The following is a 461,373-nucleotide window of genomic DNA, read 5'->3' on the forward strand; positions in this document are numbered from 1 at the left end:
CTGATCACGGTGTCCTGGTCCGGGTTGTCCCCGGGCAGCCGGTGGAATCCGGTGAGGGGCACGGTCCGTTCGCCCTCGGGTCCGTGCAGCCGGACGGTGGCGTCGAGGGCCGCGAGCGCGACCGCCATGTCCGACGGGTTGGTGGCGACGCAGTCCTGCGAGTGGCCGAGCACCGCGAGATCGCGGTGGGCGCCCTCACGGGCCGGGCAGCCGGAGCCGGGAAGACGCTTGTTGCAGGGCTTCGAGACGTCCTGGAAGTACGGGCACCTGGTGCGCTGGAGCAGGTTCCCGCCGGTGGTGGCGGTATTGCGGAGCTGCCCGGAGGCACCGGCCAGCAGAGCCTGCGACAGGGCGGGGTAGTCGCTCCGTACGCCGGGGTGGGCGGCGAGGTCGCTGTTGCGTACGGTCGCCCCGATCCGGAGGCCGCCGTCGTCCGTCCGCGTCACCCGGTCCAGCGGGAGGCGGCTGACGTCGATGAGCAGGTCGGGCGACTCCACACCGAGCTTCATCAGGTCGACGAGGTTGGTACCGCCGCCCAGGAACCGGGCTCCGGGGTGCCCGGCACCGGCGCGGACGGCTTCGGCCACGGAACGCGGGCGCAGGTAGGAGAAGGGTTTCACGGGGCCACGTCCTCGATCGCCCGGACGATGTGGGGGTACGCGCCGCACCGGCAGAGGTTGCCGCTCATCCGTTCCCGGATCTCCTCCGCGCCGAGCGCTGCCGGGCCTTCGGGGACGGTCGTCGCGGTGGGCGGGGTGACGTGGGAGGGGAATCCGTCCGCCGCCTCGCCGAGCATGCCGACCGCCGAGCAGATCTGCCCGGGAGTGCAGTAGCCGCACTGCAGGGCGTCCCTCTCCAGGAACGCCGCCTGCACGGGGTGCAGGCGGTCGCCGTCGGCCAGCCCTTCGACGGTGGTGATGCGGGCCCCCTCCTGGGCGACGGCGAACAGCAGGCAGCTGTTGGCGCGCCGGCCGTCGACGAGCACGGTGCAGGCGCCGCACTGGCCGTGGTCGCAGCCCTTCTTCGCCCCGGTCAGTCCGAGGTGTTCGCGCAGCGCGTCCAGCACGGTGGTGCGGTGATCGAGCGTCACCGTACGGGCGGTGCCGTTGATGTCCAGGCTGAAGGTCGAGCGGGTGCCCGGAAGCGGAACCCGTGCGGCGTCCGCATCGTCGTTCCCGGGGGTGGGGTCCATGGGCAGGGGCCTTCCGGTTTCGGGTCGTTCGGACGTCACGCGGGACCGCGGCTCTCCAGCCGCAGCCGGATCTCCTGCTCCTGGTCCCCCGCGGCCGTCCCCACGACCCTGACGGAGAAGGTGTCCGCCAGGTGCTCGCGGAGCCGGTCGACCGCCCAGTAGCCGCCCTGCGCCTCGACCGTGACGGGCGCGGACAGCTGTGCGGGCCGGGCACCGGCGAGCGTCTCGGACACGTCGACGGTCGCCGTCCACACGGTCGGACGTGTCGTCGACGCGTCCTCGGGCGTGTCGCTCGCCGGGCGGTCGGAGACGAAGGCACGGCGCAGCACGTCGAACACGGTGCGCGCGTCCTCCTTCGGGCAGCCGGTCACCGCCACCACGACATCGCCGCTCTCCCGGTGTTCCTGTCCCAGTACGTCCGAGCTGTTCACAGTGATTCCTTTCGGCTCCGAGGTAGGCGATACCGCTGCCGGGCCGCATGGTCACGGACCGGTCGGACAGTGCACTCGTGCGGGGTGAAACGGGCGCCCACATGGAGGGCCCCGATGACGACGGGAAGTGGCTGCCGTGCGGGACGCGTGGCTGCGGATCCCGCGTACGGGCGGGTATCGCGGACGGACGGGCTGCCGGCGCCTGCCACGGGGTGCGCCCCCGTCCCGGAGGATCGCGAGGGGCCGGGGCGGGCTGTGGCCGCGGGCCCGTCGGCCGAGCGGATCGGGCACTCCCATCGCCTCCCTCCAGCGGTCCGGGGGTTCACTCCAGGCTCGCCCCCGGGCTGCGCGTCGGCGACACGAGCGGGTTCGGCCGGTGTCGCCCGCCGGGCGGATCGGCCTGCCCTGTCGTGATCGTGTGGCCGGTTCCAGCCGCGTGAAACTCTTTCACCGGGACACCGTCACAAAATATGAATTACCTTCACCAACCGTCTGTGATCGTTCCTCCGGGGTATGCGCCATGCATGGACGTAACAAACGGAGTCAGGGATTCTCTCGCCGTCACCCTCGCCGGGCCCGGCCCGATCGGGGTGGTCCTCGGCGTCGCAGGGATTGCCGTGGTGGTCCTGCTGATCGGCGCCTTCTGGTGGGGCATGCGGCGCCGTGACCAGGAGCTTCCGCCCCCGCGCCCCGAGGAGCAGCCGCGCCGTCCGGATCACCGGACGGAGATCCGGGAGAGCGACAAGCACGGCTCGGACAGCTTCCCCGACGACGGCCGGGGCCTCTCGCCGTACGAGCTCGGCAGCCACGGCAACGAGGTGATTCCGCCCGACCCCGACCGCCCGCGCGACTGACACCGGACGCCCGTTCACGCGGGGCCGTTCCTTCCGCGACCTCCTCACCGCCCCGGCGGTGAGGAGGTCGTGTGTTGCGGGAGCGGCCGGTGCGGATGAGGCTGGTGCTGGCCCCGCGGCACCGAAGAAGTCATGCCGCAGAACCGATAAGGCAGTGCGACCATGACCGCAAGCGAACCGGCGCCGCTGACCGGTGCCACCGCGCCGTGCTGGGTCCATCTCGTGACCCAGGAGCTGGGGGCCGCACAGCGCTTCTACGGCGCCGTCCTCGGCTGGACGTTCCGCAACGGCCCGCTGGGCAGGGATTACGTCATGGCCCGCTCGGACGGTGTGCCGGTGGCGGGAATCGGCGCAGTCGCCTCCGCCTACCAGGTGGCCGTGGCCTGGACCCCGTACTTCTCGGTCAGGGACGCCGATGTCGCCTCGGCCCGGATCCGCGAGCGCAGCGGCACGGTGGCGGTGGGACCGCTGACCATCGGCACGGGACGCGCCGTCCTGGCCGCCGACCGGGACGGCGCGTCGTTCGGCGTCTGGGAGTGGACGGGGCGCGCGGCATCGCTCGCGCCGTCCAGGCGCCGTTCGCACGCCTGGCTCAGGCTGCGCACCAGGAACGCTTTCGACGCCGCGATCTTCTACGGGGAGGTGCTCGGCTGGGAGAGCGGAGCACCCGGCTGCTGCGAGGTCTCGTACGTCAAGGAGGAGGTGCTGGTGCGCTGCGCCGGCCGTCCGCTGGCACGCATCAGCTCGGGGGCAGTCGAGGCAGCGCCCGATCCCATGGTGCGCCCGCACTGGCAGGTGCAGTTCCCTGTCGACGACGTGGCGGCGACGGTCCGTGCCGCGGAGCGGCACGGAGGCGTGCTCATGGAGCGGCGGAGTGTCCCCCTCGGCACTGAGGCGACGCTGCGCGACCCCGACGGCGGGCTGTTCACCGTGACGGACGTACGCAGCCCGGCCGCCGCCGACGACGACTGAACGGGTCAACCCGTCGGACCGGAACCGCTGTCGTCCGGCGACCCGGCGCCGCCGCCGGACTTCGGGTTCCCGCCCCGGGCGATGGCCCACAGCGGGAAGATGAACCAGCAGGCCAGGAACCACAGGGCCATCGCGCCGACCAGCCACAGGGCCAGGACGTTGTGGAGCGCCACCCGCATGATGAGCAGCAGCGTGGAGCACATGGTGCAGAAGAGCAGCCCCAGCCCCAGCTTCGTGAGGCGCGAGGCCCAGGTCACGGTTTGCGGCTTCATCCGCCTGCCGGTGAGCAGCCGGTGGTGGGACACCGGCGCTATCAGGGCGGCGGCCGTGGCCGACCCCAGCATGACCGTGATGACGTAGATGGTCCGGTCGGCGGAGGAGAGGTCGGCGAACCGGGGCTGGAAGACCACCGCGAGCAGGAAGCCGAAGAGGATCTGCACGCCGGTCTGAGCCACCCGAAGTTCCTGGAGCAGTTCGGTCCACTGCCGGTCCGCCCGCTCCTCCTGCGTCTCCTCACGCCCTCTTCTGGCCTTCGAGTCCCCTTCGTCACCGTTGTCACCCGTGCCCGCCGGTATCCGTCCCATCGGTTCCCTCCACCACGTCGACTGGGTCGTACTGGTGCCCCGCGGCCGCCAGGTGAATCCTTTCGGCAGGGAAGCGCCCTCCGGCCCGTCCGGAGCATCCGTCCCGTCCGGGCCGTACCGGCAAGGTCGGCTGTGCGCAGGGGGAAGGACACACTCCGTGCTGTCCATGGTGGCACCCACCTGGGATTTCACCAGGCCGGCCGGTGCGGTGGCTGCGGAGGACGGCCAGCAGGGAGACGACGGCCGAGCCCTCGACGCACCGTGACGACTCGCCTAGGATCTTCTGTACGGCATCGCGCGTCGGTCACCGGCCGGGTGAGGCGTGGAGGTAGCCCGTGAGATGCCTTTTGGAGGCATTCCACAGTGTCAGTCCAGTTGAACCACACCATCATTCACTGCCGGGACAACCGTGAGTCCGCCGAGTTCCTGGCACACATCCTGGGACTCGAAGCCGGAAGGGAATGGGGTCCCTTCATTCCGCTCGTCCTCGCGAACGGCGTCACGCTTGATTTCGCGTCCGTTCCCGCCGCGTCGATCACCGCGCAGCACTACGCGTTCCTCATCTCGGAGGCGGAGTTCGACACGGCCTTCGAGCGGATCAAGGAGCAGGGGATCGTGTACTACGCCGATCCGCACCGGAAGCTGCCGGGCGAGATCAACCACAACGACGGTGGGCGCGGGATCTACTTCCCCGACCCCGCCGGGCACGGGATGGAGCTCATCACCCGCCCGTACGGCGGCTGGTCCTGACAGCGGCTGCCGGCAGCACACAGCGCTGAGCCGGCCCGGGACCCTCCTGTCAGGAGCTCGCGACCGGGAGCGTCAGCTCGGGCCGGTCCCACATCACCGCGGGCGGGCGGGCCTTCACCGTGCCGGTGCGCTCGGCACCCACGGTGCGGTAGAAGCCCTCGGCCGGGGGATGGGAGACCACGCGCACCTCGCTCAGTCCCGCGCGGCGCGCCTCGTCCCGCAGGTGACCGATGAGCAGGCGTCCGATACCCAGCCCTTGGGCGTCGTCACCGACGAACATCAGGTCGAGTTCGGGCGGGGAGAGGACCAGCGCGTAGAAACCGAGCACCCGCTCGTCCTGCCCGACGGCCACGAAGACCTGGTGCGCCTCGATGTAGTCCGGGCCCACCCGGTACCCGGCCACCATCGGGGCGTACGGGCCCTCGTAGGAGCGTGAGGCGGTGACCAGCCGGGTGAGCCGCCTCGCATCCCGCGCGACGGCCCTCCTGATGCGGACCCCCGCGGGCCCGGCGGACCCGTCACGCCGGTGCGTAATGCTCGATCTCATACGACGAGTATTACGCACCGGAGAGACCCGGCACGTACGGGAGCAGCGGGAGCCGGATTCAGCCCCGGCCCCGCTGTTCCCGCCACTCCCCCACCACGGCATCGACATCGAAGGGACGCAGGTTCAGGGGCGGGCCCTCGGGCGGCATGAGGAGCGCCTTGCGGATCCTGTCGTTGACCTCGGTCAGGATGCGCCGGACCTCGGCTTCCGTCCCGGCGCCGGAGACCGCCTCCCTGGCGTCCTCCGCCTCCTTCCGGAGCGTCAGCGACGGCGGGAGCACCGACACCCCCTCCCGCCGCATCTTGTCCTTGATCCACCACTCCGCGTCATAGGGCCGGTCGAGGCCGGGGATCGGCTTGCCGAAACCCGGCAACCCGGAGAAGTCGCCGCGCTGTTCGGCCTCGCGGATCTGCTTGTCCACCCACGATTCGAAGCTGACGCCGACGGGCTTGCGCTCGGTCACCGTGTACCCCTCTCGGAACCTGCCCGGCAGTACTCCGGAGCCGGGCCGGGTCCGGCGCGTTCCACGATACCGAGCAACCCGTCCGCATGAACCGCGTCAGACGGGTACACGACTGCTTGCGAACCGCCCGGCACACCGACCGGGCCCCGTCCGGAAGGGGTTGACGAGAGTGGGACAGCACCACGCACCGAACGCGAACCGACAGGAGCCCCAGTCATGACGACCGTGGTGATCATCGTTGCCGTCGTCCTGGTGGCAGTGCTGGGCTACTTCCTCGTCCGCGGACGGACAGGCGGCGGCCAGAGCCTGCGGCGCCGCTTCGGACCCGAGTACGACCGCACCGTCGACCGGCACAACGGCGACACGAAGGCCGCGGAACTCGAGCTCGCCGAGCGCGTGAAGCAGCACGGCCACCTGGAGGAGCGGCCCCTGTCCCAGGAGGCGCGTGAGGCCTACGCGGGCCGTTGGGCCGCCGTGCAGGAGAAGTTCATCGACTCGCCCGCCGAGGCGCTCGCCGAGGCCGACGCGCTGCTGGCCCGGCTGGCACGCGACCGGGGCTTCCCCGACGGCGCCGGCTTCGAGGAGCAGACGGCCGCCATCTCGGTGCACCACGCGGAGCATGTCGACGGCTACCGCAAGGTACACACAGCGGTGCGCGGCCAGGGCGGCACGGAGGAGATGCGGAAGGCTCTGATCGAGGCCCGCGCCCTCTTCGACGTACTGCTCGGGCATGCGCCCGACGAGCCGGTCCAGCCGGACCGGCACCGGACGAACGGAAGGACCACAGCATGATGCACCGCACCGGACACACCGACAGCTCCGACACCGGGGCGACGAGCGGGATCTCGGCCGAGCGGCGCTCCGAGGCGCCCCGGACCACCCCGGAGCCGCAGTTCGACCCCGCACCCGGAACAACCCCGGAGACCGGGCACACCACGGCGCCCGGGACCGACGGCACCCGCACCACGGGGACCAACGGCACGCGCACCACCAATGCCGACCGCACGCGCACCACGACGGGCGGGACCGACCGCACAAGCACCACGACGGGCGGGACCGACCGCAAGCAGACGGGCGGCCGGGGCCCCGCAGGTGGTACCGGTGCACAGCCCGCCTCGCGTCCTGTCACTGCTGCGGCCTCGTCGGGCCGGCCGGCCGTCCGCCCCGAGGTCTCCTCGGCGGGCCAGCCGCTGCTGCCCGCCGAGGAGCAGGACACGCTGACGCGGCGTATACAGCAGGCGGTCTCCGACTTCGTCGAGAGCCCGCGCCAGGCGGTCGAGGAGGCCGAGAGCACCTTCGACCGGATCGTGGCGGACCTGACCGAGGCACTCGAGGAGCGCAAGCACGTCCTGCGCTCGAGCTGGCACACGGAGGACACCGAGGCCCGGACGGAGGAGCTGCGGGTGGCCCTGCAGCAGTACCGTGACGTCAGCGAACGGCTCCTGCGGATCTGAGCGGGACACCGGAACTGCGGCCCGGTGCGCGGTCCTTCGAGGACCGCGCACCGGGCCGCGCCGCGTGTCAGACCGGGACGGCCAGGTCGTCGCGCAACCGCTCCACCACCGCCGGGGGCAACCGCAGCCCGTCGCGCAGATAGCCGTCCAGGCCACCCCAGCGCTCGTCCATGGCGTCCAGGGCGGCTTCCAGGTAGCGGGGCCGCGCGTCGACGACCGCGGACGCGATGTCCGGGTCACCTCCCTCGTCGAGGAAGCGCCGCACCAACGGCTCGAGAGCGGCCCGGACCGCACGGTTCACGGCCAGGAACTCGGCTCGCACCACGTCACGGGGCGCCCCCGCGACCAGTAGCAGGAGAGCGGTGGCCCAGCCCGTACGGCCCTTGCCGGTGGCGCAGTGGAAGAGCAGCGGTCTCGCACGGGGGTCCGCGACCGTCTCCATCAGGGCGCGGAAAGCGGCCGCCGCACCCGGCGCGAGGACCATCTTCCGATAGGTCTGGGCGAACAGTTCCTCCGCCCTGCCGCCGCCGAGGGCCGCCGTTGCTCCGTCCGGGTCGCCGAGCAGCGCCCTGAGCCGGGCCGGCGAGACGCCCGGGTTGTCGCCGAGGACATCGGCGACGAACAGCCTGGCCCCCGTCGGCAGCCGGTCGGGGGCCCAGGTGCGTTCGTCGGCGGTGCGGAGGTCGACGACGGTACGGATGCCGAGTGCGGCCACCCCCGTGTCGTGCTCGGGGTCGTAGCCGCTCAGCTGGCCCGAGCGCAGAAGGATTCCCTGTCGCAAGCGGCGGCCCCGCCCCAGGGCGATACCACCCAGGTCGCGCAGGTTGACGACGGTGGCGGCCGGGACGGCCCGGGCGGTCTGCACGATGAACAGCCTCTTTCCCGACGGACTGCACAGGTCAGGATCAACGTCGCACGGAGCGAGAGAATCGACAAAGGAAAACGCCGGGTGCCGACGGGGCCGGCCCGGGTGTCAGTCGGTGAGGATCCTGGCCTTCTGCGCAGCGAACTCCGCGTCGGTCAGAACGTCCTGAGTCCTCAGCTCGGCGAGCCGCTCCAGGAGCGTGATGACGTCGTCACCGCCGTCCGCCGGCACGCGTTCGTGCACCACGAGTTCCCCGCCCGCGGCGTGGGCCGCCCGGGTGAGCGGCACCGACCAGAGGTCCTCCCAGACGATCAGCGCGGCGGAACTGCCCTCCGGCATGCGTCCCAGCGCGTCGATGTCCATGATGTCCGGCAGCCCGGACGTCTCGCCCTCCGGCGGCTGGAAGGACACCAGTCCACCGGGGTCGAGCACCCGCTGCTCCACCCGCTCCGGTGTGCCGTCCCCGCTCCTGCGCGCAAAGGCGAGGGCGAGGATGCGTACCGCCTGCGACGCGACGGCCTCGGCCAGCACGGGGGCGATCGCGTCGGCGAACCGGTCGCCGGGAAAAGTGACGACGAGGTACTCCACGGGGCCCACGGCCATGGTGCGTCCTTTCCCTGACGGTACTGGGTCGCCAAAAGCATAACTTCGGTCATTAAGTGACGCACTGTGAAGAACCATGACTAAGAGAACTTCACCCCCTTACTCACAGGATCGGGTGCGTTCCGGAGAGTGCAAGGTCACAGCCTGTTCTACTGCTGCCTCCAAAAGCGCTGACCTAGCATCTGAGCATGACGGTCCTGCCTGCTGACGGGCTCTCTCTGGCCGCCGATTTCCCTGACCCCTCCCACGACCAGTGGCAGAGCCTTGTCGAAGGTGTACTGCGCAAGTCGGGCAAGGACGTCACGGGCACGGCTGCCGAGGAAGCACTGTCCACCGAGCTCGGGGACGGGCTCACCGCCCGGCCCCTGTACACCTCCGACGACACATCGGCCGACCCCGGATTCCCTGGCTTCGCCCCCTTCGTCCGGGGCGGCAGGGCCACGGGGAACACCGTGGCCGGCTGGGACGTACGGCAACACCACGCCCTGCCGGACCCCGTACGCCTGAACGAGGCGCTGCTCGGTGATCTGGAGAACGGCGTCACCTCGCTCTGGCTCGCCGTGGGCGGGCCGGGCGGGGTTCCGGTCTCCGGCCTCGCGCGTTCGCTGGACGGCGTGTACCTCGATCTGGCGCCCGTCGTGCTCGACGCGGGTGACGCCCTCGACCCCGCGGTGCGCGCGTTGCTGGCGCTCCACGAGACGCGCGGGGTGGCGAAGGAGGCCGTACGCGGCAGCCTCGGGGCCGACCCGCTCGGGTGGACGGCCCGGACCGGCACGGAGCCGGACCTGACCGCCGCCCTCCACTGGGCGCAGGTGTGCCGCCACGAGTACCCGGGGCTGCGGGCCCTGACCGTGGACGCGCTGCCGTACCACGAGGCGGGCGGCTCGGCCGCGGAGGAGCTGGGGCTGTCGCTGGCGACGGGTGTCGCCTATCTGCGGGCGCTGACGGCGGTTGGACTGTCCGCCGAGGAGGCCTGCCGGCAGCTGGAGTTCCGCTACGCGACGACGGCCGACCAGTTCCTGACGATCGCCAAGCTGCGCGCCGCCCGGCTGCTGTGGGCCCGGGTGGCCGAGGTGTGCGGGGCGCGAGCGGCGGGGGCGCAGCACCAGCACGCCGTGACCTCGTCGGTGATGATGACGCGCCGGGACCCGTGGGTGAACATGCTGCGCACGACGCTGGCCTGCCTGGGTGCCGGGGTCGGCGGGGCCGACTCCGTGACCGTGCTGCCGTTCGATCATGCCCTGGGGCTGCCGGACGCCTTCGCCCGGAGGATCGCACGCAACACGTCGACGATCCTGATGGAGGAGTCGCATCTGGCCCGGGTCATCGACCCGGCGGGCGGCTCCTGGTACGTGGAGCGGCTGACCGATGAACTCGCCACCGCTGCCTGGTCCTTCTTCCAGGAGGTGGAACGGGCGGGCGGTCAGGCCGCCGCGCTGCGTTCCGGCATGGTCGGGGAGCGGATCGCGGCCACCTGGGCCGCGCGCAGCAGGGACCTGGCCCGGCGCAAGGAGCCGGTGACCGGGGTCAGCGAGTTCCCGAATCTGGACGAGCGGTCCGTGGAACGCGAGCCCGCGCCCGCCGTACCCTCGGCCGGCGGTCTGCCGAAGGTACGCCGCGACGAGGCGTTCGAGACGCTGCGGGCCAGGTCGGACCGCCATCTGGCTGCCACCGGCAGCCGCCCGAAGGTGTTCCTCGCCGCCCTGGGCCCCGCCGCGGTGCACACGGCGCGGGCGTCCTTCGCGGCGAATCTCTTCCGTGCGGGCGGGTTCGAGCCCGTCCACGAGCCGGCTTCCGTGGACGCGTCGACCGCGGCCGGTGCCTTCACCGCCGGCGGGGCGGCGATCGCCTGCCTGTGCTCCAGCGACGCGCTCTACGCCCAACAGGCGGACGCCGTCGCCGGTGAACTCCGCTCCGCCGGTGCCGAGCGGGTGTTCCTCGCGGGACGGCCCGGCGAGTACTCCGGGGTCGACACCTACGTGTTCGCGGGCTGCGACGTGGTCGCCGTCCTCTCCTCCGCACTCGACCGCATGGGAGTGGCGTGATGCAGACCCCCCAGACCTCCGTGGGCTCACGGACGGCTGTGCCGTCACCGCTTCCCGGGGCCGCCGCTGCGGGTACTCCCGTACCGGACTTCTCCGATGTCGCCCTGTCGGCCGGGTCGCCCGCCGAGGGATCCGCGGACCAGTGGCGCGCCGCGGTGAAGGAGTCGACCGGCTCCTCCGAGGACGACCTGCTCTGGGAGACGCCGGAGGGCATCGCGGTCAAGCCGCTGTACACCGGGCAGGACCTGGAGGGCCTGGACTTCCTGGAGACCCGTCCGGGTATCGCCCCGTACCTGCGCGGCCCGTATCCGACGATGTACGTCAACCAGCCCTGGACCATCCGCCAGTACGCGGGCTTCTCGACCGCCGAGGAGTCCAACGCGTTCTACCGGCGCAACCTGGCCGCGGGGCAGAAGGGCCTGTCGGTCGCCTTCGACCTGCCCACGCACCGCGGCTACGACAGCGACCACCCGCGGGTGACCGGCGACGTCGGCATGGCGGGCGTCGCCATCGACTCGATCTACGACATGCGCCGGCTCTTCGACGGCATCCCGCTGGACCGGATGTCGGTGTCCATGACGATGAACGGCGCGGTGCTGCCGGTCCTCGCGCTCTACATCGTGGCCGCCGAGGAACAGGGGGTGTCCCCGGAGAAGCTCGCGGGCACGATCCAGAACGACATCCTCAAGGAGTTCATGGTCCGCAACACCTACATCTATCCGCCCGGCCCGTCGATGCGGATCATCTCCGACATCTTCGCGTTCACCTCGCAGAGGATGCCGCGCTACAACTCCATCTCGATCTCCGGCTACCACATCCAGGAAGCGGGAGCAACGGCCGATCTGGAGCTGGCGTACACCCTGGCCGACGGGGTGGAGTACCTGCGGGCCGGGCAGGCGGCCGGGCTCGACGTGGACGCCTTCGCGCCCCGGCTGTCGTTCTTCTGGGCGATCGGCATGAACTTCTTCATGGAGATCGCCAAACTGCGGGCCGCCCGGCTGCTGTGGGCGAAGCTGGTCAAGGAGTTCGGTCCGAAGAACGCCAAGTCCCTTTCCCTGCGGACCCATTCGCAGACATCCGGCTGGTCCCTCACCGCGCAGGACGTGTTCAACAACGTCACACGCACCTGCGTCGAGGCGATGGCGGCCACCCAGGGCCACACCCAGTCACTGCACACCAACGCCCTCGACGAGGCACTCGCCCTGCCCACCGACTTCTCCGCACGCATCGCCCGCAACACCCAGCTCCTGCTCCAGCAGGAATCCGGCACGACGCGCGTCATCGACCCGTGGGGCGGCAGCGCCTACGTGGAAAGGCTGACGTACGACCTCGCCCGCCGTGCATGGCAGCACATCGAGGAGGTGGAGGCGGCGGGCGGCATGGCGAAGGCCATCGACGCCGGCATCCCGAAGCTCCGCATCGAGGAGGCCGCGGCCCGCACCCAGGCCCGCATCGACGCCGGGCGCCAGCCGGTGATCGGGGTGAACAAGTACCGGGTGGAGACCGACGAGAAGATCGACGTCCTCAAGGTCGACAACTCCTCCGTCCGCACCCAGCAGATCGAGAAACTGCGCCGCCTGCGCGAGGAGCGCGACGAGACGGCCTGCCAGGACGCCCTGCGCGCGCTGACGGCGGCGGCCGAACGGGATCCGGGGCCCGGCCTCGAAGGCAATCTGCTGGCCCTGGCCGTCGACGCGGCCCGCGCGATGGCCACCGTCGGCGAGATCTCGGACGCCCTGGAGAAGGTGTACGGGAGGCACGCGGGCCAGATCCGTACGATCTCCGGGGTGTACCGCAAAGAGGCAGGAGAGTCCCCCTCCGTGGACCGTACCCGCACGCTGGTCGACGCCTTCCATGAGGCGGAGGGGCGTCGGCCCCGCATCCTGGTCGCGAAGATGGGCCAGGACGGCCACGACCGCGGCCAGAAGGTGATCGCCACGGCCTTCGCCGACCTGGGCTTCGACGTCGACGTCGGCCCCCTGTTCCAGACGCCGGGCGAGGTCGCCCGGCAGGCGGTCGAGGCGGACGTGCACGTCGTGGGCGTCTCGTCGCTGGCCGCCGGCCACCTCACGCTCGTACCCGCGCTCCGCGCCGAACTGGCCGAGGAGGGCCGGGAGGACATCATGATCGTGGTGGGCGGGGTGATTCCGCCGCAGGACATCGAGGCGCTGCACGATGCGGGTGCCGCCGCGGTGTTCCCGCCCGGCACCGTGATCCCGGACGCCGCCCACGACCTGGTCACGCGGCTCGGTGCCGCGCTCGGCCACGAGCTGTGAGCCGCTGACGGATGGCGCCGAACATCGACATCGACGCGTACGTCAAGGGGGTACTCGACGGGAGGCGTGCGTTCGTGGCACGCGCGATCACCCTCGTCGAGTCGACCCGGCGTGACCACCGGGTACTGGCACAGCAGTTGCTGAGCGAACTGCTGCCCCACTCGGGACGGGCCAGACGCATCGGAATCAGCGGGGTGCCGGGCGTGGGGAAGTCCACGTTCATCGACGCGCTCGGAACCTTGCTGACGGGCCTCGGACACCGGGTCGCGGTGCTGGCCGTGGATCCTTCGTCCAGCCGCACGGGCGGTTCCATCCTGGGCGACAAGACCCGGATGGAGCGGCTGGCCGTGGACGCCCGGGCGTTCGTGCGCCCCTCCCCCACGGCCGGGACGCTGGGCGGGGTGGCCAGGGCGACCCGGGAGTCCATGGTGGTGATGGAGGCAGCGGGCTACGACGTGGTGCTGGTGGAGACGGTCGGGGTCGGACAGTCGGAGACGGCGGTCGCGGACATGGTCGACACGTTCCTGCTGCTCACCCTCGCCCGTACCGGCGACCAGCTGCAGGGCATCAAGAAGGGGGTCCTGGAGCTGGCCGACGCGATCGCGGTGAACAAGGCGGACGGACCCCACGAGCGCGACGCGCGCTCGGCGGCGCGCGAACTGGCGGGCGCGCTGCGGCTGATGCACCCGGTGGACGCGGCGTGGACCCCTCCGGTGCTCACCTGCAGCGCCCGGGAGTCGACGGGTCTCGACGAGCTCTGGGAGCGGCTGGAGCAGCACCGTACGCTCCTGGACACCACCGGGCGGCTCACGGCCAAGCGCCGCGAGCAGCAGGTGGACTGGACGTGGACGATGGTCCGCGACGAGCTGCTGGACAGTCTGCGCAGCCACGCGGCGGTACGCGCCCTCGCCCCGGGACTCGAACAGCAGGTTCGCGAGGGCGGGTTGACGGCCTCGCTAGCCGCCGAGCGGATTCTCGGTGCGTTCCGGGGCGACGCCGGGGACACACCGGCTCCGGTGGGCGGGCGGAATCCGGAGGACGGCTGAGCAGCGTTCGCGCATAGTGGGTGCGGTGACAGCCGACACCGCTCCCACGACCGTCTCCAGCGAGCTGTTGGGGTTCGCGCCCGACACCCGGGTGCTCCTCGTCAACTGCGACGACTTCGGGATGTACCACGCGGTCAACTCCGCGGTCATCGCGTCGATCGAGGGCGGCATCGCGGCGTCGTGCAGCCTCATGGTGCCGTGCCCCTGGGCGTTGCACGGTATGCGTCTGCTGCGAGAGCGGCCGGAGATCCCGTTCGGGATCCACCTCACGCTCGTCTGCGACACGACGGACTACCGCTGGGGACCGTTGAGCGCGCGGGACAGGGTTCCCTCGCTGCTGGACGACGCGGGTGAGCTCTTCACTCCGGCGGGCATCCCCGAGCTGCTCGGCCGGGCCCGCCCCGAAGAGGTCGAGCGCGAGTTCCGCGCGCAGATCGACGCCGTGGTGGACACCGGCCTCAGGCCGACGCATCTCGACTGGCACTGTCTCGCGGACGGTGGGCGCGAGGACATCCTCGACCTGACCGTGGCACTGGCCGGGGAGTACGGCCTGGCGGTGCGGATCTGGCTCCCGCCCGCCAGGGAGAAGATGCTGCGGCGGGGCCGGCCGGTCACGGACCACGCCTTCCTGGACAGCTTCGCGCTCGATCTCGACGGCAAGGCGGACCGCTGGGCCGGGATGCTGCGGTCCCTACCGGCAGGGCTGAGCGAGTGGGCGGTGCACCCCGGACTGGACGACGCGGAATCCCGGGCGATCGACGGCGGCTGGCGGGTGCGCAGTACGGACCACGCCTTCCTGACGTCGCCCGAGGCGCATGCGATCGTGCGGCAGGAAGGCATCGTGCTGACCGACTACCGCCGGGTCCAGCAGGTCTGGGCGGCGGCAGGGCGGTAACAGGGCCGCACCCTTCCCGTAGCCGGACTCGCGTGCTACGGTGCGGACAGCACATGTGTACGCCCCGTTCTCTCTTCCGGGCGCCGGTGCTGTTTCCTCTCTCCCGCTGTTGCGCCCGTCCTTCGATGACCGGCGATCCAGCTTTCCTCCATCCGGCCCGGGCTCGTTTCCGCCCGCCGTACGAGGCGTGATCTCCGCCGCCTCGGCTTCGCCGGACCTTCCGATTCGCCATGTCCGCGAAAGGACCCACTCGTGACCACCACACTCGAACGCCCCGTCTCCCAGCAGGGCCGTCCCGTCCGTACCGCGGGTGTCCTCGACACCACGAACAACGGACATGGCGTACTGCGCACCGACGGCGGCCACCCCTCCCCCGGCGACGTCCATGTGCCGCCCGCCCTGATCCGGCAGCACGGTCTGCGCAAGGGCGACGTCGTCGAGGGGACCTGCGAGCGTCCCCGTGCGCTGAGCCGCATCGATGTCGTCAACGGCCATGCGGTACAGGAGCTTCGGGGCCGTCCCCACTTCCGCGACCTCACCCCGCTGCACCCCCGGGAGCGCCTGCGTCTGGAGACCCCGAACGGTGGACCGGCTCCGCGCGTCATCGATCTGGTGTCCCCCGTCGGCAAGGGTCAGCGCGGTCTGATCGTCGCACCGCCGAAGACGGGAAAGACCGTGCTGCTGCAGCAGTTGGCCGCGGCCGTGGCGGTCAACCACCCCGAATGCCATCTGATGGTGGTCCTCCTGGACGAACGCCCCGAAGAGGTCACGGACATGCGCCGCTCGGTGCGGGGCGAGGTGTACGCCTCGACGTTCGACCGGCCCGCGAAGGAGCACATCGCGCTCGCCGACCTCGCGGTGGAGCGCGCCAAGCGGCTCGTCGAGCAGGGCCGTGACGTCGTGATCCTCCTCGACTCCCTCACCCGGTTGTGCCGGGCCCACAACAACGCCGCCGGGGCCGGCGGCCGCACGCTGAGCGGCGGCGTCGACGCCGCGGCGCTCAGCGGCCCCAAGAAGCTGTTCGGGGCGGCCCGATCGGCCGAGGAGGGCGGTTCGCTGACCATCCTGGCGACCGCGCTGGTGGACACCGGCTCACGGGCCGACGACTACTTCTTCGAGGAGCTCAAGAGCACCGGCAACATGGAGCTCCGGCTCGACCGCACACTGGCGGACCGGCGCGTCTTCCCCGCCGTCGACATCACGTCCTCGGGCACCCGCCGCGAGGAACTCCTGCTGTCGGCACCGGAGCTGGCCGCCGCACGGGGTCTGCGGCGCGCGCTGCGGGCCAGGGACGGTCACTCCATGCTCGAAGTCCTGCTGGACAAGGTCCGCAGGACCCCGGACAACGCCGCGTTCCTCCGGCAGGTCCAGCACACCGTGCCCGGCGCGTGACGGTCCGGCCGGCCGCATGGCGGGTCCCGGACGCCGGGGCCCGCCATGCGGCCCGCTCAGGCCCTCGCACCCGACGCGGGTGCCCGTACGGGGAGAGGGGCCGCGCCCGCGCCGGGCGGAACGCTTCCGCCGCGCGGAGTCAGCCGGCGGCGCCGAGTGCCTCGGAGACCAGGGCCCGGGCCTCGTCCTGGACCCTGGCCAGGTGTTCGGCGCCCTGGAAGCTCTCCGCGTACACCTTGTAGACGTCCTCCGTGCCGGAGGGGCGGGCCGCGAACCACGCGCTGTCGGTGCAGACCTTGAGGCCTCCGACGGCGGCCCCGTTGCCGGGCGCCTCGGTGAGCACCGCCGTGATGGGTTCGCCGGCCAGCCTGTCCGCGGTGACCTGCTCGGGCGAGAGCTTGGCCAGTACCGCCTTCTCCTCGCGCGTCGCGGGGGCGTCGACCCGGGCGTAGGCGGGGTCGCCGAACCGCTCGGTGAGCTCGCGGTAGTGCTGGGAGGGCGTGGAGCCGGTGACGGCGGTGATCTCCGAGGCCAGCAGGGCGAGCAGGATGCCGTCCTTGTCGGTGGTCCACACCCGGCCGTCGCGGCGCAGGAAGGACGCCCCCGCGGACTCCTCGCCGCCGAAGCCGAGGGTGCCGCCGAAGAGTCCGTCGACGAACCACTTGAATCCCACCGGAACCTCCACCAGCTGCCGCCCGAGGTCTGCGGCCACCCGGTCGATCATGGAGGAGGAGACCAGGGTCTTGCCGATGCCCGCTCCGGCCGGCCAGCCCTCGCGGTGCGAGAAGAGGTAGCGGATGGCTACGGCCAGGTAGTGGTTGGGGTTCATCAGCCCGCCGTCGGGGGTGACGATGCCGTGCCGGTCGGCGTCCGCGTCGTTGCCGGTGGCGATGGTGTAGGCGTCACGCTGCTCGATCAGGGAGGCCATGGCGTAGGGCGAGGAGCAGTCCATGCGGATCCGGCCGTCCCAGTCCAGTGTCATGAACCGCCAGGTGGGGTCGGCGAGCGGGTTGACCACGGTGAGGTCGAGCCGGTGGCGCTCGGCGATCCGGCCCCAGTAGGCGACCGAGGCACCGCCGAGCGGGTCTGCGCCGATCCGGATCCCGGCGGAGCGTACGGCGTCCAGGTCGAGGACGGCCGGCAGGTCGTCGACGTAGGCGGTCAGGAAGTCGTGGCGCCCTGTGGTGTCGGCGGCCAGTGCCCGGGCGTGGGGAATCCTCCGCACCTCCTTCAGCCCGTCCTCGATCAGGGCGTTGGCACGGTCCTGGATCCATGACGTGGCGTCCGAGCCGGCCGGACCGCCGTGCGGCGGGTTGTACTTGAAGCCGCCGTCGGCGGGCGGGTTGTGCGAGGGCGTGACCACGATGCCGTCGGCGAGTCCGGAGGTGCGGTCCCGGTTGTACGTCAGGATGGCGTGCGAGACCGCCGGTGTGGGCGTGTAGCCGTCGTCGGTGTCGATCAGGACGGTCACCCCGTTGGCGGCGAGGACCTCCAGCGCGGTGACCCGGGCGGGTTCGGACAGCGCGTGGGTGTCGGCGCCGAGGAACAGGGGCCCGCCGGTGCCCTGCCGGGCCCGGTACTCGCAGATGGCCTGCGTGGTGGCGGCGATGTGGTCGTCGTTGAAGGCCGCAGCCAGGGCGGAACCGCGGTGCCCCGAGGTCCCGAAGGCGACGCGCTGGCCGGGCTCGGCCGGGTCGGGGCGGACGGTGTAGTACGCCGTCACCAGCCGTGCCACGTCCACCAGATCTCCGGGCTGTGCCGGCTGACCGGCCCGTTCGTGAACCATCGCTTCTCCTCTGTGTGCGCCGGTGGCCCCGGCCGTACGGGTGGCCGCCACCGGACGGACGATCATCACGAGTTCTACCCGATGCCGCCCCCGGGGCCACACCCCCGGGTCACGCGGACGGACCAGCAGTACACCCGCGGACTGCTCGCGCCCGGGCACTTTCACCGCGATTGGCCGGTTCACGCGGAAGCCCTGCCGGAGCGGCGCGAGGGAAGGGGCTCGCCGGCGGGAGCGGGAACCGGGAAGCGGCTCGACACGCACCCGACCCCGCCGCCCCGACCCGTTGTTCACCCCCCTGCGACGGCGTCGCGCCCGCTTTCGCGACGAGTTGCCTGCCGGGCCGGGACGCGGGCACGCGTGATCGGCCGTTTCATCATGCGGCACGGCCCGGAGCCATGACGGACACCAATTCCTGACACGCCGAAGCATTCCCGAAGACGGCCCGACTTCGTCGTCCGGCGGCAATTCGCCTGGACAGATGCGCGAGTCATACGTGTTTTCGTAAGCACTGTCTGCAAAAGTACACTTCTGATTTACCCACTTAAATCTCCGCCCCTGCAATTCCGGCCGCCTGCGTTTACCACCATCCGGCTCATATGGGCATGTGAGAAAAGAGCCGTGCGTGCTGCAGAAGAGTTGCACCGAGGAAAATCGACTGACGGTCCTTCATCTGGTCCAGCCGGTGGAGGGCGGCGTCGCACGGGTCGTGACGGACCTCGTCGCCGCACAGGTCCGGGCGGGACTGCGCCCCGTGGTCGCCTGCCCGCCCGACGGGCCGCTGGCGGCGGAGGCGGCCGATGCCGGGGCACGTGTGTGCGCCTGGCCCGCGGAGCGTGTTCCGGGGCCGCGGCTGGGACGTGAGGTCACCACCGCGGCCCGGCTGGTCCGTGCCTGCGCCCCCGATGTGATCCATGCCCACAGCGCCAAGGCGGGACTCGTGGGCCGACTCGCCGTACGGGGCCTGGTGCCGACCGTGTTCCAGCCGCACGCCTGGTCGTTCGAGGCCCTGGAGGGCCGGGCCGCCGGGATGGCCATGGCGTGGGAGCGCTTCGGGGCCCGCTGGAGCGACCGCATCCTCTGCGTCAGCGAGTCCGAACGGCGGGCGGGCGAGCGGGCGGGGATCGCCGCCCGCTGGTCGGTGATCCACAACGGCATCGACCTCGGCCGCTTCCGGCCCGGCGGCGGGGCGGCCTCGGCCCGCGCCGGCCTGGCTCTGCTGGACGGCGTTCCGGCCGACGCGCCCCTGGTCGTGTGCGTGGGGCGGCTGAGCCGGCAGAAGGGCCAGGACGTCCTGCTGCGGGCCTGGGACCGGCCCCGGGCCCGGGACGCACGGCTCGTCCTGGTCGGCGACGGGCCGTACGGGGACGAGCTCCGCCGCACCGCGCCCCCCGGTGTCCTGTTCGCGGGGGCGACCCGGGACGTACGGCCGTGGATCCACGCGGCCGACGTCCTCGTGCTCCCGTCACGCTGGGAGGGGATGGCGCTCGCCCCCCTCGAAGCCATGGCCTGCGGCCGGCCCGTCCTGCTGTCCGACGTCAACGGCGCCAGGGAGAGCCTGCCGCCGGGCCACGCACCTCACTGCCTCGTGCCGCCCGAGGATCCCGCGGCCCTCGCCGCCGCGCTCTCCGCCCTCCTGGCCGATCCGGCGCTGCGGGCCGAACTCGGCCGCACGGCAGAACGGCACACCCGGGCGGCCTTCGACGTGACGAAGACCGCGGACGAGGTCCTGCGCCTCTACCGGGAGCTTGTCGGCCAGCCCCGCACCACGACGAGGAAGCGCACCCAGCGATGACGACGGAGAGTGCACCGGCCCCGAGACCCGCCCGGGCGACAGCCGTACGCCGTGCGGCAGCCTCGATCCGCCCACCACGTGACGGCAACGGCCGCGCGCAGCCCCTGCGAGCCGTCGGGAGCCGTCGAGGACGGGCTCCCGCCACCGGCCTCGTGGCCGCCGACGTGCTGGCGCTCGGTCTGGCCCTCGCCCTGGCGGCCCCCGCCGCGTGGCCGCCGGGTGTCTTCGTCCTGCAGGCCGCCGCCCAACTGCTGCTGAACGCCTACCGGGGCCTGTACCGGATCGGCCTCTCCCCGTCCGTCCTCGCGGAGCTCCCCGCGCTCCTCGGCCTGGCCCTGGTGCAGTGGTACGCCACCGCCGAGGTGCTGGGCGCGTACGCCCCCCGCTACGCCATGGGGTGGACGGCTCTGGCCTGCGCGGTCGGCGCCCATACCCTGCTGAGCTGCGGGGCACGCGCCGCGGCCCATCGGGCCCGGCTCAGGTCGGCCGCCCGGAACCCGCAGTCCACCCTGGTCCTGGGCAACGGGCCCACGGCCGACCGGGTCACGGCGGCCCTGCACGACCATCCCGAGTACGGGCTGCGCCCGGTCGGCCGCGTGCGCTCCGGCATTCCCGCGGACGAGGCCGCCGGCTCCGCGGGGGTGCTGCCGGTTCTGGTGTCGGCGCAAGACGTCGCACGGGCCGTCATCCAGAACTCCGTGCGGCACGCCGTCTTCACGGTCCCGCCCGGGGCGGCGCCCGACGGGGCCGCACTCGTAGAGTTGTTCGTGCGCCACGGCTGCCGGGTATGGCTGATCACCGACCAGGATGACGTCGTCCCCGGGCGGTCCGTGCCCGGGCCGGACCACCTGTGGGGTTTCGCCGCCCGCCCGCTGGACTTCGGTTCCCGCCGTCCGGTCGCCCACCGGGTGAAGCGCGCCATGGACGCTCTTCTGGCCCTGGTCGCCCTGGTGGTGGCCGCCCCTGCGCTGGCCCTCTGCGCACTCGCCGTACGCGTCAGCGACGGCCCGGGCGTCGTCTTCCGGCAGGAGCGCGTCGGCCGGCACGGGAGGCCGTTCGTCCTTCTGAAGTTCCGCACCCTGCGCCCGGCCGACGCGCACGAGTCGGCCACCCGGTGGAACGTGTCCGACGACGGGCGCATGAGCCGCGTCGGCAGGACCCTGCGCCGGACCTCGCTGGACGAGCTGCCGCAGCTGTGGAACGTGTTGCGTGGTGACATGAGCCTGGTCGGGCCCAGACCCGAACGACCCTACTTCGTAGAACAGTTCAGCCGTGTCCACCCCGGCTACAAGGCCCGGCACCGCATGCCGGTCGGCATCACGGGACTGGCCCAGGTACATGGTCTGCGCGGCGACACGTCGATCGAGGACCGGGCCCGCTTCGACAACCGGTACATCGAGACCTGGTCGCTCTGGCAGGACGTCTGCGTCCTCGCGCGCACGGCCGGCTCGCTGTTCCGGCTCGGAGGCAGCTGAACCATGGCCCTCACCGTGACCGCCGCACCCGCGGTCCCCACCGTGCAGTCCCCACCGGCGCACCCGTTCCTGCGCCAGTGGGGAAGCAACTGGCCGCTGCTGCCCCTGATCGGCACCGTGCTGCTGCTGGCCGTTCCCGCCGACGGGACGGGGGCGGGCACCGTGTACGGGGTTCCCCCGGGCGACCTGCTCTCTGGTGTGGCGGTACTCGTCTGCCTGGGGCGCCTGCTCCTCCTGCGGGCGCGTCCGCTGACACGGGCGGGCGCGCTCGTCCTGGGTCTGCCGGCTGCGGGCCTCGCCCTGGCCACGGTGACCGCCGCGGACCCGGTGGCGGCGCTGCCGGGCTTCGTCCGCTACCTGCAGATCTTCGTGCTGATGCCCGCCGCCGTACTCCTCCTGATCAGGGATGCCCGGGGGTTCCGGATCATCGCGGGTTCGCTCGTGGTGCTCGCGCTCGTCCAGGGCGCGACGGGTGTGCACCAGTACGCCACCGGATCGGGGGCCTCCTACAGGGGCGAGGACATCAGGGCCGTCGGCACGTTCGGTGCCGGCGATGTGATGGGGATGGCCACGGTCGTCGGCTACGGACTGCTCGTGGCCGTCGCGTACGCCCTCCGTACCCCTGCGGGCGCGCCCCGGTGGCTGCGGTTCGGCGCCCCGGTGGCCGCTGCCCTGCTGGTCGTTCCACTCACGCTCTCCTTCAGCCGGGGGGCCTGGATCGCGACGGCCGCGGGGGCCCTGGCCGCGATCGCGGCGACCGGGGCACGGCAGGCCGTACGCGCGCTCGCCGTGCTGGGTGCGGCCGGGGTCGTGCTCGTCGGCGGTTTCGGCGTGGGCTCCGAGATGCTCTCTCAGCGTCTCACCAGCATCACCGAGGTGACCAGCACACCCGACCGGTCGGTCAGCGACCGGTACACGATGTGGGCCGCCGCGGCTGGCATGTGGCGCGAACAGCCCGTGACCGGCGTCGGCCTCAAGGGCTTCCCCGCCCACCGGGACGGGCACGCCTCGATCGGCCTCTCCGCCGGCGGTGACACCGCCGGGGCCGGGCAGGACTTCGTGAAGCAGCCGCTGCTGTCGCCGCACAACATGTATCTGCTCGTCCTGAGCGAGCAGGGCCTCGTCGGCTTCACCGCGCTGGTGGGCTCCTGGGCCGCGCTCCTGGTCGGCGGGGTGCGCAGGCTGGTGCTCGCCCGCCCGCGCAGGACCGCGGCGCTCGACTGCGGTCTCGCCGCCGTGGGGCTGATGACCTGGCAGACCGTCGACTTCCTGTACGCGGACATCGGCGGCCCCTCCACCGTGCTCACCGGGATCGTGCTCGGTCTGGCCGCGTGGTGGGCGTTGGCCGCACCGGAGAGGGCGACCGCCGCGTGAGCGAGACCGTGACAGGACCGGACAGGGACACGGGTACGGGAACGGCCGGGCAGGCCGCGATTCCCGGCGCCGCCACGCCCGTTGTTCCGCCGCGGCCCGGGGGCTTCCTCGCCCGGGCCGCGGCGGGCGCCGCCGGTCTCACCGTGATCGCGGCACTGCTGGGGCTCGCACGGGACCAGGCCATCGCCCGGCTGTTCGGCGCCAGTCACGACAGCGACGCGTTCCTGATCGCCTGGACCGTGCCGGAGATGGCGGCCACGCTGCTGATCGAGGACGGCATGGCGCTGCTGCTGGTCCCGGCCTTCAGTCTTGCCCTGACACGGCGTGCGGCGGGAGGGAGCTGGGACGATCCTGTCCGGACGCTCGTCTCCGACACCTTCCCCCGGCTGTGCGCCGCGCTGACCTGCGCGGGAGCACTGCTCGCCCTCGGCGCACCGTGGGTCGTGGGGGTACTGGCGCCCGGCATCGACGATCCCTCACTGGCCGTGGACTGCACGCGGCTGACGGCCGTCACCGTGCTCACCTTCGGCGTCACGGGGTACTTCAGCGCGGCGCTGCGGGCGCACGGGCGGTTCCTCGCACCGGCCGGCGTCTACATCGCGTACAACCTCGGCATCATCGGGACGACCCTCGCTCTGCACTCCCTCTGGGGGGTGCGCGCCGCGGCGGCCGGGGTGGCTGTCGGCAGTGTGCTGATGATCCTCACCCAGTTGCCGACGTTCGTCCGGCTGGTGCTGCGCCGGAAGCCGCGCGTGCCGCAGCGGCGGGGAGCGCGGCAGGGGGTGTCCGCGCTGCTCGGCGCCTCCGCCCTGGCGCCCGTCGTGCTGTTCGTGGTGAGCCGTCAGGCGCAGGTGTTCGTGGAGCGGTTCCTGGCCTCGTCCCTGCCCGACGGGGCCATCTCCCATCTCAACTACGCGCAGAAGGTCGCGCAGCTGCCGATGGTGCTGTCCATGATGATCTGCACGGTGACCTTCCCGGTGGTCGCCCGGGCCATGGCGGCCGGGGACCGGGAGGGCGCCCGGCGCCGGGTGGAACGCGATCTCGCACTGGCGGGGACGGTCGTGCTGCTGGGCACCGCGATGGTGCTGGGATACGCGCCCCTGATCGTCGAAGTCCTCTTCCAGGGGGGCGCGTTCGACGCCGTGGACACCGCGGCCACAGCCGGTGTCATGCGCGTCTACGCGCTCGGCCTGCTGGGCCACACCCTGGTCGGTGCCCTGTGCCGGCCGTACTTCTCGACCGGGAGGCCCACCTGGTACCCGCTCTGCGCGATGGGCGCGGGACTGCTGGTCACCGTCGGGGCGGGGCTGGTCCTGACCGGCCCGTTCGGTGTCGACGGCATCGCGGCGGCCAACGCCGTCGGCATCAGCACGGCAGCGGTGCTGATGCTCGCGGGACTGGGCTCGCGTGCGGTGGCCGTCCGGCCCGGCGCCGTGGCGCTCGCGCTCGGCCGGCCGGCGACGGCCGCGGCGGTGGCCGGGACCACCGGGTGGGCCGCCGCCTCCCTTCCGGCGGGCCCGGTGCTCGGCCTGACGGCCGGCTGCCTCCTCGTACCCGTGGCGTTCCTGGTCACCTCACTCGCGCTCAGATCCCCCGAAGCCGTTCATCTGCTGGCCCTCATCCGACAGAGGTTCTCCCATGGCCGCTGACACCTCGGCACCCCGTGCCGCCGCGTCCCCCCGCCTGTCCCAGCCCTGGATCCTGACCTACCACTCCGTGAGCGACCCGACGGACGATCCGTACGGCATCACCGTCTCCGCCGAACGCCTGGACGAGCAGCTGACCTGGCTGCGCCGCCGGGGTCTGACCGCGGTGGGCGTCGCCGCCCTGCTGCGCGGGCGCGCCGCCGGCCGGCGCGGACTGGTCGGTCTGACGTTCGACGACGGGTACGCCGACTTCCTCGAGGAGGCCCTGCCGGTGCTGGCCCGGCACGGCTGCACGGCGACGGTGTTCGTCCTGCCCGGCCTCCCGGGCGGCTCCAACGCGTGGGATCCGCTGGGCCCGCGCAGACCGCTGCTCACCGAGGACGGCATCCGCGCCGCCGCCGGGGCGGGCATGGAGATCGGCTCGCACGGCATGCGCCACCGGGATCTCACGGCGCTGTCCGACGACGAGCTGCGCGCGGAGACGCACGGCAGCCGGGAGGCGATCCGCAGTCTCACCGGAACCGAACCGGCGGGTTTCTGCTACCCCTACGGCACCGCCGACCGGCGGGTGCTCGCATCGGTGCGCGATGCCGGTTACGCGTACGGCTGCGCCCTCGCCCCCGGCCCCCTGCTGGGGCCGTTGGCCCTGCCCCGTACGCATGTCAGCCATGCCGACCGGGGCGCCCGCCTCCGCGCGAAGGAGGTGCGGCACCGGCTGCGCCACCGGACCGCCGCCGCTCCCGCGCGCCGGACGAGGGGCGAGGCATGAAAGCCCTGCACATCATCACCGGCCTCGGTGTCGGCGGCGCCGAGCAGCAACTGCGCCTGCTGCTGCGTCATCTGCCGGTGCGCTGCGACGTCGTGACCCTCACCAACCCGGGAGCGGTCGCCGAAGGGCTGCGCGCCGACGGCATCCGGGTGCGGAACCTCGGGATGCGGGGCAACCGGGACCTCACCGCCGTGCCCAGGCTGGCCCGGCTCATCCGCCGGGGCGCGTACGACCTCGTGCACACGCATCTGTACCGGGCCTGCGTCTACGGGCGGATCGCGGCTCGGATCGCGGGGACCACCGCGGTGGCGACGGAGCATTCGCTGGGCCGTGCGGACATCGAGGGAAGGCCGCTCACCCGCGGCACCCGGGCCCTCTACCTGCGCACCGAGCGGATGGGAGCGGCGACGGTGGCCGTCTCCGGCACCGTCGCAGGCCGGCTGCGCGACTGGGGTGTACCGGCTGCCCGCATCCACACCGTGGCCAACGGAATCGATGTGGCGGCCTTCCGCTACGACGGCGCCGGACGGCGGACCACCCGTGCCTCGCTCGGCGTCCCCCAGGACGCCTTCGTGGTGGGGGGCGTGGGCCGTCTCGTGCCCGGCAAACGCTTCGACCTGCTGATCCGTTCCGTCGCGGCCCTCCCCGGGGCCTGGCTCGTACTGGCAGGGGACGGGCCGGAGGCCGGTGCGCTGCGCGTCCTCGCCGCCCGGTCGGGGATCGCGGACCGCGTCCGGTTCCTCGGGGAGTGCGGGGCGGGCAACGCCTCCCCCGGCATTCCCGAGGCGCTGTGGGCCATGGACACCTTCGTCTCGGCGTCGCGTGAGGAGACCTTCGGCCTGGCCGTCGTCGAGGCACTGGCAGCCGGTCTGCCCGTCGTCCACGGGGCCTGTCCCGCCGTCGACGACCTGCCCGCCGACCGGGCTCCCGGCACCACCCGCATCTCCTCCCTCACCGATCCCGTCGGTGAGCTGACGACCGCGCTGCGCCACCGGATGGAGAGCGGCACCCGCAGACTGCCGCCCCCGCCGGCCGCGGACCACTACGACATCAGGCTCAGCAGCGAACGTCTCATGACCGTCTACGCACACGCCCTCGACACCGCCCCCCCGACCGAGAGAGCCCACTCATGACCGACTCGCCCGAGCCGAAACCGGCCGTCCCCGGACGGCTGCGCAGGCTCCGCCCCGCTTCCGTACGGCCCACTTGGTGGCCCCTGCCCGCCTGCGTCCTGCTCGGAGCGGCGTGCGGGCTGTCCTACGGGCTGCTCGCCCGGCCCGAGTACGCGTCCACCAGTTACGCCGTGGTGACCGCGGGCAAGGGCATCGACCCGGCCGTGGCGCTGGGTTACGCACAGTCGTACGGCCGGCTGGCCACCAGCGACGCGACCCTCGGCTACGCCCGTGGCGCTGCCGGGGAGCCGGTCCGCGAACTGCGCACCCACGTACGGTCCGAGACCTCACCCGACTCCCCGATGATCGCGATCACCGGTACGTCGGCCGACCCGCGCCGGGCGGCGGACATCGCCAACGCGGTGACCGAGGCAGTGGTCGTCAGCAGCGGGCACGTGGCCAAGGACACCGGGGTGAAGCTGATCAAGTTCTCGCACGCGGTGCGCCCGGTCGCGCCGGTGTCCCCCTCCGTACCCCTCGGCACGGCCGTCGGCGGGAGCGCCGGCGGCCTCGTCGGCGGCCTCGTCCTCCTCGTCCGGCCCCGTCCGGGGCGCCGGGGCGTCACCGCCCAGGTCCCGGGTCCGTCCCCGGCGGCGGCCGCCCCGGCCGGGGAACGGGAGCTCGTACGATGACCTCCGACCGCGACGGCCGACTCACCGTCACCCTCTGCCGGGACCTGCGGGAGTTCTCCGCGCTCGCTGCGGAATGGGACGCGCTGCACCGCCGTTGCCCGACCGCGACGCCGTTCCAGAGCCACGCGTGGCTCCATTCGTGGTGGCTGTCCTACGGAGTGCCCGGCCGGCTCCGGATCGTCCTGGCCCGGCGGGGCGAACGGCTGGTCGGTGCGGCTCCCCTGATGCTCGCGCACCGCCCGATGCCCCTCCTGGTACCGATGGGCGGTGCGATCTCCGACTTCTTCGACATCCTCGTCGACGGCGCGTGCACGCACGACGCGGTCGCGGCCCTGGAGCGTGGGCTGGACCGGGCCGCCGTGCACACGGTGATCGATCTGCGGGAGGTGCGGCCGGACGCCTCGGCCCAGCTGCTGTTCGCGCTCTGGCCGGGCGCGCGGAGCAGGCTCACCGATTCGACCTGCATGGAGCTGCCCGCCCTGCCGATCACCGCACTCATCGAGCGGATGCCGGGCGCACGTGGCCAACGGGTCCGCGCCAAGCTGCGCAAGACCGACGCCGCGGGTATCGAGTGCCGTGCGGTGACCGGGCACCGGGTGGCTGCCGCGGTCGACACCCTGCTGCGCCTGCACGCGCTCCAGTGGCGCGGCCGCGGGGTCAACGCCGAACACCTGCGCCCCCGATTCCGCGCCCACCTGGTGCGCTCCACCCGTCGGATGGTGCGCGACGGCGAGGCGTCGCTCCGCGAGTTCCTGCTCGACGGCGAAGTGGTGGCCGCCGATCTGTCGCTCCGGTCGGCGCTGCTGACCGGCGGATACCTCTACGGCGCCGATCCCCGGCTCAGGGAGAGGAAGGTGGACGTGTCCTCGATGCTGTTGCGTGAAGTGGCGGAGCAGGCGGCGGGCACCGGATCCAGTGCGCTGAGCCTGCTCCGCGGCTCGGAGCCGTACAAGAACCACTGGGCTCCGGTGGCGGTCGTCAATCAGCGCCTGCTGCTGGCCCGTTCGGTCCTGGATCCGCTGCTGAGGCTCCGTGAGTCGCAGGTGGTGGTGCGGGACCGGGCCGCCGAGACGGTGAAGACCCGATTTCCCGCCGCGCGCGACTGGCACGGCCGGCTCAGCGGCCTCCCGTCCTCGGGGCTGCTGGCGATGGGCCGCAACTGAAGAAGAATTACGACTTTTAAGCCGGTCCGTTACCGTCTGTCGATTTCCGCGTTGTCAGAGCACGTCGGCCGCACGATCTGCAGCCGGTTTCAAACCTCCCAAGGAGAACTGATGTCGCGTATCTCGAAGGTGGCCGCCGTCATGGCAGGTACCGGTGCCCTGATCGCCGGCGGTGCCGGCCTGGCTACCGCCGACTCCGGAGCCGAGGCCCTCGCGGCCCACTCCCCCGGTGTCGCATCGGGCAACGTCGTGCAGGTGCCCGTCCACATCCCGGTCAACGTCTGCGGCAACACCGTGAACGTCATCGCCCTGCTGAACCCGGCCTTCGGCAACTTCTGCGCGAACGTGACGGACGGCCACCACGAGGAGGGTGGCCACGGCCACTGATCTCGTAGGCGTCCGGCCCGGGCCTCCCCTCCTCGCTCCCGCGAAGAGGGGAGGCCCGCCCGCTTCCCGGGCGGGCCCGCCTCCGGCTCAGACGTACGCGTAGACGCCGGTGTGGTCCAGGAGTTGCGAGGGCGTCTCGTCCCATGGGGGCAGTGGCGCGTCCCCGGCGAATACGTGGTCGCGCTGCGGGTCGTCGTCGGGAAGCCTGCTGCCCGGCTGGTAGCCGGACCGAGGGTGCGCCGACTGCCAGCGCGCCCAGAGCAGATCCATGTAGGCGTGGTGCAGCCAGAAGACCGGGTCGTCGGGCGAGCCCGCGCCGGCCATCGAACCGCCGATCCAGAGGTGCACCTGGTTGTGGTTGGCGACCCTGCGGGTCCCGCTGATGCCCCAGCCCTCGATCCTGTTCCGGAAGCCGGTGGTGCTGAGGCTGTTCCAGGGCGCGGCATCGTAGACCGGGTCGCCCATGGCGCGGTCCACGTCCGCCGCGGTGGGCAGGTCGACCGGTGCGGACGGCCGGCCGAAGTTCCGGGTCAGGAACCGGCCGTCGGTGGCTCCCCCGCTGACGCGCCAGTTGCCCTGCCGGTAGGCGAACGGCCCCGTCATGACCTGGCGGTCGCCGGACCTGCCGTTGCCTCCGAGGAAGTCCTCCGCCCAGAGGGACGCCGCCGGGGTGTTGTCCCGTGTCCAGTCCCAGTACGGGATCGACACCGTGGGGTCGACGGCCTGCAGCGCCTCCTCGAACTCCAGCAGGTACCTGCGGTGCCACGGGAAGAAGGACGGTGACATGTGTGCGGCCCGCGGCCGGCCTTCGGCATCGGTGACGTAGTACTGCCGGTGCATCGTGACGAACTCGTCGTAGCGTCCGGAGCGTTTGAGCTCCAGGATCGCGTCGACCAGGCGCTTCTTCTCCGTGCGTGTGAGGTTGCGCTGATCCTTGCGGCTGTACACCCGTGCTGTCCTTTGGGTTCAGTTGGTGTGCGGGGAGGCTGTGGAGAGCTGGGAGGTGCCGATCTCGTCGACGGCCGCGCGGGCCGTCGCCAGCAGCGTCGGGAACGACTCGTAGTGGTTCACCGTGCTGAGGTAGCTGCCGTCGGCGCGTCTCATCACGTGCAGGGGTCTGCCGTCGACGCGGACCTCGACGTCCGGCACGCCGGCCACGGATGCCGCCTCACCGGCACGTGACTGCCCGCCGGCGGGCACCATGACCGTGGCCGTGCCGCGGATCTCCCGGCCGCGGTACCTCTCCCAGAACCGCTCGGGCTCCGGTGCGCCGCGCTCCTCGGGCGCTCCGGCCCCCGGGCCTCGGAGGAGGACCGGGGCGAGCGCGCCGCCGGTACCGGCGATCACCGTCGCGGTGAATGCGGTGCGCAGCACCGCGCGGCGTACCGGTCCGCGGCCTCCCGCTGCTTCCCCGCTCGCAGCTGCGGTCGGGTCCATGGGGTGTACCTGCCTCTCGTTCGCTCTTCCGAGGCGTCTTCGCTCTCGAAGTAGGCAACGAGATGGCCCACGAACGGTTCTCGTCAGGCACCCATCAGGCGGCCGTGGGAATTCTCGGGGCCCCCCGGCCGCGTCGGCCGCGCAGCGGCACACGGCGGGCCAGCATGGGCGTCCGAACTCCCGGAGGTTGTGCATGAACGCGCCGACGCAGGTTTCCACGGACCGCGGACGAGGGACGGCGGACGCCGATCTGGCCGACCCGTCGTTCTGGCGGCTGCCCAGGACCGAGCGGCTGGACGCGTTCGCCCGGCTGCGGGAGCTCGGCCCACCGGTCCGTTTCACCCCGCGTACGGGCTCACGCACGCCGTTCTACGCACTGGTGCGGTACGAGGACGTGAAGGCGGCGAGCCGGCAGCCGCAGGTCTTCGCCAGTGCGCCCGGGGTCACCACCCCGGAGCCGGCCCGCTGGGCCAAGGCGCTGTTCGGCAATTCCATGGTGAACATGGACGGCGCCGAGCACGCCGGCCTGCGCAGGACCATCTCCCGCGCCTTCACCCCGCGGCTGCTCGCCACCGCCGAGGAGAACATCGACGGGATCGCCCGGCGGCTGGTGGACGAGTTGGCCTCCGGACGCTCCGGCGACTTCATGCGGTCGGCTCCCGCCCGTATGCCCTTCGAGGTCATCTGCGACCTGATGGGCATTCCCCGCCGCCACCGTGCCGAGATCGCCGCGCAGATCGACCACGCGTCGGAGTACGTCGGGGTCCAGCGCCGGGGGCGGGCGCGGCTGCGGGTACCCGGACGTGGTCTGCGCTCCCTGGCCGGCCTGCAGATCGTGATGGCGCGGGTGGCCCGGGAGCGTCGCCGCCGTCCGGAGGACGACCTGATCTCGGCACTGGTGCGTGCGGACGTCGAGGGGCAGGCACTGTCCTCCCGGCAGCTCGGCGCGTTCTTCTCGCTGCTGCTCGTGGCGGGTGTGGAGACCACCCGCAACGCGATCGCCCACGGGATGGTCCTGCTGTCCGCCCACCCGGAGCAGCGCGCCCTCCTGGAATCCGACTTCGACCGGTACGCCGACGGCGCGGTGGACGAGATCGTCCGCCACTCGACACCGATCATCCAGTTCCGCCGGACGGTCGCCGCCGAGTACGCGCTCGGCGGCCGCGTCTTCCTCCCCGGCGAGAAGGTGATGCTTCTCTATGCCTCGGCGAACCGGGACGCGTCGGTCTTCGCCGGCCCCGACACCTTCGACATCACCCGGTCGCCCAATCCCCACCTGGGGTACGGCGGGGGCGGTCCCCATCACTGTCTGGGCGCGCACCTGGCCCGACTGGAGATGAAAGCACTCTTCCGGGAACTCCTCACCCGCCCCGAGCGCGTGCGAGCGGTGGGGGAACCGGAGCTGGTCGACTCGAATTTCGACAACCGGGTCCGCTCCCTTCCCTTCACCTTCGGAGGAATTCACCCGAACGGCCCGGCCTGAATCCCCGGCCGTCGCGAATGGTCTATTCACGGACGGTCGCAGAGCCCGTTGTTGAACATTTCTCTTTATGGTCGACAGGGTCGGAGGTACGCCACAACCCATGGAGGATCCGTGCCCGCACAGCGCCGCCTCGTCAACTTCGGAATCGGTACGGCTGTGCTCGGCCTCCTCGTCGGCGGTGCGGTCGTCGCGGACCGGGGCGCCCCGGACTCCATGGCCGGCAAGGGCGTCTCACCGGCTCCTGGGGGCCCGGAGATCTCGACCGCCGTCGGCGCCTACCTGGACTACGGGCCGAAGGGCGTTCAGCGGATGACGGAGCTGTCGCGTTGGCTGGGCGGGACGGAGATGCGGGTCGGGCACAGCTATCTGCCCGGCGACCTGTGGGTCAACATCGAGGGCAGTCCCGGATTCCTCGGCTCGTGGGCGGCCTGGCGGCGGGCTTCGGAGGACCGGCTGTTCGTGCTCAACACGCCGATGCTGGAACGCAACGAGGCACGCGTCCCCGACCACGAGGTGCGCGGGCTGCTGCGGGCGGGGGCCGACGGGGAGTTCGACGAGCACTTCCGCAGGCTCGCGGACCGGCTGGTCGTGCTGGGCGTCCCGGACACGGTGATCGTGCTCGGCTGGGAGATGAACGGGACCACGTACACCCACCGCTGCGGTCCCGATCCCACCGCGTGGAAGGCGTACTGGAGGCGCATCGTCACCACGATGCGGTCGGTGCCCGGTCAGGAGTTCCGCTTCGACTTCGCTCCGAACCGGGGACGGGACGCCGTTCCCTGGACCGAGTGCTATCCCGGCGACGACGTCGTGGACATCATCGGCATGGACTCGTACGACCAGCCTCCCGCCCGTACGTTCGACGATCAGGTGAATGAGCCCTACGGCCTGCAGAAGCAGGTCGACTTCGCCGCGGAGCACGGCAAGCCGATCTCGTTCCCCGAGTGGGGGCTGTTCCGCAACGGCGACAATCCCGAGTACATGCGCCGCATGCTGGAGTGGATCGAACAGCACGAGCCGGTGTACCAGACGATCACGGACTACTGCCCGCACGGCGTGTGGCAGTGCGCCGACAACCCCGAGTCCTCCCGGGTGTACCGCGACATGCTGACCTGGCAGCCGGGTGCCGGGGACCCCGTCCTGCCGGCACCCGTGCCGATTGAGCCCCCGAAGCCGGAGAAGCCCGCACCCGTCGTGCCCGAGCCGGACCCGAACAGGCACGAGTGGTGCATCGGGGTTCCGTTGAGCGACTGGTTCGGCCAGTGGGTGCCTGACCAGGAAGTCTGTCTGCCTGGTTGAGGCGCCGCTCGCCCGCTCGCGGCCGCTGCCCCTGCCGGCTCCCGGGCAGCGGCCCCCATGGCGTGGGCGGGGTGCCCGCGGGGCTGGGCCCGCTCGCCCCGCTCGGACGATTCGCCGAGCGCGCGGTCGCTCCGGCGGCTTCGTCCCCGTCACGCCCCGGGGACCGACCACCCGGCTTCGGGTGACGCGGGGAGGTGGAGTGCCGGCGGTTCCGCCCATCCGATGCGCCGCGCCGCTTCCCCGATCACGCGCGTGGTGCCGATACTGGTGTCCGCACCGACGCCGACCGGAGGGGGCACTCCTGGCGGAGAGCCGGGGTCGGTGGGCGCCGGCCCGGCGTCACCCCCCGCCCGGTCCGCCGCCGGCCACCACCGGGGAACGCAATCCCACCCACACCCGCCGACCCGGCAGCACCCTGCACCGGGCACGGCGGGTACGTACGGAGGAGTTACCGTTGAAGATGCTGATCAACGTGCCGGAGACCGTGGTCGCGGACGCCCTCCGCGGTATGGCCGCCGCCCACCCCGAGCTCACCGTGGACGTCGAGAACCGGGTGGTCGTGCGGCGCGACGCACCGGTGGCCGGGAAGGTCGGGCTCGTGTCCGGCGGCGGATCCGGGCACGAGCCGCTGCATGCGGGCTTCGTCGGGCCCGGCATGCTCTCGGCCGCGTGTCCCGGTGAGGTCTTCACCTCGCCCGTGCCCGACCAGATGGTCCGGGCCGCCGCCGCCGTCGACAGTGGCGCGGGGGTGCTGTTCATCGTCAAGAACTACACCGGTGACGTGCTGAACTTCGACATGGCGGTCGAACTCGCCGAGGACGAGGGCCTGCGGGTCGCCCGGGTCCTGGTCGACGACGACGTGGCGGTGTCCGACAGCACGTTCACGGCGGGCCGCCGGGGCACGGGCGCGACACTGTTCGTCGAGAAGATCGCGGGTGCGCTCGCCGACGAGGGTGCACCGCTGGAGCGGGTGGAGGCCGTGGCGCGCCGGGTCAACGAGTCCTCGCGCAGTTTCGGGGTGGCGCTCGGTGCCGTCACCACGCCGGCGAAGGGCAGCCCGACATTCGATCTCCCTCCGGGCGAACTGGAGTTGGGCATCGGTATCCACGGCGAGCCCGGGCGGGAGCGCCGTCCGATGATGACGTCCGGAGAGATCGCCGACATCGCGGTCCACGCGGTGCTGGAGGATCTGCGGCCGGACGGACCGGTCCTGGTGCTGGTCAACGGGATGGGCGCGACGCCGCTGCTGGAGCTGTACGGGTTCGGTGCCGAGGTGCACCGGGTGCTGTCCGAGCGGGGGGTCGCGGTGGCTCGTACGCTGGTGGGGAACTACGTGACGTCGCTCGACATGGCGGGCTGTTCGGTGACGCTCTGCCAGGTCGACGAGGAGATGCTCCGGCTCTGGGACGCACCGGTGCAGACGTCCGCGCTCCGCTGGGGCCGGTGAACCGGCCCGCCGCCCGATGTGTGAGGAACAGGAGATGACGTGCTCGACACCGATTTCTTCCGCCGCTGGATGGCCGCCACCGCCGCGGCCGTCGACCGTGAGGCGAGCCGGCTGACCGAACTGGACGCCGCGATCGGGGACGCCGATCACGGGAGCAACATGCAGCGCGGATTCACGGCGGTGACGGCCGTCCTGGAGAGGGAGTCCCCCGCGACGCCCGGCGCGGTGCTGACGCTCGCGGGCCGGCAGCTGATCTCGACGGTGGGCGGGGCGTCGGGACCGTTGTACGGAACGCTGCTGCGCCGCACCGGCAAGGCACTTGGGGACGAACCCGAGGTGACGGACGGCCGGTTCGCCGACGCACTCGAGGCCGGCGTCGAGGCCGTCGCGCAGTTGGGCGGGGCGAAGGCCGGGGACAAAACCATGCTCGACGCTCTGCTGCCGGCGGTCGGGGCGCTGAGGTCCTCCGCCGGGGCGGCCCGGGACGCGGCGCTGGCCGGTGCGCTGGCGACGGTGCCCCTGCAGGCGCGCAAGGGCAGGGCCAGTTATCTGGGCGAGCGCAGCATCGGGCACCAGGATCCGGGGGCGACCTCCGCCGCGTTGCTGGTCGCGGCCCTCGTCGAGGCGGCGGGGACGAGCGGTGGTGGGGACGCGTGAGCGAGGAGCAGCAGGTCGGGATCGTGCTGGTGTCGCACAGCGGCCCGGTGGCCGAGACCGTCGCCGAACTGGCGCGAGGACTGGCGGCCGGCGGGGCGACCGCACCCGTGGCCGCGGCCGGGGGCACCTCCGCCGGAGGGCTCGGGACCAGTGTGGAGCTGATCGCCGGTGCTGCCAGGTCGGTCGACAGGGGTGCGGGGGTGGCCCTGCTCGTCGATCTCGGGAGCGCGGTGCTGACGGTGAAGGCCATGCTGGCCGAGGGCGACGAACTGCCACCCGGTTCCCGGCTGGTGGACGCGCCGTTCGTCGAGGGTGCGGTCGCCGCACTGGTGACCGCGTCGGCGGGCGGCGATCTGGACACCGTGGAGGCGGCGGCCGCTGACGCGTACGGGTACCGGAAGGTATGAGCGGGACCGGCCGGCCCGCGTGGGGCCGGCCGGGCACGTGCGCCCGGACGGTCAGGCCACCGTGCAGGCCGCGCCGTTGAGCGTGAACCGCTCCGGTTCCGTGAAGCCTCCGGAGTGTGTGCCCTGGAAGCCGAACGACTGGCTGCCGCCCGCGGCGATCCGGGTGTTGAAGGCCACGTTGGTCGCGGTCACCGCGCCGGAGGACGACGAGAGGGACGCGTTCCACGCCTGGGTGACCGTCTGTCCCGACGGCAGGGTGAAGCCGAGCCTCCAGCCGTCGACGGGTGCGGTTCCGGTGTTGTCGACCTTCACGTCGGCGGTGAATCCGTTCGACCAGGAGTTCGCCGTGTAGGTCACCCGGCAGGCCGCGGGCGTGCCGGGCTCCTCCGGCTCCCCGGGGTTCTCGGTGCCGCCGTCGGTGTTGACGACCGAGGAGAAGGAGCTGAGCGAGAGGCCGGCGCCGTTCTGCCACGGCTCGAAGCCGGCCTGGACGCTGGTGAGGTACCAGGAGTTCTGGGCCATGCCCCGCGCCACGGTCTGGTCCACGAAGTCCATGACGTCGAAGTTCCAGGTCGTGATGGCGGACGGCGCCACGAAGGAGATGACGTCGTTGCCGCCGTTGTTCCCGGTCCAGACCTCCCAGGTGCGGCCCGCGACGGACGCGGTACCGGACCGCGAACCGATCGGCTGGATGGGCCCCACCCGGTTGAACCAGATCATGATCTCGGTCCGGTTGACGCCGTCGGTCTTCGGCTCCGGGTCGAGCCAGATGTCGTAGGACGCGTTGTAGACCGCGTTGCCGACGTATCCGTAGGTGAATCCGGTCGGAGCGCTGCTGATCGAGCTCAGCCTGGCCGGAAGGACGGTTCCGGGCGAACAGGTGGTGTAGTGGCAGCCGTTGAAGACGGACGGATACGACTTCGGCGCCCCGTTCGTCGGGACGGAGCCGTCGGCGCGCTGGAGGGTGAAGCCGTCGCCGGAGACGTTGACGCACTGCGCGTCGGCGGTGCCCCAGCGGTTGTTCTGCACCACGTAGCGGCCCTGGACGACGGCCGTTCCGTACTGGTCGCAGATCAGGGTGTCCGCGCGGGCGGGCGTCGCCACCGCGCCGAGGGCCGCGAGCGAGGCCAGCGTCACGAGTAACGCCGTCACCGCGGCACGCGCGGACCTGAGAGAGACGATGAGGCTCTTCATGGTGTCCTTTCGAGGACTCGATGATGGGAGCGCTCCCAATTACTGCTCCGGCGTGGAACCTATGGGGCTGTCGCAATGCTCCGCAAGGGTCGGTCCGTAACAGCTGCGGCGACCTCCCTCGGCCCTCGTCCTCGAACTCCCTTCCCTGAAAGCCTGGTTCAGCGACGGACCCGGGGGCGGGCGGGAGGCCGGCGCCGGATGCCGGCGCCCCTGCGGCCACCGGCCTCGCGCCGGCCTCGGAAGGTGCCGTCGGATGGCCGGGGGCGGTGTTCCTGAATCCGTCGCGGCACGTCGGAGCCCTTGAGCCATGGGAACTCCGACGTGCCCTCGGTGGCCGTCCGCCCGGAGTGCCGCCCCCGAGGTGTCTCAGGCGGCCGGGGCCGTCGCCGCTCCCGCCGCGACCTCGATCCGTACCTGCCGGGTCGTGCCGTTCACACTCACCGCCAGTGTGACGGCCCCCGGCCACAGTGCGGTGAGCGTTCCGGTGGCCGGGTCCAGCACCGCGGTGTGGCGGCGGCGCGCGTCGTCCGGGTCGCCGATGTGGAGGTTCGGGGAACCGGTCCAGTCGGCACTGAGCGGGAAGGCGACCGGCACGGTACGCGCCCCCTGGGTGACGCTCGCGCCGACCCGCGTACGCTCTCCGGCGACGATCACGGGCGGTGCGTCGAGCGTCAGCGCGTCGACGTGGGCGCGGGTCTGGGCGGACACCCAGTCGGGTCCGCCCCGCCACGGCCGGTGGCGCGCCGACTCCTGTGCACCCGTCGAGACGCGGTCCGCGCCGATCAGGGTCCATCCGGTGAATCCGCCCTCGTCCACGGGCCCCGCCGGCGCCTTGCCGGAATTGCCGTTGATCAGATACGGAACTCCGTCGACGCGCGAGGCGTGGAAGACCCCGACATGACTGCCGATCAGGGCCGCACCCTTGCCCGTCGTCCGGCGGAAGTCCGCGAGCCACCGCTCGACCAGGGCCGCCTCCTTGCGGTCGCCCAGCTGGCTGCCCTTCTGCACGGTCGGGTCGCGCGGCGGCACGTGCTCGACGATCAGGACGGACCCCACGGACCGGTCCCGCGCCGCCGAGTCCAGCTGTGCGCGCAACTCCTTGACCTGGGCGAAGCCGCCGCCCCGCAGGCTGAGGCTCGACGTGTCGAGGGTGACGACCCGGGTGCCCTTGTGGTCGAACGTGCGCCGGGCGGGACCGAACTCCGTGATGAAGTTGTCGATCTTCCCGCCCATCACCTCGTGGTTGCCCGGCACGTAGTACCAGGGCAGGGCGTCGCCGAGCTCCTCGTCGAGCACCTGGCGGGCGAAGGCGAGGTCGGCGGGTGAACCCTCGTCGACGAGATCGCCGTTGACGACGAGGAAGTCGGGCTCCGCGGCCTTGATCTCGCGCAGGGTCCGACGGGCCTGCCGGACGATCGCACTGTCCGGGTCGCGCGCGACGAACTGGGCGTCGGACATCACCGCGAACCGCCAGTCCCTACGCCCGGTCACCGCAGCGCTGTCGATCAGCGGGTCGGCCGGGGCGGTCTGTTCGGGCAGATCGACCGTGGGCGGCACCTGTGCGGCGAGGTCGTCGATGACGATCTCGCCGGTGTACTGCCGGGCCGCCGCCGTCTCGGCGAGGTAGAAGCGGTGCACGGACAGCGGCATCGCCGCGCCCGGTGGTACGCCGAAGGTCACCTGGCGCCAGCCGGTCCAGGTGACGTAGGGCCCGCGCAGCAGCTGGTCCGAGCCCGCCGCGTCCTTGAGGTGCAGAGTGGGCCAGGCGCCGTTGCCGTCACCCTTGATCCAGAGGGTGTAGGACTGCGGCTGCCCCGGCACGGAGACCGGCTGCGGCGGGCTCGCGTAGGCGGCGCGTGTCGCCGTCGACCTGGTGAAGTCGTAGGTGAGCCGTAGTCCGGTGCCGGTGCGGCCGTCGGGTGCCGGGCCCACGGATCCGTCGGCCCGGGCCTGGCTGAACGTCCAGGATCCGGCGTCGTCGAAGTCCGACACTTCCTGTTCGGTCAGGCCGACGCTCACCGCGAGCACCGTGCTGGTGCCGGCGACGGTCGCCTTGATCTGTCCCGCACCGGCGCCGGTGCGGGATCTGACGGTGAAGGATCCGAGGCCGTCGTCGTCGACGGCGAACAGGGCGCGGTCGTACGCGAGGGTGACGTCGGCCGGTTCCACGGGTGCGTTCGTCCCGTGGGCGTCGAGCCCGACGATGCCGAAGGTGCCGGTGGCCGCACTGTCCGCGAGGCCGACCCGTGCGGTGGTGGGCCGGATCCCGGCCAGCCGGTCCAGGACCGTGAGACGGGTGCTGCCGTGGGCCCCCGCCCGCTCGGCCAGCACGTCGGTCGTACCGCTGCGACGGGCGGTGAAGGTGCCGTCGGCGTCGACGCCGCCCACCGACGGGCTGCCCGCACGCCAGCGGGGGGTGCCCGCGGCGGGGCCGTACGTCTCGTCGTACCCCGCGGCGGTGAGCCGTCGGGTCAGGCCGGGGAAGACCCGCTCCGGGTGCCCGCCCGTGACGGGATCGGTGCCGGGTGCCGCGCCGGCCGGGGTACGGGTCTGCACCCAGAAGCCCTCCAGCCGGCCGCTGCCGTCGGGGGCGGTGAGAGCGAGGCCGTTGGGCACGGTCCGCTCGCTGCCGTCGGACGGGCTGTTCTCCACCTGAAGTGCGTCGCTGCCCGGTGCACGGGCGACGAGCGTGGAGGAGCCCCCGCCGTCCAGGTTGAGTGCGCTGTACGAACCGGCGCGACTCATCATCAGGCCGAGTTCGGTGAGCGTGACTCCGCCGCTGTCGGCCTGGCGGCCGTCCACCGTCACGACCTGCATCGTGCGGCCGTCCCGGGAGAACCCGACGGCGGTGCGGGGTGCGGGTGCGTTGTTGCCCTCGCCGTCGTGGTTCCGGGCGGCACCGTCGACGACGAGCAGTTCCCGGCCACCGAGGGCGGTGTCCGGCACGGGCCCGCCGTCGGTGCGCGCCCGGTACTCCATGGCGACCGGGTCGCCGGGTACCAGGGCCGCCAGCGGAGCGGCTCCGGCCTCCCGGCCGACGAGGACGGTGGTGCCGTCGGGCACGGGGCCCGCTCCCGGGGTGTCCGACACACTGACGACCCTGCCGTCCCGCACGGCCGCTTCCGCGACGGGCTGCGCGGCGTCGACGGTCAGGGCGCGGTCGGCGCTGCCCCAGGCGGAGGTGTAGGCGCCCACTCCCCCGGCCGGCACGTTCGCGGCGTTGTACGCGGCGAGCGGGTGCTCGCCGTCCGGGAGGGTGAGCGTGCCCTCGAAGTACAGCTCCAGGACGCGCCCGGCGCTCGCGGGCCCGATGCCCACCGCGCGGTTGACGCCGGGAGCCGGGGAGTGGACGGGGCGGCCGTCCTTGATCCCTGGCCCCTGCGGGGCTCCGGTCTGGTTGATGTCGAAGAAGTCCGCGTTGATCGCGGCCACGGTGCGCCGGCCCTTCCCCGGGTCGTGGCGGGCGGCGAGTTCGGAGACCGTGCGCCGGTCGGTGACCTTGCCGCTGGACAGGTAGTCGGCGCGCACTCCGCTGCCGTCCAGATCGACGGAGAGGGTGTCGACGCGCAGCCACTTGTCGGATTCGAGCCGGTCGTACGAGCTCAGGCGGACGCCGGGGGCGAGCGGCCGGGAGGTGCGGGCGGTCTCGATGCCGTCGCCGTCCACGACGGACCTCGCCCCGCCGGAAGGACTGCCGGCGGCCGGCGGGGCGACGGGTCTGAGGATCTCGGCGGTGGTGTGCGGGCGCGGATCATGATCCGGGTCGGCGGTCGCGGGGGCCACGGCGGTGAGCGTCATCGCGGACGCCGTCGCGAGCAGTACGAGTGGCCGCAGGGCGGTACCGAGTGTGCCGAGGCCCACAGATCCTCCTGGTGCAGAACGGGGTTGGGCTGTCGGCGGACAGCATGGCCGGGCGCACCGTGACGCACCAGAGGACGACGAGGACATCGGAGGGAACAGCGGACGGCGAGGCGGTGGCCCCGACGGTCCGGGGACCGGCTGCCGCGTCCGTCCCGTCCGGACGGACGGACGGACGGGACGGACGGACGCGTGCTGTGGCCCTCCGGGACCTGGTCCGGCACACTTGACGACATGTCGACAGCGAAGCGCAGCGCGGGACTTCTGCTCTACCGGATCACCCGTACGGACGGTGGCGAGCGGGATGCCGAGGTGCTGATCGGACACATGGGCGGTCCGTTCTGGGCGAACCAGGAGACGGCTGCCTGGTCGGTGCCCAAGGGCGAGTACGAGCCCGACGAGGAGCCGGCGGCGGCCGCCCGCAGGGAGTTCCAGGAGGAACTGGGGCTGCCGGTGCCTGAGGGGCCGTGGGTGCCGCTGGGCGAGGCGCGTCAGTCCAGCGGCAAGATCGTGACCGTATGGGCGCTGGAGGCCGAGCTGAACCCTGCCCTGGCGGTCCCCGGGACGTTCACCATGGAGTGGCCGCGGGGATCCGGTGCGCAGCAGGAGTTCCCGGAGATGGACCGGTTCGCCTGGTGCACACCGGACGAGGCCGCCGAGCGCCTGGTGGCGGGCCAGCGTGTGTTCGTCGAGCGTCTGCGCGCCCATGTGCGGGACGGCGGCGCCCCTTCGGAGGCGTAGGCCCGGAACCGCGGGCACGCACCCCCCGAGCCCCTGCGCCCCGGAATGCGGGCCGCTCAGCCGTGGGCCGTGGCTCCGGTCTCCGTGACGGGGCGGCCCGCGTGCAGTTCGAGGCGGTCGCCGGTGAAGCGGCTGCGGAAGCTGCGGTCGTGCGAGACGACGACCACGGCGCCCTCGAATCGGGAGAGCGCGGCTTCCAGCTCCTCGACAAGGCTCAGCGCGATGTGGTTGGTCGGCTCGTCCAGGACCAGCAGGTCCGCCGGCCGGGTCACCAGCCGCGCCAGGGCCAGCCTGCGCTGCTGCCCGATGGAGAGGGCCGCCACGGGCACGGCCAGGTCGTCCGGGCGGAACAGGCCGAGGGCGAGCAACTGCTCGGCGTACTCGTCGGCCGGCCCCGGCCGTCCCGCGGCGAATGTCGCGAGCAGGGAGCGGCGCGTGGGGCTGACGGGCAGCTCCTGCGGGAGGTATCCGACGCGGGCCCGGCGCCGGACCGTCCCGGCGTCCGGTGCGAGGTCACCGGCGATGACCCGCAGCAGTGTGGTCTTGCCCGCTCCGTTGGGTCCGGTGACCATGAGGCGCCGGCCCGGCCGGATCCGCAGTGCGGGCAGGTCCAGCCGGTCACCGACGACGACGGAGCCGAGCTCTGCCAGAGGTTCGCCGCGCCGGTCCCCGCCGGGGGCCGGGTGGCCGGCCGTCATGAGTCCGGCGGTGAAGCGCAGCGGCTGCGGGGGCGCCGGCACGGGCGCGCGGCGCAGCGCCTCGAGCCGGGTCCTGGCCGCCCTGACCTGCCCGGACAGTTTGGCCTCGTGCGACCTGCGGTGCTTGCCGAAACCCTCCCCCGGGTCCTTGCCGCTCCCCGCGAGGCGCTGGCCCGCCGCACTCACCAGCTCCTCGGTGCGGGCCAGTTCGTCCAGCCACTCCTGATGTTCCTGGGCCGAGCGGCGGCGTGCGGCTGCCTTCGCCGTGCGGTAGCCGTCCCAGCCGTCCCCGTAGCGGGAGACCCCCCGCAGGTCGCGGTCGACCTCCAGGATGACGGTGGTGGTCCGCTCCAGGAACACCCGGTCGTGGGTGACGGTGACGACGGTGCCCCGGTGGGCGCGGAGGTGGTCCTCCAGCCAGGTGACGGCGGCGGCGTCGAGGTGGTTGGTGGGTTCGTCGAGGAGCAGGAGTTCCGGCGCGGCGGCCAGCACGCAGGCCAGGGCGAGCCGGGACTGCTCGCCGCCGGACAGCGTGCCGAGCCGTCGGGCCCGGGTGAGGTGCCCGAGGCCGAGGCCGTGCAGGGCCGCGTCCACCCTGGCGTCCGCCCGGTACCCGCCGCGTTCCTCGTACATCGTCAGGAGGTCGCCGTAGGCGCCGAGTTGCGTGTCGGTCGGGTCGCCGTCGGACAGGCCCGCTTCCGCCGTGCGGATCAGGCGTTCGAGCTCTCGCAGTTCGTCGAGGGCGGCGTCGACGGCGTCCTGGACGGTTCCGGCGGGGTCGAGCGCGAGGGTCTGGGCGAGGTAGCCGGTGCCACCAGGGAAGTGGACGGTGAGGTCGCCGCTGTCCGGCGCCTCCGCCCCGGCCATCAGTCGGAGCAGGGTGGACTTCCCGGAGCCGTTCTCACCGATGACCGCGGCCCGTTCGCCGGGGCGGACGGTGAGGGACACCTGGTCGAGTACGGATCGGTCTCCGTAGGCCTTGGAGACGTCGTTCATGGTCAGCTGGGCGCGGTGGTGATGCAAGGGCATGGGCGCTTCCCCGAGGTGACAGGCCCTCGGCCGCGCACACCGTGGAGGCGCACGGCGGGGCGTGGGTGCCGGACGGCGGGAAGGACTGCGGCACGGCCCGGTCGGGCGGCGACGCTCGGCGTCGCGCGGCCGCGTCCTGGCCGGGAATCAGAGGAAGAAGTAGTACGAACCCATGGCGTCCAGTGTAACCACGTCCCCCCGGCCGTCCGCCGGGCCCGACGCACGGCCGCCCTGGTGCGTGGCGCGGTGTCCGGGCGGCCCGTCCTGTCCGGAGGCAGTTCCTGGCGGGGAGGATGGCTCCGGGTCCGGGGGCGGGCGGCCCCCGGACCCGGAGCCGGGTGGTCAGCCCAACCGGACCGGCAGGGCGCCGAATCCGTACGCGATGAACGACTCCACCTGGCCCGCGGGCACGGACGGGTCGGCGAGGCGCAGCCCGGGGAAGCGGGCGAAGAGCGCGGGCAGGGCGACCGATGCCTCGAGACGGGCCAGGGGCGCGCCGACGCAGTAGTGGACGCCGTGCCCGAAGGAGAGATGTTCCTTGTCGACCCGGGTGGGGTCGAAGTGGTGCGCGTCCGCACCATGACGTCCTGGATCGCGCCCGGCGGCGGCATAGGTCGTGAGGATCGCGTCCCCGCGGGCGATGGTGATCCCGTCGGGGAGTTCGATGTCCTCGACGGCGTACCGCAGGGGCAGGTTCGCGATCGACGGCGCCCAGCGCAGCGTCTCCTCGATGACGTCGCTCCAGGGGATGTCACCGCCGAGCACCCGGGCGAGGTGGCCGGGATGCGTCAGGAGGGCGTGCACGGCGTTGCCGATGAGGTTGACCGTGGTCTCGTGGCCGGCGCCGATGACGAGGAGCAGGGTGTCGAGGAGTTCGGCCTCGGTGAGGCCGGAGTCCTCTTCGTCCCGGGTGGCGATGAGCACGCTCGTCAGGTCGTCGCCGGGTCGCGCGCGCTTGGCCTCCACCAGTCCCGCCAGCAGTTCCTGGAAGGCCTGCCAGGTGGCGAGGGCCTCTTCGGGGGTGGCGGTGGTGTCGATGACCTCGCCCACGAGCCGCGCGGTGTCGGCCCGGCGGTCCTCCGGGAGTCCGAAGAGTTCGCAGATGACCTCCATCGGGAGCGGGTGGGCGTAGGCGGCGCGCAGGTCCACGGGGCCCTCGGCGGCGGCCTCGGCCATCCGGTCGAGGAGTCGGGCGGTGATCGCCTCGACGCGCGGCGCGAGCGCGTCCGTGCGCCGCTTGGTGAACGCGGGCGAGACGAGCTTGCGTAACCGTCGGTGGTTGGCGCCGTAGGCCGTGAACATGTTGGTCACCCCCACCCAGGAGTTGACCCAGGTCTCCCGGAACCCACCGTCGATCCAGGCCGGCCAGTGCTGGTTCGGGTCCTTGGACACCCTCTGGTCGGTGAGGAGTTGCTTGAGCACCTGGTGGCCGGTCGGGGCCCAGGCCCCGATGCCTCCGGGCAGTTCGACCCGCGTGGCCGAGCCGGCGGCGCGGAGACGGTCCGCCTCGCCGTGGATGTCGCGGCCCGACGGGTCGATCGGGACGGCCTGCTGTCCCATGGGTGACTCCTGTTGTATGTGGGGAACGGGATGAAACGAGCCTAGGGGTGCGCACGGGGCATGGCGGGACTTTGCAGACACCCGCGGAACCCAGGGGTTCACGTACCGGCGGGAGGGCGGGACAGGGGGCGCGCGACCACCCCTCACGCGCCGGTCACCCGCGGCACCCGTGCGGGAGCACCGCCGACGGCCTTCCGGAAGGGCCGGACACGCGTCCGACTGCTACGCCTGCTCCTGGGCGGCGACCGCCTCCGTGGCTCCCGGGGCCTCGCCCACGGCCTCGCGCCGCCCCGCGCTCCCGCCGCCGTCGTCCTGCACCCTGCACAGGACGAGCACCGCCACGTCGTCTCGGCGCACTCCGCCGGAGAACGCCTCCAGGTCGGCCTGGAGCGCTTCCAGGAGCTGCCTCGGCTCGCGCCGCGCCCATGCCTCCAGCCTCTCGTCGAGCGGATAGAAGGCGCCCGCCCCGTCGCGGGCCTCCGTCACCCCGTCCGTGAACAGCAGGATGGACGCGTGCTCCGGGAAGGCGAACCACTCCGCGGCACGTGCCTCGCCGCTGAGATCGGCCATGCCCAGGGGTACGGAGGTCCGGTGCAGGGGGACCGCCGAGGCCGTGCCGCCGTGGAGCAGCCGTGGCGGCAGGTGCCCGCAGTTCACGGCCTGCACCCGCTCGTCGCCGTCGTAGGAGAGCAACAGAGCGGTGACGAAGCGCTCGGTGTCACCCGTCTCCGCGGAGAAGGCGTTGTGCCGGGCGACCGCGTCCTCCACCACGTCCGCGACCGAGGCCAGCGAGGACTCCCGGATGGCCGCCTCGCGGAACGCGCCGAGCGCGGCGAAGCCCGCACCGATCGCCTGCAGTCCCTTGCCCTGCACATCTCCGATGATCACCCGGGTCCCGTACGGGGATTCGACGACCTCGTAGATGTCGCCGCCGACGAAGCGGTCCTCCTCGATCGGCTCGTAGAGCCCTTCCGCCCGGACCTGCCGGGTGACGATGGGCAGCGGCCGGAGAATCTGCCGCTGGAGGGCGACCGCGGCAGAGCGCAGCCGGGCCATCTCGGTGGCATGCCGGATGCGCGCGGCGCAGGCCGCGACCCCCAGGGCGCTGGCGATGGCCGTGAAGCCGATGAGGAAGGCGACGTCCCAGAAGGCGCCGGTCTGCGGGATGCGGGAGCCGACCACGACCAGGGTGACCCAGGCGGCCACGCAGAGGGTCTGGCGGACGGTGCAGAACACGGACGCCAGCGCGGGCAGGACCACCAGGAGCGGGATGACGGGCAGGTCGTCACCGGTCAGGGCGTCCAGCACGACCACCACGGTGGTCAGCAGGAGCAGCCACAGTGCGAGCGCCCGGTTCCCGATCCGGGCGGCGCCCGCCGACTCCTCGCCCGGATCCGTCCCCGGCAGCGGCTGCCTTCGTACTGCCGGGCGGCGGAGTCCCATGACCACGGCACTCCTCCCGCGCGTTCGTCACTATTGCCCCACTTGTTCCAACCTACCCGCCCCCGGGGCCGTGGTCCTGGCATCGGTCCGCGGGGCCGGATCCGCCGGAACGATCGCGGAGAGGAACTCCGTCCGGCGGCGCAGCCGGAAGCCGAGGGATTCGTAGAGCCGCACGGCGCCGGTGTTCGACGCGGCGGCGTGCAGGAAGGGAATCTCGCCCCGCTCCCTGATGCCGTGGGCCACGGCCCTGACCAGCCGGGATGCGAGGCCTTGGCCGCGTACGGAATCGTCGGTGCAGACTCCGCTGATCTCGGTGTGGCCGGGCGGGTGCAGACGTTCTCCGGCCATGGCCACCAGGACTCCGGAGCGGCGGATACCGAGATAGGTGCCGAGCTCCACGGTGCGCGGCAGGAAGGGGCCGGGGCGGGTGCGCCCGACCAGGTCCAGCATCTCCGGGACGTCGGCGGGGCCGAGGAGCAGGGCCTCCGGGTCGGGGGCGGCGTCCACGCCGTCGTCCACCAGCTGCACGCCCTCCGCGTGGAAGACGATCTGCCAGTCGGCCGGCGGCGGATCGCGGAAGGCGGTGAGGGTGACGGACGAGCCGGGCCCCGCCAGTGCGGCGACGTCGGCCCAGTCCTGGGCGTCGGGCGTGTCCGGGAGGGCCAGCCACGGGGTGACGTCGACCGGGTAGCGCAGGATGCGGCCGCGACGCTCGGCGAAGTGGGCGTGGGGCCCGGTCAGCGCGGTGCGGGCCGGGTTGTCCAGCGGATGAGCGGTCCCTGTGCCCTCCGCGGACGGCCGACGGTCCGGGGCACTCATGCGGCCACCTCCTCAGCGGTCCCGATGCGGGTGCGCCCGCTCCGCACGGTGCGGTCGAATGCGTGTGTGTTGGGCATGAGCTCCCTCACTGCGGTCTGTCTCGGCGGCTCCGACAGACAGGAAAGCTGATTCACGCTGCACGTATTCCCGGGACGCCGGACTGTTCATGTACGCGCAATCAAAGAGCCGGGCCCGCGCGGGACGCCTCGCCCCACGAGGCCGTGCCGAGGCGCCGGCGGACCCGGCACGGCCCCCGACCCGCGGGTCCGGGTGTCGTCGCGGACCTCGACCCGGCGGTCGGCACCCCGCCGATCCCGGCATCGTGATCACCACGGCGCCGGACGTGGCGCCCACCGGCCCCCGCTTCACGCGCTCCGCACGGGCGGCGCGGAGGCGGAGTACATGGAGCGGTTGCCGGATCCGGTCCGGCGGATCGTGCCTCGCTGAGCGGATCCGGCCCCAACCCGCCCCAGCCTGTGGCACCCTGGGTACGGCCGCCCCACCGGGCTCCCCCGTACCGGTGGGGCGGTTCTGCGCTTCGCCGCGTCCGGCGACCCTCCGTCGTCATGGACACAGCAGCCGCGATCACGTGCATTCCAGCCACAATCGCCACGCATTCGGCTCAAATCCACTTCCCCGTGCATGAGTTGCCGCGCCTCGGGCAGGCGCACAGACCTCATGGACTTCTACCAGGGGAGTGTGACCAGATGACGGCGCACACTGCACAGACCGCCGGTGCGGAACGGGCAGGCGCCGTGGACGGCCTTCCGTGGATCGAGGACGCGGGGCAGATCGCTCCGCAGGACGCACGGACGCTGTCCAAGGTGTTCTTCGACCGGTTGCAGGTACTCGAGGAGGGCACTCCGGAGCACCAGTACGCCCGGAACACGCTCATCGAGATGAATCTGTCCCTCGTACGGTTCGCAGCGAGCCGCTTCCGCAACCGCGGCAGCGGTGACATGGAGGACATCGTCCAGGTCGGCACCATCGGTCTGATCAAGGCCATCGACCGCTTCGACCTCTCCCGCGAGGTCGAGTTCACCTCCTTCGCCGTGCCGTACATCGTCGGCGAGATCAAGCGGTTCTTCCGTGACACCACCTGGTCCGTGCATGTGCCCCGGCGGCTGCAGGAACTGCGGGTGGACATCGCGAAGGCCAAGGAGTCGTTGGCGGTCGGTCTCGACCGGGACCCGACGGTGCACGAGCTGGCCGAGCATCTCGGCCTCGACGACGAGGAGATCACCGAGGGCATCGTCGCCGCCAACGGCTACACGGCGGGATCGCTCGACATGCCGACCGATACTGCGGACTCGGTGGGCCGCGCCGCGGGCGGGCGCACGTTCGCGGACGTTCTCGGCGAGCCGGACCCCGCCATGGAGACGGTGGAGAACCTCCACGCCCTGGCGCCGCTGCTGGACGAGCTCGACGACCGTGAGCGCCGCATCATCGAGATGCGGTTCGGCCTGGAGTTGACGCAGGCTGAGATCGGTGAGGAGCTCGGCATCTCCCAGATGCACGTGTCCCGGCTGCTCAGCCGCATTCTCCTCAAGCTGCGCAGCGGGATGTTCACCCAGGACTGACGCTCCGCCGCTCCCCCGTCCGGTGGGCCCAGGTCACGCGGGGCGGGGGGTCCGGCCACTGTGTTCCCCCTCCGGCCGGACCCGGAAGCCGGCGCACGCCCCCTGAACGGCTCCGACACCTCTGCACTAGCACTGCGGGCCCACGGTCATGTCTCCGTGGGCCCGCGGTCGTGTCTCCGTGGGCCCGCGAAACTGTTCCTCCGCCCCGGTCACCGCCCCGCCGGGTCCTGCCACCGCACCCGCCCGTGCGCCCCTCCTGCGCAGCGGCGCACGGAGGCGACGGGAGCGGGCCGGGCGAGCACCGACTGTTGCCACCGCATTGCAGCTTCGTGGCCACTCGGGTGTCCCGCTTCCGTTCCCGTACGCGCGCCTTCTACGGTCCGTAACCAGTCCGTCGCCACCGCCGGGCATCCGTGCCTGCGCGTACGAACCCGCCACCGAACCACCGTGCGAGGAAAGACATGAGCCAGCCCGTCGACTCCGTCACCGCAGGACACACCCCCGAGGACCATGCGCGGGACGCCGGTACCGCCTGGTCCTTCGAGACCAGGCAGATCCATTCCGGGGCGGTCCCGGATCCGACGACCGGGGCCCGCGCGGTGCCGATCTACCAGTCGACCTCGTTCGTCTTCCGTGACACCCAGCACGCGGCCGACCTGTTCTCGCTGGCCGAGCCCGGCAACATCTACACCCGGATCCACAACCCCACGCAGGATGTCCTCGAACAGCGCATCGCCGCGCTGGAGGGCGGGGTGGCCGCCGTCGCCCTCGCTTCCGGGCAGGCCGCCGAGACGCTCGCACTCCTGACCCTGGCGGGCGCGGGGGACCACATCGTCTCCTCCACCTCGCTCTACGGCGGGACCTACAACCTGTTCCGGCACACCCTCCCCCGCTTCGGCATCGAGGTGTCGTTCGTCGAGGACCCCGACGACATCGAGGCGTGGCGTGCCGCGATCCGGCCCAACACCAAGGCCCTGTTCGCGGAGACGCTCGGCAATCCGCGGGGCGACGTCCTGGACATCCGGGGAGTGGCGGACGCGGCGCACGGGGCGGGGGTTCCGCTCGTCGTCGACAACACCGTGCCCACCCCCTACCTCCTGCGGCCGCTCGAGCACGGAGCGGACATCGTGATCCACTCCGCGACGAAGTTCCTGGGCGGGCACGGCACCACCCTCGGCGGTGTCGTCGTGGACGGCGGCACCTTCGACTTCGGTGCGCACGAGGACCGCTTCCCCGAGTTCCACACACCCGACCCGAGCTACCACGGCCTGCGGTACTGGCAGGACCTCGGGCCCGGCGCCTTCGCCGTGAAACTGCGGGTCCAGCTGCTGCGCGACCTCGGGCCGGCGCTCTCGCCGCACTCCGCGTTCCTGCTGCTCCAGGGCGTGGAGACACTGAGCCTGCGCCTGGAGCGGCACACCTCCAACGCGCTGGCGCTCGCCCGGTGGCTGGAGGGCCGGGACGAGGTGTCGGCCGTGCACTACGCGGGTCTGGAATCGAGTCCCTGGTACGAAGCCGGGCAGCGCTACCTGCCGCGCGGCGCCGGAGCGGTCCTCTCCTTCGAGCTGCGGGACGGGGTCGAGGCGGGCAAGCGGTTCGTCGACGCGGTCGAGCTGTTCAGCCACCTCGCGAACATCGGCGACGTGCGGAGCCTGATCATCCACCCCGCGTCCACGACGCACAGCCAGCTGACGGAGGAGCAGCTCGCCGCCACCGGTGCCACCGCGGGGCTGGTGCGCCTCTCGGTGGGTCTGGAGAACGTGGACGACCTGAAGGCCGATCTCGAGGCGGGGTTCCGCGCCGCGAAGGCGGCGTCCTGAACCGGGTGGCCACTTCCCCCTCGCTCCCCCTCCCGCCGGCCACCGGTGGCTGGCGGGAGGGGGATCCGCCCGGCCGACGCTCATGGGTGGCGCTCGACGGACCACTCCGGCTCGAGTCCGGTGCCACCCTGCCGGGTGTGCGCCTGGCGTACGAGACCTGGGGCCGGCTCGCCCCGGACGGAGGCAACGCGGTGCTGGTCCTGCACGCGCTGACCGGGGACAGCCACGCGGCGGGCCCCGCGGGCCCCGGCCACCCGGCTCCGGGCTGGTGGGACGCACTGGTGGGGCCGGGGAGGGCGCTGGACACCGATCGCTGGTTCGTCGTCGCCCCGAACGTCCTCGGGGGCTGCCAGGGCAGCACGGGTCCGTCCTCCCGGCGGTCCGACGGCACCCACTGGGCCACCGAATTCCCGCATCTGACGATCCGTGACCAGGTGGCCGCGGAGGCACGACTCGCCGACGCCCTCGGCATCGGCCGGTGGGCAGCGGTGATCGGCGGTTCGATGGGCGGCATGCGGGCCCTCGAATGGGCGGTGGGCCTGCCCGACCGTACGGAGTCGCTGCTGGTGCTCGCCGCCCCCGCCGCCTCCTCGGCCGAGCAGATCGCCTGGGGCAGCGTGCAGATCTCCGCGATCCGCGCCGACCCGGGATGGCAGGGCGGCCGCTACCACGACGCGCCACCCGGCTCGGGCCCGCACCGGGGGCTCGGACAGGCCAGGCGGATCGCCCACGTCACCTACCGCAGCGAGGCGGAACTGGGAGCGCGGTTCGGGCGGGAGGCGCAGCCCGGTGAGCTTCCCTCGCGGGGTGGGCGCTACCAGGTGGAGTCGTATCTCGACCACCACGCCGCCAAGCTGGTGGGCCGCTTCGACGCGGGCAGCTACGTGACGCTCACCGAGGCGATGAACGGTCACGACGTCGGCCGGGGCCGCGGGGGCACAGCGCGGGCACTGCGCCGCGCGGGCATGCCCGCGCTGGTGGCGGGCATCGCGTCGGACCGGCTCTACCCGCCGTCCCAGCAGGCGGAACTGGCGGCGCTGCTGCCGGGCGCGGACCGTCCCCGCATCATCGAATCACCGTACGGACACGACGGGTTCCTCATCGAGACCGGCCATGTGGGACGTCTGGTCAGGGAGTTGCTGCCCGCCTCGTGACCGCCACCGTTCCCTTCCCTCCCACCCCTGGAGTGTCCATGAGTTCCGTGCCGCCGTCGGAAGCCGCGTACGACCGGATGCGGATGCGGCAATGGTCCCGCGGCCGGGCGAGATCGGCCGGGATCGACCGCCGTGACCTGCTGAGGCTGGTCGCGGCCGCCTCGGTGGCCGCCCCGCTCGTCCCGGGCGCCGCCGCGCCCGCCCGTGCTGCGGCGGGGACCCTGGCGGGAGTGGTCAAGCCGCTGCCGCCGGAACTGTTCACGGTGCGCGGCACCAACGCCGAGACACGGTTCGAGGCCCTGCGCGGCACCGGGCTGCTCACCCCCGCCGACCGCTTCTTCGTCCGCAACCACACGGCCACACCCCGCATCGACGCAGCGGACTGGACACTGACGGTCTGGGGCAGCGGGCTGGCGGGCGGCCCGGTGGACTTCACGTACGACGCGCTGCGCGCCCTGCCGTCCGTCACGCGTACCGCGTTCGTCGAGTGTGCGGGCAACGGCCGCAGCTACTTCGCCTCGCAGCAGGGCGGGCAGGTGAGCGGCACCGCCTGGACCCTGGGCGCGATCGGCACGGCGCGCTGGCGGGGGGTGCGGCTGGCCGACGTGCTGCGGGCGGCAGGGATCGGCAGGGAGGCGGTCGACGTGCTCCCGCGCGGTCTGGACTCCGAGGTCGTCAGTGACGGGACGAATCTGGGCCGGGTGCGCAGGCCGCTGCCGGTGGCGAAGGCGCTGGACGACGTGCTCCTCGCCTACGAGATGAACGGCGAGCCGCTGCCGCCCGACCACGGGTACCCGGTACGGCTGATCGTGCCGTCCTGGGTCGGGATCGCGAACATCAAGTGGGTCGGCGACATCGAGGTGAGCGCCGAGCCGCTGCTGACTCCGTGGAACACGGGTCTGTACCGGTTGTTCGGTCCCGGGCATCCGCCGGAGGGCAGTGCGCCGTTGTCCCGGCAGACCCTCAAGAGCGCGTTCGAACTGGCGCCCGGTGCCACGTTCACCGCCCGCCGGGGACACCTGCTGACCGGCCGGTCGTGGTCGGGCGGCGCACCGGTGCGTTCCGTCGAGGTCAGCACCGACGGCGGCACCCGGTGGCGGCCCGCACGGCTGCGCGACACGCCCCGGAGCGGGAGCTGGGTCCGCTGGTCGGCCGACTGGGTGCCGCGGGATCCCGGCCCGGCCGTGCTGCTCGCGCGGGCGACGGACCGCAAGGGCCGCACCCAGCCGACGACGACGGCGCACAACACGCAGGGCTACCTCTTCGACGCCGTGGTGCGGCACCCCGTGACGGTGGTCTGACGCCGACCGGAGGTCCCCACGCTATTCGGCGCGGCCCGCGAAGTACGTGGCGATCATGTCCTGGGCGCCGTGTCCGGCCGCCTCCGCACGGGTGAAGCGCTCGGCGGAGGCGGCGACCAGGTCCAGCCTCACCCCGGCCGCCCCGGCCGCGTCGAGGATCAGGCGGGAGTCCTTGAGCGCGGTGGAGAGTGCGAAGCTCGGGGTGAGGTCCCCGGAGAGCACCGCGGCCGACTTGCCCTGCAGGTACGGGGTGTCCAGCGGGCCGCCCTTCACGGAGTCCAGGAACAGCTGGGGGTCGATCCCGAGGCCTTCGGCGAGGTTGAGGCATTCGGCCACGCTGTTGACCACGTTGATCACCCAGGTGTTGGCGACCAGCTTGAGCCGGGTGGCCGCTCCCGGTTCCTCTCCGACCCAGACGGTGCGCTGCCCGATGGCCTCCAGGACCGGCAGCACCGTGGCACGGGCGTGGGAGGGGCCTGAGACGAACACGGTCAGCGTGCCCTGCTCGGCCGGCTGCCTGGTACCGGAGACCGGGGCGTCGAGGTAGACGAGTCCCAGGTCCGCGGCACGGTGGGCGAGGCCGGTCGTCGCGTCGAGTCCGACGGTGGAACTCTGCAGCCAGACCTGGCCGGGGCGGAGTCCGGGGGTGGCGGCGGTGAGCGTCTCGGCCACGGCCGGGCCGTCGTTCAGGGTGGTGAGGACGATGTCGGCACCACGTACCGCTTCTTCGGGGGTGTCCGCCACGGTGGCGCCGTCGGTGGCCAGGGGCGCGGCCTTGGAGCGGGTACGGTTCCAGGCCCGGACGGGGAGTTCGGCCCTGAGCAGGCTGCGTGCCATTCCGGAACCCATGATCCCGGTACCGAGAACAGCGACGGACGGCCGGCCGGGGACATCGGTGGTCATGGGGGCGCTTCCCTTCGTAGGCACGCCCCGCCGGTACGACGGGACGGGACTCAAGAGTGCTGCAGCGCACTGCCGAGGACGGCGCGGTGCACGGCCCTGGCGAGTCGCGCCCCCCAGAGCGAGCGCGGGCCGGCGAAGGGCTCCCCCGGCTCCGTTCCCGGGTCGGGTGCCGCGACGCACACCGCGTCCGTGGGGGTGCCGGAGCAGTCGAGTCCGGACTCCACGAGCGCCTGGACCTTCGCCTCGGTGGCGGTGGCGACCGCGTTGACCAGGGCCGCGTCGGAGAGGGCGACGGGGAGGGTGACGACGATGTTGACGGTGCCCGGGGGCAGGGGGCCGTCGGTGCCCGCGGCCGGTACCGCGGCCCAGCCCCGTACCCCGAGGCCGCTGGTGACCGTGGCTGTCACCCCGCCGTCGTCGGCGACGGTGCGCGCGGTGACGTCCGCGGCCGTCATCAGTCCGGCGCCGGGGCCGGAAAGCCCTTCGGCCGCGGCGATCGCGGCCAGGTGACGGTCGGGGTCGAGCCGGGGGTAACCGCCCGGCACCTGTGCGTTGAGGATCCAGGCGCGTGGCCCGATGCCGCCGCCGAGCACGGCGCTGCTGCACACCCGCCAGCCGGGCCCCAGCCGCCAGACCAGGTGGTGGAGGCCGATGCCCTCCTCCTGCCGGGCCAGCAGTTCGCCCCGCTGTCGGGGAAGGCGGATGGCGGAACCGATGGTGCACCCCCGTTGGCAGGCCGGCCGACGGCCGGCGACGGCGCGTCGATCATACGTGCGCGACGGGCCGCATCCCCGGCGCACCCATGAGGGTGGCCTCACCCGAATGGCCTAGTACGCCGAGATGGCCGATACAGGCGTTGCGCGGGGCCACCACCCACCCCGGGTGTTCCGGGCCGTCCGCCGCCCGGGCCGGGAGGTTGCAGCGACCAACCGGGTGAGGCGCGATGGAATCCGGACGCGCCACCCCTGATGGACACGCCCACAGGACGCGCCCGGGCGAGGAGGGATCGGCCATGGGAGCCGCTGACGGTTTCACGGATTCCGGAGAACTCGACGGTCTGACCGTCTACGACAGTGACGGCGAGAAGGTCGGCAGTGTGGGGCGGGTGTACGTCGACGACGACACCGGCAAGCCCGACTGGATCACGGTCAAGACCGGCATGTTCGGCATGAAGGAGAGCTTCGTACCACTTGCCGGAGCCCGTCGCGTGGGCTCCGACCTGCACGTCTCGCACCCGAAGGACCGCGTCAAGGACGCCCCGCGCGTGGACGCCGACGCGCATCTCTCCGTAGCCGAGGAGGAGGAGCTCTACCGGCACTACGGCCTGACCAGGAAGGCCATGGGCAACGCGGGAGCGGGCGGGGACGCACGCACCACGTCCGGCACCGGAACGGCAGCCATGGGCGCCGCCGGGGCGGGAGCGGGAGCCGGAGCAGCGGCGGGAACGGCCCGCACCTCCGGAACCGGCAGGGCGACCACGGCCGGCGCGCCGGGCGCCGCGGCCACCGAGGGCGCCGGCATGGGCAGGCACCGTGACACGGAGACGTCCTCCACGTCACGTCCGCTCGCCGGAGCCGGAGCCGAACGCTCCGCCGCGGGTGCCGCGGGCCGGGAGGAGATGGTCCGTTCCGAGGAACAGCTCCTCGTCGGTACGGAGGAGTACGAGAGCGGAAAGGCACACCTGCACAAGTACGTCGTGACCGAGCACGTCAGCCGGACGGTGCCCGTGTCCCACGAGGAGGTGCGCGTGGTGCGCGAGCCTCTGCGGCCGGACGAGAAGTCGACCGGAACGACGAACATCGGCGAACAGGATGTCGAGGTCACCCTGCACGCCGAGCGCGCCACCGTCCGCAAGGAGGCCGTCCCGGTGGAACGGGTACGCCTCGAAACCAACAGGGTCACCGAGCAGAAGGAAGTCTCCGCCGACCTCCGCAAGGAGAAGATCGACTACGCGGACGGCAAGGACATGGGTGGCGAGCGCGGCCAGGACCGCCGCCGCTGACCCCCCTCACCCAGCGGCGACAGGCCTCGCGAAAGCAGAGGGGCGGACCCGGGCGGCATACGGGCCCGCCCCTTCGCGCACGCCCTGCCCCGCGCCCGTCCGGGCGTTTCGCCCACACGTCAGCACGGGCTGTACGTCAGCGTGTCGGCCCGGCCGGGTGGTACGCCCGCCTCGTCAGCCTGTGCTCCCGCCCCACGCGGTCGTGGCCCGCTCGCCCGTCCGCCCGACCACCGGGACTCACCCGGTGCCGGGGGCACGGGCGGTCGAGCCCGGCAGGAAGCGCACCGAGGGACGCCCGTCGGGCCCGTCCGGGGTCACCACGGCCCGCACCCCGTAGACCTCCGCGATGAGCTCCTCGGTGATCACCTCCGTGGGTGTTCCCGCGGCCACCGCGCGGCCCTCCCTCATGACCGTGACCCGGTCGCAGAACATCGACGCGAGGTTGAGGTCGTGCAGCGCGATCACCGCGGTGACCGGCAGCGCCGCGACCAGGGACAGCAGTTCCAGCTGGTGCTGGATGTCCAGGTGGTTCGTCGGTTCGTCCAGCAGGAGTTCGCGCGGCTGCTGCGCGAGGGCGCGGGCGATCTGGACACGCTGGCGTTCACCCCCGGACAGGGTGTGCCAGGACTGACCGGCGCGGTCGGCCAGTCCCGTGCGCTCCAGCGCCTCGCGCACGGCGGTCTCGTCCTCGGGGCCGGGCGCGGACCAGGCCCGCCGGTGCGGGATGCGGCCGAGGCGTATGACGTCCAGCACGCTCAGCTCGACCTGGGTGACGGCGTGCTGGTCGACCACGGCCACGCGCCGGGCGACGGTGCGGCGGCCGGTGTCCGCGAGTGACCGGCCATCAAGGGTGACGACGCCCGCGCCCGGCGTGAGGACCCCTGCCATCACCCGCAACAGGGTCGATTTCCCCGAGCCGTTGGGGCCGAGGAGCCCGACCGTGGCTCCGGGCGGAGGTGCGATGCTCACGCCGTCGAGGACGATCCGGCCGCCTGCCTCCCGGGTCACGCGCTCGGCCTGCAGGCCTGCGCCCTCACTGCCCGTCATGTACTCCTCCGCGTGCGGTACAGGACCAGGACGAAAGCGGGCACCCCGATGAGGGCGGTGAACACGCCGACGGGCACCTCCTGCGGGTCGAGGACGGTCCGGGCCAAGGTGTCGACCCAGACCAGGAACACCGCCCCCGCGAGCGCGGTGACCGGCAGCAGCCTCCGGTGACCCGAGCCGGTCAGGGCACGGGCCGCGTGCGGCAGGACGAGGCCGACGAACCCGATGGCGCCGGCGGAGCTGACGAGCGCTGCGGTCAGCAGCGCGGTCGTGCAGAGCAGCACGATCCTGGTGCGGCCGACATGGACGCCGAGGGCGGCCGCGGCATCCTGGCCGAAGGCGAACGCATCGAGCGTACGTGCGTGTCCGAGGCAGATCAGCAGCGTCACGGCGAGCACCGCGGAGCACATCCACACATCGGTCCAGCCCACCCCGCTCAGGGATCCCAGCAGCCAGAACAGCACGCCCCGGGTCTGTTCGGCGTCGGCGGCGGTCATCACGACGAACGAGGTGAGGGCGGAGAACAGCTGCATGGCCGCGACACCGGCCAGGACGACCCGGTCGGTCGATCCGCCGAGCGTGTGGCTGAGCAGCAGCACGAGGGCGAACGAGCACAGTGCCCCGACGAAGGCCCCGGTGGAGATCGATACCGCTCCGCCGCCGACGCCGAGGACGACGACCACGACCGCCCCGGTGGACGCCCCGGAGGAGACACCGAGGACGAACGGGTCGGCGAGCGGATTGCGCAGCAGGGACTGCATCACCGTGCCGCACACCGCGAGCCCGGCCCCGCACACCGCGGCGAGCAGGGTGCGGGGCATGCGCAGGTTCCAGATGATGCCGTCCCTGATCGGGCTCAGCCGGGCCTCACCGGGACCGAGGTGGGAGGCCACCGTGGCCCAGACGTCGGGGACGGAGATGCGTGCGGGCCCGATGGTGACGGCGACCGCGACGGACACGAGCAGCAGGGCGACCCCGCCGCCCCACAGGAGGCCGTCGCGCAGGACGCGCGCACCGGTGGCGGGCGCCGTCTCCCGGCTTGTGTCCACGGCCGTTCCGGTGACCGTCACCCCGCGAGCCCGAACGAGCGCAGCCCGGCGGCGACGCGCTCCACGCCCTCGACGGTGCGGATCGTCGGGTTCATCGCCTGGCCGCTGAGGAGGACGTAACGCTTGTGGCGGACCGCGTCCATGTTCTTGGTCGCGGGATTGGTCTCCAGGAACTCGATCTTCTTCTCGGCGCTCTCGGCGGTCTGCGACTTGCGGGTCAGGTCGCCGATGACGAGGACGTCGGGGTTGCGGTCGGCGACGGTCTCCCAGTTGATCTGGGGCCATTCCTCGTGGGTGTCGTCGAAGACGTTCTTCGCGCCGAGTTCCTCGGTGATGATGCCGGGTGCTCCGCAGCAGCCGGCGAGGTAGGGGGCCTCGGAGTTCGCGAACCAGTAGAGCAGGGTGGTGTCGGAGGCGTCGATGTCGGCGGTCGCCGTTTCGATCCGCTCCCGGAGGCCGGCGACGAGGGCGTCGCCCCGCTCCGTCACGCCGAACACCTCGGCGAGGTCGTGGACTTCGTCGTACACGCTCTCCATGGTCAGGGGCTTCGTACGGGAGCCGTCGCTGCTGCCGGTGTTGTCCTTGGCCGTGCAGTCGGTGGGCGAGAGGTAGGTCGGCACGCCGAGTTCCTCGAACTGCTCGCGTGGCGCGACACCGCCCTTGCCGAGTGTCGATTCGAACGAGGCGCTGACGAAGTCGGGTTCCTTGTCGAGGACCTTCTCCGACGAGGGCTGGTTCTCCGCGATGCGGGGCACCGCGGCGTCGGCCTCCTCGAGGCCCTTCATCACCGGGTCGGTCCAGGTCGCGGTGCCCGCGAGCCGGTCGGCGAGGCCCAGGGAGAACAGGATCTCCGTCGATCCCTGGTTCAGGGAGACCGCGCGGTGCGGCGCGGCCTCGACCGTGACCGTGCGTCCGCAGTTCTCCAGCGTCACCGGGTATCCGGCGCCGCCTTTCTCGGCGGCGCCGGACGGGCTTCCGCCCTCGGCGCCGCAGGCGCCGAGCAGGACGATTCCCGCGGTGAGCATGACGGTTCGGCGTACGGCACCGGGTATGGAAGGCACGGATTCCCTCTGCGTGTCAGGGCTCTTGCGCGAAGCCCGTACGGAAGACCGCTCCCGGTGGGGAAGCGGGGTGCCAGCAGGTCTTCGGACTCGGGTTCGTCCGGACGGGACGCCTTCCCGGGGCACCCGAGGGTGTCCCAGTGGCTGTGGCCCCGCCCGTCCCCCTCACCGCTGCGCGTCAGCTCCGGATTCTCACCGGATTCCCTGACTCCACGTGGAGTGCGACTGGCGTCTGCAAGCTATCACGCAGCGGTACGGCGGCCCGGGGCCGTGGTCCGCCGGGGACGGAGCCGGCCGGTGCTCGCGGAAGGCGCGCGTACTCGCCGCACACCTCGGGTGCGACCGCGCGCACCGGCTGCCCGTCATGCCGTCAGCGCGTGCGGCGAACCGATTCGCCGTCGCCGGCACGGGGTGCCGTACGGCGGACGAGCAGGGACGTGGTGCCCCAGTACGCCAGCAGCAAGGCACGCAGGCCGAGGACCTCCGCGGTCTCGCGCACACCCCGGTGGCCCGGCCCCGCCTCGCCGGGTCGCCCGCGGACGGCCCGTGCGGCATTCACGCCGTGCCCGGCGACGCGAGGGCAGCCCCTGCGCGCCACGGCCCGTCGGGGTCGTCGTACGCGTCGGCGTAGCCGGGTCCGGCGATCGGCCAGTCGGCGAGCAGCTCGGCGGGCAGCGCGAAGGACTCGACGAGCAGGGGGGCGTGCGCGGCGACGGCCGCGATCAGTTCCTCGACGGCGTCGGGCAGCAGGGTGACCTGATCGGCGCTCAGCAGACCGGCTGCCAGCAGGTCGCCGCTGTTGCGGGCCACCCATTCGAGGGCGAACAGCCGCTCCAGCTCCGCCAGCCGCTCCCGGGCGGCGCCTTCGGGAAGCCCGGCACGCGCCTGCGCGAAGGCCTCGGCGGCCTGCCGGTAGGCATGGGCCTCGACTCCGCGCAACGCGGCCCCGGAGCCCGCGTTCCATCGTGCGAGCTCGTCGTCGTGGGACGCCGACAGCACCCGCTCCCTGGCGCGGCTGAACCAGATGTCCTCCACCGCCGCGGAAAGCCGGCCCAGGAAGTACGGATCGGCCAGGTCACCGGCGGTACCGACGGGCCGGGTGTCCCAGCGGTCGGGGTCGGCCGCGAAGAGCAGCTCCGCGGCGGCCTTGGTGTACAGGGCGATGTTGTCCCCCTCCGCGGTGATGGCGCCTTCCACGCCGGTGACCAGTTCGGCCATGCCGTTGTTCTCCAGCAGCGCCTGCGCCCCGCAGCGTTCACGGCACTGGACGATGACGTCGCGCGCCTGCCAGGTGATCCACGCCTTGGCGACGGCGACGAGCCTCTCCGCCGCCGGGCGGTCCTCCTCGGTGCAGACCTCCCACCGGTCCAGTGCCCTGCGGTGGAGCAGGGTCATGGCGAACACCGTCGCCAGGGCGGAGGCGAGCGGCCCGTGGTGGGTCCGGTGGGCGTTGACGGGCACCGTGCGGGTGCCCCGGGCACCGGAGATCATCCGGTGCCCGCCGTAGCGGACGGCGACCGCGAGCGTGGCTCGGGCGGAGCCGGCGGCGCAGGCGCTCATGGAGATCCGGCCGGGGATCACCCGGCCGATGGAGGTCAGGAAGCGGCGTCGGCGATCCGCCCGCGTACTGCTGAGGTCGCCCTGCCCGTCGTCCTGTGCGCCCAGCAACGCGTCCCGTTCCACGAACAGCTGGTCGAACGAGGTCAGGCAGTGGTCCACCGGGCTGCCCATCCTGGCGGGCAGGCGCCGGACGCGCACGCCCGGCAGGGCCCGCGCCTCGTCGGTGAGCGGGACGAGGAAGAGACGGATCCCGTGGTCCTCACCGTCGGCCAGCAGGCGCGCGGCGACCAGCCCGGACTTCGGGCCGCCCGTCGGGCTGGTGTTGGGCATGAACTTCTGCGCACCCGAGTTCGGGGTGTGCAGCACGAAGCCGTCACGTGCGCGGTCGTACGTCGCGGTCGTCTCCATGGACGCCGCGTCGTTGCCGTGCGCGACTTCCGTACAGAGGTAGGTGCCGATGCGGCGCATCGCCAGGTGGTCCGACAGATCGCGCCGGCCGACCGCGTCGTGGTCGAGGAGGCTGCCGAGGAAGAGGTTGTAGTGAATGCCCGCCACGGTGGTGAGCGTGGGATCCACCGGGCCGAGCCATTCGTGCAGGGCGGCGAGCGCGCGCGGGTCGGCGGCGAGCCGTGCCCCGCTGTCGAGGGAGCGGTTGAGAATCCGCAGCCGTTCGTAAGCGAGGGACAGGCGCTCCTCGGGGGTCACACCCGCAGGGCGGCGGAACGGTTCTGTGCTGATCAGCCGCTGCCAGAATCCGTGCTCGCGTCGGTGGCCGGCGCCGAGGAGGACGCCGGTCAGCTGATCGGTCGTGGACGAGGGGGCCGTATTGGTAAGGGTCGCGGTCATGCAGATCTAAACGACCGGGGCGTGGGCGAGGACACTAGCCGCTGAGGTGCAGATGTGCTGGTCAGACCTGTTGCGTGTTCTCCCCGGCCGAACGGAGCGCGCAGTCCCGTCCGATACCGGCGGCAACCGGCACCTGTGCGGGGCGTCACCGTCACCCGAAGTGATGGATTTCGGGGAGCGGTTGCGCCCCGCAGCGTTCCGTACGGAGCCGGGACGCGCGGCGAGCACCCCGGCCTTTTCCCGCCCGACCCGGATGACCGCAGGTCCGAGGTGGATCCACCCCTCGGCAACCCGCCTCCGCGCCTCGCCCCGCACGGTCGTGCCGGACCCGTTCCGTTGACGTCGATCCCGTCACCGAGCGTGACATCGGGGCGTGATCCGGGGTTGATGCGGGCCCGGAAGGGCAGCGGCGGCCGATGGCAGCACTCAGGACGCACCCTTGCCCCCTTCGTCCTTGCCGTCATCGGTCCGGCCGCCCTCGTCGCCGTACCGCCGCTCGAATTTCGCGACCTGCCCCTCGGTGTCGACCACCCGTGCCTTGCCCGTGAAGAACGGGTGGCTCTCGGCGGAGATCTCCACATCGATGACCGGGTAGCTGTTGCCGTCGTCCCAGTCGATGGTCTGTTCACTCGACGCGGTGGACCGGGTCAGGAAGGCGTAGCCGGCGGAACGGTCACGGAAGACCACGGGGCGGTACGACGGGTGCTTGTCCTGCTGCATTCCTGCTCCTGCCCTAGGGGTACGGGGATCGCGTGTCCCGCGTCCGGGCCAGCCTCGCGAACGGAGGTGGCGGCCGCGATCCGGCGCGTCCGTACGGAGCAGCGGCCGGCCGGCGGTCCTCTGCCACGCCGGGTCGTCGGCGCCCGGCCCGCGCGCCCCGAGACGCGCGCTCGTCCACCGCGCGTGCCGCCGCCGTTCCTCACGCGCCGCAGGTCCGCGCTCCGGTCGCGTGTGCCGTGTCAGCCGCCCCGCGCCACCTCCACCGCGTCCGCCACGAGCCCGAGGAAACGCGCGTGGGCCTGCGGGCTGCACACCGGTTCCGGGTTCCACGGCACGGTCCCGGCCTCCCGCACCGCCGCCGACCAGGCGGGGGCGTCGATCTCGTCGAGCGGCGTGGCGTTGGACCGGATGTCCGTCAGGACGATGTGCGGCCGCAGCTCCGCCGCCTCCGTCCAGCTCGTGGTGGACCAGTTGACCCCGACACCCTCGGCCGGGGACGCGAGGGTGACGCCGAGCTCCGCCAGCACCCGCAGCTCGGGCCACATCCGGGGACGGGCGACGTGCGCCTGCTCCCGCCCGGCCGGCGACAGCGCCACCACCCGGGGGCCGTCGGGCGCGGTACCCGTGACGGCCCGGAGCCGCTCCCGCGCCGCCGCCAGGTCCTGTGCCGCGCCCGGGGCCGGCACACCGCCGAGCGAGCGCGCCAGCACGGCGAAGCGCTCGGCCACCCGGTCCATCGTGCGGGCCTGCCCCACATCGATCACGACGACCGGGACGCGCTCCTCCAGGTGCTTGGCCGTGTCGGGGTCCAGCCCGTAGATCTGGCCGTGGCCGTAGCTGACGGCCACTACCAGGTCCGGACCGCCGCGTAACAGGGTCTCCACGTCAAGGGTGTCGCCCGCACCCCGGTAGTCCACTGAGTCCAGTGCCAGAGTCCCGGTCTTCGCGCGGTCGGGCGTCGGCCCGTCATGGCCGGAGCCGAAGATCCCCTCGGGGTGTATCCCGTGGTCCCACAGCGTCGCCCCCGCCTGGACGTACGCGAGGACCCGCGACGGGCGCAGGTCCGCCGTGGTCAGCCGTCCCCGGTCGTCCGTGAACCTCCACGCGCTCTGTTCCCTCACGTCTCACTCACCCCTCAGGACCTGCACCCCGGCCCTCTCCCGAGGTCGCATCCCCTACCTGCCCAGCCCGTAGCCACCACACCCCTCCGTGGAACGCCCCAGATAGGTCAGCGGTCCCGGGTCGGGGACGGCGATCTCGTGGAAGCCGAGCCGGTCGTAGAACGCCCTGGCAGGCGTGTTCGCCGTGAGCATCGACAAATGGACGGCGGGGACACCTCGGGCGTGGAGCGCGTCCAGGAAGGCGCGCATCAGCTCCCTCCCGTACCCCTTGCGCTGCCAGGACGGCAGCAGGTCGATGTGCAGGTGCGCCGGGTGCCCGTCCAGCTGCGGAAGGATCATGCGCTCGGGGTTGTACAGGAGGGCGGTCATGTCCTCGGTCAGGGTGCGCGGCGGCCCCGCGGGCTCGGGGAAGCGCTCCGTCACCAGCGGGAGCCACGCCTTGCGGAACATGTCCACGAAATGCCGGGTGTCCGCCGTCCCCAGGACGTAACCGACCGCCTGCCCCGCCCCGTCGTCCAGGACGAGGGTCAGTTCGGGTTCGAGGTGGGCGTACGGCTCGGCGAACAGGGCCGGCATCAGCCCCGGGTCGGCATACAGATGCCGGGAGTCACCGCCGTTGTCGGCCGTGCGGACGCAGATGTCCGCGAGGGCCTCACGATCGTCCGGACGGTAGGAACGTACGTGCGCGGCCTGGGTCATGGCTCCATCCTGCCCGCTGTGGGAGCGCTCCCACAAGGGGCGTGGGCCCTCACTCGCCGGTCTCCTCCATGCGGGCCAGTTCCACATTGAACTGGGCGCCCGTCAGCAGTGCCAGGTTGGCGAACCAGATCCAGATCAGGAAGACGACCAGTCCGGCCAGCGAACCGTACAGCCGGCTGTAGCTGCCGATGTGTGTGGCGTACAGCGCGAATCCGGCCGAGGCGACCAGCCACAGGAACGCCGCGAGCACCCCGCCGGGCAGCCCGCGCCGCACGCCCCGCGCGGTGCGCGGGCCCGTGCTGAAGAGAACCAGGATCAGACAGGCGACGAGGCAGAGCAGCACGGGCCACTTGAGGCCGGCCCACACGGTCGCTCCGGCCTGGGTCAGGCCGGTCCGTTCCCCGAACCAGCGCGCCAGCGGGCCGGTGAGGACGAGGGCGAAGGCACTGGCCATCAGCAGGACGAGCAGTCCGATGGCGGACGCGACGATGATGTGCACCTGGCGCAGCGGGGGCCTGGTGTCCTTCACCCGGTGCATGGCGTGCAGTGCCCTCCGGAAGACCGCGAGGTAGCTGGAGGCGGACCACACGGCGCTCACGCTCCCGGTGGCGACGAGCAGCCATACGGCGGTCCGCTCCTGGGTGGCCGCCTCCAGGGGCTGGCGCAGGGCCGTGCCGGATTCGGCGGGCGCGAAGGCCGTGATGTCGGTGATCAGCGTGCTGGTGGCGCCGGGGCTCGCGAGGCCGATGACGGACACGGTGACCAGGAGTGCGGGGAGCAGCGCGAGGATCGCGTAGTACGTGAGGGCCGCCGCCCAGTCGGAGAGGTCGTCGTTCCAGAGCGAGACGGGGGTCCGACGCAGGGCGGTGCGCCAGTTCGGGGGCGCCGCCCGCTCGGGCACGGGCGGGGTGCGTTCCCCGGTGGGGGCGTCGGTCCTGCTGGGCACGCTGGCACTCCGGGGGACGAAGGAAGGGGCGGCGGGCCCTCGCGGAGGGCCCGGCTGCACCTTTCTCTCATGCCTCGTTCCCGTCGGTGTATGCGGGTGCGCCCCCGGCGGTCTCAGTCGTTGACCGCGGTCAGCAGCACCACGGCGTCCTCCAGCGCCAGCAGCCCGTGCCGCTCCTGGGGGATCGGGTGCAGGCCGCCCGTGGTCAGGTCCACGTCCCCGGAGGCGGCGGTGAGACGGACCGAGCCCCGCAGCACCTGGAGCGATGCCGCGGGCGGCGCGTTGTGCTCGTCGAGGGCGGATCCCGAGGTGAGTGCGATCACCGTCTGCCGCAGCGGCTCCTGCCGCAGCAGCAGGTGCGCGCTGCGTCCGTGCGCGTTGGCACGGGCCGCGGTCAGGTGCTCGTCGGCGAGAGCGTTGAGATCGTCCATAGGTCCACTGTGCCGCAGCCACCGCTCCACCGCTCCCCCGCTTTCTCCCCTCGGGTCCGGTCCCGTGCCGGGTGCCGCCCGGCACGGGACCGCCCGGCCCCCGGTGAGGTCAGCTCCGCAGCCAGGCGGCCGTGTCGCCGGGCAGCAGGCCGGCCTCGTCCAGCGGGCCGCTGGTCAGCAGGATCTCGGTGTGGCCGGGGAGCGGAACCGGGCTGCCCGACAGGTTGACGACGCAGATCAGGCCGTGGGTCCTGGCGAAGGCGAGGACTCCGGGGCTGGACGGCAGCCAGTTCAGCCGCCCCCCGGCCGTCTCTCCGGGCCCCGCGGCGAATCCCGGCGTGCCACGGCGCAGCCGCAGGGCCTCCCGGTACAGAGTGAGCATCGATCCGGGGTCGGTGCTCTGCACGTCGGCGGCGTACGAGGGCCAGGAGGCGGGTTGCGGCAGCCAGGGTTCGCTCGCGGACCCGAATCCCGCGAACGGTTCCCCGGCGGACCACGGCAGCGGCACCCGGCAGCCGTCCCGTCCGGGGTCGACACCTCCCGAGCGCAGGTGCATCGGATCCTGGATCCGCTCCTGCGGGATGTCCGCCTCGGGCAGGCCGAGCTCCTCCCCCTGGTAGAGGTAGACGGCGCCCGGCAGTGCCAGCGACAACAGGGCGGCGGCTCGGGCCCTGCGGGTGCCGAGCTCCAGGTCGGTCGGGGTACCGAAGACCTTGGCGGCGAAGTCGAAGCCGGTCTCCCGGCGTCCGTAGCGGGTGACTGTGCGGGTCACGTCGTGGTTGCACAGCACCCAGGTGGCGGGGGCGCCGACGGGAGCGTGTTCGGCGAGGGTGTCGTCGATCGCGGAGCGCAGCCGTCCGGCGTCCCAGGGGCAGGCCAGGAAGGTGAAGTTGAAGGCCGTGTGCAGCTCGTCGGGGCGCAGGTAGCGGGCGAAGCGCTCGGAGTCCGGGAGCCAGACCTCGCCGACGAAGATGCCGTCGTACTCGTCGGCGATGGCACGCCAGGAGCGGTAGATGTCGTGGAGCTCGTCGCGGTCGGTGTACGGGTGGGGGTCGACGCCGGCGGTGAAGTCGGGGAGCGCGGGGTCCTTGGCGAGGAGGGCCGCCGAGTCGATCCGCACGCCGGCCACGCCGCGCTCGAACCAGAAGCGGAGGACGTCTTCGTGCTCCTGTCGGACCGCCGGGTGCGCCCAGTTGAGGTCGGGCTGCTCGGGCGCGAACAGGTGTAGGTACCACTGACCGTCGTCCAGCCGGGTCCAGGGGGTGCCGCCGAATTCGGAGACCCAGTCGTTGGGCGGGATCTCGCCGTGTTCGCCGCGTCCGGGCCGGAAGTGGAAGAGGTCGCGCTCGGGGCTGCCGGGGGCTGCTCCGAGCGCGGCGCGGAACCAGCTGTGCCGGTCGGACACATGGTTGGGGACGATGTCGATGATGGTGCGGATGCCCAGCTCACGGGCTTCGGCGATCAGCTTCTCCGCTTCGGCGAGGTGGCCGAAGGCGGGGTCGATGGCGCGGTAGTCGGCGACGTCGTAGCCGCCGTCGGCCAGCGGTGAGAGGTACCACGGGGTGAACCAGAGGGCGTCCACACCCAGCTCCACGAGATGGGGCAGCCGGGCCCGTACTCCCGCGAGGTCGCCGGTGCCGTCCCCGTCGCCGTCGGCGAAGCTGCGTACGTAGATCTGGTAGATGGCGGCGTCGCGCCACCAGGATGCGGTGGCCTCGGACGGACGGATGGCTGCCACGTGACGTTCCTTTCGGGCAGGGAGGTACTCCGCCGCCGGCCCCGGACGCGGGGCGTGGTGGGAGGGACCGGCGGCGGAGTGCTGGTGGGAGGCGGCGGGGCGCGGCGGGGGCGCTAGCCCTTGAGGCCGCCCGCGGTGAGACCGCTCATGATGTTGCGCTGGAAGAGCAGGAAGATCAGCAGGGTCGGTACCGACGCGATGGTGAGCGCGGCGATGAGGACGTTCTCGGGCACTCCGCCGGCCAGCGAGTAGATGCCCACGTTGAGCGTCTGCCTGCTCGGGTCGGGCAGGGTGAGCATCGGCCAGAGGAAGTCCTTCCAGACCCCGACGACCGCGAAGATGGAGACGACACCGAGGATCGGCCGGGAGATGGGCAGCACCACCGAGCGCAGGGTGCGCAGGGGTGAGGCGCCGTCGATGGCCGCGGCGTCCAGCAGTTCGCGCGGTATGGAGTCGAAGAACCGCTTCAGCAGGAAGATGTTGAAGGCGTTGGTGACGGACGGGAGCCATATCACCCAGGGCGAGTTGAGCAGGTTGCGCTCGAAGACGGGCACGTCGAGGACGGTCAGGTACTGCGGTACGACGAGGACGGTCGCGGGGATCATCAGGGTGGCGAGCATCATGCCGAGGATGACCTTGCCGAAGACCGGCCGCAGCTTGGAGAGCGAGTAGGCGGCCGCCACGTCGAGGACGAGCTGGAAGGCGAGTGCGCCGAACGCGTAGTACAGGGTGTTGAAGAGCAGCCGGGACAGGTCCATCACGTTCCAGGCCTGCGAGTAGTTCTCCGTGTGGATCGAGGTGGGGAAGGCCGTGGGCGGGCTCTGCACGACTTCCTGGGTGGTCTTCAGGCCGCCGGTGACCATCCAGTACAGGGGCCCCAGGAAGGCAAGGGTGAAGGCGAGGACCACCAGGGCGAGGACGATCCAGTAGACGGTCTTCCCCCGGCGGCGGCCCAGCTGGGCCGGTGAGATCAGGGTGCGCTGGCGGCCCTGGTCCGACGCGCGGACCCTCCTGCGCCGGCCGGCGCGCAGCCCTCCGGCCCCGCGCCGGGAGACAAGCGTGTTCGATGCCATCGTCGTGCTCCCGTCCTAGTCTTCGCTGCTGCGGCTGAGGCGTACGTACACGGCGGAGAATCCCGCGAGTACGACGAGCAGGACGAGTCCGAGGGCCGCCGCGCTGCCGTAGTTGTTGAAGTTGAAGGCGTACTGGTAGATGAGGTAGACGACCGTCGTCGTGGAGCCTTCGGGACCCGCTCCGTTGGTGAGCAGGAAGGGCTCGGTGAAGACCTGCATCGTCGCGATGATCTGCATGAGGAGCAGGAGCGACAGGATGAGCCGGGTCTGCGGGATGGTGACGTGCCAGATCTTGCGCAGCAGTCCGGCCCCGTCGAGCTCGGCCGCCTCGTACAGCTCGCCCGGGATCCCCTGGAGGGCGGCGAGGTAGATCAGGGTGGCTCCGCCCATGTTCATCCAGGTGGCCGCGATGACGACGGAGAGCATCGAGGTGTCGGGGTCCTGGAGCCATTGCTGGGCGGGGAGATGGAAGAACTCGAAGATGCGGTTGAAGAGTCCGTAGCCGGGGTCGTAGAAGTACTTGAAGAGCAGGACGGAGGCGACCGGCGGCAGCATGACCGGGAGGTAGACCAGCAGCCTCAGGTATCCCTGCGCGTGCCGGAGCTCGTTGAGCACGACGGCGATGACGAACGGGACGGCGAAGCCCAGGACGAGCGCCAGCACGGTGAAGAGCAGGGTGTTGCGCCAGGCCTGCCAGAAGGCCGGGTCGTTGAAGACGTAACTCAGGTTGGACCAGCCGGCCCAGGTCGTACGTCCGTCCTCGGTCTTCTGGAAGGCCAGGAAGAACTCCCGGACCATCGGGTACCAGGAGAAGAACGAGAAGCAGAGCACCGCGCCGATCAGGAAGCCGTGCGCGGAGATGTTGCGGCGCAGGGCACGCACGAACTCCTCGCGAGCGGAGTCCCGCCCGGCCGGGCGGTGGTGTCCACGTGGTGCCGGGCTCGGCTTGCGCGTGGACAGGGTGGGGGCCGACATGGTGTCTCCTCGGTGCCGGTTCAGTCACTCGCGGTCGGGCGGTCGGGATCGCGGGGCCGGGCAGCCCGGCCCCGCGCGTCCGTCACTGATTCGCCAGTACCTGGTTGACCTGCTGCTCCGCGGTGTCGAGCAGCTTGTCGATGTCGGCGTCCTCGTTGGTCAGGACTCCGGACATCGCGACGTCGAGGATCTTGTAGATCTCCTGGGCCTTCGGCGGCTCGGCCTTGCCCTGGACGGGGTTGTCCGTGAAGGCCTTGAAGTTCTCGACCGGCATGGTCGCGTTCGCGGCGCGTGCGGCGTCGTCCGCGGCCTTGCTCCGGCCGGTGAAGAAGTTCGGCTGCGGCAGCCCGACGGGCAGCTGGTCCTTCTTGGTGCGCGCCCAGTCGAACTGCCCCTTGCCGGGACTGAGGTTCTTGAAGTTCAGCCAGGCGATGGCGGCCTTGATCCTGTCGGGTGAACTGCCCTTCTTGATCATGTAATTGTTGCCGCCGAAGAGCGTGCCCTGCCCGCCGGGGATCGGGCCGAGCCCGAAGTTCTCGTACTCCGCACCGAGTTGCTGCACCATGTAGGCGATATCGTCGGGCGCGGCCAGGAACATGCCGAGCTTGTCGGTGGATATCCGCTTCTGCAGATCGCCCCACTTCAGCAGCTGGGTCTGCCCCATGCTGTTGTCCTCCCAGCGCATGTCGTGCAGCTGCTGGAGGACCTGCTTGCCCTTCTCGTCGTTGAAGGCGGCCTTCTTGCCACTGGCGTCCACCACGTCACCGCCGAGGCCGTACTGCGTGGCGGCGAAGTGCCAGCCGCCGTTGTTGCCGGCGCTGTATTCTCCGAAGCCGGCGACGCCCTTCCCGAGTGCCGCGATCTTCTTGGACGCCGCGCGGACCTCTTCCCATGTGGACGGCGGGGTGTTCGGGTCCAGGCCGGCCTGCGTGAACAGCTTCCGGTTGATCATCAGGCCCATGGTGTAGTTGCTGGTCGGCAGGGCGTACAGCTTGCCGTCCTTGCGGGCCACGTCGATGACCTGGGGCTGGATGTCCTTCAGCGCCGGGACGGACGTCTCGGTGACGTAGGCGGAGATGTCCTCCGCCCCGTCGTTGTCCAGCACCTGCTGGAGGTCGGTGAAGTAAGCGTAGAAGACGTCGGGCTGCGACTTTCCCTTGAGCATCGCCGTGAAGCGCGGCGGCTCCAGACACTGTCCGGGCGTGGACTTCCCGTTGATCCTCACGTTCGGGTAGATCTTTCCGAACGCCTTGATGTCCTCGTTCCACTCCCGCAGTTCCGCGGCCTTCGCGGCCGGCGGCATGCAGTCGATCGACAGCGTCACCTCGGCCTTCGGGTCCAGCGGTGCTGACGGATCGGACGAGCCGCTGCCGGAACCGCTGTCGTCTTCCTCGCTGTTGCTGCTGCTCGTGCCGCAGGAGGCAAGGGCAGTCAGGGCGAGAGCGGTGACGAGCGCGGCGGCGGAGGTTCGACGTGTGCGAGAACGGCGGAAGCCGGCACTTCTCATCGGTGGTCCCCTTCGGGCATGAGCATGGAAGGCCCTCGGCGAACTCTCCGCCGGGGCGCGGCTCACTCAACCACCGCCGACATGTGAACGCAATATCTCGCGCACTTTTCGTAAATGCTTGACAGCCTTCCGCATCCGGCTCATGGCGCACGTCGGCGCCACAGGCCGCCCGGCCCCGCGCAGCCCGTCAGCGGCGTACCTTCGCGGTCGACCCCCGGACCACGAGCTCGGGCTCGAAGAGGAGCTCGCCGGGCGGCACGGCGCCGCCCTGGATGAGCGTGGAGAGCAGTTCGACGGCAGCCCGGCCCATCGCCTCGATCGGCTGACGGACCGTGGTCAGCGGCGGGTCGGTGCAGTTCATGAAGGCGGAGTCGTCGAAGCCGACGACCGAGACGTCCTCGGGGACCGCGAGGCCGCGTCGGCGGGCGGCGCGCACGGCACCCAGGGCCAACGGGTCACTGGCGCAGACGATCCCGGTGACACCTCGCTCCAGCAGGCGCGAGGCCGCCGCCCGGCCGCCCTCCAGCGAGAACATGGAGCGCTCGACGCGGTCCGCCGGGAGCGCTCCCGCGACGGCGAGCGCCGCGGCCAGCTTGCGCCGGGAGGGCACATGGTCGGAGGGCCCGAGCACCAGGCCGATGCGCTCGTGCCCGAGCGACACGAGATGGCGCCACGCCCGCTCGACCGCGACGGCGTCGTCGCACGACACACAGGGGAAGTCCAGGCCCTCGATGGGAGCGTTGATGAGCACGACCGGAATGCGGCGGTCGGCGAGCCGGCGGTAGTGGTCGTGGGGCTCGTCCGCCTGGGCGAACAGCCCTCCCGCGAAGACGACGCCGGACACCTGCTGCTGGAGGAGCAGTTCGACGTAGTCGGCCTCGGAGACGCCGCCCTTGGTCTGGGTGCACAGCACGGGCGTGAGCCCCTGCTGTGCGAGGGAGCCGCCGATCACCTCGGCGAAGGCCGGAAAGATCGGGTTCTGCAGCTCGGGCAGGACCAGGCCCACCAGGCGGGCCCGTTCGCCGCGCAGCTGGGTCGGGCGCTCGTATCCCAGCACGTCGAGCGCGCTCAGCACGGACTCGCGGGTCGTCCGGGAGACTCCGGGTTTGCCGTTGAGTACGCGGCTGACCGTGGCCTCACTGACCCCTACCTGCTTCGCCACCTGGGCAAGTCGTCGCGTCATGGCCGCAACGCTAGCGCAATCTTTGCAAACTACCGACTTCTTCCCGCAAGGTGCGTACGGGAAGGGTGACGGAGGGGGTGGCCCATGGAAGCCACGAGCCACCCCACCCCCGCCGAGCTCCCTAGGGGTTGATGTTGATCTTGAAGGTGGAGGTGGTGTTCCTGATGTCCTGGGCGTTGCCGCTCAACTTCAGCCCGTTGAAGGTGACCTCACCGACCGCGGGCCCCTGGCCCGACTCGGGCATCTCGTTGGCCCAGAGCCCGAAGCCGGACTTCGCGTCGAACGCGTCGCCGCTCTTGCGCGCACCGGTGATCGAGATGTCGGTGAGGACCGTGTCCTTGACCGGGTACTGCGGCTGTCCCCCGACGTAGTTCGTCTGGAACATGATCCCGCTGTACGTCGGGTCGACGATGTCCACGTGGGAGATCCGGATGCCCTGGAAGACCTTGGAGGCCGAGAACAGCCAGATGCCGGGGAAGGTCTGCGTCCCCCAGAAGTGTCCGCCTGCCCGTACGACCGACACGTTCTCGATCTCCGTGGGGCCGGTCCCGAACCCGTTCATCGGATAGCCGAAGTCCAGCGAACTCACGGTGATGCCGGAGTAGACGAGGGTGTCGGCGATGTGGATGTTGCGGAAGGTGTTGTCGTACCCGCCGTACACGGCCACACCCGCGGCCCGCCAGGTGAGAAGCGACGTCAGGTTCTCGTACACGTTGTTCTTCATGTCCGCGCCGCCCGAGTCGATCGCCGAGAACAGCGCGAAGCTGTCGTCCCCGGTGGCCCTCGCCTCGTTGTTGGTGACGTGGTTGTCGGTGGATCCGTTGGTCATGTTGATGCCGTCGGCGAACATGTTCCGGATCCTGGAGTTCTTGATCGTGACGTCGTCGGTGTTGGCGCCCCAGTAGAGGCACACCATGTGCTCGTTCCAGATGTTGTCGATCACGATGTCCGAGACGTTGGAGAAGTCGAACACCTTGCCCGGTCCGTCGATGCGGGACGTGTAGTTCCCGAAGTACGCGAAGTTCGAGAACGACGAACCCTTCGCGCTCGCCTCGGCGCGGAACCCGATGTCGGTGTTGTCCTGCGTGGCCGGGGCGTGGAAGCGGGTGTACCAGGGCCCCGCGCCGACGACCTTCACCGCCTTGCCGTAGACCTGGAACTTGCTGGCGGTGGAATAGTCACCGGCCGGCAGATAGACGCCCACCAGGGCTCCTGTGGTGTCCATCCGTACCCTGTCCAGGGCGTTCTGCACATCCTGGTGGGTGAAACCCGCCGGCACGGCGTAGGTGGCCGGATCGGGGTTGGCGACCTGGGCGGCCTGTTCCAGGCTGACGAAGTCGATCGCGTAGGTGCTGGTGTTGGCCGCGTCCTTCTGCAGCCGGATCCTGCTGCCGGCCGGTACGGTCCGGCCCAGCATGACGTTCGCCTCGTCGTAGATGTGCCGGGGCGCTCCGGCGCCCGGCGAGTTGCCGGGGCCCGTCTCGTTCCCGTACAGCCACGCGTACTTCGAGGTGAGGTCGATCGCCTTCAGGTAGGTGCCGTCCACGTAGACGTTCAGCTTCGACTCGATGCCGCCGCCGGCCGCGGAGTCGGGGATGGAGAACCGGGTGACCAGGGTGTTCGTGGACGCCCTGGTGGTGAACTCGACGTAGTTGCCGGTGCCGTCGAGGGTGACCGCCCTGCGCCCCGACGCCTCGCCGGCCACGTCACCGACGGTCCGGTTGGGTCCGACCACCTTGGCCCCGCCGCCCGTGACGCCGTCCTCCGCCTCGTACATGTCGTACGGCATGTTGGCGCCCCGCCCGACGAACAGCGATTCGGTGCGGGTGTTGTTCTCACGCTTGACGGGCAGCTCGTTGGCGTCGGCGGCGACCACGATCTTCACCGTGTACGAGCCGTTGGCTGCCGTCCAGGTGCCGAGAGGGACCGGCGCCGTCGTGGAGCCGGCGGCGATGGCACCGTTGTGCGTCCCGGTGAGGGTCTTCACCGTGGCGCCCTTCGCGTCGAGCAGGTGCAGGGAGATCCCGTGGCTGCCGCTCGCGGAGGCCACGGTGCCCTGGTTCCGGAGGGCGACGGAGAAGGCCACGCTGTCGCCGTCGGCCGGGGCGGACGGGGCGGTGGTGACCGCGCTCGCGACGAGGTCCGAGCTGGAGACCGGCTTCACGACGAGCGGCGCGCCCGCGGTGTAGCGGTTGTCGGTCTCGTTCTGTTCGATGATCTCGCCCGCCGGGTCGACGACCGCACCCAGTGGGTAACTGCCCGCGTCGCGCGCCCCGATCCCGGCGGTGACCTGCGTGGAGGCGCCTGCGGCCAGGGCGCCCACCGAGGCGGTGGCGACCTTGGAGCCGCCCAGCTCGAAGTCGAGCTTGCCGGCGGGAGCGGCGAGGGCGCCCGTGTTGCGTACGGTCGCCGACAGCGTGATGGCGTCCGACTCCACCGGCGCGGCCGGGGAGGCCACGACGGCCGAGACCGTCAGGTTCGGGTTGGCGGCCGGCGCTCCCAGCACCTGGAACTCGGCGACCTGTCCGGCGCCGGACCCGCTGTTGGCGGTGAACTTCAGCTGGATGTCGGCGGCCTTGGCGGTGACCGGGATCGTCACCGTGTTGCCGGTGGCGGGACTGAACGCGTAGTCCTTGGCGGCGGCTAGGCTCGTGAAGGACGAGGCGCTCTGCTCCCGCCCGAGCACCTGGATGTTCTGGGTGCGTGCGCCCCAGCTGCTGTCGGGGTTGAGCTTCACCACGACGCTCTCGGTGTCGGCGTTGGACCCGAGCTTGACGGTGAGGGTGTTGGGGTAGCTGCCGCCGGCGCCCTCCCAGTAGGTGGTGAGCGCGTTGTCGTTGGCGTTGGCCGCGACGAACGTGTGGACCACGGACGAGGCGGTGATCGGCTTGCCTACGGCGAGGTTGGAGGCGGAGCCGGTCGAGCCGTTGCGGGTCACCGTGTTGCTGGCGCCGGATGTGTTGCCGGCCGCGTCCCTGGCCCGGACGGTGTAGCTGACGGTCGCGGTCGCGGGCTGCGTGTCGGTGTACGTGGTGACGTCGCCGGCCACACTCCCGCGGAGCACGTTGTTCGCATAGACGTCGTACCTGGTCACGCCCTTGTTGTCGGCGGACGCCTGCCAGGCCAGCCTGATCTGCCCCGCGGACGGTTCGGTGAAGGCCAGCCCGGAGGGGGCGGTGGGTGCCTGCGTGTCACCGGAGTCACCCTGGCGGGTGACGGTGTTGCTGTTGCCCGACACGTTGCCCGCCGCGTCCTTCGCCCGGACGTAGTAGGAGACGCTCTCACCGGCGGGACGGGTGTCGGTGTACGTGGTGACGTCCCCCGCGACGGTGGTCAGCAGTGTGTTTCCGGCGTAGACGTCGTAACCGGTGACGCCGGTGTCGTCCGAGGACGCCTTCCAGGTCAGCCTGATCTGCCCGGTGGACGGCTCGGTGAAGGCCAGGTCGGCGGGGGACGTGGGCGCCTGCGTGTCGCCGGTCCCGGGCCCGTAGACCTCCAGTTCGGAGACCTGCGCGGCCGGCTGGACCGAGTTGCCGGTGACGAGCACCCGCACGTGACGGGTGGTCGTGGCGTCGAAGGAGACGGTCACCGACTGCCCGCCCGCGGCGTCGAAGCCGTAGGCCCGGGAAGCGGTCAGATCGCTGAACTCCGAACCGTTGGTGCTGCCCTGGATCTTCAGCGTCTGGGTCCGCTGCGGCCAGCCGTCGGGCAGGCGCAGCACGACGCGGTTCACGCGGACGGAGGCGCCGAGGTCCGCCTGGATCCACTGCGGCAGCGCGTTGTTCCTGCTCTCCCAGTAGCTGGCCCGGTTGCCGTCGTTGCCGTGGGCCGCCACGTACGTCTCGGTGTGGCTGCTCGCGGTGAGGGTCTTGCCCGCCGCGAGGTCGGCCGACGACTCCTCGGCCTCGCGGACCTCCAGTTCGGAGAGCTGACCGTTGCGCCCCGCCGTGTTGGCCGTGATGTTCACCCGCACGAAGCGGGCCCTGGTGGCCGGGAAGGGGATCGTGACCGTGTTGGACGAGCCGCGTCCGAAGGTGTACGTCTCCGAGGTCTTCAGGGTCGAGAAGCTCGTGCCGTCCGCGCTCCCCTGGACGGAGAGTGTCTGTTTCCTGCTCTCCCATCCCGCGGGCAGCTTCAGTGTCACCTCGTCGATCCGGGCACTCTTGCCGAGGTCGGTCCGGACCCATTGCGGCAGTGACGTGCCGGACCCCTCCCAGTACGTCGACTGGTTGCCGTCCGTCACGTTCCGGGCGGTGTACTCGCTGTCGGCACTGCTCGCCGTCGCGGTGCGGCCCGCGGCGATGCCCGGGCCGTCGGCCGCGACGGCGGTGAGCGACGGCCATCCGATCATCAGAAGACTGGTGGTGACGGCTGCGGAAACGGCTCGCCGTCTCCAGCGTTGGACTCTCATGGGTCCCCGATCTCCCGCCTCGGCACGGGGGCGCCGAGGGCGCGGCTCTGTCTGTGAGTTCCTGACCGTGCGGCTCTGTCCTGTGACGCCGTGACTCCGTGGCGCCTATTTGTGCACATACAGAGCCTTGATTTGCGTTTGGCGGTCAGAGAATTGCAGAGATCTGCGAGAGCGTCCACTGTTCAGACAGAACTCGGGACCCCGGAGCGATGCGGTGTCATCGCTCAACTGGCTAAGACCGTGTCCTATGTGGGGGTTGGCTCGTTGAGCTCGTCATGGGGCGGGGTACGTGGAGTTGGATTGTTCCGGACGGGCTGTGGGAGATCGCGGAGCCGCTGATCCCGCCGTCGAAGGTGCGGCCGCAGGGCGGCGGGACGCAGGACACGCCTGATGAGACGCTGTTCGCCGCGATCATCTACGTGTTGATCAGCGGATGCGCCTGGCGGGCGCTACCGCCGTGCTTCGGGATATCGAAGTCGACGGCCCACCGCAGATTCCTGATCTGGTCACGAGCCGGTGTCTGGGGCCGTCTCCACGAGGAGATCCTGCACCGCCTGGACGACGCCGGCGTCCTCGACCTCTCCCGGGCAGTCCTCGACTCCGCACACGTGAGGGCTAAAAAAGGGGCGAACTCACAGGTCCGAGCCCCGTGGACCGAGGTAAGCCGGGTTCCAAGATGCACGTCCTGTCGGACGCGAACGGACTGCCTCTCCTCGTCGGCCTCTCCGCGGCGAACACCCACGACAGCCTGGCGCTGAAGCCGATGGTCGAGGGTCACCAAACGAGACACGACCCCCACCGCGGCCGGTACTTCAAGCCGCAGCGCTTGCACGCCGACAAAGCCTACGACGTTCCCCACCTGCGGAAATGGCTCTGGGGCAAGCACATCGGCGTGCGCATCGCCCGCAAGGGAGTCGAGTCCAGCGAACGGTTAGGACGCCGCAGATGGGTCATCGAGCGGACCATGTCCTGGCTGACCGGCTACCGCCGACTGAACCACCGATATGAACGTCATCCCCGCAACTACCTGGCCTTTCTCGGCCTCGCCGCCGCCCTCTGCTGCTATAAACGACTCGCTCGACTCACCACATAGGACACGGTCTAAGCCATGAGCTGAATTGGTGAGCCGACAACACGAGGCGAGCGCAATGAAAGGAGACCGCAAGCAACGCAAGCCGTTTGCGTGAGGGTGGAAGGTCACAGAAAGCCCCTGCTCCATGGCACAGCAAGGAGCGGGGCCCGCGGATGCGGACCCCGCTCGCTCGGAGCCGTGGGGACGGTCGAGCCGTGGGGACGGTCAGAGCGCCCCGGCGTACAGCAGCCGGTCGGGCGAGCCCGCACCCAGATTCGTCAGCACACCGGTGGTCGCGTCGGCCGCGAGCCGGTCGGCGACCTCCTGCGGCGTCGCGTCCGGGTTCTCCTCCTTGAGGAGGGCGACGACCCCGGCCACGTGCGGGGCGGCCATGGACGTACCGCTGAGCGTCGAGGATCCGCCGCCGAGCCCGGCCGAGACGATGTCCACCCCGGGGGCGTACATCCACACGCAGGTACCCCAGTTGCTGAACGTCGCCTGACGGTCCTGGTCGTCACTGGCACCCACGGCCACCACGCCGTCGGCGCCCGCCGGGGAGACGTTGCAGGCGTCCTGGTCCTCGTTGCCCGCGGCCACGACGGGCAGGGTGCCCTGCTCCGCGAGCGCGGCGAACGCGTCGTCGACGGCCGACGAGGAAGGACCGCCGAGAGAGGCGTTGACCACTGCGGGCTGTTCGGCGTTCTGGGCGATCCAGTCGAGCCCGGCGATGACCCCGGCCCAGGTGCCCGAGCCCTCGCAGTTCAGGACACGCACCGGGACGAGGGAGGCGGAGCGGGCCACACCGTACGTCGCGCCGGCCACCGTACCGGCCACGTGCGTGCCGTGCCCGTTGCAGTCCTCGCCGTTGCGGCCGTCGTCGATGGCGTCGTAGCCGGCACCCACCCGGCCGCCGAACTCGCTGTGCGCGGACTCGATGCCCGTGTCCAGGATGTAGGCGGTCACCCCCTGGCCCGTCCCGGTCACGTCGTAGGCGCCGTCCAGCGGAAGCGTCCGCTGGTCGATCCGGTCCAGCCCCCAGCTCTCCGCCACCGCACGGGTCTTCGGCGTCGCCGCGACGGCGGGCGGGGCGACGGAGGCCTCGCTGTTCTCCTCGACGGCCTGGACACCGGCCGCGCCGCGGACCTTCTCCAGTTGGGCGGGGGTGAGCGAGGCGGCGAAGCCGCGCAGGACCTTGCTGTAGGTGAACAGGGGGGTGACCCCGATCTGCTCGGCCATGGCGTTCGGCGTCTGCCCGGTGGTGAGGGTGACGATGTACTGACCGGGCACGGCCCGGGTCGACTTCTGCACCGGCACCAGGATCTCGCCGGTGTCGGCCGTGGCAGGGGTGGTGCCGATCAGGGGGACGATCAGCAGTAGAGCGGCTGGTGCCCAGCGGGCGCGCTGGCCCATGTGTTCTCCCTAGGTGCGGAGGAGCCGATCGCGGACCCAGGACAGGTCCGCGAAGTGCGATCACCTGATCTTTCGTCCATATCCGGGGCGCCTTGAGCCGCGTACAGCCGGACAGCGCAACGACCGGGTACCAGGACAGGTCCATTCGGCCGATTCCATGAAAGGTTTCAGCCCACCACCGTGGGTGAACATAGACCTGCCCCGTCGGGGACGTCAATGCCGCACGCAGCAACCTTTGCACCATCCCGCCAGATGGGGACCGATCCCGAAGGAGGGGTTGACAGGGACTGGTCACAACCATAGCTTCGCATGACTGAAACGATTCATCACCGCGCCGTTATGGAGCCGAGTTGTGATCAGCAGAAGACGACTGCTCAGCACCACCGCCGCCACCGCCGCGCTCGCCGCGGTGTCCGCGCCCGCAGCACACGGTGCCGGCCCGGCACGGGCCGCCGCCGGCCGGGCCCGCGTCACCGGGCCGACCGTCGAATACGTGCGCCACCCGCTCGGCCTGGACACCCCGCGGCCGAGACTCAGCTGGCCCGTGGCGTCGGACCGTCCGGGCGGGCGCCAGAGCGCCTACCAGCTGCGGGTCGCCACCTCCCCGGACCGCCTCGGGAAGCCCGATGTCTGGGACAGCGGCAAGGTCGTGTCCGAGCAGTCGGTGCTCGTCCCGTATGCGGGGCCGGAACCGGCGTCCAGGACGCGCTACCACTGGTCGGTGCGCGTCTGGGACGCCGAGGGCCGGGCTTCCGCCTGGAGTGATCCCTCCTGGTGGGAGACCGGGCTCCTGGCGGACTCCGACTGGTCGGCCGGATGGATCGGCGCACCCGCCGCGCTCACCGGCACGCCCGCGCTGGACGGTGCTTCCTGGATCTGGTTCCCCGAGGGGGATCCGGCGGCCGACGCACCCGCGGCCACACGGTGGTTCAGGGGGCGGGCGGACATTCCGCCGGGACTCGTCCGTGCCCGCCTGGTCATGACGGCCGACGACGGGTTCACCGCCCGGGTGAACGGGGTGGAGGTGGCCCACACCGAGGCGGACGGCCCCGCCCAGAACTGGCAGCGGCCCGTCCTCGTGGATGTCACGGCGCACCTCTCCCCCGGTGTCCAGGTGATCTCGGTGGCGGCCACGAACGCGGCCGCCGGACCGGCCGGGCTGCTGGGCGCGCTGGAGCTGACCACAGCCGACGGGGTGGTCACGCTCGTCACCGACGCGGGCTGGCGTTCCACCGACCGGGAGCCTTCGGGGGACTGGCACTCCGGCACCTACGACGACACCGGCTGGTCCACCGCCAAGGTCCTCGCCCCCTGGGGATCCGGACCCTGGGGCAGGGTACGGGCGGCCCACTCCCCCGCCGTCCAGTTGCGCCGGGAGTTCCGGCTGGGCCGCAAGCGGGTCGCGCGGGCCAGGCTGTACTCGACGGCGCTCGGCCTGTACGAGGTGCACCTGAACGGCAGGCGGGTCGGGGAGGACCGGCTCGCCCCCGGCTGGACCGACTACAACAAGCGCGTCCAGTACCAGACGTACGACGTGACCGGCCTGCTCGCACCGGGCGGCAACGCCCTCGGGGTCACGCTCGCGACGGGCTGGTACGCCGGGAACATCGCCTGGTTCGGCCCGCACCAGTACGGCGACCAGCCCGCCGTACTGGCCCAGTTGGAGGTGACCTTCACGGACGGCTCGACCGAGCGCGTGGTCTCGGGGTCCGGCTGGCGCGCCGCGGCCGGGCCCGTCACCGGTGCGGACCTCATGTCGGGCGAGGAGTACGACGCCCGGCTGGAGACCGACGGATGGACCCGCGCCGGGTTCGACGCGTCCGGGTGGCTCGCGGCGGATCCGGTGGACGGCGTCACCGCGGCGCTCGTCGCGCAGGTGGACGGAGCGTGCCGTGTGGCACAGGAGCTGACGGCCCGTGAGGTGACCGAGCCGCAGCCCGGGGTGTTCGTGTTCGACCTCGGGCAGAACATGGTGGGCACCCCGCGCCTCACCGTTTCGGGACCGGCCGGCACGAAGGTGCGGCTGCGGCACGCCGAGGTCCTGAACCCGGACGGCACCCTCTACACGGCCAACCTGCGCACCGCCCGCGCGACGGACACGTACACGCTCAAGGGCGGCGGGCGGGAGACGTACGAGCCCCGGTTCACGTTCCACGGCTTCCGCTACGTCGAGGTGACGGGCTATCCCGGCACGCCGGACCGTGACGCGGTCGTGGGCCGTGTCATCCACACCGCGGCTCCGTTCACGATGGACTTCACGACCGATGTGCCGATGCTCAACCAGCTGCACAGCAACATCACCTGGGGTCAGCGCGGCAACTTCCTCTCCATCCCGACCGACACCCCCGCACGTGACGAGCGCCTCGGCTGGACCGGTGACATCAACGTCTTCGCACCCACCGCCGCCTACACGATGGAGTCGGCGCGCTTCCTCACCAAGTGGCTGCACGACCTGCGCGACGACCAGGTCGCGGACGGCGCCTTCCCGAACGTCGCCCCGGACCTCCCGGGCGTCGGGAGTGGTGCGGCGGGCTGGGGCGACGCGGGCGTGACCGTGCCGTGGGCCCTCTACCAGGCGTACGGCGACGAGCGGGTGCTGGAGCAGTCCTGGTCCTCGATGCTGAGGTGGCTGACGTACCTGGAGGAGCACAGCAGCGGGCTCCTGCGGCCTGCCGACGGCTACGGCGACTGGCTCAACATCGAGGACGAGACACCGAAGGACGTCATCGGCACGGCGTACTTCGCCCACAGCGCCGACCTCGTCGCGCGTATCGCCGAGGCACTGGGCAAGGATCCGGCACCCTACCGGTCGCTGTTCGGCCGGGTGCGCGACGCGTTCCGGGCGGCCTACGTGACGGCGGGCGGCCGGGTGAAGGGCGACACGCAGACCGCCTATGTGCTGGCCCTGTCCATGGATCTGCTGACGGAGGCCGACCGCGGGCCCGCGGCCGACCGGCTGGTCGCCCTCATCGAGGCGAAGGACTGGCACCTGTCGACCGGGTTCCTCGGCACCCCGCGACTCCTCCCCGTACTGACCGACACGGGGCACACGGACGTCGCGTACCGGCTGCTGACGCAGCGGACCTTCCCGAGCTGGGGCTACCAGATAGACCGGGGCGCCACCACGATGTGGGAGCGCTGGGACTCCATCCGGCCGGACGGCAGCTTCCAGGACGCCGGGATGAACTCCTTCAACCACTACGCGTACGGCTCGGTGGGTGAGTGGATGTACGCGAACATCGCGGGCATCGCACCGGGCAGTCCGGGCTTCCGGAAGGTCGTCGTGCGGCCGCGTCCGGGCGGTGGGGTCACGCAGGCCGAGGGCCGGTTCGACTCCCGGTACGGCCCGGTCACCACACGCTGGAGGACGGACGCGGACGGCTTCGCCCTCAGGGTCGTGCTGCCCCCGAACACGACCGCCGAGGTGTGGGTCCCGGGCGGGGACGGGCGGAGTTCCGTCCAGGGTTCGGCGGAGTTCCTGCGGACGGACGAGGGGTGTGCGGTGTTCGCGGTGGGATCGGGAACCCACCGCTTCACCGCCTGACCCCCCTGGTCGGCCGGCGCACCGCGGCCACGCGCCGGTGGGACGGCCCGCAAGGACCGTCCCACCCCGTTCCGCTCCCCGCACCCGAACCGTCGGCCGGCGCCGGGAAGGGTCCGGCCGGCGTTCTAGTGGAAGGGCGTCGTGCCCGATGCCACGCGGAGGACCGCGACGTCCCGCGGGGGAAGCACCATGCCCCCGTCGGCGTCCGGCGCCGGGCCGGTCAGGGCCTCTCCGGCCACCGCGTCGAACGTGACGGGCTCGTCCGTACGGTTGACCAGGAACCAGTAGGACTCCGAGCCGTCGGTCCGTACGGTCAGCTCCACCAGCCCTCGCGCGCTCTCGGGCAGCTCGCTGGACACACCGGCGCCGGCCAGCAGGTCCTTCAGCACCTCGGGCAGCCCGTCGGTGCCCAGCCGGGTGGAGACGTAGGCGGCCGAGCCGCCGTCCGCCAGGTCCCGACGGGTGATGGCGGGGCGGCCGGCGTGGTCACCCGTCTCGTAGCGCGCGAGCACCTCGACCTCGGCGTCGGCCACGGTGATGTGGTCCGTCCACAAGGTGCCGGTGAGGCCGTTGTCGAGGCGTACGTCCACGTCCTCCAGCAGGGGTGCGAACTCCTCGACGCGGATGCCGAGCAGCTCACGCAGGGCTCCGGGGTATCCGCCGAGGTAGACGTGGTCGTTCTCGTCGACGACACCCGAGTAGTAGGTGGTGGCGAGGTGGCCTCCGCCGTGCACGTAGGCGTCCAGCCGGGCGGCGAGGGCCCGGGGGACGACGTGCAGGATGGGGGCCGCGACGAAGTCGTACCCGGTGAGGTCGGTCGTGGTGGTGACGACGTCCACCCGGACGCCCAGCGCCAGGAAGGCGGAGTACCAGTCGAGCGCCTCCTGCCGGTAGCGCAGCAGGGACGTCGGCTGGGAGTCGCGCTCGACGGCCCACCAGGACTCCCAGTCGTACACCAGGGCCGCACGCGCCGGCTCCCGCACGGAGCCGGTGACCGGGGTGAGTCCCTCCAGCGTCCGCCCGAGGGCTGCCACCGCGCGGAACAGCTCGCTGTCCGGACCGGCGTGCGGCACCATCGCGGAGTGGTACTTCTCGGCGCCCGCGGCGGACTGGCGCCACTGGAAGAAGCAGACCGCGTCGGCACCGTGGGCGACGTGGACCAGGGAGTCACGGGCGAGCTCGCCGCGGCTCTTGGCCAGGTTCACCGTCTGCCAGTTGACGGCACTGGTCGAGTGCTCCATCAGGAACCACGGCCTGCCCTCCGCGATGGAGTGCGTGAGGCCGGCGGAGAAGGAGAGCTCGTCCAGTCGCTGCGGGCCGGGGTGCGCGTAGTGGTCGTTGGAGACGAAGTCGATCTCGGCGGCCCAGTCGGGGTAGTTCATGGCCTTGGTCTCGCCCATCACCATGAAGTTGGTGGTGGCCGGGATCTCCGGGGTGATGCGCCGCAGGATCTCGCGCTCGGCGCGGAGGTAGTCCCTCAGCGCGTCGGAGGAGAACCGCTTGAAGTCGAGCTGCTGGGTCGGGTTGGCGTGGCTCGCGGCCAGCCGGGGCGGCTGGATCTGCTCCCATTCGCCGTAGTACTGCGACCAGAAGGAGGTCGCCCAGGCCCTGTTGAGCTCGTCGAGCGTGACGTAGCGGGCGCGGAGCCAGTCGCGGAAGGCACCGGCTGCGTCGTCCGAGTAGTCGTAGACGTTGTGGCAGCCGAGCTCGTTGGAGATGTGCCAGGCGGTCAGGGCCGGGTGGTCGCCGTAGCGGGTGGCCATGGCCTCCACGAGCTTCAGGGCGTACGTGCGGAACACCGGGGAGGTGGGCCGCCAGTGCTGCCGCGCGCCCTGGGAAAGCGTTTCGCCGGTGCGGGTGACCGGCAGGATCTCCGGGTGCTTGGTGGTGAGCCACGGCGGCGGCGAGGCGGTGGCGGTGGCGAGGTCCACCGCGATCCCGTTGTCGTGCAGCAGGTCGAGCACTTCGTCCAGCCAGTCGAAGTCCCAACGGTCCTCGGCGGGTTGCAGGCGGGCCCAGGAGAAGATCGCGACGGAGACGACGGTCACTCCGGCCTCACGCATGAGCCGGACGTCCTCCTTCCACACCTCGCGCGGCCACTGCTCCGGGTTGTAGTCGGCCCCGTAGGCGAATCGCGCGGTGCGGTCGTCGGAGGTCGGGCGCAGCCATGCGCGCTCGGAGGCGGAGGTCATGAGAATCCTTTCGGATACGGGAGGTGCGAGCACGACACAGGGGCGGCGCCTGTCGGACAGACGACCGCCCCTGTGCCAATTCAGTGGTGCGACGTCACTACTTGTTGACGTCGAAGCCCTGGTCGGTGCCGTAGTCGACGGCAGCCTTCTGCCAGGCCTTCAGTCCGTCGGCCAGCGTGGTGTCGGAGACGTACGCCTTGCCCACGGAGTCGTTGAAGATCGAGTTGGCGTAGACCTGGTACGGCAGGTACGACCAGCCGTCCGGCACCTGGCTGGCGGAGCGGGCGAAGATCTCGTTCGCCTTCTGGCCACCGAAGTACGGGAAGGCGGTGTCGAGGAACGTCGCGGAGGTCAGGTCCGCCGTGGTCGCCGGGAAGGCGCCGGCCTTGATGCGGGTCTGGACGCCGTCCGAGTGGTTGGCGTACTCGTTGAACGCGTAGGCCAGGTCCTTGTTCTTGCCCGCCTTCATCACCGCGAGGGAGCTGCCACCGTTCTCGGAGCTCACCTCGGCGCCCTTCTCCCACTGCGGGAGTGCGGCCGCGCGCCAGTCACCCGAGGCGCCCTCGACGCCGGAGACGAAGTTCGCGGGCATCCACGCGCCGGTGGCGAGGGTGGCTATGGTGCCGTCGGCCAGCCCCTTGTACCACTCGTCGCTCCAGGAGCTGATGGGCGCGAGGAGCTTCTCGTCGATGAGCTTCTGCCACACCTCGGTGAAGGCGGTGACGCCCTTGTCGGCGGTGAGGTCGACGGTGACGCTGGTGTCGCTGGTCTTGAACGGGGTGCCGCCGGCCTGCCAGATCATGCTGGTCGTGAAGCCCGCGTCACCGGTGTCGTTGGTGATGTAGGCCTTCGGGTCGGCGGCGTGCAGCTTGCGCGCGGCGTCCAGGTACTCGTCCCAGGTGGTGGGCGTGGCGATCTTGTGCTTGTCCAGGACCTTCTTGTTGAAGAAGAGCGCCATCGGGCCGGAGTCCATGGGCAGGGCGTACACCGCGTCGTCGACGGTGACGGAGTTCCACGGGCCCGGCGAGTAGTCGCGCTTGAAGTCCGAGGCGCCGTAGCCGCTCAGGTCCTGGAGGGACTTGCCGAGGGCGAACTGACCGAGGGCGTAGTACTCGACCTGCGCGACGTCCGGCACACCGGATCCGGCCTGCACGGCGTTCTGCAGGGCGGTGTACTGGTCGTTGCCGGTACCGGCGTTGACCAGCTTCACCTTGACCTTGGGGTACTCCTTCTCGAAGTCGGTGACCACCTGCTTGAGCGTCGGCTCCCACGCCCACACCGTGATCGAGCCGCCCTTCTTGAGAGCCGCCCTGACGTCACCACCCGACACGGTCTTTTCCGAGCCGGCGTCGTCGGAGGACCCGCACGCCGTGAGGCTCAGCGCCGCCGCACACAGCAGGCCGACGCCGCGCATCGCGCGTCTGGTCATGGTTCTCATATCGCTTCACTCCGTTGTGGTGAGGGTGGTTCACGAACCGTCGAGCGTCCGCACGGGGGCGTGCGGAGGTGGGACGCCGCGCGGACCGGGGGCGGGTTAAGCCGTCCCCGGAGCGCGGAGAATCGGTGGCCGACGAGGGCCGGTGGAGCAGGGTCACTCCTTGACGCTGCCCGCTGCCAGTCCGGACTGCCAGTAGCGCTGGAGCATGAGGAAGGCAATGATCAGCGGCACGATGGTCAGCAGGGAACCCGTGATGACCAGGTTGAAGACCGGCTGGCCGCCCGCGGTGGACGCCTGTGCGTTCCAGGCGTTCAGTCCCAGCGTCAGCGGGTACCAGCCCGGGTCCTTGATCATGATAAGGGGCAGGAAGTAGTTGTTCCAGGTCTGCACCATGGTGAACAGCAGGACCGTCACGATGCCCGGGCTCAGCAGGGGGAGTGCGACGCGGAAGAACGTCCGCAGCTCTCCGGAGCCGTCCACCCTGGCTGCCTCGAGGAGCTCGGTGGGGACGGCCTCGGCCGCGAACACCCACATGAGGTAGAGCCCGAAGGGAGAGATGAGGGACGGGATGATGACGGCCCACGGGGTGTCGGTGAGGCCCATCTTGCTGAACATCAGGAACGTGGGGACCGCCAGGGCGGTGGCGGGCACGGCCACGGCGCCGATGACGGTGGCGAAGACGGCGCGCTTGCCCCTGAAGTCGAACTTCGCCAGGCCGTAGCCGCCGAGGACCGCCAGGAAGGTGGCCCCGCCGGCCCCGACGACCACGTAGAGCAGGGTGTTGAGGAACCAGCGGACGAAGATGCCGTCGTCGTACGTGAGCGTCTGCGAGATGTTGTCCCAGAGAGCGAAGTCACCGCTGAACCAGAGGCCGAAGGAGTCGAGGAGGCTCTTCTGTGTCTTGGTCGCGTTGATGACCAGCCAGGCGAGGGGCAGGAGCGCGTAGAGGGCGGTCAGCGCCATGAGCGCCGTGAGCAGCACGCTGCGGCGCGGCTGGTCGGCCGTGTGGCGTCTGCGGGGTGTGCGCCGGGCTACCGGGGCGCGGTGGGTGACTCGCCGGGACGTCTGCTCGGCGCTGTGGGGAGGTGCGCTCATGGCTCACGCCTCCTTTCGCATGCCGCGCAGCTGGACCGCGTACGCGATGATCATCGTGACGAGGCCCATGACGAGGGAGACCGTCGCCGCGTAGTTCTGCTGCCGACCGGAGAAGGACAGCGTGAAGGTGTACAGGTTGGGCGTGAAGTAGGTCGTGATCGCGTTGGGCGCCAGGCTCTGCAGGATGCTGGGCTCGTTGAACAGCTGGAAGCTGCCGATCACCGAGAAGATCGTCGCGATCACCAGCGCCCCGCGGATCGCGGGGATCTTGACCGCGGCGATGATCCGCCACTGGCCCGCTCCGTCGATCTCGGCCGCCTCGTAGAGGGACTTCGGGACGACGCGCAGCGCCGAGTAGAAGATCAGCATGTTGTAGCCGACGAACTCCCAGGTGACGATGTTGCCGATACTGGCCAGCACCAGGGAGGGCGAGAGCGGGTCGGGCAGGGACACGCCGAGGGAGTCGTTGATGTTCGCGACCAGCCCGAACCGGGTGCCGTAGATGAACCCCCACATCAGCGTGGCGACGACGGCGGGTACGGCGTAGGGCAGGAAGACCGATATGCGGAAGAATGCCTTGCCGTAGAGCCTGCCGCTGTCGAGGGCCAGGGCTATGAGCAGCGCGAGGCCGAGCATGACGGGCACCTGTACGGCGAGGAAGAGGGCTACCCGGCCCACCGCCTCCCAGAACTTCTCGTCCTCGAAGGCGCGCTGGAAGTTGTCCAGGCCGACGAACGACGTGCCGCCCACCAGCTGGTCCCGGAAGAAGCTCAGGTAGAGCGAGTAGAGGACCGGGGCGAGGAACACCAGGGCGAACACGGCCATGAACGGTCCGACGAAGATCCACCCGACGCGCCCGCGCCGGGCGCGGGTGCCTCTCGGTGGTGGGCGGCGTCCGGTGGTGAGCGGCGTAACGGCCGTCATTATCTTGGTACTCCTACTGGTCCGGCATTGTGCATGGCCCCGGCCGGAGGGAGACACCGGACATCGTGGAGGCGCGCTGCGTTTCAGAGGCCGATGTTTACGTAAACAACAATCGGTGACGTGATGTCTACACCCCCGCTCCGTCAGCGTCAAGACGCGTCTTCCACCTGGTACGACCATACTTGGGGCGCCACCGGGGGACGGCGGGCACCCGGACGGCGACTCCGCGATGCCGTGTCGGCGGCAGGCCTTCGGAGGTGGTAGGAATATCGGTGATCCGGACCTACGGCCCGTCATGCGGCACGGACCGCACGCGGCGCGGGGCAGGACACATCCCGAGCACGGAAGCCCTCAGGGCGAGCGCTGCGGACGACGGTCCACCGGTGGGGACGACGACCTCTCCCGCACGGCGAAAGGCTCACAGGAACACGACGGAGGCAGAACGAAGTGCACGGACGCGAAGAGTCCGCGGACCGGTCCACGGGCTCCGCGGAACGGCCTCGCCGCAGGGGCTCCTCCATGGCCGACGTCGCACGCCTGGCCGGCGTCTCCTCGCAGACGGTCTCCCGGGTGTCCAACGGACGATCGGCGGTGACCGAGGGGACCCGCCAACGCGTCCTGGCCGCCATGAAGGAGCTCGACTACCGGCCCAACAGCGCCGCGCGCGCCCTCAAGAGCGGCGAGTTCCGCACCCTGGGCGTCATCCTGTTCACGCTGGCCACGACGGGGAACGTCCGCACGCTGGAGGCCATCTCCGCCTCCGCGGCGGACGAGGGCTACGCGATCACCCTGCTGCCCGTCGCGACGCCCACCAGCACCGGGGTCCGGGGGGCCTTCACCGTGCTCGGCGAGCAGGTCGTGGACGGTATCATCGTGATCATGGAAGTCCATCTCCTGGACTCCGCGGTGTCCTTGCCGCCGCACACGCACGTCGTGGTGGCCGATTCGGACGCGGGTGACCGCTACAGCGTCGTGGACACCGATCAGTCCGGTGGTGCCAGGGCGGCGGTGCGGCATCTGCTCGATCTCGGGCACCGCACCGTGGTGCATGTCGCCGGCCCGGCGGAGTCGTTCGCGGCCCAGCGCCGCGCCGGCGCCTGGCGGCAGACCCTGGAGGAAGCGGGACGCCCGGTGCCGCCCCCGGTGGGCGGTGACTGGTCGGCGACCTCGGGTTACGAGGCCGGGCTCGCCCTCGCGGCCGACCCCTCGTGCACCGCGGTCTTCGCGGCCAACGACCAGATGGCTCTCGGCGTCCTGCGCGCCCTGCACGAGCAGGGCAGGCGCGTACCCGAGGACGTCAGTGTCGTCGGGTTCGACGACATCGCCGACTCCGGTTCGTTCGTGCCGCCGCTGACCACCGTGCACCAGGACTTCGCCGAGGTGGGACGACTGTGCGTGGACGGTGTGCTGCGGCAGATCCGCAACGAGACGGCTGAGCGCGGTACCACCCTGGTCCCGACCCGGCTGGTCGTCCGGGCCAGCACGGCCCCACCGCCCTCGGCCTGAACGCCCGCCGGCCGCCTCCGGGCACTCTTCCCGGCCCCGGCCCGGACTTCGGTCGCACACTCCGGGTCGGCGTACGCGCAAGTGGTCGGCGTATCCTGACGGAGCATCAGGCTCACGTCGAAGGAGACGACATGACGATGCCCGACGGCCCGGGACCGGGCGGAGCCGGGGACGGAACGCTTGCACAGCCGCTGTTCTTCGAGCGGCTCGACGGGCTGGAGTCCTGGCTGGAGAGCCATCACGGCGGGCGGGCCGAGCTGTGGCTGAAGCTCGCGAAGAAGAGCACGGGCATCGAGTCCGTCGGGCCCGACGAGGTCGTCGACGTCGCGATCTGCTTCGGCTGGATCGACGGGCAGCGCAGGGCCCTCGACCGGGATCACTACCTGCAGAGGATCACGCCCCGCCGCAAGGGAAGCCTGTGGTCCCTCGCCAACGTACGCAAGGTCGAGGCGCTGACGGTGGCGGGCCGGATGCGGGAGCCCGGGCTCGCGGAGGTGCGCGCCGCGCAGGCGGACGGGCGGTGGGCCGCGGCGTATCCCTCGCAGAAGGAGGCCACCGTGCCCGCCGATCTCGTCGCCGCGCTGGCCGACGACCCCGGGGCGGCGCAGCGCTTCGACCGGCTCGGCAGATCGGCGCGGTACCAGATGGTCCTCCAGTTGCTGAAGGCGCGGACGCCCGAGGTCAGGGCCGCCCGGCTCGCCCGTCTGATGGCGCAGCTGGAGTCCGGCGGCGAGGCCGGCTGAGCCACCCCGCGCCCGTCAGGCACCGATGCCGAGAAGTCCGGGCTCCCGGACAGGGCGGCAAGGCGCCCGGCCGGGGCCGCGATCAGCCGCGGCCGGGCATCAGGCCGAGCGTGCCCGCGAAGCAGACGGCCTGCTTCGGATGCCCCCGGGCGTCGCGCTCGTGGCCCGCACGGACGTCGGCGGGGAAGGTCGCGCCGACCGGAACGCGGCTCGCGGCTCACCGGTCCGGACAGCAGCTTCCGCGCACCCTCTTTACGGGCCTGTCATGCGCAGGTAACTTCCACACTGCAAAAGATTGCAGCAACATTCTGACAGCGTTTGCCGTCAGGACGCACTGCTCGCCGAACCCTGGGGCGCGTCCGGGTTCTCCGGCGGGATCCTCGCAGCCGCTCGCCGGGCGGATGCGCTGTTGGCAGCCGCGGTCCACCCGCCCGCGGCCCCTCCCCTGGAGACACACGAATGAGACGCACCCCCACCCGGCTGCTCGGACGCCCCCTGGGAGCGGCCCTCGCAGCCACCGTGATGCTGGGGCTCCTGACCGCCGTACCGGAGTCCCCGCGCACCGTCGAGGCCGCGCCCGCGGCCGCCTCGGAATCCACCGCGACCGTCTTCTACTACACGAAGACCAAGAACTGGACCGCCCACCGGCTCCATTACGCACCCGACGGCGGTTCCTGGACCACCGTGCCCGGCGTGGTCATGGAAGCCGCGTGCACGGACTGGGTGAAGCAGACCGTGAGCCTGGGCAGCGCGGCCGGTATGGCCGCCACGTTCAACAACGGCTCGGGCGTCTGGGACAACAACGCCGGCAGGAACTACGCCCTCGGCACCGGGAACATCACCGTCAAGGACGGGGTGGTGGCCCACAGCGACCCGTGCGCCGACACGGGCACGGACCCCGGCCCGGGCGGTGCGCACACCGCGTCCGTCTACTACTCGACGGCGACCGTCGGCTGGACGACTGTCAATCTCCACTACCGGCCGACGGGCGGCGCCTGGACCGCCGTCCCGGGGGTGGGCATGGAGGCCGCCTGTACCGGCTGGGTGAAGAAGTCGGTGGACCTCGGCTCGGCGACCACACTGCAGGCCGCCTTCAACAACGGCAACGGGGTCTGGGACAACAACAACGGCAGCGACTACACCCTCTCCGAGGGACTCAGCACGGTGAAGGACCGCAAGGTCACCTCCGCCGCGAAAGACCCGTGCGCGGCCGAGACCCCGGACACCGAGGCCCCGACCGCCCCGGCGAAGGTGACCGCCGACGCCGACGGGATCGCGGTCGTGCTGACCTGGGACCCGTCCACCGACGACCGCGGTGTGACGAAGTACCAGGTGACACGGACCGGCGGCACCAGGGGCACGATGGTGACCGACGTCGGCTCCACGGTGTTCTCCGACACCGGGCTGGAGGAGAGGACGGCCTACACCTACACGGTCAGGGCCCTCGACGCGGCAGGGAACGTCTCCGCCGCCTCCGCCGCCGCCACCGCCACCACGGGGGAGAAGCCGGCGGCCCCGGCCTCCGGGAAGCCGCTGGGCACCGACCCCCGCAAGGACCCGATCTACTTCGTGCTCACCGCCCGCTTCGAGGACGGTGACACCTCCAACAACCGCGGCGGGAGCCAGCACACGAAGTCGGGCAACGCAGCCAACAACGACCCCATGTTCCGGGGCGACTTCAAGGGCCTGGTCAACAAGCTCGACTACATCAAGGGCCTCGGCATGTCGGCCGTCTGGATCACCCCGGTGGTGCTGAACCGGTCCGACTACGACTACCACGGCTACCACGGCTACGACTTCTACGAGGTCGACTCCCGGCTGGAGTCCGCCGGCGCCTCCTACCAGGACCTGATCAACGCGGCCCACGCCAAGGGCATGAAGATCTACCAGGACGTCGTCTACAACCACTCCTCCCGCTGGGGCGCCAAGGGCCTGTTCACCCCGAAGGCGTACGGGGTCCGCGACACCCAGTGGAGCTGGTACTACGACGAGAAGAACGACGGCTTCGAGTACGACGGCCTGACCGTCGAGACCAAGTCCGGGAAGTCGTACTACAACGGTGACCTGTGGTCCACCGCCGAGCCGTCGGGCAACACCTGCGTCAACTGGGGCACCCCCACCCAGTACACCTCGCCCGAGGGGTACCGGATCTACAACTGCCAGTGGCCCAGCCCGACATCGGGCATGTTCCCGAAGGCGTACTACCACAACTGCTGGATCGGTAACTGGGAGGGTGAGGACTCCCGCAGCTGCTGGCTGCACGACGATCTCGCCGACTTCAACACCGAGAGCACGCCCGTGCAGAACTACCTGATCGGCGCCTACAACAAGTACATCGACATGGGCGTGGACGGCTTCCGGGTCGACACTGCCGTCCACATCCCCCGGACGACCTGGAACCGCCGCTTCCTGCCCGCGATCCAGGAGCGCGTCACCCAGCGGTTCGGCGCCGGGGCCGCGAAGAACTTCTTCGTCTTCGGCGAGGTCGCGGCCTTCGTCAACGACAAGTGGAACCGCGGCTCGGTCAACCACTCCGCGCAGTTCTACACGTGGAAGGAACGCAAGGAGTACAGCGCCGACGACGGCAAGGCCGCTCTGGAGATGTACGACTACGAGCAGCAGCAGGGCACCGGATCCCAGCCCACCTCCACCAACGCCTTCCTGAACGGCAACACCTACCACGCACCGGACCACAGCAAGTTCTCCGGGATGAACGTCATCGACATGCGCATGCACATGAACTTCGGCGACGCCGGCAACGCCTACAGCAACGGCAAGGACTCCGACGACAGTTACAACGACGCCACGTACAACGTCGTCTACGTCGACAGCCACGACTACGGGCCCAACAAGAGCAGCGAACGGTACGCGGGCGGCACGGACGCCTGGGCCGAGAACATGTCCCTGATGTGGACCTTCCGGGGCATCCCCACGCTCTACTACGGCTCGGAGATCGAGTTCCGGGCGGGCAAGAAGATCGACTGCGGACCCGGCTGCCCCCTGGAGACCACCGGGCGGGCGTACTTCGGCGGCCATCTCGCCGGTGACGTCAAGGCGTCCGACTTCAGCAAGGTCTCCTCGGCCACCGGCGCGGTCGCCGATACCCTCGCGAAGCCGCTGGTCAAGCATGTGCAACGGCTCAACGAGATCCGCCGGGCGGTGCCGGCGCTCCAGATGGGCCAGTACTCGACGGAGGGGATCAGCGGCTCCATGGCGTACAAGCGCCGGTACACCGACGCGGCGAGCGGCACGGACAGCTTCGCGCTCGTGACCGTCTCGGGCGGCGCCACGTACACGGGCATCCCCAACGGGACGTACAAGGACGCCGTCACCGGGGACACCCGCGTGGTGACGGGCGGCACGCTCGCCGTCCCGGCTCCGGGCAAGGGCAATCTGCGCGTGTACGTCCTCGACCTCGGCGGCCGGAACGCGGCGCCGGGGAAGATCGGGACGGCGGGCGCGTACCTGAAGTGACACCGGGCGTGACCGGGGCGCAGAGGGCGCGCCGGTCACGCCAGTCAGCGGAACACGGGCCCGCGGCCGGGCCTCAGCGCTCCAGGTGGGGGAAACGCAGCTCGGTACGGCTTCGCGCCGTCTCGCCGGGACGCAGTACGGTGCTGGGCTGGCCGGGCCGGTTGGGCGAGTCGGGTAGGTGCTGGGTCTCCAGACAGACCGCGCCGTGGCGGTCGTGGGACCGGCCGTCGCCGTCGGTGAACGAGCCGTCGAGCTGGTTGGCGGTGTAGACCTGGATGCCGGGCTCCGTCGTCCACACCTCCAGGACGCGGCCCTCGTCGGGGGCGGTGAGCCGGGCGGCGCGGCGCAGTCCCCCCGCCGGTGCGCCGGCGGGTTCACGGAGCACCCAGCAGTGGTCGAAGCCGCCCGCCAGGCGCAGCTGTTCGTCCTCGAGCGCCGTCCGCTCCCCCAGGACGCGCGCCGCGGTGAGGTCGAACGCAGTACCCCGCACTGCGACCGGCGGTCCCGCGGGGATGCCGTCGCCGTCCACCGGGAGGTAGGTGTCGGCGTCGACCTCCAGCAGGTGGCCGAGGACGTCCCCGTGGCCGGCCAGCTCGAAGTAGGCGTGGTTGGTCAGGTTGACGACCGTGGCGCGGTCGGTGACCGAGGCGTAGTCGACGGCCAGTGTGCCCGCGGTGTCGAGGGTGTACGTGACGGAGACGTCCAGCGCTCCGGGGAACCCCATGTCCCCGTCGGGGCTGTGCAGCGTCAGCCGCACGGACGCGGTGCTGTCCGTGGTGTCGGAGGTGGCGTCCCAGATCTTGGTGTGGAAGCCTTCGGGGCCGCCGTGCAGAGCGTGGCCGCGGTCGTTGGCGGGGATGTGGTGCGTGGCCCCGTCCAGGGAGAAGCGGCCGTGCGCGATGCGGTTGGCGTAGCGGCCCACGACGGCTCCGAAGTACGGGTGCTTCCCCGTGTAGTCGTCGATCGTGGCGAGCGAGCGGACGACCGAGGCGGCGGAGCCCGCGGTGTCGGGCACGGTCAGGCGGTGCAGGGAGGCGCCGTAGGTGAGGACCTCGGCACGGACTCCCGTACCCGAGTCGAGGGTCCACAGGCCGGTCTCGGTCCCGTGGGCGGAGCCGAACGGTGTGCGGTGCACGGTGGGGCGCGGCATCAGAGGTCCTTGGGAAGAACGGATTCAGGCCCGGACGCGGTGGATTCCCGGACGATGAGGCGGTAGCCGGGGCGCGGCCTCCGTGGTTCGGCGACCGGGTTCCCCGACAGCCGCTCGACCAGGCTGTCGACGGCGAGCCGGGCGATGGCTTCCTTGTCCGGGGCGATGGTCGTGAGTGTCGTGGTGCCGTAGCTGCTCTCCTCGATGTCGTCGAAGCCGACGACGGCGATGTCGTCCGGGATCCGCAGTCCGCGTTCGGTGATGGTCCTCATCGCCCCGATGGCGATGAGGTCGTTGTAGGCGAACACGGCGTCGGGCCGTTCCCCCCGGTCCAGGAGGGCGGCCATGCCGGTGGCTCCGTCCGCGCGTCCGTAGCCGTCGGTGACCACGACCAGGGACTCGTCCGCCTCCAGTCCGGCGGCGGCGAGCTCCTCGCGCCAGCCCCGCAGCCGCAGATGGGCGGGCTGGCGTTCGCGGCCCGTGCGGGAGCCGAGGAAGGCGATCCTGCGGTGGCCCAGGCCGATGAGGTGGCCCACGGCGGCGCGGGCCGCCGCCACGTTGTCGATGGCGATGTGGTCGTACGGTGCCTCGTACTCGCGTTCACCCAGCAGGACCAGCGGTGCCGTCTCGGTGCGTGCCATCAGGTCCTCGGTCTCCAGATGGATGGGACTGAGGATGAGCCCGTCGATGACGTGGGACCGGAATCCCTGGCTGACCAGGAGCTCGTTCTCCCTGAGGCCGGCGGTGTGGTCGACCAGGACGGTGTAGTCGTGCCGGGCGGCCGCGTCGACGACGGCTCCGGCGAGCTCCGCGAAGTACGGGTTGCCGAATTCGGGTACGGCGAGGGCGATGATGCCGGTGCGGCCCTTGCGCAGGTGGCGGGCGGTGAGGTTCGGCCGGTAGCCGAGCTCGTCGATCGCCTGCTGCACCTTGGCGCGCATGGCGGGTGTGACGTGCTGATAGTTGTTCACCACGTTCGACACGGTCTTGATGGACACGCCCGCCCGTTGCGCAACGTCCTTGAGGCTGACGCCCACGGCACTCCTTGGATCGACTCGGCTCGATGGTTCGGTTCGGTACAGCTGGTCCGTCGTCAGGTGCTTCTGCGACTGCGCGCGAGATAGCGCTGGGCCACCACGACAACGATAAGGAAGCCTCCGCTGACCACCGACTGGTACGAGCTGTTGAGCGAGCCGATCTGGTTGATCAGGTTCTGGATGACGGCGAGCAGCAGGACGCCCCACAGGGTGCCGCTGATCGAGCCGGCACCGCCGATGAGCAGGGTGCCGCCGATGACGACGGCGGAGATCGCGTCGAGCTCCATGCCCACGCCGACGATGGTGACGCCGGAGGAGAGCCTGGCCGCGTTGAGCGCGCCGGCGAGACCGGCCAGCAGGCCGCTGAGCGTGTAGACGAGGATCTTCGTACGGGCGACGGGGAGGCCCATCAGGGTCGCCGCGTCGCTGCTGCCGCCCACGGCGAAGAGCGTCTGTCCGAACGAGGTGCGCTGCAGGACGAGTCCGCCGGCGCCGAAGAGCACCAGCGCGACGAGGATCGGGTAGCCGAAGCCCCAGACGCTTCCCTGGCCCAGCTCACCGAAGGCGGAGTCCTTGGGCACCAGGTAGGTGGTGGCGCCCTCGTCGGTGATGGCGAGCAGCAGGCCGCGCGCGCCGAGCAGGGTGGCGAGGGTGACGATGAAGGGGGCCATGTTGCCCCGGGCGATCAGGAGGCCGTTGAGCAGTCCGATCGCGCCGCATGCCACGAGGGGGACGAGCAGGGCGGCGAGGAAACCGTACTGCGAGGCCCAGGCGGCGAGGACTCCCCCGAGGGCGAAGACCGATCCGACCGACAGGTCGATGCCGCCGGTGATGATGACCATCGTCATGCCGAGTGCGACCACGGCGAGGAAGGACGCCTGGATGGTGATGCCGCGGGCGTTGTCCAGGGACGCGAAGGTCGGATAGATGAACGAGGCGGCGATCACGACGGTCAGCAGGACCGCCAGCACGCCCTGACGCTGGAGGAGTTCGGCGACACGGGCCCTGGTCCCCGGCTCGGAGGCGGCTGCGGGGCGGGGCCCCTTGCCGCCCGGTGTGTCCGTCCTGGGGACGGCGGGGGCCGGGGCTGCGGGCGCTGCGGGTGCGGGTGTGGTTTCGTTCATCGGGACCGACGCTCCCGGGCGACGTAGACGGCGGCGATGATGATGGCCGCCTGGGCGATCTGTGCGGTGGAGTCCGGCAGGTCGTGCTTGACGAGCGTGGCGCGCAGGAGCTGCATCAGCAGGGCTCCGGCCACGGTGCCGAGCACCCGGATGGACCCGCCGTTGAGCGGCGTGCCGCCGACGACGACCGCCGTGATGGCGGAGAGTTCCATGAGGGTGCCGAGCGAGGACGGGTCGCTCGCGGTGAGCCTGGCCGTGGCGAGGACTCCGGCGAGGGCGGCGAGCACACCGCAGAGGACGTAGACGCCGATGAGGACGCGCTTGACGGGAAGTCCCGCGAGGGCCGCGGCGGACCGGTTGCCGCCGACGGCGACGATCTGCCGGCCGAAGGTGGTGCGCTGCACCAGGAAGGCGACGGCGACGGCCAGCACCCCGGCGATCCAGACGACGAGCGGGACACCGAGGAAGGACCCCGTTCCCAGCGACAGCAGGTCGGGGTTGACGATCTGCTTGAGCTGGCCGTCGGCCATGACCAGGGCCAGTCCCCGGCCGCCGACGAAGAGGGCGAGCGTGGCCACGATGGGCTGCAGCCCGATGAGGGAGACCAGGGTGCCGTTGACGGCTCCGACGACGGCACCCGCCAGGAGCGAGACGACGAGTGCGGGTACCAGTCCGTATCCGAGGTAGAGCGGCAGGAACGCGGCGGCGAGCGCCATGGTCGAGCCGACGGACAGGTCGACGCCCTCGGTGCCGATGACCAGAGCCATGCCCAGGGCGACGATGACGATGGGGGCGACCTGGACGAGCTGGGTGCGGAAGTTGTCGGCGGTCATGAAGTGGTCGGTGAACAGGGCGTTGAAGAGCAGCACCACCGCCACGGCGACGTACACGCCGTACTCCTGGTACCAGGCCGGGTCGCGCAGCCGGGCCAGCGGACCTGTGGACCTGGCGGGTTTCCCGGGTTCGGCGGGCTGTGCGGGTTCTACGGGCGGGGAGACGGCGGCCTGGGTCATCGGGGGTCCTCCTGTGCGGCCGGGGCCTTGTCCTCCGGCGCCGGTGCGTGGTCGGCGAGCACTTCGAGCAGCCGGTCCTCGGCCACGTCGTCGCCCGCCAGTTCGCCCGCGACGGCTCCGCCGCGCAGGACGACGATCCGGTCGGCGCCCTCGATGAGCTCCTCGATGTCGGAGGAGATGAGCAGGACGGCCAGGCCTTCGCGGGCGAGGTCGTCGATGAGGCTCTGGACCTCGGCCTTGGCGCCGACGTCGATGCCCCGGGTGGGTTCGTCGAGCAGCAGGACCTTGGGTTCGAGGCAGAGCCAGCGGGCCAGCAGGACCTTCTGCTGGTTGCCGCCGGAGAGTTCGCCGACCTTCTGCTCGGGGCTCGACGCCTTGATCCGCAGGCGCTTCATGAAGATGTCGACGATCCGGTCCTGCTTGGCGCGGGAGACGACACCGGCCCGGGACAGGCGCGGCATCGCGGCCAGCACGATGTTCTCGCGTACGGAGAGGCCGGGGACGATCCCCTCGGCCTTGCGGTCCTCCGGCAGCAGGCTGATCCCGGCGCGGATGGCGGCGGCCGGGGTGAGGCGGTTCAGGGCGGTGCCGTCGACGGTGAGTTCGCCCGCGTCCAGGTGCAGGGCTCCGGACAGGGCCTTCGCCGTCTCGCTGCGGCCGGAGCCGAGGAGTCCGCCGAGGCCGAGCACTTCGCCGGCGTACAGGGACAGGGACACGTCGTGGAGGTGGTGGCGGCTGGAGAGGCCGGTCGCGGTGAGCACCGGGGTGCGAGCCGCCTCGTGCCCCTCCGCGGCGAAGCTGGTGACGCCGGAGCGGCGGACCTCGGCCATGTCGCGGCCGAGCATCATCGAGACGAGCTGCATCCGGTCGAGGTCGGCGAGGTCCCCGGTGTGGATGTGCCGGCCGTCGCGGAGCACGGTGACGCGGTCGCAGATCCGGTAGAGCTCGTCCATGCGGTGGCTGACGTAGAGCACGGCGATGCCCTGGCCGCGGAGGTTCTCGATGACCCGGAAGAGGGTCTCCACCTCGCGCGGTTCGAGCGAGGAGGTCGGCTCGTCCATGATGACGACCTGGGCGTTGACCGAGACGGCCCGGGCCAGGGCGACCATCTGCTGGGTGCCGATGCCGAGGGTGTGCAGGGGGCGGCGGGGGTCGACGCGCACGCCGAAGCCGTCCAGCAGTTCCGTCGTCTCCCGGTGCATGCGGGCGAAGTCGATGAGGCCGAAGCGGTTCCGGGGCTCGCGGCCGAGGAAGATGTTGCGCGCCACGCTCATCAGCGGGACGAGGTTGACCTCCTGGTAGATCGTGGAGATCCCGGCCTGCTGTGCCTCGAACGGCCGGGCGAACCGGACGGGTCGGCCCGCCATCCGCAGGTCTCCCCCGTCGGGCCGGTACACCCCGGTGAGCACCTTGATGAGGGTGGACTTGCCGGCGCCGTTCTCGCCGACCAGCGCGTGCGTCTCCCCCGCGCGCAGGGAGAAGGAGACGTCGTCCAGGGCGACGACGCCCGGGAACCGTTTGCTCACCGAGCGGGCTTCGAGCACGGGGGACGCCGTGGACGCGGCCGCCTCCGGTGCCTGAGGTACTGCTTCGGGTGGTGCCATGGGTGGTCGTGGCCTTCCGCTGTTCCGAGGGGGCGGGCCCGGGGCCGCCGTGGCCTCCTGCGAGTGCCGCGGCGGCCGGGGCCGTGGGGATCGGGTGGGGTCAGTACGCCCCGCCGAGCGACGCCTCGGCGTTGGTCTCGTCGTACGCGCGGTCGGTGATGATCACGTTCTCGGGGATCTCCTCGCCGCCGTAGAACTTCTGGGCGGTCGCGAAGGCCAGCGGGCCGAAGCGCGGGTTGGACTCGATGACGGCGTTGTACTCGCCGTTGACCAGGGCCTGCACGGCGTTGCGAGTGCCGTCGACGGAGACGATCTTGACGTCCTTGCCGGGCTTCTTGCCGGCCGCCTTGAGCGCGGTGACGGCGCCGAGGCCCATCTCGTCGTTCTCCGCGTAGACGGCGGTGATCTCGGGCTTGGACTGGATGAGCTGCTCCATGACCTGCTGGCCCTTGTCGCGGGCGAACTCGCCGGTCTGCTGGGCCACGATCTCGATGCCGGGTGCCTCGGCCTTGATCTGGTCGACGAAGCCCTTGGTGCGGTCGGTGGTCACGTTGTTGCCGGAGGCGCCGAGGAGGATGGCGACCTTGCCCTTGCCGCCGGTCGCCTTGATCATCGCGTCGGCGGCCCGTTTGCCCTGCTCGACGAAGTCGGAGCCGAGGAACGCCACGTAGTCCTTGCAGGCGGTGGAGTTGACCTTGCGGTCGATGGTGAGGACCGGGACCTTCTTGGCCGCCGCGGCCTTGAGCGCCGGCTCGAGACCGTCGGAGTTCAGCGGGGCGATGATGAGGAACTGGGCGCCCTGGGACAGCATGTCCTGGATGTCGCTGATCTGCTTGGAGAGCTGCGACTGCGCGTTGGTGGTGAGGAGCTTCTTGACGCCGATCTTCTTGGCCTCGTCCTTGATGGACTGGGTCTCGGCGATACGGAACGGGTTGGCCTCCTTCTCCGACTGGGAGAAGCCGACCACCGCGTTCTTCAGGTCCAGTTTCGGCGCGCCGTAGGTCTCCAGCGAACAGCCGGCGCCGGAACTGGCTTCGGGGGTCTTGGCCGCCTGGGCACCCTGGCTGCTGTCACCGCCGGCGTTGCTCGTGGTCTCCGACTTGGAGCAGCCGGAAACGGCCAGCGTGGCGGTGGCGGCCAGCAGGCAGGCCGCGGCGAGGGTACGGGATCGACGCTGGGTCATCATGCGCGGGACGCTCCTTGGCGGGATGACGGCACGCCGTTCGGCGTGCGGTCGGGCATGGCTGGACGATGATCCACCGCTCGGTGGAAGAGGGCGCCGCATTCCTCACGACCCCGCTGCGAGCTGCGCAAACCGTGGTCGTGAGAGCCTGTGCGGCCTCTCGGCGGCTCGGTTTACAACGTTATATAGGCGCGGTGGCGCAGGCGGCAAGAGGTTGTCGATGCGTTTCCAAAATGTGTCGCCAGGGGTCCCCGCCCCTCGCACCCCTCGGCCGGGACCGGATGGCACCAGCTGGTGCGCGACCTCTGGACACCGGCTGGACGGCGTGCTGTCATACCGCCGACATCAATTTTTCCAACGTTGCAAGCATGCTGTCGCGCCCGCCTCCCCGTACGCGACGGCCGTCTTCGCCATGCGCCGGAGCGCGTCCGGGCCGGTCGCATCCCTGTCTGGCAGAGCAGAAGCGGAGTCCCGACGATGCCCCTGAACCGCAGACACGTCCTGACCGGCGCCCTGGCCACCGTCGCCACGACCGCCACGACCGGGCGCTGGGCCACCACCGCGACCGCCGCCGGCGGCAGGTCGGCAGCCGCGCGCGGTGGCCACTACTCCCCCAACGCGGCTCCCCTGCACCCGACGGCCTTTCTGAAGCTGCCGCCCGGGCGGATCACCGCACGCGGCTGGCTCGCCGGACAGCTCCGGCTCCAGCTGGACGGGCTCTGCGGCCGGTACGAGGAGTTATCCCACTTCCTCGACTTCGGCACGTCCGGATGGGTCCGCCCCGACCGTGGAGGGTGGGAGGAAGTCCCGTACTGGCTGCGCGGCTACGCCGACCTGGCGATCGTCACCGGCGACGCGACCGCGCCGGCGGCCTCCCGCCGCTGGATCGACGCGATTCTCGCGACCCAGCAGTCCGACGGCTTCTTCGGCCCGAGGTCCCTGCGGACCTCGCTCGGCGGCGGCCCGGACTTCTGGCCCTTCCTCCCCCTGATCCAGGCACTGCGCTCCTGGCAGGAGTACAGCGGCGACAACCGGATCATCCCCTTCCTCAGCAGGTTCTTCCGCTACATGTACGCCCAGGGACCCGGCGCCTTCGACACCAGCTGGATAGCACTGCGCTGGGGCGACGGCCTCGACAGCGTCTTCTGGCTGTTCAACCGCACCGGCGACACCTTCCTGCTCGACCTCGCGGACAAGATCCACCGGTACGGAGCCGACTGGGGGGACAATCTGGTCGACCCGCACAACGTCAACATCGCGCAGGGCTTCCGCGAACCCGCCCAGTACGCCCTGCGCAGCGGCTCCCCGCAGGACACCCGGGACACGTACAACACGTACGGCAGGGCCATGGACCAGTACGGGCAGTTCCCCGGCGGCGGCTTCGCGGGCGACGAGAACACCCGCCCCGGGCACGGCGACCCACGGCAGGGCTTCGAGACCTGCGGAATCGTGGAGTTCATGGCGAGCCACCAGCTCCTCACCCGGATCACCGGGGACCCGCTGTGGGCGGACCGCTGCGAGGAACTGGCCTTCAACTCGCTGCCGGCCTCGCTGGACCCGTCGGGCAGGGCGGTGCACTACATCACCAGCGCCAACAGCGTCGACCTGGACAACGAACCCAAGAGCGGCCGCCAGTTCCAGAACCCGTTCGCCATGCAGGCCTACCTGCCTGGCGTCGACCAGTACCGCTGCTGCCCGCACAACTACGGGATGGGCTGGCCGTACTTCGTCGAGGAACTGTGGCTCGCCACCCCGGACGGCGGACTGGCCGCCGCGATGTACGCCGCCTGCGAGGTGACCGCGAAGGTCGCGGACGGTACCGAGGTCACCTTCACGGAGGAGACCGGCTACCCGTTCACGGACACGGTCTCGCTGTCCCTGACGTCGCCGAAGCCGCTGCGCTTCCCCCTGGTACTCCGGATCCCGGCCTGGTGCGCAGCGCCGGTGATCGAGGTCGGCGGCCGCCGGGTCGCCGCACCCGCGGGCCCCGCCTTCACCCGTATCGACCGCACCTGGGTGAACGGCGACAGGGTCACCCTGCGTTTCCCGCAGCGCACCACGGTCCGCACCTGGGCGGCCAACCACGGCGCGGTGAGCGTCGACCGGGGACCGCTCACGTACTCGCTCCGGATAGGCGAGGAGTACCGGCGCACCGGTGGCACCGAGCAGTTCCCGGAGTACGAGGTCCACGCCACCGGTCCGTGGAACTACGGACTCGTCCTCGACACGGAGAAGCCGGCCTCCTCCCTGCGCACGCGCTCCACCGGGCGGGCGCCCGGTGACGATCCCTTCACCCTGGACGGCACCCCGCTGACCATGACCGCCCGGGCCCGCCGTATCCCCGAGTGGACGGCGGACGACGAACACGTGGTGGCGCCGCTGCAGGAGAGTCCGGCGCGCAGCGAAGAGCCGGTGGAGGAGGTCACGCTCGTCCCGATGGGCGCCGCCCGGCTCCGCATCACCTCGTTCCCCGCCGCGGCCCCCCGGGGCGCGCCGTGGCTCGCCGACCGCTGGTACCGCATCCTCAACCGCCACTCCGACAAGGTCCTCGGCGTGGACGGGATGTCCACCGCCGACAGCGCCCACGCCGTCCAGTTCACCGACAACGGCACCGACGACCACCTCTGGCAGCTGCTCTGACGGGCGTTCCTGACGCAGCTGACGCACCGCTCCCCCGCACCATCCCGGTGCGGGGGAGTTTCTCCCTCTGTGAAGGAGTCGGACCCATGAACCCTCCACGTGACCAGGGCCGCGGGCCCTGGTGGCGCAGGCTGGCCTCCGCGATCGCCCTGCCGGCCCTCGTCGCCACCGCTCTGCTGGGGGCCGGCTCGGCGCCCTCCCGGGCGGCGGCCGCCGCCTGGACGCCGAAACCCTCCCCCATGACCACTCCGTGGACCGGCCAGGTGCCGGTGGACAAACCGCTCCCCGAGTACCCGCGCCCACAGCTCACCCGACCCGACTGGGCCAACCTCAACGGCATCTGGGACTTCGCGGTGACCGGTCGCGACGCCGGACAGCCCGCTGCCTTCCCGGACCAGATCCGCGTCCCGTTCGTCGCCGAGTCCGCGCTCTCGGGCATCAAGCGGAAGATCACCGAGAACGACAAGCTCTGGTACAAGCGCACCTTCACCGTGCCGGCGGACTGGACCGGCCGCCGTACGGTGCTGCACTTCGGCGCCTCCGACTGGCAGACCACCGTCTGGGTCAACGGCACCCAGGTCGGGGTCCACAAGGGCGGGTTCGACTCGTTCTCGTACGACATCACGCCCCGGCTGAACGGCGGCACGAACACCGTCGTGGTCTCCGTCTACGACCCCACGCAGACCGGCGGCCAGGCCGTGGGGAAGCAACGGATCAACGGCGTGGACCCGCACCCGGGCGGCGGGATCTTCTACACCGCCGCCTCCGGCATCTGGCAGACCGTCTGGCTCGAACCCGTGGCCGCCTCGCACATCACCCGTCTGGACATGACGCCTCATCCGGGCAGCGGCACCCTGCGGGTGAAGGTGCAGGCGGCTTCCGCGGGCGGACGGAGCGCGCGGGTCACGGTCTCCAGCGGCGGCACGGTGGTGGGGACGGCGACCGGGGCACCCGGCACGGAGATCTCCGTACCGGTTCCGAACCCCCGGCTGTGGAGTCCCGACGACCCGTACCTGTACGACGTGCGCGCAGAACTGCTCGACGGTGCGACCGTGGCGGACTCGGTGGGCGGCTACGCGGGCATGCGGTCGATCGCGGTCGCGAAGGTGGACAACATCCTACGGCCCGTCCTCAACGGCAAGTTCGTCTTCCAGACCGGCACGCTCGACCAGGGCTACTGGCCCGACGGCATCTACACCGCGCCGACCGACGCCGCCCTCAGGTTCGACCTGCAGGCGCACAAGGACCTCGGCTTCAACATGGTGCGCAAGCACATCAAGGTCGAGCCGCAGCGCTGGTTCTACTGGGCGGACAGGCTGGGGCTCCTCGTCTGGCAGGACATGCCCGCGATGGACACCGGCAAGACGCCGGACGCCGCCGCCCGTACGCAGTGGGAGGCCGAGTACCACGCGATCATCGACCAGCACCGCAGCTCGCCCTCCGTGGTCATGTGGGTCAACCAGAACGAGGGCTGGGGACAGTACGACCAGGCCAGGATCGCCGACGAGGTGAAGGCCTACGACCCGTCCCGACTGGTCAACAACATGAGCGGGGTCAACTGCTGCGGTTCCGTGGACGGCGGCAACGGCGACGTGATCGACAACCACGTCTACGTCGGCCCCGGCAACACCGCCCCCACCGCCACCCGGGCCGCGGTCCTCGGCGAGTTCGGCGGTCTGGGGTACAAGGTCCCCGGCCACGAGTGGTACCCGGGCGGCGGATTCAGCTACGAGGACCAGGCGAGCACCACCGCGCTGAACAACCGCTTCGTGGGCCTGCTCGACGCCATCCGTGTCGGACAGCTGCCGGCCGGGCTCTCGGCCTCCGTCTACACCGAGATCACGGACGTCGAGAACGAGGCGAACGGGCTGCTCACGTACGACCGGCAGGTGGTCAAGGTGGACACCGCCCGGGTCAGGGCCGCCAACCAGGCCCTCATCCAGGCCTCGCGGACACCCGCACCGCCGGTCACCCTGCCCACCGGGCAGTACAGGTCCCTCCGCGTCACCACGCCCGGCCACACGGACAAGTACCTGCGCCACGCGCAGGGACTCGCCCACACGGCGGTCGTCGACGGCGGTAGCGGCGCGCTGCTGAAGAACGACGCCACCTGGAAGGTCGTCACCGGTCTGGCGAACAGCAACTGCTACTCGCTGGAGTCCCGCAACTATCCCGGCGAGTACCTGCGCCACCGGGACTTCCGGGTCCGGCGCGACGCGGACGACGGCTCCGCGCTCTTCGAGGCCGATGCCACCTGGTGCGCGGTCGCGGGTACGGGCGGGGTGCGGCTGTCCAGCGCCAACCTGCCCGGCAGCTACCTGCGCCACATCGACTCCGAGGTGTGGCTGGCCACCGCGGGCGGCGGTCACGCCTGGGACAACCCGGCCACCTTCACCGAGGACACGACCTGGGCGGTGGACGCGCCCTGGGCCCCGTGACCTGACCACCCATCGGACGGGACCGGCCCGGCAGCATCACGCTGCCGGGCCGGCCTCCGCCGGTCCTACGGCTGTTCGCCGTCGTGCAGCGCGGTCACCTCCTGGTCGGTGAGCGCCTTGTCGTACACCTTCACCTGGTCGACGGAACCGTTCCAGAAGTCGGTGTTGGAGCCCGACCACTTGGCGCGGCCCACGGACAGCGCACCGGTGCTGACGTCCGCGGTCCCGGCCGCCGCGGTCGCGACCGGCCTGCCGTCGACGTACAGCTTGATCTCGTCACCGCTGCGCACCCCGACCACGTGGTACCACCGGCCGAGCTCCGGCTTCACTTCGAAGCGGGCCCGGTGGGCGCCCGGCGTGGAGAAGGCGAACGCGCCCTGTCCGTACTGGAGGTAGAACGGGTTCTCCTGGCGCCGCCCGTCCTGGCTGACTACGGTGGCGTAGTTGCCCGGCAGCGCGTCGAGCGACGCCCAGGCCGACACCGTGTAGTCACCGGTGGTGTCGACGACCGGGCCGGCGGTCTCCGCGTACTGGCCCTCACCGTCGAACTTCAGTGCGGATCCCTGCACTCCGGGCGCCCAGGACGTCCCGTCGGAGAGGGTGAGGTCCTTGTGGTTCGGGCCGCTGTCGGCGGCCTTGGTGCCCTCGTTCTCGTCGAGGGACCAGGAGCCGCCGCCCTTGATCAGGTCGCGCTCCCCCGCGGCGGCACCGGCCGCGATGACCTCCTGGTTGATCTTCCGGACCTTGGCCTGGTCGACCTTGATCTCGCGGCGGTCGTACGTCCAGAGCCCGTTGAGCTCGTTCTCCAGGTCGGTCACCTGGGTGTAGACGGAGCCGGAGAGTTCGGCGCCGGCCGCTGCGAGGTAGTGCGTACGGGTGTTCTCGACGTACTTCGCGGTCAGCGCGTCCTTGTCCGCGACACCGCTGTAGATCGCGGTGGGGGCACCCGGCCACATGTGTCCGGGCATCCGCAGGGTGAAGCCGCCGTGCTCACCGTCGATCGCGGCCCGGTGGTCCGGGAAGGCCGGATCGGTGTTGTTGTAGTCGTGGTGGTCGATGATGTCGCCCTTGCCGGAGTCACCCTTGGAGTTGCAGCAGTTGACACCGCTGTGGGCGTTGACGACCCGGGACGGGTCGGCGGCCTGGACCTTCTCGGTGATCTTTCCGGTCTCGGTGCGGTCCCACTCGCCCCAGCCCTCGTTGAAGACGATCCACGCGCCGATCGAGGGGTAGTTGTGCAGCTGCTGCATCATCTCGGCACCCTGGTCGAGGAAGGCCTTCTGACCCTTCTCGCCGGTGAAGTTGCCGGAGACGAAGTCCTGCCAGACCAGGAGGCCCAGCTTGTCGGCATGGTAGTACCACCGTGCGGGCTCGACCTTGATGTGCTTGCGGACGGAGTTGAAGCCGAGGTCCTTCTGCGTCTTCAGGTCGAAGACCAGCGCGGCATCGCTGGGGGCCGTGTTCAGGCCGTCCGGGTAGAAGCCCTGGTCGAGTTCGGCGAGGGAGAAGAACGGCTTCCCGTTGAGCACCAGCTTCTGGTAGCCGCCGACCTCGGCGATCCCGAAGGACCGCATACCGAAGTAGCTGTCGACGGTGTCCTTGGAGCGGCCGTCCTTGAGGGTGACCTCCAGGTCGTACAGGTACGGGTCGTCCGGCGTCCACAGGTGCTGCTTGGCGACGGGCAGGCTCAGCTCGCTGTTGGCCGCGCCGCTGACGGTGCCGACGACCTTGCCCTTCTTGTCGCGGGCGACAGCGGTGATCCGTGCGGACTTCGAGGCGCCCTCGGAGTTGACCTTCAGCGCGAGCCGGCCCTTGTCGATGTCCGGGGTGGTCGTCAGGGAGTCGACCGCGGCGGGTGCGACGGGCTCCATCCAGACGGTCTGCCAGATACCGGAGGAGGCGGTGTAGAAGATGCCGCTCGGGTTCGCCGACTGCTTGCCCGTGGGCTGGTCGGCCCCGGTGGTGTCGGTGACCGCGACCACGATCTCCTGCGGGCCGCTGCCCTTGAGGGCATCGGTGATGTCGGCGCTGAAGGCGGTGTAGCCGCCGGTGTGCTCGGTGACCTGCTTGCCGTTGACCCAGACGCGCGCCTGGTAGTCGACGGCGCCGAAGTTGAGCTTCAGGCGCTCGTCACCGCCGCGCTTGCCGACCGACCAGCTCTTGGGGACCGTGACGAGCTTGCGGTAGAACATGTGGTCTTCGTGGCGCTCGAGTCCGGAGAGCTGGGACTCGACGGGGTAGGGCACGGTGATGCGCTCGTCGAGCGACTTGCCGAAGACCGGCTTCTCACCGGCGGTGGCTCCCGCGAACTCCCACGGCCCGTTGAGGTTCTTCCAGTCGTCGCGCACCTGCTGCGGGCGGGGGTACTCGGGGAGGGGGTTCCTGCGGTCGAACTTCTCGCCCCACGGGGTGAGCAGCCGGTGCGTGGACTGGTTCTTCGCCCTGCGGCTGATCTCCGGGACGGTCTCGTCCCCGGCCTTCAGGCCGCCCTCGCCGTCGTACGCGACCCTGACCTGCTGGCCCTTCTGGACGGCTGCGCCCAGGGTGACGACGAGCGCCTTGCGGTTGCCGGGCGCCCTGGCGACCGACTTCACGGGCATCGGCGTGGTGTCCGCCTCGATGACGAGGTGGTCCTTCACGTTCTGGAAGCCGCTGACCTCGTGGTCGAAGGCCGCCTGCAGCTTCAGGCCGTTCTCGGCGACGCTCAGCCCGACCGGGTAGACCTCGTAGTCGGCCGGCGGGGTGAACGCGGACTCGGGCACGATCTGCTTGGCGAGCTTCGCGCTCGACCAGCGCAGGAACATGTTCGCCCCGCCGATGTCCTGGAACATCTCCAGCCGGAACGTGTGCGGTTCACCGGCCTTCAGGGAGACCGGCGCGCTGGTCTGCTCCTTGTCCCAGTCCGGCACCCAGTGGTCGATGACGGGCTTGTCGTCGATGAAGAGCCGGAAGCCGTTGTCGCCGATGGCGGAGAAGGTGTACTCACCGGTCTCGGGAGCCTCGATCTGTCCGGTCCAGCGAGCGGTGGTGTGCTCGGTCCTGCCGGTGGCCGACTCGAACGCGCCGGTCAGACCGGGGAAGTTGATCTCGGGGTCGAGCGCCGTCGCACCCAGCTTCGCGAAGTCGCGGGCTCCGGGGGCGGACATGGCGAAGTACTCGCCCTTGAGGCCGTGCACCTCGGTGGACGGGTCCTCCTTCACCGGCGCCGAGGCGTTGGCGGCTCCTTCGGCGGGAGCGGCGGCGGGGGCAGCGGCGGCGGCCGGGACCAGGGTGGCCCCGACGGGAAGCAGCAGCGCCGCCGTACAGGCGAGCGTTCTGAAAAGCGTGCGGGGGCGGACTAGTTGTCGTATCAAGGCGTCGTCCTCGTCGAAGAAGCCGAAGTGCTCCGAACCGCGAAGCACTGCACATAGTCGAACATTGAGCCACAGCCCCAAACACCTGACAACGGTCGTGCACGCAGAATTTTCAACGATAGAAAATTCGCTCCCCCACCACCGGCCACATCGGGACAGGCCGGACCCGGTGAGCGGCGACGGGCCGCCCACCGGGTATCGGCACACGGCCCGTCGCCGTCCTACTGCGGCAGACCCGCAGGTCCGGTGGCCCATCCGGTGTTCGGCCGGTCAGCCAGCCGGTAGTCCAGCGACCCACCCCTGGTGACCAGTCGCGCGTCCGTCCAGGACCGGTCGCTCGGGCGCCCGTCGACCTTCACCGCGTCGATGTACGGATGTGTCGCGCCGGCCCCCGGCGCGGTGATCCTGATGTCCTTGCCCCGCGGCCGGTCGAGCACGGCGGCGGGGAAGAGCGGGGTTCCGAGCAGCATCGTGGCGCTGCCCGGCGTCTGCGGGTAGAGCCCCAGGGCGGAGAAGACGTACCAGGCGGACATGGTGCCGAGGTCGTCGTTGCCCGGCAGGCCGCGCGGGCCGGTCCCGTAGACCGTGTCCACGATCTCGCGCACGGTCTCCTGGGTCTTCCACGGCTGCCCCAGGGCGTTGTAGAGCCAGGGGGCGTGGATGCCCGGTTCGTTGGTGGGGTCGTAGCGCAGCGCGTCGCCGCCCTTCACCGACCAGGAGCCGTCCGCCTTGTGGAAGAAGGCGTCCAGCCTCTTCGCCGCCGTGTCGCGTCCGCCCATCGCGGCGGCAAGGCCCTGCACGTCCTGCGGAACCATCCAGGTGTACGTGGCGCTGGTGCCCTGGGCGAAGCCGCGGTCGCTGCCGGGACTGAACGGGCTCACCCAGGACCCGTCGAGGTTGCGGGCCTGGATGTATCCGGTCGTCCCCGCACCGTCACCGGCCTCGGGGTTGAACACGTTGCGCCACCAGCGGCCGCGCTCCTCGAAGGTGCCGGCCTCCTCGTCCCGGCCCAGCAGCCGGGCCCAGCGGCCGAGCGCGGCGTCGGCGACGGCGTCCTCCAGCGTCTCGGCGGCGCCGCCCCAGCAGTGGCAGACGTCCTGGGGCGCGTAGTGGGACTCCAGGTACTGCGCCAGGTTGGGCCGCTGGCCGGTGCACTGGCCGGGGCATCCGGCGTCGGAGAGGCCGTCGGGGTGGGGCACGGTGGCCTGGCGGGCCAGGGACTCGTAGGCACCTTCGTAGTCGAAGTTGCGTACGCCCATGGCGTAGAACGTGGCCAGGGTGGCGGCCGTGGGGTCGCCCGTCATCACGTGCGTGGCGCCGTTGACGTGGACCCAGCGGTCCCAGACGCCGCCGTTCTGCCGGGCGAAGTTGTACAGGGACTGGGCGAAGTCCCCCGCGATCTCCGGTTTGAGGAGGGCGAGGAGCTGGATCTGGGCACGGTACTGGTCCCAGCCGGAGAAGTTGCTGTACTGCGCCCCCTGTCCGCGCGCCACCCGGTGCGGCTTCCCGTCCATGCCCGGGTAGCGGCCGTCGGTGTCGCTGATCAGGTTGGGCTGCATCAGCGCGTGGTACAGCGCCGTGTAGAACGCCGTGCGCTGCGCGTCGGTCCCGCCGCCGGTGCGTACGGAGCTGAGCTCGCGGTCCCAGGCACGGGATCCGGCCCGCGCCACGTCGTCCACGCTCGCCCTCGGCGCCACCTCCTCGCGGAGGTTGGCCTCGGCCCCGGCCCGGCTGACGTAGGAGATGCCGATGCGCATGCGGACATCGTCGTCGTCGGTGGTGTCGAAGCCGACCCAGCCACCGGATCCGCGTCCGGCCCGGTCGGCCCCGGTGGCGTACCCCTCGCCACCGCTGGCGCTGGTACCGCCCGGCGCGAGGGTGCCGTCCTTCCAGGTACCGGTCGAGGCGAAGTCACGGTCGAAGGAAGCGCTGAAGTAGAGCCGGTAGTAGCTCTTGCGGTTGTTGGTACCACCGTTGGCGCGCCTGCCGCAGAACGCCCCGGTGAGCACCGACCCGGTCACCTTGCGGTGCGCGGTGTCGATCTCGACCTCGGCGTCCTCGCTGCCGTTGAGTGAGTTCGACACCCGGAAGAGCAGGTTGGCGGGCTTGTCGGCCGGGAAGCTGAAGTCGGCCACGCCCGCGCGCTCGCTGACCGCCAGGTCCGCGGTGGCGCCCGAGTCCAGGCCGAGGGTGTAACGCCCGGGCACGGCCCGCTCGTTGTCGTGCGAGAAGTCGGCCGCGTAGACGGCGTCCTTGGTGTCCGCGGACGGGGAGGAGGTGACGTCGCCGACGAAGGGCATGATCGGCACGTCACCGGCGGCGCCCGGATTGCAACCGGCACCGTTGACATGCGTGAGGCTCAGCCCGCGCAGCCGGGTGGCCCCGTACTCATAGCCGTTCGCGGCTCCGGTGCTGGTCTGGTCGCCCCGGGTACTGGTGGGCGACCACGCGATCATGCCGTACGGGAGGACGGCGCCGGGAAAGGTGTTGCCGCCGTTCGCGGTACCGATCAGCGGATCGACGTGGGCCGTTGGCCGCGTGACGAGCACGTCGGCCTGGGCGGCCGGCGGCGTGACGGCGGCGGCGAGCGTGCCGGCGAGGACGATCGCGGCGGCTCGCGCGGCGAAGCGCAGGACGGGCGGTCTGGGGGGCATGTCGTACCTTCCGCAGGGGGACAACGAGAGCGTGGACAACGTTGTCAGACTCCGTTCCCCGGCGTCCGGCACCGCTGATCACCGCGCGGCCGAGCGTAGGTCCCCGGCACGCGCGGGGAAATGCCCTGGGCGGATCCCGCCGGTGAACGGGTGGTGAAGGAACCGGCGGCCGCCCTGGCACGATGGCGGTGCCGGCCATGATCCCGAGCCCGCGGAGGAGCGACGTGATTCGCTGGACGTACGCCTGCATCGACCGCCCGACAGCCCTCGTCGGCCCCGCGACGGACTTCTGGACGACCGTCACGGGTACCCACGCGTCCGCCCCGTGGGGGGCGGGCAGGTTCACCACGCTGCTCCCCGACGCGGCGGGCGGAGCCGGCACGGCCGACGCCTGCCTGGTGGTACAGGCCGTCGGCGGACCGGGCGGAGCCCATCCGGACCTGGCGGTGGAGGACGTCCCGGCCTTCACCGCACGGGCGGCCCGGCTGGGCGCAGCGGTCGGTCCGCACGGACCCGGGTCGACCGTGCTGCGCTCCCCCGGCGGTCAGCCGTTCTGCGTCGTGCCCTGGCGCGGCCAGCAGGACCGCCCGCCGGTCCATGGCGGCCCCGGGCGTCCGGAGAGCCGGCTGGACCAGCTCTGCCTCGATGTCGCACCGGCCTCGTTCGAGGCGGAGGTCGTCTTCTGGACGGCACTGACAGGATGGGACGCGACTCCTGGCGAGCACCCGGAGTTCGTCGCGCTGCGCCCGCGCCCGGACCTGCCGGTGCACCTGCTGCTCCAGCGCCTGACCGAGGCCCGCCCCGCCTCGGCACACCTGGACATCGCGTGCCCCGACCTCGGCGCGGGGAGGGCCTGGCACGAGCGGTGCGGCGCCTCGTTCGTCCGCGACGGCCCCGCGTGGACGGTGATGCGGGACCCGGCGGGCGGCGTCTACTGCCTCACACGGCGCGCTCCGGAGACCGGCCGCTGACGACCCGCCGGCGCGACCGCCCCCGGACGGGGCACGGCCCGCGCCGGTCGGCCCGGTGACGCCGGCGGGAGGCGGCCACCGATCTCCCCGTGTTCCCCCCGCGGGCACCTCGAGCCCGTCCGGCAGGGCGTCGGCGACCTCAGGTGATCCCTGAGGTCGCCGCTGCCCTGGGTGCCGGAACCCCGCCGGAACCGCGTTTCCGCGGCTACGGCGTCGTGATGTCCGGCCGGGGCGCGGTCGCCATCCCGCTGCCGATGGCGAAGCTGGGGTGCGGCGGCTGGTTGTAGGCCGTGTTCTGCCAGGCCAGCGCGGTGCGGTACATGGTGTCGTGCAGCAGCGTGGTGATCTTCGTGCCGGTCTCGTACGGCGTGGAGTAGATCCGCAGCGCGGTGTTGTTGGTGGTCGGCCAGACGACCTCCTCGCGCCAGTCACCGAAGAGGTCTCCGGAGATCGACGGTGTGGCCTTGGTGCCGTTGTTGGAGTGGACGGACGCGCCGGTCAGCTGACGGGTGTCGGCCGAGGTGCCGTACTTGTCGATGTGGGTGCCGTCGAGGAGTTCACGGGTCGTGTCGCCGTCCCACCAGGACAGGAAGTTCGAGCTGGACGGCTTCCGGCTGCCGACCACGGCACCCTGCGGGTTCCGCACCCCGGAGACGGCGGAGGACCAGGACTCGGCACCTGCGCTGCCGGACCAGATGTCACCGGACACGCCGCGGCCGTTGTCGCCGCTCGCGGGGGTGGACCACAGGATCTGGCCCGTCCTCGCGTCCGCCATCCACGAGGACGGCTTGGAGCTGTCCTCGTCGACCTTGAACTCCTCCAGCCCCGGCCGGGAGGGGTCGAGGTCGCCGACGTGCATGGCGTCGCCGTGGCCGTTCTTCGTCGTCCACAGACCGCTGCCGTTGTCGTCCACGGCCATGGCACCGTAGATGATCTCGTCCTTGCCGTCACCGTCGGCGTCGGCGACGGACAGCTGGTGGTTGCCCTGGCCGTCGTAGCCCTTGCCGGAGTTGGTCGAACTGTTGGTGTCGAAGGTCCAGCGCCGGGTGAAGGCGCCGTTGCGCCAGTCCCAGGCCGCGATGACGCTCCGCGTGTAATAGCCGCGCGCCATGATCAGGGACGGCCTGGACCCGTCCAGGTAGGCGGTGCCGGCGAGGAAGCGGTCGACCCGGTTGCCGTACGAGTCGCCCCACGAGGAGACGGTGCCGCGCGCCGGGACGTAGTCGACGGTGCCCATCGCCGCGCCGGTACGGCCGTTGAACATCGTGAGGTACTCGGGTCCGGACAGGATGTAGCCGGAGGAGTTGCGGTGGTCCGCGGAGGAGCTGCCGATCACCTTGCCGGTTCCGTCGGTGCTGCCGTCGGCCGTCTTCGTCGCCACCTCGGCAAGGCCGTCGCCGTCGTAGTCGTACACCTGGAACTGCGTGTAGTGCGCACCGGAGCGGATGTTGCGCCCCAGGTCGATCCGCCAGAGCCGGGTGCCGTCGAGCCGGATCCCGTCGATGATCGTGTTGCCCGTGTAGCCGGACTGGGAGTTGTCCTTGGCGTTGGTGGGCTGCCACTTCAGTACGAAGTCGAGGGCGCCGTCGCCGTCCAGGTCACCGACGGAGGCGTCGTTGGCCTCGTAGGTGTAGGCGACCCCGTCGGGTGTCGTACCGCCCGCGGGCGGGCTGATCGGCACGTCCTTGTAGCCGGCCCGGAACTGGATCGCGTGCACGGAGTCGCTCTGCTCCACGCCGCCGACGACCGCACGCACCGTGTAGTCGGCGGTGGCGGGTGCGCCCGGGTGGAAGTAGTTCGTCGAGGCGGTGACGGGCGTGGTGTTGACCTTGGTACCGGCCCGGTAGACGTTGAAGGACACGTTGTCGGGGTCGGTGCCCAGCCAGCGCCAGCTGACGAGGTTGCCGCTGTCGGTGTGCACGCTGACGACACCGCGGTCGAGGGCCTCGGCCTGCCGGACGGTGGCGGCCTGCGAGGCGGGGCCGAGGGCGACGATCCCGCCGGCGGCGAGCAGCCCGGCAGCCAGCGAGCCGATCAGCGCCCGGTTGCGGGTGGCTCGGCGCCGACGGCGCGAGCGGGGTTCGGGGTGGGGAAACAGAGGCTCCACGAGAGGCACCTTCTGGCCGGGGACGGCTTACGACTCGTCAGTCGCCGCCCGGTGCCGAAAGGTTGCCGCGTCATTCCGCTTCTGTTCCGACCTGCCGGACTCCGGTCCGCCGGGACCCGGTGGGCCGCACCCCGATTCCGGCCGCGTGCGCCGCCGTGTGCAGCGAGCGCAGGGCGAGCAGCAGGAATCCGACGTCGTCGAGGTAGACGGGGTCGGGCAGCAGGTCGACCGGCGACACGGTGTAGACGATCGCGGCCCAGACCAGTGCCTTGTTGTGCAGGGGGATCCCCGCGTCGACGAGCAGCTTCCTGGCCCGGACCACCCGTACCAGGAGCACGGCCGCCGTGCCTGCGGCGAGGAGCGCGGCGACCGCACCGATGATGAGCCAGACCGAAGTGTCCATGGTTCATCGTCCACCCTCGCGGCGGCCGGAGCGCCCAGGTGTCACCCCTGGGCCCTGACGTGCCGGCGGGCGCGGCGCTTCAGGGCACGGCGTTCGTTCTCGCCGAGGCCTCCCCATACGCCCGAGTCCTGCCCGTTCTCCAGGGCCCATTCCAGGCACTGTTCCCGCACGGGGCAGGTCGCGCACACCGCCTTGGCGTCCTCGGTCTGCACGAGCGCCGGGCCGGTGCTCCCGATGGGGAAGAACAGATCCGGGTCCTCGTCGCGGCAGGCCGCGTGCATGCGCCAGTTGTCCATGACTTTCCACTCCTCTGCTGCGTGCTCGGGCGGTTGTCCCCTTGCGGATGACCGGCTTCGGGCGATCGAAACCACCTGGGACGCGCCTATCCGCCCCCGGGCAGAGGGGAGCCCGGGTGGGGCGCGGACGCACACGCGCTGTCCAGCCGGATGCGGTACTGCATCACCGTGTCCGGTTCATCGGTGATCTCCACCCGGGCGCCCGGGGTCTCCAGGACGGCGCAGTCGGCGATCTCCGGAGCCGGGACGCGCATCAGGTGCAGTGGCGGGACCCCCGTCATGGGGTGCGGCGGGAAATCGAGCGGTACCACCTGCACGGTGACGTGCGGCCGGTCCGCGGCCTCGGTGAGCAACGCCCGCTGCCCGGCCATCACCTCTGGACCGCCGACCCGCGTGTGGAGCGCGGCGGCCGGGAACAGCGCCCAGAGGGCGGCGCCGCGCTCCGCCATGCGCCGCTGCCGCTCCCCCAACAGTTCGACGCGCCGGGTCCGCTGCGCGGGGCTCTCGGCGGGGTACAGGATGCGGCACAGTGCCGCCGCGTAGTCCGGCGTGCGCAGCAGCTCGGGGACCAGCGCGGGGTGCCAGGTCCGGACGAGCCCGGCGGAGGACTCGATGCCGATGACCTCCTGCTGCCACGGCTCCATGGCCCCCCGCCACCGATGCCACCATCCGGGGAGGTTCGCGGTGCCCAGACCCGCCATGACCGGCTCGGCCTCGGCCGCGGGGACCCCGTAGCGGTCCAGGAGGACGCGGACCTGGCGCGCGTCCAGTCCCGTCTCGGCGCGCTCGATGCGCCGCACGGTCGCCGGGTGGGCGTCCAGCGCCTCGGCTGCCGCCTGCAGGCTGACTCCCGCGCGTTCGCGGAGCATGCGCAGACGCGCCGCGAGGACACGGTGCTCGACCGTCGGGCCGGATCGGGGCCGCATGCACACGCCTTCCTCGCGGGCTCGGATTCGGATCTTTTCAGGCATTCTGTCGCTTGCAAAGTATGCACTTTGCGCCGACAGTACATACATGTCGGAAATAGTCAGTTGCGCACGACTCGTCTCGGAGGATGCCGGCGGACGGAGCGCACAGAGCTGGTGGATGCCCCGTCTCGCCCAGTGCGTGCCGGAGGCCAGGCACCGCGTGCAGGAAGTCATGCGTGACTGGGGAGAGCCCGACGACCGCGTCGACACGGCGGCTCTGGTGGTGACCGAGCTGGTCACGAACGCGGTGCAGCACACCGCGGGCCGACGCATTCGGTGCCGTGTCCTGCGTTCCACGGGCAGAGTGCGCATCTGTGTGTGGAACCGCGGCAGGGGGCGCGTACCCGCGCCGTCCCGCCCGATGGACCCGGGCGCGGCGTCCCACCCCCGCGCCCCGATGCCACGCCGCCCGGAGCTGTCACACCGTGCCGGTGACGGTTCCCACGGTCTGCACGGTCCGAGCGTTCCGAGGAGTGCGGAGGGCCCCGGCCCGGTGGCGATGGGGGACCCGGACGGCCTCGAAGGCTTCGACCTGGCGTCGCTCCCCGAGGACGGCCGGGGTCTGATGCTCGTGGACATGCTGGCGACCCGGTGGGGAACGCGTACCAGCTTCTCGAGCCGCCTGGTGTGGGCCGATATCTGAAGGCCCCCGGGGCTCGTCCGGGCCGGTCAGGCGACCGCGGTCCGGCATTCGGGGTGGCCCCAGCCGTTCGGGTTCTTCGCGATCACGTCCTTGGCCGCGTACGGCTTCCCGCAGTGGCAGCGCCCCGCGAACTTCGCGCTGATCGTCGCGCCGGGACGCGAGGTCCTGACCGCACCCGCCGTGCCGCCCGCCCTGCTCTTCGACGAGCGCGCGGGAGCCGGCACCGGCAGTCCCGCGGCACCGTGCACCGTCCCCGCCGCCTGCTGCGACACGGCCACCTCGCTCGCGGCCTGGTCGGCGAGCGCGTTGAGCGGATCTCCGTCGACCTGGTGCGCGGGCACGTAGCGGAAGCTCACGCTGCGGCCGCCCATCAGGTCGTCGATGCCGACCACCAGCTCCCGGTTGGCGACCGGCTTCCCCGCAGACGTCTTCCAGCCGTTGCGCTTCCAGCCCGGCAGCCACTTGGTCACCGCGTTCATCGCGTACTGCGAGTCCATGCGCACCTCGACGGGCACCGCCGGGTCGGTGGACCTCAACAGTTCCTGCAGGGCGGTGAGCTCGGCGACGTTGTTGGTGGCGGTGCCCAGCGGGCCCGCCTCCCACCGCTGGGGGCGCCCCTGCCCGTCGGCCACGACCCATGCCCAGGCAGCAGGCCCCGGATTTCCCTTCGATGCCCCGTCACACGCGGCGATGATGCGCTCGTCCATGCGTCGATCATGCCAGCACGGATGCTCAGGGCACGATCGAGTCGATGTATCCACCGTCCACCCGCAGCGCCGAGCCCGTGGTGGCCGAGGCCTGGGGGGAGCTGAGGTAGACGACCAGGTGGGCGATCTCCTCGGGCTCGATCAGCCGCTGCAGCAGGGACTGCGGCCGGTGCAGCCGCATGAACTCACGCTGCGCCTCGTCCCACGGCAGGTCCGTGCCCACCAGCTCGCGGACGAAATCCTCGACGCCTCCGGTGTGGGTGGGCCCGGCGATCACCGAGTTCACGGTCACCCCGGTGCCCGCGGCCTCCTTGGCGAAACCCCGGGACACCGCCAGCAGCGCGGTCTTCGACATTCCGTAGTGGATCATCTCGGCGGGGATCACGATCGCGGAGTCGCTCGCGATGTTCTGCACCCGCCCCCAGCCCCGCTCGGTCATCCCCGGCAGGTAGCGGCGGATCAGACGTACGGCGCTGAGGACGTTCGTGTCGAAGTACGTGCGCCACTCGTCGTCGGTGATCTCCAGCGGCGGCCGGGATCCGAAGATGCCGAGGTTGTTGACGAGGATGTCCGCGACGGGCGCCTCCTCGCACAGCTCGGCCGCTCCCCGCTCGGTGGTGAGGTCGCACGCCACCGTGACGACGTCCGCGTCCGGCTCGGCGCCGCGCAGGACGTCCGCAGCCGTGTCGAGCCGGTCCCTGCCCCTCCCGGTCAGCACCACGCGGGCTCCCGCGCCGGCCAGACCGGTGGCGACGGCCAGACCGATGCCCTGTGAGGAGCCGGTGACGACCGCGGTCCTCCCTGCGAGATCGATGCGCACCCCACGGTCCTTTCGTCCCACGCCCACGGTGTACGGGATCGTCTCCACCCTGGCACTTCCGTGGCCCGGACGCCTTCCGGACGCGCCCTCGGGTCCTCGCCCCCGCGGTGTGCTCGTGGGACGGGGCGGGCGGATCAGCCGAACCGGTCCGGGAGCCGGGAGGGGGCGCGCCGACGGGTCCGGGCGAGGAGCACGACCGAGCACACGGCCGCGAAGGCGCACCACGTCGAGATGAACTCCGTGCGCCACAGCGTCACGCAGACCGCCGCGCCCACCGCGACCAGGACGCCCAGCAGTACGAGGCCGCGGTCGCCCGAGAGCAGCAGGGAGCCGATGGTGGCCAGCACGTAGCCCGCCACGAGGAGCCCGGGGCGGGGAAGGCCGACGACGTAACCGAGGGTGTGTCCGCGGATCTCCGCCGTGACGGGGTGTGCGGCGATGCCGTACGAGAGGGCGGCCGAGGTCACGATGCCTGCCGCGACGGGGACCGCCAGCCGTCGGCGGGCACCGGGCGGCACCGTGCAGAGGACACCCAGCGGCACCCAGAGGGCCAGCAGCGGAAGCGCGATCACCGCCCAGGCGGTGGTGGCGGGCCCGCTGCCGCCCCCGGAACGCCAGATCACGGCTTCGGTGATCTGGTGCGCCCCGAGGAGCAGCGGCAGTGCCGCGAGCGGCAGGTCACGGGCCCGTTCGAGGCGGGCGACACAGGCCACCCCGACCGCGACGATCCCCGTGCCCGCGACGAGATCGGCGGTCGCGCTCCAGCACATGGAGTCACGCTACGGTCCGGCGGGCCGCTGTTCCGGCCGACACGAGTGCCGCGGCGCGTGCGCGGGAGCGTGCGGGGCCCCGGCCCGCCGCACGGGCCGGCCGGAGCCCTGTTGCGAGGTCAGAGAACGCCGGACTCCGAGACGGCGATCTTGGCCCGGGTCGTGCCGCCCGAGGTGCCGTACGACTCGATCTTGCGGACGAGCTCCATGCTGGACTCGTCGGCGACCTCACCGAAGACCACGTGCTTGCCGTCCAGCCACGGGGTGACGACGGTGGTGATGAAGAACTGCGAACCGTTGGTGTTCGGGCCCGCGTTGGCCATCGACAGCAGACCCGGCTTGGTGTGCTTCAGGGTGAAGTTCTCGTCGGCGAACTTCTCGCCGTAGATGCTCTTGCCGCCGGTCCCGTTGCCGCGGGTGAAGTCGCCACCCTGCAGCATGAAGTCCGGAATGACCCGGTGGAAGGGCGAGCCGGCGTAGCCGAAGCCCTTCTCGCCGGTGGCCAGCGCACGGAAGTTCTCCGCCGTCTTGGGGGCCACGTCGTCAAAGAGGTTGAACACAATCCGCCCAGCGGGCTGGTCGTCAATGGTGATGTCGAAATACGCCTTGATGGTCATGGGGCCATCCTGACATCTGCGGCCGCCCACTGTTGCACGGGACCCCGTTCCACGCGGTCGGCCGACGCGTTCCCGGAGGGCACAGCGGTGCGGCGCACCACGGCGTGGGCCGTGGTGCGCCGCGGGAGGACGGGGTCCGCCACTACCGGTGTGTCAGCGGTTGTCACCGCCACCGCGGTGGTGTCCGCCGTTGTTGTGACCACCGTTGTTGTGTCCGCCGTCGCGGTGCCGGCCCCAGGACTCGGAGTCGACCCTGTGCCCGCGCCTGTCGCGGAGCGTGGCGGTGTCCTTGCTGTCCCACACGTAGTGGCGGCGGTTCTGGTAGACGTCGTGGCGGGAGTCGCGGCCCACACCGGTGTGGACGCGGACGGAGGAACGGCCCGGCAGGCGGAGGTCGAACTCGTAGGTGCGGCGGCTCTCGTCGGTGAGCGTCCACCCACGGAGGTTGACGGCGCGACGGCCGGTGTTGGTGACGGTGACCCACTCCGCGTTCAGGCTGCGGTTGGAGCCGTTGTCGCGACCCGGGCTCTCGTACTGGATCTCGCCCAGGACGACCGCCGAGCGCTGGGCCGGCCGGTTCTGGCCGTGGTCCCGGCCATCGGCCGTGGCCGGCAGGGCCGCTGCGGCGAGCAGAGCTCCGGAGGCGAGAACGGTGGCGGTGATCCGTCGTGCGGAACGGGACATGGAAACCCCTCATCATGCGGGCCCGGTACGGATGTGCCGGGCGTTGTTCGGCCCCGGCGTAGTGCCGGGAACGCAAACTTTGTCCCGCTTCCGAGGTGGCTGGAAAGAGGCCCTGATGCGCGTGACAAAATGCGGACATTCCTGTCACACACGGCTGCAGCCGACACGGATTCCGACAGTCGTAGACCTGTCAACCGTTGATCGCCGCACCGACCCGTTCCGGCTACCGACCACCGGGCCACAGCGCTCCGTATGCGCCGCATCCCGCTACCCGCGCACCCCCGGCCGGACCGCGCGGATGCGCGTAACAAAAGCGAGAGCGCTTTCCTGGACATGAGTAGCATTACTGCGGGAAATGAGCCCTTTTGTTCGAGCCCGCAGAACCCACCGGGCCGGAGCGATCCGGGCACGCTGTCCTCCACTGGTGACCAGCGCGTTCACCGGGCTCAGCGGATCCATCGCCAGGGACCTCGCCAGCAGCACTCCCACGGCCAACGGGAGCAGGGTGACCGCCAGCGCCGTGCCGGCCGTGGTGAGGTTCTGGATGCGGGGATGCCGCTGAGCGTCGGGGACCATGGTTCCCATTCGACCAGCGGCGGCCCGCGCCGGAATCGGGTCACGTACTCAGGAGCACCGCTCCCCCGTACTCACCCGCCGGCACGCACCGGCGCGAACCGGTCGGACGCATCGCACGGACCGGGGCGGACGCACTGTACGGCCGGTCAGGCCTCCGGGGCTCCCGAAGGCCCCCAGTGGGAGAACCGGGGCAGCCACTTCACCCGGTAGTCGGGGTGTCCCGCGTGTTCGCCGGCCATCTGCCGGACGACGAATCCCAGCCCCACCGCGCGCCCCGAGGCGAAGTCCTGATCGGGCCGGTCCGTGTCCCGGGACGCGATCTCCTCGTACTCGTCCAGGAGGACCCTGTTCGTCTCGATGCGGCGCAGGGTGCGTGCCGGGTCCTGGAGGGCGATGTGCCGGTCGTAGCCGCGGGACCGCACGACGAAGGCGATACCGCCCGTGCGGTCGTGCACTTCGCCGGGCGCCTCGGCCGGGCACCGCCAGCCGTCCCCGCCGGCTCCCCGAGCGATCTGCTCCTCCTCCGCGAGGCGTGCGCGCACGAAGGCCAAGAGGTCCGTGTTGTCTGCCATGTGGTTCCGAATCCTTCTCCGTCACGGGCCGGCGGCGATGCGCTCACCGCCACGGGCCCGGTCTACCCGACCAGCAGAGGATGCCTCACGAGCAGGCACTCGGCGCAGTCCGCCCCCGCGCGGTCCGCATGACGGACATCCGGCCACCCCGGCCGGGGCGGCGACGTCCCGAGTGGCGGGGGGAGATATCCGGGTGTTCACTGGTTTGCGGCCATTCCTGTCACGATCCACCGCGAATGACTCCTCAGATCGCCGGAAGCAGGTCACCCATGCCTTTCGTCACTGTCGGCCAGGAGAACACGGCGTCCATCGACATCTACTACGAGGACCACGGGAGCGGCCCCGCGATCGTCCTCATCCACGGCTACCCGCTCGACGGGAACTCGTGGGAGAAGCAGCAGCGCGTCCTGCTGGACGCCGGATTCCGGGTCATCACCTACGACCGCCGGGGATTCGGCGGGTCGAGCAGGCCCACGACCGGGTACGACTACGACACCTTCGCCGCCGACCTCAACTTCCTGCTGGACCACCTCGACCTGTCCGAGGTGATCCTGTGCGGCTTCTCCATGGGGACCGGTGAGGTCACCCGGTACCTGGGGAGGTACGGATCGGGCCGGGTCGCCAAGGCGGTCCTGATGGGGGCCATCCCTCCCTTCCTGCTCAAGACGGACGAGAATCCCGAGGGGGTCGACCGGTCGGTCTTCGATGGCATCAAGGAGGCGGTGATCGCCGACCGTCCCGCGTACTTCAAGGACTTCCTCGACAACTTCTACAACGTCGACACGTTCGGTGGCACGCGCATCAGCGACCAGGCGTGGAACAACAGCTTCAACGTCGCGGTCGCCGCCTCCCCGTTCGCCGCGCACGCCTGCGTGGACACGTGGCTCACCGACTTCCGCCAGGACCTGCCGAAATTCGACATCCCCACGCTCCTGGTCCACGGGGACGCGGACCGGATCCTGCCGTATCCGAACACCGCCGCGCGGCTGCCCGGGCTCATCGACGACCTCACGTTCGTGACGGTCGAGGGCGGACCGCACAACGTGGCCTGGACGCACCCCGAGATCGTCAACCCGGCGCTGCTTGAATTCGTCACGAAGTGACGGCCCGGGCGGGCCCTGGCTCATCGAGGACGCGAGGGCCGACCGTGATCAGCCGGCGGAATCGCGGCGGGCGGCGAGCAGCAGCGCGATGTCGTCGGGGCGGTTCTCGTCCTGGCCCGCGCGGGCGATGACGCGGTCGGCGGTCTCGGCGAGGGGCGCGTGGCCGACTTCGGCCAGGGTGCTGCGCAGGCGTTCGATCCCCTCGTCGATGTCCGTACCCGCCTTCTCCACCAGTCCGTCGGTGAACAGGGCCAGGACGGCTCCCCGCTCCAGCCGCAGGCCGGCGACCGGGTAGGACGCGGCGGGGTCGATTCCGAGGACGACACCGCCCGGCAGGTCGAGAACCTCGGTCCTGCCGCCGGGGTGCCGCAGGACGGGCTGGGGGTGGCCGGCCCGCACGGCCTGGGCGTACCCCGTCGCTGAGTCGAGCACCACGTAGCAGCAGCTGGCGAACTGGCCCGGATCGAGGTCGATGAGCAACCGGTTGGTGGCGCTCATGATCTCCTGCGGGTCGTGTCCGCTCAGCCCGAAGGCGCGTACGGCGCTGCGGAGCTGGCCCATCGTCGCGGCTGCGGCGACGCCGTGGCCCTGGACGTCGCCGATGACGAGGGCCAGCCCGCTGCCGGTCTCGATGACGTCGTACCAGTCGCCTCCGACCTCCATGCCCCGGGTGCCGGCGAGGTACCGCCCGATGGTCTCGACCTGCTCGACGACGGGCAGGCGGTGCGGGAGCAGGGCGTCCTGCAGTCCGCGGGCGAGGGCGGCCTCGGTGTCGTAGCGCTGGGCCCGCTGGAGCGCCTGGGCGATCAGACCGGCCAGGGCGGTGAGTGCGGTGCGTTCCTCGGGGCTGAAGCCCCGAGGCTGGTCGAAGCCGAGGATGCACGACCCGACGGGGCGCCCGGACGCGATGAGCGGCAGGAAGGCGCGGGCGCCGACATCGGTGTCCATGGGGATCCCCGGGTACGCCTCCGCCAGCTTCGTCATGGACTCGAAGAACAGCGGTCTGCCGGTCGTGAGCGTCTCCACGCCGGGGATGTGCGCGTCAAGGCCGACGCCGTCGAACCGGTTCAGGAAGCCTTGGGGGAAGCCCGTCTCCCAGGACAGGTAGAGGTGCCGTTCGCTCTGCAGGTAGATGGCCAGCTGTCTGCCCCCGAACGCGGGCAGCAGCTCCTCCGTGACCACGGCGGACACCTGGCGGGCGGTGACCGCCTCCGTCAGGGCGATGGCCAGGGCGACCGGGCGGTACAGGACGGCCGAGCGGTCGCCCGGGGAACCGGGTCCCGGGCCCTGTGCGTCGACGGGCGCCGGCGGGCGCTCGGGGCGCCCGGCGGCGCCGACCGTCACGGTGATCTCGTCCGGGCCGGGGTACATCGCCACGTTCAGCCACTCCGTCGCGGAGCGTCTGGCCAGGAAGTACACCGGGTCCGCGGAGAACAGCGCGGCCCTGTGGTGGTCCTCGTAGGCGGGGTTCGCGAGCCAGGGGAGCACCTCCCACAGGATCCGGCCGACCATCTCCGCACGGCTGTGGCCGAGGACCTCCTCGGCCAGCCGGTTGACGTAGGTGATCCGACCCAGCCGGTCGTGGGAGAGCGTGCCGCGCGGAATCCGGTCCGCGGCCTGTGGGAAGACCGGCTCGGTGCCCGGGTCGAGCAGGACACCGGACAGGCCCACGTGTCTTCGGGCGGGCCCGCTGCGGGAGAGTTCGACCAGGAGTGATCTGCCGTCCGGTCCGCGCAGTCGCATCCTGCGTACCTGCGGCTGCGCGGACCGCGCCGCCCCGGCGCCCAGGGTCCACAGCCCGTACGCGTCCTCGGGCAGCAGCCCGGCCGTCAGCGCCTCCATGGTGTCCGCGGGTCCGGTGCCGAGCATCAGACACGCCTCGTCGTCCGCGCTGAAGGCGCCGCTGACGGGGTCCCAGTCGAAGTGCCCGACCCGCAACGGCCGCACGGTGTCCGAGGGCAGCCGCACGGGTACGGGCTCGCCCTCCCACGTGATCGGCGGCCCGTCCGTCTCCAGTGCGGCGATGTCGGCGCCGAGCCGGCTCGCAAGGTCCTCCACCTCGCGGCGGTCCGCCATGCCGACGGGCTCGCCGCGCGTGGCATAGCGCAGCACGACGAGCACACCCACGGGCGTGCGCCCGCTCAGCACCGGTGCGTAGAGCGATCCGAACGGGAACGGCAGCCCCGCCATCAGCTGCGGGAACCGGCGCATGGTCTCCTCGGCATCGCCCAGGTACACGGGCTTGCCGGAGCGGTACGCCTCGGCCACCGGGAAGGGCCGGTTCACGTGCATGCGCCACCACGGACGCATGAGGGATACGGGCAGCCCCGCGAGGACCGCCATGAGGAGGAGGCCCGGGGTGCGGGAACGCAGGTAGACGCCGCCGGCGTACCCGCCCGCGGCGTCGATGGCACTCACCGCCGCCTGCGCGAGCACCGGGGACAGCCCGTCGGGCCCTCGGCTGCCGTGCGGTCTCCAGGTCACACAGTCAGGATGGGCACCACCGCGCCCCCGCGCACCTCCGCACCGGTGCGGAGGTGCGCGGTTTACGGGGAGGGCTCCTCAGCCATGAGTGGGGACACGGGGCTCGGTGCCCGCCCGGGCGCACACGGAGGCGGCCACGTCGGAGGCGTGGGCGAGCATCGCCTCCACCTCCTGGACTCCGGTCGCGCCCGCGAAGGCACCTCCCGCGCCCAGGCGGTTCAGCATGCCCGCGAGGAAGGCGTCCCCCGCGCCGATCGTGTTGACCACCTCGACCGGTGTGGCCGCCACCGACACCGGCGGTGCGGTGGGGGTGTACGCCGTGCTGCCCCTGGCTCCCCTGGTCATGACCACGAGCCGGCCGTCGGCCGCCAGGTCCGCGCAGGTGTCCTCCGGATCCGCGCCCGGCCACAGGCGCGCCAGGTCCTCGTCGCTGGCCTTGACGACATGGGCGAGGCCGCACAGCTCGCGCAGCAGCGCCAGACTCCGTTCCGGGTCCAGGGTGCGGTCCTCCCGGACGTTGGGGTCCACGACGAGGAGGGAGTGCGCGGCAGCCGCCTCGGCCGTCGCCCGTACGGCCTCCGCCCCGGGATCCACGACCGCCGCGAGCCCGCCCACGTAGACGGCGCCGAAGCGGCCGGCCTGGGCCGAGAGGTCCGGCAGCCGGAAGGTGGCCGTGTCCCCGAGGTGGAAGTGGTATCCCGTCCCGTCGGTGCCGGGGTCGGCGACGGCCAGGGCGGTGGGCAGGGCGGACCGGGCACAGAGGGCGAGGTCCACCCCCGCCGTCCGCATCCGCTCCTCGATGGTGCGGGCGAAGCCGTCACCGCCCAGCCCGCCGGCGAAGGCGACGGGTGAGCCGAGCCTGGCGAGCCCGACCGCGACGTTGGCGGGGGCTCCACCGAACTGGGCGGCCCGCACGTTCCCGTCCCCGTCCACCGGCACGAGGTCGATGAGCGCCTCACCGAGGACGAGGACGTGGCCGGGCCCACCCGTCACGGCTGCACCACGATCTTGCGGCCGATGCCCGCCTTGAAGCGGTCGATGGCCTGCGGGTACTGCTCCAGGGGCAGCCGGTCGCTGATGAAGACGGACGGGTCGAGCACTCCGGAGGCGAAGAGCGCGGCGGCGCGTTCGTAGCTGTGCAGGACCGCCATCGAACCGGTGATGGTGATCTCGTGGTTGTAGATGCGGTACGGCTCGATGACCGCCCTGGTCGCGTAGTCGGCCACTCCGAACTGGAGGAAGGTGCCGCCCTTCGCGACGCGCCCCAGGCCGTCCTGGATGGCGCCGGCGTTGCCGGTCGCGTCGATGACGACGTCCCAGCCGCCGGGCCGGTCGAGCTCGTCGGCCCCGGCCGCGGACCGGGAGCAGCCGAGGAGGGCCGCCGTGGCGAGGCGGTCGGGGTTGACGTCCAGTATGTCGACGCCGGCGGCGCCCGTGCGCTTGGCGAGTTCCAGCATCATCAGGCCCATGGTGCCGGAGCCGTAGATCAGCACCTCGGCGCCCAGGGTGCTGTTCAGGACGTCGTATCCCCGGACCGCGCAGGACAGCGGCTCGATGAGCGCCGCGTCCTTCACGTCGATGTGCTCGGGCAGTCGGACGCAGTTGGCCACGGGTGCCACCGCGTACTCGGCGGCACCGCCCGGCTCGGTGACGCCGATGGCGGCCCACCGCTCGCAGAGGTTGCCTCGTCCGATGCGGCAGTAGCGGCACTCGTGGCAGTGCAGGGAGGGATCGACGGCGACCCGGTCGCCGATGGCCAGCTCCGTGACCTCCCGCCCGATGCCGACGATCTCCCCGGCGAATTCGTGGCCCGGGACGATGGGCAGGGTGGGGGCGAACTCTCCCTGCAGGATGTGCAGGTCGGTTCCGCACAGGCCGACGGAGGCGACGGCCACGACCACCTCGCGGGGCCCCGGAGCGGGGTCGGGGACGGTGGAGACGGAAACCTTGCCGGGTGCTTCGATGATCGCTGCCCGCATTATTTCACTGCTCCAAGAGAGAGGCCCTGGACGAGCTTGTCCTGGGCGGCGTAACCGGCGGCGAGCACCGGCAGGGACACGACGACGGACGCGGCGCACAGCTGGGCGAGGAAGAGGCCCTGGCTGGTGACGAATCCGGTGAGGAAGACGGGGGCGGTCTGGGCGACGACGCCGGTGAGCACCCGTGCGAAGAGCAGTTCGTTCCAGCTGAAGATGAAGCAGATCAGCGCGGTGGCGGCGATTCCGGGGGCGGCCATCGGCGCGACCACACGGGCCAGGACGGTCGGCAGGCGGGCACCGTCGACCTGGGCGGCCTCGATGACGGAGACCGGGACGTCCGCGAGGAAGGACTGCATCATCCAGACGGCGATCGGCAGGTTCATCGAGGTGTAGAGCAGGACGAGGAGCCAGATGTTGTCCAGCATCCCGGCGTTCTTGGCGAACAGGTAGATGGGGAGGAGGCCGGCGACGACGGGCAGCATCTTCGTGGAGAGGAAGAAGAACATGACGTCGGTCCACTTGCGGACGCGCCGGATGGAGAGCGCGTAGGCCGCCGGGAGTGCCAGCAGGAGCACCAGGACCGTGGAGAAGAACGAGGCGCCCAGGGAGTTGAGCAGGGGCGGCCACGGGGTGACGCCGGTGTCGGCGCCGAAGAAGGCGCGGTAGCCGTCGAGGGTCAGGGGCGCGGTGAGGGAGGGCGGGTTGGTCGCCGCGTCCGACTCCGCGTGCAGGGAGGTCAGGAGCATCCACAGCGCGGGCAGGCAGAAGGCGAGTCCTGCCGCCCAGGCCAGCAGGCCCAGTGCGGTGGAGCGGCGCTTGGCCCGTCGCAGGGTGCGGGAAACGGACGCGGTGGCGGGAACGGTGGCAGCGGTCATGCGCGGTTCGCCTCCTCACTGAAGAGGGACGAGACGGTCCGGAGCGCGAAGGTGGCGATGATGATCGTGCCGATCACGACGACGACTCCCGCGGCGGACGCCAGTCCGTATTCGTGGGCTTGGTAGAAGGTCTGGTAGATCGTGTACGGGAGGTTGGCGGTGCCGAGGCCTCCGGCGGTGATGGTGAACACCGCGTCGAAGTTCTGCACGATGTAGACGGCGCCGAGCAGGACGCCGAGCTCGAGGTACCTGCGCAGGTGCGGCAGGGTCAGGTAGCGGAAGGTCTGCCAGGCGCTCGCGCCGTCGAGCCGCGCGGCCTCCACCACTTCGGCGGGCCGGCTCTGCAGTCCGGCGAGCAGGATCAGCATCATGAAGGGCGTCCACTGCCAGACCAGGGCGGTCACGACCGCGAGCAGGGGCATGTCCGCGATCCAGTCCGGCTGGGCCGGCGAGGTGTCGCCGAAGAGCTCGCCGATCCAGCTGAGCGTGCCGTTGAGGAGCCCGTACTCGGGGTTGTACAGCGCGTGCTTCCACAACAGGGCGGCGGAGACGGGGACGAGCAGGAACGGCGTGATGAGCAGCGTACGGACCATGCCGCGGCCGAAGAACGTGCGGTCGAGCAGCAGGGCGAGGGCCAGCCCGATGACCACGGTGGCGATGACGACGCTCGCGGTGAGCAGGATCGTGGTGAGGACCGAGTCGCGCAGCGCCGCGTCGGTGAAGACGGAGGCGTAGTTCTCCAGCCCGTTGAAGCTGCGCTTGTCGGGGTTGAGGGAGTTCCAGTCGAAGAGGGAGATCACCAGGGTCGCCACGAACGGCAGCTGGGTGACGACGATCAGGAAGACCAGTGCGGGCAGGAGCGGCGCCCTGGTGGCCCAGGCCCGTGGGCCGTTCTTGCGGGGCGCGGGTGCCGGTGGCTTCGGTGGGGACACGGGTGAGGTGCTGACTGCTGTGGTCATCGGTACTCCTTGGCGACCTGCTCGGCCAGCTTCTGGGAGGCGGCCAGGGCCTTGTCTACGGACTGGCGGCCGGCGATGGCTGCGCTGATCTCCTGCGCGACCTTGGTGCCGAGGTCGGTGAACTCGGGGATGCCCACGAACTGGATGCCGGCTGTCGGGCGCGGCTGGGTGCCCGGGTTCAGCGGGTCGGCGCCGGCGATGGCCTGCTCGGTGACGTCCGCGAACGCCCCGGCCGCCTCGAGGTATTCGGGGTTGTCGTACGTGGAGGCCCGCTTGCCGGCGGGCACGTTGGCCCAGCCGCTGGTCTCGCCGACGAGCGACTCGTACTCCTTGCTGGACGCCCAGGAGACGAACTTCCACGCGTTGTCGGCCTTCTTGGAGGCCTTCTGGATGCCCCAGGCCCAGGTGTAGAGCCAGCCCGAGCTCTTGGTCTTCTCGACCGGTGCGGGTACGTATCCGATCTTCCCCTTCACCGGGGAGCCGGCCGCCTCCAGCGATCCGGCGCCCGCCGTGGCGTCGTACCACATGGCGGTCTTGCCCTGCGTCATGTTGTTGAGGCACTCGGCGTACCCGGACTGGGAGGCTCCGCGCTCTCCGTGCTCGCGTACGAGGTCCACGTAGAAGCGGGTTGCCTTCTTGAACTCCGGTGAGGTGAGGCGCGGTTCCCAGTCCTCGGTGAACCAGGTGCCGCCCATGGTGTTGACGACCGTGGTCAGGGGTGCGATGACCTCGCCCCAGCCGGGGAGTCCGCGCAGGCAGATGCCCTTCATGCCGCGCTCGGCGCCGTCCGCCTGCGCCGCGAGTCCGGCCACCTGCTCCCAGGTGGGGCGCGCGGGCATCTTCATGCCCTTCTCCTCGAAGACGTCCTTGCGGTACATGAGGAAGGACGACTCGCCGTAGAAGGGTTCGGCGTAGAGCTTGCCCTCGGCGGTGAGCGAGTCCCGCAGGGGCTTGAGGATGTCGTCCTGGTCGAAGGCGGTGTCCTCGGCGGCGTACGTGTCGAGGGGGTGCAGCCAGTCGTTCTTCGCGAAGAACGGCACCTCGAAGTTGCTGATGGTGCCGACGTCGTACTGACCCGCCTGGTTGGAGAAGTCCTGGCTGATCTTGTCGCGGACGTCGTTCTCCGGCAGCACGGTGAAGTTGACCTTGATGCCGGTCTCCTCCGTGAAGTGCTCCGCGGTCAGCTTCTGCAGCTCGACCATCTGCGGGTTGTTCACCATGAGGACGTTCAGTGCGTCACCTCCTCCGAAGGAGGTGCCGCCTGCTCCGGCGCACCCCGCGGTGAGGAGTGTCAGCGCTGCAGTGCCCGCGACCGCCCGCAGGCGGATCCCACAGCGTCGTTGCTGGTGGGGCATAGGTTCTCCTGATGGGTCGTAGCGGCTCGTGCTGCACCGGCCGGGGGCTCCGGTTCCGGGCATGGTGGTGCTGCCCTGCGGCCTCCGGGAGAGGCAGGGCCCGGGACGTGCGGGTGTCTCAGACTCGGATCACGTGCGGGCCGAGGAGCGAGTAGCGCTGCGCCTCGGCCGAGGGGAGCCCGGTATCGGTCACCACGGCCTCGAAGTCGCCGACACCCGCGAAGCGGCAGAAGCTCACCGCTCCGAACTTCGTGTGGACGCCCGCGAAGACGCGGCGGCGGGAGCTGCGCATGGCCTGCGCCTTCACCTCGCCCACGGTCGGGTCCGGTGTGGTGAGTCCGTACTGGCGGGAGATGCCGTTCGCGCCGACGTACGCCAGGTCGATGACGAAGTCGGCGAGCATGCGGGTGGCCCAGTGGTCGACGGTGGCCATGGTGCTGCTCCGGACGCGTCCCCCGAGCAGGAGAACGGCGATCTTCTCGGCGTCGGCGAGGACCGTCGCGACGGCCAGGGAGGCGGTGACCACGGTCAGCGGCCGGTCGCGGGGCAGGGCCTCGGCGATGAGCTGGGGGGTGAATCCCTCGTCGATGAAGACCGTTTCGGCGTCACCGAGCAGATCGGCGGCCGCCGCCGCGATCCGCGACTTCTGCGGTACGTGGTGGGTGGTCCGCATCGCCAGGGTCGTCTCGAAGCCCGCGCTCTCCACCGGGTACGCACCACCGTGCGTACGTCGGACCAGACCGTGTTCCTCAAGGATGTGCAGATCGCGCCTGATGGTCTCCTTGGCCACCTGGAACCGTTCGGCCAGCCGGTTCACATCGACCGAACCGTCACGTCGAGCCGTTTCGAGTATTCCCCGTCGGCGTTCCTCGGTGCCCACGACGCCATCCCAGTACTAGGTGCGGATCTGCCATGGCCCGACGTCCGTTCGGGCCCACGCATAGGTTTTACAAGCAGGAACAGGTGTTGGACCAGCGTATCCGCGACTCGTCCTGCGCCCGTTCGTGCCCGATCCAGCAACGCGTTCCTCACTGGTAGTCCCATATTCCGGTTGCCGCGGACAGGGGATCACTGCCCGCTTCGCACCTCGCTACGCCCGGATCCCGCCCGTTCACGGTCACGGCGTTCCTTCGGCTAGCACAACCGCATCCCGCCTGGTGCGGAAACAACACGACAACGTCTCATTCCACACCGTACGACCGGTTTTCAGCCAACGATTCGTGACTCAGGGGTCTGCGGACAACCTGCGGGGCGCTTCCTCGTATCTCACTGGCAAAGCTCCTCCGCCGCCCGCCCGGGCATTCGGAAATCGAGGAACGATGACCACGACAACCCCCCGCAGCCGCCTGTGGCGTCCGGCGGTCGCCGCCGGAGCGGCGATCGCCGTGATCGCCGGTGTCGCCGCCGCAGCACCCGACGGCAAGACGGCGGCGCCCACGCCGCGGCTCGGCCTGATCGCCGCCTCGGAGTCGGTGACGCTCGACTCCTGGAAGGACGACCCCGGCGTCTACCTGGATCTGGGCACGTACCTCACCGCGGGGGGCTCCCCGTTCGAACTGCGGGTGACCCGGAAGTCCTACAAGGACCCCGTCGTCGCCACCCAGGTGATCCGCCGGGGGACGAAGACCATCACCAGGGCGCTTCCCAAGGGCACGGTGAAGGACTTCTCCGGGCTGCCGGGGTTCATGAAGATCACGGTCACGGACGCGGCCGGCAAGACCGTCATCAACCGCACGGAGTCGTTCTGCCCGAACAACGCGTCGGGCCGGATCCGCCCCGACGCGCCCGCCACGTCGAAGTACCCCGAGAGCTGCCCCGTGAACCCGTTCACGCTCGGCTCGGTCTGGGGCGTCGAGAAGGGCTGGGCGTCCAACACGTACGCGGGCTACTACTCCGCGCCGGTCGCCCTCGGCGTCGGCAAGTACACCGCGAAGGTGTCCGTGACCAAGCGCTACCGCGACCTCTTCGAGATCGCCGACAAGCCGCAGACGGTGAAGGTGACCGTGCGCGAGCGCGGCGACGGGGAGTCGGGCGCGGGTGCCGTCGGCAGGTCCGCCCCCGCCCACGGCTCCCACACGGCCGGACACGGAACCGGCCACACCGGCGGGCACACGGCCGGCCACCCGGCCGGGCAGCAGGCGGGGCAGCAGGCCGGGCACGCCGGCCACATCGTGCCGCGCTCGCCCGCGCCCGCGTCGGCGACCAACGGCGCGGGCCCCGCGTACAACGTGGGCCACGGTCCGTACGCACCCGCGCCCGCGGCCCTGCCCTGGGCGCTCAAGCGGGAGGCCCTCCGGGCCCCGCAGGGCCGTGACGGCCGGGGAAGCACCGACGGTTCGCGGCAGGCCCCCGCGGTGCAGCCCCAGGCGAAGCGCCCGACCGGCAAGGCCACGGTGCCGAACGTGCCCAAGCCCGATCTGCGTTCGCTGCCCGCCTACGGCATCACCATCAGCGAGGGTGACGGGAGCGCTCCGGGCAGGGACTTCCTGGCCTTCAGTGCCAACGTGTGGAACGCGGGACCGGCGCAGCTGGTCGTGGACGGGTTCCGCGCTCCAGGCAAGGAGCTGATGGACGCCTACCAGTACTTCTACGACGCCTCGGGGAAGCAGGTCGGCTACACACCGACCGGCACGATGGAGTGGGACCCCCGCCCGGGTCACGAGCACTGGCACTTCACGGACTTCGCGAGCTACCGGCTCCTGAAGGCGGACCAGAAGGAGACCGTGCGCAGCGGCAAGGAGGCCTTCTGCCTGGCCAACACCGACGCGGTCGACTACACGGTGAAGAACGCCAACTGGCACCCGTACAACACCGACCTGTCCACGGCGTGCGGCCAGGAGAACTCGATCTCGGTGCGGGAGGTGCTCGACGTCGGCTCCGGTGACACGTACACCCAGGATCTCCCCGGCCAGTCGTTCGACATCACCGGTCTGGCGAACGGCACCTACTACATCCAGGTGCTCGCCAACCCGGAGAAGCGGCTCAAGGAGACCGACCTGACCAACAACAGCGCACTGCGCAAGGTCGTCCTGGGCGGCAAGCCCGGCGCGCGTACCGTGACCGTGCCCGCGCACGGCCTGGTCGACGCCAACTGACGACGCCCGGCGGCGCGGGGCCCCGGGAGCCGTTCCCGGGGCCCCGCGTACGTCGCGCATCGCTGGCAACACCAGCCCGCCGCAGTGGAGTTGCTGTGGCAGACTTCGCAGGTGGAGCGGTCCACCCCATCTGTAACGGAGCCCGTCATGACGTCCGCGATACCTCAGCCCCCGATCGACACCAGCAGGCCCCACTCGGCACGGGTCTACGACTCGCTCCTCGGCGGCAAGGACAACTATCCGGTGGACCAGGCGGTGGCCGAGCACCTTCCGGCGGAAGCGAAGACCGGGGCGCTCCAGAACCGTGCGTTCATGAACCGCGCGACGGCGTGGCTGGCCGGTCAGGGCGTCGACCAGTTCCTCGACATCGGAACGGGGATTCCCACCGCCCCGAATCTGCACCAGATCGCGCAGGAGATCAATCCGGCGGCCCGCGTCGTCTACTGCGACAACGACCCGATCGTGCTGCGCCATGCGGAGGCCCTGCTGATCAGCAGTCCGGAAGGGGCGACGGACTACGTCCACGCCGATGTGCGCGAGCCCGGCACGATCGTCGAGGCCGCCCGCAAGGTGCTGGACTTCGACCGACCCGTCGCGCTCTCGCTCCTGGGCCTCCTGCACTTCCTGCCCGACGACGAGGACCCGTACGCCATCGTGCGCACCCTGGCTGCCACGCTGCACCGGGGCAGTTACGTGGTGCTGTCCCAGGGCGCCTCGGACGTGAACCCCGAGCGGGGTGAGGAGGGTGCGGCCGAGTACGGCAGGGGCGGCATCCGGCTCGCCCTGCGCACCCGCGGCGAGTTCGCCCGCTTCTTCGAGGGCCTGGACATCGTCGAGCCGGGTCTGGTGACGGCGCCCGAGTGGTTCCACGGCGCCGACGCCCCCCGGCCCGAGGAGAGCGGACTCTACGTCGCGGTCGCCCGTATCCCGTGATTCCTGCGCCGGCGTCAACGGAAGGACCACTGCCATGACCGAGGAGAACGGCCACCCGGCGGCGACGGCGTTCGACGCCATCGGTGCCGACTACGAGCGGGCCTTCGCCGGCTCGGCCGCCCACCACGCCTCGCTGACCCGGTTGCTGGAGGAACTCGCGCCGCACAGCCGGGTGCTGGACGTGGGCTGCGGAACGGGCCGGCCGACTGCCCAGTCCCTGACCGACGCGGGGCACCAGGTGCTGGGGGTCGATGTCTCGCCCGTGATGGTGGAGCTGGCCTCCCGGCAGGTCGCGGGGGCGTCCTTCCGCTGCGCCGACATCCGTGAACTCCCGCTGGAGGACGAGACCTTCGACGCGGTCTGTGTCTACTTCTCGCTCCTCCAGATGCCACGCGACGAACAGACCGCGCTCGTACGGCGGCTCGCGCGGGCCCTGAAGCGGGGTGGCCGGATGGTCCTGGCGACGGTTCCGCTGGACGTCGAGGACGTGGACGCGGTCTTCATGGGACAGGAGGTACGGGTGACCAGCTTCGGCCCCGAGGCCTTCACGGCGCTCGCGACCGGCGCCGGGCTCTCGGTCCGGTGGGAGACGAACGCGGTCTTCACCCCGTCCCACCCGGCGGCGGTGCCGGAACCCCATGTGTTCCTGCACTGCCGTCGGGACTGAGGAACGGGGCGTCTTCGCCCGTGAGCGGTCCGGGGCCCGGCGGATGCCGGGGCGCTTCCCCGGGCCGGCCGGTCCCGGAACGGCGGCGACCTAGGCGGCGTCCGTGACCTTCCCGGACTTGGCGGCCTTCGGGGTCTTCGGGGTCTTCGAGGCTTTCGGTGACTTCGAAGGCTTGGGCGACTTCGTGGCCTTCGGCTCCTTCGACGGCTTCCCGGACGTCGAAGGGTCGCCGCCCGTGCCGCTCTCCTCCAGCGTCCGGGCGCAGAACGCGTCCACGGCGTCCTCCCCGCCCGCCGCCGCGGTGAGGCGCCGGAACGCCTGGCCGTTGCGGACGCCGTTGCCCGCGCTCCGGGCGCGGCAGAGCCCCACGAGGCCCGGATCGGCCGGGCCCCGCGCCGATGCGGACGGCGGCGCGGGCTGCGGGGGCCGCTCCGGCGTCGTGCCGGGTGCGGGCACGGCCGCCGGGTTGTCGCCCGGGCTGCGGGGTGCGTCCACCGTCGGGGCGGGACCGGGATCGATTCTCCGCTCGAACGGGACGGGGACCACTCCGGCGGCCATCGCCACCCCGCCGAGCACCGTCGTGGCGACGAGCGACCCGAGGGCCGTTCTCCAGCGTGTCCCGGCCCTCCGGAACCCGGCCGCCGGGCGCCAGTCGTCCCGTCGGCGCCTCCGACCGGTACGGACGTGGGTACCCGCGTCACGGGACGCCCGGAAGGCGGCGAGAGCCCGGGCCTCGCCCTCACGGCCCGCCCCACCGCGGCCACGCACCGCGTCGGCGAGCGCCTCGATGTCCGGGGTCACCGGAGCCTCGGCGGGCTCCTGCTCCTCGCGTCTCATGTCCCCTCCCCCAGCGTGCGCGGCCCCCCGGACGCCCGGCCCTCCGGGGTCATCCCCTCGGCCAGTCTCTTCAGCCCCCGGTGTGCGGCCGTCCGCACCGCGCCCGGCCGCTTGCCCAGCACGCGCGCGGCCGCCGGCCCGTCAAGCCCGACGACCACGCGCAGGAGGACCGCCTCGGCCTGGTCCGGCGGCAGTTCCGCGATCCGTTCGAGCGCCCGCCGGGTCCCGAGCGACTCCAGGACCGCGCCCGCGGTGTCCGTCTGTCCGGGCAGGTCCAGCACGTCGTGCTCGAACAGCGAGGTCCGGGGCCGCCGCTTCAGCCTGCGCAGGTGGTCCAGCGCCCGGTGCCGCGCGATCGTCGCCGTCCAGCCGCGGAACCCGGCACCGTCACCCCGGAAACGGCCCAGGTCGCGGGCGATCTCCAGCCATGCGTCGGAGGCGACGTCCTCGGCGTCGTCCCCGACGAGCCCGCGGACGTAGCCCAGCAGTCCGGGGTGCACGAGCCGGTAGGCCGTGCCGAACGCGTCCTCGTCCCCCTGCTGCGCACGCTCGACGGCTTCGCCGAGCCGCACGTCGTGGTCCTGCGTACGACGTCGCTCCCCGCCCCTGTGCACCCAGTCCTCTTCGGTCGCCCCGGCACCTCTTATCCTCTGCGTCAGGACTCACAGAAACGTCACAGCTGTCGCGCCGTGCGGCCCGGCGGGTCGTCCGGGGGCGTGACCCCGGGGATCGGCTGTTCCGTCCAGATGACCTTGCCGCCGCCGTCGGTGTACCGGGTGCCCCAGCGTTCTGCCAGCTGCGCGACGAGGAAGAGCCCTCGGCCGCCCTCGTCCGTGGTGGCCGCCTGCCGCAGATGGGGCGAGGTGCTGCTGCGGTCGGACACCTCGCAGATCAGGGTGCGGTCGCGGACCAGCCGTACGCGAATGGGGCCGGTGGCGTAGCGGATGGAGTTGGTGACGAGCTCGCTGAGGATCAGCTCGGTCGTGAACGCCTCCTCGACCAGATTCCACGCGGCCAGGGTGCGGGACACCTCGGCCCGCACGCCGGACACCGCGGCGGGGTCGGATGCGACTTCCCATTCGGCCACGTTCTCGGTGGCGAGCCGGCGCGTACGGCCCACCAGCAGTGCGATGTCGTCACGGGCGCGCGGGGGTACGAGGGCCCTCAGGACGGCCTCGCAGGTCTCCTCGGGGGTCCGGTCGGGATGTCCTTCGAGGGTGGAGCGCAGCATCTCCAGCCCTTCGTCGATGTCCCGGTGCCGGTCCTCGACCAGCCCGTCCGTGTAGAGCACCAGCCGGCTGTCCTCGGGCAACTGCACGTCCAGGGTCTCGAAGGGAAGGCCTCCCAGCCCCAACGGGGGGCCTCCGGGCACGTCGGCGTACGCGGCGGTGCCGTCGGGGTCGATGATCACGGGCTGGAGGTGGCCGGCCCGTGCCATGGTGCAGCGCCCGGTCGCCGGGTCGTAGATGGCGTACAGGCAGGTCGCCCCGGTGACGCCGCCCGCGGCATCGTCGGCCGTCTCGTCCTGGTCGATGCGGGCGACGAGCTCGTCCAGGTGCCACAGGAGTTCGTCGGGGGGCAGGTCCAGGGTGGAGAAGTTGTGGACCGCCGTGCGCAGGCGCCCCATGGTGGCCGCTGCGTGCAGTCCGTGGCCCACCACGTCCCCGACGACGAGGGCGACCCTGGCCCCGGGGAGCGGGATGATGTCGAACCAGTCGCCGCCGACCCCGCCGAGCCCGCCCTGCCCGGCCTGCGCGGGCAGGTACCGGTAGGCGGCGTCGATGGCACTCTGGTCAGGGAGGCCGCGCGGCAGCAGGCTGCGCTGCAGGGTGACCGCCACGGTGTGCTCGCGCGAGTAGCGGCGGGCGTTGTCGATGCTCACGGCGGCCCGCGCGACGAGCTCCTCGGCGACGGACAGGTCCTCGTCCTCGAACGGGTCGGGCTTCTGCACACGCCAGAAGGTGGCCACGCCCAGGATGACGCCCCGGGCCCGCATCGGAACGGCGATCATCGTGTGGAACCCGCCCCCGACGAGCTGTTCGGCTCTCGCCGGGCTCTGTTGCTGCCACCCGGAGAGCCGCGTCAGGTCGGCGTCGAGAACCGCCTCCCCGGCGACCAGGCGGGCCCCGACCGCGGTGCTCGGGAGGAAGCGGATCACCGACCCCAGCGGGAAGAGTCCCGTGCCGTGGCCGGATCCGCTGAACGCCACACGCCGCATGTCGCTCACGGCGCGCGCCGCGGTCGGTTCCTCTCCGTGCAGCACGCTCTCGGCCACGTCGACGGTGGCGAAGTCCGCGAATCTGGCAATGGCGAATTCCGCCAGCTCCTCGCACGTACGCGTGACGTCGAGAGCGGTGCCGATCTCCGTTCCCGCGTCGTAGAGCAGCTTCAGCCGGCCACGCGCCACGTCCGCCTTGCCCGTGAGTGCCTGCAGTTCCGTGGTGTCGCGCAGGGTGGTCACGCTGCCGGGCGGCCCGCCGTCCCGGTCCGTGGACCGCTGGCTGACGGCCAGCACCCGGTGGCCCACGGAGAGCACCTCGTCGGTCGCCGTGCGCCCCGAGGACAGCAGCTCGGTGGTGACCGGGTCGAGCCCCAGCTCCGTGACGGGCCGGCCCTCGACGTCCGCGGGCAGTCCGAGGAGTCTTCGTGCCTCGTCGTTGGCCAGCAGCAGCCGTCCGTCGCCGCCGAGGATGAGCACGCCTTCCCGGACGGCGTGCAGGACGGCGTCGTGGTGCTCGTACATCCGGGTCATCTCGGCCGGACCGAGGCCGTGGGTCTGGCGCCGCAACCGTCTGCTGACAAGTGCCGTGCCGCCGGTGGTGAGGACCAGGATGCCCGCGGCGGAGCCGAACAGGAGGGGGAACTGGTCCTCCGAGACGCCACTCACCCGGGCGATGGTGATGCCCGCGGACACCATGCCGATGACCTCGCCGTTCGCGCCGAAGACGGGCACGACGGCCTGCACGAGGGGCCCGATGGTCCCGGTGAGCCTCTCGGTGACGACCTGGCCCTTCAGCGCGGGCGCCACGTCGCCGACGAACTTCTTCCCGATCCGGTCGGGCAGCGGGTGGGTGTAACGGATGGAGTCCAGGTTCAGGACGACGATGAAGTCGACGCCGGATGCCTTGCGCGCCGCCTCCGCCTTGGGCTGGAGCACCGCGGTGGGGTCGGGGCCGGCCAGAGCCGCCTCCATGCCCGGGGCGTTCGCGAAGGTCTCGGCCACGGCGACCGAACGATGGCGTGCTTCCCGTTCGCTGGCCGCTCTGGACTGCAGCAGGAGTGCGGCCACGGCAGCCGTGACGAGCAGCACCACGATCGCCACCTGCAGGAGAAAGACCTGACCAGCGACGGTTCTCATGCGGAGAAACGAGCGCGGGCGGCCGTAGCGTCCGGCCATGCCCCCCTTTCTACACCCTTGCCCAGGCCCGGGCGAGCGGTACGCGGTGGGCGGTCGTCAGACCGCTTCCGGCTCCTTCGCCCGGCCACCGTCCTCGTGGGCGAGCCGGTGCGGCCACCACACGCGCGGGCCGATGTCCAGGAAGAGGGAGGTGACCAGCACGGACCGGACGACGAACGTGTCCAGGAGTACGCCCAGGGCGACGGCGAAGCCGATTTCCGCGAACGCGACGACCGGAAGGGTTCCCAGCACGGCGAAGGTGCCGGCCAGGACCAGGCCCGCGGAAGTGATCACCGCGCCGGTGGTGGCGAGCCCCGTCACCACACCCGCACGGGTGCCCTGGTGCAGGGCCTCCTCGCGGATCCGGGTGGTCAGGAAGATGTTGTAGTCGATGCCGAGCGCCACCAGGAACACGAAGACGAAGAGCGGGAAGTCCGTCGTCTCGCCCGCGTAGTCGAAGACGTACCGGAAGGCGAGCGCGCTGACGCCCAGGGCGGCGGCGAAGGACAGCACCACCGTGGCGATCAGGAGCAGCGGCGCCACCAGGGCTCGCAGTACGAGCGCCAGGATGATCAGCACCACCAGCAGGACGAGAGGGATGATGACGAGGTTGTCGTGCCGGGTCGCCGCGTCCATGTCGAGCAGCGTCGCGGTGTCTCCGCCCACCTGGGCGTCCGCTCCCGGCACTCGGTGAACGGCGTCCCGCACCCTCTGCACGGTCTGCTCGGCCCGTTCGCTGTCCCCGGGATCGGCCGGTGTCGCTTCGAAGATCACCCGGCCGTCGTGTACCGGTTCCGCGCCGGGCGGCACGACGAGGGAGCCGGGCACGACCCCGCGTGTCCCCGCGACCGCGGCCCGCACCTGCGCGCTCCGGCCGGCGTCCGCGATGACGACCAGAGGGCTGCCGCTGCCGGCCGGGAAGTACCGGTGCAGGACCTCCTGGCCGACGATGGAGTCGGGCTTGTCGGGGAAGGAGTCGGCGTTGCCGAGTCCCGCCGCACGCAGCTGGACCAGTCCCAGGGACAGTGCGGCGAGCACGAGGGCGGTGGCGACCCAGACCCTGCGGGGGCGCCCCGACAGCCGCTGCCCGGTGCGGGCCCAGAATCCGTGCTCGGTGGGCTCGGGCGTTCCGAGGTGCGGGACGACCGGCCAGAAGACCCAGCGGCCGAAGATCACCAACAGCGCCGGGAGGAGCGTGAGCATCGCCACCAGGGCCACGGCCACCCCGATCGCCGCGACCGGGCCGAGGCCGCGGGTGGAGTTCATCTCGGCGACCAGCAGCACGAGCATGCTCAGCACCACGGTGCCGCTGCTGGCCAGCACGGCGGGGCCCGCCCGGTGCAGTGCGCGGGCCATGGCCTCGTGCCGGTCCTCGTGCCGCCTCAGCTCCTCCCGGTAGCGGGCGACGAGCAGCAGGGCGTAGTCCGTGCCCGCGCCGAAGACCAGCACGGTGAGGATGCCCGCGCTCTGTCCGTTGACGGTGAGGCCCGCGTGCGACGCCAGAAGGTAGATGAGGGCCTGCGCCGTGAGGAGCGCGGCGACGACCGAGATCACGGGGAGCACCAGCAGGCTCGGACTGCGGTACGTGATCAGCAGCATCACGACCACGACGGCGAGGGCCGCGAGGAGCAGGGTCGAGTCGATGCCCGAGAAGGCGTCGGCGGAGTCGGCCGCGACCCCTCCGGGTCCGGAGATGTGGACGGCGAGTCCTTCCCCGCCGCTGCCCACGATGTCCCGTACGGAGTCGACGGCGGGACCGATGCGCTCCCAGCCCTTCTCGTCCATCGTGATGGGCACGAAGATCTGGGCGGCGGCCGGCGCGGTGCCGCTGTCGTACACCGGGCCACGCGTCTCCGCGCCCCGCACGCCGTGCGCGCGCAGCGTCATGAGCTGCCGCACGTCCTCCGCGATACGGGCGCGGTCCGCGCCCGTCAGGCCGTCCTCGCGGGCGTACACGACGATCGCCGTGATGATCTCGGGCCGGAATCCCTTGGACTCCTCCCAGACCTGGGTGGACTCGGCGCTGCTCGGCAGCCACGACGCGGCGTCGTTGTCCTGGGCGCCCATGAGCTTCCCGGCGAGCGGCGCCGCGAGGACGAGGACGACGAACCAGAAAGCCAGGACCGCCCATTTGGTGCGCCGTCCGCAGATCAGCCGGGCCACTCCCCGCATGACGCTCCCCCGCTCCGTCCGGTCCGTGGCGGCGACAGTAGAGCGGCGCCGGGCGGGCCGGGGGGCGACATGCCGTGGAGCACCGCGCCGGGCCCCGGTCGGACCACGGCCCGGCGCGTCACGGGGCCGGGATGCCTCCGGGGCGGGCCGGGCGGCCGAAGCGTACGGGGACTCCCGGCGAGTACAGCACGCTGACCGGCTCACCCACCGGCTCGGGCAGGCCCGCCGCCGTCACCAGGCTCTCGTCGCAGTCGATGAGCCGGGCACGGTGCAGGGGCCAGCGGGGGTGCGTGTTCGCGAGGTACGTCCGGCGTCCGAAGAAGGTGGTGTGCATGCCCCAGCGTGCGGTCAGGAAGTGTTCGAGGGCGCTGGGGTGCTCGATGCGCTCGCCGGTCCGCAGCACGATCCGGCTGTGCGCGCCCCGCGGCCCGGGCCACCGGCGCCGGCTGGTGTACGTGAGGGTGTCCGCGTCCCGCCGCACCTCCATCCGGGACCACACGTAGGGCAGCCGGACCATCGTCCGTGCCACGGCCACGGGGATCAGCCGGGAGGCGTCCAGCGAGCGGAAGACGACTCCGCGGCGCCCCTCGGAGTCCCGCGAGTAGAGCCGTACGTTCGTTTCGGGGAACGTACCGAGGTAGGGGAGGCCGGGGAGGCGGAACAAGCCGACCCGGTGCATGCGGAAGGCCACGAGTCCTACGTACGTGACGCCGTCCAGGGTGTCGGGCACCGTCCCCGCGGGCAGGAGCGGTGCCACGTCGGCGGGGTCGGCCGCCCAGTGCAGGAAGGCCAGGTCCAGCCAGGACTGGGTCATCAGGGAGCTCAGCGCCGGGTGCGGCGAGTCGGGGGTGACGGCCTGCGGAGCGCGGGGTGAGGGCTGCACCCGGTCAGGATCGCAGAGCGGCCCGCCCGGCGGGCGCGGGGGGCGGGGTCACTGCAGCGCGCGTACCGCCGCCGCGAACACGGTGGGCAGGCGTTGCGCGGCGGGCACGATGAGCCGGGCGGCGAGCGGGTGCCGGGCCGCGCCCAGCAGCCCCTGGGTCAACAGCCGGTGCCGGCGGGTCAGCTGTGACCAACGTGCGGGATAGGCCTCGGGGCGGTCTGCGGTGAGGCAGTCGACCGCCGCCGACGCGGTCGCCGTCGCGAGGGCGACGCCCTCCCCGGTGAGCGCGTCGACATAGCCGGCCGCGTCGCCGACCAGCAGGACCCGCCCGGTCCGTGGGCTGCGCGCCGACTGCCGCAGGGGCCCCGCGCCGCGTACGGGCCCTGCCTCCGTGTCGCCGAGTGCGTCGGCCAGGGCGGGGAAGGCGGACAGGTGCTCCGCGTGGGGGCGGCGGTCACCGCTGAGCACGGCGACACCCACCAGCCGGTCACCCACGGGTGTCACGTACGCCTCGCACCGGCGTGACCAGTGCACCTCGACGAAATCGGTCCACGGGGCCACCCGGTAGTGCCGGCGCAGCCCGTAGCGGCGGGGGCCGGCGACTGGGCGGTCGAGGCCGAGTGTGCGGCGCAGCGGTGAGTGCAGGCCGTCGGCGGCGATCAGCCAGCGGGCCGTCAGCCCCGCCGCACGGACGCTGTCGGCTCCCTGCCGCACCTCTCCCACCCGTCCCGTGACGATCCGCACGCCGAGGTCCAGGGCCCGCCGGTGCAGGGCCTCGTGGAGTGCGGTGCGCCGGACGCCGAGGCCGGGCGGGCCGCGGAAGTCCGCCTCCGCCCTGCGGGTGCCCTCGACGTACCGGATGCCGCGCAGTTCGCTGCCGGGGACCGTGACGCCCAGGGCGCGCAGAGCGGCCACGCCGCTGGGCATGATGCCCTCGCCGCAGGCCTTGTCCACGGGGGCGGCGCGGGGTTCGACCACGACGACCTCGCGGCCGGCCGTGGCGGCCCGGATCGCCGCCGCCAGGCCGGCCGGGCCGCCGCCCGCCACCAGGATGTCGATCACGCGTGGGCCGCCGGTCCGGAGAGGCGGGCCAGGGCGCCGTCCTCGCAGCGGATGCGTACCGCCATGAGCGCCGCGTTCAGCACGGTGAAGACGACGGCCGTCAGCCAGGCCCCGTGGACGAGTGGCAGGGCGATCCCTTCCGCGGCGACCGCAACGTAGTTGGGGTGGCGCAGCCACCGGTAGGGCCCTCCGGTCACCGGAGGGAGCCCCGGGACGACGACGACCCGGGTGTTCCACCGGCTCCCGAGGGTGCGCACGCACCACCAGCGAAGACCCTGTGCGGTGGCCACCACCGCCACCATGGCCCAGCCGTACCAGGGGGCGAACGGGCGTCCCGTCGCCCAGGTCTCGGCGATGCACCCGGCCAGCAGGCCGGTGTGCAGGGCCACCATCGCCGGGTAGTGTCCGCGCCCGGACTCGACGGCGCCGCGGTCCAGACTCCGGCGCGTGTTGCGTCGTGCCACGGCCAGCTCGGCCAGGCGCTCGGCGGCGACGGCCAGCACGAGGGCGGTGTACCAGATCACGTGTTCCTCCGGACTACCAGCGCAGCAGCACCAGTTCACAGCAGAAGCCGGGGCCCATGGCCATCAGCAGACCGGGGGTTCCCGGCTCGGGCCGACGCTGTTCCAGGGTGTCCCGCAGGACGTGCAGGACCGAGGCCGACGACAGGTTGCCCACCTCGGCCAGGGAGCGCCAGGTGACGTCGAGCGCCCCTTCGGGCAGGGAGAGGACGTCGATGACGGCCTCCAGGACCTTGGGGCCGCCCGGGTGGCACACCCAGTGGGCGACGTCCTTCGGTTTGAGTCCGTGCTCCTCCAGGAATCCGCGGACGTCGTCGGCGAGGTACCGGCGTACGACGTCGGGGACGGCGGGGTCCAGCACCACCTTGAAGCCGGAGCTCCGGATGTCCCAGCCCATGACGTGTCCGGTGTCCGGGTACAGACGGCTGCGGGTGTCCACCACCTCGGGGCCCTCCGCCCGCGCGTGGCGGCCGCCGACGAGCACCACGGCCGCGGCACCGTCGCCGAACAGGGCGGTCGCGACCATGTTGCCGGGCGTGCCGTCCTCGCGCTGGAAGGTGAGCGAGCAGAGCTCGACCGAGAGCAGTACGGCCACCTGTCCGGGCCGGCCGAGCAGGTAGTCGTGCAGCCGGGCCACCCCGGCGGCTCCGGCGACACATCCCAGGCCGAAGACGGGGAGGCGCTTCACATCGGGGCGCAGGCCGAGGCGCCCCACGAGCCGGGCGTCGACGGAGGGGGCGGCGACGCCCGTCACGGAGGTGAACAGCAGCAGGTCCACGTCGGCGGGCCGCAGCCCCGCCTCTCGCAGTGCCTCGCGCACCGCACGGGCGCCCAGGTCGACGGCCGCGTCGATGAACACGTCGTTGGCCGCGCCGAACCCGTCCAGTTCGCCGTAGCGCTCCAGGGGCAGCACCGTGTTCCGGGTGCGGACACGGGCGTTCCGGTGGATCCGGTCCAGCACGCGGCGGTCCGTGCCTGCGGGCAGGCAGGTGCGGGCCACCATGTCGGTGACCGCCTGCTGGGTGTGGCGGTGCGGTGGCAGGACCCCGTGCACCGCGGCGATCCGGGTCATCCTGGTCCCCGCTTCGGAGAGGTCATGGCGCCCATCCTGCCTACCGAATGACCCAAAACCCCGTAAATGAGACGCGCGGCTGTCGTGTTGATGCGATCCGCAGTACCTACGATCGGCCCGTGGACACCAGGGACCGGCCGGTATGCGACGGACCCGCGCACCCGGCGGCGGCGCTGGCCCTGTCCTGCCATCCCGGGCCGGTGGCGGCGGTCACCGTGCTGGTCACCGCCCTGGCCGCCGGATCCGGTCCGGGGTTCGTCCGGTGGGTGGTGATCGCCGCGGCCGTGCTGACCGGTCAGCTGTCGGTGGGCTGGTGCAACGACGCCCTCGACGCCCGGCGCGACGCCGAGGCCGGCCGGACGGACAAGCCGCTGGCCAGGGGGGCGGTGGACCCGAGCACGGTGTGGGGTGCGGCGTTCACCTCACTGGCGCTGTGCGTGCCGCTGTCCCTCGCGTGCGGTCCTCTCGCTGGCGCGGTTCATCTGGCCGGGGTCCTGGGTGCCTGGCTCTACAACCTGGGGCTGAAGGCGACGGTGCTGTCCTGGCTCCCGTACGCGGTCGGCTTCGCGAGCCTGCCCTGCCTGGTCACCCTGAGCATGCCCGGCCGCCCTTGGCCCGCCTGGTGGGCGGTCACGGCGGGGGCGCTGCTCGGCGTCGCGGCCCATCTGGCCGACGTGCTCCCGGACATTGACGCGGATCTGGAGGCCGGGATCCGCGGCCTGCCCCAGCGGTGGGGCGCGGCCCGCACCAGGCTCCTGCTGCCGGTCCCGCTGGTTGCGGCATCGGCGGTGCTGGTTCTGGGCCCGGCGGGGCCGGCGGGCGGGTGGGTGTCGGTTGTTCTCGCCGGGGCCGTGGCCGCGGCTGCGGCAGGGCTCGCGCGGGGCGGGTTCGGGCGGAAGGCCGCGCTCGCGGCGACGGTGGCCGTGGCGGCGGTGGATGTGGCATTGCTGCTGGCACGGGGCACGGCGGCCGCCTGACCCGGACGTGCCCGCGGCCCGTACGGATGCCGTGATGTCCCGCTCACTGCGCCACCTGGACACCGACACCATCGACCTCTACTACCTGCACCGGGTCGACCCCGCCGTCCCGGTCGAGGAGACCGTCGGGGCCATGGCGGAGCTCGTCCGGTCCGGGAAGGTGCGGCACATCGGCCTCTCGGAGGCCTCCGCCGCCACGATCCGGCGTGCGCACGCGGTCCATCCGGTCACCGCCGTGCAGTCGGAGCTCTCCCTCTTCAGCAGGGACCTGCTGGCGAACGGGGTCAAGGCCGCACTTGACGAGCTCGGGATCGGCCTGGTCGCCTTCTCCCCGCTGGGGCGCGGATTCCTGTCCGGAGCCATCCGGAGCGTCGACGACCTCGACCCGGACGACGGCCGGCGTGCCCTGCCGCGCTTCTCCGCCGACAGCATCGCCGCGAACCTCGCCCTGGTGGACAGGGTCCGGGCGATCGCCGAGGCCCGGGGGGCGACTCCGGGGCAGGTGGCCCTGGCCTGGGTGGCCGCACAGGGTGCCGTACCCATCCCCGGCACCAAGCGCAGGGCGTACCTGGAGGAGAACGCGAGGGCTTCCGGCGTCGAACTGACGGCGGCCGAACTCGGCGCCCTGGAAGGGGCCGTGCCGACCGGAGCCGTCAGCGGCGCGCGGGACACCGAGGAAGGGCTCGCCCTCACCGACCGGTGAACCGAGCGCCGCGTGGCCGACGGACACCCTCCTCGAACAGGCGTCCGTCGCACGGCCCGTCGTCTCCCCGAGCCGCGAAAGGGGGAGATGTTGCGGAGGAGCGTGCCCTTTTCTTACTCGGGGGTAGGCTCACCCGGCATCCTTGTTATACGTTGCGTCTAACAAGCGGCGGCGGGTGACCGCCCCGCAGTGTTCCACCGGAGGTGTCGGTCACGGCGATCGCACGGACACGGCCCGGGACCGTCCTCACCTCCGTCGGGCAGGCACCGCACCAACCCCCACGGCCGCCGCACGGCGGGCCGGTCACGACGGGAGGTGACGCCTCGTCACCTCAGCCGCATCTGTCACGAGCGAACCGAGGAGCCGCACCATGGCAAGCAGCACCGTTCGACCCGAGGCACACGAGCCGCACGAGCACGAGGTCGCCCGTCGGCTGCTCGACTCCGCCGCGAGGCTGGCGTACGACCCGGCTACGGAAGTCGACTGGGAGACGCCGCTGGACAAGGACTTCCACGGCGCGAGCCCGGAGTGGAGCACGCTGTACGGCACGGCGTACTGGGGTGAACTCACCGACGCACAGCGCAAGGAGCTGACGCGGCAGGAGGCCGCTTCGGTCGCCAGCACCGGCATCTGGTTCGAGATGATCCTGCAGCAGATGGTGCTGCGCGACATCTACGCGAAGGACCCGACCGGCGCGGACGTCCAGTGGGCGCTGACCGAGATAGCCGAGGAGTGCCGGCACTCGATCATGTTCGCCCGCGGTGCGCAGAAGCTGGGCGCCCCGGCCTACCGGCCGCGCCGGCTCGCCGTGGAGCTCGGCCGGGCCTTCAAGACCGTGGCGTTCGGCGAGGCGGCGTACGCGGCGATCCTGGTCGCCGAAGAGGTACTCGACGTCATGCAGCGCGACTGGATGCGGGACGAGCGGGTCGTGCCCTTCGTCCGCACCATCAACAACATCCATGTCGTCGAGGAGTCCCGGCACATGAAGTTCGCCCGCGCCGAGACACGCAGGCATCTCCTGGGCGCCGGACGGATTCGCCGCCATATCCACGCGTTCGCCATCGCGGTCGCGTCGTACGTCATCGTCAGCAGCATGGTCAACAAGGACGTCTACGCCAACGCCGGGCTCGACGGCGAGCGCGCCATCGCCGAGGCGAAGGCCAACGAGCACCACAAGTCGATGATGCGCTCCAGCTGCTCCGGCCTGATGGACTTCCTGGCCTCCGCCCGCCTGCTCACCAGGCCGGCGCTGGTGTTCTACAAGCGCGCCCACCTGATCTGAGCGGACGACATGACCTACGCCATCACCCAGACGTGCTGCACCGACGCCACCTGCATCGCCGCGTGCCCCGTCAACTGCATCCATCCGACGCCGGAGGAGAAGGACTTCGGCCGTACGGAGATGCTGTTCATCGACCCGAAGGCCTGCATCGACTGCGGTGCCTGCGCGGATGCCTGCCCCGTGGACGCGATCCTCCCGGTGGAGAGCCTGACCGGCGCGCAGAAGGAGTACGGCGCGGTCAACGCGGCGTACTTCGAGGACCGGGAGCCCGAACCAGCAGTCGACGGACCGAACTTCCACGCGTGGAGCGAACCCGTCTTCGAGCGCAGCCTGCCCTCCGACTTCGCGCCGCTGCGGATCGCGGTGGTGGGCACCGGGCCGGCCGGCATGTACGCGGTCGAGGACCTGCTGCTGCACACCGGTGCCGAGGTGACACTGGTCGACCGGCTGCCCGTGGCGGGCGGGCTCATCCGGTACGGAGTGGCGCCGGACCACCCCTCGACCAAGAAGGCCGGCGACGCCTTCGCGCGTTTCCACACGCATCCGCGGGTACGCATGTTCCTCGGCCTCGACGTGGGGACGGACATCACGCCGGAGGAGCTCGCCGCGCACCACGACGCCGTGGTCTACGCCGTCGGCGCCGGCGCCGACCGCCGGCTCGGGATCCCCGGCGAGGACCTGCCCGGCAGCATCTCCGCGACGACCTTCGTCTCCTGGTACAACGCCCACCCGGAGGTGGCGCCGGACGCCGTCGGCCTGTCCACGGAACGGGTCGTCGTGGTCGGCAACGGCAATGTCGCCGTCGACACGGCCCGGATCCTCGTCTCGGACCCGGACACTCTGGCCGCCGGTGACATCGCGGCCCACGCGCTCGACGCACTGCGTTCGGGCGGGGTGCGCGAAGTGGTGCTGCTCGGTCGGCGGGGGCCCGCGGAGGCTGCGTACACCAGACCGGAACTGCTCGCCCTCAAGCACCTGCCCGGTGTGGAGCTGGTCGTCGACGACCACGACCCGCGGACCGGTGCGGCGATCGACGCCGCCGGACCGGGTGACAAGGCGGCGGTGCTGCGCGGGGTCACCCGGGCGAAGGTGGACTGGTCGCTCGCGCCGGCTGCGGGCCGCCGGATCGTGATCCGCTTCCACTCCGCGCCGGTGGAGGTGCTCGGTGACGACGGGGTCCGTGCCGTGCGCGTCACGGGCGGGGCGGGCGGCACGGAGATTCCGGCCGGAACGCTGCTGCGGGCGGTCGGCCACCGCGGTGTTCCGGTGGCCGGGCTGCCGTTCGACGAGACGACCGGGACCATCCCGCACGAGAGCGGACGCGTCACCGGCCTGCCGGGTACCTACGTCGTGGGATGGATCAAGCGTGGCCCGTCGGGCGGCATCGGGGCCAATCGGACCTGCTCCGCGGAGACCGTGGGAACGTTGCTGGCCGATGCCGTGTCCGGAGCGCTGCCCGCACCGGAGCACGGGCCGAAGGCGTTCCACCGGCTGGTCCGGCGCCGCAACCGCCGGATCGTGGACGCCCGGGGGCTGGCCGGGATCGAGCGGGCGGAGCGGGCGCTCGGAGCTCGCGAGGGCAGACCGCGGGTCAAGCTGGCGACGGTCCCCGAGCTCGTGGCAGCGGCGCGTGCCGGCCGCTGGAAGCTCCCGCGCTGAGGTCACACCCGGGTGACGCGTGGGGCGGGGCGGGACGGCCCCGCCCCCCGCGTCACCGCGCCCGTGCGCCGGCCTCCCCGCCCGTCTCTCCGCCCGCCTCCTGGCCGGTCTCCCGGCCGTCGACGTACGTGGTGACCACCTCGATCTCGCCGATGCGCGAGGTGCTGACCCGCCGGGGGTCGTCGCCCAGTACGACCAGATCGGCGCGCTTGCCGGGCGAGAGGCTGCCGACGGTGTCGTCCCAGTGGCAGGCGAAGGCTCCGCCGACGGTGTAGGCCCGCAGCGCCTCGTCGACGGCGACGGCCTCGTCGGGGCCGATCAGCCGGCCCGACGCGGAGGACCGCTCGATCATGAACTGGACGGCCCGCAGCGGCGATCCGTGGGTGACGGGGCGGTCGGAGCTTCCCACCAGGGTGACGCCGTGGTCCAGGAACCCCTTGCCCCGGTACAGCCAGGGAGCCCGGTCCGGGCCCATGATGCGGGCGTAGTCGTCACCGAAGTAGCGCAGGAAGTTCGGCTGGACCACGGCGATCGCACCCAGCCGGGCGAAGCGCGGGAGCTGGTCGGGGCGGATCAGCCCGGCGTGTTCGATGCGGTGCCTGGCGTCCGGGCGCGGCCGGAGACGCTGAGCCCGTTCCAGGGCGTCCAGCGCGAGGTCGGCGGCACGGTCCCCGATGGCGTGGACCGCGAGCTGCCAGCCGGCCAGGTGCCCCTCCACGATGGTGTCCGTGAGTGCGTCCGGATCGCCCTGCAACTCCCCCGCGTGCTCCAGTCCCTCGTAAGGGCTGGTCAGCGCGGCAGTACGGGCCATCATGCCGCCGTCGGTCCAGATCTTGAGCGCGCCGACCGAGAGCCGGTCGTCACCGAATCCGGTACGCAGACCGAGGTCCAGGGCCCGGGACGTGCCGTCGTCGGCGTGCCCTGCGACCGGATGCAGCGTGTCGGCGGAGACCATGAGCTGCACGCGCAGGGGCAACCTGCCCTGTTCGCGCAGGAGCTGATATGCCGCCAGCTCGAGCGGGCCGTGGCCGAACATGGTGCCGCCGATCCCCGCTTCGGCGCAGGCTGTCACCCCCTCCGCCAGGCAGGTCCGGGCGGCCTCCGCGACGGCGTCCGCCAGCTCGGCCTGGGAGTAGGGAAGCCGGAGCTTGCGCGCCGCCCCCATGGCACCCTCGGCGAGGTAGCCCTCGGTGTGCGGGACGTCGGCGGGGAGCAGGTCCAGGACCGCGGTGTTGACCACGCAGGCGTGTCCCGAGTCGTGCATCATGAAGACCTTTCGGCCGTCGCTGACCCGGTCCAGTTCGGCGGCCGTCAGATGACGTCCCAGCCCCCGCTGGTCGTAGCCGGAGACGGACACCCAGGAGCCGGGCGGCTGCCGGGCGGCGGCCTCGCGCACGACGGCGAGCACGTCGTCGACGCGCTCGCACGGGGCGACGCTGGGTGTCCTGGCACGCAGTCCGGTCCATGCCAGGTGCACATGGCTGTCGATGAATCCCGGGAGCACCGTCGCGCCCTGGAGGTCGATCACCTCACGTGCGGGCAGCGAGGTCACGGCCTCGTCCAGGCCCACGATCCGGCCGTGCCAGACGCCCAGCTCGCGGGCGACGGGACGGTCCGGGTCCATGGTGATGAAGTGGGCGTTCGTCAGCCTCGTGCACAGCATGAACAGTTCCGTCCCCGGGGTCGTCGAAACAGGGCCCGCCCGCCGGAGCGGGCCGGCTGCTGGACGCGGCACGCCCGTGGAGCAGGCCGCGAGCGACTTAGGTAACGCTAACCTCGACTTGCGGGCCTGTCGACCGGCCGCACAGAGGCACATGGATCGAGTCGGGCCCGGAACGCCACGAAAAACAGGGGGCGTTGCATCCTTAGGTAAGCCTTGCTTTACTTACCCCGGTCAATCACCACACAGAGGAGAACCCATGCGGGTCGTCATGTTCGGCTACCAGACCTGGGGACACCGCACCCTGCAAGCCCTCCTGGACTCCGAACACGACGTGGTCCTCGTCGTCACCCACCCCAAGAGCGAACACGCCTACGAAAAAATCTGGAGCGACTCCGTCGCCGACCTCGCGGAAGAACACGACATCCCCGTCCTCATCCGCAACCGCCCCGACGACGACGAACTCCTCGAACACCTCACCGCAGCCCGACCCGACATCATCGTCGCCAACAACTGGCGCACCTGGATCCCCCCGCACATCTTCAACCTCCCCCACCACGGCACCCTCAACATCCACGACTCACTCCTACCGAAATACGCCGGCTTCTCCCCCCTCATCTGGGCCCTCATCAACGGAGAAACCGAAGTCGGCGTCACCGCCCACATGATGGACGACGAACTCGACGCCGGAGACATCGTCCGCCAGGAAGCAGTCCCCGTCGGACCCACCGACACCGCCACCGACCTCTTCCACAAAACAGTCGACCTCATCGCCCCCGTCACCACCGACGCACTCACCCTCATCGCCGCCGGACACACCCACTTCACCCCCCAAGACCGCACCCAGGCCACCTTCTTCCACAAACGCTCCGCAGAAGACACCCGCATCAACTGGAACTGGCCCGCCCACGACCTCGAACGCCTCATCCGCGCCCAGTCCCACCCCTACCCCAGCGCCTACACCTTCCACAAAGGCAAACGCCTCGACATCCTCACCGCCACCGTCTCCCGAGCACGCTACGGCGGAACCCCCGGCCGCATCTTCTACCGCGAGAACGACGGCATCGTCATCGTCACCGGAACCGACGCCCGCACCGGCAACAACCACGGCCTCGCCCTCACCCGCATACGCACCCACGACGGCCACGAACTCCCCGCAACCGACTACTTCACCACCATGGGCGGATACCTCACCAACCGCCCCTGACCGTCGAACCTCCCGGACGGTCCCCGGCCGTCGCCACCGTTAGGAAGAACCATGGAACCGTCGGCATCCCCGGGGACGACCGCCAGCCCGTCGGGCGCCGGATACGCCGTCGTCGGGATCTCCAGCGGACCGACGGACTGGTCCCGGATATTCCGGGCAATCGCCGACGGCGACCTGGGTGTCGAGACCTTAGCCAGGGGCCCCCACCCTGCCGTTCCGGGCGCAGCCCGGGCCGCGCACTCCGCTCCGCCGCCCACGGGCACGGCACCACGGGGTGTGCTGGACCTCAACGCGTACCTCGTGTACGCGACGGGCAAGGCTGCGCGACGAAGACTCACGGAGACACTGGCTCCCCACGGGCTGCGCCTGTGGCACCTGACCGCACTGACGATGCTGGCCGATGTCGGACCCCAGTCCAAGGGGGACCTCGCGTCCCGGCTGGACATGAACCAGAGCGACCTGGCCAGGACGGTCCAGGACCTGGACAGGGCCGGGCACGTCGTGTGCACCCGTGACCCCGCGGACCGCCGCCGCATCGAGGTGGCGCTGACAGCGTCGGGCCGTTCTCTGCTGACGCGCCTCAACGACGACGTCCACCCGATCGACGAGGACCTGCTGGCTCCCCTGGACGCGACGGAACGCGCGCAGTTCTCCTCCATGCTGCGGCGCGTGCACGCGCACCTCGGCCACCCGGCCCGGGACGGCGCCTCCCGCGGCTGAGCCCCACCCCGGACTCCGGGAGCCCCGGGCGGGGCTGTCCGGAGGGCCCTTCAGCTGCCGGGCAGGATCCGGGTCTCCGCGGCCGGCAGCCCCTTGGCCCACCAGTGGTCGTAGCGCCCGTAGACGGCGGGGTCGCGGGGTGCGAGGAACGTGACGAGGGCGGCGGCCTCCGCCGCCAGTCCTTCCCACACGTGGCCGGCGAGCGGGTGGAAGGCGGTGGCCTCGATCCCGCCGTCCGCGGGGCGCCAGACACCGGCGACGTGACCGTCGACCAGCAGGGTGGGCAGCACGTCGCCGTTGACGCGTATCACGAGCTTGCGGTAGGCGGGCGGGATGACGCGGCTGCGGTCGGAGTAGGCGAGCAGGACGCTGTCCCACATCGCCATCAGCCGGGGCGGGGCGGGAGTGTCCCCGGGCGGGCGGGGCGCGCCGGGGATGTCGTACAGGACCGTGCCGTCGGGGCCTTCCAGCTGGTCGAGTTCACCGGCGAGCGCGTGCACGGCCGCGCGGGCCCGGGTGCGCTGGACGAGGGCGAACTGGGCCATGTCCGCCACCGATGCCGGCCCGAAACCCTCCAGGTAGCGGCGGACCAGGATGCGCAGGCCGGCAGCCGCGGTGTCGGGGTCCGCCGGCCGCGGCCGCAGGCCCGCGGCGATGTACGACGGCCGGTTGCCGAACGACCACGGCCCTCCCGTTTCCGCGTGCCACAGCGGTACGTACTGACGCAGCATCCGCTGAGCCGCCGAGTCCACCGGTGCACCGAGCCGCTCCTCGATCCGTCCGCCGATCTCGGCGGCCGTGCGCGGCCGTGCGGTGTACGACAGCAGGTCCTCGACCAGCGCCGCGGCGTCGTCCGGGGTGATCCCGGACGACCTGAAGCGCGCGTCACCGAGCCTGGATGCGCGCAGTACCGGCTCCATCGCCTCACGGAAGGCAGGGTAGTCCTCGGCGTGGACCGCGTGCAGGGTGAGCCGCATCAGTGTGGCCTTGACCGCCCGCTGCGCGGTCACCGCCGCGTCGAGGCGGGCCGGATCGAAGCCGCTCAGTCTGTTCCACAGGGCGATGTAGGGCGAGGCGGGCTGCTGTGCCTGCAGGGCGACCACGCGTCGGACCGCGTCCTCGACGTCGAGCGCCTCGCGGCGCAGCAGCAACTGCCGGGCGAGCGTGGAGCGGTTGAGGGCGTGTGCGGTGATCTCCATCCGCGCATTCTCCCCTCCGCGGCAGCGCCGTCACGGGCCGCCCGCCGCCGGCCGCCGGAATGACGCGCTGACGACGTCCCGCCCTGTTTGTGAGCACCGCGTTTCGATCATGTGGCACCGTCCCCGCAGACGTCGACACCGCGCCGTGCGGGCCCGCAGGGTGGATCCCGCCGAGTCGAGTAAGCGCTTGCCGATCTCTCGGCGCCTGCCCTCGCGCACCCCGTACCAAGGAGCACCGATCGTCATGCACTCCATCCGTTCCCGTTACCGAAGAATCGCCGCGGTGAGTGCCACCGCGGTCCTGGCCGGGCTCCTGTCCGCGCCGGCGGCGGTCGCGTCCGGCCACAGCGGTCCCGACCGGCCCCGCCGCATCATGGAGAACCTCGACCGGGGGCTCGTCGCCGTCCCGTCCGGTCGCGGAACCTTCCTCAGTTGGCGGTTGCTGGGCACCGAATACGGTTCGGACATCGCGTTCAACGTCTACAAGGGCGGCAAGCGGCTCAACCGCAAGCCGGTCACCGCGTCGACCACCTACCAGGACGACAGCCGCGGTGGCGGGACGTACACCGTGCGCGCCGTCGTGGAGGGCCGGGAGAAGCGGGCCGGAGCGCCCGCGCTCTCCTTCGCCGGGGGCCACGCCGAGATTCCGCTGGCCCCGGTCGACGGCGACTACACCGTGCAGCACGCCTGGCCGGGCGACCTCGACGGCGACGGCCGGTACGAACTGGTCGTCAGCCGTCTCGCCACCACCCGGGACAGGCCGGACCTGCTGGAGGCCTACAGCCTCACCGGGAAGCGGCTGTGGCGTGTCGACCAGGGGCCCGGCTCGTACACGCAGGTGGGCGGCAACGGGGCCAACGACCCCGCACCGGCCGCCATCAGCGGGTCGACCCCCATCGGCGGCTACCGCAACGACGACAACGTGACCGTCCACGACCTCGACAGCGACGGGAGGGCCGAGGTCCTGGTCCACACCGCGGCCGGCACCACGTTCGCCGACGGTGAGAAGGTCGAGGCCGACTCGCCCGCGCGGCAGTTCGTCTCCGTCGTCGACGGCGAGACCGGGACCGAGCGCACCCGGCGGGCCGTGCCCGACGACTTCACCGCGGACGGCCCCTCCGGCGGCCACTTCGGCATCGCGTACCTCGACGGCGTACACCCCAGCCTGGTCACCAAGCTCGTCACCAGGGTCGGCGCCAAGCGCGGATCCTTCCGCACCCTGTTCCAGACCTGGGACTTCGACGGCCGCGAACTGACCGAGCGCTGGAAGTACGTCGCCGACCCGCAGAGCGGCGCGACGAGCTTCCACCAGATCCGTGTCGTGGACGTGGACCGGGACGGCAGGGACGAGATCGCGGACGGCAACTACGTCGTCAACAGTGACGGCACCCTGCGCTACGTCGTCGACGGGGCCGGGCACGGCGACCGTTTCCACATCGCGGATCTCGATCCGGACCGCCCGGGACTCGAGGGGTTCGCGATCCAGCAGTCCGAGCTCGGTGTGGTCTCCGCCTTCCCCTGGTACTACTACGACGCGGGCACCGGCGAGCGGCTGACCACCGGCGCCCACCCGCAGAACCCGGCGGGCGAGGCGGACCTCGACGTGGGCCGCGGTACGGCCGCCGACATCGACCCCCGCCACCGGGGCCTGGAGTACTGGACCTCGACCGCGGACGTCACGGCCCCCGGCGCGGGGGTCCGCAGTGTCAGGGACGGCAAGGTCTCGACGACGACCCCGAGCGTCAACTTCCGCATCTGGTGGGACGGGGACAAGGGCGCCGAGCTCCTGGACAGGACCTACGTCGAGAAGTGGGACCCGGAGTCCGAGACCTCCGAGCGGATCTTCGACCCGTCGGGCGTCGTCCCAGGGGCCCGTAACGCGACGCCGTTCTACGGCGACATCCTGGGCGACTGGCGAGAGGAGATCCTCGCCGAGACCGCGGACCACAGTGCCCTGCGCCTCTACACCACCACCGAGCCCACCGGCACCCGGCTCTACACGCTCGCCCACAACCCTGCGTACCGGCTCGGCTGGACGGTGCGCGGCTACCTCCAGTCGACGTTCACCGACTACCACCTCGGCTTCGGTTCCAGGAATCCGGCGAAGCCCGCGATCCGTACGGACACCGGTCCCGATCGCGCGTGGACCCCGATCGCGTCCGACTCCTTCCGCTCCGGAACCGGGCAGTGGCGGTCCGAACTCCAGGACGGCGGCTCGGTGACCGCCGCCGACGGCGTCCTGGACATCGACGTCCCGAGCGGCGCGACCGTCTGGTTCGAACAGAAGCTGAAGGGGCCCTACGAGATCGAGTACACCGCGACCCCGGTCTCCGCGGGCGGGCCCAACGACCGCGTGTCGGACCTGAACAACTTCTGGAACGCGACGGACGTACGCTCCCCGCGCGACCTGTTCGCCACCGCGAGGGGCGGTGCGCTCTCGGAGTACAACCACCTCAAGACGTACTACGTGGGTTACGGGGCGAACGGCAACACGACGACCCGGCTCCGCCGTTACGTCGGGGACCCGGACAACCGCCCACTGCTGTACGACTACACGCAGCCGCTGCTCACGGCCGGCGAACCGAACCACGTCCGGATCGTGTCGGACGGCTCGAAGGTGCAGTGGTGGAACAACGGCCGGACGGTCTTCGACCACCGGGATCCCGAGGCCTACACGAGTGGCCACTTCGCGTTCCGCACCGTCACCAGTCACTTCCGCATCAGTGACTTCACGGTCTGGCGCCCGCCGGGCCGCCGCTGACGGCCGGTGGCCGGCGGCGGCCCCGGGGCCGCCGCCGGCCCTCCTCACACGTTGCGGTGGAGGAGGAAGTCGAGCAGCCCCTCGATCTCCCGGACCGTGCGCGGTGCGAGCGGAACGCCGCGGAGACACGCGTGGGCGGAGTCGAGGTGGCGGCGGGCCTCGGCCAGGGTGGCAGCCCGGCCGCCGGCCGCTTCGGCGAGCGTGGCCGCGCGGAGTGCGGTGGGTCCGTCGAGCGGGAGCGGGGAAGCGAGCAGCGCGGCCAGCTCGCGGGAGGGGAGCCCGTCCGAGGTGAGGGCGGCGATGACGGGGTAGGTCTTCCTGCGCTGCCGCAGGTCCCCGTGGACGGGCTTCCCGGTCCGTGCCGGGTCGCCCCAGATGCCGAGCAGGTCGTCGACTGCCTGGAAGGCGACGCCGAGGTGGCGGCCTGCCCGGTCCAGTGCGGCGACCGTGCCTGCGGGGGCCCCGCCGAGCAGGGCGCCGAGTCCGGCGGCGCAGCCCAGGAGCGACCCCGTCTTGTCCTCGGCCATGGACCGGTAGGCTTCGGGCCGGACCGCGCCGGGGCCCGTCCAGGGCCGGTCGGCGAAGAGCAGGTCCTCGGCCTGGCCCCGGACCAGGCGGGTCAGCGTCCCGGACAGGTGTCGCACGGCGGCCCCGACGCGTGCCCCCGGCGTCTCGGAGAGGGTCTGCAGGGCGATCGCCAGCAGCGCGTCGCCCGCGAGGACGGCGGGCCCGGTGCCGTATGCCTTCCACACCGTCTCCCGCTGCCTCCGGGTCTCGTCCCCGTCCATGATGTCGTCGTGCAGCAGCGAGAAGACGTGGACGAGTTCGACGGCGACCGCTGCGGGGACCGCCGTCTCCCCGGACGCCCCGACCGCTTCGGCCCCCAGGACGGCGAGGGCCTGGCGCACCCCCTTGCCCTGGGAGGCGCCGGGGTCGGGTGTGCCACCCGGCCCGCACCAGCCGAGCGAGAAGGCCGCCATCTCGCCGGGCCACGGGTGGAGCCGCCCGACGGCCTCCACGAGCGTGGGGCGCACCAGGGCGCGGCAGCGGGCGAGGGTGAGCGGCGTGGGCGCGGAGCCGGAGTCGGATTCGGAGTCGGATTCGGATTCGGATTCGGATTCGGCCGGGGAGGTGTGCGCGGGGGAGGTCGCGAAGCTCATCGCGGTGTCCCCTCGCCGGCCGGACACGGCGACCGGTCCGGTACCGTTCCCACCCCCAGCTCCGCCGCCGCCCGGTCGATCATGTCCCCCGCGTGCCGCAGACCGAGCCGTTCCAGTGCCTGGCGCAGGCCGGTGAGCTCGGCGACCGTCACCGCCGGGTCCTGTCCCAGCCGGGCGAGCGTCTTGGTCAGACCGAGCCGGGCGAGCGCCGTTCCCCGCGACTCGTCCATCGCAAGGAACGCGGCCAGGGCCCGTTCGTAGTACTCGCGGGCCTCGGCGTACCGGCCGGCCCGGTAGAGCACGTTGCCGCGCATTTTGTGGTTGTAGGCGAGCGCACTCGACAACTGCATCTCGCGGCAGGTCTGTTCGGCCTCCGTGAGCAGGTCGAGCGCGCGGTCCACTCCCCCGTCCCGTACGGACACCACGTCGGCGATTCCGCGCAGGGCCCAGGCCCGGCCCCGCTGGTCGTCGGCCCGGCCCGCGGTTTCGGCCGCTTCCTCGAAGAGAGCGAGAGCCGTGTCGTACGAGCCCGTGTTCCGGTGCATCTGCGCTATGCCCTCCAGCGCCCACACCGTGTGCCGTGCCTCGCCGCGGCGGCGGGCCTCGGCGAGCAGCTTCTCGTGCAGCTCGCCCACGGCCTGGTAGTCCCCCTGGATCCGTCCGGTCTCCGCGAGGCCGGCGAGGGAGTAGCCGCGTACGACCACGTCGCCGCCGCGCTCCCCCAGCTCGGCCGCCAGCCGCAGGAGCCGGTAGGCGAGCGGCAGCGCGCCTCGCTGGCGTGCGAGTGTGCCGCCGCTCCACAGGGCCCAGGCCATGGCCCCGACGTCCTGGGCGGACCGGGCGGCACGATAGCTCGCCCGCCACGCCTCCTCGGCCTCCTCGTTGCGCCCCAGCCTCCGGCAGGCCTCCGCGACGGCGAGCCCGCAGCGGGCCGTCTCCGGGCCGTCGCCGGCCCGTTCGGCCGCGCGCAGCTCCTCCCTCCCCCGGGCCAGCACGTCGGTGAGCGACGCGTTGACCGACAGGGAGCCGAGGGCCCCCTGGTACTCGGGGGCGAACGCCTTGTCCTGCCGTGCGACCCCGTGGACCTTTTCCTGCTGTGTCACCTGTGCCATGTGCCCCGCCGTCGTACCGTCTTCGATCGTTCCTGGTCGATCACGACGGTATGAGGGGGCGGGGCATGAGCGAATCCCTCTCCGTATGGGTCCATGGGTCATCCCCAAGGGCTACAACAGGGGTACGGAATTCGTCAGTTGGAGGGACGGGGCCCTTACGGTCCGGATCGTCGGCCCTTCACCTCGGCAGGCTCCGCGACTTGGGCCTTCGCTCCGACGGGGCCGGTGGCCACCCGGGCGCGTCCAGGCGGCCGGAGGGGGCGGGGCCACGCTCGCAACTCCCGTCTTCCGCTCCCCCGCCGTCACCCGGGCCCGACGAGGAGATGGTCCCTGCCACCGTCCGCACGCCCGCGGGCTGGGACCCCGGGCTCCGTCCCAGCCGCGCCTGTCGCGTCGGGGCTGCGCCCCGTCGAGCACGAGCTCAGGCGGACGGCGTGCCCGGGGACCGCAGGCCGAGCCACTGTTCAGCGTCCCAGGCCCGGAACCGCTCCACCTCGGTGAATCCCAGCTTTGCAGCGAGGCGCATCGAGCCGACGTTGGCGGTCTGGGTGGCGAGCACCACCGGCTCGCCGGGAAGGACGCCGCCGAACCAGTCGAGTGCCGCCGCGCACGACTCGGCGGCGTACCCGAATCCCCAGGCGCGTGGCAGGAACAGGTAGCCGAGATCGGCCTTCCCGGCAGCAGCCGGGCGATGGTGCTCCGACGCTCTCCTGAGCAGGATCTGGCCGATCATCGCCCCGTCGAGTTCCACGACGAAACTCCCCGGCCACCGCTCGGGCACCTCGGGTGTCTCGCGCTCGAGCTCATCACGCGGCCGGGGGCCGCCTAGGTAGGTGTGCACCTCGGTCGAGGCGTGCAGTTCGATGAACGCCGCACGGTCCCGGGCCCAGGGCTCACGGAGCACAAGCCGCTCGGTCTTGATCGGGGCCGGCGGCCAAGCGACGGGTCCGAGCTCAGTCATGCCGACAACCAATCAGCAGACCGGGCAGCCTTCAAGGCTCGCGGACCCACGATGTGTTGCTACGCCCGTCAACCTGGTGAGGGGCGGGGCGGTGGCATCGCGGCCGACAATCCGTCTGAGGGTCGGAAACCGTTGACCTCCAGCCGGGATCCGGGATCCGGGGCCCTGGATCCGGCCTGATCACGCCGAAAAGGCGGAATACCAACGGTGCCTGCGTCGTTGTCCGCCGTTGCCGACCAACGCGTTGTCGATCAACAAGGAGGCCCCATGCCCACGATCCGTCGTCCCCGTGCGCTGCGTTCCGGCGATCTCGTGGTCGTCACCGCTCCCTCGGGTCGGCTCGAGCCCGGTGAGGAGCCACTGCTTGCTCGCGGTGTGGCTATATTGGAGCGGATGGGTTTCCGGGTGCGGGTCAGCCCGATGGTCGACCCCGCGCGAAGCCGCTGGTGGGCGGCGGGCGCTCCGGCGGAGCAGGCTGCCGAGCTCAATGCGCTGCTCCGGGATCCGGAGGTACGGGCCGTCGTCGCGCACACCGGCGGTCAAGCGACCATCGGCTATCTCGACCTGATCGATCTCGATGCGGTCCGGGCCGACCCGAAGCCCATCCTCGGCTACAGCGACATCTCCCTGCTGCACATGGCGTTGTACGCCCGGACCGGCCTCGTCGGCTTCCACGCCGACATCGCCACCCACGGTTTCGGCAGCGATTGGTACACCCTGGGCGACGAGGCCCGTCGGTCCGAACTCGTCGACCTCTACACCCGTGTGCTCACCAAGGCCGAGGCGCCGGGCGTGCTGCCGGCGAGGGGAACCTGGGAGACCTGGCAGCCGGGCCACGCACAGGGACCACTGGTCGGCGGCTTGCTGAACCGCCTGGTCCAGTTGCAGGCGACACCCTTCGCACTGGCCGCCGAACAGTTCGACGGCGCCGTCTTGTTCTGGGAGGAGCTGCAGCGGCCCGTCACGCGGATCTGGTGCGATCTCCATGCCTTGCGGCTGTCCGGCGTGCTGGACCGGATCGCGGGCATGGTGGTCGGCATCCCGAGTGAGGTCACGCCCTACGAGGACGGCGGCGATCAGGTCGGCCTGCGCGACGTTGTGCTTGACGTTCTCGCGCAGCGTGACATCCCCGTCCTCGCCCAGGTCGACTTCGGCCACACCTCGCCGAACCTGCCGCTGCCCCTCGGCGTCCGCGCGGAGGTGGACGCGGACAAGAGGACCTTGTCCCTGCTTGAGCCGGCGGTCGCGGAACACTGAGAGTGCGGTACGTCATGACGCAGCGACTTCACGAACGTACCGCTACGATCACACGGCCGAACCCGTGCTCCGGCCGACCCGGATCACCGACTCGGTGGCGGGTGTCTTCGGTGCCGGCTACACGGCCGACGGCAGCTTCAGCCATGAGCAGCTCCCCGGAGGCTGATCGCTCCGGATCACCGAGGACCGGACGTACCGCTACGACGCCGTGGGGCGGATGACCACAGTAGTGGAGACCTCGGCGCGGGTGTGTGATGCGAAGGTCCTGAAGCTTCGACGCCCGCCCTATCGAGAAGTGGTCAAAACAATGCAATCGACTCCCCACCGTCTCCGTGCACTCGGCAGCGGATGGACAGTGACCTTGGCGATCGATGCCGTCATCACGCTGGTAACCGCCACGGTCCTGATCGGAATCGGTGCGCTCACACCCGCGTTCGACGAGGACTACGACATGCCCCTGGGGAGGCATCTGTCCGACGCCGCGCCCTTCTTCGGGGGTACGGTCCTCCTCGTCGCCTCCCTCGTGGTCACGGCTCTCATGGTCCGGTCCGGCTCGGAGCGCCGATGCCGGGCAGGTCTGCTTGCGGCCGCTGCCCGCCTCGGTTGTCTCGTCGCGGGAGCCGTTGCCCTCGTCGTGTACGGCACGGTCACGTACGGAGTCTGAAGCCGGCGGTTTCCCTGGCTGCCCGGAGCAGCCGCGTGACCGTTCCGGGCAGCCTGCGGCCGGAAGGTAACCCGAGCTGATCGGGATCGGGCACACTGCCCTTCCAGTACGGGCCGACTACTGTCCGACCGCCACGAAACGCTGGGCGACCAACCAGATGATGTTGCTGCCAGGGGAGGAACAGGATGGTTGCGTCGGTGCCGAGCGGGGTCTTTCAGGCGCCCGGCAGGAAGAGGCAGAACGGGTGACCGTGAGGGTCACGGAGGACCCGCACGCCCTCCTGCGGCTGGTACTCCTCCAGCGTCGCGCCCAGGGCGCGCGCTCGCTCGGTCTCCACGTCCAGGTCGTCGACCTCCAGGTCCAAGTGCGCTTGCATCTGCTGGGTACCCGGGCCTTGAGGCCACACCGGGGGCGTGTGGTCGGCCTCCATCTGGAAGCTGAGGCCCGGGCGCTCCTGCTCCGGAGCCCGCAGGCGGACCCACTCAGGTGACCGCTCGACTTCCTGCCAGCCCAACAAGGCGCGATAGAAGTCTGCCAGCACGGGCGGATCGGGAGTACCGAGAACCAAGGAACCGAGCGTCGTCGTCATGCCCCCACCGTGCCCGCACCCGTGCCTCCCACACGTCTGCGCACACCCAGCGAGACCTGGGCCGGGCCAGAGTGCTGGGGCACACCCCCTTGCGGGCCGGCAGCCCAGTTGCAAACAGCATCCGGGCCGAGGCCCCCCGGGGGAGTCCAGGGTCCTCGCTCACGCACCGGAGCGCCTGGGACAGCTCTCCCGCCGCATCAGGCCGTCGGCCCCTCTCCCTTGCGAACCAGCCGCCAAGCCTCCCTGAACAGTTCCGGGAGTGTGCCCGGGAGCATCTCGAAGGCCCTCACCTCGCTCCCGTCTGCGCTCAACTGCCCGCCGATCAGGGGAGCCTTCCAGGACTCCACCGGAGGCAGCGGCTTCTTGGCATGCGCCCACGGGCCGGGCAGGAACAGCGTGCGTCCCGCACGAGCCCGCCTGTCCTCCACCGCCAGGCCGCGCGCCGACAACTCCCCGGCTGCCGCTTTGTGGCGGGCCGGTGTCCAGGCGTTCCAGCGCCGTACGTTGCGGTCCGATGGCACGGGGAGCAGCAGGATCTGGAGGTAGAGGGTGGCAGCGTCCTCGGATACGCCGAGGGTAGCCACGACCTCGGCCACCAGGTCCGGGGCACAGGCGCGCGGGTCGGACTCGTAGCGTCCAGGAGGCAGGTCACCGGCGGTGATACGGGCTATGACGCGGTCGCAGGTGCCGTCGGTCAGCCAGTTCCAGCGCCGGCTCCCCCGGTTGCCGCGGATCACGCCCGAGTGGAGGACCCGGGCCGGGGAGTCGCGACCCGCCAGTACCTTGCGGAAGTGGTGGACGGCCTCCGGCGCCCCGTCGCGTACGGGGTCCCCGGCGGGGAGGTCGGCGTATGCCCAGGGCAGCCCGGTGAAGAATGCGTCCGCGACAGTCTCGGCGTCGTAGTCACCCATGACGTCCCATGCGGTGCGCAGGTGGCGGTGCTCGGGCGGGCAGGGCCAGACCCGTAGGTAGAAGCCGGGCGGCAGGGTGGCGTTCGCCGGATCGAGGAACAGATGGCACAGGTGGGTCGCCGGCATCCGGGTGTCCAGGGCGACAGCGGCCTGCCAGGTGCTCCACGGGGCGCGCGGGCGGGCGCCGTGCTGCTCTGCCCAGGCAGCTGCGATGCGCTCCGCGACCCGGACGAGGCCGCCCGGCTTCCACAGGTCCTCGGGATCGGTGGGCATCACGTCGGCGAGCAGAGCGAGTCGCTCGTCGTCGTGCAGCATCGACAACTCGGAGCGTGCCGACTCGAGTTCGCCTGCCTTGAAGCCGAACACGGAGCGCTCGTGGGCATCGAGGTAAGGCGTGTAGTAGCCGCCCGCACCGGGATTGCCGGCCAGGACGAGGGCCGCAGCGGGGCGGCTCAGCCCGGTCGCCTCGCTCAGGGCGAGGGCCGCGTCCGCGTCGTGGGTGACCGGGCCGCGTTCCCGGACGAGCTCGACCAGACGGCGCAGCTGATCCGGTGTGCCCCAGCCGCGGTGGCAGTCCACAGCGTAAAGCGGTTCCTCCGGACGCGGGGCGGCCTCGCCGCCGGGGAGCACAGCCTCGAAGTAGAGGGTCTCGCGCCGGGCCGACAGGTGCAGACCGAAGGACGCGCCCTGATGATCGCGAACGGTGAACGAGGTCGTTCCGGCGAGCCGGCCCAGACGGAAGCGGTAGGCCGGATCGGCGAACGGAGTCTGCGCCCACATGTCCAGGAAGTCGAGCAGCACCTCGCGGCGTTCCGGCCTGGTCGCGGCGGCGGCCGCGCGCAGCGCGAGCGCCCCCGGGCGCCCCACGACCTCGGTCCAGCTGCCCGCCGCAGGGGGACGGACGTCGCGTTCGCCCGGCTCAGGCGCCCAACTCCCCTCGATGTAGCGACCGATGGCCCTGATGTCGGCGAAGGAGTCCTCATTCCAGCAGCCCGAGGCCCCGACGAGCCCCTGCAGGGCGGCTGATGCGGCGAACCCGTTCCACGTGCGGGAGGTCCGGGATGCGGCCGTGCCGTTCTCGTTCATGCGTCCGATCATGGCGGATGGTACTGACAACGAGGCACGCCGGTTCGTCGAGTTCGGGGGCCTGGTCCGCGGGAGAACCATCGGTCACCCTCGATCCATCTCGGATGGCGCCCCGGGCCGCCGGCCGGCCGAACCGCCATCGTCCGGGCGAGGCCTGGCCGTCGGCTTCGATCAGGGCCCGGCGCAGCTGTTCCGCCGGGGCTGGTGCGCTCGATCCCGGGCAGCGCGGCGGGTCCGCCACGGCACTGCCGTGCCGGCACACGTCGGGGCCAGGGTCGGGGGCTGCGCGGCCAGGAAGGGAAGCAGGGGCCCTATCGCCCTGCGGGCCCTTCGCCGCGGATCTCGGGGGAAGACCACCGGGGAGAGGCATCACTCGGGCGCGCGTCGGGGCGGACCGTCGTGTTGAGGGCGGGGGCTCACGTGGTGGGGAGGGAATGCACGCTGACGGCGTAGCCGCAGCCTTCGTCATAGGGATCGCCGTTCCAGGTGGCGTAGCGCTGCCGCAAGGTCAGTCCGGCCTGGGTACACCAGTGGTCGAATTCTGTGAGCGTCACCGGTGGTTCCGGCAGGGGGAGGTGTGCCGCGTCCAGTCCCATGCCCGTGACCAGCAGTCCACCGGGGCGCAGCGAGCCGGCCAGCTGCCGGACGACGGCTGCTTCGGTTCCGGGGGCCAGCAGGGGGATGACGTTTCCGGCGGCGAGTGCCAGGTCGAAGCCGGTGTTCAGGCGGAGGGTGTCCAGGCGGGCAAGGTCGCCCAGGAGCCATTCCTGTGTGGGGGCTTCCCGGCGGGCGACGGCGAGCATGGAGGCGTCGACGTCTACGCCGGTGCAGTGGTGGCCCAGCTCAGCGAGTCGGATCGCGATCCGACCGGTACCGCAGCCTGCGTCGAGTACCCGCGCGGAAGGCTTCAGCAGGGCGGCGCAGAAGGCGGCCTCGCCATGGATGTCGTGACCCGATTCGGCGAGTCGCGCGAACCGCTGGGCGTAATCTTCTCCAGCTTGTCCGCCGGTGAGTTCCGCCCAGCGGTCGTGTTGCTCAGTCATGTTCGGTGTGCCTTCCGGTCGGTTCGACGGTTCTGGACCGAATGGAGGATCGGCACCGGCGGAGGTGGCGGTTCTATGGCTCATCTAGTCAGTACGGCTGTGCCTGCAGACCGATTATTACAGGGACGCGGCCCATCCCGGGTCCGGACCGACCCCACCTCCCTCTTGGCGCAGCCGCGCCCCGCCCAGGTGGCCGCCGAAACCGCCGATGATCACAGCGTCGGCCTGGCGTGCAGGTCGTGCACGGGCTGCAGACCGGTTTCGGGGCCGGCGAACGGGTCGTTGCCCGAGGAACCGGACTCGCCCGCGGTGGTACGGACGTACCGCGCGTTCCCGTCGAGCTGGATTCAGCGGTGGTCGCGCCCGGCGCGGCACCTGTCGCACCCGGCGTCAGGGGTCGAAGTCCGGCTCCGGTCCAACGGCATCGGTCCGGGCAAGCGGGGTGTGGAGGTGGGCATCCGCGTTCTCGTTCCGCTCGGGATCCGGCCGGGCGCAGCCGCGCCGTACCGGTTCCTGGGCGTGAAGGCCGGCCACGGCCGCGGGGCGGTGGCCGGCGTCGGGCCCGGTGAGGAGGCCGGGCTGGCAGATCCCGGGCTGACAGATCCCCGGCCGATCCCGGACAGCCCCCGTACGTGACGAGGCCGCATGCGGTCAGAGGCGCGCGGGGCAACCTCGTCGGTGCCTCGGGCCTCGCGGGGTGTGGACCTGCCGAGAGCCGCGTCAGATCTGGTCACCGTCCGAGCGGGGCTCCGCGCAGGCCCGTCGGGTCGTCCGGTGCCGCCCCGTCAGTCCCGTCCGGGCGCTCCGGGGCTCGCGAAGCCGGGGGCGGTGAAATCGGGACTCGCCCAGCCGGGGCGCGTGCGAGCTTCCGGAAGCGGGATGCCCCCGGTGCCCCCGGGGAGGGACGGCAGGGCTGCGGGCAGGGCACCCTCCGGGAGCGGGGCCCGAAGCAAGGCCGACTGATGCCGGAGAAAGGGGAGGAGCCCGCGCTCCAACAGGGCGCCCCGCCAGGCGGCACGCGCCTCGGTGACGGCGGGGCCTTGGTGGCGCGGGCAGCCGGAGCACGGTCCGGACGCGGCGCGGTTTCGCGCCGCAGCGAGGACGAGCGCGATGCCGGCGACGACCGCCGTCACGCCCGCCACGACCGCGGAGGTCCATCCCGCGTCCACCAGCGCGTCCGCGAGAGGGCGCTGGGTTCCGGCGAGGCGCAGGGCCTGGCCGAGGAGGAGGAAGATCATTGCCGCCGCGGCGGACAGCAGGGGTGCGAGCACGGCCATGGCCTCGAGGAGTCCGCGGCCGACGGTGACGGTCTCCCTACCGCGAGGACGGCCGGAGCAGCGGGCCCCCGGCCCTTCGACCGAGGCGCGCAGCCGGCGGTAGGCGGCGTACTCGTCGCCGGCCGCAGCTCGGATGACGTCCGCCTCGTCCCTGGCCAGGGAAACCAGGTACCCCGCACCGGTCCGGACGCCCGCGCTCCCCAGGGACCGGCGTATCTCCGGTGTGTCCAGCGCGAGGCGGAGCATCTCCTCGAAGTCGGCTCCGGCTTCCGCGTCGGCTCCGGTCTCGCCTTCCGGGCGGTCGGGCAGATACATGTGGGGTCCCCGGATCGATGGTGAGGTGCCCGGGAATCGCCGGCCCGGACGGGATCACGGCGCCGGACGGGGCACCCCGGGTCGTCCGGGGTGCCCCGGCTTCCGGAACGGAAGAGGGAGACGTGCTGTCAGACGCCGACGCCGAAGTCGGCCGCGATGCCGGACAGCCCGGAGGCGTAGCCCTGGCCCACCGCTCGGAACTTCCATTCCTCGCCGTGGCGGTACAGCTCGCCGAAGACCATGGCGGTCTCGGTCGCCGCGTCCTCGCTCAGGTCGTACCGGGCGAGTTCGGCACCGCCCGACTGGTTCACCACGCGGATGAAGGCGTTGCGGACCTGGCCGAAGCTCTGCCCGCGGTTGTCCGCGTCGTGGATGGAGACCGGGAAGACGATCCTCGCCACGTCGGCGGGGACGGTGGTCAGGCTGACCTTCAGGGACTCGTCGTCCCCCTCGCCCTCGCCCGTGAGGTTGTCGCCCGTGTGCTCGACGGAGCCGTCGGGGCTCTTGAGGTTGTTGTAGAAGACGAAGTGCTGGTCGGAGATCACCTTCCCGGCGCTGTCCACCAGCAGCGCGCTGGCGTCGAGGTCGTAGTCGGTGCCGGTGGTACTGCGCGCGTCCCAGCCGAGTCCGACGAGGACTGCGGTCAGACCCGGTGCCTCCTTGCTGAGCGAGACGTTGCCGCCCTTGGCCAGACTCACACCCATGCCGCTTTCCTTCCTCTGTTCCCGCACCGCCCCGATGGGCCGCCCGGGCTCGTGACTGCCGACTCCTTGAATCTACATCACTGTAGAAGTTGACCGGGCGCCCCTCATCAGGTGTCAGTACGATGAACCGTTCACCGCCGTTCACCGCCCCGCGCGGGGCGGCACCACGACAGGGAGGAGCGGACATGACGGGTCAGGGCAGAGGCGGTCCGGACGAGCACCCCCGTCGGCGCGGCCAGGGCGAACTGGAGGCGGAGGTGCTGACCACGCTCTGCCGGGCCCAGGGGCCCGCGACGGCGGCCTGGGTACAGGAGCGGTTGGGTGGTGGCGTCGCGTACACCACGGTGATGACGATCCTGACGCGTCTGCAGGCCAAGGGGGCGGTGGACCGGCAGCGTGAGGGGCGGTCCTTCCGATGGACGCCGCGCTCGGACGAGGCGGGCCTGGCCGCGCTGCGCATGCGGCGCGTCCTGGACGGCGAGAGCAATCGTGAGGCCGTACTGGCCAGCTTCCTGACCACGCTCACGCCCGGCGACGAGCAGCTGCTGCGCGACCTCCTCGCCGAGGCGGCCGACGAGCCGGAACTGTAGGGGTCATGGGCGTCTTCGTCTTCCTGCCGCTGGTACTGCCCCTGACCGCGTGGCCCGTGGCCCGGCTGGCGGCGCACCACCTGCACCCGCGAACCGCCACCTGGCTGCTGTCTGCGGTCGCGGCGGTGCTGGCCGTATGCAGCACCCTCTGCCTTGCCCTGCTGGTGGTGGTCGGCACGGCCCAGCTGCCGGGCAATCCGCTGCCGGACGGATGGTCGGACCCGGAGGTGCGCGAGGCGGTGCCGTACGACGAGGTGGCGGGCAAGGCCGCCATCCCGGTCCTGGTCGCCGTCCTCGCGGCGTGCGTGAGCGCGGCGTGGCGGCACCACCGGGTGCGGCGCGATGCCGAGCGCGCCCTGACCGGACTTCCCGACACACCGGTGGCGGTCCTGCCGGACGAGGCGCCGTACGCCTACGCGCTGCCCGGGCCCAAGGGGCGGATCGTGGTGTCGACGTCCCTGCTGAGCTGCCTGGACTCCTCGGAGCGCCGGGCGCTGTTCGCCCATGAACGCGCGCACCTGGCCGGCCGCCACCACCGCTTCCTGCTCATCGTGCAGCTGGCCGCGCGGGCCAACCCGTTCCTCCGCCCGTTGCGCACCGCCGTGGCGTACACCGCCGAACGCTGGGCGGACGAGGACGCCGCTGCCGCGGTCGGCAACCGGCGGGTGGTGGCCCGTGCCATCGGCCGGGCGGCTCTCGTCTCCCGCGGCGCACCCGGGGTGACACTCGCCGGGCTGGCGGCCCCGGGGCCGGTACCGCGCCGGGTCGCCGCGCTGCTCGGACCGGCACCGGCGGCCCGCGTCTGGCCGCCCGTCTTCACCGCCGTCGGCCTGGCGGCCTGGGCCGCGGCGGCCGGCACCACGGTCTCCGCCCTGTCCTCGGCCAACGCGGCGGTCACGCTGTTCTTCGTCCTGAAGACCGCCACGCCCTTGTGACACCAGGTCTGCGACACACACGGGTCGACCGCCCGGAACCGGGCACGTGGCGGGACGGCCCTGGGCCCCACGTCTGCGGCGGCCGGGAACACGGCGGCCGGACGTCGACGCGGCCGGACATCGGCACGACCGGCCGCGAAGCCTCGCGGACGCGAAACTGTCGGCCTCGAGGCGGGCAGACCCACCACGGGGACGGGCCGGGAACCTACCCACCTCCTCTTGCGTTTTCTACAGACCTGTAGAAGCCCCACCGACCCAAGAAGGAGCAGCAAACCCGCAATGGGTGAACCTGCCAGTACCGGCCGCCCCCCGTCCTGCCCGCAAACCTCGATCCAGGTGACGGGGGTGACACGGTGACGGAAGTCCTCCTGCTGCTCCTCGCCCTCGCCCTCACGCTGGCGTGCGCGGTGTTCGTCGCGGCCGAGTTCTCTCTGACCACCATCGAGCGCGGTGAGCTGGAGCGCGCCGCCGCTGCCGGCGAGCGTGGTGCCGCGAGCGCGCTCAGCGCCGCCAAGGGGCTGACCTTCCAGCTCTCCGGTGCCCAGCTGGGCATCACCGTCACTTCCCTGGTCATCGGCATGCTCGCCGAGCCCTCGCTCGCGGCGCTGCTGCGCGGGCCGCTCGAGGCTTCCGGCCTGCCGGACGGGGCGGTGTCCCCCGTCGCGACCCTCCTCGGCGTCACCGTCGCCACGGTGGTGCTGATGGTCGTCGGTGAGCTCGTCCCGAAGAACTGGGCGATCTCCAGCCCGCTCGCCGTCGCCAAGGTCGTGGCGGGACCGCAGCGCGGTTTCACCGCCGCCTTCGCCCCTCTGATCCGGCACCTGAACAACGCGGCGAACAGGATCGTCCGGCGCTTCGGTTTGGAACCGCAGGAGGAGCTCGCCTCGGCCCGCAGTCCGCAGGAGCTGGTCGCGCTCGTGCGGCACTCCGCGCGCGAGGGCGCGATCGAGCAGGACGCGGCCGAGCTGTTCGTGCGCACGCTGCACCTCGGCGAGCTGACCGCGGAGAACGTCATGACTCCGCGTGTCGACGTCCTGGCGCTCGAAGCCCACGCCACCGCCGCCGACGCCGCAAACCTCACCCTGGCCACCGGCCTGTCCCGCTTCCCGGTCTACCGGGACAGCCTGGACGAGGTCATCGGCACGGTGCACATCCGCGACGTCCTCGCGCTCGATGAGGGCGTGCGGTCCCGCACACCCGTGACCGATCTGGCCACGGAGCCGCTGCTGGTACCCGACTCCCTGCCCGTGGACCGTCTCCTCCAGCAGCTGAGGAAGCACCGGACCATGGCCGTGGTGATCGACGAGTACGGAGGCACCGCGGGCCTCGCCACCGTCGAGGACATCGTGGAGGAGGTCGTCGGCGAGGTGCGCGACGAACACGACCCGCACGAAGTGCCCGACCTGGTCCTGCTGGACCGGCCGGCCGACGGACACGCGGTGTGGGAGGCCGACGGCGGCGTCCGGCTGGACCAACTGGAGGAGATAGGGCTGACGGCCCCCGACGGCCCGTACGAGACCCTGGCAGGCCTCGTCGCCGCCAGACTCGAGCGCATCCCGACACTCGCGGACCGGATCGAGGTCGGCGGCTGGCAGGTCGCCGTCCTCCGCGTCCAGCACCACCGTGCCGACCGGGTCCGTATCACCGCCCCCCTCGCCCAGAACGCGGAGGACGCCCGATGACCACGGTCCAGCTGCTGATCGGCGCACTGACACTCCTGACCAACGCCTTCTTCGTCGGGGCCGAGTTCGCCCTGATCTCCGTACGGCGCAGCCAGATCGAACCGGCGGCGCTGAAGGGCAACCTGCGGGCCCGGTCCACCTTGTGGGGCCTTCAGCACCTCTCCGCGGCGATGGCCACCGCCCAGCTCGGCATCACCATCTCCTCGCTGGTGCTGGGCGCGGTCGCCGAGCCCGCCATCGCGCACCTGCTGGAGCCCCCGTTCGAGGCGATCGGCGTGCCGGAGGCGCTGATCCACCCGATCGCCTTCGTGATCGCGCTGACGGCGGCGACGTACCTGCACATGCTCATCGGCGAGATGGTCCCGAAGAACATCGCGCTCGCCGCCCCGGCGCCGACCGCGCTGCTGCTGGGCCCGCCGCTGGTGGCGCTCACGCGCGGAATGCGGCCGGTCATCTTCGGTATCAACGCGTTCGCCAACGCCATCCTCCGTCTGATGAAGGTGGAGCCGAAGGACGAGGTCGCCTCCGTATTCACCGACGACGAACTCGCCCGCCTGGTCAAGGATTCCAGCGAGGCCGGCCTCCTGGACCCGGCCGACGGCGAACGCCTCCGGGACGCGCTGGAGCTGGGCACCCGCCCGGCGGGTGAGGTGATGGTGCCGCTCAACCGGTCGGTCACCGTCGGCCACGACATCACCCCGAGGCAGTTGGAGCGTGCAGCGGCGGCCAGCGGCTTCTCGCGCCTTCCGGTGATCGGACCGGGTGACGAGGTGCTGGGCTACCTGCACATCAAGGACGCCCTCGGGGTGGCCGAGCGCGACGAGCCGTATCCGACCGGCGCTCTGCACCCGATGATCCGGGTCGAGATCGACACACCGCTGGACGACACCATGACCGCCATGCGGGCCGGCGGCACCCACCTGGCCGCTGTCACCGGCGACCGGGGCACGGTGATCGGATTCGTCACCATGGAGGACGTCCTGGGCGAGCTGGTCGGCCCGTCCCCCACGGTCTGACGGACGACGGCCGGGAGGCGTCCGGCAGCACGGGAGTGCTGCCGGACGCCTCCCGGCTCCGTGCCACACAGCGGAGGGTGAGGAACAACCACGCCGGATCGTGCGACACGGGCAGCTCGGTACCGGAGACCCCCATGCGCCGCTCGTACGGCGTCCGGGCAGGTGGCACCCAACGAGCCACGAGCCACGAGCCACGAGCCACGAGCCACGAGCCAGGCTATTTCGGAGTTCGCCTTGCTCGTCTTCTTGATTTGGAACATCACTGCCCGCGTCGTTTCACCAAGAGGTCAAAAGATGGGGTGGGCGCCCCAGGCCATCGGGTCACCATTGCGCTACTCGAGACCGGCCGACAGAGTGCAGAACCAGCGCCCTGCCAGAACACTTCTGAACGCCCTGCTCATCAATCCGTGATCTCACTGCCCGGATCACGTGATCTCTGGGCCCTCCTTGCGGATGCACCCCAGATGCGGTCCGCAGACGGGGCACGGCTGCCGTCCGGCATGACGGGCGTTGATCCGAGTCGATGAGGCATCTGTTGCGGCCGGCCACGCAGAGGTGGCCGGACACCCGCCATGCATACGTCCCTGGTGCGCGCCGGGCTTCGAGGGCAGAGCGCGTACATTGTTTCCCTCCCGGGCGGCACAGAACTGCTTCCATTCCCGGCCTGCTTGCTGACGCCCACCGTGATGACATCCAACAGAGCTTTCCAATGGACCTGGCCGGTAAAGGCGGTTACGCCTCCTGGAGATAGAATGGGCGGGATCCGGAAAGCCGGATTCCGATTCATGGGGTGGGGAAATGTCGAAGCACCGTTTGTCCAGAAGAGGCCGCTACATCGCTCTGGCGACGACCGGCGTCGTCGTCGTGGCCGGTGCCGGGATCGCGGCGCAGACCTCGATGGCCGCCCCGGCGTGGCCCGCGCAGAAGACCTACACCGGCCGGGCGTTCGACGCCTGCACGGCGCCCTCGCTCACCACGATGAAGGCGTGGAAGAAGGACGCCTACTACGGCGGCGTCGCCGTCTACATCGGGGGCAAGAACCGCGGCTGCGCCCAGCCCAACCTCACCAAGCCCTGGGTGAAGTCGGTCGGCACCCTCGGCTGGCGGGTCATCCCCCTGTACGTCGGCGCCCAGCCGCCCTGCCAGAAGAGCCAGAACAAGGAGAGGTTCACCGCGTCCACCGCGGCCTCGGTCGGGGCCGCCAACGCCAAGGACGCGATCGCCAAGGCCTCGGCGCTCGGAATGAAGGCCGGCAGCCCGATCTATCTCAACATGGAGTCGTACGACATCGCCGACAAGGCGTGCAACGACGCCACCCTCACCTACGTGCGCTCCTTCACCAAGACCCTGCGCACCAAGACCTACCGCGCGGGCCTCTACGGCTTCAGCAGTTCCAGTGCGAAGGCGATCGCCACCGCCAAGAACCGCACGGACCTGCCGGGCAACCTCTGGTACGCCCTGTGGAACGGCCAGGACACCACCACCAAGGACTGGCCCTGGGACTCGAAGCTGTACACCGACCACAGCCGCGGCCACCAGTACAAGGCCAACAGCAAGGAGACCCGCGGCGGTCACACCATCAACGTCGACCGCAACGCGTGGGACGCCCCGGTCGCCATCATCGGCTGACAGGGCCGTCGCAAGCGGTGCGGGTCCGGCGCTCCCCCTTCCGATCCGTACGGTGGCCATGCGCACGGGGTGCCCCGCCGCCCCGTGCGCTTCCCCACCCGATCGGACGGTGGTCAGGCGCACGGGGTGCGGCGCCACTCCGTGCGGCAAGTGATCAGTGTGGCGTCGACGTCCGGGACCGGGCCGCGCAGTTCCTGTCCGCCGGCTCTTGCCGCCGGTGTGCCGCAACGGGCCCGGGATGGCTGTCCAACCAGGCCGCCTCTCGGGCGGCAGTGGGATGATCGGGGACAGTTGTGTACCGGCTTCATCGGTACGGACGTCGGGCCGGAGGCCGCAGGGCATACCGGAGCTGGCCGCGGCACGGGCCGCTCTCCGCGCCGACCACGACCAGGGCGCGGGCATGCACGTCGCGGGCATCCGCCAAGCGCCGCCCCTGCTCACCCCCGATAGCCGTGAGGCCCTGTTCGCACCGGAGTTCATCACCACCCCGCCGCCCTCCTTCGGACCCGACGCCGCCACGAGAGAGCAGGGCGTCGAGCCCCGACCTGCGCCGCTCCCGCGACCACCGCCCGCACGACGGCCACGTACTCGCCCGATGACCGGCGTCCAGCTCCACCGGCAGGTGCTCACGTACGCGGTGCACGTCTGCACCGCGTTCCCCGGCCCTCCGTGGTCCCGTGGCCGGGCTTCAGCGCCGATCCTTCGTGGCACGACGAGCGGCCCGCGTCGCTGAATGAGGGCGGGGCAGAGCTGACAGCTGTAGTCCGCGTCATCTCGGGCGCACCACTCGTCCAGGCGCGCAACCGTCAACCCGGGGGCGGTGACACCGTAACGGCTGAGCGTGACCCGTGCCTCGACGGCCTCGCCCAGCGTTCATGCGCCTTCCGGAGGCTCAATTGCGGCCCCTTGCCGGTGTCCGCCGACGCGTGAGCCGCTCCCGACGCAGGGCGTGGCAGGTCACTTGATCGGGTTGTCCTCGAGCCACTGGTCGAGGTCGTTCGCCGGGTCCAGGACTGACGCCCGCGCGGCCTCCGTGTCCTGGCCGTCCAGACCCATGAAATTCTGCTGAAGTTCGTCCATCAGGGCGTACGCCTCGGTATAGACGCCCGGCGCTGCTCCGGAGGCGTCCATAAGCCCCCGCATTCTCTGCGAGTTCTGGTACACCTCGATGAATGCCACGAAGCACGGGCTCGGACATCCGTCCGCCCGGAGAGCACTCAGGTCGTCCTGGTACCTGGTGACTGCCTCATCCAGTGTCGGCCCTGTGGCTGACGGACTGGCCGACGGCTCTGCATCTGGCAGTCCGGCCGACGGCTTGCTTTCAGCTTCGACGTGGCCCTCGCCACCGCACCCAGAGACTCCGGCGACTGCAACGGCCGCGAGCAGCACGGCTACGATCTTTCCCCACCCCATGATCACGACCAGGATCATGCCACGTAGAACCGGCAGCGGCGCTTGCCGACGTCAGCGGTGGCGACGTCGGTTGCGCAGATCTCGTCCATGCATCAGAGAACCGCGCGGTCCTCAGCGCCGCGCTCGCGAGATGCAGGACGACGGGGCGATCGTTGCCACCGCCTTCAAAGCCGCGCCTTGTCGTGCTGTGGGCCCATTCGACCCTTGAGTGGGTCAGGGGACCCGCCTCGCAGGACATCGCGGAGAGCACGGAAGAGAGCGGAACGGAAAACGCGCCCGCACCGTCCGAGGAACATGAAGGTATCGCGCCCCGTCACCGTTCTGCTGCTCAGTGCCGGCCTGTTGCTCTCAGGCTGCTCGTCCTCGTCCGACAATCAGGGCGACGAGGGGTACTCCGGGCCCACTCTGTCAGCCCGCACCGTCGCGAGGGACACCTGGCAAAAGGGGCCCGCTCAGCCCAAGCAGCACAAGCCGTATCCGTACGACATCAACACGCACTGCGGGGTCAAGTGGCTGCAGTTCGGCGGCCGGTGGTGGGTCCTCGACACCGTTTCCCCCGGTGTCGAGCAGGTCAAGGGGAAGCCGCCCTCGCAGGACAGCCAGAGGCTCGCCGGCTACATGACGCTGGTCGGCCCGGACACGGCCGACTTCGATGCCGCCGGAATGCCCACGCTGCAGTTCGTACCGACCGACGCCGAACCGCCGGGCTGCGCCTAGGCGGAGTCGTCAACTGCCACATCCGCATCAGAGGCAGCGACCATGAGCCGGCCTCGCCCGCGCACGGTCGGCGGCCATGGGCATTGTCATAGCCACCTGGCACCATGATCGGCGTGAGTGAGACAACTGAGCATGAAGAGAATGAAGTTGCCGATGTTCTGACCACGCCGCAGGAGTGGCGCGTCTTCCTGGAGCGATACGGCGAGCTGTACGTGAAGGTCCGTGCCGACGGTGACGAGTTGGTCGACCTGCTGGATGACGACCAGTTGGAGGCTCTGGATCGAGGGGAGCGGGTGGAGCCGTGGTTGGGTGAACCCCCTGCTCGGGAGGAAGCTCTGGTGGCATCCGAGGAGCGGCTCGGAGTGCGGTTCCCACCCAGCCTGCGGGGATTCTTCCTGGCGAGCGACGGGTGGACGCGCCTGGATGCCTGGGTGGACGACGTCCATCCATGCGGCCGCGTCGTGTGGATGCGGGACAGCGAGGCCGGCAGGCGCGTGACCGAGACCTACGACTCGATACCCGGCAACGACGGCGATGTTCAGTTGTTTCGCCGGTCCATCGAGATCGCCCGGGGAGAGGACTTCTGGTTGCTCGATCCGACCGACGTCGGGCCGGACGGGGAGTGGGCCGCCTACGAGTTCGCACCCAAGTACGGCAACCCGACGAAGTACCCCAACTTCTCCGCGCTGATCCACTCCGGATACGAGAGCATGGAAGAGGATGAGGACGACGAGGACATGGACTGAGTTGGTTCGTCAGCCTTCACGCCCACATCAGGAGTGATGCGAGGGCAACGGCCGCTTCGTAGGACTGAGCGGTATTGTCGTACCGGGTGGCAGCGTTCCACGACGTTGCGGTGCTTGTAGACCTCACGGTCGAAGCCCGGCGGGCGGCCTCCCCGGCTCCTCGCCGGGCCCGGTTGCAGGCCTGGTCGGCCCGCTCGGATCGTGCGAGATGCCCTTGCGCCGGAGCCACGCGGGGATCGCCTTCGCGCTGTAGCCCTCTTCGCCCAGGACGTGGTCAGGCCGCCTCCGGACCGGCCGAGGGCCGGGTCGCGGAGCCCTCTTTTCGTGCCCCGCCGCATACTGGTGGGCCCGGACGGTCGTGGAATCGACCGGGTACCAGCCACTCGACGTCACCCGCAGCGTCCGCCTTCGCCTGCGCGGCCCGCCGCAGCCCTTCGAACGTCCCGTCCGCCGCCCACCTGCGAAAGCGCGTATGCGGGGTGGTCCAGGGGCCGTAACGGTCCGGCACATCCCGCCAGGCGACACCGGTCCGGAACTCCCGCTCGTCGTCGCACGGTTCATGGCGACGCACCACGACACCATGATCCACCAGCGATGATCACTTGAAGTCACTGCCCAGTGGCCCTCGCTAGAGCTCAGGACCCTCTGCGCGTTCACGTCCAGCTGTGGGAGTACCAGCGGCGGTAGGCCCTTCGCCTCCGGGCCGACCGGATCACTCCGGCGGCCACCGGTACGAGAAGACTCGCGGCGAGGACCAGCAGTCCCGGTGCGAGGGGGCGGATGCCGAGGACGCCGCCGGACGCGGTGGGAAGCCCGGGGCCGCCCGGGGCGGCGGCTCCGGCCGCCGCCGGTGGTGAGGCCTCGCCCCGGGCGTCTTCGAGGGAGGCGGCCGGGGCGGTCAGGCGCACGCCCAGGGCGGACAGGGCCGAGGTCACCGGCTGGAAGTACGTCGTTCCGCCGGTGGTGCAGTCGCCGTTCCCCCCGGACGTCACACCGAGGGCCAGCCCCTGTGCGAACAACGGGCCGCCGCTGTCGCCGGGTTCGGCGCAGACCGTCGTCTCGATCAGGCCGGTCACCGTGCCCTCGGGGTAGTTCACCGTCGCGTTCAAGGCTGTCACCCGGCCGGTGCGGGTCCCGGTGGTACTTCCGCTGCGGACGACCTGGAGCCCGACGGCGGGGTCGGCGGCGGCATCGATCCGCACCTCGCGGCCGCCGCCGATCCCCACGACGCTCCGTGCCCCGGACGGGTCACCGCTCCCGTACGCGACGAGTGAGAAGTCGCCCCCGGGAAAGCTGCCGGCCGTGGTGGTGCCGACCGGCCGGGTGCCCCTCGCGTCCCCGAACCACGCGGTTCCGGGCGGGCCGCAGTGACCGGCCGTCAGGACGAAGTCCCGCCGGCCGTCGGTCACGTTGAACCCGGCGGAGCAGCGTCCGTTGCGGGCGAAGAGGGGAGCGGCGCCGCTGAGCCGGGTGGAGAGGGCGCCCCGGGTCCGCTGCATGTGGACGAAGCTGCCCGTCTCCTCGGCGAGGCCCGAAAGGCGTGACCAGTCCGCGGCGGACACCGTGCTGTCGGCTCGCACCAGGACCCGGTTGGACGCGTAGTCCACCGCCCAGGCGGTTCCGGGCACCCGGGGCGCCCGGCCCAAATCCTGGGTGGCCGACCGGAGGCGGCGCATGCTGTGGCGGACGACCTGGGCCCGCGCGCCCGCCCGTTCGGCCTCCGCAGCGGCTGCCTCGTCGGTCACCGCCACCACCGGGCGGCCGTCGGAGCCGAGCCAGCTGCCCGCCGTACGCGACGGGCCGAGCTGCGCGAGGAGACGCTCGCCGAGGCCGGGAGGTGGCGCGGTGGTGCCTCCGCCGTCCTCCGCCGGGGCCGAGGTACCGCCGGTCGTGGCCCCCGCCGCCCCACTAGCCGTCATCAGACCGCTGCAGAGCAGCGCGCCGACGGTCGCCAGCCTCACCACCCGTTGCAGGCCGCGTCGTACGTGCCTCATCCGTCGCTCCCTCGAACCCGTCCGGACGCGGCGTCACCGGCGCCGGGGACCGTGAAGACCGGTGCCCGCCCCTCGATACGTGGTGGGCGGCCGCCCTGTTCAGCCCGTCACCGGCTGCCCTGTTCAGTCCGTCACCCGCCGTCCTGTTCAGCCCGCCGCCGTACGCGCCCCGGGCGTCCCCCGACGGGCGAGGTCAGGCGGCTCTTCAGGGAGCGGGGAAGGCTTCAGGAGGCGGAGACCCGGCCGAAGCGGCCCACGACGTGCAGGTCCGACTCGATCAGCGCGGCGGCGGCTCGTAGTTCCGGGAGCACCTCGCGGAGGCACGCTGCGACGGTACGGCGGCTGACGTGCATGGCGACGTTGAGAGCGGCGACCGGGGCGCCGGTGACGTCACGGACGGGGACGGCGAGGGAGCGCAGGCCCTCCTCCAGCTCCCCGTCGGCCAGGGCGTGGCCCTCCCGGTCCACCTGGTCCAGCACGGCCGCCAGTTCGGCGGGGTCGGTGAGGGTGTGGGGGGTGAGGGCCCGCAGTGCGGTCCGGCCGAGCCGTTCCGCACGCTCGTCCCGGGGGAGACCGGCGAGCAGGACCCGCCCCATCGAGGTGGCGTGGGCGGGGAAGCGCGTGCCCGTGGTGATGTTGACGCTCATGACGCGTTCGGTGGCTACGCGCGCGGTGTAGCGGATGTCGTCGCCGTCGAGGACGGCCAGGGAGGCCGAGTCGTGGAGGCGCACCACCAGCCGGCCCATGTGCGGCAGGGCGATCTCGGGAAGGGTCGTGCGGGACAGCGGAGCGTGGCCGAGGCCCAGTACCCGCGGGGTCAGCCGGAAGAAGCGGTCCCGCGACGTCACGCAGCCGAGGTGCTCCAGGGTGATGAGGGCCCGGCGGGCGGTGGCCCGGGCGAGTCCGGTGGTCTCGGCGACGGCTGCGAGGGTGAGCTCCTCCCGGCCCTCGCCGAACGCGGTGACGACGGTCAGTCCGCGGGCCAGGGATTCGATGAACTCCGCGCCGAGCTCCTGCTTGGAGGCGGTGGTCCATTGCGCGAGGCCGCCCGGGGCGCGGGCCGGCGCAGCGGGGGCGGCCCCGCCCAGCTCACGCTCCATCCCGGTCGCGGCGGCCCGTGCCCGGGGCAGGACCGTACGCCGCAGGGAGTCCGCGCTGTGGCGGCTGGTGTGACTGACCACGCTCAGGGCGCAGACCACTTCTCCGCGGGGGTCGTGCACCGGGACGGCAACGGCGACCAGGCCCGGCTCGATGTTCTGGTCGTCCACGGACCAGCCGTCCTTCGCGGCCCGGGCCGCCCGTGCCTCGAAGGACGAGGTGTCGCCGTCGGCGGGGCGTGGCGGTACGGCGTACGGGCTCCGGCCCTCGGCCGGGGCGGCGGCCCGGTGCGCACGCCATGCCTGCCAGTCCCGCACGGACCAGCCCGCCGCGGCGAACAGAGGCCCCGGCGCCGTGGATTCGGCGGGTAGCAGGTCGCCGATCCGGAACGACAGGGACATGGCGCGACGCCGTGTGGTCTGGTGCACGAAACGGATGCCGTCCCCGTCGGGCACGGCCAGCGAGACGGACTCGTCGAGCTCCTCGGCCAGCCGTTCGGCCGACGGACCGAGCAGGGCGGGCAGCCGGACGGCGGCCAGATAGGCGTTGCCGAGCTCCATGAGCCGCGGCGCGGCCCTCGCCCCGTTCCCGTCGAGCCGTACGTACCCCATGCGGGCGAGGGTCGCCACGACCCGATCGACTGTGGACCGGGCGAGCCCGGTGGCCCTGACGAGTTCGCCGAGGCTCGCCCCGCCGCCGGCGCCGCTGATCTCGCGCAGTACCGCGACACCGCGCACCAGCGGACCGACGGCCTCGGGGGGACGTGTGTCCGGCATCGGTCCTCCAGGGCGTTGACATGCGTACCGGGCGCACGCACACTCAGGGCGCGCCAGAAATGAACTGTAGTTCACCTGGCGAACATGCGTGAGACGGGAGGCGGTAACCGCCATGGACGAGGTCCAACGCTCCGCCGCGGAGGCGGTGACCGGAGGGCCGCCTCGGGGCGTACCCGGCCACCCTCGAACCGTCGTACGCCGACGGCCCGTTCCCGTCCCGGAAGGTGACACGTCCCGATGATCCCGGACCAGGAGCAGATCAGCGCGGAGATAGCCGCCGCGCACCGGACCGCCTCGGCCGGCGGCGCGGCGCCGCACCACCCGGCCCGTGACTTCGCCCCGTACCGCAGCAGCGTCCTGCGCCACCCGCGGCAGCCGCTCGTCGCAGTGGGCGGCGACCCGGAGGCGACCGAACTGACCGGCCCGGTCTTCGGAGTCACCGACGTCACCGAGCTCGACGCGGACCTGACCCGACGTCACCCCGGTGAGCCGCTCGGGGAGCGCATCACCGTGGCCGGCCGGGTGCTGGACAGTGCGGGGCGGCCGGTGCGCGGCCAACTGGTGGAGATCTGGCAGGCCAACGCCTCGGGCCGGTACGCGCATCAGCGTGACCAGCACCCGGCGCCGCCGGACCCGAATTTCACCGGGGTCGGCCGCTGTCTCACCGACGAACGGGGCGGGTACGCGTTCACGACGATCCGGCCCGGGGCGTACCCGTGGCGGAACCACGTGAACGCCTGGCGCCCCGCCCACATCCACTTCTCGCTGTTCGGCACGGCGTTCACCCAACGCCTGGTGACACAGATGTACTTCCCGGGCGACCCGCTCTTCCCGTACGACCCGATCCTGCAGTCCGTCACCGACCCGGCGGCGCGCGCCCGGCTCGTGGCCGCCTACGACCACGGGCTGTCCAGCCCGGAGTGGTCCCTCGGCTACCGCTGGGACATCGTGCTCGACGGCCCGGCCGCGACGCTTCCGGACCCCGAGGAGAACGCATGAGTCTTCCGCCGACGCCCTCGCAGACGGTGGGCCCCTTCTACGGGTACGCGCTGCCCTTCCCCGGCGGCGCGGACATCGCCCCCGCCGGGCACCCCGGCGCGGTCATGGTCCACGGATACGTGACCGACGGCCACGGCGACCCGGTACCGGACGCACTGCTGGAGATCTGGCAGGGCGGCGGCCTGGCCGGTTCGTTGCGCCGGGACCCGGTCACCGGGGGATTCCTCGGCCGCAACGGTGTGGACTTCACCGGTTTCGGCCGGGTGCCGACGGACGCGGACGGCCACTGGGCCGTGCGGACCCTGCCGCCCTCGGACAGGCCGTACCTGTCGGTGTGCCTCTTCGCACGCGGGCTGATGCACCACCTGTTCACCCGGGCGTACCTCGGGGAGGCCGTGACCGATCCGCTGCTCGACGGGCTGCCGCCGGAGCGGAGGGCCACCCTGGTCGCGGTGCCGGACGGCGAAAGGTCGTACCGGTTCGACATCCGCGTACAGGGCGGGAAGGAGACGGTGTTCCTTGACTTCCACGGATGACGCGGGGCTGTTCGCCCCGGTGTGGGCCGGCAGCCCGGTGGAGGCCGCCACGGGCGACCACGCCTTCCTGCGGGCCATGCTGGACGCCGAGGCCGCTCTGTCCCGGGCACAGGATCCGGCCGCGGGTGCGACGGTCACCGCCGTGGCACGCTCCGGAGAGTTCGACGTACGGTCCCTCGCCCTGCGGGCAGGGTCGGGCGGCAATCCGGTCATCCCGCTGGTGGCGGACCTCAGGGCAGCCGTGCGCGAACGGCAGCCGGAGCACGCGGAGTTCGTGCACCGGGGCGCCACCAGCCAGGACATCCTGGACAGCGCGCTCATGCTCGTCGCGGCACGGGCCCTGGACCTGCTGACCGCGGACCTGGAGCGGACGGGCGAGACGCTGTACGCCCTCGCGGCGGCGCACCGCGAGGCACCGATGCCGGGGCGCACGCTCACCCAGCACGCCGTGCCCACCACCTTCGGCCTCAAGGCGGCGGGGTGGCGTGCCCTGGTGCTGGACGCGCTGGAGCGGACCGTGCGGGTACGGGACTCCCTCCCGGCCCAGCTCGGCGGCGCCGCGGGGACCCTGGCGGCGTTCGGTGACGGAGGCATCCCCCTCGTCGCCGCCTACGCGCGGGAAACGGGTCTCGCCGAGCCCGGACTGCCCTGGCACACGCTGCGCACCCCGGTCGCCGACCTGGGGGCGGCGCTGGCGTTCTGCGCCGGGGCGCTGGGGAAGATCGCCGCAGATGTTCTGGTGCTGTCCCGGACCGAGGTGGGCGAGCTGGCCGAGGGCACCGGCGGCGGCTCCTCCGCGATGCCCCACAAGAGCAACCCGGTACGGGCCACCCTCGTCGCGTCCGCCGCCCGTCAGGTTCCCGCCCTCGCATCGGTGCTGCTGAGCTCGCTGGCCGCGGAGGACGAGCGCCCCGCGGGGGCGTGGCACGCGGAGTGGCTGCCGCTGCGCGAGGCCCTGAGGCTGACGGGCGGCGCGGCCTCCATGGCAGCCGCTCTGTGTGCGGAGCTGATCGTGCGGCCGGACCGCATGCGGGTGAACGTCGGCCTGACGCACGGTCTGACGCTCTCCGAACGCCTGCCGGCCGCGCTCGCCCCGGTGCTGGGCGGTGAGGCGGCCCGCCGGGTGGTGACGGACGCCGCGCGCCGAGCCTCGCAGCGGGGGACGGACCTGTTCCAGGACCCGGAACTGACCTCGCTGCTGTCCGCGGAGTCCCTCCGCGATCTCGCCCGGCCGGACGGGTACCTGGGCTCCGCCCCGGCGCTGGTCGACCGGGCGCTCTCCCGCGGGTGCGGTCCGGTGTCCGGCAGCGGCGCCCCGTCGGACCGCACCCCTCCCAGGACCGAGGACAGCCCGTGAACGCCCTGCTGCACCATCGCGTCGATGGCCCCACCGACGCCCCCGTCCTCGTGCTCGGCCCCTCTCTGGGCACGTCGCTGTCCGTCTGGGACCCCCAGGTCCCGGCGCTCGCCGAGCGGTATCGCGTCGTCCGCTGGGACCTCCCGGGCCATGGCGGCTCCCCCGCGGCCCTGCTTCCCGCCGGGTCGACCGTCGCCGACCTGGGCCAGCTCGTGCTCGGCCTCGTCGACACGCTCGGCGTCGGGTCGTTCGCGTACGCCGGCGTCTCGCTCGGCGGCGCCGTCGGCACCTGGCTGGCCGCGCACCGCCCCTCCCGCGTGGAGTCCCTCGCGCTGGTCTGCTCGTCCGCCCGCTTCGGGGAGCCCGGACCGTGGCTGGAGCGGGCCGGACGGGTACGGGCGGACGGCACCGGCCCGCTCGCCGCGACCGCACCGGAGCGGTGGTTCACACCGGCGTTCACGGATTCCGGTGCGCTCGTCGCCGGTCGTCTCGCCGCCGACCATCTCGCCGTCGATCCGGAGGCGTACGCGGTGTGCTGCGAGGTGCTGGCCGTCCTCGACCTCCGCGCCGACCTGGCCCGGGTCACCGCACCCACCCTCGTCGTGGGCGGCCGGGAGGATCGTGTCACTCCGCCCGCGCACGCCCGCGCACTCGCGGACGGCATCCGCGATGCCCACCTCGTCGAACTGCCCCGCGCCGCACACCTGGCCGGGGTCGAGCGGCCGGGGGCGGTACTGGACGCGCTGCGGGCCCACCTGGGGCTGCCCCGCCCCCGCGGCACGGCCGTCCGCCGTGCGGTCCTCGGGGACGCCCACGTCGACCGGGCCGCGGCCCGGACCACGCCCTTCACGGCGCGCTTCCAGGAGTTCATCACCCGGTACGCCTGGGGCGAGATCTGGGCCGGTGACGTCCTGGACCGGCGTACCCGCAGCTGCATCACCCTGACCGCGCTCGTCGCCGGCGGGCACAAGGACGAACTCGCCCTGCACGTCCGGGCGGCCGTGCGGAACGGGCTCACTCCCGAGGAGATCGGCGAGGTCCTCCTGCAGTCCGCGGTGTACTGCGGGGTGCCGGCGGCCAATTCGGCCTTCGCCGTGGCGGACCGCGTCCTCACGGAACTCACGGAACTCACGGAACTCGGAGAACTCGGCGAGAGCGGAGCGGGCGCGGACGACAAAGGGCCCGGAATGGAACGGCCCGGTGGGCTCGGGAACCGGCCCGGGGACCCCCGCACACGGAAGGACAGCTGATGCACACCACCGTCGGCATCATCGGAGGCGGCCCGGCCGGGCTCCTGCTGGCCAGACTGCTGCACAACGCGGGTGTGGAGAGCGTCGTGCTGGAGCGCCGTGACCGCGCGTACGTCGAACAGCGCCAGCGCGCCGGAATCCTCGAACAGGCGACCGTGGACGCACTGCGCCAAGCGGGCGCCGGTGAACGGCTGGACAGGGAGGGCATGGTCCACGACGGCATCGAGCTCCGCTTCGGCCGCCGTTCGCACCGCATCGACTTCCCCGCACTGACCGGCGGGCGCAGCGTGATGGTGTACGCGCAGACCGAGGTCGTCAAGGACCTGATCGCCCTCCAGCTCTCCGAGGGCGGTCCCCTGCTGTTCGGGGCGGAGGTGACCGGGATCGACGGCGCCGACACGGGCAGCCCTGTCGTGCGCTATCTGCACGAGGGCCGGGCGGAGACGCTGACCTGCGACTACGTCGTCGGTTGCGACGGCTTCCACGGCGTGGCGCGCGACGCCGTGCCCGCGTCGTGCCGGACCACGTACGAGCGGACGTACCCCTACTCCTGGCTCGGCATCCTCGCCGAGGCACCGCCCGTGTACGACGAGTTGGTCTATGCGCACTCCGAGCGCGGCTTCGCCCTCGCGAGCATGCGCTCGCCCTCGGTGAGCCGCCTCTACCTCCAGGTCCCCAACGGCACCGACCCCGGCGACTGGTCCGACGCGCGGGTCTGGGACGAACTCGACGCCCGTTTCGCGACCGACGCGGACCCGGGGTGGAAGCTGGAACGCGGCCCGATCACCTCGAAGTCCGTGCTGCCGATGCGCAGTCATGTCACCGAGCCCATGCGCCACGGGCGGGTCTTCCTGGCGGGTGACGCCGCGCACATCGTGCCGCCGACCGGGGCGAAGGGGCTGAACCTCGCCGCCGCCGACGTGATCGTGCTGGCCCGCGCACTCGCCGTCCGGCAGGAGACCGGATCGACCGGGCTGCTGGACTCCTACTCGGACACCTGCCTGCGCCGGGTGTGGAGGGCGGAGCACTTCTCGTCCTTCATGACGACCACGCTGCACACGGATCCGGCACAGTCGGCGTTCGAGACCCGCCTCCAGCTGGCGCAGCTGGACCGTGTGGCCACGTCGGCCCATGCGGCCGCGGAACTCGCCGAGAACTACACGGGTCTGCCGCTCCCCCGCTGACGGTACGGCAGGCCGGTGATCCGCTCCGCTCCCGGACCGTGGGCCCGGCGGGCCCACGGTCCGCGTGGTCACGATCCCGCGGTCACGGCGCCATCTCGTACGCACCGGACAGGGCTTCGACACGCTCCCAGACGCGCGCCGAGCGGGCCGCGTCGACGACGGGACGGCGGACCGCCCCCAGCGCCCAGGTCTGCTGCGCGGCCGTGGCGGACTCCTTGCCGTGCAGTTCCACGGCATGCGCGGAGAAGTCGCGTACGAGCACGGAGAACAGCTCGTCGAGCACGTCCTGGTCCAGGTCCGTCGCACCGGCCTGCTCCAGGACCAGCTGTCCGTGCACGACCAACGCGAAGAGCTGGCCCACGGAGAGCAGGAAGTCGAGGTCCCGGCCCTGCTCCTCGTCGGGTGCGACCGTGGCGACGAACTCGCAGAGGGCGTCCGCCTGCTCGCGAAAGCGGGCGACGTTCGGCACCTCGGCGTACACGTCGTAGGCGGGCCGCCAGTCGTGGAAGCGTACGGAGCCCAGGCCCCGGGCGGGCCCCTGGCGAAAGAGGAACGCGTCGTCGGCGGCGTCGAGCCGGGTCGGCACGGGTGCGTACTCGGCCGGGTTCAGCAGGTGGTTGCGCATGAATTTGAGGATCAGCGCGAGATTGACGTGGACCGTGCCCTCCAGCTTCGGCAGCCCGCGGATCTCGACGGCTGCCTGAGCGAAGTAGGTGTCCTTCTCGAAGCCCTTGGCGGCGATGACGTCCCACATCAGGTCGATGACCTTCTCGCCCTCCGTGGTCACCTTCATCTTCGTCATCGGGTTGAAGAGCAGGTACCTGCGGTCGTCCGGCCCGGCCGAGCGGAAGTAGTCGACGGCGCGGTCGCTGAACAGCTTCATGCCGACGAGCCGGACGTAGGCGTCGGCCAGCTCGCGGCGCACGTGCGGGAACGCCGTGACGGGGCGGCCGTACAGGACACGGTTGTGGGCGTGGGTGACGGCCTCGTACATCGCGTGTTCGCAGATGCCGATCGAGGCGGTGCAGAGGTTGAACTTGCCTACGTTGACGGTGTTGAGGGCCGCGTCGAAAGCGGCACGGCCGGTGTGCAGGACGTCGTCGGGGCCGACCGGGTAGTCGTCCAGGCGGAACTCGCTGACGTACTTGGAGGAGTCGACGACGTTCTTCACCAGGTGGTACGCGGGGTGGCGGCTGTCCGCGGCGAAGAAGACGTAGCCGTCCGGGCCCTCGACGTCGGTGCGGCGGCCGAAGACGGAGACGAGCCCGGCGGCGTTGCCGTTGCCGATGTAGTACTTGGAGCCGCTCGCCAGGAAGCCGCCCCCACCGTCCGGTTCCAGGAGGAGGTCGGTGGAGTAGATGTCGGCGCCGTGGGCCTTCTCGGACAGGCCGAAGGCGAACACCTCGCCCCGGGAGAGGAGCTCCGCGGCGCGGGTTCGGGCGGCCTTGTTGTCGCTCTGCCAGACCGGTCCGAGGCCGAGGACGGTCACCTGCCACGCGTACCAGTAGTCGAGTCCGTAGAACCCGAAGATCTCGTTGAGTGCGGCGATCCGGGCAGTGTCCCAGCGCTGGTCCTCCCGCCGAGCGGCGGACGAGGGGGTGAGGAAGGTGGCGAAGAGCCCTTCCTCGGCGGCGAAGGCGAGGAAGTCCCCCAGCCAGGCGCGGGAGCGGTAGTCCTCGATCAGCCGGCGCTTGCCGCGGTCCTCGAACCAGTCGACGGTCGCACGCAGCAGCCTGCGGGTCTCGGGGTCGAAGTGCGCCGGGTCGTAGGTGCGCGGGTTGAACAGCAGCGGGTCGGCCATGGAGGTCGCCTTCCGGGGGGTCGCGGGTCGGGGTACGGAGGAGTTCAGAGGCGCGGGTGGTCCGCGCCGATGCGGTGGAGCGTGGCGAGCACGTCGTCGAGCCAGGCGATCGTCATCCGCTCGTACGCGATGCCGCCGCGCAGCACGACGTGCTGCAGCTCCTGGCCGGCGTCGGGCGTCGCGGGGGCCCCCGGCCCGGTGAAGTCACGGAGCTCCCCGGCGAGGTAGTGCGCCAGCCGGTCGCTGTGGACCTGGTGGTGCCGCTCGACCTCGCGGACCAGCGCGGCCGGGTCGTCGAAGGCGGCGCCGCGGATCTTCACGGCGAGGTCGTGGCGCAGGCTCTCGGGTTCGATCGGCTCGTGCAGCCATCGGGAGAGGGCGGCGCGGCCCGGGCCCGCGACGGAGTACTCCCTCTTGTCGGGCCGGCGCTCCTGCGGCACGTCACGGACGTCGAGCAGGCCGTCGCCCTCCATGCGCTTGAGGACGCGGTAGATCTGCTGGTGGGTGGCGGTCCAGAAGTAGCCGATGGACCGCTCGAACCGCCGGGCCAGCTCGTAGCCGGAACCCGGCTTCTCCAGCAGGGAAACGAGGATCGCGTGTTCGAGCGCCATGCCCCGATCGTCCTATGCAACTGGTTGCATAGGCAAGTGGCACCACCCTGGTGAGACACGGCTCACGGCGACGGAGGCCGAGGTCTTACGGCCGTCACCGAGCGCGTCGAGGGGGCCGTAGAGGTGTGGCACGGCCGAGCCCCGGCGACCGCCGACGCGGTCTCGGGTGAGCAGCGTCGGGCGGGCCGGGGCGCGGGGGCGTATCGGCCGCCTGGTGTGTTCCTGGTGCGGCGGGGGCGTCAGATGGCGTCGCGGGCCAGCCCGGTGAGGTCGGCGGATGCGTCCCACAGGGACCGTGCCGTGTCCATGTCCCGGGCACGGGCCGATGTGCGCGCGGACGCCGGGCCTCCCCTTGTCCCGCCCAGGTGGCGGGGGCCGTAGTAGCTGCCGCCGGGCGCTGCCGGCAGGGTCGCCGCGTACAGCGTGGGCAGCGCGCCGGCGGACGCCCGTTGCGTGCAGAGGCGCGTCGCACGCTCCAGCTGCGCCGCCCACGTGCGTCCGGCCAGTCGCGGGCCGGTCTGCCAGAGCTCCGTCGCGGTCAGGCCGGGATGGGCGGCCAGCGCGAGGAGCTGCTTGTCGGTGGCCTGGGCGCGGCGCTGGAGTTCGGCGGTGAAGAGCAGGTTGGCCAGCTTGGACTGCGCGTAGGCACGCCACTTGTCGTAACCGCGTTCGGCGTTGAGGTTGTCCAGGTCGATCCGGCCGACGCGGTGTGCGAGTGAGGAGACGGTCACCACCCTCGACGGGCCCTCCTCGCCGAGGAGGGGCAGCAGGTGGTGCGTGAGGGCGAAGTGGCCGAGGTGGTTGGTGCCGAACTGCATCTCGAATCCGTCGGCCGTGCGCAGCATGGGCAGAGCCATCACGCCCGCGTTGTTGACCAGGAGGTCGAGCCGGCCGTCGACCTCCTTCGCGATGTGGCCGGCGGCCTCGGCCACGGCGGACAGGTCCGCCAGGTCGAGGCGGACGAGCCGGGTGTCCGAGCCGGGCGCGGCGCGGCGGACGGCGTCCAGCGCCGCACGGCCCCGTTCGGGGTCGCGGCAGGCGAGGACGGTGCGGGCACCGGAGCGGGCCAGGGCGAGGGCCGTCACCGCACCGATCCCGCTGTTCGCGCCCGTGACCACCGCGGTGGTGCCGGAGAGGTCGGGCATGTCGTCGAGGCTCCAGGAGTGCATGTGCCACGCCTCCCCCGCGAGCCTCGGCGCACACCCCTGATCACGTCGTTCGTACCCGATCACGTCGTCTCCTGATCACGTCGTACTCAGCTGGTCACCGCGTACGGTCCCGGCTTCGTCGGCCGTCCCGAGGCCCGGGGCCCTCCCTGGCCGGTCGGGGTTCACCAGTCGTGGACGGTGCCGTCCTGGAGGCGGTTGACGGGCAGGTAGGCCGCCTCGTACGGGTGGGCGGCGGCCGCCCTCTCGTCGAGTTCCACGCCGATGCCGGGTGCTTCGCCCGGGTGCAGGTGTCCGTCGGTGAACGTGTAGGCGTGCCGGAACACCTCCTCCGTGAGCGGGGTGTGGCCCGAGTACTCCTGGATGCCGAAGTTGTGGACGGCGAGGTCGAGGTGGACGGCCGCCGCCATGCCGACCGGGGAGATGTCCTCGGGCCCGTGCACGGCGGTCCTGATCTGGTACAGGGCGGCGAAGTCGAAGAGCTTGCGCAGCGGTGTGACCCCTCCGAAGTGGGTGACCGCGGAGCGCACGTAGTCGATCAACTGCTCGGTGATCAGGGTCTGGTAGTCGTACACGGTGTTGAAGACCTCGCCCACGGCCAGCGGTGTGGTGGTGTGGCGGCGCACCAGTCGCAGTGCCTCCTGGTTCTCCGCGGGCGTGCAGTCCTCCAGCCAGAACGGCCGGTACGGCTCCAGGTCCCTGCCGAGCCGTGCGGCCTGGACCGGCGTGAGCCGGTGGTGCACGTCGTGGAGCAGCGGCAGTTCGGCGCCGAACTCCGCACGCACCGCGTCGAACACGGCGGGGACGTGACGGAGGTAGGCGTCACTGTCCCAGTCCTCCACGAGCGGCCGGACCTGCTGGTGGAGGACCGGTGAGCCGTCGCGGTCCGTGCTGTGCACCCCGTAGACGGCCTTCAGGCCGGGGATGCCGGACTGGATGCGGACGGCAGGGTACCCCTCGGCAAGACGTGCCCTGACGGAGTCGAGCAGCTCGGGGATGTCACCGCCGTTGGCGTGGCCGTACGTACGGACACGCTCCCGGCTCGCACCCCCGAGGAGCTGGTACAGCGGCAGTCCGGCGGCCTTGGCCTTGATGTCCCACAGTGCTACGTCGACGGCGGCGAGGGCGGCCATCGTCACCGGTCCGCGCCGCCAGTAGGCACCGCGGTACAGGAACTGCCAGGTGTCTTCGATGCGGTGCGGGTCCACACCGATGAGCAGGGGGGCGACGTGGTCGGTGAGGTAGCTGACGACGGCCAGTTCCCTGCCGTTGAGCGTGGCGTCACCCAGGCCGGTGAGTCCCTCGTCGGTCGTCACTCTCAGCGTGACGAAGTTCCGGCCGGGGCTGGTGACGACCACCGTCGCGTCGACGATCTTCATGCGGATGCTCTCTCCGTGCGGTGGGTGTGACGAACCGGCTCGCCCTCTCGGGACTGCCCACGACGCCAACCCTGCACCACGCGGTGCACCGCCGGTGCGGCGGGGCGGGCAGGTACGCCGCTCCCCCGGGGCGTCCCGTGGGCGGTGACGAGCCGGGGAGGGCATGGCATGCCCTGCGTGGGTGAACCCGGGCGGCTCACCCACGTCGTCGACCCCCGTGTGTCACGGGTGCTCGCCGGACACCTCGATCCCGGCCCGGCGGAAGTCGTCCACGGCCGCGGCGGTCGTGTCCTGGGCGACCCCGACCGCGTAGTCCAGGCGCACACGCGCCCGGAATCCCGCTGCGACGGCGTCCAGTGCCGTGGCACGCACACAGTGGTCCGTGGCGATGCCCACCACGTCGACGTGCTCCACGCCGCGGGCGCGCAACCAGTCGGCCAGGGAGGTGCCTTCCGCGTCCGCGCCTTCGAAGCCGCTCTTGGACGCGCTGTGGGCGCCCTTCAAGAACACCGCGTCGACCTTGCCACCGGTGACGGCGGGGGCGAAGTGGGGGTGGAAGTCACTGCCCTCGCTTCCCGCCACGCAGTGGACGGGGAAGCTGTCCTGGAAGTCGGGGTTCTCGGAGAAGTGCCTCCCGGGGTCGACGTGGTGGTCCCGGGTGGCGACGACGTACCGGTAGTCGCCCCCCGCGCCCCGCTCCACCAGGTCGGCGATCGCCGTCGCGATCTTTGCGCCTCCGGCGACGGGGATGCTGCCTCCCTCGCAGAAGTCGTTCTGCACATCGACGACGATCAGCCCTCGGCTCATCACGCACACCTTTCACTGGGCAACACACGGGAAGAACTGCTGCGGACGTCTGATCGGGCCACCTGCGCCCGGGCTCGTCGCCGTACCCGCGCCGCGGCCGGAGACAGCGCCGAGCAGGGAGGGGAACACGCGACGACGGCGCGGAAGGCCCTTGATCACCTCCGCGTTCTACCGGCTGCCCCGGCCCTCTCGCCCGTCCCGGAGCCGTGGCTCGTCCGGACGGCCCAGGACATTCACCGCAGAATCGATTCGCACCGTGCCGGGGCCACGTCCGACGGTCCCGCCCGCTCCCTGACTCTTCCGGTGCACGGTCAGGCCGGCCCCCGGGGCAGCGGCTCCGCCCCACGACCGGCCGTGCGTCCGTGAAGCGCCTCCCGGAGATCGCTGGTCAGCCCCGGGGCTCCTCGCCGCACCGCGCCGGGAACAGCCGGGCCCCCGGGGGGAGTTCGTGCGGAGACCGGCCGACGACCCGCAGGCAGTTCTCCCGGCCGTCCCGCCCCGTCGGGTAGGCGAGGGTCACCGCGCGCAGTTCGCTGACGGTGCCGTCCCCGTGCAGTTCCGCCACATGGGTACCGCCGGGGAAGTGGCCCGACAACCACCCGAAGGCGATCGTGTCGTCTCCGTCGGCCACGCACTCCTGGACGTCGAAGCGCCAGTGCGCCGCCGCGTCGGCCAGCAGGAGCTTGCCCGTACGCCCCAGCCCGGCCAGGAAGCCGGACCGGGACCGCACATGGTGGGCGACGGCGCAGCAGATCCTGACCGCCTCGCCGTGGGGCGTCGCCACCCGTGTGTACCCGGGTTGGGGGACGAACGACAGGGCTTCGTCGAGCAGCCCCAGGACGGTGTCCCGCGCAGCGGCGTGCCCGTGCTGCGCGATGTCGAGGAGGAGCGGGGCCGCCGCGGCCGCCGCCGGGAAGACCGCTCCCCCGTGGTCGTGGACGATGCCTCCACAGCCCAGGAGTGAACCGGCCCGGGCCGCCTGAACCCGGTTCGTCGCAGCGGCCAGGACGCGCAGGCCCTCGGCGACACGATCCGGCTCGTACCACTCGGGATGGCCCGGTACGGCGTCCCAGCGCACTGCGCCGGTCAGGTCCTCGCCGCGCTCCGTCTCCTCGCGCCGGGTGTCCCTCACCGGGGGAGGCCACCATGTGCGGCCCTGCCGTCTCCCCGGATCATGCGGGTGCGTGCGTACTGCGACATGACGACTCCCTGTGCCTGGCGCACACGCGTGTGCCTTTTGTAAGCCATTCAACAGTGACCCATGATGAGGCGACTTACGCCCGGCCACCCTCACAGGGGCTGCTGTGAACATCGCCCACCGGATCCTCGCCGTGCTGCCGGCTTCGGCACGCCTGTGCCTCGCGCCAGCCCCGCAGGCCGCCCCGTCCATGGACGGGGCGGCCTGCGGGGCCGACCGGCGACCGGGGACGCGTCAGCCGGTCAGGGTGAACTTCTGGGCTCCCGAACCGTCGCAGGGCTGCTGGGCGAGCCCGGCGCCGTTGGCGGTGGAGGAAGCGTTCACCGTGAGGCACTTGCCGCTGTGGCGTGCCGTGAAGCGGTACTGCCCGTTCGTCCCCAGGGGTTCGGGACGCCACTGCTGGTTGGTGCCGCCCTCGTAGGTCCACAGGTGGACCTTGGTGCCGTTGGCGGTGGCACCGGCCCCTCCGTCGACGTCCCAGGCCTTGCCGTTGTGCCGGTTGACGACCTGGTAGTTCCCGTCGCCGGTGGGGCGGAACTGCCAGCTCTGGTTGGCGCCCGCACCGCAGGCCCACTGCTGGAGCCCGGTGCCGTTGGCCGTGCCCCAGTCTGCGGCGTCGAGGCAGGCGGCGCTGTTGCTGTTCCTGACCTGGTACCAGGCGGCAGGATCGATGGAGCCGACGGGCGGCTCGGTCGTCCCGCCGTTACCGTCCCACACGAAGGTGGCGACGGCGCCGGCCGGAAGCGAGTAGGCGAGGGACTTGCCGTTGTCCGTCAGGGAGAAGCGCTGGGCGCCGGAGGCGGTGTTGACGACATAGGCGGCCCGGGTGCCGTCGGGATTCTGGAAGGCGACGTTCTGGACGCCTCCACCTCCCTGGCTCGTCGAGGCGATGCGGGTCGCACCGGGCTTGATGAACTTGCTGACGTGCCCGAGGACGTAGTACTCGGCGTTGCGACTCACCTTGCCGTCGGTGATGTCGACGACGCCGTTGCAACGGTTGGTGCAGTGCCCCTGGTGCGGGCCGCCGTTCGCGTCGAGGGCGAGGTTCCAGTTGATGACGGTCTCACCGCCGTTACGCATGTTCTGCACGACGAGGTTCTCGGCGTGCCACCGCAGGGTGTCGGCGAAGGTGGTGTTCGGAGTGGCGCTCTCGGTGCCGGAGCACTCGGTGAAGAAGACACGCTTGCCGGCGTCGACGACCTGCTGCTGGGCCGCCGGCGTTCCGCCGTAGCAGTGGAATGCGGCGCCGATCACCCGACTGATGCCCTGGGTCCCGTTGAACACCTCGATCGGGTAGTTGGGGTGATCCCAGTTGTGGTCGAAGGCCAGCAGGTTGGTCGGCAGGTCGGCAGCGGTGAGGGCGCGGTCGAGGACCTTGAAGAACGCGGCCTGCTGCCCCGACGTCATGCTCATCGACGGGTAGCTGGTGGCGAACTCCGGCTCGTTCTGCACGGTCAGATCGGTCAGCCCGATGCCCTCCTGGCCGTACGCCCTGACCGCCTTGACCAGGTAGTCGGCGTAGGCCTGGTACTGCTCGGGCTTGAGGCTGCCGCCGTTGAGGGAGTTGCCGGTCTTCATCCAGGCGGGTGGCGACCAGGGCGAGCCCATGAAGCGGATGGCGGGATTGAGTGCGGTGGCCTGCTTCAGGACCGGGATGATCTCGCTCCTGTCCCGGTCGATGGAGAAGGCGCCGGGGGTGTCCTCGTAGGTGTGGAAGCCGCCGGTGGCGTTGAAATCGGTGCTGCCGAGGGGCTGGCGCAGGTAGTTGAGCCCGATCCCGTCGCCGCCGGTGGAGAACAGCGACTTCATCAGCTCGGTGCGCTCGGCCTGCGACAGTCCCTGGATGAGGTGGGCCGATGCGCCGGTCACCGAGGCGCCCGCCCCTGTGAACTTCTGCCCCTTGCTGTTCCCGTCGATGCGGATGTCCACGGCCTGGGGAGTGCCGGTGAAGGGGACGCCGGCCTCGGCCGACAGCCTCTTGCCGCCGTCCGGCGTGGTGAGCCACACCTGGGCGACCGGATCGGCGGCCTGCGCCGTGCCCGTACCGGTGCCGGAGAGGCCGAGCCCGGCAACGGCCAGGACGAGGGCGGCGCCTGCGGCGCGCGCCCGGGGACGGAGAGGTCTGCGGAACGTCATGGTGCGGCTCCTTCGGTCGGTACCTGACGGGGGTGGTACGGCCTGTCTGCGCCCGCCGGGTTCACGGGCGCACGCCGGCACGTCGGCTCGCCCGGAGGGGTCGTGCACGGGGGGCCGACGGCTCCCGGCTCCCCGGCCCGTCCTGCGGGCGGGACATCCACGGATCGCGGCCGATGTGCGGCAGGTGACGGCGGGTGCGGTGGCGTCGCGCCCGGCCCGCACGTCCTGTGCACCGTCTCCGGCCGGAACGAAGGAGATGCCGCCATCGGCGGGCTGCGACGGGGCCCCGTCCAGTCACACCCGTACCTCTGCGTCGTCGTCCGCTGCCGGCTCCGGGAAGGACCGGGACGGGCCCCGGGCACGGTGTTCTCTTGCGTACCGACGGCCCGCTGAGCGGCCCACCGGCTCACCCCGGCCGCACCCGGAAAAGCTCCCACAGCAGCGTCAGTTGGCGTGTGCGCTGAGGAGACCATGGGCTTCCTTCCGGGCCGTGTCGGCGCCAGTCCGTGGGGGGACGGCGACATGAAAGCACACTTACTAAGTGGTTAGTAAGTAGTCGGTGGCGGCCTTTCCCACTCTGCGAAGACGGCCGCGGGGACGGAGCACGGGCTTAAGCTGTGCCGGTGAGCAACCAGTCAGCGGGCAGGGAGACGCGTCCGGTCGGGCCCCGTACGCCGCGCAGCCCGGAGGCGCGGCAGCGACAGCGGGACATCCTGCACACCGCGACGGACACCTTCGCCGCACGCGGCTACAACAACGCCTCTCTCGCCGAGATCGCCGACCGGGCCGGACTGACCCAGGCCGGCGTCCTGCACTACTTCCGCTCCAAGGCGCTCCTGCTGACCAGCGTCCTCGAACTGCGCGACCAGACCGACATCGAGCAGCTCGGCCCCGACCGCCCCCGAGGCCTGGAGTTCCTGCGCCACTTGGTGGACACCGCGCTGCGCAACGCCGAACGGGAAGGCATCGTCCGGCTCTACACCGTGCTGTCGGCGGAGTCCGTCACCGACGAGCACCCGGCACAGGCGTACTTCCGCGACAGGTACAGCGGGCTGCGCGCTTTCGTGACCGACGCCCTGCGTGAGGCGTCCGGCCTTCCCGCCGACGGAACAGACGGAGCGGACGGAGCGGACGGAACGGACGGAACGGACGGAGTGGAGCACGCGGCCAACGCGATCATCGCGGTGATGGACGGCCTGCAGGTGCAGTGGCTCCTGGACCCCGGATCCGTGGACATGGCGGCCTCGACCGACCTGGTGATCACGTCGCTGCTGGCCGCACTGGCACCCCCCGGGCCGGGCGGACCCTGCACCGGGCGCTAGCGATCCGGCCGAACCCCGCCCCACCGCGCCGCCGTCGCTCCTGGCCGGCGGTGGGGCGGGGACGCGTGTCAGCCCAGAGGCGCGGGCGGCGGTGTGCCGTAGAAGGTGATCGGCGGCCAGCCCTTCGCCTCGGCGAGCTCGGACAGTGCGTTCGCGATCTCCAGGGGAGTGATCTCGTTCGCGGTGGGAAGGCCGTTGGGCCGGTCCACGCGCACACTGAAGGTCATCTCCATCATCAGATCCGAATCGGAGATGCTCGCCTCCGCCCCGAACGTGGTGCCCGGCGCGAACTCGACCGCCGCCGATCGGGTCTCCCCCGTACCGGGGGCGGCGTCCGCCGCCCCCGCGGACGCGAACACCGCGCCCGCGGCCGCCGTTCCCGAGTACCCCAGCAGCGATCGTCTGGACATGCTCGACATGGTCCCCTCCTCCTGTCGTGCCCCGCGTCCCGCCGCGGGAGCCGCGATCGATCCTAGGGACGACCTGAACACGGCGAGGGAATTTCTGATCATTCGCGAAACCGAGTGGGAGCTCCCGCTCCATCGAGCCGCGACTGCGGCCCTGTTCGGGTCACGGACCCGCACGAGAGAACAACTCCCGCCGGGGGATGGCAGTTGAACCGCGTACGGGGGGAGGAGGCGGGGCGAGGAGGCAGGCCGACCGACACCACGGTTCCCTCAATTTAGGTTAGGCTAAGCTAAAGCGCTCTTGGCAGTTCGGACCCAGCGGTACGCACATCGCCAGGGGAGGAAAATTACTCATGGGCCTGCCCGCCATCGACTTCTGTCCGATGCCGGAAAGCGCCACCCTCCTTGGAACGCACGCCTCCGGGCGCGGAACCGCTACTTCGGCACCTTCCCGGTCGGGCGGTCCCCTGTCGTGCATCCCATCGACGACTCCGAGGCCCTCCGGGAGCTCGCGGGGACGGTCGCGCACGGTCCTCTCAGCGCCGCTCCGGCCGGACCGACACAAGGACGGCTCGCGCCCGTCGCCGCAGTGGCGCTTCGCCGCCTGCGGACACACCTCACTGCGCACAGCAGCACGGTCCTCACGACGGACAGTGCCCCGCGTGGCCCTTCTCCGCACAGGGAGCCCGGGAACGCTTGACCTCGTCGCGGCAGCGCGAGGCGGACACCGACACCACGAGAGACGGAGACCATGACCGTACGGGCTGCGGAAGCCGGACCCAGCGACATGACAGGAGGGGTGGAGGCCGGTATGGGACAGGTCCTCGCGAGGCGCACCGGCCCGGACACGTCCGCCGGGGCGCTCCCCCGGCCGGAGGAGCCGCAGCGCACCGCGGTCGTGGTCAAGTTCGGAGGCAACGCCATGGTGGACGCGAGCCTGCAGCGGTCGTTCGCCCAGGACGTCGTGGAGCTGTGGCAGGCGGGCCTGCGTCCGGTCGTGGTGCACGGGGGCGGACCGCAGATCAGCGCGATGCTCGACCGTCTGGGCCTGGAGACCCGCTTCGAGGCGGGCCTGCGGGTGACCACGGCGGAAACCATGGATGTGGTGCGCATGGTCCTGTCCGGTCGGGTCCAGCGGGAGCTGGTCGGCCACATCAACGCCCATGGGCCCTTCGCCGTGGGTATGACCGGCGAGGACGCGCACACCATGACGGCCGTGCGGCGACCGGCCTGGGTGGACGGCCGGCCGGTGGACATCGGTCTCGTCGGGGACGTCGTGGAGGTCAACCCGCGCATGGTGCGCACACTGTTGGCGCAGGGACACATCCCGGTGGTCTCCCCCGTGGCACGCGGTGAGGACGGACAGGTCTACAACGTCAACGCCGACCTCGCGGCGTCGGCCCTGGCCGTGGCCCTCCAAGCGGAACGGTTGGTGATCCTCACCGACGTGGAGGGGTTGTACGCGAACTGGCCGCACAGCACCGAAGTGATCGAGCACATGACGGCCACCGCGCTGGACGGGCTGCTGCCGGGCCTGACGAGCGGGATGCTGCCGAAGATGGAGGGTTGTCTGAGGGCCGTCCGCGGGGGCGTGCCCAGGGCCCAGGTGCTCGACGGCCGGGTGCCGCACGCGGTGCTGCGGAGCGTCCTCGGCGGGACGGGCCTCGGCACGACCGTGGTCCCGGACACCACCCCGGACCACGACCTGAGTCCCGCCTGACCGTTGCGGACACCGCGCCCCGCACGTGCACTCCGGGCCGCTCCCGCCCCGTCGCGGGAGCGGCCCGGAATGCTTCGGTCCCGCCCGCCCGACGGGGAGTTCGCCGGTGGGAGCCGACCCAGAGGCCCCGACGAACCGTCACAGGGCCCGCGCGAGGATCCGCGCGTCGCGCAGGGGGTCCAGGGACTCCGCCCAGGAACGGGGCGCCTGACGCGCCGCGGAAGGTGCGAATCCGTGGCGGAGGAAGAGGCTGCCACCGCCGGTCGTGGCCGTGAACAGGGCGGCCAGCGACTGCGCGCGCGCCGCGGAGAGCGCGGCGCGCAGGAGCACGGCACCCACTCCACGCCCCTGACTGTGCCCGGCCACGCAGAAGTTGTACAGAACACCTGCGGGCCCACGGCCCTCCGCCCCATCGGCAGGGTACGCACGCAGGCCCACGCAGCCTTCCAGGCCACCTCCGGGCGACTCCGTCACGAGGAAATCGCCCGCGCGGTCGGCATAGAGCGAGGCAGGCCTCTCCCGGAGAGCGCCCGTACGCACGAAGGGGTGGGAAAGGACGGCGAGCTGGGCGGCGTCCCCCCTGCGAGCCGGCCGCACGGATGGGGCAGGGGTGAGGAGCGCATGCGGCAGCAGGGCAGGACGCGGCATAGCCGTGATCAAGGCTTTCCTTCCTCGGTTCCACGAACGAAGAGCAACTCCGGCGGAGCGAGATAAGGCTAGCCTTACCTAAATCGCACGTCCAGCGGAGCCGCCGCTGGCCGGGCTCCGCACCGATGGTCGCCCCACGGGTCAACCATGTTGTCCCGCATGGCGCCTGACGCTGCAACAGGGAAAGCAGAGAGGCCGGTGCCGCAGCGCCCAGGGGCACTGCGGCACCGGCCGCGATCAGCCGTGCGCACGACGGGGCCGGTCGCCCCCGGCGGTCAGGCGTCCGTGGATGCCACGAGGGACCGGGGGCGCAGGTCGGTCCAACGGGCCTCGATGAAGTCCAGGCACGCCTCACGGGTGTTCTCGTCGAAGACGATCGTCCACCCCCCGGGCACCTCGGCGAAGGACGGCCAGAGCGAGTGCTGGTTCTCGTCGTTCACCAGGACCAGGAACCGGCCTTCGGGGTCGTCGAACGGGTTGGTGCTCATGCGTCGGTGCCTCCTCGAGTGCGACGGGGCCGGTGGAAGCCGCGTCGAGTGCGTGCGTCAGGTCGTCGGTGAGGGTGTGGGCGGCGCGGGCGATCGGCACCGCGGGGCCGGGGCCTTCCGCCCCTGTCCTGTCGTACGGTTCCCTCGCAAGGAGCCGCAGGACGCCGCGCGGGCGGGCCGGGCCCCGGCTGCGGCCCGCCCGTCGCGATCCGCCCACGAGGAGCCGGCCGACACCGGGCCCGGGGCTCCATGCGCAGCAACTGGCACCCGGTCAGCGGTCCGCGCACGGAGTTCTCTCCGCGCGGCCTCCGGGGTGGTCCCGGACGGTCCGGCCGATGCCGACGAGGCCGCGCACGTGGTGATCGGCAGAGGACATGGAGGGCCCGTTCAGGAGGTGGATCGGGATGGAAGCGAAGACCGCGATTAGGTTAGGCTCGCCTAATCGATGGGAGCTTAACCTCTCCTCCCTCCCTCTCACAAGGAGACGTTCATGCGCCTGGTGACCGAACGGGTCCGCACCGGGGACGGCACGGAGCCGCCCGTCGGCGAGCACCTCCGGACCGCGGCCGACGACCTCGCAGGCCGGTCATGACCGCTCCCGCCGCGGGCCTCACGACAGGCCCGGAGCATGCATTCACCCAGTTCGGCCTGCCCGGCACACCCGGAACCGACGCGTTCTGGGCGGCGGCGCGAACGCCCGTGTCGATACCCGCCGACGGCGGCGGCTGGGTGACCCTGTTCCTCCGGCGCGGATCCCCGGCGAGCATCGGCTTCGAGAGCTGGTCCGAGCCCGTGCCCCTGCGCCGGTGGGACGGTACGGACTGCTGGTACGCCGAAGTCCCCATGCCCGCGCGGCTGCGCGTGACCTACCAGTTCCTCGCGGACGACGCGGCGTACGCCGACCCGCTCAACCCGGTCGGAGCCGGCGCCGACCGGTCCATCGCCGCCACACCGGACGCCCCGGCCCAGCCGCACTGGCCCGCGGTCGGCGCCGACGACGTCCTGCCCCTCCCCCGCACCCGGATCCGCTGGGCCTCCGAACGGCTAGGCGGGCGGCGCACCGTACGCGTGCACGCGGTGGGTGGCGGCGGGCCTGTGGTCCTGCTGCTCGACGGGGACGACTGGCTGTATCTGCACCCGGCCACGGCCGCGTTCGACTCCGCCGCGGCGAACGGCGACATGCCGCCCGTCACCCTCGTCTTCCTGCCGTCCAAGGACCGGGCGGCCGAATTCGGGTGCAGACCCGAGCTGTGGGAGGCGGTCAGGGACGAACTGCTGCCGCTGGTGGCGGAATGCGGCGTTCCCGCCGATCCCGGCCGGCTGGTGGTCGCCGGACAGAGCCTCGGTGGGCTGAGTGCGATGTACGCGGCTCTGGAGTTCCCGGAGCTGGTGTCCCGGGTCGCCTGCCAGTCGGCGTCGTTCTGGTGGACTCCCGATTCCCTGGGCCGCGCGGATCCGCTCGGCGGACCGTCGGGCGGCGCCATCGCGGCACGTCTGCGGGAGCGCCCCGATCTGTCCGGTCTCCGGATCGCGTTCGACGTGGGAGAACACGAAGCACGGATGCTCCCCCACTGCGAGGCGGCCGAGGCCCTGGCGGCGGAGGCCGGTGCGACCGTGCGGGTCTCGCGGTCCGCAGCGGACCACGACCGGGCGGGCTGGCGGCACGCCCTGCTCAGGGATGTCGCCTGGGCGCTCACGTAGGCCGTCTCGTCCGGGTCACCGGGCGGCCCGGAGGGCGGTTCCCGCGATGCGGAGTCCGAGCAGGTGGCTGGGCGGGGTCTTCCCGTGGCGGGTGGCGCTACCGCGCCACTGCTTCGAGCGGTTGACGTAGTAGCGGGGTGCTGTGCTGCCCGTAGGCCGCACGATCGAAGGCTGCCGGCCTTGCCCGCCCCCGCGCGCCCCCTTCTGCGGGCTCCGGCCGCGTGCTGGTGGCGCGCAGGGGGTGATGGCCGGGGTGCAGGGAGGGGGCGGTGGCTTCGTCCGCCCCGTAGCGCCGGGTGGAAGACCTGGTGCCCGTCCCTGGCGCCGGCATCCCACGACCGCCGCAAGCCCGAAGGCGCGGCCCGGCCGCTAACAGGCCCTCATGCACGCCCTGTTGGGGCGAGATGATCCGCACATCGCCACGTCCGCACCGGGCGTCCTCTCCCACCGCGACGGTCAGGCTCCCTCCGCCCCGGAGTCCTGGTGCAGCTTCTCGAAGATGAACTCGTGCTTGAGGAAGGACGTGTCGTACTCATGCCCCGGATGCGGCGGGATCAGCTGGGAGGCCTGGATCAGACGCCACCCGTCCAGAAGGGCGTCCAGACCCGTCCTGTAAGGGGGTTCGTCACCGTCGCCCGTGGTGGGGCGGGTACGGCCGGTTCCGTCGTAGGCCGACCAGCCGACCACGTCCGCGTCGAGCGCCGAGTTGGCCAGGAAGAGGATCAGGACCTGCTGCTTCATGCGGTGCTCCCCAGGGCCGGCCGGTTGTTCACCCGGGTGACCCAGTGGTCGATGTCGAAGGTGTCGTCGCCGGTGAGCGCCCGCCAGAGCAGCACCCGGTTGTGGATCTCCAGCCGGCCGGCGGCCGCCTCGTACCAGTCGAAGCCGGCCCGCAGTTCGCTCTCCACCTGCGGATCGCCGAGGTCGTCGGTGTTCCACAGACGGACCTGCGGGACCGTGGGGTTGAACCGGATCTTGAACATGTACCGGGGCGTGTCGCTGTCGTTCCGGCGCCCGCCGTGCCAGATGCCGTGGTGGAGGAGGACGACCGTGCCGGCCGGACACACGAGCCGGGTCTGGCCGCGGAGGTTCTGGTAGCGGCCGGTGTCGGTCTCGTTGGTGCGGCGCAGGTGGCTCCCGGGCACGCTCAGGGTGCCGCCCATGTCCGCCGTTACCTCGTGCGGGTAGTACATGAGCTGGATATCGAAGGCGTCCGGCCGCACGTCGATGATCGCGTCACCGTGCAGCGGCTGGGCGAAGCCCTGATGCGGTTCCCGTACGTGGACGGCGTGGTGGTCGACGGTCGGATCGGGCCCCACGAGGCTCCGGATCGCACCGGCGACGGCAGGCAGGGATGTCAGGCGACGGGCGAAGGAGCCTGCGGGAAACGCCTCGGCGAGCGGTGTCCCGTAGGGCACCGGAGGTATCCCCGCGTCCAGGATCTCGACGGCCTGCTCGTTCATCCCGGGCGGCACCACCGCATCCATGCGCAGGGATCCGCTCGCGACGAAGCGGGCGACCTGGACCGAGGTCAGGAGGTGTTCTCTGGTCGTCATGCGTCAACCGTATGAGCGTTCATCGCCCGGGGCATGGGTTCCTTTCGTTGTCCGCTGGTAGATTTTCGCCATGGAACAGGTTTCACTTTCACTGGCCGAGCCTCCCGGTCTGGTGAACATCGGAGTCGGTGTGCACGGCGTCAGCGGTCTGCGTGACGTGTTCCGGTTGCCCGGTCTGTGGCAGCTGCACCTGTACGGGTACGCCGGGCACCTCACCGTCGGGGGCAGGCGGCACGCCATCGGCCCGGGCCGGGTGAGCCTGATCCCGCCCGGGGCCGAGGCCACGTTCGACTACCGCGGCCGGTCGGAGCACCTGTACGCGCATCTGCAGGTGGCGGACGCCGGCGAGTGTCATTCCGTACCGGTCATGCAGGACGCCGGCACGGAAGCCCCTCTCATCTCCGGACTGTTACGCCGGGCGCTCGCCGCCATGCCGAAAGCGCCGGCCCAGGCGACGGCGGAGATGTGGACGGCCCTGTGGCGGGTCGCGCGGCTGGCCGAACAGGAGCGTCCGGGCGGCGCGCACGGGGCGGTCGCCTCGGCCATGGCCCACATCGAGGCCCATCTCGCGGCACCGCTGACGGTGCCGGACATAGCCCGGCGCAGCGGAATCTCCCACAGCCGTCTGACGCGCCTCTTCCGCGCCGAGACCGGCTCGACCGTGGCGGCCTACATCCGGCACCGCCGCCTGGACCATGCCGGGCACCTGCTGCGCGAGTCGACGATGTCGATCCAGGCGATCGCCGCCTCGGTGGGCATCAGCGATCTCCAGGCCTTCAACAAGGCGTGCCACCGCGAACTGGGCGGGTCCCCGCGCGCGATCCGCAGCGGGCTCCTGCCCTGACCGGACACCGTGCCGAGCCGGCCGACGCACCCTTCACGAAAGCCGTCGGCCCGGCCGGACAACCGCCTCTGCGGGCCGGAACAGGCATGGGAACGCGAGGGGTGGGCACGCTGCCTGGCACTGCCGAAAGGCACAACAGACGACAGATGGGGTGAATACGCATGACCAACGACACAGTAGCCGTCGCATCGGCGCCTTCCACTCCGACCGTCGTGCGGGGCGACAGCCTCGACAGTATCCACCGGGCCCGGGAGGCCTCGCGGGCCTTCACCGGCCGTCTCGCCCCGGCACCGGATGCGACGACTGCCGACTCCCTCGTCCTGGTGGTCTCCGAGCTCACGACCAATGCGCTGCGTCACGGCGGCGGCCGGTACACCCTCGTGCTCTCCGCCACCACGGACTCGGTGACCGCCGCGGTCAGCGACCCGAGCCCGGAACTGCCGCACGAGCGCACACCTGACCTGAACGGCGGCAGCGGCGGGTTCGGCTGGCACATGCTCCGCTGCCTGGCGACCGAGCTGATGGTCACACGCGGGCCCGGCACGGCGACGGGCAAGACCATCCGCGCCCGGCTCGCCTTCTGAGGCAGGCCGGTACGCGGCCCCTCCCGGCGCGCCCGGGCGTCCGGCCGCAGCCCGGCCGAGGGCACAGGACCCGGCCCGGCCGAGGGCACAGGACCCGGCCCGGCCGAGGGGCTCCCGCCCGACCGGGCCGGTCGGATCAGGTCCCGTCGGGCCAGGTCACCGGGCCACCGCGACGCAGTACGCCTCGTCGGTGGCGAGGAGGTTGCGATGGGTGTCCTCGGCGGTGATGACGCCGTCGTCGAGGACGAGGACGCGGTCGGCCGCGTCCAGGACGGCCGGGCTGCTGGTGATCACGACAGTGGTGCGGCCCCGGCGCATCTTCGCGATGTTGCGGGCGATGAGCTGTTCGGTCACCGCGTCGACGGCCGTGGTCGGGTCGTGCAGCACCAGGACCTCCGTGTCGGCCGCGAGCGCGCGGGCCAGGGAGAGCCGTTGGCGCTGCCCCCCGGAGAGGTTCGCACCGCGGTCGCGGACGCTGTGGTCGAGCCCTTCGCGGTGGAGGGCGACCACATCGGTCAGCATGGAGGCCTCGACGGCCTCGGGGACCATCCGGCTCGTGCCCGAAGGGTCGATGTTCGTACGGAGAGTGCCCGCGAAGATCTCCGCGTCGTACGGGTTCACCAGCATGTGCTCACGGACCGCCTCGATCGCCAGGTCCGAGAGTTCCTGCCCGCTGACGCGCACCGCTCCCTCGTACGCGTGGGGCGGGATGTTCACCGCCAGGATCGACGCGAAGTCGGCCGCCGAGCGCGGCTGGTAGGCGGCGATCGCCACGAACTCGCCCGCGGCCACCTGGAACTTCAGCTTCCGCAGTGCTCCGTACCGGACGCAGTCGATCTCCAGGTCTCCGCCTGCGGCCGGGCGCTCCGTCCCCGGGACCGTCACCGGCGGCGCGGACAGCACCAGCGCCATCCGCTCGGCCGAGGCGCGCGCCATCATCACGTACTTCGGCATCTCCGAGAACAGTTTGAGCGGCTCCATGATGAACTGTGCCAGCCCCACGGCCATGACGAGCTCGCCGATGGTGATCTGGCGGTCGAACGCCAGCCAGCCCGCGGCCAGGGTCACGGCGGCGGCCAGGACCGCGTTGAGGGCCAGTGCGGTGCCCGCGTACACGCCGTTCACCTTGGCGACGGTGATCGCCTGGTGCTTCGCGTCCGTACTGACCTTGCGGTAGGAGGCGAACGCCGCGTGGTTGCCGCCGAAACCGTGCAGCGGGCGCAGGCCCGTGATCAGGTCGGCGACCTTCGCGCCCGCCCGCGCCACCCTGGCCTGCTGCTCCTGGGTGCCGGCGCCGATCCGCTTGGACATCACGCTCAGGACGGACAGGATCGCGACGGTTCCCACGATCACCAGCAGGCCGAGCCGGATGTCGGCGAGGCCCAGCGCGATCGCCGCGACGAGCACCGCGACCAGCGAGCTGATCAGCAGCGGCACCACTTCGATGATGTCCGCGGTCTGGTCGGCGTCCTCGGTGGCGATGGTCAGCACCTCGCCGGACTTCAGGTCGACGTCCCTGGCCACCGGCTGGAGGCCGCAGGCCGCGACCTGCACCCGCCAGCGGTGCGCCTCGGTCGTGTTGGCCTCCTGCAGGACGCGCATGCCGAACCGCCACGACAGCGACACGGTCGTGATGATCACGGCCAGCGCGCCGATGGACAGCCCGAGCGAGCCGAGGCTGCGCTCCTGCAGGGAGTGCTCGACGATCAGGCCGAGCGCGATGGGGAACGCGGTCTCACCGGCCTGGTACAGGCCCATGAGGACGGTGCCCCGGGTCATGGCGCCTGTGTTGCGGCGCAGTGCGGTCCGGAGGATGTCGGCCCCCCGGCGGGGGCGCTGCGGGTCAGGAGTTGTCATCAAGGTGGCTGGCAATCGCTTCCGGGGTTCGCAGGGTGAGCAGGTCGCGGATCGTGATCACAGGACCGTACTCCCGGCGGAGCAGCCCGATCAGCCGCACCGCCAGCATCGAGTGTCCCCCGAGGGAGACGAAGTCGCTCACGGCGCTCACCTCGTCGTCGTCCAGGTCCAGTGCCTCGGCGAAGAATTCACAGACCACGGTCTCGGTACCGGTCTCCGGGCCGCGCTCGCCCGCCGTGGTCAGCACACCGAGCGGCCTGGCCTCGGGCAGCGCCTTGGTGTCGGCCTTCCCGTTCACCGTCAACGGGATGCCGTCGACCTGGGCGTAGTGCGTCGGGCGCAGGAAGTCCGGCAGTCCGGCGCCCACTTCGGCGGCGACCGACGCCAGGTCGGAGCCGTCGAGCACGAGGTAGGCGGCCAGCCGGTACGCCCCGTCGACCTCGGGGGCGGGCTGGGCGACCGCGGCGGCGAACCGGACCGCCGGATGCGCCGCGAACGCGGCCTCCACCTCGCCCAGCTCGACCCGGTGCCCCCGGATCTTGACCTGTTGGTCGGTGCGGCCCAGGTACATCAGGTTCCCGTCGGGCCGGCGGACCACCAGGTCGCCGGTGCGGTACATGCGCTCGCCGGGTGCGCCGAAGGGGCACGCGACGAACCGGTGGGCGGTCTGGGCGGGCTGTCCGAGATAGCCGCGGGCGATACCGACGCCCGACACGTAGAGCTCACCGGGAACCCCGTCGGGCAGGGGCCGCAGCCACGGGTCCAGCACGTACACGTCGGTGTTGTCGATCGCGACGCCGACCACCGGGTCCTGGCATTCGAAGGTGCCGACGCCGAGGGTGTTGATGGTGTACTCGGTGGGTCCGTACAGGTTGTAGCCGACCGTCCCCTCGGTCTCGGAGAGCTGCTGCCAGAGCTTCGGGGTGACGGCCTCGCCGCCCAGCAGCACGAGAGCGGGCCGCCGTTCGGGATGGTCGAGGAGCCCTTCGGCCACCAGTTGCTGCGCGTAGGTCGGGGTCACGTTGACGACGTCGATCCCGTGCTCGCGGCAGTACTCGACCAGACGGGGCGCGTCGCGGCGCAGTTCCTCGTCGCAGATGTGCACCTCGTGGCCGTCGGCGAGCCACAGCAGCTCCTCCCACGACATGTCGAAGGCGAAGGACACGGTGTGCGCGATCCGGAAGACCCGGTGGTCGTGCTCCGCCAGCACCGGCTCGAAGATCCGGCGCTGATGGTTGATCAGCATGTTGGTGAGACCGGCGTACTCGGTCACCACACCCTTGGGCTTCCCGGTCGATCCGGAGGTGAAGATCGTGTAGGCGGGGTGCCGCAGGCGGTCCGGGTCGTCCGGGTCGAAGGTCACGAACGGCTGCGCCTCGGGCAGGGGCCGGTCGAGCTCGATCAGCTCCCCGGTCAGCCGGGGCGACACGGCGCTCACGGTGAGGATCACGTCCGGGCGGGCGCCGTCGACGATCGCGGCGATCCGCTCGTCCGGGTGGTCGAGCTCCAGCGGTACGTACGCGGCGCCGACGCGCAGCACCGCGAACAGCGCCACGATCCAGTCGGGCGAACGCGGGATCGCGAGGCCCACGGTCGTCTCCGGGCCGACACCACGGTCGGCGAGTACGCCCGCCAGCGCACGGCTGCGGTCCCGGAGCTGCGCGAAGGTCGTCGTCGAGCCCTCGGCGACGAGCGCGACCCGCTGGGGCGCACGGTCCGCGGCCCGGTCGAAGCGGTCGACGACGGTGTCCGTGCCGACGTCCGTGCGCCCGGTGGGCTCCGGGTCCGGCCCGAGACCGGGCAGCGCGCCGACCGGGCCGGTGGAACGGGCCAGGTCGTCGAGCACCCGCAGGTAGTCGTCGAGGAGGCGCCGGGCGTTGCCGGTGTCGTCGTCGCGGTGCTCCAGCTTGACGGTGAGCCGGTCGCCGGGCGTGACGACCCAGGTGAACGGGTAGTGCGTCGAGTCGTCGGCCTTCACGGAGGTGATGCCGTGCCGGGAGTTCATCTCGGCGAACGCGTCCATGTCCAGGAAGTTCTGGAGCACGAACAGGTTGTCGAAGAGACTGTCGTGCCCGCTGGCCCGCTGGATCTCGCCGAGTCCCAGGTGCTCGTGCTCCATCGCCTCGACCCTGGCCGTCTGGACGGCCGCGAGGTACTCCCCGACCGTGTCGTCCGGCCGGGCCCTCGTCCACTGGGGCACGGTGTTCAGCAGTACGCCGACGATGTCGGACAGGCCTTCGCCCTCGCGGCCGGAGACGGTCACGCCGAACACGGCGTCGCTCCGGCCGGTGCGGGCTGCCAGCATGAGGCCGAACGCCCCGGTCAGGACCGAGTTGAGCGTGACGCCGTGCACCCTGGCCGCTTCCCGCAGCAGGTCCGACTGCTCGGCGGACATCCTGCGCACCAGGGCACGTGGCAGGTCGTCCGTGAGGGCGGGGTCCGGTCCGGCCAGGAGCGTCGGGCCGGTCAGGCCGGCCAGGTGCCCCGCCCAGAAGCGTTCGGAGACGGCGGAGGGCCTGGCGTCGAGCGCCCGGGCGTAGTCCTCGAAGCCCGGCGAGACCGGGGTGGCGTCCAGCGGCTCGCCGGCGACGACGGCCCGGTAGGCGTCGAACAGGTCCCGCAGCAGGATCTCGCGGGACCAGCCGTCCCACAGCAGCAGGTGGTAGCTGAGCAGCAGGCCGTCGCGGTCTTCGGGCAGGCGCACCACGGTCAGCCGGATCAGCGGCGGCTCGTCCGGGTCGAATCCGGTGTCGCGGTCCCGGACGCGCAGGGCTTCCGCTTCCGCGTCCGTCTCCAGGCGGACCGTACGGACGTCGACCCGGCGGCCCGCCTTGAGGACCTGGACCGGGTTCCCGTCGTCATCGGTGGTGAAGCCGGCGCCCACGACCGGGTGACGCGCGATCACGTACGCCATCGCATCGGCCAGCGCGCCGGTGTCCAGGCGCCGGTCGAAGGTGAAGTAGCTCTGCGCGACGTAGTGTCCGGCCGTGCCCGCCATCTGGGCCTGGAAGAACAGGCCGCGTTGCAGCGGGGTGACCGGTGCCGTGCGCTCGGCCGTCGCGGAGGCGTCAGCGAGGTGTTCCAGGGCCTCGCGCCAGTGTCCGGTGATCTCGTCGGGAATGCCGTCGGCGAGGGTGAAGTCCGCGTGCAGGCTTCCGGTGGTCTCGTCGGTCCACGCGTTTACCTCGACGGCGTACGCGCTGCCCTGGTCTCCGCCCGTGACGTGCAGCGCCCGGGACTCGCTGCCCCGGCCGAGGTAGTTGAACAGCACCTGGGGGCGGGCGGTCAGGAGCGGCGCCGTCTGCGGGTCGAGGTACCGGAGCCGGCCGTAGGCGACGTGCCCGTGTTCGTCCGGCTGGCGTGCGGTCAGTTCGCGCGCCGCCGCGACGGGGTCGGTGTGCGCGGTGAGTCGTACAGGTGCGATGGAGGTGAACCAGCCGACCGTGCGGGTGTAGTCGTGGTGCTCCCGCGCCGGCACCCGGCCGTGCCGCTCCAGCTCGATCGCGAGATCGGTGGGCGTGGGCTGGACGTGGGTGAGCGCGGTCCGCAGTGCTCCGCAGAGCAGCTCGGTGAGACCGAGCCCGAGCACGGCGGGTGCGGTACGCGTCACCCGGTCGCTCACGTCGGGCGCGAGCACGACGGTGGTCCCCCGCAGCCCGTTGACCGCGGGCAGCAGGGCGGGCGCCCCGAGTGTGGTGATCCAGTGTCCGAGGTCGTCGGTGGCCCGGCCGGAACCGGAGCTCAGCGCTTCGGCGTACTCGGCGTAGGACGTGGTCGGTGGCGCCAGGGGCTCCCCCCGCAGGGCGGCGGCCAGATCGTCCAGCAGGACCAGCCAGGACACCGCGTCGACGGCGAGGTGGTGCGCGGTGACGACGAGGGTCCGGGTCGCCGCCAGCCAGGTGAAGGCGACGACTTCCCCGGCCTCGGGGTCGAGACGGCCGGCGGCCTCGTTCGCCGCGGTCGTGGCGTCGGCCGTGTCCGCCCGGACGACGGTGACCTCACGCGCGGGCTCGGTGCGCAGCGTCCACACACCGTGTGTGATGCGCAGCCGCAGCCGGAGGGCCGGGTGTGCGGCCAGGACGGCGTTCGCGGCGCGCTCCACGTCGGCGAACCCGGTGCCGTCGGCCGCCACCAGCGCTCTGGCCTGGGCGAACCGGGCCAGGGATCCGCCCAGTTCACGCTGGCGCAGGACGATCGGCGTGGGTGTCACGGGCCCGTCCTCGCGGCGGGCCGCCGCGGGGGCCGCGGCCTGCGGAGTGCGCGTGCCGAGGTGCTCGGCGAGCGCGCGCGGGGTTTTGAACAGGAACACGTCCCGCGGTGCGATCGCCAGGCCGAGAGCCCTGGCCCGGTTGATCAGGGTGATGGCGACGATGCTGTCGCCGCCGGCCATGAAGAAGTCGGTGTCACCGTCCGCGGTGGTGCCGGGCAGCGTCTCGGCGAAGATGCCGACGAGCGTGGCGAGCACGGAGTCGCCGGCGGCCGCCAACGGGGTGTCGTCGTGTGCGGCGCGTGCGGTCAGGGCCTTGCGGTCCAGCTTGCCGTTGACCGTGAGCGGCAGCGCGTCGACGGTCAGTACGCGGCCGGGCACCATGTGCACCGGCAGCTTCGCGGAGAGGAGGCCGGTGAGGTCGCCGGGCGCCCGGCCGACGACGTGGGCGACCAGGTGGTCGCCGCCCTCCGCCGCGGTGACGGCCACGTCGACGACGCCGTCGAGTTCCCTGATCGCGGACTCCACCTCGCCGAGCTCGATGCGGAATCCCTTGAGCTGCACCTGGTCGTCGGCCCGGCCGGTGAACTCCAGCTCACCGTCGAGGGTGCGGCGGGCGAGGTCGCCCGTGTGGTACATGCGGGAGCCGTCGTCGGCGAACGGGTTCGCCACGAACCGGCCCGCGGTGAGCCCCGGCCTGCCCAGATAGCCGAGCGACACCTGGTCGCCCGCGACGTAGATGGCGCCGACCCGGCCGGGCGGCACCGGCCGGAGCCGGTCGTCGAGCAGGTAGGTGGCCAGGCCCGGGACCGGGCCGCCGATCGGGCTGGTCCCGCGGCGCAGATCCTCGTCGGTGAGCACCCGGTGGGTGACGTGGACGGTGGTCTCGGTGATGCCGTACATGTTGACCAGCTCGGGCGAGGCGGTGCCGTACCGCTCGGCCCAGCCGCGCAGCCGTGCGGGATCCAGCGCCTCGCCCCCGAAGATGACGCGGCGCAGTGCGGTGACGGGCGCGTCGGCGTGCCGGTCGGCCTCGATGAACTGGTAGAAGGCCGACGGGGTCTGGTTGAGCACGGTGACTCCGCGCTCGCGGACCAGCCGGTGGAAGTCCACCGGGGAGCGGGTCAGCCCGTAGTCCGGCACCAGCAGTTCACCGCCGTGGGCCAGCGCGCCCCACAGCTCCCACACCGCGAAGTCGAAGGAGTAGGAGTGGAACTGGACCCACACGTCCTGTGGGCCGAAGCCCATGTCCGGCCGGGTGTTCGCGAGCAGCGTCACCACGCTGGAGTGCGGGACGACGACGCCCTTGGGCCTGCCGGTCGATCCGGACGTGTAGATCACGTAGGCGGGGTCGTGCCAGCCGGCCCCGGATCCGGGGGTGTTCCGGGGCGCGTCCGCCTGCGGCGGCTCTTCGCCCTGTACCAGGACCCGGGCGCGCACGTCCGGGAGCCGGGTCAGGAGGTCCGTGAAGCGGTCCCGCTGCTCACGGTCCACGAGGACGACCTGCGGAGCGGCGTCGGCGAGGATGTACTCCAGCCGTTCGTCCGGGTACGCCAGGTCCAGCGGCACGTACGCGCCGCCCGCGGACACGATCGCGACGAGGGCGACGACCTGCTCCAGGGAGCGCGGGACGGCGACGGCGACGCGCTTGCCCGGGCCGACACCGGCCGCTCTCAGGGCCGAGGCCAGCTCGTCCTTGGCCGCGGCAAGTTCGCCGTACGTCAGCGACCGGGTGCCGCCGTCGAGACCGCACTGGCTGACGGCGGTGGCGGCCGGGTCACGGTGCGCGGCGGCGTCGAACAGCCCGCCCAGGGTCGTCGGGGTGATCCGGGCGGGACGACGGGCGTCGTCGGGGGCCAGGGCGTCGACCAGGGCGCCGGGCCGGGTGAGGAGGCCGGTGAGGGCCCGGACGAACGTGCTCAGGACGGTCCGTGCACTCGATTCCCCCAGCAGCTCGGCGTCGTAGATCAGGTTGAAGCGGGGCCGGCCGTTGGGTGCCCGCTCCACCACCAGCGTCAACGGGTAGTGCGGGGCGCCCTCGTTCACGATGCCGGTGACGACCAGCTCGTCGCCGGGCGTCCGCAGGGCGTCCACATCGGTGGCCACGTCGAACACCACCAGGGTGTCGAACCGGGCGCCGGAGCCGGTCTGCCGGCCGATACGCGCCAGCGAGACGTGCTGGTGCGGCAGCACGGCGCTCTGGTGTTCCCGCACCGAATCGAGCAGTCCGCCCGCCACGGTGGTCCCGGTCCACCGGGCGCGCACGGGGACGGTGTTGATGAACAGGCCCACCATGTCCCCGATGCCGGGCACTTCGGCGTCGCGCCCGGAGACCGTGGAGCCGAACACCACGTCCCTGCTCTGCAGGATGCCGCCCAGCGTCACCGCCCAGGCGCTGTGCACGGCCACGCTCAGGGGCACGCCGGCCGCGCGGGAGGCCGCGTCGATGTCGTCCGCCGGTTCCGCGGCGGTGTCGGAGAAGCGGTCGGAGGGGGTGTGCCCCTCGGCGACCAGCGAGGGGCCGGGAAGCCCGGCGAGCTGTTCGCGCCACACGCGGTCGCTCTCGTCGTCGTCGCGTCCGGCGAGCCAGTGCACGTAGTCGGAGAACCCGCCGATCCGGTACGCGGTCCCCGGCCGGTGGTACTCGGCCAGCAGCGTGCGGAGCATCGGCGGCACCGACCAGCCGTCGGCGATGATGTGGTGCACGGTCTGCACCAGTACGTTCCGGCCGGAGCCCCGGCGGACGAGCGTGTACCGCATCAGCGGACCGGTGGCCAGGTCGAAGCCGGCACGGCGGTCCCGCTCGGCGTGGTCACGGATCTCCGCGTCGGTGATTCCGGGTCGGTCCAGGGTGGTGAAGGGGGCTTCCGACCCGCTGTCCAGCACGGAGACCACACGGCCGTCGGCGAGGGCCACGAACCGTGCGGCCAGGTTCGGGTACAGCGCGAGCAGCCGGGTGGCCGCCGCGGCGAGGCGCTCGGCGTCCACCTCGCCTTCCAGTGTGAGCAGTTGCTGCTCGACGTAGCTGCCGGCCGAGTCGTCGTCGAAGACCGAGTGGAAGTACAGGCCTTCCTGCAACGGGGTCAGTGGCAGGACGTCCCTCAGCGCCGGACCGTCCAGGGCGTCCACGTCGGCCTGTGTGAGCGGCACCAGGCCGAAGTCGCTGGGCGAGTGGCCGCCCTGGTCGAGCGCGGCCAGTCCGGCCAGCGCCACGCGCAGGTATGCGCCGATGGTCGTGATGTCCTCGTCGGTGAACATCCCGTCGGGCCAGGAGAGGGTGGTGACCAGCTCGTACTCGCCGTTCGACGCGGGTTCGGCGATGGCGTTGAACTCCAGGGCGCGCGGCAGACGCATCCTCGGGTCGCGCTTCTCGCCGAGCTGGCCCGTGGCGCCGGCGGGCTGCCAGTCCCCGGTGGCGCCCGAGTCGAAGCGGCCCAGGTAGTTGAACAGCACCTGGGGTGCGGGTGCGTCGAAGCGGGTGCCGGCCAGGTGGCGCAGGGCGCCGTAGGAGACGCCGTTACTGGGCACCCGGGCGAGGTCTTCCTTGACCGCCTTGAGCGCGGCGGCCAGATACGAGGGTGCTGTGGGATCGGCCGCCGGTCCGGGGTCCACCGTCACCGGGAACAGGGTGGTGAACCAGCCCACGGTCCGCGACAGCTCCGGTTCGAAGCCGGCGGCGCCCGCCACGAACCGTCCCTCGCGGCCGTGGCCCTCGAGCTCGATGTGCGCGAACGTCTGGTCCTGCCCCAGGTCGCGGCGCCACCGGGCGAGGGCGACGGCGAGCGCGGTCAGCAGGACGTCGTTGACACCCGCGTGGAACTTCGCGGGGATCTCACCCAGCAGCGCGGCCGTGACCTCGGGACCGACCGAGACGGTACGGATCCGCTCCCGGGCGACGGTGTCGGCCTCGGTCAGCGCACGCCGGCCCACCGGTCCGTCCGCTCCCGGCAGGGAACGCCGGAAGTAGGCGCGGTCGGCGTCGAACGCCGCACTCCCGAGCAGTTCCGTCCAACGCCGGAACGAGGTTCCCACCGGGGGCAGTTCGACCGGCTCACCCGAGGAGATCTGCCGCCACGCCGTGGCCAGGTCCTCCATCAGGACCCGCCAGGACACGCCGTCGATGACGACGTGGTGGACGACGACGACCAGCTGCCGTGCCTCGCGGCGCCAGACGGCGTACAGCATCACCCCGTTGTCCGGGTCGAGTGCCTCGGTGGCGAGCGTGACGCACGCGTCGAGGGGCAGGTCGCTCTCCTGCCGGCCCACGACGGCGCCGTCCGCCTCCGGGATGTCGAAGCCCCAGCGCTCCCCGCGCACCAGCACGGCGCGCAGCATGTCGTGCCGTCCGACGACGGCCGTGAGGACGGCGTCCAGGGCTTCGGCGGTCAGGTCGGCCGGGGTGTTCAGCACCATCGACTGCACGAAGCCGTCGATGGCGTCCGTGGTCTCGCCGAGCCACTGCACGATGGGCGATCCCACGACGGATCCGGTCGCCACGTCACCGTGTTCCGCGGTGGACGCGTTCTCACGGCTCGCCACGGCGGCCAGGGCGCCCACGACGCTGTGGGTGAAGATCTGCCGTGCCGTGACGTGCAGACCCGCGTCGCGCAGTGCGCTCAGCAGCGAGATCGCCAGGATGCTGTCTCCGCCCAGCCGGAAGAAGTCCTGGTCGGCGCCGACCTCGTCCAGGCGCAGCACCGACGCGACCGCCGCACACACCAGGCGCTCGTTCTCGGTGGCCGGCGCGACGACGGAGCCGGTCCCGATCACGGGTTCGGGCAGCGCGGCACGGTCGAGCTTGCCGTTCGCGGTGAGCGGGAACTCGTTCATCACGACGGTGTGGGTGGGCACCATGTACTCCACCATGTGCTCGACCGCCCACGCCCTGACCTCGTCCGCGCTCAGCCCTTCGCTGCCGGCGGCCGGGATCACGTACCCCACCAGGTAGGTGCCGCCCGCCGTGTTCTTCTTCGCGACGACGCAGGTGTGGCGTACCCCGGGGTGCTCCGCGAGTCCGGCCTCGACGTCCTCGATCTCCAGGCGCATGCCGCGGATCTTGATCTGGTTGTCGGCCCGGCCGAGGAAGTCCAGCGACCCGTCCGGGGCAAAGCGTGCGAGGTCTCCGGTCCGGTAGAGCCGGGACCCGTCTCCGGCGAAGGGGTTCGCCACGAACCGGGAGGCCGTCAGGCCGGGCGCGTTGACGTATCCGCGCCCGAGGAGGAACCCGCCCACGTACAGTTCGCCGCCGACCCCGACCGGGACGGGTCGCAGTTCGTCGTCCAGCACGTACAGCTGGGTGTTGGGGTTGGCCTTGCCGATCGACGTCGACAGGCGCTCCGCCTCGCCCCGGTAGATGACGTGCGAGACGCCGATCGTCGTCTCGGCGGGGCCGTAGCCGTGGTACATGGGGATGTCGAGCCGGGTGCGGAACCGCTCGTACAGCTCCGGGGTGAGCACCTCGCCGCCGCACCACACGTGGCGCAGGCTGTCCAGCCGCCCCGAGTCGCCCGCCATCTCCAGCAGGACGTCCAGCATGGACGACACCAGGTAGGTGAAGGTGACGCGCTGCTCGGCGATCACGCTCAGCAGGTGGTGCGGGTCGCGTTCGCCGCCGGGCCGCAGGACGACCAGCCGGCCGCCGCACACCAGCGGCAGGAATATCTCGTTGATGGAGATGTCGAAGGACAGCGGCGCCTTGAAGAGGGACGCGTCGTCGTGGCCGAAGTGCAGGATCTCGTCGACCTGCCACAGCAGGCGTTCACTGATCGCCTCGTGCCGGATCATGGCTCCCTTGGGGCGCCCGGTGGATCCGGAGGTGAAGATCACGTAGGCCAGGGCGGCACCGGGGACGGTGATCCCGGTGTCCCCTACGGGGTAGGCACCGAACCGCCAGTCGTCGAGGTCGACGGCCACGGCTGCCGGTTCACCCGGGCCGTGCTCACCCGAGTCGTTGAGCTGCAGCACGACCCGGGCGTCCTCGACGACGACGGCGCGGCGCGCGGCGGGCCACTGCGGATCGAGCGGCACGAACGCGCAGCCCGCCTGGAGCACGCCGAGCAGCCCGATCACCATGTCGGCCGAGCGGCCGAGCGACATACCGACGACCTGTTCGGCGGTGAGACCGCGCTCGATCAGGTGATGCGCCAACTGACTCGAGTGTTCCGCGACCTGACGGTAGGTCAGTGAGCGCTTCCGGTCGACGACGGCCACGGCGTCCGGCCTGAGCCGCGCCTGCTCACGGAACATGTCCACCAGGGTCGGACGGACCCGGTCGGCCCCGGTGTCGTTCCACCGGGCCAGGGCCTCGGCCCTCGACGCCGCGTCGGCCGGGCCGATGCTGCCGATGGGCCGGTCCGGGAAGTCGGCGAGGTCGTCCAGCGCGAGCTGCGCGTCCGCCGGTAGGACGCCTTCGGGGACGGCGATGGTCCGGCCGTCCGCACCGACCTCCCAACCCACGGGCCCGCAGCCGCCGTTGTCGACCCATCCGAGGACGTCGGCGAAGAGGGTGCCGGGGGTCAGGTCGATCCCGTCGGGCCCCAGGCCGGTCGCCCAGTACGACAGACCGACGGCGCACGCCTCGGCGAGGGTCCGGTCGGAGTAGTCGCCGGTCCGGCGGCGCAGGTCGGCCAGGTCCGTGGGAGAAAGCAGTACGAGACGAGAGCTCGGTTCCATCATCGAAGACTCCGCTTCCCTTCCAAGGTAGAACGCTTAGCCTAACCTAACTAAGGTTTGCCTAACTACCCTCGCGCCAGGCTCGCCACAGGCGCGCATAACGGCCGCCGAGAGCCACCAACTCCTCGTGCGTGCCCTCTTCCACCACACGCCCCGCGTCCAGCACGGCGATCCGGTCCGCCGCCATCGCCTGGGTGAGCCGGTGCGCCACGAACAACGTGGTCCGGCCCGCGCACGCGGCCAGCACCGCGCGCTCCAGCTCGGCGGCACCCTCGCTGCCGGCCTCCGCGGTGGACTCGTCGAGCACCACGACCGGCGACCGGCCCAACACCAGCCGGGCCAGGGCGATCTGGGCGACCTTGGTGACGTCCAGCCGCTCCCCGCCCTCGCCGACCGAGGTGTGCAGCCCCTCCGGAAGCGCGTCCACCCAGCCGTCGGCGCCGACCGTGCGCAACGCGCCCATCAGCTCGGCGTCGGTCGCGTCCGGGGCGGCCAGCCGCAGGTCCTCGGCGAGCGGCCCGGAGAAGACGTGCGTCTCCTGCGTCAGGATGCTCACCAGGGCCCGCGCCCCCGCCTCGTCCAGCCCGGCCAGGTCGTGGGACCCGATCCGCACCGATCCTGCCTGCGGGGCCCCGATGCCCGCGATCAGCGCGGCCAGCGTCGACTTGCCCGCGCCCGTCGCCCCCACCAGGGCGAGCGAACCACCCGCCGGGATCGCCACGCTGACGTCCTGGAGGACCGGGTCCTCACTGCCGGGGTAGGTGAACGTCAGCCCCTCCACCGTCACCGGGTACGGGGCCGCCCGCGCCGGAGCGACGCTCTCGTCGCCCACCAGGCGTTCCTCCGCCTCCTCCCCCAGCACCCCGACCAGCCGGGTCAGGCTCGCGCCCGACTTCTGCGCCTCGTCGAAGGTGAACATGATGGCGCCCAGCGGGGTGAACAGCCGGTGGAACATCAGCGGGGCGGCCGCCACTTCACCGAGGGTGGCCGCATCGGCCTCCAGCAGGGCGTACCCCACCACGAGGATGAGGACCAGCCCGATGAACTCGGCACGGTTCTCCCTGCCGACGAACCGGCCGAAGAAGCGGAACACCTCGATGCCCAGGTTGCGCACCCGCCAGGACTCGCTGGTGACCTTCTCGCGGACGTCACCCTCCAGGCGGTACGCCCGGACGGTGTCGATCCCGTTGAGACCACTGATCAGCGCCTGCGCCCGGTCGGCCTGGGCCGCCCGCTGCTTCCGGTAGAGCGGGGCGGACCGGGGCAGGTACCAGCGCAGGGCCAGCGCGTACGCCGGCAGTGCGCAGGCGCCCGCGAGGCCGAGCCGCCAGTCCAGGCCGAACATGCCGACCGTGGCGATGGCGACCAGCACACCCGCGGAGAACACGGTGGGAACGGCCGTCCGGATCCCCCTGGAGAGCACGGCGACGTCGTCACCGACCCGGGACAGCACGTCCCCCCGGCCGACCTGCTCGATCCGCGCGCTCGGCATCCCGAGCACCGCCCGGACCGCGCCTTCGCGCAGCCGGGCCAGCAGGTCCGCGCCCAGCCGCCCTATGAGGTACGTCGACAGCGCGGTGGCCGCCGCGCCGAACACGGCGGCGGCCACCATCAACGCCCCGATCGTGACCAGGACCGAACGCGATTCGCCCTCGACCACCCCGTCGACCACCTGGCCGAGCAGGAGTACCGGCAGCACCTGGAGCGCCGCCCCGGCCACCGTGGTGAGCACGGTGGAGAACGTCAGCCACGGCACCGCACGGCAGTGCGCCCCGAGCCAGCGGGTGGCCTCACCTCCGGTCGCCGTGCGCAGGGTGGCCGGGGCGACGCGTGTGTCCACGGCACTCACGCGCGGACCGGTTCGGGCCGGGGGCGGGACACGTTGACCACCATCTCTACTCGACCGACTTGACGAGCTCGTCGATCCCGTACGGCATGGACAGCAGGGTGCCCTGGGACAGAGCCGCACCGACCGCCGGGCCCTCGCTGTCCAGCAGGTACGAGACCTTGCCGGCCTTGACCGCGGACAGGTTGTTGAACAGCTCGAACTTCTTCAGCGCGTCCGTGTCCGCCTTGTCGTTGATGACGACGATGCGGTCGACGTCGATCAGGTCGACGCGCTCGGGGGAGAGCGCGGTGGAGAACTCGCCGCCGGCGACCTTGTCGATCTCAGTCGCACCCTGGTAACCGATGCCGGTCAGCAGCCGCCCGCGCACATCGGTGGTGGTGAAGGCCGAGATGGAGTCCTTGTACCAGGAGACCGCGACCGCGGTCTCCTTGCCGAACTGCGGGTTCGCCTCACGAGCCACGTCGAGCTTGCCCTGGATGTCCTTGACCAGCGCGGTGCCCTCCGTCTCCTTGCCGAGCGCCTTCGCGATGTGGATCGCGTTGTCCTGCCACGGCGCGCTGAACAGATCCTTCTCGCCCTTGGTGCGGCCCACCGTGGGAGCGATCTTGGAGAGCTTGTCGTAGGAGGCCTGGTCGACCTCGGAGTAGACCGCGAGGATCAGGTCCGGCCGCAGGGAGGCGATCTTCTCGAAGTTGGGGCCCGCGTCGCCGTTCTTCATGACGACCTCGGGACGGGCGTCGCCCCACTTGTCCTTCACCCAGGGCCACTGGGTGTTGATGTCGGGCGACTGGCCCGTCGGGTTCGGGTACTGGTCGACCATGCCGACCGGCTTGATGCCGAACGCCAGGACGGTCTGGTCGTCCGTGTAGCCGACGGTGACGACGCGCTCCGGGGCCTTCTCGATCTTCGTGGATCCGAACGCGTGCTCCACGGTGACCGGGAACGCACCGGTGGCCGCGGCCGGGGCCTTGTCGGTCGCCTTCTCCTCCGTGTCGGAACCACATCCGGCGAGGAGACCGACGCCGAGGGCCGCGGCGGACGCTGCCGCCGCCAGTCGCCGCCACCGCTTCGTAGACGTCGTCGTTCTATGGAGGAGCATTCGGGTTCCCTTGCTTTCGCGCTGTCCACTGTGCCCCGTGCAAGGGCAGCCAAACCTTACCTTGCACCAGTGAGGTTAGCCTAGCCTAACCGAAGCATTTCCTTTACCGGACAGCCTAGTTGGGCTGCACATGGGTGCGGCCTATCGGCACGATGAGCGGCCGGTCGCCCACGGGGTCGTCGATCACCTTGGCGCGCAGCCCGAACGCCTCGTACAGCAGCTCCGCGGTGATCACCTCCCGGGGGTGCCCCTGCGCCAGGACCGAACCCTCCTTCATCACGATGAGGTTGTCGCTGTACCGCGTGGCCAGATTGAGGTCGTGCAGGACCATGACGACGGTGCGCCCCGACTCGTGCAGGTCGTCCACCAGATCGAGCACGTCGACGGCGTGTGCCAGATCCAGGTAGGTGGTCGGCTCGTCCAGGAGCAGCAGGTCGGTGCCCTGGGCCAGGGTCATCGATATCCACACGCGCTGACGCTGTCCGCCGGACAGCGAGTCGACCGGGCGCTCGGCCAGTTCGGACACGCCGGTCATGGCCAGTGCGCGTTCCACGACGTCGGCGTCGTCCGAGGACCACTGCCGCAGCCAGCTCTGGTGCGGGTGGCGCCCCCTGGCCACCAGGTCGGCCACGGTCAGCCCTTCCGGCGCGACCGGCGCCTGGGGCAGCAGGCCGAGCTTCTTCGCCACGTCCCGGGTCCTGAGCTTGACGATGTCCTCGCCGTCGAGCACGACCGTCCCGCCGGTCGGCTTGAGCAGCCGCGTCAGGGTGCGCAACAGGGTCGACTTGCCACAGCCGTTGGGGCCGATGATCGTGGTGATCACCCCTGACGGGATGGCGACGTCGAGGCCGTCGATGACGGTCCGGCTGCCGTAGCCGACCGTGACGCCCCTGGCCGTGAGCCGTGCGACGTCATCGGCCGCGGGCTGGATCTCGGTGGTGTGTCGAGCAGACACGAGCCCCCCTCTGTTCGGATTTGCGGAAACCTTCGCACGATCTCTATCTGAGGTTCGCCCGCACCAGCAGGTACACGAGGAAGGGGCCGCCGATCGCGGCGGTGACCACGCCGACGGGGAGAGTGATCGGCAGTGCCGTGCGCGCGACCAGGTCCGAACCGATCAGCAGCAGCGCTCCCACCAGGCCGGAGGCCACCATCGGCGGCGTCGGGCACCGCGCCAGACGCATCGCCACTTGGGGTGCCACCAGCGCGACGAAGGGGACCGGACCCGCCGCGCTCACCGCGACGGCGGCCAGCAGGACCGCGCACAGCAGCAGGATCGCCCGCACTGCGGTGTACCGGACGCCGAGGCCGGCCGCGACCTCGTCACCGAGGTGCATCGGCTTGAACTGGAACGCCGCACCCGTCACGACGACGAGGAGTGCGAGCGTGCACCAGAGCGCCACGCCGACCTCGTCCCACGACCGGTTGTCCAGGGAGCCGACCAGCCACGCCTGCGCGCGGGCCACGTCCCTGATGTCGGCTCCGACCAGCAGCCAGGTCGTGATCGCCTGCATCACCGCGCTCACCGAGATGCCGATGAGGATGAGCCGGAAGCCGTCGATCCCCCGCCGCCACGCCAGGAAGTACACCAGCAACCCGGTGCCGAGTCCTCCCGCGAGCGCCGCGGCGGACAGTCCCACGGAGCTGACGACGGCCGTGGCCGCCCCTCCCGACACCGTCACCAGGAACACCGCGACCGCGCTCGCGCCCGTGGTGATCCCCAGGATGTCCGGGCTGGCCAGCGGATTGCGTGCGACGGACTGCGTGATCGCGCCGGACACCCCCAGCGCGATCCCCACGACGAGCCCGGCCATCGCGCGCGGCATCCGCAGATCCATGATGATGAACTCGTCGAACTGCTCGCCCCGTCCGAGGATCGTGGCGACCACCCGGGACAGCCCGATGGGGAAGTCCCCGATGCTGACGGACAGGCAGAACAGCAGCGCGACCGCTGCCGTCAGCAGCAGCGCGAGGCCTACGGGCCAGGGCCGCCAGACGAACGACATCCCGCCCAGGCGCACGCCCGGCGCGACCGATGGCTTCACTTCTGTCCTGTTCATGCGTTCCTGAACTTTCCTCGCCACACCAGGACCGCGAAGAAGGGGGCACCGAGGAGGGCCACGACGACTCCCGCGTCCAACTCGCCCGGCCGCACGACCAGTCGGCCCACGACGTCACAGACGAGGAGGACGACGGCTCCCAGGAGACCCGCGTACGGCACGAGCCACCGGTAGTCCGGCCCGGTGAGGTACCGCGCCACATGGGCCACCATGAGCCCGAGGAACGCGATGGGGCCGCACGCGGCCGTCGCAGCCCCCGCCAGCAGCGTGACGGCCAGGATGCCGACGGTCCGGCTCAGCACGATGTTCACGCCGAGCCCTCGTGCCACGTCGTCGCCCAGGTTGAGCAGATTGAGGGTGGGCAGCATGATCAGCGCCAGCAGCAGCCCCACCACGACGAACGCGGTCACCGGCCGGATGACGTCGAATCCGACGCCGGCCACGGAACCAGCGTTCCAGAACCGCAGTGCGTTCAGGGACTCCTTGTCCGACAGCGCGACCGCCGTGGTCATCGCCGCGAGGAACACCGTGACCCCCTGCCCGGCCAGTGCGAGCGTCAGGGGGTTCCCGGCCCCGCGGCCGATGCTCGCCAGCCCGAAGACGACGACGCCGGCGACCGCCGCACCCAGGAAGGCGAACCAGACGTACTGGAACGGATGGCTCAGCCCGAACACCGCGATCACCGACACCACGGCGAACGAGGCGCCGGAGTTCACCCCCAGGAGGCCCGTGTCCGCGATCGGATTGCGGGTGTACCCCTGGATCAACGCCCCGCCGACCCCCAGGGCGACGCCCGCCACGATCGCGAGCACCGTCCGGGGCACGCGCACGGTCTGCACGATGAGCCTGATCTCGGTGAGCCGCCGGTCGGCATCCGGTGCGGCGAACAGCCCGTGCCACACCTCGGGGGGACTCAACGCGCGCGCACCGACGGCCAGCGACAGCGCTCCCGCGACCACGAGGGCCACCGTCAGCGCACACAGACCCACAACCCTGCGACGGTGGGCCGCCGTTGTCCCCCTGGGCGCCAGGCGCTCCACTGAAGTCGTGCTCATGTCGACGTACGTTATCCCTTTGGTCCTCCGGGGACGCACGGCTGTCGGGCGCCCCCGGCCCGGGTGGAGTGTGGCCACGGCATCACCTCGGCCCCGAGCGATTCCGTCGCTCCGTCCGCCCGCGCTGCGGGCGGAGCGGCGGCGGGCGGGGTGCTGAACTCACGGGCGTGCTAGCGGACTGCGCTGCCGCTCTCCTCGACGACCGGCCGCGCCGCGTCGGCGCCGGACTCGGCGCCGCGGCCGAGCAGGGAGTCCAGGATCTCGCCGACCCGTATCGCGGTGTTGGACAGCAGGGACGACGTGATGCCGTGCGTGTGCTCGGTGCCGCCCTGCAGGTAGATGCCGCAGTGCAGGTCGGGGTCCGTGGCGATGCGGTAGTCGCGCTCGACTCGTACGCGGCCCACGTCGTCACGGAGGCAGCGGTCCGCGACCTCGCCGAGGAGGCCGAGGGGGTCGACGGGACTGTAGCCGGTGGCGAACACCACGATGTCGGCGTCCAGATCGGTCTGCTCACCCGTGACGAGGGACTTCACCGTGGCGCGCACCTTCTGCGGCGTCTCCTCGACTCCGGCGAGCCGGGACACGTTGAGGAAGCGCAGGCGCTCGGTGCCGAGGACCTTCTCCTGGTACGCCTGGCGGTACAGGTCGTCGATGAGGTCGATGTCGACCACGGCGTAGTTGGTGTTGCCGTGGTAGTCCATCAACTTGCGCTTGATCTCGTCGGGCGCCGTGAAGTACTCGTCGACCGCCTGCGGGTCGAAGATCCGGTTGGCGAAGCTGCTGTCGTCCGCGGGGCTGTAGCCGTAGCGGGAGAAGACCGCGCAGATCTCGGCCTCGGGGAAGCGGCGGTGCAGGTAGGCGACGTTCTCGGCGGCACTCTGTCCGGCGCCCACGACGACGAAGCGGGAGGGCGAGGTGCCCTCCAGCCCGGCGACCTTCGACAGCAGGTCGGAGTTGTGCCAGACGCGCTCGCCGCGTTCCACGCCCTCGGGCATGAGGGGACGCAGTCCGGTGCCGATGACGAGGTTGCGGGCCCGGTGGACCGCGAGCCCTTCGGCCGAACGGACCGTGACGTCCATGTACTCGACGGAACCGTCACGGACGACGGGCGTGACGCCGACGACCTCGTGACCGTAGGAGACCATGTCGTCGACCTGGGCGGCGGCCCACTCGAAGTAGTCGTGGAACTCCACCCTCAGCGGGAAGAGGTTCTTGTGGTTGATGAAGTCGACCAGCCGCCCCTGACTCTTCAGGTAGCAGAGGAAGCTGAACTCGCTGGTCGGGTTCCGGAGCGTCACCAGGTCCTTGAGGAAGGACACCTGCATGGTCGCGTCGTCGATCAGCATGCCGCGGTGCCAGCCGAACTGCGGCTGCTGCTCGAAGAAGTGGGCGGCGACCGCCTCCTCCTGCGTGCCGGCCCGTGCGTTGTGCTCACTGATCGCGATCGCCATGGCCACATTGGACGGGCCGAAGCCGATTCCAATGAGGTCGTGGACCGGTGCTGCGTCGCCAGGATGAACCTGTGACATGTCACTCCCATCGTGCGGGGAAGCCGCCTGTCAGGCGTGGGGGAAGGTGCGAAAGACGAGCACGCCGACGGAGCGGCCCACTGCAATTTAGGTGAGCCTAAGCTAATCTCGCGGAGCTGTCGATAGGACAGAACTGACGACCGAGTCACCGAAGGGCGCCAACTGGGGCACTTCGCACGGGCGTTGCGAGCTAAGGCAAGCCTTGCTTTACTTACCCCGGTCAATCACCACACACAGAGGAGAACCCATGCGGGTCGTCATGTTCGGCTACCAGACCTGGGGACACCGCACCCTGCAAGCCCTCCTGGACTCCGAACACGACGTGGTCCTCGTCGTCACCCACCCCAAGAGCGAACACGCCTACGAAAAAATCTGGAGCGACTCCGTCGCCGACCTCGCGGAAGAACACGACATCCCCGTCCTCATCCGCAACCGCCCCGACGACGACGAACTCCTCGAACACCTCACCGCGGCCCGACCCGACATCATCGTCGCCAACAACTGGCGCACCTGGATCCCCCCGCACATCTTCAACCTCCCCCACCACGGCACCCTCAACATCCACGACTCACTCCTACCGAAATACGCCGGCTTCTCCCCCCTCATCTGGGCCCTCATCAACGGAGAAACCGAAGTCGGCGTCACCGCCCACATGATGGACGACGAACTCGACGCCGGAGACATCGTCCGCCAGGAAGCAGTCCCCGTCGGACCCACCGACACCGCCACCGACCTCTTCCACAAAACAGTCGACCTCATCGCCCCCGTCACCACCGACGCACTCACCCTCATCGCCGCCGGACACACCCACTTCACCCCCCAAGACCGCACCCAGGCCACCTTCTTCCACAAACGCTCCGCAGAAGACACCCGCATCAACTGGAACTGGCCCGCCCACGACCTCGAACGCCTCATCCGCGCCCAGTCCCACCCCTACCCCAGCGCCTACACCTTCCACAAAGGCAAACGCCTCGACATCCTCACCGCCACCGTCTCCCGAGCACGCTACGGCGGAACCCCCGGCCGCATCTTCTACCGCGAGAACGACGGCATCGTCATCGTCACCGGAACCGACGCCCGCACCGGCAACAACCACGGCCTCGCCCTCACCCGCATACGCACCCACGACGGCCACGAACTCCCCGCAACCGACTACTTCACCACCATGGGCGGATACCTCACCAACCGCCCCTGAGACCCCGACCGCACGCGGCCACTCGGCAACCCGGTGCCGGCCGCTCCGCAGACGGAGTGGAACGAGCGGCGGCCGTCGCGGTGCGCGGGGCATCACCGCCGCCCGCCCGCCGGCCACCGGCGGTGGCGGTGGAGCCACCCCCTCCGCCGGTCGATTACCCCCGGGGTAATCGACCGTGCTCTCCTCCCCCGGCAGGATCGGAGTCGTCGGCGGGGCCCCCCGCCGGCTCCGGCCGCGGCCACCAGGAGAGCACCATGCCCGTCCCGCCCACCGCCACGACCACAGCTTCCGCCGCCGAGGCCACCCGCGCCGTCGTGCAGGGGTTCCTCGCCGCCCGGCTGGCCGGGGACACCCGGCGGCTGGTCACTCTCTTCGCCGACGAGGTCGACTGGCTGCTCGCCGAGAACCCCGCCGTCCCGTGGATCCGTCCGCGGTCCACCGCAGCCGAGTGCGCGGCTCAGTTCACGGAGCTGACGGAGCACTGCGTGCCCGAGGACGCGCGGGCGTCCGTCGACACCTTCCTCGTCGACGGCACGGACGCCGTGCTGATGGGGCACCTGTCGGGGACCGTACGCGCCACGGGAAAGACCTTCGAGGGACCGTTCGCCCTGCACCTCACCGTCGAGGACGGCCGGATCACCCGGCACCACCTCTACGAGAACAGCCTGTCGATCGCGGAAGCCTGCACCCCGTGAGTACGCACGCGAGGCGGAGTGCGCGCAGTACGGTGGCCGAGGTGGCACCCGGGACCGGTACGAGTGAAGTCCTCCACGTCCATGGACGGCCGTTCGTCGGGGTCGTCACCGGGCACCTCCGGGCCGGGCGCCCGTCTGGGCCGCAGAGGCCGCGCGCGACCGGACCCGTTCAGGATCCGGCCAGCGCGGCCTTCAGCTCCGGTGCGTCCGGCGGGTTGGCGCCGGCCCGTGCGACGGTCACGGCGGCGCAGGCCCCCGCGTGACGCAGGACGTCGGTGACGGTGCCCCTGTCCAGGGTGCGCAGCCGTTCTCGTCCACCCTCGCCGAGCAGACCGTGCGCGGCGAGGGCGTGCAGGGCGCCCGACATGAACGCGTCGCCCGCCCCCACCGTGTCGACGACCTCCGTGCGCGGCGCGTCGACCGCCACCCGGCCGCCCCGCAGGACGGCCAGGGCCCCTTCCTCCCCACGGGTGACGATGACGAGGGCCGGACCGTGGGCGAGCCACCGCTCGGCGACGCGCTCCGGGTGCTCTCCCGGGTACAGCCACGCGAGGTCCTCGTCGCTGGCCTTGACGACATCGCTCAGCGCGACGCAGCGCTCGACCCTGCGCACGGCGACGGCACGGTCACCCATCAGCGCCGGGCGCACGTTGGGGTCGTAGCTGACCGTCGCGGTCGGCCGCAGCGCTTCGACGGCGGCCAGGACGGATGTGGCTCCCGGCTCCATCACGGCCGCGACGGAACCCGTGTGGACGTGGTCAGGCACCCCTGCCGGTGTCCAGGACGCCAGGGTCCAGGTGATCTCGAAGGTGTAGGCCGCCCGGCCTTCGTCGTCCAGGGTGACGACGGCGGACGGGGTGGGTGCCGAGGCACCGTCGGTGCGGACGTCCACCCCGGCGGCTTCGAGATGGTCCCTGATCAGCCGCCCTTTGCCGTCGGGGCCCAACTGGGTCCGGAGGGTCGTCCTCCGGCCGAGCCTGGCCAGACCGTAGGCGACGTTGGCCGGGCTGCCGCCCGGATGGACCTGGTCGGCGGCGCCCGGCAGCCGGACGATGTCGGCGACGCATTCGCCGATGACCAGCAGGTCGAGTCTGTTGAGCATGTGGGTGGGATCTCCTGGAGTGCGAACGGCGGTCTCCGGCAGCCGGCACGGCGCCTCGGAACACAGTGACCCGATCCTGCCGTGTCGGGAGCGCGTATCCGTCGCGTCGTCGACCGGCGGGCCGTCGACGCACTCCTCGACCGCAGCCGGAGGGCGGCCGAGCCCGGACGTACGCGCACCGGCCGGCGCTCCCGCCGTGCGCACGGCCGGTGCGTGTGTCCCCGCCGGGATCGCCCGCACCGGAGCAGCGGCCCGGAAGGATCGTGACCTGACGACGGACGTCAGTAGGGCAGGCCCTCCGAAGCCGCGCGCAGCGCGGCGAGGATGCACGTGGCGATCTCGCTGTCCGCCGCCTCGGGGTCGTCCGCGAACCGCCGGGCGAAGTCCTCCGCCGCCGCGCGGAGGGCACCGTTGATGGTCGCCGCGTGCACCTTCACCCTCAGGTCGTCGACGTCCCCGCCGGAACGCCGGGCGAGGAGCTTCGCGAGCACGGGCAGTGCGTCGTCGTGGGCCTGGAGCCAGACGGAGCGCAGCGCCGGGTCGGTGGACGTCATGCGGATCAGGTCGAGGATGACCGGGTCCCCGGGGGGCAGCCCGCCCTCCTGGCAGGACTCCGCGAAGAAGTCCAGCAGGCGCGTCTCCGGTGGCCAGTGGCGCAGTCGGTCCACCGCGAGATCGAGTCCTGCCGAGAGCAGCGGCAGCACACAGCTCTCCTTCGTGGGGAAGTGCCGCCACAGGGTGCGGGCGGAGATACCCACTGCTTGGGCGATCTGCTCCCCCGTGGTGCCGGTGACGCCCTGCGTGGCGAACAGGCGGACGGCTTCACGTGCGATGTCGGAGCGGAGCGCCTCCTTGCGTCGCTGTACGAGGGAGGGCCTCGCATCGTCATCCGCTTGCGTCGGCTTCCCCTGTATCGCGGACGGTGCCTCGCGCACCCTCGTTCCACCGCCTCCGTGTTGGTCACCGCAGCATAGCGAGCCGCCCGGAAATGGCATACGCCGACACCTTGTCCGTGAGTGACACGCAGACTTACTCTTCCGTAAGTAACCGACGGGTAACCGCGCGCCGGTCGCGTACAACCTTGGCATGCACCTGCCTTGAAGGTTGCCCGGGCACCTCAACCGCGAAGGTCCGCCCGCAGCTGGGCAGTTCGTACGGCCGCACCGATCGCACGGCGTCCCCCATCGACACGATCGTCTGATCGACGAACGAGGAGCGAAGCATGAGCCGCAGGAGAACCCGCCCCACCCCCACCGCCGTCACGGACCGGTCCACCCGCCGCCCCGCAGCGCGGGCCGACCGCCGCGGCACGCCGGCCGGCCTGCGCCTGCTGGCCGGCGTCGTCGCGGGCACCGTCTGCGCGGGCCTGTCCGCCCTCCCGGCCTCCGCGGCCGGTACGGAGCCCGTCGTCTCCCGCGGGGTCACCATCCCCTCGTTCTACAACCCGCCGTCCGAACTCCCCGCCTCCAACGGTGCGTTGATCCGCACCGAGGCGCTGCCGCTCGGGCTGAGCATCCCGGGCCTCGACGGTCGCCCGATGCCGGGCACGGCGACCCGTCTGATGTACCGGTCCACCGATTCGGCCGGGCAGCCCGTCGCGGTGACCGGTGCCTACATCGAGCCCTCGACCGCCTGGAAGGGCACCGGGCCGCGCCCGCTGGTGGCGGTGGCCTCGGGCACCATGGGCCAGGGCGACCAGTGCGCACCGTCCTTCGCGCTGCAGCATCCGCTCACGCTCAACGGCGACACGGTGTCGGTGGGTTACGAGGCCCTCGCGATCTACCGACTGCTGGCCACCGGGGCGGCCGTGGTCGTCACCGACTACGTCGGCCTCGGTACCACCGACCGGGTACACACCTACGTCAACCGCCTCGACCAGGGGCACGCCCTGCTGGACGCGGCCCGGGCGGCCCGCGCCGTACCCGGCGCTTCCGTCACCGCGGCCTCCCGCACGGGCCTGTACGGCTACAGCCAGGGCGGCGGCGCCAGCGCGGCGGCCGCCGAACTGCAGCCCTCCTACGCGCCCGACGTCCCGCTCTCCGGTACGTACGCCGGCGCTCCCCCCGCGAATCTGACCTCGGTCATGAAGGGGATAGACGGCAGCGCGCTCGCCGGTGCGCTGGCCTGGTCGATCAGCGGATTCGCCCAGGCCGACCCCGATCTGCGGGCGGTCGTGGAGGCGAACATCAGCGCCACGGGGAAGGCCGCGCTGAAGGACGCGTCCACCATGTGCGTCGGTGACGCGCTGTTCGGCTACGGCTTCACCAAGAGCAACAAGTGGACCACCAGCGGCCGGTCCATCGGCGACATCATCGCCGCCGAGCCGCGCGCGCAGGCCGCGCTGGACAAGCAGCGCATCGGCACACTCGAGCCCGCCGGGCCCGTGCGTCTGGCCACCGGCGTCCAGGACGACATCGTCCCGCACGCACAGGCCCGGCAACTGGCCGTCGACTGGTGCCGCAAGGGCGCGAACGTCACCTACGAGGCCGTCAAGCTGCCGAACCTCGGCGACCGGATCCTGACCAACCATCTCGTGCCACTCATCACCGACCAGGGCGACGCGATCTCCTGGATGACCGACCGCCTCGCCGGCAAGCCCGCCACATCCAACTGCTGGACGATGCCGCTCCAGCCCTGACCGGGCGGCCGGCGCACACTGCTCCACCGCGTCCTCCGGGGTACGCCCCGGTGGACGCGGCCTCCGCCGCCGGCAGGCAGCTCCGCTACAGGGGGATCTCGAAGTGCACGGTGCCGACACCGGGACCGTGCTCACCCGTGGGCCGGGCATCGAACACTTCCTTGGCCAGGCTTCTCCAGAACGCCTCCGCACCCTCGACGTCGGCGTTCGTGTGGAGGTAGATCCTGTCGTACCCGGGCGTCCCCGTGACGAAGTCGGCGGCCGCCTCCACCAGCGCTCCGGCCAGCCCCCTGCGACGATGTGCGGGGGCCACGTACACGCGCACCAGTTGCGCCGTGTTCCACGGGGAGTACCGCTCGCTCAGCCGGAGGGGATGCGGCGGGTGGGCCGGACCGCCGGACCGGACCCCGGTCGTGGCGACCACCTCGCCGTCGCACTCCGCGACCAGGAGCGCGTGCCGCGGTTCGTCGAGGTACGTGCCGCGCAGATCCAACACATCACGGTGCCACTCGGGCACGTATCCGTATCCGAACTCCCGGTAGAAGGTGTCGAGCATGACGCGTCGTGCACCGTCCAGGTCGGTGACGGTCGCATGGCGCACCAGGTAGCCCTGGGGCGGCGGCTGATTCACTCGGGATCTCCTGCCGGGAGTAGTACGGCGCCCGGCAGTGACGGCGGGAGTGCGCGGAGACGCACGTCGCCCTTGCCGCGACGCATATGAAAACGATAATCAATCCTAGCAAGGTGGGTGCGGCATGACCGGACACGCCACGCCCGCCGGCCGGCCTCTCAGCGACGAATGTGACCCTGCGGCGGGTACAGGGGGCACCGAAGGCTGCCGTGCACGCCTCCGCCTCATGTCGCTCCCGGGACCGCCCGCCCCGGTCCGTGCCACCGGGGCCGCCGACCGTCAGCACGTGAACGTTCCGGCCGCCCCACGTCCCCACGCCCTGCTGCGGCCCGGGTCCGTCCCGTCGTGTCCCGGCGTCGGGCGTGGCGACCGTGCCGCGGGATGCCGTGGTCACCGGATCGTGGTCGCCTGTCGGGGAGGCGACATCGACGGGCCGACCCGTACGGGCCGAAGCGTCGTCACGACTGATCAGACCCGGTCCGGCCCGGCGAAGGTACGACGCCCCCACCCGGCCCGTGACCGTCGTGGCGGACGGGGACCGTCCGGCGCCTTCGCCCCGGTCGGCAAAGCTCGCGGACACTCTCAGGGCGCGCCCAGCAGCAGCTCCCGCGCCAGCTTCGCGAAGGCCTCCGCAGCCCGTGGGCGAATCCTGGACAGGTCCCGCGGCCGCGGCCCCGCGAGGTGCAGGTCGAACGGCACGGCCACCACGGCACGTGCCCGGTCGGCCACCGTGGCCCGTACGGTCTGCTCGTCCATCACCTGATCGCTGCCACCGAGCGTGGTGCACACCACCACCGCCTCGTCGACCACCCGCTCCCAGCCGTCCGCCCGCAGATCGTCCAGCTGGCGGACCGCCGCCCCGACCGAGTACGCGGCGTCGGTGCAGCAGAGGACCAGCCGGTCGGTGTGTGCCAGTACGGTGTCGGCGCCCCGGTCGATCCGGCTCCCCGCCCAGTCGCTGAGGACCACCGGGTAGTGGCGGGCCGTCATCGCCATGATCCGGCGGTACTCGTCCGCGTACGCCGGGCTCGCGGTCGAATGGGTGTTGGCATGGGCCAGCACCTCCACCCCGCCGGTGCTGCGTGTGGTGTAGGCCCGGATCTCCCCGTACGAGGCGTCCGCCGGAAGGCCGGCGAGTTCGTGCGGGGTGCGGGGGTTACGGCCTAGGAGGTAGCCGTACAGGTCGCCGGACGTCGGTGCCCCGTCGACGGCCAGTACCGGTTCGCCGCGCACGGAGGCGAGTATCCCGCCCAGTGCCAGGCAGGTGGTGGCCCGGCCACAGCCCGGTTGGGCACCGGCGAAAGTGATCCGCAGGCTCTGGGAGAGCGGCCGGCGCAGCTCGGCCAGCTGCTGGTAGAACCTGCTCCTCTTCGGAGTACGGGTGGAGAACAGCGGCCGTGGCCCGATCCGCAGCGTGGTGACGTCCGGGAGCGCCTTGACCGGGCTGAGCAGGAGTGCGGGCCGGGCCCCGGCGCTCCGCGCCTCGTCCACGCGGCGTGCCCCGGGCATCGGGCGCCCTCGCGCGAGCGCCACGTACCGGGCGAGGACCTTCGTCACCTCGGCGGCGGTCGGACGCCGGAGCGGGTCCTGGGCCAGACAGCGGCCGACGATCTCCCGCAGGCTCTGCCAGGTGTCCCCCTGCCAGAGGTGCATGCCGTCCGGCATCCCGTACGTGGTGCCCTGCCGCTTGCTGCTGATCCGGCGCAGCAGTTCGCCCAGGGCCCGGACGTTGTCGGCCTGGCTGGGCAGCGGCCCGCTGCCCGCGTACTCTCCGTCCACCGCGCAGTCGATCAGCCCGGTCAGCACGACCGAACGCTGGAGCACCACCACGGTCTCCTCGGTCAGCGCCGCCGGGACCAGCCCGCTCATGTGGCAGATGCTCAGCGCGCCTGCCAGGTGCCAGCCCAGGGTCAGACCGGTCAGGATGTCGAAGGGGGCCCGGTCCACCTCGGTGTGGAACCTGATCAGGTCGCCGAGTGTGGGCGGCTGTCCCGCCTGCACGGTGGTGTCACTGACCAACTGCATGGCGATCCACGGCGGATCGTGACCGAGCCCGCTGGCCAGCAGGGCCGGGGAGTAGCGGCCGTTCATCCGGCGCAGCGCCTCGGCCTCGACGACCAGCAACTGGGCTGTGGCCGGTGGAAGATCGGGGCGGATCACCCGTACCGCGGCTTCACCGCCCTGACCGTCGTGCGCGCGGTAGACGATGGACCGGTCGTCGGTGCGCCGGGACAGCAGCCGGTACGGGCCCAGCCGGACGGGGTCCTGCGGTGTGAGGGGTGCCCATACGGACGATGCCTCGTGGGGCTGCTGGGATCCGAGCGGGTCGGTGGCGGGGCCGGGTTCGTACCCGCCCGGCACCGGCCGGTGCAGCGGCTCCAGGGTGACGCCCAGCCGCACCAGCAGCCGGCGTTCCACCGCGGTGAAGGAACGCAGCGCCTCGGGTACCCGGTCCTGACCGTCCTGGTGGGCCAGCCAGACCGGGAAGTCGGGCGATCGGCCGGCCAGTTGGCCCAGACGCCGGCCGATGCGCCGGCTCGTCGCCAGGAGTTCGGCGCTGGGCAGCGCGTCCAGCAGGGCCGGCCTGTCCTCTTCTGCGAAGTCGAAGACCTGGTGCCGGACCGGCAGCGGACCGGCCACGGGAGCGGCCACGGGCCGCAGCAGCCCGCCCAGGAAGACCTCCGCGAGATGGGTGGTCCGCGCCTGCCACGGCACTTCGTTCTGCACCAGCCGCATCACCGGCACCGAGACCGGACTCACAGCGGCCAGGTGTGCCGCCAGACGGTACGCCTCCGGGGAGGCCGCGTCCCGGAAGTGCTGCACCCCGCGCTCGCCCCGCGACGGGGCCATCAGGGTCCGCAGCCGGGCGGGGCCCAGCAGCGGCAGCCCCACCGTCGTCCCGGGCGAGGTGAGCAGTCGGGCCCAGTCGTGCAGTGCTTCGGCCGTGGGTTCCAGCACCGGCACCGGCGTCCCGGGGAACCGGGTCAGCTCGGGCGGCAGCATCTGGTCGGTGATCAGCCATCGGGAGTTGGCCGCGCCGGGATGCCGGGTGGTCACCTGCCAGCGGTCGGCCTGGATCCCCGAGGACTCCCACAGACCGGGCGGCAGGGTGTGCACCACTGCCGTCGGCCCACAGCGTGCCCATCGCGCCAGCACCGGGTGCATCCGCCCCTGACGCCAGGCCGCACCCATCCCGTCGCTCAGGACGAGGACGAGTGTCCGCCCGGAGGGGTCCACCGACAGCGAGGGCGACAGCGGCGCGCTCGCCGGGTCGAAGGGGCGCCCGCGGAGGGCCGGTTCGCCGGAGCCGGTGCTGTCCAGGCCGTACACCCTCAGCGAACGGAAGGCGCCCAGCCGTTGCAGGGTTGCCTGGAGGTCCGCGGTCAGCCGCTGCCACAGCAGCATGGAGATCCCGTCGTCCACCACCAGGACGAGGTCCAGCCAGCGCTCGCGCACCGGGCGCATCACCACGTCCGGCAGCCATGCCTCGGCCAGCGCGGCGGCGGTGGCCCGCTCGTCCAACTCTGACCTCCACCGGCTCGGGCGCCTCCTCTTCAGAGGCCGCAACGACCGCCCCACCAGCAGTTCCTGCGCCAGAGCCTTCTCCTCAGGAACCCGGACCGGCATGCCGGGCCGTGACTGCTCCTCCCGTTCGGGGACGGGAGACTCCGCGGACTCCCGTACACCCGTGGGCGGGGGCAGCGGCGCCGCGTGGAGGCCGGGCAGAGTCAGATCGGGCAGGTCCTCGTCGGGAAGCTTCAGCTCCGAGGGAGCCGGCTGGTCCGGCTCCGGGGTGGGATGGTCCTCGGCTCCGGATTCGTCGGCGGGGAGCGGAGGGCGGGACCGGGCTGCGGCGAGCGGCAGGGGAGCGGGATCGTCGGACAGGCTCCGGGCCAGCCACAGGACGTCCAGTACGCCCTGGGCGTCCAGGTCCTGGCCGACGGCGGCCAGGACCTGGAGGACGGTGCCGAGCCTCTCGGATTCGGGCATGCCGGCCCCCCTCATGCTCAGCCGGCCCCGGTCAGCTGGTGCAGCACCGCGTCCAGCAGTCCGTCCGCGTCCAGGTCCACCCCGCCCGCCCGCAGGAACACCGCGTTCAGCAGCTGGTCCGTGGCCAGCTCGCCCGGCGCCCGGCGTCGGAGGAACGCCTGGAGGAGGTCGTCGACCTCCAGCAGGACCTGGTCTCCCAGATGGGCCGAGACGATCGCCCGCAGCCGCGCTTCGTCGGGTACCGGCAGGTCGAGCCGGATGCAGCGCCGCAGGAAGGCCGGGGGGAAGTCCCGCTCTCCGTTGCTGGTGATGATCACCACGGGGAACTCGGTGCAGTGCACCATGCCCCGGTCCACCAGGGCCGTGCCCTGGTGATCCGCGGTCAGCACCTCCACCGGCCCCGTCCCGTCGGGGAGCCGGGCCAGTTCGGGGATGTCGAAGACCCCTTCCTCGAAGACGGTGAGCAGGTCGTTGGGGAGGTCCACGTCCCCCTTGTCCATCTCGTCGACTAGCAGCGTGCGGGGCGCCGACCCCGGGACGAGCGACGTGCCGAGCGGGCCCAGCCGGACGAACCGGCCTATGCCGGGATCGCCCTCGCCCCGGTCCCGGCTGAGTGTGGTCTCGCGCAGCCGCCCGATGGCGTCGTACTGGTACAGCGCGTCCTGCACGCTGGAGCGGCTGTTGACCGACCAGCGCAGCAGCCGTCCCAGACGGAGCTCGTGTGCCACGGCCTTGGCCAGCGAGGACTTGCCGGTCCCGGCGGGTCCGGTGACCAGCAGCGGCCGCCTCAGGTGGAGCGCGGCGTTGACCACGTCCGCGTGCTGCGGAGCGATCAGGTAAGGGAGTTGGGGTGCGGACGCTCCGGCCTGCTTGAACCGCCGCCACGGCGGAGCCGGCGGCATCGACACCGTGTGCGGCACCCCGTCCCCGCGGAAGAGCCGCCAGCCGCGGCCCTCCGCCCCGCGGCCGCCCTGCCCCCGGTCCGCATCGGATGCCCCGTGCGCTGCCTCGCTCATGCGCTCTCCTGTGGTTCGGCCAGATACAGCTGGGGTACGGTCCGATCGGCGTCGGCCCAGGCCAGTACGGGCCGGCCCGGGTAGTCGCGGGGCCGGTGCACCGTCTTGGCACGGTACGAGCGGACTCCTTCGGGCAGTTCACGGGTGGAGACCACGCCCATCTGTTCCACGGCCTCCGACTGGCTCTCCCCCGCCCTGTCCCAGACCACCACCGGCACCCCCACGGCCAGGCACACCTGCACGATCTCCTCCCGGAGTCCGGCCGGCACCGTGACCGCGACCCGTACGGCGTCGGCCCGGTCCATCAGGGTCCCGTAGATCTCCCGTGTGCCCATCGCCGAGTCGTTGAACAGCAGCGAGGTCCCGGTGTCGAGCTGGCGCCAGCGCCGCCGCCAGTCCGGCAGGAAGCGCTCGTTGCGACGCAGCAGTTCCGGACAGTTCACGACCACCTGGTACTCCGCGCCGAGCACGGCCGGCACCACGTCGTCGGGGTCGTCGGTCTCCCACTCGTCGATGGGAAGATTCAGCCCTGCCCGGTCCACCAGGGCCTCGACGAGCGGCCGGCGCTCGCCCGGGTCCGCGGCCCGGCACAGCGACTCGAGGGCGCGCAGCACCTCCCGGGCGGCCTGCGCCCCGCTGTACACCCGCTCACCGTCGGTGGACACCTGGCGGGGACCCGCTCCCTCGTCGCACCACAGCCGGAGCTGGTAGCGGTCCACCCCGAGGAGGGTCCGCACCTGCACCAGGACCCGCAGCGGCGCTGCCCGCGCGCCTTGCGTGCGGGCCCACTCCTCGGCGTCCGAGCGGCGTTCGGCCAGCGCCGAGCGGGGGATGCCCAGCCGGTCGGCCACCCCGTCGGACCAGAGCCGCAACAGGGCCCGCGGACTCCCGGCGCACAGCACCGCCAGATACTCCACCACCCGAAGCAGGCCGGGCACCCTGGGGCCGGCGGGATCGCCGTGGCTGTCGCCGGAGAGCCGCTCCAGGCTGGTCAGCGTCTCTTCGAGGCGCTCTCCGTCCGGGAGCACCGCCGCCAGCGGCAGCGCGGCCCGCATCGCCTGCGGCAGCCGGGCCCGCAGGCTCCCGGGCAGTTGCTCCAGGTGGCTGCGGAGCCGGTCGAATTCCCGGGGCGAGAGCAGCAACGGCACCTGCGAGAGCAGTCGTGCCTGCAGAATCCGCTCGGTGGCCGACGGGTCCCTCAGCCGCATCACCTCGCTGAGCGCCGCCAGCGCCCGTGGGTCGGTCACCAGGAGTCGGGCGAACTCGTCGTTGCCGGGCCCCGTCCCATCACGGGGGTACGTGTATCCGCAGCGCTCGGCCACTGCCCGGGCCCGCTCCCGGCGTTCCTCGGGCGAGGACATCACCGTCGCCAGCAGATCCGCCAGCAGCGGCAGCGCGGGATCTCCCGGATCGGCCTCGGCCGTGGTGTCCTCGAAGAGTCCGGCGGCGCCCACCGCGCGCAGCTCCTCCTGGATCGTCTGCCAGGGGATGCCCCAGCTGCGGCGGGCGATCTGCTGGCTTCCGTACGGGAGGGGCCGCCCGCTGACCGGGTCGGCGGGCGGCATGATGTGCCCGGTGACGAGCCCCACGACGACCTGCGCGTCCACGGACCACAGCGGGCCTCCGCTGTACGCCGGCCCGATGGCCATTCCCGTCGACTCGCCGTCCACGTAGGCGACCGCACCGTCCAGGGACTTCACACGTACGTCGGCGAACGTGCTGCCCAGTCCGGTGCTGTGCCAGGCGCGCAGCCTCTGACCGGGTTCCATGGGCGCCCACTCCGGGGGCGGTGCCGGGATGTCCCCGGCCCGGTCGACGGCCAGCACGGCCAGGTCGCCGTACCAGTCGTGATCCCGCTTCTCCCGCACCGGCAGCCCGCCGTCGCGCCGCCGGGGCGGTATCCAGTACTCCACCCTGGCCCGCCGCTTGTGCACCGTCGACGGCGTCCGCAGGGCGACCTCCACCACCACGCCACCCGGCGGCCGGTGCTCCAGGACCGGTCTGCCCAGCGCGTCGTTGACCACGTGGGCGCAGGTGATCAGGTGCTGCGGGGTCAGCAGCACCCCTGCTCCCGCGGTGAGATTGTCCCCGCGGCGCATGACGGACACCACGGCGTAGCGGGGATCCACGCTCTGCGCACCGCCCCCGCGGTGGAACCAGCCCACCCCGTCAGCCCGCGTGCGGCGTGGGCTGCCAGGTGGCGGACACGGTCAGATGGGCCTGCCCGCTGCCTCCGACGACGCCGAGCCTCAGGTCCTGCCCGATCTGCAGCCCGAAGGTCACGTTGACCTCCTGCGGAGGACTCGGCGCGGTGGTCACCGCGTCATGTACCTCCTGAAGCAGCAGTCCCAACGGTTGCAACGTGGTCCGCAGCGCCTCCACCGCCGACGTTCCCACGCGTCGGCCGCGGGCGACGGGCACGCTGTGTCCCATCCCCTCGGGCAGTTCCTCGCTCTCCCCGTCCGCTTCCGGACCGATCGGTTCGACAGTCTCGACCTCGACTGCGGACATCACCTCGAACCGGACAGGAGTGCCGTCGCCCAGGTGCAGCTCAGTGAAGGTCGTCATGCCCCTCATTGTGCCCAACATCCTTCTCCGTGCGGCCGGTTCGGGAAGATCAGGGCCGCGGAACAGCCCTCCGCCCGGCCAGACGTCGGAGGTGATCGGGCACCACGGCTGGGCAGGGGCGGGGAGGACTGCCTCGCCGGCGCCGGCAGCGCCGGGGTGCGGCTCGCCGACGAGTTCGGATGCCATGAGCCGTGTCGCCGTTGACCGCCCAGGTGGAGCGCGGCGAAAGCGGCGCCGTCGCGGGCCGGAGGCGTCCGTCGCGGTGGCCTCACCCGATCCATCGGGGGCTGATGCCCGGTTGCCGGCCGCACCGGGTGTCGGCGGAGGACCGGGAACCGCCGGGGACCCGCATGACGGCGGCCCCGGCGGTCCGCCGCCGTGAGGGCAGCGGCTGATGCACGGTTCGCCGGAGCCGCCCCGCGCCGCGTCGGCCGGATCGCAGTCCGGCCGACGCCCCCGTCGTGTGCTCCCGGCTACGACGTGGCCGACGCCCCCGGGGCGGGCAGGAAGCCCGTGTCCTGGAAGTAGGTCAGGTAGCGGTCCAGGACCTCGTCGGTCAGGGGCGGCAGGTGGATGCCGAGGGCCGCGGCGGCCCCCGCCGACCGGCTGGAGTCGAAGCGGCGCCGGTCCGTCGCCTCGTGCCGGGTCCGCCCCTCGTCTCCCAGGAACAGCTGTGCCGCGTTGTCGGGTCGCGCCGCGACGCGCGCCTGCCAGTCCTCGGCGGGGACGGTGCGCAGCTCGTGGCCGAGCCGACCGGCTGCTTCGAAGACGCGGTCCAGACCCGGCGCGTCGGGGTTGGTGAGGTGATACGTCTCCGTGCCCGTCGGGGCGGACGCGAAGAGCGCCACGACCGCGGCGCTGACGTAGTCCACGGGCACCCAGTCGGTCGACCCGTACGGCAGGTCCGGTACCGCTCCCGCTTGGAGGCAGCCCTTGATGAGCTGCCAGAGCAGGTCGCGGTCCTGGCATGCGCCGGTGGCGGTGTCGCCGCTGATGCGGCCGGGCCGGTGGACGGTCACCGGCAGACCGCGTTCGCGGGCCAGGCCGACGAGTCCCTCGGCGACCCACTTGCTCTGCGCGTACCCGTCGGGCAGGCCGGGCGCCGGGCCGGTCGGGGTCGACTCCGTGATGGTGACGGGATCGGGGCCGGTCGCCGGGGCGTAGACGCCCGTGGTCGAGATGTAGTGCATCCCCGGTGAGGCCGAATCGGCGAGCAGGCGCAGCAGTTCCTCGGTGCCGGCCACGTTGGGGGCGCGCATCTCCCCGTAGGCGGCCGCGAAGTTGACGCGTGCGCCGTTGTGCAGGACGGGGCCGAGACGGCGGACGAGGGCGGCCCGGTCCTCGGGCGGAAGGCCGAGCCCTGGCGCGGCGAGGTCTCCGGGGACGGGGCGGACCAGGTCCGCGTAGCGGGGGCGCCACAGGCCGTAGCGCTCCAGGTTGGCCCGCAGCCGATGCTCCGCGCGCCGCTCGTCCTCGGCCCGTACGAGGCAGTCGACAGGCCCGCCGGTGGTCTCGATGAGGTCGCGCAGGAGGAAGGCGCCGAGGAATCCGGAGGCGCCGGTCAGAAGGGGCCGGGCCGAGGGGCGGAGGGTCCTGCGGGCAGATGCCGCGCCGTCCCGGGCCGTGCCGGTGACGCCTGCGGCCAGGCGGACCTCGTCGTAGAGGTCCGGCGCGGCATCGCCGTCCCGGTCCTCCTCATCCGCCGTACGCCCCAGGAGACGGTCGACGGCCTCCACGGTGGGCGCCGCGAAGAGGGCGCGCAGGGAGGGGCGCCTGCCGCACCTCTCGCCGATGCGCCGGGCCAGGGCCACGGCGAGCAGCGAGTGGCCGCCGAGAGCGAAGAAGTCGTCCGTGACACCGACCTCGGGCACGCCCAGCGTCTCCGCGAACACCTCGCACAGGACGCGCTCGCGCGCGGTTCCCGGCGCCCGGCCTCCGGCCGGGGTGGCGGGGCCGGGGGCGGGCAGGGCGCGCCGGTCGGTCTTGCCGTTGGGTGTGAGGGGAAGGGCGTCGAGGCGTACGTGGGCCGAGGGAACCATGTGGTCGGGCAGGGTCGCGGCAAGGTGTGCGCGCACCTCGGCCCAGTCCGGGCCCGGCGCGCCGGGCGCGGGCACGGTGTACACGACGAGGCGCCGGTCGCCCGGCCGGTCCTCGCGGACGGCGGCGCAGGCCGCGGCGACGCCGGGCAGAGCGGTGAGCGCGGCCTCGATCTCACCTGGTTCGATGCGGAAGCCGCGCAGTTTGACCTGGTCGTCGACGCGGGAGACGTAGACGAGTTGCCCGTCGGCCGTCCAGCGCACCAGATCGCCGGTGCGGTACATGCGGCCCCCCCGGTCGTACGGGTCGGCCACGAACCGGGACGCGGTCAGTGCGGCACGGCCGTGGTACCCGCGGGCCACTCCCTCGCCGGACACGTACAGTTCGCCGGTGACTCCGGGCGGCACGGGTGCCAGCCGGTCGTCCAGGACATGGACCCGGGTGCCGTCGACGGGGACGCCGATCGACACGGTGCGGTCGGGGGCGAGCGGCCCGTCCGCCTGCTGGAAGGCGCTCATGGTGGCGCAGACCGTGGTCTCCGTAGGACCGTAGGCGTTGACGAGGAACCGGTCCCGGGCCCAGGCGTGCACCAGGGGCGGCGGGCACGCCTCTCCGGCGAGGACCATCGTGGTGCCGGCGGGCAGTGAGCCCTCCGGCATCACCGCGAGTGCGGCGGGCGGCAGGGTGAGGTGGGTGATGCCCCGCTCGTGGACCAGTGCGGCGAGGGCGGGGCCGGGGAGCAGGGCGTCACGTTCGTCGATCTCCAGGCAGGCTCCGGAGAGCAGTCCCATGCACAGTTCCCAGAAGGCGGCGTCGAAGCTGACGGAGGCCATCAGCAGCACCCGGCTGTCCGGGGTGACGCGCAGCCGCCGGCTCTGGGTGCGGGCCATGGCGCCGACGCCCCGGTGGGTGACCACGACGCCCTTGGGCCGGCCGGTGGAGCCGGACGTGTAGATGACGTAGGCCGGATGAGCCGGGTGCGGGACCCGTGCGCCGGGGCGGGCGGCCTCGTACGCGGGAGCCGCGGCACTGTTGTGGAGGTCGTCGGTGTACAGGTGCGGCACCGGGGAGGCCGGGAGGCGGCGGTGGACGGCGGGTGTGGTCAGGAGCAGCCGGGGCGCGGCGTCGTCGAGCATGTAGGACAGGCGCCGGGCCGGGTAGTCGGGGTCGAGCGGCACGTAGGCCGCCCCCGCCTTCAGGACACCGAGGAGGGCCACGACGAGGTCGTGGGTGCGGGGCAGGGCCACGGCCACCCGGTCCTCGGGGCCGATGCCCAGGGTGGTGAGGTGGCGGGCGAGAGCGTCGGCGCGGGCGTCGAGCTCCCCGTAGGTGAGGGTGGTGCCGGCGTCACGGACCGCCGGGGCGCCGGGGGTGCGCCGGGCCCGCTGTCCGAAGAGCGCGGGGACCGTCGCCCGGGGCAGGTCCTCGGCCGGCCCGGTACCCCAGGCGGTGAGGCGGGTGCGCTCGGCGTCGGTGAGCACGTCGTACGTGTGCAGCGGGCGGTCGGGGTCGGCGGTGACGGCTCCGAGCAGCAGGACGAGCCGGTCGGCGAGGCCGCGGACCGTGGCCGGGTCGAAGAGTTCCGTGGCGTAGTCGACGGCGGCCCGCATGCCGCTGGGCGCACCGCCGTCGTCGTACGTCTCGGTGAAGGTGAACGACAGGTCGAACTTGCTGACCCCGGGGTCGACGGGCACGCCGCCGGTGGTGAGGCCCGGGAGGTCGAGTGCCGCGGCGGGGGCGTGGTTCTGGAGGACGAGCATGGTCTGGAAGAGGGGGTGGTGGTTCTGCGAGCGCGCGGGGTTGAGCAGTTCCACCAGGCGTTCGAAGGGAACGTCCTGATGTGCGTACGCGGACAGGTCGAACTCCCTGACTCGTTCCAGGAGTTCGAGGAACGTCGGGTCGCCCGTCAGGTCCGTGCGCAGCACGAGGGTGTTCACGAAGAAGCCGACGAGGTCCGAGGCGGCCTCGTCCGTCCGCCCGGCGACGGCCGTGCCCAGCGGGATGTCGTCGCCCGCGCCGTGCCGGGACAGTACGGCCGACAGGGCGGCTTGGAGCACCATGAAGACGCTGCATCCGGCGGTGCGGGCGAGGTCCGCGATGCGCTCGGCGGTGGTCCGGTCGACGGCGAAGTCGTGGGTGGCGCCGGTGTGCAGGGGAACGGCGGGCCGGGACCTGTCCCACGGCAGCTCGATCATCTCCGGGAGGCCGCGCAACGCGCCCTTCCAGTGGTCGAGTTGCCGTGAGACGAGGCTTTCGGGATCGTGTTCGTCACCGAGCAGACGGCGCTGCCAGAGGGTGTGGTCGGCGTAGTCGACGGGGAGTGCGGTCCAGACGGGGGCCTCGGCGCGGACGCGGGCCCGGTAGGCGAGGCCCAGGTCGCGGGCGAGGGGTGCGAGGGACGAGCCGTCCGCCGCGATGTGGTGGATCACGAGCACCAGGACGTGGGCGTCGCCGCCAAGGCGCAGCAGCGTCGCCCGGAGGGGGAGGCGGTGCTCGATGTCGATCGGTTCGGTCGCGGCCGCTCTGATCCGGTCGGGCAGCTTGTCCTCCTCGACGGCCTCCAGGGCGAACGGGAGACGGACGTCGTCGGGGGCGGTGATGTGCTGGCGGGGTCCCTGCTCGTGCTCGGGGAAGACCGTGCGCAGGGCTGCGTGCCGGATCACGACGTCACGCAGTGACTCGCGCAGGGCCTCCGTGTCGAGCGGCCCGTCGACGCGTACCGCGAACGGGATGTTGTACGTGGCGGAGGGGCCTTCGAGCCGGTGGAGGAACCACAGGCGCTGCTGGGCGTACGACAGCGGGAGCGCCGCGGGGCGCTCCTGCGGTGCGAGGGCGGGGCGGGCGGGGCGGCCGGCGTCCGCCAGGGCGGTGGCGAGCAGGGCGACCGTGGGGTTCTCGAAGAGGGTACGGATCTCGGCCTCGGTGTCCAGGGCGGTGCGGACGCGGCCCACGAGGCGCGTGGCGAGCAGGGAGTGGCCGCCCAGGGCGAAGAAGCTGTCGTCGACGCCGACGCGGGGTACACCGAGCACATCGGCGAACAGCCCGGCGATGATCTCCTCGAGGGCGCTGCGCGGCTGCCGGCCCGTCGCGGCGGACGGAGTGGTGGCGGGGGCGGGCAGGGCAGCCCGGTCGATCTTGCCGTTGGGCGTCAGTGGAAGCGCGTCGAGCGGCTGGACGACGGCGGGGACCATGAAGCCGGGCAGGTGGCGGCCGACGTGCGCGGAGAGCAGACCGGGGTCCGGGGTGTGCCCGGATGCGGGGACGACATAGGCGGTGAGGGTGCGGTCGCCGGGGAGGTCCTCGCGGACCACGACGCAGGCTTCCCGCACGGACGGGTCGGCGCGGAGCACGCCCTCGATCTCGGCGGGTTCGATGCGGTGGCCGCGGAGCTTGATCTGCCGGTCCGCCCGGGCCACGTACCGCAGGGTGCCGTCGGTGCCCCACCGCACGAGGTCGCCGGTGCGGTACATCCGCGCCCCCGTGCCCGTGAACGGATCGGCGACGAACCGGGTGGAGGTGAGTCCGGGACGGCCCAGGTAGCCGCGCGCGACACCGGTTCCCGCGACGTACAGCTCGCCCTCGGCGCCGGCCGGCACGGGGCGCATCGCCGCGTCCAGGACGTAGGCCCGCATGCCGTCGAGCGGCAGGCCGATCGGGGCCGCACCACCCGGATCGCCGTCGGGCCGGACCCGGTGGAGGGTGGCGAACGTGGTCGTCTCGGTGGGCCCGTAGACGTGGAGGACGGTCGTGCCGGGGTGGGCGGCGGCCAGGCGCTGCAGCACGCCGGGCGCGGCGGCCTCGCCACCGGAGGCGACCAGGCGCAGCAGTCCGAGGGCCCCGGGGTCGGTCTCCGCGACGACGTTGAACAGGGCGGTCGTCAGGAACGCCGCCGTCACACCCTCCCGGGCGATGAGATCGCGGAGCACTGCGGGCTGGAGCGTGCCCTCGGGTGCCACGACCACGCGGCCGCCGTTGAGCAGGGGAGCCCAGATCTCGAAGGTGGAGGCGTCGAAGACGTACGCCGAGTGCAGGAGGACGGCGTCGGCCGCCCCGTCGCCCCAGGTCCGGTCGGCTGCGAGGGCGGCGATGTCGGCGTGGGTGACGCCGACCCCCTTCGGGAGGCCGGTGGAGCCGGAGGTGAACATCACGTACGCGAGCCGGGCGCCGCCCGTGGTCGCGGGCAGGGTTCCGGGGGCTGCCGGGGCTCCGCCCCGGACCCGGCCCGCCGTGTCGACGGTCACCAGGGCCACGTCGGAGCCGAGTCGGCGCACCCAGGGGAGCCCGCGGGTGGTCTCGTCGACGATCAGGGTGCGCAGGGCGGCCACCTCGGCGACGCGGGCGAGCCGTTCGGCGGGCCAGCGCGGGTCGAGCGGCACGTAGGCCCCGCCCGCGCGCAGGGCGGCCAGGGAAGCGGTGACGAGGGCGGTCGAACGGCCCAGCAGGATGCCGACCCCGTCCTCGGCGCCGGTCCCGAGTCCCGTCAGGGCGCCGGCCAAATCGTCCGAGAGGTCGTGGAGCTGCCGGTAGGTCAGCCGCTCCCCCGCGCCGGTCACGGCCACCGCGTCCGGGTGCCGGGCGGCGCGCAGGGCCAGGGCGTCCGGGACGCTCATGTCCGCCGTGCCGCCGGGGAGTTCCGCGCCGCTCCCCCGGGCGAGCAGCGTGTCGCGCTCGCCGTCCAGGAGGAGCGGGACGGCACCGGCGTGGTGGTCGAGGCCGTCCGCCATCGCCGTGAGCAGGCGCCGCATGCGCACGACCGTGCGGGCCACCTCCTCGCGGTCGAGGGCGGCCGGACGGAAACCGAAGGTGATCCTCAGGGCGTCACCCGGAGCGATGGTGAGGGTGAGCGGGTAGTGGGCCGCGTCCGTGCCGCTGAACCCGGTGACGGTGAGGCCGGGCAGGCCCTGCTGTGCGGTGCGCAGGGCCTCCTCGTCCATCGGGTAGTTCTCGAACACGGCCAGGGTGTCGAAGAGTTCACCGAGACCGGTGACGCCGTGTATCTCGGTGAGTCCGACGTGCTGGCTGCCGAGGAGGCGGCCCTGCTCCTCCTGGAGCCGGGTCAGGAGCGCGGCCACGGTCTCGCCGTGCGCCGGGCGGAGCCGTACCGGCACGGTGTTGATGAACAGGCCGACCATCGACTCGACGCCGGGGATCTCCGGCGGCCGGCCGGACACGGTGGTGCCGAACACCACGTCGGGGCGTCCGGTGAGGTGCGCGAGCAGGAGGCCCCAGCCGCCCTGGACCACGGTGTTCAGGGTGAGCCGGTGGGTGCGGGCCGTCGCACGCAACCGGTCCGTCGTGGCCGCGTCCAGTTCCATGACGAGGGTCTCGGGCAGTTCGCCGGAGCGAGGCGTCTCCGCGCCGCCGGGCCCGGCGAGCAGGGTCGGCGCCTCGATCCCGGCCAGGGCGGTGCGCCAGGCGTCCAGAGCCGCGGCGCGGTCCTGCTGGGCCAGCCAGACGAGGTAGCTGCGGTAGGGGGCGACGCGCGGCAGGGCGCTGTCGTCGCCCCCGGTCGCGTACAGCTCGAAGAGTTCCCGCACGAGGAGCGGCACCGACCACCCGTCGAGCAGGATGTGATGGCTCGTCATGACGAGGTGGTGGCGTCGCGCCGCGGTGCGCACCAGGGTGAACCGCATCAGCGGCGGGGTGGCGAGGTCGAAGCGGCGGACGCGGTCGGCGGCGAGGAACGCGGCGAGGCGTTCCTCCGTCGTGGCCGTGCCGTCCGTGCCGGTCAGGTCCAGTTCCTCCAGGGGTACGGGAACCTCGGTGGCGACGGCCTGGACGGGCTCGTCCAGGCCCTCGTGGAGGAAGCCGACCCTGAGGTTGGCGTGCCGCCGCAGCAGGCCGCCGACCGCTGAGCGCAGTGCGGGGACGCCGACGGGGCCTTCGAGGTCGAAGACGAACTGCGCGGTGTAGACGTCCACGGCGTGGGAGTCGTACAGCGCGTGGAAGAGCATGCCTGCCTGCAACGGCGTCAGCGGCAGTACGTCCTCCAGCTGGAACCCGGTCACTTGCGTCCACCCCACTTGTTCTGCAGTCGGTCGATCTGGGCCTGGTCGAGCGAGACCAGGGGAAGGTCGGACGGCGTCCAGCCGCCCGCGTCGGGCCGTTCGGCGTGTTCCGCGATGGCGCGCAGTGCGCGGGTGAACGCGTCGGACAGGGCGCCCACGTCCTCCTCCTTGAGGAGGTCGCTGGGCCAGGTCCAGCGGGTCACCAGGCGCGGACCGTCCGGCAGGTCCTCGGTGTGCGCGTTGATGTCGAGGACGTGGTGGACGGGCATGTCCGGGTCCTGGCTGCGCGGTCCGCCCCCGTCGAGGAGTACGTCCCAGTCGGCGCCGCCGCTTCCGTCGGCCGCCGTCCGCGGAGCGACGTAGCGCCCGAGGTAGTTGAAGCCGATCTGGGGTGCGGTCGCGGTGGCGAGCCGGAGGCGCGTCTCCGGGTTGAGATGACGCAGCATTCCGTAGCCGACGCCGCGGTCGGGTACGGCCCGCAACTGTTCCTTGACGCGTTTGACGGCGCGTTCGACCAGGGTCGCGTCGATGCGCCCGGGGTCGCGGGCGTCGACGGGTCCGGGGTCGAGGCGCACCGGGTAGAGGCTGGTGAACCAGCCGACCGTACGGGACAGGTCGACGCGGTCGTCGATCTGCTCGCGGCCGTGGCCCTCCAGGTCGAGGAGGACGGCGGTGCCGTCCGGCCGGGGCCCGCCGAGGGCGTCGGCGCGTTCGGCCCGCCAGGAGCGGACGGCGAGGGCGAGCCCGGTGAGGAGGACGTCGTCCACTCCGGCACGGTAGGCGCCGGGGACGGTGGTGAGCAGGGATCTCGTCCACGTGGCGGGCAGGTGGGTGACCAGGGTGCGCGTACGGTCGGCGGTGTCGAGGTCGGGGTCCAGCGGCCGGTATCCCAGCTGCGGGTCGGAAGTGCCGGAGACCGTTTCCCACAGGGGCAGTTCGGCTTCGCGGGCGGCACTGCGCGCCTGGGAGGCGAGGAGTCGGGCCCAGCGCCGGTAGGACGTGGTGGCGGCCGGCAGCGCCGCTGTCGCTGCGGGGCGCTCACCGCCGCCGGTGACGGCCTGCCACGCGGTGGCGAGGTCCGCGGCGAGGATCCGCCAGGAGACCGCGTCGACGGCCAGGTGATGCACGACGAGCAGCAGACGGCCGCGCCGGCGGGGTCCCGCGTCGCACCAGACCGCCTCGACGACGTCGCCGTCCTCGGGGCTCAGCCGCGCGCGGACCCGTTCGCCCGCGTCGGTGACGGCGTCGCGGACGGCGTCGGTGTCCAGGCCCGCGACATCGACCCTGGTGAGGCGGGCGCGGGCCGTCACGGCACCGGGCGGCAGGGCTTCGAGGACGGGTTCGCCCCCGGCCGGGCGGGTGACCCGCAGCCGGAGCATGTCGTGGTGGTCGATGAGGAGTTGCAGCGTGGCGGCGAGGCTTTCCTCGTCGGCGTCCGCGGGCGTGCACAGCACTCCCGACTGGTTGTAGCCGTCGGTGGCGGGCCGTTCCAGGAGCCAGGCGGCGATGGGCGTGGGCGGCATCGCGCCGGTCCCGTCCTCGGCGGGCGGGGCGGGGTCGCGGTCGAGCGCGGTGGCGACGCCCGCGATGGCCTCGGGGGTGCGGTGGACGAAGACATCGCGCGGGGTGACACCGAGACCGGCCTCGCGCACCCGGCTGACGAGCTGGATGGAGAGGATGCTGTCGCCGCCCAGCGCGAAGAAGTCGTCGTCGGTGCGGACGGCGGGGGTACGCAGGACCGAGGCGAACACGTCGCACAGGACGCGTTCCTGCGCGGTGCGCGGCTGTCCGCCGGGCCGGGCCGCGGCGGGCCGCTCCGGCACCGGCAGGGCGCGCCGGTCGGTCTTGCCGTTGGGCAGCAGCGGCAGCGCATCGAGGGCGACGAGGACGGCGGGCACCATGTACGGCGGCAGGACCGACGTCAGCCGGGCGCGCAGCTCGCTGCCGGCGGGGGCCGCCGCACCGCTGTGCGGGTCGGCGATGGTGTACGCGACGAGCCGACGCTCGCCCGGCCGGTCCTCACGGACCAGAACGCAGGCGTCGGCGATGCCGTCGAGCGCGGTGAGAGCTGCCTCGATCTCGCCCGGCTCGATCCGGAATCCGTGCAGCTTGACCTGGTCGTCGGCGCGGGAGACATAGGTGAGCAGACCGTCGGCGTCCCGTCGGACGAGGTCGCCGGTGCGGTACATGCGGCTCCCGTCGGGGCCGTACGGATCGGCGACGAACCGTGCGGCCGTCAGCCCGGGGCGCCCGAGGTAGCCGCGCGCGAGTCCGTCGCCCGCGATGCAGAGCTCGCCGGTGACACCGGGCGGTACCGGCCGGAGACCGGTGTCCAGGACGTAGGCGCGGGTGTTGTCGACGGGACGGCCGAGCGGCACGCCCCCCTCAGCGGCGGAGGTGCCCGCGGTCCCGCTCCGGTGGCGGTGCGCCGTGGCGTCGATGGTCGTCTCGGTGGGCCCGTACAGATTGTGCGCCTCCGCCCGCCAGGCCCGGCCGACGCGCTCCGCCAGGGCCCGGGACAGGGGTTCGCCGCCGCACAGGACGGCCCGCAGGGTCGTGGGGGCCTCGTCGGGACCGGTCTCGGTGAGGACCAGCGAGAGGTGCGAGGGTACGAACTGGGCGATGGTCACCCCCATATCCCTCATACGGGTCAGCAGGCCGGCGGGGTCGTGGTTGGCGGCCGGCGGTACGGGGCAGGTGGAGCCGCCGTGCAGCAGGGGCAGCCAGGTCTCCCAGACCGAGGCGTCGAAGCTCGGCGACGTGCGCGCGAGGACCCGGTCGTCGTCGCCGAGGCCGAGGTGGCCGGCCATCCACGCCATGTGGTTGGTCAGCGAGGAGTGGGTGACGACGACGCCCTTGGGGCGCCCGGTGGAGCCCGAGGTGTAGATGACGTACGCCGCGTCGCGCGGGTCCGGGGCCGCGGCGTGCGGCGCCGCACGCCCGGTGGACCAGGCGGCCCGGTCGTCGAGCGTCAGGCAGGGTACGGACGGGACGTACCGCGCGGCACGGGCGGCACCGTGGGTGAGGAGCAGCGCAGGGCGGGCGTCGTCGAGCATGTGGGCGACGCGGGCCTCGGGGTACTCCAGGTCGACCGGCAGGTAGGCCGCTCCGGCCTTGGCCACCGCCAGCATCGCGACGACCTGGTCCGCGGTGCCCTCCAGGGCGAGGGCGACGAAGTCGCCGCGGCCGATGCCCCTGTCGTGCAGATGGTGCGCCAGGTCGTCCGAGAGCACGTCGATTTCGTGGAAGGAGAGGTGGTTCCCGCCCTCCCGTACGGCGATCGCGGCAGGTGTCCGGGCACACTGCGCGCGGAACGCCTCGGGCGCCGTGCGCGCCGCCACAGGCCGGACCGGGCCGCGCGAGACCCGTGTCAGGTCCCGCCGCTCGGCCGCGTCCAGGACGTCGACGGTGTGGACGCGCAGACCTGGGTCGGCGGCGAGCAGGGCGAGCAGACGGGTCAGCCGTCCGGTCAGCGCCTGCGCGGTGGTGCGGGTGAAGAGTTCGGTGGAGTACTCCAGGACGCCGTCGAGGCCCGCGGGCCGGCCTGCGCCGTCGTGCGTCTCGGTGAAGGTGAAGGTCAGGTCGAATTTGCTGATGCCCGTGTGCACGGGCTGTTCCGTGACCGTGAGACCGCGCAGGTCGACGGCGGTGTCCCCGTGGTTCTGGAGGACGAGCATGGTCTGGAACAGCGGGTGGTGGTTCTGGGCCCGGGCCGGACTGAGCGCGTCGACCAGCCGCTCGAAGGGCACGTCCTGGTGGGCGTACGCGGCCAGGTCGAACTCCCTCACCCGGTCGAGCACGTCACCGAAGGTGGGGTCGCCGCTCAGGTCGGTGCGCAGGACGAGGGTGTTGACGAAGAAGCCCACCAGGTCGTCGAGGGCTTCGTCGGTGCGTCCGGCCACCGCGGTGCCGAGCGGGATGTCCTCACCGGCGCCGTGCCGGGAGAGGAGCACTGCCACGGCTGCCTGGAGCACCATGAAGAGGCTGCATCCGCGGGCACGGGCGAGAGCCGCGAGGGCCCGGTGGGTGTCCGCGCCGACGGGAAAGGAGAACGCGTCCCCGCGGTACGCCGTCACGGCGGGGCGCGGCCGGTCGCAGGGCAGGTCGAGGAGGTCGGGGGCGCCGGCGAGTGCGGCGCGCCAGAAGTCGAGCTGGCGGGCGGCCTGGCTGGACGGGTCGTCCTCGGCGCCGAGCAGGGCGCGCTGCCACAGGGTGTAGTCCGCGTACTGGACGGTGAGCTCCGTCCAGGAGGGTTCCTCGCCGTCGGCGCGCGCCCGGTACGCGCGGCCCAGGTCGCGGGCGAGCGGGGCCAGGGACCAGCCGTCGCCCGCGATGTGGTGGAGGACCAGGACGAGGACGTGGGCCTCGGGACCGAGCCGCACCAGCCGTGCGCGTACGGGCAGTTCGGCGCTCACGTCGAAGGCGTGGGCCACCTCGGCGGTCAGCACCCCGTCGAGGTGGGCGGTGTCGGTGCCGCGGGGCGTCAGGTCGAGGTCGGCGGCGGCGGCGTCGAGGACGAGCTGGCGTGCCACTCCGTCGGTTTCGGGGAAGACGGTGCGCAGGCTCTCATGGCGTTCGACGACGTCGGCCAGGGCGCTCTCCAGGGCTTCCGCGTCGAGGGGGCCGTCCAGGCGGAGGACGAGGGGCACGTTGTACGTGGCGCTGGGCCCTTCGAGCCGGTTGAGGAACCACAGGCGCTGCTGGGCGAAGGACAGCGGCAGCGGATCGGGACGGATCCCGGCGCGCACCAGGGGTGTCCTGGCCTGTTCGGCACCGTCCAGCGCGGCGGCCAGCGCGGCAGGCGTCGGATGCTCGAAGAGGCTCCTGACCTGGACCTCCACGGCGAGCTTCGTGCGGATCCGCGCGGCCAGGCGGGTGGCCAGCAGGGAGTGGCCGCCCAGGGAGAAGAAGTCGTCGTCCACCCCGGCCCCGTCGAGGCCGAGCACGTCGGCGAACAGTCCGCACAGGATCTCCTCGCGGACGGTGCGGGCCGCGCGCCCCCGGACCGGGGCGTGCTGCTCCGGCTCGGGCAGGGCGCGCCGGTCGACCTTGCCGTTGACGGTCAGCGGCAGCGCGTCGAGCAGGACGAACGCGGAGGGCACCATGTAGGCGGGCAGGGACCTGCCGACGGCGTCGGCGAGGTCGCCGGGGCCGGGCCGCGCGCCGGCGACGGGGACGACGTACGCGACGAGCCGGCGGTCGCCGGGGGTGTCCTCGCGGACGACGGCGAAGGAGTCGGCGACGCCCTCGCTGCAGGCCAGCACGCCCTCGACCTCTCCGAGTTCGATGCGGTAGCCGCGCAGCTTCACCTGGCCGTCGGCGCGGGTGACGTACGCGATCTGCCCGTCACGGGTCCACCGGACGAGGTCGCCGGTGCGGTACATGCGCCCGCCCGCCCGGTCGAACGGGTCGGCCACGAACCGGGCGGCGGTCAGGCCGGGAAGTCCGGTGTATCCGCGTGCCACACCGCGCCCGGCGAGGTACAGCTCGCCCACGACACCCGGCGGAACATGGCCCAGGGAGCCGTCGAGGACGTACAGGCGCATACCGTCCAGAGGGCGCCCGATGGGCGGCGGGCCCGACGGCAGGTCGGCCGGCACGTCGTAGCGGGTGGCGAAGGTGGTGGTCTCGGTCGGCCCGTACACATGGAGGAGGCGAACGCCGGGCGCGGTGCCGGCGACGCGCTGCATCGCGTCCGGTGAGGCCAGTTCCCCTCCGGCGCAGACGAGTCGGAGGCCGGTGAAGGCGCCGGGGTCGGTCTCGGCGATCGCGTTGAACAGGGCAGTCGTCAGAAAGACGGCCGTCACTCCGTGCTCGTGGACGGCGTCGCCGAGGGCGCGGGCCTCGAGCACGCCGTCCGGTGCGACGACGACGCGCCCGCCGTGCAGGAGCGGTGCCCACATCTCGAACGTGGAGGCGTCGAAGACGTACGCCGAGTGCATCAGGACCGCGTCGGCGCGGCCGTCCTGCCATGCGGAGTCGGCCGTGAGGGCGACCACGTCGGCGTGGGTGACACCGACTCCCTTGGGCAGTCCGGTCGAGCCCGACGTGAACATCACGTAGGCGAGCGTCCCGGGGCCCGGCACGGCGGACGGGCGGCCCGGTTCCCCGGGCGCGCCGCGCAGGATCCGGCCGAGCCGGTCCACGACCACGACCGGTACCCGGCGGGCCGTCGCGGCCACCCAGGGGGACGAGAGGGCGTCCTCGTCGACGATCAGGGCGCGCAGGTCAGCCACCCCGGCGGCCTGTTCGAGCCGTTGCTCGGGCCAGCGCGCGTCCAGCGGGACATAGGCACCGGCCGCACGGACCGTGCCGAGGGACACCGCCACCACGGCCGGCGACCTGCCGAGCAGCACGCCCACCGCGGACTCGGGGCCGAGGCCGAGGCCCGCCAGGGCGCCGGCGAGGTCGGCCGAGATCCCGTCGAGTTCGGCGTACGTGAGGGTGGTGCCGTCACCGGTGACGGCCGAGGCGTCCGGTGTGCGGTGCGCCTGGGCGGCGAAGAGCGCGGGCAGGGTGGCGTCCACGGTGTCCGCGGGCAGTCCGCGGCCGGTGCCGTGGTGCGTGACGCGGGCGAGTTCGTCCGGCGTCATCAGGTCGTAGCCCGCCAGGGGCAGGCCGGGGTCGTCCGCCACCTGCTCCAGCAGGCGGACGAGTCGGGACGCCAGGGTGTCGACGGTGGTCCGGTCGAAGAGGGCGGTGGCGTACTCGATCCCGGCGGTGAGGCCGCCCCCGCCCTGCTCCTCGCCGAAGGCGAAGGTGAGGTCGAACTTGCTCAGACCGTTGTGGACGAGCCGGTCCTCGACCGTGAGACCCGGCAGGTCCGGGCGGGCGGTCTCCTGGTTCTGCAGGACCAGCATGGTCTGGAACAACGGGTGGTGGTTGCGCGCCCGGACGGGGTTGACGCTCTCGACGAGACGCTCGAAGGGGACGTCCTGGTGCATGTAGGCGGCCAGGTCGAACTCCCGTACGCGCACCAGGAGTTCGCGGAAGGTCGGACTGCCGGACAGGTCCGTGCGCAGGACGAGCGTGTTGACGAAGAACCCGACCAGATCCTCCAGTGCCTCGTCCGTGCGGCCTGCGACGGGCGAGCCGAGCGGAATGTCGTCGCCCGCACCGTGCCGGTGCAGCAGGGTGGCGACCGCGGCTTGGAGCACCATGAACAGACTGCTGCCCGACTCCCTGGCCAGGCGCAGGAGCCCGGTGTGCAGGGAGGGCGGTACGTCGAAGGTGTGGACGGCTCCGCGTGGGTCGGTGGTGGCCGGGCGCGGCCGGTCCAGCGGCAGGTCGATCAGTCCGGGCAGGCCCGCGAGGGCGGTGTGCCAGTGGTCGAGCTGCTGCCGCAGGATGCTCTGCGGCGCGATGCCGTCACCCAGGGCGGCCTGCTGCCAGAGGGTGTAGTCCGCGTACTGGAGCGGGGTACCGGGCGCCGGCTCGGGCTCCCGCCCCGCGAGGCGGGCCCGGTACGCGTCGCCGAGCAGGCGGGCGAGCGGGGCGAGGGACCAGCCGTCGCCGGCGATGTGGTGCAGGACGAGCACCAGGACGTGGTGGCCCGGCGCGGAGCGCAGCAGCAGGGCGCGCAGCGGCAGGTCGGCGAGGACGTCGAACGGCTCGCGCACGGCGGCCAGGACGGCCGTCTCCAGACCCGCGGGCGCCGTGCTCACGACCGGCAGGCGGGGCGTGGCCGCGTCGGCGGGGAGGACCGACTGGTAGGGCACACCGTCCCGTTCGGGAAACAGGGTGCGCAACGCCTCGTGCCGCTCCAGGACATCGCGCAGGGCCGCGCGCAGGGCGTCCGTGTCCAGCGAGCCCTCCAGCTCGAGGACGAGCGGGATGTTGTAGGCGGAGTTGGGGCCCTCGAGCCGGTTGAGGAACCACAGGCGCTGCTGCGCCGGGGAGAGAGGCATGGGGTCGGGCCGCTGCGCGACGGCCGTCACCGGCGGCCTGGCCGGGCCCGGCGTGTCCAGGACGCGGGCCAGACCTGCGACGGTCGGCTGCTCGAAAAGGGTGCGTACGGCGATCTCCACACCCAGGACGGCGCGGATGCGGCTGACGACGCGCATGGCGAGGAGCGAGTGTCCGCCGAGCTCGAAGAAGCTGTCGTGCGGGCCCACGACGGACCGGTGCAGGACGTCGGCGAAGATGCCGGCGAGCAGATCCTCCTGGAGGGTGCGCCGTCCCGGCCCGGCGGTGGCGGCCGGTTCCGGTGCGGGTTCCGGCAGGGCGCGCCGGTCCGCCTTGCCGTTGGGCAGGAGCGGGAGGTCGTCCAGGACGACGACGGCGTCGGGCACCATGTAGTGCGGGAGGGACTCGGCGAGGGCGTCGCGCAGGGCGACCGGGGCCGGGGCCGGGTCGCCGGTGACGGCGTAGGCGACGAGACGGCGCCGGCCGGGTATGTCCTCGCGGATCACGGCGCAGGCGGCCGTGACACCGGGGCGGGCCAGGAGCGCGGCCTCGACCTCGCCCGGCTCGATGCGGAAGCCGCGGAGTTTGACCTGGTCGTCGGCGCGGGCCACGTAGTCGAGCAGACCGTCCCTGTTCCACCGTACGAGATCGCCCGTCCGGTACATACGGGCGCCGGTGGCGTCGAACGGGTCGGCGACGAACCGTGCGGCGGTCAGGCCCCGGCGGTTCAGGTAGCCGCGGGCCAGGTTGGGGCCGGACAGATACAGCTCCCCGGTGACGCCGGGCGGTACGGGCCGTAGCCGGCCGTCGAGGACGTAGGCGCGCATCGTGTCGACGGGACGGCCGATCGGCACGGTCTCGGAGGGCGCGCCGAGGTACGCGGGTGCGGCGGTGTCCGCGGGTCCGCCGCTCTCCGGGCCGCCGGCACGGTGGGCGGTCGCGTCGATGGCCGCCTCGGTCGGCCCGTAGAGGTTGTGCACCTCCGCCTGCCACAGGTCGGCGACGTCGTCGGCGAGCGAGCGCGGCAGCGGTTCGCCGCCGCACAGGACGGCGCGGAGCCCGGTGAGGGGCGCGGCGTGGGCCGCCTCGGTGAGGACGAACGTCAGGTGCGAGGGCACGAACTGGGCGACGGTGACGCCGAATCGGCCCATCCACGAGACGAGGGCGCGGGGTTCCCGGTTGGCGCCGTGCGGCAGCACGCAGACCTCGGCGCCGTTCATCAACGGCAGCCACAGCTCCCACACGGAGGCGTCGAAGCTGGTGGAGGTGCGGGCGAGGACCCGGTCGTCCGGGCCGAGGTCCAGGTGCCGCGCCATCCACGCCATGTGGTTGGCCAGGGCGGTGTGCGGCACGACCACGCCCTTGGGGCGGCCGGTGGAGCCCGAGGTGTAGATGACGTACGCGGGGTCCGCCGGGTGCGGGGTGTCGTGGAGGGGCGCGGTGGGAAGCACGGGCCGGGTGGCCGGGTCGTCGAGGGCGAGCCACGGTACGTCGCAGTCGGGCAGGCCGGCGTGGGTGTCCGTGGTGGTGAGCAGCAGGGCGGGCCGGGCGTCGTCGAGCATGTGCCGGATACGGGCCGGCGGATACTCCGGGTCGACGGGCAGGTAGGCGGCACCGGCCCGCAGGACGGCCAGCATGGCGACGGCGGTGTCCACGGAAGGCGGCGCGGCGATGGCCACCCTGCTCTCCCGCCCTGCGCCACGCTCGCGCAGGACGTGCGCGAGGGCGTCGGCGCGGGCATCGAGTTCGGCGTAGGTGAGGCTCGTGTGCGCGTCGCGCACGGCGACCGCGTGGGGGGTGCGCGCGGCCTGCGCCCGGACCGCTTCGGGGACGGTGCGTGCGGGCAGCGGCCGCTCCTCGCCGCGTCCCCGGGCGAGGAGTCGGGTCCGCTCCTCGGGCGCGAGCGGGTCGAGGTCGCCGACCGCCCGGCCGGGGTCGGTCACGGCCAGGGTGAGGACGCGGGCGAAGCGGGCGCACAGGGCGCGGGCGGTCTCGGCGTCGAAGAGGTCGGTGGCGTACTCCAGGTAACCGCCGATGCCGGCCGGGGCGCCCTCGGCCGACTGCTCGGCGGGTGCTGTGAGCTCCGTGAGTGAGAACGTCAGGTCGAACTTGCTGATCCCGGTGTGACGGGACCGGTCGTGGACGGTGACACCCGGCAGATCGAGCCCCGCCCGCTCCTGGTTCTGGAGGACCAGCATGGTCTGGAAGAGGGGCTGGTGGTCGCCTGACCGCTCGGGGTTCAGGGCCTCCACGATCCGCTCGAAGGGGAGGTCGCCGTGGCTGAGCGCGGCGATGTCGAATTCCTTGACCCGGTGCAGCAGTTCACGGAAGGTCGGATCGCCGGACAGGTCGGTGCGCAGGACGACGGTGTTGACGAAGAATCCGACCAGGTCGTCGAGGACTTCGTCGGTGCGTCCGGCCACCGCGGTGCCCAGGGGGATGTCCGTACCGGAGCCGTGGGCGTGCAGTGTCACGGCGAGAGCTGCCTGGAGCACCATGAAGGGGGTACAGCCGGCGGCACGGGCGAGCCGGACGAGCGCCTCGTGCGCGGGGGCCGGCAGCTCGAACGGGACGGCGCCGCCCCGGTGGCTGGGTACGGCCGGGCGGGGCCGGTCGATGGGCAGGTCCAGCAGTTCGGGGGCACCGCGCAGCGCCTCCTCCCAGTAGGCGAGCTGGCGTGCGGCCAGACTGTCCGGGTCGTCGTCGCCGCCGAGCAGGCGGCGCTGCCAGAGGGCGTAGTCGGCGTACTGCACGGGCAGCGCGGGCCAGTCGGGCCCTTCCGTGCCCGCGGTCCTGGCGCGGTAGGCGGCACCGAGGTCACGGCTGAGCGGTGCGAGGGACCAGCCGTCGGCGACGACGTGGTGCAGGACGAGCACCAGGACATGCCGGTCGGGGCCCAGCCGGAGCAGATGCGCGCGGACGGAGGGGTCCGCGGTGAGATCGAAGGGTGCGGCGGTCAGGCGGCGCACCGCTTCCTCGGCCCAGACGTCGGCTGGTTCTCCGGCCGTGGGCAGCTCGACGACGAGGGGCACGAGCGACGCTGCGGCGTCCGCGTCGAGAACCACCTGGCGGGCGACGCCGTCGTGCTCGGCGAAGAGGGTGCGCAGGCTCTCGTGCCGGGCGACCACGTCGGCCAGGCCGCCGCGCAGGGCTTCCGTGTCCAGAGGGCCGTCGAGTTCGAGGACGAGCGGGACGTTGTAGGTGTCGCCGGGGCCCTCCGTCGTGAGGAACCAGAGGCGCTGCTGGGCGAAGGACAGGGGTACCACTTCGGGCCGCTGCTGCGGGGAGAGGGCGGGCCGCGCCTCCCCGGCCGTGTCGAGCGCGGCGGCCAGAGAGGCGACCGTGGGGTGGTCGAAGAGCGTACGCAGGCCCAGTTCGGTGCGCAGGGCGGACCGCACCCGGCCGGTGAGTCGGGTGGCGAGCAGCGAATGGCCGCCCAGGGAGAAGAAGTTGTCGTCGACGCCGACCGCGGTCACGCCCAGGACGTCGGCGAAGAGACCGGCCAGGACCTCCTCGTACGGGGTGCGCGGGGCCCGGCCCGTGGTGGCGACGGCGCGGGGGGCCGGCAGGGCGCGGCGGTCGACCTTCCCGTTGGGGTTCAGGGGCAGCTCGTCGAGGGCGACGAAGTCGGAGGGCACCATGTAGGCGGGCAGGGCGCGCCCGACACGGCGGGTGAGGGCGGAGCCGTCCAGCCGGTCGCCGGGGGCGGGCACGACGTAGGCGACGAGCCGCCGGTCTCCGGGCCGGTCCTCGCGGACCAGGACGCAGGCGGCGCGCACGGCCGGGTCGGTGAGCAGGACGTTCTCGATCTCGGCGGGTTCGATGCGGAAACCGCGGAGTTTGATCTGCCCGTCGGCACGCCCGACGTACTCGATGTCACCGTGCGCGGTCCAGCGCACGAGGTCGCCGGTGCGGTACATGCGGCCGCCGTCGGCGCCGTACGGGTCGGCGACGAAGCGGGTCGCCGTCAGCGCGGCACGACCCTGGTAACCGCGGGCGACACCGTGACCGCTCACGTACAGCTCCCCCACGACACCGGGCGGCACCAGGCCGAGCCCTCCGTCGAGCACGTACAGCCCCATCCCGTCGAAGGGCCGGCCGATGGGCGGCACACCCGGCACGGCCGGCGCGACCGGGTGGCGGGCGGCGAAGGTCGTGGTCTCCGTTGGGCCGTACACGTGCAGGACGCGTGTCCCGGGCGTGGCCGCGGCGACCCGCTGCATCAGGTCCGGGGACGCGGCCTCGCCGCCCGCGGCGACCAGGCGCAGCCCGGCGAAGGCCGCCGGGCCCGTCTCGGCGATCAGGTTGAACAGCGCCGTCGTCAGGAACAGCGCGGTCACTCCGTGCCGGTCCGTCATGTCGCGGAGGGTCCGTGCCTCCAGGACACCGCCGGGGGCGACCACCACGCATCCGCCGTTCAGGAGGGGCACCCAGATCTCGAATGTGGAGGCGTCGAACACGTACGCCGAGTGCAGCAGCACCGCGTCGGACACGCCGTCCGACCAGGTGGTGTCGGCTGCCAGCGCGAGGACGTCGGCGTGGGTGACGCCGACGCCCTTGGGCAGGCCGGTGGAGCCGGAGGTGAACATCACGTAGGCGAGCCGGTCGCCTCGGGTCGCGCGCGACCGGGGACCCGGCCGCGGTGGTGCGCCGCGTACGACACGGCCGAGGGCGTCGACGACGATCAACGGCAGCCCGGCAGCCGTCTCCCGCACCCAGGGCCGGTCGGCGGTGGCCTCGTCGACGACGAGAGCGCGGACCCGGGCGACTTCCGCGACGCGGCCCAGCCGTTCGGCCGGCCAGGAGGCGTCCATCGGGACGTACGCGGCACCCGCGCAGACCGTGCCGAGCGTGGCGCACACCAGGGCCGCCGAGCGGCCCATGAGGACGCCGACGCCGTCCTCGGCGCCGATGCCCCGGGCCGCCAGGGCCCCGGCGACGTCGTCCGCCGCCCGTGCCAGCTCCGCGTACGAGAGCGTGACGGCTCCGTCCACGACCGCGGGGGCGTCCGGTGTGCTGCGCACCTGCGTCGCGAACGCCTCCGGCAGGCCGGAGGCCAGCGTCTCCGCGGGCAGTCCGGCGCCCCGTCCCTGGGCGAGCAGGGCCGCGGCGCCGGTGTCGTCGAGGAACGGCAGGTCGCGCAGCGGGAGGCCGGCGTCCGCGGCGGCCAGTGCGGACAGGAACGATACGACGGCCTGTTGGTGCAACCGCAGGTCGTCGGGGCGGTACAGGTCGGGGTCGGCGTCGAAGCCGATCAGGGGCCCCTTGCCCTCGGACCGCTCGGAGACGAAGAGGGACACGTCGTCGACGGGGCCGACGGACAGCACGCGGGAGGGGCCGGGGCTGCCGGCGAAGTCGAGGTCGAAGTCGTAGCCCATGATGTTGACGACGACACCGGTCAGCCGCGCAGCGTCGTCGGCCATGTTCAGCTCGCGGGCGAGTTGCTCGCGGGAGAACCGGCGGTGCCGCAGGGCCCCCCGCATCTCGGCGGCGACATCGCGTACGAGGGTGCCCACCGTCATGTCGGCGGTGACGGTCAGGCGTAGCGGCAGGATGTTGGAGGTCATACCGACGATGTGCCGCAGCCCGCCGTGACGACCGTTGGAGGCGAGGCCCACGGTGACGTCCCGCGTCCCGGTGACCCGGCCGACATAGGCGGCGACGGCACTCACGAGGACGGCCGCCCAGCTGGTGCGGTGGGCGGAGGCGAGCCGGCGCAGGCTGTCGAAGACGGCGACGGGCAGGGATTCGCCGTTGTGCAGCCGTACCTCGGGTTCGGCAGGTGACGGGGCGTCGGTGCGCCTGCGGATCAGGGGTTTGCCGCCGTGTGCGTCCGAGTCGTCCGCCGCACCGGCCGGGTCCACGGAACGGTCGGCGGCGAGGTCCGCGAACCTGCCGGTCCAGTAGGCGCGGTCGGCCTCGTAGCGGTCCGAGCCGCGGTAGGCCGCCTCGTCGGCCACGAGGTCACGCAGAGGAGCGGCGGGCAGCTCGGCCCCGGCGGGGTCCTCGCCGCGCACGGCACGTCCGTAGAGGTCGGCCACGGTGCGGGCGAAGACGGCCCCGCCGAGTCCGTCGACGGCTATGTGGTGGAAGCGGACGTACCAGTAGTGCAGTCGGGGGCCGAGACGCAGGAGGGCGAAGTGGTGGTGCGGGGCGTCGAGCCTGTCGACGGTGGCCATGTCCTCGGCCAGGTACCGTTCGGCCGCGGCCGCGGGATCGTCGGCCTCGGACAGATCGACCGTGCGGAGTCGCCCGGCCCCACCCGACGGGCGGCGGACGACGCGCTGGCGCACGGTATCGCCCAGGGCGACGAACTCGATGTTGAGGCTGTCGCACAGATCGGCGGCCCGCTCGAACGCCACGCGGAATAAGCCCTCATCGAGCCCGCCGCGGATCTCGAAGCATTCACCGACGTTGTATTTCGGACTGTCCGGATCGACCAGCTGTCCGTACCAGACACCCTGTTGAGCCGTGGTCATTTCGAGGAGCTCTTCGGAAACCACTCTTGATGCGGACGAGTCGTTTTCGCGCATGCCGGTTCACACCTTTGGGGAGAGTTTTCGGGGACGGCGGACAGGGCATGACGAAACCCGGCATGCCGATGCAGGATCGATTGCCGACAAAGGGCAGGGGATAGCGACGAGGACATCGCAGTACCCATGTCGTCAGGCGTTCATGGGGTCCCTACGGGCATGTTCGCGCGAAAGGGAACCCCGTCACCTTCACTGTTGACCACGAATGACGAAGCAGTGCGGCGCTGGTCCACGCACACCATATGAAGGCGGCATGATCACACGAAGCCGAGACGCGACTGATCAGCGCCCACACCTGATCGATTTTGCCCGAATGGGAGCGAAACCGATCAGGCGGGTAGCCACAGTGTGATGTCTGGCCTGCGGTGATGCCATCGTTGACCGGGACGCCGGCCTATCCGGCGTCGGCCTCCGTCGCCCGCACCAGACTGGCGGGCCGCATATCGGTCCAGGCCCTCTCGACCGCGTCCATACATTCCTGACGCGATCCTTCGGAGCCCTCGACGCGCCATCCGCCCGGGATATCGATATGTGCCGGCCACAGCGAGTACTGCGCCTCGCCGTTCACCAGCACCACGAACCGCCCCGACTCGTCATCGAAAGGATTGGTCACGACCGTCCCCCCACGTTCTCACTCTTCCCACGGCATGTTCCTCATGTGTTTCCAGGCGTGCCGCATCCAGCATTACCCGCACCACCGGGAGACCCACCCCCTCACGGTGCGGTCCCGGCCCTGCGAAGCGGAGATACGTTACGCCTCCGTTGCCGGTGCTGCACCGGCATACGAGCCGGGTCACCCCGACTCCCCCGTTCATACCGATCACACTAGAGGACCCCCGGACGCTGAAGATGCAATTTCAGCCCATTACTCAGGATCGCTCAATCGAACAACAAAGGAACAGATGCGCCCGGGACATATGACAGCTCTTCCGTCGCGAAAATATTCAGCCACCCCATGTCCCGATTGTGCACCTATCGCTGATTACGACCCGTGCAATTCCGGATAACCGTCGGCGTACGCCCGCAGACTCAGCGTCACGCCCGGATTGCATTGCGCTCCCATGCGCCGGATACGCGCCCCACCCAACCCGTAACCCGAACCGGCGAAGACGGCGACCGTCGCCACCCGGAGGGCGGCCGGGTGGCCTGTCCGCGACGTTCCGACCCGTATACGGGTGCGCCACAGCACACCACCGCCCTCTCCGGCCGGTCCGGGGAGGCCGCCGCGTCGGTACGGACGGCAGGGCCGCGGGCGGTCGCACGCCCCGACCCGCGAGTCCACGCGGCCACGGGCCCAGGACCGCGACGCCGCCCGTGCTTCCCTGGCCGGGCGCGAGAGGCCCACGGGCGCGGCCATGGGCACGCCCGGCCGGAGACGGGACGGGGCGATTCGTGCGGAGCGGGGGCCGGCAGGCGTTCGCCGCGGGTGCGCTGCGGGCCGGGAGAGCTCTCGGGGCCACCACCGACCACCGGAACGGTCCCCGTCCTGCGGGGCCCACGACCGGCCCGGTCGGGCCCGATCACCCGACCGGGCCTACGGCGCCGTGCGATCCGTCGAGGCGGCCTCGATGACGCCGTCGAGGAGGGAGCGGGAGCGCTGCAGGTCCTCGATCATGCGGTCCATGCGAGCCCGCTCCTCGGTCAGCTCACGCACCAGGGAGGCGTCCGCGGTCTCGGCCGGCCCGCCGTCGTCCCTCATACAGGGCAGCAACCTCACGATCTTCGCGCTGCACAGACCTGCCGCGTAGAGCTCCTGGATGCGTCGGACCCGGGCCACCGCCGTCCCGGCGTACTCCCGGTGGCCGCCGGGCGTCCGCTCCGCCGACAGCAGGCCCTCCTGCTCGTAGTAGCGCAACGAGCGCTCACTCACTCCGGTACGCCGGGCCAGTTCGCCTATGCGCATGACACAGATCACGCCGTTTCGCCTTGATCCTCACATGGATGTCAGGTTCTACGGTAGTCGCATGACCTACGACACGACCACGTCCCCGCTCCTGCGCCCCGCCCGCCTCGGCGACCACGAGCTGGCCAACCGCCTGGTCATGGCCCCCATGACCCGCAACCGCGCGGAGAGCGACGGCACCGCCACCCCGCTGATGGCCGAGTACTACGCGCAGCGTGCCGCCGCGGGCCTGATCATCGCCGAAGCCTCCACCCCCAACCCGGTCGGTCAGACCTACCCGAACATCGCCGCCCTGTACACCGATGCCCACACCACCGGGTGGCGCCGGATCACCGATGCCGTCCGGGCCGCGGGCGGCGGACCCATGTTCCTTCAGGTCCAGCACGGCGGACGCGTCGGACACCCGGACACCAGCGGCCTGACACCGATCGCACCCTCCCCGCTGGCGCTGCCCGAAACCATTCACACCCCGGCCGGACGCCGGGCAGCGGTCACCCCGCGCGAGATGAACGCCGAGGACATCCGGACCACCGTCCGCGACTTCGCCGCCACCGCCCGCCGCGCCCTCGACGCCGGCTTCGCCGGAGTCGAGGTGCACAGCGCCAACGGATACCTGCTCCACCAGTTCCTGGCCCCCAACACCAACCGCCGCCGTGACGCCTACGGGGGCAGTGTCGAGAACCGCATCCGTTTCACCACCGAGGTCGTCGACGCCGTCGTCGACGCGATCGGCGCCGACCGCACCGGCCTGCGCATCTCCCCCGGCCACACCGTCAACGGCATCACCGACACCGACGCCGGCCTCCTCTACCCCGCGCTCCTCGAGGCCAATGCCGACAAGGGCCTCGCCTACCTCCACATCGCCTTCGCCGCCCCTGCCCATCCCCTCTTCGCCCGTCTGCGCGAGATCTGGCCCGGCTCCCTCATCGCCAATCCGGTTCTGCCCGCCGACCAGATCCCCGCCGACGGCGGACGGGAGGCCGCCGAACGCCTCCTCGACGTGGGCGCCGACCTCATCGCCCTGGGCCGCCCCTTCCTCGCCAACCCCGACCTGGTCGAACGCCTGCGCACCGGTGCGCCCGTCAACGCCGTCCGGGCCAGGTACGCGATGTACACCGGTGGCCCGACGGGTTACACCGACTACCCCACCCACAACTGAGCCGCATACCGGTCGGCGTGGCCACACCGGCACCGGTAGGACACCCGCATCAACCCGAACCGCTCCCGGTCGGCCGTTTCGCACGGTCCAAGGGCATGAGGAACGGGTGCACGCACGGGCAGGAACACGTACCGGGGCCCCCATCGGCAACCCGCCGCCACACCGATGGAGGCGTGGGCCGAACCCTGGCCCGCGACAGGGCCGGTGGACGGGTCACTTCCTCCAGAACAGGTGGTGCGTCACCCCGCTCGGGCTGGGAACGACATCCACGTGGAACCGGTCGAGCAGCTCGTCGGGGGACTCCCAGAGCCGTACCCCGGACCCGAGCTTCACCGGCGAGACCGCCACGTGCAGGGTGTCGACGAGATCGGCGTCGAGGAACTCCCGGATGGTGGTCGCTCCGCCGCCGAGCCGGACGTCCTTGCCCCGGGCCGCCTGCCTGGCCTGTTCGAGCACCGCGGCAGGGTCGGCGTCGACGAAGTGGAACGTGGTGTCGGAGAGCGTGAACGAGGGACGCTCGTGGTGGGTCATGACGAAGACCGGGGTACGGAAGGGGGGCTCGTCACCCCACCAGCCCTGCCACTCGTGGTCCTCCCACGGCCCGCGCTGGGGACCGAACTTGTTGCGGCCCATGATCTCGGCGCCGATGTTCCAGGCGAAGTCCCGCGTGAAGTAGTCGTCCAGACCCCGGCTTCCCCCGGGCTCGGTGCGCATGGGCCAGCTCGCCGTGGCGCCGGCCCATGCGAACAGCTTCTCGGGCTCGACATGACCGAACGGCCTCTCCAGGGTCTGGTCCTCGCCTGCACCGATTCCGTCACTCGAGACGTTGAAGTTCTGGACTCTCAGTAGCTGGGACACGCTTTCCTCCTGTGCTGGGGTGCCGACGGTGGTAGGACTCGCCGCGCCGGGCGAACTCATCGGTGCGTCCGCGAGGGGTCGCACGTCGGGGCTGCCGGTGTCACCACCTGCGAAGGACCGGCGATCCACCCGGGCAGGCGGTGGCAGGGCCTGAGCACGAACCTTTCTACGTGTCGTGCTGTCCGCGCACCATCGCGGTGATCCGGACGGGCGCGAAGGGAGACGTGCTGCCCGGGGAACAGAGGGCCCCGCCGACCGCTCGGAGGGATGTCCCGTCGCGCCGCGGGCATCCGTGCCGCTACTTCTCCTGGAGTACGAGGCCCTTCGGGGAGACCAGTCCCTTCACCGGATCGGCGCGGAAGGTCGCCGTCCAGGCCACCGGCCCGCAGCCGGGGCCGTTGGGGCGTTCCTCGGTCAGTTCGGCCTGTGCACTGTCCTTGACCGGTCTGCCCTTCTCCACCGGGGTGACGGTCAGTTCGACCGGCAGGTGCTCCGGCCCGATGTCCTGCGGCAGCCGCACCGACACCCGTCCGAACGGATCGCCCGGGTCCCCGGACGCCCGCTCCTCACACGCACCGTCCACGCAGAGCCGGATCGTCGCCCCGCCGGAGCCCTCGAAGTCGGCGGGGCGCCAGACGACGGAGACCGCCGAGTCCATGCCCACGAGTGTGCACGCGGTGCCCTGTCCGGATGTACACCCGGTCAGGGCCGTGACCGTGACCAGGGGGAGGAGAACCTCGCGCAGGCAGGACCTTCGCCGCGACACCCGGGACGGCCGGTGCGGCGAGTCCGCTGTCGCTGAGGACGAGGAATCAGGGGGCGACGAGCACGCCGCTCCCGTCGGTCCCGCCCCCACCGCCTCCGGAGACGACGCTCTTCGCATTGACCTGCTCTTTCCTTCGAGAGTACGGACGGGGCCCGACCATGCCACCGGGGCATCTCCTCGAGGCAGCTTCACCGAGTCCGGGCACGCCTTCCCTGACGGGCCGCTCCATCAGCAGGCAGGGCGTCCCCGAGCGGTCTCCGGACTCTGCTCGGATCGGGAATCCGTCCTCCTGCGCGGCTCCCTCGCCCCGGACGGCCCCCGTCCGGACCCGACGGGTGACCGTGAGCCCTCCGGTGACGGAAACTCGGATGCGGGTACCGCAGGGCCACCCTAGGCTGCGCTGGCGGTGCGGTCGAGGCCTCGCACCGGCCGTCGGTGGGTAGGAGATGCTCGGGGTATGACCAGTCAACTGTTCGCGATCTGCTTCAACGCGACCCGGCCGTCGGCCCTGGCCCGGTTCTGGTCCGGGGTCCTGGGCTGGGAGCCGGCCGACGGGCCGGACGACGACGTGACGATTCTGCCCCCCGGTCCCACCGGTTTCCGCATCCGCTTCCTGCCCGGCCAGGAGCCGAAGTCCGTCCAGAACCGGGCGCATTTCGACCTGACGAGCACGTCCCCGGAGGATCAGCAGCAGACGGTGGCCCGGGCACTGGCACTCGGCGGGGTGCACATCGACGTGGGGCAACTCCCCGAAGAGGGACATGTGGTGCTCGCCGACCCGGACGGCAACGAGTTCTGCGTCATCGAGGCGGGCAACAACTTCCTCGCCGACACCGGTTTCATCGGAGCCCTGGCCTGCGACGGTACGCAGGAGGTCGGCTACTTCTGGAGCGCGGCGCTGGGGTGGCCGCTGGTGTGGGACCAGGATCAGGAGACCGCGATCCAGTCGCCGAACGGCGGTACGAAGATCACATGGGGCGGCCCTCCGGTGGCGCCGAAGTCGGGCGCGAACAGGCTGTACTTCGAGCTCGCGCTCCCCGCCGACGCCGACTGGGAGGCGGAGACGCACCGGCTGATCTCGCTCGGTGCGACGCGCACCGACGCAGGCGACGGCGACGGTCCAATTCTGATGCTCGACCCCGACGGCAACGAGTTCTCCCTACGGACGCCCCGGTAGCACGGCTGCTGTCCGGCTGGGCGGAACCTTCCGCCGTCCTCCGGGCCCCCTCGACCTGCTCGGCACGCCCCCAACTCCCGTCCACCGGGGCCCCCGTCGACGGCGGGCGGCGCGATGCGGTCACTCATGCACTGCCGGAGCGTCCTCGACGGCTCGCAGATGGCGGGCGACCGGGCCGAACGAGACCAGACCGCTCGCCGCTCCGGCCAGTTCGTGCCGGGCGGGGGCCAGTGCGTCGCCCGCCCGGCGCAGGACCGGTGCGTGCCCGACGGCTTGGGCGGCCCGGGCGAGCACGCACCACAGTGCCTCCTGAAGCAGGTCGTGCGGAGGCCTGGGCACCCGGTCCAACGCCCGCCGGGCCTGGTCCGCCGCACCGGAACCGGCCAGCAGCAAAGGCTCCAGCCAGGGTCGGTACGGACCGGTGTCGAGACCGGCGAAGTCGTCGGGGGACGGCAGGGCGCCGTCGGCACGCATCACCGGCACCAGGGCTACCAGCGCGTCCGCTCCGCGGGCGAGGCCGGGCATGCCGCAGTCGGCGGTGCTCTCCAGGGCACGGGCGTACAACGGGCGGGCCGTCGCCCAGCCTTCGGTCTCGCAGGTCCGCAGCGCGCGGAACCAGGAAGTGAACACGCCCGCCAGCGGCCGCTCGCTCCGTGCGGCCAGCCGGTCGGTGGCCTCGGCCTCCTTCTCCGCGGCGTCGAGATCTCCGAGCCCGGCAAGGGCTTGCAGGCGTACGAGGCGACCGAGGACCTCGTGGCCGGGCAGTCCGTGGTCGCCGGACAGCCGGATCAGTTCCCGGCCGGTCGTCTCGCGGCCTGTGCAGTTGCCGCAGCGGCCGAAGGACTGCATGAAAGCACCGTTGAGGGCGAAAGCGAGCAGCGCCGGGTCACCCAGCTGCCGCGCGAGCCGGACGGCATCCTCCGCGGCCCTCTCCGCACGTGCCCGCCACGGTTCGAGGACCGGCGCGTCAACGGCCCGGCCAGGCCGGCTGTCCGCCGCGGCGTCTCCGCGCGATTCGACCGCGACGACCGACAGCAGGCGTGCCCGCAGCGCAGGTGCTGCGCCCGGGGCCTGCTCCGCCGCGGCGCGGGCGGCGGCACGTACCAGTTGCCCGGCGCCCTCGGAGTCGTCGGCACGGGTCCAGACGGCGGGGACGTCGTACGAGCCGATGATCCGGGCCGTCAGATCAGCGTCACCGGTGGCCTCGGCCGCCGCGACGACGCTCTGCCGGTGCACACGGGCCTCCTCCAGCCCGGTGGCGCCGGTGACGGCCAGGTCGCGCAGCAGGCCGGCTGTCGCGTGCAGCCGGGCGCGGGACCCGGCGGGCACCGAGCGCTCCCAGGCCGCCGCAGCCCTGCCCCAGATCCCGTCGGCGACACCGGCCGCCTCCTCGGCCCCGGCCCCGCGGGAGCCCTTGAGGATCTGGTCCTCGGCCCGGGCCAGAGCGGGCCCGGGGCCGGTGCCGTGGTCCCGGGCCAGGGTGCGCCGTGCGCGCCGCAATGCCTCGAGGGCCTCGCCGCGCCTGCCTGAGCGGGCCAGCGCGGTGGCAAGCAGCACCCAACCGTCCTCGCGCCACGGATGCGCCGCGACATGGGCTTCCAGTTCCACGGCTGCCTCCCGGACGGCGCCGGTAGCCAACAGGGCGTCGCTCCGGCGCTCGACGGCGTGCAGCCGCAGCGCCTCCAGGCGGGCCCGCTCGGCCGCGGCCCACCGGGCGCCGGGGAAATCGGCGATGACCGGACCGCGCCACAGGGCGAGAGCCTCGTCCCACAGCGCGACGGCTCCCCGGGGCGCCGCCGCACCGGCCCGGCCGGCGATGTCCTCGAACCGCCACGCGTCCACCGCGTCCCGGCCCGCGTGCAGGACGTAGCCCGGCCCCTGTGTCACCAGCAGCCGGGGTGCCCGGCGTGGGGGCCGCCGGGGCTCCAGCACGCGGCGCAGCGCGGACACGAAGGTGCGCACCGCTCCCACCGCACCGGCCGGCGCCTCCCCCTCCCACAGGTCCGCCACCAACCGGTCCACCGGCACCACCCGGCCGCGCGCGACCAGGAGCCGGCTCAGCACCTCCCGGTGCCGCGGTGCCCCGAGCGCCAACGGTTCACCGTCCCCGTCCCATGCGGCCACCGGCCCCAGCAGTCCGTACGCCACGCCCACGGCACGGTCCCTTCGCGGGCGGCCCCGTTCCCGGCGCGCCGTTCACTCATCGATCACTGATCCGGAGCCCTCAGCCTGGACTGCGTCCCCGGATGGTCCGGCTCCAGGAGTCCGGGACGCCCACTCTGCCACGAGCACCAGGAGAAACCCCGTGTCCCCTCTGAGCATCCCCGGCTTCACCGAACACCGCGTGACCGTCGACGACAAAGTCGCCCTGAGCGCCGCCGTCGGCGGCAGCGGCAGCCCGGTCGTACTCCTGCACGGCTTTCCGCAGACCCACCTGATGTGGCGCGAGGTCGCGGCCGACCTCGCCGCCGATCACACCGTCGTCTGCCCCGACCTGCGCGGCTACGGCACCAGCGACAAGCCCGCCGAGACAGGCCCCGACGTCTACTCCAAGCGCACGATGGCCCGGGACGTCGTGCGTCTCGCCGCGGAACTGGGTCACGAACGGTTCACCCTGGTCGGCCACGACCGCGGGGCTCTCGTCGCGTTCCGCGCCGCCATGGACCACCCGAGCGCGGTGGCGCGCGCGCTCTTCCTCGACGTCCTGCCGACCCTCGACATGTGGGACGCGCTGCACGGGACGTCCGGCGCGGTCGGCTTCCACCTCTACCTGATGGCGCAGGCCCCCGGGCTGCCGGAGGAGATGATCCGGGGAGCGGCCGACACCTTCTTCTCGTTCTTCCTCGACGCATGGACCAGTGACCCCGCCGCACTCCCCGCCGACGTCCGCCGCCACTACCTCGACGCCTCCGCGGCGGCCGTGCCGTCCATCGTGGCCGACTACCGCGCCTCCGCCGGCATCGACGTCGATCACGACGCCGCCGACCGCGCGAGCGGCAACCAGCTCGCCATGCCGGTCACCGTCCTCCAGCAGGACTGGGGCACCGCCCTCGGCTACCACGCCGAGGAACTGTGGCGCTCCTGGGCGCCCCGGCTCCGCCACCGCACCGTGTCCTGCGGCCACTTCATGGCAGAGGAGGACCCGAAGCTGATCGCCGCCGAGATCCGCGCCCTCGCCGACCGCTGACGCGTGCGCCGCGGGCGCTCCCGTTCGCCCGTGGTTCCCCGGCCTCCGCGGCTGCCGGACGCTGCAACGCTGCGCACCTGCCGGTCCTGCCGCGCGCAGACGGCTTTCCCCCACTCCCCCGGCCGGGTCACCGCCCGGTACGGCATGCCGTACCGGGCGTTGACCCACAGCTGCGATGCACGTAGCGGGCTCCGGAAGGGCTGCTGCCGGGAGCGCCAGGGTGCCTACCCGTCGGCGCGCCCGGTCTCCCCTCCCGCCCCGGCTTCGGCGGGATCCGCTGCACGGCGCGCCCGCGTCGCCACGAGGAGCGTCGTGGCGACCAGCGCGGCGGCGACGATGCCGGTGGCGAGGACCGCGCCCGGGGCGAACGTCAGGGCCAGCACGGCGAGGACGGCCACCGGGTGGATGAGGTCGTTCCGGCTGCGGAGTTCCTGCGCCCGGTGGTGCAGCAGCCACACCAGGGTGATGAACACGGCCACCGGAATGGTGAATGCCGCTGCGGCGGCCCGGTCGGAGATGTGGCCGTGCCCCGTGGCGTGGGCGACGTTGACCGCCAGCCCGGCACCCACGGCGGCGGCCGAGGCGAAGACGGCGTAGTGGCCGTAGCCCCAGAGGATGGCGGCTTTGAAGCCGGTGAGGCGCCGAGGCGCGTTCTGTGCGAAGTAGAGCCACCACAGGGCGAACACGGTCAGCACGCCGCCGACGACGAGGGTCGCGATGTCGCCGAACGACGCCTCCCCGTCGAGAGCGGCACGGACGGCCACGGTGGACGCGGTGATGGTCTCACCGAGGACGATGAGGGTGAACAGCCCGTACCGCTCGGCGATGTGGTGAGGGTGCCAGGTGGTCCTGGCCGGGGCCTCGGCCCAGACGGGGACGGCGATCTCGGCCAGGACCAGGACCGCGAACAGCGGCAGCCCCCAGTCCTCGGGCAGGGCCAGCCGGGCCACCCAGCCGATCTGCACGACGAGGATGCCGACCGCGTAGCGCAGGCAGGAGCTCCTGCGCTCGGGGTCGGAGCGGGCGGCGCGCAGCCACTGGGTGACCATGGCGAGCCGCATGACGACGTAGCCCCAGGTGATGACGGTGAAGTCGTCGTGCTGGAGGGCGTCGGCCGCACCGGCGGCCAGGATGAGCGCACCGGTGATCTGGACCAGCGTGAGCAACCGGTACGGGACGTCGTCGGTGTCGTAGGCGGAGGCGAACCACGTGAAGTTCATCCACGCCCACCAGATGGCGAAGAACACCATCGCGTAGCCGAGGACCCCGTCCGCGATATGACCCTCGGCCAGCTCGTGCTCGAACGCGGTCGCCGCCTGGGCGACAGCGGTGACGAAACACAGGTCGAAGAACAGCTCGAGCGCGGTCGCCGCGCGGTGCTCCTCACTGGAGAGGCGGGCGACCATAGGCCGGTGCCATCCGCCGACGGTGGACTGTGACTGACTCATTCGTACCCGGTTTCAGCGGTGGGAGGGGCTGTGCGGAACCGGCCGGTCCCGAGGGCGGCCGAGCCTGCCGAGGCCGACCGCGCAGGCCACCGGCCGGATCGGTCGGCTCGACGGGCAACGGTCACGTTACGAGCGGGCCCCGAAGGCACGCAACGTCGACAGGCCCCCGCGCGTGCTCTCGGCCCGCCCGGCGGGCCGGTGAGCGGAGCCCTGCGACGGGCGGGCAGACGGGCGAGCTCGCGCGCGTGACGGTCTCCTTGCTTCCACCGAGCCCTCTTCCCCCAGGCCGGCCGAGCCGCTCGGCCTCGTCCGGCGCGGGCCGTCACTCGCTCCTGGTCCCTGTTCCACGGCCTGTGCAACGCCGTGGGCGCACGAAGTCGTTCAGAGGCGTGTGGGGCTGAGGGGGCGTGAGCACCGCGGCGGTCACCGGCCTTCCGCCGAGGGTCTCCGGTCCGTACCCGCCGCGCGTCTTCGCGACGGTGCCGTCGGCGCCCTCCCCGACCCGGTTGCGCGGGACGACGTCCGCGGGGCTGACGACCGCGTGCGCGTCCAGCACGATGTCGCCGGGTCGAGTGGCGGAGCCCGTTGTCAGAGGCTCCCGATAACGTGCCGGCAGCCAGATCCGACTCTTCTCCGGGAGTACATCCGTGGACATCCTGCTCGTCGCCGGTCTGTGGTTCGACGGATCCGTATGGGACGACGTCGTGCCCGAACTCACTGCGCTCAGCCACCGCCCCGTGCCGCTCACGCTCCCCGGCCAGGGCGACGGCACCGCCTCCGCGACGCTCGACGACCAGCTGGCAGCAGTACTCGCCGCCGTTGACGCGGCACCGGGGAAGCCGCTGGTGGTGGGACACTCCGCCGCGGCGAGCCTGGCCTGGCTGGCCGCCGACGCACGACCGGAGAAGGTGGCCAAGGTCGCACTGATCGGCGGCTTCCCTGCCGCCGACGGGCGGGCCTACGCCGATCACTTCGCGATCGAGGGCGGCATCATGCCCTTCCCCGGCTGGGGCCCCTTCGAGGGGGCGGACTCCGCCGACCTGGACCAGGAGACCCGGCACCGCCTCGCGTCCGCCGCTGTTCCCGTTCCCGAGGGGGTCGCACGGGGAGTCGTGCGCCTGACCGACGAGCGCCGCTTCGACGTCCCCGTCGTGCTCATCTGCCCTGAGTTCACCCCCGCCCGGGCCAAGGAGTGGATCGCCGGCGGCGAGTGCCCCGACCTCGCCCGGGCCACCGACATCGGCTATGTGGACCTCGACTCGGGCCACTGGCCGATGGCCAGCCGCCCCCGCGAGCTCGCCCGCGTCCTGGCGGAGGCCGCGAACGCATAGTGCTGTGGCGGGGTCGGGTCGTCGGCCGCTGCCGGTGGTGGTCCGCCCCGGCGGATGCCCTTCCGCTGCGGGTGCGGGACGCCGGCCTCGTACAGGTCCCGCAGACGGGGTGCAGCGCTCCGGACCCCGCTGGTCCGGGGCGCTTCTGTGCGCTCGTACCGCCTTCGTCGCCGCGCCGTCCTCCGTGACTCGGTGCGGACGCCTGTGGACAGGCGGCCCCTGAGTCGCGCGGTCCGGCCGGGCGTCGTACACAGAGAGCATGAATGAGGAACGGACGGCGTGGCATCCGGGCGAGATCGTCCCGGAGAGCGGGATCTACGCGTGCGACTGCGGCGCGGGCCATCATTGGAGCACCGACGTGAAGGGCCACCGCTTCCCGCCCCTCCCGGCAGGCTGTCCCGGGGCCGCGTGGACGCTCCGGACGGACGCGCACCCCGATGTCTGAACCAGAGGCGTGTCCGTCTCCGCCGGGAGTCCTGGGGTTCTCGGGCCACCTGTCGAACCGATGCTCACGCAGGCGTGCGAACCCTTACGCCCGCCCTGCTCATGCGGTCAGCAAGGTGATCCGCGAGCAACGGATCAGTCGATCAGGACATCAGCGATGATGATCCCCAGGCCGATCAGCATGTCCAGGCTCCCCGCCCGGCACGAAGACGGCCATCCGTACCCGGCGATGCGGGCGGCCCAAGTACCCCAGCCGAACAGAGCGACGGTGTTGAGCAGCAGGGCTGTGTCCACAGCGGTGGCCTCTGACCACCACCCGGCCATCGCCGCAAGCAGTATCCCCACGGTCGGCAGCACGGCGGCGACCAGCGGCCACTCGGCGAGCACCAGCCGCAGTCTGCTCATGGTTGCCGCCCTGCCGGAGGACGCACGCTGCGCGATGACGTGTGCGTACCCGTGGGCGGCACCCGCCGCCAGCGCGGTGAGCAGCACCCACAGCGCGTCCTGGCCGGGATCGACCTTCTCGCCCGTCGCGTCCAGCGCAGCCACCAGCGCGCTGGCCAGCACCAGGCCGTAGATGCCGCTGAACAGCGACTGCTCCGGCGGCCGGTGCCGCAGGATCCACCTTGGTGCGACGCTCTCGGGGCGGACGTGGTTGGCGCGGGACATCGCATCGCCTCGGTGCGGGAAGAGGGCTGGGTCCGCACATGCTCACCCGCCTGGCGTCAGGGAACACGACGCCACGCGCTGCTCGCATGGTTGTTGTGCCATAAGAGGGGGTCAGGGCGCGGGTGTCGGGTGCAGCGCCGCCGACGGGACCCGCGGAAGCCGGTTTCACGGGGGCGCCGCCGCGACCGTGGACAGGAGGCCGGTGCACGGCATCCGGGGCCCGCCACCGGCCGCCGCGGCACGCAGGGGCCGGCTCCCGGGCACCGGCGAGGACGCCGCCCGGGGCACCCGGACGGACGTTTCGCGAACCGGGGACCTGAAGACTGGTGGCGCGGGAGCGGCAGCCGGCCCGGGACAGCAGGGAGCCCCGCCCGGGGGTCCTCGTTCATTCCCCGGGCGGGGCTCGATGTCATGCGGTGGCGAGGTGGCCGGCGGTGCCGACTACTTGAGCAGGTACGCCTTGACCACGGTGACCTGGTACGTGTTGCCGCTCCCGTCCGTGAGCTTCGCCTTGAGGGAGACCGATGTGGCCTTCTTCGGGTGGCTGAGCGAGAGCGACCGCTTGCCCTTCTCGGTGACGACCGGGGTCTTGGACCACTTCTTGCCGCCGTCGTAGGCGACCTGGACGGACAGGGCCCCGAATTTCTTGGCCGCCGGACCCTGGATGGTGACCGGGACCGTGAGCCTCTTGCCGGCCGCGGCCGTGCTCCGCAGGTCCAGCTTCGGGGCGAAGCGGACCGAGGACAGGGGAAGCGCCGCGTACTCCTCGCCCGGGACCTTCTTCGACGTGAACGTCCAGGCGGCGAGGAGGCGCGTGGTCACGCCGGCGACCGCGGTGGACCGGTCCGCGGACGTACTGATCCGGTACGTGGCGGACTTCGACGGCAGACCGTCGGCGTCCTGGCAGAGCGCCCCACTGGAGCTGAGCAGCTTCTTGCCGTCGACGGTGACGAGGGTCCGCTGCTTGGTCGTCACCGACTCACCGGTGTGACCGGAGCCGTCGGCGAACTCCCCTATGCAGACGCTGAGGTCGTTGTTGTAGCGGCGGGCGGTGTTGTACGTGTCGATCTTCGGGCTAAACACCCCGACGTTGAACGTCTGCGTGTAGGTCTTCCCCCGCTGGTAGAGCTTGAGGTCGGGCAGGGCGTAGATGATGTCGAGGCTCTCGCCGCTTCGGGGCCCGTACTGCCCGGCCACGAAGCCCCACTTGACGCCCTTGCGCGTGTTGACGTACGTCTTCGCGGTGGTGGGCAGGGCGAACGGCTTGCTGACCGTCTCGGATCCGACCCCGGAGGACGTCTCCCAGGTGGGGCTGATCGCGCCCGTGCGCCTCTTGGCTGAGGCGCCGATCCTGATTTTCACCAGGGCCAGTTCACCCTCGGCGACCTTGTGGACCAGCCCGGTGTGCAGGGAACGGGTGCGGTCGTAGAGCAGGTTGTAGGTGGTGCTGCCCTTCTGCCAGGTACCACCGATGTGCGAGCTGAACTCCTTCGCCGGCAGCGCCGCGCCCACATGGCCGATGCGGAATCCCTTGAAGGAGCTCTGCTGCCAGACCGAGCCGTAGCCGATGTCCTCGGTCTCCAGGTAGTACTTCACAGAGGTCTCGACGCTTTCGGCGGCCTGCGGCACGGTGATGTTCACCGGCTTCGCCCTACGGACGTCGAACGTCACCGTGGTGCTCCGGGCGATGGAGATCTTCGGTTGCACCATCAGCGCGGTGTCCGCGGCGCCCTGTGCGCCCTTGCGGGTCTGGACCGGCGTCTCCAGCAGGTAGGTACCCTTCGGCACCCGGGTCCTGACGATGCCGTCGCCCTCGGTGTCGTGGGCGTTCAGCGCGAAGTCGACGTCGTGGCCGAGGACGAACGTGCCCGACCGCGAGGGCTTGCCGTCGGTGCCGATGTACTTGAGGGTGAGGTCGTACGCCTCCGCCTCCCGCTGCACACCGAAGGAAGTGCGCACACTGCTGCCGCCCTCCGCCGACCTGGCGACGAGCACTCCGGCGAACATGCCGTCCCGGCTCCCGGTCCGGGTGTCGGCGGTGAGGTCGACACCGGCGCTGCCGCCTGCGGGGACGGTGATCCGGTCGGTACCGACGGCGAAGAACCCTGCCGGTACGGCTTTGCCCCCGGGGCCGGCCGTCTCCATCGACAGCGCGAGGGTGACCGGCTCCGCGCCGTCGTTGCGGTAGGTGATCCGCCGGGTCACCGGCTCGTCGTCGCCGTGCGGCCACTGCTGGGTGCCGAAGTTCACCGAGGTCTGCTCGCTGACCACGCTCTGGAGGATCGCCCGGGCCAGGTCGGCCCGCCCTGTGCCCTGCTGGAACGGCGACATACCGCTCCCCGGCTCGGCGGAGGCGGTCAGCGCCTGCTTGATGCGCTCACCGGTCCAGTCCGGGTGCTGCTGCGCGAGGATCGCCGCCGCGCCCGCCACGTGCGGGGTCGCCATCGACGTACCGGACATCGCCACGTAGCCGGGGACGGCCGGAGTACCCTCCGAACCCTTCGCCGCCTTCGCGGCGACGATGTCGGTGCCCGGGGCTGTGATGTCGGGCTTCAGCGAGCCGTCGGCGGTCGGACCGACACTGGAGAATTCCGCGATCCGGTCCTTGCGGTCGACCGCGCCGACGGTGAGCGCGGAGGCCGCGCTGCCGGGGCTGCCGACAGTCGTCGCGTCGGGGCCCTCATTGCCCGCCGCGACGACGAAGAGGATGCCGCTCTCGGCGGATATGCGGTCGACAGCGGTTTCGAGCGGGTCGGTCTCCGTGGAGTCCCCGCCCCCGAGGGAGAGGTTGGCGATCCGCGCGCCGTTGTCGGCGGCCCACTGCATCCCCGCGATGATGCCGGAGTCGGCGCCCGTCCCCTCGTCGTCGAGGACCTTGGCGTCCAGGATCCTGGCACCGGGGGCGGCTCCCCGGTGCGTACCGCCGGACCTCTCCCCCGATCCCGCCAGCGTCGAGGCGACGTGGGTGCCGTGGCCGACGTGGTCGACGGTGCTGCTCGAACCCGAGAAGTCCTTCTGGGCCATCTCGACGCCCCTGAGGTCGGGATGGGTTTCGTCGACACCGGTGTCCAGTACGGCGACCTTGACCTGCGCACCGTCGAACCCGGCCCGCCAGGCTGCCGGAGCCCCGATCTGCGCGACGCTCCTGTCGAGAGCCACCTTGCGGCGGCCGTCCAGCCACACACGGTCGATGCCCGGGACCGTCGTCCTGGCCCCGTCGCCCCGGCGGTCGGCAGTGGTCAGCGCGTCCCAGACTCCGGCCGAGTCGCTCTTGGGCGCGGTCAGTGCCTCGCCGGCGAGGGAGGGCAGGCTCCGGCGCACCCGGATGTCCGCGGCGGCGATCGCCGTCTTCGCGGTGGCCTTCCTCTTGGTGTACGAGACGATCAGCGGCACCGTCGCACGGTGCGCGTCGTCGTACTCGGCCCTCAGCAGTCCCGTCACATTGAACAGCCGGCGGTCCACGGTGCCCTGCCCGACCAGGAGGTGCGCGTCGGACGGCAGGACGTAGGTGTCGGCCCCCACCCGCTGGACGGACATCGCGATGTGTTCGCGGCCCTCACCGGGCTGGACGCGCGTCACCTGTCCCCTCGCGTCGACGTGCACCCGGTCGCCGGATATCAGCGTCACGACGGTCCTGGCGCTCTCCCCCCGGGGCGCCGTCGTGCCGGACTCCCCGCCTGATCCCGTTCCGTCCGCCCCGGTCCGGGACGTCCCGGCCGACGCCGAGCCGGCCGTCAGGCAGGTCGTGAGCAGCACGGCCACCATGGCCGCACCCGTTCGTCTCTTGTTACCGCGCAAAGCTGTCCCCACCTTTGAAACACTGAAGTCGGTCGCGCCGCCACCGGCGCCCTGGTGAAACGTTCTGACGCTGCGTCAGCAGATAACCAGGTGGTGGCGAAGGATCCGGGGCAGGGCCCGCGACGAGGCAGTCATCTCTAACTCCGATGTGAGGAAACCGTGTTGCTCGGTGTGAGATCAACTGTGCCGTCGGGGGGCGACCGCGACCTGAGTACCCGTACCCATGTTCGTAGGGCGATCGGACCGACTGTGCTCGACGGCTGTCTGCCCGAGAGGCCCACACAGTCGAACTGGCCTCCGTTCGGTGGGTATTGGGCAGAAGAGCGAGCAACTCAGCACTGACAGACGGCCAGGACTTGTGACACCCCTGTGACCGGAAATATGGCCTCCCTCACATGTGCAGGGTCTGGACCCTGATCAGATGACCGGATGCGCAGACCCGCCCCTCCCCGTCCGGCTCTCGCCCGCACCGCCCCCTTCCTGGCGGCTGTGGCGGCGACGACCCTGCTGCTCACGGCCTGCGGGACGGAGGGCACCGGCACCGCGGAAGCCGGCGCGGCCGATGCGCCTATCCGTACGCAGGTCGACGATCCGGGCAAGGACGGCGTACGGATCACCTCGCTGACCCTCCCATCGGTTTCGCCCTCGCCCAGGCGCAGCCACTCCGTCTCCACCGGCAGCCTCGCCATGGACTCGGGGGTCGTCGCCGCCTACGAGGTCACCAGCTCGGGGTCAGACCGTGGGTGAAGGCGGAGCGCTGAAGGTCCGGGAGCGGCCCGGTCACCAGCAGGTCACCGGTCGCAGCGGGCCTCTCGGGAATCCGGCGTTCCGCAGGACGGCTCCGACGCGCTGCCCCCGGGTCCCGTTCATTCGTCCCACTGGTCGAGGAGGGCGTCGACCTGAACGGCGCTCGGTTCCGCCGCTCCGTCGTGCAGGGGTTGTTCGGTCCAGATGACCTTGCCCCGGGGGAGGTAGCGGGTGCCCCAGCGTTCGGCGTACTGGGCGACGAGGAACAGACCGCGGCCGCCCTCGTCGGTGGCCGTCGCCCGGCGCATGTGGGGTGATGTGCTGGAGGCGTCGGAGACCTCGCAGATCAGCGTGAGGTCCTTCAGCAGGCGGACCCGGACCGGCTGGGTCCCGTAGCGGATGGCATTGGTGATCAGCTCGCTGAGGATCAGCTCGGTGATGAAGGAGATCTCCTCGAGCTCCCATTCCGCGAGTCGGCGGGCGCATTCCCTGCGAATGGTGGCGACGGCCGCGGGGTCGTCCGGCACGTCCCACTCGGCGACCTGGGCGGGGTCCAGTCGCTTGGTGCGGGCCACCAGGAGGGCGACGTCGTCGCCGGGTCGGCCGGGGAGCATGGCGTCGAGGATGTCCCGGCAGGTCTGCTCGGGGGTGCGCTGCGGTCGTCCGGTCAGGGAGGCGCGCAGGAGGCCGAGTCCCGTGTCGATGTCGCGGCGGCGGTACTCGATGAGGCCGTCGGTGAAGAGGACGAGGCGGGAACCAACGGGCAGGCTGAGCCGGGCGGTCTCGTAGGGCAGGCCGCTGCCTGCCCCCAGGGGAGGGGAGACGGGGACGTCCGGGAAGACAGCGGTGCCGTCCGGATGCACGACGGCGGGCGGAGGGTGCCCCGCGCGAGCCAGGGCGCAGTCTCCGGTGACCTGGTCGTAGATCGCGTACAGGCAGGTGGCGCCGGTGACTGCCGCGCTCCCGTCGTCCGTGGCCTCGTCGGTGTCGATGCGGGCGACCAGCTCGTCGAGGTGGGCCAGGAGCTCGCCCGGTGGAAGATCGAGGGCGGAGAAGTTGTGCACGGCGGTGCGCAGACGGCCCATGGTGGCGGCGGCATGGACGCCGTGACCGACCACGTCGCCGACGACCAGGGCGACTCGGGCACCGGAGAGAGTGATGACGTCGAACCAGTCGCCGCCCACCTTGGCGTGGGCGGACAGGTAGCGGTGGGCGACCTCGAGGGCGTTCTGCCTGGGCAGGTCGCCGGGCAGCAGGCTGCGCTGCAGGGTTTCGGCCACGGTGTGCTCACGGGTGTAGCGGCGGGCATTGTCGATGCAGACTGCGGCCTGGACGGTCACCTCCTCGGCCAGAGCCAGATCGTCCGGCTCGAAGGGCTCGGGCCGCTCCGAGCGCCAGAAGCCCGCGATCCCCAGGACGACTCCCCGTGCGGACAGCGGCACGATGATGAGGGAGTGGAATCCGTAGTCGAGGATCTGCCGCGTGCGCTCGGGGTCCTGCGCCTGCCACCGCGTCGCGGTGCGGAGGTCCGCCTCGAGGACGCCTCTCCCTCCGGCCAGGCCCTCCATCTGCGGGGCTGAGGAGGTGAGGCCGATCGGCTCGCCGGTGGCGAGGAGCGGATGCTCCTCGCGGATGCCGGCCGTGGCCGCGCGGCGCAGTTCCCGCTCCGACCCCGTGGGCTCCCCGCCACGAAGTACGGGCTCCGCCAGGTCGACGGTGACGAAGTCGGCGAAGTCCGGCACGACCGCATCGGCGAGCTCCTCGGCGGTGCGGGTCACTTCGAGGCTGGTGCCGATGCTCACGCTGGCGCCGTACAGCACCTTCCAGCGTTTCTGGGAAGCCTCCACCTTGCCGGACAGGGCTTCCAGCTCGGTGGAGTCGCGGAGAGTGGTGACACTGCCCCCGGGCCCTCCGTGCCGGTTGGTGGGCCGTTGGTTGACCACCAGCAGCCGGCCTCCCACCGGGTGCACCTCGTCCGTTGCCACACGGCCCGAGGCCAGCAGGTCGGCCGTCTGCGAGGGAAGCCCGAGCTCGTCGACGGGGAGGCCCTGGGCCTTCGGGGTGAGGGAGAGCAGGCGCTGCGCCTCGTCGTTGGCGAGTAGCAGCCGGGCGTCCACATCGACGATGAGGATGCCCTCCTTCACGGAGTGCAGCACCGCGTCATGGTGCTCGTACATCTTGGTGATCTCGGCCGGGCCGAGACCGTGCGTCTGGCGCAGCAGGCGTCGGCTGACCAGTGCCGCTCCGCCCGTCATGAGCACCACCGCACCGGCGATGGCTCCCAGCAGGGCGGGCATCTGCTCCGCGACCCTGTCGCCGACATGCTTGAGTGTGACGCCGGCGGTGACCAGGCCGACCACCGAGCCGTTCGGGGCCCTGACGGGGACGTAGGCCCTGACCTGCGGGCCGAGTGAGCCCACGGCCTGTTCCCGTACCGTGTGCCCGACCAGCAGGGGAGCGAGCTCGGTGGTGGTGCGAAGGCCGATGCGATCGGGCACGGAGTTGGCCCGGTAGACGCCGTCGCGGTTCGTGACGCCCACGAAGTCGACGTCGGCGTTCCTGGCAGCCCGCTCGACACTCGGCTGCAGTGCCGCGGTGGGATCGGGGGACGCAAGGGCCGCCGCGATCCCCGGGGAGTTGGCGAAGCCCTGCGCGACGGCGAGGGACCGGTCGCGGGCATCCCGGTTGCTGTCGCGCCCGGCGGCCAGCACGAGCGCGACGACGGCACCGACGGCGAGCATCACCACGACTGCCATTTGCAGCAGGAACATCTGGCCGACGACACTGTGGATGCTCAGTACGGAGCGCGGACCCCTTCCCGGACTGCCGGCCGAACTGTCCGGCCGCCGAGTGTCCGAAGAAAATCTGGAGCGGATGCGAAATCCGGACATGACGGCATCTTTACATAGTTCCGCCCCTCCGGAGTCGCTCGAACTGCCCCTCGGGCGGGCACGACCGAACCCCTCGGTCCCCCGGGAGTTCCACCGGCGGCTCGTGCTGCCGCGGCGGATGGTGACGGGTCATCGTCCTGCGCGGCGGAGGGGCCGGATCGCGTACCGGCGTACCGGTGACGCCTGCTGGTTCCACCGGTGGACGCTCCCGCCGGAGCAGAGGACACGAGGGCCTTGCACGCGCACGCCGCGGCTACTATCGAGCCGTCACCGAGGCGCCGACCAGGAAGAGATTCGCACACGATGGACCACGACGCTCGCTTGTTCCTGCTCCCCGACGGCTACCCCCTGGTGGGGGCCGCTCTCGCCGCGGTCGGCGCCCTGGCGTGTGCGGAGACGCCCGCTGTGCACGGGTGGCTGCAGGCTCACGGTGTCTCCGCTTCTTCGGAGCGGGTCAGGATCCTCCCCGCCGACGCCGAAGCGCTGATTCCCGAGGATGCCGAGAGCCTTCCCGTTCCGTTGAGCGAGGAGGAGGCGCTGCGTGTGCACCAGGAGTGCGCTCCGAAAGCCATCGCGGACCTGGAAGCAGAGCTCGTCGGTTTCCGGGAGATGCCCAAGGACCGGGAAGCACTCGTGCACCGCGCGCTGACTGCCGGCATCCCGGCCCCGCGCATCGTTCAGCTCACCGGCCTCACCCCCCAGGAGATCAGCGGCCTGATCCAGGCCCGGCCCTCCGCATAGCGCGCGCCGGCCGCTGCCTTGCGCCGGGGCGCGTCCGGAGCAGCGCAGCGGTCCGAGGCGGCGTGAACCGCAGACCTGCCCCGCCCGCCCGGAGGCCCAGCGAATCGGACGGCCACGGGGCAGGTGCCGGTTCCCTGCCGGCCGTGGCTCCGTCGCCTCTACCGTCCTGTCGGCCGAGCCCGTACGAACGGGCTCCGAAACGGCCGGCAGGACATCTTCGGCCGGTCGGTCCCGCCGATGACGACCGCCCGGGCCCGGGGGCCACCTCTGCCCGGTGGCACGAGTCCGGCGACCGGCCCGACTCTCCCTCAGGACACGTGGGGTGTGACCGGGGCGGCGGTGGACACCGTCGGAGCAGGCCCCGGACACCTCCCCGTGGCGTCCGCCCGCACACCGCGCACCCGAACTGTGGTGTCCCGCCACATACGCCCCTGACCTGCCCCTTCCTACGGTATGGCGACACGGAATCGTCCCCGCCAACTGTCCGGAAGTGGTACCCATGGCCGCCCCAGTAACCGCTCCCCCACCCGCCTCGAACCTTCGCCGCATCGTCGCCGCGAGCCTCGTCGGGACCACCGTGGAGTGGTACGACTTCTTTCTCTACGGATCGGCTGCCGCGCTGGTCTTCAACAAACTGTTCTTCCCCGGCTCCGACCCGCTCGTCGGCACGCTGCTCTCCTTCCTCACCTACGCGGTCGGATTCGCCGCACGCCCCCTGGGGGCTCTGGTGTTCGGGCACTACGGGGACCGGCTGGGGCGCAAGAAGCTGCTGGTGCTGAGTCTGTTGTTGATGGGTGGCGCGACCTTCGCCATCGGGCTCCTGCCGACGCACGCCACCATCGGATCCGCCGCTCCCGTGCTCCTCACCGTCCTGCGGCTGGTGCAGGGCTTCGCCCTCGGCGGCGAGTGGGGCGGGGCCGTGCTGCTCGTGTCGGAGCACGGTGACGCGAAGCGCCGCGGCTTCTGGGCGTCGTGGCCCCAGACGGGCGCGCCGGCCGGGCAGTTGCTCGCGACCGGGGTGCTCTCCGCTCTCACCGCGCTCATGTCCGAGTCCGCCTTCGAGGCGTGGGGCTGGCGGATCCCGTTCCTTCTCTCGGGCGTGCTCGTGATCCTCGGACTGTGGATTCGTCTCTCTGTCGATGAATCCCCTGTGTTCAAGGCCGCCCTGGCCCAGGCCGAGCTACGCAGGTCCGCCGCCGCTCCGGCGGAGAAGATGCCGCTCGTCGCCGTCCTGCGGCATCACTGGCGGGACGTGCTCATCGCCATGGGCGCGCGGATGGCCGAGAACATCAGCTACTACGTCATCACGGCGTTCATCCTCGTGTACGCGACGACCGCCGCGGATCTCAGCAAGCAGACGGCCCTCAATGCCGTACTCGTCGCGTCCGCCGTGCACTTCGCCGTGATCCCGCTGTGGGGTGCGCTGTCGGACCGGGTGGGGCGCAGGCCCGTCTACCTGGTCGGCGCGATCGGTGTGGGGCTGTGGATGTTCCCGTTCTTCGCCCTCATCGACAGCCGGAGCTTCGGGAGCCTGTTGCTGGCCGTCACGGTCGGGCTGATCTTCCACGGCGCCATGTACGCGCCGCAGGCGGCGTTCTTCTCCGAGATGTTCGCGACCCGGATGCGCTATTCGGGTGCGTCGATCGGCGCCCAGTTCTCCTCGGTCGCCGCGGGTGCCCCGGCACCGCTGATCGCGACCGCCCTGCTCGCCGACTTCGGCAGTTCGACGCCGATCTCGCTGTACGTCATCGCCGCGGCTTTGGTCACGGTACTGGCGATCGTCTGCGCGAAGGAGACCCGGAACCGGGACCTCACGGACATCGAAGCCGACGGGCCGGACCGGACGGACGTCGTCGGCGAGCGGGCCGAGATGCACGCCGAGGCACGCAACGCCTGAACCGGCCACGGCACCGAGGCCTCCTCCCCGCCCGGTCGGCGGGGAGGAGGCCTCGGTGCCGTCAGGATCCGGCGGGCTCGAACCAGGTGGGTTCGTCCGCGACGGACTGCCTGATCCGGAACAGCGAGAACTCGCTCAGCGGCGGCAGCGCGTCCAGGGCGAACCAGCCCACCTCGAGGGACTCGTCGTCGTTGACCCGCGCCTCGCCGCCGGTCGCCCGGCAGCGGAACGTGATGTCGAGGTACTGGGACACGTCCCCGTTGGCGTACGTCACCGGCTCCAGCGCCTTCGTGAGCACCACCCGCTCCGCCACGCAGCGCACGGCGGTCTCCTCGTACACCTCGCGCACGGCTGTCGCCGCAGGCTCCTCGCCCGGCTCGGAGATGCCACCGACGACCGACCACTCACCGGTGTCGGACCGCCTCCCGAGGAGCACTCTGCCCTCGTCGTCGAAGACGATCGCGCTGACGCCCGGCAGCAGGAGCAGCTGATGACCGGCCGTGGCACGGATCTCACGGATGAAGTCGGGAGTAGCCATGCGGCGATCCTACGTGGCCGACGGGACGCTCTCCGGCTCCTGCCTGCGGTCCTTCCTCGCCTGTACGGACCGGACCGCCACCCAGCCGAGGCCGGCCACCGCGAGCAGCGCGAGGATCCCTTCGGGCAGGGTTCCCAGCCGGGTGGCGGGCGTCAGCGAGGACCGCAGCGGAACCTCGTCGACCAGGGCGTCGGGAGTGAACATCTCTGTCTTCTGCACGATCGTGCCGTCCGGCCGGATCACGGCGCTCACGCCGCTGGTGACGGGCACGACGACGGAGCGCCCGTGCTCGACCGCCCGCACCTGGGACATGGCCAGCTGCTGGTAGGTCATCTCGCTGCGCCCGAAGGTCGCGTTGTTGCTCGGGACGGCGATGAGCTGGCCGCCGTCCTTCACGGTGTCGCGCACGGCGTCGTCGAACGCGGCCTCGTAGCAGGTCACGAGGCCGACCCTGGTGCCCGCCAGATCGAACACGCCGACCTTGCTGCCGGACCCGAAGTCCCGTTGCACCCGGTCGACGTCCTTGCTGAAGATCCGCACGAAGGACCGCATGGGCATGTACTCGCCGAACGGCTGGATGTGCCGTTTGTCGTACGTGTCGACGGGGCCGTTGTCGGGGTCCCACTCGATCAGCGTGTTGCGGAGCGCGCCCGTGTCGGGGGCCAGGACGGCCCCGATGACCGTGGGGACGCCGATCGCCCGCACGGCCCGGTCGATCGCCTCGCGGGCGTCGGGGTTGCGGTACGGGTCGAGGTCGGAGGAGTTCTCCGGCCAGAGGACGAAGTCGGGCTGGGCCACCTTGCCCGCCTTCACGTCGCGGGCGAGCTGCTCCGTGCGGTCGGCGTGGTTGTCCAGCACGGCCCGGCGCTGGGAGTTGAAGTCGAGCCCCAGTCGGGGCACGTTGCCCTGGATCGCGGCGACGGTGGCGGTGCCGTCCTCGGCCGAGTCGTCGACGAGCGGCAGCGCCGCGAGGGCGGCCACGACAGGGACGGCGACCGTGACGGCCGCCGCCACCACCGCGGCGCGGGGAACGGTACCGGTGGAGCGGTACCGGCGGACCTGCCGAAGGGCTTCGAGGAGCCCGAATCCGCACAGCACCACGGCGAAGGAGAGCAGCGGGGTGCCTCCCAGCGCGGCGAGCGGCAGGAACATGCTGTCGGCCTGGCCGAAGGCGATCTTGCCCCAGGGGAAGCCGCCGAACGGCACCCGGGCCCGGACCGCCTCGTCGAGCACCCAGACGGCGGCCGCCCAGACGGGCCAGTAGGCGAGCCGGGAGACAGCGGCGATCCCCACGCAGCCCACGGCGATGAACAGCGCCTCGGCGAACGCGAGCGCGAGCCACGGGACCGGGCCGACTTCCTCCCCCGTCCAGTGCAGCAGCGGAAGCATGAATCCGAGGCCCGCGAGGAGGCCGAGACCGAACGCGGTGCGCAGCCTGCGGGCGGACAGGACCCACCCCAGCAGCGCGAAACCGGGCAGCACGAGCCACCACAGGGGCCTGGGCGGGAAGCTGGCGTAGAGCAGCAGACCGGACAGGACGGCCGCGGCCGGCCGGACGAGCCGCGGCCACGGTCTCCCGCTGCGGGGCACGGGTGCGGGGGACGGCGGGTCGACGGTGGTGATGGTGGCGCTCACCCGGCGGAGTCTACGGTGGCGGGCCGTGGGAGCGGCAGTCGCTCCGGCCGTTCAGCCGCCCGCCGGGCCTCCGGGCTTCCCGCCGGCCGGCAGGTGGAGGCGGTCGCGGATGAAGCGCACGGCCGCTTCCGCGTCGTCCACGGTGACGGTGAAGGTTCTGCCGTCCCCCAGCCTCAGGACCAGCGCCTCGCCCCGGCGCACGACCACGGCGGTGCCCTGTTCGGGGCGCCAGCGGTAGCCCCACCCACCCCACTGGCGCGGGGTGACCCTGGGTGCGAAGTCCGCGCCGACGACGTGCGTGAGCAGGATCCGGCGCCTGGGCAGTCCGATGTGGCCGCAGCGCACCTCAAGGGCGTCGCCGTCCACCTTGACGGCGACGTGGACGAAGGCGAGGGTCCCGAAGAGGATGAGCAGTCCGGCGGCGACGCAGCCGATGACGGACATGAGGAGCGGTGCGATCCCCGAGCTCCACGCGGAGTCGACGGCGAGCTCGATGCCGAGGGCCATGCAGCCCGCTCCGGCGACCGCGAGCAGCCACTGGAAGCGATTGGTGGCCCGGCCCGTCCAGACCGTGCTCGGGGCCTGGCTCGAACCGTGCCGCGCGTTGCCGGGGTGGTCCGTCATGCCAAGCAGCGTACCCACGTTCCGCACCCCGGCGAGGGGAGCGTGACGCAGCCGGGCGGGCCGGGGCGGGTCAGAGCGCGGGGCTGACGGCCTGGAGCAGCCGGCCCTCGGCGTAGGCCAGAGCGGGATCCGGGAGGCCGGCGGGCTGTCCGCCGAGGAGGACGGTCAGGGTGCCGACGGGTTCGGCCGACGGAGCGGCATCGGCACCGATGCGGCGGAGCACCTGGGCGGCGACCGCTTCGGCGGAGCCGTACAGGAACGCCTGCGGGCGACCCGGCTGCCGCACCGCGGCACGGATGCATTCGGCGAGCAGCTCGTAATGGGTGCAGCCCAGCACGACGTCCTCGACGTCGGGCGGGGTGAGGGCGGCGGCCGCCGCCACGGCACGGTCGATGGCCGCCTCGTCGGCGTGCTCCACGGCATCGGCGAGCCCTGGGCAGGGCACCTCCGTCACGCTGACGGACCGGGCGAATTCGCGGATCAGCCCGCGCTGGTAGGGGCTCCCCGTGGTGGCCGGGGTGGCCCAGATGGCGATGGGGCGGTCTCTCCGGGCGGCCGGTTTGATCGCGGGCACCGTGCCGATGACCGGCACGCCCGGTTCCAGTGCGGCCCGCAGGGCGGGCAGGGCGTGGACGGACGCGGTGTTGCAGGCCACGATCAGGGCGTCGGGCCGGTGGGCCGCGGCGGCGCGGGCCACGGCGAGCGCGCGGACGGTCACGTCCTCGGGTGTACGGGGGCCCCAGGGCATCGAGCCGGGATCGGAGGACAGCACGAGATCGGCGTCGGGCCGCAGCCTGCGTACTGCGGCCGCTGCCGCGAGCAGGCCGATTCCCGAGTCCATCAGTGCGATCTTCACCCGGTCACCATAGTCGACAACCCTTGCGGCCTCGCCGAAGTGGTGCAGACTTCGGCGGATGAGCGCCGTTGCCGGGATCGCCGTGGGTTCGCTGGTCGTGTGGGTGTGGCTGCTGCTGGGCCAGGGGTTCTTCTGGCGGACCGACCAGCGGCTTCCGCGGCGTGCGGAGCCGGTGCGCTGGCCCTCGGTGGCCGTGGTCGTCCCGGCGAGGGACGAGGCCGACGTGCTGCCGGTGAGCCTGCCGTCGCTGCTCGCCCAGGACTATCCCGGGGACGCGGAGGTCTTCCTCGTCGACGACTGCAGCACGGACGGCACCGGGGACCGCGCGCGGGCGCTGTCGGTACGGTTCGGCGGACTTCCGCTGACGGTGGTGACCCCGGGCGAGCCCGAGCCGGGCTGGACGGGGAAGCTCTGGGCCGTGCGGCACGGGATCGCACTGGCCCGGCGGCGGAAGCCCGAGTTCCTCCTGCTGACGGACGCCGACATCGCGCACGAGCCGGACAGCCTGCGGGAGCTGGTCGCCGCGGCGGGCGACGCGGGCGCGGGCGGCTTCGACATGGTCTCGCAGATGGCCCGGCTCAGGGTGACGAGCCCGTGGGAGCGGCTGGTCGTGCCGGCCTTCGTCTACTTCTTCGGGCAGCTGTACCCCTTCCGCCGGGTGAACCGGGCGGGGTCGCGCACGGCGGCCGCGGCGGGCGGATGCGTACTGCTGCGGACCGGCGCCGCCGAGCGCGCCCGGATCCCGGAGTCGATCCGGCAGGCGGTGATCGACGACGTGTCGCTGGCGCGCGCGGTGCAGCGCAGCGGTGGCCGGATCTGGTTGGGGCTCGCGGAGCGGGTGGACAGCGTGCGCCCCTGTCCGCGGCTCGCGGATCTGTGGCAGATGATCTCGCGGAGCGCGTACGCGCAGCTGCGGTACAACCCGCTGCTGCTGGCCGGCACGGTCGTGGGGCTGGGCCTGGTCTACGGGGCACCGCCCGCCACGCTCGCCGCCGGACTGCTGTCGGGCGATGCGGCGGCGGCGTGGGCGGGCGGTGCGGCCTGGGCGGTGATGGCGGGCACCTACATGCCGATGCTGGGGTACTACCGGCAGTCGCTGTGGCTGGCCCCGCTCCTGCCGTTCACCGCCGTCCTCTATCTCCTGATGACGGTGGACTCCGCGGTGCGGCACCACCGGGGCCGCGGTGCGGCCTGGAAGGGCCGTACGTACGCCCGTCCCGAGACCGCGCCGGACAGCTGAGTCCCTCCCGGGAGCGGCCGAGAGGTCACTTGCGGCCGGGGGTCCAGTCCATGCCCCAGCCGTAGGCGGCGTCGATGGTCCGCTGAGGGCTCACCCCGCGCTGGGGGACGAGGTAGCGGGCCTCCCGCTGCACGGTGAGGTCTCCCCCGTCGCTGGTGATCAGCGCGAGCGCGCACACGGTGGAGGGCACCGTGCACTCGTCGAGGGAGAAGTCGATCGCTGCGCCGTTCTGCGGCTGAAGCGTGACGGTGGCGTGCAGATCGGCGAAGCTCCGGGCGCCCTCGTAGATGGTGACGAAGATCAGAACGCGGCGCAGCCGGTCCTTGTGGTCGAGGTTGACGGTGAGGTTCTCGCCGGTGGTGAGGGCGCCCGTGCGGTCGTCGCCGTCGAGGTGGATGAAGGGCGGCCCGCCGAGAGAACCGAAGGCGTTCCCCAAGGCCTGCACCACGCCCTTGCTTCCGTCCGTGAGTTCGTACAGCGCGCAGAGATCGAGATCGAGGTCGGCGTGCATGGCGACGGCCCTGCCGAGTTTCGCGCCCCAGCTCTTGAACTGCTTGCGCACTTCCCAGTTGAGGTTGACGCGCAGCGCCCCGCTGGTACCGCCCTGTTTCGCCAGGGAGACGGAGGGGGTCTCCTTCGTGAGGGTGACCTTGGTCAGCCTCACCGGCTGCGCGGCGGGAGGCGCGGGCGGTGGGGCGGGGGCCGTCCGGGGGGTGACGTAGGAAGCCGGGGCGGGGCGGGGCGGAGAGGGCTGCCGGGGTGGAGGCGTCTGCTGGGGCGCCTGCGGCCGCTGAGGTTCGTCGACGGAAATGCCGAAGTCCGTCGCGAGGCCTCCCAGACCGGTGTCGTACCCCTGCCCTACGGCCCTGAACTTCCAGGCGCCCTGGCGGAGGTAGAGCTCCCCCAGGATGAACGCGGTCTCGACGGTCGCGTCCGTGCTCTCGAACCGGGCGATCTCGGCGCCGTTCGTCCGGTCCACGATCCGTACGTACAGGCCGGTCACCCGGCCGAAGGTGCCGCCGTCCGCGGAGGCCACGACGACCACGCGGTCGATCGCGGGCTCCATACGGGCGAGATCGACGTCGAGGGTGTCGGTGACTCCGTCCCCGGCGGTCCGCTTTCCCTCGTGACGCACGGCCCCCGACGCGTGGGCAGGCTGGTTGTAGAAGACGAAGTCCGCGTCGCTGCGCACCTTTCCCGACACGAGGAGGAGCGCCGAGGCGTCCACGTCCGGTGCCCCGGGTGAGGTGCGCCAGCCCAGTTCGACCCGTACGGCCTGAGCCGGCACAGCGACATTCGTTCCTTTTTGCATGGTCATGCTCGCCCCCATCACGAGTCCGGCTGCCCGGAGATTTCCCGCCAACCTAATCCCCGGCCCACCGGGGTGCCCACTGCTCTGCCGGGACGGCTCCCGGCGAGCCTCCGGCCACGCCGGTGAGCCGGCTCTCCGCTCGGCCACCCGATGCGCCTTTTCGAAGGTGCCCCGGCGTCGGTGATCACAAGCACTCGCCCCTGGGGAGAGCGCCCCCGCGGGTCTCCCGTGCGCGGCCCCGCGCACACCGGGCGGTGACCGGCATCTGATGAGGGGTCAGGGGCCTGACCGCCCGCGAGCCCCACCCCGTCGGCGGGTCTCCACGTGCGGGTCACGTACGCGCCGGGGCGGCGCCCTGCTCTTCGGGCGCCGCCCCGGGCCGACGGGTCAGACGTTCGTCCGGGGGATCTGTTCGTTCCAGGTGCGGGAGAAGACCCGGCGGCCGTCCTCGTACCCGTCGAGCGTCGCGTCCACGTGGAAGGCGTCCTCGTCCGAGGTCAGCACGGTGCGCGTCTCGACGCGTACGTCCCAGTCAGGGCGGCCGAAGCGCATCACCCAGGCCGACTCGCCGCGCACCGATCCGAAGTCCTCGCCGGTCCAGCTGTACTTCTCGCAGGCCCTCAGCCCGGTCTCGATCCCGGTGTCCTCGTACCGCTGGAGTCCCCGGTCCTTCACGATGTCGAGCACCGACCGGTAGTCGACCAGGTCCCTGGTGACGGTCCACGCCTGTTCCGGCTCGCTCAGCCGCGTGACCGCGGGCGGTGCGCAGCCTTCGGGCTCGCCGAAGGGGCGCAGGGCCTTGTCCTCCGGCACGTCCTCGGGGCGGACGGGCAGGGTCAGGGTGCTGCCGCTCTCGTACACGCTGAGCAGCGCCGGCCGGGGGGCCGGCCAGACGAGCGGCCAGTACGAGGTGGACAGCGACACCCGGATGCGGTGTCCGGGCGGGAACGCGTGCGCGATGCTGTGCAGCGGGACGCGCACCCGGTACCGCCTGCCCGGCTCCAGCGCTTCCGGGTGCTCCTGGCTGTCGCGGTGGGTCAGGTTGAGTACGCCGTAGGTCACCCGCGTCGAGCGTCCGTCCGGTGCGACGTCGGACAGCCTGACGTTGAGCTGGGCCACCGGTGCGTCCGAGGCCACCTCCGCGTCGAGGGCGGGTGCGCCGAGGACTTCGACGCGCCCGTCCAGCGGTGCGGTCTGGAAGACGAGCGATCCGCCGTCCTCCTCACGCTGGTCGTAGGGCAGGTCCGGAGGGGCGTTGTACGAGGCCCATTTGCCGGCGAACTGGCCGACGGACAGCGGCGACTGCACCGTGTGGGCACGGTCCTCCTCGCTCCGCCGGTCCCCGGGCCTTCCCAGTGCGCCGTCGCGCAGCGGGAGGACCGCCTCACCGATGTTCGGTGAGGGCCAGGACGGCTCTCCGACCCACCGGCCGGGCCGTTCCTCGTAGGAGGTCGAGGGCGGGACGCTCTCCTGCATCCAGGCCAGGAGCATGGGGCCGTCCATGACGCCGTTGTCGATGCCCTTGAGCCAGTGGTCCCACCAGCGCACGACCTCCTGGAGGTACCCGATGGCCGGTCCCGGCTCGCCCAGGTGCGGCAGTTTGTGCGACCAGGGGCCGATCAGTCCCTTGCGCGGCACGTCGACATTGCTCAGCAGCCGGGTCACCGCGTTGGAGTAGCCGTCCGCCCAGCCGCTGGAGGCGAGTACCGGGCAGCGCAGGGCCGTGTAGTCCTCGCTCAGACTGGCGTGCCGCCAGTAGTCGTCCCGCTGCTGGTGGCGCAGCCATTCCAGGACCCAGGGGCGTGCGGCGTCGAGCCGTTCCCGCCACATCTCCCGCCAGCGTCCACCGACCACGGCCGGGTCGGGCGGGCAGGTGGCGTACGCGAACATGGTCCCGGCCTCGGCCAGGTTGTCGGACAGCATCGCGCCGCCGAGGTAGTGCATGTCGTCCGCGTACCTGTCGTCGGTGAACGAGGCGAGACAGATGGCCCGCAGGCTCGGCGGCCTGCGGGCGGCCGTCTGGAGAGCGGCGAACGCTCCCCAGGAGATGCCCATCATCCCGGTGTTCCCGTCGCACCAGGGCTGTGCGGCGATCCAGGCCAGCACGGCCTCGGCATCGCTCTGCTCCCGCTCCAGGTACTCGTCCAGCAGCACGCCCTCCGACTCGCCGGTCCCCCGCAGGTCGACACGTACGCACGCGTATCCGTGTCCGGCGATGTAGGGGTGGTGGATGGCGTCGCGCGTGGAGGTGAGGTCGTTCTTGCGGTACGGGATGTACTCCAGGACGGCCGGCACGGGTTCCGCGTCCGAGGCGGTGGGACGCCAGACCCGGGCGGAGAGCTTGACTCCGTCCTCCATGGGGATCGTGACGTGCTTCTCTTCCTGGATCGCGCAGGGCAGCTGGTCGACGTAGCGCATACCTGTGCGACCTCCTTTCGTCGTGCTGGTCCTGACGGGTCACCTGGTCTTCGTGCCGCGGCCTCCCGGTTCCGTCTCGTCGAAGGTGAGTCCGAGGGCGGCCACGCACCGGTCGAACTTGCGGCGGAGGTCCTCCTCGTCGTCGCCTCCCGTGAAGATGTGGGCCACCTCGTAGCTGTAGCTGTCCTGCTGGGAGACCGTGGAGAGCTTCTGCCCCTCCTCGGGGACGACGTCGATACGCACGCCGGGTATCTCGCGCTCGATGGCCGCGAGCTGCTCCGGGGTCGGCACCTGGTGCACCTTCCCGTCGCCGAACCAGCGGTAGTACCACTTGGCGGCCATGGCGTAGGGCCCCTTGCCGCCGGTGAGCGCCGGATCGCGGCCCAGCGCGAGGCTGATCATCCGGTGGTGGTTGGGCGCGCCGTCGACGTAGTCGAAGAGCTCGGCGTGGGACTGCGAGTGCCGGGGGTTGATCTCCAGGAGACTGATGTCTCGCGTCTTCGGGTCGTAGAAGTACTCGATGCTGAAGGTGGCCGCTTCCATGCCGATCTGCCGCATGGTGCGCTCACTGGCCTCGTGCAGCTTGCGGATGACCGGGGCGGGGAGGCTGCTCGGGTACTGATGGCGCAGGAAGCACGGGGAGGCCGGGTAGTTGATCGAGTCCAGCACGCCGTACAAGGTCACCTCGCCCTGGTGGACGTATCCCTCGACGGCGACCTGGATCCCGGTCATCGCCTCCTCGGCCAGGCAGACCTGGCCCCCCACGCCGTCCATCTCCGGAGGCAGGTCCAGGAGTTCGAGTACCGAGTCGAAGGGCCTGCCCACCCGTCCGATGCCCGCACGGATCTCGTCGACGGCCGTCCGGAACTCCGTCATGTCCGAGACGCCGTACGCCAGCTCCGACGAGTAGGCGAGGGCGGGTTTGAGCCACATGGGGAAGTTCACCCCCTCGGGCGGGTGCGGGTCGTCCGTCTCCAGGTCCACCCTGCCGAAGCGCGGGTACTCGTCGATGACCTTGGCCTGTTCGAGCCTGCTCCAGTACTTGTGCTCGCACTTGACGACGGATTCGAGGCTGGTCGTGCGTACGCCGTACTCCTTGCCGAGCATGGGGACGAGGGTGCTCACGGGGAAGTCCCAGTAGCCCACGATCGCATCGACGCTGCCGTCGTGCGTGTCGAGAACGGCCCGTGCACGGTCCATCAGAGCGGGCACGGACACCTCGCCCTCCTGCAGTTCCTCGATCGTCAGCAGGCGGTGGAACCGGTAGGAACCGGCGTCCGGGACCGCTTCCAGCGTCGGCAGGTTCGCCTCGTCGAGGCCGATGACGAAGATGTTCTTCCGCGTCTCCTCGGGCATAAGGAGGTCCCTTCGGTAGGAGGTGTTCCTGTACGCCTCAGCGCCTGCCCGCACCGGCCACCGGCATGCGGAAGCGTCCTCCTGGGGGATTTTCCCGCTCGTGTCAACGCACTCCGCGGGTGCGGAACTGGACGCTGATCCGCGGCCCCCTGGCGTGAGCGGTCTTGGGAATCGCGTGCTGCCAGGTGCGCTGGCACGATCCGCCCATGACGATCAGGTCGCCGTGGCCCAGCGGCCTGCGCACCGTCTCGCCTCCGCGGCACGGCCGCAGGAGCAGGTCACGCGGGGCGCCGAGCGAGAGGATCGCCACCATCGTGTCCTCGTGGGAGCTGCGGCCGGTCAGGTCGCCGTGCCAGGCGACGCTGTCGCGCCCGTCCCTGTAGTAGCAGAGCCCTGCCGTGGTGAAGGGCTCACCCAGCTCGTGGACGTAGTGGGAGGACAGCGCGTCGCGGGCCTCGTCCAGAACGGGGCTCGGCAGCGCGTTCCCGGCCCGGTAGAAGGCGAGCAGCCGGGGAACGTCGACGGTCCGGTCGTACATCTGCCGCCGCTCCGCCCGCCAGGGCACCTCCGCGGCGAGCGCGGCGAAGAGTTCGTCGGCGCCGCTCAGCCAGGCCGGCAGCAGGTCGATCCACGCCCCGTCGCCGAGGACCGTCCTGCGGAGCCCGGTGAGACGGCCCAGGCGCGGGCTGTCGGCCTGGTCGAAGAGTGAACCCTGGAGATGAACGGACATGGGACCAGCCTAGCCGCTAATAGAACACGCGTTCCCATCACTGTCCGGCGCCGGGCGCCTCCGGATCGTCGCTGCTCAGCTCCGGCTCCAGGCCCTCGGCCACCGCGGTCCGGCCGAGGCCCGCGTCCGCGCGCCACGCTTCGAAGGACCAGCTGGTCAGGGCCACCACGGCCAGTCCGAGCGTCCAGCCGCCGACCACGTCGCTGAACCAGTGCACGCCCAGCGCGATGCGGGTGAATCCGACGCCCAGCACCGAGACCGCCGCCACGGCCCAGAAGAGGGGGCGCAGCCCGCGGCGTACCAGCGGCAGCAGGACGAGCAGGAGGATCGCGAACGAGGTCGTGGCCGTCATCGCGTGACCGGAGGGGAAGGAGAATCCGGGGGCGTGGGCCACCGGGTCCGGCAGGACCGGCCTCGCCCGCTCGACGATGATCTTCACCAGAAGCCCCGTCAGCCCCCCGGCCACCGCGGTGACGGCCGACCACGCGGCCAGACGCCAGGCACGGCGGTACACGAGCCACAGGGTGAGTACGGCGACCGCCGCACGCAGGGTGACGGGGTCCCACACGACGTCCGAGAAGAAGCGCAGGGTGCCTGTCCACGCCGGATGGTCGAGGGCGGTCCGGTTCAGCCACCGGGCCGCGCCGGCGTCGAGGCGCCGCAGCGGATGCCACCCGCTCTCCACCAGGACGAGCAGGAGGCCGAACAGGACGGCGGTGACCGCGGCGACGGCCGCCGAACCGAACAGCCGGATCCCGAATCTGCGGTCGGCGTCCCGGCGGCGCCGTCGTAGGGCCGGGGCAGCGGGTCGGGCAGTCATTCAGGCTCCTGGGTCGGGTTGTACGGGACCTGGCCGCTTGGCCCGCACCGCCTCGAGTTGGGCGGCGAAGGAGAGGCCGAGGAAGAGGGCGATGGAGGTGAGGTAGGCCCACAGCAGCAGCGACATGAACGCGGTGAGCGGGCCGTAGACGGTGTCGAAGGAACCGCTGATCTGGAGATAGAGGCTGAGCAGCCAGGTCAGCGTGGTCCAGAGCACCAGATACACGGCGGCGCCGAAGGCCAGCCACGTGTAGCCGGGCTGCCGGCGCCTCGGCGAACGGCGGAAGATCGCGCTCGCCGAGATGAGGACGAGGACCAGCCCGGCGGGCCAGCGCAGCAGGTCCCACGCGGACCGGGCGCCCGTGCCGAGGTCGTACACGTCGACCACGGCCGCCACCAGGTCGCCCCCGGCCACCATCGCGACGAAGCCGACGCCGAGCGGGATGCCGGCGGTCAGCGACATCACCAGCCCGCGCAGGTACTTCCGATGGAAGACCCGGTCGCGTTCGACCCCGTAGATGCGGTTGGCCCCGCGTTCTATCTGGCACATCGCCGTCGTGGTGTTGCTCAGGGAGAAGACCAGTCCGAACCAGAGGGCGAGCTGGGCCCCGTCGTCGGCGCTCCGCCGGCTGCGGTCCAGCGCGTCGTCGACCACCTCGGCGCTCGGCCCCGCGGTGATCCGCTGGATCGTCAGCTCCGCCACCCTGCCCAGGTTCTCCGTGTGCAGGGCGGTCGACAGTCCGACGAAGGCGATGACCAGCGGCACCACGGCCAGCACGGTCTGCAGGGCGAGCGCCCGGGAGTGGCTGAAGCCGTCGGCGTACCGGAAGCGGACGAAGGAGTCGCGCAGCAGCGGCCAGCGGCCGTAGCGCCGCAGGGTGGCCAGCGCCTCGTCACCGGAGAGTTCGCTGCCGATCATGTCCCGGGTCTGGGGGACCCTGGTGGCGGTACCCATCTCACTCTCCTCGCACGGGCATGAGTACGGTCAGCGCGCCGGGCCTGACCTGGGCGGTGAGGCGGCGGCCGGGGGACACGGGATCGCCGTCCAGTTCGCGGTGCTGCGGGGCGTCGAAGCGGATGTCGGCACGCCGGAAGGTGAAGTACTCCACGGAACGGGACCCGCCCGCGCGGCCGGTCCCGCCCTCCGGCCCGCGGCGCGCCAGCGAGGCGACGGCGGCCAGCCATCCGGCGGGGCCGCGCGGGTCGAGGATCATGAGGTCCAGCAGGCCGTCGTCGGGCCGGGCGGCCGGGACCAGGGTGGCACCGCCCTGCACCTTGCCGGTGTTGGCGATGAGCACCATCCGGGCGGTGCGCCGCAGGGGCCGCGCACCGTCGATGCCGACCGTCAGGCGCATACGGGGTGCGCGCAGCTCCTTCAGACCGGCCACCGCGTAGGCGGGCCAGCCCATCAGTGCCTTGGCGCGGTCACTGGTGCTCTCCAGCATCACGGCGTCGAGCCCGGCGCCCGACATCACCGTGAAGTGCGCGGGCGCCAGGCCGTCGCCCTCGATCCGCCCGAGGTCGATGCGGTGCGGCGCACCGCGCAGCGCGACGGACAGCGCCTCCGCCGGCTTCACCGGAAGCCCCAGGTTGCGGGCGAGGAGGTTGCCCGTGCCGCAGGGCACCACCGCGAGCGGGACGCCCGTCCCCGCCAGTGCCTCCGCGGCCGCCCGGATCGTCCCGTCGCCGCCGCAGACCACGACGAGCGACGCTCCTTCGCGCACCGCGTGCGCCGTCTGCCCCTCCCCCGGATCGTCGGCCGTGGTCGGCACGAAGTCCGCGCCGTGGTGGCCGTGGTCCTCGAGGATCCTTCGCAGGGCGGCGCGGGCCGCCTCGTCGGTGACGGTGGGGTTGAACACCACCGTGGTGCGCCCGGTCGGCACCCCGCGGGCCGGCTCCTCGTCAGCCGCCCCGGCAGCGGGCGCGACGCCGGGCACATGGGGCCCCGCCAGCAGCGCGCGGCCGACGATCAGCAGGGACAGCCCGCCGTTGAGCAGGCCCCCCACGACGTCCGTGGGGTGGTGCATCCCCCGGTACATCCTGGCGATCCCCACCAGCACGGGCAGGAGAAGCAACAGGGCCGCCACGGCTTTGCGCCACGGCCCCTTCGTCCGCTGCAGGACCAGCACCGCGAGACCGGCGTAGAGGGCTGTCGCCGCCCCGGTGTGTCCTGAGGTGTAGCTGGAGGTGGGGGGCGAGGCGTCGAGGCGTTCGACGTCGGGCCGGTTGCGGTCCACCGCTTCGGTGATGACCAGGAAGACCAGTGACTGGAGCGACACGGCGACGGCCAGGAAGAGCGCGTCCCGCCACCGGGGCAGCCGTGGGACCAGGAGCAGGACGAGGCAGGAGAGGAGGGTGCCGACGACGACCGTGGTCGTGTTGCCCGCCTCGGACACGACGAGGGAGACCGTGTCGAGCGTCCCGGTGCGGGCACTTTCCAGCGAGTCGGCGATCTCGTCCTCGGCCGTCAGCGGCCAGACCGTGGCCGCGGGCCCGGTGAGTAGGAGTCCGAGCCCGACCATCAGGGCGGCCTGGCACACCGCCGTCGAGGCGATGACCCCTGCGGCCCGGCCCCTGCCCCTGGGGGTCCGGGGGGTACTGCTCGCAGGCTCCGCCACGGAGCGGGACGCCGACGGCGACGGCGGGGTGTGTTCCCCGGTACGCGGCGGCGGCGTGGCGGAGACGGGCCCGCCGGGGAGGGCTGCGGGCCCGCCGGGGAGGGCTGCGGGTCTTTCCGGTATGTCGGTCGGCATGGTGTTCCCGTCGTTTCGGTGACCCTCGGCTGCGCAGGGGACCGGGGTTCACCCCCGGCGTCTCGCCGTCTGCCCTCTCCGCGCTCCTCCAGACCTCCCGCCGCGACAACGTCCGCTCTCCCGGCCGGCGCGACCCTGCGGCCCGTCCGTCCGGTCGCAGCGTCCGAGGATCCGCCATAGGCTGCCGGGGCCGACACGGTGTGACCGCGACGGGCCTGACCAGGGCGTCCGCTCCACGGCGGCCGAACCGCGCGCACCCGGGGGTCACGAGCGGCCACCCGGAAATCGCATCACTGACGTGCGTGCGCGTGGGCAGGAGAGGGACGACGCCGCACGACCCTCGTACGGGCGACGGCGGATACGGCATACCTCAAGGAAAGGAGCGGCCCGATGCCGGACGAAGGACGCGGTGACGACGTGTACCAGCCGGATGGGTCCGACGCGGACAACCGGCCGACGGACGATCTGGACCCGGAGAACGTGCTCGACGAGCCCGACCTGGACGACGTGCTGGACGCGGGGTACTCCCCACCGGAGAAGCCCCTGGGCGTGTCGAAGTACGGCACGACGGGCGAGGAGCAGCGGGAGGGCGAATCCCTCGACCGCCGCCTCGCCCAGGAGGTGCCGGAGGAGGACCCGCTCCTGGCCGACCCGGCCGGCGCAGGGCCGGAGGACAACGGTCCGGAGGAGGTCGACGCCGGGGACGAGCGCGCGGGACGCGTCGCCGTGGCCGACGAGGAACCCGGGTCCGCACGCGACAACAGGGTGCTGGGCCGGGACGTCGGCATCGACGGAGGCGCAGCCTCCGCCGAGGAGGCCGCGGTGCACATCCAGGAGGACGACGGAGCCTGAGCGGACCTGGTCCCGGGCTTCGCCGCACGGGCCCAGGACATGCCCCTGCCGAACAGGGGAACGTCGTGATTCGCGGGCCGCGATCCGGTGGTCCGCGCGGAGGAAAGGTGGCAGCTGATGACCGACAACGATGTGAAGCAGCGCAAGGTACTGGCCGTGGTCACCAACTACGGCGTGGAACAGGACGAACTCCTGGTCCCCCTCGAGCACCTCCGCGGTGCGGGAGTGCGGGTCGACGTCGCGGCCGTGTCGATGGACGACATCGCGACGCTGGTCGGTGACAAGGATCCGGGGGAGACCGTTCGTCCCGACCTCACGCTGGCCGACGCCGACCCCGCGGCCTACGACGTGCTGCTCGTGCCGGGCGGCACGCTGAACGCGGACACCCTCCGGCTCCAGAACGCCACGACCGACATCATCCGTTCCTTCACGGATTCCGGCCGTCCCGTGGCGGCCATCTGCCACGGTCCCTGGGCGCTGGTGGAAGCGGGCGTCGTCGCAGGCAAGCGGCTGACCTCCTACGCCTCACTGCGGACCGACATCCGCAACGCGGGCGGCGAATGGACCGACGAACCGGTCGTGACGGACGGTTCCGGTGGCTGGACGCTGATCACCTCACGCAATCCGGGTGATCTGGACGCCTTCCTCGGGGAGATCGACGCCGCCCTCGCGGCCCGGGCCTGACCGGAGACGGTGCGGGCGGGACGGCCACCGCCGGTCACGGCCGTCCCGCGCTGCGGCGGGGCCCGGTAGCCGCGGTGTCCCCGGCACTCACGTGCAGGTCGTCGTGGAACGCCCGGCCCCGCGCTGTGAGCGAGAGGGGTGTGTCGAACGTGCAGGAGGCGCCGGGCTCCAGCGTCCGGCCGAACTCACACACCACATTCGACTTGGCGGTCGTCTCGTCGTAGGAGGGGACCTGGTGTGCCCGGCAGTTGGACGGGATCGCCGCGTAGTCGAGTCCCCGGGTGACGGAGTGGACGACTCAGGCACTGTCCGCGGCTTCGGTGCGTCGGATGTGTGGGGGGATCAGTATGAAGAGAACCTCTGTGTGACGTGACAGCCTTCGATACCGAACGGTTGCGGCCGCGAGTGACCCCGTGGGGCGGCGGGGCGCAGGTGGACGCACCGTCCTTGCCGCGACCCACCGGCCGGCCGCGGCAAGGACAGGTCCTACGAAAAACTGCCCGGGACGAGTTCGCGGCACGAACTCAGCGGGGAGGGAACCGGTCACGGCCGGGGCGGAGTCGTGGAACTCCGGTTCAATGATCGTAAAATCCAGGTCGAGCGTCCTTGGACGGTGAACGGGGTATCCCGTATAGCAACGCACCCGGGGAAAACAGTTCGGCCCGAGGTATCGGGAACGACGGAACACCAGCCCCCGGGCCGGTGCCGTCACGGTGCCCGTCACGACCGGGGCGTGCACTTCGTAACGGCGCACCGCGCGTCGGCGAGAGCCCTGTGCCCTGACACGGGTCCGCCTCTACGCACGGGCGGACCAGGGCCGTTCCGCGTTCCCGGGCAGACATCGGTGGAGGCGGGAATTCCGACGACGGCCTGAGGAACGGTGAACTTCTCGCGTCGAAGACCCGCGGGCCGCTCATGCATTCACCGAAACCGATCAAAGAGCAGACGGCTGATCAGCGACCGGGCCGTTACGTCGCATGCGCGAACTCCGCGGCGGCCGGGTCTTGAACGCACGGAACTCTTCCAACTCGGCTGGATGTACGTCGAGATCCAGAGGGAAGTGGTTCTGCCGATCCTTCGGTCCGATCTCTCCGGACACCATACCGAACATGGCCGCGGGCGAAATCCGGCGGCCCCGCCATGGCCGCCCCCCCCTTCGACGAACGGGTGCTGCGCCTCGACGCCGCAGATCATTCCGCCCGCGTCGCGCGCTCCGCGCAGCGGCGGAACTGCGAGGCGCCGAACAGGCCCGCAAGGTCCGGGTGCGGGTGGGGCGCAGCCCCGGCAGCCGGGATCGCCTCCGCCCGTCCCGCTGCGGCCGGGCAGCCTTCGTGGGCAGAGGAGGGCCGACTGGATGCGCGCCCGCTACCGGGGCCGGGGCAGCCGCGGGGCCGGTTGCACTGCCCCTGCCCACACCTCGGGCCCACCGGCCCAGAACGACGGCTACCCGCAGGTGGGCGTAGGTATGGAGGGCGCGCGCAGAGCCTGTGGGGGACGCGGGAACGGGACGTGCCGTGGCGGGGCCGCGGGACTCGGTCGTGCCGGCCCACGGCCGTGTCGATCCGCGTGGCGGAGGCGGCGGACCCGCGTCCCGCACCGCCCGGAGCGGGCGTGCGCCACGCGAATGTCGCCCTTTGTAGCCCACCCGCCACTTCTTGTCAGCCAGGCCCTCCAGCGGAAAAGCACCCGCTGTTAACGCAGGCTTTAACAATAACGCGGCAGGTCGGGCCGACAAAAGCAGCGTAAAACGGATAACCCCAAGATTGGGGCTCCCCAACCAGCACATCGTGGGCTTAACTTATGTGTCATGACCTCCCCTCGCTCCGCCTACGGAGGCGGCTACTACGCCGCGCCGTCGTTCCCCGACACCCCGATCTACGACTCCCTGGTCGCCGAGCGGGGTACCCCTCAGATCGCACCGATCCGAGTCCCGGCCGCCTACGACACCGGCAGCAGCTACCTGCCGGCCCTCCCGTCGGCGCTTCCGGCCCTGCCCGCCGCCCCGTCCCAGCACAACGGGTCCTACGGCTACCCGCAGCAGGCACCGCAACCGCAGTACCAGAACGCCGGGATGCAGCAGGCGCCGATGATGCAGCCCGCGCAGCTGCAGCACGCACCGGCCCCCTACATCCCCCAGCAGCCCGCCGCGCCCCGTGGCTACCAGCAGCCGCCGCAGCAGCCGCGGCCCGGGACGGGCTACGAGGCGATGCGCCCGGCCTCTCCGAGGCCGGCACCCGCGCCGTCTCCGTACGAGGAGCCGTACAACCGTCCGTACCAGGGCCGGGGGTACTGAGCGGGGCGAAGCAGCCCGCCGTCAGGGGCGGACGGCAGGATGGATGCATGGTTACTCCCGTACTCAGGGCCATCCACATCCACCCGGTCAAGTCTCTGACCGCGTGCACGACCGATGAGGCCGCCGTCGAGCCATGGGGACTCGACGGCGACCGCCGCTGGATGCTGATCGACAGCGAGGGCCGGGTCGTCACACAGCGTCAGTTGCCCCGCCTGGCCACGCTGTCCGCAACGCCGTCGCCGGGCGGCGGGGTGGTGCTGGCGGCGCCCGGCAGCGAGCCGCTGACCGTGGACGTGCCCGACCCGGCCGCCACCGTCCTCGCGGAGCTCTTCGGGAGCGAGGTCGAGGTGGTGGAGGCGGCCGGGGCCGCCCACGCCTGGTTCGGTGCGCGCCTCGGTGCGGAGGTCCGGCTCGTCCACCTGGACGAGCCGTCGCACCGCAGGTCCATCGACCCGGCGTACTCCCGCCCCGGCGAGACGGTCTCCTTCGCCGACGGATTCCCGCTGCTGCTGACCGCGCGCGCCTCGCTGGACGCGCTCAACTCGCTGATCGCGCAGGGCGAGTACGCGGACGAGGGACCGCTGCCCATGAGCCGTTTCCGGCCGAACGCGGTCGTGGACGGCACTACGCCCTGGGCCGAGGACGGCTGGCGGCGGATCGCGATCGGGGAGGTCGCCTTCCGCGTGGCGAAGCCGTGCGGACGGTGCATCGTCACCACCACCGACCAGCGGACGGCGGAGCGGGGCAGGGAGCCCCTGCGCACGCTCGCGCGTCACCGTCGGTCCGGGAAGAGTCTGCACTTCGGCCAGAACCTGATCCCCGAGGGGACCGGTGTGATCCGGGTCGGCGACCCCGTGCGGGTCCTCGCCCGACAGGCCCGGCCCTCGGACCGCCCGGGTCAACCCGCGGGAGGCGGAGGGGCGTTGGCGGAGTGAGGTTGCTCTCTCTTCGCCGCTCCGGTGTGCAATCGGGGCCGTATCGGGCTATGACGGATACGGAAGGGGGTGCGTGGCTGTGCGAGCAGTTCTGGGAATCCGGCGGTGGCGGCGCAATCCCCTGTGCCGGCCCACTGATCGTCACGAGGCCTGGGTGGCCCTCGTCGCGCTCCTGCTGATGCTGGTCGCGGCCCCGACGCTCGGCCGGCTGTGCGGCACGCTCACCGACGACGCTCTCCAGCGGACGGTGCGGGCCCAGCACGCTCAGCGCCACCTCACCACGGCCGTCGTGATCCGTGAAGACTCCGGTGCGCCCCGCTTCGCGCACGACCCCGAGCGCGCGGTCGCGGAGGACACCACACCCACCTCGGTCGTGGCCCGGTGGAAGGCGCCGGACGGCACGGACCGTACGGGAAGGGTGGCGACGGCCTCCCGCGTCACCGCTCCCGGCGCCCGGATTCGGATCTGGACGGACGAGACGGGCCGTGCGGCGCTGCGCCCCATGGACGCGTCCACCGCGCACACGCACGCCGTACTGGCCGGTGTCGGAGTGACGCTGCTGGCGGCCGGTCTGGTGGAATCCGCCCGCAGGCTGGTCGTATGGCGCATGATGCAACGGCGGTACACGCGGCTCGCCGAGGCCTGGGCCGAAACAGGTCCCGACTGGGGCAGAACGGGTACGGGAAGCTGACCCCGGGGTGTGCGGCGTCCGGTCCCGGGCGCTGCGCGGGGCTCCTGAAGAGGGTTCATGCGCGGCAGACCCGTCAACTCACGTCCGCCGCGCGCGCTACGGTGGACCGGCCCGCCCGACTCTCCTCGGCAGGCGGACCCGGTGCTGACCGGACCGGACAGCACCGGCAGTCGCACGGCATGCGGGCAGGCACGAGGCAGCGCACACGGCACGAGGTGGGGGCACAGCAGCACCATGGCACAGGGCACGGTCCAGGTGACGCACACCGGCACATCGCGATGGCGGCGCCGCACGGGCGAATACGCTTCCCTCACCGCTGCCCTGGAGGCCGCGACCGAAGGTGACGTCCTCACCATCGCCCCCGGCACCTACCGGGAGAATCTCGTCATCCACCACGCGGTGACGCTGCGCGGGCCCGAGGGCTCCGCCGGATCCGTCCGGATCGCACCGGCCGACGGCGTCCCCCTGACCGTCCGCGCCTCCGCGGTGATCCAGGACCTCCATGTGGAGGGGCAGGACTCGGCTGCCCCCGCCCTGCTCGTGGAGGAAGGCGCGCCCGAGCTGTCGGATCTGCGCATCGTGACCAGGTCGGCCGCCGGGATCGAGGTACGGGGGGCCGCCAGGCCCACCGTGCGCCGCTGCACCGTCGACAACCCGGCCGGGGTCGGAATCGCCGTACTCGACGGTGCCGGGGGCGTGTTCGAGGAGTGCGAGGTCGTCTCGGCCGGACAGTCCGGCATCGCGGTGCGCGACGGCGCACATCCGAGGCTGGATCGCTGCCGCGTCCACCACGCGTCGGGGGCGGGTCTGAGCGTGACCGGTGAGGGCAGCGGCCTGGAGGCGGTGGGCTGCGAGGTGTACGAGATCAAGGGCAGCGGGGTGCAGGTCACGGCCCGGGGCTCCGCGCACCTCACCGACTGCACCGTGCACCGCACGTCCGCGGACGGGGTCACGCTGGACACCGACGCGGTCCTCACACTGGCCGACTGCGACATCCACGACATACCGGAGAACGCGGTCGATCTGCGGTCCCGGTCGGTGCTCACCCTGACCCGGTCCACCGTCCGCCGGTTCGGCCGCAACGGCCTGTCGGTCTGGGACCCGGGCACCCGTGTCGATGCCAACCAGTGCGAGATCCACGACAGCACGGGTGACTATCCGGCGGTCTGGGTCAGCGACGGGGCGACGGTGATACTCGATTCCTGCCGCGTCCACGACGTGCCCGACGCCCTCTTCGTCCTCGACCGCGGCTCGCGCGCGGACGTCGTGGACAGTGATCTCTCCCAGATCCGCAACACGGCGGTCTCGGTGAGCGACGGGGCCACGGCGCAGCTCGACGACTGCCGGATCCGTGAGGCGTCCACCGGGGCGTGGTTCCGCGACCACGGCAGTGGCGGCACCCTGAACAACTGCACCATCGATGCGGCGCAGACCGGGGTCATCGTCACCAAGGGCGCCGACCCGGTGATCGAGCGCTGCACGGTCACCTCGCCGGCCGAAGCCGGTTTCTACGTCTCCGCCGAGGGCCGCGGCACCTTCAACAGCTGCCGGGTCACGGGGAGCGAGGGGTACGGCTTCCACGTACTGGACGGCTGCCGGTCCACCCTGACGCACTGCCGTACGGAGCGGTGTGCCCGCGGCGGCTACGAGTTCGCCGACGGCGGGGCCCTGCACGGCGAGGGACGTACCGGCGGCCCGGTCGTGGAGGACTGCACGAGCGACGAGAGCGGACTGCTCGGCGCCGCTCCCCCGGCACCGAAGGTCCTGACGGCGGCCCAGTCGTCGCCCGGGCTGCTCGGCACCATGCCGGTGCAGCGGGCGGCGGAGCCCGTCGCCGAGCGTCCGGCCGAGCCGGTACGGGACTCGGGCGCCGTCCTCGGTGAACTGGACGCGCTGGTGGGCCTGGACAGTGTCAAGCGCGAGGTGCGGGCCCTGACCGACATGATCGAGGTGGGCCGCCGCCGCCGCATGGCCGGCCTCAAGGCCGCTTCGGTGCGCAGGCATCTGGTCTTCACCGGTTCCCCCGGTACCGGCAAGACGACGGTGGCCCGGCTGTACGGCGAGATCCTGGCCTCGCTCGGTGTACTGGAGCACGGACATCTCGTGGAGGTGTCCCGGGTCGACCTGGTCGGCGAGCACATCGGGTCCACGGCCATCCGCACCCAGGAGGCGTTCGACCGGGCGCGCGGCGGAGTCCTGTTCGTCGACGAGGCGTACGCACTGTCGCCCGAGGACTCCGGCCGCGACTTCGGACGGGAGGCCATCGACACGCTGGTGAAGCTGATGGAGGACCACCGGGACGCCGTGGTGGTGATCGTGGCGGGCTACACCCACGAGATGGAGCGTTTCCTCACGGTCAACCCGGGTGTGGCCTCGCGTTTCTCACGGACGATCACCTTCAGCGACTACGTTCCCGAGGAGCTGCTGCGGATCGTGGAGCAGCAGTCCGAGGAACACGAGTACAGCTTGGCGGACGGGTCCGGGGAAGCGCTGCTCAAGTACTTCACCGCGCTTCCCAAGGGCCCGGCGTTCGGTAACGGCCGGACGGCCCGCCAGACCTTCGAGTCGATGGTCGAGCGGCACGCGGGCCGGGTCGCCCAGCTCGCCGAGCCGAGCACGGACGACCTGACCCTGCTCTATCCGGAGGACCTGCCCGAGCTCCCCTGAGCCTCCGCACCGGCCTGCTGGGGCAGGACGGGCCCGAGCCGCTCGAGGAGCGCGGCCCGTTGCACGGCGAAGTCCGGATCGGCCTGGTAGTCGGAGTGTCCCAGGATCGGTTCGGGCAGCGGGTGTTCCGGGGTGCGGCCGTAGACCAGCGGGTCCTTCAGAGGGCCCCGGTCGATCTCCGGGCCTCCGCGCTCGTCGATGCCCACGGGCCCGCCGATCGGGTCCGTGGCACGCCACAGGTTGCGCCAGCAGTGGACGGACCGGTGCAGCCCGTCCAGCGGGCCGGGGCCGAAGTAGGCCGGGAACCAGCGCCCGTAGAGCCGTTCGATCGGAGAACCGTAGGTGAGCAGCGCCACCCGGCGCCGGGCCGCGTCGGGCAGCTGCCAGACGGCGGCCGCTGCGAGCACGCTGCCCTGGGAGTGTCCCGAGATGACGAGCCGACCGCGGGTGCGGCCCGTCCAGGCGGACATCCGGGACGAGAGGTCGGGCACGGCCCGCTCGGCGTAGCAGGGCGGTGCGAAGGGGTGGGCGGCGCGTGGCCAGAACGTGCCCACGTCCCAGAGGATTCCTATGGTGCGCCGGGCGGAGACGTCGCGGTAGGCACGACGTCCCCAGGTGACGAAGAGTATGAAGCCGAACCCGATCATCCACGAGCCGGTCGACTGGGCGGCTTCGGCGAGCGATTCGACGGCAGGGCTCGTGCCGTCCATCGCCAGACCGGGAACCTCACCGCTGAGCCAGGACCCCGCGAACGCTCCGGCACCGAGCAGGAGCGTGGCGCCTGAGACGAGTCCGATGATCCGGGGTGCGGAGTCGGTGAGCGCGGCTGTGGCCCTCGCGCGGGCGATCCGCCGGGTGCGGACGGGGTCGGAGCGCGTCGGTTCGTACTCGGCCTCGATCGCCGGTCCGAGTCGGCGGGCCTGCCGGGCGGTGCGGACGACGAGCCAGGTGACGGGGACGAGCAGGAGCAGCAGGAGGACCGGGATGACGGAGGCCTGCCAGCTGAGGATGACCGGCGGGCCCTGTATCGCGGAGCCGCTGCCCATGCCGGGGGTGCCCGGGCCGTCGAGCCAGTCGGCGACGCGCTGGGCGACGCCTCCGGTCATCACGCCGCCGAGCCCGCAGGCGAGCATCGCGACGGCGGGGCCGCCGAGGCCGTGAAGGATCGTGCGTGGCTCGGGGGTGCGCCGGTACAGGCTGAGCGCCACGGCGGCGAGCACGACGACGAGGGTGCCCTGGCCGAGGGTGAGGGCACGGAAGGCGGTCTCTCCGGGGAGGGTGCCGGCGGACACCCAGCGGGGGCGCGACCAGGCGGCGAACACCACTCCGGCGACCAGGAGGAGGAGCGCCGCAGGAGGGAGAAAGCTGATGACGGCACGGTCGAGCCGGTTGTCGAGGCGTCGCTCGCTGCGGCCCCGGCGGCAGACCACGGCGACGACGACGAGGGCGCACAGGACGAGGGCCGCCTCGAACAGCCCACCGAGCACCGCGGGTACGGGACCGGTGCCGGCGCGGTCGTGCCGGGCGGCGGCGCCCCCGACGGCTGCGGCGACGGTGAGAAAGCCGGCGGCGGTGTGCGCGGCGCGCAGCCGGGCCACCAGCCTGCGGCCGTACCAGAAGCCCGGCCTGCCGAGGGCGGGGCGGACCACGGGGGCTCCGGACCGCACGGGTGGCGTCCCGTCGTCGCCACCGGGGTCGTCCAGGGTCAGCGGACGCTGCGATTCGTAGGCGCTCCAGGTGCGGTTGGACAGGTACCAGAGCAGCCCGACGAGGGCGGTGGGCACCACCGATGCGACGGCGAGCCGGCGCCCGGGCTGGGACCACCAGCCGCCCTGTTCCGTGGCGAGGAAGCCCAGCCAGGACCTCCGCCCGGAACACTCGGCGACGCCCGCGCACTGCCAGGCCAACAGGTCGAGGGCCACCTCGCAGGCGGCAGCGGTCAGCAGCACGGTGAGACTGAGGGCGAGGAGCCGCACCACCGCTCCGTACAGCCGGACCGCGGCCGTGCGCCCCCGGGCGGTGGGCCGCATCCAGTGGGCGAGGTTGACCACCATGAAGGGAAGCAGCAGGAGCCACAGGGCACGGGAGCCGTTGCCGGAGGTGAGGTTGGACCAGCAGTAGGCCTCGGCGACGGGCCCTTCCTGGTGGCGCTCGGGGTGCTGTTCGGCCGCGACGTCCTCGGTGCGCCGGTAGACGGCGGCCGTGGTGTCACCGGTGATCCTGGTCGTGCGGGGGTCGCCGAGCATCTCCTGGGGGGTGGTTCCGCCGACGCCGTGGACGAGCAGTTCCAGCGCCGCCCCGGAGCTCTGCGGGACCTGGGGTGCAGGGGCCAATGCGGTGACTCGCTCTCTGGTCCGGGCGGCGTCCGGGCCGCGGCGGGAAGTGGACGGGGCGCCGCACGGGCATCCCGGGCTGACGCGCAGTCACCACCATCCCGGACGGGAGGCGTCCAGCACACCGCTCTCACCGAATCTCCCCAGTGAAGGGGCCCGTGGGGGTGCGTGGCAGGATGAGGGCGTCCCGCAGGCGGCTGCCGGACCGTGCGACCGAGGGAAGGGCCGGGGCCGGCGATGAGCGAGAACCAGAACCTGCTCGCGGAGCAGCGGCGTGCGCTCATCCTCGACGAGGTGCGCAGGCGCGGTGGGATCCGGGTCAACGAGCTGACCCGCAAGCTGAGCGTTTCCGACATGACCATCCGGCGGGACCTGGACGCACTGGCGCGTCAGGGTGTCATCGAGAAGGTGCACGGCGGGGCCGTCCCGGTGGTCGAGGCGAGCACGCACGAGCCGGGGTTCGAGGCGAAGTCGACGCTGGAGCTCAGCGCCAAGGAGGACATCGCACGGGCCGCGGCCGCGATGGCGGTGCCCGGCAGCGCGATCGCGCTCTCCGGCGGCACGACCACGTTCGCGCTGGCCCGGCATCTGCTGGAGGTACCCGCGTTGACCGTGGTGACGAATTCGGTGCGGGTCGCCGATGTGTTCCACGACGCGCAGCGGCCGACTGCGGCGGGCGGCCCGCGGGCCGGGGCGGCCACGGTGGTGCTGACCGGCGGGGTCCGTACGCCTTCCGACTCCCTCGTGGGTCCGGTTGCCGACCGGGCCATCGACTCGCTCCACTTCGATGTGCTTTTCCTCGGGGTGCACGGCATCTCGGTCGAGGCGGGTCTCTCGACGCCGAACCTCGCGGAGGCCGAGACGAACCGCCGCCTCGTCCGGGCGGCGCGCCGGGTCGTGGTGGTCGCCGACCACACCAAGTGGGGCACGGTGGGCCTGAGTTCCTTCGCGGCGCTCGACGAGGTGGACAGCTTCGTCACGGACGCGGGCCTGCCGGACGGTGCCCGCCAGGAGATCGAGGAGCATCTGCCGGGCCTGGTCGTGGCGGGCGGATCACCGGACGCGTAGGGCCCGGCGTGTTCCGCTCCGCACCACGCGGAGCGGGAGACGTCCTAGGATCGTGACGTGGCCGTCTTCCGGATCGAGCGTTTCACCTCCCTCCCCGCCGCCGAGAGCTGGCGCCGGGTGACCGACTGGGAGCGGCATGGCGGGACTGTTCCGTTCACCTCGGTCACCGTCCCCACAGGTCCGCCCACCCGCACCGGCACGCTGTTCGTGGCCCGCACGGGCCTCGGACCGCTCGGTTTCGACGATCCGATGGAGGTCGTGCGGTGGACACCGCCGGCCGCCGGCAGGGCCGGGCTGTGCGAGCTGGAGAAGCGCGGCTCCGTGGTGCGGGGCCGGGCCTCGATCGATGTCCGTCCGACCGGCACGGGGTCCCACGTGATCTGGGTCGAGGAACTGCGGGTACGACTGCTGCCCCGCTGGGGCGATCCGCTGCTCGCGACCGCGGGGCGCCGGGTCTTCGGCCGGGTGCTCGACACGCTGCTCGACGAATAGCCGCGGCCGCCGCTCCCGGCGCCCGGGATCCGGTCGCCGGGAGCGGGGCGGACGGGGTCAGGCAGGGTCAGGCGGACCAGGTGCCCGTGGCGAGGAAGCGGTCGATCGTCGCCGTGTGCGGCTGGATGTCCAGGCCCTGCTCGCTCAGCCAGCTGTCCGAGTAGTACTTGTCGAGGTAGCGGTCGCCCGGGTCGCAGAACAGCGTGACGATGCTGCCGGTGCTGCCCCCCTCCACCATCTCGGCCACCAGCTTGAACGCGCTCCACAGCCCGGTGCCCGTCGAGCCGCCCGCCCTGCGGCCGAGAGCGCGCTCCAGGACGCGGACCGCGGCGACGGTGGCCGCGTCCGGGACCTTCATCATCCGGTCGATGGCGCCGGGCACGAAGCTCGGCTCCATCCGGGGCCGGCCGATGCCTTCGATGCGTGAACCGCAGTCGCTGGTGGCCAGTGGGTCGTGCCGGGTCCAGCCGTCGAAGAAGCAGGAGTTCTCCGGGTCGGGTACGCAGATCCGTGTGTCGTGCTGCATGTAGCGGACGTAGCGCCCGATGGTCGCCGAGGTGCCGCCGGTGCCGGCCGTGGCCACGATCCAGGCGGGCTCCGGATACCTCTCCAGTCTCAGCTGCTGGTAGATGGACTCGGCGATGTTGTTGTTGCCGCGCCAGTCGGTGGCGCGCTCCGCGTAGGTGAACTGATCCATGTAGTGGCCGCCGGTCTCGGCCGCGAGGGCCGCGGACTCCTCGTACAGCCTGCGGGCGTCGTCCACGAAGTGGCACTGCCCGCCGTGGAATTCGATCAGCCGGCACTTCTCGGGGCTGGTGGTGCGGGGCATCACCGCGATGAACGGCACGCCGATCAGCTTCGCGAAGTACGCCTCCGAGACGGCCGTCGAGCCGCTGGACGCCTCGATGACCGGCTTGCCCCGGCGGATCCAGCCGTTGCACAGTCCATAGAGGAACAGCGAACGGGCCAGCCGGTGTTTGAGGCTGCCCGTGGGGTGTGTCGACTCGTCCTTGAGGTAGAGGTCGATGCCCCACTGCTCGGGCAGCGGGAAGCGCAGGAGGTGCGTGTCCGCGGAACGGTTCGCGTCCGCCTGGACCTTGCGCACCGCCTCCTTGAGCCAGGCCCGGTAGTCCGGATCGCTGCGGTCGATGTCCACCGTCTCCAGCACCCCGCCGTCACGTCCGTGCTCATTGGTGTCCATCAGCGGTCTCCTTCTCGTGACGGCCGTGCTCCGGATCCACCACGATATTCCCCCCACCTGCACAAACGATCGCTTTGATGACCCATAGCCCTGCCTTTGCACAGCTGTCCGAGGGACGCACGACCGGTGTGGCGATCCGATGGCCCGCGCACCGATGTGGTCTGGTGCAAGCGGCCCCGTCCGGGGCAGAATTTCCCTCAGGAGTCGGGACAAGGGGGGTGAAGTCGCCATGACCGAAACTGAGTTCAGTGCGACGGATGTCAGGATCGAGCGGTGGGCCCGTTCGTTCACCAGGGCCGGCCGGGTGATCGTCAAGGACGGCCGGCTGGCGTTGCTGAGAAGCGACGGCCGGGAGATCGACAGCGCCCCGGTGAGCTCGGTGAGCGCGGGCAAGCGGTGGTTCCTGGCCGCCGACTCCGCGGTCGCGCGGATCAACGGGGTGCGCTACCGGCTGACGATGGGACAGCGCAACCGCAGGCCGGGCGGGGCAGCCCCGGTCCGCCGGTTCCTGGAGGCGCTGCGGGGCGCGGGCGCCCGAAGAAGCTGACGCAACGGGTCCGCGCGGACACCGCGAGTTGCGGAGCGCAACCCCCTGAGTCACGCTGGTCACACGTCACTGATGATGTACCGGCGGTTACGGCGCAAGCCGCTCCGCCGGGACCACACAGGGCGGACCACGCATCACCCGACCAGAAACAGCAGTCAGCCATCTGCTGGATCCGCCCCTTCGTCTTCTTCCGGACCTATTTCGGGGAGTCGCAGCCGTGATCAGCGAGCCAAGCAGGCACTGCGCGGTGGAGCTCCAGGCCCTGCCGTCGCGGATCGGTCAGGTCCGCAGAATCATTTCGGCGCAATTGCGCTACTGGCATCTCGATCCTCTGATCGACCAGGCAGCGCTCGGCGTCACCGAACTGCTGACCAACGTCCACCGGCATGCACAGCCGGACAAATCGTGCACCGTCGAGATCGAGCTGCTGCTCGACCGCCTGACGGTATCCGTCCACGACCACGACCCCCGGCTGCCGACCCTGTGCGATGCCGACTCCTCCGCCACTTCGGGGCGGGGAATGGCGCTGATCGCCGCTGTCAGCGAGAGCTGGGGCGTACGACCGAGCTCGGACGCGGGGAAGGTCGTCTGGTTCACCCTCCCCGCTCCCTCCTTCGCCACCGCTCTGCATCCTCTCCCGGTGTACGGGTCGATGACCGACGGCCCGTTCGCCTCCGGGCCCGGGATCCACCTGGAACCCGCGGCGGTGGAGACGCGCGCCCGGTCGGCCGTCGTCGGCTGACCGGAGCGGCACACCGAGCCGAGGGGAGCGCGCCGACCACGAGTGGCCGGCGCGCTCCCGCATGCCACGGGGCCCTGGGCCGACCGGTCCGCCCGGCGCGGTCAGCCGGTGCGTCCCCCTGCATCCCCCGGGCCGGCCGTGGTGAGTCCGGTCCCGTACCGCTCCCCGTACCGGTCCGTACGGGCTCCGGACGCGTTCCCACGGCGGGACCGGATGCCGGCGACGGCGGCGAACCGCGTCCGCCTCGTCGTCACGGTCGCCCGGGCGGGCTCGGACGGACCACGCCCGCGGGGCAGTTGCCGCGCTCCGCTCCCGCGGCCCTGTTCCCGCCCGGCCGGGCGCGGGTCAGGCGAGGGCGGCCAGTGGGTCGTCGAGCACGGGCTGCCAGGCCAGCTCGGCTGCGCCCACGAGGCTGTTGTGGTCGAGGGAGCAGGACAGGATCGGCACACTGCCGCTGCGGCCCCACAGGCTGCGGTCGGCCACCACCGCACGGAGCCGCTCGGGGTCGGCTTCCAGCAGGTCCCGGTGCAGGCCGCCGAGGATGATGCGGTCCGGGTTGAGGATGTTGACCAGTCCGGCCAGGCCGAGACCCAGGCGGTCGATCAGCTCCTCCGCGGCGGCCCGTACACACGGGTCGCCGTACTCCGTGCGCAGCAGGTCGCCGGACTGCTTGAGGAGCGACTCCTCCGGACCCGGCTCCCGGTGCGCCGCGGTGAGGAAGGCGAGGGGGTCCGTCTCGACGTCCAGGCAGCCGCGTCCGCCGCAGTGGCAGGGGCGGCCCTCGGGGTTCACCGTGAGATGGCCGACCTCCAGGGCGAGGCCCGAACTGCCGCTGTGCAGACGGCCGTCCAGGACGAGGGCGCCACCCACGCCCCGGTGGCCGGTGGCCACACAGAGCAGGTGCTGGGCACCGCGCCCCGCGCCGTGCCGATGCTCGGCGAGGGCGGCGAGGTTGACGTCGTTCCCGGTGAACGCAGGCCCGGAAATGCCGGCCGCGCGGACGCGGGCGGAGAAGATCTCCCGTACCGGGGCGCCCGCCGGCCAGGCGAGGTGCATCGGGTTGAGGGCGGTGCCCTCGGGTTCGGCGACGGCGGAGGGGACGGCCAGTCCGGCGCCGACGCAGCGCAACCCGCTGTCGCGCAGCAGCTCGGCTCCGGCTTCGACGACCTCGCCGAGGACCTGTGCGGGGTCGGCCATGACGGCGACGCAGCCGGGTGCGGTGGCCACGATCCTGCCCCCGAGGCCGACCAGCGCGGCACGGAAACCGTCGGCGTGCACCTGGGCGGCGAGAGCGACCGGCCCACTGTCCCTGACGGCCAGCCGGTGCGAGGGGCGGCCCTGCGAACCGGCCGCGGAGCCCGGGCTGGAGTCGACCCTGATCAGCCCGAGCGCTTCGAGCTCCGCGGCCACCGCGCCGGCGGTGGCGCGCGTGACACCCAGCTCGGAGGTCAGCACGGCGCGCGTGGGAGCGCGGCCCGTGTGGACCAGTTCCAGAGCGGGCCCGAGCGCGCTGCGGCCCCTCTCCAACTTCGTCCGCGTGGTGGTCGACTTGCCGTTCATGGGGGCGAGTCTCCCACGGTCCGGAACCGCTGCCGACGCTCCGGGGCCCCGCACCGTTCACCGGCACGTCATTCGGGGCAGCGGTCTTGCACACGTCGTCGGCGCACCCCTATGCTCGCTTTGTGCCGCAACTGAACAAACTGCGGACGGCCCTGTCGGGGGGATCCGGCGGAGACACCGCCCCGCCCTCGTCGGCCCGCCTCCGTACCGCGCTGACCGTGTTCTTCGCCCTCGACGGATTCCTGTTCGCGGGCTGGGTGGTCCGCATTCCGGCCATCAAGCACCAGACCGGGGCGACCGCCTCCACCCTGGGCCTGGCCCTGCTGGGCGTGTCGGCGGGCGCGGTGATCACCATGATGCTCACCGGCCGGCTCTGCCGACGCTACGGAAGCCACGCCGTCACCGTGGTCTGCGGCGTCCTGCTGCCCTTGAGTATCGCCCTCCCCGCACAGACGCGTTCGGCCCTCTCCCTCGGGCTCGTCCTGCTGCTGTTCGGCGCCGCGTACGGAGGCATGAACGTGGCGGCGAACAGCGCGGCCGTCGATCTGGTCACCGCACTGCGCCGCCCCGTGATGCCGAGCTTCCACGCCGCGTTCAGCCTGGGCGGCATGGCGGGAGCCGGACTCGGCGGTCTGGTCGCCGGCAGCCTGTCCCCTTCGACCCACCTCTTCGCCCTCGCCGGGATCGGACTGGTCGTCACCGCGGTCACCGGCCCCGTACTCCTGCGGTACCGCCCGGTGCCCGGCACCCTCGCCGACGAGCCGCGGCCGGCCGCGCATCCGGCGCACCCCCACCGGATGAGCAGCCGTGCCCGCCGGATCGTGATCCTGTTCGGGGTCATCGCCCTCTGCACGGCGTACGGCGAGGGCGCGCTCGCCGAGTGGGGTGCCCTGCACCTCACGCAGGATCTGCACGCCGACCCCGGTCTCGCTGCCGCGGGTTACTCACTGTTCGCCCTGACCATGGCCGTCGGCAGGCTCACGGGGACCACGCTCCTCGAACGGTTCGGTCAGACCCGCACACTCGTGACGGGCGGGGCCACGGCCGCGGCGGGCATGCTCCTCGGCGCACTGGCACCGACCGTCTGGCTCACGCTGCTCGGTTTCGCCGTGGCCGGTCTGGGGCTGGCCAACATCTTCCCCGTCGCGGTCGGCCGGGCGGGCGAGCTGGCAGGCCCGAGCGGAGTGGCCGCAGCGTCGACGCTCGGGTATGGCGGAATGCTGCTGGGACCGCCGGTGATCGGCTTCATGGCCGACTGGATCTCCCTGCCGGTGGCCCTCACCACGGTGGCCCTGCTCGCCGCCACCGCGGCGGTACTGGGGTACGGAGCCCGGAACCTGGCGCACACGTGAGCGATTGAGTAGCCGTACTCAGGCACGAACCGCTCCCCCGGCGCACGATGGAGACATCGACCAGCCACGGGGAGCGGGACATGAACCACCAGGTGATGAACAGGCGGCTCCGCACACTGGCGCGGCTGACCTTCGGCAACACGGCTTCGCGGATCTACCTCGGCCTCGTGCTGGCGGCCGCGGTGTTCGTCGCGGCGGACACGTTGTTCGTGTCCCACGACGACGCCTCGTTCGCGGGTGTCTGGGTCTTCTTCCTCGCGGCACCGACCGTGTTCGCCTTCATCGTCGGCGGCTCCATGGCCGGTGCCGAAGCGGGCGGACCGGCCTGGTTCCTCTACCTCGCGCTGGTCGTGTCCGTACTGGTGCAGGCCTGCGCGCTGGGGTGGTTCACGCGGCTGTTGCGCGGCACGGGGCGCGAGCACTCCGCCCGCCCGCAGGGCGCCTGACCCGTCCCTGCCCGGCTCCCACCACGCCCCGGGCGCCTGCGGTGCCCCACCCCGGACGCTGTGCGGCGGCTTCGGCCGTACGGGGCCGGCACAGCGGTGACGTGAGGGCAACGGCTGCCGCGCGTGAGGGTGCGGGACCCGCGTCCGGGGTGCTGCCGGGTCCGGTGCGGCCGTTCAGCCCTTCGGTCGGTCCAGCATCCTGGACAGTACCGCTCGCTGCAGCGGCTTGACCTCCGCGTGCCGGGCCCGGCCCCCGTCCGTCAGCTCGACCCGGACCCCTCGGCGGTCCTCGCTGCACACCCCTCGGCAGACGAGGCCGTCCTTCTCCAGCCGCGCGACGAGGCGCGACAGCGCACTCTGGCTGAGGTGGACCCGGGAGGCGAGCTCCTGAACGCGATAGGCGGCGCCGCCGTCCTCCGCCGCACTCTCGGCCAGGATGTCCAGCACCTCGAAGTCACTGGCCCCGAGACCGTGCCCGTGCAGCGTGCGGTCGAGCTCGCACAGGGTCCTGGCGTGCAGCGCGAGGAGGTCGCGCCACTCGTCGACGAGTGCCTGCTCGGACCTGTTCGCTGCCATGTCCGCACGCTAGCAGAGCGGCGGAATGTCGTTTGCGCCTGCATGTGATGCGCGTGCGGGGAGCGAGGGGAACATCCTCCCGCGCTTGCCGGAGGCACCTCGTGCCGGCCGGGCCGTACGCGCCCCGGCCGCGCGGGCGAGCGCCACGAGCTGCCCGCGGTCCCGGGCTCCCGCCCCACCACGGCACGGCCGGCACGGGTGGCGGTCGGGGGGCTGACGGCCAGCGCGTGCGCCCCCCTCGTCGGTCGGTCCGATCCCCCACCACGGCCCTCACCTCCCGCTCCCGCCCGGTCAGTTCGTCCGGCGTGGTAGCGGCTGTGGGCTCCCTGGGCCGGGCGGCGAACTCCGCGATCAGCCGTCGCGTCACGTCCGGCGAGGCAGGGCGTGCCCGCCCGCCACCGCGCGTACGGCCCGCACCGGTCGTCGGGGGCGGTGTCCTTGACCAGCGGGCCGGGGGCCCCGAGCCTGCGGCGGGCCGCGCGGGCGGGCCCGCGGCCCTGAGGGCTTCCGGGACGGGCGCGGTGGCGGTAGCGGTAGCGGTAGCGGCCCTGCGTCAGGACATCGCGCGCCCGGTGCTCCCGGTTCCAGCGGTCCGGCCGTCCAGGAGACCGACCGAGCGGGCGAGTTCGCGGGAGGCCCGACGGAAGAACGGGTCCCGTTCCTCGACGACGCGGGTGAACTGGCCGAAGACCTCGAAGGAGATCAGACCGAAGAGCTGCGCCCACGCCGCGACGAGCGCCGCCACGACGGCGGGCGGGAGGTCGGGAGCGAGGTCGGCCGTCATGCGTTCGGCCTCGGGGCGCAGTTCGGGTGCCAGTGGCGGAGCGGCCAGACCGTCGGTGAGGTAGGCGTCGCGTGCCAGCCCGAGCAGGACGAGGCCCACCCTGGACGCCGGGCCGACGGTGTCCTGCGGGGCGGTGTAGCCCGGAACGGGCGAGCCGTAGATCAACCCGTACTCATGGGGGTGGGCGAGCGCCCAGTCCCGCACGGCGCAGGTGACCACGGTCCAGCGGGCGGGGTGGGGGCCGGAGGATCCACGGGGGGTCGCCCGGGCGGCCTCCGCCGTCGCGCCGACCGCGTCGTACGCGTCGACGATGAGCGCCGTGAGCAGGTCGTCGCGGCTGGGGAAGTAGCGGTAGAGGGCGGAGGAGACCATGCCCAGCTCACGGGCGACGGCGCGGAGAGAGAGTTTCGCGGCGCCGTCCGCCGCGAGCTGTCTCCTGGCCTCGTCCTTGATGGCGGCGGTGACTTCGCTGCGGGCGCGCTCTCTGGCTCCCCTGATGGTGCTCATGGGGGCAGCCTGCCACAAAAGCGGAGCACCGACCACTAACGAGAGCACTGCTCTTGCTTTAGGGCATCGATCACGCGCACACTGCTCTCAAGCGAGAGCAGTGCTCTCCCAACGGGAGGAAGTCCCCATGTCGCAGCAGCCTTACTACCTTCGGGGCAATGCGTTCAACGTCCGGATGAACAGCGCCATCGGCTGGCTCGCCCGCCACGGTTTCAGCCTTCTCGGCTCGGCGGAGATGTCGGTGCGGGGCCGCAGGAGCGGACAGATGCAGCGTGTTCCGGTGAACCCCCACACGCACGGGGGCGTCCAGTACCTCGTCTCCGCCCGCGGCCACTCCCAGTGGGTACGCAACATGCGGGTGGCGGGCGGCGGAGAGCTGCGCGTCGGCAGGAAGGTCCGCACGTTCACGGCACAGGAGATCGCGGACGACGAGCAGAAGATGCTGGTCGTCCGCGCCTACCTCGAGCGCTGGGGCTGGGAGGTCAACCAGTACTTCCGGGGCGTCACCGCCAGGTCCACCGACGCCGAGCTACTGGCCGCCTGCCCCGACCACCCGGTCTTCCGCATCACCGTCGAGAGCTGATCACCGTCCAGGGCTGATCACGATCGGGGCTGATCACGATCGGGGCCCGGGGAGGGCCCGCCCGGCGGTCGAAGCGGCTCCGGCGGTCCGCTGGTCGCGCGGCCCCGCTTCCGGCACGCCTCGAAAGGGGCCGCACGGTTCACCGGTCCGGCCCGGTCCGGGCAGCCACGCGGAAAGCCGTGACCTGTCAGGGTCGGGGCGGCCCGGAGAGGAGGATCCCTCGTGTCGGCCGTTCGATGTCCGCGACGACGACCGAGGTCTCCTCACCACCCTCGAAGTCCCCCGGCGAACCGGCCGCAGGCCGGCCCCGGGTCTCCTTGGAGGGGACCGGCCCCTGCCGGTCCCCCCGGCCCGGACCGCCGCCCGACCGGCCCTCGCGGTCCTGACGGCCTATCGGTCCATCGCCGACAGTGCCCGCTGCGCCAGCGGATGCGTACGGACCAGCTCGGCCAGCGATGTCGTGCCCCGGGTGATACCGGCGAAGGCACTCCAGGCAGGACGGAAACCCGTCAGCACCGCGTGCAGGATGCCGGGGCGGCGCTCGAACAGCTTGAGCATGCGCCGGCCGACGCCCATCTCGACCCCCAGCCCCGCCTTGATGGCGAACGCGTAGTTGAGCGCCTGACGCCGGGCGTCGACCGCGTCGTGCGACTCCGCGATCCGGACCGCCCACTCGCCGGCGAGCCGTCCGGACCGCAGGGCGAAGGAGATACCCTCCCTGGTCCACGGCTCCAGCAGTCCTGCCGCGTCGCCGCAGACCACGACACGGCCGCGGGAGAGCGGCGAGTCCTCGCTGCGGCAGCGCGTCAGATGACCGGAGGAGATCGTCGGCTCGAAGCCGGCGAGGCCCAGCCGGCCGATGAAGTCCTCCAGATACCGCTTGGTCCCCGCGCCGTCCCCACGCGCCGCGATCACTCCGACGGTCAGCGTGTCGCCCTTGGGGAAGACCCAGCCGTAACTCCCGGGCATCGGGCCCCAGTCGATGAGCACCCGCCCCGCCCAGTCCTCGGCCACCGTCGCCGGCACCGGGATCTCGGCCTCCAGGCCGAGGTCCACCTGGTCGAGCTTCACCCCGACATGGGCTCCTATCCGCCCGGCGCTGCCGTCCGCGCCGACGACCGCCCGCGCCAGAACCGTCTCGCCGTCGGCCAGGACCACCGCGACCGTGCGCCGGTCGGGCACGGCCGGTCCGTGTTGCTCGACCCGGGCCACCGCGACACCGGTCCGCAGTTCGGCGCCCGCCTTCTGCGCCTCCTCGACCAGACCGGCGTCGAACTCCGCACGGTTGATCAGCCCGAAGAGCATGCGCTTGGACCTGCGTGTCCGGGACAGCTTCCCGTTGAGGGAGAAGGTGACGGCGTGGATCCGGTCCTTCAGGGGAAGTTCGAACCCGGGAGGCAGGGAATCCCGTGAGTACCCGATGATGCCGCCGCCGCAGGTCTTGTACCGGGGAATGTCCGCCTTCTCCAGCAACAGCACCCGACGGCCCGCGACGGCTGCCGCGTACGCCGCGGAAGCTCCCGCCGGACCCGCGCCGACCACGACGACGTCCCATACCGACGACGACTCTTCCGGCTCACGTCCGGCGTCTGCGTTCTCGCTGCTCACGATGTGCTTCTGCTCCTGATCCCGACAGTTGCCCCAGTTGCTCACGGCATCCTACGGCGCGTCGCGGCCGAGCCCCTCTGTGGGAGGATCAGCCATGGTTTCGCCATACATGCAACGCCGCACCCACGGCGTCGCCCACGATCGCGTACACACCGCGCCATAGACCTAACGTCGCACCCACGAGGAGCGTGCCCATGACCGCCCGTCCGATTTCCGAGACCGTTGCCTCGCTGATGCCCCGCGCGAAGGCGGAGCTGGCCGAGCTGGTGGCCTTCCGGTCGGTGGCGGACCCCGCGCAGTTCCCGAAGAGCGAGTGCGATGCGGCGGCCGACTGGGTCGCCGACGCGCTGCGCGCCGAGGACTTCCAGGACGTCGCCCTGCTCGACACCCCCGACGGAACCCGGTCCGTGTACGGCTTCCTGCCCGGCCCGGCCGGAGCGCCCACCGTGCTGCTCTACGCGCACTACGACGTGCAGCCGCCGCTGGACGAGTCCGCCTGGCTCTCCCCGCCGTTCGAGCTGACCGAGCGCGACGGCCGCTGGTTCGGCCGGGGCGCCGCGGACTGCAAGGGCGGCTTCATCATGCATCTGCTCGCGCTGCGCGCCCTCAAGGCGGACGGCGGCGTCCCCGTCTCCGTCAAGGTGATCGCGGAGGGCTCCGAGGAGCAGGGGACGGGCGGCCTGGAACAGTACGCCGAGGCGCACCCGGAGCTGCTCGCCGCCGACACGATCGTCATCGGCGACACCGGCAACTTCCGGGTCGGCCTGCCCACCGTCACCGCGACGCTGCGGGGCATGACCATGCTGCGTGTACAGCTGGACACCCTCGAAGGGAACCTGCACTCCGGGCAGTTCGGCGGCGCCGCCCCGGACGCGCTGGCCGCGATGATCCAACTGCTGGCGTCGCTGCGGGCCGAGGACGGCACGACGACGGTCGACGGACTCATGACGGACACCGAGTGGGACGGACTGCAGTACCCGGAGGACGAGTTCCGCAAGGACGCCAAGGTGCTGGACGGGGTGGAGCTGATCGGTACCGGCACGGTGGCCGACCGGATCTGGGCGCGGCCTGCGGTGACCGTCATCGGGATCGACTGCCCGCCGGTGGTCGGTGCGACTCCGTCACTGCAGGCGAGCGCCCGGGCGCAGATCAGCCTCCGGGTGCCGCCGGGCCAGGACGCCGGCGAGGCCACGAAGCTGCTGACCGCCCATCTCCGGTCGCACGCCCCGTGGGGCGCCCGGGTATCGGTCGAACAGGTCGGCCAGGGGCAGCCGTTCCGCGCCGACACCACCAGCCCGGCGTACACGTCGATGGCGGAAGCCATGCGGGTCGCCTACCCGGGCGAGGAGATGCAGTCGTCCGGCATGGGCGGCTCGATCCCCCTCTGCAACACCCTCGCCGCGCTGTACCCGGAGGCGGAGATCCTGCTGATCGGCCTGAGCGAGCCCGAGGCACAGATCCACGCGGTCAACGAGAGCGTGTCCCCGCAGGAGCTGGAACGCCTCTCCGTGGCGGAGGCGCTGTTCCTGCAGAACTACGCGGAGTCCAAGAAGGTCTGAGACCTCCCGCCGCCGCGCACCAGGCAGGCGGACGTCGCCCCGAGCGGAATCCGGGCTGCGTCCGCCCTGCCCGGGCGGGTGTTCACGGCACGACTCCTGCCGGCCGGCGCAACTGTCGTCGCCGGTGCGGCGCCGAGCCCTCGGTACGGCGTCTCGGCACCCCTGTGCACGTGCGGTCGCCGGCGGGTCGGACCGGTGTGCCGGCAGGTCGGGCCTGTGTCCCGGACCAGCAGGTGCGTCCCGTCCCGTGGGCGGCGAGGGCGACGACCGGGCCCGGTCACGCAGACACACCCGGCCAAGACCGGGGCCTGGATCCGGGCCGCCCGACGCCGCTCGGCCATCGACGACCGACAGCCGGGGCGACTCGGTCACCGGCGCACGACGCCGCCCCCTTGGTCCGGCGCCCGATGCCACCCGAACGTCGGCGGCCCCGCTCACCCCACCGGCACACCGGCCTCCAGGTTCAGCACAGTGGCCCGCTCGCGGGCGCGCAGGGCCCAGCGCAGCCTCTCGAAGCGGGTGGGCGGCATCATGCCGGCCGCCTCATGCTCGGTGACGAACCGCCAGCCCCGCAGCTCCGAGCCCGGCAGCAGCAACTGCGCCGCGTCCTCGTGGGACAGCAGTCCGCCGTCGAACAGGAAGCGCAGGCCTCCGTACGCGGGCGGCTCCGGCGCCTCCCAGTCGACCACCAGAAGCTTCGGAGCCGTACGGAGGTGGAGCCCCAACTCCTCGGCGACCTCCCGGATCCCGGCCTCGGCCGGAGCCTCTCCCGGCTCCACCACCCCGCCGGGGAACTCCCAGCCGGGCTTGTAGGTCGGGTCGACGAGCAGGACCCGGCCCTGCTCGTCGAAGAGCAGGACGCCCGAGGCGACGGTCTCCGCTCGCGGTTCCGGCGTCTGGACTATCCCGCACTCCCCGGCCTCGCCGTTGCGCACGGCCTCGGCGATCCGCTCGGCCGTCTCGAGCGGGGTGAGGGCGCTGGTGTCGATCGTGAGGGCGTCTGCGGTGATCCACTCGAGCGCAGCCCTGTAGGGCTCGATGTGTTCGTACGCCCATTGCTCGGAGCGCTCGTTGTGCCCGGGATCGTCCGCGAACTCCTCTCGGCCGGCGATACGTCCCCGCAGGATCGTTTCCTCGGGTGAGAGCAGTACATGGTGCACAGGAATGCGCCGGGCTGCGAGCCCGCCGAAGATCTCGTCGCGGTACTCCTGTCTCAGCAGTGTCATCGGCACCACGAGCACCCCGGGAAGCTCGGCGAGCAGCGCGGCCGCCGTGTCGACGACCAGGCGCCGCCAGATCGGCAGGTCCTGGAAGTCGGTCACTTCGGCAAGCTTCTTCTGGGGCAGCAGATGTCGCAGTCCCCCGCCGATCAGTTCGGGGTCGTAGAAGGTGCTGTTCGGGATCAGGTCGATCAGTTCGCACGCAGCACTGGTCTTGCCCGCACCGAACGCACCGTTGATCCAGACGATCACGGGTCCCCCTCTTCCGTAGCCCCCTGTGGCTTGCCCGCAACACCCTGCTGCGGAAACCCGCCGGGGCGACGCATGTTGCGGCGAAGCGACCGCCGGGGCGCAGGGGGCGTCCCACTGTACGAGCCGGGGCAGGGGCTCGGCCGTAACGGCGGACGCCGGAGGTCGTTGGAGCGGGCAGCACGGCAACGACATGGGGGTACCTGATGCGGCGTACGGTGATCGAGCGGTTTCCCGCCGGTGGACCGCGGGGCAGCAGGCCCGCCGAGGAGTTCGCGGCGGCCCGCCGCGGCGAGGGTCTGGCCGCCGAGGTGGTGATGGACCTGGACCAGGACGCGTTCCTCGTGGTCGTGCCGCGACAGTCCGCGGACGGGGACCACTGAGGGCCCGCCCCGGGTCCGCCGAGGAGCCGCTGAAGGCCGCCGCAGGTCTCCTACGGGGCGGCCACGGCCCGTGCGTTCGCCCCCTCGTGGCGTACCGACGAGGCGGCTGCCGCCGCGCCCACGAGGCCGGCGTCCGTGCCCATCACCGCGGGGGCCACGGTGAGGCCCCGGACGAAGGAGAGCGTGGCGTAGTCGCGCAGGGATCTGCGCAGTGGTGCGAAGAGCACCTCGCCCGCCCCGGCCACTCCCCCGCCGATCACCGCGATGTCGATCTCGGTCAGCGTGGCGGTCGCGGCGATACCGGCGGCGAGCGCCTGGGCGGCCCGCTCGAAGGAGGCGACGGCCGCGCGGTCGCCGAGCCGTGCGGAGGCGGCCACCGCGGCGGCCGTGGCGTCACCGTCCGGGCCGGGGAGCCAGCCGTTCTCCAGGGCCCGTCGCGCGATGTTCGGCCCGCTGGCGAGGCGCTCGACGCAGCCGCGCGCGCCGCACGGGCACAGGTCGCCGTCGAGATCGACGCTGATGTGGCCGATGTGGCCCGCATTGCCGGTGGGCCCGCGGTGCAGCTTCCCGCCGAGCACGAGGCCGCCGCCGACGCCCGTGGAGACCACCAGGCACAGGGCGTTGTCGTATCCGCGGGCCGCCCCGAGCCAGTGCTCGGCCGCTGTCATCGCGACACCGTCACCGACCAGCGCGACCGGCAGTCCGCCCGTCTCCGCGACGACCCGCTCCACCAGGGGGAAATCGCGCCAGCCCGGGACGTTGACGGGGCTGACCGTACCCGCGGACGCGTCCACCGGACCCGCGCTGCCGATGCCGACCGCACGCGCCCCGTGCCACAGCGGCGACACCTTGAGCTCCTCCAGGACGGCGGCGACCGCCCCCATCACCGATTCGGCGTCCTCGCGCGCGGGCGTCGGCCGCTGTGCCCGCACGAGCAGCGAGCCGTCGCCGTCCACCAGCGCGCCGGCGATCTTGGTGCCGCCGATGTCGAGCGCGGCGACGAGGTCGGTATGCATCGGTGTGGACTCTCCGGAGGGCTGAAGGGCGGGACCTGCGAGTGGGAACGGTGGTCAGCACAGTCTCCATTCAGTTGACAACGTTGTCCAGGGCCTATGCTCGACGCCACACCTCCGGCCCCTCCCGGCACCGCCCCGGGACGGCCGGAACCACCCGCACCCGACGACAGGACAGCGCACCGTGGCCGAGACCGCCCGTCATCCCGAGTCCCGCTACGGCAACCGGCCGACCATGAAGGATGTGGCAGCCCGTGCCGGAGTGGGACTCAAGACGGTCTCCCGGGTGGTCAACAGCGAACCCGGCGTCACCCCCGACACCGAGCGCCGCGTGCAGGAGGCCATCGAGGCACTGGGTTTCCGCCGCAACGACAGCGCGCGCGTGCTGCGCAAGGGCCGCACCGCCTCCATCGGCCTCGTGCTGGAGGATCTCGCGGACCCCTTCTACGGCCCGCTGAGCCGCGCCGTGGAAGAAGTGGCCCGCGCCCACGGGGCCCTGCTCATCAACGGATCCAGCGCCGAGGACCCGGACCGCGAGCAGGAGCTCGTCCTCGCGCTCTGCGCGCGACGCGTGGACGGCCTCATCGTGATCCCGGCCGGTGACGACCACCGCTATCTGGAACCCGAGATAAAGGCCGGGATCGCCACCGTGTTCGTCGACCGCCCGGCCGGGCGGGTCGAGGCCGACATGGTGCTCTCTGACAGCTTCGGCGGTGCGCGCGAGGGTGTCGCCCACCTGGTCGCGCACGGCCACCGCAGGATCGGCTTCATCGGCGACCAGCCCCGCATCCACACGGCCAAGGAACGGCTGCGCGGCTACCACGAGGCCCTGACCGACGCCGGCATCACGGTCGAGGACTCCTGGGTCTCCCTCGGCTCGACCGACCCGGCCCGGGTCAGGGCCGCCGCCGAGACCATGCTCACCGGCCCCGACCCGGTCACCGCGCTCTTCGCGGGCAACAACCGTGTGACGGTCACGGTCGTCCGGGTCCTGGCGGAGTGCGACCGCCGGATCGCCCTCGTCGGCTTCGACGACATCGAGCTGGCCGACCTGCTGGGCATCACCGTGATCTCCCAGGACGCCGCGGCGGTCGGCCGCACCGCCGCCGAGCACCTCTTCCGCCGCCTGGACGGCGCCGACCACGCCCCGGCCAGGGTGGAGCTGCCGACTCGGCTCATCCCCCGCGGTTCGGGCGAACTGCCTCCCGCCTAGCAGGGTCTCCCGTCGGACCACGCCGGGCGCGCCCTCTCCCGGCATGGCCGCCGGTGGCCATGACCACGCCCTGGGGCCCGCCGTGCGAGGCACGGCACCGGACCCTATGTGCGCCGGTCCGGCCCGGACGCGGGGACCGGAGGCCTACGGAGCCGTCACGGTCAGCCCGCCGCGGCGCGGCGAGGCGAAGGTGTCCAGGTCCGCGCGGGTGAGGCCGGTGAGTCCGGTGACCTCCGCGGTGTCCAGGGCGCCGCAGTCGATGCCCCGCAGCAGGTAGCCGCTGAGGGCCTTCGCCGTTGCGGGCTCGTCCATGACGTCACCGCCCGCCCTGGCCACGTACGCGGCGAGCCGGGACGCGGCCTGGCCCAGACCCTCGCGGTAGAAGGCGTAGACGGCCGCGTAGCGGGTGGGCAGGTGCCCGGGGTGCATGTCCCAGCCCTGGTAGTAGGCGCGGGCCAGGGCGCGGCGGGTGAGGCCGTAGTGGAGGCGCCAGGCGTCGTGGACCTGCTCGGTGGGGCCGACGGGCAGCACATTGGTGGAGCCGTCGCACACGCGTACGCCGGTGCCCGCGGCGGCGACCTGCATGACCGCCTTGGCATGGTCGGCGGCGGGATGGTCACTGGCCTGGTAGGCGGGGCTGACGCCGACACAGGCGCTGTAGTCGAAGGTCCCGTAGTGCAGTCCCGTCGCACGGCCGCGCGCGGCGTCGATCATGCGGGCCACGGCCGCGGTGCCGTCGGCGGCGAGGATGGACTGGCTGGTCTCGATCTGGATCTCGAACCCGAGGCGCCCGGCCGGCAGGCCGTGGGCCTGCTCGAAGGCCTCCAGCAGGCGGACGAAGGCCGTGACCTGCTCCGGATAGGTCACCTTGGGCAGGGTGAGGACGAGCCCGTCGGGGAGACCGCCGGCCCGCATCAGACCGGTGAGGAAGATGTCCGTGGTGCGGATGCCCCGGTCGCGCACGGCCGCTTCCATGCACTTCATACGGATGCCCGTGTACGCGGCAGCTGTCCCGTCGGCGTACGCGTCGGACACCAGCCGGGCGGCACGGGCCGCCGCTTCGTCCTCCTCCCCGTCCGGACGGGGTCCGTAGCCGTCCTCGAAGTCGATGCGCAGGTCTTCAACGGGCTCGCGCTCCAGCTTGGCCCGTACGCGGTCGTGGACCGGTTCCGCGAGCTCCCGCGGGATGCCCAGGACCCCGGCGAGGGTGGCGGCGTCGGGGGCGTGCTCGTCGAGGGCCGCCAGCGCGCGGTCGCCCCAGGATCGGATCGTCGTGGCGGTGAAGGCGTCCGCGGGGACGTAGACGGTGTGGACGGGCTGGCGCGTCCCGGGGTCTCCCGGGTAGCGGCGGGCGAGTTCCGCGTCAACCCCCGCGAGGGAGGCACCGATCTCCGCGCCGACCGCGTCGGCGAGGCTCGTCGCCGCCTTCTCCTGCTGACCCATGACCGCACCCTTCGTCTATCGATGTTTCCGCTTCCCGGAATCATTCATCCGCATAGTGAAGCTATAAGCCGCCCGTGTCCGCGTCAATGGTGATCGGAAACGGCCCGGGGCCGCGCGGCGAGAACACCACGCGGCCCCGGGCCGTCGTACGGGTACGGCTTCCGCCGGATCAGCCCTTGCGGCTCTTGACCTCGTCGGTCAGCTGCGGGACGACGTTGAACAGGTCGCCCACGACGCCGTAGTCGACCAGGTCGAAGATCGGGGCCTCGGAGTCCTTGTTGATGGCGACGATCGTCTTCGAGGTCTGCATGCCGGCCCGGTGCTGGATCGCACCGGAGATGCCCGAGGCGATGTACAGCTGCGGGGAGACCGACTTGCCGGTCTGGCCGACCTGGTTGGTGTGCGGGTACCAGCCGGCGTCGACGGCGGCGCGCGAGGCGCCCACGGCAGCACCGAGCGAGTCCGCGAGGGACTCGATGATCGCGAAGTTCTCCGCGCCGTTGACACCACGGCCGCCGGAGACGACGATCGCGGCCTCGGTCAGCTCCGGACGGCCGGTCGACTCACGCGGGGTACGGGAGAGGACCTTGGTGCCGGTCGCCTGGGCGGAGAAGGAGACCGTGAGCGCCTCGACGGCACCCGCGGCCGGAGCGGCCTCGACGGCGACCGAGTTCGGCTTGACCGTGATGACCGGAGTGCCCTTGGAGACGCGGGACTTGGTGGTGTACGAGGCGGCGAACGCGGACTGCGTCGCGACCGGGCCCTCGTCACCGGCCTCGAGGTCGACGGCGTCGGTGATGATGCCGGAGCCGATGCGGACCGCGAGGCGGGCCGCGATCTCCTTGGCCTCCGCGGAGGAGGGCAGCAGCACCGCGGCCGGGGACACGGCGTCGTACGCGGCCTGGAGGGCGTCCACCTTCGGTACGACGAGGTAGTCGGCGAACTCCGGCGCGTCGGCGGTCAGGACCTTGACGGCACCGTGCTCGGCGAGCGCGGCGGCGGTGTCGGCGGCCCCGTTGCCGAGGGCGACGGCGACGGGCTCGCCGATGCGGCGGGCGAGCGTCAGCAGCTCCAGGGTGGGCTTGCGGACGGCACCGTCCACGTGGTCGACATAGACGAGAACTTCAGCCATGGGACTTCAATCTCCTGCGTGCGAGGGAGTGCGGGGCGGTGAGGGAACAGCCGGAGCTCAGATGAACTTCTGGCCCGCAAGGAACTCGGCCAGCTGCTTGCCGCCCTCGCCCTCGTCCTTGACGATCGTGCCCGCCGTACGGGCCGGGCGCTCGGCCGCGGAGTCGACAGCGGTCCAGGAGCCCGCCAGGCCGACCTCGTCCGCCTCGATCTCCAGGTCCTCGAGGTCCAGGGACTCGACCGGCTTCTTCTTGGCCGCCATGATGCCCTTGAAGGACGGGTAGCGGGCCTCGCCCGACTGGTCGGTCACGGAGACCACGGCCGGGAGGGACGCCTGCAGCTGCTCGCTCGCGCTGTCGCCGTCACGACGGCCCTTGACGGTGCCGTCCTCGACCGAGACCTCGGAGAGCAGCGTGACCTGCGGGACGGAGAGACGCTCCGCGAGCAGCGCCGGAAGCACGCCCATGGCGCCGTCCGTCGACGCCATGCCACAGATGACCAGGTCGTAGCCGGTCTTCTCGATGGCCTTGGCGAGCACCAGCGAGGTGCCGATGACGTCGGTGCCGTGCAGGTCGTCGTCCTCGACATGGACGGCCTTGTCGGCGCCCATCGACAGTGCCTTGCGCAGCGCGTCCTTGGCGTCCTCGGGGCCCACCGTCAGCACGGTGATCTCCGCGTCGTCCGCCTCGCCGGCGATCTGCAGCGCCTGCTCGACCGCGTACTCGTCGAGCTCCGACAGCAGACCGTCGACGTCGTCACGGTCCAGGGTCAGGTCATCGGCGAAGTGCCGGTCGCCGGTGGCGTCGGGCACGTACTTCACACAGACAACGATCCTCAAGCTCACGCCGGCTCTCCTACTGCATCGTCATTTCTGGGCTGCCTTGTTGCACGCAGCATAGGCGCCTCATGGGGCGGATCCGGTCGGGGCGACCGAGGCTCCGAGGGCAATATTACTCGCCAGTACATCCAGTGTATTCCCCATAAGCAAGCGCTTGGAACTGTGACGTTGCCAACGCGCTCCGCACCTGTGCCACCTGCGTGCCCTCAGTCTCGCAGAGCCGTGAAACTCCCCTGGTGGTAGACCAGCGGACGGCCGCCCCCCGTCGGGTCGCCGAGCACCGCTTGGGCGATCACGATGCGGTGGTCCCCCGCCGGGATCCGGGCCACCACCCGGCACACCAGCCAGGCGACCACACCGCCGAGCAGGGGCACGCCCTCGGGCCCGCCGCGCCAGTCGGTGGACGGGCCGAACCGGTCGGCACCGCTACGGGCGAAGGTGGCGGCCAGCTCCTGCTGGTCCTCGCCGAGTATGTGCACCCCGATGTGCTCGGCCTCGGCCACGACGGGCCAGCTGGAGGACGAGGTGCCCACGCCGAAGGAGATCAGGGGCGGGTCGGCGGCGACGGAGTTGAGCGAGGTGGCGGTGAAGCCGACCGGGCGCTCGCCGGCCGCGGTGATCACGGCCACCCCGGCCGCGTGCTGCCGGAAGACGGAGCGGAGAAGTTCGGGTGAGGCCGTCCGGGAAGTGCCGAGAGCGGGCGAGGCCGTCATGGAGGTTTCCTTCTGCGAGGGGGCGTACGGGGCCGTGGATTCTTCAGGCACCCGGACAGCGCGCACTGGCGTGGCGCACGAGGTCGACATGGACCCGGCCGAAGAGAAGGAGTTCTGGCGGCATAGCGTCAGGGTGACGATGCGCAGCGTGTCCGGTCAAGCGCGTCCCGGCATGTGGGAGATGCGTCACGGCGCGTCACATCGCCTTTCCGAGTGCGGCGACGACGTCCGCGGTACGCGGCTGCCCCACCGCCCTGCGCACGATCCGGCCGGCCGCGTCGAGCACCAGGACGGTCGGAGTGCGGCTGATGCGGAGCCTGCGGACGAGAGTGAGATGCGCCTCGGCGTCGATCTCCACGTGGGCGACGCCGTCGACCATCCCGGCCACCTCGGAGAGCGTGCGCCGGGTGGCGCGGCAGGGCTGGCAGAACGCGCTCGAGAACTGCACGAGAGTCGCCCGCTCCCCCAGTTCAACGCCGAGTTGGGCGCTGTCCAACATGTCGGCAGCCGTCTGCCCGTCCATCCGCGGCCTCCTTCCCAGAGCTCTGCGCAAAGTGTCAGCACCGCGCCACGGCATTACATTCCCGGAGGTTTCACGTGACGAGAATCTCGCGCCCCGGGCCCTTTGGGGCTGGCCACGGCGTCGCACATGGGGCACGATCGCCACAATGCCGAATACCTACGGCTGCGTAACTTGCGCCGGGAGAACCCTCCCCAGGCACTGAAGAAGGGTCTTCATCCAGATGGCAGAACTCGTCTATCGGCCGGTCGTCGGCGCCGCTCGCACGCTGTTCAAGGCGCTCGACCTGAAGATCGACACACAGGGTTCGGAGCACATCCCGAAGACCGGTGGTGCGGTACTGGTCAGCAATCACATCAGCTATCTGGACTTCATCTTCAGCGGACTCGGCGCCCTGCCCCAGAAGCGGCTCGTCCGCTTCATGGCGAAGGAGTCGGTCTTCCGGCACAGGATCTCCGGACCGTTGATGCGCGGCATGAAGCACATTCCCGTCGACCGCAAGCAGGGCGAGGACGCCTACGCACACGCGTTGGCGTCGCTGCGCTCCGGCGAGATCGTGGGGGTGTTCGCCGAGGGGACGATCTCCGAGTCCTTCACCTTGAAGAGCTTCAAGTCCGGCGCCGCCCGGCTGGCCCAGGAAGCCGGAGTGCCTCTGATCCCGATGGCGTTGTGGGGCACCCAGCGACTGTGGACGAAGGGGCACCCGCGCAACTTCCGTCGCAGCCACATCCCCATCACCATCCGGGTCGGCGAGCCCGTGCAGGCGCCTGCCGACCAGTACGCGGGCGCGATCACCCGCCGGCTGCGGGAACGCGTGCAGGAGCTCCTGGAAGCGGCGCAGCGGGCCTACCCGGTACGCCCCAAGGACGCGAGCGACACCTGGTGGGTCCCGGCCCATCTCGGTGGCACGGCCCCGACGCCCGACGAGGTGCGCGAGCGCGGCTGACGGCGGTGTGAGCCGGAGGCGTCACGCCGCCGGGTGGAGGGTGATCCGGGCCCCCGGGCTCATCTTCTCCAGCGACTCGGCGAGCTCGGTGGCCGCGGCCACGAGCTCGCCGGGCGTCATGGGGGCGAGGCCTTCCAGCAGGAAGACGGCGTTCACCGAATCCTCGGTGAGGCCGGTGCGGGTGCCCTGGCGCCAGTTCCAGCGTCGGCAGGTGACGGCCTCGTCGTCGCACCAGACGACTTCGCCGGGCTCGGGGTGTTCCACCACCTCCGCACCGCCCGCCGCCGTGGGGAACGGCTCCTGGCCGGTGGCGCGCACGAGGCGCATGGCGCCCCTGATGCGGTCGGTATCCTCGCCGCCGACCGGGATCAGATGGGCGACGCTGATCGCGTTGTAGAGGTCGACCAGCCGGTTGATGCGGGGCAGGCCGGCATCGGTGAGCGCGCGCCTGGCAAGGGCTTCGGCCGAGTTGCGCGTACGGGACGGTTTGGCGCCGAAGGCCGCGTACGCGCCACGCCAGGCCGCAAGACGCGGGTCCTCGTGCGGCGCGCGGCCACCCAGCCGCTCCACGAGCCTGCTGGTCGCGTCGTCCAGCAGAGCGGAACTGCTCTCGTCACTCGGCCCGTTCACCAGGCCGTGCGCCTCGACGGCGAGATGGGTGAAGCTCGGGGCGAGGCTGCGGACCTCGTCGGAAACCGTGATGGTCAGGGTCATCGTCTGCCTTGTGTCGTCGCGGTACGCGTGCGGAGAGTCGGGCCGGCCCGGGCGTCACAGCGCGGAGGGAAGACCCCACACGAGCTCCGGACGGTCCCGGGCGCTCCGCAGCACGTTGAGCACCGCAGGGTGCGGTGAAGTACTGCATAGAGTACCGGACAGTCCATTCTGTTGAACTTTGCGCGTCATACCCATGCCGGCCGCTGCTCGTCGGCCGAGGAGTGCCGTCCCCACCGGGCTCGTTGCCGCGCGGATACTGCCGCACCCGGCGCTCCGCGTACCCGCCGGGCGAAAAGGCGCGGCCGACCGGGAGTCAAGGACATCCCGATCGGCCGCGTGCTCGTGCCCCTACCGCGCCATCTCTTCCTTGAGTGCCTGGACGAAGGCGTCGACGTCCTCCTCGCGGGTGTCGAAGGCGCACATCCATCGGACGTCCCCGGCCTTCTCGTCCCAGAAGTAGAAGCGGAACCGCTTCTGCAGCCGCTCGGTCACCGCGTGCGGGAGCCGCGCGAACACGGCGTTGGCCTGCACCGGGTGAAGGATCTCCACGCCGTCCACCCCACGGACGCCCGCAGCCAGCCGCTGGGCCATCGCGTTGGCGTGCCGGGCGTTGCGCAGCCAGAGATCACGTGCGAGCAGGGCCTCCAGCTGTACGGAGACGAAGCGCATCTTGGAGGCGAGCTGCATCGACAGCTTGCGCAGGTGCTTCATCGCACGGACGGCGTCGGGGTCGAGGACCACGACGGCCTCGCCGAAGAGCGCGCCGTTCTTCGTTCCGCCGAAGCTGAGGACATCGACGCCCACCGTGTTGGTGAACGTACGCATCGGCACGTCCAGGGACGCGGCGGCGTTGGCTATCCGGGCACCGTCGAGGTGCACCTTCATGCCCCGCTCGTGGGAGTGCTCGCAGATGGCCCGGATCTCGTCCGGCGTGTAGACCGTGCCGAGCTCGGTGTTCTGCGTGATCGACACGACCTGCGGCATCGCCCGGTGCTCGTCGTCCCAGCCGAATGCCTGCCGGTCGATGAGCTCCGGCGTCAGCTTGCCGTCCGGGGTCGGGACGGTGAGCAGCTTGAGCCCGCCCATCCGCTCCGGCGCGCCGCCCTCGTCCACGTTGATGTGGGCGGACTCGGCGCAGATCACCGCACCCCAGCGGTCGGTCAGCGCCTGGAGGGCGACGACGTTGGCGCCGGTGCCGTTGAACACCGGGAACGCTTCGGCGGTGGGACCGAAGTGGCTGTGCATGACCCGTTGGAGGTGTCCGGTGTAGTCGTCCTCGCCGTAGGCGACCTGATGGCCGCCGTTGGCGAGGGCGAGAGCCGCGAGGATCTCCGGGTGCGCACCCGCGTAGTTGTCACTGGCGAAACCGCGCACCTGCGGATCGTGGTGACGTCGCGCGTCGGTCCTTACGGTTGCGGGGTCAGCCACAGGCGCTTTCCGTTCACTTCTCCGGCGGGCACGTCCCAGACGCCGGCGATGGCCTCGGCCAGCTCCTTGACGTCGGTGAAACCCGCGAACTTCGCATTCGGGCGCTCGGCGCGCATCGCGTCGTGCACCAGTGCCTTGACGACCAGGATCGCAGCAGCAGCAGCCGGCCCTTCGTCGCCCCCCGCCTTGCGGAAGGCGTCGCCGAGGGCGAGCGTCCATGCCTCGGCCGCCGCCTTGGACGCCGCGTAGGCGGCGTTGCCCGCGGTGGGGCTGCTCGCTCCGGCCGCACTGATCAGCACGTACCGGCCGCGGTCGCTGCGCTGGAGGCCGTCCTGGAAGGCGAGCGAGGTGGACTGGACCGTGCGGATCAGCAGCTTCTCGAGGAAGTCCCAGTCCGCCAGGCTGGTGTCCGCGAAGCCGGCGCTCCCGCGCCAGCCCCCGACCAGGTGGACCAGACCGTCGATCCGGCCGAACTCCTTCTCCGTCCTGACCGCCCAGCTCTTGGCCGCCTCCAGGTCGAACAGATCCACGGTCTCACCCGTGACGGTCGCACCGCCGTGCGCGTAACGCGCCGCGTCGACCGCCTCGGCGAGCCGTTCGGGATGGGCGTCGGCGGCGACGACGGTCGCACCCGCCTCGGCCAGCCTGAGCAGGGTGGCCCTGCCCGCCGCTCCGGCAGCTCCGGCCACCGCGATCACCGCACCGTCGAGCACACCGCTCCCGTCACCCTTGACTGTTCCGTCCATGGCCACCGCCTCCTCAGAACGTGCGCTCACGCGGCTGCCCGCCCGGCGTCCGCCGCGGTGATCCCCCTGGTCGAGGCGATCACGTGCTTCAGCTTCTTGGAGAGCGCCTCATAGAACATGCTCAGGGGAAACTCGTCCGGAAGCACGTCGTCGACCAGCTTGCGCGGCGGCTGGGACAGGTCTAGGGCGTCCGGGCCCTTGGCCCAGCGGGAGCCGGGATGCGGTGCGAGATAGCTCGCGACCAGGTCGTACGCCGCGAACCAGTGGACCAGCTTGGGGCGGTCGATGCCGTCGCGGTAGAGCTGCTCGATCTCGCCGCAGAGCGCGTTGGTGACCTCCGGGGCGCGATCCCAGTCGATCTTCAGCGTGTTGTCGGTCCAGCGGACCACGTCGTGCTTGTGGAGGTAGGCGAAGAGGAGCTGGCCGCCGAGCCCGTCGTAGTTGCGGACGCGCTCGCCGGTGACGGGAAAGCGGAACATCCGGTCGAAGAGCACGGCGAACTGCACGTCACGGCCCTGACCGAAGCCGTCGGCCTCCAGTTTCACGGCCTCCTTGAAGGCGGTGAGGTCGCAGCGCAGCTCCTCGAGCCCGTACATCCAGAAGGGCTGGCGCTGCTTGATCATGAAGGGGTCGAACGGCAGGTCGCCGTGGCTGTGGGTGCGGTCGTGGACCATGTCCCACAGGACGAAGGCCTCCTCGCAGCGCTTCTGGTCGCCGATCATCTCCCGGATGTCGTCGGGGAGCTCCAGGCCCAGGAGGTCGACGGACGCCTCGGTGACCCGGCGGAAGCGGGCCGCCTCGCGGTCGCAGAAGATGCCGCCCCAGCTGAAGCGCTCGGGCGCCTCGCGCACGGCGATGGTCTCGGGGAAGAGCACCGCGGAGTTGGTGTCGTAACCGGAGGTGAAGTCCTCGAAGGTGATGCCGCAGAAAAGCGGGTTGTCGTAGCGCGTGGCCTCGAGGTCGGCGAGCCAGGCGGGCCACACCATGCGCAGCACGACCGCTTCGAGATTGCGTTCCGGGTTGCCGTTCTGCGTGTACATCGCGAAGACGACCAGGTGTTGGAGGCCGTCGGCACGGTCCCTGGCCGGCTGGAAGGCGAGCAGGGAGTCGAGGAAGTCCGGTACGCCGAACCCGTCCGCCGCCCAGCGGCGGAGGTCCGCGACGAGCGCACGGTGGTACGCGGCGTCGTGCGGGAGCAGCGGGGAGAGCCGCTCGACCGCGGTGGCCACCCGCTCGATGGTGGCCTCGGCGCTGCCCGCCGAAGGGGCGCCCTCGGCGCCGAAGTCGATGGAGCCGTCCTTGGACTGCCAGGGCCGGAACTCCTCCACGGCACTCTTGAGCTCGGTCCAGGCCGGGTGCTCGACGACCCGCGGAGCGGTAGCTATCGCGTCGGTGGCGGTGGCGTGCTCAAGAATTTCCGTCATATCTCTTCCTTCACGGGAGAACCTCGCGTCAAGCAACCGTATCCATGTGCGGTTCCTTCAGACAAGTGGAGCCCAGAAAAATATCCTGCCACCCCTCATCTTCACCGCTATTTTTCCTGTGACACATCTGTGGAACGACTTCTTCCGTTGAACATGCCGGACATACGCCACCCTCCGCAGAGAACCGGTTCCCGGTGGGTAGGAGCAGCACGCGGGATCGGGTTGTCGACGACGGACGGAAGCGGGATCGCCTTGACTTTTCTCACCATCGGCCATCGCGGGGTCATGGGTGTCGAACCCGAGAACACCCTGCGCTCGTTCGTGCAGGCGGAGCAGGCGGGCATGGACGCCATCGAACTGGATCTGCATCTCAGCAGGGACGGGGCACTCGTCGTGATGCACGACGCCGCCGTGGACCGCACGACGGACGGCCGGGGACTGGTCTCCGAGAAGACGCTGGCCGAGCTCCGCGAGCTGGACGCCGGGGAGGGCGAGCGCGTGCCCGTCTTCGAGGAGGTGCTCGACGCGGTCGGTTCACCGCTGCAGGCCGAGATCAAGGACGTGGCCGCGGCCCGGGCGCTGGCCGAGGTGATGCTGCGGCGCGATCTCGCCCGCCGGGTCGAGGTGTCCTCGTTCCACGACGCGGCGGTCGCGGAGATCGCGCAGTTGGTGCCGGGGGTACGGACGGTACTGATCGCCGGCCGCTGGGGCGGCGACGTGGTCGAGCGGGCGAAGGCGGTGGGGGCGGCGACACTGGCCCTGAACATCCGCCGCCTCACGCTGGAGGTGGTCGAACAGGCCCACGAGGAGGGCCTGAAGGTGATCGGCTGGGTCGTGAACACCCAGGACCACCTGCGGCTGGTGAGGGCGCTGGGGCTGGACGGCGCGACGACCGATTATCCGGAGATCCGCCGCGCCGGCCGCTTCACCGCCTGAGCCCGCAGTGAGCCCCGTCCGAGCCCACTGCGGGCCCCTGGCTACAGCTCCTTGACCAGCAGCTCGAACACGAGGTCGTCGCGCTGCGGGATCCCGAAGCGCTCGTCGCCGTACGGGAAGGGCGTCGTCTCTCCCGTACGGCGGTAGCCGCGGCGCTCGTACCAGGCGATCAGCTCCTCACGGACCGAGATCACCGTCATGTGCATCTCCTTCACGCCCCAGGTCTCGCGTACGGTGCGCTCCGCCTCGGCGATGATCACCTTGCCGAGACCGGCGCCCTGCAGGGCGGGGGCGACCGCGAACATGCCGAAGTAGGCCGCTTCGCCCCGGTGCTCGAGCTGGCAGCAGGCGACCGGCGCACCGTCGCGCTCGGCCACGAGGAGCCGTCCCGCGGGTGCCGTGACCACCTGGCGCACGCCCTCCGCGTCGGTGCGCCGCCCGTGGAGGATGTCCGCCTCGGTGGTCCATCCGGCGCGGCTCGTGTCGCCGCGGTAGGCGGATTCGATGAGCCCCACGAGGACCGGCACATCGTCCTCGGTCGCGTCACGGAAGGTCAGCCGTGCCTGATCGGGGGACGGTGCGATGCCCATGCGAGGTACTCCGTTTGTCTGCTGCCGACGGTCCGGTCCGAGACTAACCCGGCCGCGACCGCCCCCCACAGGCCCGGGCGTGCTCCCCCCGCACCTCAATGCGCCCCGGTAGGACCGCCCCCAGTTGGGCATCGACTGGACGACACCGGTGTCATTCACCGCAGGGGGAGGTGCGCTGTGCACGGACCGGCGCTGTCCGGCTGGCTGCTGATGCTGCTGTGCGGGATCACGAGTGCGTACTGCGTGCTGCGTGCGCGCAGCGGTACTGCGGGGGAACGCAGGGCGGCACACGCCGATGCCGTGATGGGCTTCGGTATGGCCGCGATGGCGGTCCCCGCGGCCCTGCTCACGCTCCCGGACTGGATGTGGGCGGTCTACACGGTGGTGTTCGGAGGTGCGGCGGTGCGCGCCCTCGTCGGTGCGCGGCGCAGCGGACACCACCTGCACCATCTGGTCGGTTCACTGGCCATGGTCTACATGGCGGTGGCCATGGCACCGGGGGCCGGCCAGGGCGGACACGCGGCCCACGCGGCCGCGGGGGCGGCCGGGGGCGTCCCCGTGCTGACGGGAGCACTCCTGGCCTACTACGCGCTCTACGTGCTGCGCTCGGCGGGACGGCTGATACCTGTGGACACCGCCGCGGGCGGTTCGGACGGCCGTGGCGGTGGTGCACCGGGCGGGCCCGGCATCGCCTGGGGTGCGCGGCCCGAGCTGGCGATGGCGTGCAGGCTGACCATGGGATTGGCCATGTTCGCGATGCTGCTCACCCTGTGAGACGGAGAGCCCGGCAAACAGTGTCCTGCGTCACTTGGCGGTCGCGGCCATACCCGTGGCCACCGCCGCACTCATAGGCTGACGGTCATGGTGGTCTCCCTCACGCTGCTGATGCTCGGTGCGCTGGCTGCCGTCGTGGCTCCCGGTCTGATGGCGCGGGCCCAGTGGCCGGAGCGCGAACCGGTCGTGGCGCTGTGGGTCTGGCAGTGCGTGGTCGCCGCCGTGCTGCTGTCGTTCGGCCTCTCCATGACCTTCAGCGCCGCCGCCGCCTGGCAGGCGGTCCGCGGACATGTCTTCGCACCGGCACCGCACGCGGTGGTGGAGGCGTACGCCCTCGGCGCGTACGGACCGTGGTCGGCCGTCATCGCGGTGCTGCTGGCGCTCGGCGGCCTGTGGACCGCGGCCATGCTCGTACGGGAGATCCGCCGGGCCCGGGTGCGGCGCAGGCGGCGCCGCTCGGAACTGCTGGTCCGCTCACCGCTGATGCCGGGCGAGGAGCCCGGCAGCGGCCGTCTCGTGGTGCTGGAGGGTGAACGTCCGGATGCCTGGTGGCTGCCGGGTGCGGCGCCCCAGCTCGTCATCACCACTGCGGCGCTCGGCCGGTTGAAGGGCCGTCAGCTCGATGCCGTGCTGGCACATGAGCAGGGGCACGCGCAGGCCCGCCACGACTGGCTTCTGCACTGCTCGGGCGCGCTCGCGACCGGCTTCCCGCAGGTTCCGGTGTTCGCCGCCTTCCGTGACGAGATGCACCGGCTGGTCGAACTGGCCGCGGACGACGTGGCGTCACGGCGTTTCGGACGCCTCACGACCGCGCTCGCCCTGGTCGAACTCAACGAGGACCGCGGGGTGTTCGGCCCCTGCCCGCCCCCGGACGCCCAGGTGCCGATCCGGGTGAACCGGTTGCTCGCCCCGGAGGGACGCCTCACCGCCGGCCGCCGGCTACGGCTGACGGCTGCTGCGGCCCTGGTCCCGGTGGTGCCGCTGCTGGTGGCTTTCGTCCCGGGGCTCAGCGCCCTGGGATAGCGGAATCAGTGGGCCGTCCGCGAGGATCACCCCCATGCACTCCCCCTCGCTCCCTCCACGCACCCGGTCCTTCCTGCTGAGTACGGGCATCGTCTGCACGTTCTTCTCCGTCGTCCTCCTCACCCTGGTCGCGGTGCGCTGGTCGCCCCTGATGGCACTGGACACCTCGGTGGCCGAGGCACTGCACCGCAGTGCGGTGACCGAACCCGGGCTGGTCCGGGTCAACCGGGTACTGACGGACTGGGTGTGGGACCCGTGGACGATGCGCATCCTGATCGCCGTGGCGGTCGTCGCGCTGTGGCGGCACGGTGCGCGCCTGCTCGCCGCGTGGGTGGCCGCGGTCAGCGCGTTCGCCACCCTCGTGCAGCAGGGGCTGAAGGCCGCACTGGGCCGGGAGCGTCCCGAGTGGCCCGATCCGGTCGACTCGGCACACTACGCGGCCTTCCCTTCGGGCCACGCGATGACGGCGATGGTCAGCTGCGGACTGCTGCTGTGGCTGCTGCGCCTGTACGGCTCGAGGTCCCCCTGGTGGTGGGCCGCGGTGGCCCTGGCCGTCGTCTCCGTCGTGGGCGTGGCCGTCACGCGGGTCTACCTCGGCGTGCACTGGCCGACCGACGTGCTGGGCGGGCTGCTGCTGGGCGCGGCCGTGGTCGCCTTCGCCGTCGTCGGGTACGGCGCGGTCGCCGGGTACGCCGCCCGCCGGACGGCCGGTGGCGCGGATGCGCCCTTGTAGGGCGGCCCGCGCAGCGGCGAGGATCGGAGCATGCAGATCAAGGGTGTGCTGTTCGACTTCTCCGGAACCCTCTTCCGTATCGAGCCCGTCGGCTCGTGGCTGCGTGCCGTGCTCGAAGCGCGCGGTACGGCGATGGACCGGCCCGATTTCGACCGGTGCGTACGGCAGCTGACCCTCGCCGGGGCGCTGCCCGGCGGCCCCCACCCCCAGCAGGTCCCGCCGGGGCTGGCCTCCGTGTGGGCCGCCCGCGACCGGAGCGCCGAGGAGCACCGTGAGGCGTACACCGGCCTGGCCCGCGAGGTTGCCCTCCCGGACCCGGGGCTGTACGACGCACTGTACGAGCGCCATATGTGCCCGGACGCCTGGCAGCCGTACCCCGACGCGGCGGAGGTGCTGCGGGACCTGCGGGACGAGGGGATTCCGGTCGGTGTCGTGAGCAACATCGGCTGGGACCTGCGGCCCGTCTTCCGCGCGCACGGCCTGGACGAGCTGGTCGACGCGTACGTCCTGTCCTACGAGCACGGCGTCCAGAAGCCGGATCCGCGCCTGTTCACAGCCGCCTGCGCGCGGCTCGGGCTGGATCCGTCGGACGTGGTCATGGTCGGTGACGACCGCCGCGCCGACGGGGGCGCGGCGGCACTGGGCTGTGAGGTCTGTTTCGTGGACCACCTGCCCGTGGCGGAGCGCCCGGACGGACTCGGAGCGCTCGGTCTGGCGGCGCGCGCCCGGGAGGGGAGGGCGACGGGTCGTGAAGGATTCCGGGAGACGGTGTGAGGGATATCCCTGTCCCTCGATGGGGTCCATGGCCGTGCGGGGGCCTAGCCTTGTACCCATGTCCCCGTATCCGAACACATCTGTTTCCGTGCGTCCTGCCTCCGAGATCAACGAAGCGATTCGTGACCTGTGGCAGCGCTCGGGCGGGATGCTGTCCCCGGACGACGAGCGGGAGTACCAGAGTCTGCTGGTCGAGTGGGCCGCCGCGGCGGGCACGAGCAGGCGCCCCGCCGCCTGAGGGGCGACGGACAGCGCCGGCCCCTCTGATTCCGGCGATCCCCCGCGTCGCCGGAATCAGGGGCTACAGCATCTCCCCCTGCGGCTCACCGGTCAACGAGATAAGCGTGCCCCGCCGGGTGGAGCCACCCGGCGGGGCACTGCTGTTCCCGTGCGCGGGGTACGGGGAGGAGCGGGCGGGTCAGCGGTCGAAGTAGTCGGGCTGCGTCTGCACGTTGAGCTCCTGCAGCCGCACCTTCTTCGCCGGGTCCGTCCGCCGGTCGTCGAGCTTCAGCACGTCGAAGCCCTTGGCGATGTCGTTGGAGTAGATGTAGCCGTTGTAGTAGTACGCCGACCACGGGCCGGCCGTGGTGACGGCAGCCGTGGAGACCGGACCGCGCTCGAAGTACGCGATCTCCTTCGGCTTCGAGGAGTTGGTGAAGTCCCACACGGAGACTCCGCCCTGGTACCAGGCCTGGACCATCAGGTCGCGGCCCTTGACCGGGATGATCGAACCGTTGTGCGCGACACAGACCTCGGTGTCGGCCTGCGGCCGGTCGATCTTGAAGTAGCTGCGGAAGACCAGCTTGCGGTGGTCGCCCCTCCCGATGATGTCGTAGATGCCGTCGGCACCCCGGTTCGGGCCGATCGCGTCGTTGCAGGTGGCCGCTCCGCCGCCGCCGAGCTCATCGGTGAAGACGACCTTGTCCGCACCCTGGTTGAAGGTGGCGGAGTGCCAGAACGCGAAGTTCACGTTGTCCTGGACCCTGTCGATGATCTTGGGGTTCTCCGGGTCCTTGATGGAGAACAGCAGACCGTCGCCCATGCACGCCCCTGCTGCCAGGTCCTTCGAGGGCAGCACCGTGATGTCGTGGCAGCCGGTGGTCTTGGAGACGCCCGGGTTGGTCGGCGCACCCGGGTTGCCGCCGTCCGCGAAGAGCACCGGGAAGTTCACGATCCGGGACTTCTCGGGGGCGCTGCGCGGCACCTTGATGACGGAGATCCCGTCGTGCGGCGGCTGGCAGTCCGGGAACGTCTCGTTCGGCGAGTACGAGGAGACGTACACGTAGACGCTCTTGCGCTCGGGAATGATCGTGTGGGTGTGCGAACCGCACGCGGTCTCGACAGCGGCGACGTACTTCGGGTTGCGCTTGTCGCTGATGTCGAAGACCTTCATGCCCTCCCAGGAGGACTTCTCCGTGGCGGGCTGCGTGGTGCTGGCACAGGAGTTGTCACTGCGCGAGGAGTCGGTGGACAGGAAGAGCAGGTCTCCCGAGACCGAGATGTCGTTCTGCGAGCCGGGGCACAGCACCTGTGCGACGGTCCTCGGCTTCTTCGGATTGCTCACGTCGAAGATCCGGAAGCCGTCGTAGTTGCCTGCGAAGGCGTACTTCCCCTGGAACGCGAGGTCCGTGTTGGTCCCCGCGAGCGCGTCCTTGGGGACGTTGGCGAGGTGCTCGATGTTGTCGCTGTGGACGATCTCGTCCACGCCGGGTATCTCACCGCTCTTGATCGCGGCTTCGGCCTCGGCCTGCTGACTCACGGATATACCGCTGCGGGTGGCGGCGGTGTCACCCGGGTCGGGTGTCGCGGCCGCGGGTCCGGCCGTCAGCAGAGTGGCGATGAGCCCGGCCGCGGCTGCCGCCACACCCAGACGTCTGCGCCGCACGCTGGTGGTGTGCAACGAGGTCACTGCGTCCTCCCTAGTGTCCGTTCGTTGAGGAACGGTTCCTGGACCCCGGCAGTATCGTCCCTCGCATGTACACACCAACAGATGGCAACAGAGACGTAATAAAAGTTTTTGATCATTGCCCTGTGGAAGGTGTTAGGACGGTCTGCAACACAACCATGTGGCACAGGAGGTCGCCGTGCTGATCCACCGTCGGACCACACGCGGACGCGCAGCCGCACTCACGGCCACGCTCGCGGCCGCCGTACTCGCCCTGAGCGCCTGCGATGCGGGCAGCGGCGGCGACGGGGCGGACGACGCGGCGGACAAGGGCCTCACGGTGGTGGCGCCCGGGAAGCCGGGTGAACCGGCCGGCACGATGTCGGCCGAGGACGCGCTGAAGGCCGTCGCCGGGAGCGACGCCCCCAACTCGGCGGACTTCCGCTACACCAGGATGATGATCGGGCATCACGAACAGGCCCTCGTCCTCACCGCGCTCGTCCCCGACCGGGCCTCCTCCACCCCCGTCAAGCGGCTCGCGGAGCGCATAGCGGCGGGGCAGAGGCCGGAGATCGCCGCCATGCAGGGGTGGCTGACGAATCACGGCGGGGACGAGCGCGAGGAGGCGCACGAACACTCCGCGATGCCCGGGATGGCGTCCGACGCCCAGCTGGAGCGGTTGCGCGCAGCGCGGGGCAAGGCGTTCGACACGCTGTTCCTCGAGCTGATGATCACCCACCACCAGGGGGCGGTCACCATGGCGACGGAGGTGCTGGCGGACGGCAACAACGTGCTGGTGGAGGAGATGGCCAATGACGTCGTCGCCCAGCAGACCGTCGAGGTCGACCGGATGCGCGGACTGATGCCCTGACGGACCCGCGGGAACCGGGCCCGCGCCGCACCTCCCCGGTTCCGCGCCGCGGTGCCATGCTGGAGGCATCCTGCGGGAAGAGGTGCGCCGTGCTCCGTGTCGCAGTCGTCGGTTCGGGTCCCAGCGGGGTCTACACGGCCCAGGCCCTGCTGCAGCAGTCGCGGGTCCCCGATGTGCGGGTGCACGTGCTGGACAGGCTCCCCACGCCCTACGGTCTGGTCCGCTACGGCGTGGCGCCCGACCACGAGAAGATCAAGTCGCTCCAGAGCAGCCTCCGGGCGGTGCTGGAGGACGAACGGATCACCTTCGTCGGGCACGTCGAGGTCGGCGGTCCGGGCGGTCTGTCACCCGCCCGGCTGAAGGAGCTCTACCACGCGGTGGTCTACTGCGTCGGCGCGGCGGCGGACCGCCCGCTGTCCGTCCCCGGGGAGGACCTGCCGGGCAGCTTCTCGGCCACCGAGTTCGTCTCCTGGTACAGCGCCCACCCGGACGCGGCCGCCGACGGCTTCGCGCTCCACGCCGGTTCGGCCGTGGTGGTCGGGGTCGGCAACGTCGCGGTCGACGTCGCCCGGATCCTCGCCCGCGGTGCGGCCGAGCTGCGGGCCACCGATGTGCCGCGGGCCGCACTGGACGCGCTCGGCTCGAGCCGGGTGCGCGACGTGCACATCGCGGGCCGGCGCGGTCCCTCGCAGGCGAGGTTCACCACCAAGGAACTGCGCGAGCTCGGTGCGCTGCCGGGCGTCCGGATGGTCGTGGACGGTACGGAGCTCGCCCTCGACCCGGCCTACGCGGCTCCGGCGGGCGGGCCGGGCACGCCGCCGCTGCCCGCCGTGGTCCGGCGGAATCTGGAGGTGCTGCGCGGTTGGTCGCAGAACCCGCCACCCGCCCCGCACGGCTTGGAGCGCCGCATCCGGATGCGGTTCTTCCTGCGCCCGGTGGAGCTGCTGGAGCGGGGCGGGCGGGTCGCCGGGGTCCGGTTCGCGCGTACGGCTCCGGACGGTGCCGGGGGCGTACGGGACACCGGCGCGTACGAGGACGTCGAGGCCCAGCTGGTCCTGCGGGCCGTGGGGTACCGGGGGACGCCGCTGCCCGGGCTGCCCTTCGATCCCGCGCACGGCACCGTGCCGCACCTCGCCGGCCGGGTGCTCAGGGACGGCGTGGCATCTCCCGGGGAGTACGTTGCCGGGTGGATCAAGCGCGGCCCGACCGGTGTGATCGGTTCGAACAGGTCGTGCGCCAAGGAGACGGTCGCCTCACTGGTCGAGGACGCTCCGCTGCTCGTGCGCGGAGACGTGACCGCCGATCCGCTGGAAGCCCTGCGGGCATCGGGTCAGTTGCCGGTGGAGTGGGACGGCTGGCTGTCGATCGAGCGCGCCGAGGCGGAGCTGGGGCGCTCGCTGGGCCGGGGGCGAGTGAAGATCCCCGACTGGTCCGGTCTGCTCGACGCGGCGAGGGGCGAGGGCCGCTGAGGGGCGCGCCGGGGAGGTGTCAGTCCTCGCCCAGTCGCTTCGCCTGGAGGTCCGCCGCACCGAGAACACTGGAGAGCAGCCCGGGGAAGAGGGTGTCCAGGTCCTCCGTCCGCAGACCGCTCAGCTTCGCGGTGCCCCGGTAGATCTGCTGGATGACGCCGCTCTCGCGCAGCACCCGGAAGTGGTGCGTGGTGGTGGACTTGGAGACCGGGAGTTCGAAGCGTGAGCAGGCCAGTTCGTCCGCCGCGCCCGCCAGCTGGCGCACGATGCGCAGCCGTATCGGGTCGGAGAGCGCGTGGAGCACCCCCTCGACGCGGATCTCCTCGCGTGCGGGATGGGCGAGCGCACGGGCGTTCGTCACGGTGGCTCCATTCGTCCAGGAGCGACCATTGTACGAGACCTGTCGTATTTTAACGACGGGTGGCGACCACCAACCGGGCGCGCGGGCTGCCGTCCGGGCGGCGGCCGAGGTCCTCCATGGGCAGCAGCCGCACCTCGAATCCGGTGCGTACGAGATCGTCCACGACCGCGGGCAGCGGGAACGTGCGGTAGTACATGACGAATCGCGGATGCCACAGGGCGTTGCGCAGCCGCATGGCCGCGTCGAAGCCGAACAGCGACCAGTAGGCCCGGGAACCCACCGCGGGTGGGGCGCCGACCGGGAAGACGAACCGGCCGCCGGGGCGCAACGAGGCGTGCACCTGGCCGAACAGCCCGGGCCGCTCCCGCGGCAGGAAATGACCGAACGCCCCGAGGCTGAGGGCCAGGTCGAAGACCGGCGCGAAGGGCAGTGCCCGGGCGTCGGCCCGCACATAGTCCACGGCCGGTCCGTCGCCGGGCACGGGGGTAGGCCCCTGCCCGGCCTGCGCGACGGCGAGCATGCCCGCGCTGAAGTCGACCCCGGTGACCCGCTCGCCGCACAGCCGGCGCAGGACGCCCACGCCCGCTCCGGTGCCGCAGCAGACGTCGAGCCCTCGCGCGAAGGGACCGAGCGGCCGCACGGTCCCTTCGACGGCGTCGAGGACCCGGTCCGGGGTCCGGTAGGGCGTCCGGTCGAACTTGGGGGCGAGCAGGTCGTATCCGCGCATCGTGGAGGAGAGCGCCTGAACGGCCAGTTCGCGGAGCGTGGGTCCCTGTGGAGTGAACATCGCGGCACAGCGTACCGACAGAGGAAGCGTCAGACCGCCCGGCCGTACTGTTCGGGTACCGTCACGTCGCCACCGAGCGCTCGCGCGGCACTGCGGGCGAAGTAGGGGTCGCGGAGCAGTTCCCGGCCGAGGAGCACCGCGTCCGCACTGCCGTCGGAGAGGATCTTCTCGGCCTGCACCGGGTCGGTGATCAGCCCGACCGCGGCCACCGGAAGACCCGTCTCGGTACGCACCCGCTCGGCGAACGGCACCTGGTAGCCGGGGCCGACGGGGATCCGCGCGCCCGGGGCGAGCCCGCCGGTCGAGACGTCCAGCAGGTCGACGCCGTGCGCCCGCAGTTCGCGTGCGAAGCGGACGGTGTCGTCGGCGGTCCAGCCCTCGCGTCCGTCGTCCGCGTTCTCGGTCAGCCAGTCGGTGGCGGAGATGCGGAAGAGCAGGGGGAGCTCCTCGGGCCACACGGCCCGCACCGCGTCCACGACCTGCAGGGCGAAGCGGGTGCGGTTCTCGAAGGAGCCGCCGTACTCGTCGGTGCGGCGGTTGGTGTGCGGGGAGAGGAACTGGCCGATCAGGTAGCCGTGCGCACCGTGGATCTCGGCGACGCGGAAGCCGGCCGCGAGCGCCCGGCGGGCGGCGTCCGCGAACTGCGCGACGACCTGCTGGATCTCCTCGGTGGTCAGCTCCCCGGGCACCGGGTGGCCCTCGTCGTACGCGACAGGGCTCGGGGCGACCGTCTGCCAGCCCTCGCCGCCCGGGGTTCCCGCGTCGACGGGGCCGCCGCCGCGCCAGGGGAGGTCGGTCGACGCCTTGCGTCCGGCGTGGGCGAGCTGGATGCCGGGAACGGTCCCCTGGCGGGTCAGGAAGCCGGTGATGCGACGGAAGGCCTCGACCTGCCGGTCGTTCCATATGCCGAGGTCCGCGTGGCTGATCCGGCCCTCCGGGCTGACTGCGGTGGCCTCCACCAGGATCAGGCCGGTGCCGCCCGCCGCGCGGGCGGTGTAGTGGGCGAAGTGCCAGTCGTTCGCCGTGCCCGCGTCCGGGCCTGACGCCTCCGCGCTGTACTGGCACATGGGCGCCATCCAGATGCGGTTGGGGACGGTCAGTGACCGCAGGACGTAGGGCTCGAAGAGTGCACTCACAGGGGTCTCCGCTTCTTCGGAATGCGACGGACGGGCAGGGACGGACCCCGACACGACGGGCCGCCCACTTGTACGAGATTCACCGTACTACGAGATTCACCGTAGTACGAGATTCACCGTAGTACGAGAAGCGCCGTACAAAGAGGCACCGCCGGATGCCGGGCACCCGGACCGGCATGCCCCGACTCCCCCACCTTCAGGGCCGCAGCCTGCGCCTGAGCCTGATGTCGGCACCGGCCTCGTAGACCTGGCTCCAGCTGCGCCCGCCGCCCGAGGTCCATGTCACGTGCACGTTCTCCCCCTGCGGGCGGACGGACTCCACCGTCATGAGCCGGTCGCCGTCCCTGACGTCGCCGCGGAGGAGTTCGCCCGCCTTGACGGTGACGGGCTCCCCCGACCGTGCGTTCTCCGCCTCTTCGGCTGCCCCGACGAGCGCCGCGGCCAGTGCCCTGGCCGCGGCCGGAGAGCAGGACCAGGAGGCGTGAGCCGCCGGGCCCTTCAGCAGGATCGCGACGCGGACAGGTCCCTCGGCCGGGCCGGGGACCACCTCCAGCGCCACGCCGCGTCCCTCGGTGTCCTCGATCTCGATGCTCATCCGTGTCGCCTCCTCGTCCCGCTCCGGTCGGCACGGCTCCGCCGGAGATTCTCCGGCGGGCCCAGTCGGCTGGGATCGAGGCCGCCGGCGTCCACCACGAGGTCGTTTCTGCGGCACCACCGTCGGGTCGACCCACGCATTTGAGCACATGCGCGCCGGCCCGGCCGAAGAGGTGTGCTGTGCCGGTGCGGTGGACACCGTCCGAGGTGTCGCGGGCCCCTGCCGGTTCGCGTTCCCTCGCAGGCCCCGGTGGCAGGGATCGAAAGTTTCGAGGGCGTCCTCGCACACCCCCGGAAGGAGTGTGCGAGGACCGGCGGAGACGGCCGCCCCCCACCCGTCAGACCGCCGTGTGCACCGGTTCCGTCGTCGTGGCGCAGACCAGGCGGCGCCGGTGGTCGACGGACCGTTCCGGACCGGTGAGGCGCAGTCGTACCGTGTGCCGGACGTCGGCGGCGTCGCTGGAGGCGGCGAAGCGCAGCTCCAGGTCCCCGGGCTCGACGATCCGGTGACCGCCGACCCCGGTGAACGAGACCAGGTCCGCGTGGAAGGCGAAGCGGACCAGCCGCGACTCCCCCGCGGCCAGCGGCACCCGGACGTAGCCGATCAGCCGGGACTCCGGGCGCGTGGTCTGGGCGACCGGGTCGTGGACGTAGAGCTGGACCACCTCGGCGCCCTCCCGGTCACCGGTGTTGGTCACCGTGATCCCGAGGTCGCAGGCACCGTCGGTGGGGAGCTCGGCCGGGACACCGGTTCCGGGCTCCCACGCGAACGACGTGTACGAGAGCCCGTGGCCGAACGGGTAGAGCGGTGTGGGATCCAGATTGCTCACCCCGTTGGCCCGGCCCAGCGGCGGCTGCAGATACGTCCACGGCTGCCCGCCCGGACCGTGGGGGACGCCGACGGGCAGCCGCCCGGAGGGGTTGACCCGCCCCGAGAGCACACCCGCCAGCGCCGGACCCCCCTCCTCACCGGGGAAGAACGCCTGCACACACCCGGCCAGCCGGTCCGCCCGGCCGCCGAGCGCGTACGTCCGTCCCGTCAGCAGCACCAGGACCACCGGCGTGCCCGTCGCCAGCAGTGCGTCGAGCAGCTCGCCCTGGAGGCCGGGCAGCGACAGGTCGGACGCGTCGCAGCCCTCCCCCGAGGTACCGCGGCCGAACAGCCCCGCCCGATCGCCGAGTACGGCCACGCAGACGTCGGCGCCCGCGGCCAGTCCGGCGGCCTCCGGGATCCCGGAGGCGTCCGTACCGTCCACGTCGCAGCCCCGGGCGAAGTCGACGCCCGCGTCGGGGAACTCCTCGCGCAGCGACTCCAGCACCGTCGGGACGGCGATCCCCATCGGCACGTCGGGGTGCGAGACCCCGACGTGGCTGGGGAAGGAATAGCAGCCGAGCATGGCCAGCGGGTCGTCGGCACGGGGTCCCACGACCGCGATCCGTCCGGTGCCGGTCAGCGGCAGGGCGTCACCGGGATTGGCCAGCAGGACACAGGAGCGCTCGGCCAGGAGCCTGGCCAGCGCCCGGTTCCGGGGCGGGTCCAGATCCACGGTGCCGCGGGCCGCCTCCGGCTCCGCGCCGTCGGGCACGCCGGGCAGCGGGGGCCGGTGCGGGTCGAGCAGTCCGAGCTCGCACTTCTGGAGCAGGACGCGGTGCAGGGCGCGGTCCACCAACTCCTCGGCCACCACTCCGTCGCGTACGGCGGCGACCAGGGCGTCGCCGTAGCTGCGCACGGTGGGCAGCTCGACGTCGACCCCGGCGGTGAGCGCGAGACGGGCGGCGCCGGCGCGGTCCGCGGCGACCTTGTGCAGGGTCTCCAGGAAGCCGATGCCGAAGTAGTCCGCGACCACCGTTCCGGTGAATCCCCAGGTGTCCCTGAGGAGTCCGGTGAGCAGGGCCGGGTCGGCGGCGGCCGGGACCCCGTCGATCTCGGCGTACGAGTGCATCACCGAGCGGGCGCCGCCGTCGCGGACGGCCATTTCGAACGGCGGCAGGATCACATCGGCCATCTCCCGGGCGCCGGCCCGGACCGGGGAGAGGTTCCGCGCACCGGCCGACGCGGAGTAGCCCGCGAAGTGCTTGAGCGTGGCGACGATCCCGGCGGACTCCAGGCCCCGGACATAGGCGGTACCGATGGTGGCGACCAGGTAGGGGTCCTCGCCGATGGTCTCCTCGACCCGTCCCCAGCGAAGGTCCCGGACCACGTCCAGGACGGGGGCGAGCCCTTGGTGGACACCGACCGACCGCATGTCGTTGCCGATCCGGTGCGCCATCTCGGCGACCAGCTCCGGATCCCAGGCCGCGCCCCAGGCGAGCGGGACGGGGTAGGCGGTGGCGCCCCACGCGGTGAAGCCCGCCAGGCACTCCTCGTGGGCGAGCGCCGGGATCCCGAACCTTCCTGCCTCGGCGATCCTGGCCTGGGCCCTGGCCAGGGCGACGGCGCCGACGCCCGGGTCCACCGGTGCGGTGCCGAACGGCCTGGTGAGCTGGCCGAGTCCGCGGGTCGTGAGCTCCTCGAAGTCGACGGGGTCGACCATGTCGTTCTGGTGCGGTGCGACTCCGTCGCCGTCCGCGTCGGCGCCCACCCAGACGCCGTACAGCTGCGCGGCCTTCTCCTCGAGCGTCATCCGGGCCGCCAGATCGGCCACCCGCTCCTCGGGGCTGAGTGACGGGTCGCGCCACGGGCCGTCTACGGCGGGGGCCGGATCGGCCGGTCGGGCGTGCGGGACGGGGGTCATTGCCATGGCGGCAGGGGTTCCTCTCATGAGTGCGGTGGTCCGGGGCGGCAGGGGCGTCCTATTTGCCGCCCACCCCCATCAGTCCGTTGACCAGCGCCCGCCGGGCCACGAGGTACACGGCGAAGATGGGTACGACGGAGAGGACGATCGCGGCCAGCACGGCGGGGATGTTCACTCCGAACTGGGACATGAAGTTGAACAGCCCCAGCGTCAGGACGCGGTTCTCCTCCGACTGCGTGAGGATCAGCGGGAAGAGGAAGCCGTTCCATGCCTGGAGCGCGGAGAAGATGGCCACCGTGCTGATCCCGGCCTTGGACAGCGGCACCGCGAGCTGCCAGAGCATCCGGAAGGGTGAGGCCCCGTCGAGGGACATCGCCTCGTACATCTCCTCGGAGACGTCACGCATGGTGCCACTGAGCACCAGGACCGCGACCGGCATCGAGAAGGCCGCGGTGGGCAGGATGATCGCGTACAGGGTGTCGTACAGGCCCATCTTCCCGATCAGCAGGTACAGCGGCACGATCACCGCCTGCGCCGGGATCGCCACGCCGAGCAGGAAGGTCCGGAAGGCGAGCGACGAGAGGCGGCTGCGGGTGCGCACGGCCACGTACGCCACCGGGACGGAAAGCACGAGCACGAGGGCGACCGTGGCCACCGCGACGATCGCGGTGTTGCCGAGCAGCGCGAGGAAGCCGCTGTCCAGCACGGTGCCGTAGTTGTCGAGCGTCGGATCGGTCGGGAAGGCCAGCGGGTCGCCGTTCAGCGCCTCGTCCTGCCGCATCAGCGATGCGGAGACCAGCGTGTAGAGCGGCACCAGGACGAGGACGAGCCAGACCAGGGAGCCCAGGCCGGCCAGCGGGTTGCCCCGCCTCCTGCGACGGCGGGCCGGGGCGGGGCGGCGCGGGGCCGCGGGCGATGCGTGCTGCGGTGCAGCGGGGCGGGTGTCGGTCGACATCTCGTCACATACCTTCCCGGGTGGACCGCATGGATCCGAAGCCGCTGAAGCGGACCAGGATCAGCGACAGACCGGTGGCCACGACGACGAGGGCGGTGGCGATGGCGGCCGCGTAGCCGAGGTCGTAGGTCTGGAAGCCGGTCCGGTACATCAGATAGGGCAGGATCGTCGTGTCCGTGCCGGGACCGCCCTTGGTCATGATGAGCACGGTGTCGAAGTACGTCAGCGAGCCGACGATCATCAGGACCGACGAGGTCGTCATGGTGTGGCGCAGCTGCGGCAGCGTGATGTGGAAGAACTGCCGCACCACGCCCGCGCCGTCGATCGACGCCGCCTGGTAGAGGACTTCCGGGATCTGCCGGGCACCGCCCTGGTAGATCAGCGTGTGGAAGGGCATGAACTGCCAGCCGCCGACGAACGCCACCATGAGGAGGGCGCCGGTGGACGAGCCCATGACGTTGGGGTCGACGCCGATCCAGGGGCCGATCTCCTTGATCACACCGAAGTTGGGGTCGAGGAGGGCGTGGAAGAGCATGGCGATCGCGGTCGTGGAGAGCAGCAGCGGGATGAAGAAGATCGCCGACAGCACGGCCCGGCTGCGCTGGCGGCCCGCCGCCCAGACGCCCAGCAGCAGGGCCACCGGGGTCTGGAACGCCCAGCTGATCGTGGTGAGCAGGAGGCTCAGCCAGGCGGCCTGGCCGAATTCGGAGTCCTTGAACAACCGGGTCCAGTTGTCCAGGCCCGTCGGGGTCGGGGAGTTGAGCCCGTCCCATTCGCAGAAGGAGAGGTAGACGGCGATCGCCAGGGGGACGATCGCGAAGACGGCGAAGAAGAGGATGCCGGGGACGGCCCAGCCGACCGGGGGGCGGCCGACGTTGCCGACGGCCGCCTTCCTGTCTCCGCGCCTCTTCGCTGGAGTGTGGTGGGACATCGTTACCTGGTGGCCTTCATCGCTTCGACGAACTTCTCGGGAGTCGTCGTGCCGGCGAACAGCTTGCTGATCTCGGTGAGCATCGGGGTGGCGTACTGGGCCTCCAGCGCCTGGTCCCACGAGAGGGTGAAGCTCGGGGCCTCCTGGACCATCTGGTACTGGTCGTTCGCGAACTCGGGGTTGGGCGAACTGCTCAGCAGCGAGGCCGCGTTGGAGGTGGTGGGAATGTCACCGTTGTCGACGACGGCCTGTGCGTAGGTCTTCGACGCCATCGTCTTCAGGAACGCGATGGCGGTGTCCTTGTGCTTGGTGCGGGCGTTGACGGACCAGTAGTTGGTCGGGTTGCCCACCACGTTCGCCGGGTCGCCCACTCCGCCCGCCACCGTCGGGAACGCGGTCCAGCCGAGGTCCTTCTCGGCGAATTCGGGTGCCTTGCCCAGCTGGGTCGAGTACTCCCACGAGCCCATGAGGTGCATGGCGGCCTTGCCCTTGTTGAGCAGGGTCGGGGCTCCGCCGTTGCCGTAGTCGACCGAGTTGAAGTTCTTGCCGAAGGCGCCGTCGTCGATCAGCTCCTTGACGGTCTGCGCCGTCTTGAGCACCGCGGGGTCGCCCCAGCCGTCGGTGTCGCCGTTCTGGATCTTCCGGAAGACCTCGGGTCCGCCGATCCGGTCCAGCAGGTACTCCATCCACATCAGCTCGGGCCACTTGTCGGCCCCGCCCAGGGCGAAGGGGATGATGCCCGCGGCCTTGAAGGTGGTGATGGCCTTCTGGAGGTCCTCCCACGTCTTGGGGACCTGGAGCTTGTGCTCGGCGAACAGGGACTTGTTGTAGAAGAGCATCACGGGCTGCATGCCGCGCATCGGCACCCCGTAGATCTTCCCGTCGAGACTGCCCGCGGTCATGATCGACGGCAGGAAGCCGTCCTTGAGCGTGGCGTCGTTCTTGACGGTCGAGGTGAGGTCGACCAGGTCCTTCGAGTCGACGTACGGCTTGATGGAACCGCCGCCCCAGTTGAAGAAGATGTCCGGGGCGCTGGGCGAGCCCATGGAGCTGCGCAGCTTGTTCACGTAGTCGGTGCCGGGTACCGACACCAGCTTGACCTTGACGTCGGAGGTCTTGTTGAAGGAATCGACCGCCGCCTGCTGAACCTTGACCGCGTCGTCGCCGTAGACGTACGCGGTGATGCTTCCGCCGCCCCCGCCGCTGCCCCCGGAACCGCAGCCGGCCAGCAGACCGGCCATGGCCATCGCCGCGCCGGCCGCGACCCATCTCGTCCCACGTGTACCTGGAGTGAAAATGCCCGACCGCATGACCGCACCTCTGTCGAATGTTTCGGCGTGACGTTCGAATGTTGCCGGAACCGTACGGTCGGGTTTCGGGCCCGTCAAGAGGGCGGGAACGAGGTTTTCGGAACCGTGCCCGGGCAGGTGTCCAGGGCGGCGGGAGGCTACGATTCGTGCATGAGCCCCGCAAAGGTCCAGCCCCCACAGGAGAAGGCGCCCGTCGACGAGTCGTCGGAGAGCACCGCCACGCTGGCAGAGATCGCCCGAGCGGCCGGAGTCTCGGCTCCGACAGTTTCGAAGGTGCTGAACGGCCGGGCCGACGTGGCCCCCGGTACGCGGTCGAGGGTGGAGGAGCTGCTGCTGCTGCACGGCTACCGCCGCAGGCGCGGCGCGTCCCAGCAGTCCCGGCTCATCGACCTGGTCTTCCACGAGCTGGACAGCGCCTGGGCGATGGAGGTCGTCCGGGGCGTGGAGAACGTCGCCCGGGAGGAGGGGCTCAGCCTGGTCCTCTCGGAGAGCGCCGGGCGGCTCACCCCCGGCCAGACCTGGGTGGACGGCGTCCTGGCGCGCCGTCCTGCCGGAGTCATCCTGGTGCTGTCGGACCTCGACGCCGCACAGCGCGCCCAGCTGAACAGCCGCTCCATCCCGTTCGTCGTGGTGGACCCGGCGGGCGATCCGGGTGACGACATCCCCTCCGTCGGGGCGGCCAACTGGCAGGGCGGCCTGGCCGCCACCCGCCACCTGACGGGGCTGGGGCACCGCAGGATCGGCGTGATCGGGGGCCCGGCCCGCATGATGTGCAGCCGCGCCCGGCTGGACGGCTACCGGGCCGCCCTGGAGACCTCGGGGCTGCCGATGGACGCCGGGCTCGTCCGCGAGGGCGAGTTCAACCACGAGGACGGTTACACCGCGGCCCTGGAACTGCTGCGCCTGCCGGAACCGCCCACCGCGATCTTCGCGGGCAACGACCTCCAGGCGCTCGGCGTGTACGAGGCGGCCCGCGAGCTGGGGCTGCGCATCCCGCAGGACCTCAGCGTGGTCGGCTTCGACGACCTGCCGCTCACCCGCTGGATCGGCCCGCCGCTGACCACGGTGCGCCAGCCGCTCATCGAGATGGCGGAGACCGCCGCCCGCCTGGTGCTCGACCTCGGCAGGGGCCGTCAGCCCGCGACCACACGGGTCGACCTGGCGACCAGCCTGGTGGTCCGCAGCAGCACGGCCCCTCCGGCCCGATGACGGGGCCGGCACTGCCCCCGGAACGCCTGCTGCTGGAGCCGTACACCCGGGCCGACGAGGGCGGGTTCGCGGCACTGTTCCGGCATCGGCAGCAGTAGACGTCGGGCCGACGCACCTGCCGGAGGGCCGCGCCGCCCAGGAGCCGTCGCGGTGCCCGCGTGCCGGAGCGGCGACCGGTTGGCCCGTGCGACGTCCCCCGGGCCGCCCGGAGGCGCGCCCACATCGGGGCGCGACGGACGGAGCGGGCCCACCCGGCCCCCGTCACTGCCCCGTCCCGACCGCCTTCGCCGCTGCGACCTGCGCGAACACGGATCCGCGCGCCCTTGTCAGTGCCCGGGTGCAGACTGACCCGTATCCGGTACAACGGCGTTTCGGGAGGTCGTGTCATGACCGAGGTTCTGCTCACCGTGGGCACCCGCAAAGGACTCTTCATCGGGCGCAGGCGAGGTGGCACGTGGGAGTTCGGCGAACCGCACTTCAATGCCCAGGCGATCTACTCGATCGCGATCGACACGCGCCGCAGCGGGTCGCCCCGGCTGCTGGTCGGGGGCGACAGCGCGCACTGGGGGCCCTCGGTCTTCCACTCCGACGATCTGGGCGCGACGTGGGTCGAGCCGCAGCAGCCGGCGGTGAAGTTCCCCCCGTTCACCGAGGCGTCGCTGGAGCGGGTCTGGCAGCTGCAGCCGGCCGGCCCCGAGGCCCCCGGCGTGGTCTACGCGGGGACCGAGCCCGCCGCCCTGTTCCGGTCCGAGGACGGTGGTGAGTCCTTCGAGCTGGTCCGCCCGCTCTGGGAGCACCCCACCAGGTCCAAGTGGGTGCCGGGTGGCGGCGGCGAGGGCCTGCACACCATCCTGACCGACCCCAGGGACGCCCGGGCGGTGACCGTCGCCGTGTCCACCGCCGGAGTGTTCCGCACCGAGGACGGTGGCGAGCGGTGGGTCCCGTCCAACAGGGGTGTGTCCGCGGTCTTCCTGCCGGATCCCGATCCCGAGTTCGGCCAGTGCGTGCACAAGGTCACCCGGGACGCGGCCGACCTGGACCGGCTGTATCTCCAGAACCACTGGGGCGTGTTCCGCAGCGACGACTCCGGGGGCACCTGGAAGGACATCGGCGCGGGGCTGCCCTCGGACTTCGGATTCGCCGCCGCCGCCCATCCCCACCGCGCGGACACGTTCTACGTCTTCCCGATCAACGCCGACGCGGACCGCGTTCCCGCCGGTCACCGCTGCCGGGTGTTCCGCACGCGGGACGCGGGAGAGACCTGGGAGCCGCTGACCCGGGGCCTGCCGGACGGCGACCACTACGGCACGGTGCTGCGTGACGCGCTCTGCACGGACGACGCCGACCCTGCGGGCATCTACTTCGGCAATCGCAACGGCGAGGTGTACGCGAGTGCGGACGACGGGGACAGCTGGCAGCAGCTCGCCTCGCATCTGCCCGACGTGCTGTGTGTGCGGGCGGTGGTCCTCGACTGACGGGAGCGCCGCGATGGGGCCGCGGCGCCGTCGCACAGCTGTCGGGCCCCGGGCCCGCTCCAGGTCGCGCGCGGTTGCGGCGCCTCAGGACTCAGGCTCGGTGGGCACGCAGAGTACCGGGACGGTCGACAGGTGCAGGAGCTTGTGCGGGGTCGATCCGAGCAGCGCCCCGCGGATCGGGCTCTCGCCCCAGCTGCCCACCACGATGACCCTGGCCCCGTGACGGGCCGCGGCTTCGATCAGTGCCTGCGCCGGGTTGAGGTCGATGACCTCGACGACGGTCGGCACACCGGCCCCCTCGGCCGCCGCGACGGCGTGGCGGAGTCCCTCACGCCCGGCCTGGCGGATGGCCTCGTAGTGGGCCCGGTACTCCTCGCCGGTGGGGCCGGGCGGCGCTGCTCCGTAGACCAGGACGAGCTGTTCACCGAATGCCTGCGCCACCTCGATCGCCGCCCTCAGGGCGCGCGCTGCGCCGGGTGACTCGTCATACCCGAGGACCACGGACATCTAGGACTCCTTGCCGTGTACGAGGTCGGGGTCGACCACACTTCGGCGTTCGCTCCAGAAGACGGACGACCGGAGCCGCAGCACGACCATGAGCACCACGCCGACCAGGCTGATGAAGATGCCGATGACGAGCGGCGGACCGAGGCCGAACCACGAGGTACCGCTGTAGGAGTTCGCCGGGTCCGACATGTCGATGACCGACCTCACCAGCAGCCAGGTGAGCAGACCGGCTCCGACCAGCGGCCCGACACCGATGAGGAAGAAGTTGCGCACGCTCTCGGTGAGGTGCCGGCGGTAGTAGACCGCGCACGCCACGCCGGTGAGTGCGTAGTAGAAGGCGATGAGCAGCGACAGAGCCGTCAGCGAGTCGAAGAGGGCGTTCTCGCTGATCCGGTTGACCACGAGGTACCAGGCGATGGCGATGGCGGCCACCCACCAGGTGCTGACGTCAGGGGTCCGGAACCGCGGGTGGATGCGTGCGAAGTGCGTCGGCAGGGCATGGCGTCGGGCCATCGACAGCGCGGTGCGCGACGCGGGAATGATGGTGGTCTGCGTCGAGGCGATCGCGGATGTCGCGACCGCGAGCAGCACGATCCAGTCCCAGCTCCCCATGACCTCGCCGGCGAGGAGCGCGAAGATGAACTCCTCCTCATCGGCGTTCTCGGTCAGGTACGCCGTCCCGGCGAACGCGACGACCGCGAAGCCGACGGACAGGTAGGTCACCAGCAGGATGATGGTCGACCACACGCCCGCCTTCCCCGGTGCGGTCGCGGAGTCCTCGACCTCCTCGGTGAGGTTGACGGCCGATTCCCAGCCCCAGTAGATGAACACGCCCAGCAGCAGTCCGCTCGTGAGCCCCGCGCCACCCGCACCGAAGGGGTTGAGCCACTCGGCCGACGGTCTGACGGAGTCGAACGACGTCGTGCCCGCGTAGACGCGGTAGAGCGCGACGACCACGAAGACCAGGAGGAAGACCACCTGCGCCAGGATCAGGACGTTCTGCACCTTGGCCGACAGTTCGGTCCCGATGACGCACAGGCCCGTCATCACCACGATCAGGAGCACGGTGAGGAGTTGGCGCACGAAGGTGTTGTCGGCCCAGCTGTCGAGGCCCACGGCCAGCAGTCCGAAGCTGACGGCGACGTCCGCCAGTGACCCCACCACCAGCACTCCGGTCATCGTGATGGCCCAGCCCCCGAGCCACCCGGTCCACGGCCCCATCGCGCGGGTCACCCAGGAGAACGTGGTCCCGCAGTCCTGGTCGACCTTGTTCAGGTAGTAGAAGGCCGAAGCGATGAAGAGCATCGGCACGAAGGAGGCGAACAGCACTCCGGGGGCGTAGACACCGACGAGTGCCACGATCGGGCCGATGACGGCCGCCACCGAGTAGGCCGGGGACGTGGCGTTCAGCCCGATGACCAGCGCGTCGACGAAGCCGATCGCGTCCGGTTTCAAGCCGGCCGGGCGGGCTTGTCCGGCTGGGTCCTCTGCCATGCTCCCTCGCTTCCGTCACAAAGCTGAAGAGAAAGCGGAACAAATCGGTCACATGCTATTGACGTGCCGTCGGGTGCGCACTTCCGCCGTAACGTCGTCCGGCGGAACCGCGCCCGGGTGCCGTCACTGCTCGCGCATGGCCCAGGGCGTGCCGTACTCGGTCAGCAGGTCGAGGAACGGCCTCGGCGGCAAGGCTTCGGGGCCGAGCACTCCGCTGCCGCCCCAGACACCCCCGGCGACGAGTTCAAGAGCGGCGACGGGGTTGATGGCGGTCTGCCAGACCACGGCCTGGGAGCCGTACTCCCGCATCGACCACTGGTTGTCGACCACGTGGTAGAGGTAGACCTCCCTGGGCCGCCCGTCCTTGACGCCCTTCACCCAGGTGCCCGCGCAGGTCTTTCCGTGCATCCGCTCCCCGAGCCCGGCGGGGTCGGGCAGACAGGCGGCGACCACGTCACGGGGCGAGACCGCGACACCGCCCCGGTCACTCCGCACGGACACCGGGTCCGTGCGGTCGAGCCCGAGCTTGTGGAGCGTGCGCAGCACCCCGATGAACTCGTCGCCCAGGCCGTACTTGAAGGTGACCCGCCGGGCTTTGAGCCAACGCGGTACGAGGAGGACCTCCTCGTGCTCGACGTTGACGCACTCGACGGGTCCGATGCCTTCGGGGAAGTCGAAGACCTCCGGCTCGCTGAAGGGGGCCGTGGTGAACCAGCCCCGCTCCTCCTCGTACACGACCGGTGGATTGAGGCATTCCTCGATGGTCGTCCAGATGCTGAACGAGGGGGCGAAGTCGTAGCCCTCCACCGTCAGGTCGGCACCGTCCCGGACACCGATCTCCTCGATCTCGTCGAAGAGCTCGTCGGAGGCGTATCGGGCGAACACGTCCGAGAGGCCGGGCTCCACGCCCATCCCCACCAGTGCGAGACGGCCGGCGGCCTGCCATGCGGGGGCACGCTCGAACTGCGCGTCCCCGAGTTTCACCCCGCACTCCTCGTACGGACGGGACGGGTGCGGCCGGGACAGGGACATGGCCATGTCGAGGTAGTGCACCCCGTGCGCGAGAGCCGCCTCGAACAGGGGCATGACGAAACGGGGGTCGGTTGCGTTGAGCAGTACGTCGCAGCGGTGTTCGCGGAGGGCGGCGCGCACGGCCGCACGGTCCGAGGCGTCCAGCCGCACGGCGCTGAACCGGTCCCCGCTCTCCCCGAGTGCGGCGACTGCGGACTCCGCCCGTTCGAGGTCGTAGTCGGCCACCGCCATGTGGGTGAAGAAAGGGCGCCGGGCAGCGATCCTGGTGATCGCCGTACCCACGCCTCCCGCTCCGACCAGGAGTACACGCATGGGACACCACTCCTTCGCCGTGCTGCCGCGGCCACGGGTACAGCGGACCGGTCCGGTGGAGTGGGACCGTAACAGCCGGACGCCCGGGCGGCGGGCGACCCTCCCGGCGGGGTCACGCGTCCGGGGGATCCGTGTGCGCCGCGATCGCCGCGCCCGCCCGGAAGGGCCTGGCCGGGTCCGCACCACGGCCGACGCCCAACTGGACGGGGCGCAGCCGCGTCGCCGCCGATGGCCGCCACTCCGGGGCCGGGCGACGCGGCGGCGGCGCGTCCCGGCCGGATCATGAAGCGGCCCCACCGGCGGGGGGGGTGCCGGTGGGGCCGGGTGCTCGAGCAGGTGGAGGGGGTGTCCTGCTGGAGCTCGGGTCGAAGAGTCTCGTGCCCCGGATTCGAGGGCCTATGCCGGGGGCGGCGGATCGGATGCCGGTATCGGCGGCCCGGGGCCGCCGGGGCCGCCCGCTGAGCACGCCGCTTACGGCAGGCGCCAGTCCACCGGTTGTTCCCCTGCGCGCACCAGGAAGTCGTTGGCGCGGCTGAAGGGCTTCGATCCGAAGAATCCACGGTCCGCCGACATGGGAGAGGGGTGGGCGGACTCGACCGCCGGCAGGTCCCCGAGAAGCGGTCGCACATTGCGTGCGTCGCGCCCCCACAGCACGGACACCAGCGGCTTGCGCCGGGCGACCAGCGCACGGATGGCTTGCTCGGTCACCTCTTCCCAGCCCTTGCCGCGATGCGCGGCAGGCTTGCCGGGGGCCGTGGTCAGCGCCCGGTTGAGCAGGAGGACGCCCTGCTTCGTCCAGGGGGTCAGGTCTCCGTTGGACGGCCTCGGGAGGTCGAGGTCGCTGTTCAGCTCCCGGAAGATGTTCTCCAGGCTCCCGGGCAGCCGCCGCACGTCGGGAGCGACCGCGAAGCTCAGACCGATGGCCATGCCCGGCGTGGGGTAGGGATCCTGACCGACTATCAGGACCCGCACGTCCTCGAAGGGCTGCTGGAAGGCACGGAGGACGTGCTGCCCCGCCGGCAGATAGGTACGGCCGGCTGCGATCTCGGCGCGGAGGAAGTCCCCCATCGCCGCGATGCGTCCGGACACCGGACTCAATGCCTCGGCCCAGCCGGGCTCAACTAGCTCACTCAAAGGTCGCGCTGCCACAGCCCCTCACTCTACCGGCCTACACGGACCGCGGCGATCATGAGGGTCCCCCCGGGGCCGGGCCCGGGGATAGGGTGCCGGTCGTCGTCACTCCCCCTTCCTTCCGGAGCGGTCCATGAGGTCACGCAGGAACCCGCCCCGCAGCGGACCATGCCCACACCGCTCCCCCGGAAGCACGCGGCGCCCCTCCCCCGGGCGTCCCTCGTGAATGCCGCGGCGCGGGGGGCGCTCGTGAATGCCGCGGCGCGGGGGGCGCTCGTCCTCGGAGTCGACTCGGGAGGATCCGGGCTGCGAGTGGCGCTCGGCGCGGCCGACGGCGGACACCCGACGTCCACTGCCGTCTGCGAGGAACCGGTGCGCACAGGGGCCGAGGGCATCGACGCCGGACATCTGCTGGATCAGCTGCTCCCCGTGACACTGCGGCTGCTGGCCGAGGCGGGACCGGGAGCGGCGATCACAGCCGCGGCCGTGGGGGCCGCCGGGATGGCGACGCTCGGCGGGCAGCTGCGCGCCCGGCTGCCCGGCGCGCTCGCGGAGACGCTGGGTGTACGCCGAGTGGCGCTGGCCGCCGACGCCGTGACCGCGTACGCCGGAGCACTCGGCCAGCGCCCCGGCGCAGTCGTCGCGGGCGGGACCGGCATGATCGCGCTCGGCACCGACCTCACGACGTGGCGCAGGGCCGACGGCTGGGGCCACTTGCTGGGTGACAGCGGCGGTGGCGCCTGGATCGGCCGGGCCGGGCTCGATGCCGCACTGCGTGCCCATGACGGCCGGCACGGAGGTTCCCCCGCGCTGCTGGCCCGGCTCCAGGCCGTCTTCGGTCCGGCCCCGGACCTTCCCGGCCTGCTCTACCCGCGCACGGACCGTCCCGCGCTCCTCGCCTCCTTCGCGCCCGAAGTCGCGGCCTGCGCGGCCGACGACGAGGTCGCGGCGCGGATCCTGCGGGAGGCCGCCGCCCATATCGCGGAAGCGGCAGCGGCGGCGTGCCCCCGGTCGGCGGACTCCGGCGGCGAGCCGTGCGAAGTCGCCCTGACCGGTGGCCTCTTCAAGATGGGCAACCCTCTTCTCGGGCGGTTGCGCGTGGAGCTGGCGCGGCAGATCCCGCACGCGCGCGTGGTGCCGGCGGCGGGAAGTCCGCTGCAGGGATCCCTGGAGATCGCCCGCGCACTCGCCCGGTCGGACCTGCAGCTGCCGGCCCATCCGACACTCCTGTTCGTACCGGGAGTAACGTAGAGGATTCGAGCGAACATCTGCCCGGACAGAGCAGGGCAGTCGACTGGTATGCCGCTCAACAGACATAAACGGACAGATAACGCCTGACCACCCCCTCCCTGAACAGAGGGGCACCCAAAACCAGTAGCATGCGGCGCCATGAGCACCCCCACTGGGCCCGCTTCCGGCCTGCCTGTACGAATGCCGCGACCTCGCCAGTCCGGACGGCACCGCCGCCCGGAGCCCGTGGTCGCACCTGAGGGCGCTGCCGCGCTCGTTCTTGCCGTTCCCGGTACCCCTTCCCCGGCCACGCGGAGTCTGGCCGAGGAAGTCATCAGCATCGCCCGTTCCGAGCTCCCCGGTCTGAACGCGAAGATCGGTTACCTCGAGGGTGACGACGCGGAGTACCCCGTGCTGGTCTCCGTACTCGCGCATGCCGCCGCCGAGCGCACCGCGCGCTACGAGCAGGCCACCGCCGCGGGCCGCGAGGTCCCCGCACCCGAGGGCCCGTCCGCAGTCGTGGTGCCGCTGCTCGCAGGGCCCGACAGCGCCAATATCCGACGCATACGGCAAGCCGTCATGGACAGCGGCACGCAGGTCGAGCTGACCGACGTCCTCGGTCCGCACCCGCTGCTCGCCGAGGCCCTGCACGTGCGGCTCTCGGAGGCCGGGCTGGCGCGCGCCGACCGCGCCAGGCTGTTCACCGTGGCGACCGCGGCCGACGGCATCGTGCTGGCCACGGTGGGCGGCGAGGAGGCCGTGCGGGCTGCCGGGATCACCGGCATGCTGCTGGCCGCACGTCTCGCCGTGCCGGTGATGGCCGCGGCGCTGGACGTGGAGGGATCGGTCGCGTCGATCGCGGAGCAGCTGCAGAACTCCGGTTCCGCACAGCTCGCGCTCGCGCCGTACCTGGTGGGCCCGGAGATCGACGCCGGACTTCTGGACGCCGCGGCGAAGGAGGCCGGCTGTGCGACCGCCGAGCCGCTCGGCGCGTACCCGGCGATCGGCAAGCTCGTGCTCTCGCTGTACGCGACGACGCTGGGAATCACCCCGGCGACGCCGCAGGGAGCCCAGGCGCACTGATCCGCGCCGGGACCGCACCCGTACGGGGTGGCACCGCCGCGCCCCGGGAGCAGGCCGGAACAGGCGGCACGGACCGGTCCCCCGGTCCGTGCCGCCTGACGTCTGCCGCCCTCCGGGGCGCACAGGGACTCCCTGCGCGGGCCGGACGTCAGGCGAAGACCACGCAGGAGGCCGCCGGAGCCTCGATGGAGCCCACGTGGGCCGGAATGCCCGTTTCCGCGTCGACGGCGAACCAGCTCACGTCGCCCGAGTGCTCATTGGCGACGTACAGCCACTGCCCGGTGGGATCGAGGGTGAGGTCGCGGGGCCAGCGCCCGCCGCAGCCCACGGCCGCGGCCAGGGCCGGCTTCTCGGCCGTCTCGTCGAGGGTGAGCACGGAGATGCTGTCGTGCCCGCGGTTGGCGGTCCACAGGAACCGCCCGTCGTGGGAGACCGCCAGCTCGGACGGATAGGTGCGCGCCCCTCCTCCGGCATCCGCGCCGTCGGGCAGCACCGCCACCTCGCCCACCGGGTCGAGGAGGCCGTCCGCCGCTCCCCAGCGGCACACGGTGATGGTCGGTTCCAGCTCGTTGAGGACGTAGAGGTGTCCCCCGGACGGGTGAAAGGCCAGATGGCGCGGGCCCGTGCCGGAGCGCAGTGCGGTCTCGGCGTGCAGCCTCAGGGCTCCGGTGCGCTCGTCGAGGGCGCAGACGCGTACGGAGTCCGTACCGAGGTCCACGCTCAGCACCCACCGCCCCGACGGGTCGGCGAGCACCTGGTGTGCGTGCGGCGACGCCTGGCGACCGGCGTCGGGACCGCTGCCCTCGTGCCGCAGCACGGAGGCCGCCGGGCCGAGGGCGCCATCGGGCCCCAGGGGCAGCGCGGAGACGCTGCCCGAACCGTAGTTGGCGGTGACCAGGTGCCCGGCGGCCAGCGCCAGGTGGGTGGGGCTGTCCCCGCCGACCGGACGCACCTCACCGATCAGCCGCGGCGGGCCGTCGTCGACGACGAGTGCGGCCGCGCCTCCTCCGGGGGTCTCGCTGACCGCGTACAGCACCGTCGCGCCCGACCCGGGGGCGCTGCCGACCGCGAGGAAGGACGGGTCCGGGACGGCGTCCGTGGCCGCGAGCACGGTCAGAGCCCCACTGTCCCGGTCGACGGCGGCAGCGGTGATCCCGCGCCCACCCGCCGAGGTGAACGACCCTATGAATGCCCGTCCGGCACTGCTGCCCATCGCGCTACCCCTCTTCACGTCCGCTGCGATCTTCACCTCGGCCGCCGTCTGCACGGCCGACGCGATCTTCACGGCCGACGGTAGCAGGCAGGTCTCTTTGGTCCAGACCAATACGGGCGATGGGTGGCGCCGGGGTCAGGTGCCGGTCAGCGGGGCGCGCGAGGACGGTGCAAAGGCACCGCGAGCTCGGCAAGCGCCCGTCCCCGGCCGTGCGGAAGAGCGAGCGCGGATTCGGCGCAGACCGCGTGCGCACGGCGCCGACGGCAGCCGAGGGACTCCTCCGCCGCCGCCTCGTGCCGTGCGCCGTCGGCGGGGCCGTGAGGCCGCTCGGCACGGGTACCCGGTCCACGCGCCCTCGCACCCTTCGGCCCACTGGCCGAGGAGCAGGGGAGTCTGCGGCGGCATGAAACTCTCGCCACGCGACGGCTCAGGCGCCGGCCGGAATGCGGCCGGGCCTCCGCAGGGGAACGGCGAGCTCGAGCAGAGCCCGCTCCAGCGCATGGAGGTGGACGAGCACCGGTTCGACGCCCGTCGGCTCCGCCGCCGTCACGCTGTCGAGTCCGAGGTCCCGCTCCACGGCCGGCGCATCGGTGAGTGCCTCGACGGCGGTCTCCACACGCCAGCAGGCCGCGGCGAGCCGGATGTCGTGCGAGGCCTCCGGATCAGCGGCGACGGAGGCCAGGCCGCGCACCTCGCGTGCGCAGTCGTCGAGCAGCGCGAGCACGTGCCGGGCCCGTCGCTTGCGGGCCTTCATCGGGTTGAGCGGATGCACCAGCGGCGCGAGCGACAAGCGCACCCTGCCGAGGATCGCCTCCAGTTCGACGACGCGCCGGGCAGGGTCCGCGTCCTCGCTGCCGGTGAGCCGGGCGGCGGCCTCCGCCGTGCACGTGTGCACGCACCGCAGCGCCCGCCCGACCCACGCCTCGGTCACCGAGTGCGTGGTCACCGGCAGTACGAACAGCACCGCCAGCACGGCCCCGAGCGCCCCGACCGCCGTCTCGGTCACCCGCAGCACGAGCAGACCCGCGTCGAGCACGCCGAGCAGCCCGTACAGCATGCTGGCCATCACCGTCACGGCCAGCATCATCCAGGTGTACGAGACCGCGGCGGTGTAGAAGATCCCGAACACACTCACCGCCACGACCACGGCGGCCACGACCGGCTCGTGGTGCAGCGGTACGGCCACGGCGAAGCCCAGCCCGATTCCGAGCACCGTCCCCAGGAAGCGTCTGAACCCCCGCACGACGGTCTCGCCCCGCGAGGTGGTGGCCACGAACACCCACCAGGTGGCGCCGACCGCCCAGTACCATCGCTGATCGGAGAGCACCTGTCCCACCGCCAGCGCGAACCCGGCCCCCAACGTCGCTTGCACGGCCTGCCGCGTCGTGACCCGTCCCAGCCCGGCCGCCCCGGCGGGGAGTGCGACCGCCGCGGGTACCGCGAGCCTCCGCTCGTAGCACCACACCCCGAACCGCATCACCGACGACGCGGCGAGCGACAGCAGGACGGCCGCGTACAGCTCGGGCAGCTGACCGGGCACGGTGTGCAGGAACTGGGCAGAGAAATAGGCCATGAAGCCGAACACACCCAGTGCGTGCCCGCGAGGGCCCCACCGCCGCGCGTAGACCCCGACTCCCACGACGCCCAGGAAGGCCAGGTCGCGTGCGACCGGCACGTCATGCAGCGCAGCGGCGAGCGTGAGCACCGGCAGACCCACGACGGGGAGGAGGGCGGTCGTGATCGCCTGCCCACGCACCGTCGGGTCGGTCACCGTGAACAGTGCGAGCAGCGCGGCGAGGCCACCGGTGATGGCCGCCGTCAGCGAGTGCCCGGCCGCCCCGCACAGGATGACGGCGAGCCCGATGCCGAGTACGGCCCGAGAAGCGAACCGCAGCCGCACCCGCCCCGGATCGTGTGCGACGAAAGCCCTCTTCAGCAAGTTTGCCCCGCACCTTTCGTACATGGACCAGCGCAGACATGAGAAAGGCGCCGCAGGGATTCCCGAGGGACCCGCAGCGCCATTGATAGACCCATTTCAGCACCTGGGGGGCTGGTGGTTCAACTGATGCCCCATTCCATGGACCAATGGCCCAATTCGGGTGCACCCCGGTCGGCCGCGGCAGAGCCAACGGACCAGCCGCACGCGACAGGGCCGCACGCGACAAGGCGGCACGCGCGGCGCACCCACCGCCCGCCGCCGGGCGCCGCGGGCCGTGCGCGTCCGTGGCCACGACCGGCCGGGCCGGCGGCGCACCGGCCTCGGCGCGTCATGACCGGCACTCGACTTCGGTGTCCAGGTGGGGGTCCGTGCGGACCCCCACCTCGCCGGTTGCGGCTTCCGGCGGGGCGTCGACACGTCCGCCGCCGACGGAGCCGCGGGGGAGGCAGCCGTCGGCGCGCGGGAGGGGCCGCGGCCGGCGACGGCCGCCCGGTGCGCCACGGATACAGTCGGCCGACCGATCACCGAGCCGGAAGGAAATGCCGGACATGGCCGTGGACCTGCTCGACACCCGCATCCTGCGCCTGCTCATCGAGCAGCCGCGCACCAGCGTCCGCGAGTACGCGCGCCTGCTGGGCGTGGCACGGGGCACCCTCCAGGCCCGTCTGGACCGCCTGGAGCGGGACGGCGTGATCACCGGAACGGGCCCCGCCCTCTCCCCGGCGGCCCTCGGCCACCCGGTGCTCGCCTTCGTGCACCTGGAGGTCACCCAGGGGCATCTGGACGAGGTGGGGGACGCGCTCGCCGCCGTACCGGAGATCATCGAGGCGTTCTCGACCACCGGGGGCGGGGACCTCCTGACCCGTGTCGTGGCCCGCGACAACGGGCACCTCGAGGACGTGATCCAGCAATTGATCCAACTCCCCGGCGTGGTCAGGACACGGACCGAGGTGGCTCTGCGGGAGAGGGTGGCGCACCGGGTGCTGCCGCTGGTCGAGTCGGTGGGGCGGGCGGCGGGCGGCTCCGGCTGACCGCCCACTGGCATGCTGGAGGGTATGAGTCCCGCGCCCGCCCCCGCCCTGTGTGTCCTCCTCGATCTCGACGGCACCCTCGTCGACAGCGAGCCGAACTACTACGAGGCGGGGCGCAGGCTCCTCGCCCGGTACGGCGTGACGGACTTCGGCTGGGACGACCACACCCGCTTCATCGGGATCAGCACCCGTGAGACCCTCACCGTCCTGCGGGAGGAGTACGGGATCGAGGCGTCGGTCGAGGAACTGCTGGCCGGAAAGAACGCCCTCTACCTGGAGCTCGCCGGCACCTCCACCGAGGTCTTCCCCGAAATGCGCGTCCTCGTGGAACGGCTGCACGAGGAGGGGATCCCCATGGCGGTGGCCTCCGGTTCCTCCCGTGCCGCGATCGAGGCCACCCTCGCGGTCACCGGACTGGACGCGTTCCTCCCTCTCCACGTGTCCGCCGAGGAGGTGGCTCGTGGAAAGCCGGAGCCCGACGTGTTCCTGGAGGCCGCCCGGCGACTGGGCGCCGAACCGGCGGCCTGTGTGGTGCTGGAGGACGCGGCCCCGGGTGTCCGGGCGGCCCAGGCGGCGGGCATGCGCTGTGTCGCGGTCCCCTACGTCACGGATGCCGCGGGCGATGCGGATACCCCGGGTCCCCGAAGTGCCCCGGCTCCTTCGGATCCCGAAGCGGTCGCGGACGAGGCGGTGTTCAGGAAAGCGGATCTGCTCTTCCCCGGCGGACAGGCCGAGTTCAAGGCTGCGGTGCTGTTCGAGTGGCTCACCGTAGGACGGGAACGGGGCTTCCGGACAGCCGGATTGGCCTGATTCCGCGCGACGGTGGCCGGCCGTGCTCACGGAGCTCCGGCGGACCGATATCCTGATCACGCCGCGCGCCCCCGCACCGTACCGAGCCGAAGAGCCCGATGAGGTCGCCGCCGCGGCAGTCGGAGCGGGCCACAGTTCGAGATTGGTGTGCACAGGTGCTGGTAGCTGGACGGTACCGGTTGATATCCCCCATCGGCCGTGGCGGCATGGGTGAGGTGTGGCGCGCGACGGACGAAGTGCTGGGCCGGGCGGTGGCGGTCAAGCTGCTGCTGGGCGATCAGGCCGACGCCTCGTCGACGGCGCGGTTCCGCCTCGAGGCGCAGACCGCGGCGCGTCTGAGTCACCCTCACCTGGTGGCCGTGTTCGACTTCGGCTCGTGGGAGGACCGTTTCTTCCTGGTGATGGAGCTGGTCGAGGGCCAGAGCCTCGGGGATCTGCTCGAGGACCGGGGGAAGGTACACCCCGAACAGGTGGCCCGGATCGCCGGCCAGGCGGCCGCCGGGCTGGCCGCGGCGCACCGTCAGGGCATCGTCCACCGCGACATCAAGCCCGGCAACCTGATGCTGGACGCCGACGGGTCCGTGAAGATCGGGGACTTCGGCATCGCCCAGTTCGTGGACGACCCCTCGACCGCGCTGACCACCGCGGGCCACATCGTCGGTACGAGCCTGTACCTGGCTCCCGAACGGGCGCTGGGCCGCACGGCCGACTCCGCGTCGGACATGTACTCCCTGGGCTGCGTCGTGTACCAGCTCCTGGTCGGACAGCCGCCGTTCCGCTCGGACACGGCGACCGCCACGCTCTACCAGCACGTGGACACCCCACCGGTGCCGGTGAGACAGCGTGGGGCCGATGTGTCCCCCGCCTTCGACTCCTACCTGATGGGCCTGCTCGCGAAGCAGCCGGAGGACCGGCCGAGCGCACAGCAGGTCTCCGACTGGTTCCGCACCGACGCCTGGCGTGGGCGCGCCGAACCGCTGCCGCGGCACGCCCCGGCCGCTCCTGCCGCGCAGTCACCGTCGCCGGCTGCCGCGCCTGCCGCAGGCGGCGTCTCGACGTACCGGCTGCCACAGGCGACCGGCCGCCGTCGGGCCGCTCCCGCGCCACGGGCCGCCCGGTCGGCGACCACCCGTCGGCTGAGCACGAGTGAGGCAATCCGGCGCCGGCCCCGGGTGGCGAGCGCCGTCGCGGGTGCGGTCGCGTTCGTGGCGGCGGTGTATCTGGGAACGGTGCTCTTCGCACCGGACTCCGGTGCCGCGGCGGACGTCCAGGACCCGGAATCCACTCCGACGGCCGTTGTCGATCCGTCCCAGTCCCCCGGTCCTGCCGGAGAGGCTCCCCGGCAGGACGGCGACAGCGACGAGGACGACTGAGCCCAGGTCACCAGCGCGCGTGGACCTCCGCGCGGATGCGGCGGTCGTACAGTTCGCCGATCGCGTCCAGTGTGCTCTGCGGCAGCGGCGGGAGCGCGGCCGCCGCCGCGTTGTCCCGGGCCTGGTCCACGGACCGTGCGCCGGGGATGACGCTCGTGACACCGGGCTGCTGGATGATCCAGCGCAACGCGGTCTGCGCCGGGGTGGCGCCCTCGGGGACCAGCCCGGCGAACTCGGCGGCAGCCGCCACACCGGTCGCGTAGTCGACGCCGGAGAAGGTCTCACCCTGGTCGAACGCCTCGCCGTGACGGTTGTACGTACGGTGGTCCTCGGGGGCGAACACGGTGTCCGCGGTGTACTTCCCGGACAGCAGCCCGGAGGCGAGCGGAACCCGCGCGATGATGCCCACCCCGGCCTCGGCAGCGCTGGGGAGCACCTCGTCCAGCGGCTTCAGCCGGAACGGGTTGAGGATGATCTGGACACTGGCGACCCCGGGCCTGGCGATGGCCGTGAGCGCCTCCGCGCACGTTTCCACGCTCACCGCGTAGGCGGCGATCCGCTGTTCGGCGACGAGCGTGTCCAGGGCGTCGTAGACCGCGTCCGACGAGTAGACGCTCGTCGGCGGGCAGTGCAGCTGGACGAGATCGAGCGTGTCGACTCCGAGGTTGGTGCGGGAGCGGTCGTTCCAGGCGCGGAAGTTGTCCAGTACGTAGTTCTCGGGGATCTGGTCGGCGCGCCTGCCCATCTTGGTGGCGACGAGGATGTCCGCGTCCGGCCGGTCCTTGCGATAGCGGCCGATGAGCTGTTCGCTGCGGCCGTCCCCGTAGACGTCCGCGGTGTCGAAGAAGGTGACCCCCGATTCCACAGCGGCGTCCAGGACTGCGAACGCGTCGGTCTCCCGCACCTCGCCCCAGTCCCCGCCCAACTGCCAAGTGCCCTGTCCCACGACCGATACGTCACGGCCGGTCCTGCCGAGTGTGCGCTGCTCCATACGGATCATGCTACGTCGGCACGCGGGGCCGGCGGCGGGGCCGTGACGGGGACGGTGCCCGTCCGCAGGCCGTGCGCGGACGGGCACCGGTGCCGGCGGGGCTCGGATCAGTCGTTGGTGGTCACGCGGACGTAGTCGACGACCAGCTGCTGCGGGAAGCTGGTGCTGCCGTCCGGGTCGCCGGGCCAGTAGCCGCCGACGGCGAGGTTGAGGATGAGGAAGAACGGCTTGTCGAACACCCATGCGTTGCCGTTGATATCGGCGGGTGTGCGGCGCTGGTAGACCGTTCCGTCCACGGACCAGGTGACGGAGTCGGGGGCCCAGTCGACGGCGAAGGTGTGGAAGTCGTCGGCGAAGGCCGCCCCGCCCGGGAGGGTGTAGCCGGCACCGATACCGCCCGAGCCCGAGTAGCCCGGGCCGTGCAGAGTGCCGTGGACGGTGCCCGGCTCGAAGCCGACGTTCTCCATGATGTCGATCTCACCGCTGTTGGGCCAGCCCACGCTGCCGATGTCGGCACCGAGCATCCAGAACGCGGGCCATATGCCCTGCCCGCGCGGGATCTTCATCCTGGCCTCGACGTGGCCGTACGTCCGGGTGAACGTGCCGGCGGTGTTGAGACGGGACGAGGTGTACTCGCAGGTTCCGTACCAGCACTGGTAGTCGGCGGGGTTCTCCTTGCGCGCGGTGATGACGAGGTTGCCCTGGCCGTCCAGGGCCGCGTTGTCGTTGCCGGACGTGTAGTACTGGCGCTCGTGGTTGTCGACGTTGTCGCCGGTCTCGGTCTGCCACTTGGCGCCGTCCACCGCCGAGCCGGCGGGCCCGTCGAACTCGTCGGCGAAGGCCACGGCGGCGGGTGCGGGTGCGGGTGCGGGTGCGGGTGCGGGTGGGGCGGAGACGTCCGGGTGCGGAGCAGGCGCGGCCGTGGCCCCGACGGGGAGCCCGGTCATGACCACCGAACAGCAGAGCAGGGAGAGCGCGTACAGCGTCGCGCGACGCCGCTTCGCAGGACGTCGTACGGCGTGGTGGGGGGAGGACACAGTCATCACATCACTTCGAGGTGGGGGTCACCGGGGCATGCGTGGGGGCATGCCCATGACAGATTCACACCTGGGGCGACCCATGGACGCGATCACTCCGGGCGTATATCTCACTGCTTGATTCAAGGCAGTGGCCGGACAGCCGTCAAGAACCCGCCCAGGACGCGACGGGTAGAAGCCGATGCGGTGGGGAACGGACAACTCATGCGCATTCGCCTTGTACCGGCCGTTCCCGCCGTCCTCGCCCTCGCTCTGCTGGCCCCGGCCGGCGCGGCGGTGGCCTCCTCCGCCGGGACCGCTCCCCCGGCACCCCCGGCCTGCCGGGAAAGTCGTCTGTCCGTGGCCGCCTCCGCCTCGGACCGCCCGGACACGGTACGGATCAGCGTCACCAACCGCGGCACGCGGGCCTGCTCCGTGGACCGCATCCCCACCGTCGTGTTCGGCGACCTGGACGGGCCCGCGCTGCCGGTGCCCGGGGCGGAGAGCGCGCCGTACCGCCTGCCCGCCGGAGGCTCCGCACACGCGGCGGTGCGCACGCTCGACCCGGCGGCCACCGAGCTGCGGCTGGTGGACAGGCTGACGGTCGCCGGCGACCCTGCGCACCGCGGACGGACGTTCGGCGCGGCCTCCCTCGGGGCACCGGAGGGGATCCGGGTGTGGGAACCGGTCACCACGTGGTGGCATCGGTCGACTGCGGCGGCCGACGCGGCGCTCGACCGGTACGCGGACTGACCGTCACAGGGGCCCACCGGTCGACCGGTGCAACGACCGGCCCGCGCACGAGGAGGCCACGCGGTGCCGCTGTCCGTCGTGCGTGGCACGACGGACAGCGGCACAGTGGAACGTGTAGGTACGGGCTACGGACCGTGCGGGCCCCACCGGCCCTGCGCCGGAGGGCGGGCAGGGTCCGGCCGCATCCTGGCGGAAGGACCGAGCCGTGGACATCGATGGCGGACAGCGTTTCGTGGTGCAGATCCATGACGCCCGGCGGATGCACTTCGACTTCCGGCTGGAGGTCGACGGCGTGCTCAAGTCCTGGGCCGTTCCCCGCGGCCCGTCGGACAACCCGCGCGACAAGCGGCTGGCCGTACCGACCGAGGACCATCCACTGGAGTACCGGGCGTTCGAAGGGGTCATTCCCCGCGACGCGCAGGGCAGTGGGACCGTCATCGTCTGGGACCAGGGGACCTACCGCCCGCTCAGCCACGACCCCGGCGGCGCACCGGTACCGTTCGCCGACTCCCTGGAGCGCGGGCACGCGACCTTCTGGCTGGACGGGGCCAAGCTCCACGGCGAATTCACCCTCACCCGGTTCCGCGTGGACGACGAGGACGGCACGCAGGGGCCGGAGGCCTGGCTGCTGATCAAGGCCAATGACCGGCAGGCCGTCCACGACCGGCCGGGCACCCCCGATCCTCACCACGCCCGCTCGGCCCGCACCGGCCGTACGCTGCACCAGGTCTTCGCGGCGGAGGGGCCCGGCCGGCGCACCGACTGAAACCCCGGGGCGCGACGGTACAGCCCGGGGCCCCGGTCCGCGTGTGCGCGTCCGTTCGGTCGCACACACGCGCCTGACCTCATCCGTGCGTCAGGGGGCGTGCCCCGGGATGCCGTCACGCATTCCTGACGTCTGCCAGGTGGGCGAACACCACGACGTTGTCCTTGTAGTCCTTCGCCTTCCTGTCGTACTCGCCGCCGCAGGTGATCAGACGCAGTTGGGCGGTGCCGTTGTCGGCGTACACCCGCTCGTCCGGGAAGTCCGCCTTGCTGAAGGTCTCGACCGAATCCACCTTGAAGACGGTGTCGATGCCGTCCTTGCGGGTGATGCTCACCTTGTTGCCCGCCTCGAGCGTGCTGAGCAGCAGGAACACCGCGGGACCCGTCTTGGTGTCGACGTGACCGGCGACGACCGAGGTACCGCGCTCGCCGGGTGCCGCCCCGTCCTTGAACCAGCCGGCCAGATTCATGTCGTCCGCGGGCGGCGCGTCCAGTTGCCCCGACGGGCCGATGGCGAGCGGGGTGAAGGGGGCGTCGACCGCGATCCTCTTGATCCTGATCCGCTCGGGTGCGGACCGGGGCAGCCCCCGGCCGGGGGTGGAGGCCGACGGCGTGGGCCGGGGCGTGGCCGACGGCGTGGGCCGGGCCGGAGCGGTGGCTGCCGGCGCGGGGGCGGATGTCGCGGCCGCGACGGGCGGCGGGACCCCTGCCGACGCGTCGAGCGAGTTGTAGACGAGCAGGAAGCCCAGCCCCACCGCGACAGCGGGCCACAGCAGGGAACGGCCGAGGGCAGGGGAGGCGGATTCTGAGTCGGACGGCTGCGGGGCGGCCATGCGCGTGCTTCCTTTCGTGTACGGGGAGGACCCGGGGTGCGGAGGCCGGGAGAATCGGCGTGGCCGCCGCCCGGGGAGGACGGCGGCCACGACAGGATCTGTTCAGTGGTGCGGGCGGCCGTCAGACCGCCGCGGCACCCGAGCCACTACGACGGCGCATGCGGTACGCGGCGGCACCGAGGCCGCCGAGCATCAGCACCGAGCCGGCTGCGAGGCCGCCGCCGGACAGGGCCATCGCGCCGCCGCCGGCGTGCACGCCGCCCTCCGGCTTCTCGTGCTTCCAGGACCCCGACTCCTCGCTGTCCGCGCCGCCGGACTCGGACTCCTTGCCCTTCTGCCAGTCGCCCGTCGAGGACTCGGACTCCTTGTCCTCCTTCTGCCAGTCGCCCGTCGCGCTGCCCGACTCGGACTCCTTGTCCTTCTGCCAGTCGTCGGCGGTGACGGCGGCCAGCGCACCACCACCGGTGTGCACGCCACCCTCCGGCTTCTCGTGCTTCCAGGAATCCGGCTTCTCACGGTCGTCGCCGCTGCCCGACCCGGACTCCTTGTCCTTCTGCCAGTCGTCGGCGGTGACGGCGGCCAGCGCACCACCACCGGTGTGCACACCGCCCTCCGGCTTCTCGTGCTTCCACGAGTCCGGCTTCTCACGGTCGTCGCCGCTGCCCGACCCGGACTCCTTGTCCTTCTGCCAGTCGTCGGCGGTGACGGCGGCCAGCGCACCACCACCGGTGTGCACGCCACCCTCCGGCTTCTCGTGCTTCCAGGAATCCGGCTTCTCACGGTCGTCGTTGCTGCTGCTGGAGGATCCGCTGTCCTTGTCCCAGTCGTCGGCCGAGGTCACGGCGTATGCGGCTGGGGCGGAGACCGCGAGGACCGCCGTGACGGCGGCCGATGCGAACAGGGTGCGGGCAGAACGCATGGATACACAGTCCTTTCGCCACCCCTGCGACGGCCGGCTGGTTGTCGGCTCATCGGATCACAGGTGCGACGTGATCCACCGTCAGCCGGAATGCCGCCTCCCACCACTGGAGAGCGCCGCATTCGAGCGATGCCATGGGCTCATCGTGTGACTGCGGGCCGGATGTCACCCGTTGGGCGGCACGCCACGCCGAGGCGATGTTTGGGCAGCGGCGAGAGCGGTCGCGTCGTGGGGCGCCGCACCCCCGGTCCCGGGCGCGCCGCAGAGTCACCGTCGAGGACGTCGGCGCCGGTGGTGCACGTGCGTCACGAGGGGGCGTCCACGACCGCGCTCAGTTCGGCGGGCCCGGGCTTCGGCGGGGACGCGGAGCCCGGGGCCGTCGCGGCGGCCGGAACCGCGTGAGCTGATTCGCCACTTCCTGAAGCAATGACGCGCCAGGGCTTACGGCCCGTCACCGAGGAGGTCGAGCCAACGGGAAAGCGAAGCAGAGATGCCATCAGTTCTTGTCGCCAACAGGCCCTGCTCCATCTGTTGTTGCACATCTCTTGACGCGTTCGCAACAAGGGTGAAGTATCTGCCGCAGCCGGAGAGAGCGCTCTCCGGCCGTGCGCGTCGTGTACCCGCCCCACGACTGAGGAGACCCCCATGTACGCACCGCCTCTGTTCCGCAGACCTGTCCCCCCACTGAGCAGGAGACGCGGAGGTGTGCTGGCCCTGGTCACCGGCCTCGTCCTCTCGCTCCTGGCGTTCGTCCCCTCGACACCCGCGAGTGCGGCACCGTCGCTCCTGTCGCAGGGCAGGACGGTCACCGCCTCCAGTCAGGAGAACGGCGGCACCCCCGCCGGCTCCGCGGTGGACGGCGACAACGGCACCCGCTGGGCGAGCGCCTTCGCCGATCCCCAGTGGATCAAGGTCGACCTGGGCGCCGCCGCCTCGGTGAGCCAGATCGTCCTGCGGTGGGAGGCGGCCTACGCCACCGGCTACCGGATCGAGTTCTCCTCCGACAACAGCAACTGGAACACCGCCTACTCGACCACCACGGGCCCCGGCGGCACCGAGACCCTCAGCGTCTCCGGCACCGCGCGCTACGTGCGGCTGACCGGCACCGCCCGGGCCACCGGGTACGGCTATTCCCTCTGGGAGTTCCAGGTGTTCGGCACGACGAACGGCGGGGGCGACCCGCAGATCCCCGGCGGCGGTGACCTCGGTCCCAACGTCCTGGTCTTCGACCCCTCGACGCCGAACATCCAGGGCAAGGTCGACGAGATCTTCAAGAAGCAGGAGTCGGCCCAGTTCGGCACCGACCGCTACGCGCTGATGTTCAAGCCCGGCACGTACAGCAACATCAACGCCCAGATCGGCTTCTACACCTCCATCGCCGGACTCGGACTCAAGCCGGACGACACCACCTTCAACGGCGACGTCACCGTCGACGCCGGCTGGTTCAACGGCAACGCCACCCAGAACTTCTGGCGTTCGGCCGAGAACCTGGCCCTCAACCCGGTCAGCGGCACCAACCGCTGGGCCGTCTCCCAGGCCGCCCCCTTCCGCCGCATGCACGTCAAGGGCGGGCTCAACCTCGCACCGAACGGATACGGCTGGGCCAGCGGCGGCTACATCGCCGACAGCAAGATCGACGGCCAGGTCGGCCCCTACTCCCAGCAGCAGTGGTACACCCGCGACAGTTCCATCGGCAGCTGGGGCAACGGCGTCTGGAACATGACGTTCTCCGGAGTCGAGGGCGCACCCGCGCAGAGCTTCCCCGAGCCGCCGTACACGACCCTGAACAACACCCCGGTCTCCCGCGAGAAGCCCTTCCTCTACCTCGACGGCAACACCTACAAGGTCTTCGTCCCCGCCAAGCGGACCAACGCCCGGGGCGTCTCCTGGAACGGCACCCCGCAGGGCGAGTCCATCCCGCTGAGCCAGTTCTACGTGGTGAAGCCGGGCGCGACCGCGCAGACGATCAACGCTGCTGTCCGCCAGGGGCTGCACCTGCTGTTCACCCCAGGCATCTATCATGTCAACGAGCCCATCGAGATCAACCGCGCGAACACCGTCGCACTGGGCCTCGGCCTCGCCACGATCATTCCGGACAACGGGGTGACCGCAATCAAGGTCGGTGACGTAGACGGAGTCAAGCTGGCCGGCCTCCTGGTCGACGCCGGTACGCAGAACTCCTCAGTGCTCGTCCAGGTGGGCCCCGACGGCGCGTCGGCCGACCACTCGGCGAACCCGACCTCGCTGCAGGACGTGTTCGTCCGGGTCGGCGGAGCGGGCGCCGGCAAGGCGACCACCGGCATGGTCGTCAACAGCGACGACACGATCATCGACCACACCTGGCTCTGGCGCGCCGACCACGGCGACGGAGTCGGCTGGGAGACCAACAGGTCCGACTACGGTCTGCGGGTGAACGGCGACGACGTGCTGGCCACCGGCCTGTTCGTCGAGCACTTCAACAAGTACGACGTGCAGTGGTACGGCGAGAACGGAAAGACGATCTTCTTCCAGAACGAGAAGGCGTACGACGCCCCCAATCAGGCCGCCATCCAGAACGGCGACATCAAGGGCTACGCGGCGTACAAGGTCGCCGACTCGGTGACCACCCATGAGGGCTGGGGCATGGGCAGCTACTGCTACTTCAACGTGGATCCGACGATCCGCCAGCAGCACGGCTTCCAGGCCCCGGTGAAGCCCGGCGTGAAGTTCCACGACCTCCTGGTCGTGTCACTGGGCGGGCAGGGCCAGTACGAGCACGTCATCAACAACACCGGATCCCCCACCTCCGGTACGTCGACCATCCCGTCACAGGTGGTGTCCTTTCCCTGAGGCGGGGTGAGGTGAGCGGAGCTCCACTCACCGTACGGCGCGGGGCCCGGCTGTCAGTCGCCGCCGGGCCCCGCGTCACGTCCGAGGAGCAAGTCCAGGAGGGCGAGCAGATCCGATCCGATGGCGGGTGCGGTCCGCAGCCCCGGGTACCCGTCCGGCCGTACGAGGATCGACCCGGCGCGGGAGGGGCGGGGCCGCCCCTCCCGCGCCGGTCGGTGCACATCAGCCGACGGTGCAGGCGTCACCGTCCAGGGTGAACGCCTTGAGTACGGTGTTGGCACCCGCCCAGCTGCCCGAGAAGCCGAAGCCGGCGGAGGAACCGGGCGCGACCCTGGCGTTCCAGCCGGCGTTGGTGGCCGTCACCTTCACCCCGTCCTGCTGGGCGGTGGCGTTCCACATCTGCGTGACCTTCTGCCCGTCGGGGAACGACCAGCCGATCCGCCAGCCGTCGTAGGCCGTGGTACCGGTGTTCGTGACCGTCACATCGGCCTGGAAGCCGCCGGACCACTGGTTGGTCACCTTGTACGTCACCGAGCAGTCCGCGTCGCCCGGAGGCTCCTCCGGGTCGGGGTCCGTGCCTCCCCCGCCGGTGTCGGAGGTCTCGCCCACCTGGATCCCGCGCCCGTTGGTGGAGACGTACACCCGTCCGTAGACCCGCGGATCCCCGGTGATCGCGGCGCCCGTCCAGCCCCACTGGTGCGCGTCGTCGTTGATCCTCGTCCAGTTCGCGCCGGCGTCCGTGGACCGGAAGATGCCCCGCACCCCTCCGATCTTCGCACTGACGAAGACGGTCTGGTACGACGCGCCGGAGGCCGCCTTGCCGAAGCCCACACTGTCCGCCTGCTCCACGCCGGAGAACCGGGTGAAGCTCGTACCGGAGTCGGTGGAGCGCCACAGCCCGTACGTCCCGGCCGCGGTGCCGCCCGCGAGCCAGATGTCGCCCTCGGTCCCGGGCAGGGCCTTGAAGCGGACGTTGCCCTCGGCGGGCAGGTTGTTCGCCCTGGCGGTGAACGTGGCGCCCCCGTCGGTCGACACGTAGAAGGTGCCGGCCTTGAAGCCGTAGAACTTCTTCGGGTTCTTCCGGTCGGACTCGACCATGGCCCCGGCCGGGATGCCGGTGGACGCGGTCCAGGAGTTGCCGTACCCGGTCGTGCGGTGGACGGCCGCGCCGTCCGGGCTCCAGACGAATCCACTGCCGTCGGCCGCCGCGGCGACCGTGCCCCCGCCGGTCACGCCGGCGGGCTCGGAGGCCTGGAACCAGTTGGCCCCGTTGTCGGTCGAGAAGCCGATGTGCGGGGCGGTGTCGGCGTTGCCGACCCGGACCACCGTGCCGGGGGACGCCTCGGCGAAGTCCAGGCTGGTGGTCGAGTCGAGGTTCGGCGAGGTGAACATCATCGCGGGGACCGCGTCGAGATCCGTGTGCCGGAAGCCCCCGATGTCGCCGAGCGCGCTCAGCAGCGGGGCACCGGACGGCGGGCTCGCCAGGTCGTTGACGGCCGTCTCCTCCAGCCCCTTCACCATCGGGGTGATCCTGAACCGGCCGCCGGTGTCCCACGCCGTGAGGTCCTCGGTGCCGTAGACCGTCGCGCCCGTCCCGTACATCATCCGGTTCGAGTCGAAGGGGTCGATCTCCAGCGCCTCCGTCATCCAGCCCAGCTTGGGCGTGGTCTCGGGCGGGGACGGGTTGGCACCCCAGGACAGCCAGGGGACCGAGGAGACGTCCTGGGTGTACCGGTTCGAACGGTTCGGGTAACTGGTGTAGTCCCAGGCCCGCGTCCAGGTCGCGCCGCTGTCCGTGGAACGGAAGATCTGGGTGTCCGGCCACCAGGAGCTGTACGCGGTGGCCATCAGGGTGCCGGGCTTCTGCCGGTCCACGCTGAGTCCGCTGAACCCGTAGTAGGTGTCCGCCTCCGCGACCGGGCTGACGTCCGTCCAGGCACCGGTCGCGGTGGCGTACCGCCAGATGCGCCCCTTGCCGCCGTCGTACGGACCACCCGTGTCGCTCAGCGTCAGATAGAGGTGGCCGGTGGAGGAGTCGAGGACGCCCTTGTGCGCGAGGTAGCCGGTCGGCTGTCCGGCGATCCGGGACCAGGTGCCGCCGCCGTCCGTGGAGCGGTAGACGGTGTTCGCCTTGTCGGCGACCCCGACGTAGATGTCCCGGGTGGCGCTGCCCGCGCTGCCGGAGCGCTCGTCGAACGTGACCCACACGATGCCCTGGTTGTCGCTGGCGTATCCGCTGGTGTCGGACGGGTCCTGCGCGTAGTTGCCGGGGTTCGGGAAGGCGGTCACCTCCGCCCAGGTGACGCCGGAGTCGGTGGACCTCCACAACCCCTTGCCGCTGGGCGCGCCCAGGTAGAGGACGGACTTCTTGTTCGGGTCGACGGCGAGCCTCTCCCCCATCCCGCGGCCCGGCATGTTGCCGCCGAGCTTGAAGGGGAGCGGGGCGGCCTTCCAGGAGGCGCCCCGGTCGGAGGAGCGCAGGACCGCCCCGTTCGTCGGGTCCCAGCTGTTGGTGTACGTCCCCACGGCCGCGTACACGTTGTCGGGATCCGCCGTGTCGGAGGCGAGGCTCACCACACCTGACCAGCCCCACCGGTCCCAGTCCACCCAGTCCAGCAGCGGTGTCCACCGCTTGCCCGGCTGGTCCCAGCGGTAGGCCCCGCCGATGTCGGTGCGCGCGTAGGCGAGGTTCTTCTCGGACCGGTTGAAGACGATGCCCGGGACGAATCCACCGCCGTCGACGCGTGCGTTCTTCCAGGTATAGGTGTCCGCGGCGATCGACACATCGGATGCTTCGGCCGCGGCGGGCACATCGTCGGAGCGGGCTGCGGCCGGACTGCCGGTGATCGACAGCCCGGCGGTCAGGGCGAGCGCCGCCAGTAGGGCGGCTAAGGGTCTGGCGCTCAAGCGCACGGAAGCGTCCTCTCCGAGCTGGACCGCCGCACTGCGGCGGTAGGGGCTGACACAGAGTGGGAGCGCTCCCAAGAGCATCCCGATGGTAGCGCCGCGCGTCGCTCGAGTGAAGGGTGATGAAGCCGGTTCATCCGATGAATCCGGCGACCTCTCGCCCGCAACCCGCTCGCCCACTCCCCGTGCCCGCCGCACACCCCGAGGACGCACGTCACGCACACCCGGGGACCCGCGTCCGTCCTCACCGTCCCCGGGACCCACGAAAGGGGGCACAGCCCCCTCACACCTCGACAACTTGCGGCGGCAAGGCTGCGCCTGTGTCGTGATCGCTCAGTGGCTGTCCACGGTCCTGGACGCGGACCGGGTGATCGTCATGTCGGAGGGCCGCGTCGTGCAGCAGGCGCCGCCCGCGGAGCTGCTCGCGGACACGGGCGGGCGGCTCCACGAGCTGGTACGGCGCCAAATGGGTGAGCTCCTCCGCCCGGCCCGACCGGACCGGGCGGAGTCGCAGGCCCCGGCACCGCGCCTCGCGGCGTCGTCGCCTCCTCCGCCGTGCGACGGACGCGAGCGGGGAGGTCCTAGCCTCGGCTGCCGCCGGGCCTGGGGGCCTCCACCGCGTCCCGGACGCTGCCGCGTGCGGCAGCTGCGACGGCGTCGGCGGTGATGCCGAACTCGTCGTACAGCCGCTGGTAGTCGGCGGACGCCCCGTAGTGCTCCAGGCTCACGATCCGGCCCGCGTCACCGACCACCTCGCGCCAGCCCTGGCCGACGGCGGCCTCGACGCTGACGCGTGCGCGTACGTCCGGCGGCAGCACTTCGTCCTGGTAGGACAGCGGCTGCTCGGTGAACCATTCGCGGCAGGGCATCGAGACCACGCGCACGGAAAGCCCCTCGTCGGCCAGCAGCTTGTGGGCGTCGAGGGCGATCGGGACCTCCGACCCCGTGGCCACCAGGATGACGTCGGGGGCGGTTCCGGAGGCCTCCACGAGGACGTAGGCGCCGCGGGCCGCTCCCTCGGCCGGGGCGTGGACGCCGTCGGAGCGATCGAGTACCGGAAGGTTCTGCCGGGTCAGTACGAGACCGGCGGGGCGGTCGGTGTGCTCCAGGATCGTCCGCCAGCAGACCGTGGTCTCGTTGGCGTCGCCGGGACGTACGACGTCGAGGCCGGGGATCGCGCGCAGTGCGGCGAGGTGTTCGACGGGCTGGTGGGTGGGGCCGTCCTCACCGAGCCCGATCGAGTCGTGGGTCCACACGTAGGTGACGGGCAGCTTCATCAGCGCGGCGAGGCGGACGGCGGGCCGCATGTAGTCGCTGAACGTGAGGAACGTACCCCCGTAGGGGCGGGTCAGGCTCTGCAGGCCGACGCCGTTGAGCACGGCGCCCATCGCGTGCTCCCGGATGCCGAAGTGCAGCGTGCGCCCGTAGGGGCCGCCGCTGAACTCCGAGGTCTGCCGGTCGGAGGGGACGAAGGAGGGCTCTCCGTCCATGGTGGTGTTGTTGCTGCCCGCGAGGTCCGCCGATCCGCCCCACAGTTCGGGCAGCACCGGTGCGAGGGCGGTGAGTACCTCGCCGGACGCCTTGCGGGTGGCCATGCCCTTGGGGTCGGCCGGGAACTCCGGCAGGGCGTCGGTCCAGCCGTCGGGGAGGTCCTGTCCCCGCAGCCGGTCGAGCAGGGCGGCGCGCGGGGGGTTTCCGGTCCGCCATGCCTCGTAGGTCCGCTGCCAGCGTTCCCGGGCGGCCCTGCCCCGCTCGCCGACGGCCCTGGTGTGGGCGAGGACCTCGTCCTCGACGGGGAAGAACGACTCGGGGTCGAAGCCGAGGAGCCGCTTGGTGCCGGCGACCTCGTCGTCGCCCAAGGCCGCCCCGTGGGCCTTCCCGGTGTTCCGCTTCGTCGGGGCGGGCCATCCGATGATCGTGCGCAGCATGATCAACGACGGCCGGGACCGGTCCGCCTTCGCGGCCTCGACCGCGGCGAGCAGGGCGTCGACGTCCTCGACGTAGTCGCCGGTGCGGGTCCAGTCCACCGTCTGTACGTGCCAGCCGTAGGCGGCGTACCGGGCCGGGACGTCCTCGCTGAAGGAGATGTCGGTGTCGTCCTCGATGGAGATGTGGTTGGAGTCGTAGAACACCACGAGGTTGCCCAGCTGCTGGTGGCCCGCGAGCGACGAGGCCTCGGAGGCGACGCCCTCCATCATGTCGCCGTCGGACGCCAGCACGTACACGTGGTGGTCGAAGGGGCTGGCGCCGGGGGCCGCTTCGGGGTCGAGCAGCCCCCGCTCCCTGCGGGCCGCCATGGCCATGCCGACCGCGGCGCCGAGCCCCTGGCCCAGCGGACCGGTGGTGATCTCGACACCCCTGGTGTGGCGGTACTCCGGATGCCCCGGGGTGGCCGAGCCCCAGGTCCGCAGCGCTTCCAGGTCCTCCATCTCCAGGCCGTAGCCGGCGAGGTAGAGCTGGATGTACAGCGTGAGGCTGGTGTGGCCGCAGGACAGGACGAAGCGGTCCCTGCCCAGCCACTGGTCGTCGGCCGGATCGTGCCGCATGACCTGCTGGAACAGCAGATAGGCGAGCGGGGCCAGGCTCATCGCCGTACCGGGATGTCCGTTGCCGGTCTTCTGCACGGCGTCGGCGGCCAGTACGCGTACGGTGTCCACCGCCCGGACGTCCAGCGCGCTCCATCCGGCCCGGTCCGCCACCGGCAGGGCGAGGCCGGGGTCGCGCGGTGGGGTACCGCCGGAAGTGGATCGCTCGGGCGCCATGGTGGTGTCTCCCTCGGGATGTCGCTTGCCGGTCCGTACGGTCCGGGCGCTGCGGCCCGTCCCCTAGGCATCCTCGGTTCCTTCGCCGCCCTTCGCATCCCGGGCGGGACCGGCGGCGTGGGTGCTGTCGCCGGGCTCCGGATGCCCCGCCTGGGTGGCGGCGGTGGAGCAGCCCCCCATCCACCCGGTCGGGCGGATCGGGCGGGGCCTGGGCGATGCCGTCCCGCACGCCGCGTACCCGCTCGTACGCGCGGCATCCTCGGCCACCGTGCTTTCCTCGGGGCCACGGACCGTCCGGGACGGTGTCCCCTGCGCACCGGCCGATTCCGGGACGCCGGGTCCGACGGGTGCACGCATATGGCACAGTCGTGCCGGTGGACGATCTGCGGCCCCAGGATCCCGCGCGCATGGGCGCGTACCGGCTACTCGCCCGTCTCGGCGCCGGCGGAATGGGGCAGGTGTATCTGGGACGGTCGCCGGGCGGGCGGCTGGTGGCCGTGAAGGTGATCCGCGACGAGATAAGCGACCATCCCGAGGCACTGACCCGGTTCCGGCGTGAGGCCGCCACCGTGGAGACCGTACGCAGCGCGTACACCGCCCAGTTGATCGAGGCGTCCCTCGACGCCTCGCCCTACTGGCTGGCCACCGAGTACGTGGAGGGGCCGACGCTGCGCGGAGCGGTGGAAGCGGGCGGGCCGTTCCCGCCGGACAGCGCCCTGCGGCTGTTCGCCGCGCTCGCCGAGGGACTGGCCGCGGTCCATGTCCACGGGGTCACCCATCGGGACCTCAAGCCGCAGAACGTGATCCTCTCGCCCCAGGGGCCGCAGCTGATCGACTTCGGGATCGCCCGGGGCCTCGACCAGACCTTCATCACCAGGGACGGGATGGCGACGGGGACGCCCGGGTTCGCCGCACCCGAAGTGATCCGGCGCAACGCGGCCGGTCCGGCGGCGGACGTCTTCGCCCTGGGGGCGACGCTCGCGTACACGGTGACCGGCCGGGCCCCGTTCGGCTCCGGTGATCCGTCGGTCGTGAGCTACCGGGCGGTGTACGAGGACATCGACCTGGCGGGAGTGCGGCCCGCGCTCGCCGCGCTGATCCGGGACTGTGTCGCCAAGGACCCGGCGGACCGGCCGGATCCGGCGACGGTGATCGCACGGTGCGCGGTGGACTCGGCGCTGGCGACGGACCCCCACTACCGCTCGCTGGTCCGGGGCGACGATCCCGTACCCGTGCGCGAGGCGGCGGGCACCGAGGTCCTGCCGGGCGGTCCGACGGAACGGGAGGGCGGTCCGACGGAACGGGAGGGCGGTCCGACGGAACGGGAGGGCGGTCCGACGGAACGGGAGGGCGGTCCGACGGATCACGAGGACGGACCGGCGGAGCGGGGACTCGTGGCCGCTCCCCCGCGGACTTCCGTGGGCCCCACGCCGTACGACGGTCAGGACGCCTCTTCGCGTCCCGCCCGCCGCAGAGGGTTCGGGCTCGCGGCCTGCGCCCTCGTGGTCGCCACTGCGGCGCTGGTCTGGCAGTTCACCGACCCGGGCGGCGGTTCGGCGGGAGGCGCCAAGGGGTCGGGCGCGTCGGATACCTCGGGCACTTCCTCGCAGCCCGGGAGCAGCGTCCCGCCCACTCCGGCCGGGCCCCCGGGCCACATCCTGAACGACCGTGTCTCCAAGGACCGCTGGACCCTGTCGGACGATCCGGGTCAGGCCGCCTTCCTCTCGGGCTCGTGCGACCAGTCGGATCTCTCCCCGGACCGGATGCCGATGAATCTGGAGTCCAGCGTCTCGCACACCACAGGAACGGACACGGCCACGGTGACGCTGCGCCCCAAGGAGTCCGGGAAGGGCGACCGGCCGGATCCGTACTACCTGGCGGTGGGGGTGCGGCCCCCGCACGAGACGGACCGGGCGACCGGCCGGCCCACCAAGTCCGTCAGCAAGGGCATCGGCTTCACGAGCAAGCCGTTCGACCTCTACTCCCGGTGGTCGTCCGGCGGCACCATCACACTCAAGTACCCCGCCGACTTCCGGGCCCACTTCGGCGGGGACCAAGTGGTCGACGCGCTCCCGGTGGGGGACGACAGGGGCGACTGGACGGTGGTGTTCTACCACGTGGAGGGCGGGCCCACGGAGTACACCTCCGTGGTGTGCAACGGCTTCCACGCCTGATCCGCGAGAGCGGTGTACGGACCGTCGGACCGCCCCGGCCGTACACCGCTCCCGGACTCAGCCGGCGGCGCGGAAGCCGCGCAGGCGCAGGCTGTTGCCGACGACGAAGACGGAGGAGAAGGCCATGGCCGCTCCGGCGATCATCGGGCTGAGCAGGCCGGCGGCGGCGAGCGGCAGAGCCGCCACGTTGTAGGCGAAGGCCCAGAACAGGTTCGAGCGGATCGTGCCGAGCGTCTTCCGGGAGAGCCGGATCGCGTCGGCCGCGGCCCTCAGGTCACCGCGGACGAGGGTCAGGTCGCCGGCCTCGATGGCGGCGTCGGAGCCGGTCCCCATCGCGAGCCCGAGGTCGGCCCGGGCGAGCGCGGCCGCGTCGTTGACACCGTCGCCGACCATGGCGACGCTGTGGCCCTCCTCCTGGAGCCTCTTGACGACGGCCACCTTGTCCTCGGGCATGACCTCGGCGATGACCTCGTCGATCCCGACCTCGGCGGCGACGGATTCGGCGACGGCCCTGTTGTCTCCGGTCAGGAGGATCGGGGTGAGGCCCAGTGCGCGCAGCCGCCGGACGGCCTCGGGGCTCGTCTCCTTGACCGCGTCGGCCACCTCCAGGACCGCACGCGCCTCGCCGTCCCAGGCGACGACGACCGCCGTCCTTCCGGCCTTCTCCGCGTCGTCCTTCGCACGCCGGAGCGGCTCGGGCAGTCCCATGGCCCACTCGGTGAGCAGCTTCTCCCGGCCGACGAGGACGGCGTGCCCCTCGACGACGCCCTGTACACCGAGGCCGGGTATGCCGGCGAAGTCCTCGGGGGTGGGCAGGGCACCGGCCTCGGCGGCCGCACCGGCGGCGACGGCCCGGGCGACGGGGTGCTCGGAGGCGTGCTCCAGGGCTCCGGCCAGGCGCAGGACCTCCTTCTCGTCCGTGTTCCCCGCAGTGTGCACGCCGACCAGGGTCATCCGGCCGGTGGTGACGGTGCCGGTCTTGTCCAGGACGACGGTGTCGACCTTGCGGGTGGTCTCCAGCACCTCGGGGCCCTTGATCAGGATGCCGAGCTGGGCACCGCGGCCGGTGCCGACCATGAGGGCGGTCGGGGTGGCCAGGCCGAGTGCGCAGGGGCAGGCGATGATCAGTACGGCGACGGCGGCGGTGAACGCGGCCGTGAGGCCTGCGCCGCTGCCGAGCCAGAAGCCGAGCGTGGCGAGCGCGAGTCCGATGACGACCGGCACGAAGACGGCGGAGATCCTGTCGGCAAGGCGCTGGGCGGCGGCCTTGCCGTTCTGCGCGTCCTCGACGAGCTCGGCCATGCGGGCGAGCTGGGTGTCCGCACCGATCCGGGTGGCCTCGACGACCAGCCGGCCGCCGGCGTTCAGGGTCGCCCCCGTGACGGCGTCACCTGCGGATACCTCGACGGGTACGGACTCTCCGGTGAGCATCGACGCGTCGACGGCGGAGGACCCTTCCACGACGGTGCCGTCGGTGGCGATTTTCTCGCCGGGCCGTACGAGGAAGCGGTCGCCCACGCGCAGCTCCGCGGTGGGCACGGTGACTTCGAGCCCGCCGCGCAGGAGGGTCACCTCCTTGGCGCCGAGCTCCAGGAGCGCCCTGAGGGCGGCACCCGCCTTGCGCTTGGAGCGGGCCTCGAAGTAGCGGCCGGCCAGGATGAAGGCCGTGACGCCCGCCGCGGCCTCCAGATAGATGTTCCCCGAGCCGTCGCTGCGCGCGATGGTGAACTCGAAGGGGTGCGTCATACCCGGTGTGCCGGCCGTGCCGAGGAAGAGTGCCCACAGCGACCACAGGAACGCGGCGCCGGTACCGACCGAGATCAGGGTGTCCATGGTGGCTGCGCCGTGCCGGGCGTTGGTGACGGCGGCACGGTGGAAGGGCCAGGCCGCGTACGTGACGACGGGCGCGGCGAGGGTCAGTGAGAGCCACTGCCAGTATTCGATCTGCAGGGCCGGGACCATGGCCATCGCGATGACGGGAACGGCGAGAACGACCGCGGTGACCAGCCTCTGGCGCAGCGGACGCAATGCTTCGTCGGCCTGTTCGTCGTCGCTCGGGCCGGCTGCCGCGCCCTCGACGTCGTGCCGGGGCGGGGCGGGTCGCCGGGCGGAGTAACCGGTCGCCTCGACGGTGGCGATCAGGTCCTCGACCGCGATGTCGTCGGCGAAGGTGACCTTCGCCTTCTCGGTGGCGTAGTTGACGGTCGCCTCGACCCCGTCCATGCGGTTGAGCTTCTTCTCGATGCGGGCCGCACACGAGGCGCAGGTCATGCCGCCGACGGCTAGCTCGACCTGGGCGGCGCCCTGAGTCATGGTGGTCATTTCCTGCTCCTCGTCGGGACGGGTGGGGTCGGGACCCGTGCATGCGGGTCCCGACGGCTGCCGGGGCGGTGCGCGCCGCTCAGGGGCGGCCGGGCGGCTCCTGGCCGGCGTCGTCGACCACCGCGGCGACCGCGGCGTCGTCCGGTGTTCCGGCGGTGGTGACGGTGACCAGGCCGCCGGCCACGTCGACGGACACGTCCTCGTTCAGCGCTCCGGCGGACTGTGCGACAGCGGTCCGGAGGTGCCCGCAGGTCGTGCCGGCCACCCGGCGGAGGGTGACGGTGGAGCCCCCGTCGGCGGTCGCCACGCTGCCGGCTCCGTTCGTGCGGGTGCCTTCGAGCATGGACACGTACATGGGATCACCCTTCCGATCTACATACCCCCTAGGGGTACCGGCTCCACTCTCAGGTATACCCCCCACCCGTATCTTTCGCAACAACGCCAAGATACCCCACCGGGGTATAACCTCAGGAGACGGGGGCCCGCCACGGGACCCGCTCGGACCAGGAGGAGCAGCCATGAACACCGCCGGGAAGATCACGTCCTTCACCGCAGCACTGGCGGCGTCCTTCGGCGCCGCGTACGGCCTCGGCAGCGCGGTGGGGCCCATGGGAGGCACCGGACCCGTACCCCGCGCCGGCCACACGGACAGCGCGGAACGGCAAGGGGAGGAGGGCGGCGGTGACCACGCGGAATCAGTGGCCGGAGGGCTGCAGGTGTCCGGGGGCGGCTACACCCTCGACCTCCTGACCCCGCGGCTGAAGGCGGCACGGGCGGGCGAGCTGCGCTTCGCCGTACGCGACGGTTCCGGCCGGCCCGTCACCTCGTACCAACGTGAGCACGGCAAGGAACTGCACCTGATCCTGGCCTCACGCGACCTGGCGACCTACCGGCACCTGCACCCGGCCCGTGCCGCCGACGGCACCTGGAGCACCCCCGTCAGCCTGCCCGCAGCCGGTGACTACCGCCTCTTCGCCGACTTCACCCCGGGTACGGGGAACGCTCCCGACCTCACCCTCGGCGCCGATCTCGCCGTGGCGGGCACCTACGAGCCCGCGGAACTCCCCGAGCCGGCCCGCACCGCGACGGTCGACGGGTACACCGTGACCCTGAACGGCAATCTCCGGCCCGGGGCCGCGGCGGACCTCACCTTCCACGTGAGCAGGGGCGGACGGCCGGTCACCGACCTCCGGCCCTACCTCGGCGCCTACGGACACCTCGTCGCCCTACGTGCCGGTGACCTCGCCCACCTGCACGTCCACCCCGACGGGGAGCCCGGTGACGGCAGCACCGAGCCGGGCCCCGGCGTCTCGTTCTCCGCGACCGCGCCCAGCTCAGCGGCGTACCGCCTCTTCCTGGACTTCGAGCACGACGGCACCGTCCGCACGGCGGCCTTCACCGTCCGGGCCGGAGCGTCACCGGCTGCTCCGCAGCAGGCCGAGTCCACGTACGGGCACGGGGAGGGCGGCCACGGACACTGAGGGCGGCACCATGGGGGCGGTCGGCATGCGGAGGAAGGGCCCCGGGCCGGCCGTGCCCGGGGCGTGCGGTCACACGCGGTGGCAGCGGATCCAGGCGGCCTGGCCCCCGTCGACGAGCAGATCGGTGCCGGTGATGTAACCGGCTCCGGGCCCGCTGAGGAAGGCGACAGCGTCGGCGATCTCCGCCGGAGTCCCGGTCCGCCCGGCACCGCAGTCCTCGAGCATCCGCAGCATGTGGGCGCCGGAGGACGACTCCGCCTCCGCCTTCGACATGGCGGTGGAGATGACCCCGGGGCTGATGCTGTTGATCCTGGCACCGCGCAGGTTCCAGGCCAGCGCGGCGGCCTGCACCCGCAGGTGGTTGCTGCGCTTGGACAGGATGTAGGCGGTCGTCGCCTCCTCGCCGACGGCGGCGACGCAGGCGAGTGCGAGGAGGTCCCCGGCCGGGGCGGACGCCAGCAGGGCTTCGTCCTCCCGGGTCGGCGAGGCGTAGTGGCCGGCCATGCTGGAGACGCAGACCAGCGAGGTCCCCCGGGAGGCCACCTGCTCGAAGGCCTCGATGACATGGGCGGTGCCCACCATGTTCACGGCCAGGATCGTCCGGGCGGACGCGGTCGCCGGCGAGACACCCGCGGTGTGCACGACGGCAGCGACCCTGCCCTCTCCGGCGGCGGTGCGGGCGAGTTCGTCGACGGCGGATCGGTCGGACACGTCGGTGACCACCCCCCGCACGGCGTGACCTTCCGCACGGAGCGCCTCGACGAGCCGGTCGAGCTGCGGACCGGACGCGTCGGCGAGGACGAGGGTCCGTCCGCTGCCCAGTCTGCGGGCGACGGCCGCTCCCATCCCTCCCGCTCCGGTCACCACGACCACGTCGCGCTCGCCGTACGTACCTTCGTGCATGAGCATCCTCCTGTATGACGGCGGCTCAGCCGGCTGCCGGGCCCCGCGCGGGGACGGCCGAGCCGTGCGGGGTGTGCGGATCGGTGCCTCAGGCCCTGGACACGGAGGCGGTGCTCCCCAGCGCGTCGCTCCACGTCGTGCGGGTGGCGACGGCCTGCCGCCAGGCGCGGACCGTCTTCGGCGGCATGCCGACGGCGAGCACACCTGCCAGGTGGTCGCCGGTGCGGTAGGCGGCGAGGAACCGCCGTCCGGCGAGGTCCCCCTCGACGACCGCGACATCATCGTGGCCGCGCAGGCAGCCGTGCGCCTGGACCTTCATCCCGTACTGGTCGGACCAGAAGTAGGGCACCGGCGCGAACGGCTTGCGGGCCAGGGGCTTCAGCAGGTTGCGTGCCGCCGCCATCCCCTGCTCCGCGGCGTTGGTCCGGTGCTCGACGCGCATCGGTACGCCGAACAGCGGATTGTGCCAGCGGGCGACGTCACCCGCGCCGTACACGTCCGGTGCGGCGGCGCTGAACTCGTCGCAGAGCAGGCCGTCGTCGACGGTCAGTCCACTACCGGTGAGCCAGTCGGTGTTGGGTACGGAGCCGACGGCGACCAGCACGTCGTCGGCCTCGATCACCTCGCCGTCCGCCAGCCGCACCCCGTTCCCGTCGGCACGGACGACGGTCACCCCGGTGCGGAGGTCCACGCCGTGGTCGCGGTGGGCCTCCGAGAGCACCCGCCCCACCTTCTCGCCCACCGCGTGGGCGAGGGGCACGGGTGCCGGTTCGAGGAGCGTGACCTCCGCCCCGAGGCTCCGGGCCACCGCGGCAGCCTCGGCCCCGAGGAAGCCGGCCCCGACGACGACCAGCCGGCGCCCGGGCAGCAGGCGGTCCCGCAGCGCCACGGCGTCGTCCAGGGTGCGCAGGACGTGCGCCCCCTCGCCGGGCAGCCGGCGCGGGCGTACGCCGGTGGCGACGATCAGCCCCTCGTAGCCGGTCCTGCCGCCGTCGGCGAGGAGGACCTCGCGGGAGCCGAGGTCGAGTCCGGTCGCGGCGGTGCCGAGGCGCAGGTCGAGGCCGAGCGAGTCGAGGGCGGGCCGCGGGCGCAGGAACACCCGCTCGGTGGGCCAGGTGCCGGAGAGGACCTGTTTGGAGAGCGGCGGACGGTCGTAGGGGGCTTGCGGCTCGTCACCGACGAGGGTGACCGCTCCCTCGTACCCTTCCCTGCGCAGGGTCTCGGCGGCCGCCAGTCCGGCGGCGGACGCGCCGACGACGACGATCCGCTTCACCGCTCCACCAGGTGGATCGCCGCCGCCGGGCAGATCGCGGCGGCTTCCCGCACGCCGTCGTGGAGTTCGGGCGCGGGACCGTCGTCGAGCACGATCGCGACCCCGTCCTCCTCCCGCTGGTCGAACACCTCGGGGGCCGCCATGACGCACTGCCCGGAGGCGACGCACTTCGGCTCGTCCAGTTCCACACGCATGCTCATTCTGATGCTCCTCGGTGCGTACGTTCGTCGGCTGCGTACGGGGTTCGTCCCCTGCGGGACTACCAGGTGACGGGCAGGCAGCGGACGCCGTAGGTGGTGCCGGTGTGGTCGAAGGCCAGCTGATCGAGCGGGGCGGCCAGGGTGAGGGTGGGGACGCGCCGGTAGAGAGTGCCGTAGACGACCTGGAGCTCCAGCCGGGCCAGGGACTGGCCCAGGCACTGATGGGGTCCGTAGCCGAAGGCCTGGTGCGTGCGGGCCGGGCGGCGCAGGTCCAGGCGGTCGGCCTCGGGAAAGGCTTCGGGATCCCAGTTGGCGGCGGCCAGGTCGAAGATGATGCCGTCACCGGCACGGATGACCTGGTCCCCGATGCTGATGTCCTCCTTGGCGACGCGGCGCACACCGGTCTGGACGATGGTCAGGTAGCGCAGCAGTTCGTCCACCGCTCCGGCGACCGTCCGCGGATCGTCGTCGTCGCGGAGCAGGGCGAGCTGATCGGGGTGCTGGAGCAGAGCGAGGGTGCCGAGGCTGATCATGGTGGCGGTGGTCTCGTGCCCGGCGATGAGCATGGCGACGCCCATGTGGACGGCCTCCGTGCGGGTCATCTCGCCCGCCGTGACCCGGCGGCCCATCCCGGAGAGCACGTCCTCGCCCGGGGCGGTGAGCTTCTCGCCGAGGAGGGTGTCGAGGTAGCCGGTGAGGGCACCGCTCGCACGACGCGCCTCGTCCGCGGAGGCGTCGCTGTCGAGTACGAGGTTGCTGTTGCTCTGGAAGAAGTCGTGGTCCGCGTACGGCACTCCGAGCAGTTCGGCGATCACGAGCGAGGGGACGGGCAGGGCCAGGGCGGTGAGCAGGTCCGCCGGCTTGGGCCCGTCCAGCATGGTGTCGATCAGGTCGTCGACGATCTTCTGGATCGCGGGCCGCATCGCTTCGATCCGCTTGACGAGGAACGGCGCGTTGACCATCCGGCGCAGACGCGTGTGCTCGGGTGCGTCGGTGTTGGTGATGAGCGGCGGAGTGGCGTGCGCGATGGCCGCACGGTGGGCGTTGACATAGGGGAAACCGGGCTCGTGGTCGTCGTTGCTGACCCTGGGGTCGACGAGCAGGGCTCGCTGGTCGGCGTGCCGGGTGATGAGCCAGGGGGTCGTGCCGTTCCAGATCCGGACCCTGCCGACCGGGCTCTCGGCACGGGCGGTGTGCAGCCCGGGGGGTGGGGCCAGTGGACAGGTCAGGTCCCTGGTCATCGGGTACGCGCGGTCGGGCGGGGTCGTGCCGTCGGCGGGGCGGGCCAGGATGCCGGACATGCTTCTCCTCTGCGGTGGGGGGTGTCCGACGCGTTCGGGGCGGGTGCGCGGGGTGTCGGACGGGCCCATCCCAGCGGAACGGACTGACACCCCCCGGCCCGTTTCCTGACAGAAGCCTGACGTGACGCACATCACTGCGGGGGCGGACAGCGGGATCAGCGGCTGGAGCAGCCGAGCCAGTAGCCGAAGCCCCGTCGGGTGTGGATCAGTGCGGGTTCCTCGACATCGACCTTCCGCCGGAGCCGGGAGACGAGTTTCTCGATCGCGTTGTCGGCACGGACATCGCCCCAGACGTGGCGGCTGATCTGCCCCTTGGAGAGCACGCGTTCGGCGTGGGCCAGCAGGAGGCACACGAGCCGGTACTCGGCGGGCGTCAGGTCCAGGGGCCTTGCTCCGCGCCGCGCCTCGCACGTGGCGTGGTCGAGGAGGAGGTCACGGTAGTGGGGGGTGTCGCCCTGCCGGGGCGTGTGCCTGCCGCGTAAGAGCACGTGCACCCTGGCCAGCACCTCGGAGATCCCGAAGGGTTTGGTGACGTAGTCCTCCTCGCCCAGACCCAGTTCGGGCACGAGGGTGTGCAGGGACTCGTACGCGGTGAGGAAGAGGACGGGCGGCCGGTCGGCGGGCGGCAGACGGCGGCCCCGCTGGAGTTCGTCCAGGTCGGGCATCGTGGCGTCGAAGACCACGAGATCGTACGGATGTTCCGTGACCCTCTTCAGCCCGTCGGCGCCGTTCGCCGCCGACTGCACCTGATACCCGGCCAGCACGAGTGTCGTCGTGAGGAGTTCGACGGTCGAGGGGTCGTCGGCGACGACGAGGACGTGCTGGCCGTCCCCACGTGCCGGGGCGGGCTGAGGGGTGCTCATGTGCATGCGGGAGCCGTTCGTGTCGGGCCCGGGGCCGGTTCCCGCCGGGTGCCGGCGCATCCGGGGCCGCGGAGGGATCACCTGCCCGCGGTCGGCCGAGGGGACTGCGGTCAGGTGGGTGGCGGGAGCTCCACGGCGTCGTCGGCGTGCGCGACGAAGTCGTCGACCATGCGGTGGAAGAGGGTGGCGAGCCGCTCGAGGTCCTCGGGCGCCCAGTCCTGCAGCGCCATGCTCATACCCCGGCGACTCGCCTCCCGGATGCGGTCGACGGCCTTCCGGCCGGCCGCCGTGAGCTCGATGAGCCGGGCGCGACGGTCGTCCGGATCCGGCACACGCGTGACGAGACCGGCCTTGCGCAGGTGCTGCACCTGCCGCGTGACGTGCGAGGCCTCCACCGACATCCGGGCCGCCAGCTCCCCCGGCCGCAGCGGCTCCCCCTCCGCGAGCTGCCGCAGCAGGGCGGCGGCGGCGCGGTCGAGCGGGACACCGGCCAGTGCCATCAGACGGTCGTGCTGCCGGGCCCGGCCTGCCAGGTAGGCGATGCGGTCGAGAGCTCCGGCGATCTCACCGACGTACGTCGCGGGGGCCTCCGGAGCGGGCGCAGGCTTTGGCATGCCTTCACCCTAGCGATTACTTGCCTGACTCAAGCAACGAAAATGCGCCGCATCAGACGGCGGACCAGCCACCGTCACTGGGCAGGACGGCTCCGTTGACGTTGGCGGAGTCCTCGCTGAGGAGCCAGGTGATGGCTGCCGCGAGGCGGCCCGGCAGGGCGGGGGCCGGCAGGGTCGCCCGCATCACGGGGCCCACCCGGGCAGCGGCGAATTCCGATGCCATCGCCCCCTCGATGTTCGTGATCACGGGGCCGGGGGCCACGGCGTTCGCGCGGATCCCCTGCGCCCCGTGGAAGAACGCCACGTTCTTCGTGTAGCCGACCAGCGCGTGCTTCGACGCCGTGTAGGCCGCACCCGCGGCAGAACCACGCAGGGCCGCTTCGGAGACGACGTTGACTATCGCTCCTTCCCCGGCGGCGATCATGCCCGGGAGGAGCGCCCGGGTCAGTCGCATCGGCGCGGTGAGGTTGACGGCCATCACCCGGTCCCACGTGGCGTCGTCGACCTCGGCAGGGGGCAGGAAGCCGTCCATGATGCCGGCGACGTTGGCCAGCCCGGCCACCGGCCCGCCGGCCGCGGCGACGACGGCAGCGATGACGGCGGCGTCGGTGATGTCCCCGGCCACGGTGCGGACGGGGGGACCGCCCGCTTCGGACGCCAGACGGTCCAGGCTCCCCGCGTCCACGTCGGTGGCGACCACCGTGCCGCCCTCCCGGGCGATCCGAAGGGCCGTGGCCCGTCCGATTCCGGACCCCGCTCCCGTCACGACGATGGTGCGGTCGCGGAACCGGCTGTTCTGGTCGGTGGTCATGAGCACTCCTTGCTCCGTCCTCCCTGAGGAGGAGTCGGTCCGGAGTCCCTCGTGCGGTTTCAGTAGCCGCGATTGTCCGCAGGCGCACGATGCCGGGAGGGGGTCCGGACGGTCAGTCTGGGGACCTACCCAGAGATCAGATGTGGAGACCCCCTACTCGTGGCTACATTCCTCTACCGCCTCGGACAGTCGGCATTCCGGCGACGCCGGACCGTCGTGCTGCTGTGGCTGGCTGTTCTGGCCGCCGTCGGCGCGGCCGCCGCGACGGCACCCGCCGCCACCGACGACGGCTCGTTCATGCCGGGGATCGAGGCGCAGAAGGCCTTCGATCTGATGGAACAGCGCTTTCCCGGATCGGACTCCGACGGAGCCGACGCCCGGATCGTCTTCGTCGCTCCCGACGGCCGGAAGGTCACCGGGGCCGACAGCCGGGCGGCCGTGGACGGGCTCGTGGACGAGGTCGGCGCCGGAGCGCAGGTGGCCGGTGCGGTGAGTCCCTTCAGCGCCGACGCGGTGAGCCGGGACGCCTCGACCGCTTACGCGACCGTCAGCTACACGGTGAAGGCGGCCGATCTCACGGACGCCACCCGGCAGACACTGGAGCGCGCCGTCGAGGAGGCCAGGGACAGCGGCCTCACGGTCGAGGTGGGCGGCACCGCCCTGGCGACCCAGCCGGCGGCCGGCGGTGTGGCCGAGGGCATCGGTGTGGCCGTGGCGGCGGTGGTCCTGCTGATCACCTTCGGTTCGATGGCGGCGGCCGGGCTGCCGCTGCTCACCGCGCTCATCGGCGTGGGCATCGCCATGGCCTCGGTCCTGGCCCTGGGCAGCACGTTCGGGCTGTCCATGACCACCGGCACCCTGGCGTCCATGCTCGGTCTCGCGGTCGGCATCGACTACGCGCTGTTCGTCATCTCCCGCTACCGCGAGGAGCGGGCGAAGGGCCGCGCCCCCCAGGAGGCGGCGGGCCTCGCCACCGGAACCGCCGGGTCGGCCGTCGTGTTCGCCGGGCTCACCGTCGTCATCGCGCTGGCAGGACTCTCCGTCGTCGGTGTCCCGATGCTGACCAAGATGGGGGTGTCCGCGGCGGGAGCGGTCGTCGTCGCCGTACTCATCGCGCTCACCCTGGTCCCCGCGCTGCTGGGGATGTGGCCGGATGCCGTCCTGTCGCGGTCCACGCGCAGGAGCCGCCGCACCCGCGCCGGAGCCGGAACCGGCACGGACGGCAGCGGGGTCAACGGGGGGACCCGCTGGGCCCGGTTCGTGCTGCGCCGTCCCGTCCCGGTCCTGCTGGCGGGCGTCGCGGGCCTGGGCGTCCTCGCCCTGCCGGCGGCCGATCTGCAGATGGGCATGCCGGGCGCGGAGGCCAAGCCGGTCTCGACCACCGAACGCCGCGCCTTCGACGCGCTCGCGGACGGCTTCGGCCCCGGTTTCAACGGCCCGCTGACCCTCGTGGTGGACGCCAGGGGCGCGGCCGATCCGAAGTCCGCGGTCGCCTCCGTCGCCTCCGAGGTCGGCGCCACCGACGGGGTGGTGTCCGTCTCCACGGCGCGGTTCAACCCGGCCGGCGACACGGCGGTGTTCTCCGCCGTGCCGAGCACCGGACCGAACGACGAGGCCACCAAGGAACTCGTCCACACCATCCGCGGCGAACGGTCCGCGACCGAGTCGTCCACCGGCACCACGTTCGAGGTGACCGGCAGCACGGCGATGAACATCGACGTCGCCCAGGCGCTGCAGGACGCCCTGCTGCCCTACCTGACCGTCATCGTAGGCCTGGCCTTCGTGCTGCTGCTGGTCGTCTTCAGGTCCGTACTCGTACCGGTCAAGGCGGCCCTGGGGTTCCTGCTGTCGGTACTGGCCGCCCTCGGTTCGGTGGTGGCCGTCTTCCAGTGGGGATGGGGCGCCGGACTGCTGGGCGTCGAGCAGCCCGGACCGATCATGAGCCTCATGCCGATCTTCCTGGTGGGCATCGTCTTCGGCCTCGCGATGGACTACGAGGTCTTCCTCGTGGCCCGGATCAGGGAAGCTCACGTACACGGCGACCGGCCCGCCCAGGCGGTCGTCACCGGGTTCCGCCACAGCGCCCGTGTCGTCGTCGCGGCGGCGCTCATCATGATCGCTGTATTCTCCGGATTCGTCGCTTCCACCGAGTCCATGGTCAAGACCATCGGGTTCGGCCTGGCGATCGCCGTGCTGTTCGACGCGTTCGTCGTACGGATGGCGATCGTGCCCGCCGTGCTCGCCCTGCTGGGTGACAGGGCCTGGTGGCTGCCTCGTTGGCTCGACAGGGCGCTGCCCGACGTCGATGTGGAGGGCGCGGCCCTCCACGCGCGGCCCTCCGGTGACGAGCGGCACGACGCCGCCGGGGAGCCGGTCCGCGTCTGATCAGCGGCGGCGACCGAAGGGTTCGGCCCGGCCGTCCCGGTGGCGCTCGGCGGAGCGCCACCGGGACGGCACGCCGGCCACCCGTGGGCGACGGGGCCGCGGGGACGTGCGGGAGGACGAACGGGCGGCCCGACGGCCACTCGGACACGAGGTCGCCGGCGCGCCGGTGCAGGAAGGAGAACGATGAGCGTGCACGGGCCGCGGTCCGAGCCGTCGCATCCCCGCAGCCGGGATGCCGCGACGATCCTCGTGCTGTTCGCGTTCTCCGCGGCGGGCAGCATGATCAGTACGTTGGCACCCGGCAGTCCGCCCCGGGTGTGGCCCTCGATCGTGCTCTCCGCGGTCGCCTGCACCGCCCTGCTCCGGCGCCGCAGCCATCCCCGCACGGTCGTGGCGCTCACCACGCTGTGCACTCTGGGCGAAGGTGCGCTGGGATACCTCCTCACCCCTCTGCTGCAGGGGCCGCTCATGGTGGCGCTGTACTCGCTCGGCCTGCGCACCGACCGCAGGACCACCCGTACCGGTGCACTCGCCGTCGCCGTACTGCTGCCGGTCACCGCCCTCCTCGCCGAGCCGGTCGAGCACTACGGCCTGCTGCTCACGACGGTCAATCCCGTCGCCTGGGTGCTCCTGCCCGCCGTACTGGGCAGTTCCGTCAAACTGCGCCGTGCCTATCTCGCGGCGGTGCACGCCCGCGCCGAGCACGCCGAGCGCACCCGTGAGGAGGAGGCCCGGCACCGGGTGGCCCAGGAGCGCATGCGCATCGCCCGCGAGCTGCACGACGTCGTGGCCCACCACCTGGCTCTGGCCAACGCCCAGGCGGGCACGGCGGCGCACCTGTCCCGCACCCACCCGGACAGGGCTCAGGAGATGCTCGACAACCTGGCCGAGACCACCGCCTCGGCGCTGCGCGAGCTCAAGGCCACGGTCGGACTCCTGCGCCAGGACAGCGACTCCGACGCCGCGCTGGGCCCGGCCCCCGGACTCGCGCGGCTCGACGACCTGACCACGGCGTTCGCCGGCGCCGGGCTGGAGGTCACCGTCACCACCGAGGGCACAACGCGGCCACTCGCACCGGGGGCGGACCTGACCGCGTTCCGGATCGTGCAGGAGGCCCTCACCAACGTCACCAAGCACGCCCGCACGGGGGCGGCGCGGGTCCGGCTGGTCTACTCCGACGACCGGTTGTCGCTCACGGTCACGGACTCCGGGGCCGCCGTACGGACGGCATCCGCACCGGGGCGCGGCTTCGGTCTCATAGGAATGCGGGAACGTGCCCGCTCCGCGGGAGGGACCGTGGATGCCGGCCCCCGGCCGGAAGGCGGGTTCGAGGTCCGTTGCACACTGCCGCTGTCGCCCCCGCCGACCGAAAGGAGCCGATCCACGTGACCACCCGTGTCCTGCTCGCCGACGACCAGGCCCTGCTCAGAGCCACCTTCAGCATCCTCATCGACTCCACTCCGGGTATGACCGTAGTCGGTGAGGCCGCCGACGGAAGCGAAGCGGTCGAGCTCGCTCGCGTACACCACCCCGACGTGGTCCTGATGGACATCCGCATGCCCGGAACCGACGGTCTGACCGCGACGACCAGCATCTGCGGCGACCCCGGTCTCTCCGCGACCCGGGTGCTGATCCTCACCACCTTCGAGAACGACGAGTACGTCGCCCTGGCCCTGCGCGCCGGGGCGAGCGGCTTCCTGGGCAAGGACGTCAGTGCCGAAGTGCTCCTCTCCGGCATCCGCACGGTGGCCGCGGGCGAGTCGCTCCTCTCCCCCACGGCCACCCGTGCCCTCATCACACGCTTCCTTGCGACGCCGGAGCCGGACTCGCAGCTCGTGCCCCCGGAGCGGCTGAACGCCCTGACCACCCGCGAGCGGGAGGTGATGGCCCTGGCCGCGCACGGAAGGTCCAACACCGAGATCGCCGAGGAGCTCGTCGTCAGTCCGCTGACCGTACGCAGCCACGTACAGCGCGCGATGGCCAAGCTCGACGCCCATGACCGCGCACAACTCGTCGTGATCGCCTATCAGAGCGGCCTCGTGCGGACCCCGCCTTCCGGCCGTCCCTCCTGATCCGGCCCGGGGGGACGCCTGCGCGCCACGTCCTCGACGAGGCCGGCGTTCACCGGCGGTCGCGCAGGTGTGCGCGCAGCAGGTTGGGGTCGGTCGCCGTGGTGCAGGCGGCACTGAGCACGTACACGTCGTTCCCGCGCAGTGCGACGGAGGTGGGGTTCCGCAGGCCGTCGGCGGCGTCCCGCGCCCCCTCCGCGAAGACGTACAGGAGGACGGCCCGGCCGCCGGGCGTGGGCCCGTTCCGCCTCGGCCGCGGCCCATGGAAAATCCCTGGTCCGCAATTGCGGACCAGGGATTTCCTCACGTATATTGAATTCTTCTGTGTGCCCACAGAAAAGGCCCCACATCGGGGGCCTATAAGAAACAAGATATCCGGCCGGGAGCAATTTTGTCAAATAGGGAAAGCGTCGAGTTGCAGAAGGAGCAGGCATACGTCGACCGGCTCCACCACCGCGTGGACGTGCTGCGCGGGGTCGCCTCGCGCTCCGTCGAGGACGCGCTGACGCCGGTCGGAACCGGCTTGCAGGCACGCCTCGAACGCGATGTGCTGGTCGCCGAGCGCTCGGGTCTGCTGGCAGCCCTGGACGCGGTGGACGGTTCGCTGTGTTTCGGTCGCATCGATCTCTCCGACGGCGCCACGCATCACATCGGCCGGATCGGGATCCGCGAGGACGACACCGAACACACTCCCCTGCTGATCGACTGGCGCGCGCCGGTGGCTCGCCCCTTCTATCTCGCCACCGGGCACACTCCGATGGGTCTGCGCCGGCGCCGTCACCTCACCACCGAGGGCCGCGTCGTCACCGAGCTGCACGACGAGATCCTCGACGTGGGTGACCAGGAGCGCACCGGCTTCGAGGACCCGAGCGGCGACGCCGTGCTGCTCGCCGCGGTGAGCTCCGCGCGCACCGGCCGCATGGGCGACATCGTGCGGACCATCCAGGCGGAGCAGGACCGGATCATCCGCGCCCCGCACCGGGGCGTGCTCGTCGTCGAGGGCGGCCCGGGCACGGGCAAGACGGCGGTCGCCCTGCACCGGGCCGCCTTCCTCCTGTACGAGCACCGCGAGCTGCTGGCCAAGCGCGCCGTGCTGATCGTGGGCCCCAACCTTGCTTTCCTGCGTTACATCGGCGAAGTGCTCCCCGCGCTCGGTGAGACCGGTGTCCTGCTCGCCACGCAGGCCGAGCTCTTCCCCGGCGTCCACGCTCGCGGCACCGAGACGCCCCGCGCCGCCGCCGTCAAGGGCGGTGAACACATGGCCGAGGCGCTTGCCCTCGCGGTCCGCGACCGGCAGCGGCTGCCGGAGCCCGGCGCCCCGATCGTCGTTCCGCACGACGACGGGGACCTCGTCCTCGACTGGGAGATCGCCTACGAGGCCCGTCAGGCGGCCCGCGACACCCGCCTGCCGCACAACCTCGCCCGCCCGCACTTCGCCTTCCGGATCATCGACGCCCTCACGGCACAGCTCGTCGAGCGCATCGGCGCGGACCCGTACGGCGGCCCCAACTTCCTCGGCCCGGACGACATCGCCCAGCTGGGCAAGAGCGTCGCCGTCAGCGGGGAGGTCCACGCCGCCGTCGACGAGCTGTGGCCGGTGCTCACTCCCGAGGGGTTCCTGGCGGACTACCTGGCGGAGCCCCTGTACCTGCCGGACGAGGACGCCGAAGCCGTCCGACGCACGCCCGGCGACGGGGAGTGGACCCCCTCCGACGTCCCGCTGCTCGACGAGGCCGCGGAGCTGCTCGGGGCCGACGACAGCGCCGAGCGCGCAGCCGCCGAGGCCGGCCGCCAGGAGCGCATCGCTTACGCGCAGGGCGTCCTGGAGCTGTCGCGGGGCTCGGAGACCTTCGAGTTCGAGGACGAGGAGTCCGAGACCCTCGCCGCCCACGACATCATCGACGCCGAGCGGATGGCGGAGCGGCACGAGGAGGCCGACCACCGCAGCGCGGCCGAGCGCGCCGCCGCCGACCGGACCTGGGCGTTCGGGCACATCATCGTCGACGAGGCGCAGGAGTTGTCGCCGATGGCGTGGCGGCTGCTGATGCGCCGTTCACCGACCCGCTCGCTGACACTCGTCGGCGACCCCGCGCAGACCTCCGAGGAGGCCGGGGTCGGTTCATGGGGACCGATCCTGGAGCCGTACGTCGGTGACCGCTACGAGCACGTCAGGCTCGGCGTCAACTACCGTACGCCCGCCGAGATCATGGAGCTCGCGGCCCGGGTCCTGCGCGCCGAGGACCCGTCCTTCGAGCCGCCGGGCTCGGTGCGGTCCACCGGGGAGGTGCCGTGGACACGGGACGCCGGCGCGGATCTGGCGGGCGCGGTCGCCCGCGCGGTCGCCGAGCTCACGCCCGCGGAGGGACGCCTCGCGGTGATCGCACCGCTCGCGCTGCACGGGGAGATCGCCGCCCCGCTGGACGGGGTCGAGGCCGGTGCCGAGCCCGATCTGACCCGGCCGGTGGTCCTGATCGCACCGCGCCAGGCCAAGGGGCTGGAATTCGACCATGTGCTGGTCGTGGAGCCCGCCCGGTTCGGGACCAGCGATCTGTACGTGGCACTGACCCGCGCCACCCAGCGCCTGGGCATCGTCCACCGCGAACCCCTGCCCGAGGCCCTGCGCTGACGCTGCCCGGCTGCGGCACCCGGGCGGCCGCGCGGATGCCGTCGTGCCGGGGCGCCGCCGGCCCACCCGGTGGCAGGCCCGCGCCGCCTCCGAGCGGCTCGGCCGGGACCTGTCCCGCCGGATGCTCGGCGGGACCGCCGGCTCACTCGTCGATCGCGGCACCGAAGCGTGCGTCGGTGCCGGACGCGCCGAGGGATCCTCCGCCGTACGACCACGAGCCCGTGCTCACCGTCCCGTTCGTGGATGCGGCGAGCCACCACACCACCCCGTCGGAGGTGTTCTCGCCGGGGGCCGCGGCGAGCAGCTCGGAGCGGCCGTCGGCGTCCGAGTCGACGAGCCGGACCTGACCGCCCCAGCGGTCGCCCTCCTCCGCCGTGCCCGGTACACCGGCCGAGTTCTGGTCGAAGGACTTCGCGCCCACCGCGGTCAGCCCGGCGGCCGAGCCGCGCAGCACCCGTACCCCGCCCGCGTCCGCCACGGTGCCGATGTCCTCGCCCGGCACACCCACGGCCAGATCCGCGTAGCCGTCACCGTCGATGTCCGCGAGCGAGACGTCGGCGCCGAAGCCGTCCCCGAGCTCGGCGGTGCCGGGCACGCCGGCGGTGTCCTGCATCCACACCTGGTCGGGGGTGCCGTACTCGGACACGTCCTCCATGCCGTTCTCGGAACCGAGGTAGACGCTGACGAACCCGCCCGTGAGGGGTTCGTTCTCGTCCTCGGGCCGGTCGGGCCTGCCGAGGACGATGTCGTCGTACCCGTCGTCGTCGATGTCTCCGGACGCCGTGGCGGAGCCGCCGGAGAGGTCGCGGACGTAGGCCGGTCCGTCCGCACCGCCCATGTACAGGAAGGACCGCGGCCTGGGGTCCTCCACAAGGCTGCGGCAGGACACGAGCAGGTCCGCGTACCCGTCGCCGTCGTAGTTTCCCGTGGTCAGGGAAACGGGCTCCATCGAGTCGCGGCCGGGCACACCCGCGGTGTCGAAGCGGCCCGTTCCCTCCAGGGAGCCGGCACCGTAGGAGAAGAGGGAGACGCCCCGTCGGTCGGCCACGGCGAGGACGTCGCCCGGCGTGGCCCCGGAGAGCCGGGCGGCTGCGACGGACAGGCCGAACCGGTCGTCCGTCTCGGGCGCGCCCGACCCCAGGGTGATGCTGCGGGCCGGGGTCAGCCCGGACGAGGACCCGTAGAGGACCGTCACCCGGCCCGCGTCCCTCACCGAGCCCTCGTCCTCACCCGGCGCGGCGACGATCGCGTCGTCGTAGCCGTCGGTGTCGAGGTCGCCCGTGGCCACGGCGGTACCGAAGCCGTCACCGGCCTCGGCGGAGCCCGGGACGCCGGCGGTCGCCTGGCCGAAGACGGCGGTGCGGACCCGGGGGACGCTGGTGGCGGTGCCGATGCCGCCGGCGGCTCCGTACTGCACGGTGACGTAGCCCGCCCCCTTCTTTCCGCCGTCGGTACCGCCCGGTGCGCCGGTCAGGACGTCGTCGTAGCCGTCGCCGTCGAAGTCGCTGTTGCGGTCGTCCGCGTAGGTGCCGCCGGGCGTCCCGGCGAAGCCCGCGGGCGCCGTGGTGACAACCACGCCGCTCAGCAGGAGGAACGACGCAGCAGCAACGGCGGTGGAACGTCTGTGGGTCATGGTCTGCTCCCCTGTGCGGGTCAGTGGTGGCTCGTGGTCGCAGGTTGGATCCGCGACGCACAGGGGAAGTTGCGGCCCACCGGCCTTCTGTGACAGAGCGGTGACACGTCAACGGACCTGCCTGGTTTCCGAGTTCGGGGGCAGACGTCCTGCCACAACCGAAAGGAGCTGCGTCATGCTGGGTATAGCCGCGGCAGTACTGTTCTTCATCGCTTTCCTGATCAACGCCGCCGACCTCTCCACCAACGAGGTCTTCGCCTCGGTGAACGTCATGCTGATCGGACTGACTCTGCTGGCTCTGCACGTGGCGGGCGTCGGCAGCGGCCTCCAGGCCCGGCCCCGTCGGCGCTGACCGGCTGAGTGGTTGAGTGGCTGACCACGTTCCGGTACGGGAGCTGCCCCGCCCTGCGGAGGTTCGGCGGGGCAGCCGTGCGGCACTGTCGACACTCCCCGTGCACGTCCGGTGCCGCCACCGCTCCCCCGCCTCCACCGCTGCGACGAGCGACGTCCCGTGATCCTCCGGCCCACCCGGGCCCGGACCGGCCCGGCACGCTCCGACAGCGTGCCGGACGCGCCCCGGTCGGGTCCGGTTGCCTCGGGTCCGGTTGCGCCCGGCCCGAGGCAACCGGACAGGGGGTCTATCTCCGGGCCGCCGGACCGGCGCCGCCGTTGAGGACGAACTGCGAGCCGGGTTCGATCTCGATGTCGCCGTCGGCCGAGCCGGTGATGGTCACATCGGTCAGGGTGGCGCTCCCCCGTGCGCCTCCGTGGGCCAGGATGCCGGACCCGTTGACCGAGTTGTCGATCCGGACGTTCGAGATCTTCGCCCCGGGGACGGATCCGCCACCCGACTTGAACTGGATACCGTCGTAGGTCGAGTCGTGGATGTCGGTGTCGCGGATCGTGACGCCCGGGATGTCCGGGCCTGCCGCGAACAAGGTGATGGCTCCGAACTCCTGCGCCTCGCCCCAGAACGCCCCGCCGGTGCGGTGCAGGGCGTTGTTGGCGATCAGTGTCTGCCCGGAGAAGGGCAGCGGGTCGTGGTCCGTCGCCAGCATGATGCCGGGGTAGTTCATCGTGTCGGAGATGATGTTGTTCTCGATCGTGTTGCCGTAGCCCCCGTAGACCGCGATGCCGTTCGCCCGCCAGGGCAGCTGGATCGTGTTGTTGCGGAAGTGGTTGTCGTGCCCGATGTCCACCGAGGGGTTCTTCACGTACTTGCTCGACCACACGGCCAGCGAGTCGTCACCGGTGTTCCTGAAGGAGGAGTTGAACACCGTCGAATTCCGCGTTCCGTTGGCGAAGTTGATGCCGTCCGCGTAGGTGTTGCGAATCCGCATGCCGGTGAACTCGACGCCGTCGCCGGGTCCCCAGAGGGCAGGGATGTTGTCGTAGTCGCGGCCGACCCACACGCCCACGTTCATGTGCTCCATCCACACGTTCGTGATCCTGGTGTCCTCGCCGAAGCGTCCGTTCAGGCCGACTCCGCCCTCCGCGTTGCCGTCGCCGCCCCGGATGGTGCCCGAGCCGAAGATGGCCAGGTCCGAGATCCTGGTGTTGTCGTCGATGTCGAAGCCGAAGTTCCCCTCGTGCGGGTGGTTGATGCCGCCCGCGTCCTGGGGCTGGGTGAGGGTGTACAGCTGGGAGTGCCACATGCCCGCACCCCGGATCGTGACGTCCCGGATGCCGACCTGGTTGAACTGCCCCCGGTTCAGCGGGTCGTCGGTCAGGATCTTCTGCTCCTGGCGCCACTGCCCCGGCGGAATCCACACACAGCCGATGTCGCCGTTCTGGTCGGCCGTCACTGCCCGCTGGATGGCGTCCGTGTCGTCGATTCCGTCGTTGGGGACAGCTCCGTAGGCGGTGATCGAGGCGCAACCGCCCGGCTGGGCGGCCGGCGGCGCGACCTGCTCCAGGTCGACGAGGTCGATGACGTAGAAGGACGCCGAGTCACCCGCGTCGCGCTGGAGACGGAACTTCGTGCCGGCGGGGTAGGTGCGGCCGAGCAGGGCGTTGGACTCGTCGAACAGCCTGCGGGCGTCCGCCTGCGGCCGGTTGGTCAGGCCCTCCGGGCTGTCCGTGTCACCGTAGAGCCAGCTGTGCTTGGAGGAGAGGGTGAGTTTCCGGGCGAAGCTGCCGTCGATGTACAGGCTGATCGTGGCCTCGGTTCCGCCGCCACCGGGGGCGTCGGGAATGGAGTTGCGGACAACGATCGAATTCGACGGCACGGTCGAGGTGACCTCGACGTACTGGCCGGAGGTGTTCAGCCGCACCGACTCCCGGCCCGAGGACTCCGTGGCGAAGTTGGTGTGCCCGAAGGTGCGCTTCTGGTCGGTCTTCAGCAGCGTGCCCTGGTAGGAAGCCTGTTCCGCCTCGTACTCGGTGTACGGGACAGCGGCCCCGCGGCCTACCACGATGGCGCGCGCGAAGACGTTGTTGTCCTCGTTCGTCTCGGCGACGACACCCGTCGCGTCGGCGGTTGCGGTCAGATTGGCCCCGCCGCTCTTCGCTGTCCAGGTCCCGCCGATGGGCACGGTGACCGTGCCTCCGGCGGGAACGGCCCCGGTCGCGCCGTTCAGCGTGGTGCCCTCCACCAGAAGACGGGTGACCGTGGACGGGCTCACCGCCGTGGTGCCGCGGTTGTGCACGGACACCGTGAAGGTGACGGCCGCGCCCACGGCGGGGTTCGCCGGGCTGGACGTGATGCCGAGCACCTCCAGGTCGGGGCCGGGGCTCTGTCCCACCACGAGCTTCGACGCGGCCGTGCGGCTGTTGTTGCTGTTGTCCTGCTCGACGACCGTGTCGCTCGGGTCGACCACCGCCGAGACTCCGTACGTACCCATGGGCCGCTTGCCGACGGCGACCGGCACGGTGACCGACGCTCCGGCGGCGAGGCCGCTCACGGGAGCGCTGCCGGCGACCTGGCCCTCGAGGCTGACGTCGACCGTCGTCGCGGCGGCCGCCGCCGTACCCGTGTTGCGCACGGTGGCGTTCACCGTGACGTCGTCCTTCTCGGAGGGCGTGGCGGGTGACCACGTCAGGTCGGAGACGGTCAGGTCGGGGTTGGGGGCGGCGGTCCCGACGACCTGGATCTCGGCGACCTGCGCGCCGGGAGCACCGGTGTTGGAGAAGAACGTGAGCCGGACGTCCGCGTGCCGGCCGCTGACCGGGATCGTCACCGTGTTCTGGTTGCCGGACGGGTCGAACACGTAATCGGCCCGGTCCTTCAGTGAGGTGAACGCTGTGGCGGACTGCGCGCGGCCGAGCACCTGGACGCTCTGCGTCCGGGTCGCCCATGCCTGATCAGGGGAGAGCTTGACGACGACGGCCTCGATGTCGGCGTCGGCACCGAGCTTCACCGTGAGCGTGGAGGGGTGACCGTTCGCCTCCCAGTACGTGCCGGTCTTGTCGTCGTTGGCGTGGGCGGCGACGTAGGTCTGGGTGTACGACGACGCCTCGATCGGCTTGTTCAGCGCCAGGTTGGAGCCGTCCGGGGCCGGCGGGCCGGGATCGTCCCCGCCACCCGCGCCGTGGACCTCGACCTGGGAGAGCTGAGCGGCGTTCCAGCCGGTGTTGGCGGTCACCTGCACACGGATGTACCGCACCCGCTCGGTGGTGAAGTCGATGGTGACGGTGTTGCCCGTCTCCGGGCTGAACAGCCGGGCGGCAGAGGCCGACAAGGTACGGAAGCCGCTCCCGTCAGTGCTTCCCTGGACGCCGAGCGTCTGGGTCCGCGCCTCCCACGTGTTGGGCAGTTTCAGGACCACCCGGTCGACGTCGAACTCGTTGCCCAGGTCGATCCGGACCCACTGCGGGAAGGCTCCGGGACTCTCCCAGTACGTCTGCCCGCTGCCGTCGGTGACGTTCGACGCCACGTAGGCGCCGTGCGACCCGCTCGCCGCCGCCTGCTTGCCGAGAGCCAGGTCGGGGCTCGGGACGGCCGCCGAGGCGGCGACCGGCAGGAGCCCGACGGTCATCAGTGCGGCGGTCACCGCACCGACGGCGAACCGCCGTCCGAGTTGCTTCCATCTCATGCTGTCCTCGTTTCCGTGGGGCCGCGGGACCGGAGGTGCACGTCGACGCGCCGTCGGCCGGGTGCGGGCCGGCGGTACGCGGACGGGGACGATCAGGGACGCCGGCAGGGGGCAGAGAAGTTCACTTGCCGAAAATTCGCGCGCGCTACTGCGAATTTTGAGTGATCCAGTCAATATTTTGCGGGTCTGAGGTGACAGGTTTCTAGCAGGCCCTAGTTTTGTCAACGGTCCTCACACGGTCACCGCCCATGAGCCGCATCGGCCCGGCGCGGCGCCGTCCCGGCGGGGGCGCCCGGGGCAAGACGCCCGCGAGAGTAAGAGGAGAGTGACGGGGAGTTGCATCGCGTGGGTCATGCGGTCACCACGCGGAGGGGGATGCGATGAACAGCACGGAGGAATTCCGGGGAGCACGTCGCGGCTTGTGGAGACGGTTACGGAAGCGGGTTGTCCCACTCGCCGTTCTCGCCCTGGGTGCGACACTGCTGACCACGCCCGTGGCGGCGGCGGTGACGCGCGCCGCCGGTCCGGCGCCGTGTCCACAGCTGCCGTGCCAGGGGTCCGACCCCGGGGCCGTCACCGCGTGGCAGTCGGGCGGAGCGCCGAAGCTGGTGAAGGAGGCGGTTCTCGCCTCGGGCACGCGCATCAAGCTGTACACGGGCAGGCCCGCCTGGGACACGGCCGGCTGGGTCTACTCCTGGGCCGAGGTGCAGCTCAGCGGTGTCGGGGCCGACAAGGGGCGGGGGTGGCTGAAGACCGAGGAGAATCTCGGTGACGGGATCAACATCGAGTCGGCACTCGAGCATCCTCGCTCGTACCGGGACAGCAGCGGCACCACGGGCATGTACGTGTACGACACGACGCGCTACGGAGTCGTCCACGCGAACGGCGCCTGCGTGACCGACGGCAGAGAGACCGGGTGCGTCAACGCCACGACGTCGGAGGTGGAGTCCGTCGGCCCCTGCGCGGGCTGGTGCTCGGACGCCGACCCGGAGGCGATCCCGGTGTCGGACTGGTCCTACGTCGAGCGCTCCTCGTACGACCGCGTCCAGCTACCGTCCGGCGCCTCGGTGCAGAAGGCCGACGGGCGCCTGAAGCAGGGAAGTTACCTCGGCTGGGCGGAGGGGGAGCTGCCGGCAGGCGGCAGATTCTGGCTGGAGGCCTGGCAGGGCGCCGGCCGCTGGGGCGAGGTGTACACGGAGTTCACGCCCGAGGGTGCCTCGCGCACGGAATCCGGCTCGACGCGGGCCTACTCGTGGCTGCCGGAGCTGCGGGCGTGCGTCAGCGACAGCACCGGCACCGCCTGCACGCGAGACCCCGACGCGGCGACGACCGCGCCCACCGAGGCGCCCTGCGCGGTGCTGCCCTGCCGGGACGTGGATCAGGCGAGCGTCACCGAGTGGATGCCGAACTACGAGCCCCGTCTGGTGGAGGACGCCGACATCTACCAGGGCGGCAGGCTGAAGATCTACGAGGGCCGCCCGGCCTGGGACCCGTACCACCTGTACTACTGGGGTGAGGCCGAGCTCCCGCCCGGCCGCGCCGGGGTCTCCGCCACCTTGATGACGCACACCGCGACCGGCGTCGACTCACGCGCCCAGCGCCCGGTGCCCCTGCCGGGCACCAGGCTGACCGCATCCGGAACGACGAGGATGACGCCCCTCGACCCGCTGTCCGACGGGAAGATCGCCGGGCTGGTCGTCGACGGCAGGAACTGGGCCTTCGCCACCCACCAGGGCAACAACATGTACATGACTGCCGAGGAGGGGCCGGTGGGCCCCTGTGCCCCGGGCGAGGCCTGTGAAGGCGTGAAGCCTGCCTCGGTCACGAAGTGGACGTCCGTGGCCACAGACTGGGCGACGGCGGTGCTCCCCGGTGGCGCAGCCGTCACACTCAGCGGCTCCCGCCCGGACTGGTCGGTCTCCGACTACTACGCCTGGGCGCACTCGGCCGCCCAGGGCGCGACCGTCTGGCTCGAGGACAGGAAGCCGGACGGCTCGTACGAGAAGGTCGCGGGTGACGCGGAGATGAGAGCCACGTCCGGGCGCTACGTGCGGGCCTGCATCAGCCAGGGCTCGGCCACCGCCTGCACGAAGGCGTCGCCCTGAGGACCACCGCGGCCTCGCGCCGCCCGCCGCGCGCATGGCCGTGAACGACTGCTGACAGCACCGGGGGCTCGGCATCAGGAGGTGCCGAGGATGCAGAACTCGTGGCCCTCCGGGTCGGCCAGGCACATCCAGGGGACGTCGCCCTGGCCGAGGTCGAGGTCTGTGGCGCCGAGGGCCCGCAGCCGGGCCGCTTCCACCTTCTGATCATCGCCGGGGTACGGCAGCAGGTCGAGGTGGACGCGGTCCGGCACGGTCTTCACGCCGGGCGTGCGAAGGAACTCGAGGTACGGGCCGACGCCCGCGGCGGAGCGCAACACCGCATGGTCGTCGGTCACCTCGTGCAGTCTCCAGTCCAAGGCCTCCCCCCAGAACCGGGCCATGGCCCGCGGATCCACACAGTCGACCACCACCACGGCGATCGGTCCGGTGTCCCGATAGATCTCCCGTGGCTCCAGCACGCAGAACTCGTTGCCCTCCGGGTCGGCGAGAACCTGGAACAGCACGTCGCCCTGGCCCACATCGGCAGGTGTCGCACCGAGTGCCCGGAGGCGCGCGACCAACTCCGCCTGATGGGCCGCGGAAGTGGTGGCGAGGTCGAGGTGCACGCGGTTCTTCGACGCCGCCTTGGGTTCCGGCACGGTGACGACGTCGATGCATACGGCGACCGGGTCCGGCCAGACGAAGCCTGCTCCGGGTTCCACGTTCGTCACGCCCGGCCCTTCGCTGGAAACACCCCAGCCGAGCGCCTCCGCCCAGAACCGGCCCACCAACGAGTCGTCAAGAGCCTTGATGTTCACCTGAACAGGTCGCAGTGCCATGTCCGCGATCCTATGCACCCGCTCCACGGACACGCAGACACGCGGACACCGTCGCCGGACAGAGACCGGCTCGCCCACCGGGGACACCCGGCCCGCGCCCTCCCCCGCTGTGCGGGCACGGTCCCGGGGACGCACCCGCTAGCATACCCCTAGGGGTATCAGCGAAGGAGGCAGCATGGAGCTGGACATGGCAGCCGATGAACTGAAGTCGGTGCTCAACCGGCTGAAGCGGGCCCAGGGTCAGATCGCCGGGATCATCAAGATGATCGAGGAGGGCCGGGACTGCGAGGACGTGATCACGCAGTTGGCCGCGGTGTCCCGCGCCCTCGACCGGGCAGGGTTCGCGATCATCGCGACGGGCCTGCAGCACTGCATGGCCGATGGCGGGCAGGAGGCCGGGGACCGGGACCAGATGCGGGCCCGCCTGGAGAAGCTGTTCCTGTCCCTGGCCTGACGGCGCGGCCGTGCCGGCACGGCGACAGACGGCCGGGGTCAGACGGGAAGCCGGGGCACACTCTCGATCAACCGGCGGGTGTAGGGGTGCGCCGGCGCACCGAGCACCTGGGATGTGGCGCCCAACTCGACGACCCGGCCGCGCTCGAGCACGGCGGTGCGCTCGCACAGGGAGGCCACGACCGACAGGTCGTGGGAGACCATCACCAGCGTCAGCCCCCGCTCGTGCTTCAGTTCCGCCAGCAGGTCGACGACCTTCACCCGGGTGGTGACGTCCAGCGCGCTGACCGGCTCGTCGGCCAGCAGGACGCGGGGGTCGCAGACCGTGGCACGGGCGATGGCGATGCGCTGCCGCTGCCCACCGGAGAACTCGTGGGGGTAGCGGTCGACGGCGTCCGCCTGGAGACCGACGCGCTCCAGCGCCGCGGCCACCTTGGGCGCCGCCGTGGACCGGGTGTCGAGACCGAGGGAGCGCAACGGTTCCGCCACGATCGCGCCGACCCGCCGGCTGGGATCGAGCGAGGAGTACGGGTCCTGGAACACGCACTGCACGCTGCGCCGGAAGCGGCGCATCTGTTCGCGGTCGCGCGGCTCGAGGCCGGCGCCGTCGAAACGCACGGTGCCGGCCGTGGGGCGCGCCAGTCCCAGCAGCAGGCGCAGCAGCGTCGTCTTGCCCGCGCCCGACTCGCCGACCAGGGCGAGGCTCTCGCCCGGCTCGACGGTGAGGGAGACGTCCCGCACCACGTCGGCCGCCGTCCCCCGGTAGCGCACCGCGGCGTCCTTCAGCTCCAGTACGGGTGTCATCGCGGGCTCCTCAGGTCCAGGGCGGACTCCAGCTTCCGGGCACTGGCGACCAGTGCCCTGGTGTACTCCTCGCGAGGCGCGCGCACGATGTCGTGCACCGCGCCCTGCTCGACGGCCCGGCCGTCCTTCATGACCAGCACCCGGTCGGTGACCCTGGACACGACGGCCAGGTCGTGACTGACGAAGAGCACGGCCATCTCCCGCTCCTGGACCAAGCCGTCGATCAGTTCCAGCATCTCGGCCTGCACAGACACGTCCAGGGCCGTGGTGGGCTCATCGGCGATGAGCAGCTTCGGCTCACAGGCCAGCGCCATCGCGAGGGCGACGCGCTGGCGCTGGCCCCCGGAGACCTCGTGTGCGAAGGCCCGGGAGATGCGGTCGGGCTCGGGCAGCCGTACCTTCTCGAGGGCCTCGCGGACGGCCCCGCGCAGCTGCTTGCCCCGGAGGCCGGTGCGGCGGGCGATCGGCTCGGCGATCTGGCGGCCGAGCCGCATCAGCGGGTCCAGTGCGGTCAGCGGCTCCTGGAAGACGACGGCCGCGTCCCGCCCGCGGACGGCGGAGAGCCGCTTCTCGGTGGCGCCCACCGTCTGCGTCCCGGCCAGTTCCACGCTGCCCGTGGAGGTCATGCCGTCGGGCAGCAGTCCGAGCACCGCGAGCGTCGTCAGGGACTTGCCGGAGCCGGACTCCCCGATGAGGCCGAGCCGTTCACCGCCGGCCACGGTGAAGGACAGGTCGTCGACCAGGGTCCGCCCGTCGGCTGCGCGGACGGTCAGTCCGCGTACGTCGAGGAGAGTCACGTACGCCTCCGTCGGGTGGCCGGGTCGAGGGTGTCACGCAGGCCGTCGGCGATGAGGTTCACGCCGATGACGAGCAGTACGAGCAGGATGCCGGGGGCCAGCGCTCCGGCCGGCGCCGTGGTGAAGGTGGCCTGGGCTTCCTGGAGCATGCGGCCCCAGGAGGCGTTGGGCGGCGGGGCCCCGAGACCCAGGTAGGACAGCCCTGCCTCGGCGAGCACGGCGAGCCCGAACTGCAGGGCGAGGTTGACCACCAGGGTGGGCCAGATGTTGGGCAGGACGTGGAAGAGGACCGAACGCGGCCAGGAGGTACCGGAGGTACGGGCGGCGGTGATGTAGTCCTGCGCCAGGACCCGCTTGACCAGGATGCGCACCAGCCGCGCGACGACCGCGCTCTGCGCGAGGCCGATCGCCAGGATCGCGGAGCCGAGGGTCGCCGACCGTGCGGCGACGATGAGCATGGCCAGCAGCAGCGTCGGGAAGGCGATGAGGATGTCGAGGAACGCGGAGAGGGTGTCGTCCAGCCAGCCCTGCGCGAATGCCGCGAGCACGCCCAGGGTGACCCCGAGGACAGCGGCGATGAACACCGACCCGGCCCCCGCCTCGACGGCGATGCGCGAGCCGGTCATGACCTGGGTGAACAGGTCGCGTCCGAGCTTGTCCGTGCCGAGCAGGTGGCCGTCACCGGGTCCGGCGAGCCGGCCGCCGGAGGTGTCCTCGGCGTCGTAGGGCAGCCAGAAGAACGTCACCACGGCCAGCAGCGCGATCACACCGGCGAGTACGCAGCCGACGACGAGGGTCGCGGAGCGCCGGGAGCGGCGCCCCTTCGTCGGGGTGAGCAGGTCCGTCCCCGTCATCGGGCACCTCCCGAGAGCCGGCCGCGCAGCCGCGGGTCGATGATCCGCTGGACCAGATCGGCCACGAAGCCGATCACGAGCACCGCGAGGGTGGACACGAACAGCACGCCCTGGATGACCGGGTAGTCGTGTTGCGCGATGCCGGTGGCGAGCAGGGAGCCGAGGCCCGGCAGCGCGTACACCGACTCCACGACGACGGCGCCCAGCAGTGTCGAGGCGAGTTCGATGCCGAGGATGGAGATCACCGGCACGGAGGCGTTGCGCAGACCGTGCCGCCACATGGCGCGGCCGAAGGACGAACCGAGGGCGCGCGCCGTGCGCAGGTAGTCGCTGCCGAGCACATCGAGTGTGGCGGAGCGGACATAGCGGATCAGGGACGCGCTCATCACGAGGGCGATGGTCACGACCGGCAGCACGAGGGCGCGGAACGCCTCGGCGGGGTCGGCCCAGCCGTCCTGCGGGAAGCCGCCGGAGGGCAGCCAGCCCGCGTTCAGCGCGAAAACCGCGATGAGGATCATGCCGAGCCAGAACACGGGTATCGCGATGCCCAGTTGGGACACGCCGCTGAGCAGCGCCCCGTACCAGGTGTGCCGCTTGTACGCGGCCGTGAACCCGGCGGGTACGGCGACCAGGACGGCCAGGACGAACGCGGCCAGGGTGAGCGGCACGGTGACGTTCAGCCGGGCGCCGACCTCGGGTCCCACGGGCAGCGAGCTGACGAACGAGGTGCCGAGGTCCCCGCTCGCCAGCTGCCCGAACCAGTGGACGAACTGCTCGGGCAGCGGCCGGTCGGAGCCGATGGAGCGGCGGGCCGCGGCTATCTGCTCGGGGCTGGCACCGACCGCGGTGAGCGCGTTGGCCGGGTCGCCGGGCAGCATGCGCAGCAGCACGAACAGGACCACGCAGGCCAGGGCCAGCGACACCGCGAGGAAGGCGAGCCGCCGCAGCAGATAGCGCGCCATCAGCCCTTCTTCTTGATGTCGTAGGCGAAGAACTGCGAGTTCAGGCCGTTGACCGGGTATCCGGAGAGCTTCTTGTTCGCGACGACGATCTGCGGGTAGAGGTAGAGCCAGTCGCTGGCCGCGTCTTCGGCGGTCTGCCGGTTGACCTTCTTCAGCAGCTCGGTCTGCTCGGCGGTGCTGGAGGCTTCCTCGGCCTGCTCGACCCACTGGGTGACCTGCGGGTTGTCGTAGCCCCAGTAGAAGTCGGGGTTGCCGTACCAGACCAGGTCACGGTCGTTGACGTGCTCCTGGAGCGTGGCCGAGAAGTCGTGGTTCTTGTAGACCTTCGTGTACCACTCGTCCGGCGTGATCGTGTTGATCTCGACCGTGATGCCGACCTTGGCCAGCTGGGACTTGATGAAGGTCGCGGCCGTCGGGTGCGGGTCGTAGTTGGGGGTGTCGAGGGTGAAGCTGAAGCCCTTGGCGTAGCCGGCCTCGGCGAGCAGCTTCTTGGCCTTCGTCACGTCGTGGGCGTCGACGTCGGTGAGGTCTTCGTACCAGGGGTCGGTGGGCGGCACCATCGAGCCGATCGGCTTGCCGTAGCCGCCCCAGACGGACTCCAGCAGCTTCTCGTCGTCGATGGCGGCGGAGACGGCCTGGCGCACCTTGACGTCGGTGAAGGGCTTGGCCTTGTCGTTGAACGCCAGGAGCAGCTTGGTGGTGGAGTTGCCGTCGTTAACCTCGTACGAGCCGTTGCTCTTGAACTGCTCCAGGGCGTCGGGCGACTGCTCGCTGGTGACCACGTCGATGGCGTTGGTCAGCAGCGCGTTGTTCAGCGCCGTGGCGTCCTTGTAGTAGTGGAAGACGACCTGCTTGTTGGCCGCGGCGTCACCCCAGTAGCCGGCGAAGCGGTTCAGGCTCAGCGCGGAACCGCGGGTCCACTTGTTCAGGGCGTACGGACCGGTGCCGTCCTCGGTCGTCTTCAGGTTCTTCGCCTGGGAGTTGATGACCCAGACGTAGGAGAGGTTGTAGACGAAGGAGATCGACTTCTTGGACAGCGTGATCTTCACGGTCCGGGCGTCGGGGGTGGCGACGTCCTTGATGACCTCGAGGTTGCTCTTGCGGGCGGACTGGGAGTCGTCCGCGATCACCTTCTCCAGGCTGTACTTGACGTCCTGGCTGGTGAGCTCCTTGCCGCTGTGGAACTTCACGCCCTCGCGCAGGGTGAAGGTGTAGGTGAGGCCGTCGGCGCTGGTCTCGTAGTCCTGGGCGAGGAGCTTGTCGACCTTGCCGTCGTCGGTGAGTCTGAACAGGCCCTCGTAGACGTTGCCGTTGAGGGCCTCGGTGACGCCCTGGCCGCCGCCCGCGGTGTTGTCGAGGTTCTGCGGCTCGTAGAGGGAGCCGATGTTGACGACCGCGTCCTTGTCCCAGGTGCCGCCCGAGGCGCTGGAGCCACCGGAACCGCCGCATGCGGTCAGGGCCAGGGCGAGCGCGGCGACGGTGGAGGTGGCGAACAGGACGTTCTTCTTGGTGCTCATGGGGTGAGGGCTCTTTCGGTGCGTTGATTCGCGGGGTGATCAGTGCTGGGCGTCGAAGCCGTCGCGGAAGACGGGGAGCTTCTCGCCTGCCTCGACAGGCAGGTGGAAGCGGTTTTGCCGCGGCGGCATCGGACAGTTGTACTGATCGGAGAATCCGCAGGGCGGCACGAAGGCCTGGTTGAAGTCGAGGACGACCCGGCTCTCGTCATCCGTGCGCCGCACGAAGAGGAAGCGGCCGGCCCCGTAGGTGGAGTCACCGTTGGTCGGATCGCCGAAGACGAGCAGCAGGGTGCCGTCGTCGTCGAAGGCGCTGAGCGTGTACGCGCGACCGTCGACGGTGAGGGTGATGTCGCCGGGGACGGCCAGGTCGCGACTGCCGCCGTTGTCCCGGATGTGTTCGAAGGCGATGCGCCTGGCACCGGGGACGGGTGTGTAGGAGGCTTCCAGCACCCAGGCGGGGTCGTAGGGAAAGGCGTCGACCCGGTCGAAGTGGCGGACGGCGGGCGCGTCGGCGTCCCAGAAGCGCAGGCCGTGCTCGAGCTCGCCGCTGACCAGTTCGGTCCGCCGGAGCGTCGTGACGGTCACCGTGTCCGGCCGGTCCGCGCCGGCGTCCGCCGCGTCCGGGACCTCGCCCGCCGGGGCCCAGCGGGTCTCGACGAGGGCGAGGTTGCCCGTCGGGGACGTGAGCGCGCGGTGACGCTCGGCACGCCAGGCTTCCCATGCCTCCGCGGGATCGACGGATGCGCGGTCGGGGGAGGAGTGGGACACGGGAGTACTCATTCGTCTAGGCAGCGGCGGCCCTCACGACTCCCGGGTGACAGGACGTGAATAATTGGCCAAAGCATCACCTTTATTGACCATAAGCTCATCTAATGTCAAACATCCGTGCCACATAGTGAGACGACCTTCTCATTCCTCGCTCCCCGACCCCGGGGCGAGCCGCCGCCCCGGCGACGGACGGGACCACGCCGCAAGAGGAAACGGGCCACCTCCGCCACTCGGGCGCAGCCCTCTCGGGGCTCACCGAGGATGCGCACCCGGCCCCGTCGCGCCGGATGGCAGGGGCTCGACGCGCCCTACGGACCACCGGCGCGCTCCGGCGACGAACCCCCGGGCCGATCCATCGCACGGAGTCGACCGGGAGAAGCGGATAGATAATCCACTTACATGCTACGGTCGCACCAAGCGGATTAGCTATCCGAATACAAGCCGGAGGGGACGGACCATGAGGAAATCTGCTGTGGTGACGGGCGGAACGGCCGGCATCGGCCTGGAGACGGCGCTGGGGCTGGCCGCCTCCGGATTCTCGGTCACCGTGGTCGGACGCAGCGCGGAGCGGGGCGCCGGGGCGGTCGGCCTGATCAATGCGACGGGCCCGGCACACCCTGCCCGGTTCGTGGCCGCCGATCTCGGCGCACTCGACGACGTGCGCGAACTCGCCCGGCGGATCGCTTCCGAGCATGCCGCCTCGGGCGAACCGCTGACCGTGCTGGTCAACAACGTCGGGGCCATGTTCACGGATCGGCAGGACCTGAACGGCCTCGAGGCATCGTTCGTCGTCAACCACCTCTCGCCGTACCTGCTGACCGAGCTGTTGCTGCCCACCCTGACGGCCGGGGCGCCGAGCAGGGTCGTGAACGTGACCTCGGGTGCGGCCAGGGTCGCGAAGCGGGTCTTCGACGCCGTCGAGCCTCCCGGCGGCTACTACGGCTTCCACTGGTACGGCCGCGCCAAGCTCGCGAACCTCGCCTACACGCTCGACCTGGCGCGGCGGTTGGACGGTACGGGCGTATCGGTCTTCGCCGCCGATCCCGGAGGCGCAGCGACGGACATGACCGACGGCACCATGACGTCACCGAAGATCGTTTCGCCCGCCCTGCGGCTGCTGTGGCCGGTGGTGCGCCGCACATTCGCACGCGCGACCTCCGGCCCGGCGTCCGTAGCGGCCAGGCCCTCGATCACCGCCGCCACGGACGACGCGCTGACGGGCAGTACCGGCATCGTCATCGGTGCCGGGGCGCGTCCCGTGACCCCGCTGCGCGCGGCGACCGACCCCCGCATCGCCGACGCCGTACGGCGACTCGGCGAACGGCACGCGCCGCTCACGGCCACCTGAACCAGCGGGCGGAGCCGCTCGGCCGACGGGTCATCCGGATGACCCATCCGATTAGCATGCATCCATGACGCCGACGCCACTCCGCAAGGACGCCGCCCGCAACTGGGACCAGATCGTCGCCGTCGGGCGTGCCCTGGTCGACCAGGGCACGCCGCTGCAACTGAACGACGTCGCCCGCCGCGCGGGAATCGGTGTCGGCACCGTCTACCGGCACTTCGCCTCGCCGGAGGCACTGCTGGAGACCGTCGCCACCCCCTGTCTGGAAGCGCTGGCCGCCCATGGCGAGCAGGCACTGGCCGATCCCGACCCCTGGCGCGCCCTGGAGGGCTTCCTGACCCGCACGGTCGAAGCGCAGGTCGGTGACGCCTCCCTCGCCCCGGTCACCGCAGCGGCCGAGGACGTCCTGCCTCGCACCACGGAACTCAAGAGTCTGCTGTGGTCATCCGGCACCACGCTCCTGGACCGGGCCCGCGCTGCCGGAACGGTCCGCCCCGATCTGGCCGCGGGCGACCTGGTCCCGCTCATGTGCGGGATCGCCTACGCCGTACAGGTCCACGGCGGCAGCCCCGCCGAACGGATCGACACCGCTCGCCGCTACCTGGCCACCCTGCTCGGGGGCCTGCGGGTCACACCACCCGGCGCGTGACGTACGACGCAGGCGTCGCGCCCGGCCCCCGGCGGCACTGCGGCCACCACGGAAGGGCGGCGTGGATCACCTCGCCGTGGATGCCCGCGCGGTGTGCCGTCCTGCCCTGCGAGGCAGGGAAGCCGCGGCCCGCCCTAAAGGAGTTCCGCCTCCTCCGGCGCATCGCCGGGCGTCGTCGTGATGCGGGTCAGGACCTCGGCCGTGGTAGGAAGCACGGGTATCAGGTCACCGACGCCCGTGACGTCCAGCAGCCTCGCGACCTGCGGGGACAAGGCGGCCAGCGACAGGGACCCGTGCCGGTCCTTCGCGTACCGCAGGATGGTGATCATCGCGTTGAGGCCGGCGGAGTCGCAGAACTCAACGGCGGCCATGTCCAGGACCAGGTGCGGCCTGCCCTGCCTGATCAGCCCCAGAGCCCGGGTCCGCAGCACCGGCACACTTTCCACATCGATCTCTCCGACGACCGTCAGGACGGCGATCGAACGCGCCGGGTACCCGACGGTGAGGGCGAGGGTCTGGCTGTGCGTCATGGGTTTCAGTACTCCAGGCCGGTAGCGGGCCTCCGTCGCGGCAGGAACGGCGTGGCCCGCTGGAAGATCACGCATCAGTTGTCGACTGCCGAACCGTACCTCATGACAACTATTGCCATGGTGAAACTATTGTGAGGGTCGCCCATCGTACGGGAAGCCTGTTACAGACAGGGGTAAGGTATGCCGGGTCGCGCGTGTGTCCCGGAACCCTGGTTCCGGCTGTCCGCACGAGCGCCTCGGATGCCCGGCTCGATCGCGCGGTCCGGTGGCCGGACGGACGAGTGAGACGATGCCGGATCGGAGTGTCATCAATATGGGCCTGAGCCCTGAACCCGACCATCGGTCGCGGGTTGCGGCACGGGAGGGCTCCGAGTTCGTGGAACTCCTCGAAGTCCTCTGGGAGCACGGACGTGAAGCCGTACCGACGGGCCCGGTCTCCCCTTCGCAGCTCCGCGTGCTGTACACGCTGGACCGGGAGGAGGGCATCAATCTGCGGATGCTCGCCGATGCCCTGGGATCGGCCTCCCCCTCGGTCAGTAGGCTGTGCGACCGGTTGCAGGCCACGGGATTCGTGGAACGCGCCCCCAGCCCCGTCAGCCGCCGGGAGCTGGAGCTCCGGCTGACCAGCCACGGCAAGGCCTACCTCGTCGACCTGCGCATGCGCCGGGAGGAAGTACTGATGTCCACGATCGATGCCATGCCGGCCAAGGCGCGACGCTCACTCCTCGAAGGACTCCGCGCGTTCCGCAACGCGGCTGCAGCCGCGGGACAGGACAGCGACGGGGCGAGACCCTTGCGGTCGACCGGATAGAGGCCGGTCGACCGGCCGGTCGGCTGCGGTCACACGCGAGGGTCGCCGGCGGAGGACTGCCGGCCGAACCAGTCGAGGCAGACCACCAGCGCATCGTCGTCCAGCGGCGCGGCACCCCGGTAGTCCCGCAGATCGCGCAGCAGCGCGAGAGGCACCTGCTCGGACGGCAGGAAGCGGTGCGCGGACAGCGACCGCGCGAGGGCACGGTGCCCGTAGTGCTCCCCCGCAGCCGACGCGCTGCCGTAGACACCGTCACTGCCGATGAGCATCCGGTCGCCCGGCTCCACCCGCAGGCGCTCCGTGACGTACTCCGTCTCCTCGAACATGCCCAGCGGGAGCTGTGCGTCGAACTCCACGGACTCGACCTTGCGGCCCCTCAGCCGCCACATGCGCGGGGAACCCGCGTCCACGGCCTCCACTCCGCCCGTGGCCAGGTCGAAGCGCAGCAGCAGGACGGCCGCGTACAGCTCGCCCCGGTACTGGGCGTAGACGGCCTGGTCGGCAAGGCTGGCCTGGCCGGCGAGGTCGAGACCGGCCCGCCGGGCGTTGCGCAGGGCGTTGACGACGAGATTGGTCATCAGGGCCGCCTCCATCCCCTTGCCCATGCCGTTGGTGACGGTGAGCGTGAGGTGCTGGGCCGAGACCGACCAGTCGAAGTTGTCGCCGAAGATCGCGTAGGCGGGCTCCAGGTGGGCGCCCAGCGAGAATTCGGGACGGGACACCGAGCGGCCGGGCAGCAACTGCCACTGCATCTCCGCCGCCAGGGTCAGCCGCGTGGCGCGGCGGGCGAGGAGGTAGAGGTCGGTGTCCCGTTCGGCGACCAGGATCTCGTGGCCGAGTGCTTCACAGATCTGCTGCATCTCCGCGAGCCCTTCCCGGGACCAGCCGCCCTCCCGCGCCGTGACGGTGAGGACACCGAGCCGGTCGCCCCGGACGGTCACCGGCAGGTGCGCGGTCGCCGGTCCAGGTGTGGCCCGCGGCTGCACATACGGTTCCTGGGCGCCGAAGGCCCGCCCCTGCGGGCTGTCGTGCACGGGCACGGGCTCGACGAGAGGCACCTCGGACACCACTTGGAGCGTGGTCATGCCGTAGTCGGCAAGCCGCAACTCCACGCTCTGCACGTCGTACCGCTCCCGCAGAGCCCCCGTGACGACGTCGAGGAGCAGGTGAGGTGCGGCCTTGCGCAGCTCCCGCTCGACGGCAGCGAATCTGTCCACGTGATCCTGTTTCTCATCGTGCTGCGCCGAAACCCGGACCGTCCGTGGACCGGCCGTCGGCGTCCAGCGTACGGGGCCTGTACCCGATCCAGTGCGGCGCGCCCAAGAGATCGCACCGGTGGTCGGCGAAGCTCATCTTACGATGCCCAGAGACAACTGTTTCCTCACAGCAAGAAATCTCGGGTCATCACGCATGGGCCTCCCGGGGCGGGGCAGGGGCTCGTCAGGACGGGGGGCTCAGTATCAGGGAGGGTGGAGACAAGAAGTGACTGCTGAACAGACGGACGAAATCGTACGGACTGACGTGGTGTCGGCTCCGGGGGCTTCGCCGGAACGTATCGGTGAGCTGCCCTGGATCGAGGACGCGGGCAAGGTCGCACCGAAGGACGCTCGCGCGCTGTCGGCGCTGTTCTTCGAGCAGTTGCAGGTTCTGGAGGAGGGCACGCACGAGTACCAGTACGCGCGCAACACCCTCATCGAGATGAACATCTCCCTGGTCCGGTTCGCCGCGCGCCGCTTCCGCAACCGGGGCAGCGGTGAGATGGAGGACATCACCCAGGTCGGGACCATCGGGCTCATCAAGGCCATCGACCGGTTCGAGCTCTCCCGCGAGGTCGAGTTCGCGACCTTCGCCGTCCCCTACATCGTCGGCGAGATCAAGCGCTTCTTCCGCGACACCACCTGGGCCGTCCACGTCCCCCGACGGCTGCAGGAACTCCGCGTGGATCTGGCCAAGGCGAGGGACGAGCTCGCCACCCGCCTGGACCGCGACCCCACGGCGAAGGAACTGGCCGACCACCTGGACCTCACCGAGGACGAGGTCATCGAGGGCATCATCGCCTCGAACGGCTACACGGCGGGCTCGCTGGACCTGCCGACGGACGCCGGGGACACCCCGGGCGCGGCCTCCCGTACCTTCGCCGACATCCTCGGCGAGCCGGACTCCGCCATGGAGACGGTGGAGAACCTGCACGCCCTGGCCCCGCTCCTGGAGGAGCTGGACGACCGTGAGCGCCGCATCATCGAGATGCGCTTCGGCCAGGAGATGACGCAGGCACAGATAGGCGCCGAGCTCGACGTCTCGCAGATGCACATCTCCCGTCTCCTCACCCGCACCCTCGGCAAACTCCGCGCCGGCATGCTGGCCTGAGCCCGCCCGCGCCGGGACCCGACGACCGCAGACATCCGGCGCATGCGGCAGGACGCATCGCCGCACGAATACGGCCCGAGGACATGAGTGCGCCGGCCCTCCCCGATGGGGAGGGCCGGCGCACTCATGTCCTGCCCGGACCACGGCGGGGCTCCGCAGCAGCGCCCGGGCACTGCTGCGGAGCGACCGCGACAACACGGCCCACGAAGATCAGCGCCGCGCTGCCCCGTCCTCCGGTCGGCCCACCAGATCGGGTGCGCGCAGCATCTCGGGCGGAATGCCCCATGCATCCACGAGACCGGCGGCGAGGGGGCGGACCTTGCGGCAGAGATCGTTCACCTCACGGCTGATCGCTTTGGATCGCTGGACGGTCAGCCGGCCGTGCTCCATGAACCAGGCCCGGTCCGCCTCGATCGTCGACAGCGCGAACAGGTCGCACAGCAGGCCGAGCGCGACCTTGTTGCCACTCTCGGGCAGCGCACGCACCCTGTCGACGAACGCCTCCAGCACCAGCCGCTCGACGTGTGCGTGGGCGACCGCGATGACGTGGTCCTGCACCTGCGAGAAGACGACGCCGGGGTTGCGCTTCTGGTCGATCCCGCGCTTGAGCCGACGGGCGACACCGGCGAGCATGTGCTCCTCGCGGTAGCGGAGCATGGTGAGCTGGTACTCCGAGTCGAGCAGGCCGGCTTCCTGGTCCCACTCGCCGCCGCCGGGCCGCAGGTCACGTACCCGCTCGAGCAGCTTGTGGGCCGATGTCCGCTCTATGACCGTCTCGACGGCGAGCCCGGTGACGTAGCGGACCATGCCGAGCTGGTCCAAGTCCTCGAATTCGCCTGCGTAGTGGGTGAGCAGCCCCTTGGCCACGAGCTGCATCAGGACGTGGTTGTCGCCCTCGAAGGTGGTGAAGATGTCGCTGTCGCTCTTCAGGGCGGCGAACCGGTTGACGCTCAGGTAGCCGGCCCCGCCGCACGCCTCGCGGCACTCCTGGACGACCCGGGTGGCGTGCCAGGTGGCGAGCGCCTTGGTGCCTGCGGCCCGTGACTCCAGCCGTCGTCGCGCCTGCGCGTCGTCCTCGGTGCCGGAGAAGACCTCGTGCAGTTGTGTACGCACGACGTCCTGCGCGAAGTGCAGCGCATACGTACGCGCGATGAGCGGCAGCAGCCTGCGCTGATGCAGGCCGTAGTCGAGGAGCAGTTGCTCCTCCGTGTCCGGCGCCGCTTCGAACTGCCGGCGTCGCAGGGCGTATTTCGTGGCGATCGCCAGGGCGACCTTCGCGGCGTTGACCCCGGCGCCGCCCACGCTGACCCGGCCCTGCACCAGAGTGCCCAGCATGGTGAAGAACCGCCGGTCGGGGTTCTCGATCGGACTCTCGTAGACGCCTTCGGCGGTGACGTCGGCGAACCGGTTGAGCAACGCCTCGCGGGGCACCCGCACGCCGTCGAACCAGATGCGGCCGTTGTCCACTCCGTTGAGGCCCATTTTGCGGCCGTCGTCCTCGATCCGTACGCCGGGCGCCGCCTCGCCGCCGACGCGGATCGGCACGACGAACGCGTGGACACCCTCGGACTTCCCGCCCACCTCGAGCTGGGCGAAGACGACAGCCAGTTCGGCGTGACGCGCCGCGTTGCCGATGTAGTCCTTGCGCGCCTGGTCACCGTGGGTCGTGACGACGAACTCCTGGGCTGCGGCGTCGTACCTCGCGACGGTGCCGAGCGCCTGGACGTTGGAGCCGTGCCCGGCCTCGGTCATCGCGAAGCACCCCATGAGCTTCCCGGTGATCAGGTCGGGCAGATGGGCGTCGTGGTGGCGTTCGGTACCCAGATGCAGGATCGCGCCGCCGAAGAGACCGAACTGCACACCGACCTTCACCAGCACCGACAGGTCGCCGAAGGCAAGCGTCTCGAACGCGGCGATCGAGGCTCCGATGTCGTCGCCCCCGCCGTACTTGCCCGGGAAGCCCATGCCGGTCTGGCCCGTCGCGGCCATCTCGACCACGAGCTCACGGACCCGCTCGCGAAACGCGTCGATGCCCAGCTCGTCGGCCTCCTCGAGGACGGAGGCGTACGTCACCAGGTTGGTCCGGACGAGGTCGCGGATCTCGGCGTACTCGCCGTCTAGCACCTCGGTCAGTGCCCGGACGTCGACCTCGGGCTGCACGTAACCGCTCGCACCAGTGGATGTGTTGTCGGTGGCCATGCCATTTCGCTACCCCGCCCGGGGGCGATCAAGCAGTCGACCGTGCTCTCGGGGCCGAACGAGGGAAGCGCCACAAGGTCGCGCAGCACCCGGTTCCCCCGTACCTCCGTGGGCCCGGGGTCCGGTGCCACCGGTGTCAGCCCGCCTTCGGTGGCCTCTGCGCGTCGAAGGCGAGGACGGTGTTCCTGGCCGCGGCCACGATCACCGCACGCCCCGCGACGGTCACGCGCGGGCTCGCACCCTGCTCGCCGGTGAAACCGTCGGCCTGCGGATCCGTCGTCCACAGGGGTTCGCCGTCGCGCGGCGCCAGCGCGACCACCCGGCCGGTGGCCGAGCTGAAGTACAGGGCGCCGGCTCCCGCGGCGGGACCCGACGCACCCTCCACGCCCGTCTGCCGGGACCACTTCTTCCGGCCCGTCGCGGGGTCGAGCGCCGTGATGAGACCGGTCTGCCCGCTCACGTAGACGGTTCCACCCGCCATGCCGGGCGTCCCCGCGTACGTCTGGGCCAGTCGGGAGTACGAGACCTTCCGCGAGGCCGGGTCGACCCGCGCCACCCCGTCGTAGCCTGCCGACGCCGTTCCCTCCAGGTGTTCCTGCAGGAGTACGAGCCTGCCGTCGGCGACACCCGCGGGCACCGCGGGGCCGTCGACGGCGATGGGCCCTCCGAGTGTCCCCGAGGCCCGGTCGACCGTGTGGAGGGTGGGATTGCGCACCTCTGAGCCATCCATCTCCGCATCCGTCGCGCACATCGCCAGGAGCCGGGGGCCCACCGGTACGGGAGCGCACCGCGTGCCCGCGGGGAACGACGTCGTCCAGGCGACCTCACCGCTGTGTGCGTCCCGGGCCTCGAAGCGGGAGTTGGAGGCGTCGACCGTCACCACGGCGGAGCCGACCACCACGGCGTCCTGGGACCGGCCCGTGACGGCCATCGACTGGGCGCCCGACGGGACGGACCACAGCTCCCGGCCGTTGTCCGCGTCCATGGCGACCACCTCGCTGGAGGGATCCTGCGGGGCGTCCTCGGCGGCGAAGCGGTAACCGAGCACCGTGTCGTCGGTGGCGCCCACCAGGTGCATGCCCTGGACGGGGACACCCGGGCTCTTCGCCGTCCACACCCGTGAGCCGTCCTGGGCCCTGATCCGGGTGGCGACGACACCGCCGCCCCCGCAGAACAGCGCGTCGCCGCGCGCGACGCAACGCAGCTCGTCGGGGATGTCCTCGCGACCGCCCCGCAGGGTCCTGCGCCACGGCTCGAAGCCGTCCGGAAGGGCGGCATCCGGCGCCGCGACGCTGTTGCCCTTGCCGCCGCCGCTGCTCCCCCCGGAGCCGCCCGTCGTCAGCACGGCGACTCCCCCGCCGATCGCTGCCACCGCGACCGCCGCAGCGAGCGCGGGACGCCACCGGCGACGCAGACGGCGCCCGATGGGGGTGCCGGTGCTCCCTGCACCCGGGGCGGCCGGGGCGGTGCCCGGGTCAGCCGGCGCCGGGGTGGCCCGCGTCGCGAGGTGATGCTGGGTGTTCGTCTCGCGGGTGGAGCCCGCGCCGGCCCCGTTCGCCTCGGTGCCACCGAGGTCGGCCGGCAGGTCCCGCAGCAGCACGAGGAGTTCGTCCGCCGAGGGGCGCCCCTCGGGCTCCTTGTCCAGGCACGACTCGACGACCGCGCGCAAGGCCGCCGGCACGGCACCCAGGGACGGTGCCTCGTGCACCACCTGGTAGGCCGTCATGTACGGGCTGTCCGCGTCGAAGGGCCCCCTGCCGGTCGCCGAGTAGACCAGGAGCGTCCCCAGCGAGAAGACATCGGACCGCGGTCCCACACCGCGCGGCGCCTGCAACTGCTCCGGCGACATGAAGGGCGGCGTACCGATGACCCGCCCCGTCATCGTCAGTGTCTGCTGGTCCACGGCGCGGGAGATGCCGAAGTCGATGACGCGCGGACCCTCGGGCGAGAGCACGACGTTCGAGGGCTTCAGGTCACGGTGGACGACACCCGCCCGGTGGATGTCGCGCAACGCCTCCGCCAGCCCGATGGCGAGCCGCCTCAACTCCGCTCCGTTCAGCGGGCCGTTCGCGGCGATGCGCTGGGCGAGTGTGAGTCCTTCGATGTAGGTCGTCGCCATCCACGGCTGCTCGGCCTCCGGGGCGGCGTCGACCACGGCGGCGGTGAACGCGCCGCTCACCCGCCTCGCCGCCGCCACCTCCTGCCGGAATCGGATGCGGAACTCGTCGTCCCCCGCGAAGTGCTGGTGGATCAGCTTGATCGCGACAGGCCGCCCCGAACTCGTACGGGCCAGGAAGACCGTGCCCATGCCACCCGCGCCCAGCCGCGCCTCCAGTGGATAACCGCCGATCTCGGCCGGATCGCCTCCGCGCAGCGACACCTTCCCGACCTCCCGTCCCTCGTACATCTCTGCCACCACGTGCCTGGGTACCTGTCCTGCACACAAACTAGCCGCACGGCGGAAGGGCACAGCGAAGCGGGTGACGAACAGGGAGCCCGGGGCTGCCGCCGGGGGCAACCGCCCGCGAGCACCGCGTCATCCTCCCGCATCAGGGGCGAACGACGAAAGTGAACAAGCACAGGTGCGTACGTGCTGGTCGGGAGTCGCACACCCTCGCCTTTGGTCGCGGAGGTGCGCGACTTTCCGGAGCTGTTTCGCGCAGGCGTGGTCGCGACGATGGTCCGACAAGCGAGAGACGGCCGCGAGCAGGTGGCAGCCGGGCGGCGCACGAGACACGACCAGAGGGAGACACCCCGTGGACACCACGCACCTGCAGGCGGCCGATCGATTCGTCGTGAGCCAGAAGACGACCGTGATGACCAATCAGTACGTGGTGAGTTCCGCTCGATCCGACGGGTCGGCCGGTGAGGTCGTCGCGTTCGCCCAGCAGGAGCTGATGGCGCTCAAGGAGCAGGTGATCATCTACACGGACGAGTCCCGGGACCGCGTCCTGTGCACCATCGAGGCCGACCAGGCCATGGACATGGGCGCCGTCTACGCGGTGCGGGACGAGAACGGTGAACCCATCGGGTCGTTCCGCGAGAAGATCATGACCTCTCTGCTGCGCTCGACCTGGGTCCTTGAACAGCCGGGTCTGGCGGAGCTCACCGGGCGCGAGCGCAACGCCGCGCTGGCTGTGCTGCGCAGGGTCTGGGACTTCCTTCCGGCCACCGAGTTCGTGCCCTTCGCCTGGCCGCGTCACTTCGACTTCGCCGAAGGTGACACGCGCTGGATGGCGGTCGAGAGGAAGTTCGGGCTGCGCGATTGCTACTTGGTGGACATCGCGGGTTCAGGTCTCGACCGACGCCTCGCCATCGCCCAGGCCGTGGCGCTGGACGCCTTGCAGTGATGAGGTCGGCGGAACAGAGGTCCCGGGCCGAGCCGGGCGGCCGTCCGCCCGGCGTGCACCGGGTCGAGGTCGCTGTCAGCAGCCCGTCCGGGGTCTCGGCCTGCCGGGGCGAGGCGGGCCGGGGCGAGGCGGGCCGGAGGTCATCACGGTGCCGGGAATGCCGGTGAAGGAGGGGCGTGGGTCGCAGGTGCCCGCCCGCGGAGGCCATCGGTCACACGTCCACCGACGGTTCCTCGGCCACCGGGAAGTCCGCCGTCCTCAGCACCTGGCCCCCGGCGACCACCGCGAACACCTCGCAGCCCGCCAGGGACGCTGCCCACTCGATGCCCTCGGCGCCCATCGCGAAGGCCGCCGTGGCGACCGAGTCCGCCTCCGTCAGGGTGGCGGCCACGACTGTCATGCTGAGCAGTCCCGTTGCCGGGTGCCCGGTGCGGCCGTCGATGATGTGGTCGCCGCGCTCGTAGCGGGCGGAGGTGGCGACCGCTCCGTCGGTCAACTCGAGGACGGTGCACAGCCTGCCGGCGTGTTCGGGGTGCCGTACCCCCACCCGCCAGGGCCCGCCCGAGGCGACGACGTCGCCGCCGGCGTTGAGGCAGAACCGCCGCGCACCGGCCGCCCGCAGCAGCTGTGCTCCCCGCTGCACCGACCAGCCCTTGACCACCGCGCACGGGTCGAACCCGCGCCCCGGCAGCCGGACGTCGAACGCGCCGCCCGTGGCGAGGCGGTAGCGCTCGCACAGGCCGAGCACCTCCACGAGGTCCTCGCTCAGCTCGTGCGGCTCCAGCTCGCCGCGGCCGTGACGCGACACCTCGCTGCCGGGCTTGAAGGGGCTGAACCGCTCGTCCACCTCGCGCAGCCAGGCGAAGACCGCGGCCGCGGCCCGCTCCGGTACGTCCTCGTCGTCGACCCGCAGCGAGACGGGGAACCCCATGACATGCTCCACGCGCCGCATGTCAGCCACCCTTCGCGTCGAGGGCGGCCTGCAGGGATTCCTTGTAGGCGTCGCTGGTGATCGTCGCGCCGGTGACCGTGTCGACGTCCGCGCTCTGCACCTCCAACGTCTGTTCGACCAGCTTCGGCACCGCCGTCTTCGTCTGGGGATGGTTCGGCTGCTGGAGCATCCGCACCGCGGTGATCCTGTCGCCCTCGAAGGTCGCCCGGACCTGCACCGGACCCTTCTCCGTCGTGATGGTCGTCCCCTCGACGATCACGGTGGAGGAGCCCGGGGGACCCGCAGAGGCGGAGGCGGAGGGCGCCGGGTCCGGCGCGGCGGTGGTCTCCGTGGGGCCGAGGGACGGCTCGTAGCGCCAGACGGATATCAGGCCCAGGACGCTCAGGGCGACGACGGGTATGGCTCGCTTCACGATGTCGTCCTCGTCTCCCTCAGCCGGCCAGACTGAAGCGCTCGAAGTGGATCTGCTGCTTGGGCACACCGAGATCGTCCAGCGTGCCGAGTACGGCGTTCATCATCGGTGGAGGCCCGCACAGGAAGACGTCACGGTCGGCGATGTCCGGCACCATCCGCCCCAGTTCGCGCGGCGCCAGCTTGTCGGGGACGGGCCCGCCCGTCACCAGGTGCAGCTCGGCGCCCTTGGCGAGCGCGAGGTCGCGCAGCTCGTCGTGGAGGACGGCGTCGCGTTCGGAGGCGACCCGGTAGATGACGACCGCATGGCCGTCGAGGTCCTCGAGGAGCGCACGGATCGGGGTGACTCCTACACCGCCCGCGATGAGCAGCGACGCGGTGCGCGTGCGGTGCAGGGTGGTGAAGGCGCCGTACGGCCCCTCGGCGAACACCCGCGTGCCGACCTGCATGTGGCGCAGGGCCGCGCTGCCCTCTCCGGCCGCCTTGGCGGTCAGGCGCAGGCTGTGGCCGTCCGGGGCGGCGGACAGCGAGAAGGGGTTGGCCTGCCACCAGCGGTCCTTGGTCAGGAACCGCCACAGGAAGAACTGGCCTGCCTGCGCGGGCAGCTTGTCGAGGTCGCGGCCGGTGATGTGGATCGAGACGACGTCGTCGGACTCGTGGACGACCGCCGAGACCCGGAACCGGTGGCGCCCGTTGCGCCACAGGGGTAGGGCGACGCGGCCGAGGAGGACCGAGCCCAGGGCCACCGCCCACACCCCGTACCAGTACGTCGTCGCGGCGGCCGACGAGGTGAAGGTCGTCCCGACCGCGACCTGGTGCGTGAAGGCGAGCACCACGGCCACGTAGGCGTACAGGTGGATGAAGTGCCAGGTCTCGTAGGCGAGGCGGCGGCGGGCGTAGCGGGCGGAGACCGCACCGATGACGAGGACGAGGCCGAACGCGACGATCGCGCGCAGGACGCCCTCGGTCGTCTCGGCGAGGTCGACGAGCTCGGTGACGGGGCCGACCCCGGCGCCGTCGGCGTAGCCGAAGCTGATGAAGACGACGTGTGCCAGCAGCGTCCACAACAGGCTGAAGCCGGTCCAGCGGTGCCAACTGGTCAGCCGGTCCATGCCGATCCGGCGGTCGAGCCAGGGCAGCCGGGCCACGAGGACCAGTTGGAAGGCCATGACCAGCGCTCCGTACAGTCCGGCGAGGCGGCCGAGGACGATCAGGGCGTTGGAGGCGAATCCCGCCTGCACGAAGAAGTAGGCGATCACGGCCGCGTTGACGGCGAGCACCGCGTAGAGGCCGGTGCGGGCCACCGCCCTGGGGCGTATCGCCGTGGGGGGCGCAGGGAGTGATCGGACGGTCGTCACAGAACGGCAGCTCCTCGATCGGGTCGTGGGACTTCGAGCTTGACCGGCGAAAGCTGTCGGGAACCTGTCGGACTGCTGGCAAGTCCTTATCAATGCGCCCGCTGTGTGAGCCGGGGCACACGGTCCGGCCCGCCTCGTGACGCACTATGGGCGGGTGGAAAAAGTGCGCCTCCTGGTCGTCGACGACGACCCGCCGATAGCCGACCTCGTCGCGACCGTCGCCCGCTACGAGGGCTGGGACGCCGTCACCGCGAACTCCGGTGAGCAGGCGCTCCGCCTTGCAGGCGAGTTCCACCCGGACATCGTGGTGCTCGACCTGATGCTGCCGGGCGTGGACGGCTTCGGCGTCCTGGACCGGTTGCGCCGCTCGGGCACGATGGTGCCCGTCGTCTTCCTCACCGCTCGGGACGGCGTCGCCGACCGGGTGGCGGGGCTGACCCGGGGCGGCGACGACTACCTGGTCAAGCCGTTCGCGGTGGAGGAGCTGATGGCGCGCCTGCGCACCGTGCTGCGGCGCAGCGCGGGACCGAACTTCCAGCGTTCCGTGCTGCGGGTGGGCGGCCTGTCGATGGACGAGGACACCCACGAGGTCCGCCACGGCGAGAAGCTGCTCACCCTCACCCCCACCGAGTACGAGGTACTGCGCTTCCTGATGCGCAAGTCACCGACCGTGATGACCAAGGCGCAGATCCTCGACCACGTGTGGGAGTACGGCTTCGGGGGGCGCTCGAACGTCGTGGAACTGGTCATCAGCCGGCTGCGCCGCAAACTCGACGACGCGGGTGACACGGGCGCGCCGCTGATCCAGACGGTGCGGGGCTTCGGCTACGTCATCCGGCAGGCGAGCGGGTGAAGCGCATGGTCAGCAGGGTGCGCCGGGGGTTCCGGCGGCTGCGGCTCGGCACGCGCCTCGCGCTGGGCCTCGGTGCGCTGTCCCTGGTGGTGTTCGCCGTCGTCGGGGCGGCCCTGACCACGTACATGCGGGACTATCTGACGAACCAGCTCGACGACCAGCTCGGGCTCGCCCAGGTCGCCCAGGCCAAGAGCATCGCCGAGACCGGCACGCTCCACGGCAAGAACTACTACCGCTGGTACTACGCCGTCTACGACGTCTCGGGCCGCGCCGCCGAGCTGCGCTCGCCCGAGGAGACGGGCGACCTGCCCCAGGACATCGCGCCCCTCACCTCGCTGGCCGAGAGGCAGATATCCGACGACACCGAGGTGCTGCGCACCGTGCGGCTGGCGGGCACGGGCGAGTACCGGCTGCGCGCGTGCGCGGTGAAACCCGGAGTGGTCCTGGTCAGCGCGGCGCCGACGGACGACATCGACGACACGATGAGGCGGTTGATCGGGTTCCAGGTCGTCGCCTTCGCCCTGGCGCTCGCGGCACTGGTCGAGTGCGGCCGGCGCATGCTGCGCCGGGGTCTGAATCCGCTCAGCGACATGGCGCACACCGCCCACGGCATCGCCTCGCACAACCTGACCGAGTCGGCGGCCCGGCTGTCGATCCGCGCCGACAAGCGGGGCGGCGGCCCGGAGGTCGAGGAACTGCGCACGGCCTTCAACACCATGCTGGAGCACATCGACGACTCGCTCGCGGTCCGTGCGGAGGCCGAGCAGCGCCTGCGGCGCTTCGTCGCCGACGCCTCGCACGAGCTGCGCACCCCGCTGATGTCCGTACGGGGCTACGCGGACCTCTTCCAGTACGCCGCCGCCAACGCCCCCGAGGAACGCGACAGGCACCTGACGCGGCTGCGCGCCGAAGCCGCCCGGATGGGGGTGCTCCTGGACGACCTGCTGCTGCTCGCCCGCCTGGACGCGGCCGAGGTGGACGCGCCGCTCAGGCCGCAGGAGGCGGATCTCGTGGAACTGGCCGAGGACGCGGCCGCCGCCTTCCGGGCCGGCCACCCGGACCGCCCGCTCACACTCACGTCACAGCCGGACGCACTCGTACTGCGTGCGGACCCGCACCGCATCCGGCAGGTCCTGGACAACCTGCTCACCAACGCGGCCGTGCACACACCGGCAGGTACGCCGGTGTCGGTGGAGGTCGCACGGCTACAGGACACGGCCGTGGTGCGGATCGAGGATGCCGGGCCCGGCATCCCTGCCCAAGACCGGGAGATGGTCTTCGACCGCTTCTACCGCGTGGACACGTCACGCACCCGCGACCGCGGTGGCAGCGGCCTCGGCCTGTCGGTCGCCCGTTCCCTGGTCCACGCCCACGGCGGCACGATCACCCTCGACAGCCGACCGGGCTCGACGGTCTTCACGGTGCGGCTGCCGCTGCGCGGAGAGTCGCAGACGGCGGTGGACGGCGCATCGCACGAACCGGTGCTGTGATGGTCCGGGACCGGGGTGATCACCAGTGCCCCGCTGCCGAGCCCCTACCGCCCATGCTGTGGTTGCACCGCACTCGGCCCCACGCCGCGACGCCCGTCCCCTGCGCTCCCCGGCCTCGGCGCGGGACGGGCGCGAAGCGGACAGCGACGACGAGGACTACGGCTGCGGCTGCGGTGTCAGAGCGCTGACGTATCGTTCCCGCCACCGCACACCGACTCGGAGGACCAAGCAATTGACTGGCCTGTCCGCCTTCCCTCTGCCCTTTCGTGCTTCCCGTTCCCTGTCGTTCGCGACACCGCGAACGCTGCGGGAACTGCACATGATGCAGTGCAGCTCACACATTCGGGCGAAGCCGGGGTGGTTCGACAAGATGCACGATGCCGACATCGTCGCCAGGTGGACGCAGGAAGCGGTCGCCCAAGGCCTCACCGAGGCACAGACTCGTCACGTGCTCGCCGAACTCGTGCATTACGCCGCGCTGCGGGACGGCCGTACCGGCATCGAGGTGTCCGCCGTCGACGGGGTGTGGCAGTCGGATGCGTTGGTCGACGACCAGCTCACATCCCGGCTGCGCGAAGCGGTTCGGGTGCTGGAAGAGGTACCCGAAGCAGAACAGGACTGGCATCCCGGATCTGACGGCCAGGTACTGGATCTGGTTCACCCCTCACTGTTCTGCCTGGTGCGAGAGGTGAGCGACGCACCCGAGCGGGCTTGGCGGAACCCGACGGACCGCTACTCGAGATACGAATTCTCGGAGAGGTTCCAGTGGCTGCCCACGGAGGTCGACGTCAGCGCCGAGGGCGAAGTCGCCTTCCGCTCGTACGTCAACAACGTCCACCCCGGGACTCATCACGAACTGGCCGCCGTCCTGCCGGACGTGTTCGCGCGCTTGCGCCCTCTGCTGGAGAACGTGCTCACCGATCTGCGCCATCCGCGGCCACTGCGGATCGAGGCCGATCCCTACGGCTGGTACGACTCGGAGCCGGAGCATCCGGACAAGGCGTCCTACAGCGATGACGGGGCCTACGCAGAAGCCCTCGGGGCATGGGAGGAGGCCCAGGACGACTGGTGGGAAAACCGCCGGCCGGTTCTCCCGGACGCCCCGGACTTCACCCCTCCCGAGTTGCCGGACGAATCCGCCCGAGTCGACCTGCGCGGCCGCCGTCTCCAGGTCATCGTCAAGCTGGCCACCATTCATCTCACCCCGGACAAGCCGGAGTACCCAGGCGGTTCCTGGCATGTCGAGGGGATGATGAACGAGCGGATCGTCTCGACCGGCATCTACTACTGGGACAGCGAGAACATCACCGAAAGTCGGCTGAGCTTCAGGGCGGCACTCGACGACCCGCACTACGAACAGAACGACGACAACGGTCTGCGTGAGGTCTACGGCCTGGAGGACGAGGACGCGTTGAACCAGACGCTGGGATCGGCTACGACCCCGGCCGGCCGCTGCCTGGCGTTCCCGAACATCCTGCAACACCGCGTCGGCTCGTTCCGCCTCACGGACCCCACCCGCCCGGGATATCGCAAAATTCTCGCGTTCTTCCTGGTGGACCCGTCCGAAAGGATCGTCTCGACGTCCGACGTACCACCACAACAGCCGTGGTCCGAGACCTCGACCATGACGCTCGAACAGGCCAACACCTACCGTGAGCAACTCATGCGGGAGCGCAAGTTCTTCGTCGACGAGCACAACGAGCAGCTCTACGAACGAGAATTCTCCCTCTGCGAGCACTGAACCACGCCCTCCCCGAGACCCCCGGCCCCGGCGGCTGGGGGCGTATCACGTGGCGGCAACGGCATGGGTGGAACGAGTTCACAGCTGCGGTGATCACCGGGCCGGCCCGGTGCGCCCGGTGCACCGGAAACAACGAAGCCCGGCACATGCGAGCGTGCGCCGGTCCTGCAGTGGCTGACGGGTCGGGTATCGTTCAGGCGGCCTTCGTGGCTACTCCCCCGCCGTGGTGATCACGTGAGCGCCCGGCCCCCACGTGATCGGTGGGCAGCCGGGCAGCTCCGCGGTCGCATCGCAGCCCTCGGTACGACGATGTCGGCTGTCAGCCCCGTGGCAGTCTGCTCCCACGAAAGGGACACCGTTCCGTACGGGGTCTCGTGGCGGGTGCGGGCCCACGTCATCTCGCCTCCGGGGCGCGGGCGGAAGGCGTTCTTCCCGTATCCGGTGGCGGTGACGCCTCCGACCACGCGGTGAAGCCAGTCGGCGACAGCGCCCAGGGCGTAGTGCTTAAAGGAGGTCGTACCTCCGGGGTTGAGAGTGTCGTCGGGGCGAAGGATGTCCCATCGTTCCCAGATCGTCGTGGCCCCCTTGGTCACGGTCAACGACTGGTCCGCCCGCGACCTCCAGTCGGCGGAGATGAAGGTGGGTCTCGGACCTTGCAAGGGCAAGGACACCGCAACCACCCTCGGCCCTTAGCTGGTCACCGCGGACGAGCTGGAGCCCTACCGCGACTCCGAAGGCTTCCTGCGGCTGGCCCTCACCGCCGCGATCAACGGAGAGACCATCGGCGAGGACCTCCTCTCCCACATGAGCTTGACCTTCGAGGAGATGACCGCCTACGCCTCACGCGGCCACACGCGTCGAGCCAGGAGACGTCCTGGGGTCGGGGACCTGCGGCAACGGCGGATACCTCGCCGAGCTGTGAGGCCTGCGCGGCGAGCAGACCCCGCCGCCGCTACAGCCCGGTGCCCCCGTCGCGCTGACCGTCGAAGGCATCGGCACGCTCAGCAATTCCGTGGTCCCTGGTGTGGGGCCTTTCGCTCTGCCGACCGGCAGGCGCCGTCACCGGAGCGGCCGTGACGGAACGCCCATGAGACGCCTGCCGGTCGCCATCCAGAGGCCGGATTCCGGGACGGGGCACACCCCGGAGACCGTCACCTCATGCGCGTGCGCCATGAGTTGAGGAGGTGGCCGAGGATGAGTGCATCTTCTCCGCCCAGGGAGCGAGAGGCCCCAAGCCCCGCAGAGGCGCCAGGTTCAGGCGGAGCCGGTCACGCGGGCCTCGATCCGGTGGGCCCGCCCGCCACCGTGAGCAGGTCCACGACGAAGATCAGCGTCGAGCCCGCCGGGATCAACGAAGAGGGTGACTGCCTGCCGTAACCGAGACGCGGGGGAACGATGATCTCGCGCCGGCCGCCGACCTTCATTCCTCTGACCCCCCGGTCCCAACCCTTGATGACCCTGCCACCACCCACGGCGAACTTGAACGGCCGGTCCCGCTCCCACGAGGAGTCGAACTCCCTTCCGGACGCGAACGTGACCCCTACATAGTGGAGCTGGACGACCCTGCCCGGCAGTGCCTCGGGGCCGTCTCCGACCACGAGGTCCCGGATCGTCAACTCGGTGGGCGCGACGCCCTCCGGAACCTCGATTCTCGGCTTCGTCAGTTCGCTCATCACGGTCCCCTCGCTCGCCACCGGAATCCCTCGCACGGGCCGACCGGACACATGGACAGTCCATGTGGCAGGCGATCACGCTACCGGCAACACCCGTGCTCCGAGGTGCGCCTCCGGGCCCGGAGGCGGACTCGGGCCCGAGTGGTGGGTCAAGGACCGATCCATGCGCGCCCCGGGGTGACCGCGTGTGATCCGGGCAGAGATCGTCCACCTCCGGCGGAGTGCAGGCGGTGTCCACACCCCCTGCACCGGACGGCGGGCGGCCGGTCGCGTCGGGGCTAGGGGTGCCGAAGCAAACGACCGGGTGAGCCGGCAGTTTCCTGCAGACGGCGAATCGGGGCCCGCGAAGTCGGTCAGGAGCGGCCCTTGCTCGCGGCCCTGCCAGGGGCGGCATGGGGCTTCCCGGGCGGACCTATGCCCTTTCGGCAGGAATGGCCGGCCGTGCCGCGTAGCGGCTGCGCATCGCGTCGCCGACTGCGGGCCCCGAGGTGAAGACATAGGCGGCGCTGTCATTGAGTCGGCGCCCGGTTGCGGCGTCGACGACGACGGGCTCGACTTCCGCGCCGCTGTGCGCGTCGACGAGGATCATGCTGCGCTCAGTCGGATCGACGCGGGAGTTGCCCCATGCGTCCAGGGCGACGATCACCGGGCGCAGGGAGCTCCCGAGTTCGGTCAGGACGTACTCGTGCCGGACAGGGTTGGCCTGGTAGGGCCGACGCTCCAGCAGACCGTCCGCGACGAGGGTCTTCAGCCGGGTGGTAAGCATGCTGGAGGAAATGCCCAGGCTCTCCTGGAACTGATCGATGCGGATATAGCCGTCGAAGAGGCAGGGACGAGTTATCGAGCGCTCAGCTCGCCGAGGTGAACGCACCGAGCCACCACAAGATCTGATGACCAGCCTGCCAAGCAGCCGCCGGGCACCACGGCCCAGTCCTCCGACCGCGCAGACACCGTGCGTGCCCCCATGCGCGCAACCGAGTTCAGCCCGTCTGAAACTCGCCGCCCGATCCGCCCACTGACCTAGGATGAGCGAGATCATCTGCGGCCCGACGGGCTTCCGTTCCGCGTCAGCGGACTGAAGAGGACATGCCCCCACCCGCACGAGTTACTTCGTGCTGCCTGGGGGCATTCCTTGCTGTTCCGCGAGTCCGCCGCGACCGTCGCCGCCCGCAACCTGGAAGGGACGCTGGCGCTGCACCTGATGGAGAACTTCCAGCACACGCACGGCTACCGCCCCGGAGCGTCCGAGGTTCGGTCCTGGGAGCGCAGCCTCCCCGCCCTCACCGGTGCTCTGCTCGACGCCGGACTCGACGATGTCGAGATGCTGATCGAGTACTCCCTCCCCCTGACCAGCAAGCGCGCCGACGTCATACTGGCCGGGGTCCACCCGTCCACGGGCGAGCCTTCGTACGTCGTGGTCGAACTCAAGCAGTGGAGCCAGGCCTGGGCGGAGGAGGAAGACCCCTTGCTCTGCCGGATAGACGCCTACCCACGTCCCGTGCTCAACCCGATCGAGCAGGTCCGCGGCTACTGCTCCTACCTGCTCTCGTTCAACGGTGCTCTGGAGCGATCGCCGGAGGCAGTCGCCGGAGTGGCGTTCCTCCACAACGCGACTGAGTTCGGCATCAGCTCCCTGCGCGAGGTCCCGGAGGATCTGCAGGGCCGTATGTACACCGGCGAACAGCGCGGGGCGTTCCTCGACTTCCTGCGTTCGCGGCTGGCGCCCAAGCCCGGTGCCGGGGCGGCCGACCTGCTCGTCCAGGGCAGGACGCGCCCGTCGAAGCAGTTGATGGCCGTCGCGGCGGCCGAGGTCCGCGACCGCGAGCAGTTCATCCTGCTCGACGAGCAGCGGATCGCCTACGAGCTGGTGCTGTCGGCGGTACGCAAGGCGAAGCGGTCGAACCACAAGCAGGTGGTCGTGGTGACCGGTGGCCCCGGTTCCGGCAAGAGCGTCATCGCGCTGTCGCTCCTCGGCGAGCTGTACCGGCGTGGCGACACTGCACTGCACGCGACCGGTTCGGCGTCGTTCACGAAGACCATGCGCAAGGTCGCGGGCACCCGGAAGCCCGAGGTGCAGAAGCTGTTCATGTACTTCAACAGCTTCATGGGTGCCGAGCCGAACGACCTCGACGTCCTCATCTGCGACGAGGCCCACCGGCTCCGCAAGACATCCGCCAACCGCTACACCAAGGCCGCCCTGCGCACCGATCGCCCGCAGGTGTCGGAACTGATCGACGCGGCCCGCGTGCCGGTGTTCCTGCTCGACCAGCACCAGGTGGTGCGCCCTGGCGAGATGGGGACGAAGGAGCAGATCAAGGGCGCCGCGGCCGCCCAGGGTCTCGACTGCATCGTGGTAGAGCTGGACAGCCAGTTCCGCTGCGGCGGCAGCGAGGCCTACGTGAAGTGGGTCGCGAACCTGCTCGGGCTCGAGGGCGACGAGCCGACGGTCTGGGAGCCGGACGAGAAGGTACAGTTGCTGACCGCCGACAACCCTCAGGAGCTGGAGGACTTCCTCGTCGCCCGCCGCGAGGAGGGCGGGGGAAAGAAGTACAGCGCGCGCATGGCGGCCGGGTACTGCTGGACGTGGACCAAGACGATCACGCCGGAGATGTCCGAGCTGCCCCGTGACGTCGTCATCGGCAATTGGTCACGGCCCTGGAACGTACCCGGCGACCGGTCCCTGTTCGGTGCCCCGGCGGCGCCGTTCTGGGCCAACGATCCGGCCGGTTTCGATCAGGTGGGCTGTGTGTACACCGCCCAGGGCTTCGAGTACGACTGGTCGGGCGTGATCATGGGACCGGACCTGGTGTGGCGCACCGACCGGTGGGTGGTGGACCGCACGGCTTCGAAGGACCCGATTTTCACCAGGGCGACCTCGGATGCCGAAGTCGACCGGCTCATCCGAAACACGTACAAGGTGCTGCTGACCCGAGGGATGATCGGGACGATGATCTACTCAACGGACCCCGAGACCCGAGAGAAGCTGCGCTCGCTCGTCCACCCGCAGACAGGGGTCAAGGCAGCCGTTCCCGTCTGATCTGGTGATTGCAGAAGTATGGGTTCGTGGTCGTGTACCTACGCCATGCGGTCAGACGGCACCGTGCCACCGCCCGCGGAGAGTGAGATGCACTTATAACCCAGCAGCCCCCTGCTCCTTGATGTCATCGACATCAAGGAGTCCTCTCGACCTCGGACTTCGTCCTCCAGTTCTCGGAGGCGACGATCCCGAAGGGCACCGAGCGCGTTCTGCGGGACCACGGTCATCGCAAGTATGCGACCGCGCCGCAACAACGAGGTACTCCAACAGCACATCGGCCACCAGCTCCTCGTCCACTGCGTCGCCGTGCTCATCCTGTCTTCAACCCAACTCGGTCTCCTGCGGCGCTTCGGTGTGCCGTCCGGCTGCGGACATGCGGGGGGCGATTTCGGGTTGGCCATGACAGGGACCATGGCTCCAGCACCGTCGTCGGGAGCGCGCAGCCGGCAGGGGCCGGCTCCGAGCCTCGGCCCCATAAGCTGCCACCACCGTGATCAACGGGCCGACCTGAGACGCGGTCAGCCGGCTCACGCCGCCGGACAGGCCGCGCCCGACGGCGTACACGCCGGCCACCCGGATCGATCCCGCGTCGGGCTTGAGCAGCCCCACGAGCCGCGAGACCGGCATGGCCGTACCGGCGCCGCACGTTTCCCTCGCTGCTGCAAGGCTGTCGCCCGGCTCGGACTTGCGCGGGAGGGAAACGAACGCGGTGCCGGACAAGGATGGCCGGGCTTGTGACTCGGGGGCAGAGAGCGCGCGTTTCCTGGGCATCACGCCCTCGTGCGGCGGCTGTGGTGGTCCTCAGCGGTCCGGAGCCCTGGTGTCGTCGACCGGTTCCGAGCCGAGGCCGTGGCCACGGAACCGGCCGCTGTGCCGCGCGTCAGCCCCACACTCGAGTCGCTCCGTACACGGCCCCGAGAGGCACCGCCCGACGGAACCCGTCAGGCGGTGTTCCCGGCACGGCCTGAAGCGAGCAGCTGCGTCTCCCAGCTGAAGGCGACGCCGGTGGCGCCCCCGTGCTGGAGCAGGACTTCGGTCATGCCCGGGTAGGTCTTCTCGCGGGCCCAGTCGCGCTGCCACTCCCCCGCGACGGCCTGCCAGGTGATCGGCACCACGCCCGCCTGAACCATCCGCTGCACGGCCATCTTGTGCGCTTCCTTCGAGGCACCGCCCGAGGCATCGGTGACGACGAACACCTCGAAGCCCTCACCCGCCGCCTGGATCGCCGGCATCGCAACGCAGATCTCCGTCCAGAGACCGGCGATGATCAGCTTCTTGCGGCCGGTCGCCTTGACGGCGTCGACGACCCGCTCGTCCTCCCAGGTGTTGATGAACGTGCGGTCGATCGGCTTCTGCTCCGGGAACACGTCCTGCAGCCCCTTGATGATGTAGCCGCCGCGCTCCTCCAGCACGGTCGTCAGGATGGTCGGTACGTCGAACACCTTGGCGGCCCGGGCCAGCCCGACGACGTTGTTCACGACCATCGTGGGTTCGTGGCTGTTCAGGTTGGCGAACTGGAACGGCTGGTGGTCGATCAGGACGAGGACGCTCTCCTCGGGCGTCAGCAGTGCCTGCAGTCCGGACTTCGTTTCCTTGCTCATGGGGTCCCTTTCCGGGGTGCTTGTCTTCGCGTGCTCGGAGCGCTCGGACGGAAACCGTCGGTCTCGACGCCGGAGTACGGCCGGCCGTATGCGTCCGCGCCGGCTCTGCCCCGAGACCGGGTCGGCCAACCACCGCGCCGCAACGGTCGGCATCGCATCCCGGACAGGCCCTGCTTACGCAGCGACACGGTCCCGGCATCGAGGCCGGTCAGTTCGACCAAGTGGTTGACACGTCACCCACATTAGCAGCGGTGGTGGATGTGTCAACTAACTGTCCGGAGTGCGCAGTTCACCCTGATCGCGGTCCCGGCAGATGCGCTCGTGGAGGCACGCCGGATCCGCCGGACGACGGAGCGACCGGTCACGTCGGCCTCGACGATCGCCAGGTGAGGGCCGCCCCAGGTCTCGTTGCCCGGACACGGCGGGCCCTGCCTCGCCGAGGACGGCCTCACCCCCCCTGCCCGCAGATGCGCGACGGACCGCGTCGTTAAACTGCGTCCATGGACGCACCGCCGCGCTGGCTCGTCGGGGAAGAGAAAGCCGCCTGGGACAACTTCATCCGCATGCAGGAGAAGCTCATCGGACGGCTGTCCCGTCACGTCCAGTCCGACTCCGGAATGTCCGCATCCGACTACGTCGTGCTCGCCGGCCTCACCGAAAGGGGTGGCGGGCGGATGCGCTTGCTGGATCTGGCCAAGCTCGTGGAGTGGGAGAAGAGCCGCATGTCCCATCAGGTCACACGGATGACGAAACGCGGGCTCCTGTCCAGGGAGGACTGCCCCGACGACGGTCGCGGCGCGTTCATCGTCGCCACCCCGGCCGGCTACGAGGCGATCGAAGAAGCCGCGGGCCGGCACGTCGAACACGTCCGCCGATTGTTCGTCGACGCCCTGACACCGAGTCAACTCAAGGCACTCGCCCGTATCTCCGAGCGCGTCCTGGAGCACATGGAGGCGCAGCCCGACTGACCGGGCGAGGAGACGCGGCTCGAGCCCGGCGGGGGCGAGGCACGGACCACGCTCGCGCAGCGCTCCGGCAACGAAGACGACCGGGGCCCACGGGCGGTGATTCGAGTCGTGGAGCATCTGAGCTTGCGCAGAAGCCGCCAGGGTTCGAGAGTGGCCATGGCCGGTTCGACGAGTGCGCGGGTCTTCGCGTAGGACCGGTTCACCGCCTGCCGACCGGCAGAAAGGGTGCCCCAGCCCAGCGGACCGGACGGGACCGGCACCCGAAGGCCCGCTCACCCCCGGCAGCCGTGCGGGCGATCTTCGGATCGACGGCGGGTCGGCCCGGTGGACGGGACGGACCGGCGCGCAGGACTCAGCCCGCCGCCAGCCGTTGTCCGAGAAGGTCCAGTCCGTGCCGGAGCCGGCGGAAGTAGGTGGCCCGGCTCATGTGGAGCCCGCGTGCCAGTTGCTGATGGGTCTGCCGGCGCCCGAGGTAGTAGTGCAGCAGGATCTGCCCGGCCTCGGCGTCTTCGAGTGCGTCGCTGTCCGCCAGGGTGCGCACCCCGTCCCGCAGCGCCTTCCGCAGATCCTCCGCCGTCTCCGTGCCCGGGGAGCGCAGCAGCGGGCTGTGCGCCAGCCAGGCGAGGTCGGTGACGTGCGCGAGGGCCTGTCCCACATCGCGGCCGGTGGCCGAGGGGCCGCCCGGCCCCTGCCCGAGGGCGAGCCGCTCCACCCAGTCGGTGATCGCGTCGTGTCCGAAGTCCTGGCTGTAGATCTCGGGTTTCCGGCCGCACCGGTAGACGTCGTCGGTGGTGGTGCCGTGCTGGTGGAAACGTAAGCTCGTCAGGAGCTGCTGGTAGCGCGGGCTCGGTGTGGAGACCGTCAGCAGCAGGCTGTTGGCCATGACGTGGTGCAGCAGGTCCCGCAGCAGCCGCGCGTGCAGTCCGCGCTCCGGGCAGTACGCGGCCCCGAGGACCAGGGACCGGGTCCGCTGCCCGCCCATCAGCCGGTCGGTGTGCTGCTGGAGCAGGGGCTCCATACTGCCGACGGTGCGGTCGGCGACGCGGACCAGACCCATGACGCCCACGGCCCGGCCGTCGCGGTCCCGGGCCATCCGGAAGCCGGCGGGGTCGTCGTGCAGCCACCGTTCCACCAGGCGTTCCGTGCGCCGGGTGTCCATGCCTCCCTGCCGGGCCCACAGGTGCATCAGCCCGCCGATGTCGTCGGCGTCGCCCGGGGCCGCGGTCTGGATGGCGCCGTCGCCGGCCCTCGCCGGGAACAGCGTCTCGCGTACGACGGTGTCGTCGATGAGGGCCATGGTTCCCTCGGCGAGCCGCCCCCTGCGTGCGACGCTCGCCTCCGCGGCCAGCTGCCGCCTCCGATGGGTGTGAGCGCGGGACCGTAACCCGTGGTGGGCGGAGGGCTGCCGCCACCGGTGGGCCTGTTCGAACACGGCGCGGAACGGTTCCAGGACGGTCAGACCGAGTTCCGTACGGGTCACGAGACTGAGCCGGCCCAGGGTGTCGAAGAGCTCCCGGCCCTCTCCGAGGAGTTCCCGGTCCCCGCCCCAGACGGTGGCGAGCTTGTCCAGGGCGCGCTGCCACCCGTGGGCGGGCCGCTCGCGCGAGAGCCGCTCGGTGATCTCCTGCACGACCTGGTCGGCGACGGCCCCGGGGGCGTCCGGCGAGGCGCCCGCGTGCAGGGCCCGGCAGGCCGCGCAGGCGATCAGCGGGTTGCCCCCGGCCATGCGGACAACCAGGTCCCGTGCCACCGGGCCGGCGAGTTGAGCGCCGGCCGCCAGCCGCCGGATCCGGTCGTCGGACCACGGCGCGGTCTCGATGACAACCGCTCCCGAGAGCGTCCAGCCGGGCTGGGCCAGTAAGGACCGCCGGCTCACCAGAAGCAGGGGTGCGGCAGGCGCTTCGCGCGGGGACCGCGCGTGCTCCAGCGCTGCGAGGGCCTCCGGGCCGTCGGCGCCGTCCAGCACCAGCGGCCGGGTGGTGGGCTCGGCGAGCGCCGCGCGCACGGCGTCCGGGGCGTCGCCGCGGGACAGGTCCAGCACGCGTGCCGGCGACAGGCGCGACACCAGCCAGGACTTGCCGCTCCCGAGCGGCCCCGTCAAGTTGACCAGCCGGTGGCGGTCCATCGCCACCCGCAGGACGTCGGGCGTCGCCCGAGCCGGTGCACCGGTCGCCGCCGCCTCGGTCATGAGGTCTCCCACCACGCTTCCCGCGGGCCCGTCGTCGATCACGGCGACACCCTATTCACCGGGCTTCGCGGCGAGAAGACCACGAACCGGATCGGCCTCTGAGACTCCTGTGAGACCTCTGTGGGACTCCACCGCCCGGGGACGGTGGCTAGCGTGAGTCGGTGATCGCACCGGACGACCGGACCGAGCCCTCAGGGAGGCCACATGAACACCAACAGCATGTCCGTACTCGGTCTGACCAGCACCGAGGAGGACGTCTACCGCCACTTCCTGCGGAATCCCGGAACACCGGAGGGTGAGGCCCCCGGGGCGGCGTCACCGGGCGAACGGGAGAGCGGGGTGCGGGCCGTCGGCCGGCTCCGGGAGCTGCGCCTGCTGCACGGGGACGACGCGAACACCTGGGCCGTGGATCCCGTCGTCGCCGTGCCCCGGCTGGCCGGGGAGCAGCTGGACACGGCGCACCGGACGATGCGTCAACTCGTCGACGTGCGGCCGATCCTGCGGTCCCTGCGGCATGAGGGGCCGGTGCTCGGGACCGGCGCTCCGGAAGATGGCGCCGCCGCCCTGTTCCGGCTGGAGGACCTGCGGGAGGTACGCGCCCGGGTGGGCCAACTGGCTTTCGGCGCACGGTCGGAGGTGCTCGCGGCCGACCCCTGCGACGCATCGACGCCGGAGAGTGCCGGCTATGCCCGGCACCTCGACCTGGGGCGGCTGAGCAAGACGGTGCGGGTACGGGTCCTCGTGCGGGCGACGGCGCTCGCGGACGCCGGGAGTCTCGACCGGATGCGGCACCTGCATCTCGGCGGGGCGGCCGTCAGGGTCGCGGACGAACTGTCCGAATCGGTCCTCGTCTACGACCGGCACGCGGCGCTGGTCCCCATCGACGCCCGCGACACCGGGCGCGGCGCCCTGTACACCGAGGAGAGCGGGCTCGTGAGCAGCTTGGTCGGCCTCTTCGAGCGGCTGTGGGCCACCGCGACCGACTTCGCCGACCTGGTGGCGGCGGACACGGGGCAGGTCGCCCGGCTCACCGACACCCAGCGCCTGGTGCTCGCCGCCATGTGCGCCGTCAGCAAGGACGAGACGGGCGCCCGGCAGGCCCGGATGTCCCTGCGCACCTACCGGCGGCACATCTCTGACGTACTGCGTCTGCTGGGCGCCTGCAACCGGGCCCAGGCCGCGCTGCTCGCGCGTGAGCGCGGCTGGGTGTGAGCGCGACCGGATGCGAGCCGCGACCGGGTCCGGACGTGCCGCCCCGGGCCGGCTGCCCGTCCGGACCGGGCTGTCGCAGGACCCGCCCGCCGGACGGTCCTCCGGCCGGAGCGCCCCTCTTGCCGCAGGACCCGCCCCGTGGCGGCCCCCGTACGGCGGCCGTCGCGCGCGACCGCCGTACGACCGGGCCCGTGCGCGACGGCTCCGCCGGGCGGCCTCACCCCGCGGCCGCTCCGTCCTGGTCGGCGCCGCCGGCCCCTGCCCCGGCCCGCCCCAGCGGCGGAACCCGCAGGCCGAACTCCCGGCGCAGGGCGGTCTGGGCGGCCAGCAGACCGCACATCCCGTGCACGCCGGGGCCCGGTGGGGTGGCGGCCGAGCAGAGGTAGACCCCCGGCAACGGGGTGCGGTACGGGTCCCAGCGGGCGACGGGCCGGAGGACGGACTGCCGCAGGCCGAGGGCCCCCGTGGCGATGTCACCGCCGACGTAGTTGGGGTTGTAGCGTGCCAACTCGGCCCCGGACACGCCGCGTTCGGCGACCACGGTGTCGGTGAAGCCGGGGGCGTACCGCTCGATCGCCGCCCGCACCAGCGGCAGCGGGTCGCGGGTGGAGCCGTGCGGGAGGTGCGCGTACGCCCACACCGGGCGCCGCCCGGGGAGGGCACGCCCCGGGTCGGCGACCGCCGGGTCCACCACCAGCACGAAGGGCCGTTCGCCCGGCGTGCCCCGGGCGTTGGCCGTCTCCTGCCGGTAGACCTCCCGCGCCGTCCCTCCGAGGTGTACGGTCACCGCCCGGCCGACACCGGGGGCGGACCAGGGAATCGGTTCCGAGACGAGGAAGTCGGCCTTGCCGGCCGCCGGACCGTAGCGGTAGCGGCGCAGCGCCCGGGCGTAGCGAGGGGGCAGCCGGTCCCCGGCGAGGGATGCCAGCGCGGTGGGAGAGAGGTCCAGGAGCACCGCCCGGACACCGTCCAGTTCCCGCAGGTCGGTGATCTCCCGCCCGGTGTGCAGGACGCCGCCGTGCGCCCGGATGTCGGCGGCCAGGGCGTCCGCGATGCTCCGGCTGCCGCCGCGCGGTACCGGCCAGCCCGGCCCGTGGGCGAGTTGTGCCAGCAGCAGCCCGACGGCGGCGCCGGGCAGCGACGGCAGCGGGCCGGTCAGGTGCGCGGCGGCACCGGCCAGCAGCGCCCGGGCCTCCTCGCCGCGGAAGGCGAGCGGCCCGAGCCGGGTCCCGTGGAGCAGGACCCGGCTCAGCAGAGCCGGGGCGGCCCGGAGCCCGGGAGGCCGGCGCAGGTCGGACAGGAGCAGCCGGACCAGGTCCGCCCCGTGCGCCAGCAGGGGTTCCATCAGCCGACGCCAGCGCGCTCCGTCCGGTCCGAGCCCGGCGCAGGTCGCGTCGAGGTCGTGCCAGGCCAGGGCGGCCCGCCCGTCGTCGAGGGGGTGGGCGTAGCTGATCTCCGGGCGGAGCATGTCCACCCGCTCGGCGAGGCCGAACTCCCTGAAGAACGGGGAGGACATGCCCATCGGATGCACCGCCGAGCAGATGTCGTGGACCACGCCGGAGTCGAACAGGTCGGCTCCGCGCAGCCCGCCTCCCAGGGTGTCCGCGGCCTCGTACACCTCGACACGCAGGCCGGCCCGGGCCAGGGCGGCCGCGGCGGCGAGGCCGTTCGGACCGCTGCCGACGACGGCCGCGTCCGCTCCGCTCACCGAGGGCGCCCCGAGCCGGCGGACGGTCGGCCGGTGCGGGCCTCGCGGGGCCCGGGCGGGCGGTGCCGGGACCGCGACGGCACGGGTCGTGCGGGGGCGGGGATCATCCGGCCACTCCCACCGTGGGCTGCCCGGACGGTACGCCGGTGGCCGCCTCGGCCGCGGCCGAGGCACGGGCGCCGTCCGCGAACTGCGCGGCGGCCAGGCGGCCGTAGAGAGCGTCGTCCCGGATGAGTTGCGGGTGGGTGCCGACGGCACGCACCCGGCCGTCGTCGAGGACCACGATGCGGTCGGCCTCCACCACGGTGGAGATGCGGTGCGCGATGGCGACCACCGCACAGCGGCGGGCGATGCGCCGCAGGCTGTCGCGCAGGGCCGCCTCCGCCTCGGAGTCGAGGTGGGCGGTGGCCTCGTCGAGGAGGATCACGGCGGGCTTCTGCAGCAGCGCCCGGGCCACGCAGAGCCGCTGCCGCTGGCCGCCGGAGAGGCCGATGCCGTGGTCGCCGAGGGGTGTGTCCAGACCATCGGGCAGGGCGGCGACCACGTCGGTGAGCCCGGCGAGCTCGACCGCCTCCTCGATGTCCGCCTCGGTGGCGTCGGGTGCGGCGTAGACGATGTTCTCCCGCAGGGTGCCGCGCATCGCGGCGCTGTCCTGCTGGACGTAGCCGACACCGCCGCGGATCTCGGCGGTCGACAGGTGCGCGATGTCCTTGCCGTCCAGGAGCACGGCTCCCCGCCCGGGGCGGTAGAACCGCTCGATGAGCTGGAAGACCGTGGTCTTGCCGGCACCGGAGACACCGACCAGTGCGGTGAGCCCGCGCCGGGGGACGGTGAAGGAGACCGCGTCCAGGACGGGCCGGTCGCCGTAGCCGAAGCGGACGTCGCGGAATTCGACGGCCGGGTGCCCGCCCTTCGGAGCGGGCGGCGCGAGGTCCCCCGCCTTACCCGGGGTGGCTCCGGGGCCGGCGGCCGCGGCGGGAACGGGGGTGTCCTCCTGCGGGATGCCGGCCAGTTCGTCCACGCGCTGCACGGCGGCCCGGCCCTGCTGGTAGGTGCCGAGCGAGAGGAACACGAGGACCAGCGGGGAGACGAGGTAGAAGAGGTACATCGTGAAGGCCGTGAATTCGGCGACGCTCAGGGAGCCGGTCGCCACCCTGGCCATGCCGATGCCCATCACGGCGGCCAGCGAGGCCTGCAGGCCGACGTTCAGTACCGGCGAGAACAGGGCGTTGAGCACGGTGACCCGGTTGCCGGACCGGCGGACCTTGTCCGCGCGCGCCGCGAGCCGGTCCTCCTCGCGGCCCTCGGCGCCGGCCGCTTTCACGGTGGGCAGGGCGGCGAGCACCCGCTGGAGGTCCGCGCCGAACTCGCCGGTGTCCGTGCGGTTGACCAGGGCCGCCCGGCGCAGCCCGCGGGCGACCCCGATGGAGGCGACGCTGGCGACACCGAGGCAGCCGACGGTCACCAGCAGCAGCCAGACGTCGATCAGGGCCATCATCACCACGCCGCCGAGCACGATCAGCCCGTTGAGGAGGATCTGCGCGAGGCTCTGGGTGAGCGCGATCTTCATCAGCGCGGTGTCGCCCACCAGCCGGGTGTGCACGTCGCCCTGCCGCTGAGTGTTGAGGTACGAGAGGTCGGCGCGCAGCACCCTGCCCGAGAGCAGGACCCGGGCGTCGCGGACGATGTTCTCGCCGGCCCGGCCGATGAGGCATCCCTGGGTCGCGGAGAGCGCGGCGTCCGCCACGAACAGGACGGCCAGCAGGGTGATGAGGAGGGCGACCGGCTCGTGCCGGCCGACCGCCTCGATGAGATGCGCGACGAGCTGCGGCTGCACGAGGGTGGAGGCCACGCCGAGGATCCCGAGCAGCACCCCGCCCGTCAGGAGCCGGGTCTGGGCACGGGTCAGCTCCGCGACGAGGCCGCGCGGCGCGGCGGTGGTGGTCATGACTGCTCCGTACGGTCGGCGCGGACGAACCGGCTGATGTGGACGGGGCTCTGGGCGGCGGTGAACGGCCCGCCCGACCAGTCGCCGTGGAGGCTGACCCGTTCGAGTCCGGCTTCCGCCGCGTAGGCCTCGATGTCCTCCGGGGTGGTGAGCCGCGTGATCTCGGTCCCTATCCGGGTGCCGCCGGGCTCGTGCAGCAGGTGCGAGGTGTGCCAGAGCCCCTGTTCGGCGAGGAGCGTGGAGTAGGTCTGGAGCCCGGTCCCGGGTGCGGGGTAGGGCGCGAAGAAGGAGGTGCGGCTGAGTCCCTCGTGCAGGGTGTGCACGAAGCCCGGGTTGTGGGTCTCCACCACGAGGGTTCCCCGCGGCGTGAGACGACGCGCGGCCCGGGCGACGGCGGCGCGCTGGCCCGCCGGGTCGAGGACGAGGGACATCGTGCCGCAGACGCAGTAGACGAGTCCGTAGCGGTCACCGTCGTCGTAGGTGCGGATGTCGCCGTGCACGGGAGTCACGGCGACCCCGGACTCCGCGACGGTGGTCCGGAGCTGTTCGAGCATCTCCGGGGACGAGTCCACTCCGACGACCTCGCCGGTGAGGCGCGCGAGCGGCACGGCGATACGGCCCGTGCCCACGCCGAGTTCGAGGGCGGCCCCGCCGGGGTGCCAGGCGGCCAGCGCCGCGGCCGTGCGGCCGGCCGAGCCGTCCTCGGGGAAGAGCCGGTCGTAGAAGTCGGCGAAGACCCTGCCGTAACCGATGTCCGCGATCGCGGGGGCGGCGGTGTCCGAGGGTGCGGTCGCGGTGCTCATGCCTGCTCGCTCTCTGCCGCCGGAGCGGACGGCGTACGCATCGGCGTGTAGGGGGAGACGAAGATGATCTCCGGCTCTTCGGAGTCGTCGTAACCGGCGTTGCGGGCCAGCGTGAACTGGAAGCCCTTGACGCCGGTGGCGCCCGAACGTTCGATGCCGGCCCGGAAGTAGGCGCTCAGGATGCGGTATCCGGGCAGGGCGCGGGCCGTCGTGAACCCCTTGTCGAGGTGACGCATCACTTCGGCGCCCAGGTCGAAGACGGCCTTCTCGGTCCGGCGGGCGGGGAACCAGACGATCTGGTGGGCCCTGCGCCCCGCGATGACCTCCACGGGCGTCCAGTCGGAGGTCTCTCCGGCCTCGTCGAGGGTGCGGCAGTAGAACTGCAGGTCGTGCTGGGCCGGAGTCGGCGCGAAGAAGCGCCAGTTCGGGAAGAGCGTGGAGAACACGTCGAGCCGGGCGAGCCTGCTGAACGACGGCTGGGGGTGCTGGGTGCAGAGGGTGCCCAGCAGCAGCAGGCCGGCGAGCAGCCGTACGTTGCCGTCCGTGCCGCCGAAGTGGCGGGCGAGAAGTCGGCCGGCCGGGGCGGCGGAAGCGGTACCGGTCATCGGGTCCCCTCCTGTGCGGCCGTGGCGGAGGGCTGTCCTGCGGTGGCGGAGGGCAGCACGGCCGTGGTGTCACCGAGGAAGGCCACGAGACGGCGGGCCGCCTCGCCGGCGAGCCGCGGGTCGGTCAGGATGCCGTCGTGGTCGGCGGTCTCGACGACGGTGCTGCGGACGGTCCGGCCGGTCAGGTGCGCGTCGGCGAGGTCCTTGTGCAGGAGCAGGTGGTCGGGGTCGCGGTCGACCGTGTGCTGGGCGGACAGCACCAGGGCGTGGGCGTCCAGCCGGGGCAGGGGGCCTTCGAAGGACCGGAAGTCCCTTTCCGCGGCCCGCCATTCGCGCAGCGCGGCGGTCCACACGCGATGGTTCGCGTACTCGGCCATCGCCCTGCTTCGCACCGGGGCGGGCAGGTTCCGGATCCAGCCGGGAGTCTGCATGAGGACGCCGAGGCCCATCCGCAGGCTGACGGAGGTGGACCGGATCATCTCCTCGATGTGCCGGGCGTTCGCACCCTGCTGGCTGGACCGGTCGAGCTGCTGGGGGTGGGAGCTGTCCACGTAGACGACGGAGTGCACCCGCTCGCCCAGCCGGACGGCCGCCCGTCGGGCGAGCTCACCGCCCAGGGAGTGCCCGACCAGCGAGACCTGGCGTCCTTCCGGGACGGCTGCCTCGATCAGGTCGACCAGGTCGTCCACCGATTCACCCAGGTGGTACGGCGTCGAGGCGTGCCGTCTGCTCGCCCCGTAGCCGGCCCGGCTGTAGGCCAGCCACTGGCGTCCGTCGGCGTTGAGAGCCCTGGCGTACCAGCTGAAGTGCGCGGGCAGGGCGCCGAGTCCGTGCACGAGGACGGCCACCGGGCCCTCGCCCGTCCGGCTGACCGTGCCGTCGTAGGCCAGTTCGTTGCCGTGGCGGGTGGTGGCCGTGGCGCCGAACACGTGATCGGTGGTCCGCAGCCTGCGGTGGACCGCCACCGCGGCCGCGGCGGCCGCGGCGCCGGCCATGAGCAGTGCCGCGGCCGCCGGCATCCGGTCGTCCCGTCCGGCGACGGCGGGGTGGCTGCGGGGCGTGCTGGTGTACGCGACCATCGGGTGCATCGCGGTGAAGGCCGGAATGAACCTGCCCAGTCCCATCACGGAGCCGTTGGCGACGTGGAAGGCGGCGACGCCGGCGATCACCGGGCGGGTCAGCAGCCCGCCCTTGAGGTACAGCACCGGGAACAGGCATTCCATGGCCAGCACACCGTGGGCCAGGGCCCGTGCCGACCGGGGGTGGCGACGGGTCAGTCGCCACACCTTCTCGTGCCCGTAGGTCCTGGTGCGCATGACACCGGTCAGGGCGGCGCCGGTGCGCCAGTCCTTCCCGAGGAGCTTGATCCAGCCGGAGACGACGTACGACAGGTTGGACTGGAGCGCCACGTACCACACCAGCGCGTCCTGGGCGGCGGGCGAGGGGGCGAGCCGGGCCAGACCGGTCGCGGTCTGCACCAGGTTGGACGCCTGGTCGGAGCCGTCCGTGCCGTAACGGTGGGTGGGATAGAGCAGGGCGCCGCTGAGACCGAGGAAGAGATTGGCCGCTCCGCGCGCCCGGCTGTCGCCCGGCAGCAGGAGAGCGGCGCTCGCGGCCACCCGGGCGGCGTGCAGGGACCGGCTGGTCCGCTCGTCGGCGACGATGTCGAGCAGCTTGCGCAGGGGTCTGCCGTAGTGGGCGTGCCCGTACCGGGCGAGTGCCCAGTCGTTCAGTCCGCCCGGCCGTTTCTGGTCCGGGGTGGTGAGGTGCTCCAGGCTGGACAGCAGGGAGGTGACCGCTGCGATCCGTTCGGAGGTGCCGATGGCCTGGCTGCGGGAGACCGGCAGGGGACCGGTGAGAGCCGAGAGCGCCGCCCGGGCGGTGGGCCCGGAGGCTCTGAGCTTGGCGAAGCGAGCGAGCATGGAAGGTACTCCTGGGCGGAAGTCGGGCAGATCCGGCCGAACGCCCCGCCGCCGGCCGGACCGGCGGCGGGGCGTTCGGCGTGCGGACTTCCCGGATACGGATGCGCTCCGGTGCGGGGGGCCGGAGTCCGGCCGTCCCCGTCCGGTCCCGGCCGGAGCGGCGTGCCGCTCCGGCCGGGACCGGACGTCTGTGTCAGGCGGGGACGTCTGTGTCAGGCGGGGACGTCTGTGTCAGGCGGGGACGTCGATCTCGATGGGGGGCTCGAGAGGCCCACCGTCCCGCCCGGCCACGAACGCGTTCACCAGGGCCACGCCGATGATCACGCCCGACACCACAGCTGGCGTGGCCATGACAGGTGTGTGGTTGATGATGACCCGGCCCTGCGGGTCGTCGACCCTGATGTCGGTGAGGGCACCGGGTCTTGTCAGGAAGGAAGTGTCGTTCATCTGGCTCTCCTTGTCCGTGTTCCGGTTCGGGTGGGGGCCGCGATCACTGCTCGACGGGCGACGTGTCGCCGATCGCGTCGCAGACCACCACACCGGCCACGAAGCCGGCGGCGAACACCGCCGTCGCGAGCACGGGCGTGGCCGCGACGGGGGCCGTGCCCGTGGCGGTGTAGCCGGGGTCCTCCTCGGTCAGTGGGCGTGCTGCGGCCGGGACGGTCTGGAAAACGGAAGCGTTCATGGGCATTCTCCTGGTGGGTGTGAGGGCGTGAAGGTGCGTGGGGCGGTGCTGCGGGGGCCGTTCAGAGCTGCGGCTCGTGGGTGCCGGCGATGACGCTGATCGCCGGACTGGCGCAGACCTCCGCCACGACGACCAGCACCGAGGCGATCGGGCTCGCGGCCGGACCGGTGTGCCCGGCGTCGTTCTCGGACAGTGCGCACGTCGTGACCGCGGTGGCGGGACATACGGAGGCCGTCGCCCACCGGGTGCCGGTCACAGCGAAGGTTCTTCGGTACTGCCGATGATCGCTCCGGCCGCGTAGGCGACGACCACGGCGGCGGCGACCGTCACGATCACCTGGGTGGCGGCGATCGGCGCCGCACCACCGAAGGCCTGCCCCTCCGTTCTCTCGTCGAGCGGACCGACGGCGGCCCAGCGCGGTGTTCTGACCTGGTGCACGTTCCCTCCTCTGTCAGCCTGGACGGCACCCGGAGGCTCCCGCCACAGGTCCGTACGGCAGCGCGGCCCCCCGGACCCGAGGGGTCCGGCCGGGCGGCGTTCCGTCTGTGCCGTCAACGATGGCGGGGCGACCGGCCCGGGGGAAGACCGTCGGCTGGCACGAGGCTGCAGGGCCGCCCGCAGGATGGTGCAGGCGCGGTGCCTGCCGGCGCCCTTGTCCGCATGCGGGCGCTGGGGCATGTAGTAGCGGCCGCGATGGAGGTCGTGTCCCGTTCGGGGACCGGTGGTCATGGGCTTCGGCGCTTGGCTGTCGTGGACGTCGGCCGCGGAGACGCCGACGAGCAGGGCAGTCCGTTCGCGTCCGAGAGGACGTGCATCGTGGAACCCGGTCTGCCTCGGTCCACGGGCTCGGACGTGCGAGTTCGCCCCTATTCAGCCCTCACGTGCGCGGAGTCGAGCACGGACCGGAACAGATCCGAGCAGGCCGGCGTCGTCCAGGCGGTGCAGGATCTCCTCATGGAGCCGGCCCCGGGCCCCGGCTCCTGACCGGAGCAGGAACCTTCGCTGGGCCGTCGAACGTCGAAGCAGCGGGCGGCGAGTCGAGCGAACAGTGCGGAAGAGAGTCTTCCCTGCCCCGCAGTGGTGCGAAGCTCAGTCCGCGAGTGCCGCAAGTGGGAACAGCCGCCCCCGAGGACGCCTCCGCCGTCGGCCGCCTGCCGCTCGTTCTCCGCGACCACCCGCCGCGCCCGCGTCGAGCGGGCCCTCGGCCGTGACGGGCAGCCCACCGCGCTCGACCGGCCGTGCCGGTACTGCCGTGGGCCGCTCACCGCCTACACCCGGGCGGCTTCTGTCATCCCGCGGGCGGCTCCTGTCATGGTGAGAAGAACCGGCAGGTCGTCACGGTGCCCGTGGCCGGCGTCGTACCCGGAGATGCCGACGGCACGGCAGCCGTGGCCGCCCCGTTCGGGCAGGCGTCGGCGCCCATTGGACGGGGGGGGCGGATGCCGGGGTGGGCGAGTACGCGAAGGGCCCCGGCGCTTTCGCGCCGGGGCCCTGATGAGAGGGGTGCGCCGCTACGGAACGGCGCACCGCCGACTGGGTTTCGGCGGTCCGCCGCCCTTCTCTAAACGAGCGTCATAGCGTAGATCTCGACGCGCGTGTCGTCCGGCAGCGAGACCGAACGGACCGTCTTGCCCCCATCGAGCTCGGCGGCCGTACCGAAGAGCCGAATGGACGGCCCGTCGACACCGCTGCCCCGCTTGATGCGGTGCGGCATGTCGAGGAGGACCGTGCTGCCGTTCGGCGCGGAGCCCGCCCAGTCGCCGAACGTCACCGGTGCCTCCGTGCTGCTGCCGTCCGTGTAGTGCACGGTCAGTGTGGTGGTCACAGGACCGTTGTGCGCCGAGCCGACCAGCCGCAGCGCACTGTGCTGTCCGGCGGGCAGCAGGAGGGCCTGCCCGCTTGCTTCGAGGAAGTTGTTCGCCGTGCCGGTGGGGTCCGGCGCGTCGTACGTCACCCCGTCCCAGGTGACCGGCCCCGCCTTGGGCAGCAGGTCGCCGTCATAGCTCCAGCCATGCCCGTCGAAGTCGCCCTCGTCGGAGTTCGCCACCGTGGCCGTGCCGTCATGGCCGAGGTCTGCGCGCAGGTCCACTGCGCACTGCCCGTTCGCCTCACTCGCGCAGGTCGTGGAGGCTCCCACCGTGACGGTGGCCTTGCGGGTGACCGAGTTCGTCCCTCGGCCCGCGACCTTCACCTCCACCGGGTAGGACCCGGCCGCGACGCCCGGGGGCACGGTGATGTCGAGCGACACCTTCTTCTGGACCGGGAGGTGACCGGAATCGATCACCAGTGGTGAACGCTGTGCCGTCGTGGCCTTCCAGCCGCTGGGCACCTTCGCCGTGACCGACACGTTCAGCTTTCCGGGAGCCTGGCCGAGGACGTCCAGCGTGAACTTCGCGGTCTGTGCGGCGTCACCCGTGGGGACGACCGCCGAGGCGGGACGCAGCGACGCGTCGACGTGCTTGCGGCTGTCGGGGGATGCCTGGTTGACGGAAGGCGGCTGGGCGCCCTTGCCCGTGCCCCAGGAGGAGGGGGAGGTCCCGAGCCGGTGGGCAAGGGTTCCGCCGTGCGCGAGCTTGTTCCAGCTCAGCCAGGTCTGGGGTACGTCCCGGCCGTTCAGGGCCACGCTCCGCACGTACCGCTTCGTGTCGCTCGCTCCGGGTGCTTCGATCGTCAGCGTGCCGCCCTGGCCCTTGGTGCCGGACGCCTTGGGATAGCTGCCGATCCGGACGGTCGCCGATTCGAACTGCGGGCTGGACACGGCCAGGAAGTCGCCGCCGCTCATCGTCGGGTAGAGGCCGAGGGAGGAGAAGACGTACCAGGCCGACATGGTGCCCAGGTCGTCGTTGCCCGTCATCCCGTCCGGCCCGTTGGTGAACAGCGTCATCGCCGCACGCACCACGGTCGCGGTCTTCGCCGGGGCGCCGACCCAGTTGTACATGTACGGGGCGTGCAGGTCCGGCTCGTTGTTCGGGTTGTACGTCGGCTTGCCGTAGTAGTCGTACGGCTGCGAGATCCAGTCATTCCGGGCGGTGCCCGCCGGGTCGGTGAGCAGCTTGTCGTGGACGAAGAAGGAGTCGAGCCGCTTCTCGGTGGCACTCCGGCCGCCCATCAGGCTGACGAGGCCGGCCGGGTCCTGCGGTACCAGCCACTGGTACTGGTACGCGCCGCCCTCATGGAACTGGTGCGCCGCCTCGACCGGGTCGTAGGGCGTGAGCCAGGTGCCGTCGGCCGTCCGCGGCCGGAACTGCTGGATCGAGGAGTCCCACAGGTTCCGGTACCACTGGCCGCGCGCGGCGAACATCTTGGCGTCCGACCTGTGTCCGAGCCGGTCGGCCATCAGCGCAAGCGACGCATCGGCGGCGGAGTACTCCATCGTCGCCGACGCCGGGTGCTTGCAGTCGTTGTCGCCGCCCTTGTCCGCGCAGTCCTTGCCGAGCTCGAGACCTGACGGGATGTAGCCGCGCTCGGTGTAGTGGTCCGATCCCGAGCGTCCGTTGTGCGGCGAGTCGGCGGGCGGGGTGCTGGTCGCGTTCTTCTTCAGCAACGCGTAGGTCTCTGCCTCGTGTCCGGCGAGCAGCCCCTTTGACCAGGCCTCTACGAGGAAGGGCGTGACCGGGTCACCGGTCATGATGTTGGTCTCGCTGTTGGCGAGCGCCCAGCGGGGCAGCCAGCCGCCGTCCCGGCCGGCCGCGACGACCGACAGCGCGACATCCCGGGCGACCTTCGGCTCCAGCATCTGCAGAAGCTGGTTCTGCGGCCGGTAGGTGTCCCAGAGCGAGAAGTTCTGATACGGCGTGTAGTCCTTTGCCGTGTGCGTCTTGTTGTCGAACCCCTGGTACATGCCGTCGACGTCACCGGCGAGGTTCGGGTGCAACTGGCTGTGGTAGAGCGCGGTGTAGAAGGCCTTCTGCCGGTCCGCCGTGCCTCCGCCGATCCGGATGGAATCCAGCTGCTTCGTCCAGGTGTCCTGCAACGCCGCACGCGTGGCGTCGAAGTCGAAGGACTCCTTGGTCTCCGCGGCCAGGTTCTTACGGGCGCCCTCCACACCGGTGTAGGACAGCCCCACCTTCAGGACGGCGTCCCGGTCGGTGGTCGCGTCGAAGGTCACCCAGGCGCCGTTCTGGCCGCCTCCCTCCGCGTCGCGGGTGCCGGGCTCGGGGTCTGCGCCGTCCCACGTGCCGTAGGCCTTGAAGGGCCGGTCGAAGGTGGCGCTGAAGTACACCGTGTGCTCGTCGTGTCCGGCACAGAAGCCCCCGGCGTGCACCCGGCCCTCGATGGTGCGGTCACCGACGACGTGCACCTCGGAGTCCAGCACGGACTGGTTGGCCTTGCCCGTGTTGAACAGGACGTTGGCCGAACCGGTGGAGGGGAAGGTGTAGCGCTGCCACCCGGTGCGCTCGGTGGCGGTGAGTTCCGCGTCGACGTCGTACTTCTTCAGCCCCACCCGGTAGTAGCCGGGACTGGCCTGCTCGTCGTCGTGGCTGTACGGGGAGCGGTAGGCGTTCGGGTCCACGGAGTCGACTGCACCCGTGGTCGGCATGATGGGCAGCTCGCCCATGACGCCGCAGCCGACGCCGGACAGGTGCGTCTGGCTGAATCCGTAGATCGAGTCCTGCTTGTAGTCGTAGCCGCCCTGGCCGCCGGTGTCCGGACTGACCTGGACCATGCCGAACGGCGCGCTCGCCCCGGGGAAGGTGTTGCCGAAGTTCTGGGTTCCGACGAACGGATTGACCAGATCGATCGGTTCCGCGCCCGCGGCGGCGGCGGGCTCGGCGATGCCGACCACTCCACCACTCACGAGTACGGCGGCCATCAGACCGGCTGCTATACCGGAAGCACGGGGACGGAACGGTCTGAAAGCAAACCGCATGGGGTATTTCCCTTCGAGTCCTGCTGAACTGACAACGTTGTCACTCTGTTCGTTCGCACCATAATCCCCGGCCGCCCCGTATGTCACTGGGTGAGCGGGGGCAAATTCTGACGCGCTGCATCGATTCTCCGGAGTGGGGCGTCGGCAAGCGACCTGCCTGCCCTGGCGCGCGGCCTGCGGGGCGGATGCGCCACCCCCAACGGCACACGGAGATGGGCGTAACCCTCGCGGCCGGAGAGGAACCGCGCGACGGCTTGGGCCGAAACCTCGTCGGGCACGTCGGGCACGTCAAGGTACGGGGCGGGATGGAAACCCCAGGCCCGGAGCGCCAACCGGTAGCCGCCGGCGAGCGGAACAATCACGTGACACCCGAGATCCGGCTCCGCCGGCTGCTGAACGCGCATCAGAGCCAAGTCGGCGGAAACGGCGTGGGGTTGAGCAGCTGCCGCTGCCAGGTCCGTCTGATCAGGTGCGCCGTGCAGCATGGTGTGGCACTGCCCGCACAGGGCGATCTTCGTCAGGAGATACTCACGATGCGAGTTGCGTGTCCAAGGCACCATTCGGTGGAGTATCACCCTGTTCAACGCTTCGTGGGTCGCTCGGTCCCACAGCCCCTCACAGGGCCTCACGGGATTCCCATCCTTGCCGAGCACCGGCTTGTGCTGGTGCATCAGGTAGCCATGTGACTTCCCGCAGGTTGACCCGATCTTCGTTCGGGACGAAGAAGTCGTGGGTTCGAATCCCGCCGTTCCAGAAGCTGAAATACCAGGTCAGAGGGCCCAGCGTGCAAGTTGCGCTGATCCCTCTGGCGTTGCTGCGTGACTACCGCTCGTGATCGCCCTCGAAGAGGCCGTGCATGACCACGGCCCGGCCTGGATCACGGGGCGGAGCTGCTTCCGGTAGACCTCTTCAGCAACGGAACGGTCACCTGTCCTGGCTTCGGCGCCGAAGCCCCCCGATAGTTCACCCGCCACCGTCACGGTCCATTCCGCCCGCTGTCGAGTGGTACACCGCGTCCGGCTTCTTGAGTCTTTCCAGAACCATTTCTTCGGTGAAACCGCCGTCGCCTCGGTCGCATACGTCGTCGGCATATCCCCACCGGCCCCACCTCATTCCGGTCCGGTCGACAGCCTGCGCGCCCAGAGATCACCCCACCAACCCGGGAATGCTACCCACCCCAAAGCACCCGCGCCCGGCGCTCGCTGTTGAAGCCCAGGCCGTGCCGGTAGATCTCCGGAACCCAGTAGCGGCCGTCCGTGCCTTTGCTGAAAACCCCGGAGTCGATGAGCGTATCCGCTTCCTGAACCGTGAGACCGACCCGTTCGAGTTCGAACGGAACAGTGACTTGATTCTCCAGACGCTCCAGCTTGGTGAGTAGCTCACCGATTTCACGATTCTCGGCCCGAATCGACTCGATCTTGTTTTTGCTGCACGCAAGCAGTGCCTTGCGCATCGCGCCAGGCACCAGGACCCGGTCCTCGACCGTGTCGTAAGAGCTAGAGAGTTCGGCAGACTTGGCAAGGAACACCACGACGTCCCGAGCCTGAACCTGGTTATTGAAGTCTCCGAGTGCGGCAGGCACCCACAGGTGCGAACGTGCCTCCCGCGACTTCTCCGTCCCCATCTTCCAACCCCACACTTGAACGAGGCTCTGTACCAGATCGTCCTCGGAAAGTTCAGTGATCGCGACGAGGTCCACCGGAGTGGGCAGGGCTTGCGCGTGCGCGGTTACCCAAAGCGCGAGGCGGAGGGCTTCCTCCTTACTCCAGTGCAGTGCATAGCGGTCGTACCGGCCGAGAAGTTGACCGCTATTCTGCCGTACAGCCCAGGTGACCAGGTCCCTGCGGACGAAAACCATGAGCCCGAAGGGCCGCCCGCGCAGGGATCGGAGCCAGGCGAGTACATCGATCAGCAGCACCCGCAGCGCCGTGCTCTTCACCTCGGCGTCGAGGCTCTGCAGCAGGTCTTCAAGGCCGTCGATCACGAACACAGCCTTGGCTCGCTTGCCGAGCTCTGTTAGGGCCTCCTCCGGACTCCGTCCGTCCGCTGGCTCCACCCCGGCGGCGACGGCCAGGCACTCCAGCCAGAGACTACGCCAGGCAAGTTCGTCCTGGCCGTCCAACCTGGCCAGCCCGGATTTCAACCTGTCACTGATACTTCTCCCCGAAGCAGCGTCGACATCCGGTGGGCCACCGTACTGCCTGACGAAATCGTCGCGAAGGTCCTGCGGCTCCAGTTCGCCGTACTCCAAGTTGGCGGACTCCAGCACAGGGACCACTGGTGCGCGCAGATCAACTCCGTCGACCCCGGATTGTTCGGCGAATCCCTCCCACGTGCGCGCTGCACACGCCTTGGAGTACAGAAACGTCTTTCCGGCTCCTTTCGCACCGACCACGAGCGCAAGCGGCAACTCAGTTCGATGGTCGCCCAGAAGCCTACGCAAAGGGTCCGTGACTAGGAATCCGCCGGTAGACGAGAGCCCCTTCTTTTCCGCGTGGATCAGTTCCCCTGCGGTTTGAGCGAGGTTCCGCCGCAGCTGCGCGTAGTCGGTCCTCGCCTTGCCCTCATTCGGCGGCCCGCCCGTGAGGAGCAGCTGAGGGGTAGGGCTGGGAAGAATCGGGTCCAGGACATCGGCCATGCCGCAGGAGCCGAGAACCCTCAGAACCGCGTCCCAAGTGGAGGGCAGAGCCAGGAGTTCCTCCCGGAACGGACTCATGACCGGCTGGACCAGCAGCCCTGTGTCCACAGCTTCCGTGCCGTCCGCAGATTCGGCCGTCGGGCGTCCGATCGTCGCCGCAAGTGCGCCGGCAAGAGCGCTACGGGCAGCCTCTGCCTGCGCACCGTGCGCGTCCAGGCGATACTGAGTGACGATCACAGAGCTGGCGGGGTCCAGTCCCTGGACAGCAGGCGCCTTCTGCCCGAGTTGTCGGACCATCAGTTCGACACCGGCCAAAGACTGATGGCTCAATGTGGTGACGAAGACACGCTGTACCCGCGGATCGAGGAGGATCGGCGCGGATAGCTC

At 71.7% G+C, this 461,373-nt stretch carries 351 protein-coding genes, 7 pseudogenes and 1 riboswitch (2 of these 359 only partly in view); of the genes and pseudogenes, 138 read left to right on the forward strand and 220 right to left on the reverse strand.

Annotated elements, in window-relative coordinates; all coding sequences use genetic code 11:
- The 3 genes in view from OG927_RS01695 to OG927_RS01705 are tightly spaced (at most 35 nt apart) and all read right to left on the reverse strand, a layout consistent with a single transcriptional unit that may run on beyond the window.
- Window positions 1-620: the 5' portion of an FAD binding domain-containing protein gene (locus OG927_RS01695; RefSeq protein ID WP_056787860.1), read on the reverse strand. Its footprint begins 379 nt before the window's first position; the window shows 620 of its 999 coding nt (coding positions 1-620); the start codon lies at window positions 618-620; its stop codon lies beyond the left edge, outside the window.
- The gene (locus OG927_RS01700; protein ID WP_056787863.1) at window positions 617-1,192 is read right to left on the reverse strand and encodes a 2Fe-2S iron-sulfur cluster-binding protein; all 576 of its coding nucleotides are present in this window, start codon (window positions 1,190-1,192) and stop codon (window positions 617-619) included. Before OG927_RS01700 ends, OG927_RS01695 begins: the two co-directional genes overlap by 4 nt.
- Window positions 1,193-1,227: 35 nt before the next feature.
- Complete coding sequence (locus OG927_RS01705) at window positions 1,228-1,623, reverse strand: hypothetical protein (protein ID WP_056787865.1); 396 nt, start codon at window positions 1,621-1,623, stop codon at window positions 1,228-1,230.
- 524 nt (window positions 1,624-2,147) lie between these two features.
- Here OG927_RS01705 and OG927_RS01710 point away from each other — a divergent pair.
- Complete coding sequence (locus OG927_RS01710; protein WP_056787868.1) at window positions 2,148-2,477, forward strand: DUF6479 family protein; 330 nt, start codon at window positions 2,148-2,150, stop codon at window positions 2,475-2,477.
- A 162-nt stretch (window positions 2,478-2,639) separates the two neighbouring features.
- Window positions 2,640-3,449 carry a VOC family protein gene (locus tag OG927_RS01715; protein ID WP_330319561.1) on the forward strand — a complete coding sequence of 270 codons (810 nt, stop codon included), beginning with the start codon at window positions 2,640-2,642 and terminating at the stop codon, window positions 3,447-3,449.
- Between the two features lie 5 nt (window positions 3,450-3,454).
- On the opposite strand, the gene OG927_RS01720 is transcribed toward OG927_RS01715, so the two are convergent.
- Window positions 3,455-4,033 (reverse strand): DUF6328 family protein, encoded by a 579-nt coding sequence (locus OG927_RS01720; RefSeq protein ID WP_330319562.1) that lies wholly within the window; start codon window positions 4,031-4,033, stop codon window positions 3,455-3,457.
- 363 nt (window positions 4,034-4,396) lie between these two features.
- Here OG927_RS01720 and OG927_RS01725 point away from each other — a divergent pair, with 363 nt between their 5' ends.
- The gene (locus OG927_RS01725) at window positions 4,397-4,783 is read left to right on the forward strand and encodes a VOC family protein (protein WP_056787878.1); all 387 of its coding nucleotides are present in this window, start codon (window positions 4,397-4,399) and stop codon (window positions 4,781-4,783) included.
- A gap of 49 nt (window positions 4,784-4,832) precedes the next feature.
- Here OG927_RS01725 and OG927_RS01730 read toward each other — a convergent pair whose 3' ends face one another.
- Both OG927_RS01730 and OG927_RS01735 read right to left on the reverse strand, forming a co-directional pair.
- Complete coding sequence (locus tag OG927_RS01730) at window positions 4,833-5,330, reverse strand: GNAT family N-acetyltransferase (protein ID WP_056787881.1); 498 nt, start codon at window positions 5,328-5,330, stop codon at window positions 4,833-4,835.
- A 58-nt stretch (window positions 5,331-5,388) separates the two neighbouring features.
- Window positions 5,389-5,793 (reverse strand): DnaJ family domain-containing protein, encoded by a 405-nt coding sequence (locus tag OG927_RS01735; RefSeq protein ID WP_056787885.1) that lies wholly within the window; start codon window positions 5,791-5,793, stop codon window positions 5,389-5,391.
- Window positions 5,794-6,009: 216 nt separating this feature from the next.
- Between OG927_RS01735 and OG927_RS01740 the strand changes: the two genes are divergently transcribed.
- Together OG927_RS01740 and OG927_RS01745 are read left to right on the forward strand one after the other, a co-directional pair.
- Entirely contained in the window at window positions 6,010-6,585 is a 576-nt protein-coding gene (locus OG927_RS01740; RefSeq protein ID WP_209471140.1) for a hypothetical protein, read from the forward strand.
- Window positions 6,582-7,247 (forward strand): hypothetical protein, encoded by a 666-nt coding sequence (locus tag OG927_RS01745; RefSeq protein ID WP_330319563.1) that lies wholly within the window; start codon window positions 6,582-6,584, stop codon window positions 7,245-7,247. The genes OG927_RS01740 and OG927_RS01745 overlap by 4 nt, the downstream gene beginning before the upstream one ends.
- A 67-nt stretch (window positions 7,248-7,314) precedes the next feature.
- Here OG927_RS01745 and OG927_RS01750 read toward each other — a convergent pair whose 3' ends face one another.
- Window positions 7,315-8,112 (reverse strand): tyrosine-protein phosphatase, encoded by a 798-nt coding sequence (locus OG927_RS01750; RefSeq protein WP_057573584.1) that lies wholly within the window; start codon window positions 8,110-8,112, stop codon window positions 7,315-7,317.
- A gap of 108 nt (window positions 8,113-8,220) precedes the next feature.
- Window positions 8,221-8,715, reverse strand: a complete 495-nt coding sequence (locus tag OG927_RS01755; protein ID WP_209471139.1) for an SHOCT domain-containing protein — start codon at window positions 8,713-8,715, stop codon at window positions 8,221-8,223.
- A gap of 188 nt (window positions 8,716-8,903) precedes the next feature.
- Here OG927_RS01755 and mutA point away from each other — a divergent pair, with 188 nt between their 5' ends.
- The 5 genes and pseudogenes from mutA to rho all read left to right on the forward strand — a co-directional run.
- Window positions 8,904-10,760, forward strand: a complete 1,857-nt coding sequence (gene mutA, locus OG927_RS01760; protein WP_330319564.1) for a methylmalonyl-CoA mutase small subunit — start codon at window positions 8,904-8,906, stop codon at window positions 10,758-10,760.
- A complete protein-coding gene (gene scpA, locus OG927_RS01765; protein ID WP_330319565.1) occupies window positions 10,760-13,036 on the forward strand; it encodes a methylmalonyl-CoA mutase in 2,277 nt (758 codons plus the stop codon). Before mutA ends, scpA begins: the two co-directional genes overlap by 1 nt.
- 11 nt (window positions 13,037-13,047) lie before the next feature.
- Complete coding sequence (gene meaB, locus OG927_RS01770) at window positions 13,048-14,082, forward strand: methylmalonyl Co-A mutase-associated GTPase MeaB (RefSeq protein WP_209471137.1); 1,035 nt, start codon at window positions 13,048-13,050, stop codon at window positions 14,080-14,082.
- Window positions 14,083-14,107: 25 nt separating this feature from the next.
- On the forward strand, window positions 14,108-14,977 hold the full coding sequence (locus OG927_RS01775; protein WP_330319566.1) for a polysaccharide deacetylase family protein: 870 nt from the start codon (window positions 14,108-14,110) through the stop codon (window positions 14,975-14,977).
- Window positions 14,978-15,226: 249 nt separating this feature from the next.
- Window positions 15,227-16,369, forward strand: a pseudogene (rho, locus tag OG927_RS01780) (transcription termination factor Rho); the annotation flags it as partial.
- A 139-nt stretch (window positions 16,370-16,508) separates the two neighbouring features.
- Here the strand turns inward: rho and pgm are convergent.
- Window positions 16,509-18,155: a phosphoglucomutase (alpha-D-glucose-1,6-bisphosphate-dependent) gene (gene pgm, locus OG927_RS01785; protein ID WP_056787903.1), complete on the reverse strand. Its 1,647-nt coding sequence runs from the start codon at window positions 18,153-18,155 to the stop codon at window positions 16,509-16,511.
- A gap of 622 nt (window positions 18,156-18,777) precedes the next feature.
- Between pgm and OG927_RS01790 the strand changes: the two genes are divergently transcribed.
- The 9 genes from OG927_RS01790 (at window position 18,778) to OG927_RS01830 (ending at window position 28,565) form a co-directional block, all read left to right on the forward strand.
- Window positions 18,778-19,947 (forward strand): glycosyltransferase family 4 protein, encoded by a 1,170-nt coding sequence (locus tag OG927_RS01790; protein WP_056787906.1) that lies wholly within the window; start codon window positions 18,778-18,780, stop codon window positions 19,945-19,947.
- Window positions 19,944-21,422 (forward strand): exopolysaccharide biosynthesis polyprenyl glycosylphosphotransferase, encoded by a 1,479-nt coding sequence (locus tag OG927_RS01795; RefSeq protein ID WP_330319567.1) that lies wholly within the window; start codon window positions 19,944-19,946, stop codon window positions 21,420-21,422. The genes OG927_RS01790 and OG927_RS01795 overlap by 4 nt, the downstream gene beginning before the upstream one ends.
- Window positions 21,423-21,425: 3 nt before the next feature.
- The gene (locus OG927_RS01800; protein ID WP_330319568.1) at window positions 21,426-22,796 is read left to right on the forward strand and encodes an O-antigen ligase family protein; all 1,371 of its coding nucleotides are present in this window, start codon (window positions 21,426-21,428) and stop codon (window positions 22,794-22,796) included.
- Window positions 22,793-24,445, forward strand: a complete 1,653-nt coding sequence (locus OG927_RS01805) for a lipid II flippase MurJ (RefSeq protein ID WP_408058028.1) — start codon at window positions 22,793-22,795, stop codon at window positions 24,443-24,445. Before OG927_RS01800 ends, OG927_RS01805 begins: the two co-directional genes overlap by 4 nt.
- On the forward strand, window positions 24,435-25,211 hold the full coding sequence (locus tag OG927_RS01810) for a polysaccharide deacetylase family protein (protein WP_330319569.1): 777 nt from the start codon (window positions 24,435-24,437) through the stop codon (window positions 25,209-25,211). The genes OG927_RS01805 and OG927_RS01810 overlap by 11 nt, the downstream gene beginning before the upstream one ends.
- Window positions 25,208-26,344 (forward strand): glycosyltransferase, encoded by a 1,137-nt coding sequence (locus OG927_RS01815; RefSeq protein WP_330319570.1) that lies wholly within the window; start codon window positions 25,208-25,210, stop codon window positions 26,342-26,344. Before OG927_RS01810 ends, OG927_RS01815 begins: the two co-directional genes overlap by 4 nt.
- Window positions 26,341-27,015: a YveK family protein gene (locus OG927_RS01820; RefSeq protein ID WP_330319571.1), complete on the forward strand. Its 675-nt coding sequence runs from the start codon at window positions 26,341-26,343 to the stop codon at window positions 27,013-27,015. The genes OG927_RS01815 and OG927_RS01820 overlap by 4 nt, the downstream gene beginning before the upstream one ends.
- Window positions 27,012-28,178, forward strand: a complete 1,167-nt coding sequence (locus tag OG927_RS01825; RefSeq protein ID WP_330319572.1) for a GNAT family N-acetyltransferase — start codon at window positions 27,012-27,014, stop codon at window positions 28,176-28,178. Before OG927_RS01820 ends, OG927_RS01825 begins: the two co-directional genes overlap by 4 nt.
- Before the next feature lie 111 nt (window positions 28,179-28,289).
- Window positions 28,290-28,565 (forward strand): chaplin, encoded by a 276-nt coding sequence (locus tag OG927_RS01830; protein WP_056787928.1) that lies wholly within the window; start codon window positions 28,290-28,292, stop codon window positions 28,563-28,565.
- An 87-nt stretch (window positions 28,566-28,652) separates the two neighbouring features.
- On the opposite strand, the gene OG927_RS01835 is transcribed toward OG927_RS01830, so the two are convergent.
- Both OG927_RS01835 and OG927_RS01840 read right to left on the reverse strand, forming a co-directional pair.
- A complete protein-coding gene (locus OG927_RS01835; protein ID WP_330319573.1) occupies window positions 28,653-29,513 on the reverse strand; it encodes a tyrosinase family protein in 861 nt (286 codons plus the stop codon).
- Between the two features lie 18 nt (window positions 29,514-29,531).
- The gene (locus OG927_RS01840) at window positions 29,532-30,002 is read right to left on the reverse strand and encodes a tyrosinase family oxidase copper chaperone (protein ID WP_056787935.1); all 471 of its coding nucleotides are present in this window, start codon (window positions 30,000-30,002) and stop codon (window positions 29,532-29,534) included.
- A 193-nt stretch (window positions 30,003-30,195) separates the two neighbouring features.
- Here OG927_RS01840 and OG927_RS01845 point away from each other — a divergent pair, with 193 nt between their 5' ends.
- The 5 genes from OG927_RS01845 (at window position 30,196) to OG927_RS01865 (ending at window position 35,295) form a co-directional block, all read left to right on the forward strand.
- On the forward strand, window positions 30,196-31,485 hold the full coding sequence (locus tag OG927_RS01845; protein WP_330319574.1) for a cytochrome P450: 1,290 nt from the start codon (window positions 30,196-30,198) through the stop codon (window positions 31,483-31,485).
- Window positions 31,486-31,596: 111 nt separating this feature from the next.
- Window positions 31,597-32,784 (forward strand): glycoside hydrolase family 26 protein, encoded by a 1,188-nt coding sequence (locus OG927_RS01850; protein ID WP_330319575.1) that lies wholly within the window; start codon window positions 31,597-31,599, stop codon window positions 32,782-32,784.
- A gap of 454 nt (window positions 32,785-33,238) precedes the next feature.
- Window positions 33,239-34,231 (forward strand): dihydroxyacetone kinase subunit DhaK, encoded by a 993-nt coding sequence (dhaK, locus tag OG927_RS01855; protein ID WP_124283237.1) that lies wholly within the window; start codon window positions 33,239-33,241, stop codon window positions 34,229-34,231.
- A gap of 39 nt (window positions 34,232-34,270) precedes the next feature.
- Window positions 34,271-34,888, forward strand: a complete 618-nt coding sequence (dhaL, locus tag OG927_RS01860; protein ID WP_056787952.1) for a dihydroxyacetone kinase subunit DhaL — start codon at window positions 34,271-34,273, stop codon at window positions 34,886-34,888.
- On the forward strand, window positions 34,885-35,295 hold the full coding sequence (locus OG927_RS01865) for a PTS-dependent dihydroxyacetone kinase phosphotransferase subunit DhaM (protein WP_056787955.1): 411 nt from the start codon (window positions 34,885-34,887) through the stop codon (window positions 35,293-35,295). Before dhaL ends, OG927_RS01865 begins: the two co-directional genes overlap by 4 nt.
- Window positions 35,296-35,346: 51 nt before the next feature.
- On the opposite strand, the gene OG927_RS01870 is transcribed toward OG927_RS01865, so the two are convergent.
- Both OG927_RS01870 and OG927_RS01875 read right to left on the reverse strand, forming a co-directional pair.
- Window positions 35,347-36,489, reverse strand: a complete 1,143-nt coding sequence (locus tag OG927_RS01870) for a GH12 family glycosyl hydrolase domain-containing protein (protein WP_124283236.1) — start codon at window positions 36,487-36,489, stop codon at window positions 35,347-35,349.
- 366 nt (window positions 36,490-36,855) lie between these two features.
- Window positions 36,856-40,287, reverse strand: a complete 3,432-nt coding sequence (locus tag OG927_RS01875; RefSeq protein WP_330321287.1) for a phosphodiester glycosidase family protein — start codon at window positions 40,285-40,287, stop codon at window positions 36,856-36,858.
- A gap of 294 nt (window positions 40,288-40,581) precedes the next feature.
- Between OG927_RS01875 and OG927_RS01880 the strand changes: the two genes are divergently transcribed.
- Complete coding sequence (locus OG927_RS01880) at window positions 40,582-41,088, forward strand: NUDIX domain-containing protein (protein ID WP_056788284.1); 507 nt, start codon at window positions 40,582-40,584, stop codon at window positions 41,086-41,088.
- 56 nt (window positions 41,089-41,144) lie between these two features.
- Here the strand turns inward: OG927_RS01880 and abc-f are convergent, their stop codons facing one another.
- The 4 genes from abc-f to OG927_RS01900 all read right to left on the reverse strand — a co-directional run bounded on the left by abc-f (window position 41,145) and on the right by OG927_RS01900 (window position 46,637).
- Window positions 41,145-42,815 carry a ribosomal protection-like ABC-F family protein gene (abc-f, locus tag OG927_RS01885; RefSeq protein ID WP_124283235.1) on the reverse strand — a complete coding sequence of 557 codons (1,671 nt, stop codon included), beginning with the start codon at window positions 42,813-42,815 and terminating at the stop codon, window positions 41,145-41,147.
- Between the two features lie 342 nt (window positions 42,816-43,157).
- Window positions 43,158-44,375 carry a cytochrome P450 family protein gene (locus OG927_RS01890; protein WP_319099579.1) on the reverse strand — a complete coding sequence of 406 codons (1,218 nt, stop codon included), beginning with the start codon at window positions 44,373-44,375 and terminating at the stop codon, window positions 43,158-43,160.
- Between the two features lie 222 nt (window positions 44,376-44,597).
- Window positions 44,598-45,824 (reverse strand): PP2C family protein-serine/threonine phosphatase, encoded by a 1,227-nt coding sequence (locus OG927_RS01895; protein ID WP_079099308.1) that lies wholly within the window; start codon window positions 45,822-45,824, stop codon window positions 44,598-44,600.
- A 24-nt stretch (window positions 45,825-45,848) separates the two neighbouring features.
- The gene (locus OG927_RS01900) at window positions 45,849-46,637 is read right to left on the reverse strand and encodes a GNAT family N-acetyltransferase (RefSeq protein WP_124283232.1); all 789 of its coding nucleotides are present in this window, start codon (window positions 46,635-46,637) and stop codon (window positions 45,849-45,851) included.
- Between the two features lie 707 nt (window positions 46,638-47,344).
- On the opposite strand from OG927_RS01900, the gene OG927_RS01905 reads away from it, so the two are divergent.
- From OG927_RS01905 to OG927_RS01920, 4 genes are all read left to right on the forward strand, one after another.
- Window positions 47,345-48,217, forward strand: coding sequence for an RNA polymerase sigma factor SigF (locus OG927_RS01905; RefSeq protein WP_330319576.1), 873 nt, complete (start codon window positions 47,345-47,347; stop codon window positions 48,215-48,217).
- A gap of 461 nt (window positions 48,218-48,678) precedes the next feature.
- The gene (locus OG927_RS01910; protein ID WP_330319577.1) at window positions 48,679-50,037 is read left to right on the forward strand and encodes a bifunctional o-acetylhomoserine/o-acetylserine sulfhydrylase; all 1,359 of its coding nucleotides are present in this window, start codon (window positions 48,679-48,681) and stop codon (window positions 50,035-50,037) included.
- A 5-nt stretch (window positions 50,038-50,042) separates the two neighbouring features.
- On the forward strand, window positions 50,043-51,191 hold the full coding sequence (gene metX, locus OG927_RS01915) for a homoserine O-acetyltransferase MetX (RefSeq protein WP_124283231.1): 1,149 nt from the start codon (window positions 50,043-50,045) through the stop codon (window positions 51,189-51,191).
- A gap of 38 nt (window positions 51,192-51,229) precedes the next feature.
- Window positions 51,230-52,492 carry a sulfite oxidase gene (locus tag OG927_RS01920; RefSeq protein WP_330319578.1) on the forward strand — a complete coding sequence of 421 codons (1,263 nt, stop codon included), beginning with the start codon at window positions 51,230-51,232 and terminating at the stop codon, window positions 52,490-52,492.
- A gap of 21 nt (window positions 52,493-52,513) precedes the next feature.
- Here OG927_RS01920 and OG927_RS01925 read toward each other — a convergent pair whose 3' ends face one another.
- Together OG927_RS01925 and OG927_RS01930 are read right to left on the reverse strand one after the other, a co-directional pair.
- Complete coding sequence (locus OG927_RS01925; RefSeq protein ID WP_330319579.1) at window positions 52,514-53,395, reverse strand: NAD(P)-dependent oxidoreductase; 882 nt, start codon at window positions 53,393-53,395, stop codon at window positions 52,514-52,516.
- 50 nt (window positions 53,396-53,445) lie between these two features.
- Window positions 53,446-54,048, reverse strand: coding sequence for an adenosylcobinamide amidohydrolase (locus OG927_RS01930; RefSeq protein ID WP_056788293.1), 603 nt, complete (start codon window positions 54,046-54,048; stop codon window positions 53,446-53,448).
- Between the two features lie 359 nt (window positions 54,049-54,407).
- On the opposite strand from OG927_RS01930, the gene OG927_RS01935 reads away from it, so the two are divergent.
- Complete coding sequence (locus tag OG927_RS01935; protein ID WP_056787997.1) at window positions 54,408-55,397, forward strand: PRC and DUF2382 domain-containing protein; 990 nt, start codon at window positions 54,408-54,410, stop codon at window positions 55,395-55,397.
- A 237-nt stretch (window positions 55,398-55,634) separates the two neighbouring features.
- On the opposite strand, the gene OG927_RS01940 is transcribed toward OG927_RS01935, so the two are convergent.
- The 15 genes from OG927_RS01940 to OG927_RS02010 form a co-directional block, all read right to left on the reverse strand.
- Window positions 55,635-56,444 carry an ABC transporter ATP-binding protein gene (locus tag OG927_RS01940; RefSeq protein ID WP_330319580.1) on the reverse strand — a complete coding sequence of 270 codons (810 nt, stop codon included), beginning with the start codon at window positions 56,442-56,444 and terminating at the stop codon, window positions 55,635-55,637.
- Window positions 56,441-57,493 carry a FecCD family ABC transporter permease gene (locus tag OG927_RS01945; protein WP_330319581.1) on the reverse strand — a complete coding sequence of 351 codons (1,053 nt, stop codon included), beginning with the start codon at window positions 57,491-57,493 and terminating at the stop codon, window positions 56,441-56,443. Before OG927_RS01945 ends, OG927_RS01940 begins: the two co-directional genes overlap by 4 nt.
- 17 nt (window positions 57,494-57,510) lie before the next feature.
- A complete protein-coding gene (locus OG927_RS01950; protein ID WP_408058029.1) occupies window positions 57,511-58,554 on the reverse strand; it encodes an ABC transporter substrate-binding protein in 1,044 nt (347 codons plus the stop codon).
- Between the two features lie 58 nt (window positions 58,555-58,612).
- A riboswitch (cobalamin riboswitch) is annotated at window positions 58,613-58,799 on the reverse strand.
- A gap of 310 nt (window positions 58,800-59,109) precedes the next feature.
- Window positions 59,110-60,960: an acyl-CoA dehydrogenase family protein gene (locus tag OG927_RS01955; protein WP_056788012.1), complete on the reverse strand. Its 1,851-nt coding sequence runs from the start codon at window positions 60,958-60,960 to the stop codon at window positions 59,110-59,112.
- Window positions 60,961-61,386: 426 nt separating this feature from the next.
- Window positions 61,387-61,680 carry a type B 50S ribosomal protein L31 gene (locus OG927_RS01960; protein ID WP_056788015.1) on the reverse strand — a complete coding sequence of 98 codons (294 nt, stop codon included), beginning with the start codon at window positions 61,678-61,680 and terminating at the stop codon, window positions 61,387-61,389.
- A gap of 239 nt (window positions 61,681-61,919) precedes the next feature.
- Window positions 61,920-62,801 (reverse strand): substrate-binding domain-containing protein, encoded by an 882-nt coding sequence (locus OG927_RS01965; protein WP_330319582.1) that lies wholly within the window; start codon window positions 62,799-62,801, stop codon window positions 61,920-61,922.
- A gap of 54 nt (window positions 62,802-62,855) precedes the next feature.
- Window positions 62,856-63,500: a GNAT family N-acetyltransferase gene (locus tag OG927_RS01970; protein ID WP_056788022.1), complete on the reverse strand. Its 645-nt coding sequence runs from the start codon at window positions 63,498-63,500 to the stop codon at window positions 62,856-62,858.
- A gap of 49 nt (window positions 63,501-63,549) precedes the next feature.
- On the reverse strand, window positions 63,550-64,446 hold the full coding sequence (locus tag OG927_RS01975; RefSeq protein ID WP_056788025.1) for a YihY/virulence factor BrkB family protein: 897 nt from the start codon (window positions 64,444-64,446) through the stop codon (window positions 63,550-63,552).
- Between the two features lie 113 nt (window positions 64,447-64,559).
- Window positions 64,560-64,877: a cupin domain-containing protein gene (locus OG927_RS01980; RefSeq protein WP_124283225.1), complete on the reverse strand. Its 318-nt coding sequence runs from the start codon at window positions 64,875-64,877 to the stop codon at window positions 64,560-64,562.
- Window positions 64,878-64,986: 109 nt separating this feature from the next.
- The gene (locus OG927_RS01985; RefSeq protein WP_330319583.1) at window positions 64,987-66,615 is read right to left on the reverse strand and encodes a glycoside hydrolase family 13 protein; all 1,629 of its coding nucleotides are present in this window, start codon (window positions 66,613-66,615) and stop codon (window positions 64,987-64,989) included.
- A 113-nt stretch (window positions 66,616-66,728) separates the two neighbouring features.
- A complete protein-coding gene (locus OG927_RS01990) occupies window positions 66,729-67,688 on the reverse strand; it encodes a carbohydrate ABC transporter permease (RefSeq protein ID WP_124283224.1) in 960 nt (319 codons plus the stop codon).
- 15 nt (window positions 67,689-67,703) lie between these two features.
- A complete protein-coding gene (locus tag OG927_RS01995) occupies window positions 67,704-68,663 on the reverse strand; it encodes a carbohydrate ABC transporter permease (protein WP_056788035.1) in 960 nt (319 codons plus the stop codon).
- 82 nt (window positions 68,664-68,745) lie between these two features.
- The gene (locus OG927_RS02000; protein WP_319099656.1) at window positions 68,746-70,170 is read right to left on the reverse strand and encodes an extracellular solute-binding protein; all 1,425 of its coding nucleotides are present in this window, start codon (window positions 70,168-70,170) and stop codon (window positions 68,746-68,748) included.
- A gap of 187 nt (window positions 70,171-70,357) precedes the next feature.
- Window positions 70,358-71,353, reverse strand: a complete 996-nt coding sequence (locus tag OG927_RS02005) for a LacI family DNA-binding transcriptional regulator (protein WP_124283221.1) — start codon at window positions 71,351-71,353, stop codon at window positions 70,358-70,360.
- A 121-nt stretch (window positions 71,354-71,474) separates the two neighbouring features.
- A complete protein-coding gene (locus OG927_RS02010; protein ID WP_330319584.1) occupies window positions 71,475-75,764 on the reverse strand; it encodes a discoidin domain-containing protein in 4,290 nt (1,429 codons plus the stop codon).
- Between the two features lie 275 nt (window positions 75,765-76,039).
- On the opposite strand from OG927_RS02010, the gene OG927_RS02015 reads away from it, so the two are divergent.
- Window positions 76,040-76,857, forward strand: a protein-coding gene (locus tag OG927_RS02015; protein ID WP_330319585.1) for an IS5 family transposase whose coding sequence is annotated in 2 segments (ribosomal slippage) — window positions 76,040-76,388 and window positions 76,388-76,857 — 819 coding nt in all. Because the reading frame shifts where the segments join, the coding sequence is not laid out codon by codon here.
- Between the two features lie 204 nt (window positions 76,858-77,061).
- Here the strand turns inward: OG927_RS02015 and OG927_RS02020 are convergent.
- Window positions 77,062-78,246 carry a S8 family peptidase gene (locus OG927_RS02020; RefSeq protein WP_330319586.1) on the reverse strand — a complete coding sequence of 395 codons (1,185 nt, stop codon included), beginning with the start codon at window positions 78,244-78,246 and terminating at the stop codon, window positions 77,062-77,064.
- 352 nt (window positions 78,247-78,598) lie between these two features.
- Between OG927_RS02020 and OG927_RS02025 the strand changes: the two genes are divergently transcribed.
- Window positions 78,599-81,790: an alpha-L-rhamnosidase gene (locus tag OG927_RS02025; protein WP_124283219.1), complete on the forward strand. Its 3,192-nt coding sequence runs from the start codon at window positions 78,599-78,601 to the stop codon at window positions 81,788-81,790.
- A 125-nt stretch (window positions 81,791-81,915) separates the two neighbouring features.
- Here OG927_RS02025 and OG927_RS02030 read toward each other — a convergent pair whose 3' ends face one another.
- From OG927_RS02030 to OG927_RS02045, 4 genes are all read right to left on the reverse strand, one after another.
- Entirely contained in the window at window positions 81,916-83,982 is a 2,067-nt protein-coding gene (locus OG927_RS02030) for a beta-galactosidase (RefSeq protein ID WP_056788057.1), read from the reverse strand.
- Window positions 83,983-84,079: 97 nt separating this feature from the next.
- Window positions 84,080-85,420, reverse strand: a complete 1,341-nt coding sequence (locus OG927_RS02035; RefSeq protein ID WP_056788060.1) for an ABC transporter substrate-binding protein — start codon at window positions 85,418-85,420, stop codon at window positions 84,080-84,082.
- Window positions 85,421-85,573: 153 nt separating this feature from the next.
- On the reverse strand, window positions 85,574-86,515 hold the full coding sequence (locus OG927_RS02040; RefSeq protein ID WP_056788064.1) for a carbohydrate ABC transporter permease: 942 nt from the start codon (window positions 86,513-86,515) through the stop codon (window positions 85,574-85,576).
- A 3-nt stretch (window positions 86,516-86,518) separates the two neighbouring features.
- A complete protein-coding gene (locus OG927_RS02045; RefSeq protein ID WP_056788067.1) occupies window positions 86,519-87,439 on the reverse strand; it encodes a carbohydrate ABC transporter permease in 921 nt (306 codons plus the stop codon).
- 519 nt (window positions 87,440-87,958) lie between these two features.
- Here OG927_RS02045 and OG927_RS02050 point away from each other — a divergent pair.
- The 3 genes from OG927_RS02050 to OG927_RS02060 all read left to right on the forward strand — a co-directional run bounded on the left by OG927_RS02050 (window position 87,959) and on the right by OG927_RS02060 (window position 93,162).
- Window positions 87,959-88,945 carry a LacI family DNA-binding transcriptional regulator gene (locus tag OG927_RS02050; RefSeq protein WP_209471114.1) on the forward strand — a complete coding sequence of 329 codons (987 nt, stop codon included), beginning with the start codon at window positions 87,959-87,961 and terminating at the stop codon, window positions 88,943-88,945.
- Window positions 88,946-89,082: 137 nt separating this feature from the next.
- Complete coding sequence (locus OG927_RS02055; RefSeq protein WP_056788306.1) at window positions 89,083-89,688, forward strand: YdeI/OmpD-associated family protein; 606 nt, start codon at window positions 89,083-89,085, stop codon at window positions 89,686-89,688.
- Between the two features lie 459 nt (window positions 89,689-90,147).
- Entirely contained in the window at window positions 90,148-93,162 is a 3,015-nt protein-coding gene (locus OG927_RS02060; protein ID WP_209471113.1) for a carbohydrate binding domain-containing protein, read from the forward strand.
- A 73-nt stretch (window positions 93,163-93,235) separates the two neighbouring features.
- Here the strand turns inward: OG927_RS02060 and OG927_RS02065 are convergent, their stop codons facing one another.
- The 6 genes from OG927_RS02065 to OG927_RS02090 form a co-directional block, all read right to left on the reverse strand.
- On the reverse strand, window positions 93,236-94,312 hold the full coding sequence (locus OG927_RS02065) for an aldose epimerase family protein (RefSeq protein ID WP_319099670.1): 1,077 nt from the start codon (window positions 94,310-94,312) through the stop codon (window positions 93,236-93,238).
- Entirely contained in the window at window positions 94,312-95,349 is a 1,038-nt protein-coding gene (locus OG927_RS02070; RefSeq protein ID WP_056788080.1) for a LacI family DNA-binding transcriptional regulator, read from the reverse strand. The genes OG927_RS02065 and OG927_RS02070 overlap by 1 nt, the downstream gene beginning before the upstream one ends.
- A 56-nt stretch (window positions 95,350-95,405) precedes the next feature.
- A complete protein-coding gene (locus tag OG927_RS02075) occupies window positions 95,406-96,473 on the reverse strand; it encodes an ABC transporter permease (RefSeq protein WP_056788084.1) in 1,068 nt (355 codons plus the stop codon).
- Complete coding sequence (locus OG927_RS02080; protein ID WP_124283215.1) at window positions 96,470-97,486, reverse strand: ABC transporter permease; 1,017 nt, start codon at window positions 97,484-97,486, stop codon at window positions 96,470-96,472. Before OG927_RS02080 ends, OG927_RS02075 begins: the two co-directional genes overlap by 4 nt.
- On the reverse strand, window positions 97,483-99,090 hold the full coding sequence (locus OG927_RS02085; RefSeq protein WP_056788090.1) for a sugar ABC transporter ATP-binding protein: 1,608 nt from the start codon (window positions 99,088-99,090) through the stop codon (window positions 97,483-97,485). Before OG927_RS02085 ends, OG927_RS02080 begins: the two co-directional genes overlap by 4 nt.
- Window positions 99,091-99,190: 100 nt before the next feature.
- Window positions 99,191-100,276, reverse strand: a complete 1,086-nt coding sequence (locus tag OG927_RS02090) for an ABC transporter substrate-binding protein (RefSeq protein WP_209471110.1) — start codon at window positions 100,274-100,276, stop codon at window positions 99,191-99,193.
- 474 nt (window positions 100,277-100,750) lie between these two features.
- Here OG927_RS02090 and OG927_RS02095 point away from each other — a divergent pair.
- A pseudogene (locus tag OG927_RS02095) lies at window positions 100,751-102,910 on the forward strand (beta-L-arabinofuranosidase domain-containing protein); the annotation flags it as partial.
- 89 nt (window positions 102,911-102,999) lie between these two features.
- On the forward strand, window positions 103,000-105,351 hold the full coding sequence (locus tag OG927_RS02100; RefSeq protein ID WP_330319587.1) for an AbfB domain-containing protein: 2,352 nt from the start codon (window positions 103,000-103,002) through the stop codon (window positions 105,349-105,351).
- Window positions 105,352-105,416: 65 nt separating this feature from the next.
- Here the strand turns inward: OG927_RS02100 and OG927_RS02105 are convergent, their stop codons facing one another.
- A complete protein-coding gene (locus OG927_RS02105) occupies window positions 105,417-108,752 on the reverse strand; it encodes a LamG-like jellyroll fold domain-containing protein (RefSeq protein ID WP_330319588.1) in 3,336 nt (1,111 codons plus the stop codon).
- A 173-nt stretch (window positions 108,753-108,925) separates the two neighbouring features.
- The gene (locus OG927_RS02110) at window positions 108,926-111,358 is read right to left on the reverse strand and encodes a GH92 family glycosyl hydrolase (protein ID WP_330319589.1); all 2,433 of its coding nucleotides are present in this window, start codon (window positions 111,356-111,358) and stop codon (window positions 108,926-108,928) included.
- 224 nt (window positions 111,359-111,582) lie between these two features.
- On the opposite strand from OG927_RS02110, the gene OG927_RS02115 reads away from it, so the two are divergent.
- On the forward strand, window positions 111,583-112,329 hold the full coding sequence (locus tag OG927_RS02115) for a VOC family protein (protein ID WP_079099312.1): 747 nt from the start codon (window positions 111,583-111,585) through the stop codon (window positions 112,327-112,329).
- A 205-nt stretch (window positions 112,330-112,534) separates the two neighbouring features.
- Here OG927_RS02115 and OG927_RS02120 read toward each other — a convergent pair whose 3' ends face one another.
- The 4 genes from OG927_RS02120 to OG927_RS02135 form a co-directional block, all read right to left on the reverse strand.
- Window positions 112,535-114,436, reverse strand: coding sequence for a rhamnogalacturonan lyase (locus OG927_RS02120; protein ID WP_056788112.1), 1,902 nt, complete (start codon window positions 114,434-114,436; stop codon window positions 112,535-112,537).
- A gap of 70 nt (window positions 114,437-114,506) precedes the next feature.
- Window positions 114,507-114,839, reverse strand: a complete 333-nt coding sequence (locus tag OG927_RS02125; RefSeq protein ID WP_056788115.1) for a YkvA family protein — start codon at window positions 114,837-114,839, stop codon at window positions 114,507-114,509.
- A 41-nt stretch (window positions 114,840-114,880) separates the two neighbouring features.
- Entirely contained in the window at window positions 114,881-115,135 is a 255-nt protein-coding gene (locus OG927_RS02130) for a WhiB family transcriptional regulator (protein ID WP_056788118.1), read from the reverse strand.
- A gap of 86 nt (window positions 115,136-115,221) precedes the next feature.
- A complete protein-coding gene (locus tag OG927_RS02135; RefSeq protein WP_056788122.1) occupies window positions 115,222-116,061 on the reverse strand; it encodes a helix-turn-helix domain-containing protein in 840 nt (279 codons plus the stop codon).
- A gap of 214 nt (window positions 116,062-116,275) precedes the next feature.
- On the opposite strand from OG927_RS02135, the gene OG927_RS02140 reads away from it, so the two are divergent.
- A complete protein-coding gene (locus OG927_RS02140; RefSeq protein WP_408058030.1) occupies window positions 116,276-116,746 on the forward strand; it encodes an ATP-binding protein in 471 nt (156 codons plus the stop codon).
- 26 nt (window positions 116,747-116,772) lie between these two features.
- On the opposite strand, the gene OG927_RS02145 is transcribed toward OG927_RS02140, so the two are convergent.
- From OG927_RS02145 to OG927_RS02175, 7 genes are all read right to left on the reverse strand, one after another.
- The gene (locus tag OG927_RS02145; protein ID WP_330319590.1) at window positions 116,773-117,453 is read right to left on the reverse strand and encodes a ribonuclease H family protein; all 681 of its coding nucleotides are present in this window, start codon (window positions 117,451-117,453) and stop codon (window positions 116,773-116,775) included.
- Window positions 117,454-117,478: 25 nt separating this feature from the next.
- Window positions 117,479-118,273 (reverse strand): SDR family NAD(P)-dependent oxidoreductase, encoded by a 795-nt coding sequence (locus OG927_RS02150; RefSeq protein WP_056788317.1) that lies wholly within the window; start codon window positions 118,271-118,273, stop codon window positions 117,479-117,481.
- A gap of 134 nt (window positions 118,274-118,407) precedes the next feature.
- Window positions 118,408-119,043 (reverse strand): DUF6629 family protein, encoded by a 636-nt coding sequence (locus OG927_RS02155; protein WP_056788128.1) that lies wholly within the window; start codon window positions 119,041-119,043, stop codon window positions 118,408-118,410.
- 119 nt (window positions 119,044-119,162) lie between these two features.
- On the reverse strand, window positions 119,163-119,660 hold the full coding sequence (locus OG927_RS02160) for a peptidylprolyl isomerase (protein ID WP_056788133.1): 498 nt from the start codon (window positions 119,658-119,660) through the stop codon (window positions 119,163-119,165).
- A 153-nt stretch (window positions 119,661-119,813) separates the two neighbouring features.
- Window positions 119,814-120,344 (reverse strand): lamin tail domain-containing protein, encoded by a 531-nt coding sequence (locus tag OG927_RS02165; RefSeq protein ID WP_056788136.1) that lies wholly within the window; start codon window positions 120,342-120,344, stop codon window positions 119,814-119,816.
- Between the two features lie 267 nt (window positions 120,345-120,611).
- A complete protein-coding gene (locus tag OG927_RS02170) occupies window positions 120,612-120,920 on the reverse strand; it encodes a hypothetical protein (RefSeq protein ID WP_241191999.1) in 309 nt (102 codons plus the stop codon).
- Window positions 120,921-121,066: 146 nt separating this feature from the next.
- The gene (locus tag OG927_RS02175; RefSeq protein WP_056788140.1) at window positions 121,067-121,492 is read right to left on the reverse strand and encodes a DUF6221 family protein; all 426 of its coding nucleotides are present in this window, start codon (window positions 121,490-121,492) and stop codon (window positions 121,067-121,069) included.
- 269 nt (window positions 121,493-121,761) lie between these two features.
- Between OG927_RS02175 and OG927_RS02180 the strand changes: the two genes are divergently transcribed.
- Window positions 121,762-122,595 (forward strand): alpha/beta fold hydrolase, encoded by an 834-nt coding sequence (locus OG927_RS02180; RefSeq protein WP_330319591.1) that lies wholly within the window; start codon window positions 121,762-121,764, stop codon window positions 122,593-122,595.
- Window positions 122,596-122,643: 48 nt separating this feature from the next.
- On the opposite strand, the gene OG927_RS02185 is transcribed toward OG927_RS02180, so the two are convergent.
- From OG927_RS02185 to OG927_RS02215, 7 genes are all read right to left on the reverse strand, one after another.
- Window positions 122,644-125,079, reverse strand: a complete 2,436-nt coding sequence (locus OG927_RS02185) for a SpoIIE family protein phosphatase (protein WP_330319592.1) — start codon at window positions 125,077-125,079, stop codon at window positions 122,644-122,646.
- Between the two features lie 78 nt (window positions 125,080-125,157).
- Complete coding sequence (locus OG927_RS02190) at window positions 125,158-126,072, reverse strand: PfkB family carbohydrate kinase (protein WP_056788152.1); 915 nt, start codon at window positions 126,070-126,072, stop codon at window positions 125,158-125,160.
- A complete protein-coding gene (locus tag OG927_RS02195) occupies window positions 126,069-127,058 on the reverse strand; it encodes a zinc-dependent alcohol dehydrogenase family protein (protein ID WP_056788157.1) in 990 nt (329 codons plus the stop codon). The genes OG927_RS02190 and OG927_RS02195 overlap by 4 nt, the downstream gene beginning before the upstream one ends.
- Window positions 127,058-127,933: a carbohydrate ABC transporter permease gene (locus OG927_RS02200; protein ID WP_056788159.1), complete on the reverse strand. Its 876-nt coding sequence runs from the start codon at window positions 127,931-127,933 to the stop codon at window positions 127,058-127,060. The genes OG927_RS02195 and OG927_RS02200 overlap by 1 nt, the downstream gene beginning before the upstream one ends.
- Window positions 127,930-128,892 (reverse strand): carbohydrate ABC transporter permease, encoded by a 963-nt coding sequence (locus tag OG927_RS02205; protein WP_124283202.1) that lies wholly within the window; start codon window positions 128,890-128,892, stop codon window positions 127,930-127,932. The genes OG927_RS02200 and OG927_RS02205 overlap by 4 nt, the downstream gene beginning before the upstream one ends.
- The gene (locus OG927_RS02210; protein ID WP_124283201.1) at window positions 128,889-130,247 is read right to left on the reverse strand and encodes an ABC transporter substrate-binding protein; all 1,359 of its coding nucleotides are present in this window, start codon (window positions 130,245-130,247) and stop codon (window positions 128,889-128,891) included. Before OG927_RS02210 ends, OG927_RS02205 begins: the two co-directional genes overlap by 4 nt.
- A 118-nt stretch (window positions 130,248-130,365) precedes the next feature.
- Window positions 130,366-131,127 (reverse strand): DeoR/GlpR family DNA-binding transcription regulator, encoded by a 762-nt coding sequence (locus OG927_RS02215; protein ID WP_056788170.1) that lies wholly within the window; start codon window positions 131,125-131,127, stop codon window positions 130,366-130,368.
- A gap of 439 nt (window positions 131,128-131,566) precedes the next feature.
- Here OG927_RS02215 and OG927_RS02220 point away from each other — a divergent pair, with 439 nt between their 5' ends.
- The 3 genes from OG927_RS02220 to OG927_RS02230 all read left to right on the forward strand — a co-directional run bounded on the left by OG927_RS02220 (window position 131,567) and on the right by OG927_RS02230 (window position 134,942).
- Window positions 131,567-133,342 (forward strand): lysyl oxidase family protein, encoded by a 1,776-nt coding sequence (locus OG927_RS02220; protein ID WP_330319593.1) that lies wholly within the window; start codon window positions 131,567-131,569, stop codon window positions 133,340-133,342.
- A gap of 147 nt (window positions 133,343-133,489) precedes the next feature.
- Window positions 133,490-134,275, forward strand: coding sequence for an SAM-dependent methyltransferase (locus OG927_RS02225; RefSeq protein ID WP_209471098.1), 786 nt, complete (start codon window positions 133,490-133,492; stop codon window positions 134,273-134,275).
- 34 nt (window positions 134,276-134,309) lie between these two features.
- Window positions 134,310-134,942 (forward strand): class I SAM-dependent methyltransferase, encoded by a 633-nt coding sequence (locus tag OG927_RS02230; protein ID WP_209471097.1) that lies wholly within the window; start codon window positions 134,310-134,312, stop codon window positions 134,940-134,942.
- Between the two features lie 90 nt (window positions 134,943-135,032).
- On the opposite strand, the gene OG927_RS02235 is transcribed toward OG927_RS02230, so the two are convergent.
- The 8 genes from OG927_RS02235 to OG927_RS02270 all read right to left on the reverse strand — a co-directional run bounded on the left by OG927_RS02235 (window position 135,033) and on the right by OG927_RS02270 (window position 144,886).
- Window positions 135,033-135,779, reverse strand: coding sequence for a hypothetical protein (locus OG927_RS02235; protein ID WP_056788183.1), 747 nt, complete (start codon window positions 135,777-135,779; stop codon window positions 135,033-135,035).
- Complete coding sequence (locus tag OG927_RS02240; protein ID WP_319099709.1) at window positions 135,776-136,393, reverse strand: RNA polymerase sigma factor; 618 nt, start codon at window positions 136,391-136,393, stop codon at window positions 135,776-135,778. The genes OG927_RS02235 and OG927_RS02240 overlap by 4 nt, the downstream gene beginning before the upstream one ends.
- Window positions 136,394-136,452: 59 nt before the next feature.
- A complete protein-coding gene (locus OG927_RS02245; protein ID WP_056788189.1) occupies window positions 136,453-139,176 on the reverse strand; it encodes a SpoIIE family protein phosphatase/ATP-binding protein in 2,724 nt (907 codons plus the stop codon).
- A 57-nt stretch (window positions 139,177-139,233) separates the two neighbouring features.
- Window positions 139,234-141,348, reverse strand: coding sequence for an MMPL family transporter (locus OG927_RS02250; protein WP_330319594.1), 2,115 nt, complete (start codon window positions 141,346-141,348; stop codon window positions 139,234-139,236).
- A gap of 118 nt (window positions 141,349-141,466) precedes the next feature.
- On the reverse strand, window positions 141,467-142,162 hold the full coding sequence (locus OG927_RS02255; RefSeq protein ID WP_079099315.1) for a YqjF family protein: 696 nt from the start codon (window positions 142,160-142,162) through the stop codon (window positions 141,467-141,469).
- Between the two features lie 117 nt (window positions 142,163-142,279).
- Complete coding sequence (locus tag OG927_RS02260) at window positions 142,280-143,293, reverse strand: NAD(P)/FAD-dependent oxidoreductase (protein WP_319099713.1); 1,014 nt, start codon at window positions 143,291-143,293, stop codon at window positions 142,280-142,282.
- Complete coding sequence (locus tag OG927_RS02265; RefSeq protein ID WP_056788201.1) at window positions 143,290-143,817, reverse strand: isoprenylcysteine carboxyl methyltransferase family protein; 528 nt, start codon at window positions 143,815-143,817, stop codon at window positions 143,290-143,292. Before OG927_RS02265 ends, OG927_RS02260 begins: the two co-directional genes overlap by 4 nt.
- Before the next feature lie 13 nt (window positions 143,818-143,830).
- Window positions 143,831-144,886, reverse strand: a complete 1,056-nt coding sequence (locus OG927_RS02270) for a type III polyketide synthase (protein WP_330319595.1) — start codon at window positions 144,884-144,886, stop codon at window positions 143,831-143,833.
- 119 nt (window positions 144,887-145,005) lie between these two features.
- On the opposite strand from OG927_RS02270, the gene OG927_RS02275 reads away from it, so the two are divergent.
- The 4 genes from OG927_RS02275 (at window position 145,006) to OG927_RS02290 (ending at window position 149,507) form a co-directional block, all read left to right on the forward strand.
- Window positions 145,006-145,863, forward strand: coding sequence for a UbiA family prenyltransferase (locus OG927_RS02275; protein ID WP_241191998.1), 858 nt, complete (start codon window positions 145,006-145,008; stop codon window positions 145,861-145,863).
- A 34-nt stretch (window positions 145,864-145,897) separates the two neighbouring features.
- Window positions 145,898-146,566, forward strand: coding sequence for an aldo/keto reductase (locus OG927_RS02280; RefSeq protein ID WP_079099317.1), 669 nt, complete (start codon window positions 145,898-145,900; stop codon window positions 146,564-146,566).
- A 370-nt stretch (window positions 146,567-146,936) separates the two neighbouring features.
- On the forward strand, window positions 146,937-147,848 hold the full coding sequence (locus tag OG927_RS02285; protein WP_056788210.1) for an AurF N-oxygenase family protein: 912 nt from the start codon (window positions 146,937-146,939) through the stop codon (window positions 147,846-147,848).
- Window positions 147,849-147,857: 9 nt separating this feature from the next.
- Complete coding sequence (locus OG927_RS02290; RefSeq protein WP_330319596.1) at window positions 147,858-149,507, forward strand: FAD-dependent oxidoreductase; 1,650 nt, start codon at window positions 147,858-147,860, stop codon at window positions 149,505-149,507.
- Between the two features lie 52 nt (window positions 149,508-149,559).
- Here OG927_RS02290 and OG927_RS02295 read toward each other — a convergent pair whose 3' ends face one another.
- The gene (locus tag OG927_RS02295; RefSeq protein WP_330319597.1) at window positions 149,560-151,170 is read right to left on the reverse strand and encodes an amidohydrolase; all 1,611 of its coding nucleotides are present in this window, start codon (window positions 151,168-151,170) and stop codon (window positions 149,560-149,562) included.
- Between the two features lie 256 nt (window positions 151,171-151,426).
- Between OG927_RS02295 and OG927_RS02300 the strand changes: the two genes are divergently transcribed.
- Window positions 151,427-152,374: a methionyl-tRNA formyltransferase gene (locus tag OG927_RS02300; protein ID WP_330319598.1), complete on the forward strand. Its 948-nt coding sequence runs from the start codon at window positions 151,427-151,429 to the stop codon at window positions 152,372-152,374.
- A gap of 51 nt (window positions 152,375-152,425) precedes the next feature.
- Window positions 152,426-153,094, forward strand: a complete 669-nt coding sequence (locus tag OG927_RS02305) for a MarR family winged helix-turn-helix transcriptional regulator (RefSeq protein ID WP_330319599.1) — start codon at window positions 152,426-152,428, stop codon at window positions 153,092-153,094.
- A gap of 50 nt (window positions 153,095-153,144) precedes the next feature.
- Here the strand turns inward: OG927_RS02305 and OG927_RS02310 are convergent, their stop codons facing one another.
- Window positions 153,145-154,293: a winged helix DNA-binding domain-containing protein gene (locus tag OG927_RS02310; RefSeq protein ID WP_056792649.1), complete on the reverse strand. Its 1,149-nt coding sequence runs from the start codon at window positions 154,291-154,293 to the stop codon at window positions 153,145-153,147.
- Window positions 154,294-154,666: 373 nt separating this feature from the next.
- On the opposite strand from OG927_RS02310, the pseudogene OG927_RS02315 reads away from it, so the two are divergent.
- Both OG927_RS02315 and OG927_RS02320 read left to right on the forward strand, forming a co-directional pair.
- Window positions 154,667-156,391, forward strand: a pseudogene (locus OG927_RS02315) (rhamnogalacturonan lyase family protein); the annotation flags it as partial.
- A 54-nt stretch (window positions 156,392-156,445) separates the two neighbouring features.
- A pseudogene (locus tag OG927_RS02320) lies at window positions 156,446-157,054 on the forward strand (DUF6250 domain-containing protein); the annotation flags it as partial.
- Window positions 157,055-157,098: 44 nt separating this feature from the next.
- Here the strand turns inward: OG927_RS02320 and OG927_RS02325 are convergent.
- From OG927_RS02325 to OG927_RS02335, 3 genes are all read right to left on the reverse strand, one after another.
- A complete protein-coding gene (locus OG927_RS02325; RefSeq protein WP_330319600.1) occupies window positions 157,099-158,214 on the reverse strand; it encodes a polyprenyl synthetase family protein in 1,116 nt (371 codons plus the stop codon).
- Window positions 158,211-159,326, reverse strand: a complete 1,116-nt coding sequence (locus OG927_RS02330; protein WP_056792650.1) for a tetratricopeptide repeat protein — start codon at window positions 159,324-159,326, stop codon at window positions 158,211-158,213. The genes OG927_RS02325 and OG927_RS02330 overlap by 4 nt, the downstream gene beginning before the upstream one ends.
- Before the next feature lie 421 nt (window positions 159,327-159,747).
- Window positions 159,748-160,287 (reverse strand): GNAT family N-acetyltransferase, encoded by a 540-nt coding sequence (locus tag OG927_RS02335; protein ID WP_056792651.1) that lies wholly within the window; start codon window positions 160,285-160,287, stop codon window positions 159,748-159,750.
- 267 nt (window positions 160,288-160,554) lie between these two features.
- Between OG927_RS02335 and OG927_RS02340 the strand changes: the two genes are divergently transcribed.
- Window positions 160,555-161,544 carry a S66 peptidase family protein gene (locus tag OG927_RS02340; RefSeq protein WP_330319601.1) on the forward strand — a complete coding sequence of 330 codons (990 nt, stop codon included), beginning with the start codon at window positions 160,555-160,557 and terminating at the stop codon, window positions 161,542-161,544.
- Between the two features lie 361 nt (window positions 161,545-161,905).
- Window positions 161,906-162,208, forward strand: a complete 303-nt coding sequence (locus tag OG927_RS02345) for a hypothetical protein (protein WP_330319602.1) — start codon at window positions 161,906-161,908, stop codon at window positions 162,206-162,208.
- Between the two features lie 214 nt (window positions 162,209-162,422).
- On the opposite strand, the gene OG927_RS02350 is transcribed toward OG927_RS02345, so the two are convergent.
- The 5 genes from OG927_RS02350 to OG927_RS02370 all read right to left on the reverse strand — a co-directional run bounded on the left by OG927_RS02350 (window position 162,423) and on the right by OG927_RS02370 (window position 168,133).
- A complete protein-coding gene (locus OG927_RS02350) occupies window positions 162,423-162,797 on the reverse strand; it encodes a VOC family protein (RefSeq protein WP_319100228.1) in 375 nt (124 codons plus the stop codon).
- Window positions 162,798-162,994: 197 nt separating this feature from the next.
- Window positions 162,995-164,806, reverse strand: coding sequence for a hypothetical protein (locus OG927_RS02355; RefSeq protein ID WP_330319603.1), 1,812 nt, complete (start codon window positions 164,804-164,806; stop codon window positions 162,995-162,997).
- 404 nt (window positions 164,807-165,210) lie between these two features.
- Complete coding sequence (locus OG927_RS02360) at window positions 165,211-165,837, reverse strand: class I SAM-dependent methyltransferase (RefSeq protein WP_056792655.1); 627 nt, start codon at window positions 165,835-165,837, stop codon at window positions 165,211-165,213.
- A 785-nt stretch (window positions 165,838-166,622) separates the two neighbouring features.
- Window positions 166,623-167,429 (reverse strand): hypothetical protein, encoded by an 807-nt coding sequence (locus OG927_RS02365; protein WP_330319604.1) that lies wholly within the window; start codon window positions 167,427-167,429, stop codon window positions 166,623-166,625.
- 128 nt (window positions 167,430-167,557) lie between these two features.
- A complete protein-coding gene (locus tag OG927_RS02370) occupies window positions 167,558-168,133 on the reverse strand; it encodes a TerD family protein (RefSeq protein ID WP_056792657.1) in 576 nt (191 codons plus the stop codon).
- 185 nt (window positions 168,134-168,318) lie between these two features.
- Between OG927_RS02370 and OG927_RS02375 the strand changes: the two genes are divergently transcribed.
- From OG927_RS02375 to OG927_RS02395, 5 genes are all read left to right on the forward strand, one after another.
- Window positions 168,319-168,723, forward strand: coding sequence for a BlaI/MecI/CopY family transcriptional regulator (locus OG927_RS02375; RefSeq protein WP_056792658.1), 405 nt, complete (start codon window positions 168,319-168,321; stop codon window positions 168,721-168,723).
- 5 nt (window positions 168,724-168,728) lie between these two features.
- A complete protein-coding gene (locus OG927_RS02380; RefSeq protein ID WP_124283184.1) occupies window positions 168,729-169,658 on the forward strand; it encodes a M56 family metallopeptidase in 930 nt (309 codons plus the stop codon).
- Between the two features lie 353 nt (window positions 169,659-170,011).
- The gene (locus OG927_RS02385) at window positions 170,012-171,340 is read left to right on the forward strand and encodes a hemolysin family protein (RefSeq protein ID WP_330319605.1); all 1,329 of its coding nucleotides are present in this window, start codon (window positions 170,012-170,014) and stop codon (window positions 171,338-171,340) included.
- Complete coding sequence (locus OG927_RS02390) at window positions 171,337-172,356, forward strand: hemolysin family protein (protein ID WP_124283182.1); 1,020 nt, start codon at window positions 171,337-171,339, stop codon at window positions 172,354-172,356. The genes OG927_RS02385 and OG927_RS02390 overlap by 4 nt, the downstream gene beginning before the upstream one ends.
- A gap of 798 nt (window positions 172,357-173,154) precedes the next feature.
- On the forward strand, window positions 173,155-173,985 hold the full coding sequence (locus tag OG927_RS02395) for a glycoside hydrolase domain-containing protein (protein ID WP_056792662.1): 831 nt from the start codon (window positions 173,155-173,157) through the stop codon (window positions 173,983-173,985).
- 957 nt (window positions 173,986-174,942) lie between these two features.
- Here OG927_RS02395 and OG927_RS02405 read toward each other — a convergent pair.
- Window positions 174,943-175,416 carry a hypothetical protein gene (locus OG927_RS02405; protein WP_319100239.1) on the reverse strand — a complete coding sequence of 158 codons (474 nt, stop codon included), beginning with the start codon at window positions 175,414-175,416 and terminating at the stop codon, window positions 174,943-174,945.
- 276 nt (window positions 175,417-175,692) lie between these two features.
- On the opposite strand from OG927_RS02405, the gene OG927_RS02410 reads away from it, so the two are divergent.
- Both OG927_RS02410 and OG927_RS02415 read left to right on the forward strand, forming a co-directional pair.
- Window positions 175,693-176,115 carry a hypothetical protein gene (locus tag OG927_RS02410; RefSeq protein WP_330319606.1) on the forward strand — a complete coding sequence of 141 codons (423 nt, stop codon included), beginning with the start codon at window positions 175,693-175,695 and terminating at the stop codon, window positions 176,113-176,115.
- Between the two features lie 104 nt (window positions 176,116-176,219).
- Entirely contained in the window at window positions 176,220-176,861 is a 642-nt protein-coding gene (locus OG927_RS02415) for an SMI1/KNR4 family protein (protein ID WP_056792664.1), read from the forward strand.
- 274 nt (window positions 176,862-177,135) lie between these two features.
- Here the strand turns inward: OG927_RS02415 and OG927_RS35955 are convergent, their stop codons facing one another.
- The 3 genes from OG927_RS35955 to OG927_RS02425 all read right to left on the reverse strand — a co-directional run bounded on the left by OG927_RS35955 (window position 177,136) and on the right by OG927_RS02425 (window position 180,729).
- Window positions 177,136-177,450, reverse strand: coding sequence for a transposase (locus tag OG927_RS35955; protein WP_392926809.1), 315 nt, complete (start codon window positions 177,448-177,450; stop codon window positions 177,136-177,138).
- Window positions 177,451-177,514: 64 nt separating this feature from the next.
- Window positions 177,515-178,855: a S1 family peptidase gene (locus OG927_RS02420; RefSeq protein WP_319100242.1), complete on the reverse strand. Its 1,341-nt coding sequence runs from the start codon at window positions 178,853-178,855 to the stop codon at window positions 177,515-177,517.
- A gap of 224 nt (window positions 178,856-179,079) precedes the next feature.
- On the reverse strand, window positions 179,080-180,729 hold the full coding sequence (locus OG927_RS02425; protein ID WP_330319607.1) for an IclR family transcriptional regulator domain-containing protein: 1,650 nt from the start codon (window positions 180,727-180,729) through the stop codon (window positions 179,080-179,082).
- A 237-nt stretch (window positions 180,730-180,966) separates the two neighbouring features.
- Here OG927_RS02425 and pcaH point away from each other — a divergent pair, with 237 nt between their 5' ends.
- From pcaH to OG927_RS02450, 5 genes are read left to right on the forward strand one after another with little or no spacing between them, the layout of a single operon-like run.
- Window positions 180,967-181,728, forward strand: coding sequence for a protocatechuate 3,4-dioxygenase subunit beta (pcaH, locus tag OG927_RS02430; protein ID WP_124283176.1), 762 nt, complete (start codon window positions 180,967-180,969; stop codon window positions 181,726-181,728).
- Entirely contained in the window at window positions 181,725-182,264 is a 540-nt protein-coding gene (gene pcaG / locus OG927_RS02435) for a protocatechuate 3,4-dioxygenase subunit alpha (RefSeq protein WP_056792668.1), read from the forward strand. Before pcaH ends, pcaG begins: the two co-directional genes overlap by 4 nt.
- Window positions 182,248-183,621 (forward strand): 3-carboxy-cis,cis-muconate cycloisomerase, encoded by a 1,374-nt coding sequence (pcaB, locus tag OG927_RS02440; protein ID WP_056792669.1) that lies wholly within the window; start codon window positions 182,248-182,250, stop codon window positions 183,619-183,621. Before pcaG ends, pcaB begins: the two co-directional genes overlap by 17 nt.
- Window positions 183,618-184,871, forward strand: a complete 1,254-nt coding sequence (gene pcaDC / locus OG927_RS02445; RefSeq protein WP_330319608.1) for a bifunctional 3-oxoadipate enol-lactonase/4-carboxymuconolactone decarboxylase PcaDC — start codon at window positions 183,618-183,620, stop codon at window positions 184,869-184,871. The genes pcaB and pcaDC overlap by 4 nt, the downstream gene beginning before the upstream one ends.
- Window positions 184,871-186,055, forward strand: coding sequence for a 4-hydroxybenzoate 3-monooxygenase (locus tag OG927_RS02450; RefSeq protein ID WP_124283173.1), 1,185 nt, complete (start codon window positions 184,871-184,873; stop codon window positions 186,053-186,055). The genes pcaDC and OG927_RS02450 overlap by 1 nt, the downstream gene beginning before the upstream one ends.
- Before the next feature lie 82 nt (window positions 186,056-186,137).
- Here OG927_RS02450 and OG927_RS02455 read toward each other — a convergent pair whose 3' ends face one another.
- The 7 genes from OG927_RS02455 to OG927_RS02485 all read right to left on the reverse strand — a co-directional run bounded on the left by OG927_RS02455 (window position 186,138) and on the right by OG927_RS02485 (window position 195,153).
- On the reverse strand, window positions 186,138-187,856 hold the full coding sequence (locus OG927_RS02455; protein WP_330319609.1) for an acyl-CoA dehydrogenase family protein: 1,719 nt from the start codon (window positions 187,854-187,856) through the stop codon (window positions 186,138-186,140).
- A gap of 44 nt (window positions 187,857-187,900) precedes the next feature.
- Window positions 187,901-188,467, reverse strand: coding sequence for a PadR family transcriptional regulator (locus OG927_RS02460; RefSeq protein ID WP_330319610.1), 567 nt, complete (start codon window positions 188,465-188,467; stop codon window positions 187,901-187,903).
- 239 nt (window positions 188,468-188,706) lie between these two features.
- On the reverse strand, window positions 188,707-189,636 hold the full coding sequence (locus tag OG927_RS02465; protein WP_056792673.1) for an oxidoreductase: 930 nt from the start codon (window positions 189,634-189,636) through the stop codon (window positions 188,707-188,709).
- Between the two features lie 161 nt (window positions 189,637-189,797).
- Window positions 189,798-191,012, reverse strand: a complete 1,215-nt coding sequence (gene manD, locus OG927_RS02470; RefSeq protein WP_330319611.1) for a D-mannonate dehydratase ManD — start codon at window positions 191,010-191,012, stop codon at window positions 189,798-189,800.
- 222 nt (window positions 191,013-191,234) lie between these two features.
- A complete protein-coding gene (locus OG927_RS02475; RefSeq protein ID WP_330319612.1) occupies window positions 191,235-191,819 on the reverse strand; it encodes an isochorismatase family protein in 585 nt (194 codons plus the stop codon).
- A gap of 388 nt (window positions 191,820-192,207) precedes the next feature.
- Entirely contained in the window at window positions 192,208-192,951 is a 744-nt protein-coding gene (locus OG927_RS02480; RefSeq protein WP_319100255.1) for a hypothetical protein, read from the reverse strand.
- Window positions 192,952-193,251: 300 nt separating this feature from the next.
- Entirely contained in the window at window positions 193,252-195,153 is a 1,902-nt protein-coding gene (locus OG927_RS02485) for an RICIN domain-containing protein (RefSeq protein WP_330319613.1), read from the reverse strand.
- Window positions 195,154-195,776: 623 nt separating this feature from the next.
- Between OG927_RS02485 and OG927_RS02490 the strand changes: the two genes are divergently transcribed.
- Window positions 195,777-196,475 carry a TetR/AcrR family transcriptional regulator gene (locus OG927_RS02490; RefSeq protein WP_330319614.1) on the forward strand — a complete coding sequence of 233 codons (699 nt, stop codon included), beginning with the start codon at window positions 195,777-195,779 and terminating at the stop codon, window positions 196,473-196,475.
- Window positions 196,476-196,543: 68 nt separating this feature from the next.
- On the opposite strand, the gene OG927_RS02495 is transcribed toward OG927_RS02490, so the two are convergent.
- Complete coding sequence (locus OG927_RS02495; protein ID WP_241191997.1) at window positions 196,544-196,885, reverse strand: hypothetical protein; 342 nt, start codon at window positions 196,883-196,885, stop codon at window positions 196,544-196,546.
- An 808-nt stretch (window positions 196,886-197,693) separates the two neighbouring features.
- Here OG927_RS02495 and argB point away from each other — a divergent pair.
- Window positions 197,694-198,602 carry an acetylglutamate kinase gene (argB, locus tag OG927_RS02500; RefSeq protein WP_124283166.1) on the forward strand — a complete coding sequence of 303 codons (909 nt, stop codon included), beginning with the start codon at window positions 197,694-197,696 and terminating at the stop codon, window positions 198,600-198,602.
- A 138-nt stretch (window positions 198,603-198,740) separates the two neighbouring features.
- Here argB and OG927_RS02505 read toward each other — a convergent pair whose 3' ends face one another.
- The gene (locus OG927_RS02505) at window positions 198,741-199,262 is read right to left on the reverse strand and encodes a GNAT family N-acetyltransferase (RefSeq protein ID WP_408058031.1); all 522 of its coding nucleotides are present in this window, start codon (window positions 199,260-199,262) and stop codon (window positions 198,741-198,743) included.
- Window positions 199,263-199,525: 263 nt separating this feature from the next.
- Window positions 199,526-199,738: an MbtH family protein gene (locus tag OG927_RS02510; RefSeq protein ID WP_056792680.1), complete on the reverse strand. Its 213-nt coding sequence runs from the start codon at window positions 199,736-199,738 to the stop codon at window positions 199,526-199,528.
- A gap of 588 nt (window positions 199,739-200,326) precedes the next feature.
- On the opposite strand from OG927_RS02510, the gene OG927_RS02515 reads away from it, so the two are divergent.
- On the forward strand, window positions 200,327-201,439 hold the full coding sequence (locus tag OG927_RS02515; RefSeq protein ID WP_124283164.1) for an alpha/beta hydrolase-fold protein: 1,113 nt from the start codon (window positions 200,327-200,329) through the stop codon (window positions 201,437-201,439).
- Window positions 201,440-201,454: 15 nt separating this feature from the next.
- On the opposite strand, the gene OG927_RS02520 is transcribed toward OG927_RS02515, so the two are convergent.
- The 3 genes from OG927_RS02520 to OG927_RS02530 all read right to left on the reverse strand — a co-directional run bounded on the left by OG927_RS02520 (window position 201,455) and on the right by OG927_RS02530 (window position 202,995).
- Window positions 201,455-201,601, reverse strand: coding sequence for a hypothetical protein (locus OG927_RS02520; RefSeq protein WP_164494228.1), 147 nt, complete (start codon window positions 201,599-201,601; stop codon window positions 201,455-201,457).
- Between the two features lie 294 nt (window positions 201,602-201,895).
- On the reverse strand, window positions 201,896-202,180 hold the full coding sequence (locus OG927_RS02525) for a hypothetical protein (RefSeq protein WP_056792682.1): 285 nt from the start codon (window positions 202,178-202,180) through the stop codon (window positions 201,896-201,898).
- A complete protein-coding gene (locus tag OG927_RS02530; RefSeq protein WP_330319617.1) occupies window positions 202,177-202,995 on the reverse strand; it encodes a phytanoyl-CoA dioxygenase family protein in 819 nt (272 codons plus the stop codon). The genes OG927_RS02525 and OG927_RS02530 overlap by 4 nt, the downstream gene beginning before the upstream one ends.
- 70 nt (window positions 202,996-203,065) lie before the next feature.
- On the opposite strand from OG927_RS02530, the gene OG927_RS02535 reads away from it, so the two are divergent.
- Window positions 203,066-203,839, forward strand: coding sequence for an AraC family transcriptional regulator (locus OG927_RS02535; RefSeq protein WP_124283163.1), 774 nt, complete (start codon window positions 203,066-203,068; stop codon window positions 203,837-203,839).
- A gap of 161 nt (window positions 203,840-204,000) precedes the next feature.
- Window positions 204,001-204,423, forward strand: a complete 423-nt coding sequence (locus tag OG927_RS02540) for an ATP-binding protein (RefSeq protein WP_330319618.1) — start codon at window positions 204,001-204,003, stop codon at window positions 204,421-204,423.
- A gap of 156 nt (window positions 204,424-204,579) precedes the next feature.
- Here the strand turns inward: OG927_RS02540 and OG927_RS02545 are convergent, their stop codons facing one another.
- The 8 genes from OG927_RS02545 to OG927_RS02580 all read right to left on the reverse strand — a co-directional run bounded on the left by OG927_RS02545 (window position 204,580) and on the right by OG927_RS02580 (window position 224,751).
- Window positions 204,580-206,280: an ABC transporter ATP-binding protein gene (locus OG927_RS02545; protein WP_330319619.1), complete on the reverse strand. Its 1,701-nt coding sequence runs from the start codon at window positions 206,278-206,280 to the stop codon at window positions 204,580-204,582.
- A complete protein-coding gene (locus tag OG927_RS02550; protein ID WP_330319620.1) occupies window positions 206,267-217,162 on the reverse strand; it encodes an amino acid adenylation domain-containing protein in 10,896 nt (3,631 codons plus the stop codon). The genes OG927_RS02545 and OG927_RS02550 overlap by 14 nt, the downstream gene beginning before the upstream one ends.
- A gap of 58 nt (window positions 217,163-217,220) precedes the next feature.
- The gene (locus OG927_RS02555) at window positions 217,221-219,008 is read right to left on the reverse strand and encodes an ABC transporter ATP-binding protein (protein ID WP_330319621.1); all 1,788 of its coding nucleotides are present in this window, start codon (window positions 219,006-219,008) and stop codon (window positions 217,221-217,223) included.
- A 46-nt stretch (window positions 219,009-219,054) separates the two neighbouring features.
- Window positions 219,055-220,107 (reverse strand): iron-siderophore ABC transporter substrate-binding protein, encoded by a 1,053-nt coding sequence (locus tag OG927_RS02560; protein ID WP_330319622.1) that lies wholly within the window; start codon window positions 220,105-220,107, stop codon window positions 219,055-219,057.
- Between the two features lie 115 nt (window positions 220,108-220,222).
- Window positions 220,223-221,062: an ABC transporter ATP-binding protein gene (locus OG927_RS02565; protein ID WP_056792690.1), complete on the reverse strand. Its 840-nt coding sequence runs from the start codon at window positions 221,060-221,062 to the stop codon at window positions 220,223-220,225.
- 43 nt (window positions 221,063-221,105) lie between these two features.
- Complete coding sequence (locus tag OG927_RS02570) at window positions 221,106-222,167, reverse strand: FecCD family ABC transporter permease (protein ID WP_330319623.1); 1,062 nt, start codon at window positions 222,165-222,167, stop codon at window positions 221,106-221,108.
- Window positions 222,164-223,222, reverse strand: coding sequence for a FecCD family ABC transporter permease (locus tag OG927_RS02575; protein WP_330319624.1), 1,059 nt, complete (start codon window positions 223,220-223,222; stop codon window positions 222,164-222,166). Before OG927_RS02575 ends, OG927_RS02570 begins: the two co-directional genes overlap by 4 nt.
- Window positions 223,223-223,392: 170 nt before the next feature.
- Complete coding sequence (locus OG927_RS02580) at window positions 223,393-224,751, reverse strand: lysine N(6)-hydroxylase/L-ornithine N(5)-oxygenase family protein (RefSeq protein ID WP_330319625.1); 1,359 nt, start codon at window positions 224,749-224,751, stop codon at window positions 223,393-223,395.
- Between the two features lie 247 nt (window positions 224,752-224,998).
- On the opposite strand from OG927_RS02580, the gene OG927_RS02585 reads away from it, so the two are divergent.
- On the forward strand, window positions 224,999-225,946 hold the full coding sequence (locus OG927_RS02585; protein WP_330319598.1) for a methionyl-tRNA formyltransferase: 948 nt from the start codon (window positions 224,999-225,001) through the stop codon (window positions 225,944-225,946).
- Between the two features lie 254 nt (window positions 225,947-226,200).
- Window positions 226,201-226,641 carry a nuclear transport factor 2 family protein gene (locus OG927_RS02590; RefSeq protein ID WP_124283156.1) on the forward strand — a complete coding sequence of 147 codons (441 nt, stop codon included), beginning with the start codon at window positions 226,201-226,203 and terminating at the stop codon, window positions 226,639-226,641.
- 169 nt (window positions 226,642-226,810) lie between these two features.
- On the opposite strand, the gene OG927_RS02595 is transcribed toward OG927_RS02590, so the two are convergent.
- Together OG927_RS02595 and OG927_RS02600 are read right to left on the reverse strand one after the other, a co-directional pair.
- Complete coding sequence (locus tag OG927_RS02595; RefSeq protein WP_056794867.1) at window positions 226,811-227,743, reverse strand: carbohydrate kinase family protein; 933 nt, start codon at window positions 227,741-227,743, stop codon at window positions 226,811-226,813.
- A gap of 281 nt (window positions 227,744-228,024) precedes the next feature.
- On the reverse strand, window positions 228,025-228,678 hold the full coding sequence (locus OG927_RS02600) for a TetR/AcrR family transcriptional regulator (RefSeq protein ID WP_330319626.1): 654 nt from the start codon (window positions 228,676-228,678) through the stop codon (window positions 228,025-228,027).
- 287 nt (window positions 228,679-228,965) lie between these two features.
- On the opposite strand from OG927_RS02600, the gene OG927_RS02605 reads away from it, so the two are divergent.
- Window positions 228,966-230,381 (forward strand): lipase family protein, encoded by a 1,416-nt coding sequence (locus OG927_RS02605; protein ID WP_330319627.1) that lies wholly within the window; start codon window positions 228,966-228,968, stop codon window positions 230,379-230,381.
- Between the two features lie 85 nt (window positions 230,382-230,466).
- On the opposite strand, the gene OG927_RS02610 is transcribed toward OG927_RS02605, so the two are convergent.
- The 9 genes from OG927_RS02610 to OG927_RS02650 form a co-directional block, all read right to left on the reverse strand.
- Window positions 230,467-231,012: a GNAT family N-acetyltransferase gene (locus tag OG927_RS02610; protein WP_056794871.1), complete on the reverse strand. Its 546-nt coding sequence runs from the start codon at window positions 231,010-231,012 to the stop codon at window positions 230,467-230,469.
- Between the two features lie 582 nt (window positions 231,013-231,594).
- Window positions 231,595-235,002 carry an SAV_2336 N-terminal domain-related protein gene (locus OG927_RS02615; RefSeq protein ID WP_330319628.1) on the reverse strand — a complete coding sequence of 1,136 codons (3,408 nt, stop codon included), beginning with the start codon at window positions 235,000-235,002 and terminating at the stop codon, window positions 231,595-231,597.
- Between the two features lie 17 nt (window positions 235,003-235,019).
- Window positions 235,020-235,904: an AAA family ATPase gene (locus tag OG927_RS02620; protein WP_241192025.1), complete on the reverse strand. Its 885-nt coding sequence runs from the start codon at window positions 235,902-235,904 to the stop codon at window positions 235,020-235,022.
- A gap of 110 nt (window positions 235,905-236,014) precedes the next feature.
- Window positions 236,015-238,147 (reverse strand): VMAP-C domain-containing protein, encoded by a 2,133-nt coding sequence (locus tag OG927_RS02625; protein WP_242413100.1) that lies wholly within the window; start codon window positions 238,145-238,147, stop codon window positions 236,015-236,017.
- Between the two features lie 40 nt (window positions 238,148-238,187).
- The gene (locus OG927_RS02630; RefSeq protein WP_056794882.1) at window positions 238,188-238,586 is read right to left on the reverse strand and encodes a CU044_2847 family protein; all 399 of its coding nucleotides are present in this window, start codon (window positions 238,584-238,586) and stop codon (window positions 238,188-238,190) included.
- Between the two features lie 473 nt (window positions 238,587-239,059).
- The gene (locus OG927_RS02635; RefSeq protein WP_330319629.1) at window positions 239,060-246,631 is read right to left on the reverse strand and encodes an amino acid adenylation domain-containing protein; all 7,572 of its coding nucleotides are present in this window, start codon (window positions 246,629-246,631) and stop codon (window positions 239,060-239,062) included.
- The gene (locus tag OG927_RS02640; RefSeq protein WP_330319630.1) at window positions 246,628-261,069 is read right to left on the reverse strand and encodes an amino acid adenylation domain-containing protein; all 14,442 of its coding nucleotides are present in this window, start codon (window positions 261,067-261,069) and stop codon (window positions 246,628-246,630) included. Before OG927_RS02640 ends, OG927_RS02635 begins: the two co-directional genes overlap by 4 nt.
- A 394-nt stretch (window positions 261,070-261,463) precedes the next feature.
- Window positions 261,464-261,682, reverse strand: coding sequence for an MbtH family protein (locus OG927_RS02645; RefSeq protein ID WP_056794892.1), 219 nt, complete (start codon window positions 261,680-261,682; stop codon window positions 261,464-261,466).
- 921 nt (window positions 261,683-262,603) lie between these two features.
- Window positions 262,604-262,972: a MerR family transcriptional regulator gene (locus tag OG927_RS02650; protein WP_124283401.1), complete on the reverse strand. Its 369-nt coding sequence runs from the start codon at window positions 262,970-262,972 to the stop codon at window positions 262,604-262,606.
- A 61-nt stretch (window positions 262,973-263,033) separates the two neighbouring features.
- Between OG927_RS02650 and OG927_RS02655 the strand changes: the two genes are divergently transcribed.
- Window positions 263,034-264,131, forward strand: a complete 1,098-nt coding sequence (locus OG927_RS02655; RefSeq protein WP_056794895.1) for an alkene reductase — start codon at window positions 263,034-263,036, stop codon at window positions 264,129-264,131.
- A 213-nt stretch (window positions 264,132-264,344) separates the two neighbouring features.
- Here OG927_RS02655 and OG927_RS02660 read toward each other — a convergent pair whose 3' ends face one another.
- Complete coding sequence (locus OG927_RS02660) at window positions 264,345-264,989, reverse strand: dihydrofolate reductase family protein (protein WP_056794897.1); 645 nt, start codon at window positions 264,987-264,989, stop codon at window positions 264,345-264,347.
- Between the two features lie 298 nt (window positions 264,990-265,287).
- Window positions 265,288-265,647: a hypothetical protein gene (locus OG927_RS02665; protein ID WP_319101499.1), complete on the reverse strand. Its 360-nt coding sequence runs from the start codon at window positions 265,645-265,647 to the stop codon at window positions 265,288-265,290.
- A 565-nt stretch (window positions 265,648-266,212) separates the two neighbouring features.
- Here OG927_RS02665 and OG927_RS02670 point away from each other — a divergent pair.
- Window positions 266,213-266,932 carry a VOC family protein gene (locus OG927_RS02670; protein ID WP_330319631.1) on the forward strand — a complete coding sequence of 240 codons (720 nt, stop codon included), beginning with the start codon at window positions 266,213-266,215 and terminating at the stop codon, window positions 266,930-266,932.
- 120 nt (window positions 266,933-267,052) lie between these two features.
- Here the strand turns inward: OG927_RS02670 and OG927_RS02675 are convergent, their stop codons facing one another.
- On the reverse strand, window positions 267,053-269,086 hold the full coding sequence (locus OG927_RS02675; protein ID WP_330319632.1) for a BTAD domain-containing putative transcriptional regulator: 2,034 nt from the start codon (window positions 269,084-269,086) through the stop codon (window positions 267,053-267,055).
- 151 nt (window positions 269,087-269,237) lie between these two features.
- Between OG927_RS02675 and OG927_RS02680 the strand changes: the two genes are divergently transcribed.
- Complete coding sequence (locus OG927_RS02680; protein WP_319101493.1) at window positions 269,238-270,119, forward strand: alpha/beta fold hydrolase; 882 nt, start codon at window positions 269,238-269,240, stop codon at window positions 270,117-270,119.
- A gap of 224 nt (window positions 270,120-270,343) precedes the next feature.
- Here OG927_RS02680 and OG927_RS02685 read toward each other — a convergent pair whose 3' ends face one another.
- Window positions 270,344-271,567, reverse strand: coding sequence for a low temperature requirement protein A (locus tag OG927_RS02685; RefSeq protein WP_056794911.1), 1,224 nt, complete (start codon window positions 271,565-271,567; stop codon window positions 270,344-270,346).
- Window positions 271,568-272,214: 647 nt separating this feature from the next.
- Here OG927_RS02685 and OG927_RS02690 point away from each other — a divergent pair.
- Window positions 272,215-272,898, forward strand: a complete 684-nt coding sequence (locus OG927_RS02690; protein WP_319101490.1) for an alpha/beta fold hydrolase — start codon at window positions 272,215-272,217, stop codon at window positions 272,896-272,898.
- A gap of 259 nt (window positions 272,899-273,157) precedes the next feature.
- Window positions 273,158-273,343 carry a hypothetical protein gene (locus tag OG927_RS02695; protein WP_079099372.1) on the forward strand — a complete coding sequence of 62 codons (186 nt, stop codon included), beginning with the start codon at window positions 273,158-273,160 and terminating at the stop codon, window positions 273,341-273,343.
- Between the two features lie 134 nt (window positions 273,344-273,477).
- Here OG927_RS02695 and OG927_RS02700 read toward each other — a convergent pair whose 3' ends face one another.
- Window positions 273,478-274,011 carry a hypothetical protein gene (locus tag OG927_RS02700; RefSeq protein WP_319101487.1) on the reverse strand — a complete coding sequence of 178 codons (534 nt, stop codon included), beginning with the start codon at window positions 274,009-274,011 and terminating at the stop codon, window positions 273,478-273,480.
- Window positions 274,012-274,452: 441 nt separating this feature from the next.
- Window positions 274,453-277,809 (reverse strand): S8 family peptidase, encoded by a 3,357-nt coding sequence (locus tag OG927_RS02705; protein ID WP_330319633.1) that lies wholly within the window; start codon window positions 277,807-277,809, stop codon window positions 274,453-274,455.
- A 429-nt stretch (window positions 277,810-278,238) separates the two neighbouring features.
- Here OG927_RS02705 and OG927_RS02710 point away from each other — a divergent pair, with 429 nt between their 5' ends.
- Entirely contained in the window at window positions 278,239-278,556 is a 318-nt protein-coding gene (locus OG927_RS02710) for a hypothetical protein (RefSeq protein WP_330319634.1), read from the forward strand.
- Window positions 278,557-278,675: 119 nt separating this feature from the next.
- On the opposite strand, the gene OG927_RS02715 is transcribed toward OG927_RS02710, so the two are convergent.
- Entirely contained in the window at window positions 278,676-281,327 is a 2,652-nt protein-coding gene (locus OG927_RS02715; RefSeq protein WP_319101482.1) for a SpoIIE family protein phosphatase, read from the reverse strand.
- 423 nt (window positions 281,328-281,750) lie between these two features.
- Between OG927_RS02715 and OG927_RS02720 the strand changes: the two genes are divergently transcribed.
- A complete protein-coding gene (locus tag OG927_RS02720; RefSeq protein WP_330319635.1) occupies window positions 281,751-282,188 on the forward strand; it encodes a DUF6003 family protein in 438 nt (145 codons plus the stop codon).
- 499 nt (window positions 282,189-282,687) lie between these two features.
- A complete protein-coding gene (locus tag OG927_RS02725) occupies window positions 282,688-284,085 on the forward strand; it encodes an MFS transporter (RefSeq protein WP_124283141.1) in 1,398 nt (465 codons plus the stop codon).
- 61 nt (window positions 284,086-284,146) lie between these two features.
- Here OG927_RS02725 and OG927_RS02730 read toward each other — a convergent pair whose 3' ends face one another.
- From OG927_RS02730 to OG927_RS02745, 4 genes are all read right to left on the reverse strand, one after another.
- Window positions 284,147-284,623 (reverse strand): NUDIX hydrolase, encoded by a 477-nt coding sequence (locus OG927_RS02730; protein WP_056794946.1) that lies wholly within the window; start codon window positions 284,621-284,623, stop codon window positions 284,147-284,149.
- Between the two features lie 9 nt (window positions 284,624-284,632).
- Window positions 284,633-286,258, reverse strand: a complete 1,626-nt coding sequence (gene lnt, locus OG927_RS02735; RefSeq protein WP_330319636.1) for an apolipoprotein N-acyltransferase — start codon at window positions 286,256-286,258, stop codon at window positions 284,633-284,635.
- Window positions 286,259-286,309: 51 nt separating this feature from the next.
- Window positions 286,310-286,882, reverse strand: a complete 573-nt coding sequence (locus tag OG927_RS02740; protein ID WP_056794954.1) for a hypothetical protein — start codon at window positions 286,880-286,882, stop codon at window positions 286,310-286,312.
- 70 nt (window positions 286,883-286,952) lie between these two features.
- Window positions 286,953-287,738 (reverse strand): glutamate racemase, encoded by a 786-nt coding sequence (locus tag OG927_RS02745; protein ID WP_330319637.1) that lies wholly within the window; start codon window positions 287,736-287,738, stop codon window positions 286,953-286,955.
- A gap of 58 nt (window positions 287,739-287,796) precedes the next feature.
- On the opposite strand from OG927_RS02745, the gene OG927_RS02750 reads away from it, so the two are divergent.
- Complete coding sequence (locus OG927_RS02750; RefSeq protein ID WP_056794959.1) at window positions 287,797-288,978, forward strand: glycosyltransferase; 1,182 nt, start codon at window positions 287,797-287,799, stop codon at window positions 288,976-288,978.
- A 25-nt stretch (window positions 288,979-289,003) separates the two neighbouring features.
- On the opposite strand, the gene OG927_RS02755 is transcribed toward OG927_RS02750, so the two are convergent.
- The 7 genes from OG927_RS02755 to OG927_RS02785 all read right to left on the reverse strand — a co-directional run bounded on the left by OG927_RS02755 (window position 289,004) and on the right by OG927_RS02785 (window position 298,366).
- A complete protein-coding gene (locus OG927_RS02755; protein WP_124283139.1) occupies window positions 289,004-290,308 on the reverse strand; it encodes a TerD family protein in 1,305 nt (434 codons plus the stop codon).
- A 369-nt stretch (window positions 290,309-290,677) separates the two neighbouring features.
- On the reverse strand, window positions 290,678-292,708 hold the full coding sequence (locus OG927_RS02760; protein WP_330319638.1) for a CocE/NonD family hydrolase: 2,031 nt from the start codon (window positions 292,706-292,708) through the stop codon (window positions 290,678-290,680).
- Window positions 292,709-292,747: 39 nt separating this feature from the next.
- Window positions 292,748-294,064, reverse strand: coding sequence for an ATP-grasp domain-containing protein (locus OG927_RS02765; RefSeq protein ID WP_330319639.1), 1,317 nt, complete (start codon window positions 294,062-294,064; stop codon window positions 292,748-292,750).
- Window positions 294,065-294,167: 103 nt separating this feature from the next.
- Complete coding sequence (locus OG927_RS02770) at window positions 294,168-294,794, reverse strand: alpha-ketoglutarate-dependent dioxygenase AlkB (protein WP_056794970.1); 627 nt, start codon at window positions 294,792-294,794, stop codon at window positions 294,168-294,170.
- A gap of 37 nt (window positions 294,795-294,831) precedes the next feature.
- A complete protein-coding gene (locus OG927_RS02775) occupies window positions 294,832-295,614 on the reverse strand; it encodes a phosphatase PAP2 family protein (protein WP_056794973.1) in 783 nt (260 codons plus the stop codon).
- Window positions 295,615-296,568, reverse strand: a complete 954-nt coding sequence (locus OG927_RS02780) for a YihY/virulence factor BrkB family protein (RefSeq protein WP_056794977.1) — start codon at window positions 296,566-296,568, stop codon at window positions 295,615-295,617. It lies immediately after the preceding gene.
- A 1-nt stretch (window position 296,569) separates the two neighbouring features.
- Window positions 296,570-298,366: a diacylglycerol kinase family protein gene (locus OG927_RS02785; RefSeq protein WP_408058032.1), complete on the reverse strand. Its 1,797-nt coding sequence runs from the start codon at window positions 298,364-298,366 to the stop codon at window positions 296,570-296,572.
- Window positions 298,367-298,756: 390 nt separating this feature from the next.
- On the opposite strand from OG927_RS02785, the gene OG927_RS02790 reads away from it, so the two are divergent.
- From OG927_RS02790 to OG927_RS02815, 6 genes are all read left to right on the forward strand, one after another.
- A complete protein-coding gene (locus OG927_RS02790; RefSeq protein WP_330319640.1) occupies window positions 298,757-299,218 on the forward strand; it encodes a DUF5709 domain-containing protein in 462 nt (153 codons plus the stop codon).
- Window positions 299,219-299,335: 117 nt separating this feature from the next.
- The gene (locus OG927_RS02795) at window positions 299,336-299,902 is read left to right on the forward strand and encodes a type 1 glutamine amidotransferase domain-containing protein (RefSeq protein ID WP_330319641.1); all 567 of its coding nucleotides are present in this window, start codon (window positions 299,336-299,338) and stop codon (window positions 299,900-299,902) included.
- 1,807 nt (window positions 299,903-301,709) lie between these two features.
- Window positions 301,710-302,195, forward strand: a complete 486-nt coding sequence (locus OG927_RS02800) for a DUF6643 family protein (protein WP_124283135.1) — start codon at window positions 301,710-301,712, stop codon at window positions 302,193-302,195.
- A 47-nt stretch (window positions 302,196-302,242) separates the two neighbouring features.
- Window positions 302,243-303,130 (forward strand): MOSC domain-containing protein, encoded by an 888-nt coding sequence (locus OG927_RS02805; protein WP_056794996.1) that lies wholly within the window; start codon window positions 302,243-302,245, stop codon window positions 303,128-303,130.
- 79 nt (window positions 303,131-303,209) lie between these two features.
- On the forward strand, window positions 303,210-303,821 hold the full coding sequence (locus OG927_RS02810) for an Rv1733c family protein (protein WP_330319642.1): 612 nt from the start codon (window positions 303,210-303,212) through the stop codon (window positions 303,819-303,821).
- 234 nt (window positions 303,822-304,055) lie between these two features.
- Window positions 304,056-306,488, forward strand: coding sequence for a right-handed parallel beta-helix repeat-containing protein (locus OG927_RS02815; protein ID WP_209471068.1), 2,433 nt, complete (start codon window positions 304,056-304,058; stop codon window positions 306,486-306,488).
- Here OG927_RS02815 and OG927_RS02820 read toward each other — a convergent pair.
- Window positions 306,458-308,821, reverse strand: a complete 2,364-nt coding sequence (locus OG927_RS02820; RefSeq protein ID WP_330319643.1) for a hypothetical protein — start codon at window positions 308,819-308,821, stop codon at window positions 306,458-306,460. The genes OG927_RS02815 and OG927_RS02820 overlap by 31 nt on opposite strands.
- Window positions 308,822-309,058: 237 nt before the next feature.
- Between OG927_RS02820 and OG927_RS02825 the strand changes: the two genes are divergently transcribed.
- Window positions 309,059-309,889, forward strand: a complete 831-nt coding sequence (locus OG927_RS02825; protein ID WP_056795011.1) for a DeoR/GlpR family DNA-binding transcription regulator — start codon at window positions 309,059-309,061, stop codon at window positions 309,887-309,889.
- A gap of 57 nt (window positions 309,890-309,946) precedes the next feature.
- A complete protein-coding gene (locus OG927_RS02830; protein WP_056795015.1) occupies window positions 309,947-310,381 on the forward strand; it encodes an SRPBCC family protein in 435 nt (144 codons plus the stop codon).
- 67 nt (window positions 310,382-310,448) lie between these two features.
- On the opposite strand, the gene cds1 is transcribed toward OG927_RS02830, so the two are convergent.
- Window positions 310,449-311,582: an L-cysteine desulfhydrase Cds1 gene (cds1, locus tag OG927_RS02835; RefSeq protein WP_330319644.1), complete on the reverse strand. Its 1,134-nt coding sequence runs from the start codon at window positions 311,580-311,582 to the stop codon at window positions 310,449-310,451.
- Window positions 311,583-311,811: 229 nt separating this feature from the next.
- Here cds1 and OG927_RS02840 point away from each other — a divergent pair, with 229 nt between their 5' ends.
- Together OG927_RS02840 and OG927_RS02845 are read left to right on the forward strand one after the other, a co-directional pair.
- Entirely contained in the window at window positions 311,812-312,129 is a 318-nt protein-coding gene (locus OG927_RS02840) for a hypothetical protein (RefSeq protein WP_056795022.1), read from the forward strand.
- Between the two features lie 217 nt (window positions 312,130-312,346).
- Window positions 312,347-312,871, forward strand: a complete 525-nt coding sequence (locus OG927_RS02845; RefSeq protein WP_199862690.1) for an ATP-binding protein — start codon at window positions 312,347-312,349, stop codon at window positions 312,869-312,871.
- Window positions 312,872-313,216: 345 nt separating this feature from the next.
- Here OG927_RS02845 and OG927_RS02850 read toward each other — a convergent pair whose 3' ends face one another.
- Window positions 313,217-314,431 carry an ROK family protein gene (locus OG927_RS02850; protein ID WP_056795030.1) on the reverse strand — a complete coding sequence of 405 codons (1,215 nt, stop codon included), beginning with the start codon at window positions 314,429-314,431 and terminating at the stop codon, window positions 313,217-313,219.
- Window positions 314,432-314,553: 122 nt separating this feature from the next.
- On the opposite strand from OG927_RS02850, the gene OG927_RS02855 reads away from it, so the two are divergent.
- A complete protein-coding gene (locus OG927_RS02855) occupies window positions 314,554-315,783 on the forward strand; it encodes an MFS transporter (RefSeq protein ID WP_209471065.1) in 1,230 nt (409 codons plus the stop codon).
- An 80-nt stretch (window positions 315,784-315,863) separates the two neighbouring features.
- Window positions 315,864-316,229 carry an SCO4225 family membrane protein gene (locus OG927_RS02860; RefSeq protein WP_056795036.1) on the forward strand — a complete coding sequence of 122 codons (366 nt, stop codon included), beginning with the start codon at window positions 315,864-315,866 and terminating at the stop codon, window positions 316,227-316,229.
- 174 nt (window positions 316,230-316,403) lie between these two features.
- On the opposite strand, the gene OG927_RS02865 is transcribed toward OG927_RS02860, so the two are convergent.
- Window positions 316,404-316,805 (reverse strand): MarR family winged helix-turn-helix transcriptional regulator, encoded by a 402-nt coding sequence (locus tag OG927_RS02865; RefSeq protein ID WP_330319645.1) that lies wholly within the window; start codon window positions 316,803-316,805, stop codon window positions 316,404-316,406.
- Window positions 316,806-317,358: 553 nt separating this feature from the next.
- A complete protein-coding gene (locus OG927_RS02870) occupies window positions 317,359-318,096 on the reverse strand; it encodes a TetR/AcrR family transcriptional regulator (protein WP_056795042.1) in 738 nt (245 codons plus the stop codon).
- A gap of 127 nt (window positions 318,097-318,223) precedes the next feature.
- Here OG927_RS02870 and OG927_RS02875 point away from each other — a divergent pair, with 127 nt between their 5' ends.
- Window positions 318,224-318,679, forward strand: coding sequence for a nitroreductase family deazaflavin-dependent oxidoreductase (locus OG927_RS02875; RefSeq protein WP_056795045.1), 456 nt, complete (start codon window positions 318,224-318,226; stop codon window positions 318,677-318,679).
- A 390-nt stretch (window positions 318,680-319,069) separates the two neighbouring features.
- Here OG927_RS02875 and OG927_RS02880 read toward each other — a convergent pair whose 3' ends face one another.
- A complete protein-coding gene (locus OG927_RS02880; RefSeq protein WP_124283128.1) occupies window positions 319,070-320,287 on the reverse strand; it encodes a geranylgeranyl reductase family protein in 1,218 nt (405 codons plus the stop codon).
- Between the two features lie 194 nt (window positions 320,288-320,481).
- Here OG927_RS02880 and OG927_RS02885 point away from each other — a divergent pair, with 194 nt between their 5' ends.
- Entirely contained in the window at window positions 320,482-321,846 is a 1,365-nt protein-coding gene (locus OG927_RS02885; protein WP_209471063.1) for a dipeptidase, read from the forward strand.
- A gap of 434 nt (window positions 321,847-322,280) precedes the next feature.
- Here the strand turns inward: OG927_RS02885 and OG927_RS02890 are convergent, their stop codons facing one another.
- Entirely contained in the window at window positions 322,281-323,318 is a 1,038-nt protein-coding gene (locus OG927_RS02890) for an NUDIX domain-containing protein (protein WP_056795052.1), read from the reverse strand.
- Window positions 323,319-323,521: 203 nt separating this feature from the next.
- Between OG927_RS02890 and OG927_RS02895 the strand changes: the two genes are divergently transcribed.
- Window positions 323,522-323,698: a hypothetical protein gene (locus tag OG927_RS02895; RefSeq protein ID WP_199862689.1), complete on the forward strand. Its 177-nt coding sequence runs from the start codon at window positions 323,522-323,524 to the stop codon at window positions 323,696-323,698.
- A 50-nt stretch (window positions 323,699-323,748) separates the two neighbouring features.
- Here the strand turns inward: OG927_RS02895 and OG927_RS02900 are convergent, their stop codons facing one another.
- Window positions 323,749-324,714 (reverse strand): ROK family protein, encoded by a 966-nt coding sequence (locus OG927_RS02900; RefSeq protein WP_056795055.1) that lies wholly within the window; start codon window positions 324,712-324,714, stop codon window positions 323,749-323,751.
- Between the two features lie 181 nt (window positions 324,715-324,895).
- On the opposite strand from OG927_RS02900, the gene OG927_RS02905 reads away from it, so the two are divergent.
- On the forward strand, window positions 324,896-325,924 hold the full coding sequence (locus tag OG927_RS02905) for a LacI family DNA-binding transcriptional regulator (protein WP_056795059.1): 1,029 nt from the start codon (window positions 324,896-324,898) through the stop codon (window positions 325,922-325,924).
- Between the two features lie 144 nt (window positions 325,925-326,068).
- Here OG927_RS02905 and OG927_RS02910 read toward each other — a convergent pair whose 3' ends face one another.
- From OG927_RS02910 to OG927_RS02930, 5 genes are all read right to left on the reverse strand, one after another.
- Window positions 326,069-327,367, reverse strand: coding sequence for a DUF6986 family protein (locus tag OG927_RS02910; protein ID WP_124283126.1), 1,299 nt, complete (start codon window positions 327,365-327,367; stop codon window positions 326,069-326,071).
- Between the two features lie 169 nt (window positions 327,368-327,536).
- Entirely contained in the window at window positions 327,537-328,499 is a 963-nt protein-coding gene (locus tag OG927_RS02915) for an electron transfer flavoprotein subunit alpha/FixB family protein (protein WP_056795064.1), read from the reverse strand.
- A 57-nt stretch (window positions 328,500-328,556) separates the two neighbouring features.
- Window positions 328,557-329,342 carry an electron transfer flavoprotein subunit beta/FixA family protein gene (locus tag OG927_RS02920; RefSeq protein WP_079099256.1) on the reverse strand — a complete coding sequence of 262 codons (786 nt, stop codon included), beginning with the start codon at window positions 329,340-329,342 and terminating at the stop codon, window positions 328,557-328,559.
- Between the two features lie 200 nt (window positions 329,343-329,542).
- On the reverse strand, window positions 329,543-330,049 hold the full coding sequence (locus tag OG927_RS02925) for a flavin reductase family protein (protein WP_124283125.1): 507 nt from the start codon (window positions 330,047-330,049) through the stop codon (window positions 329,543-329,545).
- Window positions 330,050-330,245: 196 nt separating this feature from the next.
- Window positions 330,246-330,572 (reverse strand): TlpA family protein disulfide reductase, encoded by a 327-nt coding sequence (locus OG927_RS02930; RefSeq protein ID WP_056795073.1) that lies wholly within the window; start codon window positions 330,570-330,572, stop codon window positions 330,246-330,248.
- Window positions 330,573-330,792: 220 nt separating this feature from the next.
- Here OG927_RS02930 and OG927_RS02935 point away from each other — a divergent pair, with 220 nt between their 5' ends.
- Window positions 330,793-331,515: a lysophospholipid acyltransferase family protein gene (locus OG927_RS02935; RefSeq protein WP_056795075.1), complete on the forward strand. Its 723-nt coding sequence runs from the start codon at window positions 330,793-330,795 to the stop codon at window positions 331,513-331,515.
- Between the two features lie 21 nt (window positions 331,516-331,536).
- On the opposite strand, the gene OG927_RS02940 is transcribed toward OG927_RS02935, so the two are convergent.
- The 4 genes from OG927_RS02940 to OG927_RS02955 form a co-directional block, all read right to left on the reverse strand.
- Entirely contained in the window at window positions 331,537-332,229 is a 693-nt protein-coding gene (locus OG927_RS02940; protein ID WP_330319646.1) for a B3/B4 domain-containing protein, read from the reverse strand.
- A gap of 348 nt (window positions 332,230-332,577) precedes the next feature.
- On the reverse strand, window positions 332,578-333,657 hold the full coding sequence (locus OG927_RS02945; RefSeq protein WP_056795080.1) for a threonine aldolase family protein: 1,080 nt from the start codon (window positions 333,655-333,657) through the stop codon (window positions 332,578-332,580).
- Entirely contained in the window at window positions 333,636-334,403 is a 768-nt protein-coding gene (locus OG927_RS02950) for an SDR family oxidoreductase (protein WP_056795084.1), read from the reverse strand. The genes OG927_RS02945 and OG927_RS02950 overlap by 22 nt, the downstream gene beginning before the upstream one ends.
- Window positions 334,404-334,429: 26 nt before the next feature.
- Complete coding sequence (locus tag OG927_RS02955) at window positions 334,430-335,827, reverse strand: DUF6421 family protein (protein WP_330319647.1); 1,398 nt, start codon at window positions 335,825-335,827, stop codon at window positions 334,430-334,432.
- Between the two features lie 252 nt (window positions 335,828-336,079).
- Here OG927_RS02955 and OG927_RS02960 point away from each other — a divergent pair, with 252 nt between their 5' ends.
- Window positions 336,080-336,763: a glycerophosphodiester phosphodiesterase gene (locus tag OG927_RS02960; protein ID WP_124283121.1), complete on the forward strand. Its 684-nt coding sequence runs from the start codon at window positions 336,080-336,082 to the stop codon at window positions 336,761-336,763.
- A 41-nt stretch (window positions 336,764-336,804) separates the two neighbouring features.
- On the opposite strand, the gene OG927_RS02965 is transcribed toward OG927_RS02960, so the two are convergent.
- Complete coding sequence (locus tag OG927_RS02965; protein WP_056795091.1) at window positions 336,805-337,353, reverse strand: GNAT family N-acetyltransferase; 549 nt, start codon at window positions 337,351-337,353, stop codon at window positions 336,805-336,807.
- Between the two features lie 177 nt (window positions 337,354-337,530).
- On the opposite strand from OG927_RS02965, the gene OG927_RS02970 reads away from it, so the two are divergent.
- From OG927_RS02970 to OG927_RS02990, 5 genes are all read left to right on the forward strand, one after another.
- Window positions 337,531-338,127 (forward strand): DUF5134 domain-containing protein, encoded by a 597-nt coding sequence (locus OG927_RS02970; protein WP_056795094.1) that lies wholly within the window; start codon window positions 337,531-337,533, stop codon window positions 338,125-338,127.
- A gap of 87 nt (window positions 338,128-338,214) precedes the next feature.
- Window positions 338,215-339,150: a M56 family metallopeptidase gene (locus OG927_RS02975; protein WP_056795097.1), complete on the forward strand. Its 936-nt coding sequence runs from the start codon at window positions 338,215-338,217 to the stop codon at window positions 339,148-339,150.
- 34 nt (window positions 339,151-339,184) lie between these two features.
- Window positions 339,185-339,883 carry a phosphatase PAP2 family protein gene (locus OG927_RS02980; protein WP_056795100.1) on the forward strand — a complete coding sequence of 233 codons (699 nt, stop codon included), beginning with the start codon at window positions 339,185-339,187 and terminating at the stop codon, window positions 339,881-339,883.
- Window positions 339,884-339,913: 30 nt separating this feature from the next.
- Window positions 339,914-340,657 carry an HAD family hydrolase gene (locus OG927_RS02985; RefSeq protein WP_124283119.1) on the forward strand — a complete coding sequence of 248 codons (744 nt, stop codon included), beginning with the start codon at window positions 339,914-339,916 and terminating at the stop codon, window positions 340,655-340,657.
- A gap of 58 nt (window positions 340,658-340,715) precedes the next feature.
- Window positions 340,716-340,895 carry a hypothetical protein gene (locus OG927_RS02990; protein WP_056795967.1) on the forward strand — a complete coding sequence of 60 codons (180 nt, stop codon included), beginning with the start codon at window positions 340,716-340,718 and terminating at the stop codon, window positions 340,893-340,895.
- Window positions 340,896-341,075: 180 nt separating this feature from the next.
- On the opposite strand, the gene OG927_RS02995 is transcribed toward OG927_RS02990, so the two are convergent.
- Window positions 341,076-342,566: an LVIVD repeat-containing protein gene (locus OG927_RS02995; RefSeq protein WP_124283118.1), complete on the reverse strand. Its 1,491-nt coding sequence runs from the start codon at window positions 342,564-342,566 to the stop codon at window positions 341,076-341,078.
- Window positions 342,567-342,741: 175 nt separating this feature from the next.
- Here OG927_RS02995 and OG927_RS03000 point away from each other — a divergent pair, with 175 nt between their 5' ends.
- Both OG927_RS03000 and OG927_RS03005 read left to right on the forward strand, forming a co-directional pair.
- Window positions 342,742-343,413 carry a DUF305 domain-containing protein gene (locus tag OG927_RS03000; protein WP_124283117.1) on the forward strand — a complete coding sequence of 224 codons (672 nt, stop codon included), beginning with the start codon at window positions 342,742-342,744 and terminating at the stop codon, window positions 343,411-343,413.
- A gap of 89 nt (window positions 343,414-343,502) precedes the next feature.
- Window positions 343,503-344,882, forward strand: a complete 1,380-nt coding sequence (locus OG927_RS03005; protein WP_056795109.1) for an FAD-dependent oxidoreductase — start codon at window positions 343,503-343,505, stop codon at window positions 344,880-344,882.
- A 19-nt stretch (window positions 344,883-344,901) separates the two neighbouring features.
- Here OG927_RS03005 and OG927_RS03010 read toward each other — a convergent pair whose 3' ends face one another.
- From OG927_RS03010 to OG927_RS03045, 8 genes are all read right to left on the reverse strand, one after another.
- Window positions 344,902-345,243: an ArsR/SmtB family transcription factor gene (locus OG927_RS03010; protein WP_056795115.1), complete on the reverse strand. Its 342-nt coding sequence runs from the start codon at window positions 345,241-345,243 to the stop codon at window positions 344,902-344,904.
- A gap of 49 nt (window positions 345,244-345,292) precedes the next feature.
- The gene (locus tag OG927_RS03015; protein ID WP_124283116.1) at window positions 345,293-346,030 is read right to left on the reverse strand and encodes a class I SAM-dependent methyltransferase; all 738 of its coding nucleotides are present in this window, start codon (window positions 346,028-346,030) and stop codon (window positions 345,293-345,295) included.
- A gap of 29 nt (window positions 346,031-346,059) precedes the next feature.
- Entirely contained in the window at window positions 346,060-347,166 is a 1,107-nt protein-coding gene (locus OG927_RS03020) for an NADH:flavin oxidoreductase/NADH oxidase (protein WP_330319648.1), read from the reverse strand.
- 196 nt (window positions 347,167-347,362) lie between these two features.
- A complete protein-coding gene (locus OG927_RS03025) occupies window positions 347,363-347,761 on the reverse strand; it encodes a hypothetical protein (protein ID WP_056795126.1) in 399 nt (132 codons plus the stop codon).
- A gap of 337 nt (window positions 347,762-348,098) precedes the next feature.
- Window positions 348,099-350,501 (reverse strand): beta-xylosidase/alpha-l-arabinosidase, encoded by a 2,403-nt coding sequence (locus OG927_RS03030; protein ID WP_330319649.1) that lies wholly within the window; start codon window positions 350,499-350,501, stop codon window positions 348,099-348,101.
- Between the two features lie 52 nt (window positions 350,502-350,553).
- Window positions 350,554-351,450, reverse strand: coding sequence for a carbohydrate ABC transporter permease (locus OG927_RS03035; protein ID WP_056795133.1), 897 nt, complete (start codon window positions 351,448-351,450; stop codon window positions 350,554-350,556).
- Between the two features lie 4 nt (window positions 351,451-351,454).
- The gene (locus tag OG927_RS03040; protein WP_330319650.1) at window positions 351,455-352,381 is read right to left on the reverse strand and encodes a carbohydrate ABC transporter permease; all 927 of its coding nucleotides are present in this window, start codon (window positions 352,379-352,381) and stop codon (window positions 351,455-351,457) included.
- Between the two features lie 2 nt (window positions 352,382-352,383).
- Window positions 352,384-353,628: an extracellular solute-binding protein gene (locus OG927_RS03045; RefSeq protein WP_206431877.1), complete on the reverse strand. Its 1,245-nt coding sequence runs from the start codon at window positions 353,626-353,628 to the stop codon at window positions 352,384-352,386.
- 213 nt (window positions 353,629-353,841) lie between these two features.
- On the opposite strand from OG927_RS03045, the gene OG927_RS03050 reads away from it, so the two are divergent.
- Window positions 353,842-354,900 carry a LacI family DNA-binding transcriptional regulator gene (locus OG927_RS03050; protein WP_079099254.1) on the forward strand — a complete coding sequence of 353 codons (1,059 nt, stop codon included), beginning with the start codon at window positions 353,842-353,844 and terminating at the stop codon, window positions 354,898-354,900.
- Between the two features lie 386 nt (window positions 354,901-355,286).
- Complete coding sequence (locus tag OG927_RS03055; protein WP_056795142.1) at window positions 355,287-356,375, forward strand: WD40/YVTN/BNR-like repeat-containing protein; 1,089 nt, start codon at window positions 355,287-355,289, stop codon at window positions 356,373-356,375.
- 84 nt (window positions 356,376-356,459) lie between these two features.
- Here the strand turns inward: OG927_RS03055 and OG927_RS03060 are convergent, their stop codons facing one another.
- The 4 genes from OG927_RS03060 to OG927_RS03075 all read right to left on the reverse strand — a co-directional run bounded on the left by OG927_RS03060 (window position 356,460) and on the right by OG927_RS03075 (window position 360,869).
- Complete coding sequence (locus OG927_RS03060; RefSeq protein WP_124283110.1) at window positions 356,460-356,882, reverse strand: universal stress protein; 423 nt, start codon at window positions 356,880-356,882, stop codon at window positions 356,460-356,462.
- The gene (locus OG927_RS03065) at window positions 356,883-358,376 is read right to left on the reverse strand and encodes an APC family permease (RefSeq protein WP_056795148.1); all 1,494 of its coding nucleotides are present in this window, start codon (window positions 358,374-358,376) and stop codon (window positions 356,883-356,885) included. It lies immediately after the preceding gene.
- A gap of 123 nt (window positions 358,377-358,499) precedes the next feature.
- Complete coding sequence (locus OG927_RS03070) at window positions 358,500-359,720, reverse strand: saccharopine dehydrogenase family protein (protein WP_330319651.1); 1,221 nt, start codon at window positions 359,718-359,720, stop codon at window positions 358,500-358,502.
- Between the two features lie 471 nt (window positions 359,721-360,191).
- Window positions 360,192-360,869 carry a uracil-DNA glycosylase gene (locus tag OG927_RS03075; protein ID WP_079099253.1) on the reverse strand — a complete coding sequence of 226 codons (678 nt, stop codon included), beginning with the start codon at window positions 360,867-360,869 and terminating at the stop codon, window positions 360,192-360,194.
- 204 nt (window positions 360,870-361,073) lie between these two features.
- Here OG927_RS03075 and OG927_RS03080 point away from each other — a divergent pair, with 204 nt between their 5' ends.
- Together OG927_RS03080 and OG927_RS03085 are read left to right on the forward strand one after the other, a co-directional pair.
- Window positions 361,074-362,102 (forward strand): N-acetylglucosamine kinase, encoded by a 1,029-nt coding sequence (locus OG927_RS03080; RefSeq protein WP_359283027.1) that lies wholly within the window; start codon window positions 361,074-361,076, stop codon window positions 362,100-362,102.
- A gap of 138 nt (window positions 362,103-362,240) precedes the next feature.
- The gene (locus tag OG927_RS03085) at window positions 362,241-363,164 is read left to right on the forward strand and encodes a sirohydrochlorin chelatase (RefSeq protein WP_079099252.1); all 924 of its coding nucleotides are present in this window, start codon (window positions 362,241-362,243) and stop codon (window positions 363,162-363,164) included.
- A 148-nt stretch (window positions 363,165-363,312) separates the two neighbouring features.
- Here the strand turns inward: OG927_RS03085 and OG927_RS03090 are convergent, their stop codons facing one another.
- Window positions 363,313-364,377 carry a lactonase family protein gene (locus OG927_RS03090; RefSeq protein WP_056795976.1) on the reverse strand — a complete coding sequence of 355 codons (1,065 nt, stop codon included), beginning with the start codon at window positions 364,375-364,377 and terminating at the stop codon, window positions 363,313-363,315.
- 427 nt (window positions 364,378-364,804) lie between these two features.
- The gene (locus OG927_RS03095; RefSeq protein WP_330319653.1) at window positions 364,805-366,316 is read right to left on the reverse strand and encodes an FUSC family protein; all 1,512 of its coding nucleotides are present in this window, start codon (window positions 366,314-366,316) and stop codon (window positions 364,805-364,807) included.
- A 548-nt stretch (window positions 366,317-366,864) separates the two neighbouring features.
- Between OG927_RS03095 and OG927_RS03100 the strand changes: the two genes are divergently transcribed.
- The 3 genes from OG927_RS03100 to OG927_RS03110 all read left to right on the forward strand — a co-directional run bounded on the left by OG927_RS03100 (window position 366,865) and on the right by OG927_RS03110 (window position 369,530).
- Window positions 366,865-367,347 (forward strand): Lrp/AsnC family transcriptional regulator, encoded by a 483-nt coding sequence (locus OG927_RS03100; protein WP_056795170.1) that lies wholly within the window; start codon window positions 366,865-366,867, stop codon window positions 367,345-367,347.
- Between the two features lie 24 nt (window positions 367,348-367,371).
- Window positions 367,372-368,157, forward strand: a complete 786-nt coding sequence (locus OG927_RS03105; RefSeq protein WP_124283106.1) for an HAD family hydrolase — start codon at window positions 367,372-367,374, stop codon at window positions 368,155-368,157.
- Window positions 368,158-368,363: 206 nt separating this feature from the next.
- Window positions 368,364-369,530, forward strand: a complete 1,167-nt coding sequence (locus tag OG927_RS03110) for a serine/threonine-protein kinase (RefSeq protein WP_241191988.1) — start codon at window positions 368,364-368,366, stop codon at window positions 369,528-369,530.
- A gap of 7 nt (window positions 369,531-369,537) precedes the next feature.
- On the opposite strand, the gene OG927_RS03115 is transcribed toward OG927_RS03110, so the two are convergent.
- Together OG927_RS03115 and OG927_RS03120 are read right to left on the reverse strand one after the other, a co-directional pair.
- Window positions 369,538-370,530: an aldo/keto reductase gene (locus OG927_RS03115; protein ID WP_330319654.1), complete on the reverse strand. Its 993-nt coding sequence runs from the start codon at window positions 370,528-370,530 to the stop codon at window positions 369,538-369,540.
- A 98-nt stretch (window positions 370,531-370,628) separates the two neighbouring features.
- Window positions 370,629-371,564: a glycoside hydrolase family 16 protein gene (locus OG927_RS03120; RefSeq protein WP_330319655.1), complete on the reverse strand. Its 936-nt coding sequence runs from the start codon at window positions 371,562-371,564 to the stop codon at window positions 370,629-370,631.
- A gap of 198 nt (window positions 371,565-371,762) precedes the next feature.
- Here OG927_RS03120 and OG927_RS03125 point away from each other — a divergent pair, with 198 nt between their 5' ends.
- Together OG927_RS03125 and OG927_RS03130 are read left to right on the forward strand one after the other, a co-directional pair.
- Entirely contained in the window at window positions 371,763-372,290 is a 528-nt protein-coding gene (locus OG927_RS03125) for a DUF4232 domain-containing protein (RefSeq protein ID WP_319102805.1), read from the forward strand.
- A 259-nt stretch (window positions 372,291-372,549) separates the two neighbouring features.
- On the forward strand, window positions 372,550-373,056 hold the full coding sequence (locus OG927_RS03130; protein ID WP_245377837.1) for a DNA polymerase ligase N-terminal domain-containing protein: 507 nt from the start codon (window positions 372,550-372,552) through the stop codon (window positions 373,054-373,056).
- A gap of 115 nt (window positions 373,057-373,171) precedes the next feature.
- Here the strand turns inward: OG927_RS03130 and OG927_RS03135 are convergent, their stop codons facing one another.
- Both OG927_RS03135 and OG927_RS03140 read right to left on the reverse strand, forming a co-directional pair.
- Entirely contained in the window at window positions 373,172-373,888 is a 717-nt protein-coding gene (locus OG927_RS03135) for a class F sortase (protein ID WP_124283101.1), read from the reverse strand.
- Window positions 373,889-374,009: 121 nt separating this feature from the next.
- The gene (locus OG927_RS03140; RefSeq protein ID WP_330319656.1) at window positions 374,010-374,807 is read right to left on the reverse strand and encodes a hypothetical protein; all 798 of its coding nucleotides are present in this window, start codon (window positions 374,805-374,807) and stop codon (window positions 374,010-374,012) included.
- Window positions 374,808-375,452: 645 nt separating this feature from the next.
- On the opposite strand from OG927_RS03140, the gene OG927_RS03145 reads away from it, so the two are divergent.
- Window positions 375,453-377,636, forward strand: a complete 2,184-nt coding sequence (locus OG927_RS03145) for a discoidin domain-containing protein (protein ID WP_330319657.1) — start codon at window positions 375,453-375,455, stop codon at window positions 377,634-377,636.
- Window positions 377,637-377,858: 222 nt separating this feature from the next.
- On the opposite strand, the gene OG927_RS03150 is transcribed toward OG927_RS03145, so the two are convergent.
- Complete coding sequence (locus OG927_RS03150) at window positions 377,859-380,549, reverse strand: cellulose binding domain-containing protein (RefSeq protein WP_408058033.1); 2,691 nt, start codon at window positions 380,547-380,549, stop codon at window positions 377,859-377,861.
- 575 nt (window positions 380,550-381,124) lie between these two features.
- Window positions 381,125-383,305 (reverse strand): transketolase, encoded by a 2,181-nt coding sequence (gene tkt / locus OG927_RS03155; protein ID WP_330319658.1) that lies wholly within the window; start codon window positions 383,303-383,305, stop codon window positions 381,125-381,127.
- 374 nt (window positions 383,306-383,679) lie between these two features.
- On the opposite strand from tkt, the gene OG927_RS03160 reads away from it, so the two are divergent.
- Window positions 383,680-385,479, forward strand: coding sequence for a serine/threonine-protein kinase (locus tag OG927_RS03160; protein WP_330319659.1), 1,800 nt, complete (start codon window positions 383,680-383,682; stop codon window positions 385,477-385,479).
- 57 nt (window positions 385,480-385,536) lie between these two features.
- Here OG927_RS03160 and OG927_RS03165 read toward each other — a convergent pair whose 3' ends face one another.
- Both OG927_RS03165 and OG927_RS03170 read right to left on the reverse strand, forming a co-directional pair.
- Window positions 385,537-387,801, reverse strand: a complete 2,265-nt coding sequence (locus OG927_RS03165; RefSeq protein ID WP_319099174.1) for a heavy metal translocating P-type ATPase — start codon at window positions 387,799-387,801, stop codon at window positions 385,537-385,539.
- 79 nt (window positions 387,802-387,880) lie between these two features.
- Window positions 387,881-388,156: a hypothetical protein gene (locus OG927_RS03170; protein ID WP_056795208.1), complete on the reverse strand. Its 276-nt coding sequence runs from the start codon at window positions 388,154-388,156 to the stop codon at window positions 387,881-387,883.
- A 163-nt stretch (window positions 388,157-388,319) separates the two neighbouring features.
- On the opposite strand from OG927_RS03170, the gene OG927_RS03175 reads away from it, so the two are divergent.
- Entirely contained in the window at window positions 388,320-389,282 is a 963-nt protein-coding gene (locus OG927_RS03175) for a hypothetical protein (RefSeq protein ID WP_330319660.1), read from the forward strand.
- Window positions 389,283-389,351: 69 nt separating this feature from the next.
- Here OG927_RS03175 and OG927_RS03180 read toward each other — a convergent pair whose 3' ends face one another.
- From OG927_RS03180 to OG927_RS03210, 7 genes are all read right to left on the reverse strand, one after another.
- The gene (locus OG927_RS03180; RefSeq protein ID WP_209471041.1) at window positions 389,352-390,185 is read right to left on the reverse strand and encodes an SDR family oxidoreductase; all 834 of its coding nucleotides are present in this window, start codon (window positions 390,183-390,185) and stop codon (window positions 389,352-389,354) included.
- An 88-nt stretch (window positions 390,186-390,273) separates the two neighbouring features.
- Entirely contained in the window at window positions 390,274-391,458 is a 1,185-nt protein-coding gene (locus tag OG927_RS03185; RefSeq protein ID WP_209471040.1) for an NAD(P)/FAD-dependent oxidoreductase, read from the reverse strand.
- The gene (locus OG927_RS03190; protein ID WP_056795984.1) at window positions 391,455-391,652 is read right to left on the reverse strand and encodes a ferredoxin; all 198 of its coding nucleotides are present in this window, start codon (window positions 391,650-391,652) and stop codon (window positions 391,455-391,457) included. The genes OG927_RS03185 and OG927_RS03190 overlap by 4 nt, the downstream gene beginning before the upstream one ends.
- 65 nt (window positions 391,653-391,717) lie before the next feature.
- Window positions 391,718-392,959, reverse strand: coding sequence for a cytochrome P450 (locus OG927_RS03195; RefSeq protein WP_056795223.1), 1,242 nt, complete (start codon window positions 392,957-392,959; stop codon window positions 391,718-391,720).
- A gap of 155 nt (window positions 392,960-393,114) precedes the next feature.
- Window positions 393,115-393,822, reverse strand: a complete 708-nt coding sequence (locus OG927_RS03200) for a response regulator transcription factor (protein ID WP_319099179.1) — start codon at window positions 393,820-393,822, stop codon at window positions 393,115-393,117.
- A 110-nt stretch (window positions 393,823-393,932) separates the two neighbouring features.
- Complete coding sequence (locus OG927_RS03205; protein ID WP_124283095.1) at window positions 393,933-394,436, reverse strand: MarR family winged helix-turn-helix transcriptional regulator; 504 nt, start codon at window positions 394,434-394,436, stop codon at window positions 393,933-393,935.
- A gap of 52 nt (window positions 394,437-394,488) precedes the next feature.
- Window positions 394,489-395,247: an SDR family NAD(P)-dependent oxidoreductase gene (locus tag OG927_RS03210; protein ID WP_209471038.1), complete on the reverse strand. Its 759-nt coding sequence runs from the start codon at window positions 395,245-395,247 to the stop codon at window positions 394,489-394,491.
- A gap of 159 nt (window positions 395,248-395,406) precedes the next feature.
- Between OG927_RS03210 and OG927_RS03215 the strand changes: the two genes are divergently transcribed.
- From OG927_RS03215 to OG927_RS03225, 3 genes are all read left to right on the forward strand, one after another.
- Entirely contained in the window at window positions 395,407-397,632 is a 2,226-nt protein-coding gene (locus OG927_RS03215; RefSeq protein ID WP_209471037.1) for an MMPL family transporter, read from the forward strand.
- 183 nt (window positions 397,633-397,815) lie between these two features.
- On the forward strand, window positions 397,816-399,021 hold the full coding sequence (locus tag OG927_RS03220; RefSeq protein WP_056795233.1) for a sensor histidine kinase: 1,206 nt from the start codon (window positions 397,816-397,818) through the stop codon (window positions 399,019-399,021).
- Window positions 399,018-399,704: a response regulator transcription factor gene (locus tag OG927_RS03225; protein WP_330319661.1), complete on the forward strand. Its 687-nt coding sequence runs from the start codon at window positions 399,018-399,020 to the stop codon at window positions 399,702-399,704. Before OG927_RS03220 ends, OG927_RS03225 begins: the two co-directional genes overlap by 4 nt.
- 49 nt (window positions 399,705-399,753) lie before the next feature.
- Here the strand turns inward: OG927_RS03225 and OG927_RS03230 are convergent, their stop codons facing one another.
- Entirely contained in the window at window positions 399,754-400,008 is a 255-nt protein-coding gene (locus OG927_RS03230) for a hypothetical protein (RefSeq protein ID WP_319099216.1), read from the reverse strand.
- A gap of 108 nt (window positions 400,009-400,116) precedes the next feature.
- Between OG927_RS03230 and OG927_RS03235 the strand changes: the two genes are divergently transcribed.
- A complete protein-coding gene (locus OG927_RS03235; protein WP_330319662.1) occupies window positions 400,117-402,327 on the forward strand; it encodes a HelD family protein in 2,211 nt (736 codons plus the stop codon).
- 142 nt (window positions 402,328-402,469) lie between these two features.
- Here the strand turns inward: OG927_RS03235 and OG927_RS03240 are convergent, their stop codons facing one another.
- Window positions 402,470-403,960 (reverse strand): FG-GAP repeat protein, encoded by a 1,491-nt coding sequence (locus tag OG927_RS03240; protein ID WP_056795246.1) that lies wholly within the window; start codon window positions 403,958-403,960, stop codon window positions 402,470-402,472.
- A 175-nt stretch (window positions 403,961-404,135) separates the two neighbouring features.
- Between OG927_RS03240 and OG927_RS03245 the strand changes: the two genes are divergently transcribed.
- On the forward strand, window positions 404,136-404,312 hold the full coding sequence (locus tag OG927_RS03245) for a hypothetical protein (protein ID WP_209471035.1): 177 nt from the start codon (window positions 404,136-404,138) through the stop codon (window positions 404,310-404,312).
- A 286-nt stretch (window positions 404,313-404,598) separates the two neighbouring features.
- Here the strand turns inward: OG927_RS03245 and OG927_RS03250 are convergent, their stop codons facing one another.
- Complete coding sequence (locus tag OG927_RS03250) at window positions 404,599-407,994, reverse strand: CARDB domain-containing protein (protein WP_330319663.1); 3,396 nt, start codon at window positions 407,992-407,994, stop codon at window positions 404,599-404,601.
- A gap of 608 nt (window positions 407,995-408,602) precedes the next feature.
- Between OG927_RS03250 and OG927_RS03255 the strand changes: the two genes are divergently transcribed.
- Window positions 408,603-410,099: a hypothetical protein gene (locus OG927_RS03255; RefSeq protein ID WP_330319664.1), complete on the forward strand. Its 1,497-nt coding sequence runs from the start codon at window positions 408,603-408,605 to the stop codon at window positions 410,097-410,099.
- Between the two features lie 74 nt (window positions 410,100-410,173).
- Here the strand turns inward: OG927_RS03255 and OG927_RS03260 are convergent, their stop codons facing one another.
- Window positions 410,174-410,917, reverse strand: a complete 744-nt coding sequence (locus OG927_RS03260; protein ID WP_056795256.1) for a VOC family protein — start codon at window positions 410,915-410,917, stop codon at window positions 410,174-410,176.
- Between the two features lie 175 nt (window positions 410,918-411,092).
- Here OG927_RS03260 and OG927_RS03265 point away from each other — a divergent pair, with 175 nt between their 5' ends.
- The gene (locus tag OG927_RS03265; RefSeq protein WP_056795261.1) at window positions 411,093-411,371 is read left to right on the forward strand and encodes a metal-sensitive transcriptional regulator; all 279 of its coding nucleotides are present in this window, start codon (window positions 411,093-411,095) and stop codon (window positions 411,369-411,371) included.
- A gap of 38 nt (window positions 411,372-411,409) precedes the next feature.
- Here OG927_RS03265 and OG927_RS03270 read toward each other — a convergent pair whose 3' ends face one another.
- From OG927_RS03270 to OG927_RS03295, 6 genes are read right to left on the reverse strand one after another with little or no spacing between them, the layout of a single operon-like run.
- Window positions 411,410-412,174 carry an ABC transporter ATP-binding protein gene (locus tag OG927_RS03270; RefSeq protein WP_056795265.1) on the reverse strand — a complete coding sequence of 255 codons (765 nt, stop codon included), beginning with the start codon at window positions 412,172-412,174 and terminating at the stop codon, window positions 411,410-411,412.
- Window positions 412,171-412,971 carry an ABC transporter ATP-binding protein gene (locus OG927_RS03275; protein ID WP_330319665.1) on the reverse strand — a complete coding sequence of 267 codons (801 nt, stop codon included), beginning with the start codon at window positions 412,969-412,971 and terminating at the stop codon, window positions 412,171-412,173. The genes OG927_RS03270 and OG927_RS03275 overlap by 4 nt, the downstream gene beginning before the upstream one ends.
- Entirely contained in the window at window positions 412,968-413,825 is an 858-nt protein-coding gene (locus tag OG927_RS03280) for an ABC transporter permease (RefSeq protein WP_330319666.1), read from the reverse strand. Before OG927_RS03280 ends, OG927_RS03275 begins: the two co-directional genes overlap by 4 nt.
- Entirely contained in the window at window positions 413,822-414,787 is a 966-nt protein-coding gene (locus tag OG927_RS03285) for an ABC transporter permease (protein WP_056795274.1), read from the reverse strand. The genes OG927_RS03280 and OG927_RS03285 overlap by 4 nt, the downstream gene beginning before the upstream one ends.
- On the reverse strand, window positions 414,787-416,304 hold the full coding sequence (locus tag OG927_RS03290; RefSeq protein WP_209471030.1) for an ABC transporter substrate-binding protein: 1,518 nt from the start codon (window positions 416,302-416,304) through the stop codon (window positions 414,787-414,789). The genes OG927_RS03285 and OG927_RS03290 overlap by 1 nt, the downstream gene beginning before the upstream one ends.
- 39 nt (window positions 416,305-416,343) lie before the next feature.
- On the reverse strand, window positions 416,344-417,084 hold the full coding sequence (locus OG927_RS03295; RefSeq protein ID WP_056795284.1) for a DUF1684 domain-containing protein: 741 nt from the start codon (window positions 417,082-417,084) through the stop codon (window positions 416,344-416,346).
- Window positions 417,085-417,529: 445 nt separating this feature from the next.
- On the opposite strand from OG927_RS03295, the gene OG927_RS03300 reads away from it, so the two are divergent.
- Both OG927_RS03300 and OG927_RS03305 read left to right on the forward strand, forming a co-directional pair.
- On the forward strand, window positions 417,530-418,420 hold the full coding sequence (locus OG927_RS03300; RefSeq protein WP_124283081.1) for an SDR family NAD(P)-dependent oxidoreductase: 891 nt from the start codon (window positions 417,530-417,532) through the stop codon (window positions 418,418-418,420).
- A 64-nt stretch (window positions 418,421-418,484) separates the two neighbouring features.
- Window positions 418,485-419,066 (forward strand): TetR/AcrR family transcriptional regulator, encoded by a 582-nt coding sequence (locus tag OG927_RS03305; RefSeq protein ID WP_330319667.1) that lies wholly within the window; start codon window positions 418,485-418,487, stop codon window positions 419,064-419,066.
- Between the two features lie 134 nt (window positions 419,067-419,200).
- Here the strand turns inward: OG927_RS03305 and OG927_RS03310 are convergent, their stop codons facing one another.
- A complete protein-coding gene (locus tag OG927_RS03310) occupies window positions 419,201-419,596 on the reverse strand; it encodes an STAS domain-containing protein (RefSeq protein WP_056795295.1) in 396 nt (131 codons plus the stop codon).
- Between the two features lie 313 nt (window positions 419,597-419,909).
- On the opposite strand from OG927_RS03310, the gene OG927_RS03315 reads away from it, so the two are divergent.
- Window positions 419,910-420,407 (forward strand): MarR family winged helix-turn-helix transcriptional regulator, encoded by a 498-nt coding sequence (locus tag OG927_RS03315; RefSeq protein WP_124283396.1) that lies wholly within the window; start codon window positions 419,910-419,912, stop codon window positions 420,405-420,407.
- A gap of 29 nt (window positions 420,408-420,436) precedes the next feature.
- On the opposite strand, the gene OG927_RS03320 is transcribed toward OG927_RS03315, so the two are convergent.
- On the reverse strand, window positions 420,437-421,624 hold the full coding sequence (locus tag OG927_RS03320) for a PP2C family protein-serine/threonine phosphatase (protein ID WP_056795302.1): 1,188 nt from the start codon (window positions 421,622-421,624) through the stop codon (window positions 420,437-420,439).
- 307 nt (window positions 421,625-421,931) lie between these two features.
- Between OG927_RS03320 and OG927_RS03325 the strand changes: the two genes are divergently transcribed.
- Window positions 421,932-422,774: a SigB/SigF/SigG family RNA polymerase sigma factor gene (locus OG927_RS03325; protein ID WP_056795305.1), complete on the forward strand. Its 843-nt coding sequence runs from the start codon at window positions 421,932-421,934 to the stop codon at window positions 422,772-422,774.
- A gap of 210 nt (window positions 422,775-422,984) precedes the next feature.
- Here the strand turns inward: OG927_RS03325 and OG927_RS03330 are convergent, their stop codons facing one another.
- The gene (locus OG927_RS03330; RefSeq protein ID WP_330319668.1) at window positions 422,985-424,973 is read right to left on the reverse strand and encodes an acyl-CoA dehydrogenase family protein; all 1,989 of its coding nucleotides are present in this window, start codon (window positions 424,971-424,973) and stop codon (window positions 422,985-422,987) included.
- A 136-nt stretch (window positions 424,974-425,109) separates the two neighbouring features.
- The gene (locus OG927_RS03335; protein WP_330321291.1) at window positions 425,110-427,353 is read right to left on the reverse strand and encodes a protein kinase domain-containing protein; all 2,244 of its coding nucleotides are present in this window, start codon (window positions 427,351-427,353) and stop codon (window positions 425,110-425,112) included.
- 376 nt (window positions 427,354-427,729) lie between these two features.
- On the opposite strand from OG927_RS03335, the gene OG927_RS03340 reads away from it, so the two are divergent.
- The gene (locus OG927_RS03340) at window positions 427,730-428,323 is read left to right on the forward strand and encodes an LURP-one-related/scramblase family protein (protein WP_330319669.1); all 594 of its coding nucleotides are present in this window, start codon (window positions 427,730-427,732) and stop codon (window positions 428,321-428,323) included.
- 211 nt (window positions 428,324-428,534) lie between these two features.
- Here the strand turns inward: OG927_RS03340 and OG927_RS03345 are convergent, their stop codons facing one another.
- Genes OG927_RS03345 through OG927_RS03355 form a run of 3 tightly spaced genes read right to left on the reverse strand, consistent with a single transcriptional unit; the run spans window position 428,535 to window position 431,044 of the window.
- Window positions 428,535-429,275, reverse strand: a complete 741-nt coding sequence (locus OG927_RS03345) for an FAD:protein FMN transferase (RefSeq protein ID WP_330319670.1) — start codon at window positions 429,273-429,275, stop codon at window positions 428,535-428,537.
- Between the two features lies 1 nt (window position 429,276).
- A complete protein-coding gene (locus OG927_RS03350; protein WP_056795314.1) occupies window positions 429,277-429,687 on the reverse strand; it encodes an FMN-binding protein in 411 nt (136 codons plus the stop codon).
- A gap of 19 nt (window positions 429,688-429,706) precedes the next feature.
- Window positions 429,707-431,044, reverse strand: a complete 1,338-nt coding sequence (locus OG927_RS03355; protein WP_330319671.1) for a ferredoxin reductase family protein — start codon at window positions 431,042-431,044, stop codon at window positions 429,707-429,709.
- Between the two features lie 154 nt (window positions 431,045-431,198).
- On the opposite strand from OG927_RS03355, the gene OG927_RS03360 reads away from it, so the two are divergent.
- From OG927_RS03360 to OG927_RS03370, 3 genes are all read left to right on the forward strand, one after another.
- On the forward strand, window positions 431,199-431,897 hold the full coding sequence (locus OG927_RS03360; protein ID WP_056795320.1) for a response regulator transcription factor: 699 nt from the start codon (window positions 431,199-431,201) through the stop codon (window positions 431,895-431,897).
- 5 nt (window positions 431,898-431,902) lie between these two features.
- Window positions 431,903-433,387, forward strand: coding sequence for a sensor histidine kinase (locus OG927_RS03365; RefSeq protein WP_330319672.1), 1,485 nt, complete (start codon window positions 431,903-431,905; stop codon window positions 433,385-433,387).
- Between the two features lie 232 nt (window positions 433,388-433,619).
- The gene (locus OG927_RS03370) at window positions 433,620-435,128 is read left to right on the forward strand and encodes a DUF4246 domain-containing protein (protein WP_330319673.1); all 1,509 of its coding nucleotides are present in this window, start codon (window positions 433,620-433,622) and stop codon (window positions 435,126-435,128) included.
- Window positions 435,129-435,358: 230 nt separating this feature from the next.
- Here the strand turns inward: OG927_RS03370 and OG927_RS03375 are convergent, their stop codons facing one another.
- Window positions 435,359-435,808 carry an alpha-L-rhamnosidase-related protein gene (locus OG927_RS03375; RefSeq protein ID WP_319099189.1) on the reverse strand — a complete coding sequence of 150 codons (450 nt, stop codon included), beginning with the start codon at window positions 435,806-435,808 and terminating at the stop codon, window positions 435,359-435,361.
- Here OG927_RS03375 and OG927_RS03380 point away from each other — a divergent pair.
- A pseudogene (locus tag OG927_RS03380) lies at window positions 435,726-436,194 on the forward strand (fumarylacetoacetate hydrolase family protein); the annotation flags it as partial. The gene OG927_RS03375 and the pseudogene OG927_RS03380 sit on opposite strands and share 83 nt — an antisense overlap.
- A 202-nt stretch (window positions 436,195-436,396) precedes the next feature.
- Here OG927_RS03380 and OG927_RS03385 read toward each other — a convergent pair.
- Both OG927_RS03385 and OG927_RS03390 read right to left on the reverse strand, forming a co-directional pair.
- Entirely contained in the window at window positions 436,397-436,801 is a 405-nt protein-coding gene (locus OG927_RS03385; protein ID WP_319099190.1) for an FKBP-type peptidyl-prolyl cis-trans isomerase, read from the reverse strand.
- Between the two features lie 412 nt (window positions 436,802-437,213).
- Complete coding sequence (locus tag OG927_RS03390; RefSeq protein ID WP_319099213.1) at window positions 437,214-437,672, reverse strand: winged helix-turn-helix transcriptional regulator; 459 nt, start codon at window positions 437,670-437,672, stop codon at window positions 437,214-437,216.
- 261 nt (window positions 437,673-437,933) lie between these two features.
- Between OG927_RS03390 and OG927_RS03395 the strand changes: the two genes are divergently transcribed.
- The gene (locus OG927_RS03395; protein WP_330319674.1) at window positions 437,934-439,838 is read left to right on the forward strand and encodes a DUF2075 domain-containing protein; all 1,905 of its coding nucleotides are present in this window, start codon (window positions 437,934-437,936) and stop codon (window positions 439,836-439,838) included.
- A gap of 941 nt (window positions 439,839-440,779) precedes the next feature.
- Here the strand turns inward: OG927_RS03395 and OG927_RS03400 are convergent.
- On the reverse strand, window positions 440,780-441,439 hold the full coding sequence (locus tag OG927_RS03400) for a hydrolase (RefSeq protein ID WP_056795331.1): 660 nt from the start codon (window positions 441,437-441,439) through the stop codon (window positions 440,780-440,782).
- A gap of 500 nt (window positions 441,440-441,939) precedes the next feature.
- On the opposite strand from OG927_RS03400, the gene OG927_RS03405 reads away from it, so the two are divergent.
- Window positions 441,940-442,407, forward strand: a complete 468-nt coding sequence (locus tag OG927_RS03405) for a MarR family winged helix-turn-helix transcriptional regulator (RefSeq protein WP_056795336.1) — start codon at window positions 441,940-441,942, stop codon at window positions 442,405-442,407.
- Window positions 442,408-442,499: 92 nt separating this feature from the next.
- On the opposite strand, the pseudogene OG927_RS03410 reads toward OG927_RS03405, so the two are convergent.
- Both OG927_RS03410 and OG927_RS03415 read right to left on the reverse strand, forming a co-directional pair.
- Window positions 442,500-442,640 (reverse strand): annotated as a pseudogene (locus OG927_RS03410) (IS5/IS1182 family transposase); the annotation flags it as partial.
- Between the two features lie 119 nt (window positions 442,641-442,759).
- Window positions 442,760-444,637: a hypothetical protein gene (locus tag OG927_RS03415; protein ID WP_079099248.1), complete on the reverse strand. Its 1,878-nt coding sequence runs from the start codon at window positions 444,635-444,637 to the stop codon at window positions 442,760-442,762.
- Window positions 444,638-444,799: 162 nt separating this feature from the next.
- Here OG927_RS03415 and OG927_RS03420 point away from each other — a divergent pair, with 162 nt between their 5' ends.
- Window positions 444,800-445,807 (forward strand): helix-turn-helix domain-containing protein, encoded by a 1,008-nt coding sequence (locus tag OG927_RS03420; RefSeq protein WP_056795340.1) that lies wholly within the window; start codon window positions 444,800-444,802, stop codon window positions 445,805-445,807.
- Window positions 445,808-446,024: 217 nt separating this feature from the next.
- Here the strand turns inward: OG927_RS03420 and OG927_RS03425 are convergent, their stop codons facing one another.
- The 12 genes and pseudogenes from OG927_RS03425 to OG927_RS03480 form a co-directional block, all read right to left on the reverse strand.
- Window positions 446,025-447,515 (reverse strand): phytoene desaturase family protein, encoded by a 1,491-nt coding sequence (locus OG927_RS03425; RefSeq protein ID WP_330319675.1) that lies wholly within the window; start codon window positions 447,513-447,515, stop codon window positions 446,025-446,027.
- Window positions 447,516-447,618: 103 nt separating this feature from the next.
- Window positions 447,619-449,463, reverse strand: a complete 1,845-nt coding sequence (locus OG927_RS03430; RefSeq protein ID WP_330319676.1) for an ABC transporter ATP-binding protein — start codon at window positions 449,461-449,463, stop codon at window positions 447,619-447,621.
- Window positions 449,460-450,266, reverse strand: a complete 807-nt coding sequence (locus OG927_RS03435) for a class I SAM-dependent methyltransferase (RefSeq protein WP_056795348.1) — start codon at window positions 450,264-450,266, stop codon at window positions 449,460-449,462. The genes OG927_RS03430 and OG927_RS03435 overlap by 4 nt, the downstream gene beginning before the upstream one ends.
- Window positions 450,263-450,871, reverse strand: coding sequence for a hypothetical protein (locus OG927_RS03440; protein ID WP_056795351.1), 609 nt, complete (start codon window positions 450,869-450,871; stop codon window positions 450,263-450,265). The genes OG927_RS03435 and OG927_RS03440 overlap by 4 nt, the downstream gene beginning before the upstream one ends.
- On the reverse strand, window positions 450,868-452,793 hold the full coding sequence (locus tag OG927_RS03445; protein ID WP_242413036.1) for an alpha/beta fold hydrolase: 1,926 nt from the start codon (window positions 452,791-452,793) through the stop codon (window positions 450,868-450,870). The genes OG927_RS03440 and OG927_RS03445 overlap by 4 nt, the downstream gene beginning before the upstream one ends.
- Before the next feature lie 231 nt (window positions 452,794-453,024).
- Window positions 453,025-453,240, reverse strand: coding sequence for a hypothetical protein (locus OG927_RS03450; RefSeq protein WP_209470995.1), 216 nt, complete (start codon window positions 453,238-453,240; stop codon window positions 453,025-453,027).
- Between the two features lie 43 nt (window positions 453,241-453,283).
- The gene (locus tag OG927_RS03455) at window positions 453,284-453,478 is read right to left on the reverse strand and encodes a hypothetical protein (RefSeq protein ID WP_056795357.1); all 195 of its coding nucleotides are present in this window, start codon (window positions 453,476-453,478) and stop codon (window positions 453,284-453,286) included.
- A gap of 61 nt (window positions 453,479-453,539) precedes the next feature.
- Window positions 453,540-453,734 (reverse strand): hypothetical protein, encoded by a 195-nt coding sequence (locus tag OG927_RS03460; protein ID WP_056795361.1) that lies wholly within the window; start codon window positions 453,732-453,734, stop codon window positions 453,540-453,542.
- Complete coding sequence (locus tag OG927_RS03465; RefSeq protein ID WP_056795364.1) at window positions 453,731-453,916, reverse strand: hypothetical protein; 186 nt, start codon at window positions 453,914-453,916, stop codon at window positions 453,731-453,733. The genes OG927_RS03460 and OG927_RS03465 overlap by 4 nt, the downstream gene beginning before the upstream one ends.
- 201 nt (window positions 453,917-454,117) lie before the next feature.
- Window positions 454,118-454,501: pseudogene (locus tag OG927_RS03470) on the reverse strand (IS5/IS1182 family transposase); the annotation flags it as partial.
- A gap of 538 nt (window positions 454,502-455,039) precedes the next feature.
- On the reverse strand, window positions 455,040-458,291 hold the full coding sequence (locus tag OG927_RS03475) for a GH92 family glycosyl hydrolase (protein ID WP_330319677.1): 3,252 nt from the start codon (window positions 458,289-458,291) through the stop codon (window positions 455,040-455,042).
- Between the two features lie 1,225 nt (window positions 458,292-459,516).
- Window positions 459,517-461,373, reverse strand: the 3' portion of a protein-coding gene (locus tag OG927_RS03480) for a KGGVGR-motif variant AAA ATPase (RefSeq protein WP_330319678.1). Its footprint extends 876 nt past the window's final position; the window shows 1,857 of its 2,733 coding nt (coding positions 877-2,733); the start codon falls outside the window, past its right edge; the stop codon is at window positions 459,517-459,519.

Source organism: Streptomyces clavifer (assembly GCF_036345975.1).
Classification (GTDB): Bacteria; Actinomycetota; Actinomycetes; order Streptomycetales; family Streptomycetaceae; genus Streptomyces; species Streptomyces clavifer.

Coding starts and splice junctions, on each gene's coding strand:
- OG927_RS02915 (WP_056795064.1), bottom strand. CDS start 328,499: ATGGCTGAAGTTCTCGTCTATGTCGACCACGTGGACGGTGCCGTCCGC.
- OG927_RS02655 (WP_056794895.1), top strand. CDS start 263,034: ATGACCTACGACACGACCACGTCCCCGCTCCTGCGCCCCGCCCGCCTC.
- OG927_RS02425 (WP_330319607.1), bottom strand. CDS start 180,729: ATGCCGGACACACGTCCCCCCGAGGCCGTCGGTCCGCTGGTGCGCGGT.
- OG927_RS03210 (WP_209471038.1), bottom strand. CDS start 395,247: ATGACCACCGACCAGAACAGCCGGTTCCGCGACCGCACCATCGTCGTG.
- OG927_RS02590 (WP_124283156.1), top strand. CDS start 226,201: ATGCCCGTCCCGCCCACCGCCACGACCACAGCTTCCGCCGCCGAGGCC.
- OG927_RS03285 (WP_056795274.1), bottom strand. CDS start 414,787: ATGGCGCGCTATCTGCTGCGGCGGCTCGCCTTCCTCGCGGTGTCGCTG.
- OG927_RS02230 (WP_209471097.1), top strand. CDS start 134,310: ATGACCGAGGAGAACGGCCACCCGGCGGCGACGGCGTTCGACGCCATC.
- OG927_RS02985 (WP_124283119.1), top strand. CDS start 339,914: ATGCAGATCAAGGGTGTGCTGTTCGACTTCTCCGGAACCCTCTTCCGT.
- OG927_RS02060 (WP_209471113.1), top strand. CDS start 90,148: ATGAGACGCACCCCCACCCGGCTGCTCGGACGCCCCCTGGGAGCGGCC.
- OG927_RS01980 (WP_124283225.1), bottom strand. CDS start 64,877: ATGGACGATCTCAACGCTCTCGCCGACGAGCACCTGACCGCGGCCCGT.
- OG927_RS02885 (WP_209471063.1), top strand. CDS start 320,482: ATGACCGCCCGTCCGATTTCCGAGACCGTTGCCTCGCTGATGCCCCGC.
- OG927_RS02160 (WP_056788133.1), bottom strand. CDS start 119,660: ATGACCATCAAGGCGTATTTCGACATCACCATTGACGACCAGCCCGCT.
- mutA (WP_330319564.1), top strand. CDS start 8,904: ATGACGGTCCTGCCTGCTGACGGGCTCTCTCTGGCCGCCGATTTCCCT.
- OG927_RS03300 (WP_124283081.1), top strand. CDS start 417,530: ATGAGGAAATCTGCTGTGGTGACGGGCGGAACGGCCGGCATCGGCCTG.
- OG927_RS02760 (WP_330319638.1), bottom strand. CDS start 292,708: ATGCGCTACGTCGACCAGCTGCCCTGCGCGATCCAGGAAGAGAAGCAC.
- OG927_RS02280 (WP_079099317.1), top strand. CDS start 145,898: ATGTCCCGCTCACTGCGCCACCTGGACACCGACACCATCGACCTCTAC.
- OG927_RS02570 (WP_330319623.1), bottom strand. CDS start 222,167: ATGAACAGGACAGAAGTGAAGCCATCGGTCGCGCCGGGCGTGCGCCTG.
- OG927_RS01990 (WP_124283224.1), bottom strand. CDS start 67,688: ATGGCATCGAACACGCTTGTCTCCCGGCGCGGGGCCGGAGGGCTGCGC.
- OG927_RS02180 (WP_330319591.1), top strand. CDS start 121,762: ATGCCTTTCGTCACTGTCGGCCAGGAGAACACGGCGTCCATCGACATC.
- OG927_RS02940 (WP_330319646.1), bottom strand. CDS start 332,229: ATGACCCTGACCATCACGGTTTCCGACGAGGTCCGCAGCCTCGCCCCG.
- OG927_RS03165 (WP_319099174.1), bottom strand. CDS start 387,801: ATGACCACCATGACTCAGGGCGCCGCCCAGGTCGAGCTAGCCGTCGGC.
- OG927_RS01840 (WP_056787935.1), bottom strand. CDS start 30,002: ATGGACCCGACCGCAGCTGCGAGCGGGGAAGCAGCGGGAGGCCGCGGA.
- scpA (WP_330319565.1), top strand. CDS start 10,760: ATGCAGACCCCCCAGACCTCCGTGGGCTCACGGACGGCTGTGCCGTCA.
- OG927_RS02195 (WP_056788157.1), bottom strand. CDS start 127,058: ATGCGGGCAGCGATCATCGAAGCACCCGGCAAGGTTTCCGTCTCCACC.
- OG927_RS01900 (WP_124283232.1), bottom strand. CDS start 46,637: ATGAGTGCCCCGGACCGTCGGCCGTCCGCGGAGGGCACAGGGACCGCT.
- OG927_RS02145 (WP_330319590.1), bottom strand. CDS start 117,453: ATGGACGAGCGCATCATCGCCGCGTGTGACGGGGCATCGAAGGGAAAT.
- OG927_RS03175 (WP_330319660.1), top strand. CDS start 388,320: ATGAACACCGCCGGGAAGATCACGTCCTTCACCGCAGCACTGGCGGCG.
- OG927_RS02375 (WP_056792658.1), top strand. CDS start 168,319: ATGACGGGTCAGGGCAGAGGCGGTCCGGACGAGCACCCCCGTCGGCGC.
- OG927_RS01730 (WP_056787881.1), bottom strand. CDS start 5,330: ATGAGATCGAGCATTACGCACCGGCGTGACGGGTCCGCCGGGCCCGCG.
- OG927_RS02750 (WP_056794959.1), top strand. CDS start 287,797: ATGAGCGCCGTTGCCGGGATCGCCGTGGGTTCGCTGGTCGTGTGGGTG.
- OG927_RS02840 (WP_056795022.1), top strand. CDS start 311,812: ATGACCGAAACTGAGTTCAGTGCGACGGATGTCAGGATCGAGCGGTGG.
- OG927_RS03055 (WP_056795142.1), top strand. CDS start 355,287: ATGACCGAGGTTCTGCTCACCGTGGGCACCCGCAAAGGACTCTTCATC.
- OG927_RS02175 (WP_056788140.1), bottom strand. CDS start 121,492: ATGGCAGACAACACGGACCTCTTGGCCTTCGTGCGCGCACGCCTCGCG.
- OG927_RS03170 (WP_056795208.1), bottom strand. CDS start 388,156: ATGTACGTGTCCATGCTCGAAGGCACCCGCACGAACGGAGCCGGCAGC.
- OG927_RS02110 (WP_330319589.1), bottom strand. CDS start 111,358: ATGCCCCCCAGACCGCCCGTCCTGCGCTTCGCCGCGCGAGCCGCCGCG.
- OG927_RS01845 (WP_330319574.1), top strand. CDS start 30,196: ATGAACGCGCCGACGCAGGTTTCCACGGACCGCGGACGAGGGACGGCG.
- OG927_RS02950 (WP_056795084.1), bottom strand. CDS start 334,403: ATGGACGGAACAGTCAAGGGTGACGGGAGCGGTGTGCTCGACGGTGCG.
- OG927_RS02340 (WP_330319601.1), top strand. CDS start 160,555: ATGCCCACGATCCGTCGTCCCCGTGCGCTGCGTTCCGGCGATCTCGTG.
- OG927_RS02775 (WP_056794973.1), bottom strand. CDS start 295,614: ATGACTGCCCGACCCGCTGCCCCGGCCCTACGACGGCGCCGCCGGGAC.
- OG927_RS03070 (WP_330319651.1), bottom strand. CDS start 359,720: ATGCGTGTACTCCTGGTCGGAGCGGGAGGCGTGGGTACGGCGATCACC.
- manD (WP_330319611.1), bottom strand. CDS start 191,012: ATGAAGATCGTCGACGCGACGGTGGTCGTCACCAGCCCCGGCCGGAAC.
- OG927_RS02665 (WP_319101499.1), bottom strand. CDS start 265,647: ATGGACTCGGCGGTCTCCGTCGTCTGGCGCCCCGCCGACTTCGAGGGC.
- OG927_RS02785 (WP_408058032.1), bottom strand. CDS start 298,366: ATGCCGACCGACATACCGGAAAGACCCGCAGCCCTCCCCGGCGGGCCC.
- OG927_RS03195 (WP_056795223.1), bottom strand. CDS start 392,959: ATGTCCGGCATCCTGGCCCGCCCCGCCGACGGCACGACCCCGCCCGAC.
- meaB (WP_209471137.1), top strand. CDS start 13,048: ATGGCGCCGAACATCGACATCGACGCGTACGTCAAGGGGGTACTCGAC.
- OG927_RS02695 (WP_079099372.1), top strand. CDS start 273,158: ATGAATGAGGAACGGACGGCGTGGCATCCGGGCGAGATCGTCCCGGAG.
- OG927_RS02980 (WP_056795100.1), top strand. CDS start 339,185: ATGCACTCCCCCTCGCTCCCTCCACGCACCCGGTCCTTCCTGCTGAGT.
- OG927_RS03435 (WP_056795348.1), bottom strand. CDS start 450,266: ATGAGCACCGCGACCGCACCCTCGGACACCGCCGCCCCCGCGATCGCG.
- OG927_RS01700 (WP_056787863.1), bottom strand. CDS start 1,192: ATGGACCCCACCCCCGGGAACGACGATGCGGACGCCGCACGGGTTCCG.
- OG927_RS03125 (WP_319102805.1), top strand. CDS start 371,763: ATGCGCATTCGCCTTGTACCGGCCGTTCCCGCCGTCCTCGCCCTCGCT.
- OG927_RS02350 (WP_319100228.1), bottom strand. CDS start 162,797: ATGACGACGACGCTCGGTTCCTTGGTTCTCGGTACTCCCGATCCGCCC.
- OG927_RS02605 (WP_330319627.1), top strand. CDS start 228,966: ATGAGCCGCAGGAGAACCCGCCCCACCCCCACCGCCGTCACGGACCGG.
- OG927_RS03120 (WP_330319655.1), bottom strand. CDS start 371,564: ATGACTGTGTCCTCCCCCCACCACGCCGTACGACGTCCTGCGAAGCGG.
- OG927_RS01720 (WP_330319562.1), bottom strand. CDS start 4,033: ATGGGACGGATACCGGCGGGCACGGGTGACAACGGTGACGAAGGGGAC.
- OG927_RS01795 (WP_330319567.1), top strand. CDS start 19,944: ATGACGACGGAGAGTGCACCGGCCCCGAGACCCGCCCGGGCGACAGCC.
- OG927_RS03385 (WP_319099190.1), bottom strand. CDS start 436,801: ATGAGCGAACTGACGAAGCCGAGAATCGAGGTTCCGGAGGGCGTCGCG.
- OG927_RS02100 (WP_330319587.1), top strand. CDS start 103,000: ATGAACCCTCCACGTGACCAGGGCCGCGGGCCCTGGTGGCGCAGGCTG.
- OG927_RS03065 (WP_056795148.1), bottom strand. CDS start 358,376: ATGGCAGAGGACCCAGCCGGACAAGCCCGCCCGGCCGGCTTGAAACCG.
- OG927_RS02535 (WP_124283163.1), top strand. CDS start 203,066: ATGGAACAGGTTTCACTTTCACTGGCCGAGCCTCCCGGTCTGGTGAAC.
- OG927_RS02545 (WP_330319619.1), bottom strand. CDS start 206,280: ATGACAACTCCTGACCCGCAGCGCCCCCGCCGGGGGGCCGACATCCTC.
- OG927_RS02770 (WP_056794970.1), bottom strand. CDS start 294,794: ATGTCCGTTCATCTCCAGGGTTCACTCTTCGACCAGGCCGACAGCCCG.
- OG927_RS03190 (WP_056795984.1), bottom strand. CDS start 391,652: ATGCGTGTGGAACTGGACGAGCCGAAGTGCGTCGCCTCCGGGCAGTGC.
- OG927_RS02825 (WP_056795011.1), top strand. CDS start 309,059: ATGAGCGAGAACCAGAACCTGCTCGCGGAGCAGCGGCGTGCGCTCATC.
- OG927_RS03205 (WP_124283095.1), bottom strand. CDS start 394,436: ATGCCAAAGCCTGCGCCCGCTCCGGAGGCCCCCGCGACGTACGTCGGT.
- OG927_RS02685 (WP_056794911.1), bottom strand. CDS start 271,567: ATGAGTCAGTCACAGTCCACCGTCGGCGGATGGCACCGGCCTATGGTC.
- OG927_RS02220 (WP_330319593.1), top strand. CDS start 131,567: ATGACCACGACAACCCCCCGCAGCCGCCTGTGGCGTCCGGCGGTCGCC.
- abc-f (WP_124283235.1), bottom strand. CDS start 42,815: ATGCCCTTGCATCACCACCGCGCCCAGCTGACCATGAACGACGTCTCC.
- OG927_RS02525 (WP_056792682.1), bottom strand. CDS start 202,180: ATGAAGCAGCAGGTCCTGATCCTCTTCCTGGCCAACTCGGCGCTCGAC.
- OG927_RS02200 (WP_056788159.1), bottom strand. CDS start 127,933: ATGACCGCTGCCACCGTTCCCGCCACCGCGTCCGTTTCCCGCACCCTG.
- OG927_RS02815 (WP_209471068.1), top strand. CDS start 304,056: ATGGCACAGGGCACGGTCCAGGTGACGCACACCGGCACATCGCGATGG.
- OG927_RS02450 (WP_124283173.1), top strand. CDS start 184,871: ATGCACACCACCGTCGGCATCATCGGAGGCGGCCCGGCCGGGCTCCTG.
- pcaG (WP_056792668.1), top strand. CDS start 181,725: ATGAGTCTTCCGCCGACGCCCTCGCAGACGGTGGGCCCCTTCTACGGG.
- OG927_RS02640 (WP_330319630.1), bottom strand. CDS start 261,069: ATGCGCGAAAACGACTCGTCCGCATCAAGAGTGGTTTCCGAAGAGCTC.
- OG927_RS02740 (WP_056794954.1), bottom strand. CDS start 286,882: ATGACGGACCACCCCGGCAACGCGCGGCACGGTTCGAGCCAGGCCCCG.
- OG927_RS02305 (WP_330319599.1), top strand. CDS start 152,426: ATGGAACCGTCGGCATCCCCGGGGACGACCGCCAGCCCGTCGGGCGCC.
- OG927_RS01755 (WP_209471139.1), bottom strand. CDS start 8,715: ATGGCCGTGGGCCCCGTGGAGTACCTCGTCGTCACTTTTCCCGGCGAC.
- OG927_RS02030 (WP_056788057.1), bottom strand. CDS start 83,982: ATGACCTCCGCCTCCGAGCGCGCATGGCTGCGCCCGACCTCCGACGAC.
- OG927_RS01825 (WP_330319572.1), top strand. CDS start 27,012: ATGACCTCCGACCGCGACGGCCGACTCACCGTCACCCTCTGCCGGGAC.
- OG927_RS01880 (WP_056788284.1), top strand. CDS start 40,582: ATGTCGACAGCGAAGCGCAGCGCGGGACTTCTGCTCTACCGGATCACC.
- OG927_RS03060 (WP_124283110.1), bottom strand. CDS start 356,882: ATGTCCGTGGTCCTCGGGTATGACGAGTCACCCGGCGCAGCGCGCGCC.
- OG927_RS02485 (WP_330319613.1), bottom strand. CDS start 195,153: ATGACGTTCCGCAGACCTCTCCGTCCCCGGGCGCGCGCCGCAGGCGCC.
- OG927_RS03130 (WP_245377837.1), top strand. CDS start 372,550: ATGCACTTCGACTTCCGGCTGGAGGTCGACGGCGTGCTCAAGTCCTGG.
- OG927_RS02925 (WP_124283125.1), bottom strand. CDS start 330,049: ATGACGGCCTCGCCCGCTCTCGGCACTTCCCGGACGGCCTCACCCGAA.
- OG927_RS02330 (WP_056792650.1), bottom strand. CDS start 159,326: ATGGCACAGGTGACACAGCAGGAAAAGGTCCACGGGGTCGCACGGCAG.
- OG927_RS03315 (WP_124283396.1), top strand. CDS start 419,910: ATGGGCCTGAGCCCTGAACCCGACCATCGGTCGCGGGTTGCGGCACGG.
- OG927_RS02210 (WP_124283201.1), bottom strand. CDS start 130,247: ATGCCCCACCAGCAACGACGCTGTGGGATCCGCCTGCGGGCGGTCGCG.
- OG927_RS02235 (WP_056788183.1), bottom strand. CDS start 135,779: ATGAGACGCGAGGAGCAGGAGCCCGCCGAGGCTCCGGTGACCCCGGAC.
- OG927_RS02225 (WP_209471098.1), top strand. CDS start 133,490: ATGACGTCCGCGATACCTCAGCCCCCGATCGACACCAGCAGGCCCCAC.
- OG927_RS02355 (WP_330319603.1), bottom strand. CDS start 164,806: ATGATCGGACGCATGAACGAGAACGGCACGGCCGCATCCCGGACCTCC.
- OG927_RS03050 (WP_079099254.1), top strand. CDS start 353,842: ATGAGCCCCGCAAAGGTCCAGCCCCCACAGGAGAAGGCGCCCGTCGAC.
- OG927_RS02575 (WP_330319624.1), bottom strand. CDS start 223,222: ATGAGCACGACTTCAGTGGAGCGCCTGGCGCCCAGGGGGACAACGGCG.
- OG927_RS02050 (WP_209471114.1), top strand. CDS start 87,959: ATGGCCGACGTCGCACGCCTGGCCGGCGTCTCCTCGCAGACGGTCTCC.
- OG927_RS02595 (WP_056794867.1), bottom strand. CDS start 227,743: ATGCTCAACAGACTCGACCTGCTGGTCATCGGCGAATGCGTCGCCGAC.
- OG927_RS02710 (WP_330319634.1), top strand. CDS start 278,239: ATGCGCAGACCCGCCCCTCCCCGTCCGGCTCTCGCCCGCACCGCCCCC.
- OG927_RS02580 (WP_330319625.1), bottom strand. CDS start 224,751: ATGTCACAGGTTCATCCTGGCGACGCAGCACCGGTCCACGACCTCATT.
- OG927_RS02140 (WP_408058030.1), top strand. CDS start 116,276: ATGCGTGACTGGGGAGAGCCCGACGACCGCGTCGACACGGCGGCTCTG.
- OG927_RS02130 (WP_056788118.1), bottom strand. CDS start 115,135: ATGGACAACTGGCGCATGCACGCGGCCTGCCGCGACGAGGACCCGGAT.
- OG927_RS03440 (WP_056795351.1), bottom strand. CDS start 450,871: ATGACCGGTACCGCTTCCGCCGCCCCGGCCGGCCGACTTCTCGCCCGC.
- OG927_RS01970 (WP_056788022.1), bottom strand. CDS start 63,500: ATGACCCAGGCCGCGCACGTACGTTCCTACCGTCCGGACGATCGTGAG.
- OG927_RS03135 (WP_124283101.1), bottom strand. CDS start 373,888: ATGGCCGCCCCGCAGCCGTCCGACTCAGAATCCGCCTCCCCTGCCCTC.
- OG927_RS01955 (WP_056788012.1), bottom strand. CDS start 60,960: ATGACCGCGACCCTTACCAATACGGCCCCCTCGTCCACGACCGATCAG.
- OG927_RS02170 (WP_241191999.1), bottom strand. CDS start 120,920: ATGGTCCCCGACGCTCAGCGGCATCCCCGCATCCAGAACCTCACCACG.
- tkt (WP_330319658.1), bottom strand. CDS start 383,305: ATGGCGCCCGAGCGATCCACTTCCGGCGGTACCCCACCGCGCGACCCC.
- OG927_RS02795 (WP_330319641.1), top strand. CDS start 299,336: ATGACCGACAACGATGTGAAGCAGCGCAAGGTACTGGCCGTGGTCACC.
- OG927_RS02955 (WP_330319647.1), bottom strand. CDS start 335,827: ATGACGGAAATTCTTGAGCACGCCACCGCCACCGACGCGATAGCTACC.
- OG927_RS01995 (WP_056788035.1), bottom strand. CDS start 68,663: ATGTCGGCCCCCACCCTGTCCACGCGCAAGCCGAGCCCGGCACCACGT.
- OG927_RS02875 (WP_056795045.1), top strand. CDS start 318,224: ATGTCGCAGCAGCCTTACTACCTTCGGGGCAATGCGTTCAACGTCCGG.
- OG927_RS01935 (WP_056787997.1), top strand. CDS start 54,408: ATGGGAGCCGCTGACGGTTTCACGGATTCCGGAGAACTCGACGGTCTG.
- OG927_RS02415 (WP_056792664.1), top strand. CDS start 176,220: ATGATCGGCGTGAGTGAGACAACTGAGCATGAAGAGAATGAAGTTGCC.
- OG927_RS02370 (WP_056792657.1), bottom strand. CDS start 168,133: ATGGGTGTGAGTCTGGCCAAGGGCGGCAACGTCTCGCTCAGCAAGGAG.
- OG927_RS01740 (WP_209471140.1), top strand. CDS start 6,010: ATGACGACCGTGGTGATCATCGTTGCCGTCGTCCTGGTGGCAGTGCTG.
- OG927_RS01925 (WP_330319579.1), bottom strand. CDS start 53,395: ATGACCACCGATGTCCCCGGCCGGCCGTCCGTCGCTGTTCTCGGTACC.
- OG927_RS02900 (WP_056795055.1), bottom strand. CDS start 324,714: ATGCATACCGACCTCGTCGCCGCGCTCGACATCGGCGGCACCAAGATC.
- OG927_RS03085 (WP_079099252.1), top strand. CDS start 362,241: ATGAGCACCCCCACTGGGCCCGCTTCCGGCCTGCCTGTACGAATGCCG.
- OG927_RS03035 (WP_056795133.1), bottom strand. CDS start 351,450: ATGTCGACCGACACCCGCCCCGCTGCACCGCAGCACGCATCGCCCGCG.
- OG927_RS02975 (WP_056795097.1), top strand. CDS start 338,215: ATGGTGGTCTCCCTCACGCTGCTGATGCTCGGTGCGCTGGCTGCCGTC.
- OG927_RS03295 (WP_056795284.1), bottom strand. CDS start 417,084: ATGAGTACTCCCGTGTCCCACTCCTCCCCCGACCGCGCATCCGTCGAT.
- OG927_RS02020 (WP_330319586.1), bottom strand. CDS start 78,246: ATGGGCCAGCGCGCCCGCTGGGCACCAGCCGCTCTACTGCTGATCGTC.
- OG927_RS02395 (WP_056792662.1), top strand. CDS start 173,155: ATGTCGAAGCACCGTTTGTCCAGAAGAGGCCGCTACATCGCTCTGGCG.
- OG927_RS03400 (WP_056795331.1), bottom strand. CDS start 441,439: ATGAGCAAGGAAACGAAGTCCGGACTGCAGGCACTGCTGACGCCCGAG.
- OG927_RS03305 (WP_330319667.1), top strand. CDS start 418,485: ATGACGCCGACGCCACTCCGCAAGGACGCCGCCCGCAACTGGGACCAG.
- OG927_RS02255 (WP_079099315.1), bottom strand. CDS start 142,162: ATGACCCAGTCCTGGCTGGACCTGGCCTTCCTGCACTGGGCGGCCGAC.
- OG927_RS03105 (WP_124283106.1), top strand. CDS start 367,372: ATGAGTCCCGCGCCCGCCCCCGCCCTGTGTGTCCTCCTCGATCTCGAC.
- OG927_RS02730 (WP_056794946.1), bottom strand. CDS start 284,623: ATGGCTACTCCCGACTTCATCCGTGAGATCCGTGCCACGGCCGGTCAT.
- OG927_RS03140 (WP_330319656.1), bottom strand. CDS start 374,807: ATGCGTTCTGCCCGCACCCTGTTCGCATCGGCCGCCGTCACGGCGGTC.
- OG927_RS02530 (WP_330319617.1), bottom strand. CDS start 202,995: ATGACGACCAGAGAACACCTCCTGACCTCGGTCCAGGTCGCCCGCTTC.
- OG927_RS03265 (WP_056795261.1), top strand. CDS start 411,093: ATGGAGCTGGACATGGCAGCCGATGAACTGAAGTCGGTGCTCAACCGG.
- OG927_RS02585 (WP_330319598.1), top strand. CDS start 224,999: ATGCGGGTCGTCATGTTCGGCTACCAGACCTGGGGACACCGCACCCTG.
- OG927_RS02510 (WP_056792680.1), bottom strand. CDS start 199,738: ATGAGCACCAACCCGTTCGACGACCCCGAAGGCCGGTTCCTGGTCCTG.
- OG927_RS02725 (WP_124283141.1), top strand. CDS start 282,688: ATGGCCGCCCCAGTAACCGCTCCCCCACCCGCCTCGAACCTTCGCCGC.
- OG927_RS02055 (WP_056788306.1), top strand. CDS start 89,083: ATGCCCGACGGCCCGGGACCGGGCGGAGCCGGGGACGGAACGCTTGCA.
- OG927_RS03345 (WP_330319670.1), bottom strand. CDS start 429,275: ATGCGGCGCGTGGAGCATGTCATGGGGTTCCCCGTCTCGCTGCGGGTC.
- OG927_RS03245 (WP_209471035.1), top strand. CDS start 404,136: ATGCTGGGTATAGCCGCGGCAGTACTGTTCTTCATCGCTTTCCTGATC.
- OG927_RS02495 (WP_241191997.1), bottom strand. CDS start 196,885: ATGTCCAGACGATCGCTGCTGGGGTACTCGGGAACGGCGGCCGCGGGC.
- OG927_RS03445 (WP_242413036.1), bottom strand. CDS start 452,793: ATGCTCGCTCGCTTCGCCAAGCTCAGAGCCTCCGGGCCCACCGCCCGG.
- OG927_RS02125 (WP_056788115.1), bottom strand. CDS start 114,839: ATGGACACTTCGGTCTGGCTCATCATCGGTGCGGTCGCCGCGCTCCTC.
- OG927_RS02035 (WP_056788060.1), bottom strand. CDS start 85,420: ATGAGAACCATGACCAGACGCGCGATGCGCGGCGTCGGCCTGCTGTGT.
- OG927_RS01715 (WP_330319561.1), top strand. CDS start 2,640: ATGACCGCAAGCGAACCGGCGCCGCTGACCGGTGCCACCGCGCCGTGC.
- OG927_RS02670 (WP_330319631.1), top strand. CDS start 266,213: ATGACCAGTCAACTGTTCGCGATCTGCTTCAACGCGACCCGGCCGTCG.
- pgm (WP_056787903.1), bottom strand. CDS start 18,155: ATGGTTCACGAACGGGCCGGTCAGCCGGCACAGCCCGGAGATCTGGTG.
- OG927_RS02335 (WP_056792651.1), bottom strand. CDS start 160,287: ATGACTGAGCTCGGACCCGTCGCTTGGCCGCCGGCCCCGATCAAGACC.
- OG927_RS02910 (WP_124283126.1), bottom strand. CDS start 327,367: ATGGGTCAGCAGGAGAAGGCGGCGACGAGCCTCGCCGACGCGGTCGGC.
- OG927_RS02410 (WP_330319606.1), top strand. CDS start 175,693: ATGAAGGTATCGCGCCCCGTCACCGTTCTGCTGCTCAGTGCCGGCCTG.
- OG927_RS03090 (WP_056795976.1), bottom strand. CDS start 364,377: ATGGGCAGCAGTGCCGGACGGGCATTCATAGGGTCGTTCACCTCGGCG.
- OG927_RS02465 (WP_056792673.1), bottom strand. CDS start 189,636: ATGCACTCCTGGAGCCTCGACGACATGCCCGACCTCTCCGGCACCACC.
- OG927_RS03330 (WP_330319668.1), bottom strand. CDS start 424,973: ATGGCCACCGACAACACATCCACTGGTGCGAGCGGTTACGTGCAGCCC.
- OG927_RS02765 (WP_330319639.1), bottom strand. CDS start 294,064: ATGCCCGAGGAGACGCGGAAGAACATCTTCGTCATCGGCCTCGACGAG.
- OG927_RS02860 (WP_056795036.1), top strand. CDS start 315,864: ATGAACCACCAGGTGATGAACAGGCGGCTCCGCACACTGGCGCGGCTG.
- OG927_RS01890 (WP_319099579.1), bottom strand. CDS start 44,375: ATGGGACAGCAGGCCGTCCCGATCGACCCGTCGGGCCGCGACATCCAC.
- OG927_RS01905 (WP_330319576.1), top strand. CDS start 47,345: ATGACGGCGCACACTGCACAGACCGCCGGTGCGGAACGGGCAGGCGCC.
- OG927_RS02455 (WP_330319609.1), bottom strand. CDS start 187,856: ATGGCCGACCCGCTGCTGTTCAACCCGCGCACCTACGACCCGGCGCAC.
- OG927_RS02085 (WP_056788090.1), bottom strand. CDS start 99,090: ATGGCACCACCCGAAGCAGTACCTCAGGCACCGGAGGCGGCCGCGTCC.
- OG927_RS02065 (WP_319099670.1), bottom strand. CDS start 94,312: ATGCCGCGCCCCACCGTGCACCGCACACCGTTCGGCTCCGCCCACGGG.
- OG927_RS02045 (WP_056788067.1), bottom strand. CDS start 87,439: ATGACGGCCGTTACGCCGCTCACCACCGGACGCCGCCCACCACCGAGA.
- OG927_RS02295 (WP_330319597.1), bottom strand. CDS start 151,170: ATGCTGTGCACGAGGCTGACGAACGCCCACTTCATCACCATGGACCCG.
- pcaH (WP_124283176.1), top strand. CDS start 180,967: ATGATCCCGGACCAGGAGCAGATCAGCGCGGAGATAGCCGCCGCGCAC.
- OG927_RS02205 (WP_124283202.1), bottom strand. CDS start 128,892: ATGACCACAGCAGTCAGCACCTCACCCGTGTCCCCACCGAAGCCACCG.
- OG927_RS01710 (WP_056787868.1), top strand. CDS start 2,148: ATGGACGTAACAAACGGAGTCAGGGATTCTCTCGCCGTCACCCTCGCC.
- OG927_RS02325 (WP_330319600.1), bottom strand. CDS start 158,214: ATGAGCTTCGCGACCTCCCCCGCGCACACCTCCCCGGCCGAATCCGAA.
- OG927_RS02630 (WP_056794882.1), bottom strand. CDS start 238,586: ATGACGACCTTCACTGAGCTGCACCTGGGCGACGGCACTCCTGTCCGG.
- OG927_RS02930 (WP_056795073.1), bottom strand. CDS start 330,572: ATGGACGGGCAGACGGCTGCCGACATGTTGGACAGCGCCCAACTCGGC.
- cds1 (WP_330319644.1), bottom strand. CDS start 311,582: ATGGACACCAATGAGCACGGACGTGACGGCGGGGTGCTGGAGACGGTG.
- OG927_RS02080 (WP_124283215.1), bottom strand. CDS start 97,486: ATGACCCAGGCCGCCGTCTCCCCGCCCGTAGAACCCGCACAGCCCGCC.
- OG927_RS02475 (WP_330319612.1), bottom strand. CDS start 191,819: ATGAGCCGAGGGCTGATCGTCGTCGATGTGCAGAACGACTTCTGCGAG.
- OG927_RS03280 (WP_330319666.1), bottom strand. CDS start 413,825: ATGACGGGGACGGACCTGCTCACCCCGACGAAGGGGCGCCGCTCCCGG.
- OG927_RS03430 (WP_330319676.1), bottom strand. CDS start 449,463: ATGACCACCACCGCCGCGCCGCGCGGCCTCGTCGCGGAGCTGACCCGT.
- OG927_RS01800 (WP_330319568.1), top strand. CDS start 21,426: ATGGCCCTCACCGTGACCGCCGCACCCGCGGTCCCCACCGTGCAGTCC.
- OG927_RS03200 (WP_319099179.1), bottom strand. CDS start 393,822: ATGAGCACCCCTCAGCCCGCCCCGGCACGTGGGGACGGCCAGCACGTC.
- OG927_RS02000 (WP_319099656.1), bottom strand. CDS start 70,170: ATGAGAAGTGCCGGCTTCCGCCGTTCTCGCACACGTCGAACCTCCGCC.
- OG927_RS03450 (WP_209470995.1), bottom strand. CDS start 453,240: ATGAACGACACTTCCTTCCTGACAAGACCCGGTGCCCTCACCGACATC.
- OG927_RS01875 (WP_330321287.1), bottom strand. CDS start 40,287: ATGACGCTCACCGCCGTGGCCCCCGCGACCGCCGACCCGGATCATGAT.
- OG927_RS01870 (WP_124283236.1), bottom strand. CDS start 36,489: ATGAAGAGCCTCATCGTCTCTCTCAGGTCCGCGCGTGCCGCGGTGACG.
- OG927_RS02515 (WP_124283164.1), top strand. CDS start 200,327: ATGACCGCTCCCGCCGCGGGCCTCACGACAGGCCCGGAGCATGCATTC.
- OG927_RS03365 (WP_330319672.1), top strand. CDS start 431,903: ATGGTCAGCAGGGTGCGCCGGGGGTTCCGGCGGCTGCGGCTCGGCACG.
- OG927_RS01960 (WP_056788015.1), bottom strand. CDS start 61,680: ATGCAGCAGGACAAGCACCCGTCGTACCGCCCCGTGGTCTTCCGTGAC.
- OG927_RS02805 (WP_056794996.1), top strand. CDS start 302,243: ATGGTTACTCCCGTACTCAGGGCCATCCACATCCACCCGGTCAAGTCT.
- OG927_RS03115 (WP_330319654.1), bottom strand. CDS start 370,530: ATGATCCGTATGGAGCAGCGCACACTCGGCAGGACCGGCCGTGACGTA.
- OG927_RS02365 (WP_330319604.1), bottom strand. CDS start 167,429: ATGTATCTGCCCGACCGCCCGGAAGGCGAGACCGGAGCCGACGCGGAA.
- OG927_RS02135 (WP_056788122.1), bottom strand. CDS start 116,061: ATGCGGCCCCGATCCGGCCCGACGGTCGAGCACCGTGTCCTCGCGGCG.
- OG927_RS02380 (WP_124283184.1), top strand. CDS start 168,729: ATGGGCGTCTTCGTCTTCCTGCCGCTGGTACTGCCCCTGACCGCGTGG.
- OG927_RS02005 (WP_124283221.1), bottom strand. CDS start 71,353: ATGACGCGACGACTTGCCCAGGTGGCGAAGCAGGTAGGGGTCAGTGAG.
- OG927_RS02550 (WP_330319620.1), bottom strand. CDS start 217,162: ATGATGGAACCGAGCTCTCGTCTCGTACTGCTTTCTCCCACGGACCTG.
- OG927_RS02405 (WP_319100239.1), bottom strand. CDS start 175,416: ATGATCCTGGTCGTGATCATGGGGTGGGGAAAGATCGTAGCCGTGCTG.
- OG927_RS03110 (WP_241191988.1), top strand. CDS start 368,364: ATGGGTGAGGTGTGGCGCGCGACGGACGAAGTGCTGGGCCGGGCGGTG.
- OG927_RS03475 (WP_330319677.1), bottom strand. CDS start 458,291: ATGGCCGCCGTACTCGTGAGTGGTGGAGTGGTCGGCATCGCCGAGCCC.
- OG927_RS02790 (WP_330319640.1), top strand. CDS start 298,757: ATGCCGGACGAAGGACGCGGTGACGACGTGTACCAGCCGGATGGGTCC.
- OG927_RS02800 (WP_124283135.1), top strand. CDS start 301,710: ATGACCTCCCCTCGCTCCGCCTACGGAGGCGGCTACTACGCCGCGCCG.
- OG927_RS03180 (WP_209471041.1), bottom strand. CDS start 390,185: ATGCACGAAGGTACGTACGGCGAGCGCGACGTGGTCGTGGTGACCGGA.
- OG927_RS02390 (WP_124283182.1), top strand. CDS start 171,337: ATGACCACGGTCCAGCTGCTGATCGGCGCACTGACACTCCTGACCAAC.
- OG927_RS03220 (WP_056795233.1), top strand. CDS start 397,816: ATGAGCGTGCACGGGCCGCGGTCCGAGCCGTCGCATCCCCGCAGCCGG.
- OG927_RS02290 (WP_330319596.1), top strand. CDS start 147,858: ATGACCTACGCCATCACCCAGACGTGCTGCACCGACGCCACCTGCATC.
- OG927_RS02155 (WP_056788128.1), bottom strand. CDS start 119,043: ATGTGCTGGAGCGCGACCGCCGATCTCGTCGCGGGCACGGGGATCGTC.
- OG927_RS01815 (WP_330319570.1), top strand. CDS start 25,208: ATGAAAGCCCTGCACATCATCACCGGCCTCGGTGTCGGCGGCGCCGAG.
- OG927_RS02460 (WP_330319610.1), bottom strand. CDS start 188,467: ATGGCGCTCGAACACGCGATCCTCGTTTCCCTGCTGGAGAAGCCGGGT.
- OG927_RS02965 (WP_056795091.1), bottom strand. CDS start 337,353: ATGGGCATCGCACCGTCCCCCGATCAGGCACGGCTGACCTTCCGTGAC.
- OG927_RS01820 (WP_330319571.1), top strand. CDS start 26,341: ATGACCGACTCGCCCGAGCCGAAACCGGCCGTCCCCGGACGGCTGCGC.
- OG927_RS01810 (WP_330319569.1), top strand. CDS start 24,435: ATGGCCGCTGACACCTCGGCACCCCGTGCCGCCGCGTCCCCCCGCCTG.
- OG927_RS02285 (WP_056788210.1), top strand. CDS start 146,937: ATGGCAAGCAGCACCGTTCGACCCGAGGCACACGAGCCGCACGAGCAC.
- OG927_RS02755 (WP_124283139.1), bottom strand. CDS start 290,308: ATGGGGGCGAGCATGACCATGCAAAAAGGAACGAATGTCGCTGTGCCG.
- OG927_RS02650 (WP_124283401.1), bottom strand. CDS start 262,972: ATGCGCATAGGCGAACTGGCCCGGCGTACCGGAGTGAGTGAGCGCTCG.
- OG927_RS03240 (WP_056795246.1), bottom strand. CDS start 403,960: ATGACCCACAGACGTTCCACCGCCGTTGCTGCTGCGTCGTTCCTCCTG.
- OG927_RS02010 (WP_330319584.1), bottom strand. CDS start 75,764: ATGAGAGTCCAACGCTGGAGACGGCGAGCCGTTTCCGCAGCCGTCACC.
- OG927_RS02245 (WP_056788189.1), bottom strand. CDS start 139,176: ATGGCCGGACGCTACGGCCGCCCGCGCTCGTTTCTCCGCATGAGAACC.
- OG927_RS03025 (WP_056795126.1), bottom strand. CDS start 347,761: ATGAGCATCGAGATCGAGGACACCGAGGGACGCGGCGTGGCGCTGGAG.
- OG927_RS01940 (WP_330319580.1), bottom strand. CDS start 56,444: ATGACGGGCAGTGAGGGCGCAGGCCTGCAGGCCGAGCGCGTGACCCGG.
- OG927_RS03040 (WP_330319650.1), bottom strand. CDS start 352,381: ATGTCCCACCACACTCCAGCGAAGAGGCGCGGAGACAGGAAGGCGGCC.
- OG927_RS03455 (WP_056795357.1), bottom strand. CDS start 453,478: ATGAACGCTTCCGTTTTCCAGACCGTCCCGGCCGCAGCACGCCCACTG.
- OG927_RS03405 (WP_056795336.1), top strand. CDS start 441,940: ATGGACGCACCGCCGCGCTGGCTCGTCGGGGAAGAGAAAGCCGCCTGG.
- OG927_RS03100 (WP_056795170.1), top strand. CDS start 366,865: ATGGCCGTGGACCTGCTCGACACCCGCATCCTGCGCCTGCTCATCGAG.
- OG927_RS01830 (WP_056787928.1), top strand. CDS start 28,290: ATGTCGCGTATCTCGAAGGTGGCCGCCGTCATGGCAGGTACCGGTGCC.
- OG927_RS02560 (WP_330319622.1), bottom strand. CDS start 220,107: ATGCTCCTCCATAGAACGACGACGTCTACGAAGCGGTGGCGGCGACTG.
- OG927_RS02090 (WP_209471110.1), bottom strand. CDS start 100,276: ATGATGACCCAGCGTCGATCCCGTACCCTCGCCGCGGCCTGCCTGCTG.
- OG927_RS02895 (WP_199862689.1), top strand. CDS start 323,522: ATGCGGCGTACGGTGATCGAGCGGTTTCCCGCCGGTGGACCGCGGGGC.
- OG927_RS02300 (WP_330319598.1), top strand. CDS start 151,427: ATGCGGGTCGTCATGTTCGGCTACCAGACCTGGGGACACCGCACCCTG.
- OG927_RS03420 (WP_056795340.1), top strand. CDS start 444,800: ATGAACACCAACAGCATGTCCGTACTCGGTCTGACCAGCACCGAGGAG.
- OG927_RS03290 (WP_209471030.1), bottom strand. CDS start 416,304: ATGAGCACCAAGAAGAACGTCCTGTTCGCCACCTCCACCGTCGCCGCG.
- OG927_RS02250 (WP_330319594.1), bottom strand. CDS start 141,348: ATGCGGGGAGTGGCCCGGCTGATCTGCGGACGGCGCACCAAATGGGCG.
- OG927_RS02850 (WP_056795030.1), bottom strand. CDS start 314,431: ATGAACGGCAAGTCGACCACCACGCGGACGAAGTTGGAGAGGGGCCGC.
- OG927_RS02990 (WP_056795967.1), top strand. CDS start 340,716: ATGTCCCCGTATCCGAACACATCTGTTTCCGTGCGTCCTGCCTCCGAG.
- OG927_RS03030 (WP_330319649.1), bottom strand. CDS start 350,501: ATGGCAATGACCCCCGTCCCGCACGCCCGACCGGCCGATCCGGCCCCC.
- OG927_RS02040 (WP_056788064.1), bottom strand. CDS start 86,515: ATGAGCGCACCTCCCCACAGCGCCGAGCAGACGTCCCGGCGAGTCACC.
- OG927_RS02700 (WP_319101487.1), bottom strand. CDS start 274,011: ATGTCCCGCGCCAACCACGTCCGCCCCGAGAGCGTCGCACCAAGGTGG.
- OG927_RS02935 (WP_056795075.1), top strand. CDS start 330,793: ATGGCAGAACTCGTCTATCGGCCGGTCGTCGGCGCCGCTCGCACGCTG.
- OG927_RS02270 (WP_330319595.1), bottom strand. CDS start 144,886: ATGACCCGGATCGCCGCGGTGCACGGGGTCCTGCCACCGCACCGCCAC.
- OG927_RS01920 (WP_330319578.1), top strand. CDS start 51,230: ATGAGTTCCGTGCCGCCGTCGGAAGCCGCGTACGACCGGATGCGGATG.
- OG927_RS03310 (WP_056795295.1), bottom strand. CDS start 419,596: ATGACGCACAGCCAGACCCTCGCCCTCACCGTCGGGTACCCGGCGCGT.
- OG927_RS02865 (WP_330319645.1), bottom strand. CDS start 316,805: ATGGCAGCGAACAGGTCCGAGCAGGCACTCGTCGACGAGTGGCGCGAC.
- OG927_RS02420 (WP_319100242.1), bottom strand. CDS start 178,855: ATGAGGCACGTACGACGCGGCCTGCAACGGGTGGTGAGGCTGGCGACC.
- OG927_RS02870 (WP_056795042.1), bottom strand. CDS start 318,096: ATGAGCACCATCAGGGGAGCCAGAGAGCGCGCCCGCAGCGAAGTCACC.
- OG927_RS02165 (WP_056788136.1), bottom strand. CDS start 120,344: ATGTCCCGTTCCGCACGACGGATCACCGCCACCGTTCTCGCCTCCGGA.
- OG927_RS02360 (WP_056792655.1), bottom strand. CDS start 165,837: ATGACTGAGCAACACGACCGCTGGGCGGAACTCACCGGCGGACAAGCT.
- OG927_RS03145 (WP_330319657.1), top strand. CDS start 375,453: ATGTACGCACCGCCTCTGTTCCGCAGACCTGTCCCCCCACTGAGCAGG.
- OG927_RS02715 (WP_319101482.1), bottom strand. CDS start 281,327: ATGTTCCTGCTGCAAATGGCAGTCGTGGTGATGCTCGCCGTCGGTGCC.
- OG927_RS02615 (WP_330319628.1), bottom strand. CDS start 235,002: ATGCCCGAATCCGAGAGGCTCGGCACCGTCCTCCAGGTCCTGGCCGCC.
- OG927_RS02620 (WP_241192025.1), bottom strand. CDS start 235,904: ATGCCGCCGGCTCCGCCGTGGCGGCGGTTCAAGCAGGCCGGAGCGTCC.
- OG927_RS01745 (WP_330319563.1), top strand. CDS start 6,582: ATGATGCACCGCACCGGACACACCGACAGCTCCGACACCGGGGCGACG.
- OG927_RS03045 (WP_206431877.1), bottom strand. CDS start 353,628: ATGGCCATGGCCGGTCTGCTGGCCGGCTGCGGTTCCGGGGGCAGCGGC.
- argB (WP_124283166.1), top strand. CDS start 197,694: ATGGGACAGGTCCTCGCGAGGCGCACCGGCCCGGACACGTCCGCCGGG.
- OG927_RS03260 (WP_056795256.1), bottom strand. CDS start 410,917: ATGGCACTGCGACCTGTTCAGGTGAACATCAAGGCTCTTGACGACTCG.
- OG927_RS03250 (WP_330319663.1), bottom strand. CDS start 407,994: ATGAGATGGAAGCAACTCGGACGGCGGTTCGCCGTCGGTGCGGTGACC.
- OG927_RS02310 (WP_056792649.1), bottom strand. CDS start 154,293: ATGGAGATCACCGCACACGCCCTCAACCGCTCCACGCTCGCCCGGCAG.
- OG927_RS03270 (WP_056795265.1), bottom strand. CDS start 412,174: ATGACACCCGTACTGGAGCTGAAGGACGCCGCGGTGCGCTACCGGGGG.
- OG927_RS02720 (WP_330319635.1), top strand. CDS start 281,751: ATGGACCACGACGCTCGCTTGTTCCTGCTCCCCGACGGCTACCCCCTG.
- OG927_RS02780 (WP_056794977.1), bottom strand. CDS start 296,568: ATGGGTACCGCCACCAGGGTCCCCCAGACCCGGGACATGATCGGCAGC.
- OG927_RS01910 (WP_330319577.1), top strand. CDS start 48,679: ATGAGCCAGCCCGTCGACTCCGTCACCGCAGGACACACCCCCGAGGAC.
- OG927_RS03015 (WP_124283116.1), bottom strand. CDS start 346,030: ATGTTCACTCCACAGGGACCCACGCTCCGCGAACTGGCCGTTCAGGCG.
- OG927_RS02075 (WP_056788084.1), bottom strand. CDS start 96,473: ATGAACGAAACCACACCCGCACCCGCAGCGCCCGCAGCCCCGGCCCCC.
- OG927_RS02540 (WP_330319618.1), top strand. CDS start 204,001: ATGACCAACGACACAGTAGCCGTCGCATCGGCGCCTTCCACTCCGACC.